The sequence below is a fragment of the Flavobacterium sp. Flavsp81 genome, assembly GCF_059491325.1.
On record NZ_CP168505.1, the window covers coordinates 4,613,715 to 5,075,087 of the forward strand.

The 461,373-nt window shown below is 34.5% G+C and carries 333 protein-coding genes and 1 tRNA gene (1 of these 334 cut by a window edge); 210 read left to right on the forward strand and 124 right to left on the reverse strand.

Annotated features, from left to right (window positions below):
- Positions 1-419 precede the first annotated feature (419 nt).
- The 5 genes from ACEN92_RS19395 to ACEN92_RS19415 all read left to right on the forward strand — a co-directional run bounded on the left by ACEN92_RS19395 (position 420) and on the right by ACEN92_RS19415 (position 9,891).
- On the forward strand, positions 420-1,850 hold the full coding sequence (locus ACEN92_RS19395; RefSeq protein ID WP_495639962.1) for a peptidylprolyl isomerase: 1,431 nt from the start codon (positions 420-422) through the stop codon (positions 1,848-1,850).
- A 77-nt stretch (positions 1,851-1,927) separates the two neighbouring features.
- Positions 1,928-2,881, forward strand: a complete 954-nt coding sequence (locus ACEN92_RS19400) for an AAA family ATPase (protein WP_495639963.1) — start codon at positions 1,928-1,930, stop codon at positions 2,879-2,881.
- A 379-nt stretch (positions 2,882-3,260) separates the two neighbouring features.
- Entirely contained in the window at positions 3,261-6,047 is a 2,787-nt protein-coding gene (locus ACEN92_RS19405; protein WP_495639964.1) for a bifunctional aconitate hydratase 2/2-methylisocitrate dehydratase, read from the forward strand.
- Positions 6,048-6,172: 125 nt separating this feature from the next.
- The gene (locus ACEN92_RS19410) at positions 6,173-8,437 is read left to right on the forward strand and encodes an aconitate hydratase (RefSeq protein ID WP_495639965.1); all 2,265 of its coding nucleotides are present in this window, start codon (positions 6,173-6,175) and stop codon (positions 8,435-8,437) included.
- Positions 8,438-8,772: 335 nt separating this feature from the next.
- Positions 8,773-9,891, forward strand: coding sequence for a C40 family peptidase (locus tag ACEN92_RS19415; RefSeq protein ID WP_495639966.1), 1,119 nt, complete (start codon positions 8,773-8,775; stop codon positions 9,889-9,891).
- Between the two features lie 144 nt (positions 9,892-10,035).
- Here the strand turns inward: ACEN92_RS19415 and ACEN92_RS19420 are convergent, their stop codons facing one another.
- The 4 genes from ACEN92_RS19420 to ACEN92_RS19435 all read right to left on the reverse strand — a co-directional run bounded on the left by ACEN92_RS19420 (position 10,036) and on the right by ACEN92_RS19435 (position 13,999).
- Positions 10,036-10,575 carry a hypothetical protein gene (locus ACEN92_RS19420; RefSeq protein WP_495639967.1) on the reverse strand — a complete coding sequence of 180 codons (540 nt, stop codon included), beginning with the start codon at positions 10,573-10,575 and terminating at the stop codon, positions 10,036-10,038.
- A gap of 3 nt (positions 10,576-10,578) precedes the next feature.
- Positions 10,579-11,955 (reverse strand): AAA family ATPase, encoded by a 1,377-nt coding sequence (locus ACEN92_RS19425; RefSeq protein ID WP_495639968.1) that lies wholly within the window; start codon positions 11,953-11,955, stop codon positions 10,579-10,581.
- Positions 11,956-12,207: 252 nt separating this feature from the next.
- Positions 12,208-12,588, reverse strand: coding sequence for a response regulator (locus ACEN92_RS19430; protein WP_495639969.1), 381 nt, complete (start codon positions 12,586-12,588; stop codon positions 12,208-12,210).
- Positions 12,578-13,999: a sensor histidine kinase gene (locus tag ACEN92_RS19435; RefSeq protein ID WP_495639970.1), complete on the reverse strand. Its 1,422-nt coding sequence runs from the start codon at positions 13,997-13,999 to the stop codon at positions 12,578-12,580. The genes ACEN92_RS19430 and ACEN92_RS19435 overlap by 11 nt, the downstream gene beginning before the upstream one ends.
- Before the next feature lie 371 nt (positions 14,000-14,370).
- Here ACEN92_RS19435 and ACEN92_RS19440 point away from each other — a divergent pair, with 371 nt between their 5' ends.
- Entirely contained in the window at positions 14,371-15,780 is a 1,410-nt protein-coding gene (locus ACEN92_RS19440) for an APC family permease (RefSeq protein ID WP_495639971.1), read from the forward strand.
- Between the two features lie 139 nt (positions 15,781-15,919).
- The gene (locus tag ACEN92_RS19445; protein ID WP_495639972.1) at positions 15,920-16,927 is read left to right on the forward strand and encodes an LLM class flavin-dependent oxidoreductase; all 1,008 of its coding nucleotides are present in this window, start codon (positions 15,920-15,922) and stop codon (positions 16,925-16,927) included.
- Positions 16,928-16,980: 53 nt separating this feature from the next.
- Here ACEN92_RS19445 and ACEN92_RS19450 read toward each other — a convergent pair whose 3' ends face one another.
- Together ACEN92_RS19450 and ACEN92_RS19455 are read right to left on the reverse strand one after the other, a co-directional pair.
- Positions 16,981-17,481: a pyridoxamine 5'-phosphate oxidase family protein gene (locus tag ACEN92_RS19450; RefSeq protein WP_495639973.1), complete on the reverse strand. Its 501-nt coding sequence runs from the start codon at positions 17,479-17,481 to the stop codon at positions 16,981-16,983.
- A gap of 17 nt (positions 17,482-17,498) precedes the next feature.
- A complete protein-coding gene (locus ACEN92_RS19455; protein ID WP_495639974.1) occupies positions 17,499-17,873 on the reverse strand; it encodes a SpoIIAA family protein in 375 nt (124 codons plus the stop codon).
- A gap of 216 nt (positions 17,874-18,089) precedes the next feature.
- Between ACEN92_RS19455 and ACEN92_RS19460 the strand changes: the two genes are divergently transcribed.
- Complete coding sequence (locus tag ACEN92_RS19460) at positions 18,090-18,710, forward strand: DUF4230 domain-containing protein (protein WP_495639975.1); 621 nt, start codon at positions 18,090-18,092, stop codon at positions 18,708-18,710.
- A gap of 152 nt (positions 18,711-18,862) precedes the next feature.
- Here ACEN92_RS19460 and ACEN92_RS19465 read toward each other — a convergent pair whose 3' ends face one another.
- Positions 18,863-20,620, reverse strand: a complete 1,758-nt coding sequence (locus ACEN92_RS19465; RefSeq protein WP_495639976.1) for an aromatic amino acid hydroxylase — start codon at positions 20,618-20,620, stop codon at positions 18,863-18,865.
- 253 nt (positions 20,621-20,873) lie between these two features.
- Between ACEN92_RS19465 and ACEN92_RS19470 the strand changes: the two genes are divergently transcribed.
- Positions 20,874-21,401 (forward strand): TetR/AcrR family transcriptional regulator, encoded by a 528-nt coding sequence (locus ACEN92_RS19470; RefSeq protein WP_495642364.1) that lies wholly within the window; start codon positions 20,874-20,876, stop codon positions 21,399-21,401.
- Positions 21,401-21,814: a DUF1348 family protein gene (locus ACEN92_RS19475; RefSeq protein WP_495639977.1), complete on the forward strand. Its 414-nt coding sequence runs from the start codon at positions 21,401-21,403 to the stop codon at positions 21,812-21,814. Before ACEN92_RS19470 ends, ACEN92_RS19475 begins: the two co-directional genes overlap by 1 nt.
- Before the next feature lie 34 nt (positions 21,815-21,848).
- On the opposite strand, the gene ACEN92_RS19480 is transcribed toward ACEN92_RS19475, so the two are convergent.
- The 6 genes from ACEN92_RS19480 to ACEN92_RS19505 all read right to left on the reverse strand — a co-directional run bounded on the left by ACEN92_RS19480 (position 21,849) and on the right by ACEN92_RS19505 (position 27,553).
- On the reverse strand, positions 21,849-22,289 hold the full coding sequence (locus ACEN92_RS19480) for a hypothetical protein (RefSeq protein WP_495639978.1): 441 nt from the start codon (positions 22,287-22,289) through the stop codon (positions 21,849-21,851).
- 98 nt (positions 22,290-22,387) lie between these two features.
- A complete protein-coding gene (locus ACEN92_RS19485; RefSeq protein ID WP_495639979.1) occupies positions 22,388-22,768 on the reverse strand; it encodes a group III truncated hemoglobin in 381 nt (126 codons plus the stop codon).
- A 142-nt stretch (positions 22,769-22,910) separates the two neighbouring features.
- Complete coding sequence (ilvA, locus tag ACEN92_RS19490; protein WP_495639980.1) at positions 22,911-24,155, reverse strand: threonine ammonia-lyase IlvA; 1,245 nt, start codon at positions 24,153-24,155, stop codon at positions 22,911-22,913.
- A gap of 328 nt (positions 24,156-24,483) precedes the next feature.
- A complete protein-coding gene (locus ACEN92_RS19495; RefSeq protein WP_495639981.1) occupies positions 24,484-25,020 on the reverse strand; it encodes a DUF4136 domain-containing protein in 537 nt (178 codons plus the stop codon).
- A 133-nt stretch (positions 25,021-25,153) separates the two neighbouring features.
- On the reverse strand, positions 25,154-27,133 hold the full coding sequence (gene hutU, locus ACEN92_RS19500; RefSeq protein ID WP_495639982.1) for a urocanate hydratase: 1,980 nt from the start codon (positions 27,131-27,133) through the stop codon (positions 25,154-25,156).
- 234 nt (positions 27,134-27,367) lie between these two features.
- Positions 27,368-27,553, reverse strand: coding sequence for a C1orf53 family protein (locus ACEN92_RS19505; protein WP_495639983.1), 186 nt, complete (start codon positions 27,551-27,553; stop codon positions 27,368-27,370).
- 113 nt (positions 27,554-27,666) lie between these two features.
- Between ACEN92_RS19505 and ACEN92_RS19510 the strand changes: the two genes are divergently transcribed.
- The 5 genes from ACEN92_RS19510 to ACEN92_RS19530 all read left to right on the forward strand — a co-directional run bounded on the left by ACEN92_RS19510 (position 27,667) and on the right by ACEN92_RS19530 (position 33,780).
- Positions 27,667-28,008 (forward strand): hypothetical protein, encoded by a 342-nt coding sequence (locus ACEN92_RS19510; protein ID WP_495639984.1) that lies wholly within the window; start codon positions 27,667-27,669, stop codon positions 28,006-28,008.
- Positions 28,009-28,011: 3 nt separating this feature from the next.
- Positions 28,012-28,908 carry a 1-aminocyclopropane-1-carboxylate deaminase/D-cysteine desulfhydrase gene (locus ACEN92_RS19515; RefSeq protein ID WP_495639985.1) on the forward strand — a complete coding sequence of 299 codons (897 nt, stop codon included), beginning with the start codon at positions 28,012-28,014 and terminating at the stop codon, positions 28,906-28,908.
- Positions 28,901-29,776 carry a glucosaminidase domain-containing protein gene (locus tag ACEN92_RS19520; protein WP_495639986.1) on the forward strand — a complete coding sequence of 292 codons (876 nt, stop codon included), beginning with the start codon at positions 28,901-28,903 and terminating at the stop codon, positions 29,774-29,776. Before ACEN92_RS19515 ends, ACEN92_RS19520 begins: the two co-directional genes overlap by 8 nt.
- 63 nt (positions 29,777-29,839) lie before the next feature.
- Positions 29,840-31,126 carry a glutamate-1-semialdehyde 2,1-aminomutase gene (hemL, locus tag ACEN92_RS19525; protein ID WP_495639987.1) on the forward strand — a complete coding sequence of 429 codons (1,287 nt, stop codon included), beginning with the start codon at positions 29,840-29,842 and terminating at the stop codon, positions 31,124-31,126.
- A 179-nt stretch (positions 31,127-31,305) separates the two neighbouring features.
- A complete protein-coding gene (locus ACEN92_RS19530; protein WP_495639988.1) occupies positions 31,306-33,780 on the forward strand; it encodes a zinc-dependent metalloprotease in 2,475 nt (824 codons plus the stop codon).
- A 43-nt stretch (positions 33,781-33,823) separates the two neighbouring features.
- On the opposite strand, the gene ACEN92_RS19535 is transcribed toward ACEN92_RS19530, so the two are convergent.
- Positions 33,824-34,270: a DUF4890 domain-containing protein gene (locus tag ACEN92_RS19535; protein WP_495639989.1), complete on the reverse strand. Its 447-nt coding sequence runs from the start codon at positions 34,268-34,270 to the stop codon at positions 33,824-33,826.
- Between the two features lie 240 nt (positions 34,271-34,510).
- Here ACEN92_RS19535 and ACEN92_RS19540 point away from each other — a divergent pair, with 240 nt between their 5' ends.
- The 8 genes from ACEN92_RS19540 (at position 34,511) to ACEN92_RS19575 (ending at position 42,652) form a co-directional block, all read left to right on the forward strand.
- Positions 34,511-35,983 (forward strand): MFS transporter, encoded by a 1,473-nt coding sequence (locus ACEN92_RS19540; RefSeq protein ID WP_495639990.1) that lies wholly within the window; start codon positions 34,511-34,513, stop codon positions 35,981-35,983.
- Positions 35,984-36,272: 289 nt separating this feature from the next.
- Complete coding sequence (locus ACEN92_RS19545; protein ID WP_495639991.1) at positions 36,273-37,322, forward strand: MFS transporter; 1,050 nt, start codon at positions 36,273-36,275, stop codon at positions 37,320-37,322.
- A 22-nt stretch (positions 37,323-37,344) separates the two neighbouring features.
- Entirely contained in the window at positions 37,345-39,561 is a 2,217-nt protein-coding gene (locus ACEN92_RS19550; RefSeq protein WP_495639992.1) for a molybdopterin oxidoreductase family protein, read from the forward strand.
- 22 nt (positions 39,562-39,583) lie between these two features.
- Entirely contained in the window at positions 39,584-40,153 is a 570-nt protein-coding gene (locus ACEN92_RS19555) for a 4Fe-4S dicluster domain-containing protein (protein ID WP_495639993.1), read from the forward strand.
- A gap of 11 nt (positions 40,154-40,164) precedes the next feature.
- A complete protein-coding gene (locus tag ACEN92_RS19560; protein ID WP_495639994.1) occupies positions 40,165-40,680 on the forward strand; it encodes a Rieske (2Fe-2S) protein in 516 nt (171 codons plus the stop codon).
- 19 nt (positions 40,681-40,699) lie between these two features.
- On the forward strand, positions 40,700-40,951 hold the full coding sequence (locus tag ACEN92_RS19565; protein ID WP_495639995.1) for a DUF6755 family protein: 252 nt from the start codon (positions 40,700-40,702) through the stop codon (positions 40,949-40,951).
- Positions 40,952-40,969: 18 nt separating this feature from the next.
- Positions 40,970-41,986, forward strand: a complete 1,017-nt coding sequence (locus tag ACEN92_RS19570; RefSeq protein WP_495639996.1) for a 2-hydroxyacid dehydrogenase — start codon at positions 40,970-40,972, stop codon at positions 41,984-41,986.
- A gap of 285 nt (positions 41,987-42,271) precedes the next feature.
- Positions 42,272-42,652 (forward strand): hypothetical protein, encoded by a 381-nt coding sequence (locus ACEN92_RS19575; RefSeq protein ID WP_495639997.1) that lies wholly within the window; start codon positions 42,272-42,274, stop codon positions 42,650-42,652.
- Positions 42,653-42,735: 83 nt separating this feature from the next.
- On the opposite strand, the gene lysS is transcribed toward ACEN92_RS19575, so the two are convergent.
- Positions 42,736-44,439: a lysine--tRNA ligase gene (gene lysS, locus ACEN92_RS19580; protein ID WP_495639998.1), complete on the reverse strand. Its 1,704-nt coding sequence runs from the start codon at positions 44,437-44,439 to the stop codon at positions 42,736-42,738.
- Positions 44,440-44,905: 466 nt separating this feature from the next.
- Here lysS and ACEN92_RS19585 point away from each other — a divergent pair, with 466 nt between their 5' ends.
- Complete coding sequence (locus ACEN92_RS19585) at positions 44,906-45,664, forward strand: hypothetical protein (RefSeq protein WP_495639999.1); 759 nt, start codon at positions 44,906-44,908, stop codon at positions 45,662-45,664.
- Between the two features lie 5 nt (positions 45,665-45,669).
- Positions 45,670-46,368: a lipoyl(octanoyl) transferase LipB gene (gene lipB, locus ACEN92_RS19590; protein ID WP_495640000.1), complete on the forward strand. Its 699-nt coding sequence runs from the start codon at positions 45,670-45,672 to the stop codon at positions 46,366-46,368.
- A gap of 96 nt (positions 46,369-46,464) precedes the next feature.
- Here the strand turns inward: lipB and rnhB are convergent, their stop codons facing one another.
- Entirely contained in the window at positions 46,465-47,124 is a 660-nt protein-coding gene (gene rnhB / locus ACEN92_RS19595) for a ribonuclease HII (protein ID WP_495640001.1), read from the reverse strand.
- A 362-nt stretch (positions 47,125-47,486) separates the two neighbouring features.
- Between rnhB and ACEN92_RS19600 the strand changes: the two genes are divergently transcribed.
- The 4 genes from ACEN92_RS19600 to ACEN92_RS19615 all read left to right on the forward strand — a co-directional run bounded on the left by ACEN92_RS19600 (position 47,487) and on the right by ACEN92_RS19615 (position 55,762).
- Positions 47,487-50,627: a SusC/RagA family TonB-linked outer membrane protein gene (locus ACEN92_RS19600; protein WP_495640002.1), complete on the forward strand. Its 3,141-nt coding sequence runs from the start codon at positions 47,487-47,489 to the stop codon at positions 50,625-50,627.
- Positions 50,628-50,720: 93 nt separating this feature from the next.
- Positions 50,721-52,169, forward strand: a complete 1,449-nt coding sequence (locus tag ACEN92_RS19605; protein WP_495640003.1) for a RagB/SusD family nutrient uptake outer membrane protein — start codon at positions 50,721-50,723, stop codon at positions 52,167-52,169.
- A 218-nt stretch (positions 52,170-52,387) separates the two neighbouring features.
- Positions 52,388-54,355 (forward strand): putative porin, encoded by a 1,968-nt coding sequence (locus tag ACEN92_RS19610; protein WP_495640004.1) that lies wholly within the window; start codon positions 52,388-52,390, stop codon positions 54,353-54,355.
- Positions 54,356-54,400: 45 nt separating this feature from the next.
- A complete protein-coding gene (locus ACEN92_RS19615) occupies positions 54,401-55,762 on the forward strand; it encodes a pyridoxal-phosphate dependent enzyme (protein WP_495640005.1) in 1,362 nt (453 codons plus the stop codon).
- Between the two features lie 411 nt (positions 55,763-56,173).
- On the opposite strand, the gene ACEN92_RS19620 is transcribed toward ACEN92_RS19615, so the two are convergent.
- From ACEN92_RS19620 to ACEN92_RS19645, 6 genes are all read right to left on the reverse strand, one after another.
- Entirely contained in the window at positions 56,174-57,457 is a 1,284-nt protein-coding gene (locus tag ACEN92_RS19620) for an RNA polymerase sigma factor (RefSeq protein ID WP_495640006.1), read from the reverse strand.
- A gap of 23 nt (positions 57,458-57,480) precedes the next feature.
- Positions 57,481-57,819 carry a YciI family protein gene (locus ACEN92_RS19625; protein ID WP_495640007.1) on the reverse strand — a complete coding sequence of 113 codons (339 nt, stop codon included), beginning with the start codon at positions 57,817-57,819 and terminating at the stop codon, positions 57,481-57,483.
- A gap of 114 nt (positions 57,820-57,933) precedes the next feature.
- Positions 57,934-58,386, reverse strand: a complete 453-nt coding sequence (locus ACEN92_RS19630) for a carboxymuconolactone decarboxylase family protein (protein WP_495640008.1) — start codon at positions 58,384-58,386, stop codon at positions 57,934-57,936.
- 189 nt (positions 58,387-58,575) lie between these two features.
- Positions 58,576-60,066 (reverse strand): phage tail-like protein, encoded by a 1,491-nt coding sequence (locus tag ACEN92_RS19635; RefSeq protein ID WP_495640009.1) that lies wholly within the window; start codon positions 60,064-60,066, stop codon positions 58,576-58,578.
- A 48-nt stretch (positions 60,067-60,114) separates the two neighbouring features.
- On the reverse strand, positions 60,115-61,911 hold the full coding sequence (locus ACEN92_RS19640; protein WP_495640010.1) for a DUF8693 domain-containing protein: 1,797 nt from the start codon (positions 61,909-61,911) through the stop codon (positions 60,115-60,117).
- An 811-nt stretch (positions 61,912-62,722) separates the two neighbouring features.
- Positions 62,723-63,142 (reverse strand): helix-turn-helix domain-containing protein, encoded by a 420-nt coding sequence (locus ACEN92_RS19645; RefSeq protein WP_495640011.1) that lies wholly within the window; start codon positions 63,140-63,142, stop codon positions 62,723-62,725.
- 115 nt (positions 63,143-63,257) lie between these two features.
- On the opposite strand from ACEN92_RS19645, the gene ACEN92_RS19650 reads away from it, so the two are divergent.
- From ACEN92_RS19650 to ACEN92_RS19715, 14 genes are all read left to right on the forward strand, one after another.
- Positions 63,258-63,527 carry a hypothetical protein gene (locus tag ACEN92_RS19650; RefSeq protein WP_495640012.1) on the forward strand — a complete coding sequence of 90 codons (270 nt, stop codon included), beginning with the start codon at positions 63,258-63,260 and terminating at the stop codon, positions 63,525-63,527.
- A gap of 214 nt (positions 63,528-63,741) precedes the next feature.
- The gene (locus tag ACEN92_RS19655; RefSeq protein ID WP_495640013.1) at positions 63,742-63,927 is read left to right on the forward strand and encodes a hypothetical protein; all 186 of its coding nucleotides are present in this window, start codon (positions 63,742-63,744) and stop codon (positions 63,925-63,927) included.
- 681 nt (positions 63,928-64,608) lie between these two features.
- A complete protein-coding gene (locus ACEN92_RS19660; RefSeq protein WP_495640014.1) occupies positions 64,609-68,796 on the forward strand; it encodes a two-component regulator propeller domain-containing protein in 4,188 nt (1,395 codons plus the stop codon).
- A gap of 551 nt (positions 68,797-69,347) precedes the next feature.
- Positions 69,348-72,584 carry a SusC/RagA family TonB-linked outer membrane protein gene (locus ACEN92_RS19665; protein ID WP_495640015.1) on the forward strand — a complete coding sequence of 1,079 codons (3,237 nt, stop codon included), beginning with the start codon at positions 69,348-69,350 and terminating at the stop codon, positions 72,582-72,584.
- A gap of 29 nt (positions 72,585-72,613) precedes the next feature.
- Positions 72,614-74,386 (forward strand): RagB/SusD family nutrient uptake outer membrane protein, encoded by a 1,773-nt coding sequence (locus ACEN92_RS19670; RefSeq protein WP_495640016.1) that lies wholly within the window; start codon positions 72,614-72,616, stop codon positions 74,384-74,386.
- A 73-nt stretch (positions 74,387-74,459) separates the two neighbouring features.
- Positions 74,460-75,638 carry a DUF5013 domain-containing protein gene (locus ACEN92_RS19675; protein WP_495640017.1) on the forward strand — a complete coding sequence of 393 codons (1,179 nt, stop codon included), beginning with the start codon at positions 74,460-74,462 and terminating at the stop codon, positions 75,636-75,638.
- A gap of 677 nt (positions 75,639-76,315) precedes the next feature.
- Positions 76,316-81,742, forward strand: a complete 5,427-nt coding sequence (locus ACEN92_RS19680) for a LamG-like jellyroll fold domain-containing protein (protein ID WP_495640018.1) — start codon at positions 76,316-76,318, stop codon at positions 81,740-81,742.
- 294 nt (positions 81,743-82,036) lie between these two features.
- Entirely contained in the window at positions 82,037-84,601 is a 2,565-nt protein-coding gene (locus ACEN92_RS19685; RefSeq protein WP_495640019.1) for a glycoside hydrolase family 2 protein, read from the forward strand.
- Positions 84,602-84,942: 341 nt separating this feature from the next.
- Entirely contained in the window at positions 84,943-87,735 is a 2,793-nt protein-coding gene (locus tag ACEN92_RS19690; protein WP_495640020.1) for an endo-acting ulvan lysase-like protein, read from the forward strand.
- Between the two features lie 22 nt (positions 87,736-87,757).
- A complete protein-coding gene (locus ACEN92_RS19695) occupies positions 87,758-89,185 on the forward strand; it encodes a glycosyl hydrolase family 28 protein (RefSeq protein ID WP_495640021.1) in 1,428 nt (475 codons plus the stop codon).
- 235 nt (positions 89,186-89,420) lie between these two features.
- Positions 89,421-90,617: a BT3233 family polysaccharide utilization protein gene (locus tag ACEN92_RS19700; protein ID WP_495640022.1), complete on the forward strand. Its 1,197-nt coding sequence runs from the start codon at positions 89,421-89,423 to the stop codon at positions 90,615-90,617.
- Positions 90,618-90,646: 29 nt separating this feature from the next.
- Positions 90,647-92,308, forward strand: coding sequence for a glycoside hydrolase family 43 protein (locus ACEN92_RS19705; protein WP_495640023.1), 1,662 nt, complete (start codon positions 90,647-90,649; stop codon positions 92,306-92,308).
- A 10-nt stretch (positions 92,309-92,318) separates the two neighbouring features.
- Positions 92,319-94,265, forward strand: a complete 1,947-nt coding sequence (locus ACEN92_RS19710) for a glycoside hydrolase family 97 protein (protein ID WP_495640024.1) — start codon at positions 92,319-92,321, stop codon at positions 94,263-94,265.
- An 11-nt stretch (positions 94,266-94,276) separates the two neighbouring features.
- Positions 94,277-95,878 carry a hypothetical protein gene (locus ACEN92_RS19715; protein ID WP_495640025.1) on the forward strand — a complete coding sequence of 534 codons (1,602 nt, stop codon included), beginning with the start codon at positions 94,277-94,279 and terminating at the stop codon, positions 95,876-95,878.
- Between the two features lie 541 nt (positions 95,879-96,419).
- On the opposite strand, the gene ACEN92_RS19720 is transcribed toward ACEN92_RS19715, so the two are convergent.
- Positions 96,420-100,340, reverse strand: a complete 3,921-nt coding sequence (locus ACEN92_RS19720; RefSeq protein ID WP_495640026.1) for a DUF4979 domain-containing protein — start codon at positions 100,338-100,340, stop codon at positions 96,420-96,422.
- Positions 100,341-100,890: 550 nt separating this feature from the next.
- On the opposite strand from ACEN92_RS19720, the gene ACEN92_RS19725 reads away from it, so the two are divergent.
- The 12 genes from ACEN92_RS19725 (at position 100,891) to ACEN92_RS19780 (ending at position 125,512) form a co-directional block, all read left to right on the forward strand.
- On the forward strand, positions 100,891-105,054 hold the full coding sequence (locus tag ACEN92_RS19725) for a DUF8693 domain-containing protein (RefSeq protein ID WP_495640027.1): 4,164 nt from the start codon (positions 100,891-100,893) through the stop codon (positions 105,052-105,054).
- Positions 105,055-105,062: 8 nt separating this feature from the next.
- Positions 105,063-105,296 (forward strand): hypothetical protein, encoded by a 234-nt coding sequence (locus ACEN92_RS19730; protein WP_495640028.1) that lies wholly within the window; start codon positions 105,063-105,065, stop codon positions 105,294-105,296.
- A 549-nt stretch (positions 105,297-105,845) separates the two neighbouring features.
- Complete coding sequence (locus tag ACEN92_RS19735) at positions 105,846-107,087, forward strand: glycoside hydrolase family 88 protein (protein ID WP_495640029.1); 1,242 nt, start codon at positions 105,846-105,848, stop codon at positions 107,085-107,087.
- Positions 107,088-107,124: 37 nt separating this feature from the next.
- Entirely contained in the window at positions 107,125-108,450 is a 1,326-nt protein-coding gene (locus ACEN92_RS19740; RefSeq protein WP_495640030.1) for a sugar porter family MFS transporter, read from the forward strand.
- Between the two features lie 338 nt (positions 108,451-108,788).
- Complete coding sequence (locus ACEN92_RS19745; RefSeq protein ID WP_495640031.1) at positions 108,789-111,866, forward strand: SusC/RagA family TonB-linked outer membrane protein; 3,078 nt, start codon at positions 108,789-108,791, stop codon at positions 111,864-111,866.
- 19 nt (positions 111,867-111,885) lie between these two features.
- Positions 111,886-113,373: a RagB/SusD family nutrient uptake outer membrane protein gene (locus ACEN92_RS19750; RefSeq protein ID WP_495640032.1), complete on the forward strand. Its 1,488-nt coding sequence runs from the start codon at positions 111,886-111,888 to the stop codon at positions 113,371-113,373.
- A 277-nt stretch (positions 113,374-113,650) separates the two neighbouring features.
- Complete coding sequence (locus ACEN92_RS19755) at positions 113,651-116,167, forward strand: alpha-L-arabinofuranosidase family protein (protein ID WP_495640033.1); 2,517 nt, start codon at positions 113,651-113,653, stop codon at positions 116,165-116,167.
- A 74-nt stretch (positions 116,168-116,241) separates the two neighbouring features.
- The gene (locus ACEN92_RS19760) at positions 116,242-117,294 is read left to right on the forward strand and encodes a glycoside hydrolase family 43 protein (RefSeq protein ID WP_495640034.1); all 1,053 of its coding nucleotides are present in this window, start codon (positions 116,242-116,244) and stop codon (positions 117,292-117,294) included.
- Between the two features lie 178 nt (positions 117,295-117,472).
- The gene (locus ACEN92_RS19765; RefSeq protein ID WP_495640035.1) at positions 117,473-119,191 is read left to right on the forward strand and encodes a glycoside hydrolase family 2 protein; all 1,719 of its coding nucleotides are present in this window, start codon (positions 117,473-117,475) and stop codon (positions 119,189-119,191) included.
- Between the two features lie 283 nt (positions 119,192-119,474).
- Entirely contained in the window at positions 119,475-122,450 is a 2,976-nt protein-coding gene (locus ACEN92_RS19770) for a SusC/RagA family TonB-linked outer membrane protein (protein ID WP_495640036.1), read from the forward strand.
- Positions 122,451-122,460: 10 nt separating this feature from the next.
- The gene (locus ACEN92_RS19775) at positions 122,461-124,062 is read left to right on the forward strand and encodes a RagB/SusD family nutrient uptake outer membrane protein (protein WP_495640037.1); all 1,602 of its coding nucleotides are present in this window, start codon (positions 122,461-122,463) and stop codon (positions 124,060-124,062) included.
- Between the two features lie 256 nt (positions 124,063-124,318).
- The gene (locus ACEN92_RS19780) at positions 124,319-125,512 is read left to right on the forward strand and encodes a glycoside hydrolase family 27 protein (protein ID WP_495640038.1); all 1,194 of its coding nucleotides are present in this window, start codon (positions 124,319-124,321) and stop codon (positions 125,510-125,512) included.
- Between the two features lie 151 nt (positions 125,513-125,663).
- Here ACEN92_RS19780 and ACEN92_RS19785 read toward each other — a convergent pair whose 3' ends face one another.
- From ACEN92_RS19785 to ACEN92_RS19825, 9 genes are all read right to left on the reverse strand, one after another.
- On the reverse strand, positions 125,664-127,463 hold the full coding sequence (locus ACEN92_RS19785; RefSeq protein ID WP_495640039.1) for an O-antigen ligase family protein: 1,800 nt from the start codon (positions 127,461-127,463) through the stop codon (positions 125,664-125,666).
- Between the two features lie 35 nt (positions 127,464-127,498).
- A complete protein-coding gene (locus tag ACEN92_RS19790) occupies positions 127,499-129,031 on the reverse strand; it encodes a transglutaminase-like domain-containing protein (protein WP_495640040.1) in 1,533 nt (510 codons plus the stop codon).
- Between the two features lie 17 nt (positions 129,032-129,048).
- The gene (locus tag ACEN92_RS19795) at positions 129,049-129,522 is read right to left on the reverse strand and encodes a hypothetical protein (protein WP_495640041.1); all 474 of its coding nucleotides are present in this window, start codon (positions 129,520-129,522) and stop codon (positions 129,049-129,051) included.
- A gap of 6 nt (positions 129,523-129,528) precedes the next feature.
- A complete protein-coding gene (locus ACEN92_RS19800; RefSeq protein WP_495640042.1) occupies positions 129,529-130,185 on the reverse strand; it encodes a murein L,D-transpeptidase catalytic domain-containing protein in 657 nt (218 codons plus the stop codon).
- Positions 130,186-130,343: 158 nt separating this feature from the next.
- Positions 130,344-130,892, reverse strand: a complete 549-nt coding sequence (locus ACEN92_RS19805) for a hypothetical protein (RefSeq protein ID WP_495640043.1) — start codon at positions 130,890-130,892, stop codon at positions 130,344-130,346.
- Between the two features lie 12 nt (positions 130,893-130,904).
- Positions 130,905-132,515: a hypothetical protein gene (locus tag ACEN92_RS19810; protein WP_495640044.1), complete on the reverse strand. Its 1,611-nt coding sequence runs from the start codon at positions 132,513-132,515 to the stop codon at positions 130,905-130,907.
- 6 nt (positions 132,516-132,521) lie between these two features.
- On the reverse strand, positions 132,522-133,997 hold the full coding sequence (locus ACEN92_RS19815; RefSeq protein WP_495640045.1) for a T9SS type A sorting domain-containing protein: 1,476 nt from the start codon (positions 133,995-133,997) through the stop codon (positions 132,522-132,524).
- 28 nt (positions 133,998-134,025) lie between these two features.
- Entirely contained in the window at positions 134,026-135,123 is a 1,098-nt protein-coding gene (locus ACEN92_RS19820; protein ID WP_495640046.1) for a hypothetical protein, read from the reverse strand.
- Positions 135,124-135,398: 275 nt separating this feature from the next.
- Positions 135,399-136,241, reverse strand: coding sequence for an AraC family transcriptional regulator (locus ACEN92_RS19825; RefSeq protein ID WP_495640047.1), 843 nt, complete (start codon positions 136,239-136,241; stop codon positions 135,399-135,401).
- Between the two features lie 137 nt (positions 136,242-136,378).
- On the opposite strand from ACEN92_RS19825, the gene ACEN92_RS19830 reads away from it, so the two are divergent.
- From ACEN92_RS19830 to ACEN92_RS19885, 12 genes are all read left to right on the forward strand, one after another.
- Complete coding sequence (locus ACEN92_RS19830; RefSeq protein WP_495640048.1) at positions 136,379-137,293, forward strand: dihydrodipicolinate synthase family protein; 915 nt, start codon at positions 136,379-136,381, stop codon at positions 137,291-137,293.
- A 21-nt stretch (positions 137,294-137,314) separates the two neighbouring features.
- Positions 137,315-138,883: an aldehyde dehydrogenase (NADP(+)) gene (locus ACEN92_RS19835; protein WP_495640049.1), complete on the forward strand. Its 1,569-nt coding sequence runs from the start codon at positions 137,315-137,317 to the stop codon at positions 138,881-138,883.
- Between the two features lie 3 nt (positions 138,884-138,886).
- Positions 138,887-139,897, forward strand: a complete 1,011-nt coding sequence (locus tag ACEN92_RS19840) for a 4-hydroxyproline epimerase (protein ID WP_495640050.1) — start codon at positions 138,887-138,889, stop codon at positions 139,895-139,897.
- A 75-nt stretch (positions 139,898-139,972) separates the two neighbouring features.
- A complete protein-coding gene (locus tag ACEN92_RS19845) occupies positions 139,973-141,208 on the forward strand; it encodes an NAD(P)/FAD-dependent oxidoreductase (RefSeq protein WP_495640051.1) in 1,236 nt (411 codons plus the stop codon).
- Between the two features lie 159 nt (positions 141,209-141,367).
- On the forward strand, positions 141,368-142,783 hold the full coding sequence (locus ACEN92_RS19850; RefSeq protein ID WP_495640052.1) for an APC family permease: 1,416 nt from the start codon (positions 141,368-141,370) through the stop codon (positions 142,781-142,783).
- Positions 142,784-143,062: 279 nt separating this feature from the next.
- Entirely contained in the window at positions 143,063-145,315 is a 2,253-nt protein-coding gene (locus ACEN92_RS19855; RefSeq protein ID WP_495640053.1) for a S9 family peptidase, read from the forward strand.
- 57 nt (positions 145,316-145,372) lie between these two features.
- Positions 145,373-148,429: a beta-L-arabinofuranosidase domain-containing protein gene (locus tag ACEN92_RS19860; protein WP_495640054.1), complete on the forward strand. Its 3,057-nt coding sequence runs from the start codon at positions 145,373-145,375 to the stop codon at positions 148,427-148,429.
- Positions 148,430-148,811: 382 nt separating this feature from the next.
- Complete coding sequence (locus ACEN92_RS19865; protein ID WP_495640055.1) at positions 148,812-150,503, forward strand: DUF885 family protein; 1,692 nt, start codon at positions 148,812-148,814, stop codon at positions 150,501-150,503.
- A 63-nt stretch (positions 150,504-150,566) separates the two neighbouring features.
- On the forward strand, positions 150,567-153,257 hold the full coding sequence (locus tag ACEN92_RS19870; RefSeq protein WP_495640056.1) for a DUF5695 domain-containing protein: 2,691 nt from the start codon (positions 150,567-150,569) through the stop codon (positions 153,255-153,257).
- Positions 153,258-153,264: 7 nt separating this feature from the next.
- Positions 153,265-155,367, forward strand: coding sequence for a beta-galactosidase (locus ACEN92_RS19875; RefSeq protein ID WP_495640057.1), 2,103 nt, complete (start codon positions 153,265-153,267; stop codon positions 155,365-155,367).
- A 232-nt stretch (positions 155,368-155,599) separates the two neighbouring features.
- A complete protein-coding gene (locus tag ACEN92_RS19880; RefSeq protein ID WP_495640058.1) occupies positions 155,600-157,738 on the forward strand; it encodes a family 43 glycosylhydrolase in 2,139 nt (712 codons plus the stop codon).
- Positions 157,739-158,028: 290 nt separating this feature from the next.
- Positions 158,029-160,272 carry a DUF6055 domain-containing protein gene (locus ACEN92_RS19885; RefSeq protein ID WP_495640059.1) on the forward strand — a complete coding sequence of 748 codons (2,244 nt, stop codon included), beginning with the start codon at positions 158,029-158,031 and terminating at the stop codon, positions 160,270-160,272.
- Between the two features lie 151 nt (positions 160,273-160,423).
- Here ACEN92_RS19885 and ACEN92_RS19890 read toward each other — a convergent pair whose 3' ends face one another.
- The 21 genes from ACEN92_RS19890 to ACEN92_RS19990 form a co-directional block, all read right to left on the reverse strand.
- Positions 160,424-161,125 (reverse strand): hypothetical protein, encoded by a 702-nt coding sequence (locus ACEN92_RS19890; RefSeq protein WP_495640060.1) that lies wholly within the window; start codon positions 161,123-161,125, stop codon positions 160,424-160,426.
- Positions 161,122-161,880: a hypothetical protein gene (locus ACEN92_RS19895; protein ID WP_495640061.1), complete on the reverse strand. Its 759-nt coding sequence runs from the start codon at positions 161,878-161,880 to the stop codon at positions 161,122-161,124. Before ACEN92_RS19895 ends, ACEN92_RS19890 begins: the two co-directional genes overlap by 4 nt.
- Before the next feature lie 202 nt (positions 161,881-162,082).
- A complete protein-coding gene (locus ACEN92_RS19900; protein ID WP_495640062.1) occupies positions 162,083-162,991 on the reverse strand; it encodes a DUF5977 domain-containing protein in 909 nt (302 codons plus the stop codon).
- A 10-nt stretch (positions 162,992-163,001) separates the two neighbouring features.
- A complete protein-coding gene (locus ACEN92_RS19905) occupies positions 163,002-163,799 on the reverse strand; it encodes a DUF5977 domain-containing protein (RefSeq protein WP_495640063.1) in 798 nt (265 codons plus the stop codon).
- A gap of 124 nt (positions 163,800-163,923) precedes the next feature.
- Positions 163,924-164,229 (reverse strand): hypothetical protein, encoded by a 306-nt coding sequence (locus ACEN92_RS19910; RefSeq protein WP_495640064.1) that lies wholly within the window; start codon positions 164,227-164,229, stop codon positions 163,924-163,926.
- A 54-nt stretch (positions 164,230-164,283) separates the two neighbouring features.
- Positions 164,284-164,556 (reverse strand): hypothetical protein, encoded by a 273-nt coding sequence (locus tag ACEN92_RS19915; RefSeq protein ID WP_495640065.1) that lies wholly within the window; start codon positions 164,554-164,556, stop codon positions 164,284-164,286.
- A gap of 52 nt (positions 164,557-164,608) precedes the next feature.
- Positions 164,609-166,579: a BspA family leucine-rich repeat surface protein gene (locus ACEN92_RS19920; RefSeq protein WP_495640066.1), complete on the reverse strand. Its 1,971-nt coding sequence runs from the start codon at positions 166,577-166,579 to the stop codon at positions 164,609-164,611.
- A gap of 3 nt (positions 166,580-166,582) precedes the next feature.
- Complete coding sequence (locus ACEN92_RS19925) at positions 166,583-168,778, reverse strand: hypothetical protein (RefSeq protein WP_495640067.1); 2,196 nt, start codon at positions 168,776-168,778, stop codon at positions 166,583-166,585.
- Between the two features lie 87 nt (positions 168,779-168,865).
- The gene (locus ACEN92_RS19930; RefSeq protein ID WP_495640068.1) at positions 168,866-174,718 is read right to left on the reverse strand and encodes a vWA domain-containing protein; all 5,853 of its coding nucleotides are present in this window, start codon (positions 174,716-174,718) and stop codon (positions 168,866-168,868) included.
- Positions 174,719-174,739: 21 nt separating this feature from the next.
- Positions 174,740-182,128 (reverse strand): hypothetical protein, encoded by a 7,389-nt coding sequence (locus ACEN92_RS19935; protein WP_495640069.1) that lies wholly within the window; start codon positions 182,126-182,128, stop codon positions 174,740-174,742.
- Between the two features lie 606 nt (positions 182,129-182,734).
- The gene (locus tag ACEN92_RS19940; protein WP_495640070.1) at positions 182,735-183,265 is read right to left on the reverse strand and encodes a hypothetical protein; all 531 of its coding nucleotides are present in this window, start codon (positions 183,263-183,265) and stop codon (positions 182,735-182,737) included.
- 41 nt (positions 183,266-183,306) lie between these two features.
- Positions 183,307-183,681: a hypothetical protein gene (locus tag ACEN92_RS19945; RefSeq protein WP_495640071.1), complete on the reverse strand. Its 375-nt coding sequence runs from the start codon at positions 183,679-183,681 to the stop codon at positions 183,307-183,309.
- A 15-nt stretch (positions 183,682-183,696) separates the two neighbouring features.
- A complete protein-coding gene (locus ACEN92_RS19950) occupies positions 183,697-186,624 on the reverse strand; it encodes an EndoU domain-containing protein (protein ID WP_495640072.1) in 2,928 nt (975 codons plus the stop codon).
- Complete coding sequence (locus ACEN92_RS19955) at positions 186,624-188,825, reverse strand: hypothetical protein (protein WP_495640073.1); 2,202 nt, start codon at positions 188,823-188,825, stop codon at positions 186,624-186,626. The genes ACEN92_RS19950 and ACEN92_RS19955 overlap by 1 nt, the downstream gene beginning before the upstream one ends.
- A gap of 21 nt (positions 188,826-188,846) precedes the next feature.
- Positions 188,847-189,347, reverse strand: a complete 501-nt coding sequence (locus ACEN92_RS19960; RefSeq protein ID WP_495640074.1) for a hypothetical protein — start codon at positions 189,345-189,347, stop codon at positions 188,847-188,849.
- A 1,040-nt stretch (positions 189,348-190,387) separates the two neighbouring features.
- The gene (locus tag ACEN92_RS19965; RefSeq protein ID WP_495640075.1) at positions 190,388-190,840 is read right to left on the reverse strand and encodes a CHAP domain-containing protein; all 453 of its coding nucleotides are present in this window, start codon (positions 190,838-190,840) and stop codon (positions 190,388-190,390) included.
- Positions 190,837-191,124 (reverse strand): hypothetical protein, encoded by a 288-nt coding sequence (locus ACEN92_RS19970; RefSeq protein ID WP_495640076.1) that lies wholly within the window; start codon positions 191,122-191,124, stop codon positions 190,837-190,839. Before ACEN92_RS19970 ends, ACEN92_RS19965 begins: the two co-directional genes overlap by 4 nt.
- 294 nt (positions 191,125-191,418) lie before the next feature.
- On the reverse strand, positions 191,419-191,664 hold the full coding sequence (locus ACEN92_RS19975) for a hypothetical protein (RefSeq protein WP_495640077.1): 246 nt from the start codon (positions 191,662-191,664) through the stop codon (positions 191,419-191,421).
- Positions 191,665-192,041: 377 nt separating this feature from the next.
- Positions 192,042-192,761 (reverse strand): DUF3164 family protein, encoded by a 720-nt coding sequence (locus tag ACEN92_RS19980; protein WP_495640078.1) that lies wholly within the window; start codon positions 192,759-192,761, stop codon positions 192,042-192,044.
- A 13-nt stretch (positions 192,762-192,774) separates the two neighbouring features.
- Positions 192,775-193,059: a hypothetical protein gene (locus ACEN92_RS19985; RefSeq protein ID WP_495640079.1), complete on the reverse strand. Its 285-nt coding sequence runs from the start codon at positions 193,057-193,059 to the stop codon at positions 192,775-192,777.
- Positions 193,052-193,189, reverse strand: a complete 138-nt coding sequence (locus ACEN92_RS19990) for a hypothetical protein (RefSeq protein ID WP_495640080.1) — start codon at positions 193,187-193,189, stop codon at positions 193,052-193,054. Before ACEN92_RS19990 ends, ACEN92_RS19985 begins: the two co-directional genes overlap by 8 nt.
- A 320-nt stretch (positions 193,190-193,509) precedes the next feature.
- On the opposite strand from ACEN92_RS19990, the gene ACEN92_RS19995 reads away from it, so the two are divergent.
- Entirely contained in the window at positions 193,510-194,175 is a 666-nt protein-coding gene (locus ACEN92_RS19995) for a S24 family peptidase (protein ID WP_495640081.1), read from the forward strand.
- A 10-nt stretch (positions 194,176-194,185) separates the two neighbouring features.
- Here ACEN92_RS19995 and ACEN92_RS20000 read toward each other — a convergent pair whose 3' ends face one another.
- Positions 194,186-194,770, reverse strand: coding sequence for an RNA polymerase sigma factor (locus ACEN92_RS20000; RefSeq protein WP_495640082.1), 585 nt, complete (start codon positions 194,768-194,770; stop codon positions 194,186-194,188).
- Positions 194,771-194,884: 114 nt separating this feature from the next.
- Here ACEN92_RS20000 and ACEN92_RS20005 point away from each other — a divergent pair, with 114 nt between their 5' ends.
- The 3 genes from ACEN92_RS20005 (at position 194,885) to ACEN92_RS20015 (ending at position 201,120) form a co-directional block, all read left to right on the forward strand.
- On the forward strand, positions 194,885-196,051 hold the full coding sequence (locus ACEN92_RS20005; protein ID WP_495640083.1) for a FecR family protein: 1,167 nt from the start codon (positions 194,885-194,887) through the stop codon (positions 196,049-196,051).
- A 165-nt stretch (positions 196,052-196,216) separates the two neighbouring features.
- Positions 196,217-199,507: a SusC/RagA family TonB-linked outer membrane protein gene (locus ACEN92_RS20010; protein ID WP_495640084.1), complete on the forward strand. Its 3,291-nt coding sequence runs from the start codon at positions 196,217-196,219 to the stop codon at positions 199,505-199,507.
- 17 nt (positions 199,508-199,524) lie between these two features.
- Positions 199,525-201,120, forward strand: coding sequence for a RagB/SusD family nutrient uptake outer membrane protein (locus ACEN92_RS20015; protein WP_495640085.1), 1,596 nt, complete (start codon positions 199,525-199,527; stop codon positions 201,118-201,120).
- A 213-nt stretch (positions 201,121-201,333) separates the two neighbouring features.
- On the opposite strand, the gene ACEN92_RS20020 is transcribed toward ACEN92_RS20015, so the two are convergent.
- The 5 genes from ACEN92_RS20020 to ACEN92_RS20040 form a co-directional block, all read right to left on the reverse strand.
- Positions 201,334-202,098 carry an SDR family NAD(P)-dependent oxidoreductase gene (locus ACEN92_RS20020; protein ID WP_495640086.1) on the reverse strand — a complete coding sequence of 255 codons (765 nt, stop codon included), beginning with the start codon at positions 202,096-202,098 and terminating at the stop codon, positions 201,334-201,336.
- Positions 202,099-202,123: 25 nt separating this feature from the next.
- A complete protein-coding gene (locus tag ACEN92_RS20025; RefSeq protein ID WP_495640087.1) occupies positions 202,124-203,743 on the reverse strand; it encodes a UxaA family hydrolase in 1,620 nt (539 codons plus the stop codon).
- 53 nt (positions 203,744-203,796) lie between these two features.
- Positions 203,797-205,086, reverse strand: a complete 1,290-nt coding sequence (gene fucP / locus ACEN92_RS20030; RefSeq protein WP_495640088.1) for an L-fucose:H+ symporter permease — start codon at positions 205,084-205,086, stop codon at positions 203,797-203,799.
- A 179-nt stretch (positions 205,087-205,265) separates the two neighbouring features.
- Positions 205,266-206,141 (reverse strand): AraC family transcriptional regulator, encoded by an 876-nt coding sequence (locus ACEN92_RS20035; RefSeq protein ID WP_495640089.1) that lies wholly within the window; start codon positions 206,139-206,141, stop codon positions 205,266-205,268.
- 92 nt (positions 206,142-206,233) lie between these two features.
- Positions 206,234-207,217 carry a hydrogen peroxide-inducible genes activator gene (locus ACEN92_RS20040; RefSeq protein ID WP_495640090.1) on the reverse strand — a complete coding sequence of 328 codons (984 nt, stop codon included), beginning with the start codon at positions 207,215-207,217 and terminating at the stop codon, positions 206,234-206,236.
- Positions 207,218-207,357: 140 nt separating this feature from the next.
- Here ACEN92_RS20040 and ACEN92_RS20045 point away from each other — a divergent pair, with 140 nt between their 5' ends.
- The 27 genes from ACEN92_RS20045 (at position 207,358) to ACEN92_RS20175 (ending at position 264,540) form a co-directional block, all read left to right on the forward strand.
- Positions 207,358-208,275: an alpha/beta fold hydrolase gene (locus ACEN92_RS20045; protein WP_495640091.1), complete on the forward strand. Its 918-nt coding sequence runs from the start codon at positions 207,358-207,360 to the stop codon at positions 208,273-208,275.
- Between the two features lie 72 nt (positions 208,276-208,347).
- Positions 208,348-208,875, forward strand: coding sequence for a RidA family protein (locus ACEN92_RS20050; protein ID WP_495640092.1), 528 nt, complete (start codon positions 208,348-208,350; stop codon positions 208,873-208,875).
- A gap of 214 nt (positions 208,876-209,089) precedes the next feature.
- Entirely contained in the window at positions 209,090-211,828 is a 2,739-nt protein-coding gene (locus ACEN92_RS20055) for a substrate-binding domain-containing protein (RefSeq protein WP_495640093.1), read from the forward strand.
- Positions 211,829-212,058: 230 nt separating this feature from the next.
- Entirely contained in the window at positions 212,059-213,369 is a 1,311-nt protein-coding gene (locus ACEN92_RS20060; RefSeq protein WP_495640094.1) for a sugar porter family MFS transporter, read from the forward strand.
- Positions 213,370-213,373: 4 nt separating this feature from the next.
- Positions 213,374-214,975: a glycoside hydrolase family 32 protein gene (locus ACEN92_RS20065; RefSeq protein ID WP_495640095.1), complete on the forward strand. Its 1,602-nt coding sequence runs from the start codon at positions 213,374-213,376 to the stop codon at positions 214,973-214,975.
- 144 nt (positions 214,976-215,119) lie between these two features.
- Complete coding sequence (locus tag ACEN92_RS20070; protein WP_495640096.1) at positions 215,120-218,269, forward strand: SusC/RagA family TonB-linked outer membrane protein; 3,150 nt, start codon at positions 215,120-215,122, stop codon at positions 218,267-218,269.
- A 9-nt stretch (positions 218,270-218,278) separates the two neighbouring features.
- Positions 218,279-220,024 (forward strand): RagB/SusD family nutrient uptake outer membrane protein, encoded by a 1,746-nt coding sequence (locus ACEN92_RS20075; protein ID WP_495640097.1) that lies wholly within the window; start codon positions 218,279-218,281, stop codon positions 220,022-220,024.
- A gap of 251 nt (positions 220,025-220,275) precedes the next feature.
- The gene (locus ACEN92_RS20080) at positions 220,276-222,492 is read left to right on the forward strand and encodes an alpha-galactosidase (protein ID WP_495640098.1); all 2,217 of its coding nucleotides are present in this window, start codon (positions 220,276-220,278) and stop codon (positions 222,490-222,492) included.
- A gap of 56 nt (positions 222,493-222,548) precedes the next feature.
- The gene (locus ACEN92_RS20085; RefSeq protein WP_495640099.1) at positions 222,549-223,454 is read left to right on the forward strand and encodes a carbohydrate kinase family protein; all 906 of its coding nucleotides are present in this window, start codon (positions 222,549-222,551) and stop codon (positions 223,452-223,454) included.
- Between the two features lie 571 nt (positions 223,455-224,025).
- Positions 224,026-225,057, forward strand: coding sequence for a LacI family DNA-binding transcriptional regulator (locus ACEN92_RS20090; RefSeq protein WP_495640100.1), 1,032 nt, complete (start codon positions 224,026-224,028; stop codon positions 225,055-225,057).
- Positions 225,058-225,740: 683 nt separating this feature from the next.
- Entirely contained in the window at positions 225,741-228,830 is a 3,090-nt protein-coding gene (locus ACEN92_RS20095) for a SusC/RagA family TonB-linked outer membrane protein (protein WP_495640101.1), read from the forward strand.
- A gap of 12 nt (positions 228,831-228,842) precedes the next feature.
- Positions 228,843-230,789 (forward strand): RagB/SusD family nutrient uptake outer membrane protein, encoded by a 1,947-nt coding sequence (locus tag ACEN92_RS20100; protein WP_495640102.1) that lies wholly within the window; start codon positions 228,843-228,845, stop codon positions 230,787-230,789.
- A 311-nt stretch (positions 230,790-231,100) separates the two neighbouring features.
- Positions 231,101-232,834 (forward strand): glycoside hydrolase family 43 protein, encoded by a 1,734-nt coding sequence (locus ACEN92_RS20105; protein WP_495640103.1) that lies wholly within the window; start codon positions 231,101-231,103, stop codon positions 232,832-232,834.
- A gap of 54 nt (positions 232,835-232,888) precedes the next feature.
- Complete coding sequence (locus ACEN92_RS20110; RefSeq protein ID WP_495640104.1) at positions 232,889-234,127, forward strand: SGNH/GDSL hydrolase family protein; 1,239 nt, start codon at positions 232,889-232,891, stop codon at positions 234,125-234,127.
- Positions 234,128-234,199: 72 nt separating this feature from the next.
- Positions 234,200-235,864: a sialate O-acetylesterase gene (locus ACEN92_RS20115; protein ID WP_495640105.1), complete on the forward strand. Its 1,665-nt coding sequence runs from the start codon at positions 234,200-234,202 to the stop codon at positions 235,862-235,864.
- Positions 235,865-235,967: 103 nt separating this feature from the next.
- Positions 235,968-238,517, forward strand: coding sequence for a glycosyl hydrolase 115 family protein (locus ACEN92_RS20120; protein WP_495640106.1), 2,550 nt, complete (start codon positions 235,968-235,970; stop codon positions 238,515-238,517).
- A gap of 64 nt (positions 238,518-238,581) precedes the next feature.
- Positions 238,582-241,041, forward strand: a complete 2,460-nt coding sequence (locus tag ACEN92_RS20125; RefSeq protein ID WP_495640107.1) for a glycoside hydrolase family 95 protein — start codon at positions 238,582-238,584, stop codon at positions 241,039-241,041.
- A gap of 36 nt (positions 241,042-241,077) precedes the next feature.
- Entirely contained in the window at positions 241,078-243,672 is a 2,595-nt protein-coding gene (gene xyl3A, locus ACEN92_RS20130; RefSeq protein ID WP_495640108.1) for a xylan 1,4-beta-xylosidase, read from the forward strand.
- Between the two features lie 43 nt (positions 243,673-243,715).
- Entirely contained in the window at positions 243,716-247,852 is a 4,137-nt protein-coding gene (locus ACEN92_RS20135) for a hybrid sensor histidine kinase/response regulator transcription factor (RefSeq protein ID WP_495640109.1), read from the forward strand.
- 482 nt (positions 247,853-248,334) lie between these two features.
- Positions 248,335-251,340, forward strand: a complete 3,006-nt coding sequence (locus ACEN92_RS20140) for a SusC/RagA family TonB-linked outer membrane protein (protein WP_495640110.1) — start codon at positions 248,335-248,337, stop codon at positions 251,338-251,340.
- A gap of 11 nt (positions 251,341-251,351) precedes the next feature.
- The gene (locus ACEN92_RS20145; RefSeq protein ID WP_495640111.1) at positions 251,352-252,851 is read left to right on the forward strand and encodes a RagB/SusD family nutrient uptake outer membrane protein; all 1,500 of its coding nucleotides are present in this window, start codon (positions 251,352-251,354) and stop codon (positions 252,849-252,851) included.
- Positions 252,852-253,167: 316 nt separating this feature from the next.
- Positions 253,168-253,710 carry a hypothetical protein gene (locus ACEN92_RS20150; protein ID WP_495640112.1) on the forward strand — a complete coding sequence of 181 codons (543 nt, stop codon included), beginning with the start codon at positions 253,168-253,170 and terminating at the stop codon, positions 253,708-253,710.
- 159 nt (positions 253,711-253,869) lie between these two features.
- Positions 253,870-255,363: a vanadium-dependent haloperoxidase gene (locus ACEN92_RS20155; protein ID WP_495640113.1), complete on the forward strand. Its 1,494-nt coding sequence runs from the start codon at positions 253,870-253,872 to the stop codon at positions 255,361-255,363.
- 44 nt (positions 255,364-255,407) lie between these two features.
- On the forward strand, positions 255,408-257,612 hold the full coding sequence (locus ACEN92_RS20160; protein WP_495640114.1) for a CRTAC1 family protein: 2,205 nt from the start codon (positions 255,408-255,410) through the stop codon (positions 257,610-257,612).
- Between the two features lie 27 nt (positions 257,613-257,639).
- Positions 257,640-260,936: a VCBS repeat-containing protein gene (locus ACEN92_RS20165; RefSeq protein WP_495640115.1), complete on the forward strand. Its 3,297-nt coding sequence runs from the start codon at positions 257,640-257,642 to the stop codon at positions 260,934-260,936.
- 10 nt (positions 260,937-260,946) lie between these two features.
- Positions 260,947-262,149, forward strand: a complete 1,203-nt coding sequence (locus ACEN92_RS20170; RefSeq protein ID WP_495640116.1) for a hypothetical protein — start codon at positions 260,947-260,949, stop codon at positions 262,147-262,149.
- Positions 262,150-262,374: 225 nt separating this feature from the next.
- Positions 262,375-264,540, forward strand: a complete 2,166-nt coding sequence (locus tag ACEN92_RS20175) for a beta-glucosidase (RefSeq protein ID WP_495640117.1) — start codon at positions 262,375-262,377, stop codon at positions 264,538-264,540.
- A 165-nt stretch (positions 264,541-264,705) separates the two neighbouring features.
- Here the strand turns inward: ACEN92_RS20175 and ACEN92_RS20180 are convergent, their stop codons facing one another.
- Entirely contained in the window at positions 264,706-266,175 is a 1,470-nt protein-coding gene (locus tag ACEN92_RS20180; protein ID WP_495640118.1) for an MFS transporter, read from the reverse strand.
- Positions 266,176-266,470: 295 nt separating this feature from the next.
- Between ACEN92_RS20180 and ACEN92_RS20185 the strand changes: the two genes are divergently transcribed.
- The 17 genes from ACEN92_RS20185 (at position 266,471) to ACEN92_RS20265 (ending at position 293,514) form a co-directional block, all read left to right on the forward strand.
- The gene (locus tag ACEN92_RS20185; protein WP_495640119.1) at positions 266,471-268,558 is read left to right on the forward strand and encodes a thioredoxin domain-containing protein; all 2,088 of its coding nucleotides are present in this window, start codon (positions 266,471-266,473) and stop codon (positions 268,556-268,558) included.
- Between the two features lie 592 nt (positions 268,559-269,150).
- Positions 269,151-271,079 carry a glycoside hydrolase family 97 protein gene (locus tag ACEN92_RS20190; protein ID WP_495640120.1) on the forward strand — a complete coding sequence of 643 codons (1,929 nt, stop codon included), beginning with the start codon at positions 269,151-269,153 and terminating at the stop codon, positions 271,077-271,079.
- Positions 271,080-271,085: 6 nt separating this feature from the next.
- The gene (locus tag ACEN92_RS20195; RefSeq protein WP_495640121.1) at positions 271,086-273,686 is read left to right on the forward strand and encodes a glycoside hydrolase family 31 protein; all 2,601 of its coding nucleotides are present in this window, start codon (positions 271,086-271,088) and stop codon (positions 273,684-273,686) included.
- A 66-nt stretch (positions 273,687-273,752) separates the two neighbouring features.
- On the forward strand, positions 273,753-274,715 hold the full coding sequence (locus ACEN92_RS20200) for a glycoside hydrolase family 43 protein (protein WP_495640122.1): 963 nt from the start codon (positions 273,753-273,755) through the stop codon (positions 274,713-274,715).
- Between the two features lie 30 nt (positions 274,716-274,745).
- The gene (locus tag ACEN92_RS20205; RefSeq protein ID WP_495640123.1) at positions 274,746-276,296 is read left to right on the forward strand and encodes a glycoside hydrolase family 43 protein; all 1,551 of its coding nucleotides are present in this window, start codon (positions 274,746-274,748) and stop codon (positions 276,294-276,296) included.
- Between the two features lie 8 nt (positions 276,297-276,304).
- Positions 276,305-277,603 (forward strand): family 8 glycosyl hydrolase, encoded by a 1,299-nt coding sequence (locus ACEN92_RS20210; protein WP_495640124.1) that lies wholly within the window; start codon positions 276,305-276,307, stop codon positions 277,601-277,603.
- Between the two features lie 25 nt (positions 277,604-277,628).
- Entirely contained in the window at positions 277,629-278,750 is a 1,122-nt protein-coding gene (locus ACEN92_RS20215) for an alpha/beta hydrolase (RefSeq protein WP_495640125.1), read from the forward strand.
- Between the two features lie 27 nt (positions 278,751-278,777).
- Complete coding sequence (locus ACEN92_RS20220; protein ID WP_495640126.1) at positions 278,778-281,357, forward strand: glycoside hydrolase family 9 protein; 2,580 nt, start codon at positions 278,778-278,780, stop codon at positions 281,355-281,357.
- A 132-nt stretch (positions 281,358-281,489) separates the two neighbouring features.
- Positions 281,490-284,249 (forward strand): T9SS type A sorting domain-containing protein, encoded by a 2,760-nt coding sequence (locus ACEN92_RS20225; protein WP_495640127.1) that lies wholly within the window; start codon positions 281,490-281,492, stop codon positions 284,247-284,249.
- Positions 284,250-284,611: 362 nt separating this feature from the next.
- Positions 284,612-286,540 (forward strand): RICIN domain-containing protein, encoded by a 1,929-nt coding sequence (locus ACEN92_RS20230; protein WP_495640128.1) that lies wholly within the window; start codon positions 284,612-284,614, stop codon positions 286,538-286,540.
- Positions 286,541-286,793: 253 nt separating this feature from the next.
- Positions 286,794-287,396, forward strand: a complete 603-nt coding sequence (locus ACEN92_RS20235; protein WP_495640129.1) for a TetR/AcrR family transcriptional regulator — start codon at positions 286,794-286,796, stop codon at positions 287,394-287,396.
- A gap of 65 nt (positions 287,397-287,461) precedes the next feature.
- Positions 287,462-288,727 (forward strand): TolC family protein, encoded by a 1,266-nt coding sequence (locus ACEN92_RS20240; RefSeq protein WP_495640130.1) that lies wholly within the window; start codon positions 287,462-287,464, stop codon positions 288,725-288,727.
- 7 nt (positions 288,728-288,734) lie between these two features.
- Positions 288,735-289,628, forward strand: a complete 894-nt coding sequence (locus ACEN92_RS20245) for an HlyD family secretion protein (protein ID WP_495640131.1) — start codon at positions 288,735-288,737, stop codon at positions 289,626-289,628.
- Positions 289,628-290,533 carry an ABC transporter ATP-binding protein gene (locus ACEN92_RS20250; protein ID WP_495640132.1) on the forward strand — a complete coding sequence of 302 codons (906 nt, stop codon included), beginning with the start codon at positions 289,628-289,630 and terminating at the stop codon, positions 290,531-290,533. The genes ACEN92_RS20245 and ACEN92_RS20250 overlap by 1 nt, the downstream gene beginning before the upstream one ends.
- A gap of 10 nt (positions 290,534-290,543) precedes the next feature.
- Positions 290,544-291,284 (forward strand): ABC transporter ATP-binding protein, encoded by a 741-nt coding sequence (locus ACEN92_RS20255; protein ID WP_495640133.1) that lies wholly within the window; start codon positions 290,544-290,546, stop codon positions 291,282-291,284.
- 8 nt (positions 291,285-291,292) lie between these two features.
- Positions 291,293-292,399, forward strand: coding sequence for an ABC transporter permease (locus ACEN92_RS20260; RefSeq protein WP_495640134.1), 1,107 nt, complete (start codon positions 291,293-291,295; stop codon positions 292,397-292,399).
- Positions 292,396-293,514, forward strand: a complete 1,119-nt coding sequence (locus ACEN92_RS20265) for an ABC transporter permease (protein ID WP_495640135.1) — start codon at positions 292,396-292,398, stop codon at positions 293,512-293,514. The genes ACEN92_RS20260 and ACEN92_RS20265 overlap by 4 nt, the downstream gene beginning before the upstream one ends.
- Positions 293,515-293,726: 212 nt before the next feature.
- Here the strand turns inward: ACEN92_RS20265 and ACEN92_RS20270 are convergent.
- The 17 genes from ACEN92_RS20270 to ACEN92_RS20350 form a co-directional block, all read right to left on the reverse strand.
- Positions 293,727-293,811, reverse strand: a tRNA-Ser gene (locus tag ACEN92_RS20270).
- A 159-nt stretch (positions 293,812-293,970) separates the two neighbouring features.
- A complete protein-coding gene (locus tag ACEN92_RS20275; RefSeq protein ID WP_495640136.1) occupies positions 293,971-294,360 on the reverse strand; it encodes an acyl-CoA thioesterase in 390 nt (129 codons plus the stop codon).
- A 2-nt stretch (positions 294,361-294,362) separates the two neighbouring features.
- On the reverse strand, positions 294,363-295,496 hold the full coding sequence (gene ribB / locus ACEN92_RS20280; protein ID WP_495640137.1) for a 3,4-dihydroxy-2-butanone-4-phosphate synthase: 1,134 nt from the start codon (positions 295,494-295,496) through the stop codon (positions 294,363-294,365).
- A gap of 2 nt (positions 295,497-295,498) precedes the next feature.
- Positions 295,499-296,956 (reverse strand): LptF/LptG family permease, encoded by a 1,458-nt coding sequence (locus tag ACEN92_RS20285; protein ID WP_495640138.1) that lies wholly within the window; start codon positions 296,954-296,956, stop codon positions 295,499-295,501.
- 8 nt (positions 296,957-296,964) lie between these two features.
- Positions 296,965-297,591: an outer membrane lipoprotein periplasmic chaperone LolA1 gene (gene lolA1, locus ACEN92_RS20290; RefSeq protein WP_495642365.1), complete on the reverse strand. Its 627-nt coding sequence runs from the start codon at positions 297,589-297,591 to the stop codon at positions 296,965-296,967.
- 74 nt (positions 297,592-297,665) lie between these two features.
- Positions 297,666-300,110: a DNA translocase FtsK gene (locus ACEN92_RS20295; RefSeq protein ID WP_495640139.1), complete on the reverse strand. Its 2,445-nt coding sequence runs from the start codon at positions 300,108-300,110 to the stop codon at positions 297,666-297,668.
- A gap of 18 nt (positions 300,111-300,128) precedes the next feature.
- Positions 300,129-300,503: a diacylglycerol kinase family protein gene (locus ACEN92_RS20300; protein WP_495640140.1), complete on the reverse strand. Its 375-nt coding sequence runs from the start codon at positions 300,501-300,503 to the stop codon at positions 300,129-300,131.
- A gap of 7 nt (positions 300,504-300,510) precedes the next feature.
- Positions 300,511-301,008: a thiol peroxidase gene (gene tpx, locus ACEN92_RS20305; RefSeq protein ID WP_495640141.1), complete on the reverse strand. Its 498-nt coding sequence runs from the start codon at positions 301,006-301,008 to the stop codon at positions 300,511-300,513.
- Between the two features lie 512 nt (positions 301,009-301,520).
- Positions 301,521-301,778 (reverse strand): DUF6952 family protein, encoded by a 258-nt coding sequence (locus ACEN92_RS20310; RefSeq protein WP_017495510.1) that lies wholly within the window; start codon positions 301,776-301,778, stop codon positions 301,521-301,523.
- A gap of 82 nt (positions 301,779-301,860) precedes the next feature.
- The gene (locus ACEN92_RS20315) at positions 301,861-302,169 is read right to left on the reverse strand and encodes a thioredoxin family protein (RefSeq protein WP_007805605.1); all 309 of its coding nucleotides are present in this window, start codon (positions 302,167-302,169) and stop codon (positions 301,861-301,863) included.
- 122 nt (positions 302,170-302,291) lie between these two features.
- Entirely contained in the window at positions 302,292-302,930 is a 639-nt protein-coding gene (locus tag ACEN92_RS20320; protein ID WP_495640142.1) for a peroxiredoxin, read from the reverse strand.
- A gap of 136 nt (positions 302,931-303,066) precedes the next feature.
- Positions 303,067-304,680, reverse strand: coding sequence for a glycoside hydrolase family 3 protein (locus ACEN92_RS20325; RefSeq protein ID WP_495640143.1), 1,614 nt, complete (start codon positions 304,678-304,680; stop codon positions 303,067-303,069).
- 2 nt (positions 304,681-304,682) lie between these two features.
- Complete coding sequence (locus tag ACEN92_RS20330) at positions 304,683-305,132, reverse strand: GNAT family N-acetyltransferase (protein WP_495640144.1); 450 nt, start codon at positions 305,130-305,132, stop codon at positions 304,683-304,685.
- Positions 305,133-305,157: 25 nt separating this feature from the next.
- Positions 305,158-305,502, reverse strand: coding sequence for a hypothetical protein (locus ACEN92_RS20335; RefSeq protein ID WP_495640145.1), 345 nt, complete (start codon positions 305,500-305,502; stop codon positions 305,158-305,160).
- Positions 305,503-305,525: 23 nt separating this feature from the next.
- Positions 305,526-307,070 (reverse strand): MFS transporter, encoded by a 1,545-nt coding sequence (locus tag ACEN92_RS20340; RefSeq protein ID WP_495640146.1) that lies wholly within the window; start codon positions 307,068-307,070, stop codon positions 305,526-305,528.
- Positions 307,057-308,643: a glycoside hydrolase family 10-like protein gene (locus ACEN92_RS20345; protein WP_495640147.1), complete on the reverse strand. Its 1,587-nt coding sequence runs from the start codon at positions 308,641-308,643 to the stop codon at positions 307,057-307,059. The genes ACEN92_RS20340 and ACEN92_RS20345 overlap by 14 nt, the downstream gene beginning before the upstream one ends.
- Before the next feature lie 345 nt (positions 308,644-308,988).
- Positions 308,989-310,197: an anhydro-N-acetylmuramic acid kinase gene (locus tag ACEN92_RS20350; RefSeq protein WP_495640148.1), complete on the reverse strand. Its 1,209-nt coding sequence runs from the start codon at positions 310,195-310,197 to the stop codon at positions 308,989-308,991.
- A gap of 661 nt (positions 310,198-310,858) precedes the next feature.
- On the opposite strand from ACEN92_RS20350, the gene ACEN92_RS20355 reads away from it, so the two are divergent.
- The 8 genes from ACEN92_RS20355 (at position 310,859) to ACEN92_RS20390 (ending at position 316,332) form a co-directional block, all read left to right on the forward strand.
- Positions 310,859-312,073 (forward strand): alpha/beta hydrolase-fold protein, encoded by a 1,215-nt coding sequence (locus ACEN92_RS20355; protein WP_495640149.1) that lies wholly within the window; start codon positions 310,859-310,861, stop codon positions 312,071-312,073.
- Between the two features lie 219 nt (positions 312,074-312,292).
- On the forward strand, positions 312,293-312,550 hold the full coding sequence (locus ACEN92_RS20360) for a thioredoxin domain-containing protein (RefSeq protein ID WP_495640150.1): 258 nt from the start codon (positions 312,293-312,295) through the stop codon (positions 312,548-312,550).
- Between the two features lie 151 nt (positions 312,551-312,701).
- Positions 312,702-313,952 carry a hypothetical protein gene (locus ACEN92_RS20365; RefSeq protein WP_495640151.1) on the forward strand — a complete coding sequence of 417 codons (1,251 nt, stop codon included), beginning with the start codon at positions 312,702-312,704 and terminating at the stop codon, positions 313,950-313,952.
- 113 nt (positions 313,953-314,065) lie between these two features.
- Positions 314,066-314,278, forward strand: coding sequence for a hypothetical protein (locus tag ACEN92_RS20370; RefSeq protein ID WP_495640152.1), 213 nt, complete (start codon positions 314,066-314,068; stop codon positions 314,276-314,278).
- Between the two features lie 134 nt (positions 314,279-314,412).
- Positions 314,413-314,772: a hypothetical protein gene (locus ACEN92_RS20375; protein ID WP_495640153.1), complete on the forward strand. Its 360-nt coding sequence runs from the start codon at positions 314,413-314,415 to the stop codon at positions 314,770-314,772.
- Positions 314,773-314,989: 217 nt separating this feature from the next.
- Positions 314,990-315,544, forward strand: a complete 555-nt coding sequence (locus ACEN92_RS20380) for a transposase (RefSeq protein ID WP_495640154.1) — start codon at positions 314,990-314,992, stop codon at positions 315,542-315,544.
- A gap of 387 nt (positions 315,545-315,931) precedes the next feature.
- Complete coding sequence (locus ACEN92_RS20385) at positions 315,932-316,153, forward strand: hypothetical protein (protein ID WP_495640155.1); 222 nt, start codon at positions 315,932-315,934, stop codon at positions 316,151-316,153.
- A gap of 44 nt (positions 316,154-316,197) precedes the next feature.
- The gene (locus ACEN92_RS20390) at positions 316,198-316,332 is read left to right on the forward strand and encodes a hypothetical protein (RefSeq protein WP_495642366.1); all 135 of its coding nucleotides are present in this window, start codon (positions 316,198-316,200) and stop codon (positions 316,330-316,332) included.
- Positions 316,333-316,411: 79 nt separating this feature from the next.
- On the opposite strand, the gene ACEN92_RS20395 is transcribed toward ACEN92_RS20390, so the two are convergent.
- Positions 316,412-318,838 (reverse strand): TonB-dependent siderophore receptor, encoded by a 2,427-nt coding sequence (locus tag ACEN92_RS20395; protein WP_495640156.1) that lies wholly within the window; start codon positions 318,836-318,838, stop codon positions 316,412-316,414.
- Between the two features lie 468 nt (positions 318,839-319,306).
- On the opposite strand from ACEN92_RS20395, the gene ACEN92_RS20400 reads away from it, so the two are divergent.
- A complete protein-coding gene (locus ACEN92_RS20400; protein ID WP_495640157.1) occupies positions 319,307-322,213 on the forward strand; it encodes an FAD-binding and (Fe-S)-binding domain-containing protein in 2,907 nt (968 codons plus the stop codon).
- A 51-nt stretch (positions 322,214-322,264) separates the two neighbouring features.
- Positions 322,265-323,218 carry a YARHG domain-containing protein gene (locus ACEN92_RS20405; RefSeq protein ID WP_495640158.1) on the forward strand — a complete coding sequence of 318 codons (954 nt, stop codon included), beginning with the start codon at positions 322,265-322,267 and terminating at the stop codon, positions 323,216-323,218.
- An 81-nt stretch (positions 323,219-323,299) separates the two neighbouring features.
- On the opposite strand, the gene ACEN92_RS20410 is transcribed toward ACEN92_RS20405, so the two are convergent.
- The gene (locus ACEN92_RS20410; protein ID WP_495640159.1) at positions 323,300-325,459 is read right to left on the reverse strand and encodes a S9 family peptidase; all 2,160 of its coding nucleotides are present in this window, start codon (positions 325,457-325,459) and stop codon (positions 323,300-323,302) included.
- Between the two features lie 410 nt (positions 325,460-325,869).
- Between ACEN92_RS20410 and ACEN92_RS20415 the strand changes: the two genes are divergently transcribed.
- A complete protein-coding gene (locus tag ACEN92_RS20415) occupies positions 325,870-327,801 on the forward strand; it encodes an amino acid permease (RefSeq protein WP_495640160.1) in 1,932 nt (643 codons plus the stop codon).
- A 166-nt stretch (positions 327,802-327,967) separates the two neighbouring features.
- Positions 327,968-329,059: a DUF695 domain-containing protein gene (locus tag ACEN92_RS20420; RefSeq protein WP_495640161.1), complete on the forward strand. Its 1,092-nt coding sequence runs from the start codon at positions 327,968-327,970 to the stop codon at positions 329,057-329,059.
- A gap of 213 nt (positions 329,060-329,272) precedes the next feature.
- Here ACEN92_RS20420 and ACEN92_RS20425 read toward each other — a convergent pair whose 3' ends face one another.
- On the reverse strand, positions 329,273-330,475 hold the full coding sequence (locus ACEN92_RS20425) for an aminotransferase class I/II-fold pyridoxal phosphate-dependent enzyme (protein ID WP_495640162.1): 1,203 nt from the start codon (positions 330,473-330,475) through the stop codon (positions 329,273-329,275).
- A 444-nt stretch (positions 330,476-330,919) separates the two neighbouring features.
- Between ACEN92_RS20425 and ACEN92_RS20430 the strand changes: the two genes are divergently transcribed.
- The 3 genes from ACEN92_RS20430 to lpdA all read left to right on the forward strand — a co-directional run bounded on the left by ACEN92_RS20430 (position 330,920) and on the right by lpdA (position 333,793).
- Positions 330,920-331,378 carry an Lrp/AsnC family transcriptional regulator gene (locus tag ACEN92_RS20430; protein WP_495640163.1) on the forward strand — a complete coding sequence of 153 codons (459 nt, stop codon included), beginning with the start codon at positions 330,920-330,922 and terminating at the stop codon, positions 331,376-331,378.
- Positions 331,379-331,630: 252 nt separating this feature from the next.
- Positions 331,631-331,876 carry a hypothetical protein gene (locus tag ACEN92_RS20435; protein WP_495640164.1) on the forward strand — a complete coding sequence of 82 codons (246 nt, stop codon included), beginning with the start codon at positions 331,631-331,633 and terminating at the stop codon, positions 331,874-331,876.
- Between the two features lie 513 nt (positions 331,877-332,389).
- Complete coding sequence (gene lpdA, locus ACEN92_RS20440) at positions 332,390-333,793, forward strand: dihydrolipoyl dehydrogenase (protein ID WP_495640165.1); 1,404 nt, start codon at positions 332,390-332,392, stop codon at positions 333,791-333,793.
- An 87-nt stretch (positions 333,794-333,880) separates the two neighbouring features.
- On the opposite strand, the gene ACEN92_RS20445 is transcribed toward lpdA, so the two are convergent.
- Together ACEN92_RS20445 and ACEN92_RS20450 are read right to left on the reverse strand one after the other, a co-directional pair.
- On the reverse strand, positions 333,881-334,255 hold the full coding sequence (locus tag ACEN92_RS20445) for a DoxX family membrane protein (RefSeq protein WP_495640166.1): 375 nt from the start codon (positions 334,253-334,255) through the stop codon (positions 333,881-333,883).
- 208 nt (positions 334,256-334,463) lie between these two features.
- Positions 334,464-335,360, reverse strand: coding sequence for a DUF4349 domain-containing protein (locus tag ACEN92_RS20450; RefSeq protein ID WP_495640167.1), 897 nt, complete (start codon positions 335,358-335,360; stop codon positions 334,464-334,466).
- A 217-nt stretch (positions 335,361-335,577) separates the two neighbouring features.
- Between ACEN92_RS20450 and ACEN92_RS20455 the strand changes: the two genes are divergently transcribed.
- Genes ACEN92_RS20455 through ACEN92_RS20465 form a run of 3 tightly spaced genes read left to right on the forward strand, consistent with a single transcriptional unit; the run spans position 335,578 to position 338,421 of the window.
- A complete protein-coding gene (locus ACEN92_RS20455) occupies positions 335,578-336,873 on the forward strand; it encodes an anthranilate synthase component I family protein (RefSeq protein WP_495640168.1) in 1,296 nt (431 codons plus the stop codon).
- A 27-nt stretch (positions 336,874-336,900) separates the two neighbouring features.
- Entirely contained in the window at positions 336,901-337,914 is a 1,014-nt protein-coding gene (locus ACEN92_RS20460) for a dipeptide epimerase (protein ID WP_495640169.1), read from the forward strand.
- Between the two features lie 42 nt (positions 337,915-337,956).
- Positions 337,957-338,421: a DUF1456 family protein gene (locus tag ACEN92_RS20465; protein ID WP_495640170.1), complete on the forward strand. Its 465-nt coding sequence runs from the start codon at positions 337,957-337,959 to the stop codon at positions 338,419-338,421.
- A 277-nt stretch (positions 338,422-338,698) separates the two neighbouring features.
- Here ACEN92_RS20465 and sucC read toward each other — a convergent pair whose 3' ends face one another.
- Entirely contained in the window at positions 338,699-339,892 is a 1,194-nt protein-coding gene (gene sucC, locus ACEN92_RS20470) for an ADP-forming succinate--CoA ligase subunit beta (protein WP_495640171.1), read from the reverse strand.
- A gap of 416 nt (positions 339,893-340,308) precedes the next feature.
- Between sucC and gltB the strand changes: the two genes are divergently transcribed.
- The 26 genes from gltB (at position 340,309) to uvrB (ending at position 368,206) form a co-directional block, all read left to right on the forward strand.
- Entirely contained in the window at positions 340,309-344,823 is a 4,515-nt protein-coding gene (gene gltB / locus ACEN92_RS20475) for a glutamate synthase large subunit (protein ID WP_495640172.1), read from the forward strand.
- A 4-nt stretch (positions 344,824-344,827) separates the two neighbouring features.
- Entirely contained in the window at positions 344,828-346,282 is a 1,455-nt protein-coding gene (locus tag ACEN92_RS20480) for a glutamate synthase subunit beta (RefSeq protein WP_495640173.1), read from the forward strand.
- A gap of 214 nt (positions 346,283-346,496) precedes the next feature.
- Complete coding sequence (lysA, locus tag ACEN92_RS20485; RefSeq protein WP_495640174.1) at positions 346,497-347,714, forward strand: diaminopimelate decarboxylase; 1,218 nt, start codon at positions 346,497-346,499, stop codon at positions 347,712-347,714.
- A 472-nt stretch (positions 347,715-348,186) separates the two neighbouring features.
- Positions 348,187-349,701 (forward strand): RNA-directed DNA polymerase, encoded by a 1,515-nt coding sequence (locus tag ACEN92_RS20490; protein ID WP_495640175.1) that lies wholly within the window; start codon positions 348,187-348,189, stop codon positions 349,699-349,701.
- Positions 349,702-349,757: 56 nt separating this feature from the next.
- A complete protein-coding gene (locus ACEN92_RS20495) occupies positions 349,758-350,543 on the forward strand; it encodes a hypothetical protein (RefSeq protein ID WP_495640176.1) in 786 nt (261 codons plus the stop codon).
- A gap of 110 nt (positions 350,544-350,653) precedes the next feature.
- Positions 350,654-351,154 (forward strand): hypothetical protein, encoded by a 501-nt coding sequence (locus ACEN92_RS20500; RefSeq protein WP_495640177.1) that lies wholly within the window; start codon positions 350,654-350,656, stop codon positions 351,152-351,154.
- A 60-nt stretch (positions 351,155-351,214) separates the two neighbouring features.
- Positions 351,215-351,502 carry a hypothetical protein gene (locus tag ACEN92_RS20505; protein WP_495640178.1) on the forward strand — a complete coding sequence of 96 codons (288 nt, stop codon included), beginning with the start codon at positions 351,215-351,217 and terminating at the stop codon, positions 351,500-351,502.
- A 69-nt stretch (positions 351,503-351,571) separates the two neighbouring features.
- Positions 351,572-351,928, forward strand: a complete 357-nt coding sequence (locus tag ACEN92_RS20510) for a hypothetical protein (RefSeq protein WP_495640179.1) — start codon at positions 351,572-351,574, stop codon at positions 351,926-351,928.
- A gap of 253 nt (positions 351,929-352,181) precedes the next feature.
- Positions 352,182-353,135, forward strand: coding sequence for a phosphatase PAP2 family protein (locus ACEN92_RS20515; RefSeq protein ID WP_495640180.1), 954 nt, complete (start codon positions 352,182-352,184; stop codon positions 353,133-353,135).
- A 281-nt stretch (positions 353,136-353,416) separates the two neighbouring features.
- Positions 353,417-353,866 (forward strand): hypothetical protein, encoded by a 450-nt coding sequence (locus ACEN92_RS20520; protein WP_495640181.1) that lies wholly within the window; start codon positions 353,417-353,419, stop codon positions 353,864-353,866.
- A 91-nt stretch (positions 353,867-353,957) separates the two neighbouring features.
- Positions 353,958-354,515 carry a hypothetical protein gene (locus ACEN92_RS20525; RefSeq protein ID WP_495640182.1) on the forward strand — a complete coding sequence of 186 codons (558 nt, stop codon included), beginning with the start codon at positions 353,958-353,960 and terminating at the stop codon, positions 354,513-354,515.
- Between the two features lie 50 nt (positions 354,516-354,565).
- Positions 354,566-354,943 (forward strand): hypothetical protein, encoded by a 378-nt coding sequence (locus ACEN92_RS20530; RefSeq protein ID WP_495640183.1) that lies wholly within the window; start codon positions 354,566-354,568, stop codon positions 354,941-354,943.
- 137 nt (positions 354,944-355,080) lie between these two features.
- Positions 355,081-355,572, forward strand: coding sequence for a YegJ family protein (locus tag ACEN92_RS20535; protein WP_495640184.1), 492 nt, complete (start codon positions 355,081-355,083; stop codon positions 355,570-355,572).
- Positions 355,573-355,608: 36 nt separating this feature from the next.
- Positions 355,609-355,890, forward strand: a complete 282-nt coding sequence (locus ACEN92_RS20540; protein ID WP_495640185.1) for a hypothetical protein — start codon at positions 355,609-355,611, stop codon at positions 355,888-355,890.
- 87 nt (positions 355,891-355,977) lie between these two features.
- Positions 355,978-357,159, forward strand: coding sequence for a hypothetical protein (locus ACEN92_RS20545; protein WP_495640186.1), 1,182 nt, complete (start codon positions 355,978-355,980; stop codon positions 357,157-357,159).
- A 143-nt stretch (positions 357,160-357,302) separates the two neighbouring features.
- Positions 357,303-357,629, forward strand: coding sequence for an ArsR/SmtB family transcription factor (locus ACEN92_RS20550; RefSeq protein WP_495640187.1), 327 nt, complete (start codon positions 357,303-357,305; stop codon positions 357,627-357,629).
- Positions 357,619-358,134, forward strand: a complete 516-nt coding sequence (locus ACEN92_RS20555) for an SRPBCC family protein (RefSeq protein ID WP_495640188.1) — start codon at positions 357,619-357,621, stop codon at positions 358,132-358,134. Before ACEN92_RS20550 ends, ACEN92_RS20555 begins: the two co-directional genes overlap by 11 nt.
- Before the next feature lie 38 nt (positions 358,135-358,172).
- Positions 358,173-358,676 (forward strand): SRPBCC family protein, encoded by a 504-nt coding sequence (locus ACEN92_RS20560; RefSeq protein WP_495640189.1) that lies wholly within the window; start codon positions 358,173-358,175, stop codon positions 358,674-358,676.
- A 314-nt stretch (positions 358,677-358,990) separates the two neighbouring features.
- Positions 358,991-361,369 (forward strand): TonB-dependent receptor, encoded by a 2,379-nt coding sequence (locus ACEN92_RS20565; RefSeq protein WP_495640190.1) that lies wholly within the window; start codon positions 358,991-358,993, stop codon positions 361,367-361,369.
- A gap of 40 nt (positions 361,370-361,409) precedes the next feature.
- Positions 361,410-362,231, forward strand: coding sequence for a DUF4249 domain-containing protein (locus ACEN92_RS20570; protein ID WP_495640191.1), 822 nt, complete (start codon positions 361,410-361,412; stop codon positions 362,229-362,231).
- 12 nt (positions 362,232-362,243) lie between these two features.
- Complete coding sequence (locus ACEN92_RS20575) at positions 362,244-362,729, forward strand: GyrI-like domain-containing protein (protein WP_495642367.1); 486 nt, start codon at positions 362,244-362,246, stop codon at positions 362,727-362,729.
- 1 nt (position 362,730) lies between these two features.
- Positions 362,731-363,174 carry a DinB family protein gene (locus ACEN92_RS20580; protein ID WP_495640192.1) on the forward strand — a complete coding sequence of 148 codons (444 nt, stop codon included), beginning with the start codon at positions 362,731-362,733 and terminating at the stop codon, positions 363,172-363,174.
- Positions 363,175-363,249: 75 nt separating this feature from the next.
- Positions 363,250-363,912: a thiamine diphosphokinase gene (locus ACEN92_RS20585; RefSeq protein WP_495640193.1), complete on the forward strand. Its 663-nt coding sequence runs from the start codon at positions 363,250-363,252 to the stop codon at positions 363,910-363,912.
- Positions 363,913-364,124: 212 nt separating this feature from the next.
- Positions 364,125-365,075, forward strand: coding sequence for a 23S rRNA (adenine(1618)-N(6))-methyltransferase RlmF (rlmF, locus tag ACEN92_RS20590; protein ID WP_495640194.1), 951 nt, complete (start codon positions 364,125-364,127; stop codon positions 365,073-365,075).
- A gap of 113 nt (positions 365,076-365,188) precedes the next feature.
- On the forward strand, positions 365,189-366,133 hold the full coding sequence (locus ACEN92_RS20595; RefSeq protein WP_495640195.1) for an alpha/beta fold hydrolase: 945 nt from the start codon (positions 365,189-365,191) through the stop codon (positions 366,131-366,133).
- An 81-nt stretch (positions 366,134-366,214) separates the two neighbouring features.
- Positions 366,215-368,206 carry an excinuclease ABC subunit UvrB gene (gene uvrB / locus ACEN92_RS20600; RefSeq protein ID WP_495640196.1) on the forward strand — a complete coding sequence of 664 codons (1,992 nt, stop codon included), beginning with the start codon at positions 366,215-366,217 and terminating at the stop codon, positions 368,204-368,206.
- 99 nt (positions 368,207-368,305) lie between these two features.
- Here the strand turns inward: uvrB and ACEN92_RS20605 are convergent, their stop codons facing one another.
- Positions 368,306-369,802 (reverse strand): phage tail-like protein, encoded by a 1,497-nt coding sequence (locus ACEN92_RS20605; protein WP_495640197.1) that lies wholly within the window; start codon positions 369,800-369,802, stop codon positions 368,306-368,308.
- A 290-nt stretch (positions 369,803-370,092) separates the two neighbouring features.
- On the opposite strand from ACEN92_RS20605, the gene tilS reads away from it, so the two are divergent.
- Positions 370,093-371,403: a tRNA lysidine(34) synthetase TilS gene (tilS, locus tag ACEN92_RS20610; RefSeq protein WP_495640198.1), complete on the forward strand. Its 1,311-nt coding sequence runs from the start codon at positions 370,093-370,095 to the stop codon at positions 371,401-371,403.
- 68 nt (positions 371,404-371,471) lie between these two features.
- Complete coding sequence (locus ACEN92_RS20615) at positions 371,472-373,487, forward strand: protein-disulfide reductase DsbD family protein (protein WP_495640199.1); 2,016 nt, start codon at positions 371,472-371,474, stop codon at positions 373,485-373,487.
- Between the two features lie 251 nt (positions 373,488-373,738).
- On the opposite strand, the gene ACEN92_RS20620 is transcribed toward ACEN92_RS20615, so the two are convergent.
- Positions 373,739-375,055, reverse strand: coding sequence for an ammonium transporter (locus tag ACEN92_RS20620; protein ID WP_495640200.1), 1,317 nt, complete (start codon positions 375,053-375,055; stop codon positions 373,739-373,741).
- Positions 375,056-375,651: 596 nt separating this feature from the next.
- Between ACEN92_RS20620 and ACEN92_RS20625 the strand changes: the two genes are divergently transcribed.
- From ACEN92_RS20625 to ACEN92_RS20640, 4 genes are all read left to right on the forward strand, one after another.
- Positions 375,652-376,629, forward strand: a complete 978-nt coding sequence (locus ACEN92_RS20625) for a Gfo/Idh/MocA family protein (RefSeq protein ID WP_495640201.1) — start codon at positions 375,652-375,654, stop codon at positions 376,627-376,629.
- A 104-nt stretch (positions 376,630-376,733) separates the two neighbouring features.
- Positions 376,734-378,269, forward strand: a complete 1,536-nt coding sequence (locus ACEN92_RS20630) for a YifB family Mg chelatase-like AAA ATPase (protein WP_495640202.1) — start codon at positions 376,734-376,736, stop codon at positions 378,267-378,269.
- A gap of 55 nt (positions 378,270-378,324) precedes the next feature.
- Positions 378,325-378,957, forward strand: coding sequence for a hypothetical protein (locus ACEN92_RS20635; RefSeq protein ID WP_495640203.1), 633 nt, complete (start codon positions 378,325-378,327; stop codon positions 378,955-378,957).
- Positions 378,958-379,002: 45 nt separating this feature from the next.
- Positions 379,003-379,251: a hypothetical protein gene (locus ACEN92_RS20640; protein ID WP_495640204.1), complete on the forward strand. Its 249-nt coding sequence runs from the start codon at positions 379,003-379,005 to the stop codon at positions 379,249-379,251.
- 57 nt (positions 379,252-379,308) lie between these two features.
- Here the strand turns inward: ACEN92_RS20640 and ACEN92_RS20645 are convergent, their stop codons facing one another.
- Positions 379,309-379,719, reverse strand: coding sequence for a hypothetical protein (locus ACEN92_RS20645; protein WP_495640205.1), 411 nt, complete (start codon positions 379,717-379,719; stop codon positions 379,309-379,311).
- Positions 379,720-379,728: 9 nt separating this feature from the next.
- A complete protein-coding gene (locus ACEN92_RS20650) occupies positions 379,729-379,929 on the reverse strand; it encodes a hypothetical protein (protein WP_495640206.1) in 201 nt (66 codons plus the stop codon).
- 126 nt (positions 379,930-380,055) lie between these two features.
- On the opposite strand from ACEN92_RS20650, the gene ACEN92_RS20655 reads away from it, so the two are divergent.
- From ACEN92_RS20655 to ACEN92_RS20670, 4 genes are all read left to right on the forward strand, one after another.
- Positions 380,056-380,196: a hypothetical protein gene (locus ACEN92_RS20655; RefSeq protein WP_495640207.1), complete on the forward strand. Its 141-nt coding sequence runs from the start codon at positions 380,056-380,058 to the stop codon at positions 380,194-380,196.
- A 313-nt stretch (positions 380,197-380,509) separates the two neighbouring features.
- Positions 380,510-381,154: a hypothetical protein gene (locus ACEN92_RS20660; RefSeq protein ID WP_495640208.1), complete on the forward strand. Its 645-nt coding sequence runs from the start codon at positions 380,510-380,512 to the stop codon at positions 381,152-381,154.
- 1 nt (position 381,155) lies between these two features.
- On the forward strand, positions 381,156-381,785 hold the full coding sequence (locus tag ACEN92_RS20665) for a hypothetical protein (RefSeq protein WP_495640209.1): 630 nt from the start codon (positions 381,156-381,158) through the stop codon (positions 381,783-381,785).
- Between the two features lie 2 nt (positions 381,786-381,787).
- Positions 381,788-382,192 (forward strand): hypothetical protein, encoded by a 405-nt coding sequence (locus ACEN92_RS20670; RefSeq protein WP_495640210.1) that lies wholly within the window; start codon positions 381,788-381,790, stop codon positions 382,190-382,192.
- Between the two features lie 48 nt (positions 382,193-382,240).
- Here ACEN92_RS20670 and ACEN92_RS20675 read toward each other — a convergent pair whose 3' ends face one another.
- Entirely contained in the window at positions 382,241-383,191 is a 951-nt protein-coding gene (locus tag ACEN92_RS20675) for a hypothetical protein (RefSeq protein ID WP_495640211.1), read from the reverse strand.
- A gap of 415 nt (positions 383,192-383,606) precedes the next feature.
- Here ACEN92_RS20675 and ACEN92_RS20680 point away from each other — a divergent pair, with 415 nt between their 5' ends.
- Positions 383,607-383,912 carry a hypothetical protein gene (locus ACEN92_RS20680; protein WP_495640212.1) on the forward strand — a complete coding sequence of 102 codons (306 nt, stop codon included), beginning with the start codon at positions 383,607-383,609 and terminating at the stop codon, positions 383,910-383,912.
- A gap of 13 nt (positions 383,913-383,925) precedes the next feature.
- On the opposite strand, the gene ACEN92_RS20685 is transcribed toward ACEN92_RS20680, so the two are convergent.
- On the reverse strand, positions 383,926-384,099 hold the full coding sequence (locus ACEN92_RS20685; RefSeq protein WP_495640213.1) for a hypothetical protein: 174 nt from the start codon (positions 384,097-384,099) through the stop codon (positions 383,926-383,928).
- Between the two features lie 162 nt (positions 384,100-384,261).
- Positions 384,262-384,456: a hypothetical protein gene (locus ACEN92_RS20690; RefSeq protein WP_495640214.1), complete on the reverse strand. Its 195-nt coding sequence runs from the start codon at positions 384,454-384,456 to the stop codon at positions 384,262-384,264.
- Between the two features lie 168 nt (positions 384,457-384,624).
- On the opposite strand from ACEN92_RS20690, the gene ACEN92_RS20695 reads away from it, so the two are divergent.
- On the forward strand, positions 384,625-385,161 hold the full coding sequence (locus ACEN92_RS20695; protein WP_495640215.1) for a KilA-N domain-containing protein: 537 nt from the start codon (positions 384,625-384,627) through the stop codon (positions 385,159-385,161).
- Between the two features lie 83 nt (positions 385,162-385,244).
- Here ACEN92_RS20695 and ACEN92_RS20700 read toward each other — a convergent pair whose 3' ends face one another.
- A complete protein-coding gene (locus tag ACEN92_RS20700; protein WP_495640216.1) occupies positions 385,245-386,480 on the reverse strand; it encodes an IS1595 family transposase in 1,236 nt (411 codons plus the stop codon).
- A gap of 482 nt (positions 386,481-386,962) precedes the next feature.
- On the opposite strand from ACEN92_RS20700, the gene ACEN92_RS20705 reads away from it, so the two are divergent.
- Both ACEN92_RS20705 and ACEN92_RS20710 read left to right on the forward strand, forming a co-directional pair.
- Positions 386,963-387,196, forward strand: a complete 234-nt coding sequence (locus ACEN92_RS20705) for a hypothetical protein (protein WP_495640217.1) — start codon at positions 386,963-386,965, stop codon at positions 387,194-387,196.
- Positions 387,197-387,206: 10 nt separating this feature from the next.
- Complete coding sequence (locus tag ACEN92_RS20710; protein ID WP_495640218.1) at positions 387,207-387,440, forward strand: hypothetical protein; 234 nt, start codon at positions 387,207-387,209, stop codon at positions 387,438-387,440.
- A 423-nt stretch (positions 387,441-387,863) separates the two neighbouring features.
- Here the strand turns inward: ACEN92_RS20710 and ACEN92_RS20715 are convergent, their stop codons facing one another.
- The 3 genes from ACEN92_RS20715 to trmD form a co-directional block, all read right to left on the reverse strand.
- Positions 387,864-390,086, reverse strand: a complete 2,223-nt coding sequence (locus tag ACEN92_RS20715) for an NADP-dependent isocitrate dehydrogenase (RefSeq protein ID WP_495640219.1) — start codon at positions 390,084-390,086, stop codon at positions 387,864-387,866.
- Positions 390,087-390,365: 279 nt separating this feature from the next.
- On the reverse strand, positions 390,366-390,716 hold the full coding sequence (gene rplS, locus ACEN92_RS20720; RefSeq protein WP_294926668.1) for a 50S ribosomal protein L19: 351 nt from the start codon (positions 390,714-390,716) through the stop codon (positions 390,366-390,368).
- 174 nt (positions 390,717-390,890) lie between these two features.
- On the reverse strand, positions 390,891-391,565 hold the full coding sequence (trmD, locus tag ACEN92_RS20725) for a tRNA (guanosine(37)-N1)-methyltransferase TrmD (protein ID WP_412041934.1): 675 nt from the start codon (positions 391,563-391,565) through the stop codon (positions 390,891-390,893).
- Positions 391,566-391,831: 266 nt separating this feature from the next.
- Here trmD and ACEN92_RS20730 point away from each other — a divergent pair, with 266 nt between their 5' ends.
- From ACEN92_RS20730 to ACEN92_RS20770, 9 genes are all read left to right on the forward strand, one after another.
- A complete protein-coding gene (locus ACEN92_RS20730) occupies positions 391,832-392,197 on the forward strand; it encodes a hypothetical protein (protein WP_495640220.1) in 366 nt (121 codons plus the stop codon).
- Positions 392,198-392,418: 221 nt separating this feature from the next.
- Positions 392,419-393,291: a sugar phosphate isomerase/epimerase family protein gene (locus ACEN92_RS20735; protein WP_495640221.1), complete on the forward strand. Its 873-nt coding sequence runs from the start codon at positions 392,419-392,421 to the stop codon at positions 393,289-393,291.
- A gap of 190 nt (positions 393,292-393,481) precedes the next feature.
- Entirely contained in the window at positions 393,482-394,087 is a 606-nt protein-coding gene (locus tag ACEN92_RS20740; protein WP_495640222.1) for a DUF7010 family protein, read from the forward strand.
- Between the two features lie 7 nt (positions 394,088-394,094).
- A complete protein-coding gene (gene blaOXA, locus ACEN92_RS20745; protein WP_495640223.1) occupies positions 394,095-394,952 on the forward strand; it encodes a class D beta-lactamase in 858 nt (285 codons plus the stop codon).
- Positions 394,953-394,997: 45 nt separating this feature from the next.
- Positions 394,998-395,690 (forward strand): aspartate/glutamate racemase family protein, encoded by a 693-nt coding sequence (locus ACEN92_RS20750; protein WP_495640224.1) that lies wholly within the window; start codon positions 394,998-395,000, stop codon positions 395,688-395,690.
- 14 nt (positions 395,691-395,704) lie between these two features.
- Positions 395,705-396,241 carry an NADPH-dependent FMN reductase gene (locus ACEN92_RS20755; RefSeq protein ID WP_495640225.1) on the forward strand — a complete coding sequence of 179 codons (537 nt, stop codon included), beginning with the start codon at positions 395,705-395,707 and terminating at the stop codon, positions 396,239-396,241.
- Positions 396,242-396,257: 16 nt separating this feature from the next.
- A complete protein-coding gene (locus ACEN92_RS20760) occupies positions 396,258-396,605 on the forward strand; it encodes a cupin domain-containing protein (RefSeq protein WP_495640226.1) in 348 nt (115 codons plus the stop codon).
- A 164-nt stretch (positions 396,606-396,769) separates the two neighbouring features.
- On the forward strand, positions 396,770-397,702 hold the full coding sequence (locus tag ACEN92_RS20765) for a peptidylprolyl isomerase (RefSeq protein WP_495640227.1): 933 nt from the start codon (positions 396,770-396,772) through the stop codon (positions 397,700-397,702).
- A gap of 92 nt (positions 397,703-397,794) precedes the next feature.
- Entirely contained in the window at positions 397,795-398,100 is a 306-nt protein-coding gene (locus tag ACEN92_RS20770; protein ID WP_495640228.1) for a cytochrome c, read from the forward strand.
- A 71-nt stretch (positions 398,101-398,171) separates the two neighbouring features.
- On the opposite strand, the gene ACEN92_RS20775 is transcribed toward ACEN92_RS20770, so the two are convergent.
- Both ACEN92_RS20775 and ACEN92_RS20780 read right to left on the reverse strand, forming a co-directional pair.
- Positions 398,172-398,726 carry a thioredoxin family protein gene (locus ACEN92_RS20775; RefSeq protein ID WP_495640229.1) on the reverse strand — a complete coding sequence of 185 codons (555 nt, stop codon included), beginning with the start codon at positions 398,724-398,726 and terminating at the stop codon, positions 398,172-398,174.
- 232 nt (positions 398,727-398,958) lie between these two features.
- Positions 398,959-399,852 carry an alpha/beta fold hydrolase gene (locus tag ACEN92_RS20780; protein ID WP_495640230.1) on the reverse strand — a complete coding sequence of 298 codons (894 nt, stop codon included), beginning with the start codon at positions 399,850-399,852 and terminating at the stop codon, positions 398,959-398,961.
- Between the two features lie 118 nt (positions 399,853-399,970).
- On the opposite strand from ACEN92_RS20780, the gene ACEN92_RS20785 reads away from it, so the two are divergent.
- Positions 399,971-400,306, forward strand: coding sequence for a tRNA-binding protein (locus ACEN92_RS20785; protein ID WP_495640231.1), 336 nt, complete (start codon positions 399,971-399,973; stop codon positions 400,304-400,306).
- Positions 400,307-400,328: 22 nt separating this feature from the next.
- Here the strand turns inward: ACEN92_RS20785 and ACEN92_RS20790 are convergent, their stop codons facing one another.
- From ACEN92_RS20790 to ACEN92_RS20800, 3 genes are all read right to left on the reverse strand, one after another.
- Positions 400,329-400,874: an RBBP9/YdeN family alpha/beta hydrolase gene (locus tag ACEN92_RS20790; RefSeq protein ID WP_495640232.1), complete on the reverse strand. Its 546-nt coding sequence runs from the start codon at positions 400,872-400,874 to the stop codon at positions 400,329-400,331.
- A 145-nt stretch (positions 400,875-401,019) separates the two neighbouring features.
- Positions 401,020-401,391 (reverse strand): PUR family DNA/RNA-binding protein, encoded by a 372-nt coding sequence (locus ACEN92_RS20795; protein WP_495640233.1) that lies wholly within the window; start codon positions 401,389-401,391, stop codon positions 401,020-401,022.
- 67 nt (positions 401,392-401,458) lie between these two features.
- A complete protein-coding gene (locus tag ACEN92_RS20800) occupies positions 401,459-403,237 on the reverse strand; it encodes an ABC transporter ATP-binding protein (protein ID WP_495640234.1) in 1,779 nt (592 codons plus the stop codon).
- A 205-nt stretch (positions 403,238-403,442) separates the two neighbouring features.
- On the opposite strand from ACEN92_RS20800, the gene ACEN92_RS20805 reads away from it, so the two are divergent.
- The 3 genes from ACEN92_RS20805 (at position 403,443) to yajC (ending at position 406,074) form a co-directional block, all read left to right on the forward strand.
- Entirely contained in the window at positions 403,443-404,549 is a 1,107-nt protein-coding gene (locus ACEN92_RS20805; RefSeq protein WP_495640235.1) for a Glu/Leu/Phe/Val family dehydrogenase, read from the forward strand.
- Positions 404,550-404,781: 232 nt separating this feature from the next.
- Entirely contained in the window at positions 404,782-405,693 is a 912-nt protein-coding gene (gene nusB, locus ACEN92_RS20810; protein ID WP_495640236.1) for a transcription antitermination factor NusB, read from the forward strand.
- Positions 405,694-405,798: 105 nt separating this feature from the next.
- Positions 405,799-406,074 (forward strand): preprotein translocase subunit YajC, encoded by a 276-nt coding sequence (gene yajC, locus ACEN92_RS20815; protein WP_495640237.1) that lies wholly within the window; start codon positions 405,799-405,801, stop codon positions 406,072-406,074.
- A 147-nt stretch (positions 406,075-406,221) separates the two neighbouring features.
- Here yajC and ACEN92_RS20820 read toward each other — a convergent pair whose 3' ends face one another.
- The 3 genes from ACEN92_RS20820 to ACEN92_RS20830 form a co-directional block, all read right to left on the reverse strand.
- On the reverse strand, positions 406,222-406,803 hold the full coding sequence (locus ACEN92_RS20820) for a YdeI/OmpD-associated family protein (RefSeq protein WP_495640238.1): 582 nt from the start codon (positions 406,801-406,803) through the stop codon (positions 406,222-406,224).
- Positions 406,803-408,080, reverse strand: a complete 1,278-nt coding sequence (pepT, locus tag ACEN92_RS20825; RefSeq protein ID WP_495640239.1) for a peptidase T — start codon at positions 408,078-408,080, stop codon at positions 406,803-406,805. The genes ACEN92_RS20820 and pepT overlap by 1 nt, the downstream gene beginning before the upstream one ends.
- Before the next feature lie 210 nt (positions 408,081-408,290).
- On the reverse strand, positions 408,291-409,442 hold the full coding sequence (locus ACEN92_RS20830) for a formylglycine-generating enzyme family protein (protein ID WP_495640240.1): 1,152 nt from the start codon (positions 409,440-409,442) through the stop codon (positions 408,291-408,293).
- Between the two features lie 297 nt (positions 409,443-409,739).
- Here ACEN92_RS20830 and ACEN92_RS20835 point away from each other — a divergent pair, with 297 nt between their 5' ends.
- Complete coding sequence (locus tag ACEN92_RS20835) at positions 409,740-410,774, forward strand: quinone-dependent dihydroorotate dehydrogenase (protein WP_495640241.1); 1,035 nt, start codon at positions 409,740-409,742, stop codon at positions 410,772-410,774.
- Here the strand turns inward: ACEN92_RS20835 and ACEN92_RS20840 are convergent.
- Together ACEN92_RS20840 and ACEN92_RS20845 are read right to left on the reverse strand one after the other, a co-directional pair.
- Positions 410,760-411,476, reverse strand: coding sequence for a DUF3307 domain-containing protein (locus ACEN92_RS20840; RefSeq protein WP_495640242.1), 717 nt, complete (start codon positions 411,474-411,476; stop codon positions 410,760-410,762). The two genes, ACEN92_RS20835 and ACEN92_RS20840, sit on opposite strands and share 15 nt — an antisense overlap.
- Positions 411,473-412,084 (reverse strand): hypothetical protein, encoded by a 612-nt coding sequence (locus tag ACEN92_RS20845; RefSeq protein ID WP_495640243.1) that lies wholly within the window; start codon positions 412,082-412,084, stop codon positions 411,473-411,475. Before ACEN92_RS20845 ends, ACEN92_RS20840 begins: the two co-directional genes overlap by 4 nt.
- 213 nt (positions 412,085-412,297) lie before the next feature.
- Between ACEN92_RS20845 and ACEN92_RS20850 the strand changes: the two genes are divergently transcribed.
- From ACEN92_RS20850 to guaB, 4 genes are all read left to right on the forward strand, one after another.
- Positions 412,298-413,164 (forward strand): hydroxymethylglutaryl-CoA lyase, encoded by an 867-nt coding sequence (locus ACEN92_RS20850; protein WP_495640244.1) that lies wholly within the window; start codon positions 412,298-412,300, stop codon positions 413,162-413,164.
- Between the two features lie 77 nt (positions 413,165-413,241).
- Positions 413,242-413,802: a hypothetical protein gene (locus ACEN92_RS20855; protein ID WP_495640245.1), complete on the forward strand. Its 561-nt coding sequence runs from the start codon at positions 413,242-413,244 to the stop codon at positions 413,800-413,802.
- Entirely contained in the window at positions 413,799-415,199 is a 1,401-nt protein-coding gene (locus ACEN92_RS20860; protein ID WP_495640246.1) for a DUF5723 family protein, read from the forward strand. The genes ACEN92_RS20855 and ACEN92_RS20860 overlap by 4 nt, the downstream gene beginning before the upstream one ends.
- A gap of 267 nt (positions 415,200-415,466) precedes the next feature.
- The gene (gene guaB / locus ACEN92_RS20865; RefSeq protein WP_495640247.1) at positions 415,467-416,939 is read left to right on the forward strand and encodes an IMP dehydrogenase; all 1,473 of its coding nucleotides are present in this window, start codon (positions 415,467-415,469) and stop codon (positions 416,937-416,939) included.
- A gap of 62 nt (positions 416,940-417,001) precedes the next feature.
- On the opposite strand, the gene ACEN92_RS20870 is transcribed toward guaB, so the two are convergent.
- The 17 genes from ACEN92_RS20870 to ACEN92_RS20950 form a co-directional block, all read right to left on the reverse strand.
- Positions 417,002-417,502: a hypothetical protein gene (locus ACEN92_RS20870; RefSeq protein WP_495640248.1), complete on the reverse strand. Its 501-nt coding sequence runs from the start codon at positions 417,500-417,502 to the stop codon at positions 417,002-417,004.
- A 182-nt stretch (positions 417,503-417,684) separates the two neighbouring features.
- Positions 417,685-418,560, reverse strand: coding sequence for a L,D-transpeptidase (locus tag ACEN92_RS20875; RefSeq protein ID WP_495640249.1), 876 nt, complete (start codon positions 418,558-418,560; stop codon positions 417,685-417,687).
- A 99-nt stretch (positions 418,561-418,659) separates the two neighbouring features.
- Positions 418,660-419,466: a hypothetical protein gene (locus tag ACEN92_RS20880; RefSeq protein WP_495640250.1), complete on the reverse strand. Its 807-nt coding sequence runs from the start codon at positions 419,464-419,466 to the stop codon at positions 418,660-418,662.
- Positions 419,467-419,521: 55 nt separating this feature from the next.
- Complete coding sequence (locus tag ACEN92_RS20885; protein WP_495640251.1) at positions 419,522-420,103, reverse strand: NUDIX domain-containing protein; 582 nt, start codon at positions 420,101-420,103, stop codon at positions 419,522-419,524.
- 53 nt (positions 420,104-420,156) lie between these two features.
- A complete protein-coding gene (locus ACEN92_RS20890) occupies positions 420,157-421,431 on the reverse strand; it encodes an adenylosuccinate synthase (protein ID WP_495640252.1) in 1,275 nt (424 codons plus the stop codon).
- Between the two features lie 95 nt (positions 421,432-421,526).
- Positions 421,527-421,985, reverse strand: coding sequence for a Fur family transcriptional regulator (locus tag ACEN92_RS20895; RefSeq protein ID WP_035631246.1), 459 nt, complete (start codon positions 421,983-421,985; stop codon positions 421,527-421,529).
- A gap of 181 nt (positions 421,986-422,166) precedes the next feature.
- The gene (locus ACEN92_RS20900) at positions 422,167-422,709 is read right to left on the reverse strand and encodes a hypothetical protein (protein ID WP_495640253.1); all 543 of its coding nucleotides are present in this window, start codon (positions 422,707-422,709) and stop codon (positions 422,167-422,169) included.
- 43 nt (positions 422,710-422,752) lie between these two features.
- Positions 422,753-424,972 (reverse strand): RelA/SpoT family protein, encoded by a 2,220-nt coding sequence (locus ACEN92_RS20905; RefSeq protein WP_495640254.1) that lies wholly within the window; start codon positions 424,970-424,972, stop codon positions 422,753-422,755.
- Between the two features lie 320 nt (positions 424,973-425,292).
- Positions 425,293-426,081, reverse strand: coding sequence for a TrmH family RNA methyltransferase (locus tag ACEN92_RS20910; RefSeq protein ID WP_495640255.1), 789 nt, complete (start codon positions 426,079-426,081; stop codon positions 425,293-425,295).
- A gap of 90 nt (positions 426,082-426,171) precedes the next feature.
- Positions 426,172-426,765, reverse strand: coding sequence for a DUF8453 domain-containing protein (locus ACEN92_RS20915; protein ID WP_495640256.1), 594 nt, complete (start codon positions 426,763-426,765; stop codon positions 426,172-426,174).
- Between the two features lie 31 nt (positions 426,766-426,796).
- Positions 426,797-428,128, reverse strand: a complete 1,332-nt coding sequence (locus ACEN92_RS20920) for a DUF58 domain-containing protein (protein WP_495640257.1) — start codon at positions 428,126-428,128, stop codon at positions 426,797-426,799.
- Between the two features lie 28 nt (positions 428,129-428,156).
- Positions 428,157-428,777: a hypothetical protein gene (locus ACEN92_RS20925; protein WP_495640258.1), complete on the reverse strand. Its 621-nt coding sequence runs from the start codon at positions 428,775-428,777 to the stop codon at positions 428,157-428,159.
- Between the two features lie 27 nt (positions 428,778-428,804).
- On the reverse strand, positions 428,805-429,818 hold the full coding sequence (locus ACEN92_RS20930) for an AAA family ATPase (RefSeq protein ID WP_495640259.1): 1,014 nt from the start codon (positions 429,816-429,818) through the stop codon (positions 428,805-428,807).
- Between the two features lie 41 nt (positions 429,819-429,859).
- Positions 429,860-431,068 (reverse strand): DUF4350 domain-containing protein, encoded by a 1,209-nt coding sequence (locus tag ACEN92_RS20935; protein WP_495640260.1) that lies wholly within the window; start codon positions 431,066-431,068, stop codon positions 429,860-429,862.
- Positions 431,061-431,834 carry a DUF4129 domain-containing protein gene (locus ACEN92_RS20940; protein ID WP_495640261.1) on the reverse strand — a complete coding sequence of 258 codons (774 nt, stop codon included), beginning with the start codon at positions 431,832-431,834 and terminating at the stop codon, positions 431,061-431,063. The genes ACEN92_RS20935 and ACEN92_RS20940 overlap by 8 nt, the downstream gene beginning before the upstream one ends.
- Entirely contained in the window at positions 431,827-432,777 is a 951-nt protein-coding gene (locus tag ACEN92_RS20945; protein WP_495640262.1) for a hypothetical protein, read from the reverse strand. The genes ACEN92_RS20940 and ACEN92_RS20945 overlap by 8 nt, the downstream gene beginning before the upstream one ends.
- A complete protein-coding gene (locus ACEN92_RS20950) occupies positions 432,777-433,742 on the reverse strand; it encodes a stage II sporulation protein M (RefSeq protein WP_495640263.1) in 966 nt (321 codons plus the stop codon). Before ACEN92_RS20950 ends, ACEN92_RS20945 begins: the two co-directional genes overlap by 1 nt.
- 20 nt (positions 433,743-433,762) lie before the next feature.
- Between ACEN92_RS20950 and ACEN92_RS20955 the strand changes: the two genes are divergently transcribed.
- The 17 genes from ACEN92_RS20955 (at position 433,763) to ACEN92_RS21035 (ending at position 457,089) form a co-directional block, all read left to right on the forward strand.
- Positions 433,763-434,509, forward strand: coding sequence for an RDD family protein (locus ACEN92_RS20955; protein ID WP_495640264.1), 747 nt, complete (start codon positions 433,763-433,765; stop codon positions 434,507-434,509).
- Between the two features lie 112 nt (positions 434,510-434,621).
- Positions 434,622-435,224, forward strand: a complete 603-nt coding sequence (locus tag ACEN92_RS20960; RefSeq protein WP_495640265.1) for a trimeric intracellular cation channel family protein — start codon at positions 434,622-434,624, stop codon at positions 435,222-435,224.
- Between the two features lie 5 nt (positions 435,225-435,229).
- Positions 435,230-436,207, forward strand: a complete 978-nt coding sequence (locus tag ACEN92_RS20965; RefSeq protein WP_495640266.1) for a GNAT family N-acetyltransferase — start codon at positions 435,230-435,232, stop codon at positions 436,205-436,207.
- Complete coding sequence (locus ACEN92_RS20970; RefSeq protein WP_495640267.1) at positions 436,204-437,304, forward strand: DegT/DnrJ/EryC1/StrS family aminotransferase; 1,101 nt, start codon at positions 436,204-436,206, stop codon at positions 437,302-437,304. Before ACEN92_RS20965 ends, ACEN92_RS20970 begins: the two co-directional genes overlap by 4 nt.
- A complete protein-coding gene (locus tag ACEN92_RS20975; protein WP_495640268.1) occupies positions 437,305-438,636 on the forward strand; it encodes a CDP-glycerol glycerophosphotransferase family protein in 1,332 nt (443 codons plus the stop codon).
- Positions 438,637-438,678: 42 nt separating this feature from the next.
- On the forward strand, positions 438,679-440,034 hold the full coding sequence (locus ACEN92_RS20980; RefSeq protein WP_495640269.1) for a bifunctional cytidylyltransferase/SDR family oxidoreductase: 1,356 nt from the start codon (positions 438,679-438,681) through the stop codon (positions 440,032-440,034).
- 9 nt (positions 440,035-440,043) lie between these two features.
- On the forward strand, positions 440,044-441,489 hold the full coding sequence (locus tag ACEN92_RS20985) for a lipopolysaccharide biosynthesis protein (protein ID WP_495640270.1): 1,446 nt from the start codon (positions 440,044-440,046) through the stop codon (positions 441,487-441,489).
- 162 nt (positions 441,490-441,651) lie between these two features.
- Positions 441,652-442,662: a hypothetical protein gene (locus ACEN92_RS20990; protein ID WP_495640271.1), complete on the forward strand. Its 1,011-nt coding sequence runs from the start codon at positions 441,652-441,654 to the stop codon at positions 442,660-442,662.
- A gap of 64 nt (positions 442,663-442,726) precedes the next feature.
- Positions 442,727-443,677: a hypothetical protein gene (locus tag ACEN92_RS20995; protein ID WP_495640272.1), complete on the forward strand. Its 951-nt coding sequence runs from the start codon at positions 442,727-442,729 to the stop codon at positions 443,675-443,677.
- A gap of 31 nt (positions 443,678-443,708) precedes the next feature.
- A complete protein-coding gene (locus ACEN92_RS21000; RefSeq protein ID WP_495640273.1) occupies positions 443,709-444,155 on the forward strand; it encodes a T9SS type A sorting domain-containing protein in 447 nt (148 codons plus the stop codon).
- Positions 444,156-444,163: 8 nt separating this feature from the next.
- Positions 444,164-450,913, forward strand: a complete 6,750-nt coding sequence (locus ACEN92_RS21005) for an RHS repeat-associated core domain-containing protein (RefSeq protein WP_495640274.1) — start codon at positions 444,164-444,166, stop codon at positions 450,911-450,913.
- Between the two features lie 428 nt (positions 450,914-451,341).
- Positions 451,342-452,568: an RHS repeat-associated core domain-containing protein gene (locus ACEN92_RS21010; RefSeq protein WP_495640275.1), complete on the forward strand. Its 1,227-nt coding sequence runs from the start codon at positions 451,342-451,344 to the stop codon at positions 452,566-452,568.
- On the forward strand, positions 452,531-452,902 hold the full coding sequence (locus tag ACEN92_RS21015) for a hypothetical protein (RefSeq protein ID WP_495640276.1): 372 nt from the start codon (positions 452,531-452,533) through the stop codon (positions 452,900-452,902). The genes ACEN92_RS21010 and ACEN92_RS21015 overlap by 38 nt, the downstream gene beginning before the upstream one ends.
- Before the next feature lie 144 nt (positions 452,903-453,046).
- The gene (locus ACEN92_RS21020) at positions 453,047-454,258 is read left to right on the forward strand and encodes an RHS repeat-associated core domain-containing protein (protein WP_495640277.1); all 1,212 of its coding nucleotides are present in this window, start codon (positions 453,047-453,049) and stop codon (positions 454,256-454,258) included.
- 11 nt (positions 454,259-454,269) lie between these two features.
- Positions 454,270-454,863, forward strand: coding sequence for a hypothetical protein (locus ACEN92_RS21025; RefSeq protein ID WP_495640278.1), 594 nt, complete (start codon positions 454,270-454,272; stop codon positions 454,861-454,863).
- Positions 454,864-455,322: 459 nt separating this feature from the next.
- A complete protein-coding gene (locus ACEN92_RS21030; RefSeq protein ID WP_495640279.1) occupies positions 455,323-456,507 on the forward strand; it encodes an RHS repeat protein in 1,185 nt (394 codons plus the stop codon).
- A gap of 12 nt (positions 456,508-456,519) precedes the next feature.
- Positions 456,520-457,089, forward strand: a complete 570-nt coding sequence (locus ACEN92_RS21035) for a hypothetical protein (RefSeq protein ID WP_495640280.1) — start codon at positions 456,520-456,522, stop codon at positions 457,087-457,089.
- Between the two features lie 608 nt (positions 457,090-457,697).
- On the opposite strand, the gene ACEN92_RS21040 is transcribed toward ACEN92_RS21035, so the two are convergent.
- Positions 457,698-458,837: a glycosyltransferase family protein gene (locus ACEN92_RS21040; protein WP_495640281.1), complete on the reverse strand. Its 1,140-nt coding sequence runs from the start codon at positions 458,835-458,837 to the stop codon at positions 457,698-457,700.
- A gap of 176 nt (positions 458,838-459,013) precedes the next feature.
- Here ACEN92_RS21040 and ACEN92_RS21045 point away from each other — a divergent pair, with 176 nt between their 5' ends.
- Together ACEN92_RS21045 and ACEN92_RS21050 are read left to right on the forward strand one after the other, a co-directional pair.
- Positions 459,014-459,787, forward strand: a complete 774-nt coding sequence (locus ACEN92_RS21045) for a glycosyltransferase (protein WP_495640282.1) — start codon at positions 459,014-459,016, stop codon at positions 459,785-459,787.
- 13 nt (positions 459,788-459,800) lie between these two features.
- A complete protein-coding gene (locus tag ACEN92_RS21050) occupies positions 459,801-460,205 on the forward strand; it encodes a sugar 3,4-ketoisomerase (protein WP_495640283.1) in 405 nt (134 codons plus the stop codon).
- Here the strand turns inward: ACEN92_RS21050 and ACEN92_RS21055 are convergent.
- Both ACEN92_RS21055 and ACEN92_RS21060 read right to left on the reverse strand, forming a co-directional pair.
- Complete coding sequence (locus ACEN92_RS21055; RefSeq protein WP_495640284.1) at positions 460,192-461,127, reverse strand: glycosyltransferase family 2 protein; 936 nt, start codon at positions 461,125-461,127, stop codon at positions 460,192-460,194. The two genes, ACEN92_RS21050 and ACEN92_RS21055, sit on opposite strands and share 14 nt — an antisense overlap.
- Positions 461,128-461,133: 6 nt before the next feature.
- Positions 461,134-461,373, reverse strand: partial view of a glycosyltransferase family 2 protein gene (locus ACEN92_RS21060; RefSeq protein ID WP_495640285.1) — the 3' portion only. 651 nt of this gene lie beyond the right edge of the window; only the last 240 of its 891 coding nucleotides appear in the window; the start codon falls outside the window, past its right edge; its stop codon occupies positions 461,134-461,136.

The following is a 461,373-nucleotide window of genomic DNA, read 5'->3' on the forward strand; positions in this document are numbered from 1 at the left end:
TATATGTTTTTTGATTTGGTAATTTTTTTTAAGAAAATAGTTATACAGCGAAAACGTTGTAGTATGGAAAACTTTATTTGACTGTGAAAGCTATTCACGAACTCATCAGAAATAAAAGTGATAAAGGAATTATATGATATTTCTAAATGTGTATTTTTTTTAGCTTTTATAAAGTTTCATTTGATACCAGCAGTTATTTTGTTGGATTTTAGAACTATCCTATAATTTTTTGTTAATAGTATAGCCGATACTTGTATTATGTAATTGAATTGTTATTTTTGTTCGTTATAAGTTGTAAAAAAACCGGATGCAATTTTTTTATATTTTCTAAAGTTTTGAAAATATTCATTTAATTGATTTTTGTTTTAAATAAAACGATAAAAAACAAGACTTTACATTCAAAAATTAAATTTAAAATAATGTTATTAAAAAAAATACAGCTAAAAACTATTGATTATAAATTTGTTCTGACAATATGTTTTTTACTTTTTTTCAACTCATTTATTTCTGCGCAGGAAATTATTAAAGATGCTGTAGCCGAAAAACCTGCAGAAAAGACTTCAATCAACAAGCAAAAAGTTGACGGTATTATTGCGACTGTTGGAGATTATATTATTTTAGATTCTGATATTGATAAAGGATATTTAGAAATTTCAAGCCAGGGAGGTTCTATAAAAGATATTACAAGATGTATGATGCTTGGAAAGCTTTTAGAAGACAAGTTATATGCACATCAGGCAATTCAGGATAGTATTATAGTTAGTGATGCCGAAGTAAAAAGTATGATGGATGAGAGGCTAAATTATATGTTACAGCAGGTAGGAGACATTAATAAAGTGGTCGCTTATTATAAAAAGAATTCTGTTGAAGAATTTAAAACGTATTTTGCTGATATATTAAAGGAGCAAAAATTATCTTCAGAAATGAGAGATAAAATTGTTAAAGATGTAGAAATTACGCCTGAGGAAGTTCGTAATTTCTTTAAAAAAATCCCAAAAGAAGAATTGCCAACTTTTGGAGCTGAAATGGAAGTTGCGCAAATTGTTGTAGAACCTAAAGTTTCAAAAGAAGACAAACAAAAGGTTATTGACAGGCTAAATGGCATCAAAAAAGATGTAATGGAAGGTTCCAGTTTTGCTACAAAAGCCGTTTTGTATTCTCAGGATCCGGGATCTGCACCAAACGGAGGTTATTATAAAATGACCAGAAAAACTCCATTTGTGAAAGAGTTTAAGGACGTTGCTTTTAGTTTGGCTGAAGGTGAAATTTCCGAACCTTTTGAAACCACTTATGGATATCATATTATAATGGTTGATAAAATAAAAGGACAAGAGGTAGAGTTAAGACATATTTTAATATCGCCAACGGTTTCTGAAGATGCTTTAAAAGAAGCGAAAGAGAGAATCACTAATATCAGAAATAAAATAGTAAATAAAGAAATTTCTTTTGCTGATGCTGCCAGAACTGAATCTGACGAAAAACAAACCAGAGCAAATGGCGGGACTTTAGTGAATCCGAATACGCAGGATACCCGTTTTGAGTTAACTAAAATGGATCCGACATTGTACAGTCAGGTTTCAAATCTAAAAGATGATGAAGTTTCCCAACCTCTTTTAAATACGGATGATAAAGGAAAAAAGACGTATAAGTTAATTACTGTTACCAACAGAATTGATGAGCATACTGCTGATTATGCTAAAGATTACACTAAAATTAAAGAATTAGCATTAAAAGAAAAACAAATCAATGCTATTGCGAAATGGTTTGATGCAAAAATAAAAGATACATATATAAAGATTATTGGGGAATACAGAGATTGTACTTTTACAAACAATTGGTTGAAAAAATAATTTTTATAAAATAAATAAAAAGAGTTAGTTTTATGAATTCATAGAGCTAACTCTTTTCAATTTTAAAATATATTTAAATGTCTGACGTAGCAGCAATTCACAATTTAGTTCAAAAAAGAAATGAATTAAAAACCGAAATAGCAAAAATCATTGTAGGCCAGGATGCCGTTGTAGATCAAATTTTATTATGCATATTTTCTGGAGGACACGCGCTTTTAATTGGTGTTCCCGGTTTAGCAAAAACTTTAATGATAAATACTTTGTCTCAGGCTCTGGGTTTAGATTTTAAAAGAATTCAGTTTACTCCGGATTTAATGCCTTCGGATATTTTAGGAAGTGAAATTTTAGATGAAAACAGACAGTTTAAATTTATCAAAGGACCCATATTTTCTAATATAATTCTGGCTGATGAGATTAACAGAACTCCGCCTAAAACACAAGCTGCTTTATTAGAGGCAATGCAGGAACGTTCGGTTACCATTGCCGGAGAAAATCATAAGCTGGATTTACCTTATTTCGTATTGGCAACCCAAAACCCAATTGAACAGGAAGGAACTTATCCTTTGCCTGAAGCGCAGTTAGATCGTTTTATGTTTGCTGTAAAACTGGAATATCCAAGTTTTCAGGAAGAAGTTCAGGTAGTAAAACAAACTACTTCGGATGTGAAAGCGACAATAAATCCTTTGTTTACAGCACAGGAAATTATAGATTTTCAACATTTGATCCGCAGAATTCCTGTAGCGGATAATGTAATTGAATATGCAGTGACCCTGGTAAGTAAAACACGTCCTGATAATGCTTTGTCAAATGATTTTGTTAAAAATTATTTAGACTGGGGAGCGGGACCAAGAGCTTCTCAAAATTTAATTTTAGCGGCCAAAGCACACGCCGCTTTTAATGGCAAATTTTCGCCGGATATTGAAGATGTAAAAGCAGTTGCAACCGGAATTCTTCGTCACAGAATTATTAAAAACTACAAAGCTGATGCTGAAGGAATAACGGAAGAGATTATTATTCAGAAGTTGATGTAAAAAAGATAGATTTTTATAAAAGCCTGAAAGATTTAAAATCTTTCAGGCTTTTTGGTTTTAAGTAGTTTTACGTATAAAAACTGTGTAAAGAAATAAACTATAACGATATAAATACTTATTTAGAAACATTCTTGCTCAAAAATAGAGCAAAATCATATCTCGTTTGTAACATATAATTTCGACTTTGTTAAAGAAAAGTTTTTAAATTATTGATAATTTAATATTTGAATGTAAAATTCAATTTTTGACAATAAAAAACAATGTAATTCATTATTTTGTAATAATATTTTTTGAAAAAGGGACATCCATTATATTTTTTTTAATTCTCAGCTTTAATTCCTAAATTTGCGAACAAAAAATAAAAAATACCTAATTTACTATGGCTTTTGATAATACTATTTATAAAGATTACCTTAAAGAAATTGAAGAGCGTAAAGAACAAGGGCTTAACCCGAAACCAATTGATGGTGCCGATTTGTTAAGTGTAATTATTGCTCAAATTAAAGATGTAAATAATGAATACAGAGAAGATTCTCTTAAATTTTTTATCTACAACACTATACCGGGAACTACAAGTGCTGCCGGTGAAAAAGCAAAATTTTTAAAAGAGATCATTTTAGGTGAATCTGCAGTAAGCGAAATTACCCCTGCTTTTGCTTTTGAATTATTATCACACATGAAAGGCGGACCTTCGATTGAAGTACTCCTTGATTTAGCTTTAGGTAATGATGATGCTATTGCAAAAGAAGCGGCAAAAGTTCTTAAGACACAAGTTTATCTTTATGATGCCGACACAGACCGTCTTAAGGCTGCGTTTGAAAGCGGTAATGCAATCGCCATAGAGATTGTTAAAAGTTACGCACAAGCTGAGTTTTTTACAAAGCTTCAGGAAATAGCTGAAGAAATTAAAGTTGTTACATTTATCGCCGGAGTTGGAGATATTTCGACAGATTTACTTTCTCCGGGTAACCAGGCTCATTCACGTTCAGATCGTGAATTGCATGGTAAATGTATGATTACGCCTCAGGCTCAAGACGAAATTAAAGCACTTCAGGCACAGCATCCTGATAAAAGTGTGATGTTGATTGCTGAAAGAGGTACAATGGGTGTAGGCTCATCAAGAATGTCAGGTGTAAACAACGTGGCTCTTTGGACTGGTAAACAAGCAAGCCCATATATTCCATTTGTAAATATTGCTCCAATTGTTGGAGGTACAAACGGTATTTCTCCAATTTTCCTGACAACAGTTGATGTTACTGGTGGTATTGGTATTGATCTTAAAAACTGGGTTAAAAAATTGGATGCAGATGGTAACCCAATTCGTAATGAAAGTGGTGATCCAGTTCTGGAAGAAACATATTCTGTTGCTACCGGGACAGTTCTTACAATAAACACAAAAAAGAAAAAACTATATAATGGTGATCAGGAACTGATCGACATTTCTAAGGCATTCACGCCTCAGAAATTGGAATTCATTAAAGCCGGCGGTTCATACGCAATTGTATTTGGTAAAAAAATCCAAACATTTGCATGTAAACTTTTAGGTATTAATATTCCTACTGTATTTGCTCCATCAAAAGAAGTTTCTATTGAAGGGCAAGGTCTTACAGCAGTTGAAAAAATCTTCAACAGAAACGCTGTTGGTACCACTCCGGGTAAAGTATTGCACGCCGGATCTGATGTTCGTGTAGAAGTTAATATTGTAGGATCGCAAGATACTACAGGTCTTATGACTGCTCAGGAATTAGAGTCTATGGCTGCTACGGTAATCTCGCCAATCGTTGATGGTGCTTACCAATCAGGTTGTCATACTGCATCGGTTTGGGACAAAAAAGCGCAGGCAAACATTCCAAAATTGATGAAATTCATGAACGATTTTGGTCTAATCACGGCTCGTGACCCGAAAGGAGTTTATCATTCAATGACAGACGTAATTCACAAAGTACTTAACGATATTACAATAGACGAGTGGGCTATCATTATTGGTGGTGACTCACATACCAGAATGTCTAAAGGTGTTGCTTTTGGTGCTGACTCAGGAACAGTTGCTCTTGCACTTGCTACCGGAGAAGCTTCAATGCCAATTCCGGAATCTGTAAAAGTTACTTTCAAAGGAGACATGAAAAGTTACATGGATTTCCGTGATGTTGTTCATGCTACACAATCTCAAATGCTTAAGCAATTTGGTGGAGAAAATGTATTTCAGGGTAGAATCATTGAAGTTCACTTAGGAACGCTTACTGCTGATCAGGCATTTACATTTACAGACTGGACTGCAGAAATGAAAGCTAAAGCTTCTATCTGTATTTCTGAAGATGACACTTTAGTTGAATCATTAGAGATTGCAAAAGGCAGAATCAAAATCATGATCGATAAAGGAATGGACAATGAAAAACATGTTCTTCAGGGATTGATTAATAAAGCAGACAAGAGAATTACAGAAATTAAAACGGGAGAAAAACCAGCTTTGACTCCAGATGCAAATGCGAAGTATTTTGCAGAAGTTGTAGTTGATCTTGATTTGATTTCAGAACCAATGATTGCTGATCCGGATGTTAATAATAATGATGTTTCTAAAAGATACACTCACGATACAATCAGACCTTTATCTTTTTACGGAGGTGATAAAAAGGTAGATCTTGGATTTATTGGTTCATGTATGGTTCACAAAGGTGACATGAAGATTCTTGCTCAAATGCTTAAAAATATTGAAACACAGAAAGGTAAAGTTGAATTTAAAGCACCTCTTGTGGTAGCACCTCCTACTTATAACATCGTTGATGAGTTAAAAGCTGAGGGTGACTGGGAAGTTTTACAAAGATATTCCGGTTTCGAATTTGACGATAGTGTGCCTAAAGGTGCTGCACGTACAGAATACGAAAACATGTTGTATTTAGAGCGTCCGGGATGTAACCTTTGTATGGGTAATCAGGAAAAAGCGGCTAAAGGAGATACTGTAATGGCAACTTCGACCCGTCTTTTTCAGGGAAGAGTAGTAGAAGATGCTGAAGGTAAAAAAGGAGAGTCATTGCTTTCATCAACACCAGTTGTTGTTTTATCCACAATATTAGGCAGGACTCCTACAATAGAGGAATATGTAACAGCAGTAGAAGGTATTAACCTGACTAAGTTTGCACCTTCTCATAAATTATTGGTCCAACAATAATCAAATGATAATTTAATCATAAATTCTAAAGCCTGAGTGATAAACTCAGGCTTTTTTATTAGTAACTACTCAATTTTTTGTATCTTAGAATGTTCAAAAAAATAAACAAAAACAATTACACAATTATGGCATTTGATATAGAAATGATTAAAAAAGTGTATGACAACATGCCTGGTCGTGTTGATAAAGCACGCGAGATTGTTGGTCGTCCACTTACATTGACTGAGAAAATTTTGTATAATCACCTTTGGGACGGAAATCCAACAAAGGCGTTTGGAAGAGGTGTTGATTATGTCGATTTTGCTCCGGACCGAGTAGCATGTCAGGATGCAACGGCACAGATGGCGTTATTACAATTTATGCACGCAGGAAAGAAAACAGTTGCTGTTCCAACAACAGTTCACTGTGATCACCTGATTCAGGCAAAGGTAGATGCGGCAACCGATTTGGCCAGAGCAAAAACACAAAGCAACGAAGTTTTCGATTTCTTATCATCAGTTTCTAATAAATACGGAATCGGTTTTTGGAAACCGGGAGCCGGAATTATTCATCAGGTAGTACTTGAAAATTATGCTTTCCCGGGCGGAATGATGATTGGTACTGATTCTCATACTGTAAATGCAGGCGGTTTAGGAATGGTCGCCATTGGTGTTGGTGGAGCTGATGCTGTAGATGTTATGTCCGGAATGGCCTGGGAATTGAAATTTCCTAAATTAATTGGAGTAAAATTAACTGGTAAATTATCAGGCTGGACGGCTCCTAAAGATGTTATTCTTAAAGTGGCCGGTATTTTGACTGTAAAGGGTGGTACTGGTGCTATTGTTGAATATTTTGGTGAAGGTGCAACTTCTATGTCTTGTACCGGAAAAGGGACTATCTGTAATATGGGAGCTGAAATTGGAGCAACAACTTCTACTTTTGGGTATGATGCTTCTATGGGACGTTATCTGCGTTCTACAAACAGAGCTGATGTTGCTGATGCGGCAGATAAAGTGGCTGCTTACTTAACAGGAGATCCTGAAGTATATGCTGATCCTGAAAAATATTTTGATCAGGTAATCGAAATCAACTTAACTGAATTAGAGCCACACTTAAACGGTCCTTTCACTCCGGATTTAGCGACTCCAATTTCTAAAATGAAAGAAGAGGCGATTAAAAACAACTGGCCATTACAAATTCAGGTCGGTTTAATTGGTTCTTGCACCAACTCCTCTTACGAAGATATTGCCCGTGCGGCTTCTTTGGCAAGACAGGTAAGTGCTAAAAACTTAAAAACGAAATCTCAGTTTACTATTACTCCAGGTTCTGAAGTAGTTCGTTATACAATCGAAAGAGATGGTTTTATTGATACTTTCGAAAAAATTGGTGCTACTGTTTTTGCCAATGCGTGCGGACCATGTATTGGTATGTGGGACAGAGAAGGAGCAGAAAAAGAAGAGAGAAATACAATCGTTCACTCTTTTAACCGTAACTTTTCAAAACGAGCAGACGGTAACCCAAACACTTTAGCTTTCGTAGGTTCTCCGGAATTGGTAACCGCTATGGCTATTGCAGGAGATTTAGGCTTTAATCCGTTAACAGATACTTTAATTAACGAGGATGGAGAAGAAGTAAGACTTGAAGCACCAACCGGAGACGAATTGCCTCCAAAAGGATTCGATGTTAAGGATCCGGGTTTTCAGGCTCCGGCTGAGGATGGTACCGGAGTTCAGGTAGTGGTAAATCCAGAATCTGAGCGTTTACAACTATTAGCTCCTTTTGATCCATGGGATGGTAAAAATATTACGGGTGCGAAGTTATTAATCAAAGCATTCGGAAAATGTACAACCGACCATATTTCTATGGCGGGACCATGGCTGCGTTTCCGCGGACACTTAGATAATATTTCTAACAATATGCTGATTGGTGCCGTAAATGCATTCAATCAAAAAACAAATTCGGTTAAAAATCAATTAACGGGACAATATGATGCAGTTCCTGCTGTAGCCCGCGCATACAAAGCGGCTGGAGTTCCATCAATCGTTGTGGGAGATCATAACTATGGAGAAGGCTCTTCCCGTGAACACGCTGCAATGGAACCACGTTTCTTAGGCGTTAAGGCAGTATTGGTAAAATCTTTTGCCCGTATCCACGAAACAAACCTTAAAAAACAAGGTCTTTTAGGATTGACTTTCGCTAACGAAGCTGATTACGATAAGATTCAGGAGAATGATACAATCAACTTTACTGATTTAACCGAGTTTGCTCCCGGAAAACCATTAACGTTAGAATTCGTTCACGCAGATGGTACTAAAGATATTATTCTGGCAAACCATACTTACAACGCAGGTCAGATCGGCTGGTTCGTTGCAGGTTCTGCACTAAATTTAATTGCTGCAGGAAAAGCTTAATCTTTAAGAATCAATTATACTCAAAACGCTCTGTGAAAACAGGGCGTTTTTTGTTAGAAGCTATTTCCAGCTGTCCGCTATATCTTTTGTTTTTTGGCAGCAAAAAAACAAAAGGATGCCGCTTCCATCTGGGCTAGGGCTTATGTGTTTTTATCATGAATATTTTAAAAATAGTTATCCCAAAAGCATTTTTAAATGTTAAGCAGAACTTAAAAACTTGTTAAAAAAAGTGCTTTTTTTAGTTTAAAAAGTTAAATTCGCTTTATAGGTATGCATTGTTTTTATTAGATTCTCTTAAATACATCATACACAGTTAAATAAAAAAATCCCCCCAAATGATTTTTAGGTTAGCCATCATAATATTCTTTTTTAGTATAGCAGGTTTTTCTCAGGAAAAATATATCAAACACACCATTTCAAAAGGTGAAAACCTTACCATAATTGCTAAGAAATACGGACTGAAACCAAAAGATATAATTAAAGCAAATCCAAACGCTCTTAAAATTTTAAAACTAAATTCGGTTTTATTAATTCCAAATGCCAATCAATCAGCAACAGTAAGACCTAATGAAACTGTTGCTAACACAACTCCGGGCTTGCACGAAGTTCAGGCTAAAGAAACGCTTTGGGGAATCTCAAAAAAATATAATATTTCTGTTGAGGATTTAAAACAAGCAAACCCGCTTCTGGAGACAGAAGGCCTAAAAATAGGACAACAAATTATTATTCCATCTAATCCGAATACAATTTCTCAAACAACTGAAAATGTTCAAATACCAATAGATGTAGAAGTTTCAAGAGAAGTTCTGCCTAAAGAAACAAAATATGCCATAGCAAAAGAATTCGGAATTACCGTAGCCGAATTAGAGAAACAGAATCCGGAAATTAAAAAGAAACTGCCACTGGGTTATATTTTAAAAATTCATGTTTCAAAAGAAAAAGCGGATGCTTTACAAGCTTCAAAACCAATTCAGATAATAAAGGATACTTTAAATTCTCCTCAGCAATCATATGATAAAGTAATAGTTAAAAATGATTCTGCTGCACTAATAAAAGTGAGTAACCATTATGATTTAATAGATCAATTGATATCGAATGCGACCGAAAATATAGGGACGCGTTATCGTTCCGGAGGAACAACAAAAGCAGGTTTTGATTGCTCAGGGTTAATGTATTGTACTTTTGGAAATTTTGACATTAAGCTGCCAAGAAGTTCAATCGAACAATCCAGAATTGGAATGAAAGTAAACACACGTGAAGCGCAAAAAGGGGATTTGATTTTCTTTAAAACCAACGGCAGGAATCACATTAACCATGTCGGAATGGTTGTAGAAGTATTTGATGGAGAAATTAAATTTGTTCATTCTTCAACTCACGGAGGTGTTATGATTTCTTCAACCAAAGAACCTTATTATGAAAGAACTTTTTCTCAGGTAAATCGTATTTTGGAATAATTTTATAATTTGCCGAAAATTTCGTTGCTAATAATTCTGTTGCTTAGAGTGGATTAGAATGTAATTTAATGTAGCGAATGTTAAAAATGACTACGAATTAAAAGAATAATTCAACTAAAATTCAAATATGGCAAACATGTTTTTTTAGTAACTTAATATATCTAAGTTGTAGCTGTTTCCAGATTGTAAATGTCTAAATCTGAGTTCTGAATTTATGTCTTGTTGGTATATTGGATTTTTAGGCTTAGTTGTTCCTTTAAAAGTTTTACTTGAAAAAATCAAACCTCGATATTGAATATTGACAGATGGATTATTAAGCATTCTCTTTGCAGTTCCACAAATATATTTTCCTAATTCATAATTAGCTCGTATCTGCTTAATTGCACCTGTTGGGTTTGTTGTTTTTAACTCTATAATAAAAATATAAAGAGAGTCTGTTTTCGGGTAAATTATTATATGGTCAGAAACACTACATAATTCAGGAATTGAAGTTTCGAAAAACGGAAAATTATTTTTCCAATCTTTAATTTTTTTGTCAGGTTGCAAGCATAAAAAATTACCGGTTTTATTTATCTTAACAGGTTTACTCGTGCTATCTTGTAATACAACATTTCCCCCTGTAAATGAATTTTTAAAGTCAGTTTTAATTATTTCTGATATTTTTTGAAATAGTATATTTGGCATTTTTTATTCAGGTTCAGAGTTGAAAAATATATCTTCAGAGCGTTCATTTAGCTCGTTGATAACGTTGTCAATAGTCTCAACTTCAAATCCTGTTTCTGAAACTTCAAGGATTGTTGATTTTCTTGTATTATAATGAAACAAAATAGCACCTACCTTTTGATATGTTAACAAAGTATCATCTTGATAATTGTATTTTTTAGCAAATTTAGGTTTGCTTTTAAGCATAATTAAGTTATTGAGTTCTCTTATAATATAATCACTATGAGTGCTTATTAAAACTTTAAATCCTTTATTTACTATTTTTGCAATTATTCTTGCGATAATTACTTGATTGTCTGGGTGAAGATTTAATTCAGGTTCATCAATAATTATGAAATCACCTTTAGTTGCTAGATGTCTAAAATATATAACTAAGTTAGATAAAGATTTTACAACGGAAGCGGTTAGATGAATCGGTAATTTTAAAGATTTTGCCTTGTCAGGTTTAAATTGAACGTCTCCCTCTTTAGAAATTAAAACTTGTCCCTTTAATATTTCCTTTTCTATTTCATCTGCAAAGTATCCAAATTCACTAATATTTTTCTTAAAATTATTTAAATCTTCAGATATTTCAAGACTATCCCTAACAGGTAATGGGTATCTTGTTGCACGTCTTTTTATTAAATCAAAAGGGTCATCATCTTTTCCTACATCTTTTAATTCTAGCAATTTATCAACTAAAACATTTCTTTTTAAAGATAGCTCTTTAGAGAAAATATTAATTGCAATTCTTTCTGCTGGTGCAATGTATGTTTTAGGGAAAATAAAGTCTATAAAAATATCAAATATTCTGTCTGCGATAAAATCAAGAAGAATAGCTGTGGGAATTTCGTGTTTATTTGTATTGTCTTTGTTTTCGTTTTCAATTAGAATACACGTTATTATAGAAGAATCTATTTCTTTTACTATTTTTACAGAAAAGCTATTTCTTATACCGATTTCCTGGCTAATTTTTTCAGCTAAGATTTTAGTTTTTAAATCTAAAAGTTCGCCAAGTTCAATTTTGATTTCAGTTTTAGTAAATGTATTATCATCCGATGCAAAAACCTTAGGAATTTGCTTAACATAACTTTTGCCAATAGCATTTAAATATGATGCATTATTTTCTGTCAAAAGGTCAATTATATCTAATTCTATTTGCCCTTTTTCTATAAGGTTTTTTATTTCTTCTGATACTTTTTTTGACTTTGGTAGTTCAGAACGAAATTTCATAAGTCCATATATCGCATAAGCTACGTATGTTTTACCTGTATTATTAGGCCCACAAAGAATAGTTAAGTCTTTGCCTAAGTCTAATTGAATATTTTTCACATAGCCAAGTTCTTTAATATCTACTTTCATTTTTTTGTCAAATATGTTTGTGTAAATTTAGTCTTTTTTAATGATATATTTCGTCTAGTAGTACTAACTACCACTGTTAGTCTCGTTTATTTTAGCATTACGCTTAACTTGTATATATACAAAACAAACCTTCGTCAATCTACCCAAAAATGAATGTAAACACAAAGGTTTGTTTCGTATTATTCTTTCAAAAATAATTAAAAAAGATTCCAATCGCTAAATAACTTTCTCACTGTAAATCATGTTTTAGAATTAAAGGTGAATTTTCTTTATGAAATCCTCAATATGCAAAGGTTTGTTTAAAAAATCAGTTACATAATTATTCTCGTTAATTCGTTTGATTTCATCAGGATCTAATGTAGATGAAAGGACATAAATCTGAATTTCTTTTTTAAAATTTTCACTTAATTTATCAAACTCTTTCAAAAAATCTAAACCATTCATTATAGGCATCTGAATATCCAGCAAAATAATTACAGGCAGATTTTCGTGATCGTGCAGCCACAGTAAACCCTCCCTGCCATTGTTGGTAATGTTTACTTCAATATCAAGAGATTTTCTTATCAGTTGTTTGATAACAATCTGATCGATAAGATTGTCTTCAATTAATAAAAATAGAGGTTTAAATTCCATAAGACCTTGGGATTGCTACAATAAATTTACTTCCTATATTATTTTCTGAGGACACATAAATGTTTCCTTTAATGTTTTCAACTGCTTCTTTTACAATGTATAATCCCAGCCCGGATCCTTTGTTTTTGTTTGTTCCAAAATACATTTCAAAAATATGATCTTTAAATTCATCTTTAATTCCAATTCCATTATCAGATATTTCAATTTTATAAAAATCATTGTCCAAATAGGTTTTAATGGATATAAACATTTGCTGTTTACTATTGTCAGCATATTTTATAGCGTTTGAAAGTAAATTCGAAATAATGATTTTCAGGCGTAAACTGTCACTTTGAATTTCATCTGCCAATAATTCTTTTGTAATCTCAATTTGACCGGCATTTTCAAAATGCATGAGTTGAGCTATAGCTTCATCAATTAGTTCGTGTAAGCTAACAGGTTCTATGATGATTTTTTTTCGTTTGTTTTTCGAATAATCAATAATGTCACCAATAAACTGATCTTGTCTGGCTAAACTTTCGTGCATTAAACCCAGATATTCCCTAATCTGATCGATATTATCTTCAGATTGAGTAATTTTTATCAGGCCTTTTAATGAGGTTATTGGAGATCTTAAATCATGTGAAGCACTGTAGACAAAACGGTCAAGCTCATGATTTGCCAGTATTAGGTTTTCATTTTTTATTTCGATTTCTTTTTTAGAAGCAATTAGGTGTTTTACCATTATTGAATAATAAAAACTAACACTGCAAATGATAATCAGAATGAAAAATACATTAGTAAAAATAAGCAAGTCTTTTATTTTGCGCGCTCCTTCGCCCAGTGTATTCGAAAAGTTACGTTCATTAATAGTAAGTTTATCGCTGATTGCACTAATATCCTTAAGAAATTTTTGTTGATCAGCTACAGTTAAAATATTATTTTTTATTTTAGTATTGATTTGTTGCCCTGTTTTAAATAAATTAAAAATTAATTTATCGGCCTGTTCCCATTCATCAATAGCTTTTGCAAAAAAAGAAACCTGTTTAAAATTAACAAATAACCAAATAATATCGTTTAAGTCTTCCTGATGGTTTCTACCCAGAAGCAGTGCTTTACGGGCAATTTTTTGATCTCCCCCTTTTAATAATGCTGCTCTTGCCATTCCATCACCTTGTGGAACCTTCAGTTCTTTCAGGTATAATTTCCATTGGTTTTCATCTTTAGTATATAGATATGTTATCAAATGACGAGAAGCATCTTTTTGACCTTTTGAATAATGTGATTCTCCGCTTATATAGGCTCTGTTTGCTGACAGGATTTTAATAGTGAAAAAATTGATACAAATTAGTAAGGCACAAGAAACAAAAACAATTAAAAGAATGAAAATATTTGTGAAACGTAATTTCTTATAAACCTGAAATTTAGTCATAGTTCTGAATTTACAGATTAATAATTTGATTCAAGTCTGGCCGTAAATCTTTTTTTGCAGGAAGAAGCTTCGTTGGTATTCCGGACATGGATATGTTGAGGGATTAAAGGATTGTTAATTAAATGTTTACTTTGAATTAAAATATACTTTATTCAAATTTAATAAAAAAAATAAGAATTTACTTTTATATTTTCTCTGTTTTATTACTGTTGATATGATTATAAAACTGATATTAATTTATATCTCATGAAAACAAAATCCCGACCTGAAGGAGTACGTACAGAATAATTTAAAGAATCTAAAATCTGCATTCTAAAAATCTAAAATTTCTAAAAAAAGTATATCTTTAACCAACCAAAAAACCAAAAATAATGCAGGAAAACAATCAGGAAAATTTTAAGAGAGAACTCGGATTACTAGACGGAACCATGCTTGTAGTAGGCTCTATGATTGGCTCCGGAATATTTATTGTGAGTGCCGATATTGCCAGACAAGTAGGTTCAGCAGGGTGGCTGACATTGATTTGGCTCATTTCAGGATTAATTACCATTATTGCCGCAGTGAGTTATGGCGAGTTGAGTGCTATGTTTCCAAAAGCAGGCGGGCAATATGTGTACTTGAAAGAAGCATACAACAAACTGATTGCCTTTTTATATGGCTGGAGCTTTTTTGCGGTAATCCAAACCGGAACGATTGCTGCCGTCGGTGTAGCTTTCTCAAAATTTGCAGCCTATCTTTATGAACCTCTGAGTGATGAAAATGTATTATTTGAATTAGGGGCTTTTAAACTTAACGGAGCTCAAATTGTATCGATTGTAACGATTGTTTTACTGACATACATTAATAGTAGGGGCGTAAAAAATGGAAAGATTTTACAAACAGTTCTTACAATTATTAAAATTTTATCCCTGTTGGGTTTAATCGTTTTTGGATTGACTCTTGCAGCAAAAGCATCGGTTTGGGATGCTAACTGGGCAGATGCCTGGACACCAAGATCATATAATACAGATAATGGTTCATGGCTTCCTATTAGCGGAAAGGCATTGATTACAGGAATTTCGGCAGCAATGGTAGGATCGTTATTCTCAAGTGATGCCTGGGTTGGTGTAACTTTTATTGCCGGAGAGATTAAAAATCCAAAACGTAATGTGGGTTTAAGTTTGTTTTTAGGAACTTTTATCGTGACCATTATTTATGTTTTGACAAATTTGATGTATTTGGCTGTAATTCCGTTAGACGAAATTGCGACAGCCAAATCGGATAGGGTAGCGGTAGTCGCTTCGCAATATATTTTTGGGGATATCGGCACTTTGGTTATCGCCATTATGATTATGATTTCGACTTTTGCCTGTAATAATGGTTTGATTATGGCTGGAGCAAGAGTATATTATACGATGGCAAACGATGGTTTGTTCTTTAAAAAAGCAGCAGTACTGAATAAATTCAGTGTACCTGCATGGGCTTTGTGGGCACAGTGTATTTGGGCTTCGGCTTTATGTCTGACAGGTAAATATGGTGATTTGCTGGATTTTGTTATTATTATTGTTTTGATTTTTTACATCTTGACAATCTACGGAATTTTTATTTTGCGTAAAAAAATGCCGGATGTCGAAAGACCTTATAAAGCCTTTGGATATCCATTTTTGCCATTACTCTATATTCTAATTGCTTCGGCGATTTGTATATCACTTCTTTTTACGAAATTCTCTACCTGTGGATGGGGAATTTTGATTATGCTGATCGGAATCCCGGTTTATTATCTGACGAAACCAAAAGAATAAAATTATAAACCCAAAAGCGCCTTATTTATAGTAAGGCGTTTTTTTATGGATTAAATTTCAAATATTATAATTCTATTAACACCGCAGAATTTAGCTTTCGTTTTAAATGAATTAATTTTGCACAATAGCAAATATTTACATGAAAGACTCCATTTCAATCTCCATATTAGAACTCGCCATTATTACACAAGATAGTAATGCGTCTGAAACTTTACAAAAAACAAAAGAAATAGCGCAGCTGGCAGACCGTTTAGAATATAAACGATTTTGGCTGGCTGAACATCATAATATGGCACATGTAGCAAGCTCGGCAACTGTAGTCCTGATTGGATATATTGCCAGTCAGACGCAAAACATACGAGTAGGTTCCGGCGGAATTATGCTTCCCAATCATTCACCTTTGATCGTTGCCGAACAATTTGGAACTCTTGAAACGCTTTATCCGGGCAGAATTGATTTAGGCTTAGGAAGAGCTCCGGGAACAGATCAGCCAACTGCCGAAGCTATCCGAAAAGATTTTTTTGAACAGGCACAAAGATTTCCGCAAAACGTGTCTAAGCTTCAGGATTATTTTTCAGAAGAAAATGCTGCTGCAAAAGTGCGGGCTTTTCCTGCCGAAGGAACAAAAGTTCCAATCTGGATTTTAGGATCAAGTATGGAAAGTGCCTCCTTAGCTGCTTCTTATGGTTATCCGTATGCTTTTGCAGGACATTTTGCACCTCGCCAGATGTTACAGGCATTTGAATTTTACAGGGATAATTTTCAGGCTTCTGCCGTTGCAGATAAACCAAAAACTATCGCATGTGTGAATATCATTGCTGCCGATACAAATGAAGAAGCCGAAAAATTGTCGACGAGTCTGTATCAAATGTTTCTGAATTTAATCAGGAATGATCGTAAAGGATTGCAGCCTCCGGTAGATAATTTGGATGATATTATGAGTGAAGAGGAGCGTTTTCATGTAAATCAGATGACAGCTTGTTCTTTTGTGGGAAGTAAAGAACAACTTATAATTGATTTAAAAGAGTTTATTAAATATTCTAAAATTGATGAACTCATGATAACAAGCCCTATTTTTGACCATCAGGCCAAATTAAAAAGTATCCGGCTTACAAAAGAAGTGATTGATGAACTAAACAAAAATTAATGTTGTTTAAATTTATAAAAAAAAAAGAGACTCAATTTGAGTCTCTTTTTTTTTTATAAATTTAATTTCCCTTCAACACCAATATCCGGGTTATTGCCAAATAATGCCGATCCGGCCATTTTGAGCAATGAAATTATTTTTCCGTCTTTCGTGTCCCAATAATAAGCATCTGAAGGTGTAACTTTTATAATAGTGACATTTGGGTCTCTTTGCCCTTCTTCAAACCAGGCATTGGCAATTGGTGTCCATAATTCATCTATCTTTTGCTGATCGTTGTATATTGTTGCATGACCATAGATAGAAATATATTGTGAACTAGAATTATTAGCAAAAAAAAGCTGAACCTGATCGTCTTTTAGAATTTCGAAATTCTTATTACTTGTCGCAGAACTAATAAACCATAAATTTCCCTGATCATCTACATCTTCAACACTCATTGGTCTTGATTGAATTGGAATCTTTGTTAATTCAGTACAAAAAATCCCTACATGTATATCTTTTACTAATTCAATCAATTTATTGACAGCTTCTTTATTATTTAAATTTTCGTTCATGACATATTTCTTTTAATTTAATCCAAATCAATTTTTTCTGCAGTCCAGTCAACAGCCAGCAAATAATCCTCTTTTTTGAATCCTTTAAATTCTCCGGGCATTATTTTATTAAAAACCTTCGTGAAATTGATCATTCTCTGACAATCAGTTACAATTGCCGCACGTGTCCATTTTGTAATGTTTTTGATGCTGAGTAATGCTTCATGCAGCCAGGCCCCTAAAGTAAAATCAGTAGGAGAATTGTCAAAAAAGAGTAAATAATTAAGCTTTTGAGTATCCTCAATTAAAAGTCTTACTTCTGAAGTAACAAAATCAACATCGCCTTTAATAATGTCTCCGGCAGTTTTGAAACCAATCATATTCGGTGGTAATTCTTTAATTTTTTCGATCATGACATTTTCATTTAGGAGGTTTAAAAATCATTTTTCACAAAATTATGCGAAACGTTGTTTTTAAGGTTATTTGAAAAGCTGATAATCTTACATAATTTCAATGTTTGGAATTAAATCGCTCCTTTTTGCTTTAAAAGACGGGTTCAGCATAACCTTAAGAATTCTTCTGAAAAAAAACACTAAATTAGCTATGCGTTTCATTATTAAATCAAAATTATGCTTAAAAGAATTTTAGCCGGTATCGGAATTGTCGTTATTATTATACTTGCTTTCAAATATTGTGAATTCAAAAAGGATGATGATTCTACGATTGATTATAATACCAATCTGATACAGCAGCAAATTTTGAATGTTGGAAAGTTAGTGGTTACCGAAGGACATTTTTCCGAAGTACTGACCTATAAAAATCAACAGAAATATTTGATGGACATGGTTTCTTTTGAGAAAAAAGCACTGATTGTCGTGAATGCAAATGTTACTGTGGCGTATGATTTACATAAAATGAAATACGATATTGATGAAAAAAGTAAAACAATTACAATTCTGAATATTCCAAAAGAAGAAATTACGATCAATCCCGATATTCAGTTTTATGATGTTGAACAAAGTAAACTAAATCCGTTTACGGGTGATGATTATAACAAAATAAACAAGTCCGTAAAGGCAAATCTGGCAAAGAAAATTGAAAAATCTTCACTAAAAACAAATGCTCAAAATAGATTAATCAGCGAATTGTCCAAGATTCTGATTTTGACAAATACAATGGGATGGAAATTACAATACAATGGAAAAACCATTGAATCTGATGTCGATTTTAATCAGGATTTGAAACTGTAGAAAAAAACATAAAACACGAATTCCACAAATTACCACAGATTGATTTAGTGTTAATTTGTGGAATTTGTGTTTAAAATGCCTTAACTTATCATTTAAAAAAAAAAAGGAATGTCAAGCTGAGTAGAGTTGAAACTATTTTTATGATGCTGAAGCTAACATTTCTCCTTGTCAAAAATCAAATCTAATCCGCCGGAAATTAAATGCGCTGTTTCAGGACGATTTATTTTCAATTGATCCAGGTAAACCAATACTTCGTGCAAAAACGGTGTCTCTTCTGAATCTTTCAAAAGTTCGGCAATTTCTACAGAAAGCAGCCAATCAGCAGGATGATCTTTTTTTAATTTTTCAAAAACAGCTTTTAGTTTTGATTTAGAATCTTTATTTTCCCTAATCATGCGTACGGTCTGATATAAAATTTCTAAAGCATCACGTTTGTCAGTATGTTTCGCTTTAATGGTTGTAGTCTTTGGAACTGTATTAATTAAGTCAAAACTATTTACATCGGCAGGTCCTGAAAATGCTGAAACGACTTTTTTTCCAATCGCCATATCGTAATTTCCCCACTCTGGCTGAAATAAAACTTCCTCACCATGAGTTACAGTACAATTCCTAAAACTGATTAAAATAATTTCCCCATGCAGATTTCTGGAACCTGTAATGATTTCACCTTCAACAATAATATTGCCTTCAAATTCTAATTTTACCGTTTCGTTTTCAACAATATTATAAGCTTGCAAGTCTTTTGGACTCATGTCTTCAATGGCTAAATTAAAACCTTTTAGTTTTCCGATCGGGCTTCCAAATCCTTCAGAATGTGTCAGGGTTCCATGACCGACTAATTCTTTTTCGCGATATGATAAAGCCGTTTTTCCTGTTGTCTGAATGTAAACAGGTTTTCCTTCTTCTTCAATTACTTTCGTAAAAATACCCGAAATCTGTAAACCCGTACTTAATTCAATTGTGCCTAAAGCATTAGAATGTATCAATTTATTAAGCCCCGAAAGACCTCCGGTACGCAAAGCCATTTTGTTGGCAAACTCTTCTAAAATCAAACTTAAATAAGAGAAATTTGGTGTTACATATAGTTGAGGCTGTAATTGTGTAATATCAAAATTTTGATTCGCCGCCGAGATATCATAAGGGATTTTCTTGACATTATCTGTCATGCACCAGGCACTTTCACCAATCGAAGAAAGTAATCCTGCACCATAAATTTTAGAATTTTCGACAGTTCCAATCAGGCCATATTCAACTGTCCACCAATGCAGGTTTCTAATTTGAGCCATTTCAGATAATTCACCCATATTATTTTGTAAATCGGCAACTGCTTTTTCAGCTTCATCAATTTTTTCCTGTGGTGTATCTTCTGCTTCTTTCAAAATCGAAAGTAGCCGAATCGCTTCATACATCTGATAATCTTTATGTGACGAAATCGCTTTACAGCCAATTTCTCCAAAACGGCGCAGGTATTCTGCATATTCGGGATTCGCAATAATAGGGGCATGACCGGCGCCTTCGTGAATGATATCCGGGGCGGGAGTATATTCGATATGCTCTAATTGCCTGATATCTGATGCGATAACCAAAACATTATAGGCCTGGAATTCCATAAAAGCGTTGGGCGGAATAAACCCATCAACAGCAACAGCAGCCCAGCCTATTTCAGTCAGAATTCGGTTCATGCCATACATGCTCGGAATCGAATCAATTTCGATTCCTGTTTTTCGCAAACCTTCTAAATAGGAATGGTGCGCAACTTTCGATAAATAATCTACATTTTTACGCATCACATAACGCCAAACCGCCTGATTAATTGGAGTATAATCGCTATAATCCTGAGGTTTTATAAATTGCTTTAAATGTTTTGGCAATCTTTCTAATAACGGATTTGTTTCAATAGTTGGATTCATATTCGAAATCGTTGTAGATTATAATGCGAATTTACGAATTTCAGGAGCTATTTCCTGCTATTCATTACAATCTTTTTATGAAAAATCTTTTTTTCTTGCACTTTTCATGAGCTTCCGCTGGTCCCTCCTGAAAAGCGGGAAAAAATAGTTTTTTCCAAAAAAGGATTTTCATTACTATCAGGGCTAAAAAAATATAGACAGACTGGTCTGTATTAATAATAAAAAAAACTATATTTATGAAAATTTTAAAATGATGCAACCCAAAGAAAGGATTTTAGAGCAGGCATTTACTTTGTTTCCTAAACAAGGTTACAATTCAACAGGGATTAATCAGATTATTGAAGAAGCAAAAGTAGCAAAGGCAAGTTTTTATCAGCACTTTAAATCGAAAGAGGATTTAGGAGTAGCCTTTTTAAATAAACGCCATTTATATTGGTTTGAAGAACTTCAAAAATTTACTTTAGATAAGGAAAACCCAAAAGAAAAAATAATTTCCTCGTTTGATTTTTTAATTTTTATGAACGGGAAAGAAAATTTCAGAGGCTGCAGTTTCCTCAATATTCTTTCAGAAATTCCTTCTGATAACGTCAAAATGTTAGAAGTTATTCAAAGTCATAAAAGAGATTTAAGGAATTATTTTTTAGATATCTTAAAAGAAATAACACTGGCAGATCATGTTTATTTACTTTTTGAAAGCTGTATTATTGAGAGTCAGCTTTTTAAATCCAACGAACTCATCGAACAATCAAAAATAATTCTTGAAACTTTAATTTTAGAATAATGGAACAGAAATTACCATTGCCGCCTTTTACTTTAGAAACGGCAATTCAAAAGATTCAAATGGCAGAAGATGCCTGGAACAGTAAGGATCCGGAACGTGTTTCAAAAGCTTATACGGCAGATAGTGAGTGGCGAAACCGCGATCAGTTTATAACCGGAAGAGAGGCTATTATTTCGTTTTTATCTCAAAAATGGAAAAAGGAATTGCATTATAAACTAAAAAAAGAGTATTGGGCACATACCGAAAATCGTATAGCGGTAAGATTTGAGTACGAATATCAAACATCTGAAGGCAGTTGGTTCAGAGCCTACGGTAACGAAAACTGGGAATTTGATGCTAACGGACTTATGCAAAAAAGGTTTGCCAGCATCAATGATATTCGGATTAGCGAATCAGACAGGAAATTGTTGTAAAGCAGAAAATAAACTATGAAAATAATGACCGTTTTTAACAATCATTATTTTCATAGTTTATTTTCTCCATTTTGCTTTCGTAATTTTCAATTTCTTTTTTAGTCATAGTGACTTCTTTCAAGTCGACTTTTAATTGTTTTTTACTGTCAGGACTTATCCATAATCCATTAAAATTTGCTCCGTCCTTCTTCAAAATCATAACGCCTGAAAACCCATACTCTACTAATACAAAGTGATTCTCATTCTTTTTATTTTGGGTAATGTCTAATTGTATCCAACTGCCGGATTTACCATATCGATACATTGATGTATACATTAAGTCAGCAGTACAAGGATTTTCTTCAGCTTTTATGTAAAATGTTACGGGTGTTTTTCCATCGACTGTACCTTTGTATAAACTGTTTTTTACAGATTGTGCATCAGCAAGGTTGAAAAAGAAAGTACATAATAAAAAGAGCAGAACTGATTTTTTCATATTAAATGAGATTTTTTGTAGGTTATGAGGCTTTTTGTTTGATTTAAAAGTAATCATATTTTGATATTGAAAGCAAATATTAATTTGTGCTGATTTGTTTATTTCTCCAAATTCCTGAAATATTCAATTTTATAATTAAACATATGCGCCATATTTGCTGCTCTGACTTTTGCTTCTTCGGCTAATTTTCCAATAAATAAAGAATCTATTGTTGAGGTGAAAATTTCCATCCAGCGATCAAAATGAGATTGGTTTACCGGTAATTGTTTGTGCGGAGGAAAAGGGCTTCCTGAATAAGTATGTTCCTCTAAAAGAATAGTCTGCCAAAAACGATACATTTTCTCCAGATGCTCAGGCCATCTTCCCATTATTTTTTCATTAAATATGGGACCAATTAAATCATCGTTCTGTACTTTTTCATAAAAAGTGTTTACTAAAATTTTAATGTCTTCAATGTTGGAAATATCTTGAGTTGTCATGTTTTTTATAATAAGATAATTACTTTTCTTAGTGAAGTTTTGCGAAAAACTTTGTGAATCTCTGTGAAAAAGCAATTACGCAAAGTTACACAAAGATTACACAGAGAATCTCAAAGTTAAAAACAAAAAAACAGAATTTGTTTTAGCCAATCAACTGCGTAAACAAATCCTGATTATCATTCAGATATTGAAATTCAAAACCATTTTTTGTCATATTCATTTTAATGGCAAGAATGTCTTTTTTGTTCTTTAATTCTAATCCCACAACAACTGAACCCATTTCACGACTGGTTTTCTTTGCAAATTGAAAATAAGTGATGTCGTCATCCGGCCCTAAAATATTATTAACGAATTCTTTTAAAGCACCGGGGCGCTGTGGAAACTGAATCATAAAATAATGCATTAATCCTTCGTAAAGCAAGGAGCGTTCTTTTATTTCGGCAGTTCTTTCAATATCGTTATTACTTCCGCTCACAACACAGACTACGGTTTTACCTTTTATTTTGTCTTTATAAAAATCTAAAGCTGCAATTGTCAAAGCTCCGGCGGGCTCTACAACCATGGCTTCTTCATTGTATAATCTCAAAATCGTGGTACAGACTTTTCCTTCGGGAACTAAAATAATATCATCAAGATTTTCCCGGCAGATTTCAAAAGTCATATCGCCAACTTGTTTTACGGCGGCTCCGTCAACAAATTTATCAATGGTTTTTAGTGCTGTATTTTTATTTTCCTGAATAGAATTTTTCATTGATGGAGCACCTTTTGGCTCAACACCAATAATTTTCGTATTCGGACTTAAATGTTTAAAAACTTCAGATAAACCGGAAGCGAGTCCTCCACCGCCAATCGGAACAAAAACATAATCTATAGGTTCTTTGCAACTGTCCAAAATTTCTAATCCAACAGTTCCCTGGCCTGCAATGACTTTTAAATCATCAAAAGGATGGATAAAAATTTTATGGTTTTTTATAGCATCTGCGGTAGCCGAGGCATAAGCATCATCAAAAGTATCTCCCGTAAGAACAATTTCAACAAATGATTTTCCGAATAATTGCACTTGTTTTACTTTCTGCTTTGGAGTTGTTTTTGGCATATAAATTTTGCCTTTTATATGAAGCAAGTTGCAGGAATAAGCTACGCCCTGCGCATGATTTCCGGCGCTGGCACATACAATTTCTGTTGTTTTTTCAGCATCGGTTAACGAAGAGATTTTATTGTAAGCTCCCCTGATTTTATACGAACGGACAATTTGTAAATCTTCTCTTTTTAATAAAATAGTCGATTTGAATTCATCTGAAAGATTCAGGTTTTGTGTGAGAGGAGTAGCGGCAACTACATTTTCGAGTTGCTTTCTTGCTGCAATTACTTCGTTAAATAGATTCATAATGTTTGTTTTTGCCACGAATTACACAAATTTGCTCTAATTTTTTTATTTAAAAGCAAAAAAATAATTTGTGTTAATTCGTGGCTGTTTTTTAATTATTCATTAAATAAAAAAAACCTCCCGATTTGGGAGGTTTAATAAATTGTATTTGTTTACTTATTTATACAATACCCCGCCATTATTGCTGAATTACAATAATGCTAATTGCGATGCTGCTGTTATTTAAGTTTATCATTTGTTGTTGATTGAAAGCAAATGTATTGATTATTTTTTGAAGTAGTCGACAACTATTTTAAGTTTTATAAAAAAGCTGAAAACTGATACGGAACTATTTTTTAACCGGCGGATATTGCGCTAAAATTTTGCTTACAAATTCGGCTACTTTTTCATCTTTTTTATCAACGTTTTTAGTCAGGTTTCCAATTCCTTCACCCTGCCAGATCATTTCTTTCTTTTTGGCATCAATCAGATCAATATATAAAGTTCCTTCAGTAGAAGTAGAAACCATAGGCTGCGCTCCGTACATCATATAAGGATTCCATCCCCATCCCCAACCGTAACCCCAACCGGCACTAAATTGGTTTACATTTACCTGCTCTCTCGATTTGGTAAAAATATTTACTAATAAATCAGGGTTTTCGCTTTTGGTAAACCCTTTAGCCTGCATTTCAGTATCTATTGCATGCAGAATACGTCTTTTATCCAAATCAGATATTTCGACCTTATCAATTCCGGGCTTAAAAAAAGCATAAGTCTTATAAGATGCAAAATCTACGTTTTTATCATAATCAGAATAAACACTGACACTACTGCATGAAGTTAGTATTAAAAGCAAAAAAATCGGAACTAATTTGAATGTTTTCATATTTTAAAATTTATGTTTTGTTTAATATGTTTGTTGTTCGTCTGGCTGAACAGAATCAACTCCCATTTTGTTTATTAGCCTTCGACTTCGCTCAGGATGACATTAAGTCTTATTAAAACCTTATTTTAGAACCTTAACTAAGCAGACTTTCGTCTACAATATTAGGTAAAGTTACTTTTAGCAAAGGCTGAACTTCCATCGCTCTTTTTATGGCAAAAATAGCTTCGTCATTTCTGGCCCAGCTCCGTCTTGAAATTCCGTTGTTTACATCCCAGAAAAGCATTGATGCTAAACGTTTTGAAGCCTCTTTAGAACCATCAAGAACCATACCAAATCCGCCGTTTATAACCTCTCCCCATCCAACTCCTCCGCCATTATGAATCGATACCCAGGTTGCACCCCTAAAGCTGTCGCCAATCACGTTTTGAATCGCCATGTCGGCTGTAAAACGAGATCCGTCATAGATATTTGAAGTTTCCCTGTACGGAGAATCGGTCCCCGAAACGTCATGATGATCACGTCCTAAAACAATGGTTCCAATTTCACCTTTTGCAATCGCCTGATTAAATGCTTCAGCAATTTTAATTCGGCCTTCAGCATCAGCATATAAAATACGGGCCTGAGAACCTACGACCAATTTATTTTCTTGTGCCCCTTTGATCCATTTGATGTTATCCTGTATTTGCTGCTGAATTTCTTTTGGTGCTGTTTTAGCCATTTCTTCCAAAATTTGAGAAGCAATAGTATCGGTTTTTTGTAAATCTTCCGGTTTCCCGGATGTACAAACCCATCTAAATGGTCCGAAACCATAATCAAAGCACATTGGTCCCATAATATCCTGGACGTAACTCGGATATTTAAAATCGATATCGTTTTCGTCCATTACATCTGCGCCTGCACGGGAAGCTTCTAATAAAAAGGCATTTCCATAATCGAAAAAGTAAGTTCCTTTTGCCGTATGTTTGTTGATTGCAGCTGCATGTCGGCGTAAAGTTTTCTGAACTTTTTCTTTGAATAAATCAGGATTATTGGCCATCATTTCATTAGCTTCTTCAAAAGAAATTCCAACCGGATAATAACCACCAGCCCAGGGATTATGAAGTGAAGTCTGGTCTGAACCTAAATCAATTTTGATATTTTCTCTGTCAAAACATTCCCAAACATCAACCACATTTCCTAAATACCCAATCGAAACAACTTCTTTGTTGGCTTTCGCCGAATTTACTCTCTTAACCAATTCTTCGGTCGAAGTTACGATTTCATTTATCCAGCTTTGCTCATGACGAATTTTAGTAATTTTAGGGTTTACCTCGGCACAAACTGTGATACAGCCTGCAATATTTCCGGCTTTTGGCTGAGCGCCTGACATTCCGCCAAGACCCGAAGTCACAAACAAACTGCCTTCAGGATTTTGTTTTATTTTTCTAAAACCATTCAAAACGGTAATCGTTGTTCCGTGTACAATTCCCTGCGGACCAATGTACATATAACTACCTGCTGTCATTTGCCCGTATTGCGAAACACCTAATGCATTCATTTTTTCCCAATCGTCAGGTTTCGAATAATTCGGAATCACCATTCCATTCGTAACCACAACCCTTGGAGCTTCTTTATGAGAAGGAAATAAGCCCATCGGATGTCCTGAATACATAGTTAAAGTCTGCTCATCTGTCATTTCAGACAAATACTGCATCGTCAATAAATACTGTGCCCAGTTCTGAAAAACGGCTCCGTTACCGCCATATGTAATCAACTCATGCGGGTGTTGCGCAACGGCATAATCCAGATTATTCTGAATCATGTGCATTATCGCTTTTGCCTGTAATGATTTTCCGGGATATTCGTCAATTGGCCGTGCGTACATTCTGTAATCGGGACGAAAGCGATACATATAAATACGACCATAAGTTTCTAATTCCTGAGAGAATTCCGGAATTAATTCGGCGTGATGTTTGGGCTCAAAGTAACGTAAGGCGTTTTTTAAAGCTAGTTTTTTTTCTTCCGAAGAAAGAATTTCTTTTCGTTTTGGCGCATGATTAATCGCTAAATCGTATGCTGCCTTTGGAGGTAATATATTTGGAATCCCTTGTTGTATTTGTTCTTTGAAAGTCATTTTTTTTAAGGTACTAAGTTGCTAAGATTCTGAGATGCTAAGGCTTTTTTATTTAATGAAAATCCGCATCTGATTATTTTCTGTTAAAAAAATGAACTAAGGATAACGGATATCCGACCTGTGATAAGACTTGTGGATTTTAATCCTGAATTTTCTTGAATGGATATCCATATAATATTTAGATTATTTCGAATCTGATTTAAAAATTGTCTAATTATCAAATTGCCACATTCTCTAATTAGATTGCTTCCTGATTTCACCTGTTCGTTTATCGAACCCGTACGGACAATGACGGCAGCCGCTTTTGCAGCAATAACCACGTTTTAAATGGTGTTTTTCGGTAAAACATTTATAACCTTCGGGTGTATAATAAAAATCTTCGCCTTCGGTTAATTTATTTTCATTACTTTGCTCTTTCATAATGGTAATTTCTGTGCATATTTATGTTTTTTAAATCAAATCAATAGTGTTGGATTGTGATTTTAATGAAAAAAAACAATTTTGCTTCTACAAATTTATAAATTTTACAGCCAATGTTTCTGATTGTTGCTAAATATTTAATTCCGAATGGATATCGTGGAATGGCTGTATTTCCCTTCATTCTGATGAAATATGATTTTGATAAAGTGGATAAGACTTTTGTGAATCACGAAAAAATTCATTTGCGACAGCAGTTAGAAATGTTGGTAATTCCATTTTTTATCTGGTATTTTTTAGAATATTTGGTGCGTTTGATTCAATATAAAAATGGAGCATTGGCGTATCGGAATATTAGCTTTGAGAGAGAAGCATATTCAAATGAAACCAATTATGATTATTTGAAAAATCGTTCCTTTTTTCAATTCCGGAACTATTTAACTTTAAAACAAAAATAGATTTTGAACCAACAAATTCATATCGATTTTCCTAACGATATTTCTCTGACAATAAAACGTGAAGATCTGATTCATCCGTTTGTTTCGGGAAATAAATTTAGAAAACTAAAATATAATTTGCTTCAGGCAAAAGCCGAAAATAAAGAAACTGTATTGACTTTTGGCGGTGCTTTTTCGAATCATATTGCCGCTGTGGCGTTTGCCGGAAAAGAACAGGGCTTTAAAACAATCGGAATCATTCGGGGAGAAGAGCTTTTTGATAAGACAGAAGAAAATCCAACTTTAAAATTCGCTCAGAAAAATGGAATGAAATTTGAATTTGTTTCCAGAGAGGATTATCGCCTTAAAAGTGAAATTTCTTTTTTAGAAAAGTTAAAAGAGAAGTTTGGAGATTTTTATTTAGTGCCCGAAGGCGGAACAAATGTGTTGGCAGTAAAAGGCTGCGAAGAAATTTTGACTGCCGAAGATGCTGTTTTTGATTTTGTTTGCTGCGCTGTAGGAACGGGCGGAACTATTTCCGGATTGATAAATAGTGCTTTTCCGGATCAGAAAATTTTAGGGTTTCCGGCATTAAAAGGTGACTTTTTAAAGGATGAAATTCGTATTTTTGCAAAAAAAGATAACTGGGATTTAATTTCTGACTATCATTTTGGAGGATATGGCAAGATAAATTTAGAATTAATTGAATTTATTAATTCTTTTCTTGATGGAAATAAAGTGCCTTTAGATCCAATTTATACAGGAAAGATGGTTTTTGGCGTTATAGACTTAATCCATAAAAACTATTTTCCTGCAAATTCAAAAATTTTACTCATTCACACAGGCGGATTGCAGGGAATCCAGGGAATGAATCTAAAATTGAAGCAGAAGAAATTACCAATACTAAAAACGAATGTTTAAAAAAATAGTAATACTTTTCATAATTGCAGCGTTGGCAGGCTGTTCTTCCGGTAAACCTGCAATTGCAACAACCAGAAAGGCAACGGCGGTTCAGAAACCCAGAGTAGCTACGACTAAAAAAGGGACGTATTCTAAGCCAATTGCTAAAAATCCCACTTCAAATAATACAACCGAAGTAATCCAATCCACATCAAGGACTGTTGTAACCAGTGATTTAATAAACAATTATGTTTTGCAATACAAAGATATTGCAATAGGTAATATGCAGAAATACGGTATTCCGGCAAGTATTATTCTGGCGCAGGGAATTCTTGAATCCGGAGCCGGAAGAGGAGATTTAGCAATAGAAGCAAACAATCATTTCGGAATAAAATGCCACAAAGACTGGCTGGGAGAAAGTGTTCGTCATGACGATGATTCTTCTCAGGAATGTTTTAGAAAATACACTCAGGCTTCAGAATCATACAGAGACCATGCTTTATTTTTAGTCGGAAAGAACAGGTATGCAGCTTTATTTACTTATGAAAAAGACGATTATAAGGCATGGGCAAAAGGGTTAAGGGCTTGCGGCTATGCTACTGATCCTAACTATCCTGATAAATTAGTCAGTTATATAGAACGTTATAATCTGCATCAATACGATTGTCAGGTTACCGGGAAAACCTATACAGCAATTAATAAATCAGCTCCGACCAGAAGTTCGTCTTCAAATTCCGGTTCAAACGATCCTAATTTATATGAAGTTCAAAAAGGAGACACTTTATATTCGATTTCAAAAAAATTCAACATATTGGTTGATGACTTAAAACAAAAAAATAACCTTTCAGATAATAATCTTTCAGTTGGACAGAAGTTGAAAGTTAAGTAGTTTTCAGTCGCAGTTTTCAATTTGAAATAATCTAAAATCTAAATTCAGAAATCTAAATCAAAAATGATCTATAAAAGAAGTAGCCAGCTTTTTGCTGAAGCAGAAAAAGTAATTCCGGGAGGAGTAAATTCGCCAGTACGAGCTTTTAAAGCGGTTGGAGGAACTCCTATTTTTGTAAAGAGTGCCAAAGGAGCCTATTTGTATGATGAAGACGGAAATAAATTAATCGATTATATCAATTCATGGGGACCAATGATTTTGGGTCACGCCTATCAGCCGGTTGTTGATGCTGTGATTGAAAAAGCTAAATTAGGAACTTCATTTGGAATGCCAACGGAATTGGAAACTCAAATCGCTGCTTTGGCTGTTTCTATGGTTCCAAATATCGATAAAATCAGATTTGTAAATTCAGGAACAGAAGCATGTATGAGTGCGATTCGTCTGGCTCGCGGATTTACGAAAAGAGATAAAATAATAAAATTTGCAGGTTGTTACCACGGACATTCAGATTCATTTTTGATTCAGGCCGGGAGTGGAGCAGTAACTTTCGGATCTCCAAATAGTCCGGGTGTTACCGAAGGAACCGCAAAAGATACTTTATTGGCAAAATACAATGATCTGGAAAATGTAAAGACTTTAATCGAAGCCAATAAAAACGAAATTGCAGCCATCATTATTGAGCCGGTTGCCGGAAATATGGGTTGTATTCCACCTCAAAAAGGTTTTTTGCAAGGATTAAGGGATTTGTGTACTGCAAACGGAATTTTATTAATTTTTGATGAGGTCATGACAGGTTTCCGTTTAGCTCGAGGCGGCGTTCAGGAATTGTTTAATATCAATGCTGATATCGTAACTTTCGGAAAAGTAATCGGCGGCGGACTGCCGGTTGGTGCTTTTGCTGCCCGCGAAGAAATCATGAATTATTTAGCACCGCTTGGACCGGTTTATCAGGCCGGAACCTTATCAGGAAATCCGTTGGCGATGGCTGCAGGATTAGCAATGCTGCAATCATTAAATAATGATCGTGCTATTTTTGATCGTTTAGAAGAAAAAACAGCTTATTTAGAAGCAGGAATTGACAAAGTTCTTAAAGCAAATAATGTGGTGTTTACCATCAATAGAGTAGGTTCAATGATTTCTGTTCATTTTGATGCAAATCCTGTTGTTGATTTTCAAACTGCAGCAAAAGGAGATAACGAAACCTTCAAAAAATTCTTTCACGGATTATTGCAGGAAGGCATTTATATTGCGCCATCAGCATACGAAACCTGGTTTATTACCGATGCCTTGACATACGAAGATTTAGATTTTACAATTAATGCTATTGATAAGGTTTCAAAGACATTTTAAATTAAATACGGGAAAAATAATCATGTGGCTTAACTTTTTAATTAAAGTTGAGCCTTTTTTTATATGAATTGGATTTAATTTTTAATAGTTAATTAAAAGTTAAATAAAATATATTTCATTGAAAATTAGGCTCAAAATTTATTTTTGTTTATCAAATTACTATTAATCCAATTGATAAAATGAATAAATTTTACATTTTCATTGTAGTACCGGTTTTTTTACTGTTTCCAATAAGCCAATTTGCACAATCTAAAAAAGAAAAATCCAAAAAAGACGAAACTGCTGTTGCTCTTCCTGAAAAAAAATCAGAATCTGTAATTAAAGAATACAGCAAAGTAATTACCAAAAATGCTGTTTCTGATGATGGACTTTTTACAGTCCATAAAGTTGATAAAAAATATTATTTTGAGATTCCGAATAAATATTTAAATAAAGACATGCTTTTGGTAAGCAGATTGTCTAAACTGCCTTCTAACTTGGGTGGAGGATATGTAAATGCAGGTTCAGAAACAAATGAACAATTAATTGTCTGGCAGCGTTTTCAGGATAAGATTCTTATAAAATCAAAATCATATAATGCCGTAGCAAATGATACTTTGCCAATAAGTATTTCGGTTAAATCAAATAATTATGAGCCTACATTATTTGCTTTTGATATTGTTGCTTTTAGTAAGGATTCCGCAAATACGGTTATTGATGTAACTAAATTTTATAGTACAGATGTAAAAGCAATAAGCGGAATATCTACAGAAATGCGGGAAATATATAAAGTAAAAGGACTGGATGATTCCAGAAGTTTTATTAATGCAATGAAGAGTTTTCCGATGAATATCGAGGTTATTCAGGATATGACTTATAATGCTTCAAAGCCTTCAATATTGGAAGAAACCGAATCGATAAGTGTCCAAATGAATCAATCGATGATTTTATTGCCTGAAATTCCAATGAAGCCCCGATTAGCAGATCCAAGAGTAGGATGGTTTACGGTAAGCCAATATGATTATGGGAGTAATGAATTAAAATCAGATCTTAAAACTTACATCCGACGCTGGAGATTAGAGCCTAAAGATCCTGAAGCGTATGCAAGAGGTGAACTGGTTGAACCAATAAAACCAATTGTATATTATTTAGATCCCGCGACTCCTGAAAAATTGAAAAAATATATTAAACAGGGAATTGAAGAATGGCAAAAACCATTTGAAACAGCAGGATTCAAAAATGCAATTATTGCAAAAGATGCCCCAACAACAAAGGAAGACCCTGATTTTAGCCCGGAAGATATTCGGTATTCTGTAATTCGCTACGTAGCGAGTACAACAAGAAATGCTGTCGGACCCAGTGTTTCGGATCCCAGAACCGGAGAAATTATAGAAAGTGATGTAATCTGGTATCACAATCATTTGCGTTCGTACAGAAACAGATATCTGTTAGAAACCGGAGCATCAAATCCGTCAGCAAGAACTTTGCAGACAAGTGATGAAGAAATGGGCGAAATGATGCAAATGGTAATTGCGCATGAAGTAGGTCATGCATTAGGTTTTCCGCATAATATGGGGGCAAGCTGTGCTTATGATACAGAAAGCTACAGAAATGGAGAATTTACACAAAAAAACGGAATTTCAGCAAGTATAATGGATTATGCCCGTTTTAATTATATTGCACAGCCAGGAGATAAAAATGTTCGTTTTATCCGTAAAATGGGTGCGTACGATCATTATGCATTAAATTGGGGTTACAGGGTGATTCCAAATGTGAAATCAGCACAAGATGAATTGCTAATATTAGATAAATGGATTCTGGAAAAGGCAGGAAACCCAATTTATAAATTTGGAAAACAAAGCAGTGCTTTTGATCCATCATCCCAAACAGAAGATATTGGGAATAATTCTATGAAAGCAAGCTCATACGGACTTAAAAATCTGGAATATGTAGCTAATCATTTAAGTGAATGGACGAGTAATGTCAGTAATAATTATGAGGATTTAGATGAATTATATAAAGAATTATTAGAGGCCTGGAGCCGATACGTTGGACATGTAGTGACCAATGTAGGAGGTGTTTATGAAAATACTAAAAATCCAAATCAGCCTGGAAATGTTTATGAAGTAGTTCCCAAAGCAAAACAATCAGAAGCAATGAATTGGCTTCAGATTAATGCTTTCGCTTCTCCAACATGGATTGTAAATGTAAATACTTTAAAAAATACAGATTTTTCAGGATATACAGAAGTATTTAGAAGTCTGCAAGTAAAACATTTAAACAGTTTGCTGAGTTTAGGACGTATTGGCAGATTAATGGATAACGAAATACTTGGAGCCGATACGTATAAAGCTTTAGATCTGTTTAAAGATGTACGTAAAGGGATTTGGAAAGAAGCAAATACAGCGACCAATGTAACCATTTACAGAAGAAACCTGCAACGCGCTTATATCGATCGAATGGGATATTTGATGACAGAAGAAATTAAGCCGGGAGATAAATCGACAACCTATTATAATGTGTCTCAGTCAGATCTTAGAGCTTTAGTTCGTGGTGAATTAAATACACTAAAAAAATCGCTTTCAGCAGCAAAAGCGATGGCTGTAAATACCGAAACAAAATATCATTATGAAGATTGTATCAAAAGAATAGATTTGATACTTAATCCAAAATAGAGTGTTGCATAAAAAAAGAGGCTTTTAAGCCTCTTTTTATTTACTAATTATTATCGCTTCTGCGTTCTTTCATTTTTTCTCTGACCTTGTCTTTGTTTTCCTCCTGAATTGTTTTCCATTTGGTGTATTGGTCGGTAGTTAAAATTCCTTTCATTTTGGCGTCATTTGCTTCTTTTTCTGCCATCATTTCTTTTTTGAAAGCTTCTTTTTGATCAGCAGTAAGTTTGGTACCGCTTTCTCTTTGCTCTTTTCTGGCGTCTCTTAATTTTTCAGACTTGGCACTTCTTTCCGCAAGCAATTGTTTTACCTGTTCTTGTTGTTTTGCATTTAATGTCAACTCAGAAGTTAATTTTTTCAGTTGTTTTTCGTTTCGTTGTTCAGGAGTTAATCGTTCTCTTTGTTCACGAGGCGGTTTTTGATCCATATCGGCATCTTGTGCAAAGCTTGCTATTCCAACGAATAATAATGCTGCAATAAATAATTTTTTCATGATTTGTTTTTATTTGATTAATATGGATGTAAGACAATAAATCAAACGAAGGGTTTAATCGCTTAACAAAATTTTATTATTTATTTATCTGATGGCCAAACAATTTGTTATCCAGTGCCTGTATAGTAACTAATTTGTAAATTGATAAATCATTTTAAAAGTTTTTAAACAAAATGATTTATATCATGTTTTACGGCACAGGACCTATCTATCTTTATACGAGATTAAATTTTAAAATTTATGAGCGATTTATCACAATCACACAGGATACTATTTTTAAACACACTTGCCTTCGCAGTTTGTTTTGCGTGTTGGACTTTAAATGGAGTTTTGGTTACTTTTTTAGTAGATCAGGAAATTTTTGATTGGAGTGTAGTTCAAATAGGGTGGCTTTTAGGTATTCCGGTACTTACCGGTTCACTCATGCGATTGCCTATGGGGATTTTAACTGATAAATTTGGAGGCCGCATGGTTTATTCCGGTTTGCTTATTTTGGCTTCAATCCCTTTGTTTTTACTGCCGTTTGCGGCTAATTTCTGGATGTTTGCTTTCCTGAGTTTTTTGTTTGGAATGGTAGGGACAAGTTTTGCCGTTGGTGTAGCTTATACATCACTTTGGTATCCGAAAGAATGGCAGGGACGAGCACTTGGTATTTTCGGAATGGGTACTGCAGGGGCTTCAATTACTCCTTTTATAGCACCAAGTTTGTTAAAATACTTTACAGAATTGAATCCTGAAAACGGTTGGAAATACTTACCAGTAATTTATGGTGCTGCCTTGTTGTTGATGGGAGTTGTTTTTATTCTTTTTTCAAAAACAAAAAAAATAGACGGAAAACCAAAATCGGTTAAAGAACTTTTACAGCCGCTCAAAAAAGTACAGGTATGGCGTTTCGGAACCTATTATTTTCTGTTGTTTGGTTCTTTTGTATCATTTTCTCAATGGCTGTTGCCTAATTTTATGAATGTTTACCATACGACTTTAATTTTAGGAGGCTTGTTTACTACTTGTTTTAGTTTGCCGGCGGGTATTATCCGTGCCTTTGGAGGATTTTTGTCAGACAAGTTTGGAGCCAGAAAAGTAATGTATTGGGTTTTAAGTTCCTCAGTGGTATTGAGCTTTTTATTATTGTTTCCCAAAATGAATATTACTACCTCAGGGAGTGGTTTATTGGCTGGGAATGCAGGAACAGTAACTCAGGTGTCACCATCAAAAGTTGTCATTGGGAAAAGAGAATACCACGTAAATCAAAAAAATTCGAATGTAGAGTACAGCAAATTTTTTCCATCTAAAACGACATGGCAGGAAGTAGTAATTGCCGAAAATCAAAAAGTACAGAAAAAAGAATTGATTGCTGACGGAATTACTCAAATTCATTTTGAGGCAAATATGTGGATCTATTTGGTTTTGGTAATTTTAATTGGTGCTTGTTGGGGAATTGGTTCGGCAGCAGTTTACAAACACATTCCTGAATATTTCCCAAATCAGGTAGGGGTAATAGGAGGAATGGTCGGAATGATTGGTGGTTTAGGAGGATTTACAGGCCCGATAGTTTTTGGATACCTGCTTGCTTTTACCGGTTTTTGGACAAGTTCATGGCTCTTTATTTTTATATTATCAATAGTTTGCCTGATTTGGATGCACCGTGTAATTGTAAAAATGACAAAGGAAAAATTACCTGAGTTCGCTCAGGATATAGATAGAAAAGAATAAACTAAGTAACTGATAAGTATGAAAATGAATTTACGGAAACAAGTAATGATAAGTTGGCACAAATAGTCCGGTTGAATAAAGTTTTTTGATTTTTATTATTGTAAATTAGCATTTCACCAGATATTTATAACATAATAGCATTTATTGTGTTTAAAAAAATATACTTAAGTAGTATTACTTAGTTCCTCTTTTATTTAATTTTACCCCCCGAAGAAATACCGTCTCAATTTTTTAATTAAAATTGATAAGGCAGATTTATAATTATAAGTGTGTATTAATATAGCCTAAAATGAAAAACAGAACATACAATATAAAAGCATTACTTATTGCTACAATACTTTCTGTATTTATGATTGTATTGGTGTTTTACGGATCCAGGGAATTGCAAAATTTTGACGCGGCCCTGATTACGTATTTGTTCGGAACTGTGTTTGCTTTTTTTGGAATTGTTTATCGTTATACCGTATGGCTTCAAAGACCACCTACATGGATTTATTTTAAAAGAGGAATTTGTTTCTTGTTTACAGGAAAAGTGTTTTCTCATTTTTGGTTTGCTTCCAAAGAATCTATAGAAAATATTGCCTTTCAAAAATTTATTTATCCAAGAGGAAAGTACCGTTGGATGGCGCATTTTATGATAGCAGCAGGTTGTACATCTGCTTTCTTGATTACAATTCCACTTACATTTGGCTGGATTCATTTTACCATGGCTCCCAATTCAGTATCGGTTTATGAAGCACATTTTTTCGGATTCAAAGTGATGGACTTTAGGCTTGACTCCATCATGGCATTCCTGACATTTCACGCATTAAACTGGTCTTCTTATCTGGTGATTTTTGGTTCATTGTATTATTTAAGGAGACGGCTGACTAATCCGGGCTTGATTGCAACCCAGACTTTCGAAGGTGATTTACTGCCTCTTATATTATTAATAGCTATTTCGGTTACAGGATTGGGATTGACTTATTCGTATCAATTCATGAAGGGTTTTGCATTTGACTTTTTGGCGGTACTTCATGCCGTTACAGTAATTATGTTTTTGATATGGATTCCGTTTGGGAAGTTTTTTCACATTATTCAGCGACCGGCACAAATTGGTGCACATATTTATAATAAGGTAGGAAGGAAAAAAGGTATGGCAGTTTGCAAACACACCGGAGAAGAGTTTGCAACCAAACTTCATATTGACGATCTTAAAATAGTTACTAAAAAATTGGGTTTTGACTTTTCAATGGAAGATGGAGGATCACATCTGGATTTAAGCCCCGAGGGAAAAAGAGCCCGTTTGGCCCAGGCGCATCTAAAGGCAAGACAGGCAGGAGGAAATTTATTCGGATAGTTAAAAAACAAAGGAGATAAACATGGCAAAATTACCTGTTTCAGCAGAAAATATTATAAAACATTTTGGACCACATAAAAATTATAGTCCCAAGGAAGGGTTTGAAGGAAGAGATGAACCAGATGAATTGGTAAAAACACATTGTTGTTTTTGTGGAATGCAGTGTGGTATTCAATTGTCGGTAAAAGACAACAAAGTAGTCGGTTTTGAACCCTGGATGGAATTTCCATTCAACGAAGGAAGATTGTGTCCAAAAGGAGTACAGCGTTATTTACAAAATAATCATCCGGACAGACTTTTAAGTCCATTAAAAAGGGTAGAAGGGCAAGGATTTGTTCCAACATCCTGGGATGACGCGATGAGTAAAACGGTTTCGGAAATTAAAAGAATTCAAGAGAAATATGGAAACGATGCGTTTTCAGTTCTTTCCGGAGTTTCGCTGACCAATGAAAAAAGTTATTTGATGGGTAAATTTGCCCGTGTAGCTTTGAAAACTAAAAATTTAGATTATAATGGACGTTTATGCATGGTAAGTGCAGGAGCGGGAAATAAAAAAGCATTTGGTCTCGACCGGGGCTCTAATAATTATTCGGATTTAGAATATGCCGAAGTGATTATTGTGGCCGGAGCTAACATTAGTGAGACTTTTCCAACATTAACACACTGGATTTGGAAAGCCAGAGACAGAGGAGCCAAATTGATTGTAATTGATCCAAGAATGATTCCATTGGCCAGAACAGCTGACCTTTATTTAGATGTGAGACCGGGAACAGATTCAGCTTTGTATGGTGCAATGTTAAAATATTTGGCGGATCACGATATGCTCGATCACGATTTTATTGATAATCACACTTCCGGATTCCAGGAAACCTTAGATGCCGTAAAAGACAATACGCTGGAATGGGCAGAAGAGATTACCGGAATCAAGAAAGAAAAAATAAAAGAAGCTGCCGAATTATGGGGTAAAGCCAAAACGAGTTTTTTACTTCATGCCCGAGGAATAGAACATCATTCTAAAGGTGTTGATAATGTTTTGGGATGTATTAATTTAGTTTTGGCAACAGGAAGAATTGGCAAGCCATACTGTGGCTATGCTACTATTACCGGACAAGGAAACGGACAGGGAGGCAGGGAACACGGTCATAAATGTGACCAGTTACCAGGAAACAGGGATATAGAAAATCCGGAACATCGCAAATATATTTCAGAAGTTTGGGGTATTAATGAGAAAGATCTGCCAGGAAAAGGTTTATCTGCTTACGAAATAATCGAAGCCATTCATAGGGGAGAAATAAAAGGGTTGCTGTCTATTTGCTTCAATCCGTTGGTTTCTTTGCCGAATAGTAATTATGTTCGTGAAGCTTTGGAAAAACTGGAATTTTATGTTTGTATTGACTTTTTCCTAAATGAAACTGCCCGCCATGCTGATATCGTTTTAGCGGGTTCTTTGCAGGAAGAAGAAGAGGGTACAACTACCTCGGCCGAAGGACGTGTCATCCGTATTCGTCAGGCTGTTACTCCTCCGGGGGATGCCAGAACAGATACTTCGATTATTTTAGAATTAGCGAAACGTTTGGGGGTAAAAGATAAGTTTACGTATGAAAACAGCGAAGCTGTTTTTAACGAATTACGTGTTGCTTCCAAAGGAGGAACTGCTGATTATTATGGAATTACCTACCAAAGAATTGAAGATGAAATGGGGGTTTTTTGGCCATGTCCAGAAATAGGACATCCCGGAACACCTCGTTTGTGGGAAGATAAAAAATTTAAAACACCGGACGGAAAAGCTCATTTTAATCCGGCGCCATATAAGCTTCCGGGTGAAGTAACGGATGCTGAATATCCGGTAATTTTAACTACAGGACGCGTGGTTTCACAATATTTAAGCGGAACACAGACCCGTAGAATTGGAAAATTAGTAGATCAGTATCCGGAACCACTATTGGAAATTCATCCGAATTTAGCCAAACAATACGGAATTAAACAAAGAGAATTAATTCGTGTTTCAACCAGAAGAGGAGAAGGGATCTTTCCGGCCAATATTGTAGAAACCATTAGAGAAGATACTGTATTTATTCCGTATCACTGGTCTGGAAAAAAATCAGCAAACCAATTGACACCGGGAACATTAGATCCGATTTCTAAAATACCGGAATTCAAGGTTTGTGCCTGCCATTTGGAACCACTCAATGAAATAGCACCGCCTTCAAGCGAATCAATGGCGTATGCAAGTGTTTAATCTATTTAAGAATTAATAAAAAATGAACTATACCAGTTTCAATAAAAACGAAGAATTTTTTGTAGATATGCAACGCTGCATTGGCTGTAAAGCCTGTGAATTGGCTTGTTCCGAATGCGAAACCAACGGTCAGGAATCCATGATTCATGTTAATTACGTCGATCGTGCTACTACAGTACAAACAACAGTACAGGTATGTATGCATTGTGATGATCCTGTGTGTGCCAACGTTTGTCCTGCTGATGCCATATCTAAAGATGAATTCGGAATCGTTCATACAGCAAATACAGAGCGTTGCATAGGATGTTCTAATTGTGTAATGGCTTGTCCTTTTGGCGTGCCGAAGAAAGAAGAGAATTACGATTTGATGATGAAATGTACTATGTGTTACGACAGGACCAGTGTAGGTAAAAAACCAATGTGTGCCACAGTTTGCCCAAGTGGAGCTTTGTTTTATGGGACGAGAGAGGAAATTCAGGAAATGCGCCCAAATAGTACACCGGTAAATTCTTTTATTTTTGGGAAAGAAGTAGTGAATACCAAAGTTAATATTATGATGCCAAAAGGCAGTAACGAATTAATAATCTATTAGCGGATAAATTGATGTCGAAAGAAGATAATTTAAATAAAAACTGGAAGAAAGATTTTCCAATTGAGAAGCAACAAGCCACCAATGTAAGTCGTAGGGATTTTGCTAAATTCCTGACTTTAGTTTCCGGTGGATTGATGGTTGGCAGTGGCTTGGTAGCGGTTAAAGCGCATCTTTTCCCTAAAGAAGAAGTGTTAGGAGAGCATTTTGTATGTAAAAAAGAAGAAGTTCCTGTAGGTGGTACACGTGCTTTTGTTATAGAAGGAAGTACAATTCCTTATATATTAATTCATCTGGAAACCGGGGAGTTTAAAGCATATGAACAGAAATGCACTCATCTTTCCTGTTCCGTTTTTTACAAGCCGGGCACTGGTATAATTCACTGTCCGTGCCACGAAGGCTCTTTTGATGCTAAAACGGGAGATGTTATTGCAGGACCGCCGCCAAGAGCATTACCTAAATTAGATGTTTTTTTTAAAGAAAACGATATTTATGTAAAAGCTGCAACACAAGAAGAAAAATTAGGATAAATCAGTAAAATAAATCAGTATGAGTAATTTTAGAAGAAGTCAGAATCAATCTAATCCAAATAAACTGAATGCAATACTTTCTACCTTAATTTTTATACTAATCCTGAATGTAACTATTCAGATTTGGTTGTTGTATGCTTCTTTGAATAATGCTTTAGATAATAATAAAGAAATTCTTATTCCGGCTTTTATAGCTTCCCTGATCTTGTTTTTGATAGGTTTTAGCCTGATGTATTATTTACCGACAGGAAATAATAGTAATAAGAAGTAAATTTTAAATAAATAGTCTATGAGTTTAACTGCAGGCAATAAAATCACCTTCTTTTCAACCCAGCCTTACGACAAAGTTTTTTTTAATAAATATAATGATGAGTTTGGTTTTGAGCTGGATTTTTATGAAACGCAGCTCAATCCGCAGACGGTTATTTTAATCGAAAATGCTACAGTCGTATGTGTTTTTGTAAATGATATTGTCAATGAAGCTGTCATCAAACAATTGGCAGAAAAAAAAGTAAAAATTATCGCGTTACGTTGCGCCGGATTTAACAATGTCGATTTAGAGGCAGCCAAAAAATACAATTTAAGAGTCTGCCGTGTTCCCGCTTATTCACCTCAGGCAGTTGCAGAGCATGCAATGGCGATGATTCTAACTTTAAACAGAAAAACCCACAAAGCATACAATAGAGTCCGGGAACAAAATTTCTCCTTAAACGGATTATTAGGGTTTGATTTATTCGGAAAAACAATCGGAATTATCGGCACAGGAAATATCGGGAAAGCTTTTGCTAAAATTGTTTTAGGGTTTGGATGTAAAGTCCTGGCATACGATATTGTTACAAATCTGGAAATGGAAAAAGACGGAGTCGAATTTGTATCCCTTGAAACAATCTTTAAATCAAGTGATATTGTTTCACTCCATTGCCCGTTAAATGAGCAAACCAAGCACATCATCAACGAAAAATCAATTGCTTTGATGAAAGAACACGTCATGATTATCAATACGAGCAGAGGAGGATTAATTGAAACTGCCTGTGTTATTGAAGGTTTAAAAGAAGGTAAAATTGGTTATCTCGGAATCGATGTCTATGAACAGGAAGACAAACTGTTTTTCAAAGATTTATCAGAAGATATTATTCAGGACGATGCTATTCAGCGATTGATGAGTTTTCCGAATGTTCTGGTCACAGCACATCAGGCTTTTTTTACCACGGAAGCCTTAACGCAGATTGCTTTGGTGACTTTTGGTAATATAAAATCTTTATTGACAGAGAATGATATTGAGAATAAGGGGGCTTTATTGGTTTAGAAAACTTAGTTTTTGTTTCAATTATTAGTAAATTTAAATAATACAAATTATAAAAATAAAAATTATGAAGAGTAAAATTTTAATTCCAATAATAATCCTGGCATTATATTCCTGTCAAAACAAAGAAAACCAGCATCAAAAAATATTATCAAAATAATTGCCGAAGATACGTTATCCAAAACAGTTGCAGGCACAGCAGATTTGAGCGAAGTTCCAGCTAAAAATGATAAAAGAGTTGAATTGATTAGAAAACAACTCCAGGTTTTGCTGAAAAAAGATTTGCCAGTGATAACAAAGGACCAACGTTTCTTTTATTATGAAGCTTACGATTTGAATGATGATAAGAAAAACGAATATTTTGTAGGTTTCTCTAATTCCTATTTCTGCGGAAGCGGTGGCTGTTCCGGTTATATTCTGAATAATGACGGAAGTTTAATCAACTCATTTACCGTAACTGATTTTCCAATTTTTATTGGAATCACTTCGTCTGAAAATTTTAAGGATCTTATTTTTAAAAGTGGAAATACATTACATTCTCTAAAAATGAAAAACGGAAAATATCCATCAAACCCATCCGTTCAGGAAAAAAGGAAAGAAGATATTCCTAAAGAGTCACCAGTTATTTTGGATATACAGGCTAAGAAATTGGAAAAGTATTCGTTTTAGAGTTATAAAATAAAAAAAAAAACAATAGCCCGACAGGTTTTAAAACCTGTCGGGCTATATTTATAATAAGATAAGATTTAAAACTATCCCACCAATTCAACCATCTTAAAATCACCTTCAACAGCAACCTTAGTCAAACCATGTTTAGATAAATTTTTCATAGACGCATCCCATTTTTTACCACTTAAATTAGCAGTAATTTTTAATTGCGTTAAATCCATTTTATTTTCATTTCCTTTCAATAAATCCACGATAAATTTTTCTTCATCAGTCAATTCAATCTGAACCTGTTTTTTCTCCGGACGCATTTGCGGGAACAATAATACTTCCTGAATTGATGCATTATTCGTTAAATACATAATCAGACGATCCATTCCAATTCCCATTCCGGATGTTGGAGGCATTCCGTATTCAAGAGCTCTTAAGAAGTCTTCATCGATGATTCCGTTTGCTTCATCATCACCTTTTTCAGACAAACGCATTTGGTCTTCAAAACGCTCTCTTTGATCAATCGGGTCATTCAATTCCGAATACGCATTTGCAATTTCCTTACCGCAAACCATTAATTCAAAACGCTCTGTAAGTTCAGGATTATCACGGTGTTCTTTACACAAAGGAGACATTTCTTTAGGATAATCCGTTATGAAAGTCGGCTGAATATAATTTCCTTCACATTTAGCTCCAAAAATTTCATCAATCAGTTTTCCCTTCCCCATTGTTTTATCAACGTCGATTCCCATTCCTCTGGCAGCTTCAAACAATTCGTCTTCGCTTTTTCCGGAAATATCAAAACCGGTAAAATGTTTGATCGAATCCGTCATGGTAACACGAGCATAAGGCGCCTTAAAGTTGATTTTGTGCTCGCCAAAAGTAACCTCGCTTGTTCCGTTTACGGCAATCGCACAATGCTCAAGCAAACCTTCAGCAAATTCCATCATCCAGTTGTAGTCTTTGTAGGCTACATATATTTCCATAGCGGTAAATTCAGGATTATGTGTTCTGTCCATTCCTTCATTTCTAAAGTTTTTGGAGAACTCATAAACACCATCAAAACCACCAACAATTAATCTTTTCAAATACAATTCGTTCGCAATACGCATGTAAAGCGGAATATCAAGCGAATTATGATGCGTGATAAAAGGTCTCGCCGAAGCACCACCTGCAATTGGCTGCAAAACAGGAGTTTCAACCTCAAGATAACCAGCATCGTTAAAATAGCCGCGCATAGCAGTAAACAGCTTCGTACGCTTGATAAAAGTTTCCTTTACGCTTTGGTTCACCGTTAAATCTACATAACGCATTCTGTAACGCAATTCAGCATCATTAAAAGCATCGTGCACATTTCCGTCCTCATCTACTTTTGGTAAAGGCAGCGGACGTAAAGTTTTACTCAAAAAAGTAAATCCGTCAACACGAATACATTGCGCACCTACTTTAGTCGTAAACAATTCACCTTCAATACCAATAAAATCTCCTAAATCGGTCAGTTTTTTAAAGACCTGATTGTATAACGTTTTATCATCACCTTCACACAAAACATCACGATTAACGTATAATTGGATACGCCCCTCGCTATCCTGCAATTCAGCAAAACAAGCTTTTCCCTGATCTCTCACACTCATCAAACGTCCGGCAACAATCACCTTCTTACCTTCCTCAAAAGACTCCTTAATTTGCTTTGAAGTATGATTTACAGGAAAAAGATTAGCAGGATAAGGATTGATTCCTAAGTTGCGTAAGTTTTGAAGTTTCTCTCTTCGGATGATTTCTTGTTCAGATAAGGCCATTATATACTGTTTTTTAAGTGCGCAAAGATAAAGAAAAGAATGTAGATTTCAGAATACAGATTTTAGATTTTTTGAAGCAGAAATTTACGGCATTTCAATGACCTTTAGTCCCGCTATTCACTTGTATCTTTTTTGCAAAAAAAAGCAAAAAAGGATACCGCTTCTATCGGGGCTGGATTAGAAATTTTAGTTTTCAAAAGGCCTTTTGGTTGATGGTGTTTATAAAATCTGCATATTGTAGGGACGCATTAAAATCCAGCCCTACAATATGCTTTATTCCTATGGAACTCTTTCGGCAAAATTCCGGAGGAATAATTTATTTTGTAGCAACGGATTTCAATCTGTTGAGATAAACAAATAAAATCTGCAAAATCTGAGTGCAATTCTAAATGCTAAGAATTAAATTAAACAAATAACCAATTAAACATTTTAAAATAGACTCCGTATCTTTGAGAAAAAATTAACCATGATGAAATTATATAAATTACTTAGTTTTTCTTTTTTATTGGCAATATTTACAAGCTGCACTTTTACTGAAAATATTTATGTAAACGATAACGGAACCGGGAAATTTTCTGTTGATATGGATGGTTCTTCCTTAATGGCAATGGCCGGAGACCAAATAGGAAACCAGATGTTAGCTGAAGGAAAGAAAGATATTGATTCGACATTTACCTTTAAACAGATATTGGAAGAAAAAAAAGACAGTATAGCCAAGCTTTCCCCTGAAACTCAGAAAGAACTTAAAAAACTCGAAAATATAGTGGTCCATACCAAAATGAGTACTGAAAAGAAAGAGTTCCTAATGACTCTTTCAAACAACTTTAAAAATGTAAACGAATTACAGGATCTATTGCAAACGCTGAATACTTTGCAAAAATTAGAACAAGGCACCAGCGCTTCGACTCCTTTTGGGGGTGATTTTATGAATAATAACAGTAAATTGAGTTATTCTTATGATGCAAAGAAATTTATTAGAAAGGCAGTAGTAGACCAGCAAAAAATGGCTGAAAAAGCCAAAGATACAGCAGCAGATATGTCTAAGATGATTTTTGCATCGTCAAATTATATCCTGAAATATCATTTTCCAAAAAAGATCAAAAAAGTATCTAATCCAGGTGCTTTGTTTAGTGAAGACAGAAAAACAATTACAATTCAATACCCATTTACGGATTATATGGAGAATCCGGACAAGTTCAATTTAGAAGTTGAGTTTGAAAAATAATAAAAATGAATAAAAAAATTCAGCTTCAGGATTTAGGCCAGAAAGATTATAAAGCAACCTGGGAATATCAGGAGAAACTTTTTGCAGCTATTGTTGACTTAAAAATAAAAAACAGAAGGGAGGAACTCGATTTGCCAACTCCAAATTATCTGTTGTTTGTTGAGCATCCGCATGTTTATACTTTGGGTAAAAGTGGTGATCTTGAAAACTTGCTTTTAAACGAAAAACAGCTTGAAGCCAAAGGCGCGGCTTTTTATAAAATTAATCGTGGCGGCGATATCACATATCACGGGCCAGGGCAAATTGTGGGATATCCGATTTTAGACTTAGAAAATTTCTTTACTGACATTCATAAATATTTACGTTTTCTGGAAGAATCTATTATTTTGACATTAGCTGAGTATGGTTTGGAATGTGGCAGAAGTGAAGGAGAAACCGGAGTCTGGCTTGGTGCCGGAACACCCTTTGCACGAAAAATTTGTGCGCTTGGTGTACGTGCATCACGATGGGTAACCATGCATGGATTTGCCTTAAATGTGAATGTGAATTTGGGTTATTTTGATAATATTATTCCATGTGGAATTCGCGGTAAAGGTGTTACCTCTTTAAACGTAGAATTAGGTGTAGAAAAAGTTGATGAGGATGAAGTGAAAGCTAAAATCTTAAAACATATGACCAGTTTATTTGAAGCCGAATTTGTTTGATTTTTTAGATGATATAAATGTTTGACGAAAAGTATAAATATATAAATTTCAGTTTTAGAACAAAAAAGACTTATCAATTTGATAAGTCTTTTTTGTTTAAAAATCTAATTCGAATTGTTCCGGTAAAAGCCTGAAACTCATTCGGTGATATTTTGTAGTGCCATATTTTCTGATGGCATCACGATGTTCCCTGGTTGGATATCCTTTGTTTTGTTTCCAGTTGTACATGGGAAATTCTTTATGTATTTCATTCATGAATTCATCACGATACGTCTTTGCCAAAACAGAAGCTGCGGCAATACTCAAAAATTTTGAATCCCCCTTGATAATACTTTGATTTGGGATCGATTTTAGTAATTCTATTTCGGATAGGGAAAATTGTTTTCCAAAATTGTTTTTCAGGCCTAGTTTTGCATTTAATAACCTATTGCCGTCAACAATTATAAATTCAGGCTGCTGTTTTAATTTTAAAATACATTCCTGCATTCCTTTCATAGAAGCATTCAGGATATTTATTTCGTCAATTTCATCCGGATACAAATGTGTTACGGCAAAACAAACGGCATTTTCTTCAATAATTGGCTTTAAAAACTCTCTTGTTTTTTCGGATAGCTGTTTACTGTCATTTAAATCAGAATGTTCAAAATGAGCAGGTAAAATTACAGCTGCAGCCGTAACTGGTCCAGCCAGACAACCACGTCCGGCTTCATCAGTCCCGGTTTCGAAAACATATCCTGAAAAATTTTTTTGAAGCATTTGGTAAAATATACTTTTTTTTGCAAATATTAAAAATATTTTTTTAAAAATTATTATTGCATTTGTGATTATTTTTAAATGTGTGATTTTTTTTGATTTTTTAATAAATTATTAACTATTTATTTGGTTTATGAATAGCTTTTGATTGTTTTTGTTTTGAAAGTATTAAAATGTACAATTGTTTAAAACTTAAAAATTTAACTGTTTTTTGAGAATTGCATTTTAATTACAAGTTAAAAATATAGATTACTAAACCAATGTTAAAGTATTATTAAATTTAATACGAATATCGTATTAAATTTATTTGTTATATTAAGAAATAATTAAGAAGTTTGTTTCATACTAATTCAAAATATATTAAAATGAAATTAAAATTAAAATGGATTTGCACGCTATTAGTGGCTTTATCTATGCAGTTTTCTTTTGCTCAGGAGAGAACTGTTTCGGGAGTAGTGTCAGATGGTTCAATGGCTATTCCAGGTGTGAATGTTCTGGTTAAAGGAACTAAAACAAGTACACAGACTGATTTTGACGGTGGATATTCCATAAAAGCAAAAACAGGAGATGTCTTAATATTTTCATATGTTGGAATGGAAGATAAACAAGTTTCTGTTGGTGCATCAGATAAGCTGAATGTAACAATGGAATCCGGGGTTAAATCTTTAGATGAAGTTGTTGTAGTTGCTTATGGTACACAGAAACAAAAAGCAATTGTAGGTTCCGTAGTATCTATTGGAGCAGAGGTTTTAGAGAAACAATTAGCTACAAGTGTATTAACTAGTTTGCAAGGTAGTGTTGCAGGGGTTAATATTATTGCTGCAAGTGGTATGCCTGGAGAAAATCCAACTATTCGTATTAGAGGTATAAATTCTATTAATGCGGCGGCAGATCCTTTGATTATTTTAGATGGTGCTCCTTTTGCAGGAAACTTAAATTCTATTAGTTCAGATCAAGTAGAGTCTATTAACGTTTTAAAAGATGCTTCTTCTACTGCCTTATATGGTTCTAGAGGATCTAATGGAGTTATTGTGATTACAACTAAAAGAGGTAAATTAAATTCAGCTCCAAAAGTTTCATTTTCTACTGTATTAGGTTTTTCAAGCAATGCAGTAAAATTGCATAGCATGCTTGATTCTGATACTTATATGAAATACAGCTGGGAAGGATTAAGAAATGCGAATCAGTATGTAAGCGGGCAAACAGCTGCTGTTGCTGGACAAAATGCATCAAATAATTTAATAGCTTCACTAGGTTATAATCCATATACTGTGGCTAAACCAGTAGATGCTTCTGGAAATTTAGTTACGACTGAAAAAAATTGGGATACAGATTGGGCTTCTTTAATTTTGAATGATGCAGCGGTTAGAAAAGAGCATTCATTTGCAATTAATGGTGGTAGTGAAAATACAAAGTATGCTTTTTCAACAAATTACTTGTCTCAAGAAGGTAATGTGGTTACTTCAAAATTTGATCGTGTTACTACACGTTTGAGTATTGATTCAAAAATCAACAATTGGTTTACTACTGGTATTACTGCATTTTACTCTACTTCTAAACAAAATTACCCTTCTCAAAGTGGTTCAAGTTATCAAAGTGCGATTCAATGGATTTATAATGTTCCATCTATCTATCCAGTATATAGAAGAGATGATAATGGTGCTTTAATAAAAGATGGATCAGGTAATAACATATTTGATTATGGGGCAAATGTTGGTCAAGCAGTAAATGGCACACGTCCTACATTTAATAATGAAAATGCTTATGGTTCTTTGTATAAATATGATACAAAATACAATAGAGACAATTTTACTGCAAATGCTTATATGCAATTTACAATAGCTAAAGATTTGACTTTTAAAACAAATTTAGCATATGATAAATATTTGTATGACGATTATGACTATGCAAGTAATGAAGTAGGCTATGCTGCAAGTGTTGGTGGTAGGGTCACTCAAAATAGAGATATTACTACTGCTACGAACTTCATAAATACGTTGAGTTATAAAAAATCTTTTGGTAATCATAACCTGGGCGCTGATTTAATTCAAGAAGCTTATAATTTTAAAATAGATGTTCTGGGGGCACAAGGTGAAGGATTTTTGCCTGGAGTAAAAGTATTAGGTGGAAAAACATCTCCTACTGATGTGTCAGGATACATCAATGAAGATAGAATTTCTAGTTACCTTGGTCGTTTGACATATAACTACAATGAAAAATACTTCTTAGAAGGCTCATTCCGTAGAGATGGTTCTAGTCGTTTTGCTGAAGATGTTAGATGGGGTAACTTTTATGCAGTAGGAGGTTCTTGGTTAGTATCTGAGGAAAACTTCTTGAAAAACGTTGATGCTATTAATTATTTAAAATTGAAAGCTTCTTATGGTGAGTTAGGAAACCAAAGAATTCAAAATACAGATGGTTCTGATAATTATTTCCCTTATATTCAAAATTATGAAACAGGTTGGCCTGAATTAGATAATCCAGGTGTGATTTTAGGTAATGTGGTTGATAGAAATCTTAAGTGGGAAAAAACAGGATCTGCAAACGTTGGTTTAGAATTTGGTTTATTCAAAAATAGAATTTCTGGAACTGTTGATTACTATAATAAAAATTCTGTAGATTTAATATTGAAGCAACCATTACCAACATCTACTGGTAGTCCAACAGGTGGTGTATTAACAAATGTTGGTTCGCTTAGAAATTATGGTTGGGAGTTTTCTTTGAGTTCAAAAAATATTACAACAAATGATTTTTTATGGACGACAAGTTTAAATTTCTCACTAGATAAAAGTAAAGTTACTTCACTTACCCAAGAAAGTTTCGTAAATGGTAACAAAAGATGGGAAGTAGGTCGTTCTATATATGAATTTTATGTTCAAGAATGGGCAGGTGTAGATCCTGATACTGGATATGGTATGTGGTACAAAGATGTTTTAGGAACAGATGGTACTCCTACAGGGGAAAAAACTACTACAAAAGTATATTCTGAAGCTTCAAGACATTATGTAGGTCAAAGTTCTTTGCCTGATGTAATAGGTGGATTGACGAACTATTTTAGATACAAAGCATTTGATCTTAATGTTTTATTCAATTTTAGTTATGGTGCATCGGTTTATGATAGCACATATGCTTCATTGATGGATGGTTTTAAAACACCAGGAAGAGCTGCTTCTGCAGATTTAGAAAATCGTTGGCAAAATCCAGGGGACAACACTAATGTTCCATTATTATTGACATCAAATAATGATTTCACAAGCCAATCTACACGTTTTTTATTCAAAAACGATTATATAAGATTAAAAGCATTGAACTTTGGTTATAATTTACCTAGCAGTCTTTTAAATAAATTGAGTGTTTCTAAATTGAGATTGTATTTCCAAGGAGATAATTTATGGACATACCAAACTCATAAAGGAATTGATCCAGAGCAAAGTTTATCTGGTGCAACAAACAGTAGATCGTACAACCAAAAAATTGTTTCATTTGGTCTTAATTTAGAATTCTAAAAAAAATTATGAGTTTTTGTTTTTTTAGTTTTTTAAGCAAACTACTAAAAAGACATACCATAATAAGATTGATAATAAATAAATTATATATATATGAAAAATATATTTTCAAAATTTTTAGTAGCTTTCATCTCGGTAGGGATGTTAGTAAGCTGTAGTAAAGAATTTCTTGATGAACCACAGCCTACCCAAGGCGTTCCTTCAGGAGTTGTTTTTTCTTCAAGAGAAGGAGTAGAGGCTTTTATTTCGGGTATAATGCGAAATTTCAGAGGGCAGTTTCTTAATACATCAGGAGCTTCTAGTACAGATGCTGCGGGATTAAACTCGATTTTTACAGCTCGTTCTGTAAAAGGGAATGATATCATAAATACTACTAGTTGGTATGCTTTTGATTATGCAAATGATAATCGTGAGCCTACCTATAGAAGAACTACTTTTACATGGAACTATTGCTTTTACATGATCAATCAAGCAAATGGACTTATTGAAGGTGTTGAAGCAAGTACACTTGGAGATTCAGATAAAACGGAATTAGCGGCTTATGGCTATGCTTTAAGAGGCTTTTTCTATCATCAGTTGGTTTTAGAATTTGCTCCTACTTATTCTTTTGACCCGAATTATCCAGCACCACCTATTTATACTGCTACAGGAATTGAAGGTAAACCAATGTCAACAGTAAAAGAAGTGTATGCTTTAATTGAAAGTGATTTAACAAAAGCGGTATCAGGTTTAACAGATTCTCGTTTGGGTAAATCATACATTAACAAAAGTGTTGCAAATGCTATTTTGGCAGAGGTATATCAAGTTATGGGTAAATGGCCAGAGGCAGAAGTTGCTGCAAATGCTGCTTATGGCGGAAATCCAACTGCTGTTTTAAGTGCATCAACATACCGTTCTGGTTTTAATGATTATTCGAATGTAGAGTGGATTTGGGGTAATGCTCAATCTGCAGATCAAACTAATTATTATTATGGATTTCCAGCAGCCGGAGCAGATCATACGGTTTCTTCTTATGCCTCTATTTATATTAATAGTGAATTTGTAAAATTGTTTTCAGCAACTGATGTAAGAAGTTATTTCTTTCCAAAAAGTGCTAGCTACCCTTTGACTGATTATCGTTATTGGACTACTCGTAAATTTAAGTTCTCATTTGATGGTGATTTCGCAATTATTAGAACCCCAGAAATGATTCTTCTTGAAGCGGAAGCAAAAGCAAGACAAGCAGGTAAAGAAACTGCAGCACATGACTTATTGTATACGCTACAAAAAAACAGAGATGTAAATGCTGTTAAATCAGCTAATACCGGAGCAGCCCTGATAGAAGAAATTTTATTAGAAAGACGTAAAGAACTATATTGTGAAAATGGAATAGAATGGTTTGACGCAAAACGTTTAAGAAGAGGTATTACCAGAACAGGTAATCATAGAATTGGGGTTGCAGGTAATTTAACTGCAGATGACAAGAAATTTTCCCTTAAAATTCCTCAGGCTGAAATTGATGCTAACCCATTTATTGAACCATCAGTTAATGATAACAGATAATTTTTTTTAATTAGATAATGAAAACCGAATTTGATATATCAAATTCGGTTTTTTTATGGCTTAGTTTTATCGAATTAAATAATTGGCGTTAAATTTTGTGTCTTAACTTCTGTATTTGCAATGCAAATTTATAATTTATATATGTCTAATCATTTTTATCATTTACCTTTGCTTTACCAATTTTAATGGAAGTAATTACACATACATAAAGTTATCAAATGAGAATATCCTTTTTATTATATCTATTTGTCTTTCCAGCTCTATTATTCTCTCAGGAAAAAACTGTTCCTAAAAATAATTTAGATATGAATTCGAAATATTCAAGTGTTACGGATACTGTAAAAAAGAAAAAGAGCCTGATTGCCAAGATTGAGCAATATCAAATTATTACTTTAGAACACGATACGACTATAGTTGATACTTCGTTAACCTTAAAAAGTGCTTATAAGCAAAATTATCTCCGCAGAGATAATTTTGGACTTCTGCCTTTTTCTAATATCGGACAAACTTACAATACACTTCAATACAGCTTAACCGATTTTTCTCCTTATCCCGATATTGGTTTTAAAGGAAAACATTTTAATTTTTTGGATGCCAGCGAGATCCACTATTATCATGTTGCAACGCCATTAACCGAGTTGTTTTTTAATACAAGTATTGGTAAAGGGCAAAATGTCGATTCGTTTATTACTTTAAACACATCTAAAAATCTTAACTTTTTTGCAGGTTACAGAGGATTGCGTTCAGAGGGGAAATATATCAACCAGCTTACGAGTATCGGGAATTTTAAAATAGGAGCAAGTTATAATACTACTGATATGCGCTATGTTTTATACCTCCATTATACCTATCAGGATATTTTGAACGAAGAAAATGGCGGAATCACAACACCGGAAGATTTTGAAAGCGGAGATCCAAACTTTGCTAATCGCCAACGACTGGAAGTTTATCTGACTGATGCTGAATCTTTCTTAAAAGGGAAAAGGCTTTTTTTTGATCACGCTTTCAGAATAAACCCTAAGCAGGGGAATAACAATTTATATGTTACCCATCAGTTTAATTATGAGAACAAGTTTTTCGAATACAAGCAGCCTACGGTTTTATCAACAGTTGGTAATACTTCTGTTCAGAGGTTTGGGGAATCTTATGTTTCCAGTAATATGAAAGATCAGACCCGTTTCGAAAAATTATACAATAGAGTAGGATTGGCTTACGAAAACTCGCTGATTGGAAAATTTAATTTCTTTATTGATGATTACAGGTCAAATTACAAATACAACCGTATTATTTTTCAGGATGACGGAGACATTATTCCGGATAATCTGTTTCAGGAAATTAATAGTTTTGGATTGCAATATGAATACCAGAAAAATAAATGGAACGGGAGGCTTTTATATTCAAGATCTATTACAAATCAATCACTTTCTGACTTAGACGCTAAGTTGAGGTATAATTTAAATGATAAAATACAATTTGATTTCCGTTACAGAAATATCAACAAATTGCCCAATAACAACTATAATTTATACCAAAGCAGTTATGTAGAATACAATTGGTACAATGATTTTAAAAACGAAAAAATTAATTCGCTTAGCGCTAATGTTTTTACTCCATGGCTAAATGCAGAGGTGCAATATTCCGTTTTAAACGATCATTTGTATTTTAAAGATGTTGCTACTGCTGAACAAAAGGAAAATCGGGTTCAGATTATAAATCCCGAACAATACGGAAATACTATTAATTACTTATCTGTAAAGGCAAATAAAGAGTTTAAATTTGGAGATTTTGGTTTAGATAATACTTTCCTGTATCAAAAAGTAACACAATCAGATCTTATCTTAAATGTGCCGGATTTTGTAACCCGAAACACGTTTTATTATTCTACCTATTTCTTTAAAAAAGCACTTTATATTCAGACCGGAATTATTTTTAATTATTTCACAAAATACTATGCAAATGATTACAATCCGGTCGTGGGAGAATTTTTTGTTCAGGATACGAAAAAAATTGGGAGCTATCCAACGTTTGATTTTTTCCTTAATGGAAGGATTCGCCAGACCCGAATTTATTTAAAAGCAGAACATTTTAATGCTGCTTTTTCAGAAAATAAACTTTATTCAGCACCAGGTAATCCATATCGCGATTTCACAATCAGATTTGGTTTGGTTTGGAATTTCTTTCAATAGAAAAGCTGTTTTATCTTAAGACAAAAAAATTAAACTCAAAAATAAATGGACTTTTCAAATAACATTTTAGAAACTATTGGAAATACACCATTAGTAAAACTTAATAAGGTTGTTGCCGAAATTGACGCTTTGGTATTGGCAAAAGTCGAAACTTTTAATCCCGGAAATTCTGTCAAAGACAGAATGGCCGTGAAAATGGTTGAAGATGCTGAGGCTGATGGACGTTTAAAACCCGGCGGAACCATAATTGAAGGAACATCCGGAAATACCGGAATGGGATTGGCATTAGTGGCTATTATAAAAGGATATAAATTGATTTGTGTGATATCTGACAAACAATCCAAAGAAAAAATGGATATTTTGCGTGCTGTTGGTGCTAAAGTAGTTGTTTGTCCTACAAATGTTGAACCAACAGATCCTCGGTCGTATTATTCAGTTTCAAAACGCCTCGCTGAAGAAACACCTAATTCATGGTATGTAAACCAATACGATAATTTATCGAATACCCTGGCGCATTATGAGCAGACAGGTCCGGAAATCTGGAAACAAACAGAGGGTAAGATTACACACTTTGTAGTTGGGGTAGGAACCGGCGGAACTATTTCGGGTGTTGGGAAATATTTAAAAGAAAAAAATCCGAATATTAAAATTTGGGGAATCGATACTTATGGTTCTGTTTTTAAAAAATACCATGAAACCGGAATTTTTGATGAAAATGAAATTTACTCTTACATCACCGAAGGAATCGGGGAAGATATTTTACCTAAAAATGTAGACTTTTCTCTAATTGACGGATTTACAAAAGTAACAGACAAAGATGCCGCGGTTTATACAAGAAAAATTGCCTTGGAAGAAGCGATTTTTGTAGGGAATTCAGCAGGAGCTTGTATTAAGGGATTATTACAGCTAAAAGAACATTTTAAACCAGAAGATGTTGTTGTTGTTTTATTTCACGATTCCGGAAGCCGTTATGTAGGTAAAATGTTCAATGATGACTGGATGCGTGAGCGTGGTTTTCTTGATGAAAATATTACGAAGGCAGAAGATGTTATTAAAGACCACATTGATAAGGAATTGATTGTTGTTCGAACCGAAGAGTTGGTTTCGCATGCTATTGAACGCATGCGTAAATATAAAATATCTCAAATCCCGGTAGTTGATATCAACGGTTTTGTTGGTTCTGTTGATGAAACTGATTTGTTCAGAAGTTATGTGGCTGATAAAAATGTAGCTGAAAAACCTATTAAAGAAGTAATGGGGAAACCTTTTCCAATTGTGAGATTAGGAACCCCGATTGAAGAAGTTTCTAAACTTTTTACCAAAGAAAATGACGCTGTTTTAGTTGATTTAGAAAATGGTAACCATCATATCATTACTAAATATGACATTATTGGAGCTATTAAATAATTAAGTTTAACCGGGTAATTTCAAAACAGATGTCAGGCTAAGCGGAGTCGAAGCCCTTTCCGGAAAGCTTCTGGCTAAGTTTATTCTGAACGAGACGAATGGTTTCAGGAAGACAATGATTTATAGAAGTACAAAGATGTTTTACTCATTATACTTTTTGATTTTTTAATATTTCTATTGAATTATTTACAAAAAGGGAAATAATTTAGATACTATTTCCCTTTTTAATTTTTATTTCAATATAGATTTAATTACTACATCAGCTTGTTCAACAGCAGTAACATTTGCAATTGGATTTAGAAATTCTATAATTGTGAATTAATCTATTATATCTTAAGGTTACGAGAGAACTTAGGCTTCATTCAGTTTTCTTGTATAATTCTATGGTTATTTATTTACAGGATTTTATCTTTAATTAGTTTTTGAATTTAGTTGTTCAATATTTTTACTGATGATATTTTTATCGGCTAATGTTTTGGCAAGCCCCAATGCGGTTTCAAATTGTTGTAAAGCTTTTTTATTATCAAAGTCTGAATATAAATTTCCGAGTAAGGAATAATAAAAATGATTATCGGTTAAATTGAGTTTTTCGGCTTCTGTGATTGCTTCTTCCTTGCTTTTTACTTTTGATAAAACATATGTCCTGTTCAAAGCCACAATTGGAGAATATTCTAAAATGATCAGATTATTGTATAATTCGAGAATATGCTCCCATTTTTCGACAGTATCTTCTTTCTGCGTGTGCCAATAAGCAATTCCTGCTTCAAGATGGTATTTGGAAAGCGTATTTCCTGTTGATGATTTACTTAAAAAATAAGTTCCTTTATCTATTAATTCCTGATTCCAAAGCGATTGGTCCTGATCCTGATATAAAATGATTTCACCGTTTTGAGATGTCCTGGCTTCAAATCTGGAAGAATGAAAGCACATTAAAGCCATCAAAGCATTGGTTTCTGGTAAATTTGTAGCTTCATTTTGAGTTAATAAATAAGCAAGCCGCATCGCTTCGGCACAAAGATCTTTTCGTAAAGTTGTGTTTTGCGAAATAGAGTAGTAGCCTTCAGAATAAAGAAGGTATATTGTTTTCAAAACCGTATTCATTCTGTCCTTTACTTCAGAAGGGCTTGGATTTTGGATTTTAATATTTTTTTCTTTGAGTTTTTCCCTGGCACGATTGATTCTTTTGTAAATGACTTCCTTATTGGAAAGGAAAGCATCAGATATTTCATTTATTCCAAAGCCGCATAATAAATTAAGGGCAAGCGCAATTTGGGCTTCGTCAGAATTACAGGGATTACAAACGGTAAAGATCATTGCCAATTGACTATCAGCAATATTTTGGTCTGATAAATCAATATCTGTTTCAGGAATATTCAGTGGTGTATTGTGTTTTATTTCGGTAACTATTTTTGTTTCAAAAACGGTATTTCTTTTAAAATAATTTTTAGTTTTATTTTTAGCCACTGTATAAAGCCATGCCGTTGGATTTTCCGGGATCCCTTTTATGGCCCAGGTTTCTGACGCGGCCAAAAAAGTATCACTCACAATATCTTCGGCAATTTCAATATGATGAATTCCAAATAGATTGCAGAGAACCGAAACTATTTTTTGATACTCTGTTCTGAACAGGTTTGGTATAAGTTCTTTATTATCCATATTATAAAGCAAAATGCCTAAGTAAAGGTACAAAGGCATTTTTAATATTTATTATTTCTGGTTTAAACGGCCATTCGTATTTCTACATTTCCTCCAAAATTTAAAACCGGACATCCCTGGGCAATTTCGACTGCTTCATCATAATCCTTGGCCCTGATAATGGCCAATCCGCCAATAGATTCTTTAATTTCAGCGTAAGGACCATTTGTAATACCTTTATCAGAACTTACCAGTTTTCCTTGTCCGTCCCAACGCTGTAAAGGTCTTGCAATTTTATCCTGCGCAGCTAAACTTCCAAACCAATTTTGCCATTGCTGAAAATGCTGCTGCATTTCTTCCGGAGAAGGCTGTGTTTCTTTTGATATAAAATCTCTTCTGAAAATCAATAAAAATTCATTCATTTCTTTATGTTTTTATAAGTTGTCAATTTACATTTTTAATTTTTTTTTAAAATAAAGGCCATTTTATTAAGGTATAAATTTAATATTTTATCGAAAAAAAAACAGCCTGTTTATTTATCCAAATTGCCCCACTCTGTAATCTCCGGGAGTATTAGAGAAAGCAATATTAATGCAGTTCCATGTATTAATTGCAGCAATTGCAAGCGTAAGATCAATTAGTTCTTCCTCAGAAAATTCAGCTTTTGCAATATTGTAAATTTCGTCTGGAACATTGCAGGCATTTACGGCTTCTGCATAGGCAAGGGCAGCTCTTTCGCGTTGTGTAAAATAAGGGGTTTCTCTCCAGGCACTTAATCCGCACAAGCGTTGAATTGTTTCGCCATTAGCTAAAGCTTCTTTGGAATGCATGTCTAAACAATAAGCACAATTATTAATTTGGGATACTCTGTAATCTATCAGCTCTAAAAGAGATTTTTCGATTGTAGCTTTTTTCAAATAGCCTGTAATTCCAAATAAGGTTCCTAATGCTTTTTGACCTTTTTCCAATACATTAATTCTAGTTTTCATGTTGTATAATTTTAAATGTTATACCCTAATGACAACTGAACTTTCAGAATTGGACAAAAATTTTTAAAAAAAAATAAAAAAAAACACTTGCAACATTTTACAAGTGTTTGATTAAAATATTTTATTATTTAGAAAGTCATTCTAGCAGATTTTTATACTAAGCTATCATGAAAAAAAGTAAAGGAGTTTTTATTTAAGAGTTAAAGTCATGTTTGGAACTACAATATCACCATTACTTCCACTATAGCGTTGAGCAAACACTTCAATATAATCATTAGTGGCTAGCTCAACAGTGGCATTTAGCGGAAGCACTACAATATCATTTACAGCTGCCCCTCTACCATAAATCTTGTATTGGCTTAAAGCAGTACCATTTTTATAAATATAAATAATGTAAGTACCTGCTGCCGGAACCTGAAAAGAAATTGAACCGGTTATTAAAAAAATTCTTTTCTTTTTTCCGACATATTTTATCCTGTTAACACTTGGATCAGTTGAGAACCTAAATAAATTAGAATATGTTGTCAATGGAGTACCGCTACCAACTTTTACTATGTTACTGGGGTTTGAATTGTTAAAGGATACTCCAAGACCAGAACCCACAGAGTAGTCCATAGAGAAATCCCCGGCAGCATTCGAATCAGCTTCGGTAGGAATTCCAGTTGATCTGGCCGTCCAGTTATTAGTAAAATTGTATCCCGTGTATGTTCCTGTTGTATAGGGTTTTATATATCCTGTAGTGTTTGTGCCTGTAAAAACAACAGTCTCTAAATCTCCATCAGTTACGGTAAGGCCGCTTGTAGAAACATCAAAGCCTATAGCGGTACCGTTTACGGCGCTAAAACCTCCTTGCTTTTGTACCTGGGTAAAGGTTCCTGTCAATTTTTCAAAGGTTCCTGTATTATTACCAAACCATGCTAAATTGCTAAGTAATAATGAATCTACATTGGTGTAGGTTAATCCGTTAGCATTTCCCGAAAACTGAACTATACTAATAAACACCAATCCAAAGCCGGAAAGTGTACCTACTGTATTAGAGTTGGCAATAATAGTATCCCGTAGTAAAAAATTTTGTGCATTAGATGACGCGGTTAGATTAAAAACAAGCCCTGCAGTTGCTATAAGAGTTACATTTTTTATAGTTCCGCCTGTTGCTCCTTCAAAAATATTTCCTGTGGCACGGCGTATTATATCACTATTGGCATCCATCCCTTCCAGATAAGCATTATTAAGATCTATAGGGAAATTAAAGGTTATCATGCCGTTGATTTCATATAATGTATTTGAGTCTAAAACATATTTGGAACCTCCGCCGGCTGCAAGTTCAGCTGCTAAAACAGTAGCTAAAACATCAGTTGATCTTATACGTTTAAAATTGAGTCTGCTTGCTGTACTGTTTAAAGGTGTCCATGATGTGGTTGTACTTACATAAAAATAAAATGTTTTCAAGTCAGTATCATAGACCATTAAACCATCTGCAGGAGACGCTATCGCATTTTTTTGTGCAGTTGTCATTCTGGGTGCTAACATTCCCTGAGTAGTAGAAGAAATATCAAGAACCGAACTTGCATTTGGTGTTACGGTTCCAATTCCGATTTGTGCATTTCCTATAAATGTCAACAGGAAAAAAAAGAGTAATAAGAATGCCTTATGATTTTGTAGTGCAGATGCTATTATCATAATTTCTAATTATTTGAGGGTTAGTTAGGTTTGATTTAAAATCAATTATCAGTTGCCTGAATTTGAAATAAAAACTTTTTGAGTCAGCTTTTCATTATTTGCTGTTAAGAATTCTGCGATATAAACACCCTGGCTCATACTGCTGGTTGAAAAAACATAATTAGGGTCTGAACCCAAATCTTTTTTGGATAATACAACTCTGCCCAGCATGTCATATAGCTTAAATGATTTTATTGCTAAATGATTAGGGTTTGAAGCTTTTAAATTGTGATTAATGTTATCCTGATTAATGAATAAACTGTTAATGGCCTCATCAGGAGTGCCTAATGTTTGATTTGCAAACGTAATTTTAAATCGGTCTGAATAGGTTCCGGGTGCAACAGTTACTTCGTATGTGCCACTTTTTATATCATGATAAGAGGAGTCAAGCTCGTCATACAAATAAATGTTTTCTGAGGAATCAAAATTTACGACTTCCGGAACATAAAATTTGAATGTCGCATTGCTGGTAACTTTTACTGTTAATGGTATTCTTTTTGAAGGATCAAAAGTAACTCCCTGAATAACATAATTACCATTTGCAATCGAAAAAGATACATCATTAGGAAGGTCTTCGTCAATATTCATAGCATCAATGCCAAAATCTACTCCGTCAGTAGCTTCAGGTAAAAAAGCCAGCGCCAGTTGTCTGGTAAATTGATTGTTGATTATAGTATTTAATTTAAAATGCGAAATTTCAACTATATCTTCATTAGTTTCTGTGCTTTTAACTGTTTTACCTGTTTTTGCCGGTTTCTCAAATTTTGATAAACCGCTATCTTCCTGATAATATGCTCTGTGGGAATTTTTGAATGTCAATGTTCCATTTGCTGTGGCATTAATTATAAAACCCTGGCCAACTGGCGAATATTTACGCTCTATTACCAATCCGGATGATGTTCCTGTTGTATTTAAGGCTCCGGTAGATGTGTAGGAATTAAAAGTAGCGGGCACATAAACACCATTTGACCCTAAAGTACCGGGTGAATAAGAACCATAACCGCCTCTATAAGCGGTAAGGTAATGTGAGTTTACTGTTTTATCCTGTTCCCAAAAATAGGCTACGCCGCCTGATGCACTATTTGCAGCATCCAAAAGGAATGCATTCAGATGTAATGCTGAAGGATAGGGGTTTCCGGTTAATGTTGAGTTACCCAGACCTACCGTTATAGTAATATTTCCATCATTTGGTTTTCCTCTAAAATCATATCTTTGGGCACCTGTGCCCGGATTATTGGTTATGCCTGTTCCTTCAGGATCAACAGAATCACTTCCGCTGGTCCCTTTCATGGTAAAACCTTCCCCCGGTGCAATAGTTGTGGCGCTGCCTACAGCAACCCACTGCGAGTAATTATTGGAATTAACTAATTTATAAATCCAGGCTGACGCAATTGAGAGAGGGTTTGCAATGCCATCATAACTCCCCGCACCCAGAATAGTAGCTGCAGTAGCTGCAGTAGAAGTGGTAGGTCTGTTTAACATTGTAATTCCAAAATTTGCATTTCCGGAAGAACCAGACGCTATTCCAACAGGGGAACACCAATAATTATATTCGAAATTATCGGAGGTTCCTTCCTGAAAAACAGATAAAGTACCGGCTCCTGTATTAGTTGATGTTCCGGTAGTACCCTGAACAAGCTGAGAATTATTTCTCAAATATAGATTTGAATTTGTAGTTAAATTTACATCTTGTGTTACATATAGCACTTGATTCTTAACATACATAGATGCGTTGGCACCAAAATAAATTTGTGAAACAGATTTTGAGGAAATCAGTACCAGAAATAGTAGTATTATTTTTTTCATAATTTACATTTTTTGTACTAGTTATTATCAGACTATAAGTTATTTGAATTTTACTGGTGTAAATTCACCTTCTGGTTTTTCGAATCCAATATACGCCTAAGAAAACACCTGCTGCGAGTAATATTTCAACTTCCCGGTCTATTGTTACGGCTGGAGGAGGGAGACCCGGGGGCGGGGGAGTTGGTGCTGCATAAGCTGTGAGACTTGCAAGGACTGTTAAGATTAAGATTTTTTTCATAGGTCTAATTTTTAGAATTGAGGCAATCTTCACAGAAATTAAATCAGAAATGATGCTTAGCATATATTTTAAGGACTTGGGAAATCATTTATTCAGAATTAAAGCATCTTAATTAAAAATTAATCTAAACAATGTGGTACACGATAAAAGCAGTTTTTACAATTATAAATCAATTAGTTAATGCTTAAAAATTATAATATTATCGGATTATTTCAAATATACAAATATAAAATCTAATTTTCGGGGATGTAATGTAGTTTACATAGGAGTTATTTCTTATAAAATGAATTTTAACTAAAAACCTGAATTATGTTTAATAAAAAACAAAAAAGACTCTTTTTTTTGTAACTGTTTTTTTTCGAATGACTTACAAGACTCTTTTTGATCAATATTTATGAATTGTAAATGATATTTGACGTATTGAGCTAAAATTATGAAAACGAAAGAATTCATATTTGCTTCCCGTTAAAGAATTGCGTAGTAAACAAAAAACCCGAAAACTTTCGTTTCGGGTTAAATATATTGGCATAGAAAAGGATTATTATGGATTTTCTATGGGAGTTTCATTATACATTAATTTTCTTCTTCATCTTTTGAAATTTCCCCGCCTTCCTGCAGTTCTTTATTTGAATTCATCATAAGATCAAGCCTCATTTTTAACACGTTGATTATTTCTTTTTGATGTTCAATTTTTGATAAATTTATTGGCTTAATGCTTTCTAAATCAAATAAATAATCTTCTCTGACTTTTATTTTCTCTTGTAATTCTGTTAATTTTTCGCGAAAAACATTTGGATTATGATATTCGGCTGTTGTCTCATTAAGTGTATTATTGCTTAATATGCTGTGTAATAAATCTGTTTTTGATTCTGGTATTACTTCGCCATTTTCGTAATTTGATATTGTTTTAACTGAAACTCCTAATTTTTTTGCCAGTTCTGCCTGCGTGAAACCTAATTTTTTTCTTCCTTCTCTGATTTCTAATGCATTCATAATGTGTATTTTATAAATTTATTTCTTTTTTTAACAAGAAATATTTCTTTTTATTTAATTATTTTGTGTAATATTGCGTACATTTATTCTCGAATGAACATATATATGTTTTATTATGACTAACAAAGATACGAAAACTAAATCGAAATTGACAATTAGGGAAACTGAGACTATAAATAGGTTTACAACCTTTAATAAGTGTTCTGAAATTTTATGTGAGTTTTTCTTAATGGGATTTAAATCATTTGATGCATTAAAAGGCATCATGCAATTTCATTATCCGGATATTGATTTGATCAAGTTAAAAAGATTTTGGAATTGTCAATTAATGGATCGGGATATTGTCTTAAAAGTGGAAGCTGTTTATGAAAAAATGAAAAAATAATGTTTTTGAGTATTGTATTTAATCTTTTAAAATTAATTCGGTTATAATGCGTTTAAGATTGGGAAGGTTTAGGGAGGTTACGAAAGTTAGAAAAGAAAGCTAAACCAGTGTATCTAATATCCTGAAATTATGAATCTTTACAAAGAAATATACATAGTTATAATATTTGAAGTAAAATATAGGGTTACAATTGATTGTCAAAAACTTAAATTGAATGATTGAAAAAAACATAACTATGTGGGAAATGGATATAAATGCTGTTTTGGATTCTGAAATAACAGTTTGGGTTTTAGGAATTGCTGATTTGATACTTTTGGCAGTTATAGTGGTGAACATTGTATGTAATAAAAAAGACACTTACAATTTTCAAAAAATGAAATCCAATTTTAAGAATAAATAAAATCCTTCGGTCTACCGGTTTGTGACTAAGACAAATCAACATAAATAACTCAGATATTTTATTTTTCCAAACCTCATTTGGATCTGATTAAAATGTAGGGCTTATGAAGCCTTTAACGATTTCTGCTGTATTTCCTACAGATATAGTTTTGACTATAGTGTTATGATATTGACTTTCAGCTAATTGTATGATTAGTCAATAAGTGTTTTCGTGTTTTTTACTGCAGGAAAATTAACAGGATCTGCCATAAATGGTCTATGTTTTATATATATTGATTTTTAAGTTTTATATTATAAATCCTAAATAATTTAATATTGTCACATAGATTATAATTGTGAATATGCTCTGAGCAAGCGACAGCAATTTTAATAGTATAAAGTATTTGGGTTGGTTTTTCAAGTGTTTTTATTTTACATGGTATGCCGGAAATTATTTTCTGGCATATTTTTTATTCAAAAAATTGCTACCATTGAATAATCATTAATAGAAACTCTATTTTTTTTTGCAGGAATATTTTATATTTATTATTTAATTGTGTTATTTTTTGTAGATTATATATCTATTTAGCGAAAATTTTGTTTTTAAGTAACTCCTTTATTCTTATGTATCTGTTTTATTCTTTAATTTTGGTACAATGTCGAAATTTAAAGAAACGACATAATAATATTTTAATTCAGATTAATGAAAAATTCAATAATTATCTGGTTGGTACTATTTTCTTTCAATCAACTTAGCTTTGCTCAATACTCTAATTTAAAATTCGAAAATTTTGATACAAATAATGGTCTTTCAAGCAGTACCAGTGTTGAAATTTTTCAGGATAGTGAAGGGTTTTTATGGTTTGGAACGATAGATGGTTTAGATCTGTACAATGGTTATGAATTTGAAATTTACCGACCAATTATTAATGACCTTCATTCTATCAGTAATAACAGGATTAATACAATAACTGAAGATAGTAAAGGACTATTGTGGGTAGGGACAAGCAATGGGCTGAATATCTTTGATAAAGATTCACAAAAGTTTTACAGAGTAAATCTTTATGGCAAAAATGTTGAGAAATTAAATTTAAGGGAAGAAATAAATAGTTTATTATTTGACAAAAAAACAAATTTACTTTGGGTGGGTACTAAAAATGGATTGCTGAAAATTAATTTAACATCTTCAATTACGCCCTCTTTTGACAATTTAGATTTTACCCGCTATGTAAATAATCCGAACAATAAAAAATCTATAGATAATAATAATGTAACCAGTATCATTCAGGATAGATATGGAAATGTTTGGGTAGGTACAAATGGAGGTCATCTGAATAAATACAATTCAAAATCAAATTCTTTTGACAGGGTTAACATTGTTTTCGAAAAGAATCAATATTTGGATCACTTGCCAAAGCAAATTCTTATTGATAAAAACGGTGATTTTTGGATTGGAAATGATTTAGCCCATCTTTATATTTTTGACATTAAAAATCAGAAGATTAAAAAAATTGCACCAATAAATAATACTATTCCAATATTTGATTTATTTCAGGATAAAAAGGGTTTGGTCTGGGCTTCTACGGATGGCAGCGGAATCTATTTATTGGATAAAACCAAAGGAGCGATTCAGCATTTGGTACAAAGTCAGGATGATCCATTTTCGTTGCCAAACAACCAGCCTTCAAAAGTCCTGGAGGATAAAGATGGTATCTATTGGATTGCTACATATAATAAAGGAATCAACAAATTAGCTTTGTTTAAATCTTCATTCGGGCATCATTTTTACAAACCCAACAGTGATAAAGGTATAAGTACTAAAATTGCACAATCTGTAACAGAAGACAGTAAAAGAAGAATTTGGATTGGTACCGATGGTGGAGGGTTGGATTTATTTGATAATAAAAATGGTTCTTTTAAACATTTTAAAACAATTCCCGGAAATGCAAGTTCTTTAAGTTCCAATAAAATTTTATATTTATTAGAAGGAGAAAACAATGTTTTGTGGGTGTGTACGTGGGATAAAGGACTTAATAAATTCGATACAAACACCGGATTGGTGAAAAGATATGAGAATGATCCGGCAAACCCGTTTTCAATTGGTCAGAACACGGTTTGGTGTGCGGCAAAAGATAATCAAAAACGAATATGGCTTGGAACCTCAACAGCGGGATTGAATTTATTTGATACTGAAACTGAAAAGTTTTTTCAATTTAAAAACATCTTAAATAATCCGAAAAGCCTGATCAGTAATTTTGTCTTTTCTCTTTTTGCAGATTCTAAAAACCGTTTATGGGTAGGAACTTCATTGGGGCTTTGTTATGTGAAACTAAATAGTTTAAATAAAAGAATTCCGGCGAGTATTAATTTTGAAGAGATAAAGATTAAGAATATCCAGGGAAATCGTATCAATCATATCACAGAAGATTATAAGGGAAATATTTGGGTGGGCACTGATATGGGATTGTATCAATTAGACCGGAATCTAAAATTAAAACATTCTTACTCCTCTAATAATGGGCTTCCTAATAATTTAGTGGTAGGGCTTCAGGAAGATAATGATAAAAATATATGGATCAGTACCAAGAGCGGATTGTCATTACTGAATCCCAAAACTCAAAATATTAAAAATTTTAATGTCCACGACGGATTGCAGGGAGTGGAATTTCAAAGTAAATCCATTGCAAAAACTTTTGACGGGAAAATTATTGTGGGAGGCATAAATGGATTTAATATTTTTTATCCTAATGATATTTCGCCTAACTCAAATAAAGTTATACCAATTATTACTGATATTAAGGTGTTTAATAAAAGAATAAATGCTGGTGATACTATAAACGGAAGAGTGCTTTTTGATCAATCCATATCAAATCTGGAGGAATTAGAATTAAAGCATAATGAAGGTTATATTTCGTTTGGTTTTGTGGCTTTAAATTTTCAAAATCCTGAACGTGTCAAATACGCTTATAAAATGAGCGGTTTGGATAATGATTTTATTAATGTAAATAAAAACAGAATTGCTAATTATGCCAATTTAGCACCCGGGACCTATAAATTTGAAGTTATAGCGTCAATCGACGGACAATGGAAAAGTGCAGGAAAGACAAGTCTTTTTATCAAAGTGCTTCCTCCTTTTTGGAAAACATGGTGGGCTTATTTATTCTATTTTTTATTGCTCATAGGAGGTGTATGGTTTGTGTTGGATTTTTATGCTAAAAAAATAAATGAAAAGAAAGAACACGAACTGGACCAGATGAAGCTTCGTTTTTTTATCAATGTTTCGCATGAGTTCAGAACACCGCTTACATTGATATTAAATCCGGTTGAAAAAATATTATCTCAGGCAAATGATGTTGAAGAGGTAAAAAAATCAGCTAATTTAATTCAGAAAAGCAGTAAACGGCTGCTGTATCTGGTGGATCAGCTTTTGGATCTTAGAAAAATTGAATCAGGGAAATCATATTTGGAAGTTACCAATCTTGATATTATTAAATTTTCTAAAGATATATTTTATTTGTTTGAAGATTTGGCAAAGACCAAAGACATTCGGTTTGTTTTTGAGTCTTCGTTAAAAGAATATTATGGTATGTTTGATCCGGATAAAATTGAAAAGATATTGGCTAATTTGTTATCAAATGCTGTCAAATTTACTAATGATAAAGGAGTGATTAAGATTTCTATTTCTGAAGAAGAGAGTTTTAAGAAACAATATAAGTGGTTGTTTTTTAGTCCTGTGACTTCTCATAAAATGATTCAGATTAAAATTACGGATACAGGAATTGGATTTAAAAAGAAACAATTAAAAGAGGTGTTTCAGCGATTTTTTCATGCTGATTCTTCAAAAACAGGTACAGGAATAGGATTGAATTACACTAAAAGTTTAGTCGAGCTGCATCAGGGACAGATTTCGGTAGAAAGTAAATATAAATCAGGATCCACCTTTACGGTTCAGATTCCAACAGACATAAAAACAGATGGCAAGCTTGTCAGAAAAGGGTTTAAGCTAAATATTTTGCCTAACAAGCAAATGAACAGTATAGAATCAGTTGCTTATGAAATTGCCATTAACGATGAGTCTGATATCGTACATGATGTAAGCAGTGAGGAAGAAAAAGGAAATAAACCGGTTGTGCTGTTAATTGAAGATAACAAAGTTCTCCGTAATCATATTAAAAATGAATTAAGCGACCAGTTTAAGGTTAAGGAAGCAGCTAATGGTACTGAAGGACTGGAAAAAATACGCAAATATTTTCCTGATGTTATAATCAGTGATGTGATGATGCCCAAGATGGATGGGTTTGAATTGTGTCACGAGGTTAAAAATGATTTTGAAATCAGTCATATTCCAATTTTGTTATTAACTGCGAGAAATCTTGATGAAGATATTCTTCAGGGATATCAAACGGGTGCTGATGGCTATCTTTCGAAACCGTTTAATATGAATATTTTGAAAGCAAGAGTTGTTAATCTTTTAGAAGCCAGAAAAAGATCCAGGGACCGTTTTTCATCTATTGGAGGGATTGTTCCTTCTTCGGATATGACTATTAATTCTCTGGATGAACAATTTTTAGAAAAATCAACTAAGATTGTAATAGCTAATGTGAGTAATATTGATTTTACCCTGGATGATTTAATTGGGAATCTCGGTATGGGCAGATCACAGTTTTACAGAAAAATAAGTTCATTAACAGGGCAAAACCCCAGTAATTTTATCAGGACCATCCGATTAAAATATGCTTCTGAATTATTATTGACAAATAATTTTTCGATAAAAGAAGTAGCGCATAGTTGTGGTTTTAATTCTACAGCCTATTTTACAAAAACCTTTAAAGAAGTTTTTAAGGTTACCCCTTCTCAGTATATTCAAGACCAAAAAGAAAAAAAGGAGTAAAAAAAACAGATTTTACACAGAAAAAAAAGTTAACCAATCAGCCTGATTTTAAATTTAAAATCAGGCTTTTTTATGCGGTAAAATTAATTATTCAATTATTAAAAGTAGTATGGCCTGATTTCATTTTTTCTTCATTATCAATTTTCAGTTTAAAATTGAAGGAAAATATATCTTGTGAATTAGAAATACGTCTCCAGGTTAAGAAAAAAGAATATTTTTTTTAAGATTCATTGTATTTCAGTTGTTTATGTGCGTGATTTTATGGGGAATACGGGCGAAAATACTAAAATGGATGATAAGTTATAGTCTTTGAACGGTGAATTATAGTGGTAATATTCTTTAATATTTAATATTGTATTGCACTAATTGGTGATATGGCAACTAAACCAGTTTAAAATTACGAGTATTAAAATTATTAACACAAAAAAACATCAAATGTGAAATTACAAATTACACAATCATGATTTACCATTTTTCTATAATGATATAGAATAAAACCAAAAACAAAAGCCAAAAACAAATTTAATTAATAACAACAAAAACAATTCATTATGAAAATAAATGTCTTGAAGAAAAAGAATATATGGACCAGGGTTAAACCATCCCTGGTCTTGTCTTTTCTAATTTGCTTTTCTTCCCAATTGTTTGCCATAAACACGGGGGTAAATTTTTCAGGAAAAGATTTGCAAAATAAAACAACGCAACAAATAACGGTAACGGGAAAAGTAGTTTCGGCAGACGATAATTTAGGGATCCCCGGAGTAAATGTTGCAGTAAAAGGTGTAAAAGGCGGTACAACTACCGATTTTGACGGAAGCTACAGTATTAATGTAGATTCTTCTGATGCAGTACTGGTTTTTAGTTCTGTAGGTTATAAAATTAAGGAAGTTCGTGTAGATTCCCAAAAAACTATCAATGTCACTTTAGTAATTGATGTTTCATCATTGAATGAAGTTGTGGTTGTGGGTTATGGAACTCAAAAGAAAGCCGTAATAACCGGAGCCGTTGAGCAAATTACCAGTAAAGTTTTTGAAGACAGGGCCGTGACTAATGTAGGTTTGGCATTACAGGGACAAACACCGGGATTAATGGTAACCAGAACTTCTTCAAGACCGGGCAATGAAGGAATTGCTTTTCAGATACGCGGAGCAACTTCTATCAATGGCGGCACGCCGCTGGTAGTTATAGATGGAGTTCCTGCAATTAATTATTTTTCTTTCCAGAATATGAATCCGGATGATATCGAAAGTATCAGTGTTTTAAAAGATGCTTCGGCAGCTATTTATGGATCTCGTGCTGCTAACGGAGTAATCCTGGTTACTACTAAAAAAGGGAAAGGAAAAGTGAAAATAGATTATAGCAGTAATTTACGTTTTACACAAAATGGAATTACCAATTATTCGGCATCATCACAACAATATGCCTCTTTATGGCTCGCTGCTAATGCAGAAGAAACAACACCAAACTGGTGGGGCTGGAGTACTAAGGAAAATATGGAAAAAATGGCAGCCGGGGTTGAGGGAATTTATCCGACTCAATTTTGGGGAGATGTATTTATCGGGAAAGGGAATCGTATCGATGAAATGTTTGCACAACGATTTTCGTACCAGCATAATTTAAGTATTTCCAATAAAACAGATACTTCGGGTTATCGTCTCTCTCTTGGATATGCTGATAATCAGGGAAATCTGGCAACGGCTTATGATGGGCAAAAACAGTATAATGCACGTTTTAATTACGATTATAAATTATCGGATAGAATAAAATTAGAAACTGGTATCAGTTTTATAAATGCTATTACACAAACACCTTCCGTTGGACTCGATGCAGCATTATATGCTCAGGATATGCCTTTCTTTCCTGCTAAAAATCCGTATGGGCAATGGAATGCCAATTTTGGAAACGTAGGGAACAGGAATTCTGCGGCAGCAACAACCGATGGTGGTAGAGACAATAGAAAGTCTTTGACCAGCAGGTTAGATTTTAAAGCTACTTTCAATCTGTTAAAAGGATTGGATTTAGAAGGATTGGTTTCATATCAGAAAGAAGATTTTAATCAGGAGCGTTATATAATACCGGTTCAATTGTACGATTGGTATGGTAATAAATCTGTTGAGAACCTTTCCAACACAATTCAGAGTGCAAGTAATCCGGGATATACTTCCAGAGACTACAATTCTTTTTATCAGTATTATTCGGCTTTGTTAAGATATAATAAAACCTTTAATGGGCATCATCATTTTTCAGCCCTTGCAGGTGTGAATGCTGAGAAAACACAAATTCAAACCTTATCCGGATCACGTGCCTTTTTTACAGATCTGGGAGTGTACGATTTAAATACTGCAGATCCTACAACTTCATTCAATGGAGGAGGAAAAAGCCAATTTGGGAATTATTCCTATTTAGCCAAATTTAATTATGACTATGACGAAAAATATCTTATTTCGCTTTTAGGACGTCATGACGGAGCATCCAATTTTGCTCCGGGATATAAATTTAAGGATTTTTGGGGAGTCGAATTAGGATGGGTATTTAGTAAAGAAAGTTTCCTGAAAGATAATTCTGTTTGGAATTTTGGCAGAATCAGAGTTTCTTCCGGAGTGTCAGGAAATTATACAGGTATTGGGAATTATGATTATGTTTCAACGGTTAATCTTGGTACAGCAGTATTAGGGCAAACTCCGGCAAATCAAACAAGTTCTTCTTTAGCAGGAGGCGGTTTGGTGAGTTTGGACAGAGAATGGGAAAGGGTATATCAAAAAAATATAGGGCTTGATCTTGCTTTTTTTGATAATAGATTATCTGCGACATATGACTTCTTTATAAAAGACAATAAGGGGATGCTGACAGATGTTGCTTACCCGGCTGTATTAGGTGCTACAGCTCCTAAAACCAATAGTGGAGAACTGAATGTAAATGGTTGGGAAGCTGTAATTACCTGGAAAGACCACAAAAATGATTTTTCTTATAATGTTTCTTTTAACATAAGCGATACCAAAAACTTATTGAAACATAAAGAAGGTGCTGATACTTATGGTGCCGGTAAAAATAATGTAAACGGATATCCATTAAATTCCTGGTTCTTATTTCAAACAGATGGGTATTTTAAAGATCAGGCAGAGGTTGATGCGTATTATGCTGCCAACGCTGCAGGAAAGGAAGAAATGAACAGAGTTGTTGTTGGAACGGCATCTCAATTACGACCGGGAGATACTAAAAGACTTGACTTGAATGGTGATGGAGTTGTTACGGGGAATGGCAGTAAAACCAGTGACCTTAAGTATATGGGTGATGCTAATCCACATTATATATTCGGAATCAATTTAGGAGGCTCATACAAAGGATTTGATCTTGGTGCTTTTTTTCAGGGAGTTGGTAAACAGCAAATTATGCGTTCAGGCTATTTAGCCTATCCATTTGCAGTTCTTTCTACCAACCAGCCAACTAATTTTGAAGGGAGAACCTGGACTGTTGATAATCCCAATGCCGAATTCCCTCGTTTAACAACTAATTCAAATCGGGCAAACTGGAATTATTCTTCTAATGATTTTATGCTGGAAAACAATGCTTATATCCGTTTGAAATCGTTAGTCATTGGTTATACGTTACCAAAGAGCATTACAAGCAAAGTTAAATTAGATAGAGTTAGGATGTATTTCTCAGGAAATGATTTATGGGAAGCCACTAAAATAAAAGACGGTTATGATCCGGAGATGGGAGAAACTTCTCAAAATGCAGGTTACCCTTATTATAGAACCTTGTCTTTTGGTATAAATGTAAGCTTATAAGTAATTTATAAATAGTAAAAACATACAATATGAAAAAGTTAATATATATGACTTTTATAGGAGGATTGACATTAGGTCTTTTTTCTTGTCAGGACGATTTTCTGGATTTGAAACCTCAGGATGCTTTTAGTGATGCTTCTTATTTTGTTAGAGCTTCTGATTTTAAAGCGTATACTACCGATTTTTATGGCCAATTGATGGGCTGGAGATCACCGTATGGAGGCAATGAGATTTATCAACACATGGATTTTTCATCAGATTTATCAGTTTATTTCAATTTCCAGGCAGATGTCGGACGTGGTACAATAGGAGTAGGGGCTGGTGATGCCCGATGGACTAATCCATATGCATGGATACGTAAAACTAATATCCTGCTATCAAAGGAAGCTGTTTATCCGGGGGATAAAAATGATATAGCACGCTATATTTCCGAAGCTTATTTCTTTAGAGCAAATGCTTATTATTCTTTGTTAAAAACTTTTGGAGGTGTGCCCATCGTTAACGACGCTTTAACTGTTGACTCTCCTGAATTGAAGGCGCCCCGCAATAGCAGATATGAGGTTGTTACTCAGATTTTATCTGATTTGGATAAAGCAATAGCAAATTTGCCCGTCGAATCAGCAATTACACCTACAGATAAAGGTCGTATTAGTAAATGGGCTGCTAAAGCATTAAAAGCTGAGGTAGAATTATATGAGGCTACCTGGAGAAAATACAATGGTACATCTACAGATTTTGATGGTTCTGCAGGCCCTGCTTCAGATCAGGTCAGTACCTTTTTAGCAGATGCTGCCAGTTTATGCAAAGAAATAATGGATAATGGAGGATATTCTTTGTGGAATTATAATAGTACTGCAGGAATGATAAACGAGAGTTATTACTATTTGTTTAATCTGGAAGATGCGGGGAGTAATCCCGGAGGCTTGACTAAAGCCAGTAATAATGAGTTTATTCTTTATGGAGTGTATGATGTAACCTTAAGAACAGGGAATCAAAATTTATCACTAACCTCAGGGAATGCAGGTAACAGCCGAAAAATGATGGATATGTTTTTATGCACCGATGGGTTGCCGCCTTCCAAATCTCCATTATTCCAGGGATATCATGCCGTGGGAGATGAATTTAAAAACAGGGACTTAAGAATATTAGGATATATGGGAGCCGCACCTACAACCGCATCTTTAGTAAATGGCGGCGGTGGTTACGGAAACAGAAAATTTATTGCTTATAAATATGGTACTTACAGAAATGCCAATCAGGAATCTGCCAATTATCCGATTATTAGATTGGCAGAAGTATATCTAATGTACGCAGAAGCTTTGTTTGAAAAAGATGGAACCATTTCAGATGCTGATTTGAATCTGTCAATCAATAAAATCAGGTCCAGAGCAGGTGTTGCTTCTTTGACTAATGCGTTGGTTACGGCTAATGGATTGAATATGAAAGAAGAAATAAGAAGGGAACGCACTTTAGAATTGTACCGTGAAGGATTCCGTTATGATGATTTGAAACGTTGGGGTATTGCCGAAGCAGAACTTAATCAGTCTACTTGTGGTCAGGTAGTAGGAGATGCATCATATACTACACCTTATAGAGACGCTACCGGTGCTGCAACTACAGCATATAAACCATCAACTTATGTTTGGGGCGAAGAAATTGTCAATACAGGTAAAGGGCCTTTGAAATGTATTGTTATAGACAGTAAAACTAATCGTGTTTTTTCAAAGAAAAATTATTTGTGGCCAATACCTCAGGGTCAACGTAATTTAAATCCTAATCTTAAACAAAATCCAGGTTATTAATTAAATAATAAAGTTGGCAAGTGTACTTTTTATACTTGCCAGCCTTAAAAATATTCATCTTAAATTTTTAATCATGAAATTACAAATAAAAAAATACATCAGTTTTATGTGGCTGATAGGGATGTTAATTTTATTAAACGGCTGTGAGGCGGATGCAAATTTTAAAATATACGAATATCCGGAGCAGACAGTTACCGGAATGAGCCCTGAAGCTGGATATCCAGGAATAAATGTCACCATAACGGGTAAAGATTTTGGGACACTACCAAAAGCTGTAAAAATATATTTTGGAACTATTTTGGCTAACGTTGTATCTTGTGAAGATACTAAAATTGTCGTTCAGGTTCCGGCTAATGCAGTGTCAGGTGATGTAAGTCTTAAGATATGGAATCATGACAGTGGGATTATTGGATCATTTACAGTTATGCCTGCCCCGGCAATTACGTCAGTTGTCTCAGCTAATGCTTTGAACCCTGTTGCTTTACCAGAGGTTGATATTGTAACTATTAATGGAGTTAATTTTGGCACCGATGCATCAAAAGTAGCGGTAAGTTTTAGTGGAACTGCAGCAACAATACAAACCATTGCAGACAATAAGATTACTGTAATGACACCAGCAAACTATGCTACTGGTTTTGTTTCAATTACAATGGGAGGTTTAACCATTTCTAGTACTTCACCAATAGTAAATCCAAATGCAGCTGGTGATCTTACCCCTTATTTTTTAAAAAATACCGGACCTGGCTTCACTCAATCTGGGGTAAGTGGCAGATGGGGAACTCTTGCCGCACCATGGGTTACCAATGCTGCCGCAAAAAATAAATCAGCTACTTATGGAGGATATACTGCTGATAAGGCAGATAATGTTATTGGTAATATTTGTTGGGAAACTTATGGAAATACTCCTATAACTAACGGAATAATATATCAGCCTACTTCTATGCCTTTATCAGTAGGAAGTTATACTATAACATTTAAAGTTTACTCTGAAATTCAGACTGATTCTTCAGTTTATTGTGTGGTAGCAGCAGGAGGAAACGGTATTCCTACTTTGTCTAATCTTTCTACAGCAATAGCCTCAGTGGCGCTTCCTAATCCAGCAGTTGTTGGAACGAGTCAGCCTCGCGCTACGGAAACTAAAACTTTAACGTTTAATATCACTTCTCCTCAAGTGGTTTCTATTGGATTTCTGGGTAATCTGACAGCTAATAACTACTTCTGGGTATCGTATATAAAATTAGTCAAAAATTAGTTTTTGAATATTTAATGTTTAAAAATGATAAGGAATTAAAGAGACAATCCTTCTATGGAGGCACTTTGCCTGCCGCTATTTCAACATTGCCACTTTATGCCTGAACCAAATGGTAATTTTAAAGACTTTGATCAGTTAAATGTAGTTGAAATAGAGTTTTAAGAAAAAAAACATAATTCACTTGTAGTTAAATCCTTGGTTGTTATTGTTTTATTAATCACGCCAAGGATTTTTAATTAATCAGGATTTTAATTATTGAAATTATTTTAACCCCAAACCTAAATGCAGACTATTATGTTATGAAATAAAAACTACTATATTTTTTTCTAATTATCCTTTTTTTTCAAAAAGACAGGATATTTCGTGTCATAAGACTGGCTTATATTATCTTTTACAAACGATAGATATTGATCCGGAAGAAGTCTTCTCAAAGCTTCATTTAATTCATTAAAGAAAATATTATGAATCCAGTTTAATGTATGTTTAAATTATGGATTAAACGTTTAATGAATAGGCTTGTAAATTAAAAATACCACGATTTTAATTTACGCTTTTCAGTCCCATTTACCACTTTTATTGAGGACATGAAAAAATCAAACAACTCTTATTTACTATTTTCAGAAGGGAAACAGTAAACACATAGTTGAAAACTTCACGAATTTTATACTTTTAAATCAATGAGAAAACTTAATTCAATTTCATTAGTTGGAATCTTGCTGCTGTTTTTTGTATTTAGCCAAAATGCTTCGGCCCAAAAGACATTCGTCCATCCGGGCATTCCATTCACCCAATCTGATTTGGATCAGTTGAAAGTAAACATAACCAAAGAACCTTGGCTTTCAGGTTATAATGCATTAAAAAACGATTACAGATCTCAACTTTCTTTCGCTATGAGAGGACCATTTGCAACGGTGACCCGTTCACCGGATCTGAACAATAGCCCATGGAAAATAGACATGGTTGCTATTCATAACTTGACTTTTATGTATGTTTTTACAGGAGACGCAGCCTATGCCGCCAAAGCTACTCAAATATTAGATGCCTGGGCTGTAACCAATACCACCTGGGGCGGAGGAGAGAACATGCTGGACATTGGTGATTATGCGCCATATTTTATAACCGCTGCCGATATTTTAAAGAGTACCTATCCAGGCTGGACAGCAGATAATACAACACATGTCAATAATTATTTTGCCAATGTACTCTATCCTGCCTCCTGGGTTCCTAATCCGCTGAGAGATTGTAATAAAGGAGCAATCCAATTACAAATTGCCTTGGGTATAGCTGCTTTTTTAGATGATGAAGTAAAGTGGAATCAATCCATAGAATCATACAGAATGGAAGCCGGTACTGCTTTGCGTAATAGCTTGCCATCAGGACAAGTAGGTGATTCCGGTCGTGATGATCACTGGTTTGGGCAGGCCTGGGCACTGACATGGGATGCCGAAGTCGCCTTTAAGCAAGGGGTGGATATGTTTGCCGAAATGAACAATCGCCTTTTAGCAGTTGGGGAACTATATAATCATTATGCGATAGATCCGACAGGACTGACTTTTACACCTTATGGCGGATACTCAGTATATTGGACTAATGGCTGGGGAATAGCGACAGGCTCTCGTAAACAACATCCATTCAATAATATTATACAGGCTGCCTATTCACTCCGTAAAGGTATTCCAACTCCATATACGGATCAGATGCGTACATTAGTTGGTGAAGGAGCATGGTCATTCCTATACTTAAAATCTTCGGACAATTCAACGGCAACAGCCATGACTCCGATTGTTTATCCTTCTGAAAGTGCTGTACCATCGAATTATTTTAGTAATACAGACATTGGTATTACCGGTATTAAAGGAAGTGTTACTTCCAACGCAGGAACCTGGACAGTGAAGGGAGCAGGTTCATCAGCTGCCAGCTCCAATAATTTTACTTTTAAACCTGTAAAAGGGGATGCGGCCATCGTAGCTAAAATCGAAAATAATTCTATTAGTAATGCAGTATCAGGACTGATGATTCGTGAATCGCTGTCTACTACATCAAAATATGTATCTATCAATTTTAATCCGCCGGGGACTATCAATGCAAGCGGTTCAGGAGCTACAGCTTCAAGCAGCGGTTATACCCATTATAGTACGAGTTCATCATGGTGGCTGAAGTTAGAACGGGTTGGAAACAGAGTATTTGTTTATCATTCTGCAAATGGAAACACATGGACAAATATTGCTTTGTTCATCATTTCACTTCCTGCTGATGCTTATATTGGTTTTTATACAGTATCAAGAAATACTTCAGCATTAAACACAGCTACGTTTAGCAATGTGGCTATCAATAATACCTTCCCTGTTGGTTCACCTGAAATCAATAGTTCAACTTCGGCAACAGGAACTTTAGGAACAGCTTTTAATTTTAATGTTGCTGCCAATGGTTCTCCAACAACTTATGCTGCAATTGCTTTACCTGATGGTTTAACTATTGATCCTGCAACCGGTATTATTTCAGGAACGCCTGCTACTGTTGGTAAAAATGTAGTGCTTTTAGAAGCTTCTAATGCCAATGGAACAGGAAAATCGGCCCTTGTTATTGATGTAATGAGTGATCAGGCACCAATTGCCATTAACAATTTAGCGGTAAGCTCTGCTAATTCTGTCATTAACCTTACATGGACTGCAACAGCAAATGCAACGAGCTATTCTGTTAAACGTTCATTGATTTCTGGAGGACCATATACAGCTATTCAGACAAACATTACAGGGAATTCATTTATTGATCCGGCACCTGCTTATGAAGTTAATAATTATTATGTAGTCACTGCTTTAATAGGTGAAAACGAAAGCGCAATATCCAATGAGGTATTTGGATCTGTTCCTCCTGCAGTACCATCCAATCTTGTTGCTGTAAGTAACAATGGTCAGGTTAGTTTAACATGGGATGTTGCGGATGGGGCATCAACATATAAAATAAAACGTGCTATGACCAGTGGCGGACCTTATACTGAAATTGCTTCTGTTTCAAGCAACGCCTATACCGATAATAATGTTACAAATGGCACTGCGTATTACTATGTGATTACTTCAAAAGGAATTACTTTAGAAAGCACAATTTCATCAGAAGTATTTGGTAATCCCGGTACAAGCAGCTCAACTTGGACTGATGAGCCTGCAGGTAATGGTTTTAATACTGCGGCTAACTGGGTAGAAAATGCTGTTCCGGTAAGTCCGGCTGTTTTGACTTTTAAAAATACGGGAACAAGTGCGATTAGCAATGATGTAACAGGCTTAACTGCTTCAAGAATCATGTTTGCTCAGGATGCTGTGAACTATACCATTGGAGGAAACAGCATTAACCTGAAAAGTGATTTAATCAATAATTCAGCCCAAAATCAAACACTAAGTTTACCTGTTGTTTTAGACGGACAACTGAATGTAAATTCAAAAAATAATAGTTTAGAACTTAGCGGTATCATAAGCGGAACAGGAAGTTTACTTAAAACAGGAACGTCAGCACTTATAATGTCTGGAGCGAATACTTATTCAGGCAATACAATAATTAGAGGGACAACCGGATATAGATGGGGCTCAACTGATGGTATTCAGGTATTGGGTATTGGAACAGGTACTTCTGGTATTCCTACTGCCGGTCCTTTAGGAACAGGAAAAATCATCATGGACGGCGGTGCATTATACACAGGTATAAATACAGCAACTGCCACTTTATACAATGACATCGAAGTAGCAACAGGTAAAAATGGTTTCTTTTACGAGCGTCAGGGACCTTTAAATTTATATGGAAAATTATTAGGAGGAGGTACATTTACCAATGATGGATCTGATAACTATGCCAATATTAGCCTTTACGGGAATAATAGTGGTTTTACAGGTACATTCATTACCAGATTAAGAAGTGGTAACCATCGTATGTCATTTATGGTTCCTGAATCAGGAAGTGCAAATGCGGCATGGCTTTTAGACGCACAAGGTGTCGATTGTCACAGAATTATGTTTACTTCCGGAGCGCTTGAATTTGGCTCACTTTCAGGAAGGGGCGGGATTCGCTGCAATGTCGCAGGAACACCTGTTATCAGAATTGGGGCGTTGAATACCAATACCAATTTTAGTGGAACAATGGCCAATGCGTCAGGAACATTATCAGTAGAAAAAGTTGGAACAGGAACCTTGACTTTTTCAGGAAACAGCACTTTTGGCGGAGCGACTACTATATTAAACGGAACATTTTTATTGAATAATAATGGTTCGACAGGTACCTATAATAGCCCTGTTATTGCTCAAAATGGAGCATTTGGAGGAAATGGAAAAAGTACAAACAATGTAACAATTGCTGCGGGTGCTGCGTTAGTACCCGGAACTGATGGAACGGCAGGGACTTTTACTACAACAGGACTTGTTACACTTAATACTGATGCTGCTTATAAGGTTGATGTGAATAATTCGGCAGCTACTTGTGACAAGGTAATTGCAGCTAATATTTCTTTAAACCAATCTAAATTAGTGTTGAACAGCCTTGATTCAGGAGCATTGCCATCTGGAACAGTATTCACCATTTTAGATAATACCGGTACTGGCTCTGTGACAGGAACATTTAAGGATTTACCGGAAATGGCTCTGATAAGCGTTGGTGGTTATGATTTCCGTATTACTTATAAAGGAGGAACTGGTAACGATGTCCAATTATTGGATGACCGCACCCTGCCTGTTGTCATTACGAGTGCTTCGACTGATACAACTCTGATTAACAGATCCTATACGTATACTATTACAGGGATTAAATCACCAAACAGTTTTACTGCTACGGGACTTCCTGCAGGTTTAACTATTAATACCAATACAGGAATAATATCCGGAACAACTACAGAATCTGGTGTATTCAATATCGCGTTAACAGCTTCAAATGGTAGTACTACAGGTACAGCTACTTTAACATTAACAGTGCAGAGTACAACGGTAGAAGGTGTTATTGTAGCTTCCGGAGATGCTAAAAACATTATTGAATGGAAGGCTATTCAGGATTTTAGTTATAAGATCAAGCGTTCAACAACTTCAGGAGGACCTTATACTGTTATAGGAACTGCTGCCGGAACAAAATATACTGATACATCTGTAAATAATGGCAATACTTATTATTATGTAGTTTCTTCTGTGGATGCTATTGGGGAAAATCCAAATAGTACAGAAGTAACAGCAAAACCTAATGTTGGGCAAGTTACATACCTGAAATTTGATGAAATGAGTGGTACGCAAGGCATTGATAGCTGGGGTGCAAATCACGGAACATTGGTAAGTACTGCAAGCCGTAGTACCGGGAAATATGGTAAAGCCCTTCAGCTGGATGGTACAGCCAATTCTTATGCTACGCTTCCAACAGGGATTGTAAGCACATTGAATGATTTTACTATTTCGGCCTGGGTAAAAATGGATGCCCTGGCAAACTGGATGAGAGTATTTGATTTTGGTACAGGTACTGCAAAATATCTATTCCTTTCAGTTCAGACAGGAACAGCAGGCTCAATTCGTTATGGAATTAAAAACGGTGGAACTGAACAGGGGATAACTTATAATTTTGCTACTCCGCTTAATACCTGGACACATTTTGCTGTAACCCAGTCAGGAAATACCTGTAGTATTTATATTAATGGTGCTTTAGTAGCATCAAGTGCAAGCATTACCATAAAGCCTTCAACAATAGGGAGTACTAATCTAAATTATTTAGGGAAATCTCAATGGAACGACCCTATGTTTAAAGGAGCGATTGATGAATTCAGGATTTATAGTCGAGCATTAAGTGCTTCTGAGATTGCTGAAAGTACTGCAACACTTGGTATTACAAATAGAGAAACTGAACTTAAGGAAACAAGTGAAACCGTTATTTATCCTGTTCCGGTAGTCAGTACATTAAATATAAAAGTAAACGAAGTATATACTGGTGCAAAACTTGAATTATACAATGCCTTAGGCATGAAAATAAAATCGCAGCGATTGACAAATACTTTACAGGAAATGTCTTTTGAAGGATTGCCATCCGGTATTTATATATTGCACATTATAAATGGAGATAATATTATTATGAAGAAGGTTATTAAACAATAAAAAAAGTTAATTGATGAAAAACCGGCTCTTGTGAATACTTGAGCCGGTTTTTTTTATCTATAAATAGGGAAGGCTATTATATTTCCCAATAAAAAAACAGATATTAATTATGTTAATAGTTGGGAGATGTAATAAAATGATCAAATATTTATTTTGAAATAGTTACGTGCCCTTTTGAGCTATAATTTATAGCAAATAGGTTATGATTTATCTTAAATAAAATTAATTATTGATAATATTGATAAGATTTAAAACAAATAATTTCAGATAGAAATTTAAATTAGAAAATTAAAAATGAAAAAATGGATTTTATTGTTACTTGTCCCAGTACTGCTTTTGGCTCAAAAAAGCCATTTTCAACGAGAAAAATTGAATTTTAACCGTGACTGGAAATTTCAATTGGGAGATTACAAAGGAGCTGAGGAACCAAAATTCAACGATACGCAATGGCAAAATATTGGTTTACCACATTCTTTCAGCACTCCTTATTTTATGTCGCCGGACTTTTATACAGGGTATGGCTGGTACAGAAAGCAATTTGATGTTCCTGTTTCTTATCAGGGGAAAAATGTTTTTCTTGAATTTGAAGGAGCCTTTCAGGATGCTGAGGTTTTTGTAAATGGAAAGAAAGTTGGCAGGCACAAAGGAGGATATACCGGTTTTTCTATCGATATAACAAAGGCAATAAATTTTGGTAAAAACACGGTGGCTGTTCGTTTAAACAATATCTGGGATGCCGGGCTGGCACCTCGTGCAGGTGAGCATGTTTTTTCGGGAGGTTTGTACCGTGATGTATATTTAGTGTTGACTTCAGCTGTTCATGTTTCCTGGAACGGAACCTTCGTAAGCACTCCGGAAGTAACCCATGAAAAGGCAAAAGTGAATGTTAAAACGGAAATCGAAAATAACAGTAATTCAACTGCTTCTGTAAAATTAAAAACAGTTATTTTCTCGCCCAAAGGTAAAAAAGTAGCTTCATTTATGTCTTCCAGGAATTTAAATGCAGGAACTTTGGCAGTTTTCAATCAAACCTCTCCTGTATTATTAAATCCAATGCTTTGGGACACAGAACACCCTGATTTATATACAGCCGTCTTAATGGTTTATATTAATGGAAAGAAACAGGATGAGTTTCATACAAATTTTGGGATTCGTTCCGTTAAATGGACTGCAGACAAAGGGTTTTTTCTCAATGGAAAGCATGTTTATTTATTGGGAGCCAATGTTCATCAGGATCATGCAGGATGGGGAGATGCTGTTACAAATGCCGGATTTTACAGAGATGTGAAAATGATGAAGGATGCGGGTTTCAATTTTATCCGAGGGTCACATTATCCGCACGATCCTGCTTTTGTTGAAGCTTGTGATCGTTTAGGAATGCTATTTTGGTCTGAAAATCCGTTTTGGGGAATTGGCGGCAGTGCCAGTACGCCAGAAGGCTATTGGAATTCCAGTGCATATCCGACTAATGAAGCTGATATTGATTCCTTTGAAACAAGTATTAAAAACGAGTTGCGCGAAATGATCAGAATAAATAGAAACAATCCTTCCGTTATTGCGTGGAGTATGTCTAATGAGCCTTTTTTTACGGCAACAAAAACAGTTCCGGCTATGCGTAATTTGCTGAAAGAACTAGTTGCTGTTTCTCACGAAGCAGACCCTACAAGAGCGGCGGCAGTAGGAGGATCCCAACGACCGTTAGATGAAACGCGTATTGATAATATTGGAGATGTCGCAGGTTATAATGGAGATGGAGGAACGATTCCTGCATTTCAAAACCCGGGCTTCCCTTCATTAGTTTCGGAGTATGGAAGTACAACTGCTGACCGACCGGGTAACTATGAACCCGGATGGGGAGACTTATCCAGGGAAAATGGAGAAGCAATACACGAATGGAGAAGCGGGCAGGCCATTTGGTGCGGTTTTGACCACGGTTCGATTGCAGGTTCCCGTTTGGGAAAAATGGGACTTGTCGATTATTTCCGTATTCCAAAAAGAGCATGGTATTGGTATCGCAACGAATATGCCCATATTGCCCCTCCTGAATGGCCGAAACAAGGTGTGCCAGTCCGGTTCCGCCTTGAAGCTGACCGTCTGACCTCAAAAACGGATGGAACAGAAGATGTGAAATTATTGGTAACAGTTTTAGATGCAGCCGGGAATGCAATTAGTAATAACCCATCGGTAGAGCTGCAGGTAATTTCAGGTTCAGCCGAATTTCCTACGGGAAGCACCATCAAATTTGAAGAAAAAAGCGATATCCGAATTTTAGATGGTCAGGCGGCAATCGAATGTCGTTCATGGTATGCCAATAAAGCAGTTATACGTGCCACTTCTCCAGGACTTTTGCCTGCTGAAGTAACAATAGATTTTAAAGGAGAAATACCATACGTTGAAGGAACGACTCCAAAAATTGCAGACCGTCCTTATTTGCGTTTTACCAGAGAGGCTAAATCCAAAATACCTCAACAATTTGGTCAAAACAACCCAACTTTTGCCAGTTCATTCAATAGTAATCATCCAACAGGCTTTGCTGCAGATGGTAACAAAAAAAGCTGGTGGCAACCCCTTGCTAATGATGGTAATCCTTACTGGATCCTGGACACCGAAAAACGATTATCATTATTAAAAATCAATCTTACTTTTCCGATAGAAGATGTTTATCGTTTTAGGGTTGAGGTCTCAGAAAACAGTAAGGACTGGAAACTGGTTGGCGATTTTGTAAATAATCAGGAGAAAATAAGTTCAAAAGAGATAATCCTGCAAGGAATAACAGGCGGCAGCATACGTGTTAGTTTTGAAAAAGCTGAAAATGTTAAGCTGGCAGAAATAGAGGTAACCGGAACAGTTATAGAATAGGTAAAAAAATAAAATGAAAAAAAATAGTATTGCTTGTCGTTGTTTTTAATTACTGACTGCACAAGAAGCTTTTAAGTCTTTTTGAACTATAAATTATAGAAAATGATGTATAATTTATTCTAAATAAAAGATACTCTTAGTAATATTGAAAAACATTTAAAATTGTTTGATAATAAAAAAATATAATAATTCGATGCATTTCATTATTCCTAAATTGAATGAATAAAAATGCAAATTTTGGTTAGTTTGAAGTTAGTTTTGATTACTGGAATAACTGCTGATGTGCTGTCAGCAGCCAGTATTCAAATTCTTTGTAACTTACTGAAATAAAAATGAGTAACATGCAAAATAAAATCCTAATACTTCTTTTTTTATTGTTTTCTGTAAGTAATGCAGAATCTCAAAACCTGCCCGTTCCTCAGGATATAGGAGCAGTTCATCCACGTGTTTTTGGAAAAGATATGTCTTTGGAAAAAACAAAAGAATTAGTAAAAAATGAAGAGTGGGCAGCAGCCATTATCACAAAAACAAAAAAAAATTTAGCACCTTATATTGACCATTATAAAACAGATAAGACATGGCTGGTTTCCAGGCTTCAGATGTATTGGAAAACCAAATCAACCCAAGTGTATATCAATGGAGGAACTTATGACCACGCCGATGGAGAAGCTCCTGTTCCAACAGTTAAATATCCCGGGACCCGTAATCATACAACAGATTATTTAACGCCAAAAATTGAAAATATTTTACCGTACATGGATGATCCCCGTGGTTTATACCTGCAGCGCAGAGACCGTTCTGCGCAATGGGAATGGACAGGGATTTCGAAATCAGGGAAAGTTGTAGAAAATATCAATCGTCAAATAATGAGTATTGCCAGAGATGCAGCATTTATGTATTGGTACACCGGCGAACAAGTTTATGGAGATCTGGCTTATTCCGTTTTTGATACCTATCTGGAAGGGATTTATTACCGTAAAGAGCCTGTTGACCTCAGCCATGGTCATCATCAAACCCTGGCAGGCTACACTTCTTTTGAGGTAATTCAGGAACACATTCTAAATGAAATAAGCCAAGGATACGATTTTCTTTACGGGTATATCGAAAAACAGCATCCGGAGCGAATGAATTTGTACGCTCAGACCTTGCAAAAATGGGCAGACCTGATCATAATGAACGGAGTAAGTTTTAATAATTGGAACTTACTTGAAGCAGCTCATATTTCGCATATTGCATTGGTTTTAGAAAACAATTCGGCTTACAAAAACGGTAAAGGAGCACAATATTATCTGGATCAAATCATGAATCAAACTTCTGTCAGACAATGGTCGATGAACAAACTGATTGATTATGGGTATGATAAAAAAACAGGAATTTGGAATGAAAGCCCGGGATATTCCATGAATGTTTTGAGTGATTTTATTTCTTTTGCAGAGTTTTATGACCACAATTTTAATATTGATTTATTAAAGCAGATTCCAATATTGAAACAGGCGGTAAAGTCAAGTGCACAATACCTATACCCTAATAAATATATGGTTTCTTTTGGAGATGGGCATTATGGCAAATTACGCAATGAACCTATTTTATATATGATTGAAAATGCTCAAAAATATGGAAATAAGGAAGATGAGGATTATTTCACAAAAATGTACAAGACTATTTATACCGATAGTGCAAGCGAAGGTAAATTTACAGGGAAAAACATTCAGAATCTTTTTGCAGAAAAAACATTAATATTTGATAAAACAATTACCGCCGGAAAACTAACAGATTTTACGAATCCGTTGTTTTATGTACCCCATAACAGTTGGCTGGTGCAGCGTCAGGGAGAAGGAAATTCGGCTTTAATGATCAGTCAGATAGGGTCATTGGGAAATCACATGCATTCTAACGGAATTGCAATGGAATTATATGGTCAGGGTTTGCCATTAGCACCTGAAATGGGGCATGGTTCCAGTTATTTTTCAATAGAATATGCCGAATATTACACCCAATTTCCTGCTCATAATACCGTAATTGTAAATGGGAAGTCGAAATACCCGGAGATGAAAAGCAATCATGCTTTCAATTTAAATGCGGCCTATCCTAAAAGTGGTGTTAATGAAGGAATTGTTCCCGGAATTACTTTTTCGGATGTCTCTTTTTTAGAACCCGAAACCGACAGCAACCAACGCAGGGTTATGGGAATTGTAAAAAATAATACCGAGGAAGGTTATTATATAGACATCTTTCGTTCAACGCAAAATAAAGGGGATAATGTAAAAAATGAATATTTCTTTCACAATCTGGGACAAAACTTAGAGCTGACAGCAACTGATGGAACTCTATTAAATTTGAAACCTACTTCCAAATTAGCTTTTGGCGATGGTGATTTGATGGCTTATGACTATATGTGGGACAAAAAATCAATTGAAACCAGTCAGGATTTTAAAGGAAAATTTAACTTGGTTTTAAAAGATAAAACGGTAAACATGAACCTGTGGATGCAAGGACAAGCTAACAGAGAGGTTTTCTCGGTTCTTTCGCCAAAATCAACCGCTTTGAGTCATGATTTACTGCCGGATGATATTAATAACAACCCAATACCAACATTGGTTGTCAGACAAAATGGCGAAGCTTGGAACAGACCTTTTGTAGCTGTTTATGAACCGGCTTTGAATAATACAACTAATATACAATCGGTTGATTATTTTGGAAAAAGTGAATTTACCGGGATTCATGTTATCAATAAATCAGGGAAAGAAGATTTTATTTTTTCGAATACTGCAACTGATGAAAAATTAAATTTCAATCAATTTTCCGTTACGGGAATCTATGGTATAATCAGTAAAAAAGCAGATGATTTCACACTTTTTCTGGGCAATGGAAAAAATATTTCCAATGGAAATTATGCCATTGATCTGGGGAATGAAATTGCTTCAGCTGTATTGAAAAGCGAAAAAGGAACAATGTATTTTAGTGCCGATACAGCCTCAATTCTAAAAGTTTCAGTAACAGGAAAAATCAGGAATGCCGCTTTGACAGATACTGCAGGAGTTGTATATGAAGGAATTTACAATAAAAAAGAAAAAACGGTAAGCTTTAAACTGCCTGCACTGGCTTATCAAATAGTAAAAATCGAGATTAATTAAAGATTAAAAAAAATAAAAGAACGTGAAGAAAATAATAGCAATAGCATTTGTATTGAGCATGAGTTTTAAAATGTCGGCTCAGGATTTAGTAGTTTATGATGCAACAAAGGATATCGTAAACACCATGCACAATAATGATTTTTCGGTAAAAGTCAGGAAACCGGGCGGAGAATGGAAAGAGCTTTTTGAATATGGAGTAAAAGTTGATAAAGTAGTAGGTTCAGGACATTCGGTACAAAAAGCTTCGATGGCCTATTTTGATTTCTCAGGAACTGTTGAGGTTGCTGTAACTTCAAATAATGGAGCTATAAATAAAGCCAGGATAAGACCTTTATCTTATGGTATAAAATCAAAAATAAAAGGAAATACTTTAAGTTTCACCTTGTCAAATCCAGCAAATTTATCGGTAGAAATAAATGATGATATTTTTCATAACCTGCATTTGTTCGCTAATCCAATTGAAAAAAATGTTCCGGATTCGAAAGATCCTAATGTGATCTATTTTGGACCTGGAATTCATGAAGTACCGAATCAAAAGTTAATAGTACCTTCTGATAAAACAGTCTATTTGGCTGGCGGGGCTGTGCTAAAGGGGCAGATTGCATTAGACGGTGTCTCGAATGTAAATATATTGGGTAGAGGAATAGTTGATCAGGAGATTAAACTTGGAATCCATATCGCTAATTCTAAAAATGTAAATGTCGAAGGTGTTTTTGCTTCACAGTGTTTAGCAGGCGGATCTGATGGTGTAAAAATTAACAACGTAAAAACAATCAGTTTTTTTGGCTGGGGAGACGGTATGAATGTAATGGCAAGCAATAATGTGTTTTATGACCGGGTTTTTGTTCGTTCTTCTGATGATTGCACCACAGTATATGGTACCCGAAAAGGATTTAAAGGAGGATGCAAGAATGTAACCATGCAAAATTCTACACTTTGGGCAGATGTTGGTCACCCAATTCTGATAGGGACACATGGCAATAGTGACAAACCGGATGTACTTGAAAATCTTAATTATATCAACATTGATATTCTGGATCAGAAAGAAATGCAGGTCGATTATCAGGGCTGTTTGGGCATCAATGTAGGAGATAATAACCTTGCTAAAAATGTACTTTTTGAAAACATAAGAGTAGAAGATTTTAGAGAAGGACAACTGCTTAATTTGAGAGTGTACTACAATACAAAATATTGTACAGCACCGGGTTTAGGGATAGAAGATGTAGTGTTTCGTAACATTGAATACAATGGTAATAATGCAAACCTTTCTATAATTGCCGGTTATAATGAGCAAAGAAAAATTAAGAATGTTACATTTGAAAACCTTAAGATAAACGGAGTTCTGATACATGATGAAATGAAAGGAAAGCCAAAATGGTATAAAACTTCTGATATGGCCAGATTCTTTGTTGGGGAACATGTAGAGGGAGTTTTTTTTAAAATTAAATAAAGCTCAGTCAGATTGTTAAACATTGATTCACAAAGAATAACTTATTAAGTAAATTTGTGAATTACCCCCAGCTTCAACTGGAGGTAAATTGATAAATTGGCTTTAGCCGAAAAGATCAGAAGTTTCATTTGGCGAAAATCCTTTGCAAACTTAGATTAAAAGAAAATGAAATACTCCCCAGAAGTTGTTTGAAGGATTAAAAAAAAGAATTACGAGATTTAAAAAAATATATAAAATGAAAGTACGTCTTAGATTATATGTTGTAACAGGTGTCTTTTTTGTTATTGGATATACCTCCGGTTGTTCAATGAAAAGAAAACCAAAGGAAATAAATATTGAAGTAAAAAACAATCTTGATTTCCAGCGTAAAGAATTAGTCAGTATTTATCGTGATCAATTATCAGGATTATTGAAAAATTCTTCTGAAAAAGACATTCGGGTTAAAGTTTTAGGGACTAATGAATACTTAAGGTCACAATGGATTGATTATGATCATGACGGTAAAGGAGATGAATTTCTTTTTGAAGCGGATATTAAAGCAAATGCCACAGCAAATTATTCAATTATTTCAGATACGGTAAAAGTACCTGAGAGTAAAGTAATTACTTATTCACGTTTTGTTCCGGAGCGTATTGATGATTATGCCTGGGAAAATAATAAAGTTGCTTTTAGGGCTTATGGTCCCATAGCCCAGCAGTTGGTAGAGCAGCATAAAGAAGGCGGAACACTTTCGAGCGGTATTGATCTTTGGTTTAAAAAAGTAGATTATTCTATAATTGACAACTGGTATAAAAAAAATGTAGAAACTCCGGGTTATTATCACATCGAGCATGGAGAAGGCTATGATCCGTATCATGTAGGTGCAAGCAGGGGAACCGGAGGAGCAGGAATTTGGGAGAATGACAGTTTACAGGTAGCTAAAAATTACATCAGTTATAAGACAATTGCAAAAGGACCTTTGCGTACTGTTTTTGAACTGACTTATGCGCCATGGAGCAGTTATGGAGTACGCGAAACCAAAAGGATTTCACTGGATTTGGATTCCAATTTTTCAAAATTTGAAATTAGCCTTCGTTCAGATAAAAAAATACCAAACTATACGCTTGGAATTACACTACATGAAAAAAAGGGCGAAGTAAATATTAATAAAGTAAAAGGATGGTTTCGTCATTGGGAAGCAATAGACAGCTCTTTTGTAGGGGAAGGGATTGTTCTAAATCCTGCCATTATAAACACTGCTTTCGCAAATGATTCTAAAACCCCTGATCAGAGTAACTTGTTAATTGTTTTAAATCCTGAAACAAAATATACCTATTACGCAGGTTTTGCCTGGACGGGAAGCAAACAAGTTTCGGATGTTACAGAATGGGACGAAATGCTCGGTAAGCAGGCAAAAATTATCGCTAACCCTTTGCAAGTGATTATCAAATAAGACAAATACCAATTTAAGATAATAACCCAATGATCTTTAGAAATCAATATGTAATTTATATTGTAATGGCTTTTTATGCTTTATATTCTTGTAAATCAGTAAGTCAAAAACAGACCGGGAGCATTCCGTTAAAAAGCTATATTTCAGAAGTTTGGCAATCAGATCGCGGCGACGGGACGTATACAAATCCTATCTTATATGCCGATTATTCTGATCCTGATGTGATTCGTGTAAAAGATGATTATTACATGACAGCCAGCAGTTTTAATTGTGTGCCGGGTTTGCCTATTTTACATTCCAAAGATTTAGTGAATTGGCAGATTATCAATTATGCTTTAGAAAAACAAATTCCCGAAGCTGTTTTTGATATTCCACAGCATAGCAAAGGAGTCTGGGCTCCATCAATACGATTTCATAAAGGAGAATTTTATATCTACTGGGGTGATCCGGATTTTGGAGTTTATATGGTTAAAACCAAAGATATTTATGGTAAATGGGAGAAACCTGTATTGGTGATGACCGGAAAAGGAATTATTGATCCTTGTCCGCTTTGGGATGGACAAAACACCTATTTGGTTCATGGCTGGGCAGGAAGCCGTGCCGGAATAAACAGTTTACTGACCATCAATAAAATGAATGCTGAAGGAACAGCTGTTCTGGATGAAGGACAAAATGTTTTTGACGGTCATGACAGGCATCATACCATGGAAGGACCTAAATTGTATAAAAAAGATAACTACTATTACATTTTTGCCCCGGCAGGAGGTGTAGAAACCGGCTGGCAGGTAGCCATGCGTTCTAAGAATATTTATGGACCCTATGAAGATAAAATTGTTTTAGAACAAGGAAGTACCACCATCAACGGGCCACACCAAGGGGCCTGGGTAATGGCTTCGGATGAAAAATCCTGGTTTTTGCATTTTCAGGACCAAGGTGTTTACGGACGTGTATTGCATTTGCAGCCGATGGAATGGAAAGACGTTTGGCCGGTTATAGGAAAAGATTACGATGGAAACGGTGTGGGAGAGCCAATTCTTTCCGGTACAAAACCTGTAATTGGAAATAATTTACTTATAACGCATCCCATTGAAAGTGATGAATTTGACAATGGAAAACCGGATTTGCAATGGCAATGGTATGCAAACCCCTCTATAAAATGGAGTGCCCAAATTCCCGGGACAGGGTATTTGAGACTTTTTACAATTAGTCAAAAAGAGGAACCAAATCTTTGGAATGTCCCGAATCTTTTATTACAAAAACTACCCGCGCCTAATTTTACCGCTACGACCAAAATTAAACTGACTACCGAATGGCAAACACCAGGAAAAAAAGCAGGTTTATTGTTAATGGGAAAATCCTATGCTTATCTGGCGATTGCATTTCATGATGAAAAATATTGGGTACAGCAGATAAGTTGTGCCAATGCAAATGAAGGAACAGCAGAAAAACTAATCGAAGAGAAGGTTTTGTCTTCGAATGAAGTACAATTGCGAATGAAAATCACCGCTCCCAACGCAGCCTGCCAATTCAGTTACAGCGAAAATGGAATCGATTTTACCAAAATTGGAGAAGAAGCAAAAGCCGAAAAAGATTTATGGATATCAGCCAAAATAGGAATTTTTGCCATTAGTCAGCCTAAGGTTAGAATGGGTGGTTATGCTGATTTTGATTGGTTTAGAATTACAAAATAAAGATCGGGAAATGAAAATAATCAGATTTTATCTTTTGGGCCTATTGCTTTGTAGTGTTACAATACAAGCTCAATCGATCTTACAGCAAACGGTTCAAAAACTCAAATCGCCAAACGGTTTCTATGAGTTTACTTTTTATCAAAAACAAATTAATAACAGCGATAAACAAATGTATTATACCCTTTTTTATAAGGGAAAACCGGTTGTATTGGAATCTGAACTTGGTGTTTTGATTGAAAATCAGACTTTCGAATCGGCGCTTGCTGTACCAAATGATACTTGTAAAGTATGGGGAGAGAACCTGAATTTCACAGGAATATTGCGTAATGCTGTAGATGAAACATGGAAGCCCGTTTATGGTGAAAATTCTGCTATCAGTAACAACTATAATGAGTTGACAATATCTTTCCGTAAAGGAGAAATTCCTAAAGAAAAATCGGGAGATGGTTACGATAAGAATAAAAGCTATTTTATGAACGTTATTGTACGCGTTTATGACGGAGGCGTTGCGGTTCGTTATCATTTTCCTGAGCCGGGCAATGGCTTATTTCTTCATATTATAGGAGAACAAACGCAGTTCACAATGCCCGAAGGAACTTTGGCATATTATGAACCCTGGGCACAGGGACCATTCTCATTGCTTCCGCTGAAAGACTGGAAAGGTCAGAGTGAACGTCCCCTTACAATGAAATTGACAAATGGTTTGACAGTAGCCATAGCTGAAGCGCAAATGACGGATTATGCCCGAATGAAATTCACTCTCAATACGACTAAACCGAATACACTTCAGGCAACGATTTACAGCAGTGTGGATGTAATTCCTGCTTATTCTACACCATGGCGTGTGATTATGGCAGGTGATAAATCGACTGATTTAATCGAAAATAAAGATATTATTCTGAATTTAAATCCTGAAAATCAATTGAAGGATGTGTCCTGGATTAAACCCGGAAAAGTAATTCGTGTGGCAAAAATGACACAAGCAGATGCTAAAAAATGCATTGATTTTGCAGCCGAACGCAGTTTACAATATGTTCATCTTGATGCAGGCTGGTACGGACCTGAGATGAAAATGAATTCAGATGCTGCCACAGTTTCAGATACGAAAGACCTTAATATTCCGGAATTGACAGCTTATGCAGCTTCAAAAGGAATCGGGCTTTGGGTATATGTTAACCAGCGTGCATTAATTCAGCAATTGGATTCAATTTTGCCTTTGTATAAAAAATGGGGAATCAAAGGGATAAAATTTGGTTTTGTACAAGTAGGAAATCAACGTTGGACAACATGGTTACACGAAGCGGTAAAAAAATGTGCCGAATATGATTTAATGGTAGATATTCATGATGAATATCGCCCAACAGGTTTCAGTCGTACCTATCCCAATTTAATGACTCAGGAAGGAATCCGTGGAAATGAAGAAATGCCTGATGCGGATCATAATACCATTTTGCCATTTACCCGATTTTTGGCAGGCCCTGCCGATTATACCATTTGTTATTATCGAAAAGACATAAAAAACACACATGCCCATCAGTTGGCTTTATCGGTTGTTTATTATAGTCCGATTCAGTTTTTGTATTGGTATGACCAGCCTTCGGTATATCAGGGCGAACCCGAAATTGAGTTTTTCGATAAGGTAAAAACGGTTTGGGATGAAACAAAAGTACTTGACGGACAAGTTGGTGAATACATTACAGTAGCCCGTAAAACCGGTACTGACTGGTTTGTTGGTGCAATCACAAACAATCAGGCCCGCAAAATCACAGTTCCAACAACATTCCTTGAAAAAGGGAAGAAATACGTAATAAAATCATTTCAGGATGACGATACCATTCAAACGCGCACTAAAGTTGCTGTTAAAGAGCAAAAAATAAAGGGTGGCAATGTGTTGACGTTTGACCTGAAAGCCAGTGGAGGAGTGGCTTTAATTTTTTCTGAAGTAAAGAAAAACTAACCGTTTTAAAAATGAAAAAACTAAATTACATATTCTTCTTTTTAAGCCTTTTAAGCTTTAGCGGATACAGTCAGATATGGCAATGGAGTGTAAAGATAAGCAGCAATATTTCTCAGGAAACAAAAGATCATCCGCAAGCTTTTTTATGGATACCTGAAAATTGTAAGCAAGTCAGAGGAGTTATATTCACACAACACAACATGATAGAAGAAGGAATGCTTGAAAATCCTTATTTTAGAAAAACGATGAGTGATCTTGGCTTTGCCGAGGTTTGGGTAACTCCGGTAATCAGTCAGATATATGATATTGCTAAAAATGAAGACAAGCTTATTGATGAGGCAATGAAATTACTGGCAGAAGTTTCAGGTTATCAGGAATTGGTTTATGCGCCTCTTATTCCAATGGGGCATTCAGCGATGGCAAGTTTTCCATGGAATTTTGCTGCTTTTAACCCTGAAAGAACATTAGCATTGGTTTCTGTTCATGGCGATGCACCACAAACCAATCTTACCGGGAGTGGCCGTCCGAATCCTGATTGGGGTGATAGAAATATTGACGGGATTCCGTCATTGTTCATTATGGGAGAATACGAATGGATGGAAGCCCGTATTGCACCGGCTTATAAATTTATTTCGAAACATCCTCAAAGTGTCATTACCCTATTTGCAGATGCAGGCCATGGCCATTTTGATTATTCGGATATGATGGTAAAGTATGTAGCAGATTACATTCGGGAAGCGGCTAAAAAAAGGCTTCCAAATAAAATGCCTTTGAATAATTTTGCAAAGCTGAAAAAAGTAAGACCCGATTCAGGCTGGTTAATGGATAAATGGAGACACGATACAATTCCAAAATACAAGTCTGAAGCTTTTAACCAATTTATAGGTGATAAAAGAACGGCTTCCTGGGTTTTTGATAAAAAAATGGCAAATGCAATAGAAGCTTTTTATGCTCAGGCCCGTGGGAAGAAAAATCAATATATAGGTTTAAAACAAAATGGCAAAATAGTGCAGCCCGAAAAAACACATGCTGGTTTTCAATTGAATTTCAAACCTTTAAATGACGGAATCAGTTTTACGGTTACACCTTTTTTTGCGGATAGTTTAAAAGTAAAAGAGATTAGTAATTTTGCCAAAACCCCACTTCTAATTGACCGGATTTGTGGTCCCGTAAAAAAGATCAGCGACACTGTTTTTCAAATTAGATTTGACAAACTGGGTTTTAATAATACGAAACGCAGCAATGATATTTGGCTTTTGGCCCACAATAACGGAGATGATAAATATAAAAGTACTGTTCAGCAATTCCATTTGCGTTTTCCTGTAATAAATAAAGAAGGAAAGCCACAAATAATTGATTTTGCTCCAATAAAAGACCTAAAATCAGACCTAAAAAAAATAGAGCTGCATGCTAAATCGAGTGTAGGAGTTAAAGTAGCTTATTATGTAAAAGAAGGCCCGGCGTATTTAAAAGACAATGTGCTGTATTTTACTAAAATTCCGCCAAAGACAAAATTTCCGGTAAAAGTTATTGTCGTAGCCTGGCAATACGGAATTGCAGATGAACTGCAATCGGCAGAGCCTGTTGAACAAAGTTTTTATATACAGAAATGATGTAATTATCTGCTTGGGTGTAATTCAAAACAGGTGTCAGGCTGAGCGGAGTCGAAGCCCTTCTAAACTAATAAGCATGGACTAAGTTTATTCTGAGCGAAGCCGAAATGGGCTCAGGATGACAATAATTTTCAGAAGTATAAAAGAAGTTCACTCAAATTTATATTTTTAACCTAATTGACTAACTCAGTTCGATTGTTAAATAATTGATTTCACAAAGAATAACCCAGCAAAAGGACTTATATGTAAATCTGTGAATTGCCTCCAGCTTCAGCTGGAGGTAAATTAAGTAAAGATAATTGGCTTTAGCCGAAAGGCACAGAAGTGTCATTTGGCTAAAGCCCTTTGTGTATTTAGATTATTATCCTCCAGCTGAAGCTGGAGACAACTCAAAACCTTCTTTTTAATAATCGAACTTAGATTATTAATGGTTTAGTCTTTTCCTAAATACTTAGTAAAACTCAAATTCGTTTGGTATAAAAAGAAGCAAAAAATGCCTCAAGATAATCTTGAGGCATTTTTGTTATATCAAAGACAGTAACTATTGTTTTACAATGACTTTACCTGAATATTGATTATTAAGTAATAAAATATAAATACTGCCAGGCAATATTTGGTTTAAAACCACATCTATATTCCCTGTATCGTTTTTAACTGATTTTAAATAAATAGTCTGTCCTGCAAAATTAATTAACTTCACCTGCACTTCTTTTCCAATTAATCCTGTATTGGTAGAAATAGTGAATCTGTTATTTATTATTGGATTAGGATAAATAACAGTATTTTTTAATACCACATTATCAATTAAACCAGGTTTATTGTTAACTGTTTTCAGGGTAGACTGACTTTCTTCAGTTATTTCCTGAGCACTCAATGCCCGGCTATAAATCTTAAACCCATCAATAGCACCTTTAAACATAGGGTCGTTAAATTGAGATTTACCTAAATAATTCTGATTGGTACTGCCAATATTTGACGGCTTAATAGAAACAGCAGTGTTAGAAGCAACAGCAGCCCCATTGATGTACAAAGTACAGGTGTTTCCAGACTGGGTAACAGCAAAATATGTCCAGGTATTAAGCGGTAAAACATAATTAAAACTAACCTGCTTTTCTGCCCCTCCATTTTTAATAGCATAACGCATAACATTAGCACTTCCTGCCTGAACCGATAAAAACATATACTTGTTGGTGCCGGTACCAAAGTCAAAAACACGCATCCAGTTCGTCAATGCATCCATTTTTACCCATGCAGAAATAGTAAAATCAGATAAAGTACTGACAATTCCGGTAGGTAAGGTTGCATAAGAGGTGGCTGTTCCGTCTAATTTAAGAGCTAGTCCTGAATGACCGGCAGCACGTGTTGCCGTTGTTTGCAAAATACCATGATTAGCTCCCCAGCTGTCTATTGCCTGGCTTCCGGTTTGTTCATCAAATTTAAGAGAACTAATTTGACCTGTATTTGGCTGAGCTGTCACTTCAGCACTATTAGGGTTTTCTCCAAGACTGGTTATAACAGAAACTACATAATAATAAGTATTCCCATTAGTAACAGCTGTATCGGTAAATTTTGATCCGGTAATAGTTCCGACAATTGTATAAGTACCGCCTGAATTGGCTGAACGTTTGATGTTGTAACTGTAATTTAGAATAGGATCCCATTCAATGATATTTTTAGCATCACCTGCTGCAGCCTTAACATTATTTGCAATAGCATATACTGTTAAAACTTGTGTTTGTGATGTTGCCGGTGCGTAAACATTATTTCCTGTCTGTGAAGCAGTAATAGTTGAAGTTCCGGAAGCCAGAATATGAATTTTGCCATTTACAATACTTGCTACTGATTCGTCCGAACTGGTATAAGTAACAGCAAGACCTGAAGAAGCAATAGCGCCTGCATCAAAATCTGAACCGCCAATAATTTTTGAAGACAGGGCATTGAACGAAATGGTTTGATCATTCTTAACTACAGTCAGGTTCTGTTTAACCGCATCGGCAGGATAATAATTTGCATCGCCGGCTTGTGTGGCTGTAATTTCGGAAGTCCCGGCACCAACGATATGAATTTTTCCGTTTACAATTGTTGCCACACTTTGATCAGAGCTTGAATATGTCGCCGTTAATCCTGAACTGGATACAGCTTCTCCAAAATCCGGATCTCCCACTTTTAGGGTAGTTATTGCGGGGAAGGATATAGTTTGGTAGGATGGAGCAACAAAAGCCTGTAACTCGGCAACAGTCTGAACAGTTTTTACCCAATCTACCTGATAATTAGTTTCCCCCGATGTGATGTCAGCAACCTTAAACTGAAAGGTTGTAAATGATGTAGCATCAGTAGTCGATAACATAACAGGAGTTGCCCCAAAACCTGTTGTAGTCAGATCGTAATAATAAATATCTTCACCTATTTTTCCTGTCCATTTATTTGCACCATTACCATAGGAACCTAAGTTAGTATCAAAAATAAAACTACAGGTCACCGGCTTTTTTATTTTAATGGCAAGGATTGGAAAATTCCCCGCATGAATGCTTATAGTACTACCTTTCTTCATGTCTCCTCTGCCTTTTCCATTGGATTGAAGAACCGTGGTAACTTTTAGTTGTCCGTTTTCACTACTGGCCACTGATCCTGCTGTAACAGCATTCCAGACATCTGTTGTATTGGTGAAATTATTGTCAATTAATCCCAAATTTGAAAAAGTATAATCGTTGGCTGTATTCAAATAAAAAAACAAGGAACCATATCCTGGATTATCGGCTCCAAACGGTGCTCCTTCAGGTCCCATTTGCCCTAATACCGCTTTGGTCTGGGGCATTGCAATGCCTTTGCGGTAAACGTAGTGGTTATAAGCAATTTCAAATACTGCCCTAAATGCACCTCTTCCGGTAGAAGAAATAGCTGTAGGGGTATAATCGGCATAATTCTTCTCGCAGTAATCATAACTTGTCTGGTAAGGAACATCTAAACCCAGATTGTATTGTGAAGTGTATTCATAACCTCTCATTATGGCATTATTATTCGTGGCATACAGATCAACTCCTTGTTTTAAAGCCATTTCTGCTAATTCTGCCAATGAGCCAATTGCCAGCATCGTATGGGGCTGATCGCGGTTGCTTTCCTGTAATTGTCCGGCATCTGTAATTACATAGTTTTTAATGCTTCCATTGCCTTCTCCGTAATAATAGTAGTTTACGGTTTTGTTAAACATGGCTGTATCTTCGGTAAATATGGCAATCCCCATCAATGCTTTCATACAAATGATATCCCAATTCCCATGCGCGCAGGGTCTGAAATTACCTATTACAGGATAAAAGACATTTTTCAGCATGTTCTGACATTGGAGGATTTTATTCGCAGGCCATGCCGGATAAATCGAACGCATTATTTCAGCCGCATTAACCAGCATAAATCCATACAAACCATTTAATTCGGCATCTGCTCCTACTATAGATTGGGTCGTAGCGGAATAAGCATCCAATATTTCAATTGCTTTTAAAGCATGTGCCTCATTGCCGGTAATTTTATACATTAATGCATTTTGATAAGCTGCAAGAAAATCACTTTCAACATTGTTTTTGACTGTTCCTCCGGCTGTACCATCAATAGTGAGGGAGGCATCTCTTGTAAGGGAGCTATAAGGTCCTCTCATTGTATAAGTCTCAGTTGATTTTCCGGAAACCAGTAACTGCTGATAACTCTGATATGGACGGGTAACCTGCCGGTCAACAAGGTCTTTTATCCTGTTAAGATCATCTGTACCATGAAGCAACCCTGGATGAACGAATGTTCCGCTAAATTCAAATTGAGGATTTGTATTTCCTGAAGGATTTAAGAAGGTTCGCAATGCATCTACAGAGGCAAAACTCTTTACCCAGTCTACTGAATAATTGGTTTTATTGGCAGCAATCTCTGCATCGGTCAGTACAATTTCAGCAATTTTAATCTGGAATAATGATAATGTGGTCGCCTGAGTTGTCGAAAGTGTGGTAGAACCCAGCTTACCGGTAGAAAGATCCCAATAATATACATTGCCTGTGTCGGTTACAATTTTAGTACCGTTATTATTAGTACCGTTATAAGATCCTAAGTTGGTGTCAAAGAAATAATTACAACGTGGAGGTTTATTTATTTTTATAGCAATAATAGGATAATTGCCTGCATGGAATGTTATTCCTCCATTTTTTTTAAGATCAGCACGATATTTTCCCGCGGATGGTGGTGGAAAAGTGACAAGAAATTTTCCGTTTTGAATCTGGCCAGTTGAGCCTGCGGTAGCTGCTATCCAATTAAATGTTGAGCCAGTGGAAAAATCATCATTAATCAAGCCTGTTTGGGCTTCAGTTTTAACAAAAGGAGCAAACAACATCATCAGGCAAAATAACCTGAGGAAAATTGGTTCAGATAGCCTTTTGTGACTTACAATTGGCGGTTTAAGAAAATTTAGTAAAGTAAGTTTTTTCATAATTATTCATTTTAATTGGTTAAAATAGTTGTTTGTGAATCTGCTTAATATTTATAATAAATCATCGGAATTATGAATTTTTTACTTAGTTATTTTTTAAGAAAATAATTTAAATATGAGTAATTATTTATGATTTAAATTCATAACTATAAAAAAATACTTACACAATATTAAGAATTAAAAAACAGCAAGACTATAACCTAAGAGCCAAATGTTATAATTTATCGTTCATTTAGAATTTACAGGCTCTCAGGAAGTTATCATTTGAGCACTTGTATTTTGCGTGTTTGATGGATTTACTCTTCTAATTTTATTGTAAACTCAGCATCCATGGGATCTCATAATTTTTATAAGTGACAAAAACGGATGAATGTTAATTGTCATATTTTATTGATTGGATTTACTTTTCTTTGAAAACAATATCCTACATTTGATATATTAATATGATCAATATCATTGGATTATGGTATTTATGTTGAGGTTTTCAATAGGATTTAGAGCCTTTTTACTTTAAGTAATAGCTATATTATTTATAAACTAATATTTTACTATGATGAAAAATTACATCTACTTTTTCCTAAATAGTTTTAAAGCAGTTGTTTTAGGAATACTTTTGATGCTATCGTCAGCAGGGTATTCACAGGTTACAAAAACTGTAGGTGCTACGGGTGCGGACTACACTACATTAAAATTAGCATTTGATGCTGTCAACTCCGGTACTTTAACAGGAGCAATTACTTTACAGGTAATAGATAATACGACCGAAACGGTATCTGCAGTATTGAATGCTAGTGGTACCGGAAGCGCCAGCTATTCTACTGTTATAATTTATCCTACTGTGACTGGTAAAACGATTTCAGGCTCCATAAGCGGAGCACTTATAGATTTTAATGGTGCAGATAATATAGTGATTGACGGCAGGCTTAATCAGGCCGGGGCTAAAAATCTTACGATTTCAAATACCAGTGCTGCCTTAACAGCAGGGACCTCAACCATCCGGTTTATTAACGATGCGAGTTCGAACACGATTAAATATGCCTATATAAAAGGTTCTACTTTAGAAGTCACTGGAGGAATCATTAATTTTAGTACCACTACAGCTACTACCGGTAATGACAGCAATACCATTGATAACAATAATATTACCAACGCTGCCGATGCGAACAGACCATTAAATGCGATATATTCTTTGGGAACCAGTGCAAAAGAAAACAGTGCCAATACAATCAGTAATAATAATATTTATGATTTCCTGAATAAAACGGCAGTTTCTAATGGTATCAATCTTTCTGCAAATTCAACTGCCTGGACTATTTCAGGGAACAGTTTTTATGAAACAACACAATTTAATACTGATGGAGGCACCGGTGCTAATTTTGCTTACACAGCAATTAATATTAACAATAATACTACAGGTGTAAATTTTACAGTATCTAACAACTTTATAGGAGGAAATAGTGCACTAGCTACAGGAACCTGGGAAAAATCATATACCGGTGCTGCGGGTAATGCTCTGAGTAGTAATAATCAATTTTCAGGAATTGCCATTAATGCCGCTATAGGAACAGCAAGTAGTATACAAGGGAATACCATTAAAGGATTTAACTGGATAAATTCGGGAAATTATACAACCGGATCGTTTAATGGTTTACTGTTGTTGGGAGGTACTCTTAATGTAGGCACAACTTTGGGAAATACCATAGGATCACCGACAACTGCTAATGCAATTAAATATACAGGTGCAGACGGTATGGTTAATGGTATCCAGATTAATGCTGCTTCAGCTACAGGGATTATAAGGGTGGAGAACAACCTCGTGGCTAACATAACTTTAATAGACTACTCAGCGTTTACAGGAATATACAAAAATGGGAGTGCGACAACTGTAATTATACAAAATAATACAATTAGAACAATCAATGCTACAGGGATTTACGCAGTCAGACTTGCAGGAATTAGAACTGAATCCGGATCTGGCTCAATGCTTGTTAGTGGATATGGAATTGTTGGCAATACCATTTCCGGAATAACAAATAATTCTGTTTCCGGGTCACCTGTTTCTGGGGTAACCGGAATCCTAACGCATGTAAAAGCAAATATTATAAACAATTCAATATCGAACTTAACATCTTATGCTGTAAATGCCGATATTGTGGATTCAAGTGTTCTTGGAATTTTTGCAAGATCTAATCAGGATTTCATAATAAAAGGGAATAAGATTTGGAATATAAAAAATAATAGTCCGACTTTAGGGAGTAATGCTGTTCAGGTGGTGGGAATTTTTTGTGATACTTCAACTTTCGCTAATAATGAGATATCAGGTAATTTTGTAAGTGATTTATCAGTAGCAGACGCCAGCTCTACCGCAGCTATTATATTAGGGATTAAAGTTCGTCTGATAACAGGTACGGCTAAACATACGAAATTATATAATAATGTTGTGAGCATTAAAGGTACTACAAGCTCTACTATATATGGAATTACTGTGGCGGATGCAGGTTTTACAACAACAACCGGCTATCTTGAATTATATTTCAATACGGTAAATATTACCGGAGGTGCTTCAGCAGGGGCTAATAATTCATATGCTCTTTTCTCTTTTAGTTCAGTACCTACTGGAAGTATAAAGGATAATATTTTTGTAAATACAAGAACCAATAGTGGAACTGCATCGGGTTCGAATTATGCCATCAGCTTATCAACAGCACCTACCTCAATGGATTATAATGACTATTACGTATCAGGGACAGGAACTGTACTTGGCCGGTTTAATTCCGTTGATCAAACAACTTTAACAGCCTGGAAAACTGCTACGGCAAGAGATGCGAACAGTTTAAATATCGATCCGCAATTTACTCTTGCAGGTGGCACCAGTGTGCTTCATTACAAAGTAGGCGTTACATTGCCGGGGACAGCAACAAACGCAACTCCTACTATTACCACTGATTATTTGGCTAAAACGCGTACTGTTCCCACCATGGGGGCATTTGAAGGGATTGCTTCCAATATTTCATGGGTGGGTACCACGAATAATTTATGGAATGTGGGTTCCAACTGGTCGACCGGGGTAGTACCGATATCATCTAATACAATTTCTATCAACTCAGGAACCCCGGTTCTTAATCAGGATTTTACAGTTGCAGGCGACCTTATTGTTTCAGGAACGGGGACTTTAACCGTAAATTCGGCTAATACATTAACGATATCCGGAATTGCTGATTTTGGAGAGAGAAATGTCACTTTTAAATCGGATGCTACAGCAACGGCCCGTTTTGGAACATTTACAGGGACTTTGCTGAATGCCACTAATGTAACCGTAGAGCGTTACATTCCGGCAAGACGGGCTTATCGATTTTACTCTTCACCGGTAACCACAAGTACATCCATTTATGCAAACCTGCAGGAAGGCGGAAGCAATACTGCCGGTTTGGGTACACATATAACCGGAGCAGGCGGGAGCGCAAATGGTTTTGATCCTACAGGAACCAATAATCCTTCTATGTATACTTTTGACAATGCAACACAATCGTGGATAGCAGCCACCAATACCAATAATAGTATACTGACACCAACAATCCCAACTCGTTTGATGGTTCGTGGAGACAGGACTATTAGTCTGCTGACCAATACACCAACACCTACAAACACAACACTAAGAGCTACCGGAACTTTATTTACAGGTACAACCGGAGTTTCAGAAAATGCCATTGTAGACAATTATCTTTTTATCGGAAATCCGTATCAATCGCCTGTGAATATGAAAACTACAGTAAGCAGCGCTACAAATCTTAAACAATTTTATTATGTCTGGGATCCTACTTTAGGTACCCGCGGTGCGTATGTAGCCAGGGATTTGACTGCCGGAGTAAATAGCGTCACATCTGCTGTTAATGATTACCTGCAGCCTGGTCAGGCCTGTTTTGTTCAGGCAAGTGCTACGGCTGCTACAGCATTAAGTTTCACAGAAGCCAATAAATATACAACAGCAACAAACCAAAATGTGTTTCGCTTCGCAAAAACTGAAGAAGAATTATCCAGCCTTCGTATTGCTTTATACGATAAAAACACGTTAATAGCACAAGGAACTGCTGCAGATGGTTTGGTTGTTCTGTTTGGTGCTGATAAAACCAATGCAGTTGATGCGAATGATGCCGGTAAATTGATTAATCTGGATGAAAATCTGGCCACAAAGTCAAGCGGGAAATTATTTACTATCGAAAACAAAGCACTGCCTACCTTAACAGATGAAATTCAATTGGATATTAATACCTATCGTTCGACAGATTATACATTTGTAATTGAAGGAAAAAGTATCGAAGGAGTTACAGCTAAATTGTTTGACCAATTAAATCAGACCTATACAGAAATACCGGAATCAGCTGCAGTAAATTATAATTTTTCAGTGAATGCTGCTAATTCTGCAAGTGTAGCATCTGACAGATTCAAAATTGTTTTTGTCAATAAACCAGCATTAAATAATGAAGTCTTTTTGTATCCAAATCCATCAAACGGAGGTATAATAAACTTAACCTTCACAGATAATACCCAGGAATCAAAAGTTAGTATTATAAATATTATGGGACAATTACTTTACAGCAAAAAGGTAGAAGCAGGCCAAGCTGTGAATTTGAATCAATCCTTCACTCCCGGAATTTATTTTGTCAAGGTTGAACAAGGAGGGAAATCAGTAGTAAAAAAACTAATCATTAAATAATTAAAGCTTTGAAAAATAGAACTGTTGATAACTTGAAAAATATCAGGTTATTTTTATTCTTCTTCTTATTAATTGCTGTTGGCGCAAATGCTCAGACACCACCTCCTTTTCCGGATGATGTAGATGATGTTGCGCCAGCAGTTCCGGTAGATGGCTGGATAGTTCCTTTTGTTGTTTTAGGTACAATTTTAGGATGTTGCATTATAGGAAAGAGTATCAAAGAAAAGAATTTTACAAAATAAATTAGCATATAAAACCTTTCAATTGTATTGTTAATTGTGACTTTATAACAAGGAATTCTCATAACTAAAAGTTGATGAGAATTAAAAATTTAGTTTTTATATAATTAATACAAAAAATGGACAAGAGGCTTTCTCATAATTTGTGAGAAAGCCTCTTTTTTATTGAAGTTAATTATGCCCGGATTAATTAATTTAGTTTGCTATATCTACCAATAAAAACATGTTTTTCTCCACTCAAACAATATCAGCAAACTTTAAAATTTGTTTAGATGATATGTAATCGAATTACACCTGAATCGTATCTCTGTTTATATTGATTTTAGTGTTGTGATCGCTCTAATACCTGTTTCTACACGGTTTTCTCCTCAGAATAACTATAATTTATAGTGATTGCATCATAATTTATCTTCCGGCTATATTATTCTCAGTAACATTGAATATCCTTAAAAAGGATAATTTTTTATTGCTGTGATGTAAGCAATCGTATTTCGAAAAAAGAAAATTTCTGACTGGAATTTAAACAAATAAGAATTTATATTTAATTGAATTATGGGTATTAAATTACAAATTTTAGGTTCGTTTTTTATAACAATGGTTATGATAGGCTGTGCTAATAAAATAAATAACGGCAAACAAAATGACGATTTTGATGTAGACGCACAATTGACTTATTGTGTAAAACAATCTACAAATGCTTTAAAACTGATACCTAATGACGGTAATATTCCCAGAAGCATAGCGATAAATAGTCAAGAGTGGAATTATGTCGATTATAAGGACTGGACCAGTGGTTTCTGGCCTGGGGAACTTTGGTATTTATATGAATACACAAGAGACAATAAATGGAAAACAGCTGCCGATAAATATACTAATTATCTTGCACCGCTTGCAGTCACTCCGGCTTTAGACCATGATTTAGGATTTCAGGTTTTCAATAGTTTTGGCAATGGGTACCGACTGACAAAAAATCCGGCATATAAAGATATAATTCTTAAAGCCGCAGATACTTTGGCGACACTTTTTAATCCAAAAGTAGGTACCATTCTTTCGTGGCCCCGAAAAGTCCCTAATATGGAATGGCCCCAGCATAATACCATTATGGACAACATGATTAATCTGGAATTGTTATTTTGGGCATCAAAAAATGGAGGCGATAAATTATTATACGATATGGCTGTCAGTCATGCCACAGTTACGATGCAAAATCATTTCAGGCCTGATTATACTTCCTATCATGTAGTGGTATATGATAAAGAAACGGGTAAGAAAATAAAAGGAATAACGCATCAGGGTTATAGTGACAGCAGCATGTGGGCCCGTGGACAGGCATGGGCAATATATGGCTATACGATGGTTTACAGGGAAACAAAAGATCCCGAATTTTTAGATTTTGCCCAAAAAGTAACCCGTGTCTATTTAGATCAACTGCCAAAAGACCTGATTCCTTATTGGGATTTTGATGATCCGGAGATTCCAAATGCACCAAGAGACGCTTCTGCAGCAGCAGTTACAGCTTCAGCTCTTTTAGAATTAGCTACATATGCACAAGATGCAGTTTTAGCCAAAGAATATTTTAATAAAGCGGAAGGAATGCTAAAAGAGTTGTCTAAAAATTATCAAAGCGGAGACAGAAATACAGCCTGCTTATTACATTCAACAGGACATAAACCAGCGGGTTCTGAGATTGATTATTCAATTATTTATGCAGATTATTATTATGTGGAAGCTTTGTTAAGGTATAAAAAACTTAAAGAAGACGAACAGTCATTATTGACGTATAAATCCAATTAGAAAAGAATATAATTAACCAACCAAAAATAAAATTATAATGAATAACAAAAAAATACTTTACTGGTCAATTGTGGTGGCATTGGCCGGATTTTTATTCGGTTTTGATACTGTAGTTATTTCAGGCGCAGACAAACAATTACAGCAATTATGGGGTTCATCTGATTTGTATCATGGTTTAGTGGTAATGTCATCTGCACTTTGGGGCACTGTGATTGGGGCTATTTTTGGAGCTCTTCCTACCAATGTTTTAGGAAGAAAAAAAACCTTGATATTAATTGGAATCTTGTTCTTCCTATCGGCAGTAGGAACTGCTTTTGCAAATGATTCTGTTGTCTTTTCTATTTTTCGATTTTTGGGAGGACTGGGAATTGGTGCTTCAACAATAGCTGCGCCAACTTATGTTTCTGAGATTGCTCCTGCAAAAGACAGAGGAAAATTGGTCGCGCTTTACCAATTTAATATCGTATTTGGTATTTTGATCGCTTTTCTTTCTAATTATTTATTACAGGATATAGGGGAGAATTCCTGGCGCTGGATGTTGGGAGTACAATCGGCCCCGGCTTTATTGTATACTTTATTAGTTTTTGGAATTCCGGAAAGTCCGCGATGGATTTATGAATATAAAAAAGATCGTGAAAAAGCCATTGCAATTTTAAAACAAGTCAATACAGACGAGGGAGCTGCACAGGAAATTGCAGCAATGGAGAATGAAAAGCAGCATGAAATATTGGATGAATCTATTTTTATGAAAAAATACAGAAAACCATTGATGCTTGCCTTTTTTATAGCGTTATTCAATCAATTTTCAGGGATTAATGCTTTTTTATATTATGCACCACGTATTTTCGAATTGGCGGGACTGGAAAAATCAGCTTCATTTTTCAGCAGTATCGGAATTGGCATAGTAAACCTGATTTTTACTTTGATAGGTATTTCGTTAATTGATAAATACGGAAGAAAAACATTAATGTATTTAGGGTCATTTGGATATATTATCTCTTTAGGTTTAGTGACCCTGGCTTTTTATAATGAATGGAAAGGTATGGCAGTACCCATATTCTTCTTCTTATTTATAGCTTCTCATGCCATTGGACAAGGTTCTGTAATCTGGGTATTTATTTCCGAATTGTTTCCGAATAAACTAAGAGCTTCGGGAACTTCTTTCGGAACATCGGTTCACTGGATTTTGGCAGCATTAATTCCTTCTTTTATTCCGTTTTTATTCAAAAAGATTGGAGCGACAACAGTATTCACTATTTTCTGTATGATGATGGTGTTTCAATTATTATGGGTATTCATTAAAATGCCTGAAACGAAAGGAAGGACTTTAGAAGAATTATCCGAAGATCTTTCAACAAAATAAATTAAATAAAGAACCGATTTACAAAGTTTTTCTCATCGCATATTTTATTCTGAATAGCAAGGAAATGTCTTATATAAATTTGTAATTTATTAAGAAAAGATATTGATTCTGAAACTGATTTTGGTTGTTTCATTATTTGCACTATAATTTATAGCGATTGTATCATAATTTATACTGTGATTTTGCCAATAGAAGTATACTTGTAATGTTGTTTTAATGAATTAAATAATTAAATTTTAAAAAAGAAAATATATGAAAATAACCAAAAAAGAAGAATGTTATAAAAACTAATGAACTTACAACTAACTAAATTTTAACCACTATAAAAAATTAACCATATGAAAAAAGAACCCTTTCTTCATAATTTTCTTTCCAGAGGATGTAGCCTGACAATCGCACTCATTATAGGATTGTCTACTAATGCAGTTGCAGCAAAAAGCACATCTGTTGACAGAAAGATAGCTAAATATATAAATCAGCAGCAGCAAAAAACAATAAAAGGAAAAGTTATTTCTTCGGACAACAATCTAGGTATGCCTGGGGTTAACGTTGTCATAAAAGGCAAATCAAAAAGTGTTGTTACAGATTACGACGGTAATTATTCAATTGAAGTTTCTTCAAATCAGGATGTACTTGTGTTTTCTTTTATCGGTTTTACTGATCAGGAAATTCAAATTAAAGACCAGTCTGAAATTAACGTAACGATGTCATTAAGCAGTAACGTGCTTGATGAGATTACGGTGGTGGGTTATGGAAAACAGAAAAAAAGTGATTTAACGGGTTCCATAACAACACTTAAGTCAAAAGACATAAATGGTATTAGAGGCGGTAATGCCGCAGAAGCACTACAGGGTAAGAGCGGTCTTACTGTTAATTCGGCAGGGCAGCCGGGTGCAAGTCCAACGGTGCGTATACGTGGGATAGGTACTAATGGAGATTCTTCCCCATTATATGTAGTTGACGGTATGATGTTAAACGACATCACGTTCCTTAATCCCAAGGATATTGAAACGATGAGTGTGCTTAAAGATGCATCAGCAACTGCTATATATGGTTCGAGAGGAGCCAATGGTGTAATTCTGATTACGACAAAAAAAGGTAAAACAGGAACAGCCATCATATCTTATTCAGGAAACCAGGGTATTCAATATGCAATAAATAATTATAAAACTGCAAATGGGTCGCAGTATGCAGCCCTTATGAATACGGTAGCTTCAAATACAGGTGCTGCACAGCCATATCCTAATCCTTCACAATATGGAAAAGGAACTGACTGGATGGATGAAATAGGCAGGACAGGTTTGACAAAGGACCATCAAATATCAGTTTCAGGAGGGTCTGAAAAAATAAACTACAATTTAAGTTTAGGATATTTTGAACAGGAAGGTATATGGAATTATACAGATTACAATCGCGTGACTTTGCGTATCAATAACGAATATAAAATCAGTAATAAAATAAAAGTAGGTCATAATTTTAATATTTCAGGATCAAATTCGGGGCAGGGACTTACTTACAGAACAGTTCGTTCTGTGCTTTCAGGATCACCTCTTATTACGCCTAAAAATCAAAATGGCGACTGGAATCCAATGCAGAATAATGATTTGATTAATCCTGTGGCAGAATTAGAACTGAATAAGGATGCCAATACAAATACAAAACGTTTTGTTGGGGATATATGGGGAACTTACGATATTTTGGATGGTCTTCAATTTAAGACATCTTTTGGTGAAGACTGGAATTTTACCCGTTTTGATCAATTTTTGCCAAAATACAGCATTAATCCTTCATTCCAGTTTAATAACCCGAACAGTTATACTGAAAACTACAGTAATGGCAGCACCTGGTTATGGACAAATACACTTACATACGATAAATTATTTGGTGATAAGCACCGTTTAAACCTGCTTGTGGGGCAAAGTTCAGAACAGACTGATTTTCATGCTTTAGGAGCTACAGGAAAAAATTATGCTGTTGATAACCTGGATTATATATCTATTTATGCAGCAAGTATCAATAACAGGACTGTAAATGCATTTTTGCCTTCAAAATCTTCAAGAGCTTCATTTTGGTTCAGAACCAATTATACCTTAATGGACCGTTACTTGTTTACAGCTACAATCCGTGCAGACGGTTCTTCTAAGTTTGGACCTAATAATCGTTGGGGTTATTTCCCGTCCGCAGCAGTTGGCTGGAGAATTAATAAAGAAAATTTCCTTAAAAATGCTGCCTGGTTAAATAACCTGAAGTTAAGAGGAAGCTGGGGTATAACCGGTAATGACAAGATAATGGATAATGTAGCCTATGCACTTGCTACCCAAAGTGATGAGTTTCATGCTGTTTTTAATGGTCAGGTTAGCCCTGGTGTAGGTATAACCAATGCTTCTAATCCTAATGTGAAGTGGGAAAATAATATACAAACTGACTTTGGAATTGAAATGACTGTTCTTGATAACAGACTTACATTTGAATTTGATCTTTTTAATCGAAAAACAGAAGATCTGTTAATGATCTTACCTGTTCAGGGAGGTTCTGTGGGAATACAGCCAACATACAGTAATGCGGGTTCTGTACAAAATAAAGGATTCGATTTTACATTAGGATGGCAGGATAACAATCATAATTTTAAATATGGTATAAGCTTAACAGGAAGCTCTTTTAAAAATGAAGTGCTTGACTGGAAAGGCCTGACAACAACCTCAACAACATTCTCTACCAATTTGCAGACGCGTATTGAGGAAGGACAGCCTTTTAACTATTTTTACGGTTATAAAACTCAGGGAATTTATCGTACTCAGGCTGATATAGATTCATGGAATCAATATGCACAGAGTCATGGTCAGACAGCTTACCATACCAATGTACAGCTTGGTGATTTAATTTATGTAGATAATAATGGGGACGGACGTATAACAACAGCTGACCAGAGGAATATTGGCAGCCCTTTTCCAAAATTTACTGGGGCGATTGCTTTTAATGCCGAGTATAAAGGATTTGATATAAGCTTTGATTTTTCCGGAAGCTATGGAGCGAAAGCGATGAACAATTCCTATAATGATTTTACTTCGCCTACAAACAATATGCATAGTGACTGGCTTGACTCATGGACGACGACTAATACGGATGCCAGTATGCCAAGACTTGCAGCAGGCTCCGTAAATATGAACCGCACCATAGATCTTATGGTATTTAATGGTGATTATGTGAAATTAAGAAATGCGACAGTAGGTTTTACGCTGCCGGAGAATATTTTTGCCAATACAAGTATCAGTAAATTACGAATTTACCTAACAGGAGCTAATTTGTTATACTTCACCAAATATAAAGGGTTTACACCGGAATTGCCTGATGGACTGGATTATAACACATTTCCCGTTTCCGGCAGTGTTCAATTTGGTATGAACTTAACTTTTTAATCAAATAAATTTATTAAGCATGAAAAAGCTAAAATATATAATAGTAATGGGTGGGTTAAGCCTTTTGGCTTCCTGTGATGATTTTCTGGATGTAACTCCGCAGGGTCAGCTTACAACCGATGTTTATTTTTCTAATGAAGAAAGTATAAATGCAGCGTTAAACAGAGTGTATTCTTCTGTGAACTGGCGTTTCTTTAGACTTGGGACCATGTATTTTACAACACATGAGTTTTGTTCAGATGATGTAAGAATGAATACAGGGGATGTTAATTTTACCTCCGCCTATGATTTTACTAATAATCCTGGCAATATATATGTGGAGCGCCTTTGGGAAAGATGGTATCAATACCTGAATGATTGTAACGAAGTACTTAAACTTACCAGCGGTTATGATAATGAGCAGGCTGTACTTTATAACTCACAGGCACGTTTTTTCAGGGCATACTGGCATTTTGACCTTGTAAATGTATTTGGAGACGTAGTATTGCGTGACCATGTACCTGCACCGTCTGAATATAATATCCCGAAAAGCAGCCAGGAAGAAGTATACCAACTTATAATTAGTGATCTTGAATATGCCGCTGAACATCTTCCGACAAGACAGACGTGGGGTACTGCGAATCTTGGCCGCGTAACTAAAGGAACCGCACTTGGAATGCTTGCAAAAGTATACTTGTACAGACAGGATTATGCAAAGGCTTACGCTTATGCAAAACAAGTTGTTGAAAGCGGCGAATATAGTCTTGATCCTAATTTCCGTAATCTGTTTGCCATTGAAGGTAAATATTCTGTAGAAAGTATGATGCCGGGGCATTACATATATCAAAGTATTACCGGACGTCTTCGTAATCCTTATGTTGAATTTCAGGGAATTCCAGGTTCAGGATTAGGCAGTGCTATTTTTACACCTTCTAATGACCTTGTTAACTCTTTTGAAGCAGGCGATCCACGTAAAGCGGCTTCGATTTTTAATCAGGGAGAAACCATAGACGGCTATACCGGTGTGATCAAATGGACATCAGGATTCCAGTATGCAAATAAGAAAGTTATCTGGCCGGCAACACAATGGCCGGATGCTGATTTCTTTAAGCAGCAATTAAATCTTCCTTTCCTTCGTTATGCAGATATTCTCCTGATTTATGCAGAGTCTGCCAATGAATTAGGTCAAAGTCCTGTGGCATTAGATGCTTTAGAGCAGTTACGTTTCAGAGCGCGTGGCAACAAGACTTTTGCTCAGGCAGGTGTATTACCGCAGATTACGGTTACAGATAAGACACAGCTACGCCAGCTAATCTGGAAAGAACGTCGTGTAGAAACGGCTATCGAAGGAAATCGATGGTTTGACCTCGTTCGTTATGAAAAAGTGGTGCCCGGATATACAACCAATATTATGAATAACCTGGGAAGGACTAATTTTAACTATACTAAAAACAGTAAGTTTCCTATACCATCGACTTTTGTTACCAATTCAAATGGTGTGCTTACACAAAATCCTAATTGGCTATAAAATCTTAAAAATGTTAAAGTTACATCTGGTTTAAATTTGAAAGGCAGCTGCAGTTTACCGCAGCTGTCTTTTTATTTTCACATAAAAATATCATTTTGGTATAAATAAGTAAAAACAAATACAGAACTTGCGTTGTTGTTAAATTACAATATACAAGTGAATAAATTTACTTTGTTGTACTCAAAATTTGTTAAAAATTAAGATAAAAATCATGATAATATCCTTAAAATTCAATCAATTTTTAAAAAGTGTATTCAGGTCATTTCTACTTTTTATAATGCTAGCTTTTATTTTTCCCTTTACCGTTTCAGCTAAAAATAGTGACAGGAAAGTTTATTTATTTGCTTATGCAACTAATAAAAATAATGGCAAAAACGGACTTCATTTTGCATGGAGTTCCGATAAGTTAAACTGGCATGCTGTTGGTCCTGAATATGGATTTTTAAAATGTGACTACGGAGACTGGGGTTCTCAAAAAAGAATGTTAGCTCCATTTTTGTTTAGAGACGGCAATGGATTATTTCACTGTTTATGGAGTGTAAACGAAAAAGATGAAGTTTTTGCTCATGCCGCCACAGCAGATCTCTTCAATTGGCAGCGACAAAGTTATATACCCGTAAAAAAGGCAGATGGTTCTTCGGGGAATGCGTTGTTTGTTGAAGGGCAAACAAATTCAGACGGAGGTTATACCGTGAGCTGGTTCAGTGGGGATTCTTCCGGTAAAAATGGTTCCGTGTATGAAACTTTAAGAAAGGATTTTAAAGATAATACCGAAACAACTGCCTCAAGAAAAATCAATAGAAAAAGTATACGGGTTGCTATTAACCTTTTTGGTGAAACTCAGGAGGGAAGTATCAATCAGGTTGAATGGGCATTGGTTGATAGTTTAATTAAAAACATGGAAGCTGAGAAGTTCCGAACAGAAAAAAATACGGCTACGCCAAAGAAAGACAGTATACTATTTGCAGGATTGAAACCTGTTTCTGTTAATATCAGTATTGATGCTTCAAAAAGTAAGAAGATTAGCAATATGCTGACCGGAATCTTTTTCGAAGACATCAATTATGCTGCAGACGGAGGCTTGTATGCGGAACTGATTCAGAACCGTGATTTCGAATATAATGTAAATGATAAGGTAGGAAATGACAAAAACTGGACACACCGAATGGCCTGGAGCGGTACATTTAGTATTGACAGCCTTAATGCAATCCATCCTAATAATGCCAACTACGCCGTTATAAAAAATGGTACTATAAGCAATGAGGGATTTGACGGTATTCCGGTTACTGCCGGAGAGCGATACGATTTCAGTGTTTTCGCCAAAGGCACTAAATGTACAGTAAAACTGATTGGACCCACAGGTATAGTGTTGGCAAATGCAGTTATAACACCTGGCACATCGTGGAAAAAATATACTGCTGTATTAAAATCTTCTGGCACAGTCGCAAATGCACGGCTTGAAATAAGTAGTCAGGGAGAAACCGCTTTGGATATGGTATCATTGTTTCCTCAAAAAACATTTAAAAACCGTAAAAACGGACTGCGTCCGGATCTTGCAAAGACTATTGCCGATATGCACCCTAAATTCGTGCGGTTTCCTGGCGGATGTGTTGCACATGGAGATGGTCTTGATAATATTTACCGTTGGAAAAATACTATTGGAGCGTTGGAAAGCCGTAAACCTATGCGTAATATATGGAACTACCATCAGACCATGGGATTAGGATTTTTTGAATATTTTCAGTTTTGTGAAGATCTTGGTGCGGAACCGGTTCCGGTACTTGCTGCAGGTGTTCCTTGTCAAAATTCAAAAGATGGAGGAGCAGGTCAGCAATGTGGAATTCCTATGAAGGATATGGACGATTATGTACAGGATGTGCTGGATCTTATTGAATATGCAAATGGAAATACTGATACAAAGTGGGGCAAAGTACGTGCGGAGGCAGGTCATGCGAAGCCGTTTAACCTGAAATATATTGGCATAGGCAATGAAGACCTTATTACTGATGTATTTGAGGAGCGTTACACCATGATAGTAAAAGCAGTACAGCAAAAATATCCTAATATAAAAATTATTGGTACCGTTGGCCCTTTTTATCAGGGCACCGACTATGTCGAGGGCTGGGCATTGGCAGATAAACTGAACCTTCCTATGGTTGATGAGCATTATTACAACAGTCCGGGCTGGTTTATAAATAATCAGGATTTTTATGATAGTTACGATCGCAGTAAATCAAAAGTATATCTGGGGGAGTATGCCTCCTGGGGAAATACTTTTTACAATGCGCTGGCCGAAAGTTTGTACCTCACTGCTGTCGAACGCAATGGTGATGTGGTTAGTATGGCCAGTTATGCGCCTTTACTCGCGCGTGAAAAACATACACAATGGAATCCTGACCTGATATATTTTAACGGAACTGAAGTAAAACCTACGGTGAATTACTACGTACAAAAAATGTATGGAGAAAATCCGGGTGATAATTATCTGTATAGCCAGATAAAGATTTCTGAAAAGAATACTGAGGTGGCAAAACGTATTGGTATTTCGACTGTGACCGACAGCACTACGGGTGATATAATTATAAAATTGGTAAATATGCTGCCTGTTGCAGTAACACCCTCTATAGAATATCCGGAGATTATCTCTAAAGGTAATGCTATGTATACTGTTTTGGCCGGTACACCCGAAAGTAAACTCACACGTCCGGCTATTAGCAGTATTTCAGTACAGGAAGCCTTTACAAAACAGGTTCCGCCTTATTCGTTTACTATTATTCGGGTTAAAACTAAATAATATAACAATGAAGAAATTTAAATGTTTAAACCATGTGATTTTACTGACTTGCATTATTTTCTAAATCATTTATTATGATATCTTTTTTACAATCAAAATTACAATTATTACTAATACTGCTCTCACTATACAGCTGTACTTCCAAAAAGGAGATTGCTCAAAAACATGCTGCAGATTCTTTTAATCCAGGGAGTGTTTGGAACGATACCGAAGGAAATCCGATCAACGCTCATGGCGGAGGTATTCTGTTTCATGACGGTACTTATTATTGGTATGGTGAATATAAAAAAGGAAAAACATCTCTCCCTCCGGAAGCTACCTGGGAGGCATATCGTACAGATGTGGCGGGAATAAGCTGTTATTCTTCAAAAGATCTGGTAAACTGGAAGAATGAAGGAGTTGTACTTTCTGCAGTTAAAGATGATGCAACTCATGATCTGCATACTTCAAAAGTTTTAGAAAGACCTAAAGTAATCTTTAATAAAAAGACAGGGAAATTCGTAATGTGGATGCATGTTGATAGTGCTGATTATAGTAAAGCGGCTGCCGGAGTTGCTGTAAGTGACAACCCTGCCGGCAAATTTAAATATATTGAAAGTTTTCGTCCTAATAATGCCATGAGCAGGGATCAAACCGTTTTTGTTGACGATGATGCGAAAGCATACCAATTTTATTCTTCAGAGGATAACAAGACAATGTACATTAGCGAGCTTAGTGATGATTACCTCAGACCTTCAGGAAGATTTACCAGGAATTTCGAAAATCTTTCCCGTGAGGCTCCAGCTGTATTTAAATACAATAAAAAATATTATATTATTACTTCGGGATGCTCGGGATGGGATCCTAATATAGCTACAGTAGCAACAGCAGATACTATTATGGGACTTTGGACAGTACAAAATAAGGAACTGTGTGAAGGACCGGATGCTGATAAAACATTTTATGCCCAAAGCACTTACGTAATTCCTGTTCAGGGAAAAGAAGGGGCTTTTATAGCAATGTTTGACAAATGGAATAAAACGGATCTTGAAAGCTCCCGCTATGTTTGGCTTCCGCTGCGTATTGATAAAAACGGAGCAACAGTTTTGTGGCAGGAAAAATGGAATATGAGCATTTTTGATAAGTAATTTTAATCAGCAGTTTATATGAGAGTCATATGATACATTCAGACAAATAGGTTCAGGTATTTTTTTAATATATTTGATTTTTAATAAAATACTTTACAAAAAAATGAGACATCAATCCTATTTAATTTTTAGCTTTTTATGCTTTTTTATCTTCCAAAAGATACAATCACAAACAGCAATGATAAATATTGATTCCCGTAATCTTATTTCTTTGAATGGAAAATGGCAAATGATTGCAGATCCAACTGACATTGGGGATTGGAGGCAAATCTGGCTGGAAAAGAAACCGGAAAAGAAAACTGATTTTGTAGAATATGCTTTTGATGGCAGTCCTGAACTGAATGTGCCTGGTGATTTTAATACCCAATTACCGGAACTAATTTATATGGAAGGCGTAGTATGGTATAAAAAAACATTTAAACATACAAAAACGGCAGAGAAAAGATACTTTATACATTTTGGTGCAGTAAATTATACCTGTTCAGTATATCTAAACGGAAAATTGCTAGGGAGCCATGAAGGTGGTTTTACCCCTTTTCAGTTTGAAATTACAAATGAGGCACTTGATGGAGACAACAGCCTGATTGTAAAAGTAAACAGCAAACGTTTAAAAGACGGATTGCCGGGATTGGGTTATGACTGGTTTAATTATGGGGGGATTACCCGTAATGTTAATCTCGTCGAAACAAATACTACTTATATAGATGATTATTGTATTCAGTTAAAGAAAGGATCTGTTAAAGAGATCGAAGGATGGGTTCAGCTTAATGGTGCATCACTTTCACAAAAAGTAATTGTTACAATTCCCGAACTAGGTATTAAATATTCCGCTCAAACAGATATTAACGGCAAGGCCAAAATTCAGTTTTCATCCAAATTTAAGCTTTGGGCACCGGAAAACCCTAAGTTATATAACGTCAATATTCAATGTGAAACCGACACGGTTAAAGATGAAATTGGGTTCAGGAATATTGAAGTCAATGGAAAAGACATCTTACTCAATGGTAAACCTCTATTTTTGAAAGGTGTAAATATTCATGAAGAAAATCCGTTTACACAAGCTAAAGCTTTCTCAGAATCGGATGCGTTGATAGTACTCACCTGGGCAAAAGACCTGGGTTGTAATTTTGTAAGATTGGCACATTACCCTCATAATGAATATATGCTAAAGCTAGCGGAGAAAATGGGCCTGATGGTATGGGATGAACTTCCAATTTACCAACATATTGAATTTGCTACTCCCGGTGTAACCAATAAAATGGAGTTAATGCTGAAGGAAATGATAAAACGGGATCGTAATCGCTGTGCTGTTTTTATATGGAGCATATCAAACGAAACATATTCGACTACCGCTAACCGTGATAATGCATTGATTGAATTATCCAAAAAATGCAGGAAACTTGATAATACCCGATTGATTACTTCTGTAATAAACAACCAGGGTTATAATAACAATATTGTGGATGTACATGATCCGCTATATAATTATTTTGATGTAATTTCAGTAAACGAATATATTGGCTGGTATTTGCCTTGGCAGGGAAAACCAACAGATACCAAATGGAAACTTCTTGCCAACAAGCCTGTTATTATATCTGAATTTGGAGGAGAAGCTTTGTACGGCAGTAATTATGGCCCTGCAGATGAAGCTGCTTATTGGACAGAAGAATATCAGGAACAAATATACAAAGACCAGGTTGCAATGTTCAAAGCGATGCCCAATTTGGCTGGTGTCTGTCCTTGGATATTAGTAGATTATCGCTCGTTGGGCAGAATGCACCCGGTGTATCAAAAAGGTTGGAATCGCAAAGGACTGCTCTCTGATAGGGGAGACAAAAAGAAGGCATGGTACATTCTGCATGATTATTATTTAGACACTCCCAGTATTAAAAAATAAAAGTACAATACTTTTCTCCACATTTTGAGATCATTTTTCAGCAAAAGCATAAACAATTTTATAGGTTTATGCTTTTGCTGTTTTTTTGGGTATAAAAAACCCGCTTTATGTAACAAATGAAGGATTTTCTTAGATATTCATGGTGTTTAAGTGTGAAATTCATTCTAAATGCTTAAAAACAGGATAATATAGTATTAGCATGTGGTAATATTAGCATTTTCGTTAACTTCAATTTAACATAATTTTACAAGTGTCAAAAGCACACTAACCAAATTGTTAAATTATGAAACCAACCATGCATGTCTTTAGAAGTACTGCTACATCTCTTTTCAGAAGAAAGATGTCCTGTACGATTTTTTTACTGTTTGTTATTTTTAGCTCATTCTCACAGCAAAAAATAAGTGGTAAAGTTACAGATGTAAATAATGTTCCAATACCCGGAGCATCAGTTTTGGAAAAAAATACAACTAATGCTGCAGCAACTGATTTCGATGGAAATTTTGAAATAGTTACTAAAGGAAATAATCCAATATTAATTTTTTCCTATCTGGGATTAAAAACAAAAGAGATTAAACCAGATGGCAAAAATACGATCAATTTAGTCTTAGAATCAGAGGTAAATGAATTGACGGAAGTAGTTTTAATTGGATATGGTACGCAGAAACGAGGTGAAGTTACCAGTTCGATTGCAACTATAAAGGCAAAGGATTTTACGCAAGGTGCTGTTCGTGATGCCTCAGAGTTGATTGTGGGTAAAGTAGCCGGTTTAGTTATTTCAAACGGGTCAGGTGATCCGCTGGCCGGGCCTTCAGTTTCCTTGCGTGGTATAGCTTCCTTGCAGGGTGGCACAACTCCGTTAATTTTAATTAATGGAATTCCCGGATCATTTGACAGTGTTTCTGTAAATGATATTGCTTCTATTGATGTACTTAAGGATGCCTCAGCAGCAGCAATTTATGGTACCCGTGGTGCTAATGGAGTTATTTTGATAACTACAAAAAAAGTGGATCGTGATGTTGTGAATACCTTATCTTATACAGGCTATACCGCAATGTCAAGTTTTGCTAAAAAAGCAAATTTTTTAGATGCTGCACAGTATCGAAAACTATTGGCAGATGGCGCACAGATGCCCTTTGCAGATGAGGGGTATAGTACGAATTGGTTAGATGGAATTTCAAGGACTGCATTAAATAAAAACCATAATATTAATATGAGAGGCGGTAGTGCAAAATCAAACTATATCGCTAATATTAATTACGGGAATCAGGAAGGCGTTTTTTTGGGTACCTATACAAAAGAGCTTAGAGTTTCTTTCGATGCCAATCATCATATGTTCAACGACAAGTTAAAATTCAATTTTAATATCGTTAGAACAACACAAGAAGCAGGAGGTTTTGATACGAATGTTTATAGACAGGCGTTGATTAGAAATCCTACGGCAAGACCAAAAGATGATAATGGAGTTTGGACTCAAACCAGTAGGTTTCAATATTCTAATCCTCTGGCTTCAATATATGAAACCCAACGAATGAATGAAGGTGAAAATACAAGATTATCAGCAGGCGTAACATTGACTTTATTGCCAGGCTGGGATACAGATTTTCGTATTTCCAATGTAAAAAATTCAAATTTACATGGTTATTATGAAACTAAAAAGCATTATTCAAATACGATTCAGGGTAGAAATGGTTATGCATCAAGATCAGATGACAGGTCAAACTTAGATCAGATGGAATTTACTTCAAAATATGCTAAAACAATCAATAAACACAATTTTTCTGTCTTAGGCGGATACAGTTATCAATATACTATGTCACAAAGCGGATTTGCTAATAATTATAACTTTCCGACTGATGCCTTTTCGTATAATAATTTAGGAGAAGGTCAGGCACTTTTGGATGGAAAAGCAGGAATGGGAAGTTATAAAGAGGATAATAAACTGATTGGTTTTTTTGGCAGAGCTACTTATTCATTTGATAATAAATATCATTTATTGGCCAGTGTGAGAAGAGAAGGATCTTCCAGATTTGGAGATAATTACCAATGGGGAACATTTCCTTCAGTTTCAGCAGGCTGGACTATTAGTAATGAATCTTTCCTAAAAGATATTTCATTTATTAATAATTTGAAACTGCGTGCAGGTTTTGGAGAGACCGGAATTATTCCTAACAGTTCTTATCTCTCGCAGACTTTGTTAAATTATGAGGGATATGTTTATAATAACGGTGCATGGATTCAAGGCCTGGTTCCGGCAAGTAATCCTAATCCTGATTTGCGTTGGGAAAAATCACAAGAAATTAATTTAGGATTAGATTTTTCATTTTTAAAAAACCGCATCAGTGGTAGTATAGATTTATATCATAAGAAGACTAAAGATATGTTATGGGATTATGAAGTTCCTGTTCCGCCATATTTATATAATAGCATAACTGCCAATGTTGGTAAAATGGAAAATAAGGGGATAGAAATTTTATTAAATATAACTCCCGTCCAAACGAAAGATTTTGAATGGAATTCCAGTATGACATTTTCTCACAATGAAAATAAACTTAAAAGCCTTTCTAATGATTTGTATGAAATTCAGGGAAACTTCATAAACGTAGGAAATGCAGGTGATCCTATTTCATTTTCAACACACAGATTGGAAGTAGGACAATCAATAGGGAATTTTTGGGGACTAAAATCAGTAGATATTACTGATGATGGGAAATGGGTTATTGAAACTAAAGATGGGACCAGAAAAACGCTAACCCCTGATTTATACAACGATGACAACAAACAATATTTAGGTAATGGAATTCCAAAATTTAATGCAGGATGGTCAAATACCTTTAAATACAAACGATTTGATTTAGGGGTAGTACTTGTTGGAGCTTTTGGTTTTCAAATACTGAATTATCAGCGTATGTTTTATGAAAACCCGACCATTAATTATAATATGTTAGATTCTTCTCAGGATTTAGTTTATGGAAAAACAAAATTGAATTACTCTCAAACGTATGTGAGTTATTATATAGAAGATGGAGATTATGTGAAAATTAATAATATAACATTAGGGTATAATCTGGATGTAAAAAAATTAAAAATTGTTAATTCAGCAAGGATATATGCCTCGGGTTCCAATCTGGCGACTTTTACAAATTATAAAGGATTAGATCCTGAAATCGCCGGAGGAAATGGTTTAACAGCAGGAGACGACAGTCGTGATAAGTACCCTACAACAAGAACATTCACTTTAGGAATTAGTGTAAACTTTTAAATAAACAAAGATGAAAAAGTTAAATAAAATTTATAAGGCAGCACTATTAAGTATAGTGTTCTCATTTGCAGGATGTACAGACTTGGATGAAACTGTTTATAGTAATGTTACTGCCGAAGGAACCATTATAACAGCGGCAGACATAGGAAACATTATGGCACCGGCCTATGCTGGATTCAGGGATATATACTGGGGATGGGATGGTCAATTTGATATCAATGAAGAATCTTCAGACTTAATTGTAACACCATTCAGAAACGGAATTGGCTGGGGTGATTATTATATCACAATGCACCAGCACACCTGGGGACCAACGTTAAGCCATGCCGAAGCAGGATGGGCTTATGGCTATCAGGCAATTTTTAAAATTAATAAAGCAATCTATCAGATTGAAAATTTAAAAGGTTTGGAAAATTCAGATGTTTATATCAAAGAATTAAGAGCTTTAAGAGCAATCTATTATTATATTTTGTATGATAATTTTAGGAATATACCTGTTGAAACAAACTTTATAAATCCTCCGGGTTATTTGCCTAAACAAAAGACAAGCCAGGAAGTATTTGATTTTATAAAAAAAGAACTTACCGAAGCAATGCCTGCTTTAAGAGATGATAATACAAATGCGTCTTATGGTAAAGTGACCAAATGGGCTGCTAAAATGACATTGGCAAAATTATACCTTAATGCGGGTGTTTATTTAGGTACTCCAATGTGGTCGGAAGCTTTAAGTGAAGTGAATGATATTATTGATAGTGGTAAATTTAGTCTGGCACCAAATTATTTGGATTCCTATCGTATTAAGAATGAAGGTTCACCCGAAGAAATTTTATCCATTCCGTTTGATGAAAAGTACACAGGAGGTTCCTATTATCCATTCAAAACGCTTTATCCTGCAAGCCGTGCTACATTTGAAATGCAGGATTCGCCTTGGGGAGGAAGCGGAGCCATCCCTCAATTTATAGATACTTATGATCCAGAGGACAGCAGATTAAAAGATTGCTGGTTAGGAGGATTACAATACACAAAATCAGGTGCCCCATTAATATTGGAAGATAAAGTAACACAGTTGAATTATATAAATTATATGTCAACAGTAGATGGCTGTGAGTATAATGAAGGATATCGATTAGTAAAATATGAGATAGGTTCAGGAACTTCGGTTAACAGTTCTAATGATGTTCCCTTTTTTAGATATGGAGACGTTTTGATGATAAAAGCAGAGTGCTTATTAAGGACAGGAAGCGCAGATCAGGCAGCAACAATTGTCAGTGAAGTAAGAGCCAGGAATTTTAAGACAAATCCGGCGAAAGCAATTGTTACAGGAGCTAAATTACTGGGAGGAAGTGTTTATAAATATGGCGAGTATTCAAACGGAACAATAACTAAATATGAAGGAGGTGCAGACATACAATATGGTGGTTTCCTGGATGAATTAGCATGGGAATTTGTTGGTGAGCATCACAGAAAACAAGATTTGATCCGTTTTGGAGTGTACACAAAAAAATCATGGTTTTCTCATAAACCAAATGGTGATTACAGAGCAATATTTCCTATTCCTCAAAGTCAGATGGATGCAAATCATAGTTTGGTACAAAATCCGGGGTATAATTAAAATATAAATTTGAGTAAACGTTTTCTACCCTGGAAATCATTGTCAGACTGAGCGGAGTCGAGGTCCTTTCCTTCATGACAAGCCTTCGATTAAGTTTATCCTGAGCGAATGTCTCAGTCTGATACCCATTTAATTACACCAACAAGTTAATTTTTACCAATCAATAATTGTTTTTTAGTTGTTTATAAGTGTCTGAGAGCTGTTCTGTGGTTAGGAACAGCTCTCTGGCTTAACATTAATTATAAAATTTGTTAGAATGAAAAATATTTCTTTAATAGTACTGATGCTGGTTATTATCCCACTTTTCAGCTATTCCCAGGAGTTTTCCGATTTAGCCAAAACACCGCCAATGGGCTGGAACAGCTGGAATAAATTTGGCTGTGACGTAAGCGAAAAATTAATAAAAGAGATGGCTGATGCAATGGTAAAAAGCGGTATGCGTGATGCCGGATATAATTATTTGGTTATTGATGACTGCTGGCAGACGGGAAGAGATGCAAAAGGAGATATAATTGCAGATCCGGAACGTTTTCCGTCGGGGATGAAAGCTTTGGGGGATTATATTCATAGTAAAGGACTGAAATTCGGTATTTATTCCTGCGCAGGCTCTATGACCTGTCAATCCAGACCGGGAAGCCGTGGATATCAGTTTCAGGATGCTAAAAAATATGCCGAATGGGGTGTAGATTATTTAAAATATGACTGGTGTTTTGATGAAGGGCAAAATGCAAAAGCGGCATACAAAACCATGAGTGATGCCTTAAAAGAAACCAAAAGAACAATCGTTTTTTCTATTTGCGAATGGGGAGGAAGCAAACCCTGGGAATGGGGCGAAGGAATTGGTCATTTATGGCGTACCACTTTTGATATCAGAGATTGTTACCAATGTACTTTTGACTGGGGAGGCTTAGGAATTCTGGATATTATTGACAGACAAGCCGAGTTATGGAAATATGCGGGACCGGGACACTGGAACGATCCCGACATGCTTGAAGTAGGGAACGGTGGTATGACTTTCGACGAAAATAAAACCCATTTCTCGATGTGGTCCATGCTCGCTTCTCCTTTAATGGCAGGAAATGATCTTCGGAATTTAGATCCGACTACGGCACAAATTCTAACAAATAAAGAAGTAATAGCCGTTAATCAGGATGCCAAAGGACAGCAAGCCCGCAGGTTTATGGATATGGGCGAATATGAAATTTGGGCAAAACCACTGGCTGATGGTAAAGTAGCTATTTGTTTTTTAAACAGAACAGCAACGGAATGGAAATTAGATTACGACTGGAAAAAAAACACAATGTATTTTGTTGAAGATGTAAAAATAAAAAAAGACACTTATATTGTCAGAGATCTTTGGGAGCATAAAAATATCGGAACTACAGAAACGAATCTTGTAAAAAGCATTCCTGCACATGGAGTTTTGATGGTTGTCTTATCTAAAAAATAAAAGAATTACTTTAACCTGTTTTGGGTGTAATTTATAAAAGATGATTAAGACATAAAAAAATCATGCAGTGCAAGAAAGAGTGATAACGAAAAGAATTTTCCGTACAACAAGTTTGAAATAAAAATACCGTTTTCTAAAATTTATTTGAATTTTAATAATTATTTTTCAAATATTTTTCAGCCTCTGTTTTATAAATATCGATTTTATTTGATTTGATTTTCACAGGCAAATTAATTATTTCTCTGGCTATTTTTATACTTTTCTCCTTTTGTTTAGTCTGGATATAAAAGCGGAATAAATTTTCTTTAGGCTCAAAGCGAAAAGGTTCAATGCCATTATTCAATATTAATAATTGCTCCGTTTTTAAGAAGTTTTTTTGCTCAGAATATAAATTTGCCAAAACTACGTTTGCCTCGGGTATTGGTTCTTTTTTTACTGAATTTTCCATCATAAGAACGCCTTTTTTAGCTTCATCTTCATGGAATTTTTCAAACCCAAATTTAAATTCAACAAAAGGATCATCTTCAATAAGCAACATATTTGTGTCATTTATTTTATAATAAAATTTTTGGTTTTCACCCTCTGAGATAGTTTTAAAATCAATTAATATTTGGGTTTTTAAATAAAAAATTACTGTAACTAGAAAAGACATAATTATAAAACTAACGTTTATGCTTTTTATGCAAAAAGTATTGCTAATTGTTAGCAGCTCTTTTCTATTACTGCCAAAAACAACTAACAAAGACAATCCAAAAACCAAAAAGACCATTGCCGTCGGGTTATACAATACTGATGTAAACAATCCTAAAAATGCAAAAATAACCACAAAAGCGAGCCCAAATCTCGTTTTAGGATTAAGTTCAATTTTTCTAATGATTACAAACAATAAGAGTCCCAGTAAAACAAAACCAAAAATTCCTATTTCGAAAATGATTTGCAGATAATCATTAAAAGCGGTAGAAACATAATTGGCCACTTTTATTTCATTCCATGGGCGTTGCAGTTCATTAAAGTATTCCGCTTTTGAATTATTATAAATTCCTGTAAAATTAAAAATACCATTCCCAAAAACAGGCTTTTCCTTAATTTCTGAAATTGTAATTTTCCTGATTAAAGTTCTTCCGTCAACGGAATCTTTGTTGAACTGATATAAAAAATACAAACCTGAAATACCCACAAAAAACAGGACTGAAATTAGCGTTATTGCTTTCTTTTTATTCTTCCTGAAAAAAGAGAGACTTTTTGGAGAAGTCGCTAACAAAAATAAAACGCCAACAACGAATGAAATCCATGAAGCCCGCGAATCGGTTAAGTATAAAACATACAACATTAATAAAGCACTTACCAACAGGAATAGTTTGAAGATTCTATTCTTAAACTCAGAAAACAGAAATTGATATAATACAACGAAAAGACCAATAACCATATACACGCCTAAAAAATTAGGATTGATGAAGGTGCCGACAATCCGGAAATATTCATTTTCGGCATTCACAAAATTCATTTTTTGAAGCAATGCAATAATTGCCTCAATAAAACAGTAAAACCAAATAAGTTTTATGATAAAATTAAAAACAGACTCTGATTTGTTTTTTAAACTTAACTGGAATAAATAAAACAATATCAGGTAGCATGTAAACACCCAAAATTGATTGTAAAGAAAGCTGTAATAGGAAAAAAGAAAATAATGTACAACAACATATAAAATGAACAGCAGCATCATTAAATCGACTGTATGGATTTTAAGTGTTTTGTTTTTGAAACCGGTCAATACTTTAAAAAACAGCCATGCAGAAACTACACTCACGAAGAATAATTCCTTACCGATTTTATTAGAATTTAAAATAAATGGATAAGATATAAACGGGAGTGCAAAAACTAATATAATAAAACAAGAATCAAGTATTCCGGTAAGATTATCTTTTAAATTTGATGTACTGGATTTCATCATTTAGAAAATGGTTGATAAGAAATTCATAGTCTTATTTAATACCACGTTATTAAATTCGTTTTCGAATCAATGGTAAATATTCTTTCGTAAAAATCCGGTTTTAAAGGACACATTAAAAACAGTCCGTTTTTTGGTACTCTTTTAAAAGAAATTTTATTGTCATCAGAGGCAATCTGTTCTTCTATAAGTCGCCAGTCCCCATCCCAAACAAGGATTCTGTATTTTTCTCCTTTTATAATCTGAAAAGGATTGTTATCCGTGTATTTGCTTTTATATTCATTATCTCTGGACAATGTCGGAGAAAATGAATTCAGCATATCAGGTTTTAAAATAGTTTTTAGTCCTTTTTTGTCCAGCAGGATCGGATGCTTTTCAAAAACCATTTTTCCGGATACAACAACGCCCGGAAGATAAACAATATCCTGCCCCATATTTTTATAAACAGCAATTTTGTTGTTTATTTTAGCCCAATCCAGTGCTCTCCAGCCTCCTCTGTTAAATACGTTGATGTAACTTACTTTTGCCGTTACCTGGGGACCAAAAGTATAATTGATATTGCTTACGGCTACGTATTCAGCCGTTACATCCAGAATATTTTTATTCTTTAATAAATCGTCCGGAATTTGATTTTCAGGAACTAAAGAAGCTAAATTATCCTTTTGCTCCGAGAAGGTGAATCTAAATACTTTCCCCAATCGCTTAGAAACAGCATTATAAACATAAGGCAAATCCTGATTCCCGTTAAAAGGAATATGTACTCCTTTATTATCAATTACGGTGTTCCAATAATGTCGGTTTGAAGAGGCGGCATAATGCGGCGTACAATCGAAAGTAGTGGCTACGCCCAATGATCTTGAAGCAAAAATAGCCACATTGGCCAAATCAGGGCAATTGCCTTCACGCCAGAATAATAAATCTGTTGCACCTAAAAGCGGTTTAGGGTCAAAACGTTTTAGCACAAAATCAAAGTGTTTTATATTGGTTATTATGTTAGAACATAATTCTATGGGATCATTTGGGTCAGCCATTCCAACGGATAATTTTTCGAAGCTTGCCTGATATTCAGGTCTCCAATCCTGCATTGGTTCACTTAAACTGCGGTAAGGCAAAATGTACTCGCAAAATGTTTTAAAATCATAACTCTTAGACCACGGGTTTTCTTTCCATGATTTAAAGGCCATTTCTATATTTTTAATTAAAACCTCACTTTTAATGACATCAGTATCCTGAACAATAGTATTTCTGGAAATCATCCCGGTACTGTCTTTTAGTTTATTAAATGCTGTGGTTGCCTGTTCGATGTCTTTATAGTTGGTTACCTTAAAGGAAGTTTCCTTGCCATTTTTATCAAGCCATATATTATCTTCTGCGTAATGAATAAGCATATTAGAAACCAAAAAAACAGCGGCATCGTATTGTTCTTTATCTCCTTTTTTCTGAAAATAGTCTAAAACTTCAGGAAACTTTGAAGCTTTTGTTATCCCGGTATTTTTAATTTGCGAGATAATTACCGTTGTCGAAAATAAACTTAAAAATAAAAGGAGGTTTAGGTTTTTTCTTAAAAACATAATATTGTATTTGATAATTATTTTTTTAAAGTCTTATTTCTGCATGAAAAATATTTACATAAATTTTCTTCCTTTTCAATATAATACAAAGAGGTGTACAATTGTTCTGAATTATAGATTGGTAAATTAAAGCATACTCTGAATTTTATGATATTTTCTAAAAATTCACTTATAATTTTTTTGTCAATTTCTGTTATATTTTTTTTGCTAAACTTATTTATTCCTAATATAAAAACATCAGTATACTCTTGTTTTGTTGAGAAAAAAATTGGAATTTCTTGATATATCTTGATAAAATTATCTTTATCTGTTATAAATATTATTGGAGGTCTTGAATAGCTATAGCTTGCATTTGCATATTGATAAGTAGAATATTCTACACCTTCGATACGCTTTAAATAATCTACAATTTCAATTTTTACATTTTGTGAAAATCCCTTCGAAAAAAATAAAAGAAAGAACATCCCTATAATCATTGTTTTATTTCTCATAATTATCTAGGTTTTTATTATCCACAGTAAAACTTTTTTGTTTTTTCTCAGAATACTGTCTATTTCTTTCATGCTTTCATTAGAAACTGCCGGACAGCCCCATCCTTCCGGAGTACCTTCGGGATATACTTCATTATTTGGTATTTCCTCCCAAGAGTGTAAAACTATAGCACGGTTTATGGCATTTGAATTCGTTTTATCTTTTCCTTGTAACAAATAATTAACTTTAATTCCCCATTGACTAGTACCTCTATTCAAAATAATATATTTACCTGTTGAAGAACAATGCGAATCGGGTTCATTGCTAACTTGTGCACTATCTTTGGTGAAAGTTTCGCCCCAACTACTATTACCACAACCATGACTTACCATAAATGATTTTAAAACCTTATTTTTCTTAAAATCATAGATAGAAAATCTTTTTAAACCGGAGTGCACCCCCAAATCTATTAGAATAAATATATCCTTATTCAAATTGTTTTTTTGACAATATTGCCAAGCTTCTCTATAATACAGATCGTAATCGATTTTTCTAGAAGCCTTAATAAATTTAGTTTCTGAAATAGAGTGAGATGTGATTGTACTTTTTGAAATAACTAATTCTTTTCTTTTGCAGGAAGATGTTATTAAAAACAGACTCGCTATGTATAGTATTTTTTTCAATTGATTAAACATAATAAAATATGTTATATAGAGATGATCCCAAAGTTAAAGAAGTCTTTTTTTAGGCTTCATAATTGAACACCAAAAGTACAGTTTATAAACTGTACTTTTGGTGTTCAAAAATAGTACTCCCTTCTAAATCTTCTCTAATTTTTGAACTATTTTATTTTTACAAATCGATTGTTTTCAATTTTATATTTGGAAACAATGGTATCTTTTGCTATATATGGATAATATCCATTTTTTTGTTCTTCATATCTTAACATGGATGAAATTGATTTTATTATATAAATATTTTGCTTTTCTTCATATTTACTCAAGTTAGGGTTATCCGTTGCAATCTTCAGTTTTGATACTATTCCAATCCCTTTTTGATAGATACACAAGTATGATTTATTGGCAACACCTAATGCAAATGGATGATAAGTGTTGTCTATGTGATATTGACAGTTGTAAAATATTAAATAACTATCATCATTTATTTTTGTTTTGTAACCATAATAAAATTTTTTATCGGTTTCAAATTCATTTATTGCCTCTGATTTATTTAAGATATTTAAATCTTCAATGCTTATTTCTTTTTTATAATCAAAATTGGATTTGATTTTTTCTTTATCCGTAAAATTTTTTAAAAATTTTTCTTCTTTTATATCACTGCAATTATAAAACAGTATGGAAAATAGTATAATAATATATTTTGATTTCATTATAAATTTTATTTAATAGTTATCTCTAATTTCTGTAAGTATATATTGATTACCAAACCCATGTCCAAGATATGTTGGGGGGGCATAAGGTCCATCCAGAGTTTTAGCTGTCATATCTCTAAAAAAGTAATTCCCAACAGAATCTTTGTAATAATAGAATCTATTTTCAGTCGTATCAGTAGCTATTAATTCTAAAGTAGAAAGACTTCGTTGTGTCTTGTTTTGAGAATATCCATCAACGAAATTATCATAATATGAAAAATAAGGATTGCCGTTATCTATCCCCATTCCAACTATAGTAACATAATGGTTTGTAGCAGCGTTATTGTTATCAGTAGAAGTACCACCTAAAAGCCCGTCTGCACCATATTGTCTTTCATACATCACTCCTGCCATTACTGGTTTTCCAATATTGAGATTTTTTATAACAAGATCAACAGCTTTTTGCATATCAATATCTGGTGTGATTATTCCTGATTGTGTCTGCCTTTGCTTATCAATAAAAGTGTTTGCCTGCATTCCTCCAGCTACCGGTGTTGTATTTGGCAATCCTGATTGAGCATTTTGCTGTCTAGCACTAGCGTTACAATTACCACCGTATAATATCCAACTTTTATTATTGAGAGTGTTTGCGACAGTAGTTATTTTACTAAAATTCGCCTTTTGCTTAGGATCTGTTGTGTTTGTAGTTTCTAAATTTTCATCGAGCAGTACAAGTTTGCTAGTCATACGCGAAATCAAAAGGTCTTTTGCCTGCCATTTTTGTTCATCAGGCAGACCGTTTATTAATTTAGGAATTAGGCTTTCTATTTGTGCGACTCTTCCACCTGCTCCATCGATATCTGGAAAAACACGATCTATATATTTTTCAATATACTGGGCAGTTTCCGCTAACGTTAAACTTGTTTTACTGGATAATTGTGCAGCGGCATAAAAATCCGGGGTTGGCTGACCGGTAAAGCCCAAAAGTCCAACCCTTGGAATAGCATTATACGTTACAATAACCTTGGTGCTTACTAAAACCGGTCCGCTTGGTGTGACTTCATATATTTTAACAGTATTAGTATTATTACTATTACTATATTCATTATAACCAAAACGGGGTCTTGTAGAAGGATTTGGATCATAATTTCCTATTCCCATCACTGCATTATTAATCTGCTCTGGCGTATAACCGCTATAATTATTTGATGGCTGCATTATGCTCCCTCCATTTGTAAATATAAATCCAAATTGTAAGTTACCGTTACTATCTGTTTTATATGTTGCATTGCCAAGAGCATCATAAGATTTTAAAGGAAACGCATTCATAATATCACCTGCTTTATATTGATATTCGAGTATAGATGGTGCCGTACTAAAGTTATTCGGTTCTTTAGTATTCCCTCCGCTTCCAACATAATATCTGGGGCTGTAATAATCAAAATTATTTGTCACTACGCCATTATTTGCTACCATAGCAGAAACATTTGTAGACCACATATTGCCGCCTGCTGTCATTGCTCCGGTATTGGTTACAGGGCTACCATAATTACTTGCCAACCCGCCGTATTCATCAAAGCTTGCAAAGGCTGATAGCGAAAAAAATAATGTCATTAGACAAATATATATAGTTTTCTTCATGTCTGTTTAGTTTTTAATTAATATTCTGGAATGCATTTCGGCGTCTACACCTACACGTACAATGTACATTCCCGGCACAAGGTTACTTCCGTTAAAAGTATACTTATGTTTACCCTGAGTTTGTGAGGCGCCCTGCTCTAAAGTAATGGCTGCTGCATTTCCGGATAAATCATACACTCCTACATTTACAACAGCAGCATTTTCAAGTTCATACGCTATCAAAACATCACTTTCGAAAGGGTTTGGATATAAGGTGATAAAGTGCTCTTTTTGATCGCTTAAAGCAAGGAGTTCTTCTGCTGTCAAATCTTCGTCTCCTTCTTCGGTTTGTTTTAAAATAATATGCATTGGAGGTCCTGATTCTTTCCACTCATCCGTAAACGTTTGAAGATTTCCGGTTAAGTATGTTTTTTTGTTTACCACTTTAAATTCCATTTGGGAAGATAATAACTGCCATGTCAGGGTATTCGAATTTGGATTTTCAGAATAAGGCATATCAAAAGTCATATACTGTCTTTCAAAATACAAAGCATTATCTTCCAAAATAGCTGTATTTTCAGTTACTGTTTTGTTTATTTCCCACTTATAATGTACTTCATTTTCTTCACCGGTAAATTCGCATGACAATGGCAATATCCTTGTGATTTCTTTTCCTGAGTAGTCCAGTTCTATTAGCTTGCCTTTCCACTTTCCGTTAAAATATTTTGGCTTTAGTTCTTTTTTGGTTTTAGCCTGTTCGGCATCAGCAAGCTTCTCTGTTGTTTTATTGATTACTTCTTTGGCAACAGCGGTATTTTTCTCTGTTTCCTTTTCATTAATTTCTTTTGCAATACTGGCATCAACAGTTTCTTTTACATTTTCGGCAATATGGTTCAGGAACATATTGCTATTGGTAGTCTGGCTTTGAGAAAAATAAAGAATCGCTTTGTCTTCATTTTTTTCAACTCCATAACCAAAATAGTAACATACGCCCAAATAGTGCTTGGCCATTGACCATGGCGATAATTCGAACCATGAGATGGCTTTTTTATAATCCTGCTGTACCCCGAAACCTTTAAAATACATATACCCTAAAGCATATGCCGCTCTTTCGTTGGCATGATCTGCGGCTATGGTCAGCCAATGTGTTGCCTGATCAAAATCGATATCACATCCGGTCCCAATCATATAGAATCTCCCGATATTGAATTCTGCTGCCGGAAATTCTTTTTGTGCTGCTTTCATAATGAGTTCAAAAGCTTTGTCCTCACTTTTTTGAACTCCCAGACCTTCTCTGTACAATAGCCCTAAAAGATTCAGACAATTGGCATCTCCCAGATCAGCACTGGCCTGTAAGGCATCAAGAGAGCCCGGATGGCTTTGGCTTTCGCCAACATCATATAAATTTCGATTTATCTGACCGGTATAATCCAAACTGATCCCTTGCGAAAAACAGGTAATTCCGTATAAACAATAAATAATAAACAGTAATTTTTTTCTCATAATTGGGTATTTATCTCTTAATGGTTTTTTAAGGTTTTGGGGTGTTAAACTTTTGAATTGCTTCCCTGATCCCTTTTTCATGACGGTATTCTACGGCACGCAGTTTTTGCTGGTACAGTTCGTAGCTGTATTTATAATATTCTTCGGTTACGACTTTTTCAGTATTTTTTTCCAGAATTAATTTTTGAATTTCGTCATATTGTGCATCAGTCAGTTTATAATTGGTTTTGAGTGTTTTAAATTCTTTTTGGGTATCGCGATTAATCCGGTTTTGCATTTGTGATACAAAAACGGTTTTGAATTCTTCGATTTTTAATATTTTAGATATCTGTTCACGGAAGTCCAGATAAATTGCATATTCATCATCACCCGGATCGTGGAAATTGAAGACATTGGCAGCATCATTTTCTCTCCATGTTTTGAGGCGTTTATCGTTGCGTTCCTGTAAAACCTGTAATGCCAATAGTATTTGGTTTATTCTCTCTGCATCTACTTTAGCCTCGGTAAGTTTTTTAATCAGGGTGTCTGTTTTCGTGTTTTTAGAATAAAACAACCCGAAGCTTTTTAGCAGTTCACGCTCCTTGTCCGAGGATTTTATTTTTTCTTCAGTATAGTTATTCCAGGACAAATCATCATCATAGTTATAATATTCTTTGGTAACAATTTCATTAGTGGTGGTTTCAGATAACAGCTTTTTGAGTTTTGCTTCCTGATCGGGAGTGAATTTGTATCTTTTTTTCAAAAGATTGAATTTATCATTGGCCATTAGCTGTATTCTCGCATCCAGCTGAGGCAGGAATAGCTGTTTGAATTGTGCCAAAGTAATAATTTCAGATAATGCCCGAACAAATTGCTGATTACTGTATTTAGTAGTGGTTTCTTCGTCATGAAATACAAATGGGTATTTAGCTTTCAGTTCGTTTTGCAGTTTTGTGTCCTCGGCAATAAGCCTGTTTCTTTCTACAATTAAATCCCTGACTTTGGCAGTCTGGCTTTTTGATAAGCCGGCATTGTTCATGGTGGTTACAAAATTGTCAATAAGATTATTTGTGTCTGCCTGGCTAAAACTAAGTTTGGTTTGAAATAAAAATAGGAGAAGAAGAAGAAAAGGTAATTTTTTGATCATGAATTAGTGGGGTTTGCGAGTAAAAATTTTTTTGTAAAAATTTTCTCCAAAAGTAGTCATGTTTAATACCGTTATGTAGTGTTATTTTGTCAATACACAATACTATTATAGCTATTTGTCAAAATTGGATGACAAAATTTACATTAAATAGTTATAAGAAAAATTGTATATAATTATTTGGATAAAAAAGGGAGAAGATTTACCGAAGCTGAATTTTGGCAAACTTCTGAATTACAATTAGAAATCAGGAAATCTATTTTGAAATTATAACAAAACTAAAATTGTGCACGATAATGCGAAGGCGAAATTCCTTTTAACTCCTTAAACTTTCGATTGAAGTTGGCGATATCCTGAAATCCGCAAAGTTCAGATATAGATGCTATCGAAAGGTCTTTTTTGCTATGGAGAAGCTTGCACGCATTTTCAATTCGGATTTCAATCAAAAACTGAAAAAAAGTTTTGTTGGTACGTTTTCTAAAGTAGCGGCAAAAAGCATTTTTACTCATATTTGCCTTCTCAGCAACCTCATCTAAAGTAATATTCTGATGGTAAAACTCGATGGCATATTCAAAAACGGCGCTCATTCGTCGTCCTTCATCATCAGTATATTTCTTTTTGTAGACAAAAGAAGAAAGTGGTGTTTTCTCAGACGATATAATGATGTTTATAATTTTTAGGAAAGAGGCAATTCGTTGTATTTTATTTTGGTTTTTTAATTTATTAAAATGGTGTGTGATCTTTTTTTGATTCGATAAGATTTTCATTCCATACTCTGATTCCTTAAAAAAATCATCAACGCTGCTCATGTCATTAAGGCTGAAAAAATCTTTTCCAAAAGAGGTTTTCGTAAAAAATAAAGTCAGCATTATGGATTCAGGACTGGCTTCTACATTGCTTCTAAAAACATGTGGCAGATTTTCACCAATCACTAAAATATCATTTTCTTTATAATCATTTATGGAATCTCCAACTATTAATGTTCCGGCACCTTTCACAATATAACTAATCTGAATTTCTTCATGCTGATGCAATTGATCATAAAAAATCCGCTCAATATCTTCCTGATAAATAAGAGCCTCTCTTTCGGTTTTTGGTATTTTAAAAGGTAAGATTTTCAAAGTGATTTTTTTTGGTTATGTAAATATTAACAAAAAAATCAGATAATACAATAGATAGGGTAATATAGTATTGATAACGGCTAATAATGACAAAGACGCCCCTTTGGATAAGTTTTATTTTTGATAAAAATTAAGTTATGAAGATAAACTGGAAAGGCGTAATGCCAGCTGTAACAACAAAGTTTACAGAAGAAGGTCAATTAGACCTCGTAATGTTCGAAAAAAATATTAAAGCCCAAATCGATGCCGGAGCTTCCGGAATCATCCTGGGCGGAACCCTTGGCGAAGCCAGTACATTAACTAAAGAAGAAAAAGAGGTTCTAATAAATACGACATTAAAAATAGTCGAAGGAAAAATTCCGGTTATCGTAAATATTGCTGAGCAGACTACCAGCGAAGCAATTACTTTGGCAAAACGTGCTGAAGAATTAGGTGTAAATGGTTTGATGCTTTTGCCGCCAATGCGATATAAAGCCACAGACCATGAAACAGTTGTCTATTTTAAAGAAATAGCAAAAAGCACTTCGTTACCAATTATGATTTACAACAATCCTGTTGATTATAAAATTGAGGTAACACTTGACATGTTTGAAGAACTTTTAAAATTAGAAAACATTCAGGCAGTAAAAGAATCAACCAGGGATATTAGTAATGTAACGAGAATCAGAAACCGTTTTGGAGATCGTTTAAAAGTGCTTTGCGGAGTTGATACTCTGGCTCTGGAAAGTTTGGTGGCCGGAGCTGATGGATGGGTTGCAGGTTTGGTAGTGGCATATCCCGAAGAAACAGTTGCAATTTATAAATTGGTAAAAGCAGGAAGAATTGAAGAAGCTTTAGTAATTTACAGATGGTTTATGCCGTTGTTAGAATTAGATATTTCACCGCAATTGGTGCAGAATATAAAATTAGCTGAAGTTGCCACCGGACTCGGAACAGAAAACGTAAGGGCACCGAGACTTCCGTTGCAGGGAACAGAGAGAGAACGTGTTTTAGCAATTATTGATTATGCCATGAAAAACAGACCCGCTTTACCGGCATACAAAAACATATAACTTTTAGAATCAAAGAAAGCTATGATAACAGGAAAAAATTATATTGGAGATCTGCTTTCCGCAAAAGGTAAAACGACATATAAAACAATAAATCCGGAATTAAATTCGGAGAATCAAACAGTTTTTTATGAAGCTTCCGATGATGAAATTTCTCAGGCTGTGGTATTGGCAGATGAAGCTTTTAAAATATACGGAACAATTGAAGACGTAAAAAAAGCGGAGTTTTTAGAGGCTATTGCTGAAGAAATTGAAGCTCTTGGCGAAAATTTATTAGCGACTTATATTCAGGAATCAGGTCTTCCTGCCGGAAGAGCAAATGGAGAACGAGCCAGAACAACCGGACAGTTAAGAGCATTTGCAACCATGTTAAGAGAAGGTTCGTGGGTAGAAGCCGTCATTAATAAAACAGAAGGAAAGCCGGATATCCGAAGAATACAGATTCCAATTGGACCTGTAGTAGTTTTTGGAGCAAGTAATTTTCCACTGGCTTTCTCTACTGCCGGTGGTGATACAGCAAGCGCATTGGCAGCCGGTTGTCCTGTGATTGTAAAATCGCATCCGCTTCATGCGGGAACAGGAGAACTGGTTGCTTCGGCCATTATTAAAGCTGCAAAAAGAACGGGCATGCCTAATGGCGTTTTTTCTAATATCAACAGCAGCGGTATAGCGGTTGGAGCAGCTTTGGCCGAACATCCATTAGTAAAAGCAGTTGGATTTACAGGAAGTATTAAAGGAGGTACGGCACTTTGTAAAATTGCTGCCAACAGATCAGTCCCAATTCCTGTTTATGCAGAGATGGGAAGTATAAATCCGGTAGTGGTTTTACCATCCGCCTTAAAAAACGATAATGAAATTTGGGCTAAAAATTATGCCTCATCAATCGTTGCAGGAACAGGTCAGTTTTGTACAAATCCGGGACTTATTTTAGGAATAAACAGCAAAGAATTAGATAAATTTATTGCTAATTTAGTCTTAGAGTTAGATAATTTAGAACCAACCTGTATGCTGCATCCTGCTATTAAAACTCAATATGAAAATCTGAAATCAGAAGTTCTTGGGCAAGAAGGATATACGCAGCAGACTAGTTTAAATAAAGAGGTAAAACCAAATTATGCATTACAAAATATAATAACTGTTGATGGCAATACCTTCTTAAAAAACAAAACATTTCACAAGGAAGTTTTCGGTCCCTTTTCTGTTGTTGTTAAATGTGATAATATTCAACAGCTGAATAAAATTATTCATGATTTAGAAGGACAGCTGACAGGTACAGTTTTAAATTCTGATTTAGAAGAATTGGAAGCATTCAAAGAAGTCATTGAAAATCTAAAAAACAAAGTGGGACGATTAGTTTATAATAATGTTCCAACAGGAGTTGAGGTTTGTTCCGGAATGACACATGGCGGCCCTTTTCCTGCGAGTTCCGACAGTAAATTTACTTCGGTAGGATTAACAGCTGTAAAAAGATGGGTTCGTCCGGTTACATTTCAGGATTGGCCGGATCAATTATTGCCCGACGGATTGCAGGATAAAAATCCTTTAAATATTATCAGAACAGTAAATGATATACTAACAAAGAATCCTATTTAGTTTATGCCTAGAAAAACATTTTTTTGTGTAGATGCACATACCTGCGGAAATCCAGTAAGAGTAGTTGCCGGCGGAGGCCCAAATCTGGTTGGAAACAACATGAGTGAAAAGCGGCAGCATTTTTTAAAAGAATACGACTGGATCCGTAAAGGATTAATGTTTGAACCACGGGGTCATGATATGATGAGCGGAAGCATCCTTTATCCGCCCAGTAATCCGGAAAATGATTTTGGAATCTTATTTATAGAGACTTCAGGATGTCTGCCAATGTGCGGTCACGGAACTATCGGAACCATTACGATTGCTATCGAAGAGGGATTAGTCATTCCTAAAATTCCGGGAAAAATTAAAATGGAAGCCCCTGCAGGACTGGTTCAGATCGAATACCAGCAAACAGGTAAAAAAGTGGACTGGGTACGTCTGACAAATGTAAAATCATATTTGGCTGCAGAAGGTTTGACTGTTGATTGTCCGGGATTAGGTGAGATTATTTTTGATGTGGCTTACGGAGGAAACTATTACGCCATTGTAGATCCGCAAAAGAACTTTTCCGGAATTCATGACTTTACGGCAGGAAAAATTGTTCAGTACAGTCAGGAAGTCCGCAAACGAATCAATGAAAAATATCCGAATCTTTTTATTCATCCGGAAAACGATACCATCCGCGATGTAAGTCATATGCTTTGGACAGGAGAACCTATCGATCCAGCATCTTCAGGCAGAAATGCTGTTTTCTATGGTGACAAAGCCATTGACCGTTCTCCTTGCGGAACCGGAACTTCAGCCAGAATTGCACAACTTCACGCCAAAGGAAAACTAAAAAAAGGAGAAGATTATATTCATGAAAGTTTTATCGGAAGCAAGTTTATCGGACGGGTGGAAGAGGAAACTTCGATAGGAAATATTAAAGCTATTGTGCCAAGTATTCAGGGCTGGGCAAAAGTGTACGGTTATAATAATATCATCATTGACGAAGATGATGACCCGTATGCGTTTGGTTTTCAGGTAATTTAGATAAAATGATACTCTATAAGATTCATTGGTTTACAGAATACGTTTTGTCAATGAATTTTTAAATTTATAATACTGATGAAAAAAATAGGTATAATTGGTGGAGGAATAATAGGTTTATGTTCAGCATATTATCTGGCCAAAGAAGGTTATGAAGTAGTTGTTTTTGATAAATCGGATATGACAGATGGCTGTTCTTATGGAAATGCAGGAATGATTGTTCCTTCGCATATAATTCCGCTTGCACAGCCGGGCATGATAGCCCAGGGAATAAAATGGATGTTCGATAGCCACAGTCCGTTTTATGTGAAACCCAGATTGAGTACAGACTTAATGAAATGGGGACTGCAATTTTATAAACACGCCAATCTAAAACATGTGGAGAAAGCAATGCCGGCACTTTGTGATTTATCGCTTTTGAGTAAGGAACTGTATCAGGATTTTGCCAAAGAAAACAACTCTTTTTTCTATGAAGAAAAAGGGCTTTTGATGCTTTACAAAACAGATAAAACTGCCGAAGAAATTCATCATGAAGGAAAACTGGCGGAAGAATTAGGTTTAGAAGTCGATTTCCTTTCAAAAGAAGAAGTTTCAAAACTGGAAAAAGGCACAGCAACAAATGTAATTGGAGGTGTTCATTATAAAAGCGATGCACATATTTATCCGCAAAAATTCATGCAGTTTATCAAGGAAGAATTAAACAAACTGAATGTGACAATTCATACTCAGACAACTGTAAATGATTTTGTTTTGAAGAACAACACAATTACTGAAATCATAACCAATAAAGGCATCTTTACAATAGATGAGGTTGTTTTGGCTTCCGGATCATGGAGTCCTGAAATTGCTAAAAAATTAAATATCAATATTTCAATTTTACCGGGAAAAGGATACAGTTTTACTTTAAAAGATCAAAACCATAAACCTTCGATTCCGACTATTTTATGTGAAGGAAAAGTAGCGGTTACCCCTATGAATAATGATATACGTTTTGGAGGAACGATGGAAATTACCCATACCAGTGATACCAAAATCAATCAGAACAGAGTTCAGGGGATTGTGAATTCAATTAATGATTTTTATCCGGATTTAAAAATTGAGATGCCAAAAGAAGAAGAAACCTGGTTCGGATTCAGGCCATGTACACCTTCGGGAATGCCAATAATTGCGAGAGATAAAAAGATTAAAAATTTAACTTTAGTCACAGGACACGCGATGATGGGATTAAGTCTGGCACCGGCTACGGGCAAAATAGTAGCCGAGATTATTTCTGAGAAACGAACATCAGTAGATACCCAAATGTTTCAATTATAAAATTCAGCTTCATTTTTTTAATCAAAATGAAGCTGAATTTTTCATTAAAGCTATTACCGTTTTTAGATTATTTTATTTAAAGGAAATTTTAAATACAAACCAATATTTAGAATTTTAAATACATTTTTGAAATCATAACCAAAATTAACCAGCCAAAAAATGAAAGATAATAATCAGGAAGAATTTAAAAAAGAACTCGGACTTCTGGACGGAACCATGCTTGTGGTAGGTTCGATGATCGGATCAGGAATATTTATTGTCAGTGCTGATATTGCCAGACAAGTTGGATCTACGGGATGGCTGATCTTAATTTGGCTGATTTCGGGATTAATTACTATGATCGCAGCAGTAAGTTATGGAGAATTAAGTGCCATGTTTCCTAACGCCGGAGGTCAGTATGTGTACCTGAAAGAAGCCTATAATAAACTAATCGCCTTTTTGTACGGCTGGAGTTTTTTTGCTGTTATCCAAACCGGAACAATTGCAGCGGTTGGAATGGCGTTTTCAAAATTTGCAGCCTATTTAGTTCCGGCTGTGAGCGATGAAAATATCATTTATCAAGTAGGAAGCTTTAAACTTAATGTAGCCCAGATAGTTTCGATTGTAACAATCATTTTTTTAACCTATTTAAATACCTGTGGTGTAAAAAACAGTAAAATTTTACAAACGATACTTACTATTATCAAAATATTATCGATTTCGGGATTAATCATTTTCGGATTTACATTAGCTGCTAAAGCTTCTGTCTGGGATGCCAACTGGACAGATGCCTGGACACCTCATTCTTTTAATACAGAATCAGGTTCCTGGCTGCCAATTGGAGGAACCGCCTTAATTTCCGGAATTTCTGCTGCTATGGTTGGAGCTTTATTTTCCAGTGATTCCTGGACAGGAGTTACTTTCATTGCGGGAGAAATTAAAAACCCTAAGCGTAATGTTGGGTTAAGTATGCTTTTAGGAACAGTTATCGTTACTATAATTTATGTTCTGACCAACTTAATGTATGTGGCTGTTATTCCGTTAAGCGAAATCGCAACAGCTAAATCTGACAGAGTAGCGGTAGTAGCTTCCCAATATATTTTTGGAGACATTGGAACATTGATTATTGCACTGATGATTATGATTTCGACTTTCGCCTGCAATAACGGATTGATTATGGCAGGAGCCAGAGTTTATTACACGATGGCAAACGATGGTTTGTTTTTTAAAAAAGCAGCCAAATTGAATAATGCAAGTGTTCCTGCCTGGGCACTTTGGGCGCAATGTATCTGGGCTTCTGTATTATGTCTTACAGGCAAATACGGAGATTTATTGGACTTTGTAATTATCATAGTCCTTATTTTTTATATCCTGACTATTTGCGGAATTATTATTCTTCGTAAAAAAATGCCTGATGCAATACGTCCTTACAAAGCTTTTGGATATCCTTTTTTACCATTGCTGTACATTATAATTGCTTCGGTTGTTTGTATTTCTTTATTATTTACAAAATTCTCAACTTGTGGCTGGGGAGTTTTGATAATGTTAATGGGAATTCCAATTTATTATTTGATAAAAGAAAAAAGTACCAATTAATTGCTATTCAATTTGATCTGTTGGTTAACGTAGAGGCGCACAGCAGTGCATCTACACCCAGATATCGACAAATATTGCGTAGCCGCACTTGCTGTGCGTTTCTACAATATGCTGAATGTAAAGCCTGTGTTTCTACAAATCTGGATTTGAACACTATTAGTATTTAATAACCTATTTTTTCCTGCATTCTATTCCCATTGGGGTAATATAATCTTAATATGAGTTAATATTAGCCCATAGACATCAGAAAATTATATATATATTTATTAATATTTAATTATGAAAACAACCGTAATAAAAATAAGTGTGTTTTTAACACTTTCGTGGTGTTTAGCAGGTTATGCCCAGGGTACTTTGAAAGAGTACAAGAAGGCAAATGCCGTAGATTCCTTATTTAAAAACAAAACAATAAATACCCCTAAAGAATTTCACTGGATCGGGAATGATTATGTTTGGTATAGTAACAACATTCTAAAAGGAAAAGAATTTCTTTTGGTCGATACGAAGCAGCACAAACAATCATTGGCTTTTGATCATAATCGATTAAGTGAATCGCTGTCAAAAATTCTGAGAAAAGAAGTCAGTTCTAAAGAGCTGCCGATCGATAATTTAGAATTTGATAAAACGTTGTCAACATTAGTTTTTACAACAGATACACTCAAAATATCCTGTAATTTAAATACCTATGAATTAACTAAAATTAAAGGTGGTTATAAAAAACCATTGAAAAAAGAGGATTATTGGGGAGGAAATTTTGATGAACTCGGGAATAAACCTGTAGGTTCTCCGGATTCTTTGTATATCGCATTTATAAAGAATTATAATCTGTATATAAAAAATAAAAAAACAAAAGCAGAAACACAATTGAGTTATGATGGCTCAAAAGGATTTTATTATTCATCCTATATGCAATGGTCGCCGGACAGCCGTGAAATAATGGCATATAAAGTGAGACCGGGTGAAGAGCATAAAATTTATTTTGTAGAATCAAGTCCGTCAGATCAGTTTCAGCCAAAATTGCAAACCAGAGATTATCTAAAACCCGGTGATCAATTACCTTTTAAAAGTCCGCAGTTGTTTGTTGTGGTTTCAAAAAAACAAATTCCTGTTGCCACAGATTTATTTCAGGAGCAATATGATCTTTCAGGCATGGAATGGAAAGACGACAGCAGCAGTTTTACTTTTGAATACAATCAAAGAGGGCATCAGGTGTATCGTGTTTTGGAAGTAAATGCAGTTACCGGAAAAGTAAAGGTTTTAATAGAAGAAACCAGTCCGACTTTTGTAGAATATAGCGGTAAAAGATACCGATACGATCTCAAAAAAAGCAACGAAATCATTTGGGCTTCGGAGCGTGACGGATGGAATCATTTGTATTTGTACGATGCCATTACAGGAAAAGTAAAAAATCAGATTACAAAAGGAAACTGGCCAGTTCGGGAAGTAATTAAAGTTGATGAAGAAAAAAAACAAATCTATTTTACGGCAAGCGGATTAGACAATGATCAGGATCCTTATTTGCTGCATTTTTGCCGGATTGATTTTAACGGAAAAAACTTTAAAAGATTAACGACAGAAAACGGAAATCATAAAGTGATTTTTTCGCCGGATTACAACTATTATGTAGACCAATATTCGCGGGTAGATGCTGCGCCAATTACAGTTCTGAAAAGTGTTGATTCTCAAAAAACAATTGTAGAAATGCAAAAAGCTGATATTTCGGCATTACAGAAAACAGGCTGGACGGCTCCGGAAGTTTTTACGGCGAAAGGCAGAGATGGCAAAACAGATATTTGGGGAGTTATTGTGCGTCCGACTACTTTTGATCCGAATCGTAAATATCCAATTATTGAATATATTTATGCCGGTCCACAGGATTCATTTGTTCCAAAAAACTTTCAGCCTTATTACTGGGCAATGTCGTCTTTGGCAGAATTAGGATTTATTGTGGTTCAGATTGACGGAATGGGAACTTCAAATCGTTCAAAATCCTTTCATGATGTCTGCTGGAAAAATTTAAAAGACGGAGGTTTCCCCGATAGAAAACTTTGGATGAAAGCCGCAGCTGCAAAATATCCATATATGAATATTGATAAAGTTGGAATTCATGGCACATCAGCAGGCGGACAAAATGCAGGAGCTGCTTTGGTTTTTAATTCAGATTTTTATGATGTTGCCGTAGCTTCCTGTGGCTGTCACGATAACCGAATGGATAAAATGTGGTGGAACGAACAATGGATGGGATACCCGATTGGGCCCGAATACGAAGCGTGTTCGAATACCGCCAATGCAGCCCAATTGAAAGGGGATTTGATGCTGATTCTGGGAGAATTAGATGATAATGTTGATCCGGCATCGACCATGCAATTTGCAAATGCATTGATTAAAGCCAATAAAAATTTCGAATTAGTTACCGTTCCCGGTATGGGACATTCGGCCGGAGGAGATTTTGGAGAACGCAAACGCAGGGATTATTTTGTACAGCATTTATTAGGAGTTACACCGCCAGGCTGGGATGAAATTTATAATTAGAATTCTTAAAAGAATAAAAAAATAGAGGTTTTGTAAATCGGAAGAATAAAATTAAGGATGAAAAAATATCAGTTATTTATTTGTGTAATACTAAGTTTTTGGGCATCATGTACAACCATGTTTGCACAGAACGGTGATCAGATTTTAGACGGAATTGGCGAAACCGGATTAATTGCCCGCTATGTATTTGATGGTGATGCAAAAGATTGGTCTCGAAATAATTTACACGGAAAAATTCAGGATGTAAAGGCTAAATTCGTAAATGACGAACAGTTTGGCAGAGTACTTTCTTTACCGGCAGATAGTAATTCTTTTGTTTCAATTCCGGGTGATGCTTTGGCAGGAGAAGAATCACTGAGTATTACAGGTTGGATTTACCTGCGCTCTGTACAAAAAGGGCAAATGTTTTTTGATTTTGGAAAAAACTCCAAATCACATTTTTTTGCCGCACCAACAGGAACTCGGGATAAAGAAGGATTTCGGACAGAAATTACAACTGAAACCGGGGATAAATACAGTACGCATTCACCAGTTGCAGAAACAAATAAGTGGAATCATGTAGCAATGATTATAAATATTCCCTCGAAATCGATCAGCACTTATGTGAATGGTATACTGGTGGGCGAAACTAAAAATGTAGAACTGGACTTAGCACAATTATTCGATTATAATTCAGGTGGAAAAAACAGGCTTTACATAGGAAAATCGCTGACAGATGGAGATACTTATTTAAACGCCAAATTACATGATTTCAGAATTTATCGGGTTCCTTTAACAGACAAACAAATTACCAGAATTTATAACAATGCTTTAAAAGAAGGTCAGGAAGAAGAGGAATCAGGGGAAGAACAAACAGCAGATTTACCAAAGTTTTCTAAAACGACTCCTCAGCTTTATAATCAATTCCTGATCAGTATATCAGATGTAAAAGTAGAAACAACGGTGGGGAATCTTCCGCGATTGCCTGTTTATGTAAAAGGTGTTTACCGTGATGGAATCGAAGGACCTGAAGTTCGCGTAATTTGGCCTTCGCCGAAAGATAATAGTCAGGTACTAAAAAGTGGGCAATATACAATAACCGGAAGCATTCCCGGAACAGATTTAAAGTCAAAAGCTATTGTAATTGTAAAAGAAGCTAAAGAAACAGCTCCACCGGAACGCAAGCTGGAAGTTTTTAAACTGGATCAGGTTTCATTGAATAACGATCTTGAGGAACACCATACCAAGTTTATTGAGAATCGCGATAAGTTCCTGACAACCCTTGCCACAACAGATCCGGACTCTTTTCTTTATATGTTTCGTAATGCTTTTGGACAAAAACAGCCAACAGAAGCAGAACCACTTGGAGTATGGGATACTCAGGAAACTAAATTACGCGGACATGCTACAGGTCATTACCTGACTGCAATTGCTCAGGCATACGCTAGTACGGGTTATGATAAAACACTTCAGGCAAATTTTGCTCAAAAAATGGAGTATATGGTCAATACGCTGTACCAGTTATCACAATTGTCCGGAAAACCAAAAGAATCCGGAGGAAAGTATGTGTCAGATCCAACGTTAGTACCGCCTGGAGATGGCAGACCAACCTATGATTCAGATTTGAGTCCCGAAGGTATTCGTACCGATTACTGGAATTGGGGAAAAGGATTTATAAGTGCTTATCCACCGGATCAATTTATTATGCTGGAAAACGGAGCAACTTATGGAGGACAAAAGACTCAAATTTGGGCACCTTATTATACGCTACATAAAATTCTTGCCGGTTTGATGGATGTTTACGAAGTAAGCGGTAATGAAAAAGCACTTGAAACTGCCAAAGGGATGGGTGATTGGGTTTACGCCCGTATGAAAAAGCTGCCAACAGAGACACTTATCAGTATGTGGAACCGCTATATTGCCGGAGAATTTGGCGGAATGAATGAAGCGATGGCAAGACTCTACAGGATCACAAAAGATCTTCATTATTTGGAAGTAGCCCAATTATTCGACAATATCAAAGTGTTTTATGGTGATGCAAACCACTCACACGGATTAGCTAAAAATGTGGATACGTTCAGAGGATTACACGCCAATCAGCATATTCCACAAATTATGGGAGCGCTCGAAATGTATCGTGATTCCAATACTCCGGATTATTACAGGATAGCTGATAACTTTTGGAATAAAACCGTAAATGACTATATGTACAGTATTGGTGGAGTTGCCGGAGCACGTAATCCTGCTAATGCGGAATGCTTTATCAGCGAGCCGGCAACAATTTATGGAAACGGCTTTTCATCTGGAGGTCAAAATGAAACTTGTGCAACTTACAACATGCTTAAATTAACCGGAGATCTGTTTCTTTATGAGCAACGCGGGGAGTTAATGGATTATTATGAACGTGGTCTTTACAATCACATCCTTTCTTCCGTAGCTGAAAATAGTCCTGCAAATACATACCATGTACCGCTGAGACCGGGTTCCGTAAAACAGTTTGGCAATCCACACATGACGGGTTTCACTTGTTGTAACGGAACGGCTATTGAGAGCAATACGAAATTTCAGAATTCAATTTATTTTAAAAGTGCTGATAATAATGCGCTGTATGTTAATCTTTATGTGCCTTCAACATTAAAATGGACAGAAAAGAATGTGATTGTAGAACAAACAACTGATTTTCCTAACGAGGATTTTACCAAATTAACTATTAAAGGAAATGGCAAATTCGATCTAAAAGTGCGTGTACCGCATTGGGCAACCAAAGGATTTTTTGTCAAGATAAATGGTAAGCCCGAAAAGGTAAAAGCACAGCCGGGAAGCTATCTTACATTGAACAGAAAATGGAAAGACGGCGATATAATTGAGCTGCGCATGCCATTTCAATTTCACTTAGAACCTGTTATGGATCAGCAAAATATTGCGAGTTTATTTTACGGGCCAATATTGCTGGCAGCCCAGGAATCTGAACCAAGAAAAGAGTGGCGCAAAATAACTTTAGATGTTAAAGATATAAGCAAATCGATAGAAGGAAATCCTAAGAAGTTGCAATTTAGTATTGACGGAGTTGTTTTCAAACCTTTTTATGAAACCTATGGACGTCATTCCGTTTATCTGGATGTTACACTGAAATAGTTTTCAGAATTAAAAGAAGTTGCCGCGACTCGAACGATAGCAATCAAGTGAAGCAATTAACGAAAGTGTTTTTTGGTTTTGACAAAGAGTTACTAACTTAAAAGAGTTCAACAGAAGAATGTTTTACGACAGATTTAAATATTATTTTTTTTGTGTCACGCAGATTTTGCAGATAAAGCAGATTTATTTTAGAGTGCAGTATTAAATAGCTGCTTTATCTGCAAAATCTGCGTGAGAAAATATTTTAACACAGATTCTCGAGAAAGTGGGTTTGGGACAAAAGACTTAGAATTACACGGATTATTACGAATTTAATTAGTGTAAATTAGTGTAATTCGTGGCAAAAAAAATAACCCAGCATTAAAATCATCAAATCAATACTATGAAAAAATCAATTCTAAGCCTTATTTTATTTTTATCGCTGACATTTCAATCCTTTGCCAATGAGCTTATAGATGTAATAAACACATTTCAGGCAGATAAGTCTGCGCTGCAAAAATTCTACGCGAATAATGAGTCCGAAGAATATTATGTGCGCTTTTCTAAGTTTTATGACGACTGGGGAAAAATGATAAAAAGTATTGATTTTAAAAATTTATCCAAAGAAGAAAAAGTAGATTACCTATTGTTGAAAAACCTGATCAGCAAAGAAAATTATTTTTTGCAGATAGAATACAAAGGGTATAAAGAAGTAGCTTCGGTTTTAGATTTTTCAGATGAAATAAACCTTTTTATTAAAGAAAGGAAAAGAGGAAAACGACCTGTTTCAAATCAATTGGCAAAAGCTTTTGATGCAGCAGAAATAAGTATTGATAAAAAAATTAAACTACTGAAAACCAAACCTTTTAAAGATTGGCTGGCGGCTGAAAAGACAGTGAATGTTGTAGTTTCTTTTGAGAAAACATTAAAAGAAGCTTATGATTTTTATTACAGTTATGATCCTGATTTTACCTGGTGGATGGAAAAACCGTATAAAAATCTATCAGAAAAGCTTAAAATTTATGAGGAGTTTTTAAGAGCAAATTATTCCAAAACAAGTATAAAAGACGATGGAAGCGGTATTGTTGGAAAACCAATTGGCAGAGAAGCTATCATTAAAAGTTTGTCGTATGAGTATATTCCGTATTCTCCCGAAGAACTTATTGCGGCAGCACAAAATCAATTTGAATGGTGCAAAAAAGAAATGATCAAAGCATCAACAGAATTAGGTTATGGAAAAGACTGGAAAGCAGCTTTGGAACATGTTAAAGATACTTATGTACCTGCAGGCGAGCAACCACAGGCGATTACCAATTTGTATAATCAATCAGTAAAATTTATCGAAGAAAGAGATTTAATCACCTTGCCGGAACTCACGAAAGAAACCTGGCAGATGATTATGATGACGCCGGAACGCCAAAAAGTGAATCCGTTTTTTACCGGAGGCTGGGAAATCAGTATTTCGTATCCTACCGAAGATATGGATCAGAAAGACAAGCTGATGAGTATGCGCGGCAATAATCCAAATTTCTCTTTCGGGACGGTGCAGCATGAATTATTGCCGGGGCATAATCTGCAGTTTTTCATGAACAGCCGTTACAAATCATATCGTCAGCCTTTTGACACTCCTTTCTGGATGGAAGGCTGGGCTTTGTATTGGGAAATCATACTCTGGAACAAACAATTTCCGCAGACACCGGAACAAAAATTAGGAATGCTTTTTTGGAGAATCCACCGTTGTGCCCGAATCATATTTTCATTAAAATATCATCTGGGAGAAATGACTCCGCAGCAATGCATCGATTTGTTAGTGAATGAAGTAGGACATGAAAAAGCCAATGCGGAAGCCGAAGTAAGACGTTCTTTTGCCAGTGGAGATGCACCCCTGTATCAGGTTGCGTATATGACGGGTGGATTACAGTTTTATGCTTTAAGAAATGAATTGCTGGCAAAAGGATGGACAGAAAAGCAGTTTCATGACCGCGTTTTAAAAGAAAATATTATGCCGGTCGAAATGCTCCGAATTGTATTGGAAGATTTACCTGTTTCTGAAGATTATAAAACCAATTGGAAGTTTTCTACAGATTTTAAATAATTAAAAAGTATAACAAAGAAGCTAAATAGAATCTATTGAGATCTAAAAAAAATAATTAGAACTATGAAAAAAATACAACTTTTGATTTTGATGATTTGCTGCGCAATTACTTCAAATACTTTACAGGCACAGGAATATTGGGATAGGATTAAAGCAAAGAAATCAACGCTCGAAACAGAAAAAGGATTTATCAATTTGAGCACCAGATCTTTCGAACTCAAATTATTAAAATCATCTCAAACAGTAGCGGCTTTGTCTCCTGTTACAGATAAAACGTTCGATTTTACACCCGGAGAACGACTTTCTATTCGGGATAAAGATGGTTTATATCAGTTAGGAGATATTAACCTTCGAATTAAAGCAGCAGATGGAAGCTGGAAAAGTTACTCCACAGCTGCGAAGAGAGCTTCTGTTGCTACTCTGAATGTTTCCGGAAATGTTTTGGCAGCAGCCAATCTTTCGAATACATTACCTGCGGATATTCCTGTAATGATAAAACGCTTTTATGAAGAAAAAGAAGGGAATTTAATTCTGCGTTTTGAAATTACTAACAAATCCAGCACCGCTCAGGAAATTGGAGCATTAGGGATTCCAATGGTTTTTAATAACATTTTAGAAGGAAAAACATTAGATGAAACGCATCTTCATAATGTGTTTTTTGATCCTTATATTGGTAAGGATGCCGGTTATCTTGAAGTGAAACGACTAAGTGGTCACGGACCTGCATTGTTATTACTTCCGGAGGAAAATATGCCTTTTGAAGCGTATCGTCCATTATTGGATGATGAAACCCCAAGAAGTATTGTCTTTGAAGGCTTCCACGAATGGATGCCATTAAGCAAAGCCTATGCAGAGCAGGAATGGAAAACTGCCGAACAATGGAACACACCAACTTCATTGGTACTTCAACCGGGAGAAGCTAAAAGTTTTGCATTGAAGTTTGTACTGGTGGATCAAATTGAAAATATTCAATCTGGTTTGATTCAAAACGAGCGCCCTGTGGCAGTGGGAGTTCCGGGTTATGTTTTGCCTCAGGATGTTGACGGACAACTTTTTATAAAATATAAAAAAGCAATAAAATCTTTTAAAACAGAACCGGAAGGGGCTTTAGTTTTAGAGGAAAAATCAAAAAATAAAAACGGTTATTTTCAGTACGCTGTACACGGAAAAAAATGGGGAAGAGCCAGACTAACAGTAGTGTATGAAGACGGATTAGAGCAAACAATCAATTATAAAGTAATAAAATCTGAAACCAATGTAGTAGCTGATTTTGGGCATTTTTTGACAACAGCCCAATGGTTCGACGAGAAAAATGATCCTTTTCATCGAAATCCTTCGGTAATCTCTTATGATTATGAAACCAAAAAACAAGTTTCTCAGGACAGTCGTGTCTGGATTTCAGGTTTAAGTGACGAAGGAGGAGCAGGAGGATGGCTGGGTGCAATTATGAAGCAATTGATTGATCCGAACAAAGAAGAAGTAGAAAAATTAGAGCAGTTTGTTGATAAAACATTGTGGGGTGGAATTCAGTATAATACGGCTGATACACTTAAATACGGAGTTAAAAAAAGTGTTTTTTATTACGAACCTACAAAAATGCCGGAAGGAACGTACAGCAAAGATGTGAATTATAAAACCTGGGCAGCATGGGACAAAAAAGGTGCTGATGATCCGGGAAGATCATACAATTATCCGCACGTTGCCGCTGCATACTGGACCATGTATCGCCTGGCCAGATATCATGATGGTTTGGTTACCAATCACGCTTGGGACTGGTATTTGAAAAATGCTTACGAAACCAGCATTGCAATGACAAGATTAGCACCTTATTACGCGCAATTTGGACAAATGGAAGGAACGGTTTTTTTATTGATTTTAAAAGATTTAAAAACGGAAGGATATACAGAAATGGCGAATAATCTGGAAGCTAAAATGAAAGAAAGAGCAGATCATTGGAGAACGCTTAATTACCCTTTTGGAAGTGAAATGCCCTGGGATTCAACAGGTCAGGAAGAAGTCTATATGTGGTCAGATTATTTTGGATATACAGATAAAGCGAAGATCACGCTAGATGCCATTTTAGCCTATATGCCTACAATGCCACATTGGGCTTATAATGGGAATGCCCGCAGGTACTGGGATTTTTTATACGGAGGAAAATTATCCAGAGTAGAGCGTCAGATTCATCATTATGGATCAGCTTTAAATGCGATTCCGGTTTTGGAACAGTTCAGAAAAACACCTGAAGATTTTCATTTACTAAAAGTAGGTTACGGCGGATTATTAGGCGGAATTTCAAATATTACAGAAGATGGTTTTGGGTCTGCGGCTTTTCACTCGTATCCTGAAACTTTAAGAATAGATTATTTATCAGGAGATTATGGCTCCGGTTTCTTTGGTTATGCTGTGAATACGGCTACTTTTATTACTAATGAAAAAGACTATGGCTGGGTTGCTTTTGGAGGTAATATAAAAGAAAAAGGAGATGAGGTTGAAGTAGAAATTACAACAGCAGCCAAATCTAAAGTATTCATTGCACCGAAAAAAATATGGCTGACATTAGATGCAGGAACATTTAAAAAAGTAAATTACAATACTAAAACCGGTGCCATTACAATTACTTTGGATCCTAAAACTCCCTATACGCCTAATGCTTATTTAAGAGTAGATCAGGATGTAAAATTATCTTATGAAAAAGTAAGAGGTGCCTATAAAATTGCTTTGAAAAATAAAGCTGTTCAAATTAAATTATAAGTATGAAATGAAGCAGAAATCAAATAAACACCTTTTCAAAAAAATAATATTTGTCTTATTTGGAATACTTGCCAGTTTAAATTCAGCTGCCCAAAATTTCGAGAAATATTTTCCCAAAAAAGACCTGACTACAGTAGGAGTATATTATTATCCGGAACATTGGGACCAGGGCCAATGGGATCGTGACTTAAAAAAGATTGCCGAAATGGGTTTTGAGTTTACCCATTTTGGCGAATTTGCATGGGCACAATTAGAACCGCAAGAAGGTGTTTATGATTTTAAATGGCTGGATAAAGCAGTAGAAATTGCTGCAAAGTATAATTTAAAAATTATTATGTGTACCTCTACGGCTACACCTCCAGTCTGGCTGGTTCGCCAGCATCCCGATGTATTGGCTACTTATGAAGATGGTACCAAAACGGATCACGGTTCGAGACAACACGCATCATTTTCAAGTAATTACTACCGAAGCTATTCTTTAAAAATGATTGAAGAATTAGCAAAAAAATATGGTAATAATAAAAACATTATTGGCTGGCAGGTAGATAATGAACCTTCGCGTTTTCTGGATTATGGATCGGATGCACAAAAGCGCTATCGCAATTGGTTAAAGGAAAAATATGTAACTATTGAGGCTTTAAATCAAGCTTGGGGAAATAATTTCTGGAGTGGAACTTATAGCGACTTTAGTCAGATTAATATTCCGCTGCATAAAGAATGGGGAATGAACTTACATTCTCAACTAGATCATTACAGATTTGCTGACGAGGAAACGGCAACTTTTCTGGATAGTCAGGCGCTTACTATTCGCAAATACATAACCAAAGACCAATGGATTACGTCTAATTACAGATCCAATTACGATGAAAGTTTTGTTGGAATGAGCAAGGAATTGGATTTTGACTGTTATACACGATATTTAGTTTATGGAGGAAGTCTTGGAGTTGGTCCAAAAGGTTATCGTTTAGGCGATTATACTGCTATTGGAATGTCTAATGATTTTTTTCGTCCTTTAAAAGGTATGTATGGTTGTATGGAACTGCAGCCGGGACAAGTAAACTGGGGAAATATTAATCCACAGCCATTGCCCGGAAGTATTCGTATGTGGTTATGGCATGTTTTTGCAGGTGGGAGTAAATTTACGTGTACGTATCGTTTTCGTGCCCCTTTATATGGTTTTGAGCAGTTTCATTATGGAATTGTAGGTACAGATGGTGTAACACCAACCGTTGGCGGTACAGAATTTGCCCAGTTTATAAAGGAAATTAATACGTTGCGAAAAATTTACGATACTAAAGCCACATTACCAAAGGAGTATTTAGGACGTAAAACCGGAATTCTTTTTAATGCAGACAATGTTATGGGCATTGAGTTAAACAAGCAAACAAAAGAGTGGAATACAATTGGGCATTTCTTAAAATATTATAAAGCGGCAAAATCTATTGGTGCGCCGGTCGATTTTGTTCGGGATACCACTAATTTCTCTAATTATCCTTTTTTGATTGTACCTGCCTATCAGATGATTGACCAAAAAATGATCGATAAACTCACTTTGTATGCAAAAAATGGAGGGAATTTAGTGTTGAGTTGTCGATCTGGAATTCAAAACCGTCAGGGCCATCTTTGGGAAGCTAAATTTTATGAACCGATGTGGAACTTAATAGGTACTCAAATAGAATCCTATGATTTGTTAATGCCACAATCTCCGGGTATAATAAAGTTTAATAATCAGGAATTTAGTTGGACCAGTTGGGGAGATTTACTTAAACCAAATAAAGAAACAGAAATTTGGGGAACCTATGAAGGTGATTTTTATTCCGGAACTCCTGCAATTATTTCACATCATTTAGGAAAAGGAACAGTAACCTATGTTGGTGTAGATTCTAAAAATGGTGATCTCGAAAAACAAATATTAAGGAAGTTATATCAAAAACAAAATGCTCCCATAGAAGATTATCCTGAGGGAGTTATGGTTGAGTATCGTGACGGATTTGGTATAGCAGTCAATTATTCGGATAAAATTTACAACATCAATTTGCCGGAAAGTGCCAAAATCATTATTGGAACCAAAACAATAAAAACTGCTGGTGTACTGGTCTGGAAATATTAAATATAAGTTCGTTGCGCAATCATAACTAAAACATTTAACACATAGAAACATAGATTTTATATCACAATGTAAAAAAAGAATTATAAAAGAAACTTGTTTCTCACACATAGTCTGAGCTATGTTTATTTATAGAAAGTGAAACGCCTTTTTGGATGTCGCAATAACTATGATTCTATGTGTTAAAATAAAATTACACTTAAATGGTAATGAAGATCTATTAAATTAACATAAAATGTTGAAAAAGAAACTATTCTACAGTCTTATCATACTCGTTTTTACAGGAACTATTTTTGCACAAAAAGACGTTGATGTAAATTCTCCCGGAGCTGTCAATCCTATTTTACCGGGCTGGTTTGCTGATCCTACAATTAAAAAGTTCGGTGACATTTATTATATCTATGCCACGACTGATAATGAAATGCTGGCATCGGGCGCTCCTACGGTTTGGTATAGTAAGAACTTTAAAAATTGGTATAATTATATCATGGAAATCCCTTCTTTTTCAGCAAAATCGATTACCAATTTTTGGGCTCCCGATATAATTGAAGGAGATGATGGTAAATATTATCTGTATTTTGGAAATTGTGAAATAGGCTGTAATATTTATGGATATGTTTCAGATTCACCTGTTGGACCCTGGAAAAAGCTAAGTGATCAGGATGTTCCGGTAATTTCAAATGGATATCCCAGAGAGAATTTTCCATCGCTCGATGCACAGTTTTTTAAAGATACTGATGGTAAAATATATGGACATTGGGGAACGTGGGTTCATTATAATGGCGGCTATGCTGTGGGAGAGTTAAATAAAAAGACCATGAACGGAATGACACATTCCACAAATATACCCTTAGCACAGACGCCCGCTCCGTTTGAAGCAGCTTATATGATGAAAAAAGGTTCTAAGTACATTCTGATGTATTCCGGAGCATCTTGCCATGATGAAACTTACAACGTTCGCTATTCGTATTCAGATTCGCCTTACGGACCTTTTACTCCCGGAAAAAACAATCCGATTTTGAGTACTAATGAAGATAAAACGATTCATGGTCCGGGACATCATTCTGTTTTACAGGAAAATGAGGATTACTATATTGTGTACCATAAACACGATTATCCGATGACCAGAGGCGGACTTGCCAGACAAGTTTGTATAGATAAAATGATTTTTGAGAATGACTCTGTAATAAAAAAAGTTCTTCCTTCAGATAAAGGAATAAAAGATTTGGTAAAGTCTGAAGTTCCCGAGGATATTGCTTTTAAGGCAAAAACAACGGCTTCTTCCTTTTATCATTTAAAATCTACCGAATATGATTATCAGTATCAGCCTTCTTTTGCTACTGATGATAATAATGCTACAATGTGGAAAGCTGCTGAAAATAGATCCCCGCAGCATTTAATTATCGATTTAGGTTCAGAAAAAAAGATCAAAAGGGTAATAACCCAATTTGAATTTGCCAGTTATTATTATCAGTATAAATTGGAATATTCTGTAAATGGAATTAAGTGGAACCTATATGCCGACAGATCTAAAAATCGTACAGCCGGAAGTCCGATGATTGATGACAACGATGTGGCGGCACGTTATATAAAACTAACTGTTTTAGCCACTGAAAAAACCGGACTATATGCGGCAGTTTGGAATATTAAAGTATACAGTTCCTTATTTGGTATTCCATTAAAATTAAAAAACAAAGAATCCAATGCAACTCCTGCAGTAAAAAGCACTAAGAAATTATTGGTTGATCTTGATGCCGGTAAAATTTCTAACAATTCGGCTATAAATCACATTTCTAACAAAGGTTCTCTGGGTGGAATTTTTGTAAAAAGCGGCGAAGTATCTTTAGAAAAATCAGAAGGAATTCAGGCTTTTAATTTTACAAAGGGCGCTTTTATATTAGATAAACCGGTACCAAAATCCTTAGCATGGAATGGTTCATACACAGTTGCAGCATGGGTTAAAAATCCTGAAATTTCAAACGAAGGAGAAATTTTGGCATCATGGTGTGACAGACATGCATTTGGTCTGGCAAATTCATACAATGCTTTGGCTTACAATAGTGGAAATTACGGTGCAGGAGTCCATTTAGACAGTCATTTTGATATGAAATTTACTAAAACCCCGGAAGCGAATAAATGGCATTATATTGTTCTGACTTTTGATGGTGTTGTAGAGAAAGTGTATGTAGATGGTATTTTAGATAATTCGCAAAACATGCTATTATCTTCCGCTATTGATAACGCTAAAATTATAATTGGAGCATCTGATATTGGAGAAAATTTCTCGGGTTTTATAGCTTCATTACGGATGTATGATTATGCACTGAATCAGGAAGATTTGGTGAAACTGATGAAACAGACTAAACCAAAATAGAATACTACTTTTTAATCATGGAACTGTTTTTTTGCTGATTTCCTGATCAAGTTTGGATTGAATTTACCAGAAAATAGTGTTGTTCTGTAGAATTAAATCCTCTAATCTTCTTTTTCAAATCATATCTTGGTTTGTAATGCTAATTTGCAAAGTAAATAATTTGTGTAACAATGTACAGCGGGTAAAATAGGTAAAATAATATTAAATTAAGTTAATATTGTCCAATAAATAAATATAAACTGATATTTATATTTGCATAAGAATAATCTTAACCTACTAATTAATGTCTTATGAAAAAATTTTTACTACAAGTTGCCCTTTTTCTTTGCAGTTATTTTGCAATGGGCCAGAAAACCCTTTTTACTCCTACGGAATGGAGCGACCCCAACAATGAGTTTTACAATAAAGTATCAAGTTCAAGAAAATATGAATCGACTAATTTTGTTCTTTACTGGGGCGATAAGGTAGGTACCAATCCGGCCGCATACTCAGATGCATCACTACGTTTTACCCCAAAATCCGTAGCTGATACGCTTGAAACCAGCTTTAAACGTTATATTACCGATTTGAAGTTTATTAATAATGCACCCACAACAAATTTCGGAAAGTACAAAATCATTATTATGATGATGAATACCTGGAATTCGACCGACCCAAGGTTAGAGGCGTTTGCACAGGCCAGCTCGTTTAGTAATACCATCGGTGCTATGTTTGTACATCCTGAAGCAACCAGGGACGGAGGTGCATTGTCACATGAGTTTGCCCACACGCTGCAGATGATGATGCATATTCAGGAAAATCCGGGTAATGGAACCGCTTTTTCCGGGTATGATTGGGCAGGCCCGTTTTTTGAAGGCCATGCCAATTTCATGCGCTCCCAGGCCTATTCACAATGGGCAGAGATAGATGGAACCCTGACCAGATGGATTCAAACCAGAAATTTTATGTGGTCATCGAATCGTCATCATTACACAAATTTTCATTTGATGTATTATGTTCAGGAAAAAGAAGGTTTTGATTTCACCAGAAGAATGTGGGCCGAATCAAAAAATCAGGAACATCCACTGGAAACTATTAAAAGATTAAAAGGTTTTACACAGGATCAGCTTGGTGATTATCTATGGAGTTATGCGCAGCGACAACCGGCATTTGATTACCCTATTCAATGGAATTCCCAAATAAATGCAACCAGTAATTTTGGAAAGAAAATTAGAGAAGTATATACGTCCATTAAAAATTATATGCCCCGATATACAAGCAGACAATATACCCTTCTTACTAAAGTTCCGGGTACAACTGATCAGTTTTACACTAACAATGATTGGGCTCCTCAGGATTATGGAATGAATATAATTCCGTTATACCCAACATGTTCAGGAACTCAAAAGAAAGTTACCATTAAATTTAAAGGACATACAGAAGTAAATCCTACTCAGGCCGGATGGCGATATGGTTTTGTAACTACAAAAGCCGATGGTACAGTATCCCGTTACAGTCCAATGTATAAAACAGATGGCGAAGCGTCATTTGTCTTAAATACGTCAACAGAATCAGGGATTTTTCTGGTAGTATTTTCAGCTCCGAAAGTGCACGTAAATTATAATATGGATGAAGGATATCCGAAACAAAGAAGATATCCGTATGAATTAAAAATTGCTAATGCAAATCCTGAAGGATTTCAGCCTGCAGCTGATTTTAGAAAATTTCTTAAAACCAACGGACACATACATACAAACGGCGGCGGATGGGTATCTAATAATGCGAATGTTGCATCAACAGTATATGTTGGCCCTTATGCAATTGTGCGAGGCGGCACAATCTCAGGAAATGCACGCGTTGATGGATATGCAATGGTCGATGGTGGAAATATCAGCGGAAATGCTATTATAAGAGACAATGCATGCGTTTATAATGCGACTTTATCAAACAGTGCTATAGTCGAAGGAAATGCCTGGATGGAAGGCGGTTCAGTGAGCAGTACTGCCAACATTAAAGGAAATGCGATGTTATTTGCCGGAAACTTCGGCGGATCAGTTGTAGTGGGCGGTGATGCAGAAATTGGAAGCTGTTCTACGGCAGGTGTTTACCTTCAGTTTCCTTATTGGAGAAATGGCAGATCAGAGTGTGACGGAAAAGGTGCCAGTGATGCGTCTAACATTGATATAAATCCTGCATTCACAAACTTTTCAGCAGCAACGATGGCATTCAGCACAACACCAAACTGTACAATCCCTACGCTGACTGCTAAAACAGCAATTCAGGAAGAAGATTCTTCTTTTGATGTTAGTTTGAATATTTATCCAAATCCAACAGGAGGAAACCTGACAATTTCTTTTATGCAGACAGAGCAGGAAAAAGTTACTGTTTCATTATTCGACATTAGCGGACATGAAGTAGGAATAATTACGGATAAGACTTATGATGTGGGACGAATTGATCTTGCCTATAATTGCAGTGATTTGATTCCCGGCGTTTACTTATTACGTATTCAGACTGGAAATAATTATGTAACTAAATCTTTTATTAAGAAGTAACGAGATTTAAAATGTTGTGTTAAAACTTGAAAAATAGTTAAAAGGGAAAAGCCTGATTTCTAAAAATCAGGCTTTTTTATTGTCTCAGCTAGCTGTAAGGATGACAGAAATAAAGTTTAGAAATGTTTCCATTATGTTAATTCATTTTATCTTAAGGTATATAATTAACAATTGCGCTTCTATTAGTTATAGCAAACGATACATCTCTGTCTAAATTACCAGTGTTACTTGTTAAAGAACCTACAGACACATTTAAAGTAAAGCCTACTTTAGAACTAGCAAACACATAATTCGAATTACTAGTATTCGCACCACCTCTTAATAAAGACAGTTTTGGTATATTAACCATTTCTAGTTTTGGACAAGAGTCAATGCCTGAATATGACCAGCTGCAACTTGTCACTTTTGGACAATCTATTTTTTTTAATTCTGGATTAATACGAAAAGATCCATAACTACCTGTGAAACTTAGCATATTTGGAAAAATAAGTTCACTAACTTTAGTATTAGTAATACTTTCGTCGCCACAAAACAAAGCATTATCTGTTTTTATCAGTGTTAGAGAAACACAACTTCTAAAAGCTCGACCATCTATACCTGTAACTAAATTAGCTTCATCTCTATAATATGTAATGCTTGTGTCATTCACAAAGCATGAATTTCTAATAATATAATCTCCAATTACAGCAAACTGAATGTCGCTGCCTACAATATTAAACGACTTAATTCTTGATATTGAAATCCCTAATTTAGCCGCCACCAATGCAGGTGTATTTAGAGTTGCCGAAACACCTCCAATAAACGTATTGGGTTTGATTTTTGTCCTGCCGAATATTGTTTTTCTTATTCTCATAATCCGTAAATAGAAATTTTAGTATTATCTGAAGCACGCTGTAAAAATGTAAAAATGCTGTTTGCCGGTATTGCAGCACCGGTATAAGTTCCTTGCCATGCTTTTGGGGCTGTAATTGCTGTATTTACTGTAAATGTTGGATCAACTATTCCTTCGAATGTAAAGCCGGTTCTTAAGCCGCTTGCCGGAACAGTTATAGTTATATTAGCTTTGAAAATAACAAGTTTACCATGCCAGGAATCTTGCACTAAACCGGTTGTAGCCCATTCAATTTGATTATCAATGTCCTGTTTTGATGCAAGATTAGTGATGAGGCTACTTAATTGTGTTATTTCTGCAGCATTAATCAATCTTTCCCCGGCTGCTTTTTCGATTTTGTTTGTCTGCAAAAGTTTCCCCATTTCAGCGGTCAATGCTTTTGTGGTTCCGCCAGTAGTTAAATCATTTACTAAGATAATACTGAGTGAATTCTGTATCGTTTCGATGGCGTCCGCTAGCTTTTGAACAGTATTTAGAGTAATATTATCAGAAACAAGTACTTCGTTTATATGATCAATCAGATCTTTTAGCAATTTGCCCTGTCTGGCATCCAATGCTTTTCCTTCAACAGTATAATCAAGGGCGTTGTAACTATCAGTTTTGATTTCGCTGATGTCCTTAAATTTCAATTCACCATTTTCATTCGTGATTAAGGTTTTATTTGGCTGATTTTTTTCTAAATCGGCTACTTTTATTCTGTTATGATCTATACTCATTTTGTGTTTTTTAAGTGTTGTTATATTTTAATTTTATTCAGCATTAAGTTTTTTTACTAATGAAGTAAACCCAAACTCAGCATTAGATGAAACTTAAATGTAAAAGAATCTCATTATTTGATGCTTTGTTCAGATTTGAAATTCTGATGCTGAATTTGGGTTTGGCTTTAAAAGCTATTCAGGAGAATTTATTTTTTTAAACTTAAAAAGTACATTCTAAATATATTTCTCCTCCCGTCGTCATAGACAAAACGGGTCTGTTGTTTGTAGAAGGTACTGTATTGTCTTTATCACCATTGGATATCAGGAAAAAATTATATACCTGTTCTGAAAATAATAAATCCAGTTGAGCAGAAGTTAAAGCTATTTCGTTATATGCAGTTGAATTTTTACTTACTTCCACACTATTTATAAAAGAAGGTCCATCCCAATCATTCCAGTCAGAAAGTTGAAACACCTGACTTATCGGAATTTTTGTATTGGCTGCATATAAATTAAAAGTTAAAGCCCTGCCTACAGTATTGGCACTGAATTTAAATTTTAATTTGGCTGATTTAGGCTTGATTGTCACCGATGATGTATCTACAGCACCTCTGTATCGGTTAAGGTAATAAATAGAACCACTTTTTGCTGCTCCTAAAACCTGATTGGTTGTATATTGTGAATCAGCCGAAGCTGCAGATTTACATGCATCCCATGATGAAGCCTGTTTTTCAAAAATTACGGATTTGGTTGCCGGTAAAATGATTGGAGAAGGGTCGAATACACATACTCCTGAACTATTTGCAAATGTTTGCGCATTTGCTGCCAACCACGCGAGTGCTTTATCATTAGCATCAGCGACACTAATATCAGAAACAAACTGATTTGGATAAGCAGTAACCTTAACGCTGCTTCCTTTATAATTAACAGAACAGTTGTTTCGGGTTGCATACACAAATTTTTCTGTGTTATAGTATCTTGCACCCGGCGCGCAATTTACAGTATCTAAGACTGGTGCAATGTAATCCGGATCAGTACTTACATTTGGCTTTGTTATTCCGGTAGAGCTATTATCATCGATGTAGTATAATTCCAGTGTGTCAAAAGATTTATATCCTGAATTTGCCATATTGTTTTTATTAATAAGTGATTACGATTTGTCCGGTTTGGTTTTTACTATAAGTGATGTATCCAATATTGGTAACAGCTTCTATATTGTTAGCCAAATTGTTTCCTACAATAGGCACATTTTTAGAAAATGTAAGCTGTTGAACCTGATTACCTCCTTCATTTACAATATTATATCCGTCCTTAATCATTTTTCCGCCCAGATAAGTAGTTATTTCTATTTCAACATTTCCGGTTCCTTTAGAAGAGAACCAGGAACCGGCCATTCTTACCTGTACAGTATTCAGACTAGGATAATCGGCAATAATATTGCTGAAATTAACCAGACAGGCTTCTATTCCGTTTGCTTGTGTATTATCACCTGCCCACATGATGTAACAATCTTCAGGAATTGAACCTGCAGGTATTTCGTTACCCATTCGGTGTCCCCAGCCCATCCATTTATTATCTAATGATGTAATTCCGGTATTTACAATTCCGGTATAGGTGTCAAAATCACTTCCGGCTCCCAAAGCCCATTTGTATCTGACTACCATATAATCAAAAGGGGATAAGGCTGTTTCAGGTTCAATCAGGCAGGAAGGGTTTATCCCTCTCCAGGCAGTAAGCCTGCATGTTCCTGAGTTATTTGCATATGCCTGTACATTTGCTGCTAACCAGGCATCAGCTTTTGCATTTGCATCTTCTACACTTACGTTCGATACAAACTGATTCGCATTTGCAGTAAGCGTAACGGAAGTTCCAATAACTCCGGCAGCACAATCGTTTTTTGCTGCAGTCAATGACTTTGCTATGTTATAATATTCCATACTTTAATTTATAAATGATTATGATTTGCCCTATTTATTTTACAGAATTCCTTAACGGAAAAAGATTTGAATATTGGGACAAAACCCTGTGTAGTTTTTATTCAGGATTTTTAATTTATCCTTTTTACAGGATATGTAGTGCCTGTTTTTCGGCTTTAAAGCCAAATTTTATAAGAAGCAGGGCCAGTTCATTACTAACAGCACCCATGAAAGCCGGAAACCATATATCAGGCTCTGTTTTGAATCCTTGATTTGTTAATCTGAAAAGAATAAAAGCAATAAAACATCCCAGAACTAAAAGGGTTAGATTATCCCTGATTAAAAAAAACCACCAGCGGCAGGGAATATAGAGATTGTGTTTATATCTGAATTCTGCACGGACCGCAATGGCTGTAAAAGCCCCAATAAAAGCTAAAAGGAACCACGCCAAACAAGGTGGTATATTTGTGGTTCCTGATAACGGTTCAATAAAAATGTTCAGGTATTATTTTTCTTCTTGTTTTACAATTTCTCCTGTTTCAATATTAACACGAACATTTCCGTATTCTTCTTTAATGGCTTTTTCCAGCTCATTAAAGCTTTGCTGCTGAACGGCAATCTGACTCAGAATATCTGCTTTTTGAAACTCGTATTGTATTGATAATTCTCCCAGGGATAATCTGGCTTTCTCCATGAATATATTAAAGTTTTGTAATTTCTTTAATTGTTCTGTATTGATTGCTTTTGCTTCTTCGTTTTGAATTGCGACGTTTTCCATTTTTTATTGTTTTATGTGTATGTTTTTAAAATTGTTATAGATGTATTAGAAATTATACCCCACCATCTGTAATTGCCCAACTGTTTGGAATTCCTGTTAATATTGCTCTTCCTGAAGTGCTTGCTGCTGTGCGTTTTGCAGTTCCGAATGAAATACTTAATGATGGTTTTACTGTTCTTGAACTCCAGCCGTTATAAATAGCATCTAAATTTGTTGTTGAAAAATTTGCTGCAGTTTTTCCTTGCATAAAAGCAGTGAAATTTGTAACATTTGAAACATTCCAAGAGCCAAGGTTTTGATTAAATGATGTGGCATTTGTAAACATCAATTGCATATTGGTAACATTACTTGTATCCCAAGAACCAATGTTTTGATTAAATACAGTATTATTACTAAACATTTCAAACATAGTTGTAACGGCAGATGTATTCCAGGAACCAATGTCTTGATTGAATGAACTGGCGCCTTTAAACATACTATCCATTCTGATAACAGCAGATGTATTCCAATTACCTATATTTTGACTAAATGCTTTAGCACTTAAAAACATATAGCTCATAATAATGCTTCCAGTTGACTTAAGTACCCAATTGTTGATATCTGTGCTACCACCATTATTGAATGAAATTTCGCCACCATTGCCATAAAACATTCCAGTAAAATCTGCTACTTTTGAAACATCCCAAGCACCAATATTTTGATTAAATAAATTTGTACCTGAGCCTACTCTGGAAAACATGCTGTTCATATTAGTGACCATAGAGGTATTCCAACTATTTAATGGCTGATTGAAAACTGTGGCATTGTTAAACATTACAGACATATTGGTAACTGCTGATGTATTCCAGTTGTTTAATGGCTGGTTGAAAGCTACAGCTGATTGAAACATATTACCCATATTAGTAACCGCAGAAGTATTCCAGTTGTTCAATGGCTGATTGAAAGCTGCAGCTGATTTAAACATAGCTGTCATATTTGTAACTGCTGATGTGTTCCAGTTATCTAAAGGCTGATTGAAGTTTGTAGCTGATTGAAACACACCTGCCATATTTGTAACAGCAGATGTGTTCCAGCTGTTCAAAGGCTGATTGAACTTTGTAGCAGACAGAAACATTCCATTCATATTTGTAACAGCAGACGTATTCCAGTTGTCTAAAGGCTGATTGAAATTTGTAGCTGAATCAAACATGTTGGACATATCAGTAACATTTGATGTGCTCCAATTGTTCAAAGACTGATTGAAATTTGTAGTTAATGCAAACATAGCTACCATACTTGTAACTGCTGATGTATTCCAGTTATTTAAAGGCTGATTGAAAGCGGTACCTTGGAACATATTGCGCATATTTACAGGAGCATTAGTTTTTAATATCCAATTATTAATATCTTGGCTGCCTCCGTTATTAAATGCTGCAGCAAATGTAAACATGATTGAAAAATTAGTCACATTTGAAACATTCCAAGCACCTATATTTTGATTAAAGTTTGTGGCTGAAATAAACATTCTGCTCATATTTGTAACAGCAGATGTATTCCAATCATTTATTCTGTTTACAGTAGTCAATAATGAGCATGTTTCAAAAAAACTAGTAAAATTTGTGTTTCCAGTTAAATCTAATATATCAGACACATTAGATAAATCTAAATTTGCACAACCATGAAAGTAACTTCCCTGAGTAATACTTATTGTAGTTAATCTTAATTTTCCCCAAGAACTTATAGATAGTATTTTTAATCGATCTCCCGTATTTGCAAATCTCCATCCGTTACAAGTTCCCGTAATTTTTATGGTATAATCACCTGCTACAGCATAGGTATGTGTTGTTTGTGCCTGATTCCAGCTTGTTATTGTATCTGTACTTCCATCACCCCAACTAACGCTGAAATTGTACGTCCCGCCGCTTATTAATGGCAGTTTTATTTGAGTCGCAGTACTGGATCCTGTTGAAATATTTGATGTTCGCCAATTAGAGACAAATGCTTTCCTTTGTTTGCTATATTCGTAAAATAATACTGGATTCATAGTTTATGCATTTGAGATTCTTAGATAATCAGTTGTTCCTACGCTTGCAATTGTAGCAGTGCTTCCCGGGATTCCATTAAACACAGCAGTACCGTCAACTAAAACAAGAGTTCTGCCTGAACCTTGTACAAAAGTTATGGTTCCTGTACCAATCTTTAAGTAAGAAGAACAAAAATCTGTACCGCCATTCACCGTAATGTTTATAGCGCTTGATCCGTTATTGATAACTACGTTTTTACCAATTTGGTTTTTGCTGTTTGTATCAAGTGTATCGGTTGTAATGCTTATTGCTGTAGTAATTGTAATTTGCGACGGCTCTGTTGAAGTAGCAATAGAAGTAACAGATCCATCAGCCATAAGATATTGAGATGAAGTACCCCCTGATTTGATAATTTTAGGCGCTGTAAAATCTCCATTATTAGAAATCCAGGTTGTATCTACACCTGTTTTGGCGAATAATAAAGCTTTTCCTGTTGATGGGAATGAGGCTTCTATTTTTAAGGCAGTACCTCCTAATGAGCTATTAGTCCTCACAAGTAAAGCAGCGCCATCAGAATTACTGTCAATACTAACTGCAGCGGTAGAGGAGTTATTTGTTACACCTAAAACTGATGTACTTGCTCCAGAAGCATTTGTTAACAATATTCCAGACAAACTCGGGAAATTAGTAGCTGATTTATAACCTGTAAAAGATTCATTTCCTGTAATATGTATTACATTAGCATCTGTCGCTTTCCCATTCAAAGCCGTCTGCATAGCAGTAGAAACAGGTTTATTCAAATCACTGGTATTATCAACATTGGCAAGCCCAACAGCGGTTTTATCGAGAGTCTGCCAGGATTTATCTCCTCTATAATATTGGGCAGTAGTTCCTGCTGCAATCGTGTTTTCTTTACCCGATAAATCAACATCCTCACCAATCTTCTTTTCAACCCCATCGCTGCCCATTACATACATATGGGTGTTAGTACCGTCGTTTTTGGCATATAATTTAGCCTTACCTTCTGATGATTCCGGTGAAGGGCGGTTTTGTAATGAAAACAATCCATCATCTGTCAGGTTTGCCTTTGTAGTGCTAAAGGAACGTGCTGTAACATTGCCTTCGTGTGTTATAAAAGCTGTTTCGTCTCCTTGTTTCTGAATGCTGATTGCTTTTCTGCCTGCATTTGCTGTACTCGTGTCCCAGGTTGAAGTTGTCGCATCTGAATTAGAGTTTTGTACCAGTTTTAAACAATTGGCATCATCATTTTTACTAATGGTTAAAACATCTTGTGGAGAACTATTGGTTAAGGTTAGTGCTCCGTCTTTAGATTCGTCTCCTGTTCTGTGAAGTACCTCTGAATCTTCAGCATAAACAGTATCGTCAAGTGAGCCGTCTCCTTTTACAAAATCAAATTCATTTCCTCCGGAAGTAACATATTTCAATGCAGTTATAACACCATCATCCTCAATTTTTACCTTAACTACATTGTTTTTTGCTACTTGTAAAATATCGCCTGTTGCTTCTGCAGCAGAGTTTAAATAAACACCGGTTCCATTTGATGAATTTTCCAGTGAAATTCCTTTTCCGGCACCGCTTACATTAACATTAAGAGAAGCCGAAGCTCCACCTGAACCACTATTTGTCAGAGCAATTCCACTGGTAGAAGCAGCGGTGGTATTATTAAAAGTTAAAATACCATTTTTGGTTTCGTTTCCGGATGTGTGTAAAAAACCGGTTAAATCGACAGGCTGGCTTCCTCCGCCTCCTGGTGTTGGGTTTGGACTTAAATTTTTAAACCAGTAATCAACCTCAATATTTCGATCACTAACCGCATCGGAAAATGTAATTATAGCAGTTTCATAATTTACTGTATAATCCGGGCCTTCTTGTAATAGTTGTCCGTTTTTATAAACCTTAACACTATATTGAATCGGTAATTTTTCCAGGGATAGGCTAGTACCGTTAAAAGAGCTTTCAAAGTATTCTTTTTTGGGCATATAGCTGTTGCCGGTAATGATCCCAATATTTTGTAAACCGGTACGCAAAAGTGCCGGGGTAACATAATGCTGTTCATCGGTGCCGGTTTCTATCATTTGCAAGTCGGCCTTGTCTTCTTCCTTATGGACGAAACTATCAAAGATTTCTCCGAAATGTTCTCCGGTAGGAATATCACCATTTTCAAATTTGCTGCTAATGTCAGTTCTGCTTGTTGCCATGTTATTTTAATTTTATTTCTATACTATTTATTTGATTGCCGTGTTTTTGAATCCCAATGAATAATTTCATTGGGATTCATTTAAAATTTAAAGGGTCAGGATTTTTTCTTCACTGCTAAACACCCCTGAAGAGTTTACCGCAAGAACTTTGAAATGATGGTAAATTCTTTCATCATCTTCTGTTTTGATCACTAATTCGTCAGTGTACGATGCAACATCATCCAAAGGAAGAATTACGGTATTTGTATTAGAAGCAATCTCATGAATTTTTTCCCAATTCCCCTGATTATTCATTTTGTAAAGAAGATATTTGCCATTATGAACTGTTTTCTCCCAACTAAAAATTACTGGTTTTAAGATTGATCCGTTTGTTCCTGTCGGAGTTCCGGAAGCTTCTAACACAGGAGATTCAGGCGAAATAGTATCAGCTATTACTGTTGCCGTAATTTTTGACGGCTGAGACGGGGTGTAATCAATATTGATAATTGAATCGTCAATAGAATCCGGTTTAGCATATTCAATCTCGCGGGAAACTGTAATCCTGTAAAAAAGACCATCACCAAAAGGAACATATTCCAAATCTTCAAACTCGTCATAAACAGTCCAGATATTATCAAATTCTGATGATAAAGTATCTTCACTAATCAAAATCTCTTTAACCGGAGTCATTGTTCTTATCGATTGTGCATCAAGCATTGAAGCTGCACGATAGATGTTGATTTTTTTAATATTGAACTCTGGTCTGTAAGGGTTTAATTCAATTTGGATCGCTGGCTTGATTCCTAAAACCGGATTCTCCAGAATTGGCATGATTCGCTTAATTTCCGGTGTCTGAGGCGGATTCGAAGGCACTAATTTTACAGGTCCCCAAAAGGAACTAAATTCACTGAAATTCATTTTAATATCCATTTCACGAACACCGTAGAAATAGATGTTTTGTGAGTTTCCATCCAGATTGAAGTCGGTAAACTGTGTCCTGTTTTCAGCTTCATTTATGATTTTCATCATTGGTGCAATATCAAAATCAGAATTCGTAGGTTTTAAAATATTTCCATTTTTGTCTTTGATCGTTTGCTTTTTATTAACAGGCACATAGCTGTTATCTTTGATATGCTCATAAATAACCGGAACTTCGGTAAGAGGTACAAACGCGGTATGAATTGCCTGTTCAATAAAATGGATTGCCAATAAGTTTCTTTCAATACCATGTTTTACATCAATAATAATGTCATTTAGCGATGCTAATGAAATAATTTTTGGTGCTTGTAACTCTGGATGTTCTGCATGCGAGAGGTTATGCCAGTCAATAAATTCATTAATTGCTGCTATAAGTTCCGGATTGTCAGGAACAGGAAAACGAAATTTCAATAACGGATCTCCTTCAGCAGGATATTCTTCATAGTAAATCGGAATTCTTGGTACCGGGGGATTTGGCTGGCCCTCAAGACTTAATTCATCATCAGGGTTTAAAATTTTATTGGCAGCCAATAAGGCATCAAAATTTAAAAGATTCTTCCATCTGTTTCCAAAATACGCTTCGTTATTCCCGCCCAGTTTATTTAAACTCTCACGAATTGAATTAATCGTTTGCCTTTTGTATAAAACACTTAATAAGGCTTCATCATTGGCTCTGTAATGCAATGCACCATACGGTTTATGGGTATATTTGGTTGTAAATGTATAGGTAGAACGGTTAAAGAAATCCGGCCTTGTAGCGTATAAACTTCCTTTTACATCTTCTGGTCTAAGCGGTTCTTCAATTTTTACAGAATACATTGGACTTGGTACACTAATTTTTGAATAGTAGTCAAATGGATCTGAATGTGTACTGATTCCAAAAATCGAATAATGTGTGCTCTCATTGGCTCTTGGTAAAATATTAGCATCCGTAATTCCATATGCCGGATTAGCATAGAGATATACCTTATAACTTGGATAATAGTTTACTTTTTGTGATACATAACCTTCTACATAATTTCCAGGATCTTTTGCACCGATAATTTCATCATAATTCTCATCCATTGTTTGACTAATGTAATCACCTAATTTGAAATTAGTATCATTCACATATAAAACAAGATTTCCTGTACCGCCGATATTTTCTGTTCGGACAACCTTAAATTCTTTTCTGGATTTTAAGGGAATTGTACTTCCTGCCTGGACAGAACTTTTTGTAAATAATCGAATTGTACCATTAGACCATTCTACCGAATTTTCACTTCCAGATTTGAATTGAGGATGCTGAGGTAAATTAAAATTAGGAAGAGTTATTTTATATAAGCCCAAATGCTTCGGTTGCGACAACGGAATTACATTTTTTTTCGGGTCTAAAACAAATTTCCCCTGCGTATCCATTTCAAAAGTATTTTCCAATACTCTTTCGATAACGGCATCGTTCCAGATTCCTCTTGTTTTTTCTACCTGTAAATCGCTGGGATTTTGACTGTCCGGCTGCACAACTTCTCTATGAACTGTTTTTAAAGCCGTTGGGTATTCAACCTGAAAGTTTAAAGGTCCTCCTGTATGCCAGTTATCAATTGTCAGCATGTTTTCAACCAAAGTACATAAACCGTTTAAGGGCTTTTTTATATCTTTGATTCGCTCAGAATCTACTGTAGCATCACCATCAGACTGAATACTTTCACTTACTTCTTTTTTAAGCACTTCAATCAAGGCATAATCAAAAACATTTTCATCCTCAACTTCCTTAAGGAAAACGTCAATATTTTTAATTATATAATTTTGATCTTCAATGGTCAGAATTCCGCCAATAAATCTTGTTTTGTTAGCTTCGGTCAGTGTTACTTTAATTTCTTCATCGCTGCTCAGCATTTTATAATCTTCAATCCTAATAATTGAGGTAAGATTGTCTGTAGTCGTATTTTGGATATCCGTAATTGCGGCATATTCTATCTGCGGAAGACCATCTTTGTAATACAGTTTAAAATTATCAGCAAATATTTCTTCACTATCAGGATAGATAGCATTAGGATTTTTGGCATCTTCAGGATTCATTCCCTCAGGGATACTATAGCTTAATAACTCCTGAATGGTATAATATTCAAATAAAATTCTGATCAGTGTTTTATCTTGTCCTGTAATTGCTTTGTAGCGTATTTGTTCAGATTGTGATGTAAACATTAACGGGCTTTCCTCAGTAACCAAAAGCGAATTAATTCCCGTTGGGGGCATTAAATTATTGGCAGGTTTAATGTCAGATTCAATACTTACCTGTCTTCCGGATGAAGCTCTGGAAAAAATATTGATTCCGTATCCCTGATAGTAATAGGTGTTGAGCCCTATTTCTTCCTGACGAACATTTAAAACTGATTTTCCTGATTCGGGGATGATAATTGGAGCAGGTTCATAAGATGATTCTTCCAGAGTTTTATTGATGTTATAATATTCGGTATCAAAAGATAACTCCGGTTTTCTCCAGTTTGTTTCTGCTCCAACTTTGTAATCAACACCCATATAAATTGGGAATGTAAAGGTGCTTCCATCATATTCTGTTGAGGATTTAAAGAAGTCAGTGTTAATATCATAATCAAGGACATCATCCATGAACAAGCTTACATATCTTTTCTTTCCATCAAAGCTGTATCCGTTTGAATCTGTAATTTTTGCCGGCTGACTTTCATCTGAACCAATATTTAAACCAGGAACAATTTTGCTTAATTGTACCGGAAGAGGCAGACGCTCCGTGTTTACAGAGGTAGGAATGCTCATAGAAAGATGAAGTACTTCTTTTTCTGCCGTACCACCTTCCAGATTGCCAAATGTGGTGTATTCAGTAAGGTAAATAAAGTCTCCTGAAGATACTTCATTATCAATATCAATACAGCCCAGGCCTAACATTCGGGCTACATGATAATCATTGGCAGCAATGTTTAATAAGTCAAGGTTAGAAATTTCTGTTACGTTTTCAGCATATTGCTGTTCTTCGCCTTCCTCTGGTTCATTTACCGGAATAGAATCCCCGAAAGAAATAGTTTCCAGAGCAGTAGGATTGCCTGCTGCATTACTTAAGTCTAAATACCTGGCGACAACCTGCTTAATATTTCTTTGTTCATCCTCTGCCGGTTTGTTCCATTTATCTTTGTAGTTTTTAATGTTTACGTATTCACCATCATTGTATTTTAACCATTTTCCATGAACAGCATTTAGTTTTGGTTCTAACTGTTCAAATACTTTAGTGTCATTGTTGCTTAATGCGTATTTTCCTTTTAAGTCCCAAAGACCATTAGTATTTGCATTCAAAATAAAATCAGAATAATACTCAAAATTAATGGTGGTTAAAAGGCAATTGTTTGCCTTAAATCGGATACTTCTGCCGTTTTCTGCAACCACACGAACATTATCCAATTGTGCTGAAGAATAAGTTTTACGGTTTGTAACTCTCTTTGCCGCTGTAATAGTATTTTCGGCAACAGATAATGTCTCCAGTTTTACATTACCGGAACCAACGATGGAACTAAAACTTAATTCTGCTGCAAAAAATAATTCAGTTTTATTTTCAATTTCGATTAAATTATTCCCGTAAGCCAAAAGGAAAGCAGATGGATTTAATCTGGGATTAATAGATTGTTTTACCGATTTATATTTTACTTTGTTTTTAAAATAAACATACACAGATCGGCCCGGATTCGTTGTTTTATAAATCCACAGCGCATTATTATTATCTGCTAAGTCCGGTTGCTGGTTTAAATCTAAAACATAACTGACTTTAGTATACGGCGCTCTGTACACTTTTACAAAGTCATCAGTTTTATTAAAATCAAATCTGTCACCGGTAAATGAATCTCCTTTAGGCAAATGGTTTTCGCCTAATTTGCCGGCAAACATCCAGCGAAGATGAATTCCTTTTGTACTGTCAACACCTTTAGATCCTGCTGCAGCGATTTGTAAATTTGTGGATTGTAAAGCTGTTTTATTTGAAGTAATATCAACAATATATACTTCCTTTGTTACATTAAAACTGATATTGATTCCTGCAGGATTCTTAACTTTATTAAGTGCCATCAGTGCAGAAAAATTTCCTGTAAGCAATGGTATCCCGTCAATACGAATTGCAGCTTCTATCTGCGAAGATGCCGGAATGGTAATGGTGCTTTGCAGTTTAAATACCAAACCATTTATGTTGCTGGCATTATGAATTTTTGTTCCTGCGTTTATAACAAGTGGAATACGGCTCTTGTTCTTAAGGACCAATGTTCCGGCTTCCTTATGTACAGCTAATCCCTTACGTAAGACAGGATAAATCAATTTGTTTTCAACGATGCTCACATTGGCAACACAGCCAATCTGCTCATTCGATAAATCGGTATTAAGCTGATTTAACTCATTTCCTAAAGTGTTAAAATCCGGAACCCTGATATAATCTGAATTTAGAATAGAAACTCCGCTGCTTTTTACAACTGGTGTTCTCCCTAAAAATGAGGTAATAGGAGTTACTAATTCACTGGCATTGTTTACTGTACTTGTAACACCGTAAACAAAAATTTGAGATTTTAAATTTAGCTCATTATACAAATCTTTAAGTAAATCAGAATTGTTTACCTGTAAGCCATCAGTAACGATAATAACAATATCCGGAGTTACAGACAAATTGTTAACAGCTGATAAACCGGATGCCCAATAATCTGACTGCTTGTCCGCTCTTCCTGAACCAAATGAATTGGTCCAGGTTAAAAATTCAGTTTGATTATCTGATATCCTTTTTTGAATAACATTATCTGTTCTTAATGAAGTGTCGCTATTAGACATTCCAATCAACGAAAGTGTAATATTGCTCTGAGCGTGAGAATTGATAAATTTAGATAGCCCATCGCGTATTTGCTGTGCTTCGTTTCCGTTAATCGATCCCGATTCGTCGACAACGATAGCTATGTATGTTTCGCAACCCGAAAATTGGCTTTCCTGGAGATTTATTGAACTCATTTTATTTATTGTTTTTAAGATTTATATTTCTAAAAATTGTTTATCAACAGATAGGGTTAAAGGAATTTTACCGCCTACTTGTGTACCTTCATTGTTCCACATTCTGTATTCAAACTGCGCGTTTAATTTTTTAGTCCCTGAAATTTGCTTACTGTCATGCATAATCAATACCTGAGAATAATCTTTAGAATGCAGTACTTTGTATTCGTTGTTAAAACTGTGAAGTACTTTTTCAGGATCAGCAAGAACATCTTCTTCACTATACAATACTTTTACAGTGTCTTTAATTTCTTCCAATGGCATTTTAGGAATATTAAAAGGCTCCGGATTACGAATTAAAATCGCTTTGATTTCACCTGTATTGGTATCAATAATGCGGTTTACTTCTGTGGTTTGTGCCGGATCAAGAGGAGATAATTTTAAAACTCCCGCAATTGCACGATCAAATGGATGTTGATATTTTAATGCAATCGAATCACTTAAGGTGTTTGGAGTTATTGCTGCTGAAACCAAATGATATAAGGCATCAATTTGATTTTGCGCTAAGCTTAAATTAACATCAAACAAAGCTTTGCGTGACTCGATTTCATCAATAATAAAACTCTGTACCTGCTCTTCAAAATCTTTGTAACGAGAAGTCTGGAATCCGAATTGGTGAACCAGAACATTCTCGCCATCCTGTTCAGTATCGTTTTGGTTGGCATCAAAATAATTATTCACCAACACAGTATAGAGTTTCGATGGTTTTAAATCGGTCAGTTTTACTGTATAACCATATGATTTAGGTTTTAAAGGCTCTCCAAGATCTAAACTGCATTTCATTTCAGGATTAGCATTGATGAAATTATTTATCAATTGAATACCCAACGGAATTCGGGGATCATTGTCAGTTACCCATTCCATAGTTTGTTCATCAGCTTTTGGATATCCTGTTATTTCTTCATTAAACGGATACGGAATCAGCAGATCAGTAAGCGGATCTTTTATAATAAGATTTAATGCTCCTTTAATCTTAGGTCTGGTGTCACCATATTTCGCCCAATCTTTCAACATATGATGTACATAAGGCTTGCTGAAGAATAAGGATACTTTACATTGCTCATTTCCGTAGAATGTAGGTTTAGATTGCAGTAAACTTCCATCAGCATTAGGGTAAGAACGGTTGTAATCTAAATATTGTCTTAATGATGTCAATGGTGATTTAGACAATTCTGTCAGTTCATTTTTTACTGGTGCTGTCTGACTAGCAGGAGTTACTGGGTCTGGAGCAGGGTAGTGGCCAACAGGTCCTCGTGTTTTGAATCCGTAATAGTATTTAAACTCATTTGTTTTTTTATCATCTACCAAATCTGTTAGAACAAAATCCAGACAATACGTTGTATTTGGTCTCCAAATAGGCTGAACTGTATTTTGTACGGCATCTCCCATTGCTTTAAAATCATCTCCTACAGCTGTAATATCCGGGATAGTTGTATTATGGAAATAACTTTCTTTACTCAGCCAATCAATTCGTTGGATATAGGTTGTATAATCTAACTCCGGATCATTATCAGAATCTCCTCCATCAGAACAAATAACATTTTTTACAGTAATTAATTTTGAGTTTTTTGGCGCTCTTATATAATCCAGTTTCGCAGCGATTGCCAGTGTACTTAGCTCTGTACTTCCGTTTGTTAAAGCTGATGCTGATGAGATTATTCCATCAGTTTCTGCAGGGTACAAAGAACAATTATCAAATTCATTATTAAACAAGGAGAAGTAAACTCCTTTTTCCTTTTGTTTAGAAGAAAGCATCAGGATTTCATTTACAGACGGTTCATTCTGCACATGAATAATTGACGCATTATCAACCGTATTTCCTCTTTTAATTAATCTTGTAAGTACCAGGGATGAATCAAATACAAATAAGTAATGCTCATTATAGGCAACAATAGAACCATCGTCCAGAGTACTGTTTGATAAGTAAACTGCAGAATCAAAAATGGTATTGTGTTTGATTATCGCCAGTGAATTTTCCGTTATTTGTGCCAAACCAAACTTTCCATCTGAAAATTTAACAGTAACTACAGTTTTCCCGTTTGCAAGGAAAGCATCGATGATTTCAGACACAGATGGATCAGAAATTACTTTTGTATCGTTTACAGAAATTACATTTGTGCCGGTATTAAGGCTAAAACGAATGATCTTTTTGTCTTTTGTAACCAGACTGAACTCAGTATCATTATGCTGAAGCACTTTAATCGCAGCTTCATTGATTTTTACACTTTGAAGAATTGCACGATCAACTCCGCTAAGCCAATTAATTTTGGTTTCATTTTCTAATGTACTGATCCATAGTAATTCATTATCTGCTAAAGGCAATAATCTGTTGAAACCTAAAGAATAGGAATTCAGATATTGTACTCCGGAACTTAGATTTAATTCGTCATCAAGTCCAATAATGGCTGTTGCAGCAGCAGGAGCCTGACATCCTACAATAAAATCAGTATCAATAATTGCTTCTCCAATTCCTTTACATTGTTTGGCATCCAAAGCCTGAGTTACCAGCAAAGTGTCATTTACAACCTGCATCGAGGTAACTACGCCGTTTAACTTACGTTCTCTTACGATTTCTCCTTTTGCATTAATTTGTAAAAGCACTGTTGTATTTGCCTGTGGATGAAATGAAATCAGGTAAGTATCATTGTACTTAATTATTTTGTCGAATGAATATGTAATTCTTCCGTTATATCCGTAATAATTAGTAAAAGTAAGAGCGTTTGGAGTTCCTGCAGACGGGGTATCATTTCCTGCATTTGCTTTTAGTGCATTTAATTCAGCTATCAGCAAATCATATTGTACAACATCATCAGGATTTGACATATCAAAATCCCCACTTTCGCTTCCATAAGTATCATCAAATAATGCGGCAATTTTTTCTCTTATTGCTTTAATCTCTGCTGCATTTGCTCCTTCGGGTGTAATGATGATTTTATCAATTTTTGTTTTTAAAACAGGATCATCATTATCCCCTTTCTCATCATACAGCGTAATAGCATTTTGCAGCTCTTCTTTGCTGTATATTAAGTCATAAGAAACCGTTGAATTTTTATTTTTTCTAATTTTAACGGGGTCGTAAGAAACCAGTTTATCACCTTCTTCTTTAATAACTGCCGTATAGGCTTTAATTTTTACTTCTTTTGCCTGAGTGGTAAGCTTTAATACCGGCTCAATTGCTGATTCAGGGAAAATGATTTCTAACTCATTATAGTTTTTAAAGGATAATGATTTATTATATCCATAAGGATTTTTTTCTCCCGTAATACTCATAAAATCCCCGCCTTCAATTTTATTGTTTTCTATAACTTCCGGCGCATCTCCTATAAGCTTAAAGTACAATCCATTGATCTTATCTGCTTCATATTGGGTTGGTACATAATAACGCTGGCCAATTTGTTTATTAAGGAAATCAGTGTGTTCACCTTCGATTGCATCAGATACGCAGAACAATTTTGATGGAGTGATTCCTAATTGCTCCGGCACATGCCATCCAGGTTCTCCGGCACTTAAAAATGAAAACGGATCGGTTGCTAAAATACGGATACTGTCATATTGATCAATTACTTTTTGCCATTGCGCCCAGGGTAAATTTTTAACAAGGTTACGGGCTGTAGTTGTGTCTTCTACAACAGCTTCAAAAGGATGGTAAGGCTCCCAATCACTAATTGTACTGTTCCAGGATTTTAAATCAATAGATTTAATAGCATATTGGTGTTTTACCTGACGCAGTTTTCTTCCGGCCTGAGTACTAACCGGAGGCATCATATCGGTGTAGTTTTTTGCATCACCGGTATAACCTCCAATTTTTTGAGAAAGTTCTTTGTTTGGTAATAAGCCTTTAGCCGTTTTAATATCAATATACGTATCTAACGGAATCTCTTTTGTAATCAGGATTGGATCATTAGGTCGTGATGAAAAATAATTCAGTGCAAATGCCTGATTAGTCAGCATGTGGATTCCTTTTACATTTTCTAATGTTCTGTTATCCTGGCCATCAGCATCTGTTCCCATAGGAAGCGGACTATAAGGTTTACGATCTACAACTCTGTTAATATCCCATTGGAGTTCTATCTTGAAATTTTTACGGACTTTAACAAAGCCGATTTTTATACGCACACTTAATTCCAGCTTGGCATAAATCAAGAAAGGTTTGAAAGATTCTACAGAGAAAATAGTATCCAATACAATTTCTACATTGATGATCCAGATTTTAATTTTGATACCGCCACCTGCAGCAATATAACCACCCATTTGGGGACGTTTGAAAGAAATTTTTCCGCCTAATTCCAGATAAGCCCATAGTTTTACTTTGGCTGGTCCGAAGCTTTTTTCCAGTTTAAAATCTAGTCGGGCACCGGCTTCAATTCCCTGAGCCGAAAGCATAATAAACGCTTTGGCAGTAAATAAGGTTAAGATTCTCGCCGTAATCGGGTCTTTTCGTGATCCTAAATTTACATACCACGGTTTTTGATTTTTAAAGAAGAAACCTGATTCTAATAAAGCATGAAGCTGAAAGATTTCTCCACTGTCTTTCGGGATACTAAAATCTGCTCCGGCAGCTAATTCCAATGAGTCATCTCCAAAAGCGACCATAGCAAAAAACGGAGGATTACTAGGGTCATCTTCAATAAGCCCTAATCGTCCGGCAATAACGTTTAATCCCGCCTCAATATAAAATAGAGTAGGCAGTGATAATAATAACATCGCTCGTAATGACAAGACATGACCGCCATCTGCAGTAGTGCCAAATGTTGCTCCGGCACCAATAGAGAATGGTGATTTGTATTGTAATGAATCTGGCGGCCCGCTAAATTTTCTGATATTAATTCCGGGCTTAGGATATTTATAAAACTCGTACCAGGAATTGTCTTTAGTTAATCCTACAGCTTGTTTGGTTGCCACATATCTAAACCCTAAAAGACCTCTAAAAGCAGAAATAGAAATAAATCCTAACGGAATAGGGGTAGGCAATTCAATGTGAGCATCAATCAGGAATGCAGGATATTTAGGCATAAAGCGCAACCCTACACCACCGGATATTTTGGCTTTTGGTAATTTTAAAGAAACCTCTCCTATAAATTCAGGAGATTTTCCAGGTTCAGGAAGCGAAATCATACCGTGAATAATCGCCATTGCTGATGAAGCGGTTGCACTTCCCGGAATCATTAAATCGACTTCGATGGTTTGAATTCTTAAAAAAGAATCTCTTGGTCCATCATCTGTACAATAGTAATATTTAACACCTTCTCCACGGGCATCTAACCCTAACGGATTGATACTGATAGCACCATCAAATCCCCAAAAATTGTATTTGCGGCCGTTAATTTGGGTAGCACCAAAATTAATATTAGATACAGCCATTTTTACAGGACCAAGATTCAAAGAAATATTTAAAGGAATTGGAATAGAGCCTCCTTCAAGTTCAATATTTCCGTCACTATAAATGCGAAGCTTTTCAAGGATGATTTTTTGACCATCCATCAGAGTGCTCATCGTTTCATTAATAAACGAAACCTCACATCCCGTTCCGATATAATAATCATTGTCTTCTTTTCCCAGCTCAAAGCTATTGAATTTGAAATTTACGAAATCAAATAAGGTAGCTTCCGGTTTGCTTGCTTCCGGGAAGGAAGCCGTAAGATTAAAATCACCGTCATCATATAAGTGACCTTCTACATCTACAAGAAGTGGTAGGCCTCCTTGTTTGAATTTTTTAATTTCTAAGGCACCCTTGATGTTAGAAGAGATAACTCTGTTTTGTTTGAAAGTAATGTCAAATTTTTCAAAGCCAACTTTAAAACCTTTACTTTCAGAACCAATGGTTTTCCAAAGCACATTTTTATATAGACCTGATAGAAAAACCTGATATTCCTGGGCTGTATTAAAAGTATAGATTGTATTAGCACTTATTGACTCAGATATTAAATCAGTGTTAGTTTTTAAGGTTAACGGAAATTTGAAAGCATGAGGCAGGTTATTGGCATTTAATTGTTGTAAATAGACCAATAAATCACTGTAATTTTCGATTGTTTTATCCTTGACAACACCATCTTGTTCGTTCTTTTCAAACATAACAATTGGGTAAATAAAGCCGAATTTGTCGTTGAAATAACTGAAAGTATTACCTATAAGCTGAGGAACAGTTTCCAGATAAATATTTCCGGACAGACCTCCTGAACCTACCAATAAATCTGAAGCGCCAATTTTTAAGGTAGGAGTAATATTTCCAGTTGGGGTATGAAACCATTTTGAAGGCAGGGTAACCGATACTGCACGGGCATAAACCCCAACAAAATCGTTAGGTCTGCCATCTGCATCTGCCTCAGGGATATTGGTTTTTTTACTTAAATCGACTTTTAAAGTGTCTAATTCAAGGATCAGCCCCGTTTTACCAATCATAGCGTATTTAGAAGGACTCAGAGTTCCTCCCATTTCCAGCTGATACCCAATTCCCGCTTCAGTATCTGCATACAACTGCGCTTGTGCAAATACAAACATTGATTTAGCATCAGGTTTAACTATTTGCGTTAGTGGGTCTTTATAATCTGAACCGTCTGATTGTACAGGTCTTAAAATATTTCGAGGAAACTCAATACCGGCGCTCAATGCTAATGTAGCTTTTGCCTTTGGTGTAATAATTCTTCTGATGTGGGCTTCGATACCGTCAGGAGCAATGATATTATAAAATTCCTGTAACTTTCTTTTGGTATCTGCTATATCATTTTGTGCGATATAAACGGCAAATAAAAGCATTGGAATCGATTTTGTAATCGTTGTATTATTGTTGATAAGCGTAATAACACCATCAATAGACTGCTCTGTATTTCCAGGGAATTCTAAATCAGTTCCTCCCAGGTCGTTAATGTCTTCTAAAAGCTGCTCGAATTTTGTTTTTCCTTCTGAGGCCTCAACAAAAGTATTCAGCATGTGGGCAATTACCTGCTCTTCGCTGATGCGGAAAACCTGTAATCCTACTTTATAAAAATCTTCTAAGGAAAAGGAAAAACTGCTGGAGCTGAATGTTTTCAGGAAAGCTAAGATCTCCCATTGATATTCCAGTGTAATAGGAAACGATGAAATAGAAGAATCATTGTTTTTAAGATCCGGATTAAGCACAAGTGCTAAGTCAAAAGGTAACGGAAGAGCCAGCCTCTTGCTGGTTACGATATCTAAACTGTAAAAGGCCGAGTCGCCACGATACCCCTTTGAATATTGTAAATTTTTATAATGGATCTTATCAAAAATGGTATTTAAACCATCTTCGACAAACGATAAAAACTCGGGTAAGTCATCTACGGTAACTATCTCTGATAATCGAGGATAATATCTTGCTGTAGGAATTGGAACCGCTGTAATTGGATTAGTTGGCATATTCTGTATTTTTTTGACTTTAATTTTTGTTCATATTTTGCATGATTGAATTCTGGTTGTTACAACCAATCTGCATAATCAAATTATTAATCCATTATTCGGTTTTATAGGGTTTACCGCAATTTATTCGGGCTTACATAATGGTTTCAAAAAGGACGTTTTAATAGTGTTTTTCCTTTTGATACTGTAAAGATGGGCCTAAAATCATTGTTTGAAAAATTTGTGCATAGTGGTTTAACAGGGATGTTCTATGACTTTACAGAGTTGTAAAGCAAGTGGATAACATATAAGTTTTGGCTGTAGAAAAAAGCCAATAACAGGGTAGGGAAACTTGTGGTTTTAAGTTTCCATTTGAATGTATAGAAATGTAATTTTTTGGGTTGCCAGATCATCATTTTCTGTCTTAAGAGTGACAGTTTTTATGATCGTTTGTTGTCAGTATTTTTTACTGAGGTTGTAGTTTTTAAAACAGCTCAAAAGAACTTGGTTCTTTGAGCTGTTTTTTTTAGAGAAATAGATTTTCTATAAAGTGTAAATGTGCAAGCTTTTTTAGTATGAGACAGAGGAAAAAAGAAAGAAACCATTCCAATACTAAAACTGTATTCTCTATGGGAAAAGGAATTTTAATAACTTAGATGTTATACCTAATTTATAAAGGTTATGCCCAGGGCCTTCTAAAAAGTTCCAAGAAATTATGAAATAAAACAAAACGGTTGGTAAACTAGAAACTAAAATATAAGTTTGTATATTTAATTTTGGTTTTCCGATCTTTTCTATAAAATCCTTTTCCCAGCTTTTGTAATATAGTATAGAGTAAAATCCAGATAAACTGATAGCAAATGCTCCCAAGATTGAAAGAGGAATTATTCTGTTGTCAACATTTAATAATGGTATTACAATCAAGAAAAAAAGAAAAAGCAATACAAACAAAAATAGCCAAACAAGGAATGCTAATTTATTTTGTTTAGGATACGTTTTTAGTTTATACTCTAAGATTTTATTTTTAGCCGCTTCAATTAAAGCATCAAATTCACTTAAATTTATTTCTTGTCGTTCTAAAAACTTTTCAATTTCATAATTATCATAACCATCATTTATTTTGTCAATAATAACTTCTATAATTTTTTCTTTTTCCATTATTGTGATATTTTTTAAAAATAATCTTATTGTAAGATATCTTAAACTTTAGCTCCGTTTAATGGTGGAGTCAATAAAAAATCTCTCCAACCAATAACTATCTCCTTAAAATCTATGGTAGGTAGTTCATATACAAAGTTATTATCGTCATATAGTTCAACCCTATCGTGATAAATCATTATACTAACATTTTCACTAGAATTACTTTCTTCATAATTAACACTTAAAAAAGCAGCTTGAATATCAGGTAACAAATCTTCGTTTATTTCTTGAGCATTTGACCATTCGTATAAAAATAAAAATAAATATTTATTTTGTATATTAGGGTATTTAGTAACTCTTCTTGGATTATTATTGAATTGTTCAGCTGAATTAACAAAGTTAACTTTGTATTTATTTATTAAATTCTGATTCATATACTTAATTTATACTTAATTTATACTTGGATAAGCTGATTTGATAATTCCGTTTTCCATTTGAAAAATAATTTCAACACCATCAGACATTGTTCCTTTTAAAAGACCGTTTTTTAATACCTTATTATTAAACGCGAAAGCTATTTCTTCTTGTACTTTTTGTTTTGTCCAGGTATTAGGAAAAAAGGTACTAGCTTTTTTCTTTGTAATCCATCCTCCGTTAATTGGACAGCTTGGGTCGTATACTCTGATTTTAGCTTTGTAATATCCTAATCCTGTGGGACCAACAGGGCTTATGTTTCCGATTATTATAGCTGTTCCATTTTCAATTGCTTCATTATGATGAACACCTTTACCAATCCATTCATAGTGATTATCCGGATGAGGAGGAGGTAATTCCAAATACATTTTCTTTAACTTCGGACGTATCTGACCTACGAAAACTTCTATTTGTAATTCATTAGAATTTCTAGTAAGATGAAAACTTTCTAAAAACTCGACAGTTCTTTGATTTTTTAAATATTTAATTTCGTTTTTCCAAATATCTACGAGATTATATTGTTGAGTAATACCATTTACTATTCTCGTATGCTGAACATTCATTTTCGTCCAATCAGCCTCTTTACTTATATTATAAAAATTTGCGAAAAATTCATATTTTTCCTCTTTTGTAAAAGTACTAAATCTAGTTAAAATATTATCTCCTGCATAAGAAGGTAAATTTTCTAATTTTAATTGCATCAAATCTGTCAAAGCTTCAATATCACAAATAGATTTAATTGCATCCATTGTGTCTGAACTTAATCCATGACTCTTTCCTAACGATATTAGCTTAGCTTCTTGCTCAACGACTTCAGCCGCCGCATTAGTAAGCTTTCTTTTCATAATGGGATCAGTACCTAAGGATACAATTGTAAGAACGTCAAATAAGACACTTACTTTATTTGTAAATTCTCTTACATCAGGATCTGTTGTTGTGTTATTAGAATAATTATTAATAGCTGATAAATTATCTGCGGTAAATTCCACTGTAACATTTACTCCTTCTACTGCCTTCCAGAATAATACAGTTTCTGATGCTGTTGCAGTTCCTGTCCAAACAGATCTAGCTTTCGACAAGTAACCAAAATATTTTAAATCATTTAAAGCGCCAACACCGGTTAAATTTAAAGCAATTTCAGCCACAAGAACAATCCCAAAATCTAACTTTTTTAAGTCGCTATAATCTTGCATATAATATAAGAAGAATACAGGGATATTAGGAAAAGGATCGTTTAAGTTAACTCCAGTTTCAGGATCTTTAAAAGTTTCTACTAAATCTAAGTCAGGTTTAAAACCCACAATTGAAATAGGTTGGTATAATTCATATGTACCGTATAATGATGTAAAAGTATCAGTATGAAAATTATTTTCTTTTGAAGAATTTTCTATTGTGTAAGTTGTTTGTTTTTGATGTATTTTTATTTTTTTTCCTTCAAAATCACCTAATATGTAGTCAGTTCCTGTTGTTCTCATATAATAATCAGTCGAACTGCTACTAGAAGCATTATATACCAATAATGCAGGAGAAGTCTCTGGATTATAAAAAGCAGAAAAAGCACTTGCATTACCATTTTCAGTAATCAATTTCATATAGTAAGACTCAGGATAAATTCCAAAAACATTTACTGGTAATGAATAAGATGGGTCAGCATATTTTGGGTTATACTTTGAGGATTTCCATATTTTATATAACATTAGAATAAATTTTTTCCTGTTGTCGTTAGTTTTTAGAAAACCAACAATATATTCTAATGGACCTATAGTATATCTTCCGATTCTGTCATCATCAATTTTTGAATACAATATTTCGAAAAGGGTTTGTTTAGTATCAAAAGTATTAGTTTGCTTATAAACATTTGAAACTTGATAAATCTGTATTTGCATTAATGCATATAGCAGATCATTTCTCTCTGATGCAGAAACAGAGTCGAAAGTGAAAGATTCTATTACTTTTAAAGCCAATTTTTCTCCACCATTAAGTTCTGTCATGTATTGCTTAAAACCACTTATGTTTTTTAATAAGTCAATTTTATCATTTGTAGGAACAGTTGCTAACGCTTCGGCTGATAGACATTTTGCCAACCAATAAAATTGTTCTTTTTTAGGAGCTTTTTTAATTAGAATTTGATTAGCATAAAAACTATTATAGAAATTAGTTAAATTTCTCATGTAGTCTTCTAAGACTGCAACAGTTGGATTTGCAAAAATTGGTTGTGTACTCCATTCAGATTTTTGACTATTTATATATTGGCCAAAATCAGTACTTGTATCTAATTCGATTAAATTAAATATCTTTTCAATTGAGTTTATTAGAATACCAATTTTCGCAAATAGAAAAGCTTTTGATTGTTTATCATTTATATCAGTAAGTGGAGTTACAAATAATCCAATTTTGTGAGTATAAAATTGCATTGCAGTAGAACTCAATTGTACATTTTCTCCTTCGAGAGGATTAGGAACTACTCCCGGAGGAATAGCAATTTGCCATGTTCCATAATCAACAATTGGTATATTTGGTTCGTAAGCCCATTTAAATGTTTCTATTTTACAGAAGTCAGTATATGGCGTAACAACTTTCAGTTTCCTAACAATTATTTCATCTTTTGCTGATGCAGGTTTAAAAGTATATTTATGATTTTTTAATTCATGGAGCTTATTTTTATCTATTAAATACTCTAAGAAAAATTGTTCCTCATAAAATCCACCAATTACATCTCTGTCAATTTGACCTACTAAATCTTCTTCTCTAAAGTCTTCTTTTACAGTTTCTTTGAATTTTTTTGTAACTCCATCAATAACGGCTTCAAACGAATTTAAAAAGCCATATATAGTGTATTTTGGATTGGTTAAACCGGTTAGTTTAACAACGTTCCCTGATTTTAAAATTGCGGCTTGTTCCATTATAAAGATAAATCTAGGTCTAACATTAATTCTTTTCTTAAGTCTTCTTTTGTATACTCACTATACCTCTTACTAAAATGGTATCTTCTATCTAACGCATACACAAAAACAGTATCATTATCTTCCGGTTGAAATAATTCGTTTTTACCTGCAGCATTTTCTGCTACAAAACCAACTTTGTATTTTTGATACTTGATGTTTTCAGGAGAAATCAATTCACTGCCATCTTCAAACAAGTCAATTAAAAACAGTCGGGGATTTTTTAATCCGGGAACAATTAATGCTTGAATTTTCAGGTTTTCGTCTTTCGTTAGACCTAAAATAATTTTGTTAGGAGTACTGTCGTCCAGCGTTTTTAATTCGAGACCTGTAATAGTTTCTGTACTATCTGTAAATAGTTTTAGGTTATAGTAATAAGGATCCGGTAATTGGTATGTTTTGCTTTTGGTTACCGCACCACTGGCTGAGGCGCTGGTTTTAGTATCAGGGGTCGTGCTTCCGGTTGCAGAGACGGCATTGTTCATGACATCACCGGCTTCCGTTATATAAGTTACACGGGCAACTGTAGCAGGTTCTTCAATGCCTGTTTCAATAACGTCATTTACCGTTAGTGTTTGTGCAATTGAAATTCCTTGTTGTTTCTTATCATAAAATTCATTGATAAGGTTTAGTTTTTCAGAAGTCATTTTAGAGAAACTGTTATCTCCGCTTAATTTTAATAGAGGCTTTGCATCAATTAAGCTAAACACATCGTCAAAAAAGTTTGCTTTTCCGTATAAAATAACAAGCTCACCATTTTCATCTAGTGTTGTTCCAATTGTATGGATGTTAACTTTTCCCTCATAAAGCAGGATATTTAGGGTTGCAATGTTTTTTCCGCCTGCTGCAGGCGTTGTAAGCTGTATTGCTGACGTTAGATTGCTGTAATTGCCTTCTGCATCAGGAAGTAATCGTAGACCATCAGCATTAATAAAATTATCTTTCTGTGCATTGGCTATTTCGGCAATCTGCCCATATAAAGCCGTATTGTTGTTGTTATCTGTTGTCAATTGCAGATACAGGTTGTTTGTTGTAACGGTATTTGACTGTGATTGTGTATTGATTAAAACAGGCCAGCCTGAAGCACCATATGTTGCAGCAGTCATTGGAACAATTCCGGTTTCCGTATTTGCTAACAATCCGGTTTTAAGGTTTTCGGTTCCTGTTTCATTGATTTTATAGTTTCCGTAAAAATCGTAACTGCGCGTACGGTCACTCTGGATATAGACGTACCAATTGTTTTTGGTAGCAAACTTATCAATGACTTCATTGTAAATGTCGTTGCCTTTTCTTTTGGTTTTTGTTCCTGAGATAACGGTTGTTACAATACCTTCAGGAACAAATAAACCATAAAATGCTGCAATATCGATAAACTGTGTGCTTTGTTCGCGCTGCAGCTTCTTTTCTACATCATTGCCCGAAAGTGAGATTTCAGCTTCTTTGGCACGGGCATATTTTAAATCGAAAGCAAACTCGCTGTTGTCAAAGTTATGCTGATAGTCGCCATAATTAAGGACTACATCAATTCCACAATCTCCTGTAAAATTCCCTAATGATTTTCCGATATCAATCATAGGCAGTTCAAAATTATCCTTTTCATCAAAAACTCCTTCTCCTTCTTCTGTAGCTGCTACAAATTCTGATTCTTTAAAAAAGAAACTGGACAATAATGTCGTATCCGGTATTTCCGGCGAAGTATCATAGCCAATATATTTGGCTGTAAACAGAGGAGGAGTTATGAGATTGCCTTGCACATCTTTGCGGCCTTCATGAAAAGCTTTGAAATCTTCATTTATTTTATTGATAAAATCAGAATTTACAGTCGGGTTATCATCCAGGATTTTAAGCTCGGTACCTTGTAGAGTGAAAAAATCTCCTAATTGCAAACCTCTGTATATAAAGTATTTTACATTTAAACCCGGAAAAGGCTGTTTGTAAGGACGAAGAATAAGGTTTACTTTGGTAACGGGTGATGTTTCCAGATCGGGTTTTTGTGGCTGTACTAAAACCACTCCTTTGCAGATCGAAAATGCTTTTTTTGGACTGGACAAAGTAAATTTAGAAGTCAATCTGAATTTAGTTTCAGGAACAGGGCCAAAAGCCTGATCGGGCTGTTGTTGAAGACCTCCTGACTCTATGAAAAAATGAGACTGTGTAGACATATTTGAGTTGTTTTAATTTTTTTATTTAAACCATGAAGGCTTGTAGATTTTATAGAGGAATCTCACGATCAGAAAGATCAATACAAGAAGTAGCAGTCTTCCCAGCCAAACCTGTACTTTTTGCCAAAAAGTCAAATAATTAATAAATTTTGTAATTCGGATTGTTTTTACTTCGGCTTCTTTTACTTGTTTCGATTTCCAGAAGGCATAGAGTTCCTGTTCTTTTAATTCGCAGTCAACGTTGAGTTTATTGTTATCAAGGCGAACCTTCGGGCTTTTTAATGTACGCCCCGGTTCGGCCTGAATAACATTTTTAAGAACTACTTTTCCGTTTTGGCATTCTAATAATGCCCTGAAAGAACTGCTGTCTTTCTCGATTTTAAAAACAGTATCATGCACTGTTTCCGTAATAGTAATGATCTTCGTTTTTTCTTCGCTTAGTACCGGTTTCGGGCTTTTGCACGAAACCAGAACTAAGACTGAAAAAAACAAAAAAACAATTCGGTTTAGATTCTTGTTCATATATGTTTGAATTTTAAAAGTGAAAAGGATTAGTATTTGCTGTAGTATTCAGCAATTGTTTTTGTGTTGTGACAGCAAAGATTAACCTAAAGCCGGCGGTAAAAAAATGAATGCAAAGTGGTTGAACTTATGTGTTCTAAGACTGTACAGAGTTGTAAAGCAAGCGACTTGCAAATGGATAAGAGAATAATTAAAAGTGATTTATCTTATTGAAAAATAATCAGAATAAGTAATCAAAGTTTAGCCTGTTTCTCAATAGCTTCTTCTACTTTTTTGAGTTCAATAGTTACAGCTGTGCATAAAATTTCATACAGGGTTGTACGTGAAATAGGATAGACGGGGCAAATATATTTACGCCAGACGACAGTGGTAGGAACATCCTCAGTCTTATGTTTATAATAAAGATCTTTGATAAGTTTGTAACGTAATAATTTATTTCTTTGAGTCCCCAGGCTTCTGTTTGTTGGTATTGACATATGATTTAGGATAAAATTGATAGTTGAGACAAGTAGGAAAGCATATTGTGTTTTAAACGACTACACGATTGTATAGAGATGATTTTACGATTTAAAAATGGCTGCAAACGAATTCAGCCCGTAATTTGCTTAGGTCTTTTGGTTTTTGTTCCTGAGGCAACTGTTGTTACGGGACCTTCAGGAACAATAAACCATGGTATGATTATTAATTACGTTGTTTTGTGCTGAAATTTTACTACTGCTGTTATTTTGAGATGATTACAGAAGTGGAATGGTGATAAAAAGTCACTTTTATGTAAACTTTGTATAAAGTGTTATACGCAGTCCCGGAGGAGTATCATAGAGACGAAGATTCGGTTTACATGATCATTCCACTCCTGTTTGTGGCCACAATACATCATCTCCTGGCGGAGGTTTTGCTTAAGTTTAAGCTTGAATAATTAATGGTTTTTATTGTTTCAGGACGACGAAACCTTTAGGCTTTTTAATCTGCACCCCGGTTCGGCCTGAGCAATATTTAAAAACGATTTCTTTATTTTGATATTCTGAGAATGCCTATTGGGGTTACAGTCTAAGAAATCCCTTTACGGTTTTAATTTCTCTTTTTCTTCTGCAGACCTTATAGCCTTCGCGGCTTCCGAGATCATTTGTGTTTCCTTCAATTGTATGAATAATATTTCCAACAATTTTTTCAACTATTCCGGTATGTCCCAATCCTTTTCCTAAATCCAGGATAAAAATATCTCCTGTCTTTGGATTATTCTGTACTAATAGTGGTCTGGAATTGTATTGGTCTAATACGCCTCCGGTTTTTTTTAGGGGATTTTTAAGATTTGTTTGTTTGGAAGCATTTTGTGTGCACCAGTAAATAAAGGCCATGCACCATGAATATCCTTTTCCGAGGCCTACACTTTTTAAGTAAATTTCTACTTCAGGACCTGAATTGGTATATTTTGGAATTTCTTCTACCCCAATTTGTGCGATGGCTATTTCTAATGTTTTTTCAGCAAGTGTCATTGTTGTTTTCCATTTAATTGTTTGAATTTTTGCAACTCATCAACTAACTGTTGATTGACTACCATTAGTTCTCTATGTTGAATCTCCATAGTTTTAATAGTTTCAGTTGCTGCAGTTAATCTGGCAGAAATATCATCCAGTAAATCACGATAATATTTGACTGCATTAACCGCATTGTCAAGTTCGGCAGCTCTGTCCAGAGCTAATGATTTTCTCATAGAGAATAACCAGGTAATAAAAGAGGCAAAAAATGCCGTAAGAGTTGGGTAAATAAATTGTTCCATTTTAATGTGTATTATAAGACTTCGATAATTGATGTTCTTTAGGGAAAATGATAGTAATTCAGGTTTTACTTCCGGTTTTGATTTTAGTGATTGTTCCCTTTTGAGACTACAAATATCAGCCTAAAAAAAGCCTTAAAAAAACGAATGCAAGGAGTGTGAACATTTGTATTCTAAGGCTTTACATAGTTGTACGGTGAACGAATTCAGGACATTTTTTGTCAAAGCGAAGCCTCATCCTTAATCATGACAGGATGTAGTTTTTCTGGCTAAAAGATTCGTTTTGTTTTACAGTGATTAAGAAGATTTTTTGGGATTGCCAAGAAGTTCTTCAATTCTTTTTAATTCTGAAGTGATAGGTGTACAAAGAACTTCGTACAATGTAGTTCGTGATATCGGATAAACCGGAGAAACATATTTACGCCAGACTACTGTTGTGGGAATATCATCTGTTTTGTGTTTTTGATACAATTCTTTAATCAGTTTGTAGCGAAGCAGTTTGTTTTTTTGAATTCCGAGACTTCTGTTTGCAGATATAGGCATGATGATGAGGTATTAGGAGTGATGGGAAAAAATAAAGAAGAGTTTAAAATGAAAATGAAAAATTAATAAATCATTTATCATTTGGATAGTTGTGTGGTATTTTAGGAAGTAAAAGAGAATGATTAAAGTTGCATAGCTTTGGGGTGTTTTTAAATCTGAATTTTTTACAATTCCAGTTTCTGAGACGGCTGTCTTAAAGGTTAATTATTTACCTTACAGCGTTATGATTTGTATTAATCTTGTTTTTACGCTCATTACTGTATTGTTTAAAAATGGTCTTAATTCTAAAATAAAGCCATTCACGGAATAATAATATTGGTTTTATGTTAGTTACAATAAGTAAAATAGCTAAAATGGCTGAGGCATAGATATCGTCATTAGGCTGCATTGTTATGTTTGTTTTGCAGGTTAAAGAAATTAAAAGCATATCCGTGTAAAAAATCTACTGATGACATAGATAACGGAATATTTGTTCTTGTACCATTTTCATCAATTGTGCTTGCCTCTATAAACCAACTTGAGCGAACAGGTTTAAAGGAAGAAGCAATAATTTCAACGCCATCTGTGAATTCTTCATTATTGAATTCTTTAGTTAATTTTTGAAGTTCCAAAACCCGGGAACCTTTTAAATTTCCTTTTGCATCTTTCTTTAAAAGATTAAAAACAATCTTTACCAGTGACGCAGTTTCCTTACTGGTAGATAATGATGAAATGTAATTTTGCACTTTTTCAATACCAATAGTCACAGTGTCGTCCCAGCCTTCATTGATGCGGTATCCAATCGTAATTTCTTCCTTGTCATTAGAGAAAGTGTGTGACATTTGTTTTTCCTTAAAGCCATATACCTGATTCTTTAAGTCCAAAATAGTTTCAAACAACTGAAACGTTTCCGTTTTTACATTTTTCATCATTTCAGACGTTTTTTGTAATCTTGAAAGCGCTCTCGGAATCGTTTCTGCTACCAGTTTTTTGTAAGCGTCTCTTTCTTCATTTTTTTTATCTTCTATTCTGTTTAAGGCTTCTTTTAACTGTTGCGCAGAGAATTGAGATAAGTCCATAGGTTGATTGATTGTATTCATGGTTGCTGGTGTGTTCATAGTATATTGGTTTTTAGTTTTGTAATAAAATTTCTGATTTGTCTTTAAATGGATCGTCGTAATAAGGTTTAAAATTATGTAGTTGGGCAAGTCTGGCTACATCTTTTAATTTGTTTTCAAGATGCGGTGCAACCGGGCGGGGAAAAGCTGTTTCGTCGTCCAGAATATGCATCCATTGAAAACGTTCCTGATTGATACAGATTCTTTCTCCCGCAGTGAAAGTTTTTGTTCGCTCTGAGCAATATTGCAGCACCAGATATAAAAGTGCGATGCGTTCTTCGATTTGTTTGTTACTCATGATTTTTTTCTAAAAGGGTTCTTAATTTTTTTATGTCAGTCTCGATTAAATTTCTTTCCGGGCTATTTGGATTTTCAATCAGCCAATTTTCTAATTCCCGGATTTTTTCTTTGATTTGAATTGTTTCCATTTTATATTATTAAAAGTTATTGATTTGAGATTAAACCTTCTGTTTTGATTTACTACGGGTCACGCGTAGTTTTATTCCTGTTTTGTGTTTTTTAGACTGTATTCGGTTTTTTATTTTAAAAAGGCATATTTTGTATTAGTAATCAGGTTATTAATTTTTATTTTTTTTGATTAATACTTTAGTGTGCTATTAAATTGTGTTTAATTCTATTTGTTTTTGATGATTATTTTTCTTTACTTTGCAAATATAATGTAAAATAATACATCAAAACAAATTTTTAACGTAAAAAAATACATCTTTTTATGGGGTCTACTGAAAGAATGAGAGAATACCTTGATTATAAAGGGATTAGCAAGTATAAGTTTTGTAATGACTTGGGGTTTTCAAATAAATTTTTAGATAATAGCAGTAATATGGGTACGGATAAAGCGTGTAAAATATTACACTATTATCCGGAGATAAGTTCAGAGTGGTTGTTAACAGGGAATGGTTCCATGTTAAAAGAAAATAATACTGATATTGTAATAATGAATACTGATAGAAAAACAAATGATTCGCTTCATATAAGTCAGGAAATACCGCTTTATGATCTGGAAGCAGTAGCGGGTCTGCGGGAATTGTTTAATAGTGGCACACCGCAAAGAGTTCTGGATACTATAAAAATTCCAAATCTGCCAAAATGCGACGGAGCAATTTCTGTAACAGGAGATAGTATGTATCCGCTGTTAAAATCCGGAGATATAATTTTATATAAGGAAACAGAATTCGAGAATATTTTTTTCGGAGAAATGTATCTGTTAAGTGTTAAGTTAAATGATTGGGAAGAATATATTACAGTAAAGTATGTTCAGAAATCAGAACATGGACAAGAATTTGTAAAATTGGTAAGTCAGAATTCTCATCACCAGCCTAAAGACATTCATATTTCAAAAATCTCCGCATTGGCACTTATAAAAGCAAGTATTCGTATTAATACTATGATGTAAAAGGTCGTTTTTATTCTCTGCCCGGGACAGAAAAGAGCAAAAACAGCATCATATTATAATTGCCTTTTAATTTTTCCTTAAGAATTTTAAAAGCCTTGCTAATTTGTGCTTCAACAGTTTTAATAGAAATATCTAAATGTTCTGCTATTTCAATATTGGTAAGGCCTTCCTTTTTACTGAGAATAAAAACCTGCTGGCACTTAGGCGGTAAATTTTGTATTTCCCTATTAATAATGGCAAGCATTTGTTCTATTGAGCTCTCCTCTGTAGTTTCGATAACCTGATGCATTGACTCCACATATTTTTGCTGCAGCAGCATCATAGCCTTATTTTGCTGATAGCTGTTTATAAATTCATTATAGATGGATTTATACAAAAAGCTCTGTATGGAAAATTCAGGATTAAGTTTATTTCTGGTTTTCCATGTTTTCAAAAATACATTCTGAACAATATCCTGGGCCATTGAATGATCATTGACCAGGGTAAGTGCATAGGCATTTAATTTTCTATGAAATTTATTCAATAGAAACGTATAAGCTTTTTCTTCCCCATTTATGAGGCTTTTTACCAAAACAGCATTATCATCAAAACCCATAAAAAGTATTTATTTGGCAAAATAAAGAAAATATATATATGGATATAAAAAAAATAGTAACAAAAAGTTAGGGTATTGTAATTCTGCCTTGTATTATATAAAAAGTATAAGGAAATGGATTTCAAAAAAATTGAAAGCATAATCGTAAAATATTTTTCTCAGTCGGCAAATATGGACGACCTGGATATATTAAACAAATGGATAGAGGATCCGGAAAATCAATTGATTTTTCAGGAATATGTTAAAACACATTTTGCTATAACTTTAGCAATGAACAATCCGGATACCAAAGCTGTTAGAAAAGTACTTTTAAAGGAAATCAGAAAAGAAAAGAAAAAAACATATAAGTACAGACTTACTGCTATAATAAAATATGCCGCAATTGCCATTCTGTTTATAGGAATCGGTTTTTTGTTGCAGAAGAATATATTTAATGATAATAATGACAAACGGATAATCCTGCCCGGAAAAGATGAAATTACACTAAAGCTGGGAAATGGCAATATTAAAATTATAGCTGTAGACGGGACTTCAAAGATATATGATGCCAATGGGAAAATAGTCGGACAACAAAATGGCAAAGAATTGGTTTACAGGGGCAATGGAGAATCCGGAAAGTTAGTCTATAATACTTTAAGTATTCCCAATGGAAAACAATTTAATATTACACTTTCAGACGGGACGATTGTGCATTTGAACGCGGGAAGCTCCATTACCTTTCCAGTACAATTTCTAAAAAACAGAATCCGTAAAGTTTTTCTATCCGGCGAAGCTTATTTTGAGGCAGCACATGATAAAAAAAATGCTTTTGTAGTAAATGCCAACAAACTTGATGTCCAGGTTTATGGTACAAAATTTAATGTAACCAACTATCCTGAAGATAAAGCGACAGATGTAGTATTAGTTGAAGGCTCAGTAAGTCTTACACAGTCAGGATTATCAGTAAAAAGTAATAATGAAGTCTTTCTAACACCCGGCTACAAAGGCACTTTTGATAAAGAAGACAAGAAAATTTCAAATGAGAAGGTAAACACCATTTTATATACTTCCTGGATGACCGGTAATCTTGTATTCAGGCAGGAACCTTTTGAAAATATCATTCGAAAACTTGAAAGACATTATAATGTAGTCATTATCAATAATAATCAAAAATTAGCTAAAGAAACATTTAATGCCACTATTGAAACTGATCATGAAAACATTGATCAGGTTTTCACATACTTTAAAAAGGTATATCAAATTGAATACAGTATCGTAGAAAATAAAATAATAATCCACTAAAAAAGCAATGCCAATGAATTGAAGTTCAAATTAAACTAGTACTAACTATCACTTCTTACCATATCCTAAAAAAAGGGACAAAAAAATCGGAAAATGCTCGAACATTTCCCGATTAGGTAAAGTGATCAAACCAAAAGATTAATCACTAATAAACATTCCAAAATTATGAAAAAACCACCAAAGTCGAATGGATTATTTCCGTGGGACTTAAAATTTGATTTAAAAATGAAGTTATCACTGTTATTTTTTGTCACCGCAAGTTTTGTCATGCAGGGAGGTACATCTTATTCTCAAAAAACAAAGATCTCTTTGGATAAAGAAAATGTTGCGGTAAAGGAAGTTATCGATGAAATTGAGACAACTACTGAATTTAAGTTTCTGTTTAATACAAAAGCAGTTGATTTAAACCGTAAAGTATCTTTAAAAGTTAAAAAGGTTTCGATAAATACTATCCTGGATTTACTTTTTAAGGATGTCGATACTAAATATGAAATTGATGACCGTAAAATCTTGTTAACCAAAAACAAAGAAAATAAGGTGATTATGATGGATTTACCAAATCTGATTGATTTGCCTCCAAAACAAATTACGGGTGTTATTACAGATTCAAAGGGACAACCTTTACCAAGTGCTAATATCGTAGAAAAAGGTACTACTAATGGGGTAACTACAGATTTTGATGGAAAATTTTCCATTACAATTTCAAACGAAAATGCCACACTTGTAATATCTTATATAGGTTTTGATACTCAGGAGATAAAAATAAACGGCCAAAGCACTATCAATGTAATGTTAAAAGAAAGTGCTGCAGATTTAAATGAAGTTGTTATTATTGGATATGGTAAACAAAAGGCCGGAGATGTAACAAGTGCAGTAGCCAGTATAAAATCTGAAAAATTTACACAGGGACAAAATAGAGATGCAGGACAGCTAATTACAGGAAAAGTTGCAGGTCTAAGTGTAACTAATGCTACGGGAGACCCCAATGCTACGACTTCAATTAAATTGAGAGGGAATAATACACTTTCTGGAGCTTATACAAACCCTCTGGTTCTAATTGACGGCATACCCGGATGGCTCGATACGGTAGCTCCCGAAGATATTGAAAGTATAGATGTGCTTAAAGATGGATCTGCAGCCGCTATTTATGGTGTACGGGGTACCAATGGGGTTATTTTGATAACCACCAAAAAAGCTAAAAACGGAGCACAAATAAATAATGTGGAATATACAGGTTATATCAGTACTGCCCAAATATCAAGAAAACTTGATTTTATTGGCGCTGAAAAGTTTAGGGAACTATATCTGGGAGCAGATAACGGCGGAAATGTAGACTGGCTTAAAGAAATCACCACATCTCCTGTAATCCATGTTCATAATCTTTCATTACAGGGAGGAAATTCGCAAACAAATTATATAGCAAATATTAACTATAACAGTCAGGAAGGGGTTTTTATCGAATCAAACAATAAAACATTCAGAGGACGTATTGAAGTAAACCATAAAATGTTTAATGATAAGCTAAAACTTCGCTTTTCAGTATTAGGCAGAGAGTCGTATACGGAAGGTAATTTTTCAAACTGGGCATATTATCAGGCACTGAGACGCAACCCTACAGACCCGATTAAAAATGTTGATGGCACGTGGCATGAAAACTTAAATAAACTGGGATATGAAAACCCGTTGGCTCTTATTTACGAGGCAGATGGAAATACAAAAACCACAGAGATGCGTTATGTAAGTACGCTTACATACAACCCGATCGAAGATCTTACTTTGAATGCCAATTTTTCTTTTAGACGCCAGCCGAGCACTAACGGAAATTCAACTACATTAAACCACATTTCAAATATACGTGATAACTCCGGTGTTAATGCGTGGATCGGTGGCTATACTGATACCGAAAAACTTATGGAGCTGACGGGTACTTATGAAAAAATCATAGAAAAAAATAAATTTACAATTCTTGGCGGTTACAGTTATATCGAAAATGGCGGGGAATCATGGAATATGTTTAATAAGCAGATTCAGGATGATATGTTCGGAGGATGGCACAATATAGGTTCCGGTTCCGGTTTACAGGAAGGTTTTGCAACTATGGGGTCCGGAAAATGGAAAACCAATCTTATTAGTTTCTTTACCAGAGCAACATATGCTTATGATGATAAATATCTTTTAATGGCAAGTGTAAGGCATGAAGGGGCAAGTCAGCTTTGGGGAACTGACAATGCATGGGGGACATTCCCGGCAGTTTCTGTAGGATGGAAGCTTACAAAAGAACCTTTTATGCAAAACCAAAAAATATTTGATGAACTGAAACTACGTGCAGGATATGGTATAACAGGTTCTCAGCCATCAGCAGGATTTCTGGGTGTTGCAATGCTGCAATACGGTGATTATGCCTATGTAAACGGACAGTGGATACGAACAATAATACCGGCATCTAACCCAAATCCGGATCTTAAATGGGAAGAGAAAAGGGAAACGAATATAGGCCTTGATTTTAGTTCATTAGGAGGGCGGCTTTCCGGGTCTATAGATCTTTACACTAGAAATGTTGAAGGGCTTTTGTACAATTATACCGTACCAGTTCCGCCGAATCTTTATCCTAACATCATGGCAAATGGGGGTAATATGGTAAACCGGGGTATTGAAGTCCTTATTAATGCAGCTCCAGTGCAAACTGCTGATTTCAAATGGGATACTTCAATTACATACTCTACAAACGATAATACCCTTAAAAGCTTGAATGGAAGTACATTCAAAACTGATAATGACTATTTTGATACAGGATCTGTAGCTTACGAAGGTCAGGTTACAAGTTCTCACAGGGTTCAGGTAGGGGAAGCAATTGGTAATTTTTATGGTTTTAAAGTAGTAGATGTAGATGATAACGGCAAGTGGATTTATGAAAATCGTAATGGAGAAAGAGTTCCTTATGATAATTTTACGCATGCTCCCGAAGACAGACACTATATTGGTAACGGTATCCCAAAATGGTATGCGGGATTTAACAATACTTTAAAATACAAAAATCTGGATTTTACTGTAAACATGCGTGGTGCTTTTAACTATCAGATTATTAACGAGGCACGTATGAACTTTGAAGGGACACAAAATGGATATAGAGATAACCGTTTGTCATCAGTAAATGACAAAGTATTTGGAAAATCAACCTTAAATCCATCTGTTGCAGCTGAATTTAACAGCTACTATATTGAAGACGGTGATTATTGGAAAATAGATAATATTACCATGGGATATACTTTTGAAAAATTTTCTAAAGGTTTTAAATCCATAAGAGTATATGGTTCTGTAAACAATGCTTTTATTTTCACTTCCTACAAAGGCATTGATCCGGAAGTTAGTACATCAGGTTTGGATCCCGGAGTTGACAGACGCGAAAAATTTCCGACTGTACGCACATTTGCCCTTGGTTTAACAGCTAGATTTTAATATTAAAAATTACTGCAATGAAAACAAAAAATATATTATTCGCTGCTTTTTTAGTTGGTCTATTAAGCACTACCTCTTGTAATGACCTGCTTGATGAAAGTTACGGAAGTGTACCTACTGCGAATTTTCATCCAAAAACAGATTTGGAAATAAGTGCACTTGTCAACGCTGCATATATCCCATGGCGTAAAACTATGCTTTTGTGGAACGGTGTTGTGCGTACTCAGGAACTTTCTGCAGATCAGGACGTCATACCGGCACGCATTGGTATTGGGTGGGTTGACGGCTATATTTATAAAAGATGGCACCAACATACCTGGACCACTAATGATGATGGCATGTATCAGCCGTGGAGCCGAACATTTGAAGGCATTAATACCACCAACAGGATTATTACACAAATCGATGAGGGCGGTATTGTGCTTCCTTCCGATCAGGCAAAAAAATCTTTACTGGCAGAACTTCGTGTATTAAGGGCTTCATATTATTACATTCTTATTGATCTTTATGGAAACGTTCCTTTAGTTACAAATTTTCGTGACGCAGCACTTCCAAAACAATCAACAAGAGCTGAAGTATTTGACTTTATCGTTAAAGAAATAACAGACAATATCGATTTACTTTCACCAGAAGCAAGAGGTTACTATTATGGGCGAATGAATAAATGGGTTGCCCATACTTTACTCGCAAAAATGTATCTTAATGCTGAAGTATGGCGCGGACAGGCAATGTGGCAACAGTGTATTACCCAATGTGATATCGTTTCAGCATCAGGGTTTTATTCACTTGAGCCAAATCAAAAGAATGTTTTTGTAACAGAAAATCAAAATTCCAATGAAATCATATTTGCCCTGCCGATGGATGAAAAATATGTATCAGACTGGAATGCTTTTGATTTCCATATGCAGACTCTTGCTCAGGAAAGCCAACAAACATACAATATGACATTTGCCCCATGGGGAGGTGTATGTGCCACTCCGCAGTTTATTGAATCTTTCAACCCCGAAGATAAACGTTTACAGCAAAACTATATTCAGGGACCACAGTTTGCCCGCAATGGTGATCCTCTGAGTATAAATTACACCATTTCAGTTCCTTCTATTGATGAGTCAGACAAAGATGACGGCTACCGTTGGGGCAAATTTGAAATAAAAATTGGTGCACAAAACCGTCTTGGCAACGACTTTCCGGTATTTAGATATGCAGATATACTGCTAATGAAAGCTGAAGCACTTATGCGCTCAGGTCAGCCTGGTGCAGGTAATTTAGTCACACAGGTGCGTCTGAGAAATTTTGATAATGCCAGTGCTGCAATTGTAACAGACCAACAGCTTATCCTGGGAAGTAATTATGATTACGGTCGAAGAGACACTTATTCACAAACCCATGAAGGTTCAGGTGATTTGATATATGGACGTTTTTTGGATGAACTTGGTTGGGAATTTTGTCAGGAAGGACGTCGCCGTCAGGATTTGATCAGATTTAATGTCTTTACAACAAGGGCATGGTTCTCGCATGATCCTTCAAATTCGAGCAAAAACCTATATCCAATACCGCTTCAGGCTATACAGACTAACAGTAATCTTGTGCAAAATCCAGGTTATGGTAATTAAAAATGGCATGTCTGATGCTAAATAAAAAGCTGCAGGTATTCGATTATAGGGGATTTTAAAATCTTTACTTTATTAAAATTAATTATTTTCAACCCTGATAACTACAGATTTGTAATAAAAAAACCTCCCTGATTGGGAGGTTTTCAAATTTATAATACTGCTTAATTTATATAAAAGGAATATTAAGTTTTTTGCTTTTAAACGCAGAGAAGTTTAATTATTTAGTTTAATAAATCCTCCGTCGATTGGGTAATCGCAGCCTGTGATAAATCCGGCTTCGTCGCTGCATAAGTATAAGGCTAATGCTGCAATTTCATCTGGTTTTCCCATTCTTCCTATTGGTTGTGACTGTGATAATTTTTCGAACATTTCTGTTTCTTTTCCTGCATAATTTTTCGAAATAAAACCATCAACAAAAGGCGTATGAACCCTTGCAGGCGAAATAGAATTACAACGAATATTTTCTTTTATGTAATCTTTTGCTACAGATAAGGTCATTGCCATAACAGCTCCTTTCGCTGTAGAATAAGCAAATCGATCCGGGATTCCAACCCATGCGGCAATTGATGCCATGTTGATTATCACTCCGCCGTTCGAAAGCCTGAATTGCGGAATCGCAGCAAACAAACAGTTGTAAACTCCTTTCACATTCACTTCCATAACACGATCAAAATCAGCTGCCGGCGTTGTATCTACTTTTCCAACATGTGCAATTCCGGCATTGTTGATCAAAATATTAATGTTGCCAATTTTTTCGAATGTTGCAGTTACTTCTTCCTGGCTCGCCACATTACAGGCATACGAAAATACTTTTCCGCCAATTGCTTTTATTTCGTCAACGGCTGTTTTAGCACTTTCTTCTGTTAATTCAATAATATGAATTTCAGCTCCCTGCTTGGCGAATAAGGTTGCAATTGCCTTTCCTATTCCGCTTCCGCCTCCCGTTATTACTGCTTTTTTATTTTGTAATGAAAACATATTTTTTTATTTTAAAATTTAAATTTTAAAGCGAAACTCCTCGTTTCCACGGAATAAAATCATCCTGGTTTAATAAGACGGCTTTCGGAATAATTTCACCACTTGCTGCTTTAATGCAATATTCCAAAATATCTTCACCCATTTCTTCAATCGACTTTTCACCGCTAATGATCGGCCCACAATCGATATCAATAATATCACTCATTTTTTTTGCAAGAACAGAATTGGTAGCTACCTTGATAACCGGACAAACCGGATTACCCGTTGGAGTTCCTAATCCAGTGGTGAATAATATTAAAGTAGCTCCTGAAGCCGCTTTACCTGTTGTGGCTTCCACATCATTTCCCGGAGTACAAACCAAACTCAAACCGGCTTTTGTAACCTGCTCTGTATAATCCAATACATCTACTACTGGTGCCGTTCCTCCTTTTTTAGCTGCACCGGCACTTTTTATGGCATCGGTTATTAATCCATCTTTGATATTTCCCGGCGATGGATTCATATGAAATCCGGAACCTACTTTATGTGCCAATGCATCATAAGACTGCATTAAATCAATGAATTTTTTAGCTACCGGTTCTGATATACAACGATCAATAAGATTTTGTTCTACTCCACATAATTCCGGAAATTCAGCCAATAATACTTTACCGCCCAAAGCCACCAACAAATCTGACGTATAACCCACAGCCGGATTAGCAGAAACCCCGCTAAAACCGTCACTTCCTCCGCATTTAACTCCCAAACACAATTTGCTTAACGGTGCCGGAACTCTTTCTTGTTTGTTGATTTCAATTAATCCTTCAAATGTTTTTTTAATGGCATCTGCAATCAATTGTTCTTCACTTTTGGATTGTTGCTGCTCAAAAATAAACAACGGCTTGTCAAACGATGGATTCTGCTTTTTTACATCATTTGTAAAATCCTGTACCTGCAAGTGCTGGCATCCTAAACTAAGCACAGTGATACCGGCTACATTGGGATGATTGGCATACGAAGCCAGTAAGGCACTCAAAGTAGCCGAATCCTGACGTGTACCGCCACAGCCTCCCTGATGATTTAGAAATTTAATACCATCTACGTTTTTAAACACTTTATTGGTATTTTGATCCGGAGCCAGTTGTATGTCAATGGCATCCAGACTTTCTCCTTTTTTATAGGCTTCAAGTAAATGATGTGTATATTGCGTGTACTTATCACTTACTGAATATCCTAATTCATTATGTAAAGCTTCACGTATTACATCAAGATTTCGATTTTCGCAAAATACTGTTGGTACGAATAACCAATAGTTAGCAGTTCCAAAACGGCCGTCATTTCTTTTGTATCCTTTAAAAGTCCTGTCTTTGTATTTTGAAACATCAGGCGCCTGCCATACAAAATCAACATTACGATACTGATAAGGTTCTGCTGCATGTTTAAGATTATCTGTTGTCATTAGACTCCCTTTTGCAACATCATTTTGTACTTTTCCAACCAAAACGCCATACATGATTATCTCGGCTCCCGCTTTTAAATCAGCAGTATAAAATTTATGTTTTGCCTTAATTGTGTCCTGCAGAATGTAAGTCTCTTTTTCAAAAGTTACATTTTCTCCTTTTGCTAAATCCGTTAAGGCAACCAGTACATTGTCTTCTTGGTGCATTTTTATCACCAGCTTTTTAACTCCGTTTTCTAACATAGTATATAAAATAGAATTTATGCTTTATTTGTTTTATGTCCGTTAAATGCAAACAATAGTATCACTGAAAAACAAATCAGCGGCACTATATAACCATTTTGAATACTTCCCGTAGCATCTGAAATGAATCCTAAAACCGGAGGAAGCAAAGCGCCTCCCACTATTGACATTACAATCAGTGAAGATCCAATTTTGGTATTATGCCCAAGACCGTCAATTCCCATTGAAAAAATCGTTGGAAACATGATGCTCATAAAAAATGCAATTGCGATTAAAGTATAGACCACCAACATTCCTGTTCCCATTATGGCTACTATTGATAATAATATTGTAATGATCGAATAAATGATCAATAATTTTCTTGGTTGTATATATTGCATGAAGAATGTACCTGCGAAACGTCCTGTCATAAAGGCAAGGCCATAAAAACCTAAATATTTGGCTGCTGTATCTTCATCTAAACCAGCCGAAGTAGTAGCCATTTTGATAAAAAAACTTGCCACACAAACTTGTGCTCCAACATAAAAGAATTGTGCTAAAATTCCCCATCGCAAACGCATTGAACTCAAGGCTCCGGCAAAACTGGCTCCATCTGCTCCCTCTTTATCTTCATCTTTTACATCTGGCATATTGGTAAAATAAAAAACTACGGCTACTGATAAAATAATCAGTCCTAATATCAAATAAGGCATTTTTACACTTGCTGCTTCTTCTAAAATATGAGTGTGTAATGCAGCGGGCGTCATGGCATCTAATTCAGCCTGAGTTGCATTTTTACCCGATAAAATCATCGGACCAACGTAGGCCGGCGCAATAAAAGCAGCTAATCCGTTGAATGATTGCGAAAAATTCAATCTTTTGGTTGCTGTTTCAGATGGTCCTAAAATCGTTACATATGGATTGGCTGCTGTTTCCAAAAAAGTAAGCCCACAGGCAATTACAAACAGGGCGCCCAAAAAATAAATATATTGCAGTGAATTGGCGGCTGGCACAAACAAAATTGAACCAATACCAAACAAAACCAATCCGATCATGATACCCGATTTATACCCATATTTTCTCATGATATAACCAGCGGGCAAGGCCATGACAAAATAGGCAATAAAGACTGAAGAATCAATCAAGGAAGATTCCAGATCTGTCAGATTAAATGCTTTCCTTAAATGCGGAATAAGTATCGGATCTAAGTTGTGCACAAATCCCCAGAAAAAGAACAAGCTGGTTACCAATATAAATGGAAAGAGCCATTTTTTATTCCCTTTTGAAACGGTATTATTTTCAATATTTGATTGAGTTGCTAACGCCATATTTATTTGTTTAATTTTTTACTATTTTAGAATTTGAAAGGTATAATTCGTAAAGTAAAAAGATTAACTCAAAATTGTCTTTGTTTAATTATTTATTATCTCAAATAAGGAGATGAAACCATATATTATATTAAACGACTGTTTATAGTGTTTGCAGTCAGGAAGTTATTTCTTTAAGGTTAAAAGAAACGTTGCTCTGTATTTTTACGATATTCCTTTGGAGTAGTTCCAGTTAATTTTTTGAAAATCTTATTGAAATTGGAAACCGTTTTATATCCACATTCATATGCAATTTCTGATATTCCCATATCAGACTCAATTAGAAATTTGCAGCCATTAGAGACCCGAATTTCATTCAGGTATTCGATAAAATGTTTTTGGGTTTTTGACTTAAACATTCTGCAAAAGGAGGTTGGGGTAAGGTTGGCGATTTTAGCAATTTCATCAAGTGAAATATCTTGCTTGAAATTATTTTTAGCATATTCAAAAACATCAGAAAGACGGTCATTTTTGATACTATCATTAGCAGGGCTGTAAGCTTCGCTGTTTATAAATGAGATATCATTGCTTTGGGAAAGTATCGATAAAATTTCAAAAAGGCCAATAATGATTTCGAAATTTTTTTTGTGAACAAGTTTCTCTAATTTTTTTGCAACCAATTCATTTGTTTTCCCATTAATGGAGAGGCCTCTTAAAGCCCTGTTGAAAAGATTATTTATTTGTTGAACTTCTTTTAATTCATAAAATATGGGACCAAAGATTTCTTTGTTAAAATAAACTACTATAGCCTGGGCGCTTAATGTATTAATTCCCTTGTAATAAATTTCATCATTTAACCATACATGTGGAATGTCTGAACCAAGAAAGACCATATCGCCGGACATAAATGGTTCTACTGAGTTACCAATAATCCTTTTTCCGTAACTTTCTTTAATATAGACTAATTCAAGTTCGGGATGTGAATGAAAAGGGGATTGAAAAAAAGACTCTTCGCGTGAAATAACAGAAATATGACTATTTAGAGAGGATGCAATTTTTGTTTTCTCAATTTTCATTATTGGTTTTTTTCCAAAGATAATTAAACAAAGGCAATCCTGAATTAATAGGTCAGTTCTTTAGGATTGCTTAAAAGTACATTATTCAAAGTTTATTTTAAATTGCTTTGGTATTCTTTTACAGATTTGACAAAGTAGGGAGAATCATTCCATCGTATTTTTCGGTAAGCAAAATCTTTTTGAAGAGATTCAGGCAAACAATTCCATATAGTGGTATTCATTTTCTCTAAAAGTGCTTTTTTGGAAAAAGTATCCGTTACGACCAGGCTGATTTCCCTGACAGGCTTTGGTTCCTTAAAGGGCTTAAACAACGTTTTGTCCTTTTCATTCAGAATAGAAAGTTCCGGAATAATAGCAAATCCTAAATCGGCACGTACCAAATTTTTTAAAGTTTCTATAGAGCTGATTTCATAAATAAACTGGTCTTTTATGGATTCAGGTTTCTTCAGGTTGCAAATGTCTAATAACTGAGCATTGTAGCAGAATTCATTTTGCAATAGCAATAATTCTGCCTGATCACCTACCTGAATTTCATAAAACAGATCATTACACATGGGATGAAATGAATTTAAAAAAGCAACAAAAGGTTCCTTAAAAACAGGATGTTCGATTAAATTGCTGTTACCTGTTGGTGTGGCCATTATCGCTATATCAATAACACCAGTTTCCAGGTCTTGTATGAGCTCCCCGGTATTGGCTTCCTTAATAATAAACTGCATTTTAGGAGTTGCTTTTTTCATGTCCTTTATCAGTAATGGAATGAGGTAGGGTGAAAGTGTAGAAATGATACCCACTTTTATCTCACCTTCCAGCATATTTTTTTGGTTGATTACAAAATCCCTGATTTCATCTGCTTCACGCAGCATTTTTCTTGCCCGGCCGATGATTTCCTTTCCTAATTCTGTTGGGGTCAGCGGTACTTTGGTACGGTCAAAAATTTTAATTCCAATTTCTTCTTCCAAATTTTTTAACTGTATGGTAAGCCCCGGCTGCGTCACCATACAAACTTCCGCAGCACGCGAAAAATGGCGTTCTTCATCTAATGCTACTATATATTTTAATTGTTGGATCGTCATGATTATAAATTTATTTTATAAGTATTAAAAATTATTAATTTGATTTATAATTGCAAATATAGCAATTTTGTCCTGTCAATAAGCAATGACAGAGAATAAAAATAAAAAAATTTAAAACAATAATTTAAACGTAAAAGAAAATGAAAACCAATTTAAAAACAATCGTAACAACAAGCTTCGCCATTTTTTTATTAGCAGTTTCAACTGCCTTTTCTCAAAGCCAGAGAAAACCGGCAAGTCTGGGAAGAGAAGAATATATTGAAGTGGAGAAAAATGTAAAATTGCACGTAACAGATTTAGGAGAAGGAAAACCGGTAGTACTGATTCACGGATGGCCATTGAGTGATGCCATGTACGAGTACCAATATGCCGAACTTATTGAAAAGGGTTACAGAGTGATCGGAATTACCTTAAGAGGTTTTGGCCTTTCAGACAAACCGGGGGGATCTTATAATTATGATGTCTATGCTGATGATATTAAAGTGATCCTGGACAAACTTAAAATTGAAAATGCAACTATAGGAGGATTTTCTATGGGAGGAGCAACGGTAATTCATTATGTAGCGAAATACAATGCAGCCCACGTTTCAAAACTGGCTTTGTTTGGTGCCGCTGCTCCGCTTTGGACAAAAAGAGCCGATTTTAATTACGGTTTCTGGACAAAAGAAGATGTAAACGGACTTATTGCGCTTAACAATACCAACAGACCACAATTGTTTGAGAATTTCGGAAAAATATTTCCTGCCAATGAAACAAGCGTATCTGCAGGACAAGGGGCATGGTTAGGAACTATTCAGGCACAGGCTTCTCCTTATGCAATGGCCGAATCCATGAAAGCGCTTCGTGATACTGACCTGAGAGAAGATTTGAAAAAAATCAAAATACCAACTCTTATCCTTCACGGAACACAGGACAAAATTTGTTCTTATGAGCTTGCAGAACAAATGCACCAATCAATTGCCAATTCAACTTTGGTTCCATTCGAAAAAAGCGGTCATGCCTTATTTATCGAAGAGCTTCCAAAATTCAATGCTGAATTGATTAAATTCATAAAATAAATAAAGAAAAAATTAGGAAAGCTGTCTGATAAAGACAGCTTTTTTTTTTACAAATAAAGTATAAGATAAACAATGAAAAATATTGTAACGTTTGTATTAGTACTATTAAGTTTCAGCTTGTCTGCACAGACCCCGGAGCAAAAATTAAACCGGTTAGGAATTCAATTGCCTCAGATATCGGAATCTATTGGCAGCTATATTGATATGGTAAGAGTTGGAAATCTGGTTTTCCTTTCGGGAAGAGGACCGCTTAAAGCAGATGGCAAATACATTACCGGCAAAATAGGGCAGGAACTAACTAACGAAGAAGGATATCAGGCAGCAAGATTAGCAGCAGTAAATCAGTTGGCAGTACTGAAGAATTCTTTTGGAAATCTGGACAAAATTAAAAGAATAGTCAAAGTAAACGGTTATGTCAATACCGCCAATTCATTTACGGAACAATCTAAAGTAATGAATGGTTTTTCAGATCTGTTAATTGAAGTGTTTGGCGAGAAGGGACGCCATGCCCGTACGTCTGTAGGTGTATTTATGCTTCCGCAAAATATGGCAGTAGAAGTAGAAATGATTATCGAAATGAAAGATTTGTTAACAGAATAAAGCCGCTTCTAATTTAATAGAATTTTCACAACATTATTTTACTAACTTTACCACAGTAATATTTAATAGATAAGTACATTAGTTTAATTTTACTTTTAAATACTATTCCCTTCTTGCTTGTCATTACAAATAATCCTTCCTAATTGTTTCGACAGGCTGCTGGTTCGAGAAGATATTTTTAAGAATTCATTTATTTACATAAACTCATAATTTCATGTATCAATTTGTAAAATATACTTTGATGTTTCTTTTAGCATCATTAAGTTTAGTTTCCTGCAGGCAAAAACAGAAAGATAAAATCAAAGTTGGATTTTCACAGGCTATGACTACCGATAATTGGCGTGAACAAATGAACAACTCCATAAAAATTGAAGCTTCATTACGGCCGGAAGTCAATTTAAAGATTAGTGATGCCAACAATAATGTCAAGAAACAAATAGAAGATATTGAAAGATTTATAACTGATAAAGCAGATGTTATTATTGTATCTCCAATTCAATCTAAACCTTTAACTGCAATTGTCGAAAAATCCATAAGGGCCGGAATTCCGGTTCTTGTCGTAGACAGAAAAATTGATAGCGAAAACTACACTGCTTATCTGGGAGCGGATAATATTGAAATTGGCAGAATTGCAGCCCGATATATTATTTCGCACAGTAAAGGTTCCGGTAAAATTATTGAAATTACCGGCGCAAATGGCTCATCACCGGCATATGAGCGCAGCCTTGGGTTTGATCAGGTAATCAATGAAAACAAGCGTTTTAAAGTCGAAAACACCATTCATGGCGACTGGGAAAAAGAGTCGGTTAAAGGACCGCTCAAAACAATTCTTTTGCAAAATCCGGATATTGAATACATTTTTGCGCATAATGACCGTATGGCATTAAGTGCCTGGGAAACTGCCAAAACTCTGGGACTGGAAAAGAAAATTAAATTCATTGGTGTTGATGGATTAAATACCGTTAATGGCGGTATCGAATTAGTGAAAAATGGTGTTTTAGACGCCACCATTTTATATCCAACCGGAGGGAATGAAGCATTGAAACTGGCGTTAAAAATGTATAATAAAGAACCAATTTCCAAAAATAATATCCTGAATACCATTATTATCGACCGGAATAATGCTGAAATTATCGAAAACCAAATGGATAAGGTCGATCAGCAGCAAACTGTTATTGAGTCACAGCAAGGAGCAATTAAAGTACAGGAAAGAGAATATGCTTCACAAAATAACCTGGTTCGGCTGTTGAGCTTTTTCCTGGTGATTATTTTGAGTCTGACGATTTACAGTATTTATTCGACTATTTCTATTTCAAGAAAGAAAAAGCAGCTTGAAAAGATTAATCAAACAGTAATTTACCAGAACAATGAAATTCAGGAAATGGCTAAAATTGCCGAGAGAAGCAATGAAGCCAAGTTGAATTTCTTTACCGGACTTTCGCATGAATTTAAAACGCCTATAACGCTTATTATGAGTTATGTAGAATCTTTAATTGAAAATGAAAAAATTAAAGGAACCGCACTTATTGATGAGGTAAAACTGATTCATAAAAATTCAAACAGGTTGTTACGATTAATAAATCAGTTGCTGGATTTTAGAAAAATTGAAGAGCAAAAATTCACATTAAGAGCCTCCAATACTAAAATTTATGATTTTACGAACGAAGTAATGACAAATTTTAAAGGTGAAGCTGCCCGCAGAAATATTGATTTTCAGCTTACTTGTAAAAATAAAAACCTGGAGTTGTTTATTGACAGGGGACTGATGGATAAAGTTTATTTTAATTTGCTTTCCAACGCTTTTAAATTTACACCGGACAATGGAAAAATAAATATTTTGATTTTTGAAAATCAAGACAATACAGTTAAAATTAGTTTTAAGGATTCCGGAATAGGAATCCCTGAAAATGAATTATCCAATGTTTTTAATCCATTTTTCAGAGCTTCAAATAATAATAAAAACAGTTCAGGAATAGGGCTGCATCTGTCAAAAGAATTTGTGCTTCTGCATCAGGGAACAATCGAATTAAAGTCAAAACAAGGGAGCGAGTTTGTGATTACTTTATTAAAAGGAAACAGCCATTTGCAGCCTTCTGAAATTATAAATAAAGCAGAGAACCAAAACCTGATTCCAAATTTAATAACAGATAATTTGGATATAGAATCTGATTTTAAAGGAGTAAATGCGATTTCTGAATCAGAAAAACATTCTCTTTTAGTGATAGAAGATAATAATGATCTGGTTACATTTTTGAAAACTAAGTTATCCAATGAATATGTGGTGCATACTTCTGACGGAAGTGATGCTATTGAAAAAGCAATGGAAATCGTCCCGGATATCATTATTTGTGATCTTAATCTGGTAGACAAGGATGGCTATGAAATCAGCAAAGAATTGAAGAAAGATTTACGTACTTCACATATTCCAATTATTATTTTAACGGCACAAAGTAACAAGGAATCTGTTTTAAAAGGATTACAGAGTGGTGTTGATCAATATCTTACGAAACCTTTTAGCCTTTCGATTTTAAAACAATCTATCGCCGGTTTGCTTTTCAACAGGGAAAAACTTCGTTATTATTACACCAATAATATTTATCGCATAGAACCTGAATCTAAATTTGGCAATCAGGAGCAATCCTTTATTACCAAAATGAACGATATCATTAAATTGAATGTTGATGATCCTAAGTTCTCTGTTGAAGATTTAGCCGATAAACTCAATGTTTCCAGAGTTCAGCTATATCGAAAGGTAAAAGCGATTATCGGAATTAATATCAGTGATCACATTAATAATGTAAAATTGGAGAAAGCCGCAGAGCTTTTAAAGTCAAATGAGATGAATATTTCTGAAATTGCATACGCACTTGGATTCTCTTCTCCAAACTACTTTTCTACAGCTTTTAAGAATAAATTTGGAATTTCACCAAAGGAATACAAATCTTCAAATTGATATTGGTATAAAATTGATACAAATCATGTATCAATTTTATACTTAATGTAACCAAATCGAAACTACACGGTTTTCGTAAATAAATTTTAATTCCTGTAAAGCCTTGTTAATAAAGGGTTTGCGTATTAAATGCCAATCTATCAATAATTATAGAATTAAATTGTAACATCATTAAAAATAAGTTGATTTTTTTGCGGATATCTTAGCGATAAGTTTTTAATACATCTGCAATGAATAAGATATTGATTTGGTCTGTTACTGCTGCACTGGCAGGTTTTCTTTTCGGTTTTGATACCGTAGTTATTTCTGGAGCTGATAAACAATTACAGCTTCTCTGGCATTCATCTGATGCTTTTCATGGATCTGTTGTTATGGCAATGGCGCTTTGGGGAACAGTAGTGGGTGCAATTTTTGGAGGAATTCCAACTAATAAAATAGGTCGTAAAAAAACACTGTTCTGGATCGGAATTTTATATTTCATTTCTGCTATAGGTGCTGCTTTTGCAAACGACCCATTTGTTTTTGCCGCTTTCAGGTTTATAGGCGGTTTAGGTGTTGGTGCTTCAACTATTGCTGCTCCGGCGTATGTTTCTGAAATAGCTCCTGCAGACAAGCGCGGACGATTGGTAGCTTTGTATCAGTTTAATATTGTGCTGGGAATTTTAATAGCCTTTATATCCAATTACTTTTTAAAAGATATCGGAGAAAATGCCTGGCGCTGGATGATTGGAGTTCAGGCTATTCCATCAATCATCTATATTCTTTTTATACTTACGATTCCGGAAAGTCCGAGGTGGTTATTATCTAAAAACCGCGATGAGGAAGCACGTAAAGTGTTGTTTAAAATTGATCCGTCTGCAGATCTCAAAGACATCATGGATGATTCCAGAGAGAATGGTGTTACCAGACATGAAAATATCTTCATGAAAAAATACCGTTTCCCTTTAATGTTAGCTTTTTTAATTGCGTTTTTTAATCAGTTTTCAGGAATCAATGCCTTTTTATATTATGCACCCAGAATTTTTGAAGAAGCAGGTTTGGGGCAAAATACTGCTTTATTGAGCAGCATCGGAATCGGGATTACAAATCTTATATTTACTTTAATCGGAGTAGCATTAATTGACAAATTAGGAAGAAAGTTGTTAATGTACATTGGTTCAGTCGGATATATTATTTCCTTAGGATTAGTTTCTGCTTCTTTTTATTACGATTGGGGAGGATTATCAGTACCCATTTTTCTTTTCATGTTCATTGCTTCACACGCCATTGGCCAGGGAGCCGTTATCTGGGTTTTCATCTCTGAGATTTTTCCAAATCACATTCGCGCATCGGGACAGGCTTTTGGAAGTTCAGTACATTGGGTATTGGCAGCGATTATTCCATCTTTAATTCCGATGCTGTTTTCAGAAATTGGTCCGGAAGTCGTATTCTTAATTTTTACATTGATGATGGTGCTGCAACTACTGTTTGTAATTTTTATGATGCCGGAAACCAAAGGGATTTCTTTAGAAGTATTAAGTAAAAAATTAATCAAAGATTAAAAACATGAAAAAAGTATTAAAAAAAGAATTTCTCGAATTGCTTTTATGTGTAGTAACGTTAAGTATGTTGTTGAGTTGTAAACAGTCTTCATTAATAGATAAAAAGGAGTATTCAAATGAAGAACTGTACAGGCCAAACTTTCATTTTACACCTAAAAAAGCATGGATGAACGATCCCAACGGTATGTTCTATTATAATGGTTATTACCATCTTTATTTTCAACATTATCCGGATTCAACTGTTTGGGGACCTATGCACTGGGGGCATGCTATAAGTACGGATATGGTGACTTGGACAGAAAAACCAATTGCCATTTACCCCGATGAAAAAGGATATATTTTTTCAGGAAGTGCAGTAGTTGATTTGCAAAATACTTCCGGTTTTGGGAGTCTGAAAAATCCGCCAATCGTAGCGATGTTTACTTATCACGATCCGATAAAGGAGAAAGCTAATGCACCAGGAATACAATCCCAGGGAATTGCTTACTCCTTAAACGAAGGCTTGACCTGGACCAAGTATAAGAATAACCCGGTAATTGAGTTTCCGAGTATCAAGGATTTTAGAGATCCAAAAATGACTTGGGATAATATACATAAACAATGGCTGATGGTTTTGGCCGCTGGAGATAAAACGATGTTTTATGGTTCAAAAAACCTAAAAAATTGGGAATTGCTTTCTGATTTTGGTAAAAATATTGGAGCTCACGGAGGTGTTTGGGAATGTCCTGATTTTTTCCCGATGCTGCTAGAAGGTTCAGATGAATACAAATGGGTGCTTTTATTGAGTATCAATCCGGGAGGCCCAAATGGAGGCTCGGCTACGCAATATTTTGTGGGAGATTTTGACGGTAAGACATTTAAGCTGGATCAATCTTTTTCTAAAGATATAAATCAGCAAAAAGGGTTATGGATAGATTACGGAAGAGATAATTATGCTGGGGTTACCTGGTCTAATATTTCAGAAACTGATGGTAGAAAGTTGTTTATGGGCTGGATGTCCAATTGGAATTATGCCCAAAAAGTCCCAACTCAAACATGGAGAAGCAGTATGACTATGGCAAGAGAATTAAAACTGATTAAAGAGGATAATCATTACAGAATTTCTTCCCTGCCGGTTAGAGAATTACAAAATTATGTGGCAAAGACCATAAAAAAAGAAATACTTAAAATTAAGGATAAAAAAACAGTCTTAATTGATAAATCGCTGGTTGATTTAACAAAGTTAGATATTCAGTTTACTTTGAAAAATTTGAAGAAAGATGTTTATACATTTTCATTTTCCAATGGTTTTAAAAATACTATAAGTTTCGGGATCAATAAAAAGGAGAATTACTTTTTTATCGATAGAAGAGAATCAGGAGATTTGTCTTTTTCGGATGTTTTTGCAAAGCAAATTTCTAAAGCACCTTTTACAAAGGATTTTGATAAAATTGACGTAAGAGTTATCGTTGATAAAACGTCAATTGAAGTCTTTTATGACAATGGAAAAACAGTCATGACAGAAATATTTTTTCCGGAAAAACCAATGGAAACATTTGCTGTTACCAAAGAAAATTTCGAATTCACCATCGAAAACTTAACAATTAACCAATTAAATTTTAACTAAACTAACTAAATTATCTAAATCATGAAACCAATAATTTTTCCAGAAAAACCAATGGAAACATTTGCTGTTACCAAAGAAAATTTCGAATTCACCATCGAAAACTTTACAACTAACCAATTAAATTTTAACTAAACTAACTAAATTATGAAACGAAAAATCATTCTCTATTTAATTTTAATGGGCTCCTTTTTTTCTTTATCAGCCCAAAACATAACTGTCAAGGGAATAGTGACCTCATCTGAAGATGGGCTGTCACTCCCGGGTGCGAATATTATAGTATCAGGTACGAACAATGGAACAGCGACAGATTTTGATGGTCGTTTTACACTTAATAAAGTAGATATAAATGCTACTTTAATATTTAGCTATGCAGGTTTTGCAAGCCAAACCATCCCGGTAAATGGAAAAGAAACCATAAATGTTGTTTTAAAACCAGAATTATCACAATTAACAGAAGTTGTTGTGACAGGGTATTCCAAGGAGAGAAAAGTGGATGTAACAGGTGCTATTACAGTAGTAGACATGAAGCCAATTGCCGGACAAAGTATGAGTTCTGGAAATGCTATGCAGGCTTTACAAGGCAGAGTTGCCGGTTTGTCTATTGAAAAATCAGGCGATCCAAGTGGAACCAGTAGTAAGATTTTGATCAGAGGGGTAAGTACTTTAGGAAATACTGATCCTTTGTATGTAATTGATGGTGTTCCTACGGTAAGACCTGAAGTTTTTGCCAGTTTAAATCCAAGTGCAATAGAATCTGTTCAGGTATTAAAAGATGCTTCGGCTTCGTCTATTTATGGTTCCAGAGCAGCTAATGGAGTTATTATAGTAACTACAAAGAATGCCTCAAAAGGAGGAGCTATGACTGTTTCTTATAGTACCAGTGTTTCTGCTATGTCAGAGAAAAAACAAAGATATGATATGCTTAATGCAGTGGATCGCGGAAAAGTTTTATGGCAAGCTTCAGTTAATGATGGAGCGAAACCGGAAGATGGATATGGCGAAATCTATAATTTTGACTGGAATCAGAATTTGAGTAATCCAGTGTTAAACAGTGTATCTGTTAAGCCTTTTGTAGGAGGAGATACTAATGTCCCGGCAGGAGATACAGATTGGCAGGATGTAGTGTATAAAACAGGATTTGTCATCAATAATGATTTGTCTGTTTCAGGAGGTAGTGATAAATCTAATGCGATGCTGAATTTAGGGTATTTGGACAATAGTGGTATGTTAAAATATACTAATTATGAAAGATATACAGCAAGACTAAATGCTAATTTCAAATTGTTTAATGATAAAGTACGATTTGGTATTAATTCTCAGTTTACACAATCTAATGAAAAACTGGCGGCTAATGATGTAGGTAATTCTCCGGTTCCTGCTCTGGCTATTTCATTAGCACCAACAATCCCTGTTTATACAAATTCCGGAGGATATGGCGGTCCTTTAGGATCAGGTTATTCGGATAGGAACAATCCTTTGCTGATGCAGTATTTAAACCGATGGGATAATACGAAGAGGGTTTCTTTATATGGAAATATTTTTACAGAAATTGATATAATCAAAAATCTTACATACAGAAACAGTATTGGTATTGATTTTAATGATTATAGCAGAAAAGACATAGAGCCAACGGTTAGTAATGGTTCTGTTAACAGGACTAATAATAGCTTAACTCACGATACCAACAAATATTCCAGTTTAACGATTTCGAATACTTTAAGTTATAATGTAAAGCTTTCTGATCATAAAATTGGTGTTGTAGTGGGGGTAGAAACGGTTAAAACAGATTTTAATAGTTTATTAGCCCGTGGAGAGAATTTTGCTGTAGAAACAGAATCGTATTTTGTTTTATCGGCTGCTTCCGGAGCCAGAACATCAAATGGCCTTTCAACAGGAAGCAGATTGCTTTCTCAGTTTGGGAAATTAAATTATGCGTTTTCTGATAAATATTTGGCAACTTTTACCATAAGACGAGATGGTTCTTCTCGATTTGGAGCAGATAACAGATATGGTATTTTTCCAGCCGCGACATTAGGATGGAAAATAAATAATGAAGATTTCCTGAAAAATGTTAAAGCAATTTCGGCATTAAAACTTCGTGCAGGTTATGGAGAAGTGGGGAATCAATCCATTGGTGATAATGCCAGTTTAGGTTTATATGAAGCCAGATACGGATCTAATCAAAATGTTTTTATTCCTGATTTTTTTAATATTTATTATAATGTAGGAACAGCTTATGATTTGGGTGGAGTTAATACAGGGAATTTACCATCTGGTTTTGTTTCTATACAAGCGGCCAACACAGGATTGAAATGGGAATCTACAAAAGAGATAAATGTTGGTTTGGATTTTGCTTTTTTGGATAACAAATTATCAGGTTCGTTTGATTATTTTACCAGAAAAACAGACGGGATATTAATTAAACCACCAGTTGCTTCAGTTTTAGGAGAAGGACAACAGCGTTTTGTGAATGGAGCATCTACGTCGAATAAAGGTTGGGAATTTGTTTTAGGATACTCAGATACTTTAGAGAATGGATTGAATTTTAATGTTACCACTAACTTTGGTGCTACTAAAAACAAAATAACAGCATTACCTGAAGAAGTGAGAACAGCTTATCCGGGAACAGCAGCTAATTCTATCATTGGTCATTCCCAGTTTGAGGTTTTTGGGTACAAAACAGATGGTTTGTTCCAATCGCAAGCAGATATTGATTCTCATGCTACACAAGTAGCATCCAGATTAGGAGGTATTAAATATGTGGATATCAATAATGATGGGGTTATCAATTCTGATGACAGAACTTTTATAGGTTCAACACAACCAAAATTAGAGTATGGTATTAATATTAGTTTGGCTTATAAAAATGTAGATATGTCCATCTTTGGTTCAGGAGTAGCAGGAAGAAAAGGGGTTGATCCTTATATTTATTGGAATAATTTTGTTCAGGGTAGAGAAAATGCAGGTCCGGGAACACTTAATGCCTGGACGCCAACAAATACCGATACAGATGTTCCGTCTCTTTCATTGGCACATAATGACAATCAGATGTCAGAATATTTTTTAAGAAACAATTCTTATTTCAAAATTAGAAACATACAAATCGGGTATTCACTACCTGAAAGTATAACTGAAAAAAGTGGTTTCATCACTCGTTGCAGATTATACGCCCAAGGGGAAAACTTATTTTGGTTTACTCCAAAAGGATATATCGGTTCTGATCCGGAACGTACAAACATAAATAGAATACCAGTACCTACTACATTCTCATTAGGAGTAAACTTAAACTTTTAATTAATTCTCATGAAAAAATATAATAAAATAGTTATTAGCTTTTTGTCAATTTTATTTTTGGCATCATGTAGCTCAGATTTTTTAGATTATGAACCTAAAGGAGTATTGACACCAGATCAGGTTGCCACTTTAGGAAATGCAGATGCTCTTGTTAATGCTGCCTATGCTGCTATTGGAAATGATGAAATGATTGGACCAATAACGAATCAATGGGTTTATGGCAGTGTGCGTTCAGATGATGCTTACAAAGGTGGAGGTGGCCGATCAGATGTTGATGTGATTGATACCTATGAACAATACAATACAACTATTCCTGATTATGGAGACTGGATGCTTCCCAGAACCTGGACAAATCATTATAAAGCGATTTCCAGAGCTAACTTTGCTTTATCCGTAATCAATGCTATTCCGGATGCAGATTATCCGTTAAAGAAAACCAGGCAGGCAGAATTACGTTTCTTAAGAGCTCATTCTTATTTTATGTTGAAGCTATTATTTAATAAAGTTCCGTTTATTACGGAAGATCTTACTAAGGAGCAAATTTTGAAAACTTCAAATGATTTATCTTCTGATGCATTATGGAATAAAATTGCCGAAGATTTTATTTTTGCACATGATAATTTGCCTCCTTCACAAGATCAGGTGGGCAGAGCTGATAAAAATGCCGCATCGGCTTATTTAGCAAAATTGAGATTGTATCAGGCATATGAGCAAAATGCGGATCATCAGGTTACAAGTATAAATTCGGCAAGATTGTTAGAAGTAATCACCTATGCTGACGAGGTAACGGGAAATTTAGAGCCTGATTTTGGTTTCAATTTCTTAGACGGTCATGATAATGGACCAGAATCTATTTGGGCTGTTCAGTTTTCTATCAATGATGGAACTAATACAGGAAGAGTAAGTTTTGTAACGGGATTGAATTCACCTCATGGAACACCTCTTTATGGATGTTGCGGTTTTCACTTAGCGAGTCAAAATATGGTCAATGCATTCAAAACTGATGCTGTTACAGGTTTACCATTGTTGGATACTTTTAATACTTCGGATATTTATACTACCACAGACGCTAATGGAAAATCACCATTAACTCCCGGTGTAACACTTGATCCGAGAATTGATCATACGGTAGGAGTTCCCGGAAGGCCATTTAAATATAAAAATACGCTGAAAACAGCAGGAGATATGGTTTATAATTTGAGCTGGGCCAGAGATCCCGGAGTTTATGGCTTCTTTGGTAACATGAAAGAACAACAATCACCGGACTGTTCTTGTTATGTTAAAAACGGGCCTTTCGTAGGGACTTCTAAAAACGTAGATTTTATTAGATATGCAGATGTATTATTGTTCAAAGCAGAAGCATTAATCCAATTGAACAGACAAGATGAGGCACTACCAATTATTAATCAAATAAGAGCAAGAGCGGCGGCAAGTACTGCAATGCCATTGGCAGCAGGAGCTTCAAATGTTTATAAAATAGGGCAATATATTTCTTTTCCTTCAAAAGCCTATGCTTTGAAAGCGCTTAAATTTGAAAGAAGATTAGAGTTCGGAATGGAAGGACCTCGCTTTTTTGACCTTGTAAGATGGGGTGAAGCCGAGCCGGTTTTAAATGCTTATCTTGCTGTTGAGAAAGTAAAAAGAGGTTTCCTTTCAAGTGCTCATTTCACAGCGGGTAGAGATGAATATTATCCAATACCTCAAAGAGAAATTGATTTTACCGGAGGGTTATACAAACAAAATCCTAGGTACTAAAAAATAAGATTATAATGGTTGTTTAAATTAGTTGAATCAGATTAAGGGTGAGTATATACTTGCCCTTAGCTGTTTCTTAATTTTGAATCTAAATAAGTGTTGATTGTACTTTGTTTAGAAGGTTTTTTTTGGTTGGAATTTTTTTTAACTTACTATATATTTTTGAAGTAGAATAGAATCAAATTAATTGGGATAACAAAACATTTTACATTAAAAATATTCAAAAAAACAGCATTTTAAAAACGGGAATAATGAAAAAGGAAAGACTACAATATTTGAATAAAATCATGTTTTTTTGTGGTTTTATGTGGGTTATGGCTGATGTATCGGCACAAACAATCATTCCTATTGCCACCGAAAACAATATGCTGTTAATGCAAACCGACAGTAACAATAGATTGAGAACGGTGTATTTTGGCAAACCACTTGAAAATGAAAGTGAGTATAAGATTGTTGCTGCCAATTATAATTATGATGAATCCAATGCTGGAATTTATAATTCGGCATATACTCCCGCGGGGACCTGGAATCTGTCCGAGCCTGCCATTCAGGTGAAACATGCTGATGGGAATCCGTCGTTGGAATTGAAGTATGTGAGTCATAAAAAAGAAAAAACAGATGCTAATACTTCGGTTACCAGTATTCTTTTGAAGGATCCCGTTTATCCGTTTGAGGTGACTTTGTTTTATAAAGTTTGGGAAAAAGAAAACATAATCGAGCAATGGACTGAAATAAAACACAAGGAGAAAAAACCGGTTGTATTACAAAAATATGCATCGGCTAATTTATACTTTGCCAATAAAGATTTTTATCTCACGAGTTTTCAGGGAGAATATCTAAAAGAAATGCAGCCTGCTGAAACCAAGCTTCTACAGGGAATGCGAACAATTGATTCTAAATTGGGAACCAGAGCGATGCTGTTGCAAACGCCCAATTTTATAGTTTCATTTGGTAAACCGGCTTCAGAAAACGAAGGAACAGTTATGGTAGGACAGTTGGCATGGAGTGGTAATTTTAAATTAGATTTTGAGATTGATTCTCATAAAAATTTTCGTTTTATTGCGGGAATCAACCCGTTTGCTGCTGAATATGCGCTGGCTCCAAACGAAACCTTTAAAACCCCTTCTTTAATTTATGCTTTATCGAATAATGGTACTGGGGAAGCCAGCAGAAATTTGCATAATTGGGCAAGAAAATACAGAATTTTGGATGGTCAGGGGGAACGCCTTACTTTATTGAACAATTGGGAAGCTACCTATTTTGATTTTGATGAAAATAAAATAAAAGATTTATTTAAAGATGCAAAAGATTTAGGTGTCGACATGTTTTTATTGGACGATGGCTGGTTTGGTAATAAATATCCGCGAAATAATGACGTTGCCGGATTGGGAGACTGGCAGGAAAATAAAAAGAAGCTGCCAAGTGGATTAGGTTATTTGGTTAAAGAAGCTAAAAAAGAAGGAGTGAAGTTTGGTATCTGGATTGAGCCTGAGATGGTAAATCCCAAAAGTGAATTGTATGAAAAACATTTGGATTGGGTAATACGACAACCGGAAAGACCTGAAATTTATTATAGAAATCAGCTTGTGCTGGATTTGTCGAATCCTGAGGTTCAGGATTTTGTTTTTGGAATCGTGGATGATTTGTTTGTGAAAAATCCCGAATTGGCGTTCATCAAATGGGATTGTAATGCGGTTATTTATAATGCGTATTCGGCTTATCTCAATAAAAAAGGAATTGCTCAGTCTAATCTGTATGTAGATTATGTGAAGGGATTGTATAAAGTACTGCAACGCATTCGTGCCAAATACCCAAAAGTTCCCATGATGCTGTGTTCCGGAGGTGGTGGCCGTGGGGATTATGAATTTTTGAAATATTTCACCGAGTTTTGGCCGAGTGATGACACAGAGCCTGTAGAGCGCATATTTTTGCAATGGGATTATTCGTATTTCTTTCCTTCTATAGCTATAGATAATCATGTTACCGACTGGGGGAAACAACCCCTGAAATTCAGGGTAGATGTAGCCAGCATGGGTAAATTAGGGTTTGATATTGTAGCCAGTAAATTAGATGCCAATGACAAAATATTTTGTAAGCAAGCTATAAGTAATTATAATACATTCAAAGATATTGTGTGGCATGGTAATATGTTTCGATTGGTAAATCCGCATGAAAATGATATTGCGGCATTGATGTATGTAAATGAAAATAAAAGTAAAGCGATTGTTTTTAACTATTTGGTAAACAATAGATTTAGTATTACAGCAACGAAACGACCAGTAGTTTTTAATGGCTTGGATTTGAAGAAAAAGTATACAGTAAAAGAAATTAATCTGTATCCTGGTGTAACTTCAACAATTCCTGCTGACCAAGTATTTACAGGAGATTTTTTGATGAAGGCGGGTTTTAATCCTAATGTTACTTTGCAAAGAACAAGTGTCGTTTTAGAGATTAGTGAAGTTAAATAATAAAATGTAATTTGTATTATCTATGGAACAAATGTTATGTTCTTAATTTTAAGATTATGAAAAATAAAAAAGAATTAAAAGCAGTTTGCTTTGGAGAGGTATTATGGGATGTTTTTGGAAACGAAAAAAAGATTGGCGGTGCACCATTAAATGTGGCTTTGCGAATGAAAACAATAGGTTGCGAGGTGGCAGTGATAAGCTGCGTAGGAAAAGATAAGGATGGGGAAGCGATTATCAGTCAGGTGAAAAGCCTGGGGCTTGAAACGAGTGCTATCATGCAAACAGAAGATTTTGCAACCGGATTAGTAAATGTGACACTAAATGAGCGGGGTTCGGCGAGTTATGAAATCAAGTACCCAGCAGCCTGGGACAAAATCGTATTGAATGATTTGGCTGGAAAGTTAGTTACAGATGCAGATGTTTTAATCTACGGCAGCCTGGTTTGCAGGGATGAAGTGTCAAGACAATCTCTGGAAGAATTACTGCAAACAAAAGTCTATAAGGTTTTTGATGTCAATTTGAGAAAGCCGCATTATTCTTATGAAATTTTGGAACAATTAATGTATTCGGCCGATTTTATTAAATTTAATGATGAGGAATTATTAGAGATTGCGGCAGCCATGCAGTCGCCATTTACGAGTCTGGAGGATAATATGCATTTTATTGCAGCAAAAGCAAAAGTAACTGCTATGTGCGTAACTAAAGGGAAACACGGAGCCTTATTATTATGGGAAGGAAAACTGTATGAAAATGGGGGTTATCCTGTTGAGGTTGCCGATACGGTTGGAGCAGGCGACTCGTTTTTAGCGGCATTGATCACATCATTGCTTACTGGAAAACCTCCACAAACCGCTATCAATTTTGCTTGTGCAACAGGTGCATTGGTTGCTGCAGCACCGGGAGCCAATCCTGATATTTCGTATTCTAAGATTGAAAATTTGATGCTGGGAATCAAGGCTTAATTTTTTAAATAGATGATATTATTCTATTAATCTGAATAGTTATGTTTTTTGAAGTGAAGCCCGAAATCTTTTGATTTCGGGCTTCACTATAAGAACCGATTATTACATTTCCTTACAAAAATAAGATTATACTAAATAGAATTATTAAGAAATTAGACGATTATATATTGAGTGTACCGGATATAAAAAAATAGAAAATTTCTACTGTATTTTTGAAAGATATTCTAAAAAGAAAAAAAAACCTTTAAACAGTGATATTTAAAGGCTTTTGACTTTTAAAGTTTCTTTGAAACTTCTACTGGCCGAGAAAGCTCCTGTAAACTTTATTTTGATTCCAGTAAATGGGCCTCATATAAAGTCCCCAACAATGATCCAATCACTATTTAATAATTGAATAATAGTATTAAAAATTATAATGCCTCTGCTTTATTACCAGTCTTGAATGCGAAATGTTATAATTTATTATGAGGAACGATTAAATATTAAAAAAGGTATAATGTACTAAATGTATAGAGAATGAATTGTTATATCATTAAAATAATTACTTTTACTAATCTTAGTATTATAATTGATGGAAGAACACAGACATGTAACGATCTATGATATTGCCAAGAAGCTTAATCTTGCGACATCAACTATCTCACGAGCTTTAAAAGATCATCATACTATTAGTGATAAGACAATCAAAAAGGTAAAACAGACAGCGAAGGAAATGGGTTTTGTACCTAACACTTTGGCTGCAGGTTTGAGGGGAAATAAATCAAGAACTATTGGTGTTTTAATTCCAACAATAACGCAGCCCTTTTTATCATCTTTAATCAGCGGTATTGAAATTGCGGCCCAAAAAGCTGAATATTCAGTCATTATTATGCAGTCTCATGATTCATACGAGATGGAGGTGAGTTTGGCTAAATCCTTATATAGTAACAGGGTAAGCGGGGTTATCTGTTCTCTTGCAATGGAAACTAAGGATACTTCTCATTTTAAACAATTTTCCAATAATAATATTCCACTTGTATTTGTTGACAGGGTTCCCAGAGATTATGATACTTTTCGTGTAGTAATCAATAATTATCTGGCGGGTTACAAGGCAACAAAACACCTGATAGAGCAAGGATGTAAAAGAATTGCACATTTAACTGCTGAATCAGAGTTTGGCACTCTTTATAATGAGCGGAAAAGGGGATATATTGATGCCTTATTAGAACATGAACTGCCAATTGACAGTAATCTGATTATAAGCTTGAAAAAAATGACATATGAGGATGGGGTAAAGGCTTGCAATGAGTTATTTGATTCCAAACTTCCTCCGGACGGTCTTTTTGCTCCTGGAGATATTCTTGCTGTAAGCGCCGTGCAGACAGCAAAAAAAAGAGGTATTAAAATACCTGAAAAGTTCGCAGTAATTGGGTTTAACAATGATCCGATCTCTGAAATCATTGAACCTAATATTTCTACTATTACGCATCCCGCTGAAAAAATGGGTAAAGCTGCGGCCGAGCTGATTATCAAAAATCTAAAATCTGTTAAGGAAGAAGATGCCAAAGAAATTACATTCTTAAATACACAAGTTCTTATACGTGAATCTTCCAAAAAGATTTAAGAATCACTTTAAGTCCTATAAACCTGTTAATTATGATTGACAGGTTTTTTTTATGATAAATCCATTAAGCTTCCTGAAAGCAGAAAGGTAGACAGATCTTCCAGTCTTTATCGATATTTTGAATCGTTTAGAGTCTTTTTAAAACCATTTATTGACTGAATTAAATTACTGACTTAATAAAAACTTATATTATTATTAAAACTCTTTTTGAATTAAATTCGAAAGGAGTTTTTCAATTTTATCAACAACCGATTGCTTTTTTTATTTTTCTGTTGATTAATTTTTAAAATAACGCAAAGTAACTTATAAGCTTTCCTAAATAGTGAGGTTTTTGATATATTTTTTGCGTTTTAACAATATTTTGTTTTAGAAATGACACATATTCTCCTTGTAGTTGGCATTATTTACCTGACTTTTTTTCTTTTATGTTTTTTTTAGTTAAAGAAGCAAAATACCTTAATATCATTAAAATTATAATTAAAACCAATTATCAAAATACATATTATTCATTTTTTTAGTGTATTAATTAGTTAGGTTGTTTTTTAAACCTCTATTTATTATTAATTAGTTAAAAAAAATATTAAACAACCGATTGTGTTTGTTGATTGTTTTTTTATATTTGTGATAAATACACTTATTAACTAAAACCAAAATCGAAATTTTAACTATCTAAATCAATTTTTATGACTAACTATTTTGTTACAATTAAATCGAAGCATTTAAAATGCTTTTGTTTTTTGATCTTAATGTTTGGCTTATCACTGCATGCGGGTGCGCAAACGAAAGTCACAGGAACAGTATCGGACGCAAATGGCCCTATACCTGGAGCTAATGTAAATTTAAAGGGTGCAAAAAAAGGTGTGAGTACCGGTTTTGATGGTACTTATTCTATTGATGTCCCTTCAAACGGAGTACTTGTTTTTAGCTTTATAGGCTTAAAAGGCAAAGAAATAGCGGTTAATGGACAAACCCAGATTAATGTGAAGCTTGAAGAAGAATCAGGCGTTTTAAAAGAAGTTGTTGTTATTGGATATGGAACGCAAAGAAAAGAAGCGGTAACCGGATCTGTAGCTTCTCTTGGAGGAAAAGAATTAAATGAAGTACAATCTGCAAACGTAACACAGGCATTACAGGGTAGATTGGCGGGTGTTGAGCTAACGCAAACTTCAACGAAACCAGGAGCTTCTATGCAGATCCGCATACGTGGAACCAGATCACTTACCGGGGATAATAACCCATTAATTGTACTTGATGGAGTTCCTTTTGGAGGGGAGATAGGAGATATTAATCCGGTTGATATTAAATCTGTTGATGTTTTAAAGGATGCATCTGCAACTGCTATTTATGGTTCAAGAGGTGCAAATGGAGTTATATTAATTACAACCAATAAGGGACGTAAGAACCAAAAAGCCACATTTTCTTATAATGGGTTTACAGGTATCAAGCAGGTTTTTGGTAAATATGATATGATGAATAGTGCAAAGTTTGCAGCACTTCGTGATTATTCAACTTTATATACAGATGGACCTGATGAATCCAGAGGCACCAATACAGACTGGCAGGATTTACTGTACGGTGCTGGTGAAATGATTAGTCATGATGTGAGTGTTTCGGGAGGTACAGAGCGTAGTTCATATAATGCAGGTTTAGGGTATTATAAGGAGGAGTCTGTTTTGCCTGGTCAAAAATATGAGCGTTTCAGTCTTAGAGGAGGTTTAGATCAGCAGATTGGAAAAATTTTCCGTATGGGATTTAGTACAAATAGTAATTATGCTGTTACAAACGGAGATAACATTGGTACAGGAACTATTTTAGGAACGTCTCCTTTGGCCAATCCATATAATGCAGACGGATCTCTAAAAAGAACAGTTAGAATGGGAGCTGACGAAAATTGGGTGTATACAAGAAATACTATTGGAGGTTTAGGAGAATCTTATGTAAACCAAACCAGAGCTTTTAGTTCTTATAATAATATTTTTGCCGAGGTAAAAATACCAGGAGTAGAAGGTTTAAAATATCGCATGAACACCGGATTGAACTTTCGTACCTCTAACAGTGGATATTATGAAGGATATGGTGTATTTGATGTAAATCCAACAACGATTTCAAATGCAGCTATTGGAAACACATTGTCAACACAATGGCTTATTGAGAATTTGTTGACTTATGATAAAACTTTTGCTGATAAACACACTATCAATTTTGTTGGTCTGTATTCAAATGAGCAGCGTACAAGTAACAGTTCCCGTATAACAAGAAACGGAATTACTTCTGATGCATTTCAGTTTTACAACTTAGGACAAAGTGAAGAAGAAGCAGTTATTAGACCTGAGGAGCAGGATTATACACAATGGGGGCTAACTTCCTATATGGCCAGATTAATGTATTCATATGATAATAAATATTTTATTTCCGGTACAGTTCGTTCAGATGGTTCGTCAAGGCTGGCACCAGGCAATAAATGGTTTACTTATCCAGCTGTATCTGCAGGATGGACAGTTTCGAATGAATCTTTTATGAAAAAACTTTCATGGGTTAATTTAATGAAATTACGTGCCGGTTATGGTACAACTTCTAATCAGGCTGTAGCTCCATATTCTACTTTGGGAGCTTTGGGTACCAGACCTTACAATTTTGGAGATACAAACTCAACGGGTGTATATGTTACACAAGCGCCTAATCCGAATTTAGGATGGGAGTTCTCTACAACCTGGAACTATGGATTGGACTTTGGATTCTTTAATAATCGTTTATCTGGTACAATTGAATATTACACAACACATACAACCGATGTTCTGCAAAGTGTTAATTTACCACCAACAGGAGGTGTAAGCAGTTATGTTGGAAATGTTGGAGAGACTGAAAATAAAGGTTACGAAATATCATTAAACGCAGTAATTCTTGATAACCCAAACGGACTGAACTGGTCAGTTGGTTTTAACTTATATGCAAACGATAACAAGTTAGTCAAACTGGCTTCGGGAGCTACAAGGGATGAGGGGAATTCATGGTTTGTAGGTCATAATATCAATTCTATCTATGATTATCAAAAAGTAGGTATCTGGCAGGAGGGCGACCCTTATATGTCAATATATGAGCCTGGACCAACTGGTATTAGCCAACAGGGAACTGTAGTAGGATCTATTAAAGTTAAATATACTGGAGATTATAACGCAGATGGTTCACCAAAACGTGCAATTAATGCAAGTGACAGACAAATCATAGATACTGACCCGGATTTTCAAGGAGGTTTCAATACAAATTTAACCTATAAAGGTTTTGATTTCTCTGCTGTTGGAGCATTTAAAAGCGGTGGTGTATTAATTAGTACGCTTTATGGAGGAGCCAGTTATCTTAACCTTCTTAACGGCCGTAGAAGCAATGTTGACGTAGATTACTGGACACCGGATAACAGAGATGCTGAATTTCCTAATCCAAGAGGTATTAGAAGTGGCGACAACCCGAAGTATATGTCAACAATGGGGTATTTTGATGCATCATATGTAAAAATCAGGGCATTAACGCTGGGGTACACATTAGATCAGCAGTTTATGAGAGATTTAGGTATTGAAAAGCTCAGACTTTATGTTACGGCACAAAATCCTTTTGTACTCTTCTCTCCTTACCATAAAAAATCTGGAATGGATCCGGAAACAAATTCATTAGGAAATGAAAATCAGGCAGTAGCTTCATACAATAGCAGATTTTTGGTTATTGGAACAAACACTCCTTCAACCAGAAATTATTTATTAGGACTTAATTTAACATTTTAATAAGGAACAACCATGAAACGATATATTTTTAAAAAATTAATTATAGGATCAGTAGTTTTGTTCTCATTTGCAGGCTGCTCTGATATTTTAGAAGAAAAACCACATGATTTTTATGAACCTGGTTATTTTAAAACAGAAGCCGGTGTAAAACAGGGATTAACTTCACATTATGCTCATTTACGCTGGATATACGGGCAGGCATATTATTACAATTCTGTTCAAACGGGTACAGATGAAAATACGTATGGACAACAGGCTGACGGAAATTTCAAAGATCACGATTTATCCGGGGTTGGAGTTATTAATCCTAATTCGAGCAGAGCTGACGTAGTTTGGAATAATTCATATAATGATATAAATACTGCCAGCGGAATTATTGAAAATGGTGCAGCAGTGGGTGTGGCAAGCAGCTTAATTGCTGAATCCAGATTTTTTAGAGCTTTTGATTATTTTTTATTAGTGCAAAATTTTGGCGGTGTCCCTTTAGATTTGGGAGCTGGTGAACTGAAATTCAATACTAAACCATCAAGATCTTCTAAACGAAATACAGTATCAGAGGTTTACACTAAAGCTATCTTTCCTGATCTGGTAATAGCTGTAAATGAATTGCCTGATGCTCAAAGATTAAAAGGCACAGTAACTAAAACGGTAGCCCGTTTGTATTTAGCAAAAGCATATTTGACATATGGCTGGTGGTTAGAAAATCCAAATAATATTCCAACCTATCCCGATACTCCGAGAACTGACCCTGATGGACACAATGCACAATGGTATTTTCAAAAAGCTTACGATATAGCTTTAGAAGGAATTAATAATCCGGGTTCATATGGGTTGTTGGATTATTATTATGATGTTAACTTAGGTTCTAATGACCGTAATAAAGAAGTAATGCTCTATGCAGACCATACTGAAGAAAGTGAATATTACAATGGTGCAAGTCTTACTTACGGAAGCGGAGGCTCACCTGATAATTTTGCCGGGTGGATGGGAACATTCAATTATACAGCTATAAGAAGTAAAAATTCGGCAGGAGGTTCGGTTTCGTCAGTACAACGAGCGGCTGATCAATTCTTAGGGCGTCCATGGGTAAGAATGGTACCACCTATTGAAGTTTTTACAAATACTTTTGCAGACAAGACAAATGATTCAAGATATGACGGAACATTTACTTCTGTTTACCGTGGGAATTGGAATTTGAATGGAACCGGATTAACAGGTGTAACAACATTGTATAATGCTAATGGATTACCGGTAACACCAAATGGTGCAATTTTAACTTTTCTAAACGATGAACCAGCTACACCAATTACATATCCTTCCGGTGCAGGTGACAGCGGAGTTGGTGCCGGAGTTTTATCAGGCAGGGCAGATTATGTTATTTCTCCATCGGGAATAAGCAGAATAGTTTATCCGGGTTTATGGAAATTAGGACCATACCGTACTGATAATGCCGGAGGATTAGGACAGCCCAATGCAGGTAGTACCAGACCATTTCCGGTAGCTAAGTTTTCAGAACTTTATTTTGTTGCAGCAGAAGCTGCAGTAAAAGGAGCGACTGGCTCTATGACTGCCAGAAGCCTTATCAATGTAATACGTGCCCGTGCCGGAAAATGGCGTTGGAATAATAATGGTAATGTTGCAAAGAATGCAGACAATGGCACTTTATTAACCAGTACAACTCCTGCCGTAATTGACATTAATTATATTCTTGCTGAACGTTCACGCGAATATTACGGTGAAGGATACCGTTGGTATGACTTAGTAAGAACTCAAAAATGGAATGAACTTGCAGGTAAATACTCAATTAGTGGGTCGAATTACGGTCAGCATACACCACAGATTGTTACGAGAACTATCCAGCCTTATCACTATCTGCGTCCAATACCTCAGGGACAGATAGATTTAATGGAAATGAGTGCTGCTGAAAAAGCAGAATATCAGAATCCAGGATATAACTAATCAATGTATTATAAGCAAATTTAGCCGTAATTATAAGTGTTAATTTTACAGAATGGCTTATAAAGTTGGTTATTTAAGTTTGCTTAAGTTTGAAGCCGAGGGTTAATTCCCTCGGCTTTTAATTCTGAATTAAGCTTGATAAATTTGAACTAATTTAAGTAGTTTAAGTTTTGAAAAAACATTATATGATAAATATGGATGCTAATGTATAATTATCATATAATTTAAAAAAATAAGTATTTCGGGATTAAAAATCAATTTTTTAAACTACTGACATTTTTAAATAGATGTTATAAAAATGAATAATTACAATGAAGAAGCAACAAATATTTTTCCTGTTGTCATTAATTTTTCTTTTCTCTTTTAAAAGGATAGAAGTTAAGGATACCATTACAGGAAAGTCAAATAAAAAATCTCCTGTTTTTTCCAATGTTATTTATCGGGGAGATGATAATATTTATAAAAATAATCCATTGAAATCAGATGAGTTTTATTCGCCAGTTTTGCAAGGATGTTATCCTGATCCTGCTATAACCAGAAAAGGAGATGACTATTATATGGTTTGTTCGTCATTTGCCATGTTTCCGGGTGTTCCTGTTTTTCATTCTAAGGATTTAGTGAATTGGACCGACTTGGGAGGTGTTTTAAATAATGTTTCCGAATTTAATCCTCACGATACAGGTATAAGCCAAGGCGTATATGCCCCAGGAATAACTTATAATCCTCATAATGACACTTTCTATATGATTGTAACTGCATTTTCAGGAGGTCTGGGCAATATTATAGTAAAAACAAAAAATCCTGTGAAGGGATGGGGAAGTCCTATAAAATTAGGTTTTGAAGGAATTGACCCGTGTATATTCTTTGATGATAACGGAAAAGGGTACATCGTTCATAATGATGCTCCCGATAAAGGAAAACAATTATACGAAGGCCATCGTGTAATTAAAGTTTGGGAATACGATCTGGAAAAAGATCAGGTTATTCCGGGAACGGATAAAATTATTGTAGATGGCGGAGTAGATCTTTCTAAAAAGCCAATCTGGATAGAAGCGCCTCATTTGTATAAAAAAGACGGTCATTATTATTTAATGTGTGCCGAAGGCGGTACAGGAGGAAATCATAGTGAAGTTATTTTTATCAGTGACAGTCCAAAAGGACCTTTTAAACCATCCTCAAATAACCCGATTCTTACCCAAAGATATTTTCCACAAAACAGAAAAGATAAAGTAGACTGGGCGGGACATGCCGATTTAGTTCTTGGTCCTGATAATAAATATTACGGTGTATTTTTAGGGGTTCGCCCAAATGATAAAGACAGGGTAAATACAGGACGCGAAACTTTTATGCTTCCGGTAGACTGGTCAGGAATTTTTCCGGTTTTTGAAAACGGATTAGTGCCTTTGGAACCAAAAATTAAGATGCCAAAAGGAGTTGCTGAAAACAAAACAGGTAAAGATGGATTTTTTCCTAATGGAAATTTTACGTTTACCGAAAATTTTACTTCGGATAAATTAGATTACAGATGGATAGGGCTGAGAGGTCCTCGTGAAAATTTCATTTCGGTAACCAAAAAAGGACTTCAGATTAATCCTTTTGAAGTAAATATTAAAGAACTGAAACCTACTTCGACACTTTTTTACAGACAAATGCACAACACGTTTTCTTTTGCCACCACAATTGATTATAAACCTGAATCTGAAAAAGATCTTGCAGGAATTGTATGTTTACAAAACGAGCGTTTTAATTATGTTTTTGGAATAACAAGGAAAGGAAAAGATACTTATATCTTGTTGGAAAGAACAGAAAAAGGACAGTCAAAAATTATTGCAAGCACTAAAATTGACATCAAAAAGCCAGTTCATCTGCAGGTAAAAGCAACTGGAGATAGTTATGAATTTAGTTATGCTCTAAATGGTGCTGATTTTGAAAATTTAGGAGGAAGCGTTTCCGGAGATATTCTTTCAACAAATGTGGCTGGAGGTTTTACAGGAGCATTAGTAGGATTATATGCTACGGCTGCAAATGATGCCAGGGCAGAATAAAATAGTGGTAAAGGTTCAAAAGGACCGAATAGTTATAATCTTAAAAAGTTAAATATGCAGAAGAAGTTTTTCAAATGGCTATTATTTTTACAACTCTTCTTTTTGGTTTTGGGTTGTACGTCCAGTCAGTCATCCATAATCGCACAAAGCAAATCAAACACCAGGAATTGGGTGGGCACATGGGCTACGGCACAAATGTTAGTAGAACCTAATAATATGCCTCCGGCTCCGGGTCTTACAGATAATACGCTTAGGCAAATTACCAGGGTTTCAATCGGAGGAAAAAGCCTGCGCCTGCGTTTTTCCAATATATTCAGTGACCAGCCAACGGTTTTGAAATCCGTTAGTATTGCAAATGTACTTATTGCTCCGGGTATTGATGCAGCAACTCAAAAAATTGTAAGTTTTAATGGAAATCCGGGAATAACAATGAAACCTGAGCAGGAAGTATTTTCAGATGCACTTGATTTTGATTTACAGCCAGGTCAGCTTTTAGCCATTACGATTCATTATGGAACAACATCCCAAAAAACATCCGGGCATCCTGGTTCCAGAACGACTTCTTATATTCTGCAGGGCGATAATCTTACGAATGCTGACTTTTCCGGAGCAATAAAAACAGATCACTGGTATTCAATCATGGGAGTAGATGTGAATGCTGCTAAGAATTCCGCTAATATCGTGTGTCTTGGGAATTCCATTACAGATGGACGTGGATCCGGTACCAACAAACAAAATAGATGGACAGATATATTATCGGCAAGATTATTAGCTAATAAGAAAACCGGGCATATAGGAGTTTTGAATTTAGGAATAGGAGGAAATTGTGTCACTAAAGGAGGATTAGGCCCAACGGCTTTAAATCGTTTTGACAGGGATGTACTATCACAGAAAGGCACAAAATGGTTAATACTTCTGGAAGGTATAAACGATATTGGAGGAATTAAAAATCCTGAAGATGCGCAAGCTAAAGCTCAGGAACTTATTGAAGCTTACAAAGCAATGATAGGTAAAGCACATGCTAAAGGGATTAAAGTTTATGGCTGTACCATTTTACCATTTGCCAAATCATTCTATGACGCACCCCACAGACAAGAAGCAAGAGATATAGTAAACACATGGATTCGAAAGAGTAATACCTTTGATGCTGTAATTGATTTTGATAAAGCAATGGTTTCAGAAATTGGCTCAAAGACTATCTTATCAAACATGCATGACGGCGACTTTTTACATCCAAATGAATCAGGTTATCTCAGAATGGGAGAAGCTGTAGATCTGGATTTATTTAAGTAATTACTTTTTTGGAATTTGAATACTTTTCAATCCGGACTTTAAATGATTTTTGACAATAAAAATAACTATATAATGAAATCAATAATTAGGTTTTTCGCATTTACGGTTCTTTTTTCAATAGCACAAAAAGGGTATTCTCAAGATCCTGATTTTCATATTTATCTGAGTTTTGGCCAGTCGAATATGGAAGGATATGCCAAAATTGAACCACAGGATAAGGTTGGTGTCGATGATCGGTTTCAGGTTTTACAGGCAGTCAATTGCCCTGAACTTAAACGTGAAAAGGGAAATTGGTATACCGCCATACCACCATTATGTCGTTGTAATACAGGACTAACACCGATTGATTATTTTGGGCGACATCTGGTAGCCAATCTGCCTAAAAATGTAAAAGTAGGCGTAATCAATGTAGCAGTTGGAGGCTGCAAAATTGAACTTTTTGATAAAGATAAAACAGCAGAATATGTTGCAACAGCACCAGACTGGATGAAAGGCATCCTAAAAGAATATGAAGGAAATCCGTATGCAAGACTTGTAGAATTGGCAAAAATAGCACAGAAAAAAGGCGTAATTAAAGGCATTTTACTGCATCAGGGAGAATCGAACACAGGTGATACGCTTTGGCCAAAAAAGGTAAAAATTGTCTACGATAATTTGATAAAAGATCTGAATCTGGATCCAAAAAGAGTGCCATTGCTTTCTGGAGAAACCGTAAACGAAGACCAGAATGGTAAATGTGGGAGCATGAATAAGATTATTGCCACACTGCCAAAAACAATAGCTAATTCGTATGTTATTTCATCCAAAGGATGCACAGCTGAACCTGATTTTTTGCATTTTAATGCTGCAGGTTATAGAGAATTGGGACGACGTTATGCTGAAAAAATGATTTCCTTATCAGGCTATAAAATTTCAGACGGCAAAGCCTCTTTTATTGTACAGGCTCCCATTGGCTTTGACCAGTTAAATACTAATATACCAGCAGGAAAAATAGAAGGCATCACTTATGAATCTAAAACAGTAGGTTCTGTCCGAAAAGTAACAGTTTATACACCTCCGGGATTCAATAAAAAGAAAAAATACCCTGTATTGTATCTTTTACACGGAATAGGCGGCGATGAAAAAGAATGGCTCAACGGTGGAAATCCGCAGATTATCCTGGATAACCTTTACGCAGAAGGAAAAATTGAACCTATGATTGTGGTTATGCCAAATGGCAGGGCAATGAAAGAGGACAGTGCAACAGGCAATATAATGGCACCAGATAAAGTACAGGCATTTGCTGCTTTCGAAAAAGATTTATTAAATGACCTCATTCCTTTTATCGAAAAAAAATACCCAGCTTTTAAGGATAGAGAACATCGTGCTATTGCAGGTTTATCTATGGGTGGAGGACAGTCGTTAAATTTCGGATTAGGGAATCTCGACAAATTTGCATGGGTTGGTGCATTCTCTGCAGCTCCAAATACTAAAATGCCGGAAGAATTACTTCCTAATCCTGAAGAAGCAAAAAAGAAACTAAAACTACTCTGGATTTCCTGTGGTGATAATGACTGGCTTATTGAAAACAGTAAGCGAACTCATGATTATTTATATAAAAATGATGTACCGCATATCTATTATATTGAGCCTGGAGTGCATGATTTTAAGGTTTGGAAAAATGGGTTGTATATGTTTTCACAGTTTTTGTTTAAGCCTGTAGATCAGTCAAATTTTGCATCTTATACTATTTTGTGAGACTTGGTACGCTGATATAATAATGCACAATATCTTCAATTATTATTAAAAGCGGTAATTACAAGAAAAAAATATTAATTGAATTGCATAATAAATAAAGTTCATGAATAGATTTTCAAAACATATCCTAACACTTATTATTGTTTTTAGTTCTACTATCTCAAAAGCTGCACAGCCTTTTATAACGACCCAAAAAGTTGGAGATGTTATTGTGCTTAAAGAGAAATCTTCACATCTTTCTTTTTTTGTTGGTAGTGGAACAGATGCAGGTGTTTTACGGGCAATTAGTAATTTACAATCTGATTTTGAAAAAGTTACGGGCGAGAAACCTGCAATTTTTAATCAGAAACCAAATTCTTCTGCACCATTGATTATCATCGGAACAATTGGAACCAATTCTGTAATTGATGATTTAATTAAAGAAAATAAAATCGACGGAAAATTGTTGAAAGGCAAAAATGAAAAATTTACGATTCAAAATATTAAAAATCCATTTAAAGGGGTTGATGAAGCCATTGTAATTGCAGGAAGTGACAAACGCGGAACGATTTACGGAATTTACGAATTATCGAAACAAATTGGAGTTTCACCTTGGTATTACTGGGCTGATGTGCCTGTTGAGAAAAAAGAGAATCTTTATTTTGTAAAAGGAATATACAGTGATGGAGAACCTGCTGTGAAATACAGAGGAATCTTTATCAATGACGAAGCCCCTGCATTAAGTGGATGGTCTAAAGCAACATTTGGCGGATTTAACAGTAAGTTTTACGAAAAAGTTTTTGAATTACTGCTTCGGCTAAAAGCCAATTATATCTGGCCGGCCATGTGGGGAAATGCTTTTTATGATGATGATGCAGCCAGCGGACCTTTGGCAAATGAAATGGGAATTGTCATCGGTACATCTCACCATGAACCAATGGCTTTGGCTCAGACCGACTGGCACCGATATATAAAAAAAAACAATCTTCCGAATGTTTGGGATTATGCTAAAAATAAAACAGTATTAGATGAATTCTGGAAAAGCGGAATCGAACGCAGCAAAAATTGGGAAAAATTGGTAACCGTTGGGATGCGCGGAGACGGCGATGAAGCCATGAGCGAAGGAACCAATATAAGCCTGCTGGAAAATATTGTAAAGGAACAGCGAAAAATTATTGCTGATATAACACAAAAAAAAGCCGAAAAAGCACCTCAGGTTTGGGCATTGTACAAGGAAGTACAGGATTATTATGACCAGGGAATGCGCGTACCTGAAGATGTTATTTTACTATTCTGTGATGACAATTGGGGAAATGTGCGTAAGCTTCCAGACGTGACAAAACCTTTGCACAAAGGAGGTTACGGTATGTATTATCATTTTGATTATGTGGGAGGTCCAAGAAATTCGAAATGGATTAATATAAGTCCGATACAAAGAGTCTGGGAACAGATGAATCTGAGTTATGAACATGGAGTTGATAAAATCTGGATTGTGAATGTGGGAGATTTGAAACCAATGGAATTCCCAATTAGTTTCTTTTTAGAAATGGCATGGAATCCTGAGAAGTTCAACTCCAAAAATCTTTTTGAATTTACCGAGAAATGGTCTGCCGATCAGTTCGGAACAAAACATTCTAAAGAGATAGCAAGACTATTAAATACATATCCAAAATTCAACCGACGAGTTACTCCGGAAATGCTGGACAGCAAAACCTACAGTTTTGAAAATTACAATGAATTTCAAACGGTGGTAAATGACTATAAAAATCTGGCACTTGATGCGTATCGAATTTACAATGAAATTCCAAAAGAATATCAGGACACCTATTTTCAGTTGGTTTTGTATCCTATCGATGCCTGCAGTAATCTTTATGAAATGTATTTTGCCCAGGCGAATAACAGAAAACTGGCGGCAGAAAAAAACATTTTAGCCAACACTTTTGCTGATCAGGTGAAAAGAAATTTTGAAAGAGATTATGTTCTTCAAAATAAATACAATAATGAAATTTCAGGCGGGAAATGGACTCACATAATGGATCAGATGAGAATTGGATATAAGGCCTGGCACGATACTCCGAAAAATATCCTTCCTGAAGTTACTTATGTTTCAGAAAAAGATCAGATAGTTTCGAATGTATTTGTAGAAAAGGATGGGTATGTGTCTATTGAAGCAGAACATTTTTCTAAAGTAAACAATTCAGACAATATTCATTGGGAAGTAATTCCTGATTTTGGAAAAACAAAAAGCGGTATCACAACTTTTCCACAAAATAAATATCCATCTCAAACAGAGAATATTTTTGTTGAATATCAAATAGATTTTGCTTCAATAGGAGAATTTAATGTAGAGCTGCTTTTGGCTCCAACCCTCAACTTTAACAGCAACAAAGGTCTTCGTTATGAAGTTTCTTTTGATGGAGAAAAACCACAAATAATAAATTTTAATGGACATTACCGTGGGGAATTAGGAAGATGGCAGGGAGAACATCTGATACATTCTAATACAAAACATACTATTTCGAAAGCAGGAAAACATGTGCTTCGTTATCGTGTTTTAGATCCCGGCATTGTTTTACAGAAGATTGTAATAAATACCGGAGGATTAAAACCTTCTTACCTCGGACCGCCGGAAAGTGAAATGACCACAGAAGACAATTTAAATAACCATAACTAAGAGTAGGATCAGCTTAGAACCTGCTTTTTATATTATTTTAAAAATCATATAAAGCTAAAGACTTATGAAAATATATTTAATTCACATACTGTTGTTTTTGGGATTTTCATTATCTGCGCAGGAAAGAGATGATTTAAAACTTTGGTACAAAAGCAGTGCCGGTTCAGTTTGGGAAAATGCCCTGCCGATAGGAAATGGCTTTCAGGGAGCAATGGTATATGGTAATGTTGAGAAAGAAATTTTTCAGTTAAATGAAGCAACCGTCTGGAGTGGAAGCCCTAACAGAAATGATAATCCCAATGCAAAACAAGCCCTCGATGAAATTAGAAGACTTCTTTTCCAAAAAGAATATAAAAAAGCTGAAAAGTTAATTAATGAAAATATAATTACTAAAAAATCTCATGGGCAGATGTTTCAGCCCGTGGGAAATTTAGAATTGAGATTTTTAAATCAGCACGATTTTAAAGATTATTACCGTGAGCTGGATATTGAAAAAGCCGTTACAAAAACCTTTTATAAAATAGATGGTATTACCTATACACGCGAAGCGTTTATGTCTTTTCCTGATCGGGTTTTGGTTGTAAAACTTTCTGCCGATAAACCAGGGAAATTGTCATTTACAGCGGCTTTTACCTCGGAGCATAAAAAACAAGACATATCCGTTAACGACACTAATGAACTTTTACTCTCAGGCACTACAAGTGACCATGAAGGGATAGAAGGAAAGGTGAAATTTAACGCACTGGCAAAATTTAAAGTCAAGGGCGGCAGCATAAGTGCTGTAGGCAATTCAATAAAGATTGAAGGAGCAGATTCGGTTCTGATTTATGTTTCGATTGCCACAAATTTTATTAATTACAATGATATTAGCGGTAATGAAACGGAGCTTACAAAATTTTTTCTGGATAAGGCATTTGGTAAGGATTACGATACAATGAAGAAGGCTCATATTGCATATTATCAAAAGTATTTCAAAAGAGTTCAACTTGATCTGGGGACTACAGCAGCATCTAAATTACCAACGGATGAAAGACTGGCTAATTTCAGAACTGTTTCAAATCCATCTTTTGTTACTTTATATTATCAGTATGGGCGATATTTATTGATTTCGTCTTCACAGCCTGGCGGTCAGCCGGCAAATCTTCAGGGCATTTGGAATCATAGTATGTCACCTGCGTGGGATAGTAAATATACAATCAACATTAATACAGAAATGAATTATTGGCCTGCTGAGAAAACAAATTTATCAGAAATGCATCAGCCTCTTTTAAAAATGATTCAGGAATTAGCCCAGACAGGAAAAGAAACGGCACGTGTGATGTATGGTGCACGTGGGTGGATGGCCCATCATAATACAGATATCTGGAGAATTAACGGAGCTGTTGACGGAGCAGCCTGGGGAGTATGGAACGCCGGAGGTGGCTGGTTGAGTCAGCATCTATGGGAACATTATCTGTATACCGGTGACAAAAAATATCTTGAATCTGTATATGAAGTGTTAAAAGGAGCAGCTGATTTTTATGCTGATTTTTTAGTAAAAGATCCAACAAATGGATGGTTGGTTATAGCTCCCGGAAATTCCCCTGAAAATTCCCCTGCAGCACATCAGGGTTCAGCTATAACAGCTGGTTCTACGATGGACAATCAAATAGTTTTTGATGTATTTAGTTCGGTAATAAAAGCATCAGAAATATTAGGAAAAGATAAGCAGTATGCAGATAGTCTAAAAACATTAAGAGAAATGCTGCCTCCCATGCAGATTGGAAAATACAATCAGCTTCAGGAATGGCTCGATGATGTGGATGATCCTAAAGATAACCACCGACATATTTCACATTTATATGGGTTGTATCCTTCTAATCAAATTTCACCATACAGAACTCCTGAGCTTTTTGCAGCGGCTAGGAATACCTTATTGCAAAGGGGAGATATATCTACAGGATGGAGTATGGGATGGAAAGTGAACTGGTGGGCAAAAATGCAGGATGGAAACCACGCTTACACTTTAATTCAAAATCAACTGACTCCGCTTGGTGTAAATAAGGACGGAGGCGGGACCTACAATAATCTTTTTGATGCACATCCGCCATTTCAAATTGATGGAAATTTTGGGTGTACATCAGGAATAACTGAGATGTTAATGCAAAGTTCAGATGGGGCAATTCATTTGCTTCCTGCCCTCCCGGATGCCTTAAAAGAGTACGGTGAAATTTCAGGTTTAAAAGCACGCGGAGGCTTTGAAATTAAGGAGATGAAATGGAAACAGGGAAAATTAATAGCTGTCAGTATTCAGTCAAATCTGGGAGGAAACCTTAGATTGAGAACACCCAATGAGATTGCTTTAAACAGTAAGAATCTTAAAAAAGCTTCAGGAGATAATCCAAATGTTTTTTATCAGACAGAAGATATAAAAAAACCTGTTATGGCTGCGGGATCTAGTATAAAACCTTTGGATATTGCTTCAACTTATCTCTATGATATTTTGACTGTAAAGGGCAAGATTTATAACTTTTCTATTAAATAACTTAAAAAGCCATACATTAATTTCAATACTATAATCATGAAAATTAATTGTCTATATATCATAAGCTTATTATATTTTTTTAGTGTAAACGCGCAGCAATATCCTTTTAAGAATCCTTCTCTTAGTTCAACAGAACGTGCAAAAGATTTAATTTCAAGATTAACCCTTGAAGAAAAGGCAGTATTAATGTGTGATCAGAGTGATGCCATTCCGAGACTTGGAATTAAAAAATTTAATTGGTGGAGTGAAGCCTTACATGGCTATGCAAATAACGATAATGTTACTGTTTTTCCAGAGCCAATTGGTATGGCTGCTTCGTTTGACGATCAGTTAGTATACAATATTTTCAATGCTGTGTCAGATGAAGCCCGGGCAAAATATAATCAATGGATTCAAAACGGTAATGAGAATAAACGTTTTTTGAGCCTCTCAGTCTGGACTCCTAATGTTAATATTTTTAGAGATCCACGCTGGGGCCGTGGTCAGGAAACTTATGGAGAAGATCCATATCTTACTTCGAGAATGGGGGTTTCAGTGGTTAAGGGACTGCAAGGTCCTGCAGCTGCTAAATACCGTAAACTTTTGGCCTGCGCAAAACATTTTGCCGTTCATTCAGGACCGGAATGGAGCAGACACGAATTGAATTTAAATAATGTAAATCCACGGGAATTATATGAAACTTACCTGCCGGCCTTTAAATCATTAGTACAGGATGCCGACGTGCGTCAGGTAATGTGTGCCTATCAGCGTTTAGACGATGAACCTTGTTGCAGTAATACTCGTTTACTGCAGCGTATTCTTCGTGATGAGTGGGGATTTAAATATCTGGTGGTTTCGGATTGCGGAGCGGTTACTGATTTTTATACAACTCATAAAGTTTCGTCTGATGCAACGCATGCAGCATCAAAAGCCGTACTTGCAGGTACTGATGTTGAATGTGTGTGGGAAAAATATCCATTTAAAAATTTGCCGGAAGCGGTTGAGAAAGATTTAATAAAAGAAGCCGATATTGATAAAAGCCTGCTTCGCGTATTAGTTGGCCGTTTTGATTTAGGCGAAATGGATGATGACGCTATAGTGCCCTGGGCTCAAATTCCCGCATCTGTGCTTAATAGCAAAGAACATCAACAGTTAGCACTTGAAATGGCTCAAAAGTCAATGACACTTTTACAAAACAAAAACAACATTCTTCCTTTAAATAAAACGACAAGCAAAATCGCAGTTATAGGCCCGAATGCTGATAATGAACCGATGTTATGGGGGAATTATAACGGAACGCCAGTCAAAACAATTAGCATTAAGAGCGGAATAGAATCAAAAGTTGCAGCAAATAAAATAGTATATGATAAAGCCTGTGATTTAGTTGAAGACAAAGTAAATCAAACTTATTTTGACCAGATTTCATTTGAAGGAAAAAAAGGAATGAAAGCGACTTATTGGAACAATCCGAATAGAGAAGGGAAGAGCATAATATCCCGGCAGATTTTAAATCCTATAAAAATAACTACTGCCGGTCAGCACGAATTTGCTTCCGGAGTCAAACTAGAAGGGTTTTCGGCAAAATATGAAACAGAATTTTCAGCTAAAGCAAATGACACTCTTGTTTTTAAAACCGGAGCAACAGGAGCCTTTGAATTATTAGTTGACGGTAAATCCATAGCAAAATATACCAACTGGCGCACTGTTCCGGGGAATATTCCATTTCCGGTTGAAGCGGGTAAAAAATATAAAATCGAAATTCTTTACGCCCAGTCAAACAATTGGCAGGCAAATCTTGAATTCGATTTTGGAAAAGAGTTTGATATAGATTTCGGAGGATTAATTCAAAAATTAAAAGGTATCGATACCGTAATTTTTGTGGGAGGGCTTTCTACCTTGCTTGAAGGAGAAGAAATGCCCGTTTCTTATCCCGGTTTTAAAGGAGGAGACCGAACAAATATTGAACTTCCTGCTGTTCAGAGAAAGTGTCTGCAAGAGCTTAAAGCTGCAGGCAAAAAAGTAGTTTTTGTAAACTGCTCCGGATCTGCAATAGCTTTTACACCAGAAACAACAAGCTGCGATGCTATTTTACAGGCATGGTATCCAGGTGAATCCGGAGGTCAGGCTGTTGCTGATGTTCTTTTTGGGGACTATAATCCTGCAGGAAAACTGCCTGTCTCATTTTATAAAAATTCAGAGATATTAGGTGGCTTTGAAGATTATTCGATGAAAGGACGTACTTACAGATACACAACAGATGTTTTGTTCCCGTTTGGTTTTGGTTTAAGCTATTCTAAATTCAATATTGGTACAGCAAACCTGAGTAAGACAAAAATAAAACGGAATGAAAATACACAATTAAGCTTTCAAATAAAAAACATTAGTAAACGTGATGGAGCAGAGATTGTTCAGGTTTATGTTCGAAAAGTAAATGATATTGACGGTCCTTTAAAAACATTGAAAGGTTTTAAACGAATCAATTTAAAAGCAGGCGAAAGTCAAAATGTAACAATCGATTTACCGTCATCATCATTTGAATTTTATGATTCTAAGATTCGGGGAATGAATGTAACTTCTGGTGAATATGAGGTGTATTATGGTACAAGCTCAGAAGCTAAAGATTTAAAAATGAGTAAGGTATTCGTACAATAAATCAGAATTATTTTACTGCTATTTAATTTGCTAATCATTTATAATGTTAAAAAGAAAATGTTTTAGAATTATCGTTAGTTTATTTTTTATAACAAATAGTTTGTTTTCGCAAAATGCATTTGAAAACTATCAATTTCGGTTATTAAACAAAGAGACTTCAAAAAGCGGCATTTATACAATTACACAGGACCAATTTGGATTTATATGGATTGGAACAAATGGCGCAGGTTTGTATAAGTATGATGGGATAGATTATGTGGCTTATGAGCAAAACTCTGAGCAGACGAATTCTATTAACAGTAATCTGATTTATGTTGCTTACGTTGATACACACAACCGGTTGTGGGTGGGTACGGATGAGGGATTGTGCCTATATAATCGGAATTTAAATACTTTTGAAAGTATTGATATTCAGAAAAAAATTAGAAAAAAAACTGTAATTTCTGTAAAAAGTATCATTGAGGATAATAATGGGGATCTTTTTTTAGGAACGTTTAATAATGGTCTACTTAAGCTAAATGTTAAATCCAGGGAAATTATGGGTATTAAGCCAGATATCCCAAATGCAGCAAATTATCTTATCAACTGCTTAGCAAAAGATGAAAAAGGAACTATTTATTTAGGTACTAATTTTGGTTTAAAAGTTTTTGACCCTATAAAAAACGAGATCAAAAAAGTAAAAATTGAAAAAGACAATCAATTGCTCTCCGGAACAATTGTCTCTATGTTTTTTGACAGCAGCCAAAATTTGTGGATTGGAAATGGATATAATGGACTGGTAAAGGTAAATTTATATTCTAAAGTTAAACAGGCTGTATCGTATCCTATTACCAGAAAAAGAATTATGTCAATACTGGCAACAGATGTTAAAACAATTCTTTGTGCTACAGAAAATGATGGCTTAATCATTGTAAACGATCAGGGTGTTGTTCAAAAAAAATATGTAAACAGCAAATTCAATACTCGCAGTTTAAGCTCAAATTCTGTCTGGTCTTTATTTTTAGATAAAGAGCATAGAATTTGGCTGGGCTATTATAACAAAGGCTTAGGGGTTTTTGATAAGATAAACAGCAAGGTAAATATTATTGAAAGCCTGGCTGGAAATCCACAATCATTGCAAACCAACTGTGTTACCGGTATTGCCAAAGATAATGAAGGCCAGTTATGGATTTCTATGGAAGGCGGAGGGGTTGACGTTTACAATCCTAAAACAAAACAGTTTAAACATATTACCAGATTTGATACCAGTTTTTATTCTGGATTAACCAATGACAATATAACCAATGTATTTGTTGATAAAAAACAGAATATTTGGTTATCCAGTTGGAATGAAGGCGTTTTTGTTTTAAAAAAAGGAAGCAGAAATTTTATAAATTACAATACAAGGAATACTCCTAATTTGGCATCAGACAATATTATGAGTATTACTGAAGATTCCAGAGGTGTAATTTGGATAGGAACTTTTTCAAAAGGCCTGCATTATTATACTCCTTCAGATGGTGAGTTTCACCATTGTAATTCAAAAATATTTGACACCAACGGAGTATTGGATTCAGATATCAGAAAGGTGATGGCAGACTCAGATGATGCTATTTGGGTAGGTTCAACAACGGGTTTGTACAAGGTTACTACGAATGATTTTGTTACTTTTTCAGTGGTTTCTTTTCGCAATAAAATGTCTGAAAAGCTAAAAAATCATAAAAGTACCCATACTATTAATACTTTATATGAGGCTAAAAACAAAGAAATTTGGATTGGTACCGATGGTGCAGGTTTGTTCAGCTATAACAAAAAAACAGACACCCTTAAATGGTATATAAATTTCAAAGGGCTTCGTGAAAAATCAATTTCATCTATTGTAGAATCTAATGACGGGGGTATTTGGTTAAGCGGGAAGAAAGGAATTACAAAGCTTGATTTAAAAAACAAAACCACCGTAAATTATTCTATATATGACGGTTTGTTGGGAAATGATTTTAATAATAATTCAGTTCTCAAAGATGAAAACGGATTGCTGTATTTTGGAAGTTATGAAGGCCTGAACTACTTTAATCCTGCAAATTTAGTTAAAAGTAAAAAACAGCTTTCAATTTACTTTACGGATCTAAAACTTTTTAATAAATCAGTAGGGCCGCTTGAAAAAAACTCACCATTGATAAAAGTAATATCCCAAACAAAAAAAATAATTCTTAAGCATGATCAGTCAGTATTTACCATTGATTTTATTGCCGTTAATTATTCCTTTCCTGCCAGAAATGAATTTGCTTATTATTTAGAAGGCTTTGAGGATTCCTGGAATTATGTGGGCAGTAAGCGCTCGGCAACTTATACTAATTTAGCGCCTGGTAACTATGTTTTTAAGGTAAAGGCAGCCGAAAGAAATGGAGTTTGGAGTCAAAAGCCACTAGAATTAAAAATTGAAATTCTACCACCCTGGTGGAAAACATGGTTTGCCTATTTATTCTATTCTTTATTGCTGTTAGCAGCCATCTATTTTGCCAATCAATATTATCAAAACCGTTTTAAACAAAAACAAATGATAGAATTTGAAAAAACAAAAGCCATTCAAATTGAAAAATTAAATAATAAAAAATTACAATTCTTTACTAATATCTCGCATGAATTTAGAACACCACTGACTTTAATTTTAAATCCATTAGGAGATATTATCAGGAATTACAGTTCAGATTTACCTGGTGCTGTATTGAATAAATTGCAGACAATTCAAAAAAGTTCAGACAGACTTTCAAGATTAATCAATGAGTTAATGGATTTTAACCAATTGCAGTTTAATAAAATGACCCTGCAGTTGCAACTAATTGAAGTAGTTAGTTTTGCAAAAGAAATTGTAAGTTATTTTGACGAGGAAGCATCAAGTCGTGGAATCCAATTACAGTTTGAATCTAATAAAACAGCTTTAAAAGATTGGATTGACCCAAAAATGTTTGAGAAAATTATTTTCAATTTAATTTCAAATGCTTTTAAAGTTACTCCCGATAATGGCAAAATAATGGTAAAAATAAAGATTAACGAAGAGTTAATTCATTTTCCCCTGATAAGTTCAGGTAGTGCTCATCCTTCTTTTGAGGTTATTGTCGAAGATACGGGTTCGGGATTAGACAAAAAAGATATTAAGCGAATTTTTGACCGGTTCTATCAGGTAAATAACTTAAATAAAGCCTATTATGGAAGTACAGGAATAGGATTAGAAGTGGTTCGTGGATTTGTAGAATTACATAAAGGAATAATCGAAGTACAAAGTGAATTGGGAGCGGGCACGACTTTTAAATTACTATTTCCTGTTGGAAAGGAATTTTTTAATGAAAGCGAAGTACTGCTGGAAGAATTTAAAACGAAGAAAAAAATAAGTTATACGCCAATAACTGAAAAGGAAGAAATTCAATCACAGGAAGATGAGGAAAAACACGATCGGATTTATACTATTTTGATTGTGGAAGACAATGTGGAACTGCGAAATTATTTAAAAAACGAACTTAAAAAAGACTATAAAGTTATAGTAGCAGAGAACGGTAAGGTTGGTTTGGAATTAGCTGTTCAGAAATTACCTGATTTGATTTTAACAGATGTCATTATGCCGGTAATGAACGGTTTAGAGTTGTGTAAAAATATTAAAGCAGATTTAAAAACGAGTCACATTCCGTTAATGATGTTATCTGCAAAGGCATTAGTGAAGGACAGGTTAGAAGGTATCGATTCGGGTGCGGATATGTATTTGAGCAAACCTTTTGATATGGATATCTTAAGATCCAGTTTGGTACAATTGATTAACAGCAGGCAGATTATGTTCAATAAATTCTACAACGGAATTACGCCAAAAGCAAAAGAAAAAACAACCACTTTAGATAATGAATTTATAAAAAATGTTCTGGATTACATTAATAAAAATATTAGTGAAACTGATTTAAGTGTGGAGGATTTGGCTTCAAAGGTATTTTTAAGCAGAAGCCAATTGTATCGAAAAATTAAAACACTAACCGGTGTATCGGTAAATGAATTTATACGGAATGTCCGTTTAGAAAGAGCTAAAGAATTAATAGCGTTGGGTAATGATAATATGACTGAAATTAGTTTTAAAGCTGGTTTCAGCTCTCCTTCATATTTTACAAAATGTTACAAAGATAAATACGGTTACCTGCCTACCCATAATAAGAAACAATAGCTTTTTCTTAAGCGCTAATTAAGACGGTTTATACCGTCTTTTTTTTTTCCAATAGACTATTTCGGAGAATTTGAATTGTAAAATAACATTATTGTTTTTAGTTATTAAAAACCCGCAATTAATTTAAGGAATGTTTTGGTTTTTGATAATTATCAAATATTCATAAATAGTTTATTTTTTTTACTTCCAAAATTAAATGAGTGCTATTATTAGCAATACATTATTTACTTTTTTTTCATTAAAATTATGTAAAATGCTGATTAACTGGCTTTTTTAAACTTCCATGCGACAATTTTGATAGTTTTTGCATCATTTTTAATATGCAAATTTATGTTAACATTATATTTTTGAGTTGATCAATATTAAATGAATCCGGCAATAATTAGTAAACAATGTGAAACAATTTATCGCTGAAACTAAATTCATAATCAATAAAAAAAATTACAACTATATCTCTAAAACCAAACAAAAAACCAATTAATATGATGTTAAAATTAAAATTTGCAATAATCGCATTGCTAATAATTAGCAATCAAAATATGATGGCACAATCAAAGACCATACAGGGTGTGGTTACCGATCCCTCAGGAGTTCCTTTGCCTGGTGCCAGCATTAATGTACAAGGTTCAAAAAATAGTGCATCAACTGATTTTGATGGCAATTACTCTTTAAAAGGAGTAAATGCTACGGACAAAATAACATATTCTTATGTAGGCTTAGTTTCACAAACGATTACTGTTGGAGGACAAACCGTAATTAATGTTAAGTTAATAGAATCCCCGCAAGTATTAAACGAAGTTGTAGTTGCCTATGGTACTCAAAAGAGAACTAAGGTGACGGGAGCAATTTCAACAGTAAATGCAAAAGACATTACGGCAGTACCTATTACTAATGCAGAGTCCGCTTTACAAGGCAGGGCAGCAGGTGTTACTGTTGTCAATGGTGCCCCTGGTTCCAGTCCCACAGTTACTATTCGTGGTTTAGCTACAATGAATAATAGTGCTCCTTTATATGTAATTGATGGTGTTTTAGTAGGTAACTTATCAGGGTTAAGCCCTAATGATATTGAATCCATGTCGGTTTTAAAAGATGCCTCAACAACTGCATTATATGGTTCAAAAGCTTTTAACGGGGTAATTATGGTAACTACAAAAAAGGGTAAAAAAGGTCCCGGCCAAATAACTTTTAGCTCTTACGTAGGTTCTCAAACCGTTACTAAAAGATATGATGTTTTAAATACACAACAATATCTTAAATATGCTAAAGATTTAGGAAGTGATTTGACTGCAAGGGCAGCTGAATTTGGCAATATAAATACCAATTGGCAAGACCAGATTTTTCAGAGTGGTTTGATGCAGGATTATAACGTGAGCTTCTCAAATGGTACAGACAATGCTACAAGTCGTTATTCTGCAGGGTATTTGAAACAAGAAGGATCAATTATTGGTACAGGTTTCGAACGTTATTCTTTCAGAGCTAATAATACACAAAACGTTGGGAAGTTAACGATTGGAAGCAATATTGGAGTATCTTTTAGTACAACTAATCCGGAGCGCAGTGCAGGAGGCAGAACATTATTGGAGCATGCTATTAAAATGGCCCCTTATTTACCTGTTTATAATGCAAATAACCTGGCTGGATATCAAGGTCCATCAGCTGCTGATGGACAAGATGCAGAGAACCCTGTACGTGTAGCAAATCATGGATATCAAAAAATTAATGGATTGTCTATAATAGGAAACATCTATGCTGAATTAGAAATCTACAAGGGCTTAAAATACAGATCACAAGTTGCCTTAGATTATTATACCAGCAGAGATCATACATTTGTTCCCAGCTTCCGTGATGGTACAGCGCATTTTCAGGATTATTCGTCTACTGCAGAAATAAATTCTCAAGGTCAAACCATTGTATTTGATAATAGTTTAACATACAAAACCACTATTGCTGATAAACATAATTTAGAAGTAGTAGGAGTTATAACTAAAATTGAGAATAAGAGCCGGAATGTTACAGCTGGCAGCCGCAATTTAATTTCTGATGAAATTGATCAGTTGAGTCTTCAGAACGCTAATTTAAGTTCTAATAATTTTGAGACTAATAATTTAGGTTATGTAGCTCGTATTAATTATGATTACAATGATAAATACCTATTTGCTGTTTCAGGGCGCAGAGACGGTTCTTCCCGATTTGGAGCTAATAAACGTTTTGGTAATTTCTACTCTATTGCTTTAGGGTGGAATATTGCAAAGGAAAGTTTTATGGCTAATTCTATTTTTAGTACTCTGAAACTTAGAGCTACTACAGGAACAACAGGTAATGACAAAATAGACGATTATAGATATAGTTCGAGTTTAGCAACAAATTATACTTACCCATTTAATGGACAAGCAGGAATAGGTACTACTTCTGGCAGTGTTCCAAATCCAAATTTGCAATGGGAGTCTAAAAAAGATAGAAACATAGGTTTGGATTTTGGTTTATTTGACGAAAAATTCACTGGATCTATAGAATATTTTAACAATAAAAGCAGTGATATTCTTTTTGCAGTACCACTTGCCGCTTCTACTGGTTCTCCGGGAGGAACTCAAATACAAAATATTGCCGATATAAAAGTAAGCGGATATGAAATAACATTGGGTTACAATGACAGAAAAGGTGATTTTACCTGGTCTGCCGTAGCGAATTTAGGTACCAGCAAAAATGAAGTAACAGATTTAGCACCAGGTGTAACCAGCGTGCTGGGCGGGCCATCAGGAAGAGCTGGTTTAGAGAGCTTCTCGAGATTGGAAGTGGGTCAGCCATTATTCTATTTTTGGGGTTATGAAACCAATGGAATATATCAAAACCAAGCTGAAGTAGATGCTGTTTTTGGTCCGGGCCAAACTATTATTCAACCAGGTGATATCAGATATGTAGACCAAAATGGGGATAAAGTAATTAACAGTAATGATAAAATAAATATCGGAAATCCATACCCGGATTTTACATACGGTTTAAACCTTACAGCAGCATATAAAAATTTCGATTTTAACTGTTTTATAACAGGTGTTCATGGGAATGATATTTTTAACGCGAATAAATTTGATTTAACAGCTATGCAGCGTTTGTTCAACTCAGGTGCAGAAGTTCAGGACAGAGCCATTGTTACAGGTGGAGTTGTTACTAATCCATCAGCTACATTACCGAGAGCACGCGGTGCGGAGCAAAACTGGAATTCAGCCAGTCAGCGATATGTTGAAGATGGTTCTTTCACAAGATTAAAAAATATTACTATAGGATATACATTATCCGGAGACACATTCGAGAAGTATTTTTCACGTGTAAGATTCTATGTAAGCGGGCAAAATCTTATCACTATTACAGATTATTCCGGTTTAGATCCTGAAATCGCGCGCGTAGATACGAATGCAAATTCTGCCGGAATTGATATAGGAAGATATCCACAGCCAAAATCAGTAATTTTTGGTCTTGAAGTTACATTTTAATATATAAAAAGATGATGAGAAAAATAAAATATATAGTTGTAGTATTGTCAGGAATTTGTGTAATAAATTCATGTGACACTAAGGATTTAGAATTAACTAATCCAAATGCGTTGTCCCCGGAAACTTTCTTCAAAACAAAAAATCAGGTAGAATCTTCTGTAAATGCAGCCTATGCAAACCTGCAAACCAGAGGACTGTATGCAAGGCATCTTTTCTTTGCATTGGACAATATGTCTCAGGAAAATAAAGGAAATCCACAATTAGAAGGTAACAAAACACCTTTCCTTAATTTTTCTTTTGATGCAAGCAGTGACATTATTCAGTATTATTGGGAAGCTTGTTTTTTAGGGATATCCAAAGCAAATTTTGTATTGGATAATGAAGAAAAAATTCAGGCTTTACCAGAGACAATTCTAACACAAGAGGAAAAAAATAAATATTTAGGAGAAGCCCATTTTTTAAGAGCCTATTATTATTTTCTGTTGGTGCCCCGTTTTGGTGATTTACCAATTTATACCACACAAACTATCGTTGGTGCTGCCAGAAGTCCTAAAGAAGAAGTTTACAAATTAATTGAAGCTGATTTTGGTTTTGCCTCAAAAAACCTATTTAGTAAAAGTACAAACGTAACTCTGAAACAAAATATAGGAAGAGCAACTAAAGAGGCAGCCTATGCTTATTTAGGAAAAGCACTATTGTATCAGAAAAAATATGATGAGGCTTTAGCTGCTTTTAATAATGTTACAGGATTTAGTTTAGAGCCTAATTTCTACAATAACTTCATGGATGAAACAGAGCATGGTCCGGAATCAATTTTTGAAATCGAATATGATGAAAAATTAGGAGTAGGAGATAAATGGGGTAGTGATACTGCTGGAGACGGTGTTGCAGAATCAACACTTAGAGGCCAGGAATATGGTAACCTGGGATGGTATAATGTATATCCGTCAGATGATATATTAGATGAGTATGAGCCTGGTGACAAGCGTTTTGGCGATACTTTTTATGTACCGGGATCAAAATATAATAATGGGGCCAATACAATGACTGCTGATAATTTTAAGTCCTCAGAAGGTCTTAGAAGAGCAGGCTGGAAAAAATATCAAAACTATTATAAACGTACAGATGAAAATCTGGACTCCAGTATCAACTTCAAGGTTATGCGTTATTCAGATGTATTGCTTATGAAGGCAGAATGCGAAAACCAAAGAGCAGGAGGTTCACAGACAGCCGCTATTGCGTATATCAAAGAAGTTAGGGACAGAGCAGGTTTATTAACTGCTATTGCTCCAACAAAAGAGGCTGTTTTCGCAGCGATTATTCACGAACGCAAAGTGGAATTAGCTGGTGAACAAGTTCGTTTTGATGATATAATAAGATGGGGTATCGCTGCTACTGAATTGGCAGGAACTGGTTTTAAAGCTGGTAAAAGTGAGTTATGGCCAATACCAAACAGAGAAACATCTTCAAATCCGAATATAAAACCAAGTGATAATAATCCTGGTTACTAAATTATAGAAGTTAAGTTTAGGTTGAGTTAGTTAAGTTAGTAGTTTGACAAACAGCGCATGTTAATATGCGCTGTTTATTATATTTTTTTAAACAATAAGCTTTAATGTACTTATATCAATTCGGATACTCTTTTTACTTTAATTTCAAGTGAACAAGCACAAATTAACTCAGGAATCTTGTCCAACAGGATTATTTTCAATTGTGTTTGATAATGCATTGTATGCTTAAATTCATGGTTGCAGGACTATAATTTCTAATAAATATGTTTCAATATTAAATAAAGTTTTTAGTAACAAAGGCCAAATTTTATTCAGTATGAAAAGAATTGCTTCACTTTTTTTAATCGTAACATTGTTTTACAATGTTTTAGGATTTTATATCATGTTTGCTGAACAACAAGAGCAAGTGTGGGTGAATGCTATGGAGAAAACTGAAAATCAAAATTTTGAAATTATTGAAGTTAAAATTACCCCGTATGCCTATGTTGTTGATTCTGGCATTGAAGATGCCAATGAAGATGTCATAATCAAAAACAAAACCTATCATGTTTTTAAGAAAAGAATTATAAACAATGTTTTAAAATTATATTGCCTCAAAAACTCTCATGAAGACGTTTTGAGTAAAGATCTAAAAACAATTGTTGATAGTCAATTATTTGATACGAATTCAAATAAGGAAAATCCAGGTAAAAAAATAATAAAATTCTTCATTCAGGATTACATTCAGGGTAACACAATAAATTTAATACCTGCTTCAGTAAAATTAGTTTCTCCTGTTACTTTAAATTCATACCCTCCACAAAAAAACCTTCTTTCGGTATATTTTACTACCAATGATCCCCCTCCTGATATGGTTTAGCGTTTCCCTGATGTTAAAATGTAAATAACACCTGATTACAGGAATTAAACCTTTAGTTTTTAATTAAGGGATAAATCTGCTTATTTACAATTTTAGCATAACATCAATTAATCCTAATTGATAAGAAAGCTATTCAAAAACCATATAAAGATAACCAAGATGAAAATTTATAAATTTTTGTTTAATGCATTATTGTTTAGTGCTTTAAGCGTAAATACGTTTGCCCAGATTAAGGAGAACAAGAATCAAATTACAGAACCAACAGGCAAAAATAACATTGCCTATAAGTGGAGCGAAATAGCCATTCTTGCAACTGCCAATGATACGGACAGATTTAGGCCAAGACCAACCGTTACATCCCGGCTTTTAGGATTAACTTTTGTAGCCATTTTTGATGCCTGGAGCCGTTATGATAAAAAAGCGACTCCGGTATATCTAAAAGATGTTAAAAGAAGACCTAATAAAGACCAAAACTTAAAAAATAAAGAAATTGCAATAAGTTATGCTGCTTACGGAGCACTTTGTGAATATTTTTATAGTGATAAAGAGCTGTTTTCTTCTTATATGAAAGAATTGGGCCTTGACCCGACAAATAAATCCCTGGACCCTAAAACTCCTGAAGGAATAGGCAATTTGGCGGCCAAAGCAGTAATTGAAGCACGAAGAGGAGATGGATCTAACCAATATGCAGAGGAAGAGGGTTCAAATGGAAAAGCATTTTTTGATTATACCAATTATAAGCCTGTTAATACAGTAGATCAATTGAATGATATTAACCGTTGGCAGCCTAAATATTTTTCTGATGGAAAAGGCGGGAAATTCGCCCCTGGCTGTTTAACTCCTTTTTGGAACAAAGTGAAACCTGTTGGATTAAAATCAGGTGATCAGTTCCGTTCTGTTCCTCCACCATTATTTGGTTCAGAAAAACTCAAAAAAGAAGTTGATGAAGTGATCGCTCTGCAAGCCAAATTAACTGATGAGGACAAAGCATTGGTTGAGTTTATGAGAGACGGACCAAAATCAGTTCAGCAAGCCGGGCACTGGTTAAAATTTGCTCAGGATATCTCCAGAAGGGACAATCATACCTTAGATCAGGATGTTAAAATGTATTTTTTAAACCAGATAACAGCAATGGATTGTTTTATTGCCTGTTGGGATACCAAAATGTTTTATGATTCATCAAGACCAAATGCGTTAGTACATTACTATTATGCTGATAAACCGATTAGTGCCTGGGGAGGCCCGGGAAAAGGAACTATCGCGATACAGGGACAAGACTGGAGACCTTTTTCTCCGGATACCTTTTTATGCCCGCCTTTTCCAAGTTATGTTTCAGGTCACAGTACAATAAGCGGGGGTTGTGCAGAAGCTTTACGATTATGGACAGGCAGCGATGAGTTTGGTCAATCTGTAGAATTGGTAGCTGGAGCTATGACAGAGCGTGATAATCTAGGAAAAAAAGTGGTTCTGAAATTCAACACACTAACTGAAACAGCAAATATGGCCGGAATTTCCAGAGTGATGGGAGGTTATCATATTCAGTCAGATAATATTCAGGGATTAAAACTGGGCAGAGATGTGGCACATGAAGAATGGAAGTTTTATAATATGCATATAGGAAATAAAACTATGGAGACAGTAGCAGAGAATTGAATAAGATTCACAACAAAGTAGCCCAATCTGTAAATGCTTTAATTATGAAAATTAAACAATTAACGTCGCTATTTATAGTCCTTATTCTAACGCAGTCCTGCGATTATTTTTCCAATCCAAATGATAAGATGGTTAAGATTTTGGAAGCCAGAAAAAAAATGTATGATGTGAAAGATAATGCATTTGCGTCAAAAACTGAAGTGGCTTATTATGACTCCATAATCAAGAGCTCTGATGAAGGTTTTTTCAAATTATCCAATGAGTTAAATAAAGGAAATGCATTATTAAAACTGGGAAAAGAAGCGGAAGCTGTGGCTATTATGGAAAGTACCATCAACAGAATGAAAAAGCTGGATGGGAGAAACAATCCAAAATCACTGCAATCTTTAGGCATTGCGTACATGAGACTCGGGGAAAAACAAAATTGTGTGAATTACCATAATCCTGAGTCGTGTATTATGCCCATACAAAAAAATGGGATTCATACGATTCGACAAGGATCTCAGAAAGCAATTGCCGTTTATAAAAAATTATTAGCAATAAACCCTGATGATTATGAATCACGATGGCTGCTTAATATAGCATATATGACACTTGGTGGTTATCCGTCAGAAGTTCCGAAACAATGGCTGATACCCAATCTGAACAAAGATTCAGGATATAGTATAAAACCTTTTCTGGACGTTGCCGCAAACACAGGCATAAAGGGCAGAAATATGTCAGGAGGAGTTATTGTTGATGATTTCAATAACGATAACTATCTGGATATTGTAACTTCTGACTGGAGTCTGGGTGGAGCGATGCACTATTATCAAAATGATAAAAATGGGAAATACCTGGACTATTCCAAAAAATCAAATTTAGGCCGTTTTAAAGGGGGATTAAGTATGATACAAGCGGATTATGACAATGATGGGGATACCGATATTTTGGTTTTAAGAGGCGCCTGGATGCGTAAATACGGAAGACAGCCGAACTCATTGTTACGAAATAATGACGATGGCACTTTTACGGATGTAACCATTAAAAGCGGATTATATTCTGAGTTTCCTACTCAGGCAGGAACGTGGAATGATTTTAATAATGACGGCTATCTGGACATATTTATAGGCAACGAATCATCAGATGAATCATATCCTTCAGAATTGTATCTGAACAATCAGGACGGAACATTTACTAATGTTGCCAAAGCCGCAAAATGTGATATTGTCGCATATATAAAAGGGGCAACATCAGCTGATTATGATAATGATGGCGATATTGATTTGTTTCTCTCGGGAATGAATAAAAGAAAAATATTATTAAAAAATACAGGACTCAAAAATGGTATTCCACAATTTATTGATGTTACAGATCAGGCAGGTCTGGCAGGTATTAATGTAATGACCTTTCCAACCTGGTTTTGGGATTACGATAACGATGGCTGGCAGGATATTTTTGTTTGCGGTTATCAATTTAATGGCTCTATTGCCGGCGAAATTGCCATGGAAGCGCTGAATATTCCAAATGAAAGCAGTAAAATGTATTTGTACCATAATAATCATGACGGTACTTTTTCAGATGTTTCTAAAGCAGCAGGACTAAGTAAAACCGTATTTGCAATGGGTTCCAATTTTGGAGATATAGATAATGACGGTTTTCTTGATATGTACCTCGGAACTGGAAATCCCGATTATAAATCACTGTCACCAAATCGATTATTCAGAAATATGGGCAACGGAAAATTTGCTGATGTCACGGTTTCCGGCCGGGTAGGAAATTTGCAAAAAGGCCATGGTGTAGCTATTAATGATCTGGATAACGATGGTGACAACGATATTTTTATAGAAGTCGGTGGTGCTTATCTAGGAGATGCTTTCAGTAATTCTTTATACTTGAATCCCGGACAAAACAACAACCGCTGGATAAAATTACAGCTAGAAGGAACAAACAGCAATCGTTCTGCCATTGGAGCCAAAGTAAAAGTTACTTTCAAAGAAAATGGAGTTTCCAGATCGGTGTACAGAATCTTAAATTCAGGTGGCAGCTTTGGTGCGTCGGCTTTAAGAATGGAAATCGGAATTGGACAGGCAACAATCATTGATCAAATCGAAATTACCTGGCCAAAAAATCAAAAGAAAAAAGTCTTTAAAAATATACAGCCCAATCAATACATTAAAATTATTGAAGGGGAAAATAACTTCTCCCAAATAGACCTAAAAAAAATCCATTTTTCAACTGCCGGAGCACATTCTCCTCTTTGTATTTGAAAAATTTAATTTATTAGAAGCATAAACATGAAAAATATAAAAATAAAAGCAGTTTTTTTTAGCTTGGCAGGTTTATTATTAGTGGTCAGCTGTTCGACTAAAGAATCAGACGAAAAAATTTTTGCAACTTTAGACCGTTCCGATACAGGAATTGATTTCAGCAACAATCTGAAAGAAAATGATTCATTGAATTACTTTACCTATAATTATATTTATTTGGGTGGAGGAGTGGCTACAGGAGACATTAATAATGATGGCCTTGTCGATATTTTCTTTACAGGAAACCAGGTATCAAATAAATTGTATCTAAACAAAGGAAATCTAAAATTTGAAGATTTTACCAAAAAAGCAGGTGTGGGTGGTGATTCGCGATGGTATACCGGAGTTGCAATGGCCGATGTAAACGGTGATGGTTTTCTCGATATTTATTGTAGCGTTGGAGGTAAATTCGGACCTAAAAACAATGAATTGTATATCAACAATCGCAACGGAACCTTTACAGAAAAAGCCAAAGAATATGGCATTGATGATGTTGGAAACAGTGTTCAGGGAACCTTTTTTGACTACGATAAAGACGGTGATTTAGACTTATTTGTGGCCAATTATCCGCCTACAAAATTCAGTTCGGCTACAGGTGATTATGTACAAATGATGCTTCATGTCAAAGACAACGAATCAGGGCATTTATATCGAAACGATGGTAACCATTTTGCCAATGTGACCGAACAAGCCGGCGTAAAAAATTACGGATTGTCCTTAAGTGCCACAATTGGCGATTTAAACAACGACAGCTGGCCTGATATATATGTTTCTAACGACTTCAATACACCTGATTTTATGTACATCAACAATCAGGATGGTACTTTTAAGGAGGTGGTAAAAGAGGCCATGGCACATAATTCTTTTTACGGAATGGGCGTAGATGTTTCCGATTTTAACAACGATGGAAATCTGGATATTTTTCAGGTTGATATGGACGCCAAAGACAATCGTCGTAAAAAAGCAAACATGTCCAGTATGAATCCAAAACTTTTTTGGGATGTAGTTAATGCTGGTTTTAACTATCAATACATGCACAATTGCATGCAGTTGAATACAGGAGTTAATGAAAATGGCATTCCGCATTTTGGCAATGTATCCCGCATTACAGGAACTTCTTCTACAGATTGGAGCTGGGGACCTTTATTCGCCGATTTTGATAATGACGGGAACAAAGATTTGTTTGTAACGAATGGAACCCGCAGAGAAATTAATAATAATGACTTCTTCCATAGTTTAGAAGCGCTTAATCTGCAGCCAAAAGATTTGCTAAAAAAATCACAGGAAATCCCTTCGGAGAAAATTGACAATTTTATGTTTCAAAACAAAGGAAATTTAAACTTTGAACAAGCCAATAAAAAATGGGGAATTGAATTTAAAGGATTTTCAAATGGTGTAGCTTACGCCGATTTGGATAACGATGGCGATTTAGATTTGGTCGTAAATAATATTGATGATTACGCTTCAGTTTTCGAAAACTCGAGTTCCAAAATCAATAATTACATCAAAGTAAATTTCAAAGGAAATACCAAAAATACTTTTGGTTTAGGAAACCGTGTTTATATAAAAACGAAAAAAGGAACGCAGATGCAGGAGCTTACGTTAACCAGAGGATTTCAATCATCAGTGGCTCCCGAATTGCATTTTGGTGTGGGTAAAGACAAAACGATTGATGAGGTAAAAGTGGTCTGGACAAATGGTAAGGTTCAAAAATTAGCTAATGTTAAGGTAAATCAAACTTTAATCTTTAAAGAACAGGATGCCAAAGAAGAAATAGCAATAAAAACAACTCCAAAAAGCCATTTGTTTGCAACTGAAACTACAATTTTTCCGTCTTTCAAACACGAAGAAAATCAATACAATGATTTTAAAGATCAGGTTTTACTGCCTCATAAAATGTCGACTTTTGGCCCTGCCATTGCGGTTGGTGATCTAAATAAAGACGGTTTGGAGGATTATTTTATTGGAGGTTCTGCCACTTACTCCGGAAAAATATTCATGCAGAATGCGACTGGTTTTGCAGAAAAGAAAATTCAGGCACTCGAAGACGACAAAGCCAGTGAGGATACAGGAGCATTAATTTTTGATGCTGACAATGACGGCGATAATGATTTGTATGTAGTGAGCGGCGGTTACGAATTTTTGGTTAATGACCCGAAATTGCAAGACAGATTGTACCTGAACAACGGAAAAGGCGATTTTGCCAAAGCCCCAAAAGGAGTTCTGCCAACTATGCTGGCAAGCGGTTCTAAAGTATATCTTATTGATTATGATAAAGATGGAAAACAAGATCTTTTGGTTTTAGGAAGACAGGTTCCGGGACAATATCCGTCACCGGCAACGACTTATTTACTGCATAATATAAGTTCACCGACACAGCCCAAATTTGAAGTTTCTAAAAAATCACCTAAAGAATTTACCAATTTAGGAATGGCAACAAGTGCTGTAATTACGGATTTTAATAAGGACAAATTAGCCGATATTATTGTGGTGGGAGAATGGATGCCGATCCGTATTTTCCAGAATACAACAGCGGGTTTCAAAGAAGTGACCAAAAGTATGGGACTTAACGACGATACGACCGGTTGGTGGTGGAGTATTCAGCAGGGAGATTTTGACCATGATGGCGATATGGATTATATCGTAGGAAACAATGGACTGAACTACAAATATAAAGCAACTCCAAACGAAACTTTTGATATTTATGTAAAAGATTTTGACAATAATAAGCATAAAGACATTGTCCTGAGTTACTACAATGATGGTAAGCAATATCCCGTACGTGGCCGTGGATGCTCGTCTCAGCAGATTCCAAATATCAAGAAGAAATTCAAAGATTACGAGAGTTTTTCAGAAGCTACTTTAGTTGATGTTTACACAGAAAAATCGCTTAAAGAAGCCTTGCACTATAAAGTAAAATCATTTGCCAGCATTTATTTGGAAAATAAAAAGGGCAAATTTATTATTCACGAACTTCCGGTTGAAGCACAGCTTACCTGCATCAATCAGATTATGGTTGATGATTATGATAAAGATGGCAAACTCGATGTTTTGATAACTGGAAATATGTACAACTCCGAAGTAGAAACTCCAAGAAACGATGCCGGTCACGGATTGTTTTTAAAAGGAGATGGCAAAGGAAAATTCAAAACAATTTCAGCAATTGAAAGCGGATTTTTTACTCCGGGGGATGTTAAAAACATGGAGAAAATTAAGGTAAAAGGTAAAACCTATTTATTGGTCACAAAGAATAATTCGTTTTTGCAAAGCGTAAGAATCAATTAAACAAATAATCATGAAAAAAACATTTCCATTATATACTCTTTACATCTTTACAGCCTTTGTTTTAATCACTTTTCAAACCCAAAAAAGTAACGCTCAGGGTTGTGTTGCCGTTCGTCAAATGGGTGGGCTTTATATGAATTCTGCCAGTTCTTATAATTTAGGAAAAGGCGAATTTCAGGTCGGGACAAATTACCGCTACTTTCATTCCTGGAGGCATTTTGTTGGAAAAGAAGAACAACTGGAACGCCAGACTACAGGTGGTGGGCATGACGAAAAAGGAGATGAAAGAGGGAACGCCGTAAATATTTATTCACATGCATTAGATTTTAACTTTTCATACGGAATAACCAATAGAATCCAGGTCAACGCCACTTTGCCTTATGTACACAACGAGCGTTCTCAGGTTCTAAGACAAGCAACGCCTGTAAAAGATACCCTTCGATACAGTGTTTATGCACAAGGTTTTGCAGATGCCAGATTAAGTGTGAATTACTGGTTTTTTGATCCAAAAACGGCTCATAAAGGTAATATAATGCTGGGGTTGGGATTAAAATTAAACACAGGAAGCCATGATAAAATGGATGACGCACCACAAACCGATGGAACAACAAAAAGGGTGATAATGGATCAGGCTATACAACCGGGTGATGGGGGAGTCGGGGTTTCGGTAGAGGCACAAGTATTCAGACAATTAACCGGACGCTTGTACGGATTTGCAAATGGCTATTATTTATTCAATCCAAAGGAATCCAATGGCACATTTAAATCGTCTCCAAAAGCAGGTTTGGAAGGCTACGAAATTTATGCCTGTCCGGACCAGTATTTTGCAAGGGCAGGATTATCTGCAGCCGTAGATAAAAAAGAAAATTTTAATGTTTCGTTAGCCGGGAGAATTGAAGGCATACCTGCATATGATGCTTTTGGAGGACAAATAGCTTATCGCCGTCCCGGATATGTTATCGCTGTAGAATATGGGTTTTCTTATCATATTGGGAAACATAATTTTAGTCTTTTTATTCCTTATAATATCGTAAAAAACCGTATTCAGAGCGCTGCTGATATCGCCAGTCAGAATTTGCAAAATTCGGTTATCACTGATCCGGCCAAATATGTTCATGTACAGGGAGATGCCGCTTTTGCAGATTATTCTCTTAATTTAGGATATTCTTACCGATTTAGTTTAGACAGAAAAATGAAAGTAACAATGCTTTAATAAATATCAGAATTGCAGTTGATATTGGTAAATAAACTTAATCTAAATCTTGAATAACCTGTACGTTAATCTGCTTCATGTCTTATATAAAATGCTCGATTTGTATGAACTTCTTATAGTTTAATCCTCTATTTTTGAAAGTTGTTAATGTATTTTGTTTTTTCATTGACCAATCAAAATCAAATTATTTAATTTAACCAAAAGGTTCCTAAATATATAAAAAAAATGAGATTACGATTTATAGCTGCTGTTTTGATTTCAATATTTTTCCAAAGTTCTTTTTCGCAAACGAATCCTGCGACTGAAAAAAGAATTCAACAGTTAATAAAAAAAATGACTTTGAAAGAAAAAGCCGGCATGCTGCATGGTAACTCTAAATTTTACACTTCGGCAATACAACGGCTTGGAATTCCGGAATGGGCTTTATCTGACGGTCCGCACGGTGTCAGGGCAGAAATGAACCGTCACAACTGGAAATATACAGGACAAACCAATGACTCTTCTACTTGTTTCCCTCCGGGAACGGCTATGGCTGCAAGCTGGAACCTGGAACTTGCTAAACAGCGAGGTGTCGTTTTAGGCGAAGAAGCACGTTTTCGTAAAAAAGACGTCCTGCTTGGACCGGGAATCAATATTATTCGTTCACCACTTTGCGGACGAAATTTTGAGTATTTGAGTGAAGATCCGTTTCTTATTTCGCAACTTTCAATAAACTACATTGAGGCACTACAAACCAAAGACGTTGCGGCTTGTGTGAAACATTTTATAGCCAATAATCAGGAAGAAAATCGTTTTGTGATTGATGTAAATATGAGCGAACGGGCTCTGCGTGAAATTTATTTACCCGGTTTTAAATCTGCAATTGTAGATGCCAGAGCATTGGGAGTTATGGGGGCATATAATAAATTCCGAGGTGAATATTGTACCGAAAATAATTATTTGGGAAGGACGATTCTGAGAGATGAATTTAATTTCAAAGGCGTTTATATGTCAGATTGGGATGCTGTTCATAGTACAGAGAAAGCAGCTTTGGCCGGTTTAGACCTGGAAATGGGAACTGAAAAAGATAATTATGACGATTGGTATTTTGCAGATCCTTTGATTAAAGCCGTAAAAGAAGGACGTATAAAAGAAAGTGTAGTAAACGAAAAAGTGGCAAACATTCTGAGGGTCATGATTAAAACGAAAGTTTTAGACCCCCAAACACGTGAGGCTGGTTCTTTAAATACCAAAGAGCATCAGCAGGCAGCTTATCGTTCTGCTGTAGAAGCAATTGTTTTACTGAAAAACGAAACGAATATTCTGCCGCTAAATATGAGTACCTTAAAATCTGTTGCTGTTATTGGTGATAATGCGACCCGTACACATTGCGGTGGCGGATTTAGTTCAGAAATAAAAGCTCTATATGAGGTGACGCCACTTAAGGCAATAACGGAGAAGTATGGAAAGACGATGCAAATAAATTTTGCACAGGGCTATGAAAAACAATCTTATATCGCAGAAAGAAGCAGCAAAGGCCAATTAAATACTGATAAGGTAGATTGGAAATTAATCGATGAGGCGGTAGCTCAGGCCAAAAAATCTGATGTGGCAATTGTTTTTGCAGGCTTAAACCATGATTTCGATTCAGAATCATTTGACAGACTGCACATGCGTTTACCGTACGGACAGGAAACTTTAATTCAGGAAGTAGCCAAAGCAAATCCGAAAACCATAGTGGTAATTATTGCAGGTTCTCCGCTTGAACTGGCGGGAATTGAATCGCGCGTGCCTGCGGTAGTGTGGGGCTGGTATGGTGGAATGGAAGCAGGTAACGCTGTGGTTGATGTGTTGAGCGGGAAAGAATTTCCTTCCGGAAAATTGCCATTTACCATTCCGGTTACTTTAAGCCAATCGCCGGCGCATGCTTTGGGAGTATATCCCGGCCATGATTTGAAAGTAAACTATGATGAAGATATTTTAGTAGGCTACCGTTGGTTTGACACCAAAGAAATTAACCCTCAGTATCCTTTTGGTTACGGGCTGTCTTATACTTCTTTCGAAATTTCGAATGTTACTTCTGATAAAAAAAACTATGATGTAAATGATGAAATAACAATAAAATTTAATATCAAAAATACAGGAAAAGTGGATGGTGCAGAGGTAGTTCAATTGTATGCTGGCCAAACAGTTTCGTCTGTTTTAAGGCCTAAAAAGGAATTAAAAGCATTTGATAAAATATTCCTTAAACCACAAGAACAAAAAACGGTAGATTTAAAAGTAAAAATAAAGGATTTGGCTTTTTATGATGAAAAAAACTCTGGATGGAAAATAGAGCCCGGTGAATTTATGCTCTATATTGGTACATCCTCCAGAAATATTGTGAGTACCCTAAGGGTTACGGTACAATAAATTAGTTTTCAAAAAAAATCAAATTAGATTCAATACCATTTTGCAGTAATATGGTTCGCTTCTGGTGAACTATATTACTATTAACTAATAAATAAACTAAATTTTAGAATTAGTGAAATGATATTTTCAGTGTACTAATCAAATAAATTGATTGTATTTCATCATTTAAGTTTCAGTTTCCCTTCTCTCCCTTAAGTCTTTTTCAATCTCAATTTCCATGTTTTTGTCTATCACATAAAAGAACAATAAAACGGCACTAATAATGAATATAAAGCCGGGATAAATACTAATAGATAATTTGACTCCTTCAACAGCTGCGGGTACCTGATTGGCTTCTTCGGCGACATACCCGTATTTAGATAAAAAAGCCGCACCTAATGCACCGCCAATACTTATTCCTGTTTTTAGTCCGAAAATCATTGCCGAAAAAACAGTAGCTGTAGCTCTTCGATTGTTTTTCCATTCGCTGTAATCAGCCACATCAGCAATCATAGCCCATAATAAAGGAATTGTTACTCCATAAATAAAACCATGTATTAATTGGGTCAGAAATACCATTTCAATAGCAGTTCTGCTATAAAAATTAAAAAACAACAAACTAATAGCAGATAAAAAGATGAAAGCGATGTAAATATTTCTTTTGCCAAAGGAATCTGCCAATAATTTTGAAAACATAATTCCAATAATCATAAAAATAATTCCGCCGGCATTAAAAAGACTAAATGCTGAAGTAGGAACATCTTTTGGCCACTGAAAATCTACTAATCCCATTGCTGTTAATGAATTATTCAGTCTGCCAATAAATGAAGTAAAACCAATGTCATTCAAAAAAACAGTTTGCGCCACCGGATCCAAGTAATATTTAAAATAAAAAACATACATACCGCCTTTTAAAGACAAGGTTATAAAAACCAGAATGGTAACCAGCAGCATAACAAGCCATGGTCCATTTTTAGACAAATCGATAAAATCCTGTTTCACTGACGATTCCTGATTCTTTCCGGGTATAATTCTTTCTTTGGTAGTGAAAAAAGTAATCAGCAAACAAATAACACCAACAATTGCAAATAATATCATTGTGTTTTTAAAACCAACTGCTTTATCACCATGTCCTAAAATTAAAACTAACGGCAATAAAAGAGATTGAATTATAAATTGAGCTATCATTACAGCTACAAAACGATAGGAGGAAAGACTATTTCTTTCTTTCATATCACCAGTTAAAACCCCACTTAAAGCCACATACGGTAAATTGTTTGCTGAATAAATTAAAACCAAAAAAAAGTAAGTCAGCAATGTGTAGATTATTTTGCCGCTTTCTCCAAAATCCGGAGTTAAAAAAGAAAGGACAGCAGCAATTCCAAAAGGAAGCGCCGTCCACAATATCCAGGGTCTGAATTTTCCCCATCGGGTTCGCGTACGATCGGCAATCACTCCCATAATGATATTAAAAAAAGCACCTGCAAAACCACCAATAAAGATAATAATACTCGCTGTTCCGGCAGGAATTTTATAAACGTCTGTGTAAAAGAAAGCTAAAAAGGTAAGCAAAGTTTGAAAAATCAAATTAGCTGCAAAATCACCCAAACCGTAACCTATTTTTTCCTGTACTGAAAGCTGAGATATATTGCTCATTAATATACTGGTTGTTTTTTTTCTGCTTTCCCCCATCCGTGTTAATTGAGAATTATTTAGAGCTCTTTTTTTATTCCATTTGAATAAAATGCGAAACATAAAAATAGCCTGAAAGTTTGCAATAAGGTTGTCAATTTTGAAGCCTTTAATATCATATTTGACGCATAATTTTGTTTCAGTAAATCTATTAAATATAAATTGCTATTTTAGCTTCTTGATTTAAAAAACTAAAATCAAATAAATTATTCTCACTTTTTTATTTCATTATATGCGTATTCTCTATTTTTTAATAATTATGTGCTGTTTTTTAGCGAGCTGTAACAGGAAACAGGATAATCCGGAGTATCACAAGTATACCAATGATTTAATCAATGAAACGAGTCCCTATCTTTTGCAGCATGCACATAATCCTGTAGACTGGAAAGCATGGAATAAGGAAACTTTAGATAAGGCAAAAGCAGAAAATAAACTTATTATTATTTCTGTTGGTTATTCTGCCTGTCATTGGTGCCATGTCATGGAAGAAGAAAGTTTTGAAAACGAGGCTGTTGCCAAATTAATGAATGACAATTTTATCAGCATAAAAGTAGATAGGGAAGAGCGTCCGGATATTGATCAAATTTACATGAATGCAGTACAATTAATGACTGGTAAAGGCGGATGGCCCTTAAACTGTATTGCACTTCCTGATGGGCGCCCAATTTTTGGCGGTACCTATTTTACTAAAGAAGAGTGGATAAAAGCCTTAGCCGAACTCTCTAATTTGTATAAAAATAATCCTAAAAAAGCCAGTGAATATGCTGATAAATTAGTAAAAGGAATTCAGGAATTACAGTTAATTAATGTCAATAATAATGAAGCGAATTTTAAAAAATCAGAGGTTTTTACTGCTGTAAACTCATGGCAAAAAGATTTGGATTATAAAGAAGGAGGCTTAATTGGCGAGACTAAATTCCCAATGCCGGGTTCTTTGCATTTTTTGCTTCGCTACGGTATTCAGAATAATGATAAATCGATTCAGGAGTATGTGCAGACGACACTTACAAAAATGGCTGATGGTGGAATTTACGATGCCATTGGTGGCGGTTTTTCGAGATATTCGACAGATGCAAAATGGCATATTCCTCATTTTGAAAAAATGTTATACGATAATGCACAATTGGTGAGTTTGTATTCTGATGCTTATCTGATAGCCAAAGATGAATTGTATAAAAAAACGGTGGTTGAAACCCTGAATTTTGTAGAAAAAGAACTTATGGCTCCTAATGGTGCTTTTTATTCGTCCTTAGATGCCGACAGCAAAAACAAGGCAAATCAACTGGAAGAAGGTGCTTATTATGTCTGGAAAAAGGAAGAACTACAATCTTTATTAAAGTCTGATTACGCTCTCTTTCAAGAATATTTTAATATTAATGAAAATGGTTTATGGGAAAATCAAAGCTATGTTTTATTTAAAAACCAATCGAATAAAGGCTTTGCTTTCAAAAACAAATTGACTTTGAAAGCACTTAAATCCAAAGTAAAAAACTGGAAGCAAATACTTCTAACGGCGAGAAACAAAAGGTCGAGGCCTCATTTAGATAATAAAACCTTAATTTCATGGAATGCTTTAATGATTAAAGGCTATGTTAGTGCTTATCGTGCATTCAAAAATCCGCATTATAAAGCAATCGCTTTAAAGAACGCTAACTTCATTCTAAATAATCAGCTTAAAAAAGATGGAAGTTTAAATCACAGTTACAAAGAAGGTAAAAGCAGCATTCCTGGTTTTTCAGAAGATTACGCCGCTGTTATAGATGCGTTTATTGCGGTATATCAAATAACACTTGACGAAAAATGGCTAAACAAAGCCAGACAATTAGCAGGTTATACAATGACACATTTTTGGGATAAGAAATCAAATATGTTTTATTTTACATCTAATGCTTCAACAAACTTAATTGCCAGAAAAATGGAAATTGCAGACAATGTAATTCCCGGTTCCAATTCGATTCTGGCTCATAATTTATTTCTGTTAGGACATTATTATTCAAATGATACTTATGTAAAAACTGCTCAGCAGATGTTGAATAATGTAAAAAAAGATGCATTACAATCACCAGCAGAGTATTACAATTGGCTGGATTTAATGATGAATTATACTGATAATTATTTTGAAGTAGCCATTTCCGGAAAAGAGGCAATTACTAAAACGATTCAACTGCAAAGTTACTATTTGCCTAATATTTTGATTGCCGGAGCAACAAAAGAAAGCACACTTCCTCTTTTAGAAAATCGTTATACAGACGACGAAACTTATATTTATGTTTGCGTGAACAAAGCCTGTAAAATGCCGGAGAGAGACGTGGCTATTGTGGTTAATAAAATAAAGAATAGTCGATAAATATTTGATTCATCCTAAGGCTGACTATTTAAATCATATTTTAAGACGCTGACTAAAAAGTGTTTAATGTAATTTTTTGTGTTTTCTCATTTTTACGACTTCTTTAAAAGATTTGAATTTACTTCTTAAAATTTGTAATATCAAGGCGCAAAAGAAACTGCTATTTAGATATTATTTAATTATTTGGTGGTTTTTTAAATTAAAATGTTTCTTTATTCTATAATAATTATCTAATTCCTAAATAATTATTTAAACAATCGGTTGTGTTACGGATTCTTTTTTTTATATTTGTAATAAATACACTTATAAATTACAGAATCAAAATTCAATTATTTGAAAATGCGAGATTCTACGAATATATTCAATTAACATCTAAAAATGATGTTAAGAACCTAAAGTTAGTGGTTGGTTATAAATGTTGTTCATTTTGGATTTATAACTAAATGTTAGTTAGTTTTTTTATAAAGCCGGAAGTTGAGTGCTTTCGGCTTTTCCATAAACATTGTTTTTTTGGGGTTACCTGTAAATAATAAGAAATACTGCTATTTTGTCTTTTTGACAAAGGAGAAGATTAAAATGAATTATTTAAATCATGAAGTTAAAAAATATTTTAGTGTCTTTTGTTTTACTCCCTTTCTTCCATTCCTGGTCACAGCAAATACAATTACAATCACCTAATAAGAAAATAGAGGCGACCCTGCAAATTGATAATCAGGGCGAATGGTATTTCAAAATATACTATCAGTCAGATAAAAATAAATTGGAGATAATTCCAAAAGTAAGTTTAGGTCTTTCCAGAAGTGATCAGGATTTTTCAAAAGAACTTCTTTTTAGAAAAGCATCAAAACCGAAAATCATTAAAGAACGTTACGAACTTCCTTTCGGTAAAAAATCAGTACGCGAAAATATAGGAAATGAAATCATTGTTTCTTTTGAAAACCTGACTAAAGCAAAATTAAATCTTATCATAAGAGCGTATAATGACGGACTTGCTTTTCGATATGAATTTCCCGAGAAGAAGGGTTCTTATACTATTAATGATGAGTTTACGGCGTATCAAATACCAAAAGAGCATAAACGATGGCTGGAGAAATGGAATCCGGCAAATGAGGGTTTGTATACTGTTTCTGATAATGGTACGATAATGCAACAAGAGTGGTGTTATCCGGCGTTATTTAATACGGCAGATCAATCCTGCTGGTATTTACTGCACGAAGCTGATCTGGATCGCAATTACTGCGGAACAAAATTAAGCAATACAAAAGACAGCAATTCTTATAAACTTACTTTCCCCGATCCAAAAGACGGCAGAGGCAAAGGTGAATCCAAACCCAATATTTCACTTCCGTGGAAATCGCCGTGGAGAGTCATTACTATTGGCGGTCTGTCTGATATTGTAGAAAGCACTTTAATCGAAGATGTATCAACACCAACCCGTTTTAAAACTACTGACTGGGTAAAACCTGGAAAAGTATCTTGGAATTACTGGTCCAGCAACCATGGAACCAAAGATTATAAACTCGTATGTGCGTTTGCCGATTTAGCCGAAAAAATGAATTGGCCGTATACGCTTCTGGACTGGGAATGGGATAGCATGGCGAATGGAGGCAATCTGGAAGATGCTTTAAGATACATCCGTTCAAAAGGGATAAAACCATTGATATGGTATAATTCAGGAGGAGACCATACGTGGGTGCCATCAACACCAAAGGACAGGATGCTAACGCATAAAAACAGGGTTGAAGAATTTACAAAACTTAAAAAACTGGGTGTTGTTGGCGTTAAGGTTGATTTTTTCGAAAGTGAAAAACAGGATATGATCCAATATTATTTGGATATATTAGAAGATGCTGCCCAGTTTGAAATGATGGTCTATTTTCATGGCTGTATTGTACCTCGAGGCTGGTCACGTACTTATCCCAATTTAATGACTTACGAAGCAGTCCGAGGAGCAGAATGGTATAATAACGGCTCTGAATTTTCGACTACAGCACCCGAACATAATACAATTTTACCTTTTACAAGAAATGTAATAGGAGCAATGGATTATACACCTGTTACTTTTACGAATTCACAATTTCCGCATCATACTTCGTACGGGCATGAACTGGCACTTTCAGTCCTTTTTGAATCTCCTTTACAACATTTTGCCGACCGGCCGGAAGGTTATTATGAATTGCCTGAAGAAGTTAAAACCTTTTTAAAAGAAGTATCTACAGCCTGGGACGACACCAAACTTCTTGACGGTTATCCGGGGCAGGAAGTGGTAATGGGGCGCCGAAAAGGAAATGCCTGGTACGTTGGGGGAATTAGTGCTTCTGAAAAGAAAGAGACAACGAAGAAACTCAGTTTCTCTTTTCTGAAGGAAGGAATTAGCTACCGTGCCGTCTTAATCGCTGATGGCAATCACGACAAGGCTTTTGCTTCACAGGTGATGGAAGTGAATAAAAATTCAACTATCGATATTAAAGTCCTTCGCAGAGGAGGTTTTGTAATTTCATTAACTCCAATGGATAAATAGCCTGATATGAAAAAAAATATTTACATTTTATTTTTAGGCTTTATATTCATTTCCGTGAAAGCGCAGCACTATATAAAACACTTCGTAAGCAAGGATCAGTTATCCATTGACTTAGAAGAAGGAGTTTTACACATAATTCCGCTTACCGAAAAATCGATCCGCGTACACTATCAAATTGCAAATAAAAAAGAAGAACAGGAGTTAGTTTTGATAAATAAACCGAATGTACCCGATTTTGCGGTAAAGGAAACGGCCAGTACTTTAGAACTTCGTACCAAAAGTGTTATAGTAAACTACAATAAAAAAACAGGCATACTTGTTTATAGTAATCAATCAGGTAAAGTCTTTCTTAGTGAAAAAGCAAATACAAGGTTATTAAAACCCGATACTGTTATGGGAGAATCCTGTTTTATCGCTGAACAGGGTTTTGAATCTCCTCAGGATGAATATTTATTCGGATTAGGACAGTTTCAGGATGGTTTTTATAATCTAAAGAATACCACAAGGAAATTAATTCAGGTCAATACACAAATTGCTATTCCGTTTTTAGTGTCGAATAAAGGGTATGGTTTGTTATGGCATCAATATGGGCTGACTTATTTTAATCCAACAAATCAGGAGATTCCCTTACTTAAGGATAGTAAAAGTGAAGGAGAGAAAAAGGAAGTTGAAGTGACAACAACTTCGGGTACCCAGAGAGTTTCACAACAGCAATCCATTTACTCCGGAAATTTTTCGGTAACCAAAGACGGAGAATATTCTATATTCCTTGATCTTGGAGAAATGGATAGTCGTCACTTAGTAGTGATTGATGGCAAAGATGTAATTAATCAATCCAATTTGTGGCTGCCGCCAGCGGTGAGTAAATTAATTCAATTAAAGGCAGGGGAGCATAGCGTAAAAGTAATTTGTAAATCGACGAACAGACCTTCACTTAGCCTAAAACTTTCTGATAACGAAACGGTTTTTAAATCTCCCAATGCAAAATCATTGGATTATGTCGTTTTTGCCGGAGATAATACAGACGAAATCATCGCCAGTTACCGCAATCTTACGGGTAATGTGCCTATGCTCCCAAAATGGGCATTTGGGTTTTGGCAATGCCGTGAGCGCTATACTTCAGGAGAGCATTTGGTTGCAACAGTAAAAGAATTCAGAAAACGCAATTTACCTGTAGATGTAATTGTACAGGATTGGCAGTACTGGGGGAAATATGGCTGGGGCGTGCCAAAGTTTGATGAAACCAATTATCCCGAACCAGAAAAATTCATAAAGGAAATTCACGATTTAAACGCTCATTTTTCGATTTCTGTCTGGGAAAATTTAAATAAGGAATCTGAAATCGGTAAGGAATATGTATCGAAAAATTTATTCCTTCCTAATAGCCCGTGGATCGATATTTATAATCCGGAAACCCAGAAGACACACTGGAATGTCCTAAATAAAAATTTATTTACATTGGGAATAGATTCCTGGTGGATGGATGCTACCGAACCTGAAAATGATGCCTTAAGAGGTAAGCAGACTTATTTTGGATTGGGTGATTTTTACCGCTTAGCATATCCATTATTTGTCAGCAAAGCTGTTTATGAAGGTCAAAGAAATACTAATCCGGAAAAGAGAGTCGCCATTCTTACCCGTTCTGCCTTTTTAGGGCAGCAGCGTTATGGAACAATCAACTGGTCAGGCGACATAGGCTGGGATTGGGATGCCTATAAACGTCAAATAGTGGCGGGTTTAAATTATAATCTAACCGGAATGCCTTATTGGACAACCGACATTGGTGGTTTTTTTCGTCCGGGATCAGGACAATACATAGATGAAAAATATCATGAAATCCTAACGCGGTGGTTTCAGTGGGGTGTATTCAATCCGATATTTCGTATGCATGGTTATCAAACAGAAACGGAGCCCTGGAAATATGGAGAAAAAGTGGAAAGTAATATGCGTTCAATGCTCAATCTGAGATATCGATTGCTCCCTTATATCTATTCAGAAGCCTGGCAGATCACAAAGAATAATTCAACGTTGATGCGACCGCTGGTTATGGATTTCAATGAGGACACAACTGCTGTCAGTACAGCCTATGAATATATGTTTGGAAAAGCATTCTTAATAGCGCCCGTCACGGCTCCTGATGTTACCCAGTGGGATGTCTATCTGCCAAAACAAAATGCCTGGTTTGATTTCTGGACCGGAAAGCGATTTGAAGGAGGACAAACGATTTCGACTCCGGCACCATTAGATAAAATTCCCGTTTTTGTAAAAGAAGGTTCAATTGTACCTGTGGGAAATGTAATTCAGCATACAAATTCGAAACAGGATGAACTTGAACTTCGGATTTATACCGGGAAGAATGCAGTCTTTACGTTTTATAATGACGAAGGCGATAATTACAATTACGAAAAAGGAAAACATATCGAGATTCCGATGGTCTGGAACGAGAAAAATCAAACCCTGACTTTGGGAAAACAAAAAGGAAGTTATAAGAATCAAACGGCACTTTATACAATGAATATTGTGTGGATATCCGGAAAGCAAAATGATACCATTTCTGAAACAATACAGTATACTGGAAAGAAAGTAGTAGTAAAAAAGACAAATTAATTGAATTTCAATAATATAATTTCAAAAGCATTACCTATTAATTATACAAACTAAAAAAAGATTACGATGAAAAACCATAACAAAATTTTATTTGTACTACTATGTTTTCTGTCGATACTTAAAGTTACAGGACAAAATCCTATTATAAAAAATATTTTCACTGCAGATCCGGCACCTATCGTACATAAAGGCACTTTATATTTATACACTGGACACGATGTCGCAACCGAGCAGGATACCAACTATAAAATGGCCGATTGGCGTGTGTATTCAACCACCGATATGGCTATCTGGAAAGATCACGGAGCGCCGCTTTCTCCCAGTACTTTTTCCTGGGCAACCGGAGATGCTTATGCGGCACAATGTATCGAGCGAAACGGAAAATTTTACTGGTTCGTTTCTACGTTTCACAAAAAAGATGAGCGGAGCGGAGGAGGTGCTGCAATAGGCGTTGCCGTTTCTGACAGTCCGACCGGACCTTTTAAGGATGCGATTGGTAAAGCGTTAATTATTAACGAAATGACTACCGATATGAAGTATGCCTGGGATGATATTGACCCTACTGTATTTGTAGATGATGACGGACAAGCGTATATGTTTTGGGGTAACGGAAGCTGTAAATGGGTAAAACTGAAAAAGAATATGACTGAACTGGATAGTCCTATTACCACTTTTAAGCCTAAAAATTATATCGAAGGCCCGTGGGTTTATAAACGAAAAGGAATTTATTATTTAGTATATGCCAGTGCAGGGACAAAACCCGAAATGATCGAATATTGTACCGCCAAAAATCCAACCGGACCGTGGACGTATCAGGGAATTATTCAGGAAAATGTACCTAATAGTTTTACAACACATCCGGGTATTATTGATTATAAAGGCAAATCATACTTTTTTTATCACAACGGAAGTTTGCCCACGGGCGGAAGTTACAGGCGTTCTGTTTGTGTAGACTATATGTATTATAATGAGGATGGAACCATCCAAAAAATAATTCAGACTACTGAAGGTGTAAGTAAAATCAAGTAAAGGTATCTTCTTAATTTAATCTTTTATCCTATGAAAAAAAGAATTAGGTTCATTTTCGTCTTCTTTGTTTTGCTGGTTCAGGCTGTTGCTTTGGCGCAAGCCCAAAATCCAATACTTTTTGCCGATGTGCCTGATATGGCAATCATCAGGGTTGGTGCAACTTATTACATGAGCAGCACCACGATGCACATGAGCCCGGGTGTACCCATTATGAAATCGACTGATCTTGTCAATTGGAAACTGATCAACTATGCCTATGATACGCTGGCCGACATGCCGGAGTTAAATCTGACGGAAGGGAAAAGCACCTACGGAAGAGGTTCGTGGGCAAGCAGCCTGCGTTTCCATAACGGGATGTATTACGTAACCACTTTTGCCCAAACAACCGGAGAGACTTATATTTTTAAAACTAAAGATATAGAAAAAGGAAATTGGCAAAGAATCTCTTTTAAGCCTTCCTATCACGACCATTCCTTATTTTTTGATGATGATGGCAAAGTGTATTTAATCTACGGAGCGGGTCAAATCAAATTGGTAGAACTAAATGATGATTTAACAGGAATAAAACAAGGTGTTTCTGAAAAAGTTATTATAGAAAACGCCAGCTCACCAGCCGGAAATAACATTATGTTAGGCTCCGAAGGTTCGCAGTTGTTTAAAATAAAAGGAAAATATTACCTGTTTAATATTTGCTGGCCCCAAGGCGGAATGCGAACCGTAATCATTCATAGAGCAGACAATATTAATGGCCCGTGGGAAGGAAAAGTAGCCTTACAGGATTTAGGTGTTGCTCAGGGCGGATTGATTGATACGCCTGACGGACGCTGGTTTTCCTATCTCTTTCGCGATTATGGCGCTGTTGGCAGAATTCCTTATCTGGTTCCTGTAAAATGGGAAGACGGATGGCCCATATTAGGAGAAAAAGGCAAGGTTCCGGAAACCTTAGCCCTGCCAGCCAGTAAAGGTTTGATTTCGAATTTGGTTGCTTCTGATGAATTCAATCGCAAGAACGGCCAGGAAGTATTGCCATTAGTTTGGCAATGGAACCATAATCCCGATAATACACTTTGGTCTTTAAAAGAAAGACCAGGATTCCTGCGTCTTAAAACAGGAAGAATTGATACTGATTTTCTTTCAGCCAGAAATACACTGACACAACGCACTATTGGTCCATCCAGTTCAGCTTCAGTGGCGTTGGATGTTTCTAAAATGAAAGAAGGTGATTTTGCCGGATTATCAGCTTTACAGAAAGAATACGGATTGGTTGGTGTAAAAGTTGAAGGGGATAAAAAAGTAATAGTAATGATTACTGCTGATAAGGATAAAACTGTCGAAGTACAACGAATCGCTTTAGATCAAAACCAGGTCTATTTTAAAATTGATTGTGATTTTACGAATAAAAAAGATGAAGCTAAGTTCTTCTATAGCTTAGATGGAAAAGTGTGGCATCCGATAGGTGAAACTTTAAAAATGAAGTATACGCTTCCGCATTTTATGGGTTATCGTTTTGGCTTATTCAATTATGCCACAAAAAATACGGGTGGATATGTTGATTTTGATTGGTTTAGAATTAAATACTAAGATGAATTATGACAAAAGATAAAAACTTTATAAGCGATTTTCTGATTAGAATTCGGTATTTGATATTGGTTTTAGGATTGATTTTACCCGTTTTAGCCTTTAGTCAGAGCAAAAATAAAACATCAAAATCAGAAACAAAAAGACCACAATACCGCAATCTTTTTAAGGAAGCAGGTTATAGCCAGGCTGAAATAGACCAAAAATTAGCCAAAGCCTATTATGATGTTTTTGAAGGGCCAAACAAAGTCTATTTTGAAGAAGGCGATTCTTTAGGATATGTTTCGGATGTCAAAAATAAAGATGCTCGCACCGAAGGAATGTCATATGGCATGATGGTCGCTGTTCAGCTCAACAAAAAAGAGGTTTTTGACCGTATCTGGCGATGGTCTGTCAAATACATGCAACATCAGGACGGACCCAGAGAAGGCTATTTTGCATGGAGTGTCAATCCGGAAACCAAAAAACAAAATTCGGCTGGTTCTGCTTCAGACGGAGAATTATATTATATCACCAGTTTACTTTTTGCTTCTAACAAATGGGGAAATGATACCGGAATACATTATTACAATGAAGCCAGAAGAATATTGGATGCCATGTGGAAAAAAGACGGCACCGGAAATGTTCATAACATCATCAATACCGAACACAAACAAATCTCTTTCGTTCCGGAAGGAGGCGGCTACAACTGGACAGATCCTTCGTATCATGTTCCGGCCTTTTACGAAATATGGGCCTTGTACGCCAAAGATGGTCACGAGCAATTTTATAGAGAATGTGCTGAGGTCTCCCGCAATTTTCTCCATAAAGCTACGCATCCGGTAACGGGATTAAATTCTGATTATACCGAATTCACAGGAGAACCACATCCTACACCCTGGATGCCGGGAGGATTTCGTTACGATTCCTGGCGTGTTCCAATGAACATTGCCATGGATTATACCTGGTACGGAAAAGATAAAAAGTGGCAGGAAGAGTATGCGCGAAAATTCCAAAATTTTCTCAGATCAAAAGGATTAGACACTTTTGATGATCAGTTTAACCTCGATGGTTCTAAACCAGAATTTATACTGCAGGCCGGTCCGGTTAAAAAACTCAGACATTCTATCGGATTGGTAGGAACCACGGCTACTGCTTCATTAGTCAATCCTGATAAAGAAAGTTTGGATTTTGTTCATGCGCTTTGGAAGGCGAAGCTTGAACCTTACGAAGACGGTTATTTTGATCCCTATTATGATGGTTTAATGTATCTCTTTAGTTTAATGCATCTCAGCGGTAACTACCAAATCATAAATCCGACAGGTAAATAAATTTTTAAACTTAAAAAATAAAAATATGAAACAGTATACAATTGTGCTCTTATGGGCCATTATTTTATCAGGTTTTACAGGTTTTGCACAAAACAGTCAGGCTATTGCAGAAGATTTTAAACCTTCAACTGTTAATCAGCCCGGACAGGAATATCCCCAAGTCAATTCGCAAGGGTATGCCCGATTTCAAATTACGGCTCCCGAAGCCAAATCTGTTGTGGTAAGCCTTGGGTTAGGTGGCGCAAAAGGAGGTACAACCCTTACCAAAGGAGAAGATGGTTTGTGGAGAGGCATTACCGCAGGCGCCATGGACGAAGGATTTCATTATTATCACGTAACGGTAGACGGAGGAATTTTTAACGACCCGGGTGCCCTTAATTTTTACGGCTCAACCCGTTGGGAAAGCGGAATCGAAATTCCAGCCCACGATCAGGATTTTTATGCCCTGAAAAATGTGCCGCACGGAAATGTACAGCAAATTCTTTTCCCTTCAAAAAGCACGAACACCTCACGCAGGGCCTATGTTTATACGCCGCCAGGTTATGATAAAGAAAAAGCAAAGAAATATCCGGTTTTGTATCTGCAGCACGGCTGGGGAGAAGATGAAACCGCCTGGAGCAATCAGGGTCGCGTTAATTTGATCATGGATAATTTGATTGCAGAAGGTAAAATAAAACCATTCCTGATCGTAATGACCTACGGAATGACGAATGAAATTAAATATGGTGGTCTGGCCAGTTTTAAAATAGAACCATTTCAGACTGTTCTGACAGAGGAATTAATTCCTTATGTAGATTCAAATTTCCGTACCCTTGGCAATCATGCGAATCGTGCTATGGCCGGTTTATCGATGGGCGGGATGGAAACAAAATCGATAACACTTAATAAACCAGAAGTTTTCTCTCACTACGCCCTTCTTAGCGGCGGAACTTATAAACCAGAAGACGTTAAAGACAAATCAAAAGTAAAATTGATCTTTTTAAGCTGTGGAAGTAAAGAGCGCCCGGATGGTATTAAAGATGCTGTATCAAGCCTTAAAACTGCCGGCTTTAATGCAGTTTCCTATATTTCAGAAGGAACAGGACATGAATTTCAAACCTGGCGCCGCAGCTTCAAAGAATTAGCGCCGCTTTTGTTTAAAGAATAAGTTTTCACTAAAAATAAAATTTTAATTATGCGTAAACTTAATAACAGCTCCACGGTTCTGTTCGCTTTCAGAAGGACTTTATGGAAACAGGTAATAGTATTTATTTGTTTTTTCAGCCTTTCCAACAGTTCCTTTTCTCAGAGTTTAGTATTAAACGATAAAGAATATTTTGAAACTCCGGGACTCAATGTCTGGGTTTTTAATAACGAATACAACGGAATGTTTTTCGACGAAAAAACAGCTGGAATAGAATTTATTCACCATGGTGTGAGAACGGTAACGGGTGGCGCCATCAGGCTTCAGAACACACCGGAACAATGGGATTTAATTCCGAAAATGATCAGCCGAAAAGTGAATAATGCAAAGAACACCATTGAAGTAACCCTGCGATATGAGGAATTTAATTTTGATTCCAAAATCATAGTCACACCAAAAGGAAAAGGTTTTATTATCGATGTGGTATTAGACAAACCGGTTCCCAAACAGTTGGAAGGAAGGGCTGGATTTAATATGGAATTTATACCTACTTCGTATTTTGAAAGCAATTACGTCGTGGATGGAAAAGCAGGAACCTTTCCGCGTTATCCTGCAAGTAATACAGAAATTAGACCTTTGGCTGAAAAAATCCCTCAGTTTGCGGGACATACCACATTTGATGATCGTGGAAGAAATGAATTTATAGCAACTCTTCCTTTAGAAAAGGGTAAGAATTTCATCTTTGCGCCCGAAAATCCGGAGCGAACTGTAAAAATTCAGTCGGAAGATCAGGATGTAATGCTTTTTGATGGGAGAAATTTAGGACAAAACGGCTGGTTTATAGCGCGAAGTATGCTGCCTTCAAACAAAAAAGGCAAAGTAATGAGCTGGTATGTAGAACCCAATGCGACACCAAACTGGAAGAGAGAACCCGTGATCGGATTTTCACAAGTGGGGTATATGCCGGATCAAAAAAAAGTAGCGGTTGTCGAACTGGATAAAAACGATAAAGCGTTGAGTATGGCATCAATTTTTAAACTTGGTGCCGACGGAAAATTTACAGAAGCACTAAAGGCAAATGTCAAGGATTGGGGAAATTATCTCCGATATAATTATGCCCAGATTGATTTTAGTGCAGTTAAAGAAAAGGGACTTTATTATATTCAATATGGCGACCAAAAAACAAATACATTTCAGATCGAAGATGATATTTATTCAAAGATATGGCATCCAACTATGGACGTTTGGTTTCCGGTTCAGATGGATCATATGGAAGTGAATGAGGCGTATAGAGTCTGGCACGGAAGACCGTTTTTAGACGATTGTCTTCAGGCACCAGTTAATCATGAACATTTTGATGGTTATAAACAAGGTCCAACAACAGATACGAAGTACAAATCTTTAGAACGCATTCCGGGAATGTCTGTTGGAGGCTGGTTTGATGCCGGTGATTTTGATATCCAGACTTTTTCACATGTCAGTGTCATCAATAGTTTTGTAGAATCCTGGGAAGCATTCAAAGTAAACAGGGATGAAACGTATATTGATCAAAAAACACAGTTCGTAGACATTCACCGTCCGGATGGCCAACCCGATATGCTGCAGCAAATTGAGCATGGCGTTTTGAACCTGGTAGCACAAGTAGAGAATATTGGGCATCCTGTTAGAGGAATTGTGGTTCCTAATCTTCATCAGTACCATCATTTGGGTGATGCTTCTACCGAAACAGATAATTTACCTTATAATCCGTCTCTTAAACCTTTTGAATCAAACGGAGTTTCCAGCGGTACGAAAGATGACAGATGGGCCTTTACCAACCGAACTTCATTTCTGGATTTTAGAACTGCAGGAGCATTAGCCTCAGCAAGTCGGGCTTTAAAAGGCTATAATAATGAACTTGCTGCCAAATGTTTGTCTCTTGCAATAAAGTTGACCAATGAAGCGACTGAAATAGATAAAAAGGCAAAACCGGATAACAGTCCAATGTCGAGATGGGGTAAAGGAAGTGATATGATTGCAATATTACAACTCTACTTAAGCACAAAAGATGAGCAATATAAAAAAGGTTTTGAAGATAAAATATGGAAGCTGCTGGATGATAATTTAGATTTTAATATCAACTCCGCTTTATTGGCTGTTCCTTCAATGGATGATACTTACAAGCAAAAATTGCGTGGCTATGTAATCAGGTATAAAGAAAAAATGATCAAAGAAAATGCCGAAAATCCTTATGGCGTTCCTATTGCAAAAAGAGGATGGGGAGGCAGTTCGCAGGTTATTAATTGGGCAAGCACGAATTATTATATTCATAAAATTTATCCTGATATCATGGACAAAGAAAGTGTTTATCAGGGTTTGAATTATATTTTGGGTTGTCATCCTTATTCTAATTTATCTTTTGTGAATGCGGTCGGAAACAGATCCAAAAAAGTCGCTTACGGAGGCAATCGCGCAGACTTTACCACAATTGCCGGCGGCGTAGTTCCGGGGCTTATTTTTCTTAAACCGGATTATTTGGAGAATAAAGACGACTGGCCATTTTTTTGGGGAGAAAATGAATGTATTATAGATGGTGGAGCGTGGTATGTTTTTCTGGCAAATGCCGTGAATGATCTGGCTAAGGAAAAATAATAAACTTTAAGAAAAACTAAAAATGGAACAAACTGTTTTCCATAATTTAATTATTACCTAACAATACCTTTGGTTTACTAAGTATTCATAATTAACTAATTTAATACTATTTACATATATAACATTAATTTTATGAAAGGACATTTACAATTATTTATTTTGTTGGGTTTTTGCTCTGTAATACAAGGAATCGGCCAAACCACAACACAATCGGCAACATTAACAGTTAATAGTAGTACAACTTACCAGAAAATTACTGGATTTGGTGGATTTGTTTGTAGTCCACAATTTGGGTACGATCATATGACAACCGATGAAATTAAAAAAGTCTGGGGTAAAAATAGTGAAGCAGGTTATAACATCATGCGTTTATATATACCCATTGGCAGCACTAATGCTTCAGAAAGCTTTCCGTCGTCATGGAGTCAATCGTTGGCTACGGCACAATTAGGCAAATCACTGGGGATTAAAATATTTGCCAGTCCCTGGTCAATGCCTGCCGAGTGGAAAACATACAATACTATTGACGCGGTCTATGTTGACGCTAACAACGTCAAACAGGATAATTATCTTTTGCCTGCGTATTATCCCAACTATGCCAATTATCTGAATGGTTACGCAACTTATCTCAAAAATAATGGTGCAGAACTGGATGCCATTTCTGTCCAGAACGAACCTGATGAACGTGCCAGCTACGCAGGATGCATCTGGAACCCTACACAAATTTCTGATTTTGTTAAAAATTACGGACAATTAATAAATTGTCCGGTTATGGCTCCCGAAGGAGTAGGGCTAACCGATAATTATTCTTCTGCATTTACCAGTGATGCTGTATCTGCAAATTACACCTATTTTGCGGGTCATCAGTACGGGAATATCCAGAGTGGATTAAAGTTAGTACAGGCCAAAGGAAAAGAGGTTTGGATGACAGAATATCTGATGAACTGGAATGCTACAGAAAACACTACCCGTAATTTTGACTGGAATAAGGATGCATTAAATTTTGCAGGACAAGTAAATTCGGCTATGCTTAGTAACGTAAACGCATGGGTGCATTACGCAACCAAGCGCTATTACGGACTGATGGGTGATGGTACAAACGGAAGCATAACTGGTGAAATTACCAAACGTGGTTATATCTTGTCTCATTTTGCAAAATATGCTACCGGAAAAACACGCATAGGGAATACCTGGGCTGATGGAGCAGGTAAGTTGAGCGGTTCAACCTATATCTCTGATACTGGTGACAGTGTAGTTGTTATGGTTATCAATCCTGCAAGTACTGCTTACAACCTTACTGTTGATTTGCCATTCTACACAATCTCAGGAAAAATGGTCAAAACTACAGAATTGGAGAATATGTCTTCAACAAATGTTAGTTTTACCACTGAAACATTCCGCCCAAAAATTAGTATTAGTCCCTCCAGCTTTACCACGCTTGTTTTTGAAAAAAGTAGTGTGCGTCCTGTTTCACAAATGACAGGGACAGCTTATCATTATAATAAAATTGAGGATCAGGTTGTAACCAATGCGGCATTTGGCACAACTTACCAGCTCAGTGGAAAAACGGTAACTTTTGACAATAGTCATTCGCTGATTAGTTCTAATACTACAAGTACCAACGGTTACCTGAAGCTCGACGACAGATATAACCAATTGGTATTACATATTGACAACATTACATCTGCATTAAATTTTACTTCCTCTAATACCACTTTATATTATATTAACAGCAATGGCGAAACCATGTCGCACAACTATGGAACGGTCAATTTTGATAAAAGCGGAAATTATGACTGGATACTTGATATTTCCCGAAAAGTGTTAACAGATGGATGTATAGGTATTCTCAAGCTTACAAGTGGTAATTACACTTCTGTATTAACAATTAAGCTGGGAGATGTCTTCTTCAGGATAGGAGATGAAAAAATGTTCCAATTTACGGGCACATACAGTAATGGAGACAGCAACGAACAAGATTGCCTCGAAAATTTATCGTATACATCATTAGATTATACAGGAACTTCTGGCATTACTTCTGCTCAAGACTGGAATGCTTCTGCTGCCAATAAGAATTGTGTTTATTACGTAAACGGCGCGGTTACAAACACCAATGCAAACATCATAGCAGGTACCTCCTGTGCTACTCTCAGTCTTACCGATATTGGTGGCAACTTTTATGCACCTGTTGGTTTTACAGCAACTACCGCATCCTACAATTGTACTCTTAACGGATATAGAATGTTATCCCTGCCTTATGAGGCTGCTATCCCATCCGGAATTACAGCCTACACTTTGCAGTACTCGGCTACTGAGGTTAATGGTTCCAAAATTACAAACGGTAAGATACCTGCCAATATTCCGGTTTTAATTTCAGGATCCGGTATTTTTTCCTTTGATGGAACAGGAAGTGTTTCTACACCACACAATGTACAGGTCAATGATATGCATAGCGTATATATTGCTACAAAAGCCTATGCCGGAAGTTACTATTTGGATACAGTAAATGGTGTAACAGCTTTATATAAGTCAGTGAGCGGTTCTGAACCAACCATAAATCCTTTTGGTTCTTTTCTGATCCCGGGCATTTCCGTTACTGCCTCAAGTCTCCCCTTAAAACTTGATGGGATTTTATTAAATACAGAAAATAGTAATAATAAGATATTGAAAAGTTTTAAAATTTACCCTAATCCGGTAAAAGATGTCCTAAACATTGATTTTAATACTAATAATAGTTCTTCCTGTGAAATTTTTGATATGCAAGGAAAGCTAGTATTAAAATTTACTTCCGGAAACACGCAGCTTAATGTTTCAAATCTTCTAAAGGGATTTTATATACTAAAAATTACTGATTCAGAACAGACCTTAACATATAAGATCGTAAAGGAATAAAAATATGGCCAAGATTAAATTTCAGCTTCCGCAAAAACCTTTTACAGCGTTGCGTATCACTAAAATAATGTGATTCGTCTAATGTAATTGTGAATAAGCAACCCCATTTACCTTATCTTTTTGTATTAAAACAAATCAGGTTCACCTGATAAATGATAATTCGTTTTTTCAGCTGTTTCAAATCAAACAAAAATGTGATGAGCAGTTTTAAAAAAGACTTTTAAAATCAAATTATTATTTAGAAAAAGATTAAAAAAAATAAACAACACAATCGGTTGTTTTTAAATTGTTTATTATTAAATTAGCAGTAAAAAACTTACTCAAAAGCCAAGAGTATATTTATTAATTAAACCATTTAAGTTATGAAAAGAATTCAAAAATTACTTTTTCTGTTTTTAGTGTTTATTCCGCTAACACAATTATTTGCATGGCCGGGAATGCCACTGCCTCCTCTGCATATTGAAGGCAAAAATTTAAAGGATCCTTGCGGAAAAAACATTTTACTGCATGGTGTTGCCATAACTCCCAGTCCTTGGTTTAATGGTTGCTCTTATGGTAAATGCCGTTGGGATAACTATAATGTTCAAGGTTGTCTAAATTATAATAATGCAGTTATGGATGCGCTCACGGATACAAATAACGGATGGAAATTAAATTATATAAGACTTCATATTGACCCTTACTGGACCAATAAACCTGGTTGTTCAGCAGGAGAAAATGATATCTCATGCTTTGATTACAATAGATTAGTAACTTACGTAGATCAAGTTATAATCCCTTTAATTAATCATGCCAGAAGCAGAGGACTCTATGTTATCCTTCGTCCTCCCGGCGTATGTCCTAAACGAATTGCTTATGGGGACAATTACCATAATTATTTAAGAACTGTATGGCAATATCTATCGAGCCATCCAAATTTAAAGAATGTAGATAATGTTATGTTTGAAATAGCCAATGAACCTATAGAAATACTTGGAACAAATGGAAATTGGGGTGCAACGGGTGATGAGCATTTTGCCGCTTTACATAATTACTTTCAAGATTTAGTAAATAGAATTAAGGCTAATGGTGCAAATAATGTTTGTTGGATACCAGGAACGGGATATCAATCTCATTACCAAGGATATCCAAACCATTTGATAACAGGAGGTAATATAGGTTATGCTGTTCATGTTTATCCAGGATATTGGGGAGCTAATGCAGAAAATACCACTAGTTTTAATAATGCCTGGAATGCTAACGTACAACCAATTGCTAACGTAGCACCTATTGTAATAACAGAAACGGATTGGTCCCCGACTGGTGCCGAAACATGGGGTACTGGTACAACAAGTGGTTTTGGTCTTAATCTGAAAGGCAGAATTGATGCTGCTGGAAATTGTAGTTGGAATTTACTTGCACCAGAAGGGTTGATAACTAACGCAGATCCATATAATGTTACAACTGCTTTCAACAACAATTGGGAGGCTTGTGCTGCACCAACTAAGCAGTGGTTCTCTGAATATGCAAATAATAATATACCATCGCAAAACTGTAGTAACACTTCATTAATAAACAATGGTGTGTATGAAATTGAATTTAAAACAAATTCAAATAAGGTAATAGATCTTAAATATGGGACTAATGCAAATGGTGCTATAATCCATCCTTGGGATAGATTAGGGGGAACAGCACAACAATGGATTGCTATTGATGCTGGAAACGGCTATTGGCGTTTTAAATCAAATGCAAGTTCTACAGGACGTGTAATAGATCTTGAGAGCGCAGATCCAACAAATGGAAAATCGATAAGGCTTTGGGATGATTATGGTAATAATGCTCAAAAATGGTTAGTAACCGATGTTGGTAATGGTTATTATAGCATAAAATCAGCCATAGATACATCAAAAGGTTGGGACACTTCTAATTGTAATATGGATGGCACAGCAAATCTTCAACTTTGGGAATATTACGGGACTTCATGTCAATTATTTAAGTTCAATAAAATAGGGAATACTTCAAAAAGTGGAGATGAGAAAAATATTTTAATAAATAATATTGAAATAGATACTGATGTTCAGGTATATCCTAATCCATCAAAGGGTGGAGAGTTTAATATTTATTTAGCTTCACAGTCAGATGAAAATTATTCTCTAACTATATACTCAATAGGCGGTGAGTTATTATACGAAACAAAAAATCTAAAATCTAATACTAATCAAGTTATTAGAACTAAACTCGCCAGTGGTGTATATTTGGCGAGGATTTTTCAAAATTCAACTACAACAACCAAAAAGATATTAATTGAATAGTCCTATTCTAAAATAATACATATAGATTTTGAGATTAACTTTATAATTTTAATTCATCATTATTTATTCATTGAAAACCACTATTTTAATTAAGATTAAAGTAGTGGTTTATTTTTACTCCAAACTTAACGACCAGAGTTAGTGATATAACATGCTATCTAGTTTTTTAATAATAAAAATAATTTTAATCATTTGATTAAATCTTTTGTTTAATTCAAATTTATTTTTATCTTTGCCAAAGATTTACAACAATATGATACCAAAAAGCAAAGACGCAAGTACCGAAGAAAAGATAAAAGAAGCGGCAAGAACAGTATTCACACAAAAAGGATATTCTGCTACGCGTACTCGTGATATTGCCGAAGAAGCTGGAATTAATTTGGCGCTTTTAAATTATTATTTCAGAAGTAAAGAAAAACTTTTTGAATTGATAATGTCCGAGAAAGTAGCAAAATTGTTTGGTGTAATTGCCCCCATAGTTAATGGTGATAAAACTTCTGTTGAGGAAAAAGTAACCCTGATTGCTGATGCTTATATCACAATGTTGATTCAAAATCCTGGTTTGCCTTTATTTGTTTTAAGTGAAATAAGAAATAATCCCGAACATTTTGCGAACAAAGTACAAGCTGGAAGATTATTGACTGAATCCGTTTTTGTAAAACAATTGACAGAAAGTAAACCGGATATTAACCCGTTGCATTTTATTATCAATATTTTATCGATGTGTATTTTTCCTTTCATCGCAAAACCCGTTTTAGAATCAGCGGGAGTAATGACAGCAAATCAAATGAATGATTTTGCAGAAGAAAGAAAAACACTAATTGTACAGTGGTTTAAAGCTATGATCAACTCGTAGCTATTTTTTTGGACTAAATTTAATCAAATGATTAAAACAAATTGTTAAATATTAAAAAATTGAGTATGAAAAGGTTATTTGTATTTATACTGGTTTTTATACCTGTATTTCATTTTTATGCACAGCAAAATGATAAGCTATTGCGACTTCAGGATTGTTATAGACTGGCAGAAGAAAATTATCCCTTAACAAAGAAACGAGATTTAATTGCCAAAAGCAGTGAATTCAATATTGATAATATCGCCAAAGGCTATTATCCCAAATTTGACATTTTTGGTCAGGCAACGTATCAGTCAGACGTTACAAAGCTGCCAATTGGCCTTCCTGGAGTTGATGTTCCAATTTTAAATAAAGATCAATATCGCGCTTACGCAGAAGTGAATCAGCTGGTTTATGACGGAGGAAATTTAAAACAGCAGAAAGAAATGGCAGAAAAACAAACCAAAGTTTCACACCAGCAGCTTCAGACTGATTTGTATGCCGTAAAACAGCAGGTAACAGAATTGTATTTTGGAATTTTGGTTTTTGATGAACAACTGCATCAAAATGATTTACTTAAAAATGATATCAATATCGGAATAAAAACCGTTCAGGCACAGCTTAATAACGGCACAGCTTACCTAAGCAGTTTGGATTTGCTTAAAGCAGAATATCTAAAAGCAGATCAAACGGCAATTGGCATTCGCAATTACAAAAAAGCGTATTTGGATATGCTGGGGCTTTTCATCAACTTAGAATTATCTCCACACACGAAATTAGAAACTCCTGATAATATTGTGAATTCAATAGAAATTAATCGTCCTGAATTACAGCTTTTTAATTATAGAAATGAATATCTGGAGCTAGGAAAAAAAACAGTCGACATTGCCAATCTGCCCAAATTTAATTTCTTCGTACAGGGCGGTTACGGAAATCCGGGACTCAATATGCTTGAAGTGGGCTGGAAACCCTATTACATTGGCGGAATAAGACTGAACTGGTCATTAACAGGACTTTATACAAATAAAAAACAAAAACAGATTATTGATATTAATAAGCAACAGCTCGAAGTTGATAAAGAAGTTTTCCTTTTCAATACCAATCAGTCTATAAAAAAACAGAGTGCAGAAATAAGAAAACTGGAAGAATATCTCGCTTCTGATAATGAAATCATTATGCTGAGAAACAATGTAAAAAAAGCAGCTTTAGCACAATTAGATAATGGCGTGATTGATTCCAGTGATTATTTGCGTAAAGTAAATGAGGAAAATGCGGCAACACAAAACAAAATCATTCATGAAACAGATTTGCTTTTGGCAAAATACAGACAAAAACTAATAACCGGTAATTAAGCATAAGATGAAAAAAACAGCATTTATAATAATAGCATCAATAGCAATATCATGTTCAGAAAATAAAAATGAATTTGATGCAACTGGAACTTTTGAAAGTGTAGAAACCATTATTTCGGCAGAAGCGGGAGGAATAATTAAAGATTTAAAAGTTGAAGAAGGGAATGTTTTAAAAGAAAACGAAGTCGTAGGTTATATCGACACGATACAGCTTTCGCTTAAGCGTCAACAGCTTTTGGCACAAATTAAAGCAACGCAGAGTAAAAAACCAGACATCAATTCGCAGTTAGATGTTTACAAGGAACAATTAAAACAGGCAAAATTAGATCAGCAGCGCATGCAAAATCTGGTTAAAGCTGATGCCGCGACCAAAAAACAACTTGACGATGCCACCACAAAAGTTGCCGTTACGGAGAAACAAATTACAGCATTACAAAAGCAATTAGATATCAGTACAACCGGAATTGATGATGAAACCCAAACCTTAAAAATTCAGGTACGTCAAATTGAAGATCAGCTTTTTAAATCAAAAATTACCAATAGAACAAACGGAACAGTTTTGACAAAATATGCTGAGGCAGGAGAGATGGTTACAATTGGTAAACCGATTTATAAAATTGCCGATTTATCGACTATAATTCTTAGAGTTTATATTACCGGAGATCAATTACCGGACGTAAAATTAAACAACAATGTAAAAGTTTTTGTAGATGCCAAAGACAAAACCTACAAAGAATACAGCGGTGTTGTAGAATGGATTAGCGATAAAGCCGAATTTACCCCAAAAACAATTCAAACAAAAGACGAACGCGCCAATTTGGTATATGCCGTTAAAGTGAGAGTTAAAAATGATGGTTACCTGAAAATTGGAATGTACGGCGAAATCAAACTTTTAAAATAATGGAATCTGTTGTTGTAAAAAATATTACCAAAACCTACGGAAAGGAAAAAAAAGTTGCCGTAAATGATGTTTCATTTTCGGTAAACAAAGGCGAGCTTTTTGGATTAATTGGACCTGATGGAGCTGGAAAAACAAGTATTTTCAGAATCCTGACGACGCTTTTACTGGCTGATAACGGTTCGACTTTTATTGACGGACTCGATGTGGTAAAAGATTTTAAATCCATCAGAAATACGATTGGTTATATGCCGGGGAAATTCTCCTTGTATCAGGATTTGACTGTCGAAGAAAACCTTAATTTTTTCGCCACATTATTCGGAACGACCATTGAGGAAAATTACAACTTGATCAAAGATATTTATATTCAGATTGAACCGTTTAAAACCCGAAGAGCAGGAAAATTATCAGGAGGAATGAAACAAAAACTGGCTTTGTGCTGTGCACTGATTCATAAACCAAATGTTTTATTTCTGGACGAACCTACAACCGGAGTTGATCCTGTTTCCAGAAAGGAATTTTGGGAAATGCTCAAAAAACTGAAACAGCATATTACAATTATCGTTTCAACGCCTTATATGGACGAAGCGAATCTTTGTGATCGTATTGCATTGATCCAGGACGGAAAAATTCTTTCGATTGATAGTCCGGAAAATATAATCCAGAATTATCCGGATGAACTTTTTGCCGTAAAAGCGGTAAATATGTATGAGCTTTTGAAAGCTTTGGTGATCTATCCAAATCGGTTAATGAGTTATGCTTTTGGAGAATTTGCTCATTTTTCTTTCCAGAAAAACCCGGATATAGCAGATTTATTACAGTTTTTGGAAACAAAAGGAATTAAAAATATAGAGATCAAAGAAGCTGCTGTAACAATAGAAGACAGTTTTATAAAACTCTTAAGTTAAAATTATTTTTATGAACGAGAAAGTAATTTCATGCAAGGCATTAATCAAACGATTTGGAAATTTTACTGCCGTAGATTCCATCACTTTTGAAGTGGAAAAAGGAGAAATTTTCGGATTTCTTGGTGCAAATGGTGCAGGGAAAACAACGGCGATGAGAATGCTTTGCGGATTGTCGAACCCAACATCAGGTGAGGCAAAAATTGCAGGTTTTGATATTTATAAAGAAACCGAGAAAATAAAGAAAAGTATAGGTTATATGAGTCAGAAATTCTCGTTGTATGATGATTTGACGGTTCAGGAAAACATTACTTTTTTTGCCGGAATTTATGGTTTGAGCGATAAAGTAATCATAGAAAATAGTGCTGCACTTTTAAAACAATTGGGAATGGAAGATCAGGCTGACAAAAGAGTAAGTTCACTTCCGTTAGGATGGAAACAAAAACTGGCTTTTTCAACCGCCATTATCCATAAACCTGAAATTGTATTTCTGGATGAACCTACAGGCGGCGTTGATCCCGTAACGCGCAGGCAATTTTGGGATTTGATTTATGAAGCATCCGGAAAGGGAATTACCATTTTTGTAACCACGCATTATATGGATGAAGCCGAATATTGTAATAGAGTTTCTATAATGGTCGACGGAAAAGTAGAAGCACTTGATACGCCAACAAACCTAAAAAAACAATTTAGCGTAACCACAATGGATGAGGTATTTTATCACCTTGCCAGAGAAGCCAAACGAGGAGAATAATTTATACTATGAAACAATTTATAACATTCGTAAAAAAAGAATTTTTGCACGTACTGCGTGACAAAAAAACGCTGCTGATTCTCTTTGGGATGCCGGTGGTGCAGATTCTTATTTTTGGTTTTGCTTTAACAAATGAAGTAAAGAATTCACAAATAGTTGTGGTCGATTATGCCAAAGATATTGCTTCACAAGAAATCATTACTAAAATAGAAGCAAGCCGCTATTTTGAAATTAGAAAAAGCCTTGCAGGAAGCAAAGAGCTGGAGGCCGCATTTAGAACCGGAGAAATCAAAATGGCAGTAATATTTCCGGTAGGATTTAATAATCAGCTTTTGCATCAGAATAAAGCGCAGATTCAGGTTTTGGCAGATGCTTCTGATCCGAATAATGCGACAACATTAACCAACTATGTTACGGCTATTATAAACGATTATCAGGCAGAATTGAATCAGGAAAATCAGACGCCATTGCAGATAAAACCTGAAGTGAAAATGTTATACAATCCGCAGTTAAAAGGAGCACCAAATTTTGTTCCCGGTGTTATGGCTTTGGTTTTAATGCTCGTCTGCGTTATGATGACGGCCATTGCTATCGTAAAAGAAAAAGAAACCGGAACTATGGAAATTCTTTTGGTTTCGCCATTTAAACCTTTAATGGTAATACTTTCAAAAGCGGTTCCGTATCTCTTACTTTCAATGGTAAATGTAGTATCCATTTTGTTATTGAGTGTCTTTGTTCTCGATTTGCCAATTGCCGGAAACATACTTTTGCTTTTTGCAGAAAGCACTTTGTTTATTATAACCTGCTTGACTTTGGGAATTTTTATTTCAGTTAAAACGGATTCACAGCAAACCGCAATGTTGATTTCGTTACTCGGAATGCTTTTGCCAACATTACTTTTCAGCGGATTTATGTTTCCTATCGAAAACATGCCTCTGCCTTTGCAGTGGTTTTCAAATGTTGTGCCTTCAAAATGGTATTACATCATTGTAAAAGGAATTATGATAAAAGGATTAGGATTCTCCTATGTATGGAAAGAGACTTTAATCCTGTTCGTAATTACCATTTTCTTATTGATTGTAAGTCTTAAAAGCTTTAAAAAACGTTTGTCATGAGAACCATCAAATTTTTGCTCATCAAAGAGTTCAAACAAATATTTCGTAATCGCGCCATTTTAGTCGTGATAATGGTAATGCCTGTTATCCAGCTTATTATTTTACCGCTAGCCGCAAATTATGAAATCAAAAATATCAATCTGGCGGTGGTTGATAACGATCGTTCCGATTATTCCAGAGATTTAATCAATCAGGTTGTAGCTTCAGGCTATTTCAAATTAAGAACTTATAACGATTCTTATAAACAGGCCTTCAAACAGTTAGAAGAAGACAATGCTGATTTAATTCTGGAAATTCCACGCGGTTATGAACAAGATCTTATAAAAGAAAACAAACAACAGCTTTTTATAGGAGTAAATGCCATTAACGGAACAAAGGCTGGATTAGGTGCCGGTTATATCAGCGATATTATAAGAGAATATAATAGTGGATTGCGAAAAAAAATGAATGTTCCCACAAGTTTTAATGCCATTCCGGTAATAGAAATAGCATCATCAAACTGGTACAATCCGTATTTAAATTACCAATTACATATGGTTCCGGGAATCCTGGCTATTTTGGTAACACTTGTTGGCGGTTTTCTTTCGGCATTAAATATTGTAAAAGAAAAAGAAGCCGGAACAATCGAGCAGATTAATGTTTCTCCGGTAAAAAAATACCATTTTATTTTAGGAAAATTAATTCCGTTCTGGATTCTCGGCAATGTCGTTTTTACATTGGGATTATTAGTCGGCTGGATTTTTTATGGAATAATTCCGCTTGGAAATATTTTGGTTTTATACGCTTTTATAGCGGTTTATTTACTGGCTATTTTAGGTTTTGGATTATTGGTTTCCACAATTTGTGATACGCAACAGCAAGCCATGCTTATCATGTTCTTTTTTGTAATGATTTTTGTTTTAATGGGCGGTTTGTTTACGCCAATAGACAGTATGCCAGACTGGGCAAAAACCGTTTCAAAATTAAACCCGATAAGTTATTTTATTGATGTAATGAGAATGGTTATTATAAAAGGGAGTGGTTTTAGAGACATTCAAAAACATATTTTAATCATTATTGGTTTTGCTATTGTATTAAACATCGCAGCCATTTTTAATTATAGGAAAACATCGTAAACCTGCCTTAACTTTTTGTGGCGAAAAAGGTATTCTCTCCACTCAAAGTGTGCTACGAATGCACCACAAAGTTTTTGAGTGTTTTTATAAATATTGAAAAGTGATATAAAAGAAAAAACCCTGCAAATCGTTGGATTTGCAGGGTTTGCCGCTTTTTTTAGGCTTTTTGAAAACTTTGAAAATCTTGTTTTTTCTTTGTTTTTGAGCCTTCGCGGAGAAAGAGGGATTCGAACCCCCGGACCTGTTACAGTCAACAGTTTTCAAGACTGCCGCATTCGACCGCTCTGCCATTTCTCCAGTATGTTGCTATCATTTGCTGATTGCGAGTGCAAATATAGTGCGCTTTTTCGATTATAAAAACTTTTTCTGTCCTTTTTTGATGATTATTTTAAAGAAATTTTCAAGTGCTTCATAATCAGTATTTATTTTCGAAATATTTTCACCTTAAATGACATATTAATCCAAAATAGGTATCGGTTTTTTGTTTTCATCAACGGCAACAAACGAAAAAGTTCCTGAAACTACAGTTTCGCGGAGCTCCGTATACATTTGTTCCATGAAAATATCAACATGAATTTTACAACTTGTTCTTCCCACACTAATCACTTTTGCTACCAATTCGATTAAAGTTCCTGCCGGAATTGCTTTTTTAAAATCAATTTGACCCGTCGATATTGTTACAACCTTCTTTCGGCTGAATCTCGTGGCACAAATAAAAGCAACTTCATCCATGAGATGCAGTGCAGTTCCTCCAAATAAAGTGTCGTAATGGTTTGTTGTGCTCGGAAAAACAGCTTTAAAAATATGTGTCTCAGATTTTATGATTCTTTCCTCTACGGTTCCCATAATTAATAGTTTACGTATTCAGTAATCTCTAATCCGTAGCCTATCATTCCAACACGTTTTGTCTGTTGGGTATTTGACACTAGTCTGATTTTAGAAATATCTATATCGTGCAGAATTTGGGCACCAATTCCGTAATCTTTAGTATCAATAACTACTTTTGGGGCTTTCATGGTACCTTGTGATTGTAATGCTTTTAGTTCAGAAATTCTGTTTAATAAGTTTACAGCCGACATATCCTGATTAATAAAAATAACGGCTCCTTTTCCATCTTCATTGATGATCTTAAACATATCGTCTAATTGTTGATCAACATTGTTAGTTAAAGTTCCCAGTAAGTCATTATTCACCTGAGAAGAATGGATTCGGGTTAATATTGATTCGCCTAAATTCCAGGTTCCTTTGGTTAATGCAATATGTATTTGTTTATTGGTCGTTTGTTCGTAAGCTCTTAATCTGAAAGTTCCGAAACGGGTTTCTATATCAAAATCTTCTTTTTTAACGATCAGACTGTCATGCTGCATTCTGTAGGCAACTAAATCTTCAATTGAAACTAATCTTAAATTGAATTTTTTAGCTACTTCTACCAATTGTGGTAAACGTGCCATTGTTCCGTCTTCATTTAAGATTTCACAAATTACTCCGGCAGATTTAAAACCCGCTAACCTTGCAAAATCTATTGCTGCTTCTGTGTGTCCTGTTCTTCTTAAAACACCTCCTTGTTTGGCAACCAATGGGAAAATGTGTCCGGGACGTGCTAATTCATGCGGTTTGGTATTCGGATCTACTAAAGACAAGACTGTTTTTGCTCTGTCAGCGGCAGAAATCCCTGTGGTAACTCCATTTCCTTTTAAGTCAACCGAAACTGTAAAAGCAGTTTCCATATGATCTGTATTATTGGTCACCATTGGACGCAGATCAAGCTCCTTGCAACGGCTTTCAGTAAGAGGAGTGCAAATTAACCCACGCCCATGAGTAGCCATGAAATTAATCATTTCCGGTGTTGTTTTTTCGGCTGCAGCCAAAAAATCTCCCTCGTTTTCACGATCTTCATCATCGACTACAATGATTATTTTCCCCTGACGAATATCTTCTATAGCTTCTTCAATGGTATTAAGTTGTATTTTTGTTGTTGACATAATTATTCTGCGTTTTGAGAAGGGAAAAACCTCTCGGAAATTTTTTGAAATAGTTGTTGAATTGGAGTTGTTATTGCATCAAAATTGACCAAGCCATTATCATTTGTAGCCCGATAAGTCAATAAAATTGCAAGCGGTAATAGGATAAATGAAGACATCCAGGCACCCATAAAAGGTGTCATTCCACCTTCTTGTGAAAGTCTTTTTCCAAAAGTATTGATAAAATGGAATGTAATAAAAATTAAAACGGCAAATACAATTGGTAATCCAAGCCCTCCTTTTCGGATAATGGCCCCCAATGGTGCACCGATAAAAAACATTAAAAAGCAGGCAAAGGCAATAACAAACTTTTCGTATAAAGCTGTCAAGTGCTTATTGATGTCACGCTGTTTATCTTTTAATTCTTTCTGTGTTGATTCTATAGAATAGAGGGTGCTGGTCATATTGCTGGCAGCCATATCTAAAATTCCTTTTCTTTGTTTATTGTTATAAAGTGATAAAAGGTTATTAGGTAATGATTTTTTCTTTTTTTCTTTGTTATTTGTAACTAAAACAGGTTTGGAGATACCTACTCTTTGATTTATATTTTCAGCAAAAGAAATGACTTCATTATTTCTGTTTTTATTTAGCGAGTCAAGTGTATAGCGTAATTCATTAACATTTAGCATGTTGCTTGTGCTGTTAATGCTTTCGTTTTCAGTATCTACTTTATTTAATTCAGATAAGTCAATATTGATGATTTGTTTTTTAAATGCTCCCTTGACAAAAGGCAATTTAGCTCTGTCTTCGTATTTTTTTGGAGTCACATCCTGATAATAATAGCCATCATTAAGGACTAATTTCAAAATACTGGATTCTTCGCTGCTTATCAATTTTCCGTTCTTAGCTTTGATAACGGTTTTATTTTCTCCTGTATTAGTTGGTTTTTCATGAATAGTAACTCCTGTCAGGATATTACCATTCTCGCCGGATTTTTTATTTACTTTAATATTATAAAAACCAACATCATTAAATTGGCCTTCAGCAATTGCCATAGCAGGTTTGGCCTGAGCAATGTTTTTTCGGAAATTAATAAATTTATATTCAGCAAAAGGGATTACATTGTTTGAAAACCAAAAAGCAACAATACTTAATATGAATATAAAGATGATTAAAACCCGCATCGCTCTTTGCAATGATATTCCTGAAGATTTCATAGCGGCGAATTCATAATTCTCAGCTAAGTTTCCAAATGTCATAATTGAAGCTAATAAAACCGATAATGGTAAAACTAACGGTATTATACGGGGCATGGAAAAAAGCAGGAATTTTACAATCAGTATAAAATCCAAATCCTTACCTGCAAGTTCAGAGATAAAGAGCCAGACCGTTTGAAGTATGAATATAAAAAAAAGGATTACAAATACCGTAGTAAATGTAATCAGGAATGTTTTTAATAAGTATTTGTCTAAAATTTTCAACCTTGTAATTAATCTAATTTATTGATGTAGTACTTTGGATATTTACTCGCTACAAATGTAAATTGATTTTTTGATAAAGGCTGATTGGTTTTAAAAGAATTAACGGTTAAAGTTGTTTTTGTACCATTTTTTCCGGTTTCAATTAAATTATAGATGTGTTTTGTCTGTACATCAATACCCAATAGGATCTCTTTTCGCTGATCTTTTGTATTTGCAGGTGCTAATTTGATGTATTGAATTTTTCTTCCCTTAACATTTTGAACAATATCCATATTGTATTTGTATCCTGAATTGAAAAAAGTAAGCATTTTTGAAGGCGTTATGGCATTATCATCTTTTTCATTTACTTTAGAAATAGTAACTTCTTCATCTTCAGGAACAATTGTGTACGTTTTTTGACCATCAAATATTTTGGTTACACCCATGAAATTCAATACATACTGATTGCCTTTCATAATTACATTTCCTTTGCTGTCCTGATTAATATTTTCTTTAGCATTATTTAAAGAATATTTAAAATCAATAGTAATGTTATTGTAGCTTTTTATTTTAGCTGTTACCTGGTTCAATAAATCTTTGGCCTTTTTATCCTGAGCCTGAATAGAGGTAAAGCTCAAAAGAAGTAAAATAGCCATTTGAAGAACTCTTTTACTTTTTTTTGTGATAGAATTGTGGTTGATTTCTTGAATTTTTGTTTTCATGGTGGGGTTTAATTTTGTTCATTATTAAAAAATTGGTCAAGAGCACTTAAATCTAAGATGTTTACACTACGTGCTTTACTGCCTTCAAAAGGGCCAACGATCCCGGCTGCTTCCAGCTGATCTATTAGACGGCCTGCCCTGTTGTAACCCAATTTTAATTTTCTTTGCAATAATGAAGCTGAACCTTGTTGCGCATTGACAATAATTTCGGCAGCTTCTCTAAATAAAGTATCTCTTTCGGAAATATCCATATCAAGATTAATGCCACTTTCTTCGCCAACGAACTCAGGAAGTAAATATGCCGTAGCATATGCTTTTTGTGAACCGATGAAATCTGTAATTTTTTCGACTTCGGGAGTGTCGATAAAGGCGCATTGTACACGAACCACATCGTTTCCGTTAGTATATAATAAATCTCCTCGACCAATTAACTGATCGGCACCCTGAGTATCCAGAATTGTTCTTGAGTCAATTTTTGAAGTTACTCTAAAAGCGATTCTCGCAGGAAAGTTTGCCTTAATTAAACCTGTAATAACATTTACAGAAGGCCTTTGTGTTGCAATAATTAAGTGAATACCAATAGCACGGGCTAATTGAGCCAGACGGGCAATCGGAATTTCGACTTCTTTACCGGCAGTCATAATCAAATCGGCAAATTCATCGACTACCAGAATAATATAAGGTAAAAATCGGTGTCCGGCTTCCGGATTTAATTTTCTGGCTTTGAATTTATCATTGTATTCTTTGATATTTCTAACCATTGCATCTTTCAATAAAGAATAACGATTATCCATCTCGACACAAAGTGAGTTTAATGTATTGACCACTTTTGCATTGTCTGTAATAATAGCATCTTCAGTATCCGGAAGTTTGGCTAAATAATGTCTTTCAATTTTATTGAATAAAGTAAGTTCTACTTTTTTCGGATCGACCAAAACGAATTTTACTTCAGCAGGATGTTTTTTGTATAAAAGTGAAGTTAATACCGCATTTAATCCAACCGATTTTCCTTGTCCCGTAGCTCCGGCCATCAATAAGTGAGGCATTTTGGCTAAATCGACAACAAAAGTTTCGTTAGAGATGGTTTTCCCTAAAGCAATTGGAAGTTCCATTTCAGCTTCCTGAAATTTAGCAGAACCAATTACACTTTTCATCGAAACCATAGTCGGATTCTTGTTTGGAACCTCGATACCGATAGTTCCTTTTCCAGGAATTGGCGCAATGATACGAATTCCTAATGCTGAAAGTGATAAAGCAATATCATCTTCTAAACTTTTGATTTTAGAGATCCTGATTCCGGCTTCCGGTACGATTTCGTATAAAGTTACCGATGGCCCAACGGTTGCCTTGATCTGTGCAATTTCAATTTTGTAGTTACGAAGTGTGTCTACAATTTTGTTTTTATTTTCCTCTAATTCTTCCTGATTGATTGTAATTCCGCCAGTCGAATATTCTTTTAACAAATCGATGGTTGGGAATTTATAATTCGATAAATCTAGAGTTGGATCAAATAATCCAAAGTCGGCGACCAGGCGTGAAGCCAGATTTTCTTCGATAATATCTTCTTCTTCCGCTTTTTCAATAACAAATTCTTCAGTATGAACCGGCGTTTCTGATACCGGATTTATATTCATTTGAAGCGGCTTCAAAATTGGGTTCAAATCGATTTCTGATGAATTTGAAATAGTAGGTTTTAAAGCTTCTTTGTTGATTTCGAATTGAGAGATATCCGTTTTTAAATGAATATCATCTAATTCTTCCTCATTTTCTTCAATAGCAAATTCCTCTAAATTATAGGCGTTTTGTGTTTGTTGGGATGTGGTTATGGAGCTCAATTCTGACTTGATTTCATTTTTAGTGGAGTCAAAATAGGATTGAATTTTTTCCGGAGATAATTTAATTTTGAAAATCAAATATACAATTAATCCAAAAAGCAGTACTAATAAAGTTCCTGTTTTTCCGATGTAATCCTGTGAGAATAAATTAAGTTCGTAACCAATAGTTCCACCCAATTCAGGTGCTGATGTAGCAAAGAATCCAAATAAAACAGAAACAATAATGATGGCAAATAAATCCCAAAACCAGATGTTTTTTAGTTTGCCTGTGGAAAGCTCCAATGCAAAAAACATTCCGGTAAGGAAAAATAAGCGTACAAAAATAAATGAAGCAATTCCGAATCCTTTGTATACTATTAAATCGGCAAGGTAAGCGCCAAATTTTCCCAGCCAGTTCTGCACGACTTCAGTACGATCGCCAAGCTGACTTACAGCGCTTTGATCTGATTGTCCGTTGATGTAAAAGGAAATGAATGCAACTAACAGTGCAATAGAAAACAGTACTAAAAGACAGCCAAAAACAAATTTTTGTTGTTTGGATAACTTCCAGGATCTTTTAGTCTCAGCTTTGGTTTCGTTTTTTTTGCCTAAAGTTTCTTTTTTGTTTGTCTTCGCCATTTTTACGTCTCCTGTTGCCTAAATAAATTTTGGTATATAAATAATTAAGCCTGTTGCTATTGCTGTCATTGCAGCAAAAAATACAGCTCCGGCTGCAATATCTTTAATAAATCCGATTCTTTCGTGATAATTAGGATGAATAAAATCGGCTACTTTTTCTACAGCTGTATTCAGACCTTCTATACTGAGTACAAGACCAATTGCAAGGGTTTGAAAAAGCCATTCTTCATGAGAAATGTGAAAATAGAAACCGGCAATAGTCATTATAATTCCTAACGAAAATTGTACCATGACACTGTGTTCAGTGGTTATCAATTTTAAGGCACCTTTAAAAGCGTATGTAACGCTTTTAAGTCGGCCTTTAACAAAAGTATTGTCTTTTTGGAATTCCATTCTTTAATTATAGTGCTGCTAAAGCTGCTTCGTAATTTGGTTCGTTAGCAATTTCGGCAACTTGTTCCGTATGCGTGATTTTTCCGTTGGCATCAACAACAATAATTGCTCTTGAATGCAAACCTGCCAAAGGTCCGTCAACGATTTCCAAACCATTTTGTTTACCGAAATCACCTGCTTGAAAATCAGATAGGTTAACTACATTTTCTAATCCTTCAGCACCACAAAAACGTTTTTGTGCAAATGGTAAATCTCTTGAAATACACAAAACAGTTGTGTTTTCTAAATTACCGGCACTTTCGTTGAATTTTCTAACAGAAGTTGCACAAGTTCCTGTATCAACACTCGGGAAAATATTCAAAACTAATTTTTTTCCTGCAAAGCTGCTTAATGAAGCTATTGATAAGTCATTTTGGACTAATTTGAAATCAGCTAATTGTGAACCAACTGCTGGTAATTCGCCTGATGTATGAACCGGATTTCCTCCTAGTGTAATTGAAGCCATGTTTTTTGTTTAAATTAATGAGGTTCAAAAGTAATGATTAAAATTTGAATCTAAAAGTATTTGTTGTGGGTTATGATGACAATTAGGTGAGTTTTAAGACTAACGAAAATTTGTGAATTTTAGTATTTTCCAATGTCATCCTGAGCGGAGTCGAAAACCTTATTCGTACTAAAGCCTTCGACTCCGCTCAGGATGACAAAAATTATAGATATTCTCTTTATTCTACAATCTTTCTCTATTTTCTTTTTTCCGCGAGAGGGATGGCAGCAGGCTACCGAAGTAGCGCGTACAGCCCGACAGCATTAGGGAAAGGGGCGAATATAGATATACTGGATTTGCCCCTTTTTTCTAATGGTGACTTGCCCTTATTATTTTAGATTTCAGAAGATAGATTTTAGATTTGTTGCAGAGTGTGAATATAACCTTATATACTTTACACATTCTTAAAACATTTCACAAAAAAAGCGCCTCTTTTTCAGAAACGCTTTCATCATTTTTTATAAGAGATTTAATCATTTATCTATTGAACCTAAAACACGTTTCATGAACGCATTTAACGCTTCTTTTTTATCCGTGCCCTGAACCACCATTTTGTGTACTTCAAGTGCACCGTACATATTTGAAATCAATTCGCCAATTACATCTAATTCTTCATCTTTTAGAGAAGGAATCTCAGTCATTGCTTCCAGAACTTCAATCGTTTCGATGATGTAATCCTGATCGTTTTCTTCGATAAATTGGGTCAATTGCTTTATTACGGGTAATTTCATTTTTTAGATTTTAGATTACTGGATGATTCGATTTTTAGATAAGATTCGAAAAATCTAACAGTCTAAAAATCTAACGATCGATTTACGCAATAGCGTTTACCAAATCAATTAAAACTTCTTGTTTGTTGGTTTGAGTTTCACCAACCAATTGTCCGTTTACGAAAGTGGCGAAAGTAGGCAGGTTGCTTACATTGGCCAGTTTTCTTGATTCCGGAGAATTTTCAGCATCAACCAAAACAAAAGTGATAGCTTCGTTTTCTGTTGCTAATTTTTTAAATTTTGGTTTCATAATACGGCAATTTCCACACCATGAAGCTGAATATTGTACTACTACTTTTTCGTTTTTAGCAACTAAATCTGCTAATGTATCTTCGTTTAAGTCGATTAACATAGTTTTTGTTTTAAGGTTCAAAGTGGCAAAGGTTCAAAGGAACAAAGCTGTTGAACTTTGTAAAATACAGCAAAGAAAACCTTTGCCGCTCTGTGCCTATGAACCTTTGTACCTTTATAAAATTAGTTCGCACTCAAGTACTCAGCAGTACTGATTCTGTCAGCAGACATAGCTTCTTTACCGGCTTCCCAGTTTGCAGGACAAACTTCACCTTTAGTTTGAATGTGTGTGTAAGCATCAACCATTCTTAAGTATTCGTTTACGTTACGTCCTAATGGCATATCGTTTACGCTTTCGTGGAAGATTTTTCCGGTTTCGTCAATTAGGTAAGTAGCTCTGTACGTTACGTTTGAACCTTCGATGATTACTGAATCAGTTTCTTCGCTGTATTCTGTAGTTTCAATATCTAAAATTCCTAAAATGTTAGATAAGTTACGGTTTGTATCAGCAAGGATTGGGTATGTTACACCTTCGATTCCACCGTTGTTTTTTGGAGTGTTTAACCAGGCAAAATGTACTTCGTTTGTGTCACATGAAGCTCCGATTACGATAGTATTTCTTTTTTCAAATTCTGGTAATGCAGCTTGGAAGGCGTGTAATTCAGTTGGACATACAAAAGTGAAATCTTTTGGGTACCAAAACAAAAGAACTTTTTTGTTATTGTTTACTGCTTCTTCAAATATATTGATTTTTAAATTATCACCCATTTCTGAGATAGCATCTACTGCAATACTTGGGAATTTTTTTCCTACTAAAGACATATTTTTCGTTTTTAAGTTAAAAATTTATTTCTGGTGCAAAAGTAGTCTATAAGTTTATTTACTTACAATAAGATGCAATTATTAATATTTATTAAATAATAGTTTTTTGTTATGGTTAAAATAAAATTATTGTAAGTTATTGAATGTCAGTATTTACCGGAAGTATTCCGTTGCAGTTATTATTTTCAAGAAATTGAATTCCTGCCATTTTTTGAAATTCTTCAAAATCCTGATATGCCTGAACTAACAGTGAAGCCTTTGAAAGGTTAGGAATTATGGGCAAAACATACGGATTTCCGAAGACATAAAGGATGCATTTTTTAGTTTGAAGCAAATTCGAAAGCAAATCCAAAACTTCATGGTTTATCTCAAAATTATTCATTGGTTTTGCCTTTGGAACAAATAATGAAATGATTATGGTTTCGAAGTTTTCCAGCTCTTTTTTGATTTCCGAAATATTTGAATTTTCTAAATTTTCAAAAGCAAATTCCGGAGAAGCTAAATTTGGATTTAATGTTTTGAAGAAAGTATTTTCGGTATTTTTATATAAACTCAGTTTTGCTAATTGATTGTTTTTTTGTGCTTCAAAAGCTAAAGTTGTATTTGAATTATCAATTATTTTTGTGATTGCATTTTGCGCAATTTCAAGATTTAATGCTGATGCTTTTTCGAAATTTAATTCACCGGTTGCAGAAAAAGAATTATTTAAAAGGCCAACTTTTTCTTTGGCTTTCATGATTCGGTTATAGCTTTCAAATATGCGATCAGGTGAAGCATTTTTAAAGATGGCTTCAATTCCTTCGGGAACATTTTCGGCAAAACATAAAATATCATTTCCGGCATTAAAAGCTTCCCATTCCAGTTCGCCTTTGGTTTGGTATAATTTAGAAACGCTGTGCATGTTTAAGGCATCTGAAATAACCAAACCGTCATAACCTAATTTTTTACGCAAAAGCGACTGAATAACTGATTTTGATAAGGTGGCCGATGTGTCTTTTCCTTCATTCAAACTAGGAACAGCCAAATGACCGATCATAATGGAGTCGACATTGTTTTCGATTCCTTTGATGAAAGGATATAATTCGTTTTCCAGTAATTCTTCTAAACTCTCTTTTAAAACCGGCAACCCTAAATGCGAATCTACATTGGTATTTCCGTGTCCGGGAAAGTGTTTCAGACAGCCTAAAATGCCAACTTCTGACATTCCTTTTAAATATGCTACGGCAAAATGTGCGACTTTTTCTTTGTTTTCACCAAAAGAACGATAGCCAATAACGGGATTATTCGGGTTATTGTTGATGTCTGCCAAAGGCGATAAATTATAATGAATTCCGGCTGATTTTAAATCTAAACCAATTTGTTTCCCTACTTCATAAACCAAATTCGATTTATTTTCAGGCAAAGCACCAAGCGTAATGGCGTACGGATATTGCGGTGTTTTTTCGATACGCATGGCTAAGCCCCATTCGGCATCAATACTAATTAAAAGTGGAGTAGAAGCACATTTTTGATAACGAATGATCAAAGCTTTGATTTTTTCGTAGCTGTCATCATTAAAAACGATTTTTTTCTTGCTTTCGTAGTTCGTAGCTGCGCTCGCACGACTATGAAAAAAAGTCAGTCCGCCAATATTATGTTCTTTGATTAAACGTTCGGTGTCCTGAATATTTTCTTCGGTATCATTTATAAAAACAGCAGGAAAAAAAAATTGTCCCACTTTTTGTCTTAATGCTTCGGCAGTGATTTTCATTATTATAAAGTCTTTTTCATGCAGACACTATTATCCATTTCTTCGTAAGGCGGATAATTTGGAATTATAGTATAGCCTAATTTTTGGTATAAAGCGATCGCTTCGGGTTGTTTTTTTCCTGTTTCCAGAATAGTATAAGTATAATGTAGTTCAGCTGCCCAATTTTCCAGTTCTTTTAAAACGGCAGCTGCAATTCCTCTTTTTCTATATTCAGGTTTTACATACATGCGTTTGATTTCGACAGCGTTACTTTCTTTTTCCCTAAAAGCACCACAGCCAACAGGAATATTATTTTCATAATACACAATAACGTGTTTTATTTTATCTGTTTTATTATATTGATTGTAAAAGGCATGATCTTCCCCGTCCCTGATTTTTAAATCCTGGTCTAATAAAGCTACCAGGTTTATAAAATCAATGTCGTCGGAATTGGTTCGTTTTAAGTTATTCATGATACTAAATACTTAGAATTGATGCTTACTTAAGTTTGTTTTTCTTTTGTTGTTTGGCAAGCTGGGTTTTGGTGTATTGTGCTTTTTCTAATCGGTTTTTAAATCGAAAGAGTTTTGGCAAACCTTCGATTCGGTCTTCGATTGTAATTTCTTCAAAAACAACAATTGCTTTTTCTAAAACCCGGATTTCGTTATCGATATCATTTTGGTTTTTGTAGATCGTAGCTAACCGATCGTAAGGATGATTTCCTTTAAAGCTTTCCTCGACATTCTTCTCATACAATTCAATTGCTTCTTTAAAATTTCCTGTTTTTTCAAATTCAGACCCTTTCAGGTTTCGTTCGGACTGCAAATTCTCATTGATTTCCATAGGTAAAGATGTTTGATTTGGGGTTAAACTTCTTCTTCAGATTTTTTCCCAAAATCTTTCGGGAAAATTAAAAAACGTGATAAAATAATACCGGGAATTGTAGCCAGAAATACCCAAATAAAGAAATTTCCGTAGCCTAAATATTCTTGAATATATCCGCTGGCCATTCCGGGTAACATCATTCCCATCGCCATAAATCCGGTTGCAAGAGCGTAATGTGCGGTTTTTGATTCTCCTTCAGCCACATAAATTAAATACATCATGAAAGCTGCAAAACCAAAACCGTAACCAAATTGTTCGATAATTACAACAGCATAAATATAGTAAATGGAAGCAGGATGAAAATACGCTAATAAGATAAAACCAATTATTGGCAAGTGCATGGTTAAAATCATTGGCAGCATCCACTTTGTCAAACCTTGTTTTGAGATAGCAATTCCACCAAGAATTCCGCCTAAGGTTAAAGCGATTAATCCAAAAGTTCCATAAATCAAACCGATGTCCTCGGTTTCAAGTCCCATCCCGCCTTTTTTAATTGTCTTTTGATTTCCTTTATTAGCAATCAATAAATCTACAAAGTCAATTCTGGCCTTATTTACATTTTTATATTCTGCTTTATCTTTATTTTCTACTTCTGCCAGTGGTTTCTTTTGATTTCTCATTTCCACTAAAATGGGAAGTTTAGAATAAAGCAGCTCTAGTTCTGAATCGGATAATTTTTCTCCATTCTTTACTTTTGAATTATATATTTCCAAAGCTTTTGCCTGACTTTCATCAGATCCGGTTTCAACCAGTTCATACTTAATTGGATCTACTAAAAATGGAGTCAGCATCTTAATTAATTGCGATTCTCCTAATCTGAATAATAAGATAAAAGAAAGGACCAGGATAATTTGTTTTTTTCTGAAGAAGCTTGCAAAAATGCTTGCAAAACTTTGTTTATTAGTATCAATAGGTTTCTCGCCTGCGTTTATCTCGGTTTTCGGTGTCGAGAAAAAATTGTAGACCGTTATAAAAGTCATTAACAAACCAACAGCAATCATGGTATAAGACCAGGCTTTAGTATTGTCGCCGTATTTGTGTTCCAAATATCCCGCTAATAAAACAATTAATCCGTTTCCGGCCAACATTGCGAGTCTGTAAAAGGTACTTCTGATTCCGATAAAAAAAGATTGCTGATTTTCGGGTAAAACCAATAAATAAAAACCATCGCTGGCAATATCATTAGATGCTGAAGCAAAGGCAGCAACCCAAAAAATAGCCAGGGTCATCATGAAAAAACCGCTTGTCGGAATGGTAAAACCGACTAATAAAAAGGCAATAGAGATAAGCAATTGCATCGATAAAAACCATTTTCTTTTAGTTCCGAATAACTCAATAAACGGACTCCATAATGGTTTGATTACCCAAGGCAGATATAATAAACTGGTATAAAGACCAATGTCTTTGTTAGAAATTCCAAGTTTTTTGTACATAATAACCGAAACGGAAATGATGACGGCGTAAGGCAATCCAGACGCAAAATTTAGAAGCGGAATCCAATACCAGGGTTTATTATCTGTTTTCATTAGGTTGTGCTGGGGTGTATATTTTAAACGTCTTTTTCAGGTCAATAATAGTTGGAATACTTTCGTTTGCAAAATAATCAATAAATGTGACAGCGCAAGCTTTATAAAGTTTCATTTTTTCGGCAGGAAGTGATAATGAGATAGTTCCCATATTATTTTCATCAATGAATATTTTATCTAAAATCTGACTTGGATCATTGATATTTATTTTCGAAATATGTTCTGCTCCATAAACCACCATATAGCGCACTTTTGTATTGAATGGGTATTTGATGTTGAAAATGTATTTTGAACTTAATTTTGTACTGTCTATAATAAATTCATTTACAACAGGAGTGTCAATAATAACACGTTTTAAATTTGGAACCGCTGCAGGTAAAGCTGGATATTTATATTGATTTTCTTCTAAATGACGAACGATGTCAAAGTTTTTATCCATGAACCATTTAGCGCTAAAATAAGCACTTCCGGATACATTTTTAAAGCTTCTGGCAAAATCAACCTGATTAGGAATTTCACTCATGAAATTCCAGCTTTTATCACCGTCAGCCCTGATTTTGTAAGATGCATGTCCTATATAAACGGCAGTATTATTAGAGTTTTCTGCCCACCATTTTACTAATTTTGAGTAAGAAGCTCTTGGGTTGTTCATACTCCAGTACAATTGCGGCAGGATATAATCGATCCATTTCTGGTCCATCCATAAAACAGGATCAGCGTATAAATCATCATAATTTGCTGTCGATTGCGTGTCGGAACCTTTTGGATCTACTGATTTATTTCTCCAAACTCCAAATGGGCTGATTCCAAACTGAACCCACGGCTTACTTGCTTTGATGGTCGTAGAAATGGTATGCACAAAATTGCTGACATTTGCACGGCGCCAGTCTGAAATACTTAAACCTGCACCGTATTTTTTATAGGATGCCGTATCATTAAAAACTTTTCCGGGAACGGCATACGGATAAAAATAATCATCAAAATGAATGGCATCAATATCATATTTATCGACAACTTCTTTTACAACTTTAGTCAGATGTGTCTGAACTTCAGGCAATGCAGGATCGTAATATAATCGTCCTCCATATTCGATCATCCATTCCGGATGCTTAAAAATGTCGTGAGTCGGGCTTAGAAGATTTTTGTTTAAATCGAAAGTAGCACGATACGGATTCATCCAGGCATGAAACTCAAATCCTCTTGCGTGCGCCTGCTCGATCATCCATGCTAATGTATCATAATAAGGACTTGGAGTCACACCTTCTTTACCCGTTAAAAAACGGGACCAGGGTGCCAGTTCTGAAGGATAAAAAGCATCACCAACACTTCTGACCTGTACAATTACGGCATTAAAGTTTAGTTTTTTATAGGCATCTAAAATTTCAATATAATCGGCTTTTTCTTTTTCAACATTATCAATACCGGTTTTTGGCCAGTCAATATTTACCACGGTTGCAATCCAGACACCTCTAAATTCGTTTTTAGGATGTTTTGTTTTTTCCTGAGAATTGGCATTCCATCCAAAGAAAAATAAAAATATGATAGAGAGTAACAGGTGTTGATTTTTATGCATTTCAATCTTTTTTTAACAGAAACCAAAAATAGTTTTTTTCGCTGACTATCGTAAATAATTCAGAGATTATAATTTAAACGCTATTTGTTTGGTTTTCATGTAATGGTTTGTTTTTATTAAATATTTTTTTGCCACAAATTGCATGAATTTTTTTGAATTATTTTTTCTAAATATGGAATGTAAAGTTAGTGGCAACTTTGTTTTTTTGCCACAGATTAAAAAGATTGGATGATTAATTCTATAAAATCCTTTTAGTCTGTGGTTTATTTTTTGAAATATTTTTTTACGACTGAAAAATAATTCAAAAAAATTCAAAAAAATTCGTGCAATCGTGGCAACTTTAATTTAATCCGGAAAAGAAATTTTACCCATAGTTACCGATGGAATCCCTTTGTTTGTACCAAAATTATAATTCCCTCCGGCAACAGTTTCATTAGCCAAAACAGCAAACAAAACGGCTTCTTTCGCATCACCTGAAATTCCGAGGTCATCGCTTTTTTGAAATTGGCAGGACAGTAATTCTTTTAACCAACCCACCAATAATGGATTATTTGCACCACCGCCGGACATGTAAATCGTGAAATCTTCAATAGGTGTTCCTGTGTTTTTTACCACAAACAGAATCGCTTCTGCAATCGTTTCGGCACTCAGGCGTGTTAAAGTAGCCAGCAAATCTGGTGCCGAAATATTTGTCAGGTTTGTTTTTGAAAGCGCTTTTTGTACAAATTCGGCATTGAATAATTCCTGGCCTATAGTTTTAGGGAAACTTTTCGTGAAGAATTTATCTTCTTTTAAAGTTTTCAAAAGTTCCAGATTGACGGTTCCTTTTTGGGCAATTTCGGCGTCTTTATCGTAGCTTTTTTCAGGAAAATAATGTTTGGTAAAAATGTCAATTAAGGTATTTGCTGTTCCGGTATCGGTTACAAAAACGTCTTTGGCGTTTAGGGAGGCGGGTAAATATGTGAAATTCGCAATTCCGCCCATGTTGAGCATAATACGGTTTTCGCCCTTTTTACCGAATAATAAATAATCGCCATAAACCGCCAAAGGAGCTCCTTCGCCACCTGCTGCAACATGTTTTTGCCTAAAATCTGAAAGTGTTATAATCCCTGTTTTTACCGCAATATGATCACCATCACCAATTTGTAAAGTCGCATTTGGGAATTTTTCCTGCTGATGCAAAAACTTCGGAGCATGCAAAACCGTTTGTCCGTGCGAAGCAATTAGGTCAACTTCCTGTGCGGGAATATTCCATTTTTGGAGACAATCATTGACCATTCCGGCGTGCAGGATTCCGATCCATTCGTTTAGTAAAGCCAAATGTTGAAAATCGATCGTTTTCTTCGCAAATATTTTTCGGATTTCGGTTTTAATAGCCTCGGTATAATTGATGGATTCGAATTCCAGAATTTTTACAGCAGTATTTTCGCCCGCACCGGAAACTTCGCAAAGCGCAATATCAAGCCCGTCAAGTGAAGTTCCGGACATTAAACCTATTATTTTTCGGGTCTCTTTTTGAGCGATTTCGTAAAGAGAACTTATATTTTTATTCATTAAAATGATGTTTTAAGGAAGTGTTTTTATTGTTACTGCTAAAATGGGATTTATTTGAATATAAATGTAGAGAAAATGAGGCTTTTTTTTGATTTAATAACAGGTATAAATACGTGGTTATTTATATTAGTTAATTAATATTTTTGAGGGAAGATTTTTTTTTTACGATTCTATAACGTCTAAATGATACATGAGGTCAATATTAACCTACATTTTACACTTTTTATACTGGGTTTGGTTTATATATTTTGTTTTTTACGTCATTCAGGAGATTATGACACTGAAACAGGTTTTAGTAGGTGAAGGGATAATTTTTATGGTAATCTCTACTTTTGTTTTATTTTTTGTTGGGCTTTTTTTGTATTTATTTACGCTTACTTTTGAGATTTCAAATACGTTTAATAAGTATTTAAGATCTTCATCTCTGTTTTTTTGTTTTACTCTGGTTGTTTTGTTTTTTCTTGTTTTAAGAGGAAATAGCTTGCTGGGTTTAGAATATTAGGCTCTAAGATTCCCATAAATTCGGAAAAAGCAATCGAATTCCATAAAGGTTAAAAATTGTAGAAAAAGTTTTATAATTAATTGTTAAGTTTGCTTCGAAATTCCTCAGAAATGTTTTACGGATTAATTTCCTCAAACAAAAACTTAACTTAAAAAAACTATGAAAACATTTTTTTATTCTGTTGCCTTAATGCTACTGTCTTTTTGTATGAAAGCCCAGGAAAATAGTCTATTTACTACAGGATTTGAAGAAACCATATCTTCAAAAATATTAGGACAAGAGCGCAAAGTCTGGATTCATATTCCTAAAAGCAATGGAGGCGATAAAATTAAGGACAGAGGAAATTATCCGGTGATTTATTTGTTGGATGGAAGCGAAAATTTCAACACGGTTGTGAGCATTACTGAACACATGGCGGAATCTAATCTTTGCCCGCCAATGATTGTGGTTGGAATTCTGCACGAAAACCGACTTGTTGATTTAACAACCGGTACAGATAAAGAATTACCAAATGTTGTAGGGGGCGGAGAAAAATTCATGTCGTATGTCGAGAAAGAACTGATTCCTTATATGGATGCAAATTATCCAACAACATCGTACAAAACTTTTATTGGGCATTCTCTTGGTGGCTTAACAGTTATGAATACTTTTCTTCATAAACCGAGTTTATTTAATTCGTATGTTTCTCTTGATGGTTCATTGTGGTGGGACAATCAGAAACCTGTAAAAGAAGCTAAAACGATTTTACCGACTCAAAACTATAAAGGAAAAACAGTGTTTATGGCAATGGCAAATCGTTTGGAAAGAGGCGTAGATACCTTAAGCGTTCAAAAAGATACAAGCGGAACTACCGGACTTATTCGCAGTAATTTAGAATTTATTAAAGAACTTTCTAAAAACAAAAAGAACCAATTGCGTTTCAAACATAAATTTTATGAAGACGATAATCACCCTTCGGTTCGTTTGATTGGAGAATATGATGCACTTCGCTTTATTTTTGAATTCTACAAACTTAAAATTTACGACAGCGAATTAAAAAATCCTGATTTCAAATTAGATGCTTTATTGGTAGCACACTACAAAAATGTTTCTGAAAATTTGGGGTATATCGTTAAACCGGACGAAAACCAAATTAATAATTTAGGGTATCAAATGATGGGTACCAAACAATTTACAAAAGCAGAAACTTTATTTAAACTGAACATTGCGAATTATTCCCAAAGTGCCAATTGTTATGATTCTCTGGGTGATTTATATCTTGAAAAAGGCGATAAAGCTAAAGCGATAGAAAGTTTCAAAAAAGCTTTAACACTGAAAGCAATTCCCGAAACTAAAGAGAAATTGGAGAAGTTATTGGCGGAGAAGAAGAAGTAGATTATTTTATTATAAAAGGTGAAAGCTTAACTGTTATGTTGAGCTTTTTTTATGGATAAAATCGGGTATAAGTACGTGATTGTTTAGAATAGTTAATGGATACTTTTGAGAGATATGATTTAAATTCTTAAAAAAAAGGTTTTCCATAAAATACTAGTGAATTTTAAAATGATATTTGATTGATTATTAATTTTTATTAACCAATTAAATTTAAAAGTTATGCAATTAGAAGGTGCTATTATAAAAGAACAAGGCCAAAATTTTGCTATTGTAATTGTTAAATCTCATGTATTGAATTCAAGTGAACGAGATAATGCAGTTCAGCAATTTTCAAGATATTTTCATGGAATGCCAATTATTTTAATGGCACAAAATTCTAAAGGAATTCCAACATATTATGGTCGGACAGATATTGTGAGTTTTTTGTCTAAATTACATATATCTCAAATTCCTTGGAAAAAATATACTTTCAATTAACACATTAGATTATGATTACTTATATTCACAACTTAAAAAAGTATTATGGTTTTTGATGTTGATAAAGGTTTAAAAGGTTTAGTTGTTCATCATGAGCCTATGACTGATTTACAATTAACAAAGATTATTGCTAGTTTTTGATGAAGTTCATATGACACCACCTGATGATAATAGATTCTTTTTAGAAAAAGGAGCTATATGTTATTACTATAAAGATGTAGGTAATCAAAAAATACTATACAGTGTTGATGGGTTAAAGTTATTAGATTCATTTAAAAATGTTCCTGAGCCGGATGTTCCTAAAGATTCACTTCCTATTGCTAATGTGCTTAATTATGGAGGGAGTAAAGATAAAAGAATTGAACCTTATCAGGCAATCGTAATTAGTGATATTTTACCTTATTTCAAGAATGATCAGTTTGAAAAACAAGAGTTAATTTTACTTGATAAATTTGAAAAAGCACTTGATAAAAAACATATCCAAGTATTAGACTATAAAAAAACAGATTTTTATTTACGAAATAGTATTTCTTTGAAAATAGCTTATGATTTTGATGTTTCTGATAATAGATCTTTAGATCATCTTAAATATTTATTTTTAAAAGAAAAAACTGAAGGAGTAAATATGTTTATACCAAGTCCTGCTTTTCCAGAAATGACACATTTTAAATACTTTCCTCATGTAAAATATAATTCTTCATTACAAAATAATAATGAGGGAAAAGAGTATGACTATGAGAGACAATATTTTTCAATAATTGGAAAAGTTAATAAAAAATTAGCACTTAGTAATGAATATAATTTGATTCCAATCTTTATTAATCAAAGAATCCACGATTATTTTAGATTTAAAGTTTTAAAGTCTAAAGAAAATGAAGATCCGGTTTTTAATGAAGAATGGAAGAAAAGCTATGATAGAAAGCTTGTAAATTTAGGTAATATTCTTTTTCAGTCATCAAATGTTTTTTTGAGCAATGATAGACTTGAAACAATATCTATCCCTGAAATTTTATCATATAAGGAACAGTGTCTGAATGATCTATATAGGTTAAGAAAAGAATTGTTTAACGAAATTAATAATATAGTTAGTTCTAATTACACTAATTCAGATAGTTTAGAAATAAAAGCTATATTAGAAAGGAAAATAATACCACAATTTTCACAATATCAAAGTTCTCAAAATCAGATTTTATCAAAAACGCTTAAAAATATTTCTACATATGGAATCGCATATGGAGCAGCTTATGTAGGATTCGTTGAAGGACTATCTCCTTTGTTAATTGCTGCTTTGAGTGGTCTAAGCCCTAAATTAGCAGATAATCTTTTGCAATTATCTGGGAAGTTAAATGATAAAAAGAAAAGAAAATATGAAAATACGTTTTCGTATTTTTTGAATGTATAGTCAGTAAGAATTATAAGAAAAATGAAAGGCTATTAAACTTACTGCGTATTGTGATTTTAAATATCTAGATAAAGTAAAATAATAATTTAAATTCCTAATGTAGTTTTATAAAAATGAATCAAAAACAAACGTTAAATATCTTACTTGTAATCTCAATAATTGTTATTTTGATTAATAATTTTTTCTTTAATGAAACGCCTGAATTTATAAGCATTGGGCATGAACTTGGACAAGTTTTTTCAAATTTAAGTTTAGCATATCTAGCAAGTTATATTTTTTATTTAGTTGTTGTTGTAACAAAAAAAAAAAGGATAAAAAAAATGTAAACATTTCAGTTTATAATCTTACTGATTCACTTTTAGATCACGCATATATTATTTACAATGAAATAATCGAGACTACTGGAACACCCCACGACAAATATACTAAAGAAACAATTTCTAGAGAAGAATATTTTGCTTTGCTAGAATTATGTGATCCAAGTTATATTCCCAAGAATAAGCATTTTGGAACTGTGTTTGAACCACAATATGCTACTGTAGCTCAATTTATCCATAATGGTACGATTTATAATACGGATCGCTACATTAATAAAATTTTTGAATTTATGCCATTTTTAGATACTGATTTTGTAGCACTACTTAATAGATTGAGGCATTCTTATTTTTACCGAAAAGGAGCTGACACATTATTATTGATAGTAAAAGGAAATATTAAAGATAAAAAAATTGGAAAGTTTGAATCAATGTATGAATATTTAGAAATATTGAGAGAAATTGAAGCTTATAATGAAAAAAACCATAAAAAATATTTAAACTGAGTCACGTTCTCATCGTTTGCAACGCGGATAATTAAATCAAAGCAACTTGTAATCTAACTAGCGCTCATTTATCTACAACTCTGGTGCTCGATTGCATCGAGTACCTACTTAAATTATGTAAACAAATCGTAGCGTTTGCAACGCGGATAATTAAACCCCAGCAACTTGTAAAACCGTTGCAGCTATTTTAAAAATCAATACCTTTAGGATAAAATTAATGTCTGGAAAATATAAGGTTATTGATAGTACGGTACCAACTTTTGTTACCATAACAGTTGTAGACTGGGTAGATTTATTTGTGAGGCCTGTTTATTGCAATATTTTAGATGATTCCTTAAATTATTGTATCAAAGAAAAGGGATTAAGTGTACATGCTTACGTTTATATGTCCAGTCACATTCATTTAATTGTTACAGCAGCTGATGGGGAATTACAAAATGTTATTCGGGATTTCAAAAAATTCACCTCAAAGAAACTTATTGAAGCTATCAAAGAATTTCCGGAAAGCAGACGGGAATGGTTATTGCGAAAATTTAGTTATGAAGCCCAAAAATCAGACAGGGCAAAAAATTATAAGTTATGGAAAGATGGCTTTCATCCTGTTATATTAGATACTTTAGAAAAAATTGAACAACGTATAAATTATATTCATTACAATCCTGTAGAAGCTGAAATTGTTTTTCATGAAAGAGATTTTGTTAATAGCAGTTATAGAAATTATGAAGAAGATAACAGCGTTTTTTGCAATGTAATGGTAGAATCTTTATGGTAACGTTATCCACGTTGCAAACGCTTTGTTTAGTATTTAGAAGTAAGTAGGTACTCGATGCAATCGAGCACCAGAGTGCATTGTTTTTCATGAAAGAGATTTTGTTAATAGCAGTTATAGAAATTATGAAGAAGATAACAGCGTTTTTTGCAATGTAATGGTAGAGGCTTTATGGTAACGTTATCCGCGTTGCAAACGAAGTAGGTACTCGATGCAATCGAGCACCAAATGAGACAATAATACACGAAATACGGGTGTCAGGATTAGTCGATAGAAGAGACATAGATTTACTATCTATATTTTCGCTAATCAACTAGGAGAAAAAAGAATGTTATCATCTGATTGAAAAATATTTTTCTTAAATTAGAGAAACAATTAAATTCAAAAAACATGAATCCATCAAAAATAATAGGAATAATTCTGATCATTATTAGTCTCGGTGTGGGATATATAGGTATCAACAAGATAGCTGATAATACAAAAGAAATTAATTTATTAGGGCTAAAAATTGACGCATCCAACGAATCCGGTAAGGAACAAGGATACCTTTATTTAGGGCTGGCCGTCATTTTACTTGTGGGCGGAATTTACACGGTCAATAAATCAAAATAAAGTTCAGTAAGTAGATACTGCAAATCCGCGCTGTCGTTGTATAAATATTTGATAACTATCTTTTTATAATTGATATTTCTAACAAATCCCATTATAAACCGACAGCCCTAGCCCTGATGGAAGCGGCATCCTTTTGTGTCTCGTTTGTAACGAGACATAAAAGATACAGCGTACAGTAGGAAGCAGCTCCTGATTAAACAAAAAAACCGCCTCAAAACGAATTGAGACGGCTTATATGATCGAAAAGCTGAATTAATCTTAGAACTTATAAGTTACTCCAATTCTTCCGTTTATTGGCTGTTCCGTTTGCCAGTAGTAAGCATTCACGTTGGTAGAGGCATAATAAGAACCACTGTAAAGATATTTATCAAGGATGTTGAATACATTGGCGGTAAATTTCAGCTTTCCGGTTTCATATGATAAACCTCCATCGAGTTTGAAATATTCCGGCAGTTTTTCAAGTCCCGGACTCCATGTATCCGTTTGGCGGCCTGCAAGATAAGTTCCTCCAATAGAAGCACCCAGTCCTTTAAGTTTTCCGCTTACCAAAGTATAATTTAACCAGGCGTTTGCAACATGTTTAGAAAATCCCGGAACAGTAGAACCAACCACAATACCTGGTACATTAGAGTCTTTTACTACAGATTCTGTAAAGGCGTAATTCGCGATCAGATTCAGACCGTCAATAATTTTTCCTCTTACGTCAAATTCAACTCCACGTGCTCTTTTTTCGCCCAGAACAACTTTAAATTGTTCATTTGGTTCATTATCAGGATCAGATGTGAGTTCGTTTTGTTTTAATATACTGTAAGCAGATGCTGTAGTGCTCCAGGTTCCGTCAAACCAGTCTTTTTTGATACCAAACTCAACATTGCTGCCGGTAAGCGGTTTGATTTTATCACCATTTTTTATGATTCCGGACTGTGGTGTAAATGCCTGATCGTATAATCCGTAAACTGCCAAACCATCAGTTATCGTAAAACTAAGACCGGCGCGTGGTGTAATATGGCTGTCCGCCTGAGTTTCACCCCAGTTGGTTTGACTGATCCAGGTGTATCTTGCGGCAAGGGTCAGTCTCAGTCTGTTTTCGAAAAACCCAACTTCATCCTGAACATAACCTGCAGCATATTCTGAATTCATGATTCCGCCGGCTCTTTTGCTAAGAGGCGTGTCACGATCAAAATTCGGCAATCCGTTGGCAGGAGTTCCGTAATCGGGAGCAAAAATATCAAATGGATCAGCGAAGGTATCCAAATCATGCGACTGATTCCAGTCTGCCATATAATCTTTGCTTCCTAAATCGATACCTCCTAATACTTTATGGCTAACCGGTCCTGTATTGAATTTTCCGTTCAGGAATATTTGCCCTAAATACATATTGCTTTCGGCATCCCAAATACCTACGTTTCGTATAATTTTACCAACAGCAAGAGTACCGTCAGGTGTACCGTCATAATCTAAGTCAACAGGACCGGGACCTACACCGCTTGGCCATGAACTGTAGCCTTCCTGCAGATATTTAAAATAAGATGTTTGTGCAGTAAGCTTCCAGTTATCATCAAACTTATGCTCAAACATAAGATATCCGCTATGATCATTAATTTTCGTATCGGGCAAACCTGGCTGTGTCATTGTAAAATCTCTTGGCATTGTTGCATATCCGCCTGCATCAGCGCCAAAAACATAGTAAGAGCCAACCTCGGTCATATTAGCATGCTGGTAATTATATTCAAGAGTAATTTTTGTTTTATCGTCAATCTGATAGGATAATACGGGAGCAATGACATAACGGTCATTGTGCTCAAATGGCCGGTGCGAACCTTTCTTTTGCAAAGCACCATTGAAGCGGTATAAGAACTTCCCTTTTTTGTCGAATTTCCCGTCAAGGTCAATACTGGCTCTGTAAAAGTCATAACTTCCACCCATTACTGTAGCTTCGCCTTTGGTGATTCCTGTTGGTTTTTTGGTTACGACATTGTAAAGACCACTTGGATCACCACTGGAAAGCATGAATCCGGCCGGGCCTTTTACGAATTCGATATGATCTACAAAACTCATGTCTTCGGTAAGCGGTCCCCAGAAAGAAGATACTACGTTGAAACCGTTTCGGAAAGCCTGAATTTGTGATCCGCGCATGGTAATATTAGTGTACATATCGCCCCAGTGCTCTAAACGTACAGCACCGCTCACATTACGTATAACCCCGTCGCTCATACTGATAATTTGCTGATCTTTTAAGGTCTGACCACTCACTATCTGAATGTTTTGCGGAATTTCTAACACCGGAGTGTTAAGACGCAATGATAAAGAGGGTTTGTCCTGTTTGTATTTGTTTTTTGTAATTACAACTTCGTTAAGTTCTTCCTGATTTTCGGAAAGTGTGAAGTTTCTGGTTACGGTTTGACCGGCAGTGACAGTAATATTTTCAGAAAGGGCTTTAATGCCTATTCCTTTAATGCTTAAAGTATAGCTTCCCGGTTTAACATTTTTAATTTCGTATTGTCCGCTATTATTGGTAACGGCTGTATATTTTGTTCCTTTAAGTGCCACAGCAATATTTTCTGCAGGAACATGATCGCTCAATAAAATTCTCCCGTTTACTTTACCTTGTCCCTGAGCAATTATGCTGACTGAACTTAAAAATAAGAGGCAAAATAAAATTCTTTTTGTATAAGATATTTTCATTTTGGTTTGTTATTAAATTTTTATTTCGCAAAAGTAAAAGCAAATTTCTTTCCGACCAAATTATTTTTAATTATTCTAAATAAAAATTAAAACACCAAAATTTGAGATATAATTTATTTATTAAAGCATACTTGATAACAAATGGATTAAGTATTTATAATAAGATTTCTCCGCAAAATAAAATTTATACATTTTGAATGTCAATTGCCCTAAAGCTGATTTTTATTTCTCTGTAAAAAAATATTTAAGCGAAATATTCTTATGAAATAGTAAAATGAAGCTATGAAAAAAGCGAGCTAAATGAAATTACCACCTTCAAAAGCAATAAAAAATAAGGAACATTTTGTTCTCTTTTTTCTTCTGAACCTAAATTTGCTTATTTAGAACAAAACCAATAGAAATTAAATTATTTTTGTAATCGTTAAAAAAAGAAAATCAAATCTGTTTTAGGCCATAAATTAGAATATAATGTCAATAATTAAGGAGTTACAACAATTATCAGAATCATTAGAAGGAACACTTTTATACGATGATCTTCATAAAACGCTTTATTCGACCGATGCTTCGGTGTACCGGATAAAACCAAAAGCGGTTGCCGTGCCTAAAACGACAGAAGATATTAGTAAACTGATCCGATTTGCAGCGAAGCACCAAATTTCGATTACACCAAGAACAGCCGGAACTTCCTTAGCCGGACAAACTGTTGGTGACGGAATTGTGGTCGATGTTTCGAAGAATTTTACCAGAATCCTGAATTTAGACCCGATTAATAATACAGTTACAGTGCAGCCGGGTGTAATTCGGGACGAACTGAATTTATTCCTAAAACCGCACGGTGTATTTTTCGGACCTAATACTTCAACTTCAAATCGCTGTATGATTGGCGGTATGGTAGGGAATAATTCTTCGGGAACAACTTCGATTCGCTATGGTGTAACGCGTGATAAAATTGTCGAAATCAAAGCCATTTTAAGTGATGGCTCTGAGGTGGTTTTTAAGGAACTGACTTCGGCGGAATTTATCGAGAAAACCAAAGGCGATTCTTTAGAAAATAAAATTTATAAAAGCATTTACGATGAACTTTCGGATAAGGCAGCGCAGGAAGAAATTATAAAAGAGTTTCCGAAGCCTGAAATTCACAGGAGAAATACAGGTTATGCGGTTGATATTTTATTGAAATCGGATTTGTTTGGAGGAACGGAACCAACAATCAATCTCGGGAAATTGCTCTGCGGAAGCGAAGGGACTTTGGCCTTCACTACAGAAATCACCTTAAAAGTAGACGATTTGCCGCCTGCCCATAATATTATGGTTGTGGGGCATTATCATAGCATTCAGGAATCACTGGAATCGGTTGTAGTGGCAATGAAACATCATTTGTACACTTGTGAAATGATTGACGACACGATTTTGGATTGTACTAAAACGAACCGCGAACATATTAAAAACCGATTCTTTTTGCAGGGTGAACCCAAAGCGATTATGATGTTTGAAGTGGCTTCGCATGATTTGGAAGATGTAGAAAATCAGGCAGACGCTTTGATTGCTGATTTAGAGAAAAACAACTTTGGTTACGCACTCGTAAAAATTTACGGAGCGGATATCGAGAAAGTTAACGAACTCCGTAAAGCCGGATTAGGACTTTTAGGAAGTATTGTTGGTGACAATAAAGCAGCCGATTCTATTGAAGATACAGCAGTTGAATTGAGTGATTTGCCGGCTTATATTGCAGAATTTTCGGCGATGATGCTGCGTCACGGACAAGGGGCGATTTACTACGCTCATGCGGGTGCTGGAGAACTGCATTTGCGCCCGGTTTTGAATTTGAAGAAAACATCTGATTTAAAATTATTCAGGACCATTGCGACCGATGTAGCGATTTTGGTTAAAAAATACAGAGGCTCGTTAAGCGGGGAACACGGCGACGGAATTGTGCGCGGAGAGTTTATTCCGTTTATGATTGGCGAGAAGAATTACGAATTGCTGAAACGAATTAAACTGGCTTTCGACCCGAATTCGGTTTTGAATATCGGTAAGATTGTGAATGCTTTAAAAATGGATGAAAACCATCGTGTTATTTCGGGCAGGGTAGAACCGGATATTAAAACGTTTCAGGATTTCTCAGACAGCTTAGGGATTTTGCGTGCAGCCGAAAAATGCAACGGTTCCGGCGATTGCCGAAAATTACCATCGGCAGGAGGAGCAATGTGCCCGAGTTACCGTGCCACGAAAAACGAAAAGGAAACCACGCGTGCGAGAGCGAATGCATTACGTGAATATTTGACGTATTCCGAGAAAGAAAATAAATTTGACCAGAAAGAATTATACGAAGTTTTTGAGTTGTGTGTGAGTTGTAAAGCCTGTGCTAGTGAATGTCCGAGTAATGTGGACGTTGCCACTCTCAAAGCAGAATTTTTATACCAATACCAAAAAGCAAACGGTTTTTCAACCCGAAATAAGATTTTTGCCCATAATGCAAAACTGAATAAAATGGGAAGTTTGTTTCCGTCAATCACCAACTTTATTTCGAATCAGTCGCTGGTTAAAAAAAGCATGGGGATTGCACCGGAAAGACAAGTTCCTCTTTTGGCGAAAAAGACTTTCAGAAAATGGCACCAAAATCATAAACCTGCAGTTACGGATTTTCCAAACGGAAGATTGTATTTGTTTGTGGATGAATTTACCAATTATTATGATGTGAATATAGGAATAGATGCTTTCGAACTATTGACCAATTTAGGTTATCAGGTTCTGGTTATCGACCATGAAGAAAGCGGAAGGGCATATTTATCGAAGGGATTTTTAGAAGAAGCAAAAAAAATCGCGAATCATAATGTATCGGTTTTTAAAGATCTGGTTTTAGGAAATGCACCTTTGGTTGGTCTTGAACCTTCGGCCATTTTAACCTTCAGGGATGAATATCTTCGCCTGGCAGACGATAAAGAAGCTGCAGAGAAATTATCCCGAAATGCTTTTACCATTGAAGAGTTTTTTAAAAATGAAATCAATCAGGGTAAAATTACAGCCGATTCTTTTTCGGAAGAAAAGAAGGAGATTAAGATTCACGGACATTGTCATCAGAAATCATTGAGTTCAGTTGAAGCGACTTTTGCCATGCTGAATCTTCCAAAAAATAATGTGGTTACGATTTATAATTCAGGTTGCTGCGGCATGGCAGGTTCATTCGGTTACGAAAAAGAACATTACCAGGTAAGTATGCAAATGGGCGAGGATACGCTCTTCCCGAAGGTACGTTCAACGGCTGAAGATGTAAAAATCGCTGCTGCAGGAACAAGCTGCCGTCACCAAATTTATGACGGAACAAAAAGAGAAGCGCAGCATCCGGTCAGTATTTTGAGAAGCTGTTTGAAATAAGAGCAATATCTAAGTGTGTTTTTTGAATATTTAATTAATCAACCTTTATAAATGAAGTTCCATCTGTTTTTAATTTTACTTGCTGCTTTTTCGGTAAATGCACAAAATACTATAAATTGCTCTAAATGTTCATCAGAACTTATTGATGAAAATAAATTGAAAAATGAGGATATTTTTTCTTTGAAATTATTGAAGAACGAAATTTATGCAAGAAAGGGATACGTGTTTTCGAATCCTGAATATTCAGATGTTTTCAAAAAGTACAATTGGTACAAGCCCGTAAGTGATAATAGTAGTATTGTGTATTCAGATATTGAAATGAATAATATTGCCATTTTAAATCGAAGAATCAACACAATTTCAGAATTTCTGGAGAACGAAAGAAACAGCAAATACAAGGCGTTTTCTCAACAAAAGATTGATCAGATCTTTACGAAAGAAAAGAGAAAGGAATTGGGAATTAATTTTAATATTTGGAAAGTTTACAATTATAAAGACAAAACAGGAGAATATTATTTAGTGCTGACCGAAGATAAATTTAAAGAACCGATTGACGGAAATAACTTCAATAATGCTGTAAAAGCACTGAACTTTAAAATCGAAAATAACAGTTGGACCAAAACTTTCGAAACGAATGATTTTAAAGAGAGTTACGAGAAAAGTATCTGGTTTTGGTCACGATATATTTATGTGGAAGATTTTGATCATGACGGGATTATTGATCCAATTATAATATATGGGACTGGCGGATTAAATTCATATGATGACGGAAGAATTAAAATTCTATTGTATTATAAAGGTAAAAAAATAGGAATCCGGATTCAAAACGGAGTTCTGGATGATCAAAGAAATTTTAGCGTAGATGTTGATTTTTATATTCTTCCAAAGAAAATACAGGAAAAAATTATAGAGCAGATGTATCTGATGGTTGAAAATGACCATTCAATCCTGCCGTATGGCTGGCAAAAAAAGATGGCAAAAAAAATGACTTTCATCTCCGAATAAATTCATGAATTCGCAGCTGTTTTTTTGCCACGAATTCACGAATTAAAATAAGGATTAAAAAATCCCGGAATCTATTATAAACTATCTGCCTCCGGGAGGAGAATGCTCTCGGATGTATTTTATGAACGTGTCAAAGAGATGTTTTGTAGTTCCTTCTCCTTCATAAATACTGTGCGAACGATTCGGATAAATCATCAAATCAAACATTTTATCGTATTTGATAAATTCATTAATTAAAACTTCGGCATTTTTATAATGAACATTGTCATCGCCGGTTCCATGAATGTATAATAAATTTCCTTTCAGGTTTTTAGCATGTGTTACCGGCGAGGCCTGAATGTAGGCAGCTTCATTTTCATTTGGTAACCCCATATATCTTTCCGTATAGATGTTATCATAAAAATGTTGGTCAGTAACTGCTGAAATAGCAATTCCGGTTTTGTAAATTTCAGGAAACTGAAACATTAAATTTAAGGTTACAGCGCCGCCGCCGCTCCATCCATGAATTGCAACTCTTTCAGAGTCAATAAAGTTCCATTTTAAAACCTCTTTAGCCGCCATCGCCTGGTCATGTGTATTGATAATTCCAATGTTTTTGTAAATTGATTTTCTCCATTTTGTACCTTTCATCACAGGAGTTCCTCTGTTATCCATTGCAATTCCTATATAACCTTCAGGGATCAAAGAAGCAATAAAAGGATAGAAATAAGGCTCATCATTTGCTACAGATGCCATTGGTTCTCCATAGACATAAAAAAACACAGGATACTTTTTATTTGGATCAAAATTTAAAGGTTTAGCCATAACTCCGTCCATTTCTATTCCATCAACGGTTTTGATTTTAAATTTTTCTAACGAATAATTGCGGTCCGGTGCTGAAAAAGAATCTGCAGTGGCTGGTAATATTTTGTTATGGCCGGATAAGGCTACTAAACGTGTATTGTAGTCGCGATTGATATTTGAATTGGTGTGTCTCGCATATTTGGCATCTGTCGAAAAACTGTATTCATTTGTCCCTTCAAATTCTTTTGGTGTAACTTGTTTTGTTTTTTTTGTATTTAAATTAGTTTCATACAAGTAACGCTGTGTAGCATCTTTTGGGCTTGCTATAAAATAAATAGACTTTGTTTCCTGATTGTAGGTTTTGTAATAAGCATCAAAATTTTCAGTTGTAATCAATTCTTTCTTTTTACCATCGCTGCTGATTTTGTAGATATGCATCCAGCCATCGGCATCTGAACTCCATAAAAAAGCTTTCCCGTTATCTACAGACTGACATGGAAAAACATCGTATTCTCCTGAAGAAATATCAAAGACATCGATCCACGATGCTGATTTTTCCTGATAAATTAAGTTAGCTTCTCCTGATTTGGCATTGCATTTATAAATAGAGGCTTGATTTTGGTTTCTGTTTAATTGAATAACCATTAAATTTTGATTGTCAATCCATTCCATTCGAACTAAATAATTATTATCGGGTTCTCCGGGAATATTTAACCACTTGGTCTGTAAGGATGCAATGTCAATCACGCCAATTTTTACTGATGAAGGTCTTTCTCCCGCTTTAGGATATTCTACAGGGACAGTAAACGGATACAAGGCATCAGTATTATTTATCATTAAATGAAATTTCGTTTTTGATGCATCTACCCGCCAAAAAGAAATGCTTTTTCCATCCGGATTCCATCTAAAGCCATCGCGTGCAGCAAGTTCTTCTTCATAAACCCAATCAAAAGTTCCGTTAATGATTTTGTCAGTTCCATCTGTTGTCAATGGAGTTATTTTTCCCGAATTTAAATTTTCAAGATAAATATTATGTTGAGAGACATAAGCAACGTTTTCGTTATCGCCGGAAAATTTAGCAAACATCAAAGATGATTTTTCCAGACTTGTTCCCAATTGTCTTCCTTTTTTGCTTGTTAAATCAAAAAACCAATAATCTCCTTTAGTATTGGCTCTCCAAACCTTTTTTGAATTGGTAAAAATTAATACTTTTGTCTTGTTTTCATTCCAAACCAATTTTTCTATTTCTCCGGTAAAACCTGAGTTTTTTAATTGATCATCTGTTAAGATAGTATTCTTTTGATTGAGTTTGTCAATATCATGAACCACAATGTTATTCTGAGCATTTACCCAAAAAGAATGTGAGTTTGGCAGCCAGTTTAACTGTGTGATATCGATGCTTTCCTGAGCGAAAATACTCGAAGAGATTAAGAATAAGAGTAAAAAAAGTTTCTTCATTAGGTTTGTATTTTGGATTAATGAGCTCATTTATTTAGAGTAGTAAATCTAGTGATTATCACTATTTTTTTGGTTATTTTCTTGAAATTTTTAATTTACATCACAAGTTAGGATGAGGTACTTTATTTCCATGTAAAATTAATATTCTTATAAAAAAATAAAACAGGGTTTAAAAATCTTTTGCTAATAATAATTAAAGATAATTGTGTAATTAGCGGTAAAAAGGCCTGTACAAATCATTTTAATCTATGGCAGAAAAAATAATTAGTGAAATTTGTGCAATTCATGGCGAAAAAAAGTCTTATAAACAAAATCGTTTTATATATTTGATTTCAGGATAATTTTTGCATTATTTGCAAAATAAAAGCATAAAGACCTCAATATATTAATTTATAATAGCAAAATTACATATGGCATTATCAGGTTTATTCCGAAAAAAAACGGTGCAGGATATTTTGAAGCAAGTTGCAAAAAACGATGCTGATGGGCATAATGCATTAGGAAAGCATTTAACTACAAGAGATTTAACTGCATTTGGTATTGCTGCAATTGTTGGGGCAGGAATTTTTAGCACGATCGGTAAAGCTAGTGCTGATGGAGGTCCTGCGGTTATCTTCTTGTTTTTATTCACCGCTTTGGCTTGTAGTTTTGCGGCTTTTGCTTATGCCGAATTTGCTTCTATGGTTCCGGTTTCGGGAAGCGCTTATACATATTCTTATGTAGCTTTTGGAGAAATTATTGCATGGATAATCGGTTGGGCTTTAATCATGGAGTATGCTGTTGGAAATATAACCGTCGCCATATCGTGGAGCGATTATTTTACAGGGCTGCTGCAGAGTGGCGGAATTCATTTGCCGCAATGGATCCAGATGGATTATTTAACTGCTTCTAATGGTTTTAAAGATGCTACAGCATTAATTCAGAGTGGAAAATCTTTCGAAAATTTAGATTCAGGATTACAAACCGCTTACACAGCCTGGACAACCGCACCAACGATTGGTTCTTTTCATTTCGTTGCCGATTTACCGGCTTTATTCATTATTGTTTTGATTACAGCTTTGGTCTACAGAGGAATGAAAGAATCCCGTAATGCGAGTAATGTAATGGTGGTAGTGAAATTATGTATTGTGCTTTTAGTAATTGCTGTTGGTGTTTTTTATGTAGATACAGCCAATTGGGATCCGTTTGCACCAAATGGAGTAAGCGGGGTTTTAAAAGGAGTATCAGCCGTTTTCTTTGCCTATATTGGTTTTGATGCGATTTCGACAACTGCAGAAGAATGTAAAAATCCACAGCGTGATTTACCACGCGGAATGATGTGGGCGATTATTATTTGTACCATTTTATATATTGCGATTGCATTGGTTCTTACCGGAATGGTTCGTTACAATCAGTTGAATGTTGGAGATCCTTTGGCATTTGTTTTCGATAAATTAGACTTAAAATGGATGTCCGGAATTATTGCTGTCAGTGCAGTAATTGCCATGGCGAGCGTTTTGTTGGTTTTCCAAATGGGACAGCCTCGTATCTGGATGAGTATGAGCCGTGATGGTCTATTGCCTAAAAAGTTTTCTACAGTGCATCCAAGATTCAAAACACCATCATTTGCAACAATTGTAACCGGTTTTGTGGTTGCAGTTCCTGCTTTATTCCTGAACTTAACAATGGTTACGGATTTATGTAGCATCGGAACTTTATTTGCCTTTGTATTGGTTTGCGCAGGAGTTTTGGTTTTGCAAAATAAACCTGAAATTCCTAGAGGGAAATTCAAAACTCCATATGTAAATTCAAAATATATTTTGCCTGTTTTAATGATCGCAGGATTGTATTATGCTTTTGCTTTCAATAATAAAGCAACAATGAGTTTTATTAATAACGAAGCACAGATTAATGATGCAACGACAATTATTACTTCTTTAGACAAAACGGAATCTGATAAAGTTTTCAATTATTTAGAAAGTATCGATGTTAAAAATAAAACTGCTGAAACATCAGATTTAGAACATTTATTAAGTCAATACCAGGATGACGATGCTAAATATGCTGAGGTTGTAAAAGGCTTGCCAATTGACGATTCATTAAAATACGAATCAGGATTCAGTTTATTCAAACATAAAATCCCAATGTGGATTTTCCTTTTCGTTTTAGTTGGATTAGCTGTTTGGTCATTCAGGCAAAATCTATCTTTAATTCCGCTTTTAGGATTAATTTGCTGCTTGTACATGATGGCCGAATTAAGTGTCTGGAACTGGATTTACTTTACGATCTGGTTATTGATAGGGCTTTTTATTTACTTTACTTATAGCAGGAAAAACAGTAAGCTGAATATTGTAGAAGCTTAACACTAATTACAAATTTTATAAAGAAAGCCGTTCTGGGATTTAATTCGGAACGGCTTTCTTATATAGAATATTTTTATTTTATATAAAAATATTCTCACATGTTTTAATCGCTAAATTTTTCTTTAATTTGTTTTTAATAAATTTTAAACTTAAATTTTTTGAATACATGAGTTTCCTTAAAAGCATATTTGGTAAGAAAGAAGAGCCTGTAAAGTCATACAGTGATTTTTGGGATTGGTTTTTAAAACACGAGAAAAATTTTTTTGAAGTCGTTCGGACAGGAGGAAATGTCCAGGTTGAATTTCTTGATAAAATTTCTCCAAAATTAGAAGAATTAAAAGAAGGTTTTTACTTTTTAACAGGGATGTTTGATGATAAAACTGCTGAATTGATTTTAACACCGGATGGAGTAATTAAAAATATTTATTTGGTAGAAGAATTAATTAATGCTGCTCCTAAAATTGAAGGCTGGAAATTTACTGCACTTAAACCTGCATCAAATATGATGGATTTTGGTATTAAAATGGAAGGGTTTAGTTTTGGTACAGACAATATCAAATTTTATTCAAATAATCATAAGAAATATTCAGATAAGATTGATTTGACAATAGTTTATGATGATTTTACAGAAGAACAAAGACCGTTAATAACGAATGGAATTTATATTTTCTTAGATAATTTTTTAGGGGAGTTAAATTCAGTAACAATAATAGACAATTTAAATGTAGTTGGTAAAGATGGAGTTTCTGAAGAATTAATTCCTATTGAAAAATTGAAAGATTATCTGATCTGGAGAGAGAAAGAATTTATTGAAAAATATGAAGGTGTAAGGCGAAATACTGAAAACGATAATTACGCATGTCTTGAAACCGATACAGAAGACGGGCCTTTATTTGCAGTTATAAATACTGATCTTATAAAATGGGATAATAAAGCGTCCCATCCCTGGATAGCAATTGTTACTGTCTTTTTTGATGGTACCGGCAATAATGGATTGCCTGATAAGGAAACATATAAACTTCTCGACCAATTAGAGGATGAATTAATGAGTGATTTGAAAGATTTTGACGGATATTTAAACATAGGAAGAGAAACCGGAAATAATAAACGGGAAATCTTTTTCGCTTGTAAAGATTTTAGAAAGCCATCTAAGGTTCTAAACGAATTTGAAGCGAAATATTCAAAGAAAATAAAAATATCATCCGAGATTTATAAAGATAAATATTGGGTTTCTTTTCAGCATTTTCAACAAAATTAAAACCTATAAAGCCGTTCTGGAAATAATCTCAGAATGGTTTTTTTAATTTTTCCACAGATTAAAGGATTAAAATGATTTTTGTTTCACGCAGATTTAGCTGATCTTTTCATAAATTAAAATAATCTGCTTTATCTGCCAAATCTGCGTGAAAAAACTAAAAGAAATCCTGGTGCATCTCTGCGAAAACCTTCCGTGAATCTCTCTGAAATAAAATTACAAAACCCCAAGCTCCACCATACATTTCTTCATCATCTCATAAGTACGCTCAATATCATTATCCAGCCCAATCGAAAAACGGATCAAGCCATCCGTCAATCCCATTTCATGTTGTTCTTCTAAAGGAATTTCGCTCGAAGTTGACGTCCCCGGTGCGCTGAACAATGTTTTATAAAATCCTAAGCTTACCGCCAAATAACCTAAGTTTCTGGCCTGCATCAATTCCATTAATTCATTCGCTTTCCCCAAAGTTCCAACATCAATTGTCATCATTCCCCCAAAACCATATTCCGGATTAATCATTGTTTTGTACAGTTCATTACTCGGGTGACTTTTTAGTCCGGGATAAACTGTTTTCAGTCCGTCTTTTTCAAATTTTTCGGCTAAATAAGCAGCATTAAAACTGTGTTGTTTAATACGAATATGAAGCGTACGCAGATTTTTCATCACCGAAGCCGAACGCAAACTATCCATCGTCGGTCCCAAAAGCATGCTTGCTCCAGAGTTTACATTTTTCAGGGCATTTATAAAATCTTTCGATGCACAAGTCACACCGCCAACCGTATCACTGCTTCCGTTAATATATTTTGTCAAACTGTGAATCACTATATCAGCGCCCAATTTTGCCGGAGAAACTGACAAAGGTGAAAACGTATTATCGACTACCAATTTCAGGTTGTGCTTTTTAGCAATTTTAGCTAAACCTGCAATATCAGCCACTTCCAATAAAGGGTTACTTACTGTTTCGCAATACAAAACTTTAGTTTTTGGCGTAATCGAAGCTTCCACAATATCCAGTTTTGTGATGTCTACAAAGCTCGTTTCGATACCAAAGCGAGGTGTGAAATTTTTAAGGAAAGCATAAGTTCCTCCATAAATTGTTCTGCTTGAAACAATATGATCTCCCGTGCCGCACAACTGCAATAGAGTAGGTGTAATCGCTCCCATTCCGGAAGCCGAGACGTTTGCAGTTTCCGTTCCTTCCATCGCTGCCAAAGCCTGATCCAAGTATAAATTACTCGGTGACGAATGGCGTGAATACAAATAACAGCCTTCCATATTTCCTTCAAAAGTATCAAACATAGTTTTGGCAGAAAGAAAAGTATAAGTCGAAGAATCAGAAATCGAAGGATTCACGCCTCCAAATTCGCCAAAATATTGTAAATCCTGAATGTTGTCTGCCGGGTTAAAGTTTTTCATTTTTTTTGTCATTGCGAGGAACGAAGCAATCTCATCCTCTGATTAATATTGTTTTTTGAAATTGTTTTTTGAAATTGTTATTGCAATTGATTTTTGACATTGTTCAGAAGCTATTCCTGCTATCCGTTGCAATCTTTTGTGCCGAACCCCGGCACAAAAGGGTTTCCACTTCTATCAGGGCTAGGGCACTCGTTTTCAAAAGAAAAATCCATTACAAAATAACATCTATTTGGAATATTAATCAATAATTGAGTCTATAATTAGATTTTAAAACTATAAATAACAATTAAAAAGGATTATTTGTCTAAATTTGATTTGTAAAATCCAAATAAATAGATTTTCTTCCATCAACCATCAACCATCAACCATCAACCATCAACCATCAACCATCAACCATCAACCATCAACCATCAACCATCAACCATCAACCATCAACCATCAACCATGAATTTAGATGCCACAGATAAAAAACTCCTGGTTTTATTACAAACCGACAGTAAAAAAACAACCAAGCAATTATCACTGAAACTGAATTTGTCAGTAACGGCAGTTTATGAAAGAATCAAAAAATTAGAGCGCGAGGGAATAATCAAAAACTACGTAGCTTTAGTTGACAAATCAAAAATCGAAAAAGGATTTGTTGTTTTTTGTCATTTAAAACTCATTCAGCATACCAAAGAATTTCTAACCAAATTCGAAAGCGAAGTCGTCAAATTAAACGAAGTTTTAGAATGCCATCACGTAAGCGGAGATTACGATTATATCCTGAAAGTACTGGTCAAAGACATGGAAGCTTATCGGGAATTTTTAGTAACCAAACTCACAACACTACAACATATCGGGAGTACACAAAGCACCTTTATGATTAGCGAAGTGAAGAATTCGACGGTGATTTCTTTTTAGAGGAACAAAGGCTCAGAGATGCAAAGGGACAAAGTTTTACGTAGAGATGCACAGCAGTGCATCTAAAATAGTGATATTCGTTTTAAAGCTTCAGTTTTTAAAATAATCCCGCGAAGTGTAAAGTTTTATATTTTTTGTGGTTTCGCGACTTGGCGAGAAACAAAATCTGCAATATCTGCGTGAAAAAAAAATCTAAAATCATTCTTCAAATCAAAAATAAAAAGCCTTAATTTTGAATTAAATACAACTAAAATGGAAATTAAAGAGTTAAGACGTAAACTTATAAAGGACTTTGGAAAATTCATTGAAGACGATTCTAAATTAGAAATTTTAGAAAGTGTTTTTGATGCCATAAATCACGATGAAAAAAAATCAATAGTTTCCGATTCACACTACCATTTAGTTGCTGAAGAAAGAGAAAAGTATATTTCCGGAGAAAATCCGTCAAGCTCTTGGGAAGAAGTAGAAAAACGCCTGAACGCCAAGTATGGTTTTTAAGATTACTGTTTTACCATTAGCAGAAAAGGAAATTGACGAATCTATTGAGTTTTATGAAAGCAGAAGTAAAGGTTTAGGAAAGCAATTTCTAATTTACCTAAAAGCTTACTAAAAGTCTTAAACACAAATCCCGAACTATTCGAAATAAAAAAGCAACCAAGTTATCGCGAATTGACATTGGTTAAATTTCCATTTGTTATTATTTATGAAATTCTTCAAAATGAAGTAATCATTCATTCTGTTTTTAATACTTCAAGAAATCCTCAAAGAAAACCTTAGTTTGGCTTTAGTAGAATCGTCTCAAATTTGCCAAATTCTTTACTTTAAATTTAAAATTTTTGAGAACCAAATTTATAAGTTTTTTATAAAATCCAAATTCGTTAATCAAAAATCAAAAAAGAATCACTTTGTTTTTAATAATTAAGGAAATCATAACAAAAAACCTTAAACTTTAAACTTTAAACAAAACTTAATTCCTTAATTTTGTACCGCTAAAAATAAAATAGACAAACTATGAGTTCATTTGACGTAGTCATTATAGGTTCAGGTCCCGGAGGATATGTTTCAGCAATTCGTTGCGCACAATTAGGTTTCAAAACAGCAATAGTAGAAAAGTATAATTCTTTAGGAGGTACTTGCCTTAACGTAGGTTGTATTCCTTCAAAAGCATTGTTATCTTCTTCTCATCATTATGCCGAAATTGCTCATTTTGCTGATCACGGAATCGAAGTTTCCGGTGATGTAAAAATCAATTTAGAGAAAATGATCGCGCGCAAACAAGGTGTTGTAGATCAAACCGTAGGTGGAATCAACTACTTAATGGATAAAAATAAAATCACTGTTTTCAATGGTTTAGGTTCTTTCGTGGATGCAACGCACATCGCAATTGCTAAAGCTGACGGAACTTCTGAAACTATCGAAGCAAAATATACTGTAATTGCAACGGGTTCTAAACCATCATCTTTGCCTTTCATCAAAATTGATAAAGAAAGAATCATCACTTCAACTGAAGCTTTGGCTTTAAAAGAAGTTCCAAAACACTTGGTTATTATTGGTGGCGGTGTTATCGGAATCGAATTAGGGCAAGTTTATTTACGTTTAGGAGCTCAGGTTTCTGTAGTTGAATTCATGGACAGAATTATTCCGGGAATGGATGGTGCTTTGTCTAAAGAATTGACTAAAGTATTGAAAAAACAAGGAATGAAATTCTACGTTTCTCACAAAGTAAAATCAGTTGAAAGAAACGGTGATGCTGTTGTTGTTCAAGCTGAAAATGCAAAAGGAGAAACAATCACTCTTGAAGGAGATTATTCATTAGTTTCTGTTGGCCGTCGTCCTTATACAGACGGATTGAACGCTGACAAAGCCGGAGTAAAAATTTCAGACAGAGGACAAGTTGAGGTAAACGATCATTTACAAACTAATGTTCCAAATATTTATGCAATTGGTGACGTTGTTCGTGGAGCTATGCTGGCACACAAAGCAGAAGAAGAAGGAACTATGGTTGCTGAAATCTTAGCAGGTCAAAAACCACATATTGATTATAACTTAATTCCTGGTGTAGTTTACACCTGGCCGGAAGTTGCTGCAGTTGGACAAACGGAAGAGCAGGTTAAAGCTTCTGGAACTGAATATAAAGTAGGAAGTTTTCCTTTCAAAGCTTTAGGTCGTGCAAGAGCGAGTGGAGATTTAGACGGATTCGTAAAAATCATCGCTGATGCTAAAACTGATGAAGTTTTGGGTGTTCACATGATTGGAGCACGTACAGCAGATTTAATTGCTGAAGCAGTTACTGCAATGGAGTTTAAAGCCTCTGCTGAGGATATTTCAAGAATGAGCCATGCGCATCCAACTTTCGCGGAAGCGATAAAAGAAGCAGCTTTGGCAGCTACTGATAATAGAGCGTTACACGTATAGTTTACGTAAACAAAATAAGCTAATAAAAAAGAAACCCGACACTTTACAATGTCGGGTTTCTTTTTTTATATTTTTAAGAGGAATATATTACGCTTTAAAAAGACTTCTATAATTATCCCAATATCTGTAAATTAAAAATAAGTTAGCTAAAAATAATAATGCCGCAATTGGCAAACCTTCCGGAGTTAAAAAATAATTGATAAACAAAATGTTGATCGTAATAGGCAGGATCAATATGTTTGCTAATGTTACATACCGGCCAGTGATAAAGGCAATTCCGCAGAGCAGTTCTATTGATTTTGCCAATGGCAATAAATAAGTTGAAGCAACTAAGCCCATATTAAAAGCTTTAAAATTACCTGTTGCTTCCGGTTCCGGAGCCAGTTTAAAGAAAAAAGTAATAGAAGCAAAAAGCAACAAGAGGCCAATCAAAACTCGGACAATGATGGTAGCAATTTTCATAATATTAGGATTTTAATAGGTTAAAAAATATAAATTATTTTGCTGATAAACATTACTAATTTTAATTCTCTAATAAAATGAAAATCTGTTTTATGAACTGCTTTATTGAGAATTTTACAATCAATACAATCCTATTTTGGGATTAATTTAATCCTATGTCAAATATAATGAATTTTCCTTATTAAATTGTTGCTTTGTTACAGTTTATTTATTTCTTAATGTATTTTTTATAAAGGAAAAAACCTCCAAAACCAATCAAAATAAAAGGCCAAAGATTAATTAGAAATACAAAGACTGACTCAAGAATATACCAGCCATTTTTTAATGAATCAAGAATTTGAATTGCTAAATTTGGTTTGTAGGCATTGCTGTTTTTTTCGCCTGGCATTATTTCCTGTCTGATGGTTTCATTTTGGTAAAGCTGTAATGTTACCGTACTGAAATTAATCTGATCCTGTAAAGATAAATTATCAATTGAGCGATTATCATTTGTTTCTTTCTGGTTTGCCAAAGTATTCTCGGCTTCCATAATATCGTTTATTTTTTTGCCTTTTTCATCAATTGCTTTTTCAATTCTTTTTTCCGTATTGGTACTTCTTTTTTGAGAAAGCTGATTCGATAATAATTTTAATGAAACATCATCAGCTTTGATAATTCTAAAATCAAGGAAATCAATTTGTTTGGCAATAGTTTTTATAACGGTGTCAAGCTGTGTATTCCGAACGCGAATCGTAATATTGTTTTCTACCGTATATTTAGTGGTCTCAAGTGTACTGTCCTGACTGATTTTTGTTTTAATCTGATCATGAATGTTACTTTGCAGGTTGGTATAAGTAACAAAGCCTCCAAATTTTTGAGTGGCATTTTCAATTGCATAAGTAGATTTGACGACATTTTTAACCTTAAATTTGATATCAGCGGTTCGAATAAATTTTTGCTTGCTGTCTTTTTTTTCTACCGCAGCTGATGATGATACTGCAGTGCTGTCGGCCGTAGTTTTGTAATCTGCAGTTTCTTCGGAAGAAGCGTAGTCTGCTTTTTTACAGGAAAATAATAAGGCGATGATTACCAACAAGGCCATGCCTAATTTTGCAATTGTTTTCATAAAAGGGTTTAAATTTGATTAATGAACTATTTACACGATGCAAATAGATTTTTTTCGTTAACAGAAGCGTAAGTAATTTTTTTAATCAAATAGGCAGGAAAAGTTTTAAGAATAAGTGTTAATTCGATATACTAAAAAGCGTGCCAATATTTTTTTAAGATTACTTTATTGAAGGAGTTTTTTTGTCGTAATTTTGAAGTCTAAAATTGATTCATTTTTGAGAGTTTCCATTCACAAGTATATTCCGCATCCGAAGCAGTTTAAACAACAACTTTTAAGTTGGTCACAACAATTTCGAGAGGTTGTTTTTTTGGATAGCAATTCCTATCCCCAAGAATATTCCAGCTTCGATTGTATGATGGCTGTTGATGCCTTTACTTCGTTAACGACCGATTATCATAATGCTTTTGAAGATTTAAAGCAATATCATCAAACTACAAAAGACTGGCTTTTTGGTTATTTGTCTTATGATTTAAAAAATGACGTAGAGCCTTTAAAATCATCAAATTTTGACGGCTTGCATTTTCCGGATTTATTTTTCTTTCAGCCAAAAAAAATATTCTTATTGAAAGGAAATCAACTTGAAATTCAATATTTGTTGCTTTGCGATGATGAGGTTGAAGAAGATTTTAATGAAATTATTCAAAGCTATTCTGAGCCATTTGTTACACTGAGCGTAATCGAAGTGCAACAACGCATTTCTAAAAATTCATATGTTGAAAAAGTAACTAAAATGCTGGAACATATTCATGCCGGCGATATGTATGAAGCTAATTTTTGTATGGAATTTTTTGCTGAAAATGCAGTAATAAATCCGTTGGAAAAGTTTCAGAAGTTAAATGAAATTTCAAAAGCGCCATTTTCAGTTTTTTTTAAAAACAACAAACATTTTTTGCTTTCTGCTTCACCGGAACGTTATTTGAAAAAAGTTGGCGATACAATTATTTCAGAACCAATTAAAGGAACGTCAAAACGATTTTCAGATGTAAATGAAGATGAAAAATCGAAACAAGATCTGGAAACCGATGTTAAAGAACGTGCAGAAAACATCATGATTACCGATTTGGTGCGCAATGATTTATCACACACCGCACAAAAAGGATCAGTAAAAGTGGTGGAGCTTTGCAAAATTTATTCTTTTTTGCAGGTACATCAGATGATTTCTACGGTTACATCAAAAATAGATGCGCAATATTCTCCTATAGACGTTTTAAAAACGACTTTTCCAATGGGAAGTATGACGGGAGCCCCAAAAATTTCGGTAATGAAAATTATTGAAAACCTGGAAGAAACCAAGCGGGGTTTGTACAGCGGGGCTGTTGGTTATTTTACACCCGAAGGGGATTTTGATTTTAATGTCGTGATCAGAAGTATTTTGTACAATCAGGATAATAAGTACGTTTCGTTTTCTGTTGGAAGTGCTATTACTGCTCAGTCTGTTCCTGAAAAAGAATACGAAGAATGTTTGCTAAAGGCCAAAGCAATGTCTGAGGTATTATCAGGTTCAATTTGAAAATAATAAATTTGAAAAGTGTTTGTTATGAAATTAATCTTAAGAACCTATAATCTAAAACTAAAGCACACTTTTAGAATTTCAAGAAAATCAATTGATTTTCAGCCTTCACTTATTGTTGAATTACAGGAAGACGGATTTTCCGGATACGGAGAAGCAACTTCAAATCCGTACTATAATATTACTGTTGAAATTTTGCAGAATGATATTGAAAAAATCCGTGATGTTGTAGAGGCGGTTTCTGATGAAACTCCCGAAGAATTCTGGTCAAAAATAAATCTGTTATTTAGTAGTGCAAATCCTTTTGCGTTATGTGCTTTAGACAATGCTTATAATGATTTGTACGCCAGTAAAAAAGGAAAAAAGCTGTATGAATTATGGAATTACAATATTACACACAATCCACTGACGAATTATACAATTGGGATTGACAGTATCGAAAATATGATTACGAAAATGAAGGAAATGCCATGGCCTATTTATAAAATAAAGCTCGGAACTCCGGATGATATTGCCATTGTAACTGAATTACGAAAACATAGTGATGCTGTTTTTAGGGTCGATGCGAATTGTGCGTGGACAGTTGAGGAAACGTTGCAAAATGCCATTATTTTGAAAAAATTAGGTGTGGAATTTATCGAACAGCCTTTAAAAGCAAATGATTGGGAAGGGCATCGTGAAGTTTTTAAAAATTCTGTTTTGCCCATTATGGCAGATGAAAGTTGTATTATGGAGAATGATGTTGCTAAATGTTATAATCATTTTCATGGCGTCAATATAAAACTTATGAAATGCGGCGGTATAACTCCAGGCAGAAGAATGATTGCCGAAGCTAAAAAATTAGGATTAAAAACGATGGTAGGCTGTATGACGGAATCTACGGTTGGAATTTCGGTTATTGCACATTTACTGCCCGAATTAGATTATGTAGATATGGATGGTGCTTTGCTTTTGGATGAAGATATTGCAAATGGTGTTACTATCAAAAACGGAAAAACATATTATCCGGACAGAACAGGAACAGGAGTGATTTTGTCTTAACATTTCCTTTTAAAATAATGTACCTTTGTAAAAAATTAAACGATGACAAATAACGATATCTTAAAAAAACTTCGCGTGGCTTTAATGCTCCGTGATGACCAAATAGTTGAAATTTTAGAATTAGTAGATTTTAGAATTACAAAATCAGAATTAGGTGCTTTTTTCAGAGCTGAAGATCATGAGAATTACATGGAATGTGGCGATCAGGTTTTGCGTAACTTCTTAAACGGATTGGTGATTCATTTAAGAGGGACGAAAGAAAATCCAAAAAATCCAAATGATGTTTTAGCTAAACACAAAGCTGAAATCCCTAAGAAAGAAAACACAAAAGAAAGGCCCGAATTTAAAGCAAGTCCAAAAGATTCAGAAAAAGGAAGAGGGGATCAAAAACCTTCAAAATCAGGTCCGGCAGCTAAAAAACCTTTCAAGAAAAACAACACGAAAACTGCGCCTAAAGTACAGGTCGTAGAAAAGGTTGTTTACAAAAACGGTAAGAATAAAAAATAATAGACATTACAATATCATGATTTAATAAATCCCTTCGAAACAATCTAAGGGATTTTTTTATTACCAAAGATTTTATCGTAGAGGTGCACAGCAGTGCATCTACGCAATGTTGGCGGTAATTGATTCATAGATGGTAGACGCACTGTGCGCCTCTACGGGATGCTTTTCTTTCAAAAACATTCCGAAACGGAAATTTTATATTGATATGTAACTGCAAAAAAAAAAATCCACTCGTAAACGAATGGATTTTAATATATATGACTAATTTCTTATTTGATTAAGATAATGCAGCTTTAACCTGATCAGCAGCTTCCTGAAATTGAACAGCTGATAAAATTGGCATACCTGAATTGTCAATTAATTCTTTTGCAATTTCAGCATTTGTTCCTTGCAAACGAACGATAATTGGAACTTTAATAGCATCACCCATATTTTTGTAAGCGTCAACAACTCCTTGTGCCACACGGTCACAACGAACAATTCCACCAAAAATATTGATTAAAATTGCTTTTACATTTGGATCTTTTAAGATAATACGGAAAGCAGTTTCAACACGTTTTGCATCAGCAGTTCCACCAACGTCAAGGAAGTTAGCAGGTTCAAAACCAGCATATTTAATTAAATCCATAGTTGCCATTGCAAGTCCGGCTCCGTTTACCATACATCCAACTGTACCATCAAGATCTACGTAATTTAAACCTACTTCTTTAGCTTCTACTTCAATTGGATTCTCCTCACGGATATCACGCATTTCAGCATATTTAGCTTGTCTGTATAAAGCATTATCATCGATATTTACTTTAGCATCAACAGCCATAATTTTATTGTCTGAAGTTTTCAAAACCGGGTTGATTTCAAACATAGAAGCATCAGAACCAATGTAAGCGTTATATAATGAATCGATGAATTTCACCATTTCTTTGAAAGCATTTCCGGAAAGGCCTAGATTAAAAGCAATTCTTCTTGCCTGAAAACCTTGTAATCCAACAGAAGGATCAACTTCTTCTGTAAAAATTAAATGAGGAGTGTGTTCAGCAACTTCTTCAATATCCATTCCACCTTCAGTAGAATACATAATCATGTTACGACCAGTAGCTCTATTCAATAAAACAGAAACATAAAATTCAGAAGTTTCACTTTCACCAGGATAGTAAACATCTTCTGCTACTAAAATTTTGTTTACTTTTTTACCTTCGGCAGAAGTCTGAGGTGTGATCAATTGCATTCCGATGATTTGTCCAGCAATTTCTTCAACTTGTTGCAAGTTTTTAGCCAGCTTAACTCCACCACCTTTTCCACGACCACCTGCGTGAATTTGTGCTTTTATTACATGCCATCCTGTACCGGTTTCGGCAGTTAATTGTTTTGCAGCAGCAACAGCTTCAACTGCATTATTGGCTACAATTCCGCGTTGAATGCGTACTCCGTAACTTGCTAAAATTTCTTTTCCTTGATATTCGTGTATGTTCATAATATAGAATTTGTCTGGTTCTGAATTTAGTTCAGAATAAAAGTGCGACAAAAGTAGCAAAATTCAACTTAAAAGTAAAATCTTTTTTAATTAATAATAAACCAGCTCCGGATTGTTAAATAATTTTATTTTAAGGTCAATATAAGGTTAAGCAAATATGTTTTAAAAGTTAATTTCTAAGTGCTATATCGTTTTAGATTTAACATAAAAGCAATGTGTTTTTCTTGCTGATTGTTGATTTTTCTTAATATAATTTAAAACCGATTATCATTTTGGCAATTCACAATGCGTTCTATGAAATTATTATCATTTAAGAACCCTTTTTCTAATATTCCTATAAAAGTGTAAGCGAAATTATAATTTCGATACATTATGTTTAACGAAATCTTTATTTTTGTAAAAAAAAAATATCAAGAATGAAACTAAAAGAACAAGGCCTTTATTTGCCAGAATTCGAGCACGAAAACTGCGGAGCTGGTTTTATCTGCAATCTTAAAGGAGAAAAGACAAACCAAATTATTCATGATGCCCTTGAAATCCTGGTTAAACTGGAACATAGAGGCGGAGTGAGTGCTGATGGTAAAACAGGAGACGGAGCTGGACTTTTAATAGATATTCCTCATGAGTACTTCAAGAGGGTGTCTGGTTTTGAATTGCCTGCTGCACGTGAATATGCTGTTGGAATGGTGTTTTTGCCAAAAATTACAAATCAATACGATTATTGTAAAGATATTTTTGAAAAAGAAGTCAAAGCACAAGGACTTTCTGTTTTAGGATGGAGAGAGGTGCCAGTTGATTCTACTCAATTAGGTGAAATTGCATTAGCATCAGAGCCAAAAATCGAGCAAATTTTTATTGGAAAAAAAGAAGCTATTGAGGATGCTGTATTTAAAGCAAAATTATATGCTGCACGTAAAATTACGGAGCATATTATCAGAAGTTCAAAAATATCGCAAAGCTCTTATTTTTACGTTCCAAGTTTATCTACTACGACCATAATATATAAAGGTATTATTATGCCTGAAGATATTGGTCCGTATTATACGGATTTACAACAAACGGATTTGGTAACACGCTTAGCATTAGTGCACCAGCGTTTCTCTACTAATACAATGCCTACATGGGAATTGGCTCAGCCGTTTAGATACATGTGTCAAAATGGAGAGATCAATACTTTGCGTGGAAACGTGAGCAGAATGCGTGTTCGTGAAGAAATTATGAAAAGTGAGGTTTTCGGACCGCAAATCGATAAATTATTCCCAATTATTTTACCGGGTAAATCAGATTCTGCTTCTATGGATATGGTTGTGGAATTGTTAACGCATACCGGAAGATCATTGCCTGAAGTGATGATGATGATGATCCCTGAAGCGTGGGAAAAACACAAAACAATGTCGCCTGAAAGAAAAGCATTCTACGAATATAATGCTTGTATCATGGAGCCATGGGATGGTCCTGCTTCTGTACCTTTTTCTGACGGTGATTATGTTGGAGCTTTATTGGACCGTAACGGACTAAGACCTTCAAGATATACAGTTACCAAAAGTGGTAAATTAATTATGGCATCCGAAATTGGAGTTGTAGATGTTCCTGCAGAAGATGTAGAAAGCCATGGCAGATTAGAGCCGGGGAAAATGTTCCTGGTTGATATGAACAATGGGCGCATCATTAATGATGAAGAAATTAAAAGCAAAATTGTTTCTGAAAGACCTTATCAGGAATGGCTGGATCAATACAGATTACATTTAAGAGATGTTCCTTCAACATCTGAAGTTTGTCCGATAGAAACTATCGACTTGCCAACAAGAGAGCGTCTTTTTAATTATACATTAGAAGATATTCAGGATGTGATTACACCAATGGCTCAAACCGGTAAAGAGGCTTTGGGTTCAATGGGAACAGATACACCTCTTGCAGTATTGTCAGACAGACCTCAGTTAATCCCGAATTACTTCAAACAATTATTTGCTCAGGTTACCAATCCGCCTTTGGATGGAATCCGTGAAGAAATCGTTACTGATATTGCTTTGAATTTAGGTCAGGACCGTAATATTTTTGATATCACCAGTAAGCAATGCCGAAAATTAAGAATTCAGAATCCGGTTATTTCCAATGGTGATTTAGAGAAAATCAGAACTATTTCTATCGATAATTTTAAAGCAGAAACTTTCGGAATTTTATATCCTAAATTAGAGGGTATGAACGGTTTGGAAAATGCTTTGGATGCAATTATTGTTCAAATAACAAAAGCAGTAGAAAGAGGTACAAATATTATTATTCTTTCTGACAGAGGGGTTAATAAAGAATTTGCACCGATTCCAGCGCTATTGGCATGCTCGTATGTAAATCATCAGATGAACCGTTTACGTAAGCGTTCATACTTTGATATTATTATAGAATCTGCTGAACCGCGTGAGCCGCATCATTTTGCTACATTGTTTGGATATGGCGCCAGTGCGATTAATCCATATATGGTAAATGAAATTATCCGTGTACAGGTACAGGAAGGATTCATTACCGGAATCAGCGAACAAAAAGCGGTTGATAATTTCAATAAAGCTATTGGTTCAGGGATCCTGAAAATTATGAATAAAATTGGAATCTCAACTTTGCATTCGTACAGAGGTTCTCAAATTTTTGAAATTGTTGGATTCAATTCTAAATTCGTTCAAAAATACTTCCCATATACTACTTCAAGAATTGAAGGTATCGGATTGTATGAAATTGAAAAAGAAATTACAGAAAGATACAAGTATGCATATCCTGATAAATTAATTCCAAACAGATTAGGTTTAAACATTGGAGGAGAATACAGATGGAGACGTAACGGAGAAAGACATATGTTCAATCCTACTACGATTGCCAAATTACAACAGGCGGTTCGATTAAGTGATCAGGACAGTTATGATGTGTATGCAAATGCAGTTAACGATCAGGCCAAAAATTTAATGACCATTCGTGGATTATTTGAATTTGATAATTTAAATCCAATTCCATTAGACGAAGTAGAACCGTGGACAGAAATTGTAAAACGTTTCAAAACGGGAGCAATGTCTTACGGATCGATTTCAAGAGAAGCGCATGAAAATTTAGCTATTGCGATGAACCGTATTGGAGGAAAATCCAATTCAGGTGAAGGCGGGGAAGACAGAAAGCGTTTTCAGCCGGACATCAACGGAGACAGTCGTAACTCGGCTATCAAGCAAGTTGCTTCGGGACGTTTTGGAGTTACTTCCCACTACTTATCAAGTGCAAAAGAAATTCAGATTAAAATGGCTCAGGGAGCTAAGCCTGGAGAAGGTGGTCAGTTACCCGGAGAAAAAGTATTACCGTGGATTGCAGAAGCACGTAATTCAACTCCTTTCGTAGGATTGATTTCGCCTCCGCCACACCACGATATTTATTCTATTGAAGATTTGGCACAATTAATCTTTGACTTGAAAAATGCTAACAGAGAAGCCCGTATCAATGTGAAACTGGTTTCTGAAGTAGGAGTTGGAACAATTGCTGCAGGTGTTGCCAAAGCAAAAGCAGATGTTGTTTTAATTGCAGGTTATGATGGTGGAACAGGAGCATCTCCTTTGACATCATTAAAACATGCAGGACTTCCCTGGGAACTTGGATTGGCAGAAGCACAGCAAACTTTGGTTTTAAATAACTTAAGAAGCAGAATTGTTGTAGAATGTGATGGTCAGTTAAAAACTGGTCGTGACGTAGCTATCGCTGCTTTATTAGGAGCAGAAGAATTTGGTTTTGCAACCGCTCCTCTTGTAGCTTCCGGTTGTATCATGATGCGTAAGTGTCACCTGAATACGTGTCCGGTAGGAATTGCTACTCAGGATAAAGATTTGCGTAAAAACTTCAAAGGAACACCGGAACACGTTATTAACTTCTTCTATTATGTTGCAGAAGAATTAAGAGGTATTATGGCGCAATTAGGATTCAGGACTTTAGGAGAAATGGTTGGTCAGACACATAAAATCAATTCTAACAAAGCGATTGATCATTATAAAGCAAAAGGATTAGATTTATCTTCTATTTTGTACAGACCGGCTGCTTATAAAACGATGCCTGTAAGAAATACAGAAAAGCAGGATCATGGTTTAGAAGGTGTATTGGATTTCCAAATACTGAAAGATTCTCACAGAGCTTTATACAGAAAAGAAAAAATGACTTTAGCCTATCCAATCAACAACATAAACCGTTCAGTTGGTGCTATTGTAAGTAATGAAATTTCTAAAATATATGGTCACCTTGGATTACCTGAGGATACCTTGAATATTAATTTTACCGGTTCTGCAGGTCAGAGTTTAGGAGCGTTTAGTGCTCATGGACTGACATTTACTGTAGAAGGAAATACAAATGATTATTTAGGTAAAGGATTATCCGGAGCCAAATTAATCATTAAAAAACCTGCAAAAGCCACTTTTGTAGCTGAGAAGAATATCATTGTTGGAAACGTTTGTTTATTTGGTGCAATCGAAGGAGAGGCTTATATCAATGGTATAGCCGGAGAGCGATTTGCAGTACGTAATTCCGGAGCGATTGCTGTAGTGGAAGGTGTTGGAGATCATGGTTGTGAATACATGACCGGAGGTAAAGTTGTAGTACTGGGTGGTACCGGCCGTAATTTTGCGGCGGGTATGAGCGGTGGTATTGCTTATATCTATGATCCTGAAAACAAATTTAAAAACGGATTGTGTAATACTGAAACAATTGAATTCGAAACAGTCGAAGGCGAAGATGAAGCTGACTTAAGAGGATTGATTGAAAAGCACGTTCTGTACACGGAAAGCAGTAGAGGGAAAGAATTATTGAACGATTGGGCAACCAGCTTAGACAATTTTGTAAAAGTTATGCCTACAGAGTACAAAAAAGCGTTAAAGCGTCTGGAAACAGAAGAACAAATGGTAGAAGAATTAACAGCATAATACAATGGGAAAAGTAACAGGTTTTAAAGAATTCGAAAGACAAGACGAATCATATCTAGCGGTTAAAGAACGTGTAGGAAATTACAATGAATTTACGATTCCTTTGAGTGAAGCTGAAATTACTACTCAGGGATCTCGTTGCATGGATTGTGGTATTCCTTTTTGTCACAGTGGCTGTCCTCTTGGGAATTTAATTCCCGATTTCAATCACATGGTATACCAGGAAGAATGGCAAAAAGCCTCATGGATTTTGCATTCAACCAATAATTTTCCTGAATTTACAGGACGTCTTTGCCCGGCACCATGCGAAAAAGCATGCGTGTTAGGACTTATTGAAGATCCAATTTCTATAGAGAATATTGAAAAAAATATTGTTGAACGTGCTTTCGCAGAAGGATGGATCAAACCACAACCGCCAAAAGTAAGAACTGGTAAAACAGTTGCAGTTGTAGGATCAGGTCCGGCAGGTTTAGCAGCAGCTCAGCAATTAAACAGAGCAGGTCACACTGTTACAGTTTTTGAAAGAGATAATGCTATTGGAGGTTTATTGCGTTATGGAATTCCAAATTTCAAATTAGAAAAAGGAATTATCGACAGACGTGTAGCTATTTTAGAGGCAGAAGGAATTACTTTTAAAGTAAATGCTAATGTTGGTGTAAACTACGCTATTGAAGATTTAAAAGCGTTCGATTCTATTGTACTTTGTGGAGGAGCTACAGAAAGAAGAGGTTTGCCAACTCCTGGAGCTGATGCTGATGGTGTGGTTCAGGCTATGGATTTCTTATCTCAGCAAACAAAAGTATTATATGGAGAAAAAATCGAAAATCAGGTACTGGCAACCGGTAAGGATGTTATTGTAATCGGAGGTGGAGATACCGGATCTGACTGTGTGGGAACATCAAACCGTCACGGAGCAAAATCGGTAACGAACTTTGAGATCATGCCTAAGCCACCTGTAGGAAGAGACAAATCGACTCCTTGGCCTTACTGGCCGTTGCAGTTAAAAACGTCAACTTCACACAAAGAAGGCTGTGACAGAAACTGGTTAATCAATACTAAAGAATTTATCAAAGATGCCAATGGTAAACTGATAGCTTTAAAAACAGTAAATGTTGAATGGAAAATAGTTCCGGGACAACGTCCGGAGTTAATTGAAGTAGAAGGTTCTGAAAAAGTATGGCCTTGTGATTTAGCTTTATTGGCACTTGGATTTACCGGACCTGAAAAAACTTTAAGCGAACAACTAGGATTGGAACTTGATTTTAGAAGTAACTATAAAGCTCATAATTACCAGACTAATGTTCCAAATGTATTTACAGCCGGAGATATGAGAAGAGGACAATCACTAATTGTATGGGCGATATCAGAAGGAAGGGAAGCAGCCAGACAAGTTGATATTTACTTAATGGGAAGATCTGATTTACCGACTAAAGAAGGTGGAGATTTACTTGGAGTATAATTAATTATATTCATAAAAAGCAAAACGGCTGTCAATACTGATAGCCGTTTTGCTTTTTTATGTGTAATGTTTAATAAATTTTCTAAATGTTTAAAATTTAAATAAAATTCACATAAAGTTTAAAAAACAAACAATTTGTTATAATTTGTTATTTTTCTACATTTAATTTGCATACTCTCAAAAGAGTAATAAATTTGCTTAAAATAGTTTAACAATGCAAGCAAAAGATTTACTGCAGTTAGCAGACCAATTTGGAAGTCCATTATATGTTTATGATGCCGAAAAAATCCAATCACAGTACAATAGGTTAACGAAAGCTTTCTCTAAGGTAGAAAACTTGCGAATTAACTATGCCATGAAGGCTTTGTCTAATGTTGCGATTCTTCAGTTATTAAAGAACATGGGGTCTGGCTTAGATACTGTATCAATTCAGGAAGTTTTACTAGGGCTTCATGCTGGCTATGAACCTGAAAAAATCTTCTTTACACCAAACGGTGTTTCTTTGGAAGAGATCGAGCAAGTTGCCGAAATGGGGGTTCAGATTAATATTGACAACCTTTCCATATTAGAGCAATTCGGAACAAAATATCCAACTGTACCTGTATGTATCCGTATCAATCCGCATGTAATGGCGGGTGGAAACGAGAATATATCAGTAGGCCATATCGATAGTAAATTCGGAATTTCTGTACATCAGTTACCTCATTTAGTGCGTATTGTAGAGAACACACACATGAATATCGTAGGTATCCACATGCACACAGGATCTGATATTTTAGATATTGAAGTATTTTTATATGCAGCCGAAATATTATTCGACGCCGCTAAAAAATTCAAAAACCTGGAATTTTTAGATTTCGGAAGCGGATTCAAAGTACCGTACAAAAAAGACGATATCGAAACCGATATTGAGGAATTAGGTAAAAAATTATCAAAAAGATTTAATTCTTTCTGTGCTGAATATGGTAAAGATTTAACCCTGATTTTCGAACCGGGGAAATTTTTAGTGAGTGAAGCAGGTTTCTTCTTGGCAAAAGTAAATGTAGTAAAACAAACGACTTCAACGGTTTTTGCCGGAATCGATAGTGGATTCAATCACTTGATTCGTCCGATGTTCTACGGTTCACAACACCATATCGAAAACATCTCCAACCCAAAAGGAAAAGAGCGTTTTTACTCCGTAGTAGGATACATTTGCGAAACCGATACGTTTGCAAGCAACAGAAGAATCCCGGAAATTGCAGAAGGCGATATCCTGGCATTCAGAAACGCAGGAGCGTATTGTTTCTCAATGGCTTCGAACTACAATTCAAGATACAAACCGGCTGAGGTTTTATGGATGAACGGTCAGGGAATCCTGATTCGTCAACACGAAACATTCGAAGATTTGCTTAAAAATCAAATTCCGTTGCCAGTAGAAGCAACAGTTTAAAAATAAAAAAAAGAGAATATCAATGATGAAGTCCCATTCCCGAAAGGTGAATGGGATTTTTTTGTTTAAGATTGTTGGATTATTCGAAACCAAATTGTCAGGCTGAGCGAAGTCGAAGCTTCAGCCCAATCTTGTCATCCTGACGGAGGAAGACACGAGCGATAGCGAACTGGCGCAGCAATCTCCGAAAGAAACTCCACAAAGTATAGCAACCAGCAACCAGCAACCAGCAACCAGCAACCAGCAACCAGCAACCAGCAACCAGCACCAGCAACCAGCAACTAATTTTTTTAAGGGCGTGTCCCTCCGGGTCGGGCTTTCGGCTCTATCTTTTATTCCGCTCCGTTTCATAAAAGGATACCGCCTCTATCCCTCACGCATTTGGTTTCATAAGCAATAAATTGATTTTAGATTATTTGTAATAAAAAAGGACTATTTTTAGCTTTAACTAAAATCTGTAACATAATACATAATGACAACATACATTACATATATTTCAAATATAAATTCTGAAGAACTTTACGATGGTTTAGTTGGACACGGATTATTCACAAGCAAAATTCCACAATTTATTACAAGTGAAAACTTTTTGTTATATAGTAAGACTCCAAAATATCCAAAACACTCCAATGAAAGAGATTATATTAGATATTCTGGAATGCGTAATATTAATGTTCCAAGACCTTTAGCAATTCCTGATCCATTTGCGTATGCTAATCTCTGTAAATTTATTTCAACTGTTTGGCCACAATTGACACAACACTTTCGAGATAAGACGAGTACTGAATTACATAAAGTTAGTAGAATTCATATTCGCAAGCTTTTTAATGATGAGGTACTTTTTGAAATGAATTATAAAAATTTCTTTATGGATGGAGATCCACGTCAGGATATCATGATAAAGAGTAAATATATTGCTCATGCGGACATCGCTAATTGCTTTCCAAGTATTTATAGCCACTCTATTTCTTGGGCATTAGTGACTAAACAACACGCTAAAGTAAATCGCACGGCAACTCTTTGGTTTAATCAAATTGATACATTTACTAGAAATCTGAAATTTGGAGAAACAAATGGACTTTTAATTGGTCCGCACGTTTCTAATCTCATATCAGAAATTATACTAACGACTGTTGATTACGAATTAGTGAATAAAGGATTTAAATACATAAGAAACATTGACGATTATACTTGCTATGCAAAAAATCATGAAGAAGCCGAGAGTTTTATTTTGTCCTTATCGGACGAATTAAAGAAATATGAATTAACCTTAAATTCTAAAAAAACAAAAATTCTTCCTTTACCAACTGCTGATGTTAAAAACTGGGTAACAAAATTAAATCATTTCAACTTCGTAAATACATATGAAGGTCCAAATGGTCAAATTGGGATTCGAGTAAAAGAGTTGAAAGGTTTTTTTGATTTTGCTGTTGAATTAATGCTTGATGAAGGGGGTGATGCTTCTGTAATAAATTATGCGGTTCAAATAATAGCAGGGAAATTTCTGGGTGTTGGTGCAAAAAAATATTTGATCAAACAAATGCATCACTTAGTTTTATTATATCCATATTTAATTAATATTCTTGACGAACATGTTTTTGAGCCTCATTCGATTGACATTTCGGAAATTTTGATAATAGCAAAAGACATTTATGATTATGGAGTACGATGTAAAATTTATGAACCTTGCTCATTCGCTATTTATTGGGGACTTAAATACAATTTTGATTTACAAATTGCGTCAATTAAGGATGATTCAATCTTAGCGAATGATTGTATCTTTCTATTATTAGCATATAGAATAGATTTAAAATATCAGCGACGAATTTATTTACAGGAATATAAAGACCATGCTAAAACTCTTAATAATACAGATTTTCAGCAATATTGGCTTTTCATATATGAAGTTTTGACATTAAATGATCTAACAAATGAATTTAAGCATATGAAGAGACAAAGAATAACATTTATCAAACCAGGATTTTAGTTCATCTTTCATATATAACTTTTGCAGATTAATCAATATAATTACAACTAACAAATATGGATGTAAACATCAAACTGAAAACTCTTCGTGTCAAATTAAGACAAAATTCTCAAGAAATTATGAAGGATGTTTTACAAAGACATGTACCAAATGTTAGTTTAAAGGATAAATCTAAAAAAGAAATTTGTGTGTTTTGTGCCAGCGACGCAAATTTGACAAAGGAACATGTTTTGCCAAAATGGGTATTCGAAAATTGTACTAAAAGGTTATTTATTACTGATGTAAATGGTAGCGAGCAAACATATAATAAAACAACAATTCCAGCATGTGCTGATTGCAATAATGATCTTCTTGGAAATGTTGAAAAATATATGATTTCGACATTAGAGAGCATAGATTTATCAGAAACTTTTTTTAATCAGGAACAAATTCAAAATATAATTCGATGGTTAGAAATAATAGAATATAAATTCCAACTGCTTGAGATTCGTAGGAAGTTCCTAAAATCAAAAAAATTAGAAAATAATTCATACTTCAGAAACATTCCTATTTCGATTATGAGAGCGAATATTGATTATTCTCCTTATAAAGCAGTTTCACAAATAAGGCTGGCTCAGAAAAGAGTAACAAGAAAATCAAAAATTAATAATGAAAATTCATTAATTGTTTTTAAAACGAAAAATGAAAATTTCTATTTTTTTCATCATTTAAACGAGTTTATTTTCCTTGAACTCCCAAAATATAAAGTTGCTTTATTTTATTTTTATTCTAAGGAATTCGAAAATAATGAAATAGCTAAAGATGAAGCAATGAAGATTATAACATCTGTATACGAGTCATAATTTTTGAATACGATAGCGCAGATTTGCAACTCGATAGCGCGGATTTGCAATCCGTGCCCGCTTAGTGAAAAAAGATATTGTAATCCATTTTTAAACTTTAAAATGAATATATGAATGCAGATTTAATTGATGCAATTTTAAATGATATAAATAGTTCGGAAGAATACATTTTAAAAATTGAAGACATAAACGAAAACGGAGCTACAATGTTGCAATACCGAGAAGTTATTAGCTTTCTTTGTAAACAAGAATTGATTTTACAACCATTTACCAATCATGGTAAACTTACTTTGTTAGAAAAAGGTAAAGATGTACTGAGAGTTGGTGGCTATGAAGAATATTTGAAATCAGAACGAGAAAAGCAAAATAAAATTAATGAAAAAGCAATATTCGATCTAAGAATATCAAAATTTCAAGCCCGCTATGGTAAATATTCTCTTTACATATCTGCACTTGCTTTATTAGTTGCTATCGGTTCATTTATTACGGCAACGTTGATGTATAAATCGAGAATAAAAGAATTAGAAATGAAACAGCAGGAAATAGATAAAAAAATTGAAACTATTGATTCTATTCAGCGCGTTCCTGAAATTAAATATAAACCCCGATAGCGAAAATTTGCAATCCGTACCCGTAGTAGTAACAGAATACCACCAATTTTTAAAATAGATATGATATTTTGTATAGACAATTATAGTAATCCAAAAGAAATTGTAGTTTATGATTCCATAGATCAACTTACCAATATGATTGAATGGCAGGACATCTTGGACAAAGGAATAATAAATATCGACGCAGATGGTAATATTTATGAATGGGACGACAGCAAAAAATCTGAATATGGAAGCATTTATGGTTACTCAATGATAGTAGTAGCTACAAATAAAGATTTGGCAAACAAATGTTTTCTGAATTACGAAAGACTTAATAGACCCAATGAGTTTTTGCTCGACGATTGAAGTTTATGCCCGCATAGAGAAATTATCTATTTCTAACTCACTGTAGTAAAACATATAACCTAAAATATCATGAAACTATTATTATCTAGTATTCTTTTTATCCTCTTGGCTACTCAAGATGATTTCACATTTATAAAAGAAAATCAAAAAGTAGTTTTAAAAATCGACAACGGAACTAAAACATTAGTTTGGGGAAGAAAAGCAGTTCTGAATTTTAAGATAGAGAATATAGATACTAAAAAAATGACAATGTCTGCACCAGGAATTAGATTTATCAAAAGTAACAATCCAAAAGAAGAAGTAAACCTTGAAGTTATTCCTCAAAGGGAAGTTATAGAAAATGACACCTTAAATCTTCATATGGGGTTTCGAGACAAGAATAACGAATACATAAATCACAAATTTTCAATACTTATTACAAAATAGATATAGCACCTCTGCTAAAATCAACTACCTCTATCAGATATTTTTGTTATGTAAACAACTGATATTACTTAATTTACAATTAAAAGATTTTATATCCTATAAAAATTCTTACATATTTTTTATTAAATTTGAGATAAGCCCTGGTTGTTGACTTCAAGGTGTTGATTTTTAATATCTTGTGTTAAATCTATTCTTAACTTACAATAATTACACTCATGGGTATGTTTTGAATAATAATTTAAAATTGTTTACTATGAAATTTTACATTCTAATCTTTTTTAGCCTACTATCGATTTCATGCTTTTCTCAAAATGATACCTTAAATATAAATCAGAATGACAGCCTAAAGATAAAAAAAGGCGATCGATTCAAAGTGGCAGGTTCCGTACTTGCAGACAGCTTTCATAGTGTCCCGGGTGATTTTTCAGCAATGGGACATAACGTGTCAGGTAACTGGAAAAGAACAGCTCTTTATACTGCGGGGATAATTGGTTTAATAGCCATTGACAAACAAACTACAGGTTTTCTGCACGATAAGATAGAACCGAATATTGATTATAGTTTGCCTGATATCGGACCTAAAAATACCAAAATTATAACCGGAGATGACCCTTATATTGTTTACCCAATCATCGGGCTATATGCAGGTTCATTAATTATTAACAACAAAAAAGGACAAGTTACTGCTCTTAATGCGGCTAAATCTTTAGCATATTCTTATGTTATAACTCAAATATTTCTAAAAACGATAACGGCAAGAAACAGGCCACAAAGAAGAATAAATGATGATAAACCTGTAGTAGAGCCCTTGACAAAAGATCCATGGGATTTTGGAAACTTCCATGGGATTCACTTCAGGCAAGGTGGTCCGGGTACTTCATTTCCTTCTTTTCATACTACCTCTTATTTTGCTGTTGCCAAAGTATTCCAAATGGAATACAACAACTATTGGATACCTTATACCTTTGTTACTGCGGTATTTCTTGCAGATATAAAAAGTCATGACCATTGGGTTTCCGACTTATTGGTAGGTGGATTAATAGGTACAATAATTGGTCGATCTGTAGTAATTAGCAGTCGGAAACAAATGGCAAAAAATGAATCCAGTGCTTTTAACGACAATCCTAAAAAATTTAAAATGCAGAAACAATTAATCCCTCAAATTTCAAACTCTGTGATTGGATTCCATTTTATTGGAACTTTTTAGGCTCTGAATTATTATGAAATTTATTTTAACCATCTGTCACGATATAAACTTCGCGATATTGAATGCTTCGACAATATGTTCAGGAATGATATGTGGCTCTAGCTTGCGACTTATAACAACACGTTATAACATCTCAAAAGATGAATGGGATTTTTTTACTCTTCCTCACCAAATCAACTTCAATTAACTCAAATAAAATATTACTTTAGCTTAGTACAAATTCAATTATCGTTAATAAAAAGTTTTGTACCTGTCATAAATCAAAACTAAAACCAAAAACAATGAAAATTACGATCCCCCTGTCGGTATTATTCCTGTTGCTTACTACTAATTTATTCAGTCAGACTATCGCTGATTTAAAACTAAAAAACAAGGAAATTCCCAAAAGCTACTTTTTAAGCGACGGTAATAACTGCGTTTCTGTTCAGGCCTGTACTTTTTATAATGATATTGAAACGTACAGCAATATTGTTGGAACGGTAAAAAGCAAAGGAATGCAAAGTTTTAAAAGTAAAACAGATAGCGGCTCTATCATGTATTTTGAATTTGAAAACAGATTCAAAGGCGACAGGTTCCTGCAAGGTTTGCTGTGGGGAAAAGACAACGAACCAACAGACGCACATCCGGAAGAGTATCTTGCAAAAGGAAAGTTTCTGATCATCTGGAGTTTTCATCCTGACAGCATCATTAAAGAAAAATCAGAAGCTAAAATAGAGGCAGTTTTGCAATAAACAATAAAATTCGCCGCCCCACTCATAACTATAAGCTGAGGAGAGGAATTTTATGAATTGAAAACATCATAATCAAACAAAAAAAACAGATATGAGAATAGGAATAACGATAATTTTAGGAGCATTTATTCTTTTTGGGTGTAACCAAAATCCCAAAGAAAAAATTAAGGAAATTGAGAAAAACGATACAACAACAAAGACCGAAAAAAATGTTGAAGCCGTGCCTGTAAATATTGACGACGAAAACAATGAAATCGAGCAGCTCAGCCTAATTCCTATTGATACAGTAGATTCTAAAAATAAGGATATTTATAAAAAATACGGTATTGAGTTTAGTGGTAATTGTTACGATTGTGATTTAGCAGAAATGTCTATAATTGAAAAAACAATAAAATTGACAAATGTGTGTGATGGTAAAATAGCTCAGGTATTTGAAATTGTAAAAATCACCCATACTAAAAATGGAATTGAAGTTAAAACTGCACAAAACGACTTTGTGTTTACAGAAATTGACAAAGCACCCATTTATGAATTGAAAATCACGGGCAAGGACATAAAAGCCGAAAATTTACGAATTTCTAAATACTACACATTGAAGAAATTATTGAAGAAGTTTGAACAACATGATTGTGGAGATTTTCAAGGATAAAAAGCAATAGTCCAGAGACATAACATTATTTCAAATAATCAAGCATAAAAATGAAACCACAAATACGAATTCTAATCTATTCATTATTATTTTTTACCTATAGTTTTTCAACTTCGCTTTTACTCACGCTAGGCGAAAAATTAAAAGATCACAGATTTATAACTTTAGGTTGCGGATTCTTACTTATAAATCTTATTTATTCCTTTTTGATACTAAAATGGACACCTTTATTAAACATAGTCTGTTCTGTTATAATTGCACCTTTGGCCTTATTCTTAGCCTTAAAGTTTGGAGATTTACATTTATTTTCACAATATGATGCTTATGGTATCAAGACAGCATTAATGGCCAATGTTCTTTTTTCTATTATTCTTTGGGAAATTGCTTATCAGGTAAAAATAAAAAATAGTATTTCTAAAGATAAATAATATAGTAAATCCAGATATCCTTTTTTCTTAAATTAAATTTAAGAAAAATCATTCAAATATTATTCTATCTTAGCAGAAAAATACTCTGTTTACTAACTTTTCACAAATCACAGAGCGTTGCAATATTTAGAACTACTATGAAAAAAGCATTTATTCTAATTATTCTTTTTACAGTTATAAGCTGTAAGAAGTCTGATAAAATAGAAAGAGAAAACCAGCCAACAATTTATAATGTTGAAAATCAGGATGCCGAAATGAACAATGTCATCATTGAAGCTAAACAAACATTACCCGAATTTTATAAAGCACTGGAAAGCAGGAATCCAAATCACGAAGCTTTTGCCGTTAAAATGCATTTTAAAATAAACAACGATGGAGAACATATCTGGATTAATGGTTTATTTAAGCGAAACGGTGAATATTTTGGGATAGTAGATAATCTTCCTGAATTTACGAAAGAAGTTAAACAAGGAGATAGAATTAAGATAGATGCCAGTAAAGTAAGCGACTGGATGTATCTGGATAATGGTGAATTGAAAGGCGGCTATACAATAAGATTACTTAGAAACAGAATGTCGGAAAAAGAAAGAATGGAGTTTGATAATACTAGCGGAATGGTTATAAAGTAAAATGTGGAATAATAGCCATTACGTAAGCAAAACATCATGAGAGAAGATTTTAATTTCTACAACGTTTACAACTACATTGAAAACCAGATAAAAAAGAGTGATATGTCTTTTTATCCTTATCATAATTACGAACTTCATTTAATAGACAATTCAGAAATTATCATAAAAAAAGAAGGTTACACTTTATCTAAAATAACAAAAGAAAGAGGCATTTTTGCTTTACCAAAAAGAGAAAAGGATAGTGTGGAAATGATAAAGAAAACAAATCAGCTGTTTTTAGAAATATTAGTTTTGGCCGGTAAGAATTTTAATGAATAAGGTGATTAGACTAAAATTAAATTTCAGAAAAGGCATAGTTGTTGAAAGTTAAAAAAGATATATTTACATCTTCAAAAAGCGATACCTATGCAAAAAATTACTTTATTGGTTTCTATCTTATTTTTGATGTTTTCATGTGGTGTAAAAACAACACAGTCACTTATAAGCGATGGTGATTACGATGGTGCTATCAACCGTGCTGTTGATGCATTAAAAACTAAAAAAGACTCCAAAGGAAAACAAGATTATGTGTACCTGCTCGAAGAAGCTTTTGCGAAAGCCAAAGACAGAGATTTACGAGATCTTGAAATGATGGAGAAAGAAAAAAATCCTGCAAATCTCGAGCGGATCTATAATACATATGTGCAGCTAAATAATCGTCAGGAAAAAATCAGGCCATTATTACCGCTTCAATTACTAAAACAGGGTAGAAACGCTCAGTTTCCGTTTGATAATTATTCAGATCAAATAGTAAGCAGTAAAAATGCCTTGTCAAAATATCTATATGAAAATGCACAAGTTCTTTTAAAGTCAGACAACAAGCTTGATTTCAGAAAAGCGTATGATGATTTGGGATATCTGGAAAGCATTAACCCGAATTATAAGAATGCAAAAAAATTAATGGACGATGCACAATTTAAGGGAACTGACTTTGTAAATGTTTATGCCACAAACGAAACCAATATGATCATTCCGAGACAATTGCAAAATGACTTATTAGATTTCAGCACTTACGGCTTAAACGATAAATGGACAGTATATCACAATGTCAAACAAAAAAATGTTGCTTATGATTATGGCCTGATTTTAAACTTCAGAGAAATATTCATTTCACCCGAACAGATAAAAGAAAAGGAATTCACCAGAGAAAAAGAGATTAAAGATGGTGTCAGACCGCTTTTAGACAGCAGAGGAAAACCTGTAAAAGACAGTTTGGGACGCCCTGTAAAAGTTGATAATTTTAAAATTATAAAAATCAGAATTTTCGAGTTCAGGCAATACAAGGCATGTCAAGTAACTGCTAAAGTGGATTATGTAAATTTAAAAACCAATCAGTTAATGCAATCATTTCCTGTGGCAAGCGAATATGTTTTTGAAAATGTTTATTCAACTTATCGGGGTAACATAAATGCATGCGATGAAAATTATTTAGGCTATTTCAATAAGCGGCCGGTACCTTTCCCTAACAATGAACAAATGGTTTTTGATACCGGCGAGGATCTAAAAGCCAAATTCAAAAATATTATCGTCAGGAACAGATTCAGATAACATTAAAAATATTTATAGTCCCATTTGTCACCCAGGCAAATGGGATTTTTTTTGGTTGCAAAAAAAAATCAAAAAAAATAATGCGAAACCAAAAAGTTGCGTATATTTGCAACTGATTGATTGCGTAATTAAATAAATCAAAAATGAAACGAGATATTTTTCAAGCCATTGCCGACCCAACCCGCAGAGCCATTTTGGTACTGATTTCTTCGTCGGCACTGACTCCAAATACAATAGCCGAAAAATTCAACACGACTCGGCAGGCGGTTTCTAAACATATTAAAATCCTTAATGAATGTGAATTATTAGAGGAAAGAAAAATGGGAAGAGAAATCTATTATCAACTTAAAATCGATAAAATGAAAGAAGTTGACCAATGGCTGGAACAATTTAAGCAAATTTGGGAAAAACGTTTCAATCAACTGGATCAAGTATTAATTAATTTAAAAGCGAAAGAAAATGGAAACTAATCTTTTAATGAATTTTTCCGTAGATAAAGAAAATTGTACGGTTAATGTAAAACGTGAATTTAACGCTCCAATTGCTGACGTCTGGTCTGCCTGGACTGAACCTGAAATTCTGGATCAATGGTGGGCTCCGGCTCCCTGGAAGTCTAAAACAATAAGCATGGATTTTAAAGAAGGCGGCCGAAGACTTTATGCAATGGTTGGTCCGGAAGGTCAGGAACGCTGGAGTTTCTTTGATTATTCATCAATTTCTCCTAAAACGAATTTTAAACATTCCTCTACTTTTTGTGATTCTGAAGGAAATCCAGATCCAAATTTTGGAAGCTCTTACTGGGATCTTACTTTCTCCGAACAAGGCAATTCGACAATTGTTGATATTGCGATTCGACGCGATAGCTTAGCCGAGTTAGAAACGATTATAGAAATGGGCTTTAAAGAAGGATTTACAAGTGCTATGGAAGGTTTGGATAAAATCTTTGAAGCAGGAAAGTCAAAAACATTTCAATAAATGGAATTAAGTAATAATGAATTTAAAATCTAAAGGAAATGAAATCTAATCTTTTAATGAATTTTATTGTAGATAAAGAAAATAGTACGGTTAATGTAAAACGTGAATTTAATGCTCCAATTGCAAGTGTTTGGTCTGCCTGGACTGAACCTGAAATCCTGGATCAATGGTGGGCCCCAGCTCCGTGGAAAGCAAAAACAAAAAGAATGGATTTTAAAGAAGGAGGTCAGAGGCTTTATGCTATGCTGGGACCGGAAGGCGAAGAGCATTGGGCTTTGGCCGACTTTAAGTCCATAACTCCTAAAACAAATTTTAAATATCTGGATGCTTTTTGCGACAGTGAAGGCAACTTAAACAATGATTTTCCACGTTCTGATTGGGATGTGACTTTTTCTGAAGAAGGCAATACAACTTTTGTTGATGTAGTGATTAAACATGAAAAGTTATCCGATTTAGAAATGATTATCGAAATGGGCTTCAAGGAAGGATTCACAATTGCAATGGAAGGTTTGGATAAAATTTTTGAATCAGGAACAAAGTAAGTTTTGTTCTTTTGATATAACTTATACTAAACTTTTAATTATATAAACCCCTACAGGATAATTATCCTGTAGGGGTTTTCTTTTTTTATATATTAAAAGAATAGTAAAAAAATGATGAATTTTTCTCCAAACAAAAAGAGAAAAGGACAATGAAGAAATTTTATAGAATACAGATTAAATTTTTTTGCGATAAACAAAATGATTCCTGATATTTATCTTTGGTTAAAATGAAAGAAATTTTCTTAACTCATATTTAACAATTGTAAGGCAACAATATGTGTTTGTAATTGTTAATGATGTATATAATCCAGAAGATGAGTACAAAAAAAATCTGCACGGTTGTTATTTTTCTTACTGCTTTAATTTCGTTTTCCCAGGAAAAATTTGCGTTAAGCGGTACTATAACCGACTTTAAAAATAATGAAACTTTAATAGGTGTGAATATCTATATCCCGGCTTTGGAAATTGAAACTACAACAAACGAGTACGGGTTTTATTCACTTACACTTCCTGAAGGGGAATATCAGGTTGAAATCAGCTTTTTAGGTTATCAGACTGTCAAAAAAACAATATCCTTAAATGAGAATATCAAAAATAATTTATCCTTAAATGAAAGTGGAGAAGAACTTCAGGAGGTTATAATTATAGATAATAAAGAGATGGCTAACATTAAATCCCCGGAAATGAGTGTTAATAAACTTTCTATTTCTGTTATCAAAAAAATGCCTGTGGTTTTGGGAGAAGTCGATGTGTTGAAATCTATTTTATTGCTTCCGGGAGTCACCAATGCAGGTGAAGGGGCTTCAGGATTTAATGTACGGGGCGGAGGAGCCGATCAGAATTTAATTTTACTGGACGAAGCGGCTATATTTAATTCTTCACATGTTTTTGGTTTTTTTTCTGTTTTTAACCCTGATGCCGTTAAGGATTTAAAATTATACAAAGGTGGGATTCCGGCACGTTACGGAGGAAGGGCTTCTTCTGTTTTGGATATTTATCAGAAAGACGGGAACAGTAAAGAATTTCATGTAAATGGAGGAATTGGGGTGATTTCGAGCCGAATTCTTGCAGAAGGTCCTTTAGTAAAAAATAAGGGTTCATTTTTGATAGGAGGAAGGGCGTCTTATGCACATTTATTCCTGAAATTTTCAGATAGTCAAAAAGGGAATGCTGCCTATTTTTATGATTTGAATACCAAATTAAACTATAGATTAAATGATAACAACAGTTTGTTTTTTTCAGGTTATTTCGGGCGTGATGTTTTTAGCCTGAATAAAGTTTTTACGAACATTTATGGGAATTCTATTTTAAATCTGAGGTGGAATCACCTGTACTCGGATAAAGTATTTGCAAATTTCTCATTGATTTACAGCGATTATTTTTATGAACTTACTTTAGATTTTGTAGGTTTCAAATGGAATTCAGGTATTAAAAATTATACTATCAAATATGATTTTAAAAACTATATTTCCGATAAATTCAAATTGAATTCTGGTTTAAACGGAATTTATTATGAGTTTAATCCCGGAACAATTATGCCCTCAGATAATGGAATTGGAATCAACGCCGATCAATTGGATAAAAAATACGCATTTGAACCCTCAGCGTATATTGATGCAGAACATCAGCTTTCGAAAAAAATTACTGTTTCCTATGGTTTGAGATTCAGTTTGTTTTATCGTTTGGGGGCTTCAACAATTAATTTGTATGAAAACAATAATCCGGTGGTTTTTAATTCGGATATGCAGATTTATGAAAAAGGAACCCCTATTGGTACAAAATATTATAGTAACAATAAGGAAATAAAAAGCTATAATAACTTAGAGCCGCGATTTTCAATTTCTTATCAATTGAATGATAATCAGGCAATAAAAGCCAGTTATAACAGAATGACCCAATATCTTCAGTTAATTTCAAACACAACATCACAAACACCGCTTGATGTCTGGATGCCAAGTGATAATTACATCAAACCACAAATCGCAGATCAGGTAGCTTTGGGCTATTTCAGAAATATCAGTGATGGGGCTTATTCATTTGAAGTGGAAACCTATTATAAAAAAGTTCAAAACAGACTGAATTATATTGATGGTGCCGATTTAATTGCGAATGATGCTATTGAACAGGTAATTTTAAATGGGAGAATGCGGGCCTATGGCATAGAAACGATGTTTAAGAAAAATGGAGGTAAAATTAGTGGGTGGATATCTTATACACTTTCAAAATCAGAGCAGCAAACCCCAGGGAGAACACCTGAAGAAACGGGTATCAATAATGGTCAATGGTATAATTCTGTTTATGACAAAACGCATAATTTAGCCATTACGACTACTTATAATTTAAATGAAAGATGGTCATTTGGAGCTAATTTTGCCTTGCAATCGGGTCAGCCTGTTACGTATCCAAACGGGCAGTATGAATATTTGGGAATAACCGTTCCCAGTTATGGATTACGAAATGAAAATCGTTTACCCGCTTATCATCATTTGGATATCTCTGCCACTTTAGTCCTGGAAAAAAATAAAAAGAAAAAATGGAAAGGGGAATGGGTTTTTAGTATTTATAATGTGTATAATCGTCAGAATGCGGCTTCAGTGAACTTCCGTCAAAATACAGATACGGGAAATAATGAAGCAGTAAGAACATCTATTTTCGGAATTGTGCCTGCAGTTAGTTATAATTTTAAATTTTAGAAACTATTTTCTGTGAAAAGAAATAAAAAAAATACAAAGTATGAAAAAATCAATTTTATTAATAGTATTTTTTATATCGCTATTCTTTACAAGTTGTGAAGAAGTTATTGATGTTGATTTAAATAATAGTGCTCCAAAATTAGTAATAGAGGCTGCCATAAACTGGAAAAAAGGAACTTCGGGGGCACAGCAAACCATAAAGCTGACAACCACAGCCAATTATTTTGAAGATGAAATCCCAATAGTTTCAGGAGCTGTTGTTTATATTAGAAATAGTGCTAACCAACAATTTAATTTTACAGAAGTGCCTCAAACCGGCAGATATGTTTGTAATAATTTCAAACCGGTGATTGAAGGAACTTATACCCTGACAGTTATTAGTAACGGTAATACCTATACGGCTACTGAAACTTTAAAATCTATAGTTCCTATAAAAAGTATTATACAAAACAATGTGGGTGGACCCGTAGGCAGCAATATTGTAATTAGGGCTTTTTATAACGATCCGGCTAACGCAGATAATTATTATTTGTATAAATACGTATATTCGAATAAAATTACATCAAATTACTCTGTTGATGAAGATAAACTGTATCAGGGTAATGAGTTTTTTAGTTTTTCAGAGGGTGAGGATTTAAAAGTTGGAGACGAGGTTGAAGTAACCCATTACGGAATTTCTAAGCAATATTACAATTACATGAGCATAATAATAAGTATTGCAGGCAATAATGTAGGAGGGCCTTTTCAATCTCCTCCTGCAACAGTAAAAGGAAACATTATCAATACAACAGATAAAAGTAATTATCCCTTAGGTTATTTTTCACTTAGCGAAATAGTTTCAAAAAAATATACTATCAAATAATTCAATATGAAAATGGAGGCCGAAATTCTAACTTTAGCAGAAAAAAAATTAATCGGAAAGCATATTACCATGTCGTTTGCCGAAAATAAAACATTTCAATTATGGAATAGTTTTATGCCAGCGCGTAAAGAAATCAAAAAATCAGTTGGTTCTGATTTATATTCCCTTGAGGTATTTCCTATAGGGTATTTTGATCGTTTTAATCCGGAAAACACCTTTGAAAAATGGGCTGCAGTCGAGGTTGAAAATTTCGATTTTATCCCATCAGAAATGGAAACCTTAATAATTCCAAGTGGTTTGTATGCAGTTTTTATTCATAAAGGTCCGCAAAGTGAAGGACATAAAACTTATAATGCTATTTTTGCTGAATGGCTGCCAAATTCGGAATATAGTGTTGACTATCGTCCTCATTTTGCAGTTATGAACGAAAAATACAAAAAAGAAGACCCGGATTCTGAAGAAGAAATCTGGATTCCGATAAAAATTAAAAATTTATAATATGTTAATTGAAGCTTTAAAATCACTTTTTGACCGCGATCTGAACAAACTAAAATTAGAAATCGAATCATATCAGGATGAATCACAACTTTGGGCCATTGATAAAAATATATCTAATTCAGCGGGAAATCTTTGTTTACATTTAATAGGGAATATCAATCATTTTATTGGAGCACAAATCGGAAAAACAGATTACATCAGGAATCGTGAACTTGAATTTTCATTAAAAGATATTCCAAAATCAGAGTTAATCAGTAAAATTGAAAACACACTTTTAGTTGTAAATAATGCACTTGATACTTTAACTGAAACCGATCTAGAAACAATTTATCCGTTGGTTGTTTTCGAAAAGGAAATGACAACAGGCTTTTTTCTTATTCATTTGTCAACACATTTAGCGTATCATTTAGGGCAGATTAATTACCATCGAAGGCTGTTAGTATAGGTTTTGAAATTCTAAAACTCTAAGTTTCTAAGATTCCATATCTTTGAATTCGAAAATAAAAACCCTAAAATTAAAATGTCATCACATCATATTGTTCGGGACGATCAGGAACCCGCCTTAATCATTGCCAATGGTGCCGCCTGCAATTCTGAGTTATTAGGGCAATTGCTCGAATGGTCGCCTTTGATTATTGTACTCGATTCTGCCATTGAAAGAGTTATTGAATTAGGTATAAAAGTAGATGTGCTTTTGGGGGATTTTGACAATGGTTTTGATCCTGAAATCTATAAAACTTCACAGTATCCAATAGAAATTGTACATACCCCGGATCAAAACAAAACCGATTTAGAAAAAGCATTTGACTATTTAATTGACAGAAAAATTCCTGCCGTTAATGTAGTTTGGGCCACCGGAAGACGTGCCGATCACACCATAACCAATTTGACAAATATTGTCCGTTATCGAAATTTACTCAAAATTGTAATTCTTGACGATCATTCCAAAATATTTTTATTGCCCAATAAATTTGAAAAATGGTACACCGCAAAAACTCCAATTTCATTGATTCCGATTGGAGTTGTAAATGGTATTTTTTCGACCAATTTGAAATATCCTTTACATAACGATACCCTAACAATGGGTTACAGAACCGGCAGCAGTAATTCTGTTGCAAACGACGGATTGGTTACCATTACCCATTCCGATGGTGATTTGTTATTGATGGAATGTATGGATTAATTTTAGTATTCAGATATTATATTTTTGGAATGCTATTGCCATTGAGTTTTGAATATCAAGGAGCTGATTCCTGCTGTTCGCTGTATCTTTTATGATCTCGTTAGAAAAAAACGAGACCACAAAAGGATGCCGCTTCCATCAGGGCTAAGGCTTTAGGTTTCATAAAACCTTTTCTAAAAAGGAATGACTATCTTTGCACCCAAATTCACAAAATGAAAGCAATAGACAATTCCGAAAAAAACAATTTACATCCCCGAAACCTGCATCGTTCCCGATATGATTTCGAACTTCTTATGACCAATTGTCCGGAATTAAAGAAGCATGTTGCCGTGAATCTTCATGGTGTCGAAACTATTGATTTCAGCGATCCAAAAGCAGTAAAATCTCTTAACAAAGCATTGCTGCAAACCTATTATGATATTCAGGACTGGGATATTCCTGCCAATTACCTTTGTCCGCCAATTCCCGGCCGGGCAGATTATATTCATTACCTGGCGGATTTATTAACCGAAACAAATAATGGAGTTATTCCTGAAGGATCTTCCGTATTAGGTTTGGATATAGGTGTGGGATCCAATTGTATTTACCCAATTTTAGGAAATGCTATTTACGATTGGAGTTTTGTCGGGACAGATATTGATGAAAAAGCAATCGGGAATTGCAGTAAAATTATTGAAGCAAATCCAAAATTAATTGACGCAATCAGTTTGCAGCAACAAACAGAATCGCGTTTTATTTTCAAAAATATCATCACACCCGAAGATCGTTTTACATTTACTATCTGCAATCCGCCATTTCATGCTTCTGCCGAAGATGCCAATCAAAGTACGGTTAGAAAAGTATCCAATTTAAATCCGAAAGAAAAGAAAAAAACAAATCCGGTTTTAAACTTTGGAGGTCACAATGCCGAATTATGGTGTGATGGTGGTGAAATTGGTTTTGTAACTCAAATGATTTACGAAAGTGCCAAATATCCAATGCAATGTTTGTGGTTTACTACTTTGGTTTCCAAAAGAGATAATCTTTCGAGTATTTATAAAACGTTAAACAAAGTAAATGCTGCGTCTGTAAAAACAATTGATATGGCTCAGGGTCAAAAAAACAGTCGTATTGTAGCATGGACTTTCTTAACGGAAGCACAGCGGAAATCATGGAAAATTTAAATTGTCTTCTAAAAAATATTGACAATTAGCATTATAATTATGATAGTTTAAAACAAAATTCTGATACTATAAACAAGTTCATTTAAAGTAACTTTATAGGAAATTTGAATTTTATGACTATACGAAAATTACTCTTTACATTAATATTATTTCTTTTACTTGTCAGTTGTGCATCCTCTAAAAAGGCAAAATTTGAGGACTACACTTTTCAGACAAAAAAAGAAAAAGATTCTTATATAAAATCATATAATAAAGCACTGAAACTTTGGGGCGTAGCTTATACGGAAGAAAATATAAAGACTTCTTACGGAACTGCCCATGTCATAATATCAGGCCCGACAAACGGAAAAGATTTGGTTTTGCTTCACGGGATGGATGCCAGCTCAACAATGTGGTATCCGGGCATTAAAAGTCTGGCAAGAAATCATCGCGTATATGCCATTGATTTTATTATGGAACCCGGAAAATCGACTTTAACATCAAAGTCACTTTCAACTGAAGATATTGTAATTTGGTACAATGAAATTTTCAATCATTATAAATTAAAAAACTACGACATCGTTGCTGCCTCACGTGGCGGATGGATTGCTACATTATTGGCTGTTCAAAAAAGAAATTCTATAGATAAAATCGTTTTGTTAAGTCCGGCACAGACTTTTAAATTTATTGACAAACCCGGAAAATCATCTTCAGCATTGTTCCTGAAACTTTTTCCGAGTGAAAAGAAATTCGGAAAAACATTAAAAGCCTTTTCCACACATCCTGAAAAAATTAGCCCAATTTATAAAAGACAATTTTATTTGGCTAACAAATATGCAAAATCAAATTCGAATATGCTGCAGATGAGGCCTTTTTCAGATGATGAATTAAAATCTATAAAAAATTCTGTTTTTGTGTTAATAGGGGACCATGACATTATAAATTCTGAAGAAAGTGTTGAGCGGGCTAAAAAATATTTACCCAACAGCAAAATTAAAATTGTAAAAGACGCTGGCCATTTTTTAACCATAGATCAGCCCAAGATTGTAAATGATGCTGTTGTTAATTTTTTAGAATAGTTATAATTTTAAATTTCGGTAATATATTTATAGAATTCAAACTTTGTATCTTTACAAAACTAAATTTTTCATCAGTCAAAAATGAATTTCCAGGTATCCTCAGAATATAGTCCAAAAGGAGATCAGCCGCAGGCGATCCAAAAATTATCCCAAGGTATAAGAGACGGAGAAAAATATCAGACATTATTAGGTGTTACAGGTTCCGGAAAAACATTTACTGTTGCCAATGTGATTGAGGAAGTACAAAAACCTACTTTGGTTTTGGCCCATAACAAAACTTTGGCAGCACAGTTATATTCAGAATTCAAGCAGTTTTTTCCCAATAATGCTGTAGAGTACTTTGTTTCTTATTACGATTATTACCAGCCGGAAGCTTTTATGCCGGTAACAGGAGTTTTCATTGAAAAAGATTTGTCTATCAATGAAGAGCTGGAAAAAATGCGATTGAGTACGACTTCTTCATTGCTTTCCGGACGCAGGGATATTTTAGTTGTAGCCTCTGTTTCCTGTTTATATGGTATTGGTAACCCGGTAGAATTTCAGAAAAATGTAATTGCAATTGAGAAAGATCAGGTAATTTCCCGAACCAAATTATTGCATAGTCTGGTTCAGAGTTTATATGCCAGAACTGAAGCCGATTTTACACCCGGAACTTTCAGAATCAAAGGTGATACGGTCGAAGTATATCCAAGTTATGCAGATGATGCTTTCAGAATTCATTTCTTTGGTGATGAAATTGAAGAAATTGAATCATTTGATATTAAGACATCTCAAGTTCTGGAAAAATATAATAAACTGACTATCTACCCTGCTAATATGTTTGTGACTTCGCCTGATGTTTTGCAGGGTGCAATCTGGCAGATTCAACAGGATTTGGTGAAGCAGGTTGATTATTTTAAAGAAATAGGAAAACATCTGGAAGCAAAACGTCTGGAAGAAAGAACGAATTTCGATTTGGAGATGATCCGTGAATTAGGGTATTGCTCCGGAATCGAAAATTATTCGCGTTATCTTGACGGGAGGGAAGCCGGGACAAGACCATTCTGTTTGTTAGACTATTTTCCAAATGATTATTTGATGGTCGTTGATGAGAGTCACGTAACAATTTCTCAGGTTCACGCTATGTATGGAGGTGACCGCAGCAGGAAAGAAAATTTAGTGGAATACGGTTTTCGTTTGCCAGCTGCTATGGATAACCGCCCGTTAAAATTTGAAGAGTTCGAGGCAATGCAAAATCAGGTTATTTATGTATCTGCAACTCCTGCCGATTATGAATTGCAAAAGACAGATGGTGTGTATGTAGAACAAGTTATTCGACCTACAGGTTTATTGGATCCGATTATTGAAATTCGCCCAAGTCTGAATCAGATTGATGATTTAATTGAAGAAATTCAGGTGCGTTGTGAATTGGATGAAAGGGTTTTAATTACGACTTTAACCAAAAGAATGGCCGAAGAACTGGCAAAATATTTAACTAAAGTAAGTATCCGTTGTCGTTATATTCACTCAGATGTAGATACCTTAGAAAGGATCGAAATCATGCAGGATCTGCGTAAAGGTATTTTTGATGTTTTAATTGGAGTAAATTTACTTCGTGAAGGTCTTGATTTGCCTGAAGTTTCCTTAGTAGCTATTTTGGATGCCGACAAAGAAGGTTTTCTTCGCAGTCACAGATCACTAACGCAAACCATTGGTCGTGCGGCAAGAAATCTTAACGGGAAGGCCATAATGTATGCTGACAAAATTACGGCAAGTATGCAGAAAACTATTGATGAAACGAATTACAGAAGAACGAAACAGATAAATTTCAATAAAGAAAACAATATTACACCACAGGCTTTAAATAAGAAAATAGACAGCGCTTTTACGAAAAATCCATTGGTAGAATATGAATTAGGTCATACTTTGGCAGCTGCCGCAGAACCTGAAACAGCTTATTTATCTAAAACAGATTTAGAGAAAATGATTCGTGAAAAACGTAAATCCATGGAAAAAGCAGCTAAAGAACTGGATTTCCTGCAAGCAGCAAAATTACGAGATGATATTAAAAAATTACAGGAGCAGCTTTCTTAAAATCTAATTTTAATAAATACGAATAATTTCTTTTTTAGATTTATTGGAAAATTTTAAAAAAAAACAGCAGCAAATCCTTTGCTGCTGTTTTTTTAGTGATTATGATGCCGTTAAAGTTAGGGAAGTCACTTTTATTTTCCCTGCTGATCCGGAATAATAATCAACAAATACTTCTATATAATCATTAGTATTCACACTTATGGATCCTGATAGAGGAACTGGTGATGTATCAGAAGTTGAACCGGTATAGCCATATATTTTTGACTGACCTATTATTACTCCATTTTTAGCAATATAAAATATATATATTCCGGTTTTTCCGGCACTTTCTGCAACAAATGAAAGACTTCCGGTTAATTTTATAATTCGTTGTTTAGCGCCCGTATACGTAAGCCTTCCCGTATTATTAGCCGAAAATCTAAAAAGAGAAGTAGATGATGTTGTCGCTGTTATTTTAACAGCTGTTCCTGAATTATCTACTGTAGCTGTAACTCCGGTTCCGGGTGTCAGATTAACACTAAATTCTCCTGTCGCATTAGCATCAGTTTCTGTTGGAATTCCGGGGCACCTCACACTCCAGTTATTGTCAAAATTAAATCCTGTGTAGGTTCCTGTAGTATAACTATTTACATATTTACCAGTTGTAAGAGTTCCTGTGTATACTGTTGATTCCATTACTGCAGTTCCTGTTATAATTGGGTTACTCGACACGTCAAATCCAATTTTAGCACCAATTACCTCTGAAAACCCCCCTAATTTTTCAACTAGTCCAAAAGTTCCCTGTAAAGTTTCATAAGTTCCCGAATTATTTCCAAACCAGGCAGCATTACTAAGCAATATTTTACCAATGTCTTTATAAATGATTCCACTGGTATTGTTAATGTACTGGACAATACTTATAAACATTAATGCCATATTTTCAATTTTGCCTACATTACTGGAATTGGCAATAATACAGTCCCGAACTATCAAACTTTGTGTCTGTGTGCCTGAAGCTATTGATCCTGTTCCTATAATGTCAAAAACTTTTCCTGATAAAGCAGCTATAGTCAGAATTCTTAATGACCCGCCAGTAGTTCCAACAAATAAATCTCCGCTTGCTCTAATCAATTTGTCCTCACCGGAATCCAGACCTACAATATAAGCATTATTTAATTCTATAGAACGATCAAGCATTATTGTACCATTAATTTCATATAAAGTACCTGAATCCAAAAGATACTTTGTACCTCCGCCGGCAGCTAATTCCGAAGCTAAAACAGTTGCTAATACATCAGTTGATTTAATAAGCTTAAATTTAAGTCTTCCTTCATTATCGCCGTAAATTTTCTTCCAGGTTGCTGTACCTCCGTCATAATATTCGAAAGCTCTAAGATCAGTGTCATAAACCATTAATCCATTAGTAGGACTTGAAATAGCATTCCTTTGGGCTGTAGTCATTCTTGGAGTAAGAAAACCTTTATTTGTAGAAGTTACGTCTAAAATAGAACTTGCGTCCGGAGTAACTGTTCCTATCCCGATTTGAGAAAAAACAGGAGTTTCAGATAAAAAACAAACAAGTATCAAAATTTTGGTAACGAGTAAAATCCTTTTCATAATTAGTACGATTAAATTTTAACAATAGAAGTATCATATATAAACTATTAAATATAAGAAAAAACAATTAATCAATGAATTTAATTATGATAAATGAAAAAATATTTACAAGTATTTAAAATTAAAGTCAGAGAATTATTACCATAACCAAATCAAAAAAATATCATATTGAAAAAGCAAAATCAACCTTCTTAATTTTAAAATGGATTGTTTTTAGCTATTTCATTTTATATTTTTAAACTATATGTTATTAAAAAAGACTTAATTTTGTTTTTCATAATTAATTTATAATGCTGTCCAATTTCAAGAATCATATTTCCTCAAGATTTCCGTTTCCGGAAAGAACAAAATTATTTCTGGCTGTCAGCGGAGGCTTGGATAGTATGGTTTTATTGCATTTATTTCAGCAATTGCCTTATGAAATTGCCGTTTTGCATTGCAATTTTCAATTGCGGGGCTTAGAAAGTTTCGATGATCAGAATTTCATTCAAAACTATTGTGATCAAAATAATATACCTGTTTTTGTAACTCAATTTGATACCGAAGCTTTTGCCAAAGATTACAAGCTTTCTACTCAGGTAGCAGCTCGTGAACTCCGATATAATTGGTTTTATGAACTTCTGGAAACCCATAAATTCGATTATATTTTAACAGCCCATCATGCTGATGATAATCTCGAAACCTTTATTATTAATTTAAGTCGTGGTACCGGATTAGACGGGTTAATTGGTATTCCGGAGCAAAATGATAAAATTATTCGCCCGCTTTTGCCTTTTTCGAGAGATGAAATCCTGAAATATGCTCAGCAAAATAATATCGAATGGCGGGAAGACAGCAGCAATGCTTCGAATAAATATCTGCGAAATAAAATTCGTCATGATTTAGTACCTGTTTTAAAAGAAATTAATCCTGATTTTTTGAAAGCTTTCCAAAAAACACAATCGTATTTACAGGAATCACAGGAAATGGTTGAAGATGCCTCGATTATGATTTACCAGCAAGTAGCAAAAGAAGCCGGAGATGAAATACATTTCGATTTAAATCAGCTTAAAAAATTACCTAATTACAAATCGTATTTATATCAATGGCTGAATGAATTTGGATTTCTGACCTGGAATGATATTTATGATTTAGTGAACGGACAATCTGGAAAACAGGTGTTTTCAGAAGAGTTCAGATTGCTGAAAAACAGAGAGGCATTGATTTTAAGTCCAATTTCTGAATTATCAGAAAACGAAGAATTTGAAATAAAAGAGAATGATAAAGAAGTTAATTTTCCCTTAAAGTTGACGCTTTGTAATGTTAGTCACATAACTATAAATTCAAATAAAGCTATATTTGTGGACGCTGAAAAAATCCGGTTTCCTTTGATTTTACGTAAATGGAATGAAGGAGATGTTTTCTATCCTTTTGGAATGAATGGGAAATCTAAAAAAGTAAGTAAGCTTTTTAAAGATGAAAAACTATCCCTGATTGAAAAAGAAAAAACATGGATTTTATGTTCAAATAATCAAATTGTATGGGTTGTTGGAATCAGGCAGGACGAAAGATTTAAAATAGAAAATGCCTCAAATAAAATACTTAAAATAGAACTACAATAATGAAGTCAAACTCCTCTTATCAAGTTGCAATATCAAATTTTTTACGAAATAAAACTTTCCTGTTTTTGATGTTTTTCCTTTTTACTTTTGCAAAAGGAAACGCTCAGATTTTAGAACCTGTAAAATGGACCGCTAAAATTGAAAAGAAATCAGGAAGCAATGCTGTTTTGATCTTTGATGGAATAATAGAAAAAGACTGGCATATGTATTCGCAATTTACGCCAGAGGGAGGACCGCTGCCGTTAGAAATTGTGTTTAAAAACCAAAAAGGAAATTACAATTTGGTTGGAAAAGCCAAAGAAGGGAAAACCAAAACCGCTTTTAATGATGTTTTTGGTGTCAATGAAACTTTCTTTGAAGGCAAAGCACATATTGAACAGGAAATTACGATTACAAATCCAAATTTAAAAACAATTGATGTTGATTTTGATTTTCAGGTTTGTAAAGAAGTTTGTATCAATTCAAATAAAAAATTCTCAATAGTAATTCCGGCATCATTTAATATGAAAGCCGTTGCCACTGTTTCTGAAGTAAAGGAAGATGAAACAAAGAGAGTTGGTTTAGCTGTTGATACAATAGAAAAAGTTGTTCCTTCAATTGAAACAGCAAAAACCGAGGTTACTAAAACATCACAAAAACAGGATATCCCTACACCAGCACCTTCAAGAAGCCTATGGTCTATATTTTTCATTGCATTTTTATCAGGTTTCGCAGCGTTGTTAACGCCATGTGTATTTCCAATGATTCCAATGACGGTAAGTTTCTTTACAAAACAAAGTAAAACTAAGGCAGCAGGAATTAGAAATGCAATTATTTATGGAGTTTCGATCATTCTGATATATGTGATTCTTGGTTTTTCCGTCTCATGGATTTTTGGTGCAGATGCATTGAATTCATTAGCGACAAATGTTTATTTTAATATATTGTTTTTTATATTATTGGTAGTTTTTGCATCATCATTTTTGGGTGCATTTGAAATTATGCTCCCTAATTCCTGGGCAAATAAAGTAGATCAGCAGGCAGATAAAGGTGGAATTATAGGAATCTTATTCATGGCCCTGGCACTTGCAATTGTCTCGTTTTCATGTACTGGCCCAATCGTTGGATCACTTTTGTTTGAAGCTGCAACAAATGGTTTTTTAGGACCAATAATAGGAATGTTTGGGTTTTCATTAGCATTAGCTTTGCCCTTTATGCTTTTTGCAATGTTTCCGGGTTGGCTAAATTCATTACCAAAATCCGGCGGATGGCTGAATACTGTAAAAGTTGTATTAGGGTTCTTGGAATTAGCTTTGGCTTTCAAATTTTTATCAAATGCAGATTTGGTTTTACAATTACATTTATTGGAAAGAGAAATTTTCTTAGTGATCTGGATTGCAATTTTTGGGGCACTGGCACTATATTTATTTGGGAAAATTACGCTTCCACATGATAGTCCGCTGCATCATATTTCAGTTGGAAGATTATATTTAGGATTAACTGTTTTAGCATTTACAATATATTTGATTCCAGGACTTTGGGGAGCGCCGTTAAAATTAATAAGTGCCTTTCCACCACCACCACAATATAGTGAAAGCCCGCTTGGAGTAGGTGGATCTGCTAATAATGGCATTTCTGAAAAAGAATTACCAAAGGGTGCGGAGTTAGGGCCTCATGGAATTATAGTTTTTCATGATTACGAAGATGGTCTGGCTTATGCAAAATCAATAAATAAGCCGATCATGTTAGATTTTACCGGGTATGCATGTGTCAATTGCCGTAAAATGGAAAATAATGTTTGGTCCGACGAAAAGATTTTACCCATCTTAAAAAATGATGTGGTTATAATTTCTTTGTATGTTGATGATAAACGTCTATTACCTGTGGATAAACAATTTGTGACAGCTTCAGGAGATAAAATTGAAACTATAGGTGATAAATGGACAGATTTTATGATCTCCAAATATAAGACCAATACACAGCCTTTGTATGTTCTAACTGATTTAGAAGGTAAAAATTTACACGATTCCAAACCTACAATCAGTTATGTGGGAGCTGAAGAATATTTAAGCTGGTTAAAAGCCGGAATTTCAAATTTCAAATAGTTGGTTGGTATTAATTTCCTGGTTTGATGATTTATTCCGGACGAAATATACGGGTTGAAATTATAGCCCTATAGCCGCAATATCATGTCATAGTATAGAGCAAAAAAGGATTATAAAAAAGCAAGTTGATTATCTATTAAATAATAAAATAAAGCTTAACAGAGAATAAAGGTTAAAATTAATTCAAATAAAAAGCACTCTAAAACAAGATTTTAGAGTGCTTTTTTATTAAGAGAAATGAAATTTAACTCTTATAAGAATTCTCCGTGTTGAGAAATATCTAATCCTAATTCTTCTTTTTCTTCAGTAACTCTTAACGGAGTGATTTTATTAACGATAAAGAATAAAATATATGAAGCAACAAAAGCAAATATTGACACAGCTATTAATGCTATCAATTGATTAATGAACAAAGTTGGAGTTCCGAAAATTAATCCCTGATTGTCACCAACAACTGGATTTATTGCTTTAGAAGCAAAAACTCCGGTTAACAACATACCGACCATACCACCAACACCGTGACATGCAAAAACATCAAGAGCATCATCAATTTTTCCTTTAGGGAATTTGCTTACTACAAAGTTACTTACTATTGCAGCAAAAGCTCCAATGAAAATTGCATGAGGAATACTTACAAAACCAGCAGCAGGAGTAATTGCAACAAGACCAACTACAGCCCCAATACAAGCTCCAAGAGCAGATAATTTGTGACCTAAAATTTTATCAAGGAAAACCCATGCCATGGCAGCAGCAGCAGCAGCAACAGTTGTAGTTCCTAAAGCCTGAACAGCTAAACCATTAGATCCTAAAGCAGATCCTGCATTAAAACCAAACCATCCAAACCATAATAAACCTGTTCCTAATAATACATAAGTAATTCTTGCAGGATTTACTTTTTGAACTTTTCTTTTTCCTAAGAAAATAGCTCCTGCTAATGCAGCCCAACCAGCACTCATGTGTACTACAGTTCCACCAGCAAAGTCTAATACTCCCATTTTAAAGAAGATCCCGTCAGGATGCCATGTCATATGGCATAATGGTGCATATATAAGTAATATAAATAAAACCATGAATAATAAGTATGCCCAGAAACGTACGCGTTCTGCAAAAGCACCTGTAATTAAAGCTGGTGTAATGATAGCGAATTTTGCCTGAAATAATGCGAATAACATAAAAGGAATAGTTGGAGCAAGACTCCATGCAGTATTAGTCCCTACGCCCTGAAAAAACAAATTAGAAGTTGGATCTCCAATGATTCCTCCAATTGTAGGACCAAAAGCTAATCCAAAAGCAACAACAACCCATAAAATAGTAACAATTACCATTGCCATAAAACTTTGCAGCATTGTACTGATTACATTTTTCTTACCAACCATACCTCCATAAAAGAAACCTAAACCTGGTGTCATTAACAATACAAATGCAGTTGCTACGATCATCCAAGCTGTATCTCCTGTATCAAACTTTACAGCTTCTGCTGGTATTGGATTGTCTGATAAGATGAAGTTTGATACAAAGGTCAGTACCAAAATAGTGATAAGAATCACACTTAAAATAATTTTTCGCATAGTTATTTAGTTTTAAAAATTTTGATAAAAATATAAAATCATTTGATACCCCTATCAAAAATAGTGGTCAATGTTTAATTTTTGTTAATTTTTCATTTTAACCCCCCTTTGTTTTACACCTGTTTGTTAAAATGGACTTAAAATTTGTAATTCGTTAATGTAAAATTTAAGAAAAGATAATTTACTAATAAAAAAGATAATTATAATTTTCATTTTGAGAGAAATTACCGCTTTATTGTAATCATTTTTCTAAATTTTTTTAGATTATAATAAAAAAATGCTAAATATTTGTAGCAAAAGTATTTTTGAAATTAAAGATAATTATTATATCCTCCTGTATTTTTCATTCAATTTTTTCTAATGCTTTTAAGGCTGCTTGTCTTTTTGAATAAAAACTGCTGTTAATTTTTTTAGTGGTACGATTAAAAGCATTTAAAAAATGGTAAAGATTTTAATATAAAAGTACATTATTTTATTATAAAAATATGGATATATGAAATACAAAGTCTAATTTTCTTCATTGCTTAGAATCTTTTAGTTAATTTTAAAATTACTTTTACAAGTTGTTTAAATTAGTGTCCTTACAAAAAAATCATATGAAAAATATAAATAAAATAAAATGGGGTATCGTTGGTTTAGGAAATATTGCCCATCAGTTTGCCTCTGATTTAAGATTGATAGACGATGCCGAATTAAGCGGAGTAGCTTCCAGAAATCATGATAAAGCAAATGAATTTGCTGAAAAATATAATTGTAAAAAGTCTTATGGCTCTTATGAGGAACTTTTTGCAGATGATGAAATTGATATTGTTTATATCGCCACGCCTCATGACTCTCATGCTGAATTGACAATCAGGGCAATGCAAAACAACAAGCATGTATTGTGCGAAAAGCCTATTGCCTTATCATATGGTGATGCTGTGCAAATGATTGAAGCTTCCAAAAAATACAATAAATTTTTTATGGAAGCTTTTTGGACACGATTTATTCCATCCATTCGGGAAGTATTATCAAAAGTAAAAAATGATGAGATAGGAGATATTAAATATCTCAAAGCTGATTTTGCTTTTTATGTAAATGAATTAGAAGGAAACCGATTGACAGACAAAAAATTAGGAGGAGGTGCTCTTTTTGATATTGGAGTTTATCCGCTGTTCCTGTCCTATATCATGCTGGGGATCCCTACGGATATTATTGCAAAATCCATCTATCATTCAACGGGGGTTGATTTGCAGACCAGTATGATTTTGCAATACCAATCTGCTCAGGCAGTTTTGCATGCCGGTTTTGTTTCAATTTCTGATATGAAAGCGATTATTGGCGGCACTAAAGGAAGGGTAGAGATACAATCACCCTGGTTTATGTCTGAAGGGTATTCGATTTTTAAAGAGGAAAAAGAAACCAATTTCAATTTGCCTAATATCGGAAAAGGGTATGCGCATGAAGCCATAGAATGTCATAATTGTATTAGGAATAACCAAATTGAAAGCGAATTCTGGTCCCATCAGAATAGTCTGGATTTAAGTAAAATAGTTGAAGAAGTTAAGTCACAGATTGGATTGGAGTTTTCTTAAATCTTTTCAAAAACTTTATTTTAAATTGTAATACTTTATTTATTAAAAATATCCATTTATTTTAATTAGATTGCAATAATTTTTACAATTAAAGATATTAAAATATGCTGGTTAAAGTTTTTGGAAGCGCTGTTTTTGGAGTTGAAGCCACTACCATTACGGTTGAAGTGAATATAGATAAAGGAATTGGTTATCATTTGGTAGGATTACCGGATAATGCCATAAAAGAGAGCAGTTACCGGATTGCAGCAGCTCTTAAAAATAATGGTTATGCACTGCCGGGCAAAAAAATAACGATTAATATGGCTCCGGCCGATTTACGCAAAGAGGGTTCTGCTTATGATTTGACGTTAGCCGTTGGAATCTTAGTGGCGTCAGAGCAGATAAAAGCTGCTGAAATTGACCGATATATCATTATGGGAGAACTTTCTTTAGATGGAGGTCTGCAGCCCATACGCGGAGCTTTGCCAATTGCTATTAAAGCTAAAGAGGAAGGTTATAAAGGATTTTTTCTTCCGAAGCAAAATGTAAAGGAAGCTGCAATAGTTGCCGGATTAGATGTTTACGGGATCGAAAATGTGCAGGAAGTTATTGATTTCTTTGAAGGAAAAGGAACTCTTGAGCCAACAACGATTGATACCAGGGCTGAATTTTATAAAACTTTAGATTTTCCGGAATTTGATTTTTCTGATGTCCGCGGACAGGAAAGTATAAAGCGATGTATGGAAATCGCTGCTGCCGGAGGACATAACATAATCCTGATTGGTCCGCCCGGTGCAGGAAAAACAATGCTTGCCAAACGATTACCAAGTATTTTACCGCCAATGACTTTGCGTGAAGCATTAGAAACTACAAAAATTCATAGTGTTGCCGGTAAATTAAAAGAAGTTGGATTAATGAGTCAGCGGCCATTCCGCAGCCCGCATCATACTATTTCTAATGTTGCCCTTGTTGGTGGTGGAAGTTATCCGCAGCCCGGCGAAATCTCGATGGCACATAATGGTATTTTGTTTTTGGATGAATTACCGGAATTCAAAAGAGACGTTTTAGAAGTGATGAGACAACCACTGGAGGATCGCGAAGTTACTATTTCAAGGGCTAAATTTACAATAACCTATCCTTCCTCTTTTATGCTGGTAGCAAGTATGAACCCAAGTCCGAGTGGTTTTTTTAACGATCCAAGTTCACCAAGTACCTCTTCTCCCCATGAAATGCAGCGTTATTTGAGTAAGATTTCAGGTCCTTTACTGGATCGGATTGATATTCATATAGAGGTTACACCAGTTCCTTTCGAGAAACTATCTGATGATAATAAAGCAGAAAGCAGTGTTTTTATCAGAGAAAGGGTTACGGCCGCCAGAGAACTTCAGTCTGTCCGGTTTGAAGAAATGGCCAATATTCATTACAACGCACAAATGAGCAGTAAATTAATTCGGGAATTTTGTGTTTTGGATCAACAATCTAAAGATTTATTGAAAACGGCAATGGAACGTTTAAATCTTTCAGCAAGAGCTTATGACAGAATTTTGAAAGTTGCGAGAACTATAGCGGATTTAGATGCTGCGCCGCATATAATTTCCTCTCATATTGCTGAGGCTATTCAGTATAGAAGTTTAGATCGTGATGGATGGTTGGGGTAATTTACATCATTGAAAATTAAACATTTGTATATAATAAAGTAAAAAGTAATTATTTATGGAAGTTGTCAAAATCATTTTACAAATAGCTGGGTTTCTTGGAATTTCTTCTTTGTTTACTCTTTACATAACTGAGCGAATCAAAAATAAAATCAAGAACTCTTTTGATATTAAATTGGAAGAAGTAAAAAAGATCAATTCAAAAGAAATCTCACAATTTCAAACGGAACTTAATCATTTAAAATCTAGGGAGAATTTTAAATTTACTAAGCTGCACGAAATAAGGCTTGAAGTTTTGCAAAAAACATTTCAGTATCTAAATGAAAATTTAAGCTTGTTGGAGTATTATATTGCACCAGTTAAATTCACGCCAAAAGGTAATGACTTCGATGAAGATGAAAAGTTAGCAAGTCAACAATATAGGGAGGCTCATCATAAATTTTGGCAATACTTTAAATTCAATTCAATTTATTTTGATGAAGATATTGAAAGTTCATTAATAAGTTACTTTAAGGAATCTAGCGAAATTTTTAATTTATATGACAAAAGACTAGTTATGAAATCGATGGGTCAAACATTAGAAGGAAAAGATATGCTAGCTTCTGCTTTTGTATATAAGAAAATACCTGAAATAATTCATCCCTTAAAAAAAGAAATTGAAGTTAAGTTTCGGAAACTTTTAGGTGAATAATATTTTGATAGTTCAATTCTGCATTAGATTTAAAACCGAACAATAATGATTCAAACAGGTATTACTGCAACAGATATAATTGATTACATACAAAATAAATTAAGTGTTATAATTATTGTTCCCGCATTTATTGGTGGATTATGGCAAGCACTTGAATTGTTAAATATCTCAATACCATTTCTTAGATTTTTTTCTATATCACAAATCGTTCCTGATGGCTTGCTAATTCTTATATTATTCTTGATTCCGTTTATAGTTCCTGTTTTTTGTCTTTATTTTGATAAAATGTTTTGATAATGATATACCCAGTATACCATATTGAAAATTCCCTTTACATCACATTTCAAATTTCTAGTTGTTTGTAGAAGGGGTTAAAAATAGTAATTGATTTTTAAACTGTAATAATGCATTATGTTGCGTGTCAATCATATTTTGAAAAGTTGCAATATTACTTTTAGTGTAAATTTGGTTATTTTTCAAATCCTGATATACTTTATCAGATAAGCCTTTTTCAAACTCTTGTTTGTACATATTTAAAGTTTGCTGAAATGTTATGTTAGGATAGATTTCATGATTAGCACCGTTATTTTCATCGATATACTTTTGAAGTAATGATTGAACTTCTAAGTGCAATTTTTGAGTAGCTATAAAAACACCTAACAAGTTATTTCTTTCCTCTGTAACATCAGGTTTAGAATTGAAAGTTTTATTATATGTTAGCCAAGCTATAAGTAAACCAGCTATTCCTATAAAGATTTCCATAGAATATTATTAACTAGCTAAACCTATCATGTCTACAACTTCTTCAGGTGTAGCAGAAGTTTGGATTGTAACAACATTTTGCCCTCCCGCCAGATATATTATTGTATTGCCATCATAATCTTCATTTAACAATTTAAATTTAAGTATATAACTTATGTTTAAATAATTCTCTTGATCGTTAACATCTGTTATTTTGATAAATCCTTTCATAGTTTCGTTTTAAGTTTATCAAATATAACGAATTACTATTACCATTTAATACAATAATGATTTCAGACCCACTACGTCAAATATTGTTTAATTATATATAAACTATAAATTAGATAATGATATACCATGAAAAATCTTTCAGACCACATTCAAGAAAGTTTTGCTACTAAAGAAGACGAACAAGCAGTTATAGAGAATCTAAATGACAACTCGGAAGAAGTTGTTAATGAAGATGACACTGTAGAAAAAGAAAAACCGTCCGAATAAGGGCGGTTTCTTTTTCTAATTCTAACATACATGTATAGTTGATTAACAAGTTCTTTATAAATTTAGAAGTTAATATGCTAGTAAATTATTTAGTGGGTATAGTTAAAGTTTTTTTAATAATCATAAAATATTATAAATCTTTAAATTTAATGATATATTTGACGTATATTAGTTTATAGATAGTATAAACTAATTGTTTAAAGTTTTAATATACGCAATTAGTCAATTATATAATTTAGAAGATTGTTAGATTTTTTATCTTAGTGAAAATTATATAGATTTAGAAAATATTAAAATTTATTTTATAGCTAATATGGATTATATAAAAGTTCCTTCCAAGGATTTACAGCAGATAAAGTTTTATAATGAATTAGATTCAAAAATAAAACAAAATGCATTAGAAGCTTTAAGAGAATTTGAAAAAGGCGCAATGCCTAACACTTTTGTAAAAACTCTAATTGAAAAGACAGGGTTTTCTAGGGATCACGCAACTGGTCTTCTATCATTAATTATGAATTTTCATCATAATCAAATGACTTCTGATTTGACTAAGGAGGCATATTTTGAAAGACTATATGAATCTTTACTACAAGAAGATAATTTAGATATAGAACCCAATTTAATAATTGATATATTTAAAGAATTAATAAATAACACAAATGACAATTTATTAATAACTCTTCAAGCTCTAACATTATATGGTAATAATCAGAAAGTATTTTATGGCTCAAAAGTTTTCCATGAAATACGACCAATATTTGTTAATGATAAGAATGAAGGGTCATTATGTATTCATAAATTAAAAATTGAATTTCGTCAAAATGATGAAATTGAAGAAATTTTTATGGCTCTTGACACTGAAGATTTGCAGAAACTTAAAGAAGTAATTTCAACTGCAGAAAAAGAACTAAATCTAATCAAAGATAATAGCGATTATAAAATAATTGATTTTAAATAAGATGTACCCAGATATAATAGATAAACCTACACGGTGGACAGAGCCATCTACGATACTAGAAAAACAAAAAGTTTCTTCTATACCTTGTCGATATTTGTCTTCATTACACACAAGGGGACATTTATCAAACATTAATGAAAGTCGAATGGTAATTAATCATTTAGATCAGTGGTCTATGATAGAGTTACCTGTAACAAATGTTTCATCTGAAATAAAAATCTCTAATGAGATTATAGTTTCATTGCCAAATGAATTAAATTATCTGTCTGATACTATTTTAAAATCCAAATATATTTTAGATTTGGAAGATAATTGGGATGATGATGGTGCTGAAAAATATGAGCATAAAACTTTAAAGGTTGCAATCGACTTTTTAATAAATTTTGCTAGTTGGATATATCATACTAGACATTCACACATGTATATTCCTCAGATTTTACATAGCTCAGATAAAAGTATAGATCTTTTTTGGGAAGAAAAAGATTTTCGTTTGATCATAAATATTGGAGAAATGGGTGATAAAGCATCATTTTATTGTGATAATGTGAAAGATGTATCACAATATATTGAAGGCAATTTCAATATCGAAAATGTTAATTTTATGCTTATCCCAGCACCACAAAGAGCTTAAATATGCCATATGAAATTGAACCAATTTTAGATGATCATTTATTGTATTATCGAATACATAAAAATTATATAAATCATAATTTAAATAGTGATAAAAAAATAGTACCTGGTGCATTTAAGCCAAAAGGTAATGATGAACTATCTACAGATTGGAATAAACATACCACTCCAGAAACAGCAGTTAAAGATGCTACTTCAAATGGATTAGTTAAGTTTTTGGTATCTAAATTGAGAGAACCTTCTCTTTCTCTTGTTGTTGAACATAATCCTCTATGTGAATTATTGAATGGCGTTGATAATCGCGCACATTCTGTGATAAAAGGGCTACCGCCTAAAAACCCGTCAAAAGACAGAATGCGAATATTACTCAGAGACTTATGCGAATGGGAAATTCAATGTCCTGAATAATTTACATTAATAAAAAAATCCCGCCCATTAAGCGGGAGTTCTTGTCTATTACATCCCTAAAACTCCTTTTGAAGCTCCCAAGTTATCTGAAAATTCCTGACGAACATTTGATAGCTTATTCAAAGGCATAAATGAATAATTGCCTGCATACTTTTCATCCATTTTAGAAATTTGGTTATTAAGTTTTTGTGCTTGCGTCGTAGCATTTTTCCAAGCAGTAATATTTGCTGTTGACATCTTATTTCTCTGAACTCTATATAGCCCTAAATATTTATCCAACGTTTTTGAATGTGGAATAGTTTGTTTAATCAAAGCATCCAATTTCGTTTGATCATTATCTAATGTTGTAATATATGATGGATTCTTTTTAAGTCCATTGTAAGTCCAATCGTCTAGTTTGATTTCACATGCTTTAGATTTAATATACAAGTTTTCATCATATCGATCATTTGATTTATATTCTATATAACCTAACTTATGCACCATTTCTAAGAGTTCGCCAGTACTTTGGTCCTTAGTTAAAGAACTAATGAAATCCTCTGTCATAATATAGTAATATTGTTCTGTACCGACTTTCTGAATTAATGGATACTTTCTTGTCATCTTTCGAGTATTATAAGCTATATCTGTTGTATCACTAAATAACTCATCTGTAATAAATTGTTTGTCGATATTGACAAGTGCAGCTCGATAATTGCCCTTTAGTTTAACAAAATTACCTTTAAGGCTATCAGAGTCAATCGACATTCCCATAAGCATAAAAGTTTTTCTTTTTGAAATTGTTTTTGAAGTATCATTTATTTTGTATTCTACCTCTTTGTATAGAACAGGAAATACATCTGGGTAATCTGTCCCATATTTTTCTACAATCTGTTTTGTTACTTCTGGAGTGATGGTAAAGATTTCCTGAGAAAATGTCTTTGTAGTAAATAAAAACGTGGAAGTGGAAATAATAGCGTATGCCAAATGCATGCAGTACTTTTGATAGTGCTTTTTCATTGTGTGGTAATTAGGATTTATAAATGTTTATTGCAAAAAATAGGCGTGGACATTGCACCACACTAAATCCAGGATTACCACACCCTTAAACAAGCAATGATACAAGCCACGCCATGACGGCGTACCTCATATACATTATTTGCTTGTTAAATCGAGAAGCCGTTGGACCTCAGAGTGGTAATTCGGATTTAGCAATAACGTAATTAAGCACGAATATTTTTACAATACAAAAATAAATAAAAAGGATGACGTGGAATAATGAATGTGCAGAATGTTTTGATGGTTTATGAACAGAATATCTCTGATTTTAATTATGAAAGATGTTATATTATATAATTCAAATCTTTATATTATGTTCAAACTTCGTCTGTATAATTTTTTAAGTAACTTTATTCCTTACTTTAAAAGGAAATTTATGAATCAAGTATACAATTTAATTAAAAATGCTGTCAACGATCATGTTGGGAAATTTGAAAATAAAAGTGATTTTAGTATTTCCCTAATTGCAAATTCTGTAGAGCCAAATAGCGTTAAACATAAAATCACTCATGAAAAAGCGACTATGTTGGTTAAAATTGAATATGTTGACAATCAAATTAAATTTGGTTTTTCAGATATGACTTTCAATTCACGCGAAGAATTGCTTAAAATGAATAATTTAGTAGAATATATTGAATCAATGCCAATAGATAATTTATTAAAGAAATTGAATTTTCATTAGATAAGACTCATTGTTATCTTCCAATTGACATATCCACTAAAGACTTCGTGTTCTTCTTTTCAACCTTAGTTGCAGGAGCTACTCGAGTTAAAGCATCCAATTCTTCATCAACAAGCTTCTCTTCAAAAGCTCCTTTTAAAGACTCATTATTAAGTGTTTCTTGTATGTGTTGTGATAGTGGTTTCATAAGTATATTTTTGTATTATATATCATTTAAAAACAAAATCTATATTTTATGGATGTGCATAGTTGGTACACTCAAGTATATAAGTGTTATTTTTTTATAAGTATAATCAGACAAAAAAGTCTAGCTTATTTTAGCTAAACTTTTTTATAATAAAAATTAATTTTAATCTTCCATATTATTTTCAATTCCTGTTAGAACCTTAATTAGTTCACTAACATCACTTTTGTCCAATGTTATGTAACTTTTTTGGAGTTGTTCCTCTGCTTGTCCAACCGTTATAAACACAAGTCCTTCACTGTTTAGATAACACTGCATTTCATTATTATTCTCATCACTAAATACTAATCTTGTAGCCATATTTTTTTAATTTTCATAAAAATACAACCTTTTCTACATCGCAAATAAATAATTTTATAATACTTATACATTTTGATAATTTTTACGGTTAATAAGTGTATCCTGTTTGTTAATATCTCGTGTTTTATAAGATGTTAATTTGTAATATTTTTACAGAAAAGACATTATATGAAAACAGTAGAAGTAATTTATCAAGAGTCTAGTATTGAGTTCTTAGTCGATAAGAACAATAACATCCAAATAAATGCGACAGAAATGTCAGAGATTTTTGGTAAAAATGTTAGTGACTTCATAAATTTAAAATCAACCAAAGAATATGTTGATATTTATAGCAAGAGTGAAAATTCTAAAATTAACAAAGAAAACATATTAAATACTAAAGATCAGTCAGCAATTTTAATGGATTCAATTTTAGCGTTAAAGCTGGCTTCTTGGTTAGATTCTGGATTTGAAATCTGGCCCCATAAAATTATTGAAGATGTAAAATTCGAACATTACAATGCTCATCTTAAAGCTTTAACGGCTGAGCAGCAACAAAAAATTCATTTTGAGAAACTTTGTAGAGATGCTGTCTATCAACAAAATGAACTTGCTATACAAATTATAGAAAGCCACAGATTATTAGAAAGATTCAAATATGATAAGGGTAATGCATTAAGAAGGAATTCAAGACAAGTAAGCAATAGAACACTTTTTAGTAAATAATATCAGTTAAAAATAGATTTTACTTTACAACAATAAAAATGTAGCAGAATTCAATAATTGGATTCTGTTACATTTTAATAAATTTACGCTATTAACTGCTTATAACTCAATCTCTCATCAGAATTAATCAAGGTAAGATTAAATTGCTCCCCATCCCTCAATTTACGTACATTATAACGATAAGCAAATTCATCACAATAGAGATGTAAATGTTTTTCGCTTGTAAAGTGATACATCCCAATGATACCTCTTTTTAATAAGCCCCAGAATCCTTCAATACCATTTGTATGATAAGATCCTTTTTTAAATAGTCCTAAGTTGTGTTTAATAACTTCATGCTTATATTGTTTTTCCAATCCACGATAAGCTCGCCAACCATCACTTACTATGGTTGAACCCTTTTTCACTTTTGAATCAATGATACGTTTTAATGTTTTCCCACTTGTATTCTTTACAACCTGAGTGTAAACAAGCCCTTCATTAAGCATTCCAAAAACAGGAGTTTTCGTTTTAAGGCTTCTCCCTTGTGTATTCTGAATCTTTTTTCCTTTGCTACGGTTTTTATTTTTACCTCCTACATAAGTTTCGTCAACCTGTGTAATACCATCAAATTCGAAGTCCACTCTATTACTTATTGAATTGCGGAGTCGACTTAACATAAACCAAGCTGTTTTTTGAGTAACTCCTATATCTCTCACTAATTGATGACTACTCATACCTTTTTTATTCGATGTAAATAGAAAAACCGCCCTGAACCATTTCTGCAATGGGATTTGAGATTTTTCAAATATTGTACCAATAGTTACACTAAAAGGTAATCGACAGTCTTTGCATTTATATCGTCCTCTATCTTCCCCTCTTGTTAGAATTCGATAATGATTTTCGCGTTGACTTCCACAATGTGGACATATTGGTTCTCCATTCCAACGTAATTGTTCAAGATGTTCACGACATAATTTTTCAGAGTTTAAAATTTTGCCCATGTCGTAGGCGGATTTAAAAATCTGTACTGTATCTATCTCTATATTAGGGTGTTTTGCCATTTTTGTTTTATTAAAAATAATACTTTTTGGCGTAACTGGTAATGTTTTTCTTACTTTATTTAGACGACTTGTTAACAGTTTTATCGGGTCTGGAAACACAACAAGTGCTGGCTTAGGCGTTTCTTTTATGTCACATTTAAGTACGAATCTTAGAATATCGTCACATGTTTCTTGAAATGCAATCGGTTCACATTCAAGACTTACTTCGTCGTAGTCAAATTGTGAGAAACTGTACGAGTCGTAGCAAGAATTGAAGTCGTATTTGGTAGAGGTCATAATTTTTGATTTAGAATTATGGCGAATACAACAACATTGGAAGATTGAAAATTTAAAAGTTAAAAAGTTTGAAAAGCTGTCGAAGTAAATTACTGATATTGTTTAATTTATAAAATAAAAACCACCTGCTCGAACAGGTGGTTTTGAAAACATCATTTAGAAAATGAGCCTTATTAAATACTCAAGAATTTCAGGAAGGATTGCTTGAGAAATCGTACTAAGGATAATTTTCCAATTTAACTTAATCAGATTGAAAAAGGTTTGTAGATGATTTTTGATTTGCTGACACACAGCTGAAATGAAATTTAGTATACTCAAAGTATTTTTTATTATTAATATTTGAGAATTCAACAACATTGTCTTTGAAATCAATTTCATTTTTGAAAAGTTAGAAAATGATAAAAAAGCATGCCTTCCAAGGCATGCTTTTTTAATTGTTTTTACGAACATCTTCGTATCTTTATTCAAACTAAAAACCATATATGATTTGGATAGATTACCCTCGCTATAGACCTGACATTTCAAGAACTTATTTAGTTTCTATCGAAAGACAAACCCCTCATGTTGGTGGAAATTTCACTTTTAAATATGTCGCATATTATGATGCTAATACTGGTCATTGGCATAAATGTGATGGGTTTGACGATGATATCTTTAAAGAGATAATTACTGATCGAGTGATTGGATGGATAGATGTTCCTACCTATCTTGTATAAAATTGAGACTATGAAAAACAAATTAATAGCTTTATTGCAAAAACTGATAATAACAACTGATAAAACAGACTTGGTTAATATAAAAGTCTTTATAATGGGAAAAACTTTATTTTTAGCGCGTCCAAAAACATCTGGTGAAATTGCGAATATTATGAATGCTGTAAATTCATATATTGAATTACCAAATGCAAAGAATATAGAAAATGTTGAAAAAGTTATTGAAAGATTAAATGGACGATTTTGAATCCTTATAAATATTAAAAATCCACTTCAATTAAGTAGTGGATTTTAATTGGTATACTGGGTATATCATTATCATAAATTTTTATTAAATGATAAGCTTGATAATGTTGAAAATATATATTCAGTCTTAGATAAAACATATCCCAAAACTAAAAGGAGAATACTTTACTTCAATGATAAATATATATTTGTTGAGATAATTTCTACGGATAAAAAAACAAAGAAGTCGACAGAAAAAATTCACATTATGGAACTTGATAATATCTTTAAAGAGTAGTTGTTTTTTATTAATAACAAAAAAACTACTTCTTTTAATAGTTTAATTTTGTTTGAAATTTCATTTTCTTTTGCAACCAGCACAAAAAAAAGACAACCGTTTCCAGTTGTCTTTTTAAATATAAATAGGTTTTACTATTTCTTAATATTATGCTATTTTAGCAATAATAGCATTGAATGTTTCACTAGGACGCATTGCTTTACTGGTTAATTCAGGATTTGGTTGATAATAACCACCAATATTTTGAGGTTTACCCTGTGCAGCAATTAATTCAGCGTCTATTTTAGCTTCATTTGCTTCAAATTCAGCAGCAATTGGAGTAAAGATAGCTTTCAATTCGGCATCTTTGTTTTGGGCAGCCAAAGCCTGAGCCCAATAAAATGCTAAATAAAAGTGAGAACCACGGTTGTCAATCTGACCAACTTTACGAGCCGGTGATTTATCGTTTGCTAAGAATTTGTCATTAGCTTCGTCAAGTGTTTCGGCTAAAACAATTGCTTTAGAGTTATTTAAAGTTTGTCCTAAATGCTCTAATGAAGCACCAAGAGCTAAAAATTCCCCTAATGAATCCCAACGTAAATAACCTTCCTGAGTAAATTGCTCAACGTGTTTAGGAGCAGAACCTCCGGCACCGGTTTCGAACAATCCACCGCCATTCATTAACGGAACGATAGATAACATTTTAGCTGATGTTCCTAGTTCTAAAATTGGGAATAAGTCAGTTAGGTAATCACGCAATACGTTTCCTGTTACAGAGATAGTATCTAAACCTTTGATGATTCTGTCTAAAGTAAATTCAGTAGCAGCAATAGGGTTTAAGATACGGATGTCTAAGTTTGTAGTATCGTAATCCTTTAAATATTTTTGAACTTTTACAATCAATTCTCTGTCATGTGCTCTGTTTTCATCTAACCAGAAAACAGCAGGAGTTGCAGATAAACGAGCTCTGTTTACAGCTAATTTAACCCAGTCCTGAATAGGAGCATCTTTCGCCTGACACATTCTGAAAATGTCGTTGGTTTCAACATTTTGTTCCATTAAAACGGTTCCTTTATTGTCAACTACACGAACAACACCGTCAGCTTGCAATTGGAAAGTTTTATCATGAGACCCGTATTCTTCCGCTTTTTGGGCCATCAAACCTACATTAGGAACACTTCCCATTGTTCTGGGATCAAAAGCACCATGTTTTTTACAGAAATCTATAGTGGCAGTATAAAGTCCGGCATAAGAACGGTCTGGAATAACAGCGATAGTATCTTGCTGTTTCCCTTCTTTATTATACATCTGTCCGGAAGTACGGATCATTGCCGGCATAGAAGCATCAACAATAACATCAGAAGGAACATGTAAGTTTGTAATTCCTTTATCAGAGTTTACCATTGCCAAAGCTGGTCCGTTTTCAATCGCCTGATTGATTGCGGCTTCTACTTCAGCCTGTTCAGGTCTTCCTGCAATTTTTGCATAGATATCGCCTAAACCATTTCTGGTATCAATATTTATTTCATTGAATAAAGCTTCATATTTTTTGAAAACATCAGCAAAATAAACTTCAACGATAGCTCCAAAGATAATTGGATCTGAAACTTTCATCATAGTCGCTTTTAAATGCACAGAAAGTAAAACGCCTTCTTTTTTAGCTTCAGCAATAGCTTCGGCAGCAAAAGATTTTAAAGTTTTTACACTTAAAACAGAACTGTCAATGATTTCACCTGCTTTTAATGGAGTACTTGCTTTTAAAACAGTAGTAGTTCCGTCTTTCGCCACAAATTCGATTTTTACATCATTAGCTTCTGCTACAGTCAGTGACTTTTCACTTCCGTAGAAATCACCGTTTGGCATAGAAGCTACTTTAGTTTTTGAATCGGCTGACCATGCACCCATTGAGTGTGGATTTGCTTTTGCAAAGTTTTTTACTGCTCTTGGAGCTCTACGGTCAGAATTCCCTTCACGTAAAACAGGATTTACTGCAGAACCTAAAACTTTAGCATATTTTGATTTGATTTCTTTTTCAGCATCATTCTGAGGCTCTTCAGGAAAATCAGGTATTTTGTAACCGTGTGATTGTAATTCAGCAATAGCAGCTTTTAATTGCGGTACTGACGCAGATACGTTTGGTAATTTAATGATGTTAGCTTCAGGTTGTGTAGCCAATTGACCCAGTTCAGCCAAAGCATCTCCGGTTTTCTGAGCATCTGTTAAAAATTCAGGAAAATTAGATAAAATTCTACCTGCTAACGAAATGTCTCTTGTTTCAATAGCAATACCGGCCGTAGCAGTAAATGCCTGAACAATAGGTAAAAAAGAGTAAGTCGCTAACAATGGCGCCTCATCAGTTAAGGTGTAAAAAATTTTTGAATTCTGTGTCATTTTTTTTTTTTTTTATAATCGTATCGCTGGAAGTCAGCAATTTCAAGGTATAGTTGGCTCAAAATGAGCGGAGCAAATATAATAAAAACAGTCCGAAAACGGTTTAGTTTTCAAGAGAAATCATGAAATTATTAGATTGTGATTTTGAAGCTTATTAATTATCAAATCGATGATTTTGGAGGCCGGGAATTACAGTTTTAGTATTTTGGAAATTGCCTCAAAAAAAAAACTCGTTTCAAATTACCTGAAACGAGTTTTTTATAACAAAGAGATAAATGACTATCTTCTTTTATCTTTAATCTTAGCTTTTTTACCAGTAAGTTCTCTGAAGTAGAAAATTCTCGCTCTACGAACAGCACCTTTCTTGTTGATTTCAATTTTTTGCAAAGCTGGCAAGTTTACCGGGAAGATACGCTCTACACCAACAGCTCCAGACATTTTACGAATAGTAAAAGTTTCTGTGTTACCAGAACCTCTTCTTTGAATAACAACTCCTTTAAAAAACTGAGTTCTTGTTTTTTCACCCTCTTTAATTTCGTAGAAAACTGTGATAGTATCTCCAGCTCCAAAAACAGGGAAATCTTTTTTCTCAACTAATTCGGTTTGAACGAATTTCATTAAATCTGCCATGATAATTTTAATTATGGTTTTTATATAGAGCAACATTCACGGATCTCGCCAGAGGTTAGTCTAATTCGGGTGCAAATGTAATTAAAAAAATATAAATTCCAATAAAATAAATTCCAAATTCCAATTTAGTAACTAGTTGATCCGTTGGGATTTGGGATTTTAAAAATTTGAACTTTATTCCAGAAGATCCGGGCGTCTGTTTTTAGTATGTTCGTAAGCCATATCTTCACGCCATTTGTCAATTTTAGCAAAATGTCCGCTGGTTAAAACTTCAGGAACTTTCCATCCTTTATAATCTGCGGGTCTTGTATATATAGGTCCTGAAAGTAAATTATCCTGAAAACTATCTGTCAATGCAGAAGTTTCATCGCTTAAAACACCAGGAATCAATCGGATTAGCGCATCTGACAAAACTAAGGCACCTAATTCACCTCCGGATAAAACATAATCGCCAATCGAAATTTCTTTGGTAATAAAATGATCGCGTACGCGTTGATCTACACCTTTATAATGTCCACACAAAATAATAATGTTTTCATACATTGACATGGTGTTAGCCATTTTTTGATTCAGCGTTTCTCCGTCAGGCGACATATAAATGATTTCGTCGTATTCACGTTCGCTTTTCAAATGAGTAATACAGGCATCAATAGGCTGTACTGTCATTACCATTCCAGCGCCTCCACCAAAGGGATAATCGTCGACACTTTTCTGTTTATTAGTAGTGTAGTCACGTAAATTATGAAAATGAACTTCAACCAAACCTTTGTCAATGGCACGTTTCATAATCGAAGCCTCAAACGGACTCCTTAATAATTCCGGCAAAATAGTTATAATGTCAATTCGCATTTTTTGTTCTTCAATAGTCTAGGGTGCAAAGATACAAAGTTAATATTTGAGAAAGTTTAAAAAACAAGAATCAATAAAATAAGGTTTTAATTGTAGATGATTAAGAACTCAATACTATGTTTTTAATGGTTTAATTTATTGTATTTCAATTAAGTAAATAATAATTATATAATGTTAAAACGCATTTATGTAAAATTTTATATTTATTTTTAATTACTCTTACAAAGGTTTAATCATTACCAAAAACGTTCTAAAATAGTAATCTTATGAAGAAAATAATACTAATAACAGCTGTATTTATTTTGCATATTTCTTGTTCTAATACAAAAAATACAATGAGTGCATGGGTAGGAAAAACAAAACAAAGCTTTATTAAAAGCTGGGGACCACCGGTGCGCACATTAAATAATGATACAAATGGTGAAATACTTATTTATGCAGATCAAATTTATGCAAATTCAAATAATCAGCATAGTTCTACAATAGCAGGTTCTAACTATTGGGATTATATGTTTGTATATGTAAATAGCGAAGGAAAAATTGCTACATGGCGAAAGGAAAAACAAGTATTTCCTCCCCAGCAAATTAATGCAGGCGAATTGACAGGCACAAAATTTCTTAGTGTGAAATAATTTTGCCTTTTGTACTTGCAATAAAATTAAACATCTATGCTTCAGATGAGAAACATATTGTTGTCAAATTTGTTTCACAGGAGCTGCTGCAGACAGTTCTGATTCAAGTTGCCCGCTTGTACCATTTTCACAATCGAAAATAGAAAATAACCAGGGTTTTACCTATTTTGATGATTCAAAATTTGAGAATAAAGTTTAAATTTACTTTATAAAATAAAATAATGACCTCCAGACGAAACTTTATAAAAAACAGCAGTTTGGCCACTGTTGCTGTTTTAACTTTACCATCATTAGCTTTCAGTATGAATAAAAAGGAAATTGGTTTGCAATTGTACACCTTACGGGACGAACTGTCAAAAAATGTAAAAGCTGTTTTAGAAAAAGTAGCTTTGGCGGGGTTTACAACTGTTGAAACCTATAGTTTTTCGATTAAAGATCAGTTTTGGGGATTATCGGCAACAGAGCTGAAAAAAATATTAGATACAAACAATTTAAAAGCAATAAGCGGTCATTACGGAATTGGCAGTTTTTTGGCAAATGGAAATACAATTGAACTTGAAGCAGCAATTCATGCTGCGAAAATTTTGGAAAGCGAATACCTGACAATCCCGTGGATAGATCCGTCTTTTAGAAGTAATATCGATGATTATAAAAAGATTGCTGCCCGATTAAATGGAGCCGGAAAAATGTGTCAAAAAGCCGGTTTAAAACTAGCCTATCACAATCACGATTTTGAATTTGAAAACTATAACGGAATCACGGGTTATGACATTTTATTAAAAGAAACCGATCAGGATTTGGTTTATTTTGAAATAGATTTATATTGGGTTGTTCGCTCGGGAAAAAATCCATTGCAATTGTTTAAAGAAAATCCGGGCCGTTTTAAAATGTGGCATGTTAAGGATATGGATAAACTAAAACCGGAATTAAATACAGAAGTCGGTTCAGGTTCAATAGATTTTAAACCTATTTTTAAAGAAGCAAAGCTTGCAGGAATGAAACACTTTTTTGTAGAACAGGAGAATAATTTTGCAGTAAATTCTTTTGAGTCTATAAAAAAAAGCTGTGATTTTATTTCGAAGGACTTAATTTAAGCAAAAAGTGTAAATTTGAGAAAACGTCTTTATGTCTCTTAAAAGCATTGTCATCCTGAGCGGAGTCGAAGGCTTTTACCGAAAAAAGCTTCGACTAAGTTTATCCTCAGCGAAACCGAATGGACTCAACCAGACACCTTTTGAATTACACACAACTCATTAATAAATAAAAACTAAAGAAAAATTTATAATGGAATTAAACACAAAAAAAGAGATCGAAAAAGCAATTGGCGGATTATTTTTTATGATTATTAACACAGTAATATGGACTTTGATCGCCGAATATTATTTGGAGAATAAAGACAACAGGATTGTTGGGTTTTTAATTGGGATTGTAATTTTAGGATTTTTATTTTTTTATGTTCGCTTTACAAAATATTATAAAATGTTGCCTGATTCTGGTACCGAAAATAAAACGGATGAAGAAGATAAAAAGGATAAGCGGTTTCTATGGGTTTTTGGTTTGGAAGGATTAGGAATTTTTTTGGCAAAAAACATATTGATGAACATAAACCACAATGAATTGTTTATTCCGTTTTTTGCTTTAATCGTCGGGCTTCACTTTTTTCCTTTAGGTAAATTATTCAAAAGAAAGTTTGATTATTATATGGGAATCTGGACTTCTACAGTGGCAATTATTGGACTGTATGTCATAATTCAAAAAATGACAACAGTGAATCTGGTTAACGCAATTATTAGTATTTGCTGTGCAATTTCAACAATTTGCTACGGCGTAAAAATGATAATAAGCGGTCAGAAAGCAATAACAAATAGAATAAAATCTCAGAAAATATAATCTTAAAATGAAAAGAATATTACTATTATTAAATCTGTTTTTACTGATAAATTTAAATGTGAATTGCCAGTCTAAAAATGATGGTGATAAAGCCGAAGTAAAAAAAGAAACTAAAAAATCTAAAAAAGTTGTTGTTCCTCAATTTGAAAAAATCTTGGACAGTTTAAAGGTTAAAGGCTCTATATTAGTTTATGACTTTAATAAAAATACTTATTATTCCAATGATTTTGAGTGGGAGAAGGATGGGAACATTCCGGCATCAACATTCAAAATCCCAAATTCGATTATAGCACTGGAAACCGGAGTTGTAAAAAATGATTCCGTAATCTTTAAATGGGATGGAAAAAAAAGAAGAATTGAAGCATGGGAGCAGGATTTGACTTTAAAACAGGCATTTAAAGTCTCCTGTGTGCCTTGTTATCAGGAAGTCGCCAGAAAAATTGGTGTCAGGCGAATGAAAGCCTATCTTAAAAAACTAAATTATAATACAATGGTTTTCGATACTTTGACGATTGATAATTTTTGGCTGGAAGGGAAATCGAAAATTTCTCAAATACAGCAAATTGATTTTTTAAAAAGATTGTATTTCTCTGAATTGCCTATTTCGAAAAGAACAGAATCTATAATGAAAGATATTATGGAGATTGAAAAGACAGATCATTATATTTTAAGAGGAAAAACGGGTTGGGGAATTAATAAAGGTATTGATAATGGATGGTTTGTTGGATATGTTGAAAGAAAGGACGGAGCTTACTTTTTCGCAACAAGTTTAAAACTGACAAAAGAAACAAAGAGAGATGATTTTCTAACAATCAGGACTAATGCGACAAAAGAAGCGTTAATAAATCTTAAAGTAATAGATTAACAATTTAATGTAAAATAAAAATCTCAGAATTGGGAAAAAACAAATATGAAAAAACTAGGACTTGTAGGCGGAATCAGCTGGGTTTCGACAATTGATTATTACCGATTTATAAATGAAGGAATCAACGAAAAATTAGGAGGGCTCAATTTTGCAGAGTGTATTATTTATTCATTGAACTTTAACGATTTTCAGGGAAATAATACTAATAATAATTGGGATGCAACTTTTGAATTGCTTTTAAATGCCTGCAAAAATTTAGAAAAAAGTGGTGCCGAAGCGATTGTTTTATGCGCGAATACGGCACATGCAGTTTCTGACAGACTTGAAAAAGAAATACAGCTTCCTATTATTCATGTTGCAACAGCTACAGCAGACAAAATAAACGAACAAGGATTAAAAAAAGTAGGTTTGTTGGGGACAAAATTCACGATGGAAATGGATTTTTACTTCAAAAAACTGGCAGAAAACAATATTGAAGCAATAGTTCCTTTTCTTCAGGAGGAGCGTGATTTTATTCAGCAGACTTTAAAAGAAGAATTAGGAAGAGGAATAATCAAGGAACAAACCAAAAGAGCCTATCTTTCGATTATCGAAAAATTAATTGAAAATGGTGCTGAGGGAATTATTTTGGGCTGTACCGAAATCCCGATGTTGATTAGTCAGGAAGATGTTGCCGTCCCGGTTTTTGATACTACAAAAATACATTCAGAAGCAGCGGTAAATTTTGCAGTTTCATAGATTAAAAAATTGAAATGCCTAATAAGAAAAAAATAATTGCTGTTTCCGGAAGTACAAGAAAGAATTCCGGTAATTTTAAAATTCTGAAATTTATTTCAGAGCACATCAATAATCAGTATAAGGTTGAAATATTCGAAGATTTAGAGAAGATTCCGCACTTTAACCCAGATTTGGATACCGAAAATCCACCGGAAGAAGTAACGATTTTTAGAAATAAAATTTTGGCTGCTGATGGTGTCATAATCTGTACGCCGGAATATGTTTTCAGTTTGCCGGGAAGTTTAAAAAATGCTTTGGAATGGTGTGTTTCGACAACTGTTTTTTCAAATAAAAAAGTAGGTTTAATTACTGCTTCGGCATCAGGAGAAAAAGGACATGAGCAATTAAGCCTGATAATGAAAACAATTGAAGCTAAGTTTGATGATAAAACGCAGCTTTTGATACAGGGAATTCGGGGTAAATTAGATATTGATGGAAATATTATTGATGAAAAAACGTTGCTTAATCTTCGGGAATTCATCAGGAATTTTGAAAAACATATTGAAAATTAATAATAAATAAAAAAGTATGGAAAGTTCTGTTACAAGTAATGAGTTTCTTTTTGCAGAAGAAATAGAATGGGAAGTTGTTGGTGAAGGTATAAAACGTAAAATTTTGGCTTTTGATAATCGCGCAATGTTAGTCAATGTCTATTTTGAAACTGGAGCTATTGGTGCTTTGCATGAACATTATCATACTCAGGTTACATATGTGGCAAAAGGTAAATTTGATGTTACTATAAATGGTACTACAAAAATGCTCAAAGAAGGAGATAGCTTTTACATTCCGCCTCACGCAGTTCATGGTGTTTTATGTGTAGAAGAAGGAATACTGATAGATGTTTTTAGTCCAATGAGGGAAGACTTCATGAAATAAAGGCTCTTTAGAATAGATTTTGTGACCGTTACCATTGGATGTGCGGTTTTGCACTATTATCATTATTAGTCTACGGACTTATAAATCAAATCCTAAAAAATAGAAAGCACAAATTGATATAAAATTAATTCGTAAATTTGCATTCAAAATTAAAAATAACAACAATGGAAAACGGAATATACGCTAAATTCAACACAAGTAAAGGTTCGATTTTAGTAAAACTTGCGCATGATTTAGCTCCTGGTACCGTAGGGAATTTTGTAGCTCTTGCAGAAGGAAATATGGAAAATAAAATAAAGCCTCAGGGACAAAAATTCTATGATGGATTAACGTTTCACAGAGTAATTCCTGATTTTATGATTCAGGGAGGTTGCCCTAAAGGAATAGGAAGCGGAGATCCGGGTTATAAATTTGATGATGAATTTCACCCAAGTTTAAAACACGATCGCCCGGGAGTTTTGGCAATGGCAAATTCAGGACCTGCAAGTAATGGTTCTCAATTTTATATCACACACGTTCCGACTTCCTGGTTAGATAACAAACATACTGTTTTTGGACATGTTATTGAAGGTCAGGATGTTGTTGATGCTGTGGCTCAGGGGGATGCTCTTGAAACTTTAGAAATTATAAGAGTAGGGGAAGAAGCTGAAAAATGGAATGCTATTGAAGCTTTTATCGCTTTAAAAGGTGCCCGTCTAAAACGTGATGCTGCTTTAAAAGCAGAATCTGAAGCAAAAATGGAACAATTGGCTGCCGGTTTTGATAAAACGGATAGTGGTTTACGTTATAAAATGATTCAAAAAGGAGATGGTAAAAAAGCTGAGGCAGGTAAAACGGTTTCTGTACATTACGAAGGATCTTTAGAAACAGGAAAAGTTTTTGATTCATCTTACCCACGCAAAAAACCAATTGAATTCAGACTGGGACAAGGTCAGGTTATTGAAGGATGGGATGAAGGTATTGCTTTATTGCAGGTAGGAGACAAAGCCCGTTTTGTGATTCCATCTGATTTAGCTTACGGAGCAGCAGGTGCAGGAGGGGTTATTCCTCCAAATGCTACTTTGATTTTTGACGTCGAATTAATGGACGTAAAATAAGTAATTAGATTAGTTTTAAATAGTCTTAAATAATAAATCCCATTCACTTGACGAATGGGATTTTTTTTATATTTACTTAAAAAACATAGTCAATGAAATATAAATTTTTCACCCTTGCAGCAATAACCTTGTTTATGGTTTCCTGCGGTACACAAAAGAATACTCCGGTCGCTGCAATACAGCCAGCTGAAACTGTAAATGCTGTGGCTTTGGCACCTGAACTGGCTGAAGGTAAAAACATGTACGAAAACAATTGTGCAAAATGCCATAAATTGTTCGAGCCGAAAAAATTTACACAGGAAGAATGGTATCCAATTTTGGAAAGGATGCAGAAAAAAGCGAAGCTGGATAATGTTCAAATGGCTTCTATAACAAATTATATCCATTCGCAATTATAAAGTAAAAAGCACAATACAAATTTCACTAATTTGCACGAAGTTATTTAGTGTGAATTGGTGAAATTCGTGTTTTATTTCCATTTAATATTACAGCCAATACTTGGTTTTTGAGTTTCATTTAAACTTCTGTTATAAATTAAAGCATCAATAGCACTTCGTAAATCACTTCCGCTTAACGGAATTCCATTATTAGGTCTCGAATCATCCAATTGTCCACGATAAAATAAACGATCCCGATTATCAAATAAATAAAAATCAGGAGTACAGGCAGCATCATAAGCTTTAGCCACTTCCTGGGTTTCATCAAATAAATAAGGAAAATCTATTTTGTTTTGAAAAGCAAATTCCGTCATCATTTCGGGAGAATCCTGCGGAAATTTTTCAATATCATTACTTGAAATTGCAATTACGCCAAGTCCCTGTACCCGATAATCATTTGCAATCATTACAATTTCATTGATAACATGAAGCACAAATGGGCAATGATTGCACATAAAAATGACAAGGGTTCCTTTCGATCCTTTTAAATCTTCAAACGTATAGTTATAATTGGAATTCGTGTCTTTAAGTCTGAACTCTGGAGCAATAGTTCCAAGAGGTAACATATTTGAAGGAGTCTGTGCCATTTTTTAGAATCTTTATTCAAAAATAATCTAAATTCTTAAAGAAAGAGCACAAGTATAAAAAATATCCAAAGAAGCACCTATTTTTAAAATAGTCAGCTCTTTGGATATTAGTTTATTAGTTATGAACGCATTCGACTTCGCTCAGGATAAACTTAGTCGATGGCTTTTTACTTCGGAAGAGCTTCGACTCCGCTCAGCCTGACACCTTTGAATTTACACCCAAACAGGTGAGTTATGAGTTTAAAAAATCAAGCAAATCTTCATTTAGCCGCTCCCTTTCTGTATAGAATAATCCATGTGGAGCACCTTCATAAACAAGATAGGTGTTGTTTGCAATTGACTCGGCTGCTTTTTGTGAAGTAAGTCCAATCGGGACTATTTTATCGTCATTTCCATGAATGATCAGGGTAGGAACTTTTATTGTATGAAGTTCGTCTCTAAAATCGGTATTCGAAAAAGATTCGGCACATTTTAATGTTGCACGCGGAGACGCAAAAGAGCATAACATTCTGTAATATTCCAATAAAGGTGTACTTAAGGGTTTGTTGATGATATTTATACCGAAAAATGTTTTTCCAAAATTATCTACAAACCCTATTCGGTCTTCTTTGATAGCAGCTGCAGTTACTTCGCTTTTTTCTCTCGGATGTCCATTGGGATTATCGTCTGTTTTTAATAAAAAAGGAATAATCGATGAAATTAAAGCTGCTTTTGTAACACCTTTTCCGTTATGACGGCTAAAATAACGGACTACCTCGCCACCACCCATAGAAAAGCCTACAAGTGTTGCATTTTCCAGTTGCAGCTGATTAATAATTTCACTTAAGTCATCTGTCAAAGTATCATAATCATAACCATCCCAGGGTTGTGATGATTTGCCAAAACCGCGGCGGTCATAAGCAATTACCCTGAAATTATTCTGTATTAAAAATTCTATTTGATATTCCCACATTTCATTAGAAAGCGGCCATCCATGAATCAGGATTACGGGTTTTCCTCTGCCATAATCTTTTACATATAGCTTTACGTTTTGAGCTGTTTCAATGTATTTATCCGTATTTTGTTGCAGGACATCAAAATCTGATTCACTGATAGCCTGAAAGGTATTTATTATACTATTTTCCATTTTTATATTTTTTAGCGTTAACTTATAAAGTTAGAAGAAGTGCTAAAAAAATGATTATAGAATTAGGAGTAATAATTACAAAATTAATAGGTTTGTAAATAAAGTAATTAATAAGAATATGGATTTAACCTGGAATGAATTTGAAAGAATCGACATGCGTGTTGGAACGATAGTCGAAATAAGTGATTTTCCCGAAGCAAGAAAACCTGCTTATCAGCTCACGATTGATTTTGGTACAGAAATAGGTGTCCGAAAATCTTCGGCACAAATTACCAAACGTTATTCAAAAGAAGATTTATTGAGCAGACAAATTGTAGCCGTTGTTAATTTTCCTAAAAAGCAAATAGGTAAATTCATGAGCGAATGTCTGGTTCTTGGCGCTGTTGGTCAGGAGGGGGATGTTATTTTGTTAGCTCCTGATTTTAAAATTGAAAACGGATTGCGAATAGGATAATTTTTAGTTTTCAGTTGCAATACTAAGAGATTTTCTTGATCAATTGTTCTAAAATCAACTGCCCTTCTTCCCAATATTTTAAATCAGAATCAGAGTTGATGTGTCCCTTTTGTCCCACATTTACAAAATCGCTTCCCCACATTTGAGCAAAATATTGTTTTCTTTCAAATGATGCATAAGGATCATTTTCGCTGGCTACAACAATTGATGGAAAAGGCAGTTTTATAGTTGGCATTGGAGAAAAGTTTCTAACACTTTCCGGAGTATGTTGAGGTGAATCTACGTCTGCAGGAGCGACTAATAAAGCTCCAACTATATTTTTGTTATTATTTGAAGCTGCCCAATGCAGAACTAAAGAAACTGCCAAACTGTGTGCCACAAGAATAGTCGGATTATTTAGTTTAGAAATTTCTTCGTTTAATCTTTTGAGCCATTCTTCACGAACAGGTTCATCCCAATTGTCCTGAATAATTCGGTTCGAGTTTTTAAATTTTTCATGCCAAAAGGTTTGCCAGTGTTTTTCGCCTGAATTTCCCAGTCCTGGTAATATTAATAAATTTGTTTCCATTGCCGTGGATTTATTTTAGAGATTATTTTTATTGATTGCTGAATAGTATTGGATCAGTTATAATTTCAGAAACAGGAGTTTAAATGTATAAAAAAAGTCCAAAATGCAGGACATGTTGGACTCGTACTTTAAAAGCTATTTTAAATTAAATATCATCAAAATCAATATCAGTAAAGCTGCTGGTTCTTTGTTCCTCAGGCTTATCAGAACCATATTCTTTTTTAAAATCTTTTTGATGTCTTTCAGAAATTACTTCTTCGCCTTTGTGGTTCAGGACATAGGAAGTCATTTCTTCTAATATTTCTGCAAAAGAACTAAAATCTTCTTTATATAAGTAAATTTTGTGTTTTTTAAAATGAAAAGATCCGTCCTCTTCGGTGAATTTTTTACTTTCGGTAATGGTAATATAATAATCGTCAGCTTTGGTTGCTCTCACATCGAAGAAATAAGTTCTTCTTCCTGCTCGTAATACTTTAGAAAAAATCTCTTCTTTTTCTAACATGTCGTTTTCTCTCATAATACGTTCTATCATTTTGGAATTAATAGTACTCAAAAATCATAAAAATTTATCGATTACACAACAATTAAAGTAATTCTTTTTCCGAAAGTTGTTTTAAATATAACGATGAATAATAGCCATCCTGATTTATTAATTGATTATGAGAGCCTTGTTGAATGATTTGGCCATCCTCTAAAATGATTATTTTATCTGCATTTTTTGCAGAAGAAACCCGATGACTGACAATTATTGTAGTTTTATCTTTACAGATTTTAAACAAATTGTTTAAAATTGCTTCCTCTGTCTCTGTATCTACAGCAGACAGACAATCATCAAAAAGTAAAATAGCCGGATTTTTAATAATCGCTCTCGCAATTGAGACACGCTGCTTTTGTCCACCCGAGAGCGTGATTCCGCGCTCTCCTAAAATAGTATCATATTGTTTGTTGAAAGTAACAATATTGTCATGGACAACTGCATTTTTAGCGGCTTCAATTACTTCTTCGTCAGTGGCATTCCGATTGCCAAATTTGATATTGTTTTTAATGGTATCCGAAAACAAAAAAGCATCCTGAGGAACAATTCCAATATTGTTTCTTAAGTCATTTAAGTTTAAAGTGCTTATTTCATTGTGATCAATTGTAATTTTTCCTTCGGTAACATCATACAAACGGGAAATTAGAGATAATATTGTCGACTTCCCGGAACCTGTTTTTCCTAAAATAGCTAAAGTTTCTCCTTTTTTTACTGTAAAAGTGACATTTTTTAAAGCCTCAATATTAGTGTCTTCATACGTATAACTCACATTTTCAAAAGAAATCGTCCCCTGGATATCTGATGAATTTTCATTGTTGTTTTTGATTTCCGGTTCAATTTTCAAAAATTCATTAAGACGTTTTTGAGAAGCTTCTGCCTCCTGAACCATCGAAGAAACCCATCCTAATGATGCAACAGGCCAGGTTAGCATATTTACGTATAAAATAAACTCGGCTATAGTTCCTATATTCGAAATCGTTCCGTTGATGTACATTACACCTCCAAAATAAATCACTACTAAATTACTTATTCCGATAAGGGCAATCATTAAAGGCCCGAACAGTGATTGAACTTTAGCCAGATCCAAACTTTTGCTTTTGCTTTCATCGGCAAGAGCCACCATATTATTTTGATGTTGATTTTCTAAGGAATAAGCTTTAATGACACGAATTCCTGAAAATATTTCCTGTGAAAAACTGGAAACTTTAGATAGATATTGCTGAAAAGTAGTACTTCGTTTATTGATTTCAGAACTCAGTTTAAAAATACAATACGAAAGAACCGGTAAAGGCAAAATAGTATATAATGTCAGCAATGGCGAAACATTATACATATACAGGATCACAATGGCGAAACGAATAAACGTATTAATTGTATACATTACGGCCGGACCAACATACATTCTGACTTTCGAAACGTCTTCGCTGATTCGGTTCATTAAATCCCCTGTTCTGTTTTGCTTGTAAAAGTTCTGGGAAAGGTTTTCATATTGTTTAAATACTTCATTTTTTAAATCAAATTCAATATGGCGTGACATTACTATCAATGTTTGGCGCATTAAAAAAGTTAAAAACCCTGCAACAATTGCACTTCCAATGATTAGCAGTACATTATGAATCAAATCATCCTTATAATAATTGATAATTATAGAAGAATGTTGATCAGCTTCTGATAATTTTAAAAAACGTTCGATAACGTTAAAAGAATGACTGACCAATTTTGGGGTGAACAGAAAAAATATTTGTGCGATTATGGTGATTAAAATTCCAAAGGAAAAACTGTATTTATATTTAATAAAATATTTATTTAAATAGCTTAATTCTTTCATTTTTATAATATATTCTATGTCAAATGTGACAAATTCTGTAAACTATTCTTAATATAATAATATAGAGTTAGTATATTTCGCAACGCTAAATGTTTGTTATATTATCATTATTAGGTTTTATAATTAGCACATGTGTATTTTTTGCGTATGTTTGACCTGTCTTTTTTGACGAATTCATAATTTTAACAAATAAATAGTAAGCGCTATGGATGCAACTTTCACAACCGGAAAGGAATTTCAAAAAATGGATCCTGTTTTTGGTCAGTTATCTTTTGACGATCACGAACAAATTGTATTTTGCAATGACAAAGATACAGGTTTAAAAGCAATTATTGGTATTCATAATTCAGTTATGGGACCGGCTTTAGGAGGCACCAGAATGTGGAATTATAATACTGAATGGGAAGCTTTAAATGATGTTTTGCGTCTTTCAAGAGGTATGACTTATAAAGCTGCAATTACAGGACTGAATATTGGTGGAGGGAAAGCAGTAATCATTGGTGATGCAAAAACACAAAAAACACCTGAATTGATGCGCAAGTTTGGTGAGTTTGTACATTCACTAAGCGGAAGATATATTACGGCTGAGGATGTTGGAATGGAGACTAAAGACATGGACATTGTTAGAGATGTAACGCCATATGTTACCGGAATCTCTGAAGAAAGAGGTGGTTCCGGAAATCCTTCGCCTGTAACTGCTTACGGTGTTTATTTAGGAATGAAAGCTGCTGCAAAAAGCCAGTTTGGTTCTGATGTTTTAGAGGGTAAAAAAGTTTTAGTTCAGGGAATTGGGCACGTGGGTGAAACTTTGGTTGAGTATTTGACTAAAGAAGGTGCACAGGTTACTATTACTGATATTAACGAAGAAAAATTATATCAGGTAGCTTCAAAATACAATGCTACAGTTTATACCGGAGAAGATTTATATACTGCTGATGTTGATATTTATGCGCCATGTGCCATGGGAGCAACTATCAATGATAATACAGTAAATAAAATTAAAGCTAAAGTTATTGCCGGTGCTGCAAACAATCAGTTAGCTGACGAAAATATTCACGGAGCAAGATTACAGGAAAGAGGTATTTTATATGCGCCGGATTTCCTAATTAATGCCGGTGGAATTATCAATGTTTATGCTGAATTAGAGCATTATGGCAAAGCTGAAATCATGAGCAAAACCGAAAATATCTATAACACTACTTTAGAAATTATCGATTACGCTGTGAAAAACGGAATTACTACGCATAAAGCTGCGCTTACAATTGCTCAAAACCGTATCGATTTGAGAAAAATTGAAAACGCTAAAAAATAATTTTTTTAATCTACAGTCTCAGTTTATAGTCTCAGTTTTCACTTTTGTGAAACTGGAATTGTAAACTGAGATTTTTTTTCTGCAAACCGTAACTGATCACTGGGACTGATTTTTTTGTTCAAAAATTAATTGGTTTAAATTTTAATATGAGGTCTTAAATTCTTATTTTTGCACCCTAATTTTTAAATGTTCTTACAAGGTGGTAAATAGAAGACACTTACGCGTTAAAGTCATGCAATCCATTTATGCAATGCATCAAAGTGGTTCTGATAGTCTGGAAAAAGAAGAGAAATTTCTTTTTTACAGTATTGACAATATTCAGGATTTATATCTTATAATGCTTTCTTCATTGATTGAAATTTGCAAAAAAGAATCTGTTTTTTTACATCTTTCAAGCAAAAAACATCTTGCGACTGCTGCAGAACGTAATCCGAATGAAAAATTTATTAAAAACAAAATTTTTCAACTGCTTGCCGAAAGTAATTCACTTAGCATCGCTTTAGAAAATCGTAAAATCAACAACTGGACATTGAATGATGACTATATTCTGTTGCTTTTAAATGATATTAAAGCTAGCGATTTGTATGCAAAATACATGACCAATTCGACTAATACTTTTGAAGAAGACAAACAATTTGTAATTGATTTGTTTACTGATGTTATTGTTCCGAATGATAAATTATACGAATATCTGGAAGATGATAAATTAACATGGGTTGATGATATTCCTGTTGTAAATACTCATATTATTAAACAATTGAAAGCAATCAAAACCGAAAATCCGGACGATTTCAGAGTGCCAAAATTGTACAAGGATGTTGAAGATAAGGATTTTGCAAAAGATTTATTCAGAAGAACCGTTTTAAACGAATCTATTTTTGCAAAAGAATATGATGATAAAACACCAAATTGGGACAGCGACCGTATTGCAGAAATTGATACAATTATTTTAAAAATGGCTATTTGCGAGTTTTTAAAATTCCCTTCAATTCCGGTAAAAGTAACGCTGAACGAATATTTAGAAATTGCTAAAGAGTATTCTACACCAAAAAGCAGTATTTTTATCAACGGAATTTTAGATAATCTTGTTAAAGAACTTACAGCCAATAAAAAGATGATAAAAGTGGGAAGAGGTTTGATGTAATTAAAAGAATTCCAAAATAATAATGTCACTCTGAGCGAAGTCGAAGAGTCAAATTCCAAAAAAAATATATTAATAATAAATCAAATAAAAAACAGAATTTAAATTATGGGACAATTAACTCAATTTGCGCCATTTCTATTAATGTTTGTAGTGATCTATTTCTTCATGATCAGACCACAACAAAAAAGAGCAAAAAACGAAAAAGAATTTGAAAGCACCCTTAAAGTAGGGGACAAAATAATTACTAAAAGTGGTTTTCACGGTAAAGTTGTTGAACTTGCAGAAACTTCTGTAATCATCGAAACGATGTCAGGGAAATTAAAGATAGAGCGTTCAGCAATTTCTATGGAAATGAGTGCTGCTTTGAACAAGAAAGCATAAGGCTTTTAAATTCCAATAAAATATAAATCCCAAATTCCAATTTAATTATTGGAGTTTGGGATTTTTTATGTCTGCAATCTTGTCATTCCGAGGAACGAGGAATGACAAAAACTTTATCAATGACTGTAATATTGGAATTTCTAAACTTTACCTGTATTTATCATTCAATCCAACATTTTCCAAAATCATCGGAATAATTTTCTCAATTCGGGATAATTTAGTTTTCTCCTGCTTTGCCGTTTCAATATATTCTAAGAACTCATATTGTTTATATGGAGAAAATTTCTGGAAAGCTTCCGCTAAAGCCGCATTCTGACTCATTTCTTTTTCCAGTAATTCAGAAATAACAGCTTCTTTCTTTGCCGGTTTTATGATCTTCCCTTGCTTTTCGTTTTCAATAGCTTCGAGAATATAGTCTAAAATTTCTTTTTCATTCACTTCTTCTTTTGAGGTAAATCGCCACTGGCGCAAAGATTTTGTTTTATCTTCCTGAGCATTAATGAGTTTCTTTTTGTTGTCTTTGAGAAAAACACCGTTAAAAAACCAAATTGCAAAATAGTCTTTAAAACCGCCAAGCCCAATAATATTTTTCTTTTCATAAACAAAAACAGGGCCGCCCCATTTTGTGGTTTCAATAAGTTCGGTTTTATCAATAATAGATTTGAGAAGGAGTAGTTCTTCTTCCCATTTATTACTGTGTTTCCAAATGCTATTTGAAGTTGGTTCCACTATTTTTTTGTTTTAGTTTTTTCAGTTACATCAAAAAATCCGGGAATAGCGGTCAATTCCGCAATTTTCACAATCACATCAGTTGCTTTTTGCATACTCTCGGCAGGAACATATTCGTATTTTCCGTGAAAGTTATGACCACCGGCAAAAATATTAGGGCAAGGCAATTCCATGTATGATAATTGCGAACCATCAGTTCCGCCGCGAATAGGTTTTATGATGGGTTTTATGTTCAATTCTCTCATTGCTTTTTCGGCAATATCAACAATGTGTTTTACAGGAAGTACTTTTTCTTTCATATTGTAATACTGATCTTTAACTTCGGTTATAACAATATCTTCCCCAAATTGCTTAGCGAATTTTTTATTGATTTTTTTGGCAATTTTTTCAATTAAACTTTTACGTCTTTCAAATTTAACCTTGTTATGATCCCTAATAATAAGTTCTAAAACAGTTTCTTCAATACTTCCGGTTAAATGGTGAACATGAAAAAAACCTTCATAACCTTTAGTTTCTTGTGGAGTTTCTCCTTTTGGAAGTTCGTTAATGAAATCATTTGCAATCAGCATCGAATTGATCATTTTTCCTTTGGCATAGCCGGGGTGAACACTTTTTCCTTTGAAAGTAATTTTAGCTCCTGCAGCATTAAAATTTTCATATTCTAATTCGCCAATCTGGCTTCCGTCCATTGTATAAGCCCATTGCGCACCAAATTTTTCCACATCAAAGTGATGAGCTCCACGACCAATTTCTTCATCAGGAGTAAAACCAATTCGGATTTTCCCATGTTTAATTTCAGGATGCTGAATTAAATATTCCATTGCTGAAACAATTTCTGTGATTCCGGCTTTATCATCAGCACCTAACAAAGTAGTTCCATCAGTTGTAATGATTGTTTGACCTTTATATTGCAATAAATCTTTGAAGTAATTTGGAGATAAAATGATGTTTTTCTCTACATTCAAAATAATATCTTTTCCGTCGTAATTTTCAATAATTTGAGGTTTTACATTGGCTCCGCTAAAATCCGGCGAAGTATCAAAATGAGATACAAAACCAATTACAGGTACCTCATGCTCAACATTACCGGGTAAGGTGGCCATGATATAAGCTTTGTCATCAATGGTAACATCTTCCAAACCAATAGTTTTTAACTCTTCGACTAATTTATTGGCCAGATTCCATTGTTTCTCTGTGCTTGGTGTTGTTTCCGAATTTGGGTCTGATTCTGTATCAATCGTTACATAACTGATAAAACGATCTATAATATGTTGCATTTGCTTGTTTTTTTAGCAAAGATAAACAATTATTCAAGGCTTTTAAAGCTTCAGAATTAGATAAAAAACTGCCACGAATTACACGAATTTTCACTAATTAAAGTGTATTCTAACAGAATTTAAAAATCCAATTTCACGAATTAAACTTCATGAAATCCAATTTTGTTTTTAAATTAATTCGTGCTAATTCGTGAAATTCGTGGCAAACTATTATTGAACACATCTAAAACCAATATGGTTTGCAGGGGACTGATAATCTCCTTTTCCTCTTGTGCCTACCATATAGCGTGTGCAATATTGGTCTGTACACAAAAATGATCCTCCACGCTGTACTTTTTTTGGTAAACCCGGTTCTGTAGGATCGTATGATGACTCAGGGCCTTTAGGATTTCTGGCTAGTTCACCATTTTGACTTAAAGTTGAATAATAATCTGCTGTATACCAATCATTTGTCCATTCCCAAACATTTCCTCCAACATCATATAATCCATATCTATTTGGTGTGAATTGGGCTGTTGGAGCTATGCCTATGTAGCCATCTTCACCCGTATCTCCTTTTTCCATAGGAAACTGACCCTGGTAAATATTGGCTTGAAATTTTCCTTTTGGCTTTAATGTATTCCCCCATGCATAAAGCTCTCCGGTTTTTCCTCCGCGAGCTGCAAATTCCCATTCGGCTTCAGTGGGCAATCTTTTCCCTGCCCATTTTGCGTAAGCTGCTGCATCTTCATATGAAACCTGAACTACAGGATATTTTTCTTTTCCTTTTATTGAGCTCATTGGTCCTTCGGGATGTCTCCAGTCTGCACCTCCAACATAGCTCCACCATTGCATGTAATTGTTTAAATCTACTTTTACAGGAGTAGGGGTAAAGACAGCTGATCCGGCAATGAGATTTTCTACAGGAACATTAGGATACTCTTCAATAGTTGGTTTTTTTTCTGCTAATGTTATATAACCTGTGGCTTTTACGAAAGCTTCAAATTGTTCATTCGTAACTTCAGTTTTGTCCATATAGTAACCATCAACATACACACGGTGAATTGGTGCTGCGTCTTTTGTAACTCCTTTTATACTGCACAAACTTTCATCTTCAACACTGCTTCCCATTGAAAATTCCCCACCAGGAATCCAAACCATTCCTTTTGGTGTTTTATTTGCCGGAGGTTTATTTTTATTTTCTATTGTTGGTTTGAATAAAGGCGGCTCTGAGGTGTTCGGAGTTGCTGCACAATCCATTCCTGCCATTTTATTTTCTTGTTCAATTTTATTTTTTGACACAATAAGTTTGGTATAACCGTAGCTAATTGAAATAATAGGAATTGTTAGTAGTGCAAATATCCAATATGTTTTATTTTTCATTGTAATCTTTAATTTGAATGTAGTTGTAGATTGTAAAGTTAAAAAATAATTTATAATATTCTATTTATTTTATAGAGTTAGTGAAATTATATCGCATTATTTATGTTGTTCAAAAATAATAGTTTAGCGTTTGTTTTTGGTGTCTGTGTGAATAAATTATGGATGGAGTTGAAGATTTGCTTTAATATATTATTTTAATTAAGGATGAATTTAATGATAAAATTTGTTTTTTGTAAAAAAGAGGCATTTTCAAGTATTATAATTAAATTTGCAACCGAAAAACAACAACAATCCCCTATGTATAAATTGATAATTCGTCCGATACTTTTTTGTTTTGATCCAGAAGAAGTACATTATTTTACTTTTTCATTCGTTAAATTCATTTCAAAAATACCGGGAGTTTCGTCAATAATTAAATCAATTTACGAGGTAAAAGATACTCGCTTAGAACGAGAGGTTTTCGGAATCAAATTTAAAAACCCGGTAGGACTTGCTGCAGGATTTGACAAAGATGCCAAATTATACAAAGAGCTTTCTGATTTCGGATTTGGTTTTATAGAAATAGGAACCGTTACGCCTGTTGGACAGGAAGGAAATCCTAAAAAACGTTTGTTTAGATTAAAAGAAGATCAGGCGATTATTAACCGAATGGGATTTAATAATGGCGGAGTCCTGGAAGCTGTAGAACGTTTAAAAAAGAATTCAGGGGTTCTAATTGGAGGAAATATCGGAAAAAATAAAGTGACTCCAAACGAAAATGCTGTAGATGACTACATTATTTGTTTTGATGCTCTGTTTGATCATGTTGACTATTTTGTGGTGAATGTAAGTTCTCCAAATACACCAAATTTAAGAGCATTACAGGATAAAGAACCTTTAACGGCTCTGCTTCAGACATTACAGGACAGAAATGTGAAAAAGCAAAAAACAAGTACCGGGAAAATAAAACCAATTCTTTTAAAAATTGCTCCGGACTTAACAGATGAGCAATTATTGGATATTATTGATATTGTAAAAACTACTCAGATTGCGGGTGTAATTGCAACAAATACTACGATTTCAAGAGATGGATTACAATCTCAAAATCAATCTGAAATGGGAGGTCTTTCAGGAAAACCATTGACGAAGCGTTCTACTGAAGTTATTCGTTTCCTTTCTGAAAAAAGCAATAAAGCATTTCCTATTATTGGAGTAGGAGGAATACACTCAGCTGATGATGCTATTGAAAAACTTAATGCAGGAGCAAGTTTGGTACAGCTATACACTGGTTTTATTTATGAAGGACCGGCTTTGATAAAAGCTATAAACAAAAAGGTTTTAAAGCAGTTGTGACAATAAAACCTGCACGATAAGTCCCGTAAAAATGGCAATTCCAAAACTTATTAAAGTACCTATTAAGACATATTCGGTAAGTTTTCTGTCTTTGGCTTCTTTTAAATCCCCAAATCTAAAAATAGATTTGGCGGCTAACAGAAATCCGATTGCTTCAAAATGCCCTGTCAGAATAAAACCGAAAACAAATAATCGTTCCAAGATACCAATGTAATTCCCCGCGCTCGCAAGTGAATTACCAGTATGGCTGTCAGCATCTTCAGGACTCCAAATCGAAATAATAGTTTTAATGAAAATTGAAACTGGTTTTGTTATAAATAAAATTCCGGTTATTAATATCCAAAACTGATTTCCAAACCAAAACAACTCTATTGTTTTATTTTCATATAGAAATACAATCCCGATTAAAATTAAGATATGTGCCATTTGATCTGCAATAAACCAAGTGCGTTTTGTTGTGTTTTTTTGAAAATTTAATTTGATTAAGTCAATAATCCCATGGGTTATGGCAATTAAAATTGCATAAGGGATAAACTGAATTTCTCCAGCCAAAAGTGCGGCTAAAACCCCATGCAAAAGAATGTGAAAGTATAAATAAATGCTTTTATGTTTTTTAACTTCCTTATCGGTTACCCACGAGTTTGGCTGCCATATAAAATCGCCCAGTAAATGTGCTAAAAGTAGTTTTATAAATAAAATCATGACATAAGTAATTTTATTTGTGATCTGAAATAACGTTCTAAATTCATAACCAAATCAAATTGGGCGCGTTTTTGTCTTCGGCTTACTGCTGCCTGATTGATACCTAGTTTCTGTCCTAATTCTTCTTGCGATAAAGTTGGATTTTCTATTGCAATAGCTACAAATTCAGCAGATTGTACAAGCCAATTATCCATAAAGGTCAAAGCTAACTGAAGCATCAGGTTCATCCTTTCATCTATTAATCCATTGCCCGTTCGCATGGCTAAAGTTACTTTTTGTTTTTTTAAAGTTTCAAAAAGTTCTCCGGAATTTATAAAAGCGGAACCATAACTTTCGGATATTTTTTCACCATTATATGTTTTATCTCCAAAACCAATACTCATTCGGGCATCTAGTTTTAGGGCTCTCAACTGTGCTTTTATTAAGATAGCAGACAATAAAGCTTCTTCTGGATTTTTTATTTCGATTTGAAATTCATCACCTCTGTAAACTTCCCATTGGCCTGGGGTTTCTCCAAACTGAGACAGGATTTTTTTTAAACCTTCTACCCAATCTTTAGATTTTTGCCGTCTTGAGTCAATTATGTCACCTGTAATCACACTAGTCATAGATTCAAATATAATTAAAAATAAATAAACTTACTATTACAAATATACGTAATATTTTTAATTATTACCTTTTTATGTAATATTTTATGTTATTACCTTATTTGGTAATTTTTATAAATATTACAATATTGTGTAATAATTTAATTTAAAGAAAATTATAACTTTTATTTCTTTAAAAAAGAAACTAACTTAGCCTTTACAAAAGAATCAGCTTTGGATAAAGAAATCAAAATTATCGAATGTCCCCGGGATGCCATGCAAGGTATCAAAACTTTTATTCCAACAAAAAATAAAGTTGCATATATACAGGCTTTGCTTAGAGTAGGCTTTGATACTATTGATTTTGGAAGTTTTGTATCGCCAAAAGCTATTCCGCAAATGCAGGACACTGCTGAGGTATTGGCACAGCTGGATCTTTCTCAGACTACAAGTAAATTATTGGCAATTATTGCTAATACGCAGGGTGCAGCTTTAGCTTCAGAGCATGAAGCCATTCAATATTTAGGATTTCCTTTTTCTATATCTGAGAATTTCCAAATGCGGAATACGCACAAAACCATTGCAGAATCTTTAATCACTCTCGAAGAAATTCTTGAAATCGCAGATAAAAAAAATAAAGAGGTAGTAACCTATCTCTCAATGGGTTTTGGAAATCCGTATGGGGATCCCTGGAATGTTGAAATCGTAAGCCAATGGACAGAAAAGCTGGCCGGAATGGGTGTGAAGATCTTATCACTTTCTGATACAGTAGGAAGTTCTACGCCGGAAGTTATTACCTATCTTTTTTCCAATTTAATTCCTAAATACCCTCAAATCGAATTTGGTGCGCATCTGCATACGACACCCGACAGCTGGTTCGAAAAAATAGATGCTGCCCATAAAGCAGGCTGTGCCCGTTTTGATGGTGCCATTCAGGGTTTTGGAGGATGTCCCATGGCAACTGATAAGCTAACGGGTAATATGCCTACAGAAAAACTGATCTCGTATTTTACAGCCAATAAAAAGTACACAGGATTAAATACATTAAGTTTTGAAAGTGCTTATAATGAGGCTTCTAAATTATTTAGGAAATTTCTTTAAAAGGTTGTAACTTTACTAGGAGGAGCAATAAGTTGTTATTAAGGCGCGTTGTTTTAGTAAGTTGTAAATTTTTAATTATGAAACTGTCAAGCCTAAATAAAATTCCAGGATTTTTGCTTTTAGCATTTCTGAGCTTCTCATGTTCAAGCAATTTGGATTTTGATCAGGTTGATGATCTCAAATTAGAACCTGTTTTTGTAGCTAACCTGACTTACTTTGATGTTCCGGCAAATGCTTTTGTTGATAACGGAAATGAGCAAAGTGTTGTTTTTGATGCTCAGGATTTTAATCCCTTTAAAAATTCTATACTGAGAGATGATCTGGTAAAAACCGAATTTGATTTTGAGATAACCAATACCATTGCACGAGCATACAGAATTGATTTAAATCTTATAAATAAGAATAATCAAACTATTGAAACACTGACTTTTAATGTTCCGGCCTATTCAGGAACTGCCAACATCCATAATTTTTCTGAGGTTTTTGAAAATCAAAGATTAGCCTTGCTTAAAACTACTGCTAAAATAAGTTTCGCAATAACAATGGCTCCAGGCCCCCCATTGACAGAAACCAGTCCGGGAAGCTTAAAACTTCGTTCGGGTGCGACATTGTATTTGGAAATAGAAGATTTGAAATGAAAGCAGTATATCTAATCATATTAGTACTTACACACGTTGTTTGTTTTTCGCAAAACAAGCAAATCCTGTATAATTTCACGTCGATTCCACAATCATTACTGGTAAATCCGGGTGCCGATGTTTCATTTAAATATTATTTTGGAGTTCCTGCGTTATCAGGTATTTCAGCAAATGTAAGCTCAAGTAGTTTTTCAGCCTACGATTTGTTTGCTGATAACGGAGTTGATTTTAATGATAAAGTTCGAAATATCATTAATAAATCGTCCAATAAAGATAAGGTTTATGCAAACCAGCAGCTCGAATTATTTTCAGGAGGATTCAGGGCTGGAGGTGAAGACAGTACCTCTTATTTTTCATTTGGAGTTTATCAGGAATTCGATTTTTTAATGTATGTTCCAAAAGATCCTGCTATTTTGGCTTTAGACGGGAATCGTGATTATATAGGCAAATCATTCAATTTGGGCGATATAAATCTGCGTGCCGAAGTGCTTTCCGTATTACATGTCGGATTTCATAAAAAACTGAATGAAAAATTTGTTTTTGGCGGGCGGTTCAAGTTGTATTCAAGCGGTGCAAACGTTGCTTCGACTAAAAATTCAGGATTTATTTATACCGCAAACGGTACAGCAGACTCTAATATTTATAATCAGGTTATTTCTTCCGATTTAGAACTTAGAACCTCTGGAATTGCCGATTTTACAAGGGATGAATATGATGGAAGCATTCCTGAGGATATTATTCATAACACCTTTTTTAACGGAAGCCTCGGTTTGGGTGTTGACGCCGGATTTACATACTATTACCGAAAAAACATTCAATTTACGGCAAGTATCATTGATCTTGGTTTTATCAGACAATCAAAAGATATAGAAACATATACTTACAAAGGGCGTTATGAATATAAAGGCGTAAATCCAAATTTCGGCTCTGCAAATGAACCTGAAAATGTCCTTGATGATTTCGCAAAAGCAATTCCTCGTGATACACTCTATAATAAGTATACAACGTGGAGGCCCACAAAATTAAATACTTCTATTCAGTATTCATTTGGAGAATCGAGATTTGATGATGGAGAATGCAGTTGCAAAACGCCAAACAAACGTCTGTATGTAAATGCAATTGGAGCCCAATTATTTGCTATGACAATGCCTAAAAGTCCATTTGTGGCTTTTACGGCTTTTTACCAACGTCGTATTTTCAGAAAATTAGAGATCAAAACTACTTATACAGTCGATTCCTTTTCCTATAAAAATATAGGCTTGGGGCTTTCTGGAACCCTCGGAAAATTTAATATGTACGCTCTTGCCGATAATGTTTTAGAATATACAGATGTTTCCAAAGCTAATAGCCTTGGGTTTCAATTTGGTATAAATTTTATTTTTGAGGATTCAGAATAATAATTTTTTTCAGGAGCTATTCCGGCTGCCCATTACAAGTGCTCGGGCAAAACCACTTTTTTCTAAAGGTTAAAAAGAGCTTCCGCCGGTCGCTTTTTAAACCTAAGAAAAAAATGTAGTTTTACTTTTCGCAGCTTTCCATTTCCATCCGGGCTACAGCATAAGTTAACGATTTTGTTATTGGTACAAAAAAAATCTAAATAGGTTAGTACGCAAGTTTCTAATTTATTCACTATATTTGCACGCAATTCAACTAGAAATTGCAACATGATAGCACACAACTCCAAGATTATCGGCGAAGGTTTAACTTACGATGATGTATTATTAGTACCTAACTACTCGAATGTGCTTCCTCGCGAAGTGAGTATCAAATCAAAATTCTCAAGAAATATAACACTAAACGTTCCAATCGTATCTGCTGCTATGGATACAGTTACCGAAAGTGCAATGGCAATTGCTATGGCACAAGAAGGAGGAATAGGTGTTTTACATAAAAATATGACGATCGAGCAGCAAGCTGCGAAAGTTAGAAAAGTAAAACGAGCAGAAGCCGGAATGATTATCGACCCGGTAACATTACCAATGAATTCTACAATTGCAGATGCTAAAAATGCAATGAAAGAATTCGGAATCGGCGGAATTCCAATCGTTGACGAAAACAAAATCTTAAAAGGAATCGTTACAAACCGTGATCTGCGTTTCGAGAAAAATGGTGCAAGATCAATTGTTGAGGTAATGACAAGTACAAACTTAGTTACTGTTGCAGAAGGTACTTCATTAGAGCAGGCAGAAGTAGTTTTACAAGGTCACAAAATCGAAAAATTACCCGTTGTAAATGATAAATATGAATTAGTTGGTTTAATTACTTTCAGGGATATTACCAAACTGACTCAAAAACCAATAGCAAACAAAGATGCTTTCGGACGTTTAAGAGTTGCTGCTGCAATTGGAGTTACCGGTGATGCTGTTGAAAGGGCTGCCGCATTAGTCGCTGCAGGTGTAGATGCTATTATTATCGATACTGCTCACGGTCATACAGAAGGTGTAGTGAATACATTAAAAGAAGTAAAATCAAAATTCCCAAATATTGATGTAATTGTTGGAAACATTGCAACTCCGGAAGCTGCTAAATATTTAGTGGCAAACGGTGCTGATGGAGTAAAAGTTGGAATCGGTCCTGGTTCTATCTGTACAACCCGTATTGTTGCAGGTGTTGGTTTTCCTCAGTTTTCTGCCGTTCTGGAAGTAGCTGCAGCTATAAAAGGGACGGGAGTTCCGGTTATCGCAGATGGAGGAATTCGTTATACAGGAGATATTCCTAAAGCAATCGCAGCAGGTGCTGACTGTGTAATGTTAGGATCGTTATTAGCAGGAACAAAAGAATCACCAGGAGAAACCATCATCTTTGAAGGAAGAAAATTCAAATCATATCGCGGAATGGGTTCTGTTGAAGCTATGGAAGGCGGATCTAAAGATCGTTACTTCCAAGATGTTGAAGACGATGTGAAAAAATTAGTTCCGGAAGGAATCGTAGGCCGTGTTCCTTACAAAGGAGAATTAAACGAAAGTATGCTTCAGTTTATTGGAGGCCTTCGTGCCGGAATGGGATACTGTGGATCAAAAGATATTCCGACTTTACAAGAGTCAGGACGCTTTGTTCGCATCACTTCAAGTGGAATTACAGAAAGCCACCCGCATAATGTTACAATCACTAAAGAAGCTCCAAATTATTCCAGATAACTATTCTTGGTTTTCAATATAAAATAAAAGGCGTAAGATTTAATTCTTACGCCTTCTTTGTTTTAATTTATAATGGAAAAACCATTATTTAATTCATCAATAATATTTTGATTCTGTTCAATTGCTTCAGCCTGAGCACCATACTGCATTTGTACAGAGCCGCCTTTTCCATTGTATATAAAACCTTGATATTTATATAAAAAATCCTTGTAATCTAACTCGCATTCGAAATAATTCACAGTCAGATCATTAATTTTCTTTTTATAAATTTTAAGATTTTTAATTTTACCAAACTCTTTATATTCATCCTCAATGGTTGATTTTAGCTTTTTATCGGATATAAAATAATCATATTCAATAAAATAGGCATTTACTAAATTGTATTTATCATTAAATTGAGCATCCCAGTCAGTTGATTCAGTAAGAATCCAGGTTTCAGGAGCATAATTAATTTGATAAATTCCTTTTCGGCTTGTGTAAGTTTCTGCTTTTGAGTTTTTATTGGTTTGCCCTATTATACAAAAACCTGATAAAAGAAACAACAAAATTAATTTTTTTGACATTTATTTATAATTTTTTTCTCTGTTTTATTCCTTAATTGGTCAGAGCTATTTAAAAACGAAAATAATAAATTAAAACTGACTAACTTTCAATCCGATTAAATTTCTTTAAAAAATTAGTTATTCTGTTTTATTTCTCTGTAAGTTTCAATCGTTAGAGCGGTTTAATTTAAAGAAAAATATTTTTAAGGAGTTGCTGTCTGTTCGGCTTCCCTGAGTTTTTGATTGTCTAAAATCTGCTGTAAAAATGGTTTGACCTGGTTCTCAATTTCTGTCTCAGAAATATCCAAAGCTTTAGGATCGTTTACTAATTCAAACCAGGGTTTGGGACCATCAAAATTATAACTTCCAAAAACAACGACCGGAGTTCCTTTTACTTTTACATTCTCGCTGTCTTTTAAAATCCATTCATCTGCCCATTTATAAAGGTATTTGGCATCTTTTTCTAATAACCGCAAACACGAATGTGATGCAGGATAACCGGGTAATTCATATTGATGAAAACCGACTCCTAATTTATTTTCAATATTGAAATTCCATTTTAAGTCCCATTCGTCATTAAAAGTACTGGTCGTTTTTTCAGCTTTCCAGTTGGTAAAGAATAACCCGGTTGGAGTAGGGTCTTTTTTTCTTCCCATGCTTGTTGGGCCTGTATAAACAAGTTCACCATTTTCGTAGGCTGCAAAAGTTTGTGTCGGATAAGAGAAAATCAGAATTTTTGAAACATCTTCTAAAGAAGAAACATGCAGAGGAAAAGGAAGATAATAAACCAGATCACCACTAAAATCACTTGGAACTATAATTGAGTCCTTTTTTGCAAGATTTGCTTTATCAGTTCTGTTTAGGGCATAAGCAATATTTACTTTAGAGCTGTCAGCTCCGTTTGTTTTAAGCCATTCTTTTGTATTCTCAAAGCGATAAGTAACAGAAGATTTTGGTTTATTGTATTCAATTGTTTTTTTTTCTTTAGCAGTTGTTCTTGTTTTGGTTTCCTTTTTGCAAGAAAATAGAACCAGCATAACTAAAACCAACATACCAGAAGTGTAATATAACTTTCTCATAATACTATTTTATATAAGCAAAGTTCTCTTTTTATTACTAAAAGGAATTACACAATTTTCTGAATTGTTTGTTTGATTTGCATTTGTGAATTAATTTGTTTAGACCTTAAATATTTCTTTAAATATTTCTTTTATAGTTTTTTGAATTTCAAACAAATCACATACAGTATGAAGTCCAATAGACTCTTTGAGATGGCTGTTGGAAGGCGGTGTGTCAACACAGGCACGAATCAATTGAATTTGATTTGCAAGATCTGGCTGATGTTTCATGCCGTAAACAGAATGAAGAGAAATCCTTTCTGTTCCGTCATTATACAGCTGTCCTTTGGCAGGCAGATTTTTAAGTTCATTAAATGATGGAATCTTCTCAAAAACCCCATCATAAAATTCTAATATCGGGCTTTCATTTACTCCTGAAATTTCATGAATGTAAGCTCCGTAAAAATTATTTTCAAGCTGAATTGAAATAACGTCCATTTTTCTGTAAAAAGTGATACTTTCAACAAAAGCCGGTTTGCGTTTCAAGGGTAAAGGAGCCGAGGTAAGGAGTTTTTTGATCTCCTCTGTTTTTCGGAAAAAATCATCGCTTAAAACAATATTTTTGTTTAGTTCATCAATTGCTGTTACTGCTTTAGATGTAATGTCGCTATCTGTAAATCCATATTTATGTAAAAGAATACCTAGTGCTAGAACTGTCTTTTGTTTGTAAATATCCGAAACCTCTTCATCGCTTTTTAAAACACAATTCCATCTATTTAAAAGTTTGGGAAGAATGTATAAAAGTTGTTTATTAGTGTCTTGTTTTTCAAAGCACATTGCATTAAAAGTGAGTGAGGCTAAATCGTCATCGATAGATTTTACTAAATGCTTTGCAGCAAGTTTATCTAAAACTTGTTGATGTGTCATATTTTATAATTCAAATTTGCATCAAATTTAATGTTTATTTTGTGAATAACTTATCTTACAAAACACCTTTTATCTTAGCATGCTGCAACAACATAATAGTTTTCGCATCTGTAATTTCACCTGTTTCAATCATGGTATAAGCTTCATCAAAAGTATATTCAAGAACTTCAATGTTTTCCTGTTCGTGATCAAGCCCGCCTCCTTCACTTACTTTCATGGTTTCATCATATTCACCAATAAAAAGATACAGGATTTCGGTTACAGCTCCCGGAGACATATAACTTTCTATTACTTTTTGTACTTTATTTAATCGATATCCGGTTTCTTCTTCGGTTTCGCGGATAATACATTCTTCGGCATTGTCCTGATCCAGAAGTCCTGCACAAACTTCGATCATCATTCCGGATTTATTTCCGTTAAGGAAAGTGGGCAAACGAAATTGTCGTGTTAGAATAACTGTTTTTTTACTTGAATTATATAATAAAATAGCAGCACCATTTCCGCGATCATAAATTTCACGAATATGAGTTTGTGGTGCTTCGTTTTCTTTTTGATAACTGTATGTTACCTTATTCAAAATATACCAATTGTCTGATAATAGTTTGGTTTCTTTTATTTCAATTTTTGGATCTACCATAATTAAAAATGTTTTGTATAAAAAAACGCCCTGATTATCAGAGCGTTTAGTAATTATTGTTTCATTATCGTTTGTTTTCTGTCTGGTCCAACCGATACAATTTTGATTGGCACTTCAACTTCTTTTTCGATGAATTCAATATATTCTTTTAGCTCGATTGGTAGCTGATCATAAGTGGTCATTCCGGTTAAGTCAGCTTGCCATCCTTTAAATTCTTTATAAATTGGAGTTACATTTTCCGGTTCGATGTTATAAGGAAAGTGAGAAATGTTTTGTCCTTTGTAGTTATATTCAGTACAAACTTTTAGCGTTTCGAATCCGGAAAGGACATCACCTTTCATCATCATCAATTGTGTTACTCCGTTTACCTGAACAGCATATTTTAAAGCCACTAAATCTAACCATCCACAACGCCTTTGTCTTCCTGTAACAGATCCAAATTCGTTTCCGACTCTTGCCATTGTAGCACCAACTTCGTCAAAAAGTTCAGTTGGAAAAGGCCCGCTTCCAACACGTGTAACGTATGCTTTAAAAATTCCGTAAACTTCTTTGATTTTATTAGGAGCAATTCCTAAACCGGTACAAGCTCCGGCAGCAGTAGTGTTTGATGAAGTTACGAAAGGATAAGTTCCAAAATCAACATCTAGCAACGAGCCCTGAGCTCCTTCACATAGAATAGATTTACCTGCTTTTTGAGCCTGGTACATATATTCTTCACTGTCAATAAAATCTAATTTTTTTAATTCTTCAATAGCTTCAAAAAATTCTTTTTCAAGTTCTTCTAAATTATATTGAATAGCAACATCATAAAAAGCAATCATTGCTTCATGTTTATCCGCTAATGCTCTGTATCTTTCTTTAAAATCTTCTAATTCAACATCTCCGACACGCAAACCGTTTCTTCCGGTTTTGTCCATATAAGTTGGACCGATTCCTTTAAGAGTAGATCCAATTTTTGCTTTTCCTTTTGATGCTTCAGAGGCTGCATCTAATAAACGATGCGTTGGTAAAATTAAATGTGCTTTTCTTGAAATAATTAGTTTCGTTTTGATATCTATTTTAAATTTCTCTAAACCTTCAATCTCTTTTTGAAAAACTACCGGATCTATTACAACACCATTTCCGATGATGTTTATTGATTTTTTATGAAAAATTCCTGAAGGAATGGTTCTAAGTACATGTTTGATTCCGTCAAATTCTAATGTATGTCCTGCATTTGGTCCTCCCTGAAAACGTGCAATAATATCATAATTTGAGGTAAGAACGTCAACAATTTTTCCTTTACCTTCATCTCCCCATTGTAATCCTAGTAATAAATCTACGGTCATTCTGTTTTAATTTGCGTTGAGACAATTTAAGTTGCCCTACTGATTAATGTAGTTAATTTTCTTTTTTTATTTTTTTTGAATAATTCCTTTCCGGACTATTGTTTTTGTTTTCTGTTTCCGTAGAAATACAATGAGTGATTTGTAATCTCAATGTCAAAGATCTCTTCGATTGTTTTTTTGATGGTTTGAATTCTTGGATCACAAAATTCAATTACTTCTCCGGAATCTGTCATGATAATGTGATCGTGCTGTTTATCAAAATATGATTTCTCGTAGTAAGCCTGATTTTGCCCAAATTGATGTTTTCTAACCAAAGCGCAGTCCAACAATAATTCAATCGTGTTGTATAAAGTTGCTCTACTCACACGATAGTTTTTGTTTTTCATTTTGATATAAAGGTTTTCTATGTCAAAATGCTCTTCGCTATCGTAAATTTCCTGAAGTATAGCATAACGCTCAGGAGTTTTGCGATGCCCTTTTTGCTCAAGATACATTGTAAAAACATTTTTTACAATTTCTTGATTCCTAGTGTTGTCAGTTGAAATTAGTGTCATAATCTGGCAAAGATAATTTTTTATTTTAATGAATAAAAGTTTAAGGTTCAAAGTTTAACTTTCAAATCTGGATTAAGTCAGTCTTAATGCGCTTGTTGCAGGCTTTTGGATGGCTATTTTTTCCTGATCAAAGTAAACATATTAACATATTTGTTTCTATTTATGATAAAACTAACAATTGTTATTCAACTTTTGTCATAAACATATACCAGTTCCATTCCCAGGTTTTTCCTTTGTCATCACTCATGGCCTGGCTCCAGACAGGATTTTTTTCATCTCTGGCGTCCCATCGAAACGCCTGAATTACATCTTTATTTTCATATATATCTTGTGAGAAAAAGTGCCCAACTTTATTTTCAAAAGAGCCTACTACAGGTTTATCTAAAACGCCTGTATTTGAATCAGACCAATAAATACTCCATAATTTTGTTAGAGGATTAAACAAACGAACTGTCATTCCTTCAAAAGGTTCTCCGTCAAAAGTAGCGAGGAAATTATCGATATTACCAATTCCGTTCAAAATGATATACATTTCCTGCGTCGATGAAAATTCAATCCATTCCGTACAATTGGAAAGCCTTGTTTTTAATTTTTTATTTATAATATTGGACTTGCCTTTAAAAAAATCAAAATCATTTTTTGAAGAAGAATCAGAAGCTGTAATGATAAGCTCTCCTTTTTCGTCAAAATTTAATTCCGGAATTTTTACGTTATCATTTTTCATAACTGCAACAGCTTTTATCTTTAATTGATTTGTTTATTGAGGTTTAAGTCCTGTATACTCTTGTTACTTTATCGACTCCGTCAATTTTTTTAATCGCGTTGATCATTTTTTTCAAAATGGTATTGTTTTTTACGATTACAGCAATCTGGCCATGGAAAATTCCTGCATCAGTACTCAAAGAAATACTCTGGATATTCACACTCATATTATTCGAAATAACTTTGGTAAGTTGATTGGTTAGTCCCAAAACATCCATCCCGGTAATGTTGATAATCGCTTTAAATTCTTCCTGAGACGAATCGATCCATTTTGCACTCATGATACGGTAGGCATAATTCGATTGCATTCCAATTGCGTTCGGACAATCTTTTTTATGCACTTTTATTCCTTCATTGATGGTGACAAACCCAAACACATCATCTCCCGGAATCGGGTTGCAGCACTGCGAAAGCTTGTAATCGAGTTTGTCATGTTCAGTCCCAAAAACCAACATGTCATAATTACTGCTGATAACTTGTTTATGAATATCCTCGTCGGCAGTATCTTTACTTCTTTTAATTTTATTTTTAAAGAAATTAATAATAGAATTGCTTTTTTGAGCAGCATAATCTTTTAATTGCTGATTTTCGATTGCACCGATTCCCACTCTGTAAAATAAATCTAAACTGGTTTTAAGCCTGAAAAAATTAACCAATTCATTGATGACCTGTTCACTGATGGTAATCTTTAAATGTTTTAGTTTTCGGGTAAGTAGTTCTTTTCCTTCTTCGGCAATTTTTTTAGTATTCTCGTTTAGAACATTTTTAATTTTATTTTTCGCTCTGGAAGTAGTTACGTACTCTAACCAGTTTATCGTTGGTTTTTGATTGGCAGAGGTAATAACTTCAACCTGATCACCGCTTTTAAGTTCATGATTTAATGGCACCAAACGCCCGTTTACACGTGTTCCTCTGGTTTTAATTCCGATTTCTGAGTGTATGCTAAATGCAAAATCCAATGAAGTAGCACCTTTTGGCAACGATTTTATTTCTCCTTTCGGTGTAAAGACAAAGATTTCCTGTGAATATAAATTCATTTTAAAATCTTCGACAAAATCAACCGCATTAGTTTCAGGATTTTCCAGAGCTTCGCGTAGTAAATTCAGCCAGACATCCAAACCACTTTCCTCGGTTGCGCCATTTTTGTATTTGTAATGTGCAGCATACCCTTTTTCGGCAATTTCATCCATACGTTCGCTTCGTACCTGTACTTCAACCCAGCGGCCTTTTGGTCCCATAACCGTAATGTGCAAAGCTTCGTAACCTGTAGATTTAGGAGACGAAATCCAGTCACGTAAACGACTCGGGCTTGGTCTGTAATGATCGGTTACTATTGAATAAATTTTCCAGGCAATAAATTTTTCCTCATGAGAGTCGCATTTATAAACTATTCGAAGGGCAAACTTATCATACACTTCATCAAAACTTACATTTTGAGAACGCATTTTTCTACGAATTGAATAAATAGATTTAGGTCGTCCTTTTATGATGTAATCAATATTTTCTGCATCAAGTGATTTTTTCAAAACGTCTGAAATATCTTTGATGTATGCATCCTGTTCTTCTTTGGTTTCCCTTATTTTGCTTACAATATCTTCGTAAACTGCCGGTTCTGTATATTTTAGACCTAAGTCTTCCAGTTTGGTTTTTATGTTGTAAAGACCCAAACGATGGGCGAGAGGAGCATAAATATATAAAGTTTCTGAGGCGATTTTTGTCTGTTTGTATTCTACCATTGAATCCATCGTCTGCATATTATGAAGACGATCTGCCAATTTGATTAAAATTACACGTACATCATCGTTCAGGGTCAGGATCATTTTACGGAAATTCTCTGCCTGCATGGAGGCATTCAAATCTTTTTGAACTAATGAAATCTTAGTTAAGCCTTCAACTAATTGAGCTACTTTTGGATTAAATAACCGCTCAATATCTTCAACAGTAATAGGAGTATCTTCAACAACATCATGCAATAATGCCGCAGCAATAGAAGTGGCTCCCAAACCAATTTCGGAAGCTACAATTTTTGCAACTGCAATAGGATGAAAGATATACGCTTCGCCGGATTTCCGTCTTTGTTCTTTATGGGCATCCACAGCCACATCAAAAGCTTTCCGAATTAACTTTTTATCCGCAGGTGTTAATGTTTGGTAACTGATTCTAAGTAATTCTTTATATTCCTGGGCAATTGCTTTGTTTTCTTTTTCTATATCTATTTCTATCATAACGGCATGGTTCAATTCTTAAAAATAAGGATTTGTTTGAATATACACAAGGGAATGGAGTGTTGATTTTAGATTTTGGATTTTAGATTTTTTAGCTTGTCAAATTGAGTAGAATCGAGATTGTTTTGTATCTCAAAAGGACTTCGACTCCGCTCAGTCTGACAATATAAAAGTTGTCTTTTTGTTAGAAAAAAAAGTAAAAAACATTTAAAAATGAAGAAAGTAAAGCCGCGGACTTTTAATTTTCAATCTAAAATCTAAAATCTAAAATCTAAAATCTAAAATCTAAAATCTAAAATCTAAAATCTAAAATCTAAAATCTAAAATCCTCTTTGACGTTTTGCTTCAAAAATCAAAATAGCTGCAGCAACTGAAACATTCATACTGTCGATTTCTCCCTGCATCGGAATAATGATATTCTGAGTAGCAGCATCCCTCCAATCCTGCGTTAATCCTGTAGCTTCTGTTCCGACAACTAAAGCGGTTGGTGTCGTAAAATTCTGTGTATGATAAGAAGTTGAATTTTGTAAAGTTGCACAGTAAAAATCGATGTTTTTTTCTTTCAAAAAATCGATAATTTCGGCTGTGTTTCCTGTAGCAATCTGATTTGTAAATAAGCAACCAACGCTGGAGCGTACAATATTCGGATTGTATAAATCGCTTTTTGGATTGGCAATTAAAACGGCATCCAGATTCGCAGCATCAGCAGTACGTAAAAGTGCTCCTATGTTTCCGGGTTTTTCAGGTGCTTCGGCCACTAAAATCAATGGATTGTCGGATAATTTCAAATCTGATAATTGCAGCGATTTGGTTTTGGCTACTGCCAAAATACCTTCGGTAGTATCGCGATATGCCAGTTTTTGATACACTTCTTTGTTGATTTCAATTAGCTCAACCGGCGAATTAACCAATTTAGAAATCTGATTCTCTGTAACCAATTCCGGTAAAAATAAAATGGTTTCTATTTCGTAACCACCTTTTATAGCCAATGAAATTTCACGTAATCCTTCAATCAAAAATGTTCCGGTTTGTTTGCGGGTTTTTGCTTTTTCCTGCAATAAAACAAGCGATTTTATAAATGGATTTTGTACTGAAGTGATTTGTTTCATTTTTTTCTAAAGGCTCAAAGTTGTAAAGGTTCAAAGGTACAAAGGTTTTTTGGAAAAGGCGTTACAGTTTGAACGTTCAAACAGCAAAGGTTAGGGATTAAGATTTTTAATTTTTCCTTCTTTTAACTCTAAATCTCTTTTATATAATTTTTTTATTTCTTCTAATTCATATGATATTCTTCCAATATAAGTTTCTGGAGGTGTGTGATTAGTTCCTCCTAAAAATTCTTTAATTTTCAAATCATATGTTTTTCTGTAGGATTTATTCATAACATCATTATATGAAACTTCAATAATGATGTTTTCTTTTGATTTTTCGCTAAAATTTTCAGATAAGGAATCTATAAAATATCGAAATTTTTGTCTAGGATAAAAGTTTGAAATCCCGTTATTAAAAATTCCATGATTTATCAATTTATCATCTTCAGTTTTATGAAAATTGTAATTATTTGTTATTTTAAATTTAACATTACAAGCTGTTCCTAACCCGATATTTTCAATTGTTAAAAACATTAGTGTAGGACTGGCTTCTCCAAAATGTAAATACATACTTATTTCGGGAGTTATATACATTCTCCTCATTTGTATTGATTCACGAATTATAAAAAAAGTACAAATTAGAGTTACTAGGGTAGATCCCGCAATAACCAAATTAATCCATTGATCAATAGTCAATTGTTCCATTTGAAATGAATGTATTTAGTGAATAAAAAGTTTACAAAATCCCTCTGGCCTTAATCTCTAAATATTTATTAATAGCATCCAAAGTCAGATTCTCAGGCTGGGTTAGTACCGAATGGATTCCGTATTTTTTGAGTTCGTTGGCGATTAGGCGTTTTTCGAACATGAATTTTTCGGCAATTACTTTGTCGTATACTTCCTGAATCGTATCGGTTTTTTTGTTGATGATAGCATTCAGTTCGGTATTGCTGAAGAAAATCACCACCAATAAATGACTTTTTGCTATTCCTTTAAGATAGGGCATCTGTCGATTCAAACCATCCATCGTTTCAAAATTGGTGTACAGGATTATTAGACTTCTTTGGTTGATGTTTTTCTTGATATCGACATATAAACGGCTGTAATCGCTTTCGAAAAAATCGGTTTTGATGTTATATAGAGTTTCGAGGATTTTTTGCATTTGAGAGCCTCTTTTCTCTGCAAAAACTCTGTTTTCAACTTTTTTGGAAAAAGCAAAAATTCCGGCCTTGTCTTGTTTTTTCAGAATGACATTTGCCAAAACCAAAGTCGAGTTTATTGCATAATCCAATAAACTTAAACCGTTAAAAGGCATTTGCATTACACGGCCTTTATCAATTGCCATATAAACAGATTGTGATTTTTCGTCCTGAAACTGGTTTACCATCAGCGCATTTTTCTTGGCAGTGGCTTTCCAGTTTAATGTTCTGAGATCATCACCCTGAACATATTCTTTGATTTGTTCAAACTCCATAGTATGACCAATTCGGCGAATTTTTTTTATTCCATATTGAAATAAATTATTTGAAAAAGCCAACAAATCGTATTTCCTCAATTGAATATAGGATGGATATGTGGGTACCATTTTATCTTTGTCGAAAGTAAACCTTCTTGAAATTAACTTTAATGGCGAGGAAACGTAAATGTTTAAGTTTCCAAAATGATATTCACCACGTTCTGTTGGGCGCAGATCATATCCAATTATATCCTGAGCAGATGATTTGATTGTTCTTATAATTTTAAAATCACGTACCTGAAACTGAAACGGAATTTCATCAATAATCTTTACTGAAATTGTAAAAGTATAATGATTTTTAATTGAAATATTTACGGGATTCAAATCACCATTCGACAGTTTCTCAGGGGTTTCTCTCGTTGCTTCAATTCCAGTTTTGGCCAGATATAAAAGCAACATATCAAGTCCGAGAAAAGTACTTAAAATCAAAACGATAAACCAAACTGCATTGTATAAATTCGGGAAAATAAAAGCACACACAAACATTCCTATAATGCCCAAAAGCACATAGAAGAAGAAATTATTGAGATATAGACTTTTTATGAATTTCAATTTTAAAAAGATTTAAAGTTTAAGGTTTTTATTTATATATTTTGGTAAGGATTTCATAATCAAAACCTTGTAAGTAGGCTATTTTCCAGATTCCATTTTCTTTAACTGCTCTTACATTGTATTTAGAATCATCTTTCCATGTGGTCCATGTCCAATTAAAAGTAGCTTTGTTGTTATCAATTTTTAAGTTGTTTAGCTTCATGGTTTTCCAATATTCTTCGGGAGAATCCTGACACTCGCACCAGGCATTTGAATCTCCGCCAAATGGAGGCATGTCTCCAACCAGCCATTCCATCTTATTATTTTTAAGATTAGCATCAAGTTTTTGTGCAATTTTATTATAATTGTCTAAAAATTGTTGTGCAAAAAAATTGGTTTTTTTAAGTTCTTCCAATCTTTTGTTATGCTCTTTTAAATTTAACCCAGCATATTTGTCGCCTTTTTTGTTTTCAACAGGATTAAAGTCATTATTTGAATTTTTAGTTTCAACCCATTCATAAGCTTTTCTCATTAACGTTTCGAGTTGCTGTTTATCACTTAAAAAATAAATTGATTTCCTGGTATTTTGTAAACGGGCCGTAGTCATTGGTGTAAAACTAACCAACGAATTTCCAATTATGAACAAAAGAAATAGTTTAAATAATCTCATTTTAATTTAGTATTTTATCATTAATGATTATCTCGGAATTTCTACAGATTCAATAATTTGTCTGATGATTTCTACACTTGTAATACCTTCCATTTCACGTTCAGGCGCTACAATAACACGGTGTTGTAAAACCGGAATTGCAGCTTCTTTAACATCTTCGGGTGTTACAAAATCACGGCCATTGATGGCAGCAAAACCTTTGGAAGCATTCAGAATAGCAATTGATGCACGAGGCGAGGCTCCTAAATATAAAAAGGCATTTTCACGAGTATTTATCACAATTCGGGCAATGTATTCCAGCAGGTTTTGTTCAACCCTGATTTGTTTGATTAGCGCTTGATAGCCTTTTATTTCCTCGGCTGAAAGGATGGTTTTGATAGCTTCTAATTTACCATGATCCTGTAAAAGATGCTCTCTCTGAATAATTATGATTTCTTCCTCTAATTTAGGATAATCGATAATAATTTTGAATAAAAAACGGTCTAACTGTGCTTCCGGTAAACGGTACGTTCCTTCCTGTTCGATTGGATTTTGTGTGGCGAGAACCAAAAAAGGAGTTTCAAGCTGGAATCTTGCACCATCAATTGTAATCTGGCGCTCTTCCATAACTTCAAAAAGGGCAGCCTGTGTTTTGGCAGGGGCACGATTTATTTCATCAATTAAAATCAAATTAGAGAAAATAGGTCCTTTTTTAAATTCAAATTCAGAATTTTTTAGATTAAAAATAGATGTACCTAAAATATCAGAAGGCATTAAATCCGGTGTAAACTGAATTCGGCTAAAGCCAATATTTAAGGTTTTTGATAATAGTTTGGCCGTAATGGTTTTGGCAACACCGGGAACGCCTTCTAGCAAAACGTGCCCGTTTGATAAAATCGCAACCAATAGCTGATCGATCATTTTATGCTGGCCTACGATTACCGTTTCAAGTTCTTTCTTGATGGCATTTACGTGATCTAAAAGTGGCGCTAAATTTAGCCTGGTTTCAAAATTCACATTCTCGTTTGTGATTTCTGTTTCTGAAGTATTGATATCGTCCATGATTTGGTATGTTTTCTTTTTAAATGAATTTCTGTAAAATATTAATGTAAAATTTTCTCAATAGCATTGTTAATCCGGATTAAATCTTCTTCAAGACTTCCGTGGTAACTTTTTCGGTGTTCGTTAATTAAAAATACAAGATCCTGAATATCATTTTCGTCTTTCCCTGATTTATGGTGCAATTTTTTGATAAAAACATCGTCTAGTTTTGTTGTGTCTATTAAATACTCATTTCGGACTCTTTCCAGAAAATAAATGATTTTTTTATCGATTATATTGTCATGATCGCCTTCCTGATAATATAAATTCCCTATGGTTTTGGTAAAATCTACCGTTAAATTAGGCAAAGGTTTCAATATCGGAACAATGCGTTGTTTTCGCTTGACATTAAAAAGAATAAAAATCAGCATTCCGATTAAAAATAAATACCAAGCCCATTTCAAAGCAGGCTGACTTAAAATATAGCGTAACGGCGAATCAGAAATTGTCTCACTGTTTTGTCCTTTGGTATACCAAAAAACATCCCCTTTTGGAATATAAGACAACACCTTCTCGGCATACTGATAATGATCACTTTTTAATAAATGAAAATTTGTAAAAGCAGCGGGTTGTGTATGCAGATAAAAATAGCCGTTCAGATAAGGGATTTTTATAAAATTAACGCGTTTTTGGTTTGGTTTGTTACCTTGATATCCTAAAACAACAGTGTTTAAAGTATCAATTTTAGAAAAATAATAGTCACCCATTCCTTCCACCAAATGATATTTTTTTGTGCTTACATTTTTATTGGCCAGCCAGATTGAAGTTTTGTCAGAATATGGAAAATCAGTCCTGAAATCAATTTTTAAAGTATCTAATAATGTCTGCGGAAATGTTTTCATACTTAAAAAAGCATTGTTTCCGTGTGATACAAAATAGAGAATCTCTTTAATGGACTGGTCATCAATAGAACCAAATTCTGAAATATTAAAAAAGGTACCTTTTATTTTATAATTTTCTACCAGTGAATCACTGTCATATTTAGAATCTAAAAATTCATAAGGGGTTATGGCAGAAACTCTTTCAATCTTCTGATTTTTAAGCAGTCCTTTAACTTCTTTATCAAAAACATATAATCCAAACGGAATTTTATCATTTACTGAATAGGTTGGTCTCCAGTCAATAGGTTTTGGCCGGTTTCGGTCTGCCATTATTATCAAAGCGAAAATAACAACCAGAATAGCAATGTATATTTTAAACGTCTTATTCATTGCTAAAAGTTTTTATTGCGTTTTTAAAACGGTTTTCTGCTTTTTTGAACATTGCTTCATCAATTTCAAATTCGCCATACCAGATATAATTGTATAAATAAGATAAATAGGTAAACTCTTCTTTATGAGCCGGCCCCTGAATTTCGTACAAGTAATCTGAATTGGTTTTTTCGATATCCCATTCGATATAATGATTTTGAGCCATAACCTTCAATAGCCAAAGGTAATAGTAGCGTACGGCAATTCTTTTTTCGCCGGATTGAATACTTGCTGCAATTAACTTTTCAAAATCTAAAAGATGGATGTTTTTTTCACTGTCCGAATAATAAATCGTTTTTTTGTTGGCGTCTTTCCCAAAAATCCATTGTCCGTCTTTGTTTATCAAAGCTTTTGCAATTAAATAAATTACGAAAACAATAATCAAAACAGCCAGAACTTTCAATACTATAGAAACAAAATTCATTGAAGCTTCGTCACTGCTGAATCGGAATAAATTTTTTAAAATCCCTGCCAGCCATTCTTTAAAATGATCCCACCAATTTTTTTCAGGTGTTTTGTATTCATACACAAAATCAGAATCGGTATATTTCTTTTTGAAATTTTTAGGGAATGTTTTGGTTTCAATCGTATCCGAATCAATCTGGATGTCTTTTTCAGTATATTTTACCAAAGCTGCTTTTGGCAGTTCGGCTGTAGCCAAAGAATCCTGAGCATTAGAAATACTTAAGAAAAAAAGAAAAGAAAGTATGAGGAATGCTTTATTCATTATCGGTTCCGATTAAATCAATTTGGCTAACAGAAGTCAGGTTTTCATTTTCCTCTCTTAAACTATAATAAATGATTCCCTGATTAACAATAATCAGATTATTAAAAAGATAGCTTAGTATAATGGCTAAGAGAAAAATAACTGTTATGAAAATACCCAATGTAGAAAGTCCGTCCGCCTGAGAAACATTAAATTGAGAAGCATTCGCAGAGGTGAAAAACAAAATCATTCCAATCATATAAGGTATCATTGTGATAAATCCCTGTACAATCTGTATCAGCATTAGCATAATAAATGTTGTTCCTGTAATAGCCCAGAATTCTTGTTTCAGTAATGAAAAACCTTTTTTTAAGGATTCAAAAAAACCTTTTTTTTCTGTGAGACAGGTATAAAGACTCAGATGTCCCCAGGCCATAAAAGCAGGCATTGCAATCATAATTAGCGGAATACCGATAAGGATGAAACATAAAAGAAGCAAAATCACAAAAGAAATAATCATTATTGGAAAAAAGATAAAAACTGATCCGATAAAGAATTTTAATAATCTTCCTGTGTTTTGTTTTAGCAGTACAATAACATCAGAAGCTGTAAAATTGTTTCCTCCTTTTTCTTCAATAAGTTGCAAATAAAAAATGGGATAAGCAATATTCAGCAATGACAAAATAATAATTAGTACTCCCAAAAGTATAATAGAACCTATAAAAATGCCAAAGTTATTATTGAAATATTCTAAAAAATAACTTCCACTGGGAGCTCCGGATACAGAGAATAAAATTTCAAAATAAATTTTGAAAAGAAAATACATCAAAACACACAAAATCAACAAAAAGCCTCCGTTGATAATAATGTAATTTTTGAAAAAGTGTTTTCCGAAAATTTTGAAAAAAGTAAACGTATCCGAGATGTATTCGCTAAGTCCTCGTTTTTTTAAAAGTTCAAACATTATAATGAAGTTGTTTTTTTATGGACAATAAAAGGATAAACCAAGTAGTAAAAAGAAATTACACCAAGCGTAAATAAAATAATAAAACTACTGAGCCAATTAGGCATATCGATAGAATACCGGGTAATAAAACCTTCGAGGAATCCTGCACTGATTGTAAAAGGAAATGTACTCAGGAAAATCTTAAAACTGTTTTTAAAACCCATTTTAAAAGAATTTAATCTTGAAAAAGTTTTAGGAAACAGGATAGAAGCACCTAAAATAAATCCGGCAGTAGTTTCAATTACAATTGCAAAAATTTCCATAGAACCGTGAATCCATATTCCGCGGACACTTTTCCAAAAAACACCCTGTTCGTAAAAAAAGTATTGAAAAGCTCCCAGCATCAGGGAGTTTTGCAGAAAAATATAAAAAGTTCCAATCCCACCGAAAATTCCATAAATGTAACATCTTGCACCTACATAGAGATTGTTCATTGTAATACCAATAAAACTTCCCCAGTTGCTCCCAGAACCGTAAACGGCCATAGGATCTCCTTTTTTGATGTTTTCTAAAGTCATATTTACATACCCATCACCCAAAATCAGTCGTACAAAATTGGCATCATATCGTGCCGAAATTACACCCATCGCAACAGTACCAAAAAATAATATAAAAGCATACATTAGATATCTTCTGTATTCATAAACAAGCAGCGGAACTTCAGTTTTGAAGAATTCTAAAAGCCTGTTTTTTTCTGCTCGTTTTGTTTTGTAAATTTTCTGATAAATCTGCGATGCCAAATGATTTAAGTAAACTACAGTCTTACTTTTAGGATAATACGTTTGGGCATACGACAAGTCATTCATCATTTGAATGTACAAATTAGCTAACTCATCAGGATTTTTTTTAGCTTTACCGAAAATAGCTAGCTCAAATTCCAGCCATTTTTCTTTATTTTGTTTTATGAAGGCAACTTCTCTCATTATAGGCTAAAATATAAAATATGTCAGAATTATCGATAAATACGACACAAAATGTTAAAATAAATTTCAAATCGGCTTCAGTAGGTGAGCGGATAGGAGCTTATTTTTTGGATTTAGTTATCAAAATCGCTTATGGCATAGTGATTTCGATGATATTTTTTTATTGGTTAAATATAGACAGATTAATGGTTAATTTAGATGACTGGTCAAGAGTTTCGATTATTTTATTCCTTTATTTTCCTATAATAATTTATTCAATTACTCTGGAAAGTATTTTTGAAGGGCAGACAATCGGAAAAAAGCTTACTAAAATCAAAGTAGTCAAAATTGATGGTTATCAGGCGGGATTTGGGGATTATTTAATGCGTTGGTTTTTTAGATTGGTTGATATTTCAATTTTTAGCGGAATTATTGCTTTGATATCCGTAATTTCAAGTAAAAAAAGTCAGCGATTAGGGGATATGGTAGCAGGAACATCTGTTATTACCTTAAAAAATAAAATTAATATAAGCCATACCATCCTGGAAGAAATTGGAGAAACTTATGTGCCAACTTATCCTTTGGTGATTAAATTATCAGATAATGATATGCGAATCATCAAGGAAACATTTCAAAGGGCAGAGACGAAAAATGATTACGAAATCATTTATAAACTGGTTGCTAAAATTGAAAATGTAACGGGAATCAAAAATCAATCTACAGGAAAACCTGCAGATTTTATCCGTACAGTTTTAAAAGATTACAATTTTTATACACAGAATATGTAGATGGAATTACAATAGCAATGTCAATTTCAATTTCATTGAGAATAAAATAAAACCAAAGATAATAGGTTCAATGCTTTGCATCTCTGCAGCTTGAACCTTAGAACCTAAAAAAATGTTCCATTTATTAGATATTATAGGTACAATGGCTTTTGCAATGTCCGGTGCTTTAACCGCAATGCATAAAAAACTGGATCCGTTTGGAGTTTTTATTATTGCATTTGTTACAGCAGTTGGGGGCGGAACACTTCGGGATGTTCTGATAGGCAGAACTCCTGTTGGATGGATGAGAGATTTGCAGTATGTATATGTAATTATTTTGGGTTTCGGTCTTGCAATTGTTTTTAGAAAAAAATTTGACAAGCTGCGCACATCGTTATTTTTATTCGATACAATTGGATTAGGCGTTTTTACTTTAATAGGTTTGGAAAAAGGGATTTCGATAGGTCTGCATCCTGTAATTTGCATTGCTTTAGGAACTATGACAGCTTGTTTTGGAGGTGTAATCAGGGATATTTTGTGTACTGAAATCCCAACTATTTTCAAAAGGGAGATTTATGCTACGATTTGTATTTTTGGCGGAATTGTATTTTTTGCTTTGCGAAGTCTGGAATTAGATAAGGATGTTTTATATTTAGCCACGTCTATTGTTATCATTTCGGTACGATTGATGGCTGTGAAATTCAAATGGTATTTGCCGGCCTTTGATCATAAATAAAAAAAGTGAATAAATATACCGTAAAAAAATATACCGAAAACGATTTTAAAACATGGAATGACTTTATTGCTCAGGCCAAAAATGCTACGTTTTTATTCCATCGTGATTTTATGGAGTACCATCAGGATCGATTTCAGGATTATTCTTTAATTGTTTTGAACGGAGAAAAATGGGCAGCTGTTCTTCCTGCAAATAGTGTTGGTAATGAAATTTTTTCGCATCAGGGATTGACTTATGGCGGATTAGTTTATAATGAAAAAATAAAATTAGCATCGGTTATTGAAATTTTTAAAGCCATTTTATCTTTTTTGAATGAAAATAGCATTAGAAAATTGCAGTTAAAATTAATTCCTTCCATATATCATCAAAGACCTGCCGAGGAATTAAATTATGTTTTGTTTTTGCAGGATGCGCAGTTAATTAGAAGAGATACTTTAGCTGTTATTGATTTGTCCAATTCATTTTCACTATCAAAAATCAGAAAAAGAGGCGTGAAAAACGGAATAAACAATCGTTTGATTATTAAAGAAGTTAATAATTTTACTGATTTTTGGAACGAAATATTAATTCCGAATTTAGCTCAAAAACATCAGGCTAAACCAGTTCATAGCTTAGAAGAAATAACCAGATTGAAAGCCTTATTTCCGGAAAAAATCCGTCAATTTAATGTTTATGAAAACGACACTATTGTTGCCGGAACCACTATTTTTGAAAGTTCCACTGTGGCTCATAGTCAGTATATTTCGGGGAAAGAAGATAAAAACGAATTGGGCGGACTTGATTTATTGTTTTATAAATTGATTTCAGAAGTTTTTAAAAATAAGCGTTTCTTTGATTTCGGAATTTCCAATGAAAATCAGGGCAGAAACCTGAACGATGGATTATCGTACTGGAAAGAAAGTTTTGGGGCAAATATCATTGTTCACGATTTTTACGAAGTGGAAACTTCAAATTATAATGTATTAGATACAATTTTGGTATGATTAAATTTCTGGACCTAAAAAAAATAAATGAACCGTACGAAGCTGCTTTTCAGGAAAAACTGAAATCGGTTTTAGATAGTGGCTGGTATATTTTAGGGAAAGAAGTCGAAATGTTTGAAAAAGCTTTTGCCGAATATTGCAATTCAAAATATTGCATAGGAGTTGGTAATGGTTTTGATGCATTGGTTTTGATTTTTAAAGGTTATATTCAGTTAGGAAAACTACAAAAAGGAGATCAGGTTATCGTTCCGGCGAATACTTATATTGCCAGTATTCTGGCAATTTTACAAGCAGATTTAGTTCCGGTTTTGGTTGAACCAAAGCTAGAAACATACAATATTAATCCGGATTTGATTCAAAGTAAGATCACGTCAAAAACCAAGGCTGTTTTGGCAGTTCATTTGTATGGTCAATTAGCTGAAATGGATGAAATTACTGCAATTGCAAATCAACAGAATCTTTTAATTATTGAAGATGCGGCACAGGCACACGGTGTATTGCAAAATCAACAATCAACAATCAACAATCAACAATCAGCGATCGCTTATAGCTTTTACCCCGGTAAAAATTTAGGAGCTTTGGGAGACGGGGGAGCGATTACCACAAATGATGGTGAATTAGCAAGAACTATTCAATCTTTACATAATTATGGCTCCGAAGTAAAATACCAGAATGAATACATTGGAGTGAATTCAAGACTGGACGAATTGCAGGCCGCTTTTTTAAATCTAAAATTACCGAATTTAAATGCAGATAATGAAAAGCGTCGTGTTATTGCCAAACGTTATTTGTCTGAAATAAAAAACAGTAAAATTATTCTTCCCATTTGGGATTTTTCAAATAATCATGTCTTTCATTTGTTTGTTATCAGAACTAAAGATAGAGAACAATTACAAAGTTATTTATTGGAAAATGAAATTCAGACGATCATTCATTACCCGATTCCGCCACATAAGCAAAAAGCATTTAAAGGCTGGAATAGTTTATCTTTTCCTATTACAGAAAAGATTCATAATGAAATTTTGAGTTTGCCAATTAGTTCAGTAATGACTACTGATGAAGTGGATTTTGTGGTTTCAATTTTAAATAAATATTAAATGGATTTTATCAAAAGACACGAATTAAAATTAAGCATTAAACGATATGTACCAGAAAAAATATGGCTTTCGCTTATTAATGTTTACGATTTTATAAAACTTAGGGATCTATATAAATCATATTTAATTAAAAAAGCGCCACAGAAACATCAAAAGGCACTTGAAATAGTTAGAAAAAAAGAAATTATAAAAGTTGCTTTCTTTTTGACTCATGAATCAGTATGGAAATATGATGTGCTTTTTAATTTAATGTTACAGCATCCCAGATTCGAACCAATAATATTTGTTTGTCCGGTCGTAAATTATGGTATGGAAAATATGCTATTTGAAATGGACAAAGCTTATGAATCATTTAAAAAGAAAGGGTATAATGTTATTAAAACGTATGATAATGAAACTGGAAAGTACTTAGATATAAAAAAGAGTTTTTCACCGGATATAGTATTTTATACTAATCCATATAAAGGTTTACAAGATTACAGATACTATATAAATCAATTTTCAAACACATTAACGTGTTATGTGCCTTATGCTATTATGACAACTAATTATGAGCTTTTTTATAATTTAAATTTTCATAATCTTGTTTGGAAAATTTTTTCTGAAACTTCCATTCACAAAGAAATAGCTTTACAGAAACAAATAAATAAAGGACAAAATAATATTGTAACAGGCTATCCGGGATTTGACCAGCTTTTAATTAAAAAAAATCTAAATGAAGCTGTTTGGAAAAATAAAAATTCAACGTTAAAAAAAATTATATGGGCACCACATCATTTAATGAATGAATTAAATGAAGTGTCAAATTTCTTAGAGTATTATGATTTTTTTTTAGAACTCGCTCATAATTATAAAGATAAAGTGCAAATTGCATTTAAACCACATCCTTTATTAAGAGTTAAATTAGAAAAAGATCCAAATTGGGGTAAAGAAAAAACCGATGCATATTATAATAAATGGATAAGTTTAGAGAATGGTCAGTTTGAAAATTCTGAATATACAGATCTTTTTTTGACTTCGGATGCATTGATTCACGATTGCGGTTCATTTATGGCAGAATATCTTATTGTGGGAAAACCATCGCTTTTTATGATTAGAAACGAATCTGTTATGAAAGAATGGAGCGAATTTGGAGAAAAAGCAGTATCAGTACATTATCAATCCAGAAATAAAAAACAATTGGTAGATTTTATCGAAAATGTTGTGCTAAATGAAAATGATTGGATGAAGGAAGAACGTGATTATTTTGTACAGAATATTTTAATTCAAAAAAATAATTTAACCGCATCGGAAAATATATTGAACTATTTAGAAAGTCAAATTTTTCAATAAGTTAAGTTGTTTTAATTTGAAAATTATACTAAAATATAATAGATGAACATAGCTGTCATTTTAGCTGGAGGAATAGGAAGCAGATTGGAAAAATCATTGCCCAAGCAATTTTTTAAAGTTGCAGGAAAGATGGTTATAGAACATGCTGTTGATGCATTTGAAAAGAATGAATCAATAGATGAAATTGCAATTGTTATTAATAATCATTATATATTTATGGTAGAAGATATGATTATTAAAAACGAATGGAAAAAAGTTAAACGTATTTTAATAGGGGGTGAAGAGCGATATCATTCAAGCCTTGCTGCAGTTAATGCTTATCGTGATTTTAATCATTCTAATTTGATTTTTCATGATGCAGCGCGCCCTTTGATTAGTCAAAGAATTATTAATGATGTTGTAAAATCAATGGATAATTATAATGCAGTAGATGTTGCTATTAATTCTGCGGATACCATCATTGAGATTGAAGAAGACATTATAACTGCAATTCCGGAAAGAGTAAAAATGCGTAGAGGGCAAACACCTCAAGGCTTTAAACAAGAGGTTATCGCAAAGGCTTATGAACTTGCTTTTCAGGATAAAAATTTTAAAGCAACTGATGATTGTGGAATTGTAAGTAAGTATTTGCCTGAAGAAAAAATATTTGTTGTAAAAGGTGAAGAGGTTAATATGAAGCTGACTTACCCGGAGGATACTTATTTGTTAGATAAATTGTTTCAATTGCGTTCTGTTGAAATTCAAAATATAGAACTACCACATGAATGCTTAGTAGAAAAGGTTATGGTCGTTTTTGGGGGGACTTATGGGATTGGGAAAAGTGTTGTAGATTTAGGCATCTCGAATGGGGTTCATGTTTATAGTTTTTCCCGTAGTGAAAATAATGTTGATGTTTCGAACATGGAGGATGTTAAGAAAGCGTTAGATAAAGTGTTTCAAATAGAAAAGAAAATTGATTTTATTGTGAACACCGCAGGAGTATTGCATAAGGAACCATTAGCAACTATGGACTATCAAGCCATTCTTGATTCTATAAATATTAATTATATTGGAATGGTTAATATTGCCCTGGCATCTTTGCCTTATCTAAAAGAATCAAAAGGGCATATTTTGTTTTTTACTTCTAGTTCGTATACCAGAGGCAGAGCCTTTTATAGTATTTATTCTTCAACTAAAGCAGCTACGGTTAATTTTGTTCAGGCAATTTCTCAGGAATGGGAAACACTGAATATAAAAGTGAATTGTATTAATCCAGAACGCACACAAACACCAATGAGGATGAAAAATTTTGGTAATGAACCTAAAGATACTTTATTGAAACCAGACACAGTGGCTTTAAGATGTATTCAAACTTTGTTGTCTAATTATACTGGACAGGTAATAGATGTTCGACTTTAATTTTTTTAAATGCAAAATACCTCTCTAAAAGCAGTTGCAACGAAAGGAATTATTTGGTCTGCAGTTGATAAATTTGCTGTTCAGTTTGGGCAATTCATTGTGGGTATAGTGCTTGCCCGTATTTTGGTACCGGAGGATTTTGGTTTAATAGGAATGTTAGCCATTTTTATAGCTCTGTCACAAACTTTTATTGAAAGCGGTTTGGGGATAGGTTTAATTCAACGTCAGGACAGGTCAGCTATTGATTTTTCGACTTTATTCGTATTTAACTTAGGAATCAGCAGTTTTTTTTATTTGTTGCTGTTTTTCTCAGCGCCTTTTATTTCCTCTTTTTATGAGCAACCTCAATTAACTGATTTAACAAGAATCCTGGGGTTAAGTTTATTTTTAAATGCTTTCGCAATAGTACAGCGAACGAAACTAACCATTGCGATTGATTTCAAGGCTATTGCCAAGAGCAATGTAATTGGTATGATAGCAGGTGGATTATGTGGTGTGATTGCTGCGACAAATGGGTATGGAGTGTGGTCGTTGGTTATTCAAGTTCTCATTGGGTCTTTTGCTTCGTCTGTATCTTTATGGTTTTTTAGTAATTGGAGTCCTTCCATTGCCTTCTCAAAAAAATCTTTTAGATCTTTATTTCGTTATGGTTCAAAATTGCTGATTGCTGGTCTATATGCTCAAACCCTCAATAATGTTTATAATATTTGTGTAGGTAAATTTTATCCAACAGCTTCATTGGGTTATTATACAAGAGCTAAGAGCTTTGCTGATATATCTGCAGGAGCAATTGTTAGTATTATACAACAGGCCACATTTCCAATCTTCACATCAGTACAGCACGATAAGGAGAGGCTAGTTTTTATTTATAGCAGAATGATCCGTATGTCAGCTTTTTTTATTATACCAATTATGACTCTTATTGCTTTGCTGGCAAAGCCAATCGTTATACTATTGCTTACTGATAAATGGGTTTCTCTAATTCCGCTTTTACAATGGATGGTCTTTGCACGTATTTTTTATCCAATAAGTGCGCTCAATATGAATTTATTAAATGCAATTGGACGTTCTGATTTATTCTTGAAAGTAGATTTGTGTAAACTGCCTTTGACAATTTTTGCTATGGTAATTACAATTCCTCTTGGTGTAAAAGCCATGATAATTGGACACGTTGTTACATCAGCCATATCTTTTGTTATAAATGCCTATTTACCAGGGAAGTTTTATGGCTATGGTCCAATTCAGCAATTAAAACAAATGCTGCCTTTTTTTATTGCTGCAATTGGAATGGCTATTTCAGTAATTATTATGACTTATTTTATTGATAATCTTGTCTTACAACTATTTTTTGGAGTTATACTTGGCATAATAGTTTATCTTTTTATCTGTTGCGTACTAAAAGTAGATGAATTAACAGAAGTTGTGACATTATTTTTAAAGTATAAAAAAGAGTGATTTTGTGAATGATTATTCATGAATTCTCTAGATAATTATATTTAAAATAATTATTTTCCATATTTCTGATAAAATCTCATTTCTAATTTTAAGTTATTTTTATTAAGAATAATTCTTATTTTATTTATTAATATTGCACCGATTAATTATATAAATCAGGCAATGAAAAATAAAATTACAATAGTACTTTTTGGAGTTCTTTTTTTTAGCACAATGTCAAATGCACAAATCAGTACTGGTATTGGAGGAGGGGCAAGTATATTACCCAATAGTTCAACCACAAATACCAATGTAGGTATAGGAACTACGACTCCTACTGCTAAATTGGAGGTTGCTGGCTTTCCAGCTATTAATACTACTTATACTTTTTTAAATTCTAGCGATTCTTTTGCTAAAAGTATAGTATTGAATATTGGAACTTTAAGAGAAACTGCACCAACTAATACTGGTGGAGCCAGATTGTTAACTTTTTGTGATGTACCTCCTTCTAATATTTATCCCAATGCCCAAACTATGCTGGCGATAGAAGATCGAAATGATGCTAATCGATTGAGGCATACAGCAAAAGCGAATAGTTGGAGCAATTTTACACTTAGTGATAGAGCACAAAAACTTGTTTTTGAAGTATATGAAAACGAAGAAGCAGGAATTTTAACTTTACCTAAACCAGATTCCTATTTAACTATTGGTGGTACACAAACCTGGCCAATACCTTATAGATTGATGGTGAAAAATGGTGCATCAAAATTTGAAGGAGCTGTATATGTCGATACAAATTTAGGAATTGGTACTTCAAACTTCACAGACGGAGCAGATACTTACAGACTTTCTGTAAAAGGAAAAGTTCGTGCCGAAGAAGTAAAAGTGTACAACACCTGGGCCGATTATATTTTTAGCCCGGCTTATGAGTTGCCAACTTTGAAACAGGTAGAAAACTATATTGCTCAAAATGGTCATTTGCCAAATGTTCCTTCTGCCAAAGAAATCACCGAAAAAGGTTTGCCACTTGGAGAAATGGCAAAAATTCAACAGGAAAAAATCGAAGAACTTACACTGTATTTAATTCAGCAGAATAAAGATATTGAAGAACAAAGGCTTTATTTAATCCAGCAAAATAAAGAAATGGAGGAATTAAAAGCCCAGGTTAAAGTTTTATTGGATTCTAAAAAATAATCTTCATTTTTTTTAATGTTTACTTCTACTGACAAAAAAAATATAAGACTAATAAATTCATACAATGAAAAATAAAATTACAATAGCACTTTTTGGAATACTTTTTTTTAATACAGCTTTAAATGCGCAGATTAGTACAGGTACCGGAGGAGCTGCTAGTGTATTGCCTAATAATCCCACTACTAATAGCAATGTAGGTATTGGTACCAACAACCCTAAAGCTAAATTAGAAATTACTGGAAGCTTACCCGATGGTCAAACCTTTACAAATTCTCAGGACAGAAACGATAAATGTCTTATTTTTAGTGGAGGCAGCATTGTTAATCCAAGTATTAATTCCAGAATGATAAACTTTTTAGATTTTCCTGTTTCAAATATTAATTCAAAATCAATGTTTTGGTTTTCAATTGATGACAGGGCTGATAGTCAGAGATTGCGAATATATGCAGAAACAGGAGGCTCAGGCAATTTTGTACTAAATGATAAAAATCAAACTGAATATTTGAAAGTTAACGAAGATGGTAACGGCAATGTTTTTATGCATCTTCCTAAACCAAATTCCAGAATTGTTATTGGGGGTTATGGCGACTATTTGCCGGAACATAAATTTGTGGTTAGAGGCAACGCTAAAATAGAAGGAAACATTCTAACAGATTCAAATATCGGCATCGGAACTTCAAACTTCACAGACGGTGCAGACACCTACAGACTTTCAGTAAAAGGAAAAGTTAGGGCAGAAGAAGTAAAAGTGTACAACACCTGGGCCGATTATGTTTTTAGCCCGGCTTATGAGTTGCCAACTTTGAAACAAGTAGAAAGCTACATCACCCAAAATGGTCATTTGCCAAATGTACCTTCAGCCAAAGAAATCACCGAAAAAGGTTTGCCACTTGGAGAAATGGCAAAAATTCAACAGGAAAAAATCGAAGAACTTACCCTGTATTTGATTCAGCAGAATAAAGAAATCGAAGAATTAAAATCTCAGGTAAAGTTATTATTGGCTGCCAAAAAATAATGGTCCATCATTCATAAAAATAAACCAGGTAATGAAATATTATATTACACTATTCGTGTTGGGGTTCACTATGTTGTCTCAGGCACAAACAAAAATTAAATTTAGTTATGATACTGCCGGTAACCAGACAAGCAGGATATTGTGTGTTAACTGCCCGCCTGAGACGGGAAAACAAATCAAAGAGATTGAAGCTCTTGTTGATGAAGATTTAGAAAAATTTTCAGAAGAAGATGTTATCTCTTATTATCCCAATCCTGTAAAAGAAGAACTGTATCTAAAGTGGGAACTTACGGATGACAATTATGTAACCTCAATTCAGGTTATTTCAATGGCAGGGCAGGTGTTAAGTACTTATCAGGGAACTAATAAAGTTAATACCCAAAATATTTTGTTTCAGTCGTATCCTTCCGGGGTTTATGTTGTTTTGCTCAACTATAAATCAGGTGATCCAAAAACAATTAAAATCATTAAGCAATAAAGTTTGATATGAAACAATTTTACCTTTCCATTTTCATTTTAGTAACTCAATTTTCCTTTTCTCAAAATTTTACGGATACTAAAGGAGAATTGCAAATTTCTGCTTCCGGGACTGCTGCCTATACTTTACCGATAGCGATGCCTCCAAGCATAAAAAATGTTGCCCCTATTATAAATCTTACCTATAGTAGTGGAGCAAGAGGCGGAATAGCAGGACAAGGCTGGAGTATTAATAGTATCTCAGCCATAAGCCGTATAGCTACACGCCGTGATATTGACGGATTTGTAGACGGGGTCGATTTTGACGATAATGATAAACTGGCCCTGGACGGTCAACGGTTATTGATAAAAACAGGTACGTATTGGGCAAATGGCTCTACCTATGAAACCGAATATAAAAGCAATACCAAAATCGAATTAAAAATTGAAGGTACAACCACTTATTTTATTGTTACGGCGCCTGATGGTTCCAGAAGTTCGTATGGTTCAAAAGGAGCTGGAAGTTTACAAAATTCGGTTTCTGTTAATTCCTGGTATATTGTACATTTCGAAGATACAAATGAAAACTTTATTGATTATACGTATAAAACCGTAACTTATAACAGTACAAATCAATTGTATATTGATACTATCGTTTTTAGTGGAAATACAACTGCAGGAATTACAGCACAGGATAAAATAGCTTTTAATTATGATGATGCAAAAAGGGTAGAGCGTGATTATCTGGGAGGTGGAACGATTTATGCGACCAAAACTTTAAAATCGATACAGGTATATGCCAATAATGCAATTTTCAGAACCTACAAATTGATGCACTCTGTTGATGATTCAGGATATGAGAGAGTAGTTAGTGTAAAGGAAGTCAATGCAAATGAAGAGGAATCAAATCCGGTAGTTTTTGAATATGACAGTACACTTACTGCTACTACAAGAAAGGTAAAGGAATATACTAATAATCTGGAATTTGATGAAGCCAATCTTGCCGGTGATTTTGATGGAGACGGCAGATTAGATTTTGTGGCAGACAAAAAAATATTTACAAATTTGTTTAACGGAAACACAGGTAACTCAGGAATAAATTTTCCAACAATTAGATCTGCTTTAATATTTCCGGCAACAATAATGTCTAATTACAAAATAAATCAATTTCAATCAATTATCGAACCAGTCGCAACAAATTCACAAATTCAGTTTATTGCGTATAATATTGTTGATAACAATTTAAATTATACAGGTTTAACTTCCTCTAATATCCAAACAATTACTTATAACAACACAATTGATATTGATCCTTCCTATATGGATGAAGATGAGAGTTATGTTCCTCCTGTAGCCCCTCCACAAAATAGTAGGAATAATGAATATTTATCTGGAGATTTTGATGGTGATGGAGTTTCTGAAGTATTGATATTATCTAAAGACGAACGTTATGTCTGGGAAGAATACATTAATCAAAATGGTTTTTCTGAGGGATTTTACTGGAAACTTTATTCAAATACAGATAGTGATTATAGAAGAGATGCTAGATTGGTTTCTCTCTCCGCTGGTGGATCAACGCTATTACAGGGGAGTGATGAGTATTATATTTGCGCAACAGGAAAGCGATACATTGCTGATATGAACGGTGATGGAAAAGCAGATATCATCAATATAAATTTCCATGGCCAGTATTCTATTGTTGAAATAAATAAGCTGCCCTCTAACCAAACGGAAGTTAAGAGAATTGGTTCTGGGACTATTTCTAATTATTCGCATACAAAGCAAATCCTTTTTGGTGATTATAATGGTGATGGCAAAACAGATATAATGCTGCCTACAAGTGAAGGAGGACCTAATCAGGTAGAATGGAATATCTATTATAGCAACCCAAAGCAAGCTGGAGGGGAATTTTTTGTAAAAGAAACTCTAAATATTGTAGAATATTGGCCTGACACAGGAAGTTATTATGATAGCCAGAGACACTGGAGTACTTATTATGCTATTGATATTAATAAAGATGGTAAATCTGATTTGGTGCGAGTATGGAGAAAGTATTACAAACCATCATGGACAATAAATGATCATGATACCAAATGGCGGGTAACAGCTTTTACGAATAATGTAGGAAAGGTAGGGGTTTCAGGATTTACACAGACATATGATTCAAATAATGATAATATTTTGCCTATTACAGGACAGCCATCTGAATTTTATTCGGATTCTCCCGAAATTCCTATCCCATTAGTTTCCAATTATAAATACAATGGAGCCAATACTGATTTGGTCATTGTTCGTGGACATGCTAATAAGGTTGAATATTATCAATTCAATAAAAATTTTGATACGGATAACCGATTAAAATCAGTAACCGAATCCAACGGTAAAATCAAGCAAACTATTGATTATTTGCCAATGGAAGCAGCTGATGGAATGCTTGGAAACAGCAGTACCGATTTTTATTCTTCAGCAGATGCAGTAAACTATCCAAATATCGAGATTATTAGAAACTCAGGAAGTTATTTGGTTTCTAAACTTACAGCTACAATTAATGGGGTCTCAAAATATCAGGATTTCAGATATCGTGGCTATCTGTCCAATTTTAATTACGGGGCAGTTGGTTTTACCAGAACCACAAGAAGCAGCTGGTATTTGTCTGAAGCTGACACCAGGATCTGGACAACCCAGCTTAATGATGTTAATCTCAGAGGTGCCAATACCATAACATGGACAAGTACAACCGGTTCTACTGTTTTTGATACCACGCCTTCTGACCTAATCAGTACTAAAACAAATGTATTTGGTGGTTATACAAAAGGCGGAGGTGATGCTGTTTCGTCAAGTACTGTTCAGGATGTTATTATAATTACAGCTCCTGTAACTACAGGTCAAACCTATAAAGCAGGTACTTCTATAACCGCTTCGTCAAAAATAAACGATGATGTAGCAGTAACGTATCAGGCACCACAGATAGTTTTGAAACCCGGATTTATTGTCAGTTCAGCTAATAACAGCAAATTCACTGCGACTCCTGCAGCAGCTCAGGGCGGAAGTAATGCTCCGGTTTCCAATAATAGTGTTTTTAATGTCCTGCTAACTAAACAAACTACAGTAGATCATTTGTCAGGAATTAAAAATGAAACTGTATTTTCTTATGACGGCGTTCCGGACAGCCAGGGTTATTATGGTTTGGAAACCAGAACGGTTACTAAAAAGTACAGTGGATCAACAGTGGAGGGAACCACAACTGTTGATACAGAATACGATAACAATCCATCAGGGACAGGAAGTGCGTATTATATAGGAAGACCTAAAAAAGTAAACAGTTCAACCAATATTCATACAGGTGACACCCGAACGTCTCAAGAAACCTATACCTATACAGGAACAAACTTAACCAAAACAGAGAAAAAAGGACATAATACCTATGCCATTGTAGAGGAAATGACCTATGATGCCGTAGGTAATTTACTTACCAAAACTGTTTCTGCCCCAACCGCATCGCCTGTTCCGGTCGCACGAAAAATTATAGATGAATATGATGCTACCAAGCGTTTTGTCGTCAAAAAAACAGATCACCAGGGTTTTATAACCACTTTTGACTACAATACATTAGGACAGGTTACACAATCAACCAATTATTTAGGAGTGGTAAGCGACTTTACCTTTGATAATTGGGGAAAACTAACAAAAACCAAAACTACAGGAGTTTCTACCACACCACTAGAAACGACTATTACATATACTAAATTATCTGATGGAGGTTATACCACGACAAGCCAGAATACCGTTGGAGATAATGCAAAAAGCATTACGCAATACGATGTATTGGGAAGAGCAGTCATTACTACCACAAAAGGACTGGAAGAAAATTCGACCATCTCCAAACAAGTGGTTTATGATGGTTTAGGAAGAAAAACAAAAGAAAGCGAGCCTTATTTTTCATCCCCAGGCAGATGGATTGAATATGAATACGATTACCTGATGAGGCCGACAAAAATAAAGCAGCCAACCGGCAGGATACAAACCCTATCTTATTCAGGCCTGACTACAACCAGTGTAGATGACGGAAAAACAACAACGGCAACAGTTGATGCTTTGGGCAATAAAACCCAGACGACCGATCCGGGTGGTGCAGTGAGTTTTATTTATTATGCCAATGGCCAGTTGAAAGAATCGAACTACGAAGGGCATAAAGTAAATATTACGATAGATGGCTGGGGTAATAAAACAGCCATGACCGATCCTAATGCAGGAACCTATACCTATAATTATGATGCTTTTGGTCAGTTAATTGCTGAAACGACCCCAAAAGGAAGAACCGATACTACTTATGATGATTTTGGTAAGGTAACCAAAAGAAAAGTAGCAGGAGACGGAGCCGATATCGAGACGGAGTATGCCTACAACTCTTTTGCACAAGTCACCAGTGAAACAAGCAAAAATAGTATGGGGGCACCAATAGATACTTTCGGGTATACGTATGATGTTTTGCATAGGGTAATAACCAATACCGAAAGCAATGCCGCTTTTACGCAAACAAAGACCATTGCATATGACAACTATGGAAGACCAAGTACGGCAACAAACGCTACTCAGGATCTTACGTCAGGGTTAAGCGAATCTGTCACGACAAAAAATGTATATAATACCTATAATGGTATGATGGATAAACTGACCGATGCCAATGATGCTGTCTTATGGCAGCTTAATACCGCCAACGAAAAAATGCAGTCACTTACCCAGACATTGGGTAATGGAGTGACGATAACAAATGCATATGATGTTCATGGGTATTATACTTCTCAGAAGCATACCAAAAACAGTATTAATATTGTAAATAACACCTATAGTTTTAATGCCATAAAAGGATTATTGGACAATCGCCAGAATGTGGCTTTAGGAACATCCGAAACTTTTACGTATGATGATTTAGACCGACTGACCAACTGGACAAATCCCTTGACCGGAATTGTGGATGCCAATACCTATGACAGCAGAGGAAGGATAACCAATAACAATAAATTGGGGACAGTAAATTATAATGCTAATTTTAACACAGGAGTATACCAGAAGAAAGAAATTGTCCTTACTACAGAGGGAGCTGCCTATTACAATGAGCTGCCAAAACAACTGGTGACATACAATATGTTTAAAAGCCCGATCTCCATAAACGAAAGTGATAAGGGCAGTACAACATTTACGTACAACTCACATCTGTCAAGACAGGCTATGAAATTTGGTTACCAGATCCCTACTCCGGGAGCGGCGGGTGTTTATACCAAAACCAAGAATTATACGGATGACGGTACGGTCGAGATTATAAAAACGCCTACCGAGATTACCATCCGTACTTATGTAGGAGGAGATACTTATGGAGCACCTTTGTATACAGAGAAAACAAAAACGATTGCAAGTGGTGCAATTGTTGACAAAAAATATTATCTTCATCGTGATTATTTGGGAAGCATTATTGCCATTTCTGATAATACAGGAACAGCGGTTGAAAGAAGGCAATTTGATGCCTGGGGGAATCTGGCCAAATTGCAAAAAAATGGTATAGTCGTAACCTTGCCAACCAATGGTACAGGAGCAGCACTGATGATGCTGGACCGAGGTTATACCAGTCATGAGCATTTGGCTGAGGTGGGACTTATACACATGAATGGTCGTTTATATGATCCTGTTTTACGTTCTTTTTTAATGCCTGATAATTTTATCCAGCAACCGGAAAACACCCAAAATTACAACAGATATGCGTATGTGCTGAACAATCCTCTGATGTACACGGATCCTTCTGGTGAAGCGTATGAGCTTTTGGCAGCTGTAGTTATTGGTGCTGTAATTGCCGCTACAACTTATACATTAACGGCTTTATTAGCAGATGTACCTTTTTCAATTGGAGGTTTGGCCAAGTCAGCTGTTATTGGAGCGGCAAGTGCAGCAGTGACATTTGGTATTGGTACTGCAGCAGGAAGTTTGTTTACAAATTTCTATTCACAGGCGGCATTTCAGGCAGCAGCCCACGGAACTTTTCAAGGGGGTATGACAGCAATTTCAGGTGGCAAGTTCTGGAGTGGTTTTGCAGCAGGAGCATTAAGCAGTATTGCAGCCAGCGCCTGGAGCGGAGGTTCAAGTATGGATGGCTTGGGCGAAAATGCGCATGCTATTGCTGGTACTGGTATGAAAGGTATTGGAGCAGGAACTGGAGACTTAGGGATGATTGCTTTTGGTACGGTTTCTGGTGGAGCTGGAGCAGCTTTAACAGGTGGTAATTTTTGGCAAGGAGCAGCTACTGGGCTTGTGGTTAGTGGATTGAATCACGCAATGCATCAGATGGATGGAGATGATATTGAATACGATCAGAGAGGGAAAAAAGTTACTAGAGAATCTTTAGGAATAAAAGAAAGAGATACTGGAGAACAAATTATTGATAAAATTTTAAAAGGAATGAAAATTGGTGATTATTCAGATGGTGATTTATTTTCTTTTTTTAATGATGAAGCAGGAGATTATATAAAAAGTGTAGAGAGAATAGGTAAGTCAACATTTCAAATAAAGACGAAAGGTTTAATGACTAATCTGGCTTTAAAAGATAACTCAACAATTTCAATAACTATAGATAAAATACCAGTTGTTGAAACTATGAAGTCAAATGTTTATAAAATAAAAATAAATGGTTTAACTTCTATTGGAAAAGATAGAATTTATAAAGAAGTGTATGTAAACAGTAACAATAGATATACGCATGAAAAAGGTTGGGTTAGAGTTAAAATTAAATAATTTTTTTGATTATGAAAAAAGGATTAATTGTTGTTGGAAGTTGTTTATTCAAGTTGATAATTTGGATTTTCTTCCAAAAAAATATTATTAATTTGTCTAATTATTTTTGTGAATTATTAGATATTGTTCCCAAAGGGAAACAATATTTTATTAGTGGTTTAACAAAAATTGACATACTTATTAAAGTTAGTTTTATTTTAATTGAATTGACTGTAAATCTTTTAATTTATATTTTATTTTTAAATTCTACAAATGTTCTTAAAAAATTTATTTTACATTATGTTGTTATAAGTTTATTCTTGGTTGTTTTGTTGTGCTTTATTTTTTGATTATTGAGTTCTGCGAAGAGTTCTCAAAAATGATGCCCTCAGCTGGCGCGAGCAGAAATAACCGCAACGGCTAGCGTGATGCACTGAAATCTGGCTAAATTGCAAAAGAATGGTGTTGCCGTAACCTTGCCAACCAATGGTACAGGAGCAGCACTGATGATGCTGGACCGAGGTTATACCAGTCATGAGCATTTGGCTGAGGTGGGACTTATACACATGAATGGTCGTTTATATGATCCTGTTTTACGTTCTTTTTTAATGCCTGATAATTTTATCCAGCAACCGGAAAACACCCAAAATTACAACAGATATGCGTATGTGCTGAACAATCCTCTGATGTACACGGATCCTTCTGGTGAAGCGTATGAGCTTTTGGCAGCTGTAGTTATTGGTGCTGTAATTGCCGCTACAACTTATACATTAACGGCTTTATTAGCAGATGTACCTTTTTCAATTGGAGGTTTGGCCAAGTCAGCTGTTATTGGAGCGGCAAGTGCAGCAGTGACATTTGGTATTGGTACTGCAGCAGGAAGTTTGTTTACGAATTTCTATTCACAGGCGGCATTTCAGGCAGCAGCACATGGTACTTTTCAGGGAGGTATGACGGCTATTTCAGGAGGTAAGTTCTGGAGTGGTTTTGCAGCAGGAGCATTAAGCAGTATTGCAGCCAGCGCCTGGAGCGGAGGTTCAAGTATGGATGGTTTGGGCAAAAATGCACATGCTATTGCTGGTACTGGTATGAAAGGTATTGGAGCAGGAACTGGAGACTTAGGGATGATTGCTTTTGGTACGGTTTCTGGTGGAGCTGGAGCAGCTTTAACAGGTGGTAATTTTTGGCAAGGAGCAGCTACTGGGCTTGTGGTTAGTGGATTGAATCACGCGATGCATAAAATGGGGGATGACAGTATGTTTGATGATGAATATGACCAACAAGGAAGGAAAGTTACTAAAGAATCTTTAGGAATAAAAAAAGGAGATTCTTCCGAAACTATGATGGGTAAATTAATGAAAGGTATGAAGCCCGGAGATTATATTGATGGTGGTGATTTAGACTTTTTAAATTCTAAAATCGGACTTATTCTTGATAAAGCTACAATGTCTTCTAATGGCACTTTACAATTAGAGAGAACATTTGCAGGAAGAATGGCAGGAGTTGGAACTGATGCTAAATTAACTATTAAGCCACAGACTTTAAATGGTATGAAAGGTTATAATTTTAAACTTACGGGAGTTTCTACAACTAAAATCTATACATCAGGTTTTGTAAATGATAATAAACTATATTTTTATGAAAAAGGCAAGTTATTTTCTGCGCCAATTAATTAGCGATAAGAAAGCTTTAGTATTTTGTTTCCTCATTCTTTTTGTAAATCTTTTTTATCTATATCAAAATAATGATAATTATTTTATTTTTGGTTATGGTTATGGATTAGAAAAAATGTTAAACATAAATGAAACATCAAGCCCTATTATAGATATGAATGCTTTTTTCTTAAGAGCATTTAGTTATCTTGGTAATATGATTTTCTTTAATTTTATTTTTCTAATGATTTACAACCTTATATTTAAGATATCTAGTAAAATAGAAACATTATTTATTTATTCTATGAATATTTTATTGACTTTAGGTATTTTATATATTTATTTGATAATGAGATAATTTGTTTAAATTTTAACACTGAACCCAGCCCCTCAGCAGGCGCGAGCAGAAATAACCTCAACGGCTAGCGCGATGCCTCTGGCTCGTGCGTCTCGTCCTAAAATAAGTTTACATATTTTATACTTAATCCTAAAATAGATTTACATGATGCTCGACCGAGGTTATACGGGTCACGAGCATCTGGCAGAAGTGGGATTGATACACATGAACGGCCGTTTGTACGATCCTGTTTTACGTTCTTTTTTAATGCCTGATAATTTTATACAGCAGCCGGAGAATACCCAAAATTACAACAGGTATTCGTATGTGCTGAACAACCCTTTGATATATACGGATCCTAGCGGTGAAGCATATGAGCTTTTGGCAGCTGTAGTTATTGGGGTTGCCATTGCCATTACAAGTTACACATTGACGGCATTGTTAGCGGATGTGCCTTTTTCAATTGGAGGTTTGGCTAAGTCAGCTGTTATTGGTGCGGCAAGTGCAGCAGTAACATTTGGTATTGGTACTGCAGCAGGAAGTTTGTTTACAAATTTCTATTCGCAGGCTGCATTTAGTGCAGCTGCTCATGGCACTTTTCAAGGGACTATGACGGCTATTTCAGGAGGTAAGTTCTGGAGTGGTTTTGCAGCAGGAGCATTAAGTAGTATTGCAGCCAGCGCCTGGAGCGGGGGTTCAAGTATGGATGGCTTGGGCGAAAATGCGCATGCTATTGCTGGTACTGGTATGAAAGGTATTGGAGCAGGAACTGGAGACTTAGGGATGATTGCTTTTGGTACGGTTTCTGGTGGAGCTGGAGCAGCTTTAACAGGTGGTAATTTTTGGCAAGGAGCAGCTACTGGGCTTGTGGTTAGTGGTCTGAATCACGCCATGCATCAGATTGAACAAAAGAAAGATTTAGACGCTTTTGCAAAAGAGAAATTTGGTTCAGATTATAAAACTAAATATGGTGTGAAATCTCTTAAATGGGGAAGTCAAATGCCTAAAAAAGGTATTATGACTAGTGATGGATTGGCTAAGTATAATGTTAATTCAGAAATGATTACCGTTGGAGATGATGAAGCAGGAGGAATTAGTTTCAAGGGTACTACTTATATTTCAGATGGTGTCAGAAATTATGGATCAGAATTTTTACAAGTAACTATGGGGCACGAATTTGTGCATGATTATCACAATAAAATTTTTAATGGTAATTACAATCACAATACTTCCGAATATGCCGCATATAAGTATACAATAAATTATATGAAGAGCAGTATTAGCTTAAAGCAAAATGTCGACACATATATGAATATTCAACGTAATTATTCTAATGGTGGAAATAAATATAATAAAGTACCTGGTCTTTTACCTTAAATAAAATTTCTATGAAAAAGTTAATATATATAATCTGCGCTTGTTTTTTAGTAATGAGTTATAAACAAAAAAACAATTTTCAAAGTATAAATTTCTATTATTTAGGATATGAAAGAAAAACATACTTAAATAATTTTGTCTTACTTCAATTTGAAATTGAAAATAATACAAATGATACGGTTTATTTATCTCAAAAAAATATTTACTTAAAGGTTTTTAAAAACAATAAAAATATTCCTGAAGATAATCCTCCAACATATCTCCCTTTTATTAGACCAACAAAAGTTAAACAACTTAAATGCGAAGAGAAAGAAAAATATGAAAAAAAGATTGAAGAATTAAAACTAAAATTTGCTAATAAACTTTATAATAAAAACTTCGGTTCAACTCTTATTTACAAAAAATATAAAGATTTTATTATTGAAAGTATAGTTCAAGATTGTATTGTTTTAATTCCTAATGAATCAATAGATTATAATAAGGGTTTTTATTCAAAATCATTTGACAAAATTTGCAAAGTGAGTGCAAAGTATTCAGATAACAAGGTATTTACGTATTTTGTAGATGATAATGGAAAAAAAATAGAAATTAATAACTCTAAATGAGTTTAACCAAAAAACCTCGCAAAATTTTGCGAGGTTTTTTGATTTTTATAGTAGCTATATTTTTAGCAAAGGAGCCTTTAAATTTCTTTTGAGTTAGAAAAGTATCTACCATTTTAAAGACCATATTTTTTTCTTCGGGTTCGAGTTCCTGAATCAATTTAACTTGCCTCGCTATGCTAAGAGTTCATATAAAAGGCTCAATATCTCTGACTTTGAAATTTTTTTTATGTTTTTCTAAGTGGTAGATCCGCTAGAAGTCTTCTGACTTTTTACCAAGTATTCTTAAATAATAATAATGATGATTAAGATACAATTGTTGACAAAAAATATTATCTTCATCGTGATTATTTAGGAAGCATTATTGCTATTTCTGATAATACGGGAACAGGAGTAGAGAGAAGGCAATTTGATGCCTGGGGGATCTGGCCAGATTGCAAAAGAATGGTGTTGCCATAAACCTTGCCAACCAATGGTACAGGAGCAGCACTGATGATGCTGGACCGAGGTTATACCAGTCATGAACATTTGGCTGAGGTGGGACTTATAGACATGAATGGTCGTTTGTATGATCCTGTTTTACGTTCTTTTTTAATGCCGGATAATTTTATACAGCAGCCCGAGAATACCCAAAATTACAACAGGTATTCGTATGTGCTGAACAATCCTTTGATGTATACGGATCCTAGCGGTGAAGCATATGAGCTTTTGGCAGCTGTAGTTATTGGGGTTGCCATTGCCATTACAAGTTATACATTAACGGCATTATTAGCGGATGTTCCTTTTTCAATTGGAGGTTTGGCTAAGTCAGCTGTTATTGGTGCGGCAAGTGCAGCAGTAACATTTGGTATTGGTACTGCAGCAGGAAGTTTGTTTACAAATTTCTATTCGCAGGCTGCATTTAGTGCAGCTGCTCATGGCACTTTTCAAGGGACTATGACGGCTATTTCAGGAGGTAAGTTCTGGAGTGGTTTTGCAGCAGGAGCATTAAGTAGTATTGCGGCTAGTGCGTGGAGTGGAGGAGATACAATTACTGATAATGGAAATTATACAATGTCCATAACAAAGCATGCAGGTCTTGGTGCAGGAACTGGAGACTTAGGTATGATTGCTTTTGGTACGGTTTCTGGTGGTGCAGGAGCAGCGCTTACTGGGGGTAATTTTTGGCAAGGTGCTGTTACTGGGCTTGTAGTTAGTGGACTGAATCATGCAATGCATAAAATGGAAGATGAAAGTATGTATGATGAAGGAGGACAAGGTGAACAAGATGGAGAAGGTGATCAAGAAGATCCATCTGCTAAAAAACCTTCATTGGAAGATTTGAAAAAAAATCCACCAAAACATCCAGATTATAAGTCTCCTAAAAGTGGAGATAGAAAAGTGAATCATCCTAGAGGTAAGGGTTGGATTGATAAAGATGGGCGAACTTGGATTCCTGATGATCACGGCGGAACCCATGCTCCGCACTGGGATGTACAGCCTAAAAAAGGACTTGGTTATGAAACAAAATATCCAATGTCTTTAGTAACGCCAAAGAATGTAGCAATTAGTGTTGGGACGGTAACTGCTGGTTATGTAGTATATAAGATAGTTGTTGCGCTAGCAACATGGGAGTGTTTTGGATGCGGTGTTGTACTTACACCATAATTAAATAATTTTATGATAGATTTTAATAAGAAAGTAAAAGGACTTCTTCCTTACGATAGAAAACAGTATATATCACGAAAAGAATGGTATGGGGTTTCCTTTCAATTACCTGGTGTTTTTGAAGGAAAAGATATTGGTTTAGATACATATTTGGAAGCTTATGAAGATTGGTTTAAAAGTGTAATCTCTAAACTAGATAATGGTTCTCAATGGATTGTTAATCATGATTTTATAGATGAAGATTGGCTTCCTAATAAACAGAATAATTTAAAGACTTTACGATCTTTATTTAAACAAACTAGCATTCCAAATACATTTATTGGCGCTTTAATTTTTACTACGGATGATTTGTTAAAATTTTCAAAGGATTTAATTTCTTATCCTTATGCTGTATTCAATAAAAAAGAACTTTTATATAATAATTTAGATATTTCACACAGTGAACTACCATTTGTTATTAAAATATCTGGACATTTAAATATTGACTTATTAAGTACAGACATAGAACTTTTAAGAAAAGTTGTAAATGAAAATTCTTTAAATTGCTTTATTGTAAAAGAGTATCGAGGGACTTCATTATGAAATTACAATTTGATTATAAAAATAATAAAACCAACTGGTGCTAGTCTGTGACGAGTACTTACTTAAATTAGAATATAAATTTAGCGTTTGCGGCTATTTAATTAAGGAGTTATCTTTAGGAAAGAGTAAATGTGATCTATCTAATCCCTTAGCTGGCGAGCAGAAATAGATGTAACGGCTAGCGCGATGCCTCTGGCTCGTGCCCACAATGGAATCTGATCGCTCAAATATGCTCAACGGATAGCGCAGAAATTTTTTCCATGCCGACAAAGAAACTCTATAAAGTATATAAAAGTAAAACCTCGCAATTTGCGAGGTTTTTTGTGTTTTATAGTGAAGCTACATTTTTCTAAAAAAAATCTTTAAACTTCTTAGTAGTAAGCATTTTGTCAATTATCTTAAATAGTGCTTTTATCCTCCAGATCCTCTCGCTCTAAGAATAGTTCTTATGAAAATTACGCAAACGTTCTCTAGACTTTGCGTAATTTTTTTTATGCTCTTGTAAATGATAATCTCCTGAAAGTCTCCCGACTTTTTACTAAGTGTTTAAAAAGTAATGATTAAGATAATAGCTGAGCTGAGGTAAAAGAGTGAGATATAATTGTGAGCTAATTGTTTCCCCAGGTATCAAGATACTTTTGAGCAATTTTCAGATAATTATGTTCTTTTTCAACAAAGGCTCTGGCCCGTTTGCCAATCGCTATTATTTCATCAGGATTTTCAATTAAATAAGATAATTCATTTACCAGATAATCAACATCTGGTTTGGCATTGATACAAACTCTTTCGGTTAATTTATAATAATCTGTAAAATCTTGTTCAGCACCAGTAAATACTACTTTGCCTTTAGCCATCGCCTCGAGGGCATTATAACCCTGATCCCGACTGAAAGCTTGGTCTAAAAGAATATGAGCTTTATTGTAAAGATTAATATAAATAGGATATGGTACTGTATTAGTAATTATTATATCGACTTTATCCTGATATTTTTCTTTTATAATTTTTAAAGATTTTTCAAAATAAAAAATTCCTTTTTGATGATAACTGTATTTGTTGATACCTAAAAAAATAATAATTTTATCTTTACTATGAAGCTCTTTAAATTCTAATTTGGTATGGTCAATTGGATAAGGAATAAAGCTGGAAAAAATAGGATAGTTTTTAGTTGCATCCAGATAATCAAAATCAGTAGCAATTAACCCATCAAAAGTATGCATCATATACTTATGAATTTTGATATGTCCTTTTTTTAAATAATCATAAAACCAGTTGAATTCATTTGATGGTTTTGAGTTTTCCAAAGACGGTTGATAAATGGATTTGTAATTTTTGTTTTCAATATAAAATTTAAGAGTCATATAATCTAGCCCACATGATACTAAAAATATACGTTTATTATATTTTACTATTTTTTTTATTAAATAAAGTTCTATACTTCTTGTTGTTTTTATAGATGATTCGTTAACAAATTGTACTATATCATAGTTTTTTAATTTAGGAAGAAATAAATAAAAACGAATACCAGATTCTAAACTTGCTAAATCAAATTTTAATAATCTATAGATGGCTTTTCTAGGGATAGTAAAGATTTTTTTTTTAAAGATTTTTGGTTCATAGTCGTAATCAACAGGATAGCATCTGTAACCATTACTATTTCCTGTTAAAAAAACTTCGTGACCTAATTCGGTTAGACCTTTTTTTAAAGAATTATGTAAAAGGCTATATTCTCCAATAAGTAGAATCCGCATAAATTATATTATTTTGAAGTAAAAATAACAAATATATAAGAATCTGATAGGAAGTAACATAAATTTGAAGACACAAATGAAATGTATAGTATAATAATAATTTACATTTGTTTAAGTAGATGAACCAATTGAAAGATATTTATACTATTAGCGATATTGAAATTTTAATTTCAACAATGAATCGAGACTCATTAGATTTTTTAATGCGAATGTTTCCGTTTTCGCATTTTTCTAAATTTTCAATCTTAATAGTTAATCAAACCCAAAACGAAAAAAAATTAACTTCTGATTATTCGAATATCAGGGTCATAAATTCGTTTGAGAAAGGATTGTCTAAGAGTAGGAATTTGGCGTTGGAAAATGCATTTGGGAAAATCCTTGTTATTGCTGATGATGATGTAGTCTATCAGGAAGGATTTACTTCTACAATAATTGATATTTACAATAAATTTCCCGAGTCTGCAGTAATAAATTTCTGTGCTATAAATTCAGAGGGAAATTTAATGAAAAAATATCCTTTGAATTCTAAAAACAATTTGAATGCTTTTGATATTTTTAATACGAGTTCTATCGAAATGACATTGAACAAAGTAATTTTGGATACAGTCAAAATTCGATTTGATGAGAATTTTGGACTGGGAGGGATTTTTGAGATGGGAGAAGAAGCTGTTTTTCTATTTGATTTAAAAAGAAAAAAGAAAAAACTTTTTTTTGAACCTCAGGTAATTGTAAAACATGAAGAGCTAACAACTTCATATAAAAAAAGTATAACTGAAAGATATTATATCCAAGGGGCCATATTCACCAGGATTTTTAAAAGAAATTATATTTTTTGGATAATTATCAAATTGATTTTTGATTTAAAACAGAGTAAATTAAGATTTGGCAATATTAATACTGTCCTTAGAAGTGCCAATCAGGGACATTTAAAATTTGAAACCATACAATAAAAATAAAGTATAAATGAATGTACAAATTATAGCGATACCAAAAATTGAAGAGCGAAGAGGTAATCTCTCTGTAATAGAGAATGATACTGTTCCTTTTGATATTAAAAGAGTTTATTACTTATACGATGTGCCAAGTGGTGCTGAACGTGGCGGTCATGCACATAAAAACCTGCAACAGTTTTTGGTGGCACTAAGTGGCAGTTTTGACGTAGTTTTGAATGATGGAAACGAAGAGCGAATTATTACTTTAAACAAGCCATATGAAGGTCTGTTGATCAATTCCGGCATTTGGAGAGAGCTTCAAAATTTTTCTTCGGGTTCGGTTTGTTTGGTAGTTGCTTCGGAAGTTTATATCGAAGACGATTATATCAGGGATTTTGATGAATTTATGTGTTCAAAAAAATCTATTGATAAATAGAAAAATTAAAACCATTTTTTCTCAAAAGTTTTTTTAGTTTTAATAAAAAGATAAGTATATACCGAGGTAAAAAGTATATGACTTTGGTTTTAAAAGAAATATTTTCTTTTAAAATGTTCTTAAATAATTCTTTTGACTTTTTGTTCTCCCCGGCAATTTTATATTGCAAAGCATATTCTATTCTGTAAAGATCAAGATATTTTTTTAGGCTTGGATTACTTTCTTCCTGTTCTTTATAGTCATTAAAATCTTTTAATTTTTTGTCCAGTATTGGGGTTTTTGAAAGGCTGTCCTCAATGTAATGTAAGTAAGATGCCGTAACTTTATTGCTTATTGCGACAGGATAATTTGATGCAATTCGAATCCACATATCAACATCTTGTCCGCTCGATATGGCAGGTTTAAAGTAACCTGTTTTTTTAAATACATATTTAGGGATTACAATTGACGATGATGTAGAAATTGGATAATTTAAACCAGCTTTAAAATAATCCGGAATAATACCTTCAAAATCCGCAGAAACCCCATTAAATTTCGGAATGTAATTTTTTCCATTACGAAAGACTAATTGATAACGCGAAGCAAAAATCCCCACATTTGGAAAATTTTGAATTAAAGTTTTCAATGTTTCCAAATGATTAGCCATCCATAAATCATCTGCATCCAAAAAAGCAATATAATCACAATTTGCTTTTTCAATTCCAAGATTTCTGGCTACGGATGCCCCTTGATTTTTTTGGTTGTAAAGCTGTATTCGGCTGTCGTTAAATTCCAGTACCTTTGCTACGCTATTGTCTGTGGATCCATCGTTTATTACAATAATTTCATAATCTGTAAAAGTTTGGTTGAGAACACTTCTTAAAGTGTTTTCAATATAATTGGCTTTGTTGTATAGTGGAATAACAATAGAAAAAAATGCCATAATTGATTATTTTTTTAGCGTGCAATAATAGCCCAACTTATAGATATCGAATAGAAATAAGGAAGGATTTTCAGAAAGTAGATTAGTCCTGATATTAAATTCCAGTTTTTTAAAAATATAAGAAGTAAATTTAACAAGCATTAATTTATGTAACAAATTATGTGTAGTGACAATTTTACTGTCTATATGATCTATAATTTTGGAATCAACAATAAATACCAAATTCTCCAAAGCTGTTTTTGTTTT

Excerpts from the sequence above, each read along its gene's own strand:
- ACEN92_RS19395 (WP_495639962.1), top strand. The coding sequence starts at position 420 with ATGTTATTAAAAAAAATACAGCTAAAAACTATTGATTATAAATTTGTT.
- ACEN92_RS19400 (WP_495639963.1), top strand. The coding sequence starts at position 1,928 with ATGTCTGACGTAGCAGCAATTCACAATTTAGTTCAAAAAAGAAATGAA.
- ACEN92_RS19405 (WP_495639964.1), top strand. The coding sequence starts at position 3,261 with ATGGCTTTTGATAATACTATTTATAAAGATTACCTTAAAGAAATTGAA.
- ACEN92_RS19410 (WP_495639965.1), top strand. The coding sequence starts at position 6,173 with ATGGCATTTGATATAGAAATGATTAAAAAAGTGTATGACAACATGCCT.
- ACEN92_RS19415 (WP_495639966.1), top strand. The coding sequence starts at position 8,773 with ATGATTTTTAGGTTAGCCATCATAATATTCTTTTTTAGTATAGCAGGT.
- ACEN92_RS19420 (WP_495639967.1), bottom strand. The coding sequence starts at position 10,575 with ATGCCAAATATACTATTTCAAAAAATATCAGAAATAATTAAAACTGAC.
- ACEN92_RS19425 (WP_495639968.1), bottom strand. The coding sequence starts at position 11,955 with ATGAAAGTAGATATTAAAGAACTTGGCTATGTGAAAAATATTCAATTA.
- ACEN92_RS19430 (WP_495639969.1), bottom strand. The coding sequence starts at position 12,588 with ATGGAATTTAAACCTCTATTTTTATTAATTGAAGACAATCTTATCGAT.
- ACEN92_RS19435 (WP_495639970.1), bottom strand. The coding sequence starts at position 13,999 with ATGACTAAATTTCAGGTTTATAAGAAATTACGTTTCACAAATATTTTC.
- ACEN92_RS19440 (WP_495639971.1), top strand. The coding sequence starts at position 14,371 with ATGCAGGAAAACAATCAGGAAAATTTTAAGAGAGAACTCGGATTACTA.
- ACEN92_RS19445 (WP_495639972.1), top strand. The coding sequence starts at position 15,920 with ATGAAAGACTCCATTTCAATCTCCATATTAGAACTCGCCATTATTACA.
- ACEN92_RS19450 (WP_495639973.1), bottom strand. The coding sequence starts at position 17,481 with ATGAACGAAAATTTAAATAATAAAGAAGCTGTCAATAAATTGATTGAA.
- ACEN92_RS19455 (WP_495639974.1), bottom strand. The coding sequence starts at position 17,873 with ATGATCGAAAAAATTAAAGAATTACCACCGAATATGATTGGTTTCAAA.
- ACEN92_RS19460 (WP_495639975.1), top strand. The coding sequence starts at position 18,090 with ATGCTTAAAAGAATTTTAGCCGGTATCGGAATTGTCGTTATTATTATA.
- ACEN92_RS19465 (WP_495639976.1), bottom strand. The coding sequence starts at position 20,620 with ATGAATCCAACTATTGAAACAAATCCGTTATTAGAAAGATTGCCAAAA.
- ACEN92_RS19470 (WP_495642364.1), top strand. The coding sequence starts at position 20,874 with ATGCAACCCAAAGAAAGGATTTTAGAGCAGGCATTTACTTTGTTTCCT.
- ACEN92_RS19475 (WP_495639977.1), top strand. The coding sequence starts at position 21,401 with ATGGAACAGAAATTACCATTGCCGCCTTTTACTTTAGAAACGGCAATT.
- ACEN92_RS19480 (WP_495639978.1), bottom strand. The coding sequence starts at position 22,289 with ATGAAAAAATCAGTTCTGCTCTTTTTATTATGTACTTTCTTTTTCAAC.
- ACEN92_RS19485 (WP_495639979.1), bottom strand. The coding sequence starts at position 22,768 with ATGACAACTCAAGATATTTCCAACATTGAAGACATTAAAATTTTAGTA.
- ilvA (WP_495639980.1), bottom strand. The coding sequence starts at position 24,155 with ATGAATCTATTTAACGAAGTAATTGCAGCAAGAAAGCAACTCGAAAAT.
- ACEN92_RS19495 (WP_495639981.1), bottom strand. The coding sequence starts at position 25,020 with ATGAAAACATTCAAATTAGTTCCGATTTTTTTGCTTTTAATACTAACT.
- hutU (WP_495639982.1), bottom strand. The coding sequence starts at position 27,133 with ATGACTTTCAAAGAACAAATACAACAAGGGATTCCAAATATATTACCT.
- ACEN92_RS19505 (WP_495639983.1), bottom strand. The coding sequence starts at position 27,553 with ATGAAAGAGCAAAGTAATGAAAATAAATTAACCGAAGGCGAAGATTTT.
- ACEN92_RS19510 (WP_495639984.1), top strand. The coding sequence starts at position 27,667 with ATGTTTCTGATTGTTGCTAAATATTTAATTCCGAATGGATATCGTGGA.
- ACEN92_RS19520 (WP_495639986.1), top strand. The coding sequence starts at position 28,901 with ATGTTTAAAAAAATAGTAATACTTTTCATAATTGCAGCGTTGGCAGGC.
- hemL (WP_495639987.1), top strand. The coding sequence starts at position 29,840 with ATGATCTATAAAAGAAGTAGCCAGCTTTTTGCTGAAGCAGAAAAAGTA.
- ACEN92_RS19530 (WP_495639988.1), top strand. The coding sequence starts at position 31,306 with ATGAATAAATTTTACATTTTCATTGTAGTACCGGTTTTTTTACTGTTT.
- ACEN92_RS19535 (WP_495639989.1), bottom strand. The coding sequence starts at position 34,270 with ATGAAAAAATTATTTATTGCAGCATTATTATTCGTTGGAATAGCAAGC.
- ACEN92_RS19540 (WP_495639990.1), top strand. The coding sequence starts at position 34,511 with ATGAGCGATTTATCACAATCACACAGGATACTATTTTTAAACACACTT.
- ACEN92_RS19545 (WP_495639991.1), top strand. The coding sequence starts at position 36,273 with ATGAAAAACAGAACATACAATATAAAAGCATTACTTATTGCTACAATA.
- ACEN92_RS19550 (WP_495639992.1), top strand. The coding sequence starts at position 37,345 with ATGGCAAAATTACCTGTTTCAGCAGAAAATATTATAAAACATTTTGGA.
- ACEN92_RS19555 (WP_495639993.1), top strand. The coding sequence starts at position 39,584 with ATGAACTATACCAGTTTCAATAAAAACGAAGAATTTTTTGTAGATATG.
- ACEN92_RS19560 (WP_495639994.1), top strand. The coding sequence starts at position 40,165 with ATGTCGAAAGAAGATAATTTAAATAAAAACTGGAAGAAAGATTTTCCA.
- ACEN92_RS19565 (WP_495639995.1), top strand. The coding sequence starts at position 40,700 with ATGAGTAATTTTAGAAGAAGTCAGAATCAATCTAATCCAAATAAACTG.
- ACEN92_RS19570 (WP_495639996.1), top strand. The coding sequence starts at position 40,970 with ATGAGTTTAACTGCAGGCAATAAAATCACCTTCTTTTCAACCCAGCCT.
- lysS (WP_495639998.1), bottom strand. The coding sequence starts at position 44,439 with ATGGCCTTATCTGAACAAGAAATCATCCGAAGAGAGAAACTTCAAAAC.
- ACEN92_RS19585 (WP_495639999.1), top strand. The coding sequence starts at position 44,906 with ATGATGAAATTATATAAATTACTTAGTTTTTCTTTTTTATTGGCAATA.
- lipB (WP_495640000.1), top strand. The coding sequence starts at position 45,670 with ATGAATAAAAAAATTCAGCTTCAGGATTTAGGCCAGAAAGATTATAAA.
- rnhB (WP_495640001.1), bottom strand. The coding sequence starts at position 47,124 with ATGCTTCAAAAAAATTTTTCAGGATATGTTTTCGAAACCGGGACTGAT.
- ACEN92_RS19600 (WP_495640002.1), top strand. The coding sequence starts at position 47,487 with ATGAAATTAAAATTAAAATGGATTTGCACGCTATTAGTGGCTTTATCT.
- ACEN92_RS19605 (WP_495640003.1), top strand. The coding sequence starts at position 50,721 with ATGAAAAATATATTTTCAAAATTTTTAGTAGCTTTCATCTCGGTAGGG.
- ACEN92_RS19610 (WP_495640004.1), top strand. The coding sequence starts at position 52,388 with ATGAGAATATCCTTTTTATTATATCTATTTGTCTTTCCAGCTCTATTA.
- ACEN92_RS19615 (WP_495640005.1), top strand. The coding sequence starts at position 54,401 with ATGGACTTTTCAAATAACATTTTAGAAACTATTGGAAATACACCATTA.
- ACEN92_RS19620 (WP_495640006.1), bottom strand. The coding sequence starts at position 57,457 with ATGCCTTTGTACCTTTACTTAGGCATTTTGCTTTATAATATGGATAAT.
- ACEN92_RS19625 (WP_495640007.1), bottom strand. The coding sequence starts at position 57,819 with ATGAATGAATTTTTATTGATTTTCAGAAGAGATTTTATATCAAAAGAA.
- ACEN92_RS19630 (WP_495640008.1), bottom strand. The coding sequence starts at position 58,386 with ATGAAAACTAGAATTAATGTATTGGAAAAAGGTCAAAAAGCATTAGGA.
- ACEN92_RS19635 (WP_495640009.1), bottom strand. The coding sequence starts at position 60,066 with ATGATAATAGCATCTGCACTACAAAATCATAAGGCATTCTTATTACTC.
- ACEN92_RS19640 (WP_495640010.1), bottom strand. The coding sequence starts at position 61,911 with ATGAAAAAAATAATACTACTATTTCTGGTACTGATTTCCTCAAAATCT.
- ACEN92_RS19645 (WP_495640011.1), bottom strand. The coding sequence starts at position 63,142 with ATGAATGCATTAGAAATCAGAGAAGGAAGAAAAAAATTAGGTTTCACG.
- ACEN92_RS19650 (WP_495640012.1), top strand. The coding sequence starts at position 63,258 with ATGACTAACAAAGATACGAAAACTAAATCGAAATTGACAATTAGGGAA.
- ACEN92_RS19655 (WP_495640013.1), top strand. The coding sequence starts at position 63,742 with ATGATTGAAAAAAACATAACTATGTGGGAAATGGATATAAATGCTGTT.
- ACEN92_RS19660 (WP_495640014.1), top strand. The coding sequence starts at position 64,609 with ATGAAAAATTCAATAATTATCTGGTTGGTACTATTTTCTTTCAATCAA.
- ACEN92_RS19665 (WP_495640015.1), top strand. The coding sequence starts at position 69,348 with ATGAAAATAAATGTCTTGAAGAAAAAGAATATATGGACCAGGGTTAAA.
- ACEN92_RS19670 (WP_495640016.1), top strand. The coding sequence starts at position 72,614 with ATGAAAAAGTTAATATATATGACTTTTATAGGAGGATTGACATTAGGT.
- ACEN92_RS19675 (WP_495640017.1), top strand. The coding sequence starts at position 74,460 with ATGAAATTACAAATAAAAAAATACATCAGTTTTATGTGGCTGATAGGG.
- ACEN92_RS19680 (WP_495640018.1), top strand. The coding sequence starts at position 76,316 with ATGAGAAAACTTAATTCAATTTCATTAGTTGGAATCTTGCTGCTGTTT.
- ACEN92_RS19685 (WP_495640019.1), top strand. The coding sequence starts at position 82,037 with ATGAAAAAATGGATTTTATTGTTACTTGTCCCAGTACTGCTTTTGGCT.
- ACEN92_RS19690 (WP_495640020.1), top strand. The coding sequence starts at position 84,943 with ATGCAAAATAAAATCCTAATACTTCTTTTTTTATTGTTTTCTGTAAGT.
- ACEN92_RS19700 (WP_495640022.1), top strand. The coding sequence starts at position 89,421 with ATGAAAGTACGTCTTAGATTATATGTTGTAACAGGTGTCTTTTTTGTT.
- ACEN92_RS19705 (WP_495640023.1), top strand. The coding sequence starts at position 90,647 with ATGATCTTTAGAAATCAATATGTAATTTATATTGTAATGGCTTTTTAT.
- ACEN92_RS19710 (WP_495640024.1), top strand. The coding sequence starts at position 92,319 with ATGAAAATAATCAGATTTTATCTTTTGGGCCTATTGCTTTGTAGTGTT.
- ACEN92_RS19715 (WP_495640025.1), top strand. The coding sequence starts at position 94,277 with ATGAAAAAACTAAATTACATATTCTTCTTTTTAAGCCTTTTAAGCTTT.
- ACEN92_RS19720 (WP_495640026.1), bottom strand. The coding sequence starts at position 100,340 with ATGAAAAAACTTACTTTACTAAATTTTCTTAAACCGCCAATTGTAAGT.
- ACEN92_RS19725 (WP_495640027.1), top strand. The coding sequence starts at position 100,891 with ATGATGAAAAATTACATCTACTTTTTCCTAAATAGTTTTAAAGCAGTT.
- ACEN92_RS19735 (WP_495640029.1), top strand. The coding sequence starts at position 105,846 with ATGGGTATTAAATTACAAATTTTAGGTTCGTTTTTTATAACAATGGTT.
- ACEN92_RS19740 (WP_495640030.1), top strand. The coding sequence starts at position 107,125 with ATGAATAACAAAAAAATACTTTACTGGTCAATTGTGGTGGCATTGGCC.
- ACEN92_RS19745 (WP_495640031.1), top strand. The coding sequence starts at position 108,789 with ATGAAAAAAGAACCCTTTCTTCATAATTTTCTTTCCAGAGGATGTAGC.
- ACEN92_RS19750 (WP_495640032.1), top strand. The coding sequence starts at position 111,886 with ATGAAAAAGCTAAAATATATAATAGTAATGGGTGGGTTAAGCCTTTTG.
- ACEN92_RS19755 (WP_495640033.1), top strand. The coding sequence starts at position 113,651 with ATGCTAGCTTTTATTTTTCCCTTTACCGTTTCAGCTAAAAATAGTGAC.
- ACEN92_RS19760 (WP_495640034.1), top strand. The coding sequence starts at position 116,242 with ATGATATCTTTTTTACAATCAAAATTACAATTATTACTAATACTGCTC.
- ACEN92_RS19765 (WP_495640035.1), top strand. The coding sequence starts at position 117,473 with ATGATAAATATTGATTCCCGTAATCTTATTTCTTTGAATGGAAAATGG.
- ACEN92_RS19770 (WP_495640036.1), top strand. The coding sequence starts at position 119,475 with ATGAAACCAACCATGCATGTCTTTAGAAGTACTGCTACATCTCTTTTC.
- ACEN92_RS19775 (WP_495640037.1), top strand. The coding sequence starts at position 122,461 with ATGAAAAAGTTAAATAAAATTTATAAGGCAGCACTATTAAGTATAGTG.
- ACEN92_RS19780 (WP_495640038.1), top strand. The coding sequence starts at position 124,319 with ATGAAAAATATTTCTTTAATAGTACTGATGCTGGTTATTATCCCACTT.
- ACEN92_RS19785 (WP_495640039.1), bottom strand. The coding sequence starts at position 127,463 with ATGATGAAATCCAGTACATCAAATTTAAAAGATAATCTTACCGGAATA.
- ACEN92_RS19790 (WP_495640040.1), bottom strand. The coding sequence starts at position 129,031 with ATGTTTTTAAGAAAAAACCTAAACCTCCTTTTATTTTTAAGTTTATTT.
- ACEN92_RS19795 (WP_495640041.1), bottom strand. The coding sequence starts at position 129,522 with ATGAGAAATAAAACAATGATTATAGGGATGTTCTTTCTTTTATTTTTT.
- ACEN92_RS19805 (WP_495640043.1), bottom strand. The coding sequence starts at position 130,892 with ATGAAATCAAAATATATTATTATACTATTTTCCATACTGTTTTATAAT.
- ACEN92_RS19810 (WP_495640044.1), bottom strand. The coding sequence starts at position 132,515 with ATGAAGAAAACTATATATATTTGTCTAATGACATTATTTTTTTCGCTA.
- ACEN92_RS19815 (WP_495640045.1), bottom strand. The coding sequence starts at position 133,997 with ATGAGAAAAAAATTACTGTTTATTATTTATTGTTTATACGGAATTACC.
- ACEN92_RS19820 (WP_495640046.1), bottom strand. The coding sequence starts at position 135,123 with ATGATCAAAAAATTACCTTTTCTTCTTCTTCTCCTATTTTTATTTCAA.
- ACEN92_RS19830 (WP_495640048.1), top strand. The coding sequence starts at position 136,379 with ATGAAGATAAACTGGAAAGGCGTAATGCCAGCTGTAACAACAAAGTTT.
- ACEN92_RS19835 (WP_495640049.1), top strand. The coding sequence starts at position 137,315 with ATGATAACAGGAAAAAATTATATTGGAGATCTGCTTTCCGCAAAAGGT.
- ACEN92_RS19840 (WP_495640050.1), top strand. The coding sequence starts at position 138,887 with ATGCCTAGAAAAACATTTTTTTGTGTAGATGCACATACCTGCGGAAAT.
- ACEN92_RS19845 (WP_495640051.1), top strand. The coding sequence starts at position 139,973 with ATGAAAAAAATAGGTATAATTGGTGGAGGAATAATAGGTTTATGTTCA.
- ACEN92_RS19850 (WP_495640052.1), top strand. The coding sequence starts at position 141,368 with ATGAAAGATAATAATCAGGAAGAATTTAAAAAAGAACTCGGACTTCTG.
- ACEN92_RS19855 (WP_495640053.1), top strand. The coding sequence starts at position 143,063 with ATGAAAACAACCGTAATAAAAATAAGTGTGTTTTTAACACTTTCGTGG.
- ACEN92_RS19860 (WP_495640054.1), top strand. The coding sequence starts at position 145,373 with ATGAAAAAATATCAGTTATTTATTTGTGTAATACTAAGTTTTTGGGCA.
- ACEN92_RS19865 (WP_495640055.1), top strand. The coding sequence starts at position 148,812 with ATGAAAAAATCAATTCTAAGCCTTATTTTATTTTTATCGCTGACATTT.
- ACEN92_RS19870 (WP_495640056.1), top strand. The coding sequence starts at position 150,567 with ATGAAAAAAATACAACTTTTGATTTTGATGATTTGCTGCGCAATTACT.
- ACEN92_RS19875 (WP_495640057.1), top strand. The coding sequence starts at position 153,265 with ATGAAGCAGAAATCAAATAAACACCTTTTCAAAAAAATAATATTTGTC.
- ACEN92_RS19880 (WP_495640058.1), top strand. The coding sequence starts at position 155,600 with ATGTTGAAAAAGAAACTATTCTACAGTCTTATCATACTCGTTTTTACA.
- ACEN92_RS19885 (WP_495640059.1), top strand. The coding sequence starts at position 158,029 with ATGAAAAAATTTTTACTACAAGTTGCCCTTTTTCTTTGCAGTTATTTT.
- ACEN92_RS19890 (WP_495640060.1), bottom strand. The coding sequence starts at position 161,125 with ATGAGAATAAGAAAAACAATATTCGGCAGGACAAAAATCAAACCCAAT.
- ACEN92_RS19895 (WP_495640061.1), bottom strand. The coding sequence starts at position 161,880 with ATGAGTATAGATCATAACAGAATAAAAGTAGCCGATTTAGAAAAAAAT.
- ACEN92_RS19900 (WP_495640062.1), bottom strand. The coding sequence starts at position 162,991 with ATGGCAAATTCAGGATATAAATCTTTTGACACACTGGAATTATACTAC.
- ACEN92_RS19905 (WP_495640063.1), bottom strand. The coding sequence starts at position 163,799 with ATGGAATATTATAACATAGCAAAGTCATTGACTGCAGCAAAAAACGAT.
- ACEN92_RS19915 (WP_495640065.1), bottom strand. The coding sequence starts at position 164,556 with ATGGAAAACGTCGCAATTCAAAACGAAGAAGCAAAAGCAATCAATACA.
- ACEN92_RS19920 (WP_495640066.1), bottom strand. The coding sequence starts at position 166,579 with ATGAATCCAGTATTATTTTACGAATATAGCAAACAAAGGAAAGCATTT.
- ACEN92_RS19925 (WP_495640067.1), bottom strand. The coding sequence starts at position 168,778 with ATGGCAACAAGCAGAACTGACATTAGCAGCAAATTTGAAAATGGTGAT.
- ACEN92_RS19930 (WP_495640068.1), bottom strand. The coding sequence starts at position 174,718 with ATGAGTTCAATAAATCTCCAGGAAAGCCAATTTTCGGGTTGCGAAACA.
- ACEN92_RS19935 (WP_495640069.1), bottom strand. The coding sequence starts at position 182,128 with ATGCCAACTAATCCAATTACAGCGGTTCCAATTCCTACAGCAAGATAT.
- ACEN92_RS19940 (WP_495640070.1), bottom strand. The coding sequence starts at position 183,265 with ATGGAAAAAGAAAAAATTATAGAAGTTATTATTGACAAAATAAATGAT.
- ACEN92_RS19945 (WP_495640071.1), bottom strand. The coding sequence starts at position 183,681 with ATGAATCAGAATTTAATAAATAAATACAAAGTTAACTTTGTTAATTCA.
- ACEN92_RS19950 (WP_495640072.1), bottom strand. The coding sequence starts at position 186,624 with ATGGAACAAGCCGCAATTTTAAAATCAGGGAACGTTGTTAAACTAACC.
- ACEN92_RS19955 (WP_495640073.1), bottom strand. The coding sequence starts at position 188,825 with ATGTCTACACAGTCTCATTTTTTCATAGAGTCAGGAGGTCTTCAACAA.
- ACEN92_RS19960 (WP_495640074.1), bottom strand. The coding sequence starts at position 189,347 with ATGAACAAGAATCTAAACCGAATTGTTTTTTTGTTTTTTTCAGTCTTA.
- ACEN92_RS19965 (WP_495640075.1), bottom strand. The coding sequence starts at position 190,840 with ATGACACTTGCTGAAAAAACATTAGAAATAGCCATCGCACAAATTGGG.
- ACEN92_RS19970 (WP_495640076.1), bottom strand. The coding sequence starts at position 191,124 with ATGGAACAATTTATTTACCCAACTCTTACGGCATTTTTTGCCTCTTTT.
- ACEN92_RS19975 (WP_495640077.1), bottom strand. The coding sequence starts at position 191,664 with ATGCCTATATCTGCAAACAGAAGTCTCGGAATTCAAAAAAACAAACTG.
- ACEN92_RS19980 (WP_495640078.1), bottom strand. The coding sequence starts at position 192,761 with ATGAACACACCAGCAACCATGAATACAATCAATCAACCTATGGACTTA.
- ACEN92_RS19985 (WP_495640079.1), bottom strand. The coding sequence starts at position 193,059 with ATGAGTAACAAACAAATCGAAGAACGCATCGCACTTTTATATCTGGTG.
- ACEN92_RS19990 (WP_495640080.1), bottom strand. The coding sequence starts at position 193,189 with ATGGAAACAATTCAAATCAAAGAAAAAATCCGGGAATTAGAAAATTGG.
- ACEN92_RS19995 (WP_495640081.1), top strand. The coding sequence starts at position 193,510 with ATGAGAGAATACCTTGATTATAAAGGGATTAGCAAGTATAAGTTTTGT.
- ACEN92_RS20000 (WP_495640082.1), bottom strand. The coding sequence starts at position 194,770 with ATGGGTTTTGATGATAATGCTGTTTTGGTAAAAAGCCTCATAAATGGG.
- ACEN92_RS20005 (WP_495640083.1), top strand. The coding sequence starts at position 194,885 with ATGGATTTCAAAAAAATTGAAAGCATAATCGTAAAATATTTTTCTCAG.
- ACEN92_RS20010 (WP_495640084.1), top strand. The coding sequence starts at position 196,217 with ATGAAAAAACCACCAAAGTCGAATGGATTATTTCCGTGGGACTTAAAA.
- ACEN92_RS20015 (WP_495640085.1), top strand. The coding sequence starts at position 199,525 with ATGAAAACAAAAAATATATTATTCGCTGCTTTTTTAGTTGGTCTATTA.
- ACEN92_RS20020 (WP_495640086.1), bottom strand. The coding sequence starts at position 202,098 with ATGTTTTCATTACAAAATAAAAAAGCAGTAATAACGGGAGGCGGAAGC.
- ACEN92_RS20025 (WP_495640087.1), bottom strand. The coding sequence starts at position 203,743 with ATGCACCAAGAAGACAATGTACTGGTTGCCTTAACGGATTTAGCAAAA.
- fucP (WP_495640088.1), bottom strand. The coding sequence starts at position 205,086 with ATGGCGTTAGCAACTCAATCAAATATTGAAAATAATACCGTTTCAAAA.
- ACEN92_RS20035 (WP_495640089.1), bottom strand. The coding sequence starts at position 206,141 with ATGAAAATTGAGAAAACAAAAATTGCATCCTCTCTAAATAGTCATATT.
- ACEN92_RS20040 (WP_495640090.1), bottom strand. The coding sequence starts at position 207,217 with ATGACGATCCAACAATTAAAATATATAGTAGCATTAGATGAAGAACGC.
- ACEN92_RS20045 (WP_495640091.1), top strand. The coding sequence starts at position 207,358 with ATGAAAACCAATTTAAAAACAATCGTAACAACAAGCTTCGCCATTTTT.
- ACEN92_RS20050 (WP_495640092.1), top strand. The coding sequence starts at position 208,348 with ATGAAAAATATTGTAACGTTTGTATTAGTACTATTAAGTTTCAGCTTG.
- ACEN92_RS20055 (WP_495640093.1), top strand. The coding sequence starts at position 209,090 with ATGTATCAATTTGTAAAATATACTTTGATGTTTCTTTTAGCATCATTA.
- ACEN92_RS20060 (WP_495640094.1), top strand. The coding sequence starts at position 212,059 with ATGAATAAGATATTGATTTGGTCTGTTACTGCTGCACTGGCAGGTTTT.
- ACEN92_RS20065 (WP_495640095.1), top strand. The coding sequence starts at position 213,374 with ATGAAAAAAGTATTAAAAAAAGAATTTCTCGAATTGCTTTTATGTGTA.
- ACEN92_RS20070 (WP_495640096.1), top strand. The coding sequence starts at position 215,120 with ATGAAACGAAAAATCATTCTCTATTTAATTTTAATGGGCTCCTTTTTT.
- ACEN92_RS20075 (WP_495640097.1), top strand. The coding sequence starts at position 218,279 with ATGAAAAAATATAATAAAATAGTTATTAGCTTTTTGTCAATTTTATTT.
- ACEN92_RS20080 (WP_495640098.1), top strand. The coding sequence starts at position 220,276 with ATGAAAAAGGAAAGACTACAATATTTGAATAAAATCATGTTTTTTTGT.
- ACEN92_RS20085 (WP_495640099.1), top strand. The coding sequence starts at position 222,549 with ATGAAAAATAAAAAAGAATTAAAAGCAGTTTGCTTTGGAGAGGTATTA.
- ACEN92_RS20090 (WP_495640100.1), top strand. The coding sequence starts at position 224,026 with ATGGAAGAACACAGACATGTAACGATCTATGATATTGCCAAGAAGCTT.
- ACEN92_RS20095 (WP_495640101.1), top strand. The coding sequence starts at position 225,741 with ATGACTAACTATTTTGTTACAATTAAATCGAAGCATTTAAAATGCTTT.
- ACEN92_RS20100 (WP_495640102.1), top strand. The coding sequence starts at position 228,843 with ATGAAACGATATATTTTTAAAAAATTAATTATAGGATCAGTAGTTTTG.
- ACEN92_RS20105 (WP_495640103.1), top strand. The coding sequence starts at position 231,101 with ATGAAGAAGCAACAAATATTTTTCCTGTTGTCATTAATTTTTCTTTTC.
- ACEN92_RS20110 (WP_495640104.1), top strand. The coding sequence starts at position 232,889 with ATGCAGAAGAAGTTTTTCAAATGGCTATTATTTTTACAACTCTTCTTT.
- ACEN92_RS20115 (WP_495640105.1), top strand. The coding sequence starts at position 234,200 with ATGAAATCAATAATTAGGTTTTTCGCATTTACGGTTCTTTTTTCAATA.
- ACEN92_RS20120 (WP_495640106.1), top strand. The coding sequence starts at position 235,968 with ATGAATAGATTTTCAAAACATATCCTAACACTTATTATTGTTTTTAGT.
- ACEN92_RS20125 (WP_495640107.1), top strand. The coding sequence starts at position 238,582 with ATGAAAATATATTTAATTCACATACTGTTGTTTTTGGGATTTTCATTA.
- xyl3A (WP_495640108.1), top strand. The coding sequence starts at position 241,078 with ATGAAAATTAATTGTCTATATATCATAAGCTTATTATATTTTTTTAGT.
- ACEN92_RS20135 (WP_495640109.1), top strand. The coding sequence starts at position 243,716 with ATGTTAAAAAGAAAATGTTTTAGAATTATCGTTAGTTTATTTTTTATA.
- ACEN92_RS20140 (WP_495640110.1), top strand. The coding sequence starts at position 248,335 with ATGATGTTAAAATTAAAATTTGCAATAATCGCATTGCTAATAATTAGC.
- ACEN92_RS20145 (WP_495640111.1), top strand. The coding sequence starts at position 251,352 with ATGATGAGAAAAATAAAATATATAGTTGTAGTATTGTCAGGAATTTGT.
- ACEN92_RS20150 (WP_495640112.1), top strand. The coding sequence starts at position 253,168 with ATGAAAAGAATTGCTTCACTTTTTTTAATCGTAACATTGTTTTACAAT.
- ACEN92_RS20155 (WP_495640113.1), top strand. The coding sequence starts at position 253,870 with ATGAAAATTTATAAATTTTTGTTTAATGCATTATTGTTTAGTGCTTTA.
- ACEN92_RS20160 (WP_495640114.1), top strand. The coding sequence starts at position 255,408 with ATGAAAATTAAACAATTAACGTCGCTATTTATAGTCCTTATTCTAACG.
- ACEN92_RS20165 (WP_495640115.1), top strand. The coding sequence starts at position 257,640 with ATGAAAAATATAAAAATAAAAGCAGTTTTTTTTAGCTTGGCAGGTTTA.
- ACEN92_RS20170 (WP_495640116.1), top strand. The coding sequence starts at position 260,947 with ATGAAAAAAACATTTCCATTATATACTCTTTACATCTTTACAGCCTTT.
- ACEN92_RS20175 (WP_495640117.1), top strand. The coding sequence starts at position 262,375 with ATGAGATTACGATTTATAGCTGCTGTTTTGATTTCAATATTTTTCCAA.
- ACEN92_RS20180 (WP_495640118.1), bottom strand. The coding sequence starts at position 266,175 with ATGAGCAATATATCTCAGCTTTCAGTACAGGAAAAAATAGGTTACGGT.
- ACEN92_RS20185 (WP_495640119.1), top strand. The coding sequence starts at position 266,471 with ATGTGCTGTTTTTTAGCGAGCTGTAACAGGAAACAGGATAATCCGGAG.
- ACEN92_RS20190 (WP_495640120.1), top strand. The coding sequence starts at position 269,151 with ATGAAGTTAAAAAATATTTTAGTGTCTTTTGTTTTACTCCCTTTCTTC.
- ACEN92_RS20195 (WP_495640121.1), top strand. The coding sequence starts at position 271,086 with ATGAAAAAAAATATTTACATTTTATTTTTAGGCTTTATATTCATTTCC.
- ACEN92_RS20200 (WP_495640122.1), top strand. The coding sequence starts at position 273,753 with ATGAAAAACCATAACAAAATTTTATTTGTACTACTATGTTTTCTGTCG.
- ACEN92_RS20205 (WP_495640123.1), top strand. The coding sequence starts at position 274,746 with ATGAAAAAAAGAATTAGGTTCATTTTCGTCTTCTTTGTTTTGCTGGTT.
- ACEN92_RS20210 (WP_495640124.1), top strand. The coding sequence starts at position 276,305 with ATGACAAAAGATAAAAACTTTATAAGCGATTTTCTGATTAGAATTCGG.
- ACEN92_RS20215 (WP_495640125.1), top strand. The coding sequence starts at position 277,629 with ATGAAACAGTATACAATTGTGCTCTTATGGGCCATTATTTTATCAGGT.
- ACEN92_RS20220 (WP_495640126.1), top strand. The coding sequence starts at position 278,778 with ATGCGTAAACTTAATAACAGCTCCACGGTTCTGTTCGCTTTCAGAAGG.
- ACEN92_RS20225 (WP_495640127.1), top strand. The coding sequence starts at position 281,490 with ATGAAAGGACATTTACAATTATTTATTTTGTTGGGTTTTTGCTCTGTA.
- ACEN92_RS20230 (WP_495640128.1), top strand. The coding sequence starts at position 284,612 with ATGAAAAGAATTCAAAAATTACTTTTTCTGTTTTTAGTGTTTATTCCG.
- ACEN92_RS20235 (WP_495640129.1), top strand. The coding sequence starts at position 286,794 with ATGATACCAAAAAGCAAAGACGCAAGTACCGAAGAAAAGATAAAAGAA.
- ACEN92_RS20240 (WP_495640130.1), top strand. The coding sequence starts at position 287,462 with ATGAAAAGGTTATTTGTATTTATACTGGTTTTTATACCTGTATTTCAT.
- ACEN92_RS20245 (WP_495640131.1), top strand. The coding sequence starts at position 288,735 with ATGAAAAAAACAGCATTTATAATAATAGCATCAATAGCAATATCATGT.
- ACEN92_RS20250 (WP_495640132.1), top strand. The coding sequence starts at position 289,628 with ATGGAATCTGTTGTTGTAAAAAATATTACCAAAACCTACGGAAAGGAA.
- ACEN92_RS20255 (WP_495640133.1), top strand. The coding sequence starts at position 290,544 with ATGAACGAGAAAGTAATTTCATGCAAGGCATTAATCAAACGATTTGGA.
- ACEN92_RS20260 (WP_495640134.1), top strand. The coding sequence starts at position 291,293 with ATGAAACAATTTATAACATTCGTAAAAAAAGAATTTTTGCACGTACTG.
- ACEN92_RS20265 (WP_495640135.1), top strand. The coding sequence starts at position 292,396 with ATGAGAACCATCAAATTTTTGCTCATCAAAGAGTTCAAACAAATATTT.
- ACEN92_RS20275 (WP_495640136.1), bottom strand. The coding sequence starts at position 294,360 with ATGGGAACCGTAGAGGAAAGAATCATAAAATCTGAGACACATATTTTT.
- ribB (WP_495640137.1), bottom strand. The coding sequence starts at position 295,496 with ATGTCAACAACAAAAATACAACTTAATACCATTGAAGAAGCTATAGAA.
- lolA1 (WP_495642365.1), bottom strand. The coding sequence starts at position 297,591 with ATGGCTATTTTACTTCTTTTGAGCTTTACCTCTATTCAGGCTCAGGAT.
- ACEN92_RS20295 (WP_495640139.1), bottom strand. The coding sequence starts at position 300,110 with ATGGCGAAGACAAACAAAAAAGAAACTTTAGGCAAAAAAAACGAAACC.
- ACEN92_RS20300 (WP_495640140.1), bottom strand. The coding sequence starts at position 300,503 with ATGGAATTCCAAAAAGACAATACTTTTGTTAAAGGCCGACTTAAAAGC.
- tpx (WP_495640141.1), bottom strand. The coding sequence starts at position 301,008 with ATGGCTTCAATTACACTAGGAGGAAATCCGGTTCATACATCAGGCGAA.
- ACEN92_RS20310 (WP_017495510.1), bottom strand. The coding sequence starts at position 301,778 with ATGAAATTACCCGTAATAAAGCAATTGACCCAATTTATCGAAGAAAAC.
- ACEN92_RS20315 (WP_007805605.1), bottom strand. The coding sequence starts at position 302,169 with ATGTTAATCGACTTAAACGAAGATACATTAGCAGATTTAGTTGCTAAA.
- ACEN92_RS20320 (WP_495640142.1), bottom strand. The coding sequence starts at position 302,930 with ATGTCTTTAGTAGGAAAAAAATTCCCAAGTATTGCAGTAGATGCTATC.
- ACEN92_RS20325 (WP_495640143.1), bottom strand. The coding sequence starts at position 304,680 with ATGAAAATCACTGCCGAAGCATTAAGACAAAAAGTGGGACAATTTTTT.
- ACEN92_RS20330 (WP_495640144.1), bottom strand. The coding sequence starts at position 305,132 with ATGAATAACTTAAAACGAACCAATTCCGACGACATTGATTTTATAAAC.
- ACEN92_RS20335 (WP_495640145.1), bottom strand. The coding sequence starts at position 305,502 with ATGGAAATCAATGAGAATTTGCAGTCCGAACGAAACCTGAAAGGGTCT.
- ACEN92_RS20340 (WP_495640146.1), bottom strand. The coding sequence starts at position 307,070 with ATGAAAACAGATAATAAACCCTGGTATTGGATTCCGCTTCTAAATTTT.
- ACEN92_RS20345 (WP_495640147.1), bottom strand. The coding sequence starts at position 308,643 with ATGCATAAAAATCAACACCTGTTACTCTCTATCATATTTTTATTTTTC.
- ACEN92_RS20350 (WP_495640148.1), bottom strand. The coding sequence starts at position 310,197 with ATGAATAAAAATATAAGTTCTCTTTACGAAATCGCTCAAAAAGAGACC.
- ACEN92_RS20355 (WP_495640149.1), top strand. The coding sequence starts at position 310,859 with ATGAAAACATTTTTTTATTCTGTTGCCTTAATGCTACTGTCTTTTTGT.
- ACEN92_RS20360 (WP_495640150.1), top strand. The coding sequence starts at position 312,293 with ATGCAATTAGAAGGTGCTATTATAAAAGAACAAGGCCAAAATTTTGCT.
- ACEN92_RS20365 (WP_495640151.1), top strand. The coding sequence starts at position 312,702 with ATGACACCACCTGATGATAATAGATTCTTTTTAGAAAAAGGAGCTATA.
- ACEN92_RS20370 (WP_495640152.1), top strand. The coding sequence starts at position 314,066 with ATGAATCAAAAACAAACGTTAAATATCTTACTTGTAATCTCAATAATT.
- ACEN92_RS20380 (WP_495640154.1), top strand. The coding sequence starts at position 314,990 with ATGTCTGGAAAATATAAGGTTATTGATAGTACGGTACCAACTTTTGTT.
- ACEN92_RS20385 (WP_495640155.1), top strand. The coding sequence starts at position 315,932 with ATGAATCCATCAAAAATAATAGGAATAATTCTGATCATTATTAGTCTC.
- ACEN92_RS20395 (WP_495640156.1), bottom strand. The coding sequence starts at position 318,838 with ATGAAAATATCTTATACAAAAAGAATTTTATTTTGCCTCTTATTTTTA.
- ACEN92_RS20400 (WP_495640157.1), top strand. The coding sequence starts at position 319,307 with ATGTCAATAATTAAGGAGTTACAACAATTATCAGAATCATTAGAAGGA.
- ACEN92_RS20405 (WP_495640158.1), top strand. The coding sequence starts at position 322,265 with ATGAAGTTCCATCTGTTTTTAATTTTACTTGCTGCTTTTTCGGTAAAT.
- ACEN92_RS20410 (WP_495640159.1), bottom strand. The coding sequence starts at position 325,459 with ATGAAGAAACTTTTTTTACTCTTATTCTTAATCTCTTCGAGTATTTTC.
- ACEN92_RS20415 (WP_495640160.1), top strand. The coding sequence starts at position 325,870 with ATGGCATTATCAGGTTTATTCCGAAAAAAAACGGTGCAGGATATTTTG.
- ACEN92_RS20420 (WP_495640161.1), top strand. The coding sequence starts at position 327,968 with ATGAGTTTCCTTAAAAGCATATTTGGTAAGAAAGAAGAGCCTGTAAAG.
- ACEN92_RS20425 (WP_495640162.1), bottom strand. The coding sequence starts at position 330,475 with ATGAAAAACTTTAACCCGGCAGACAACATTCAGGATTTACAATATTTT.
- ACEN92_RS20430 (WP_495640163.1), top strand. The coding sequence starts at position 330,920 with ATGAATTTAGATGCCACAGATAAAAAACTCCTGGTTTTATTACAAACC.
- ACEN92_RS20435 (WP_495640164.1), top strand. The coding sequence starts at position 331,631 with ATGGAAATTAAAGAGTTAAGACGTAAACTTATAAAGGACTTTGGAAAA.
- lpdA (WP_495640165.1), top strand. The coding sequence starts at position 332,390 with ATGAGTTCATTTGACGTAGTCATTATAGGTTCAGGTCCCGGAGGATAT.
- ACEN92_RS20445 (WP_495640166.1), bottom strand. The coding sequence starts at position 334,255 with ATGAAAATTGCTACCATCATTGTCCGAGTTTTGATTGGCCTCTTGTTG.
- ACEN92_RS20450 (WP_495640167.1), bottom strand. The coding sequence starts at position 335,360 with ATGAAAACAATTGCAAAATTAGGCATGGCCTTGTTGGTAATCATCGCC.
- ACEN92_RS20460 (WP_495640169.1), top strand. The coding sequence starts at position 336,901 with ATGAAATTAATCTTAAGAACCTATAATCTAAAACTAAAGCACACTTTT.
- ACEN92_RS20465 (WP_495640170.1), top strand. The coding sequence starts at position 337,957 with ATGACAAATAACGATATCTTAAAAAAACTTCGCGTGGCTTTAATGCTC.
- sucC (WP_495640171.1), bottom strand. The coding sequence starts at position 339,892 with ATGAACATACACGAATATCAAGGAAAAGAAATTTTAGCAAGTTACGGA.
- gltB (WP_495640172.1), top strand. The coding sequence starts at position 340,309 with ATGAAACTAAAAGAACAAGGCCTTTATTTGCCAGAATTCGAGCACGAA.
- ACEN92_RS20480 (WP_495640173.1), top strand. The coding sequence starts at position 344,828 with ATGGGAAAAGTAACAGGTTTTAAAGAATTCGAAAGACAAGACGAATCA.
- lysA (WP_495640174.1), top strand. The coding sequence starts at position 346,497 with ATGCAAGCAAAAGATTTACTGCAGTTAGCAGACCAATTTGGAAGTCCA.
- ACEN92_RS20490 (WP_495640175.1), top strand. The coding sequence starts at position 348,187 with ATGACAACATACATTACATATATTTCAAATATAAATTCTGAAGAACTT.
- ACEN92_RS20495 (WP_495640176.1), top strand. The coding sequence starts at position 349,758 with ATGGATGTAAACATCAAACTGAAAACTCTTCGTGTCAAATTAAGACAA.
- ACEN92_RS20500 (WP_495640177.1), top strand. The coding sequence starts at position 350,654 with ATGAATGCAGATTTAATTGATGCAATTTTAAATGATATAAATAGTTCG.
- ACEN92_RS20505 (WP_495640178.1), top strand. The coding sequence starts at position 351,215 with ATGATATTTTGTATAGACAATTATAGTAATCCAAAAGAAATTGTAGTT.
- ACEN92_RS20510 (WP_495640179.1), top strand. The coding sequence starts at position 351,572 with ATGAAACTATTATTATCTAGTATTCTTTTTATCCTCTTGGCTACTCAA.
- ACEN92_RS20515 (WP_495640180.1), top strand. The coding sequence starts at position 352,182 with ATGAAATTTTACATTCTAATCTTTTTTAGCCTACTATCGATTTCATGC.
- ACEN92_RS20520 (WP_495640181.1), top strand. The coding sequence starts at position 353,417 with ATGAAAATTACGATCCCCCTGTCGGTATTATTCCTGTTGCTTACTACT.
- ACEN92_RS20525 (WP_495640182.1), top strand. The coding sequence starts at position 353,958 with ATGAGAATAGGAATAACGATAATTTTAGGAGCATTTATTCTTTTTGGG.
- ACEN92_RS20530 (WP_495640183.1), top strand. The coding sequence starts at position 354,566 with ATGAAACCACAAATACGAATTCTAATCTATTCATTATTATTTTTTACC.
- ACEN92_RS20535 (WP_495640184.1), top strand. The coding sequence starts at position 355,081 with ATGAAAAAAGCATTTATTCTAATTATTCTTTTTACAGTTATAAGCTGT.
- ACEN92_RS20540 (WP_495640185.1), top strand. The coding sequence starts at position 355,609 with ATGAGAGAAGATTTTAATTTCTACAACGTTTACAACTACATTGAAAAC.
- ACEN92_RS20545 (WP_495640186.1), top strand. The coding sequence starts at position 355,978 with ATGCAAAAAATTACTTTATTGGTTTCTATCTTATTTTTGATGTTTTCA.
- ACEN92_RS20550 (WP_495640187.1), top strand. The coding sequence starts at position 357,303 with ATGAAACGAGATATTTTTCAAGCCATTGCCGACCCAACCCGCAGAGCC.
- ACEN92_RS20555 (WP_495640188.1), top strand. The coding sequence starts at position 357,619 with ATGGAAACTAATCTTTTAATGAATTTTTCCGTAGATAAAGAAAATTGT.
- ACEN92_RS20560 (WP_495640189.1), top strand. The coding sequence starts at position 358,173 with ATGAAATCTAATCTTTTAATGAATTTTATTGTAGATAAAGAAAATAGT.
- ACEN92_RS20565 (WP_495640190.1), top strand. The coding sequence starts at position 358,991 with ATGAGTACAAAAAAAATCTGCACGGTTGTTATTTTTCTTACTGCTTTA.
- ACEN92_RS20570 (WP_495640191.1), top strand. The coding sequence starts at position 361,410 with ATGAAAAAATCAATTTTATTAATAGTATTTTTTATATCGCTATTCTTT.
- ACEN92_RS20575 (WP_495642367.1), top strand. The coding sequence starts at position 362,244 with ATGGAGGCCGAAATTCTAACTTTAGCAGAAAAAAAATTAATCGGAAAG.
- ACEN92_RS20580 (WP_495640192.1), top strand. The coding sequence starts at position 362,731 with ATGTTAATTGAAGCTTTAAAATCACTTTTTGACCGCGATCTGAACAAA.
- ACEN92_RS20585 (WP_495640193.1), top strand. The coding sequence starts at position 363,250 with ATGTCATCACATCATATTGTTCGGGACGATCAGGAACCCGCCTTAATC.
- rlmF (WP_495640194.1), top strand. The coding sequence starts at position 364,125 with ATGAAAGCAATAGACAATTCCGAAAAAAACAATTTACATCCCCGAAAC.
- ACEN92_RS20595 (WP_495640195.1), top strand. The coding sequence starts at position 365,189 with ATGACTATACGAAAATTACTCTTTACATTAATATTATTTCTTTTACTT.
- uvrB (WP_495640196.1), top strand. The coding sequence starts at position 366,215 with ATGAATTTCCAGGTATCCTCAGAATATAGTCCAAAAGGAGATCAGCCG.
- ACEN92_RS20605 (WP_495640197.1), bottom strand. The coding sequence starts at position 369,802 with ATGAAAAGGATTTTACTCGTTACCAAAATTTTGATACTTGTTTGTTTT.
- tilS (WP_495640198.1), top strand. The coding sequence starts at position 370,093 with ATGCTGTCCAATTTCAAGAATCATATTTCCTCAAGATTTCCGTTTCCG.
- ACEN92_RS20615 (WP_495640199.1), top strand. The coding sequence starts at position 371,472 with ATGTTTTTCCTTTTTACTTTTGCAAAAGGAAACGCTCAGATTTTAGAA.
- ACEN92_RS20620 (WP_495640200.1), bottom strand. The coding sequence starts at position 375,055 with ATGCGAAAAATTATTTTAAGTGTGATTCTTATCACTATTTTGGTACTG.
- ACEN92_RS20625 (WP_495640201.1), top strand. The coding sequence starts at position 375,652 with ATGAAAAATATAAATAAAATAAAATGGGGTATCGTTGGTTTAGGAAAT.
- ACEN92_RS20630 (WP_495640202.1), top strand. The coding sequence starts at position 376,734 with ATGCTGGTTAAAGTTTTTGGAAGCGCTGTTTTTGGAGTTGAAGCCACT.
- ACEN92_RS20635 (WP_495640203.1), top strand. The coding sequence starts at position 378,325 with ATGGAAGTTGTCAAAATCATTTTACAAATAGCTGGGTTTCTTGGAATT.
- ACEN92_RS20640 (WP_495640204.1), top strand. The coding sequence starts at position 379,003 with ATGATTCAAACAGGTATTACTGCAACAGATATAATTGATTACATACAA.
- ACEN92_RS20645 (WP_495640205.1), bottom strand. The coding sequence starts at position 379,719 with ATGGAAATCTTTATAGGAATAGCTGGTTTACTTATAGCTTGGCTAACA.
- ACEN92_RS20650 (WP_495640206.1), bottom strand. The coding sequence starts at position 379,929 with ATGAAAGGATTTATCAAAATAACAGATGTTAACGATCAAGAGAATTAT.
- ACEN92_RS20655 (WP_495640207.1), top strand. The coding sequence starts at position 380,056 with ATGAAAAATCTTTCAGACCACATTCAAGAAAGTTTTGCTACTAAAGAA.
- ACEN92_RS20660 (WP_495640208.1), top strand. The coding sequence starts at position 380,510 with ATGGATTATATAAAAGTTCCTTCCAAGGATTTACAGCAGATAAAGTTT.
- ACEN92_RS20665 (WP_495640209.1), top strand. The coding sequence starts at position 381,156 with ATGTACCCAGATATAATAGATAAACCTACACGGTGGACAGAGCCATCT.
- ACEN92_RS20670 (WP_495640210.1), top strand. The coding sequence starts at position 381,788 with ATGCCATATGAAATTGAACCAATTTTAGATGATCATTTATTGTATTAT.
- ACEN92_RS20675 (WP_495640211.1), bottom strand. The coding sequence starts at position 383,191 with ATGAAAAAGCACTATCAAAAGTACTGCATGCATTTGGCATACGCTATT.
- ACEN92_RS20680 (WP_495640212.1), top strand. The coding sequence starts at position 383,607 with ATGAATCAAGTATACAATTTAATTAAAAATGCTGTCAACGATCATGTT.
- ACEN92_RS20685 (WP_495640213.1), bottom strand. The coding sequence starts at position 384,099 with ATGAAACCACTATCACAACACATACAAGAAACACTTAATAATGAGTCT.
- ACEN92_RS20690 (WP_495640214.1), bottom strand. The coding sequence starts at position 384,456 with ATGGCTACAAGATTAGTATTTAGTGATGAGAATAATAATGAAATGCAG.
- ACEN92_RS20695 (WP_495640215.1), top strand. The coding sequence starts at position 384,625 with ATGAAAACAGTAGAAGTAATTTATCAAGAGTCTAGTATTGAGTTCTTA.
- ACEN92_RS20700 (WP_495640216.1), bottom strand. The coding sequence starts at position 386,480 with ATGACCTCTACCAAATACGACTTCAATTCTTGCTACGACTCGTACAGT.
- ACEN92_RS20705 (WP_495640217.1), top strand. The coding sequence starts at position 386,963 with ATGATTTGGATAGATTACCCTCGCTATAGACCTGACATTTCAAGAACT.
- ACEN92_RS20710 (WP_495640218.1), top strand. The coding sequence starts at position 387,207 with ATGAAAAACAAATTAATAGCTTTATTGCAAAAACTGATAATAACAACT.
- ACEN92_RS20715 (WP_495640219.1), bottom strand. The coding sequence starts at position 390,086 with ATGACACAGAATTCAAAAATTTTTTACACCTTAACTGATGAGGCGCCA.
- rplS (WP_294926668.1), bottom strand. The coding sequence starts at position 390,716 with ATGGCAGATTTAATGAAATTCGTTCAAACCGAATTAGTTGAGAAAAAA.
- trmD (WP_412041934.1), bottom strand. The coding sequence starts at position 391,565 with ATGCGAATTGACATTATAACTATTTTGCCGGAATTATTAAGGAGTCCG.
- ACEN92_RS20730 (WP_495640220.1), top strand. The coding sequence starts at position 391,832 with ATGAAGAAAATAATACTAATAACAGCTGTATTTATTTTGCATATTTCT.
- ACEN92_RS20735 (WP_495640221.1), top strand. The coding sequence starts at position 392,419 with ATGACCTCCAGACGAAACTTTATAAAAAACAGCAGTTTGGCCACTGTT.
- ACEN92_RS20740 (WP_495640222.1), top strand. The coding sequence starts at position 393,482 with ATGGAATTAAACACAAAAAAAGAGATCGAAAAAGCAATTGGCGGATTA.
- blaOXA (WP_495640223.1), top strand. The coding sequence starts at position 394,095 with ATGAAAAGAATATTACTATTATTAAATCTGTTTTTACTGATAAATTTA.
- ACEN92_RS20750 (WP_495640224.1), top strand. The coding sequence starts at position 394,998 with ATGAAAAAACTAGGACTTGTAGGCGGAATCAGCTGGGTTTCGACAATT.
- ACEN92_RS20755 (WP_495640225.1), top strand. The coding sequence starts at position 395,705 with ATGCCTAATAAGAAAAAAATAATTGCTGTTTCCGGAAGTACAAGAAAG.
- ACEN92_RS20760 (WP_495640226.1), top strand. The coding sequence starts at position 396,258 with ATGGAAAGTTCTGTTACAAGTAATGAGTTTCTTTTTGCAGAAGAAATA.
- ACEN92_RS20765 (WP_495640227.1), top strand. The coding sequence starts at position 396,770 with ATGGAAAACGGAATATACGCTAAATTCAACACAAGTAAAGGTTCGATT.
- ACEN92_RS20770 (WP_495640228.1), top strand. The coding sequence starts at position 397,795 with ATGAAATATAAATTTTTCACCCTTGCAGCAATAACCTTGTTTATGGTT.
- ACEN92_RS20775 (WP_495640229.1), bottom strand. The coding sequence starts at position 398,726 with ATGGCACAGACTCCTTCAAATATGTTACCTCTTGGAACTATTGCTCCA.
- ACEN92_RS20780 (WP_495640230.1), bottom strand. The coding sequence starts at position 399,852 with ATGGAAAATAGTATAATAAATACCTTTCAGGCTATCAGTGAATCAGAT.
- ACEN92_RS20785 (WP_495640231.1), top strand. The coding sequence starts at position 399,971 with ATGGATTTAACCTGGAATGAATTTGAAAGAATCGACATGCGTGTTGGA.
- ACEN92_RS20790 (WP_495640232.1), bottom strand. The coding sequence starts at position 400,874 with ATGGAAACAAATTTATTAATATTACCAGGACTGGGAAATTCAGGCGAA.
- ACEN92_RS20795 (WP_495640233.1), bottom strand. The coding sequence starts at position 401,391 with ATGAGAGAAAACGACATGTTAGAAAAAGAAGAGATTTTTTCTAAAGTA.
- ACEN92_RS20800 (WP_495640234.1), bottom strand. The coding sequence starts at position 403,237 with ATGAAAGAATTAAGCTATTTAAATAAATATTTTATTAAATATAAATAC.
- ACEN92_RS20805 (WP_495640235.1), top strand. The coding sequence starts at position 403,443 with ATGGATGCAACTTTCACAACCGGAAAGGAATTTCAAAAAATGGATCCT.
- nusB (WP_495640236.1), top strand. The coding sequence starts at position 404,782 with ATGCAATCCATTTATGCAATGCATCAAAGTGGTTCTGATAGTCTGGAA.
- yajC (WP_495640237.1), top strand. The coding sequence starts at position 405,799 with ATGGGACAATTAACTCAATTTGCGCCATTTCTATTAATGTTTGTAGTG.
- pepT (WP_495640239.1), bottom strand. The coding sequence starts at position 408,080 with ATGCAACATATTATAGATCGTTTTATCAGTTATGTAACGATTGATACA.
- ACEN92_RS20830 (WP_495640240.1), bottom strand. The coding sequence starts at position 409,442 with ATGAAAAATAAAACATATTGGATATTTGCACTACTAACAATTCCTATT.
- ACEN92_RS20835 (WP_495640241.1), top strand. The coding sequence starts at position 409,740 with ATGTATAAATTGATAATTCGTCCGATACTTTTTTGTTTTGATCCAGAA.
- ACEN92_RS20840 (WP_495640242.1), bottom strand. The coding sequence starts at position 411,476 with ATGATTTTATTTATAAAACTACTTTTAGCACATTTACTGGGCGATTTT.
- ACEN92_RS20845 (WP_495640243.1), bottom strand. The coding sequence starts at position 412,084 with ATGACTAGTGTGATTACAGGTGACATAATTGACTCAAGACGGCAAAAA.
- ACEN92_RS20855 (WP_495640245.1), top strand. The coding sequence starts at position 413,242 with ATGAAACTGTCAAGCCTAAATAAAATTCCAGGATTTTTGCTTTTAGCA.
- ACEN92_RS20860 (WP_495640246.1), top strand. The coding sequence starts at position 413,799 with ATGAAAGCAGTATATCTAATCATATTAGTACTTACACACGTTGTTTGT.
- guaB (WP_495640247.1), top strand. The coding sequence starts at position 415,467 with ATGATAGCACACAACTCCAAGATTATCGGCGAAGGTTTAACTTACGAT.
- ACEN92_RS20870 (WP_495640248.1), bottom strand. The coding sequence starts at position 417,502 with ATGTCAAAAAAATTAATTTTGTTGTTTCTTTTATCAGGTTTTTGTATA.
- ACEN92_RS20875 (WP_495640249.1), bottom strand. The coding sequence starts at position 418,560 with ATGAGAAAGTTATATTACACTTCTGGTATGTTGGTTTTAGTTATGCTG.
- ACEN92_RS20880 (WP_495640250.1), bottom strand. The coding sequence starts at position 419,466 with ATGACACATCAACAAGTTTTAGATAAACTTGCTGCAAAGCATTTAGTA.
- ACEN92_RS20885 (WP_495640251.1), bottom strand. The coding sequence starts at position 420,103 with ATGGTAGATCCAAAAATTGAAATAAAAGAAACCAAACTATTATCAGAC.
- ACEN92_RS20890 (WP_495640252.1), bottom strand. The coding sequence starts at position 421,431 with ATGACCGTAGATTTATTACTAGGATTACAATGGGGAGATGAAGGTAAA.
- ACEN92_RS20895 (WP_035631246.1), bottom strand. The coding sequence starts at position 421,985 with ATGACACTAATTTCAACTGACAACACTAGGAATCAAGAAATTGTAAAA.
- ACEN92_RS20900 (WP_495640253.1), bottom strand. The coding sequence starts at position 422,709 with ATGAAAAATGATAACGTAAAAATTCCGGAATTAAATTTTGACGAAAAA.
- ACEN92_RS20905 (WP_495640254.1), bottom strand. The coding sequence starts at position 424,972 with ATGATAGAAATAGATATAGAAAAAGAAAACAAAGCAATTGCCCAGGAA.
- ACEN92_RS20910 (WP_495640255.1), bottom strand. The coding sequence starts at position 426,081 with ATGAAACAAATCACTTCAGTACAAAATCCATTTATAAAATCGCTTGTT.
- ACEN92_RS20915 (WP_495640256.1), bottom strand. The coding sequence starts at position 426,765 with ATGGAACAATTGACTATTGATCAATGGATTAATTTGGTTATTGCGGGA.
- ACEN92_RS20925 (WP_495640258.1), bottom strand. The coding sequence starts at position 428,777 with ATGAGATTATTTAAACTATTTCTTTTGTTCATAATTGGAAATTCGTTG.
- ACEN92_RS20930 (WP_495640259.1), bottom strand. The coding sequence starts at position 429,818 with ATGGACGATATCAATACTTCAGAAACAGAAATCACAAACGAGAATGTG.
- ACEN92_RS20935 (WP_495640260.1), bottom strand. The coding sequence starts at position 431,068 with ATGAATAAGACGTTTAAAATATACATTGCTATTCTGGTTGTTATTTTC.
- ACEN92_RS20940 (WP_495640261.1), bottom strand. The coding sequence starts at position 431,834 with ATGAATAAAGCATTCCTCATACTTTCTTTTCTTTTTTTCTTAAGTATT.
- ACEN92_RS20945 (WP_495640262.1), bottom strand. The coding sequence starts at position 432,777 with ATGTTTGAACTTTTAAAAAAACGAGGACTTAGCGAATACATCTCGGAT.
- ACEN92_RS20950 (WP_495640263.1), bottom strand. The coding sequence starts at position 433,742 with ATGAGAGAAGTTGCCTTCATAAAACAAAATAAAGAAAAATGGCTGGAA.
- ACEN92_RS20955 (WP_495640264.1), top strand. The coding sequence starts at position 433,763 with ATGTCAGAATTATCGATAAATACGACACAAAATGTTAAAATAAATTTC.
- ACEN92_RS20960 (WP_495640265.1), top strand. The coding sequence starts at position 434,622 with ATGTTCCATTTATTAGATATTATAGGTACAATGGCTTTTGCAATGTCC.
- ACEN92_RS20970 (WP_495640267.1), top strand. The coding sequence starts at position 436,204 with ATGATTAAATTTCTGGACCTAAAAAAAATAAATGAACCGTACGAAGCT.
- ACEN92_RS20975 (WP_495640268.1), top strand. The coding sequence starts at position 437,305 with ATGGATTTTATCAAAAGACACGAATTAAAATTAAGCATTAAACGATAT.
- ACEN92_RS20980 (WP_495640269.1), top strand. The coding sequence starts at position 438,679 with ATGAACATAGCTGTCATTTTAGCTGGAGGAATAGGAAGCAGATTGGAA.
- ACEN92_RS20985 (WP_495640270.1), top strand. The coding sequence starts at position 440,044 with ATGCAAAATACCTCTCTAAAAGCAGTTGCAACGAAAGGAATTATTTGG.
- ACEN92_RS20990 (WP_495640271.1), top strand. The coding sequence starts at position 441,652 with ATGAAAAATAAAATTACAATAGTACTTTTTGGAGTTCTTTTTTTTAGC.
- ACEN92_RS20995 (WP_495640272.1), top strand. The coding sequence starts at position 442,727 with ATGAAAAATAAAATTACAATAGCACTTTTTGGAATACTTTTTTTTAAT.
- ACEN92_RS21000 (WP_495640273.1), top strand. The coding sequence starts at position 443,709 with ATGAAATATTATATTACACTATTCGTGTTGGGGTTCACTATGTTGTCT.
- ACEN92_RS21005 (WP_495640274.1), top strand. The coding sequence starts at position 444,164 with ATGAAACAATTTTACCTTTCCATTTTCATTTTAGTAACTCAATTTTCC.
- ACEN92_RS21015 (WP_495640276.1), top strand. The coding sequence starts at position 452,531 with ATGAAAAAGGCAAGTTATTTTCTGCGCCAATTAATTAGCGATAAGAAA.
- ACEN92_RS21020 (WP_495640277.1), top strand. The coding sequence starts at position 453,047 with ATGATGCTCGACCGAGGTTATACGGGTCACGAGCATCTGGCAGAAGTG.
- ACEN92_RS21025 (WP_495640278.1), top strand. The coding sequence starts at position 454,270 with ATGAAAAAGTTAATATATATAATCTGCGCTTGTTTTTTAGTAATGAGT.
- ACEN92_RS21035 (WP_495640280.1), top strand. The coding sequence starts at position 456,520 with ATGATAGATTTTAATAAGAAAGTAAAAGGACTTCTTCCTTACGATAGA.
- ACEN92_RS21040 (WP_495640281.1), bottom strand. The coding sequence starts at position 458,837 with ATGCGGATTCTACTTATTGGAGAATATAGCCTTTTACATAATTCTTTA.
- ACEN92_RS21045 (WP_495640282.1), top strand. The coding sequence starts at position 459,014 with ATGAATCGAGACTCATTAGATTTTTTAATGCGAATGTTTCCGTTTTCG.
- ACEN92_RS21050 (WP_495640283.1), top strand. The coding sequence starts at position 459,801 with ATGAATGTACAAATTATAGCGATACCAAAAATTGAAGAGCGAAGAGGT.
- ACEN92_RS21055 (WP_495640284.1), bottom strand. The coding sequence starts at position 461,127 with ATGGCATTTTTTTCTATTGTTATTCCACTATACAACAAAGCCAATTAT.